The 461373-nt window shown below is 71.2% G+C and carries 350 protein-coding genes, 1 tRNA gene and 14 pseudogenes (2 of these 365 only partly in view); 217 read left to right on the top strand and 148 right to left on the bottom strand.

Annotated features, from left to right (window positions below):
• Positions 1-516, top strand: the 3' portion of a protein-coding gene (locus BR98_RS03660; RefSeq protein ID WP_035840005.1) for a GntR family transcriptional regulator. The gene continues 282 nt to the left of window position 1, outside the view; 516 of the gene's 798 nt are visible here — the last part of the coding sequence; the start codon falls outside the window, past its left edge; it ends in the stop codon at positions 514-516.
• Between the two features lie 153 nt (positions 517-669).
• Here the strand turns inward: BR98_RS03660 and BR98_RS03655 are convergent, their stop codons facing one another.
• Positions 670-1827 carry an ROK family protein gene (locus BR98_RS03655; protein WP_035840002.1) on the bottom strand — a complete coding sequence of 386 codons (1158 nt, stop codon included), beginning with the start codon at positions 1825-1827 and terminating at the stop codon, positions 670-672.
• Positions 1828-2208: 381 nt separating this feature from the next.
• Here BR98_RS03655 and BR98_RS03650 point away from each other — a divergent pair, with 381 nt between their 5' ends.
• From BR98_RS03650 to BR98_RS03635, 4 genes are all read left to right on the top strand, one after another.
• Positions 2209-2457 carry a hypothetical protein gene (locus BR98_RS03650; protein WP_035839999.1) on the top strand — a complete coding sequence of 83 codons (249 nt, stop codon included), beginning with the start codon at positions 2209-2211 and terminating at the stop codon, positions 2455-2457.
• Between the two features lie 6 nt (positions 2458-2463).
• Complete coding sequence (locus BR98_RS03645; RefSeq protein WP_051969263.1) at positions 2464-3945, top strand: multinuclear nonheme iron-dependent oxidase; 1482 nt, start codon at positions 2464-2466, stop codon at positions 3943-3945.
• Between the two features lie 162 nt (positions 3946-4107).
• Positions 4108-4707, top strand: a complete 600-nt coding sequence (locus BR98_RS03640; protein WP_232247222.1) for a class I SAM-dependent methyltransferase — start codon at positions 4108-4110, stop codon at positions 4705-4707.
• Positions 4708-4750: 43 nt separating this feature from the next.
• Positions 4751-5176 carry a GNAT family N-acetyltransferase gene (locus tag BR98_RS03635; protein ID WP_035839996.1) on the top strand — a complete coding sequence of 142 codons (426 nt, stop codon included), beginning with the start codon at positions 4751-4753 and terminating at the stop codon, positions 5174-5176.
• Positions 5177-5226: 50 nt separating this feature from the next.
• Here BR98_RS03635 and bioD read toward each other — a convergent pair whose 3' ends face one another.
• The 3 genes from bioD to bioB are packed head-to-tail and all read right to left on the bottom strand — an operon-like array spanning position 5227 to position 8545.
• Positions 5227-5973: a dethiobiotin synthase gene (gene bioD / locus BR98_RS03630; RefSeq protein ID WP_035839993.1), complete on the bottom strand. Its 747-nt coding sequence runs from the start codon at positions 5971-5973 to the stop codon at positions 5227-5229.
• Positions 5970-7304: an adenosylmethionine--8-amino-7-oxononanoate transaminase gene (locus tag BR98_RS03625; protein WP_035839990.1), complete on the bottom strand. Its 1335-nt coding sequence runs from the start codon at positions 7302-7304 to the stop codon at positions 5970-5972. The genes bioD and BR98_RS03625 overlap by 4 nt, the downstream gene beginning before the upstream one ends.
• Before the next feature lie 11 nt (positions 7305-7315).
• Complete coding sequence (bioB, locus tag BR98_RS03620; RefSeq protein ID WP_035839988.1) at positions 7316-8545, bottom strand: biotin synthase BioB; 1230 nt, start codon at positions 8543-8545, stop codon at positions 7316-7318.
• A gap of 197 nt (positions 8546-8742) precedes the next feature.
• Here bioB and BR98_RS03615 point away from each other — a divergent pair, with 197 nt between their 5' ends.
• Positions 8743-9495: a hypothetical protein gene (locus BR98_RS03615; RefSeq protein ID WP_035839986.1), complete on the top strand. Its 753-nt coding sequence runs from the start codon at positions 8743-8745 to the stop codon at positions 9493-9495.
• A 75-nt stretch (positions 9496-9570) separates the two neighbouring features.
• Here the strand turns inward: BR98_RS03615 and BR98_RS03610 are convergent, their stop codons facing one another.
• Positions 9571-12066: a DEAD/DEAH box helicase gene (locus BR98_RS03610; RefSeq protein WP_407639436.1), complete on the bottom strand. Its 2496-nt coding sequence runs from the start codon at positions 12064-12066 to the stop codon at positions 9571-9573.
• A 106-nt stretch (positions 12067-12172) separates the two neighbouring features.
• On the opposite strand from BR98_RS03610, the gene BR98_RS03605 reads away from it, so the two are divergent.
• The gene (locus BR98_RS03605) at positions 12173-13351 is read left to right on the top strand and encodes an 8-amino-7-oxononanoate synthase (protein WP_051969262.1); all 1179 of its coding nucleotides are present in this window, start codon (positions 12173-12175) and stop codon (positions 13349-13351) included.
• Here BR98_RS03605 and BR98_RS03600 read toward each other — a convergent pair.
• The gene (locus tag BR98_RS03600) at positions 13255-13761 is read right to left on the bottom strand and encodes an MFS transporter (RefSeq protein WP_051969261.1); all 507 of its coding nucleotides are present in this window, start codon (positions 13759-13761) and stop codon (positions 13255-13257) included. The genes BR98_RS03605 and BR98_RS03600 overlap by 97 nt on opposite strands.
• A 208-nt stretch (positions 13762-13969) precedes the next feature.
• On the opposite strand from BR98_RS03600, the gene BR98_RS03595 reads away from it, so the two are divergent.
• Positions 13970-14743, top strand: a complete 774-nt coding sequence (locus BR98_RS03595; RefSeq protein WP_035839980.1) for an enoyl-CoA hydratase/isomerase family protein — start codon at positions 13970-13972, stop codon at positions 14741-14743.
• Between the two features lie 13 nt (positions 14744-14756).
• Here the strand turns inward: BR98_RS03595 and BR98_RS03590 are convergent, their stop codons facing one another.
• Positions 14757-15404 (bottom strand): GNAT family N-acetyltransferase, encoded by a 648-nt coding sequence (locus BR98_RS03590; protein ID WP_035842765.1) that lies wholly within the window; start codon positions 15402-15404, stop codon positions 14757-14759.
• 225 nt (positions 15405-15629) lie between these two features.
• Here BR98_RS03590 and tdh point away from each other — a divergent pair, with 225 nt between their 5' ends.
• The 5 genes from tdh (at position 15630) to BR98_RS03565 (ending at position 22085) form a co-directional block, all read left to right on the top strand.
• Entirely contained in the window at positions 15630-16661 is a 1032-nt protein-coding gene (gene tdh, locus BR98_RS03585; RefSeq protein WP_035839977.1) for an L-threonine 3-dehydrogenase, read from the top strand.
• Positions 16662-16679: 18 nt separating this feature from the next.
• On the top strand, positions 16680-17861 hold the full coding sequence (locus tag BR98_RS03580) for a glycine C-acetyltransferase (protein WP_035839974.1): 1182 nt from the start codon (positions 16680-16682) through the stop codon (positions 17859-17861).
• A gap of 66 nt (positions 17862-17927) precedes the next feature.
• Complete coding sequence (locus BR98_RS03575; protein WP_035839971.1) at positions 17928-18839, top strand: LysR family transcriptional regulator; 912 nt, start codon at positions 17928-17930, stop codon at positions 18837-18839.
• Between the two features lie 200 nt (positions 18840-19039).
• Positions 19040-20824 carry an alkaline phosphatase family protein gene (locus BR98_RS03570; RefSeq protein ID WP_035839968.1) on the top strand — a complete coding sequence of 595 codons (1785 nt, stop codon included), beginning with the start codon at positions 19040-19042 and terminating at the stop codon, positions 20822-20824.
• A 370-nt stretch (positions 20825-21194) separates the two neighbouring features.
• Positions 21195-22085 (top strand): Gfo/Idh/MocA family protein, encoded by an 891-nt coding sequence (locus BR98_RS03565; protein ID WP_035842762.1) that lies wholly within the window; start codon positions 21195-21197, stop codon positions 22083-22085.
• A 72-nt stretch (positions 22086-22157) separates the two neighbouring features.
• Here the strand turns inward: BR98_RS03565 and BR98_RS03560 are convergent, their stop codons facing one another.
• Complete coding sequence (locus BR98_RS03560) at positions 22158-23060, bottom strand: GNAT family N-acetyltransferase (protein WP_035839965.1); 903 nt, start codon at positions 23058-23060, stop codon at positions 22158-22160.
• 233 nt (positions 23061-23293) lie between these two features.
• Between BR98_RS03560 and BR98_RS03555 the strand changes: the two genes are divergently transcribed.
• Genes BR98_RS03555 through BR98_RS03545 form a run of 3 tightly spaced genes read left to right on the top strand, consistent with a single transcriptional unit; the run spans position 23294 to position 26683 of the window.
• Positions 23294-24706: a family 2B encapsulin nanocompartment shell protein gene (locus tag BR98_RS03555; protein ID WP_035839962.1), complete on the top strand. Its 1413-nt coding sequence runs from the start codon at positions 23294-23296 to the stop codon at positions 24704-24706.
• 5 nt (positions 24707-24711) lie between these two features.
• Positions 24712-25773, top strand: coding sequence for a family 2 encapsulin nanocompartment cargo protein terpene cyclase (locus BR98_RS03550; RefSeq protein ID WP_198042120.1), 1062 nt, complete (start codon positions 24712-24714; stop codon positions 25771-25773).
• Between the two features lie 19 nt (positions 25774-25792).
• Complete coding sequence (locus BR98_RS03545; RefSeq protein ID WP_051969588.1) at positions 25793-26683, top strand: geranyl diphosphate 2-C-methyltransferase; 891 nt, start codon at positions 25793-25795, stop codon at positions 26681-26683.
• A gap of 37 nt (positions 26684-26720) precedes the next feature.
• Here the strand turns inward: BR98_RS03545 and BR98_RS03540 are convergent, their stop codons facing one another.
• Together BR98_RS03540 and BR98_RS03535 are read right to left on the bottom strand one after the other, a co-directional pair.
• Complete coding sequence (locus BR98_RS03540; RefSeq protein ID WP_051969260.1) at positions 26721-27716, bottom strand: aldo/keto reductase; 996 nt, start codon at positions 27714-27716, stop codon at positions 26721-26723.
• Between the two features lie 81 nt (positions 27717-27797).
• Positions 27798-28169 (bottom strand): nuclear transport factor 2 family protein, encoded by a 372-nt coding sequence (locus BR98_RS03535; protein WP_035839961.1) that lies wholly within the window; start codon positions 28167-28169, stop codon positions 27798-27800.
• Between the two features lie 123 nt (positions 28170-28292).
• On the opposite strand from BR98_RS03535, the gene BR98_RS03530 reads away from it, so the two are divergent.
• The 4 genes and pseudogenes from BR98_RS03530 to BR98_RS03515 form a co-directional block, all read left to right on the top strand.
• Positions 28293-28979, top strand: a complete 687-nt coding sequence (locus BR98_RS03530) for a ribonuclease H family protein (RefSeq protein ID WP_035839959.1) — start codon at positions 28293-28295, stop codon at positions 28977-28979.
• A 259-nt stretch (positions 28980-29238) separates the two neighbouring features.
• A complete protein-coding gene (locus BR98_RS03525) occupies positions 29239-30717 on the top strand; it encodes a M1 family metallopeptidase (RefSeq protein WP_035839956.1) in 1479 nt (492 codons plus the stop codon).
• Positions 30718-30917: 200 nt separating this feature from the next.
• A complete protein-coding gene (locus tag BR98_RS03520; RefSeq protein WP_324606652.1) occupies positions 30918-32408 on the top strand; it encodes an oxidoreductase in 1491 nt (496 codons plus the stop codon).
• Between the two features lie 60 nt (positions 32409-32468).
• Positions 32469-32828: pseudogene (locus BR98_RS03515) on the top strand (peptide deformylase); the annotation flags it as partial.
• A gap of 87 nt (positions 32829-32915) precedes the next feature.
• Here BR98_RS03515 and BR98_RS38950 read toward each other — a convergent pair.
• Positions 32916-33518 carry a hypothetical protein gene (locus BR98_RS38950; RefSeq protein WP_051969259.1) on the bottom strand — a complete coding sequence of 201 codons (603 nt, stop codon included), beginning with the start codon at positions 33516-33518 and terminating at the stop codon, positions 32916-32918.
• 391 nt (positions 33519-33909) lie between these two features.
• On the opposite strand from BR98_RS38950, the gene BR98_RS03505 reads away from it, so the two are divergent.
• Both BR98_RS03505 and BR98_RS03500 read left to right on the top strand, forming a co-directional pair.
• Positions 33910-34914 (top strand): phosphotransferase, encoded by a 1005-nt coding sequence (locus BR98_RS03505; RefSeq protein ID WP_083975928.1) that lies wholly within the window; start codon positions 33910-33912, stop codon positions 34912-34914.
• A gap of 251 nt (positions 34915-35165) precedes the next feature.
• Positions 35166-35669 (top strand): hypothetical protein, encoded by a 504-nt coding sequence (locus tag BR98_RS03500; RefSeq protein ID WP_157537356.1) that lies wholly within the window; start codon positions 35166-35168, stop codon positions 35667-35669.
• 306 nt (positions 35670-35975) lie between these two features.
• On the opposite strand, the gene BR98_RS40815 is transcribed toward BR98_RS03500, so the two are convergent.
• From BR98_RS40815 to BR98_RS03485, 3 genes are all read right to left on the bottom strand, one after another.
• The gene (locus tag BR98_RS40815) at positions 35976-36986 is read right to left on the bottom strand and encodes a DUF4190 domain-containing protein (RefSeq protein WP_051969258.1); all 1011 of its coding nucleotides are present in this window, start codon (positions 36984-36986) and stop codon (positions 35976-35978) included.
• 135 nt (positions 36987-37121) lie between these two features.
• Positions 37122-37787: an SMI1/KNR4 family protein gene (locus BR98_RS03490; protein WP_198042118.1), complete on the bottom strand. Its 666-nt coding sequence runs from the start codon at positions 37785-37787 to the stop codon at positions 37122-37124.
• 273 nt (positions 37788-38060) lie between these two features.
• Entirely contained in the window at positions 38061-38801 is a 741-nt protein-coding gene (locus BR98_RS03485; RefSeq protein ID WP_035839948.1) for a VOC family protein, read from the bottom strand.
• 209 nt (positions 38802-39010) lie between these two features.
• Between BR98_RS03485 and BR98_RS03480 the strand changes: the two genes are divergently transcribed.
• The 7 genes from BR98_RS03480 (at position 39011) to BR98_RS03450 (ending at position 50603) form a co-directional block, all read left to right on the top strand.
• Complete coding sequence (locus BR98_RS03480; RefSeq protein ID WP_035839945.1) at positions 39011-40771, top strand: acyclic terpene utilization AtuA family protein; 1761 nt, start codon at positions 39011-39013, stop codon at positions 40769-40771.
• Positions 40768-42366, top strand: coding sequence for an acyl-CoA carboxylase subunit beta (locus BR98_RS03475; protein ID WP_035839942.1), 1599 nt, complete (start codon positions 40768-40770; stop codon positions 42364-42366). Before BR98_RS03480 ends, BR98_RS03475 begins: the two co-directional genes overlap by 4 nt.
• Positions 42367-42380: 14 nt before the next feature.
• Positions 42381-44432, top strand: a complete 2052-nt coding sequence (locus BR98_RS03470; RefSeq protein ID WP_063774702.1) for an acetyl/propionyl/methylcrotonyl-CoA carboxylase subunit alpha — start codon at positions 42381-42383, stop codon at positions 44430-44432.
• Positions 44433-44446: 14 nt separating this feature from the next.
• Positions 44447-45628, top strand: coding sequence for an acyl-CoA dehydrogenase family protein (locus BR98_RS03465; RefSeq protein ID WP_035839939.1), 1182 nt, complete (start codon positions 44447-44449; stop codon positions 45626-45628).
• Positions 45629-45720: 92 nt separating this feature from the next.
• The gene (locus tag BR98_RS03460; protein ID WP_035839936.1) at positions 45721-47316 is read left to right on the top strand and encodes an AMP-binding protein; all 1596 of its coding nucleotides are present in this window, start codon (positions 45721-45723) and stop codon (positions 47314-47316) included.
• 110 nt (positions 47317-47426) lie between these two features.
• The gene (locus tag BR98_RS03455) at positions 47427-48044 is read left to right on the top strand and encodes a TetR/AcrR family transcriptional regulator (protein WP_035839930.1); all 618 of its coding nucleotides are present in this window, start codon (positions 47427-47429) and stop codon (positions 48042-48044) included.
• Between the two features lie 102 nt (positions 48045-48146).
• Positions 48147-50603: a SpoIIE family protein phosphatase gene (locus tag BR98_RS03450; RefSeq protein WP_035842739.1), complete on the top strand. Its 2457-nt coding sequence runs from the start codon at positions 48147-48149 to the stop codon at positions 50601-50603.
• A gap of 71 nt (positions 50604-50674) precedes the next feature.
• Here the strand turns inward: BR98_RS03450 and BR98_RS03445 are convergent, their stop codons facing one another.
• The 4 genes from BR98_RS03445 to BR98_RS03430 form a co-directional block, all read right to left on the bottom strand.
• A complete protein-coding gene (locus BR98_RS03445) occupies positions 50675-52135 on the bottom strand; it encodes an MFS transporter (protein WP_232247331.1) in 1461 nt (486 codons plus the stop codon).
• Positions 52136-52263: 128 nt separating this feature from the next.
• Positions 52264-52812: a TetR/AcrR family transcriptional regulator gene (locus tag BR98_RS03440; RefSeq protein WP_035839927.1), complete on the bottom strand. Its 549-nt coding sequence runs from the start codon at positions 52810-52812 to the stop codon at positions 52264-52266.
• 161 nt (positions 52813-52973) lie between these two features.
• Positions 52974-53366, bottom strand: coding sequence for a cell division protein SepF (locus BR98_RS03435; RefSeq protein WP_051969256.1), 393 nt, complete (start codon positions 53364-53366; stop codon positions 52974-52976).
• Positions 53367-53624: 258 nt separating this feature from the next.
• Positions 53625-54137, bottom strand: coding sequence for a DinB family protein (locus BR98_RS03430; protein WP_035839924.1), 513 nt, complete (start codon positions 54135-54137; stop codon positions 53625-53627).
• A gap of 87 nt (positions 54138-54224) precedes the next feature.
• On the opposite strand from BR98_RS03430, the gene BR98_RS03425 reads away from it, so the two are divergent.
• On the top strand, positions 54225-54959 hold the full coding sequence (locus BR98_RS03425) for an SDR family oxidoreductase (RefSeq protein ID WP_035839922.1): 735 nt from the start codon (positions 54225-54227) through the stop codon (positions 54957-54959).
• Positions 54960-55003: 44 nt separating this feature from the next.
• Here the strand turns inward: BR98_RS03425 and BR98_RS03420 are convergent, their stop codons facing one another.
• Positions 55004-55669, bottom strand: a complete 666-nt coding sequence (locus BR98_RS03420) for a TVP38/TMEM64 family protein (RefSeq protein ID WP_198042116.1) — start codon at positions 55667-55669, stop codon at positions 55004-55006.
• 42 nt (positions 55670-55711) lie between these two features.
• Positions 55712-56914, bottom strand: coding sequence for an MFS transporter (locus BR98_RS03415; protein WP_035839920.1), 1203 nt, complete (start codon positions 56912-56914; stop codon positions 55712-55714).
• A 103-nt stretch (positions 56915-57017) separates the two neighbouring features.
• On the opposite strand from BR98_RS03415, the gene BR98_RS03410 reads away from it, so the two are divergent.
• From BR98_RS03410 to BR98_RS03340, 15 genes and pseudogenes are all read left to right on the top strand, one after another.
• Complete coding sequence (locus BR98_RS03410) at positions 57018-58217, top strand: ROK family transcriptional regulator (protein ID WP_035839917.1); 1200 nt, start codon at positions 57018-57020, stop codon at positions 58215-58217.
• A 101-nt stretch (positions 58218-58318) separates the two neighbouring features.
• Positions 58319-58735, top strand: a complete 417-nt coding sequence (locus tag BR98_RS03405; protein WP_035839914.1) for a TOBE domain-containing protein — start codon at positions 58319-58321, stop codon at positions 58733-58735.
• A gap of 82 nt (positions 58736-58817) precedes the next feature.
• Positions 58818-59543, top strand: a complete 726-nt coding sequence (locus BR98_RS03400; RefSeq protein WP_051969254.1) for a glycerophosphodiester phosphodiesterase — start codon at positions 58818-58820, stop codon at positions 59541-59543.
• On the top strand, positions 59540-60670 hold the full coding sequence (locus BR98_RS03395) for a winged helix DNA-binding domain-containing protein (protein WP_035839901.1): 1131 nt from the start codon (positions 59540-59542) through the stop codon (positions 60668-60670). The genes BR98_RS03400 and BR98_RS03395 overlap by 4 nt, the downstream gene beginning before the upstream one ends.
• A gap of 82 nt (positions 60671-60752) precedes the next feature.
• Complete coding sequence (locus BR98_RS03390) at positions 60753-61694, top strand: ABC transporter ATP-binding protein (RefSeq protein WP_035839898.1); 942 nt, start codon at positions 60753-60755, stop codon at positions 61692-61694.
• Entirely contained in the window at positions 61691-62512 is an 822-nt protein-coding gene (locus BR98_RS03385) for an ABC transporter permease subunit (RefSeq protein ID WP_035839895.1), read from the top strand. Before BR98_RS03390 ends, BR98_RS03385 begins: the two co-directional genes overlap by 4 nt.
• Positions 62513-62646: 134 nt before the next feature.
• The gene (locus BR98_RS03380; protein WP_035839892.1) at positions 62647-64191 is read left to right on the top strand and encodes a Na+/H+ antiporter; all 1545 of its coding nucleotides are present in this window, start codon (positions 62647-62649) and stop codon (positions 64189-64191) included.
• Between the two features lie 134 nt (positions 64192-64325).
• A complete protein-coding gene (locus BR98_RS03375; protein WP_035839889.1) occupies positions 64326-64535 on the top strand; it encodes a hypothetical protein in 210 nt (69 codons plus the stop codon).
• Positions 64517-65521, top strand: a pseudogene (locus BR98_RS03370) (amino acid permease); the annotation flags it as partial. The gene BR98_RS03375 and the pseudogene BR98_RS03370, both read left to right, overlap by 19 nt.
• A 320-nt stretch (positions 65522-65841) precedes the next feature.
• Entirely contained in the window at positions 65842-65931 is a 90-nt protein-coding gene (gene kdpF, locus BR98_RS40055; RefSeq protein ID WP_035839886.1) for a K(+)-transporting ATPase subunit F, read from the top strand.
• Position 65932: 1 nt separating this feature from the next.
• Positions 65933-67594 carry a potassium-transporting ATPase subunit KdpA gene (kdpA, locus tag BR98_RS03360; protein ID WP_035839883.1) on the top strand — a complete coding sequence of 554 codons (1662 nt, stop codon included), beginning with the start codon at positions 65933-65935 and terminating at the stop codon, positions 67592-67594.
• Positions 67594-69699 (top strand): potassium-transporting ATPase subunit KdpB, encoded by a 2106-nt coding sequence (kdpB, locus tag BR98_RS03355; protein WP_035839882.1) that lies wholly within the window; start codon positions 67594-67596, stop codon positions 69697-69699. Before kdpA ends, kdpB begins: the two co-directional genes overlap by 1 nt.
• A 19-nt stretch (positions 69700-69718) precedes the next feature.
• Positions 69719-70366: a potassium-transporting ATPase subunit C gene (locus BR98_RS03350; RefSeq protein ID WP_035839881.1), complete on the top strand. Its 648-nt coding sequence runs from the start codon at positions 69719-69721 to the stop codon at positions 70364-70366.
• Positions 70367-70470: 104 nt separating this feature from the next.
• Positions 70471-73002, top strand: a complete 2532-nt coding sequence (locus BR98_RS03345) for an ATP-binding protein (protein WP_035839878.1) — start codon at positions 70471-70473, stop codon at positions 73000-73002.
• On the top strand, positions 72999-73673 hold the full coding sequence (locus tag BR98_RS03340; protein WP_035839874.1) for a response regulator: 675 nt from the start codon (positions 72999-73001) through the stop codon (positions 73671-73673). Before BR98_RS03345 ends, BR98_RS03340 begins: the two co-directional genes overlap by 4 nt.
• 58 nt (positions 73674-73731) lie before the next feature.
• Here BR98_RS03340 and BR98_RS40810 read toward each other — a convergent pair whose 3' ends face one another.
• The gene (locus BR98_RS40810; RefSeq protein ID WP_232247221.1) at positions 73732-77103 is read right to left on the bottom strand and encodes a putative bifunctional diguanylate cyclase/phosphodiesterase; all 3372 of its coding nucleotides are present in this window, start codon (positions 77101-77103) and stop codon (positions 73732-73734) included.
• Positions 77104-77244: 141 nt separating this feature from the next.
• Here BR98_RS40810 and BR98_RS42450 point away from each other — a divergent pair.
• The 8 genes and pseudogenes from BR98_RS42450 to BR98_RS03305 form a co-directional block, all read left to right on the top strand.
• Positions 77245-77457 (top strand): annotated as a pseudogene (locus BR98_RS42450) (MbtH family NRPS accessory protein); the annotation flags it as partial.
• A gap of 66 nt (positions 77458-77523) precedes the next feature.
• The gene (locus BR98_RS03330; RefSeq protein ID WP_232247220.1) at positions 77524-80667 is read left to right on the top strand and encodes a non-ribosomal peptide synthetase; all 3144 of its coding nucleotides are present in this window, start codon (positions 77524-77526) and stop codon (positions 80665-80667) included.
• Positions 80664-81599: a leucyl/phenylalanyl-tRNA--protein transferase gene (locus BR98_RS03325; RefSeq protein WP_051969250.1), complete on the top strand. Its 936-nt coding sequence runs from the start codon at positions 80664-80666 to the stop codon at positions 81597-81599. The genes BR98_RS03330 and BR98_RS03325 overlap by 4 nt, the downstream gene beginning before the upstream one ends.
• A gap of 109 nt (positions 81600-81708) precedes the next feature.
• Positions 81709-82716, top strand: coding sequence for an NADP-dependent oxidoreductase (locus tag BR98_RS03320; RefSeq protein ID WP_198042115.1), 1008 nt, complete (start codon positions 81709-81711; stop codon positions 82714-82716).
• Positions 82717-82825: 109 nt separating this feature from the next.
• Positions 82826-83812 (top strand): alpha/beta hydrolase, encoded by a 987-nt coding sequence (locus BR98_RS03315; protein ID WP_035839870.1) that lies wholly within the window; start codon positions 82826-82828, stop codon positions 83810-83812.
• Between the two features lie 58 nt (positions 83813-83870).
• The gene (locus BR98_RS41915; protein WP_267886037.1) at positions 83871-83993 is read left to right on the top strand and encodes a hypothetical protein; all 123 of its coding nucleotides are present in this window, start codon (positions 83871-83873) and stop codon (positions 83991-83993) included.
• A 240-nt stretch (positions 83994-84233) separates the two neighbouring features.
• A complete protein-coding gene (locus BR98_RS03310) occupies positions 84234-85265 on the top strand; it encodes a mechanosensitive ion channel family protein (protein WP_035839863.1) in 1032 nt (343 codons plus the stop codon).
• A gap of 152 nt (positions 85266-85417) precedes the next feature.
• On the top strand, positions 85418-86317 hold the full coding sequence (locus BR98_RS03305; RefSeq protein WP_051969248.1) for an RNA polymerase sigma factor SigF: 900 nt from the start codon (positions 85418-85420) through the stop codon (positions 86315-86317).
• Between the two features lie 69 nt (positions 86318-86386).
• Here the strand turns inward: BR98_RS03305 and BR98_RS03300 are convergent, their stop codons facing one another.
• Positions 86387-86683: a WhiB family transcriptional regulator gene (locus BR98_RS03300; RefSeq protein ID WP_035839858.1), complete on the bottom strand. Its 297-nt coding sequence runs from the start codon at positions 86681-86683 to the stop codon at positions 86387-86389.
• A gap of 535 nt (positions 86684-87218) precedes the next feature.
• On the opposite strand from BR98_RS03300, the gene BR98_RS40050 reads away from it, so the two are divergent.
• Entirely contained in the window at positions 87219-88079 is an 861-nt protein-coding gene (locus tag BR98_RS40050; RefSeq protein ID WP_035839854.1) for a spermidine synthase, read from the top strand.
• 103 nt (positions 88080-88182) lie between these two features.
• Positions 88183-89073, top strand: a complete 891-nt coding sequence (locus BR98_RS03285) for a class I SAM-dependent methyltransferase (protein ID WP_051969247.1) — start codon at positions 88183-88185, stop codon at positions 89071-89073.
• 117 nt (positions 89074-89190) lie between these two features.
• On the opposite strand, the gene BR98_RS03280 is transcribed toward BR98_RS03285, so the two are convergent.
• From BR98_RS03280 to BR98_RS03270, 3 genes are read right to left on the bottom strand one after another with little or no spacing between them, the layout of a single operon-like run.
• The gene (locus BR98_RS03280) at positions 89191-90033 is read right to left on the bottom strand and encodes a transglutaminase family protein (RefSeq protein ID WP_035842712.1); all 843 of its coding nucleotides are present in this window, start codon (positions 90031-90033) and stop codon (positions 89191-89193) included.
• Between the two features lie 5 nt (positions 90034-90038).
• Positions 90039-91007 (bottom strand): alpha-E domain-containing protein, encoded by a 969-nt coding sequence (locus tag BR98_RS03275; RefSeq protein WP_232247219.1) that lies wholly within the window; start codon positions 91005-91007, stop codon positions 90039-90041.
• Positions 91004-92575 carry a circularly permuted type 2 ATP-grasp protein gene (locus tag BR98_RS03270; protein ID WP_035839851.1) on the bottom strand — a complete coding sequence of 524 codons (1572 nt, stop codon included), beginning with the start codon at positions 92573-92575 and terminating at the stop codon, positions 91004-91006. The genes BR98_RS03275 and BR98_RS03270 overlap by 4 nt, the downstream gene beginning before the upstream one ends.
• Positions 92576-92840: 265 nt before the next feature.
• On the opposite strand from BR98_RS03270, the gene BR98_RS03265 reads away from it, so the two are divergent.
• From BR98_RS03265 to BR98_RS03255, 3 genes are all read left to right on the top strand, one after another.
• Positions 92841-94202 carry a jacalin-like lectin gene (locus BR98_RS03265; protein ID WP_035839848.1) on the top strand — a complete coding sequence of 454 codons (1362 nt, stop codon included), beginning with the start codon at positions 92841-92843 and terminating at the stop codon, positions 94200-94202.
• Between the two features lie 122 nt (positions 94203-94324).
• Complete coding sequence (locus BR98_RS03260; protein WP_035839845.1) at positions 94325-96256, top strand: phosphatase PAP2 family protein; 1932 nt, start codon at positions 94325-94327, stop codon at positions 96254-96256.
• 40 nt (positions 96257-96296) lie between these two features.
• Positions 96297-97553 (top strand): FAD-binding protein, encoded by a 1257-nt coding sequence (locus BR98_RS03255; protein ID WP_035839842.1) that lies wholly within the window; start codon positions 96297-96299, stop codon positions 97551-97553.
• A gap of 18 nt (positions 97554-97571) precedes the next feature.
• Here BR98_RS03255 and BR98_RS03250 read toward each other — a convergent pair whose 3' ends face one another.
• Both BR98_RS03250 and BR98_RS03245 read right to left on the bottom strand, forming a co-directional pair.
• Positions 97572-99137, bottom strand: a complete 1566-nt coding sequence (locus tag BR98_RS03250; protein ID WP_035839840.1) for an alpha-L-arabinofuranosidase B — start codon at positions 99135-99137, stop codon at positions 97572-97574.
• A gap of 74 nt (positions 99138-99211) precedes the next feature.
• Positions 99212-100771, bottom strand: coding sequence for an alpha-L-arabinofuranosidase B (locus BR98_RS03245; RefSeq protein ID WP_035839837.1), 1560 nt, complete (start codon positions 100769-100771; stop codon positions 99212-99214).
• A gap of 426 nt (positions 100772-101197) precedes the next feature.
• On the opposite strand from BR98_RS03245, the gene BR98_RS03240 reads away from it, so the two are divergent.
• Positions 101198-103414 (top strand): alpha-L-fucosidase, encoded by a 2217-nt coding sequence (locus BR98_RS03240; protein ID WP_035842706.1) that lies wholly within the window; start codon positions 101198-101200, stop codon positions 103412-103414.
• A gap of 62 nt (positions 103415-103476) precedes the next feature.
• Here the strand turns inward: BR98_RS03240 and BR98_RS03235 are convergent, their stop codons facing one another.
• A complete protein-coding gene (locus BR98_RS03235) occupies positions 103477-106344 on the bottom strand; it encodes an ATP-binding protein (protein ID WP_232247218.1) in 2868 nt (955 codons plus the stop codon).
• Between the two features lie 173 nt (positions 106345-106517).
• Between BR98_RS03235 and BR98_RS03230 the strand changes: the two genes are divergently transcribed.
• Positions 106518-106988: an ATP-binding protein gene (locus tag BR98_RS03230; protein ID WP_051969246.1), complete on the top strand. Its 471-nt coding sequence runs from the start codon at positions 106518-106520 to the stop codon at positions 106986-106988.
• A gap of 17 nt (positions 106989-107005) precedes the next feature.
• On the opposite strand, the gene BR98_RS03225 is transcribed toward BR98_RS03230, so the two are convergent.
• Entirely contained in the window at positions 107006-108022 is a 1017-nt protein-coding gene (locus tag BR98_RS03225) for a LacI family DNA-binding transcriptional regulator (RefSeq protein WP_035839834.1), read from the bottom strand.
• A gap of 297 nt (positions 108023-108319) precedes the next feature.
• Here BR98_RS03225 and BR98_RS03220 point away from each other — a divergent pair, with 297 nt between their 5' ends.
• The 6 genes from BR98_RS03220 (at position 108320) to BR98_RS03195 (ending at position 115998) form a co-directional block, all read left to right on the top strand.
• Entirely contained in the window at positions 108320-109564 is a 1245-nt protein-coding gene (locus tag BR98_RS03220; protein WP_035839831.1) for a sugar ABC transporter substrate-binding protein, read from the top strand.
• 56 nt (positions 109565-109620) lie between these two features.
• Positions 109621-110607 (top strand): carbohydrate ABC transporter permease, encoded by a 987-nt coding sequence (locus BR98_RS03215; protein WP_035839828.1) that lies wholly within the window; start codon positions 109621-109623, stop codon positions 110605-110607.
• Positions 110604-111434 carry a carbohydrate ABC transporter permease gene (locus BR98_RS03210; RefSeq protein WP_035839824.1) on the top strand — a complete coding sequence of 277 codons (831 nt, stop codon included), beginning with the start codon at positions 110604-110606 and terminating at the stop codon, positions 111432-111434. Before BR98_RS03215 ends, BR98_RS03210 begins: the two co-directional genes overlap by 4 nt.
• Positions 111435-111489: 55 nt before the next feature.
• Positions 111490-113292: an amylo-alpha-1,6-glucosidase gene (locus BR98_RS03205; protein ID WP_035839823.1), complete on the top strand. Its 1803-nt coding sequence runs from the start codon at positions 111490-111492 to the stop codon at positions 113290-113292.
• Positions 113293-113400: 108 nt separating this feature from the next.
• Positions 113401-115242 (top strand): RICIN domain-containing protein, encoded by a 1842-nt coding sequence (locus BR98_RS03200; protein ID WP_051969245.1) that lies wholly within the window; start codon positions 113401-113403, stop codon positions 115240-115242.
• 189 nt (positions 115243-115431) lie between these two features.
• On the top strand, positions 115432-115998 hold the full coding sequence (locus BR98_RS03195) for an NUDIX hydrolase (protein ID WP_035842694.1): 567 nt from the start codon (positions 115432-115434) through the stop codon (positions 115996-115998).
• Positions 115999-116121: 123 nt separating this feature from the next.
• Here BR98_RS03195 and BR98_RS03190 read toward each other — a convergent pair.
• The 3 genes and pseudogenes from BR98_RS03190 to BR98_RS38940 form a co-directional block, all read right to left on the bottom strand.
• Positions 116122-116649, bottom strand: a pseudogene (locus BR98_RS03190) (IS5 family transposase); the annotation flags it as partial.
• Between the two features lie 282 nt (positions 116650-116931).
• Positions 116932-117864, bottom strand: a complete 933-nt coding sequence (locus BR98_RS03185) for a dienelactone hydrolase family protein (protein WP_083975913.1) — start codon at positions 117862-117864, stop codon at positions 116932-116934.
• 154 nt (positions 117865-118018) lie between these two features.
• On the bottom strand, positions 118019-118318 hold the full coding sequence (locus tag BR98_RS38940; RefSeq protein WP_232247330.1) for an ATP-binding protein: 300 nt from the start codon (positions 118316-118318) through the stop codon (positions 118019-118021).
• 17 nt (positions 118319-118335) lie between these two features.
• Between BR98_RS38940 and BR98_RS03175 the strand changes: the two are divergent.
• Both BR98_RS03175 and BR98_RS03170 read left to right on the top strand, forming a co-directional pair.
• Positions 118336-118619, top strand: a pseudogene (locus BR98_RS03175) (transposase); the annotation flags it as partial.
• Positions 118620-118916: 297 nt separating this feature from the next.
• The gene (locus BR98_RS03170) at positions 118917-120416 is read left to right on the top strand and encodes an alginate lyase family protein (protein ID WP_232247217.1); all 1500 of its coding nucleotides are present in this window, start codon (positions 118917-118919) and stop codon (positions 120414-120416) included.
• Between the two features lie 129 nt (positions 120417-120545).
• On the opposite strand, the gene xylA is transcribed toward BR98_RS03170, so the two are convergent.
• Positions 120546-121718 carry a xylose isomerase gene (xylA, locus tag BR98_RS03165; protein ID WP_035839822.1) on the bottom strand — a complete coding sequence of 391 codons (1173 nt, stop codon included), beginning with the start codon at positions 121716-121718 and terminating at the stop codon, positions 120546-120548.
• Between the two features lie 94 nt (positions 121719-121812).
• Between xylA and xylB the strand changes: the two genes are divergently transcribed.
• The 3 genes from xylB (at position 121813) to BR98_RS03150 (ending at position 126176) form a co-directional block, all read left to right on the top strand.
• The gene (gene xylB / locus BR98_RS03160; RefSeq protein WP_035839819.1) at positions 121813-123243 is read left to right on the top strand and encodes a xylulokinase; all 1431 of its coding nucleotides are present in this window, start codon (positions 121813-121815) and stop codon (positions 123241-123243) included.
• A gap of 283 nt (positions 123244-123526) precedes the next feature.
• Positions 123527-124903 carry a hypothetical protein gene (locus BR98_RS03155; RefSeq protein WP_035839816.1) on the top strand — a complete coding sequence of 459 codons (1377 nt, stop codon included), beginning with the start codon at positions 123527-123529 and terminating at the stop codon, positions 124901-124903.
• Between the two features lie 121 nt (positions 124904-125024).
• On the top strand, positions 125025-126176 hold the full coding sequence (locus BR98_RS03150; RefSeq protein ID WP_051969244.1) for a fructose-specific PTS transporter subunit EIIC: 1152 nt from the start codon (positions 125025-125027) through the stop codon (positions 126174-126176).
• Between the two features lie 80 nt (positions 126177-126256).
• On the opposite strand, the gene BR98_RS03145 is transcribed toward BR98_RS03150, so the two are convergent.
• Together BR98_RS03145 and BR98_RS03140 are read right to left on the bottom strand one after the other, a co-directional pair.
• Positions 126257-127654, bottom strand: a complete 1398-nt coding sequence (locus BR98_RS03145) for a LuxR C-terminal-related transcriptional regulator (protein WP_051969243.1) — start codon at positions 127652-127654, stop codon at positions 126257-126259.
• Positions 127655-127703: 49 nt separating this feature from the next.
• Positions 127704-128177 (bottom strand): ATP-binding protein, encoded by a 474-nt coding sequence (locus BR98_RS03140; RefSeq protein ID WP_051969242.1) that lies wholly within the window; start codon positions 128175-128177, stop codon positions 127704-127706.
• A 209-nt stretch (positions 128178-128386) separates the two neighbouring features.
• On the opposite strand from BR98_RS03140, the gene BR98_RS03135 reads away from it, so the two are divergent.
• Together BR98_RS03135 and BR98_RS03130 are read left to right on the top strand one after the other, a co-directional pair.
• On the top strand, positions 128387-131254 hold the full coding sequence (locus BR98_RS03135) for an ATP-binding protein (RefSeq protein WP_035839813.1): 2868 nt from the start codon (positions 128387-128389) through the stop codon (positions 131252-131254).
• Between the two features lie 72 nt (positions 131255-131326).
• Positions 131327-131998: a FadR/GntR family transcriptional regulator gene (locus BR98_RS03130; RefSeq protein ID WP_035839810.1), complete on the top strand. Its 672-nt coding sequence runs from the start codon at positions 131327-131329 to the stop codon at positions 131996-131998.
• A gap of 51 nt (positions 131999-132049) precedes the next feature.
• Here BR98_RS03130 and BR98_RS03125 read toward each other — a convergent pair whose 3' ends face one another.
• The 5 genes from BR98_RS03125 to BR98_RS03105 all read right to left on the bottom strand — a co-directional run bounded on the left by BR98_RS03125 (position 132050) and on the right by BR98_RS03105 (position 137698).
• On the bottom strand, positions 132050-133099 hold the full coding sequence (locus tag BR98_RS03125; protein WP_035839808.1) for a sugar ABC transporter substrate-binding protein: 1050 nt from the start codon (positions 133097-133099) through the stop codon (positions 132050-132052).
• The gene (locus BR98_RS03120; protein WP_035839806.1) at positions 133096-133842 is read right to left on the bottom strand and encodes a FadR/GntR family transcriptional regulator; all 747 of its coding nucleotides are present in this window, start codon (positions 133840-133842) and stop codon (positions 133096-133098) included. Before BR98_RS03120 ends, BR98_RS03125 begins: the two co-directional genes overlap by 4 nt.
• A 119-nt stretch (positions 133843-133961) precedes the next feature.
• Positions 133962-134990, bottom strand: a complete 1029-nt coding sequence (locus BR98_RS03115; RefSeq protein WP_035839803.1) for an ABC transporter permease — start codon at positions 134988-134990, stop codon at positions 133962-133964.
• Positions 134987-136531, bottom strand: a complete 1545-nt coding sequence (locus BR98_RS03110) for a sugar ABC transporter ATP-binding protein (RefSeq protein WP_035839800.1) — start codon at positions 136529-136531, stop codon at positions 134987-134989. The genes BR98_RS03115 and BR98_RS03110 overlap by 4 nt, the downstream gene beginning before the upstream one ends.
• Positions 136532-136645: 114 nt before the next feature.
• Positions 136646-137698, bottom strand: coding sequence for a sugar ABC transporter substrate-binding protein (locus BR98_RS03105; RefSeq protein ID WP_035839798.1), 1053 nt, complete (start codon positions 137696-137698; stop codon positions 136646-136648).
• 534 nt (positions 137699-138232) lie between these two features.
• Between BR98_RS03105 and BR98_RS03100 the strand changes: the two genes are divergently transcribed.
• The 8 genes from BR98_RS03100 to BR98_RS03065 are packed head-to-tail and all read left to right on the top strand — an operon-like array spanning position 138233 to position 145317.
• Positions 138233-139084, top strand: a complete 852-nt coding sequence (locus tag BR98_RS03100) for a fumarylacetoacetate hydrolase family protein (RefSeq protein ID WP_035839795.1) — start codon at positions 138233-138235, stop codon at positions 139082-139084.
• 11 nt (positions 139085-139095) lie between these two features.
• On the top strand, positions 139096-140448 hold the full coding sequence (locus BR98_RS03095; RefSeq protein ID WP_232247216.1) for an L-fuconate dehydratase: 1353 nt from the start codon (positions 139096-139098) through the stop codon (positions 140446-140448).
• Positions 140445-141209, top strand: coding sequence for an SDR family NAD(P)-dependent oxidoreductase (locus BR98_RS03090; RefSeq protein WP_035839789.1), 765 nt, complete (start codon positions 140445-140447; stop codon positions 141207-141209). Before BR98_RS03095 ends, BR98_RS03090 begins: the two co-directional genes overlap by 4 nt.
• A complete protein-coding gene (locus BR98_RS03085; protein ID WP_035839787.1) occupies positions 141206-142192 on the top strand; it encodes an aldo/keto reductase in 987 nt (328 codons plus the stop codon). The genes BR98_RS03090 and BR98_RS03085 overlap by 4 nt, the downstream gene beginning before the upstream one ends.
• Complete coding sequence (locus BR98_RS03080; protein WP_035839786.1) at positions 142192-142932, top strand: (Fe-S)-binding protein; 741 nt, start codon at positions 142192-142194, stop codon at positions 142930-142932. Before BR98_RS03085 ends, BR98_RS03080 begins: the two co-directional genes overlap by 1 nt.
• Positions 142929-144380, top strand: a complete 1452-nt coding sequence (locus BR98_RS03075; protein ID WP_035839785.1) for a LutB/LldF family L-lactate oxidation iron-sulfur protein — start codon at positions 142929-142931, stop codon at positions 144378-144380. The genes BR98_RS03080 and BR98_RS03075 overlap by 4 nt, the downstream gene beginning before the upstream one ends.
• The gene (locus BR98_RS03070) at positions 144377-145009 is read left to right on the top strand and encodes a LutC/YkgG family protein (protein ID WP_035839783.1); all 633 of its coding nucleotides are present in this window, start codon (positions 144377-144379) and stop codon (positions 145007-145009) included. Before BR98_RS03075 ends, BR98_RS03070 begins: the two co-directional genes overlap by 4 nt.
• Positions 145006-145317 carry an L-rhamnose mutarotase gene (locus BR98_RS03065; RefSeq protein WP_035839781.1) on the top strand — a complete coding sequence of 104 codons (312 nt, stop codon included), beginning with the start codon at positions 145006-145008 and terminating at the stop codon, positions 145315-145317. Before BR98_RS03070 ends, BR98_RS03065 begins: the two co-directional genes overlap by 4 nt.
• A gap of 24 nt (positions 145318-145341) precedes the next feature.
• Here the strand turns inward: BR98_RS03065 and BR98_RS03060 are convergent, their stop codons facing one another.
• The gene (locus BR98_RS03060) at positions 145342-146346 is read right to left on the bottom strand and encodes a LacI family DNA-binding transcriptional regulator (protein ID WP_035839779.1); all 1005 of its coding nucleotides are present in this window, start codon (positions 146344-146346) and stop codon (positions 145342-145344) included.
• Positions 146347-146772: 426 nt separating this feature from the next.
• Here BR98_RS03060 and BR98_RS03055 point away from each other — a divergent pair, with 426 nt between their 5' ends.
• From BR98_RS03055 to BR98_RS03030, 6 genes are all read left to right on the top strand, one after another.
• Entirely contained in the window at positions 146773-149757 is a 2985-nt protein-coding gene (locus BR98_RS03055; RefSeq protein ID WP_035839777.1) for a glycoside hydrolase family 48 protein, read from the top strand.
• A gap of 210 nt (positions 149758-149967) precedes the next feature.
• Positions 149968-150999 carry a LacI family DNA-binding transcriptional regulator gene (locus tag BR98_RS03050; RefSeq protein WP_035839775.1) on the top strand — a complete coding sequence of 344 codons (1032 nt, stop codon included), beginning with the start codon at positions 149968-149970 and terminating at the stop codon, positions 150997-150999.
• Positions 151000-151632: 633 nt separating this feature from the next.
• Positions 151633-153324 (top strand): ribulokinase, encoded by a 1692-nt coding sequence (locus BR98_RS03045; RefSeq protein WP_035842667.1) that lies wholly within the window; start codon positions 151633-151635, stop codon positions 153322-153324.
• The gene (locus tag BR98_RS03040) at positions 153321-153992 is read left to right on the top strand and encodes an L-ribulose-5-phosphate 4-epimerase (RefSeq protein ID WP_035839774.1); all 672 of its coding nucleotides are present in this window, start codon (positions 153321-153323) and stop codon (positions 153990-153992) included. The genes BR98_RS03045 and BR98_RS03040 overlap by 4 nt, the downstream gene beginning before the upstream one ends.
• Positions 153993-154004: 12 nt before the next feature.
• On the top strand, positions 154005-155513 hold the full coding sequence (gene araA / locus BR98_RS03035) for an L-arabinose isomerase (RefSeq protein ID WP_035839772.1): 1509 nt from the start codon (positions 154005-154007) through the stop codon (positions 155511-155513).
• Positions 155514-155650: 137 nt separating this feature from the next.
• Positions 155651-156682, top strand: coding sequence for an aldose epimerase family protein (locus tag BR98_RS03030; protein ID WP_035839769.1), 1032 nt, complete (start codon positions 155651-155653; stop codon positions 156680-156682).
• 65 nt (positions 156683-156747) lie between these two features.
• Here BR98_RS03030 and mmsB read toward each other — a convergent pair whose 3' ends face one another.
• From mmsB to BR98_RS03010, 4 genes are all read right to left on the bottom strand, one after another.
• Positions 156748-157980, bottom strand: a complete 1233-nt coding sequence (mmsB, locus tag BR98_RS03025; protein ID WP_035839768.1) for a multiple monosaccharide ABC transporter permease — start codon at positions 157978-157980, stop codon at positions 156748-156750.
• A gap of 4 nt (positions 157981-157984) precedes the next feature.
• Positions 157985-159532 (bottom strand): multiple monosaccharide ABC transporter ATP-binding protein, encoded by a 1548-nt coding sequence (gene mmsA, locus BR98_RS03020; protein ID WP_035839766.1) that lies wholly within the window; start codon positions 159530-159532, stop codon positions 157985-157987.
• 94 nt (positions 159533-159626) lie between these two features.
• Entirely contained in the window at positions 159627-160709 is a 1083-nt protein-coding gene (gene chvE / locus BR98_RS03015; RefSeq protein ID WP_157537348.1) for a multiple monosaccharide ABC transporter substrate-binding protein, read from the bottom strand.
• Positions 160710-161015: 306 nt separating this feature from the next.
• On the bottom strand, positions 161016-162857 hold the full coding sequence (locus BR98_RS03010; protein ID WP_232247215.1) for a cellulose-binding protein: 1842 nt from the start codon (positions 162855-162857) through the stop codon (positions 161016-161018).
• A gap of 300 nt (positions 162858-163157) precedes the next feature.
• On the opposite strand from BR98_RS03010, the gene BR98_RS03005 reads away from it, so the two are divergent.
• The 4 genes from BR98_RS03005 (at position 163158) to BR98_RS02990 (ending at position 167508) form a co-directional block, all read left to right on the top strand.
• Positions 163158-164078, top strand: coding sequence for an NADP-dependent oxidoreductase (locus BR98_RS03005; protein WP_035839761.1), 921 nt, complete (start codon positions 163158-163160; stop codon positions 164076-164078).
• 357 nt (positions 164079-164435) lie between these two features.
• The gene (locus tag BR98_RS03000; RefSeq protein ID WP_035839757.1) at positions 164436-164879 is read left to right on the top strand and encodes a DoxX family protein; all 444 of its coding nucleotides are present in this window, start codon (positions 164436-164438) and stop codon (positions 164877-164879) included.
• A 340-nt stretch (positions 164880-165219) separates the two neighbouring features.
• A complete protein-coding gene (locus tag BR98_RS02995) occupies positions 165220-166206 on the top strand; it encodes a glycoside hydrolase family 6 protein (protein ID WP_035839754.1) in 987 nt (328 codons plus the stop codon).
• An 18-nt stretch (positions 166207-166224) separates the two neighbouring features.
• Positions 166225-167508: a glycoside hydrolase family 6 protein gene (locus BR98_RS02990; RefSeq protein ID WP_035839752.1), complete on the top strand. Its 1284-nt coding sequence runs from the start codon at positions 166225-166227 to the stop codon at positions 167506-167508.
• An 84-nt stretch (positions 167509-167592) separates the two neighbouring features.
• Here BR98_RS02990 and BR98_RS02985 read toward each other — a convergent pair whose 3' ends face one another.
• From BR98_RS02985 to BR98_RS02975, 3 genes are all read right to left on the bottom strand, one after another.
• The gene (locus BR98_RS02985) at positions 167593-168114 is read right to left on the bottom strand and encodes a universal stress protein (protein WP_035839749.1); all 522 of its coding nucleotides are present in this window, start codon (positions 168112-168114) and stop codon (positions 167593-167595) included.
• 4 nt (positions 168115-168118) lie between these two features.
• Positions 168119-169375 (bottom strand): SLC13 family permease, encoded by a 1257-nt coding sequence (locus tag BR98_RS02980; protein WP_035842661.1) that lies wholly within the window; start codon positions 169373-169375, stop codon positions 168119-168121.
• A gap of 224 nt (positions 169376-169599) precedes the next feature.
• Positions 169600-171093: an arabinofuranosidase catalytic domain-containing protein gene (locus tag BR98_RS02975; protein ID WP_083975910.1), complete on the bottom strand. Its 1494-nt coding sequence runs from the start codon at positions 171091-171093 to the stop codon at positions 169600-169602.
• Between the two features lie 505 nt (positions 171094-171598).
• Between BR98_RS02975 and BR98_RS02970 the strand changes: the two genes are divergently transcribed.
• The 4 genes from BR98_RS02970 (at position 171599) to BR98_RS02955 (ending at position 175697) form a co-directional block, all read left to right on the top strand.
• On the top strand, positions 171599-173020 hold the full coding sequence (locus BR98_RS02970; RefSeq protein WP_232247214.1) for an endo-1,4-beta-xylanase: 1422 nt from the start codon (positions 171599-171601) through the stop codon (positions 173018-173020).
• 216 nt (positions 173021-173236) lie between these two features.
• The gene (locus tag BR98_RS02965) at positions 173237-174262 is read left to right on the top strand and encodes an expansin EXLX1 family cellulose-binding protein (RefSeq protein WP_035842652.1); all 1026 of its coding nucleotides are present in this window, start codon (positions 173237-173239) and stop codon (positions 174260-174262) included.
• Positions 174263-174390: 128 nt separating this feature from the next.
• A complete protein-coding gene (locus BR98_RS02960; RefSeq protein WP_035839746.1) occupies positions 174391-174921 on the top strand; it encodes a SigE family RNA polymerase sigma factor in 531 nt (176 codons plus the stop codon).
• Positions 174918-175697, top strand: a complete 780-nt coding sequence (locus BR98_RS02955; RefSeq protein WP_035839728.1) for a hypothetical protein — start codon at positions 174918-174920, stop codon at positions 175695-175697. The genes BR98_RS02960 and BR98_RS02955 overlap by 4 nt, the downstream gene beginning before the upstream one ends.
• A gap of 66 nt (positions 175698-175763) precedes the next feature.
• Here the strand turns inward: BR98_RS02955 and BR98_RS02950 are convergent, their stop codons facing one another.
• From BR98_RS02950 to BR98_RS02900, 11 genes are all read right to left on the bottom strand, one after another.
• Entirely contained in the window at positions 175764-177614 is a 1851-nt protein-coding gene (locus BR98_RS02950) for an alpha-L-fucosidase (protein ID WP_232247213.1), read from the bottom strand.
• A 189-nt stretch (positions 177615-177803) separates the two neighbouring features.
• A complete protein-coding gene (locus BR98_RS02945) occupies positions 177804-179921 on the bottom strand; it encodes a beta-galactosidase (RefSeq protein ID WP_035839726.1) in 2118 nt (705 codons plus the stop codon).
• A gap of 67 nt (positions 179922-179988) precedes the next feature.
• Positions 179989-181824: a cellulase family glycosylhydrolase gene (locus tag BR98_RS02940; RefSeq protein ID WP_324606651.1), complete on the bottom strand. Its 1836-nt coding sequence runs from the start codon at positions 181822-181824 to the stop codon at positions 179989-179991.
• Positions 181821-183332 carry a glycoside hydrolase family 43 protein gene (locus BR98_RS02935; protein WP_035839724.1) on the bottom strand — a complete coding sequence of 504 codons (1512 nt, stop codon included), beginning with the start codon at positions 183330-183332 and terminating at the stop codon, positions 181821-181823. The genes BR98_RS02940 and BR98_RS02935 overlap by 4 nt, the downstream gene beginning before the upstream one ends.
• Before the next feature lie 99 nt (positions 183333-183431).
• Positions 183432-185198 carry a cellulose binding domain-containing protein gene (locus BR98_RS02930; protein ID WP_051969239.1) on the bottom strand — a complete coding sequence of 589 codons (1767 nt, stop codon included), beginning with the start codon at positions 185196-185198 and terminating at the stop codon, positions 183432-183434.
• A 166-nt stretch (positions 185199-185364) separates the two neighbouring features.
• Entirely contained in the window at positions 185365-187503 is a 2139-nt protein-coding gene (locus BR98_RS02925; protein WP_407639403.1) for an alpha-galactosidase, read from the bottom strand.
• Positions 187504-187540: 37 nt separating this feature from the next.
• Positions 187541-189526: a beta-galactosidase gene (locus BR98_RS02920; RefSeq protein ID WP_035839721.1), complete on the bottom strand. Its 1986-nt coding sequence runs from the start codon at positions 189524-189526 to the stop codon at positions 187541-187543.
• Complete coding sequence (locus BR98_RS02915) at positions 189523-190584, bottom strand: LacI family DNA-binding transcriptional regulator (RefSeq protein ID WP_035839718.1); 1062 nt, start codon at positions 190582-190584, stop codon at positions 189523-189525. The genes BR98_RS02920 and BR98_RS02915 overlap by 4 nt, the downstream gene beginning before the upstream one ends.
• Before the next feature lie 99 nt (positions 190585-190683).
• On the bottom strand, positions 190684-191664 hold the full coding sequence (locus BR98_RS02910; protein ID WP_051969238.1) for a carbohydrate ABC transporter permease: 981 nt from the start codon (positions 191662-191664) through the stop codon (positions 190684-190686).
• On the bottom strand, positions 191661-192608 hold the full coding sequence (locus tag BR98_RS02905) for an ABC transporter permease (protein WP_232247212.1): 948 nt from the start codon (positions 192606-192608) through the stop codon (positions 191661-191663). Before BR98_RS02905 ends, BR98_RS02910 begins: the two co-directional genes overlap by 4 nt.
• Positions 192605-194284, bottom strand: a complete 1680-nt coding sequence (locus BR98_RS02900; RefSeq protein ID WP_051969236.1) for a type 2 periplasmic-binding domain-containing protein — start codon at positions 194282-194284, stop codon at positions 192605-192607. The genes BR98_RS02905 and BR98_RS02900 overlap by 4 nt, the downstream gene beginning before the upstream one ends.
• Positions 194285-194486: 202 nt before the next feature.
• Between BR98_RS02900 and BR98_RS02895 the strand changes: the two genes are divergently transcribed.
• The 10 genes from BR98_RS02895 (at position 194487) to BR98_RS02850 (ending at position 208720) form a co-directional block, all read left to right on the top strand.
• Positions 194487-197339 carry a glycoside hydrolase family 3 protein gene (locus tag BR98_RS02895; RefSeq protein ID WP_035839717.1) on the top strand — a complete coding sequence of 951 codons (2853 nt, stop codon included), beginning with the start codon at positions 194487-194489 and terminating at the stop codon, positions 197337-197339.
• Positions 197340-197476: 137 nt separating this feature from the next.
• A complete protein-coding gene (locus BR98_RS02890) occupies positions 197477-198460 on the top strand; it encodes an acetylxylan esterase (protein ID WP_035842631.1) in 984 nt (327 codons plus the stop codon).
• Positions 198461-198506: 46 nt separating this feature from the next.
• Positions 198507-199907: a GH1 family beta-glucosidase gene (locus tag BR98_RS02885; protein ID WP_035839714.1), complete on the top strand. Its 1401-nt coding sequence runs from the start codon at positions 198507-198509 to the stop codon at positions 199905-199907.
• Positions 199904-202186 carry an alpha-xylosidase gene (gene yicI / locus BR98_RS02880; protein WP_035839711.1) on the top strand — a complete coding sequence of 761 codons (2283 nt, stop codon included), beginning with the start codon at positions 199904-199906 and terminating at the stop codon, positions 202184-202186. The genes BR98_RS02885 and yicI overlap by 4 nt, the downstream gene beginning before the upstream one ends.
• 85 nt (positions 202187-202271) lie before the next feature.
• Positions 202272-203264, top strand: coding sequence for a phosphotransferase family protein (locus tag BR98_RS02875; RefSeq protein WP_035839708.1), 993 nt, complete (start codon positions 202272-202274; stop codon positions 203262-203264).
• 47 nt (positions 203265-203311) lie between these two features.
• Positions 203312-205276, top strand: coding sequence for an autotransporter-associated beta strand repeat-containing protein (locus BR98_RS02870; protein ID WP_324606650.1), 1965 nt, complete (start codon positions 203312-203314; stop codon positions 205274-205276).
• A gap of 70 nt (positions 205277-205346) precedes the next feature.
• The gene (locus BR98_RS02865; RefSeq protein WP_035839705.1) at positions 205347-206255 is read left to right on the top strand and encodes an ABC transporter ATP-binding protein; all 909 of its coding nucleotides are present in this window, start codon (positions 205347-205349) and stop codon (positions 206253-206255) included.
• Positions 206256-206260: 5 nt separating this feature from the next.
• Positions 206261-206998 (top strand): ABC transporter permease, encoded by a 738-nt coding sequence (locus BR98_RS02860; RefSeq protein WP_035842626.1) that lies wholly within the window; start codon positions 206261-206263, stop codon positions 206996-206998.
• 7 nt (positions 206999-207005) lie between these two features.
• A complete protein-coding gene (locus tag BR98_RS02855) occupies positions 207006-208121 on the top strand; it encodes a sensor histidine kinase (RefSeq protein WP_035839703.1) in 1116 nt (371 codons plus the stop codon).
• Complete coding sequence (locus tag BR98_RS02850; protein WP_035839700.1) at positions 208118-208720, top strand: response regulator transcription factor; 603 nt, start codon at positions 208118-208120, stop codon at positions 208718-208720. The genes BR98_RS02855 and BR98_RS02850 overlap by 4 nt, the downstream gene beginning before the upstream one ends.
• Positions 208721-208748: 28 nt before the next feature.
• On the opposite strand, the gene BR98_RS38935 is transcribed toward BR98_RS02850, so the two are convergent.
• The 15 genes from BR98_RS38935 to BR98_RS02790 form a co-directional block, all read right to left on the bottom strand.
• Positions 208749-208922, bottom strand: coding sequence for a hypothetical protein (locus tag BR98_RS38935; protein ID WP_157537344.1), 174 nt, complete (start codon positions 208920-208922; stop codon positions 208749-208751).
• Between the two features lie 57 nt (positions 208923-208979).
• The gene (locus tag BR98_RS02845) at positions 208980-209837 is read right to left on the bottom strand and encodes an ABC transporter permease (protein WP_198042111.1); all 858 of its coding nucleotides are present in this window, start codon (positions 209835-209837) and stop codon (positions 208980-208982) included.
• Positions 209834-210814 (bottom strand): ABC transporter ATP-binding protein, encoded by a 981-nt coding sequence (locus BR98_RS02840; protein WP_035839697.1) that lies wholly within the window; start codon positions 210812-210814, stop codon positions 209834-209836. Before BR98_RS02840 ends, BR98_RS02845 begins: the two co-directional genes overlap by 4 nt.
• Positions 210815-210864: 50 nt before the next feature.
• Positions 210865-211971, bottom strand: a complete 1107-nt coding sequence (locus tag BR98_RS02835; protein WP_083975908.1) for a thiopeptide maturation pyridine synthase — start codon at positions 211969-211971, stop codon at positions 210865-210867.
• Complete coding sequence (locus BR98_RS02830) at positions 211968-214370, bottom strand: lantibiotic dehydratase (RefSeq protein ID WP_035839691.1); 2403 nt, start codon at positions 214368-214370, stop codon at positions 211968-211970. The genes BR98_RS02835 and BR98_RS02830 overlap by 4 nt, the downstream gene beginning before the upstream one ends.
• Positions 214367-216220 carry a TOMM precursor leader peptide-binding protein gene (locus BR98_RS02825; RefSeq protein ID WP_051969235.1) on the bottom strand — a complete coding sequence of 618 codons (1854 nt, stop codon included), beginning with the start codon at positions 216218-216220 and terminating at the stop codon, positions 214367-214369. The genes BR98_RS02830 and BR98_RS02825 overlap by 4 nt, the downstream gene beginning before the upstream one ends.
• 13 nt (positions 216221-216233) lie before the next feature.
• Positions 216234-217649: a nitroreductase family protein gene (locus BR98_RS02820; protein WP_035839689.1), complete on the bottom strand. Its 1416-nt coding sequence runs from the start codon at positions 217647-217649 to the stop codon at positions 216234-216236.
• 4 nt (positions 217650-217653) lie between these two features.
• Positions 217654-218640 carry a thiopeptide-type bacteriocin biosynthesis protein gene (locus BR98_RS02815; protein WP_035839686.1) on the bottom strand — a complete coding sequence of 329 codons (987 nt, stop codon included), beginning with the start codon at positions 218638-218640 and terminating at the stop codon, positions 217654-217656.
• On the bottom strand, positions 218633-221293 hold the full coding sequence (locus BR98_RS02810; protein ID WP_035839684.1) for a lantibiotic dehydratase: 2661 nt from the start codon (positions 221291-221293) through the stop codon (positions 218633-218635). The genes BR98_RS02815 and BR98_RS02810 overlap by 8 nt, the downstream gene beginning before the upstream one ends.
• Entirely contained in the window at positions 221293-222837 is a 1545-nt protein-coding gene (locus BR98_RS02805) for a SagB family peptide dehydrogenase (RefSeq protein ID WP_035839683.1), read from the bottom strand. Before BR98_RS02805 ends, BR98_RS02810 begins: the two co-directional genes overlap by 1 nt.
• Positions 222834-224483, bottom strand: coding sequence for a TOMM precursor leader peptide-binding protein (locus tag BR98_RS02800; RefSeq protein ID WP_051969234.1), 1650 nt, complete (start codon positions 224481-224483; stop codon positions 222834-222836). Before BR98_RS02800 ends, BR98_RS02805 begins: the two co-directional genes overlap by 4 nt.
• Positions 224476-226443, bottom strand: a complete 1968-nt coding sequence (locus BR98_RS02795; RefSeq protein ID WP_157537340.1) for a hypothetical protein — start codon at positions 226441-226443, stop codon at positions 224476-224478. Before BR98_RS02795 ends, BR98_RS02800 begins: the two co-directional genes overlap by 8 nt.
• 119 nt (positions 226444-226562) lie before the next feature.
• Positions 226563-226730 (bottom strand): thiomuracin/GE37468 family thiazolyl RiPP peptide, encoded by a 168-nt coding sequence (locus tag BR98_RS38930; RefSeq protein WP_157537337.1) that lies wholly within the window; start codon positions 226728-226730, stop codon positions 226563-226565.
• A gap of 60 nt (positions 226731-226790) precedes the next feature.
• The gene (locus BR98_RS38925; RefSeq protein ID WP_157537335.1) at positions 226791-226958 is read right to left on the bottom strand and encodes a thiomuracin/GE37468 family thiazolyl RiPP peptide; all 168 of its coding nucleotides are present in this window, start codon (positions 226956-226958) and stop codon (positions 226791-226793) included.
• Positions 226959-227018: 60 nt separating this feature from the next.
• Complete coding sequence (locus tag BR98_RS02790; protein ID WP_198042110.1) at positions 227019-228143, bottom strand: LLM class flavin-dependent oxidoreductase; 1125 nt, start codon at positions 228141-228143, stop codon at positions 227019-227021.
• A 463-nt stretch (positions 228144-228606) separates the two neighbouring features.
• Here BR98_RS02790 and BR98_RS35955 point away from each other — a divergent pair, with 463 nt between their 5' ends.
• From BR98_RS35955 to BR98_RS02770, 4 genes are all read left to right on the top strand, one after another.
• Positions 228607-230649 carry a radical SAM protein gene (locus BR98_RS35955; protein ID WP_051969232.1) on the top strand — a complete coding sequence of 681 codons (2043 nt, stop codon included), beginning with the start codon at positions 228607-228609 and terminating at the stop codon, positions 230647-230649.
• 277 nt (positions 230650-230926) lie between these two features.
• Positions 230927-231364: a winged helix-turn-helix transcriptional regulator gene (locus BR98_RS02780; protein WP_083975906.1), complete on the top strand. Its 438-nt coding sequence runs from the start codon at positions 230927-230929 to the stop codon at positions 231362-231364.
• 832 nt (positions 231365-232196) lie between these two features.
• Positions 232197-233720: an arabinofuranosidase catalytic domain-containing protein gene (locus BR98_RS02775; RefSeq protein WP_051969231.1), complete on the top strand. Its 1524-nt coding sequence runs from the start codon at positions 232197-232199 to the stop codon at positions 233718-233720.
• A 196-nt stretch (positions 233721-233916) separates the two neighbouring features.
• Positions 233917-236322: a ricin-type beta-trefoil lectin domain protein gene (locus tag BR98_RS02770; RefSeq protein ID WP_035839674.1), complete on the top strand. Its 2406-nt coding sequence runs from the start codon at positions 233917-233919 to the stop codon at positions 236320-236322.
• 66 nt (positions 236323-236388) lie between these two features.
• On the opposite strand, the gene BR98_RS02765 is transcribed toward BR98_RS02770, so the two are convergent.
• Complete coding sequence (locus BR98_RS02765) at positions 236389-237663, bottom strand: ricin-type beta-trefoil lectin domain protein (protein WP_198042164.1); 1275 nt, start codon at positions 237661-237663, stop codon at positions 236389-236391.
• A gap of 613 nt (positions 237664-238276) precedes the next feature.
• Here BR98_RS02765 and BR98_RS02760 point away from each other — a divergent pair.
• Entirely contained in the window at positions 238277-239542 is a 1266-nt protein-coding gene (locus BR98_RS02760) for a S53 family peptidase (RefSeq protein WP_035839668.1), read from the top strand.
• 105 nt (positions 239543-239647) lie between these two features.
• On the opposite strand, the gene BR98_RS02755 is transcribed toward BR98_RS02760, so the two are convergent.
• A complete protein-coding gene (locus BR98_RS02755; protein WP_083975905.1) occupies positions 239648-242509 on the bottom strand; it encodes an AfsR/SARP family transcriptional regulator in 2862 nt (953 codons plus the stop codon).
• 20 nt (positions 242510-242529) lie between these two features.
• Here BR98_RS02755 and BR98_RS02750 point away from each other — a divergent pair, with 20 nt between their 5' ends.
• Positions 242530-243354: a hypothetical protein gene (locus BR98_RS02750; protein WP_035839666.1), complete on the top strand. Its 825-nt coding sequence runs from the start codon at positions 242530-242532 to the stop codon at positions 243352-243354.
• On the opposite strand, the gene BR98_RS02745 is transcribed toward BR98_RS02750, so the two are convergent.
• Positions 243342-244349: a LacI family DNA-binding transcriptional regulator gene (locus BR98_RS02745; protein WP_035839664.1), complete on the bottom strand. Its 1008-nt coding sequence runs from the start codon at positions 244347-244349 to the stop codon at positions 243342-243344. The genes BR98_RS02750 and BR98_RS02745 overlap by 13 nt on opposite strands.
• 269 nt (positions 244350-244618) lie before the next feature.
• Between BR98_RS02745 and BR98_RS02740 the strand changes: the two genes are divergently transcribed.
• From BR98_RS02740 to BR98_RS02725, 4 genes are all read left to right on the top strand, one after another.
• Positions 244619-245539: a carbohydrate ABC transporter permease gene (locus tag BR98_RS02740; RefSeq protein ID WP_035839661.1), complete on the top strand. Its 921-nt coding sequence runs from the start codon at positions 244619-244621 to the stop codon at positions 245537-245539.
• A 3-nt stretch (positions 245540-245542) separates the two neighbouring features.
• Entirely contained in the window at positions 245543-246475 is a 933-nt protein-coding gene (locus tag BR98_RS02735) for a carbohydrate ABC transporter permease (protein WP_035839659.1), read from the top strand.
• Between the two features lie 226 nt (positions 246476-246701).
• Positions 246702-248045, top strand: a complete 1344-nt coding sequence (locus BR98_RS02730; RefSeq protein ID WP_035839657.1) for an ABC transporter substrate-binding protein — start codon at positions 246702-246704, stop codon at positions 248043-248045.
• 37 nt (positions 248046-248082) lie between these two features.
• Positions 248083-249834 carry a glycoside hydrolase family 35 protein gene (locus BR98_RS02725; RefSeq protein ID WP_035839654.1) on the top strand — a complete coding sequence of 584 codons (1752 nt, stop codon included), beginning with the start codon at positions 248083-248085 and terminating at the stop codon, positions 249832-249834.
• Between the two features lie 360 nt (positions 249835-250194).
• Here the strand turns inward: BR98_RS02725 and BR98_RS38920 are convergent, their stop codons facing one another.
• The 3 genes from BR98_RS38920 to BR98_RS02715 all read right to left on the bottom strand — a co-directional run bounded on the left by BR98_RS38920 (position 250195) and on the right by BR98_RS02715 (position 253337).
• Positions 250195-250515 (bottom strand): hypothetical protein, encoded by a 321-nt coding sequence (locus tag BR98_RS38920; protein WP_157537333.1) that lies wholly within the window; start codon positions 250513-250515, stop codon positions 250195-250197.
• 123 nt (positions 250516-250638) lie between these two features.
• The gene (locus BR98_RS02720; RefSeq protein WP_035839652.1) at positions 250639-252636 is read right to left on the bottom strand and encodes a beta-galactosidase trimerization domain-containing protein; all 1998 of its coding nucleotides are present in this window, start codon (positions 252634-252636) and stop codon (positions 250639-250641) included.
• A 44-nt stretch (positions 252637-252680) separates the two neighbouring features.
• Positions 252681-253337, bottom strand: a complete 657-nt coding sequence (locus BR98_RS02715; protein ID WP_035839649.1) for an SDR family NAD(P)-dependent oxidoreductase — start codon at positions 253335-253337, stop codon at positions 252681-252683.
• Positions 253338-253528: 191 nt separating this feature from the next.
• Between BR98_RS02715 and BR98_RS02710 the strand changes: the two genes are divergently transcribed.
• The 8 genes from BR98_RS02710 to BR98_RS02675 are packed head-to-tail and all read left to right on the top strand — an operon-like array spanning position 253529 to position 262743.
• Positions 253529-254272, top strand: coding sequence for a FadR/GntR family transcriptional regulator (locus tag BR98_RS02710; protein ID WP_083975901.1), 744 nt, complete (start codon positions 253529-253531; stop codon positions 254270-254272).
• Between the two features lie 6 nt (positions 254273-254278).
• Positions 254279-255142 carry an amidohydrolase family protein gene (locus BR98_RS02705; protein WP_035839646.1) on the top strand — a complete coding sequence of 288 codons (864 nt, stop codon included), beginning with the start codon at positions 254279-254281 and terminating at the stop codon, positions 255140-255142.
• Positions 255139-256428 (top strand): nickel-dependent lactate racemase, encoded by a 1290-nt coding sequence (gene larA, locus BR98_RS02700; RefSeq protein WP_035839643.1) that lies wholly within the window; start codon positions 255139-255141, stop codon positions 256426-256428. The genes BR98_RS02705 and larA overlap by 4 nt, the downstream gene beginning before the upstream one ends.
• Positions 256425-257546: a glycerate kinase gene (locus BR98_RS02695; protein ID WP_035839640.1), complete on the top strand. Its 1122-nt coding sequence runs from the start codon at positions 256425-256427 to the stop codon at positions 257544-257546. The genes larA and BR98_RS02695 overlap by 4 nt, the downstream gene beginning before the upstream one ends.
• Before the next feature lie 29 nt (positions 257547-257575).
• Positions 257576-258256, top strand: coding sequence for a nickel pincer cofactor biosynthesis protein LarB (gene larB, locus BR98_RS02690; protein WP_035839637.1), 681 nt, complete (start codon positions 257576-257578; stop codon positions 258254-258256).
• Positions 258253-259446: a nickel pincer cofactor biosynthesis protein LarC gene (gene larC / locus BR98_RS02685; RefSeq protein WP_035839634.1), complete on the top strand. Its 1194-nt coding sequence runs from the start codon at positions 258253-258255 to the stop codon at positions 259444-259446. Before larB ends, larC begins: the two co-directional genes overlap by 4 nt.
• Positions 259443-260300: an ATP-dependent sacrificial sulfur transferase LarE gene (gene larE, locus BR98_RS02680; protein WP_232247211.1), complete on the top strand. Its 858-nt coding sequence runs from the start codon at positions 259443-259445 to the stop codon at positions 260298-260300. Before larC ends, larE begins: the two co-directional genes overlap by 4 nt.
• Before the next feature lie 31 nt (positions 260301-260331).
• Positions 260332-262743 carry a glycoside hydrolase family 95 protein gene (locus tag BR98_RS02675; protein WP_051969229.1) on the top strand — a complete coding sequence of 804 codons (2412 nt, stop codon included), beginning with the start codon at positions 260332-260334 and terminating at the stop codon, positions 262741-262743.
• Here the strand turns inward: BR98_RS02675 and BR98_RS02670 are convergent.
• From BR98_RS02670 to BR98_RS02660, 3 genes are all read right to left on the bottom strand, one after another.
• Entirely contained in the window at positions 262735-265152 is a 2418-nt protein-coding gene (locus BR98_RS02670; protein ID WP_035839631.1) for a SpoIIE family protein phosphatase, read from the bottom strand. The genes BR98_RS02675 and BR98_RS02670 overlap by 9 nt on opposite strands.
• Before the next feature lie 134 nt (positions 265153-265286).
• Positions 265287-267650, bottom strand: a complete 2364-nt coding sequence (locus BR98_RS35950) for an alpha-L-fucosidase (RefSeq protein ID WP_232247210.1) — start codon at positions 267648-267650, stop codon at positions 265287-265289.
• Positions 267651-268033: 383 nt separating this feature from the next.
• Positions 268034-268834: a FadR/GntR family transcriptional regulator gene (locus BR98_RS02660; protein WP_083975900.1), complete on the bottom strand. Its 801-nt coding sequence runs from the start codon at positions 268832-268834 to the stop codon at positions 268034-268036.
• A gap of 365 nt (positions 268835-269199) precedes the next feature.
• Between BR98_RS02660 and BR98_RS02655 the strand changes: the two genes are divergently transcribed.
• The 16 genes from BR98_RS02655 (at position 269200) to BR98_RS02580 (ending at position 284804) form a co-directional block, all read left to right on the top strand.
• A complete protein-coding gene (locus BR98_RS02655) occupies positions 269200-270543 on the top strand; it encodes an ABC transporter substrate-binding protein (protein WP_035839628.1) in 1344 nt (447 codons plus the stop codon).
• A 65-nt stretch (positions 270544-270608) separates the two neighbouring features.
• On the top strand, positions 270609-271448 hold the full coding sequence (locus BR98_RS02650; protein ID WP_157537331.1) for a carbohydrate ABC transporter permease: 840 nt from the start codon (positions 270609-270611) through the stop codon (positions 271446-271448).
• A 55-nt stretch (positions 271449-271503) separates the two neighbouring features.
• The gene (locus BR98_RS02645) at positions 271504-272409 is read left to right on the top strand and encodes a carbohydrate ABC transporter permease (protein ID WP_083975898.1); all 906 of its coding nucleotides are present in this window, start codon (positions 271504-271506) and stop codon (positions 272407-272409) included.
• A 79-nt stretch (positions 272410-272488) separates the two neighbouring features.
• Positions 272489-274474 carry a hypothetical protein gene (locus tag BR98_RS02640; protein WP_035839623.1) on the top strand — a complete coding sequence of 662 codons (1986 nt, stop codon included), beginning with the start codon at positions 272489-272491 and terminating at the stop codon, positions 274472-274474.
• The gene (locus BR98_RS02635) at positions 274471-274818 is read left to right on the top strand and encodes an L-rhamnose mutarotase (RefSeq protein ID WP_035839620.1); all 348 of its coding nucleotides are present in this window, start codon (positions 274471-274473) and stop codon (positions 274816-274818) included. Before BR98_RS02640 ends, BR98_RS02635 begins: the two co-directional genes overlap by 4 nt.
• Positions 274819-274856: 38 nt before the next feature.
• Positions 274857-275759 carry an amidohydrolase family protein gene (locus tag BR98_RS02630; protein ID WP_035839618.1) on the top strand — a complete coding sequence of 301 codons (903 nt, stop codon included), beginning with the start codon at positions 274857-274859 and terminating at the stop codon, positions 275757-275759.
• Complete coding sequence (locus BR98_RS02625; RefSeq protein WP_035839616.1) at positions 275756-276799, top strand: (R,R)-butanediol dehydrogenase; 1044 nt, start codon at positions 275756-275758, stop codon at positions 276797-276799. The genes BR98_RS02630 and BR98_RS02625 overlap by 4 nt, the downstream gene beginning before the upstream one ends.
• Positions 276796-277557 carry an SDR family oxidoreductase gene (locus BR98_RS02620; RefSeq protein ID WP_035839613.1) on the top strand — a complete coding sequence of 254 codons (762 nt, stop codon included), beginning with the start codon at positions 276796-276798 and terminating at the stop codon, positions 277555-277557. Before BR98_RS02625 ends, BR98_RS02620 begins: the two co-directional genes overlap by 4 nt.
• Positions 277554-278183 (top strand): bifunctional 4-hydroxy-2-oxoglutarate aldolase/2-dehydro-3-deoxy-phosphogluconate aldolase, encoded by a 630-nt coding sequence (locus tag BR98_RS02615; RefSeq protein WP_083975897.1) that lies wholly within the window; start codon positions 277554-277556, stop codon positions 278181-278183. Before BR98_RS02620 ends, BR98_RS02615 begins: the two co-directional genes overlap by 4 nt.
• Entirely contained in the window at positions 278180-279217 is a 1038-nt protein-coding gene (locus BR98_RS02610) for a sugar kinase (RefSeq protein WP_035839607.1), read from the top strand. The genes BR98_RS02615 and BR98_RS02610 overlap by 4 nt, the downstream gene beginning before the upstream one ends.
• A 35-nt stretch (positions 279218-279252) precedes the next feature.
• A complete protein-coding gene (locus BR98_RS02605) occupies positions 279253-280251 on the top strand; it encodes an aldo/keto reductase (RefSeq protein ID WP_035839604.1) in 999 nt (332 codons plus the stop codon).
• A gap of 32 nt (positions 280252-280283) precedes the next feature.
• Positions 280284-281135: a fumarylacetoacetate hydrolase family protein gene (locus tag BR98_RS02600; RefSeq protein WP_035839601.1), complete on the top strand. Its 852-nt coding sequence runs from the start codon at positions 280284-280286 to the stop codon at positions 281133-281135.
• A gap of 22 nt (positions 281136-281157) precedes the next feature.
• Positions 281158-281916 carry an SDR family NAD(P)-dependent oxidoreductase gene (locus BR98_RS02595; protein ID WP_035842596.1) on the top strand — a complete coding sequence of 253 codons (759 nt, stop codon included), beginning with the start codon at positions 281158-281160 and terminating at the stop codon, positions 281914-281916.
• 64 nt (positions 281917-281980) lie between these two features.
• Positions 281981-282721, top strand: a complete 741-nt coding sequence (locus BR98_RS02590; RefSeq protein WP_035839599.1) for a (Fe-S)-binding protein — start codon at positions 281981-281983, stop codon at positions 282719-282721.
• Positions 282718-284160: a LutB/LldF family L-lactate oxidation iron-sulfur protein gene (locus tag BR98_RS02585; protein WP_035839596.1), complete on the top strand. Its 1443-nt coding sequence runs from the start codon at positions 282718-282720 to the stop codon at positions 284158-284160. Before BR98_RS02590 ends, BR98_RS02585 begins: the two co-directional genes overlap by 4 nt.
• Positions 284157-284804: a LutC/YkgG family protein gene (locus BR98_RS02580; RefSeq protein ID WP_035839593.1), complete on the top strand. Its 648-nt coding sequence runs from the start codon at positions 284157-284159 to the stop codon at positions 284802-284804. The genes BR98_RS02585 and BR98_RS02580 overlap by 4 nt, the downstream gene beginning before the upstream one ends.
• Here the strand turns inward: BR98_RS02580 and BR98_RS42445 are convergent.
• Positions 284773-285357 carry a tetratricopeptide repeat protein gene (locus BR98_RS42445; protein ID WP_083975895.1) on the bottom strand — a complete coding sequence of 195 codons (585 nt, stop codon included), beginning with the start codon at positions 285355-285357 and terminating at the stop codon, positions 284773-284775. The genes BR98_RS02580 and BR98_RS42445 overlap by 32 nt on opposite strands.
• A gap of 141 nt (positions 285358-285498) precedes the next feature.
• Here BR98_RS42445 and BR98_RS02575 point away from each other — a divergent pair, with 141 nt between their 5' ends.
• Entirely contained in the window at positions 285499-285738 is a 240-nt protein-coding gene (locus BR98_RS02575) for a hypothetical protein (RefSeq protein WP_157537329.1), read from the top strand.
• Positions 285739-286158: 420 nt separating this feature from the next.
• Here the strand turns inward: BR98_RS02575 and BR98_RS02570 are convergent, their stop codons facing one another.
• Complete coding sequence (locus BR98_RS02570) at positions 286159-288849, bottom strand: RICIN domain-containing protein (protein WP_035839587.1); 2691 nt, start codon at positions 288847-288849, stop codon at positions 286159-286161.
• A gap of 524 nt (positions 288850-289373) precedes the next feature.
• Here BR98_RS02570 and BR98_RS02565 point away from each other — a divergent pair.
• Entirely contained in the window at positions 289374-290558 is a 1185-nt protein-coding gene (locus BR98_RS02565; RefSeq protein WP_083975893.1) for an ROK family transcriptional regulator, read from the top strand.
• A 235-nt stretch (positions 290559-290793) separates the two neighbouring features.
• A complete protein-coding gene (locus BR98_RS02560) occupies positions 290794-292974 on the top strand; it encodes a cellulose binding domain-containing protein (RefSeq protein ID WP_063774699.1) in 2181 nt (726 codons plus the stop codon).
• A 78-nt stretch (positions 292975-293052) separates the two neighbouring features.
• Here BR98_RS02560 and BR98_RS02555 read toward each other — a convergent pair whose 3' ends face one another.
• The 5 genes from BR98_RS02555 to BR98_RS02535 form a co-directional block, all read right to left on the bottom strand.
• Positions 293053-293691 (bottom strand): polysaccharide deacetylase family protein, encoded by a 639-nt coding sequence (locus BR98_RS02555; RefSeq protein ID WP_198042108.1) that lies wholly within the window; start codon positions 293689-293691, stop codon positions 293053-293055.
• A 207-nt stretch (positions 293692-293898) separates the two neighbouring features.
• The gene (locus tag BR98_RS02550) at positions 293899-295155 is read right to left on the bottom strand and encodes an ROK family transcriptional regulator (RefSeq protein ID WP_051969225.1); all 1257 of its coding nucleotides are present in this window, start codon (positions 295153-295155) and stop codon (positions 293899-293901) included.
• Between the two features lie 12 nt (positions 295156-295167).
• Positions 295168-296445, bottom strand: a complete 1278-nt coding sequence (locus BR98_RS02545; protein WP_035839583.1) for a sugar ABC transporter permease — start codon at positions 296443-296445, stop codon at positions 295168-295170.
• Positions 296442-297221 carry an ATP-binding cassette domain-containing protein gene (locus BR98_RS02540; protein WP_035839569.1) on the bottom strand — a complete coding sequence of 260 codons (780 nt, stop codon included), beginning with the start codon at positions 297219-297221 and terminating at the stop codon, positions 296442-296444. Before BR98_RS02540 ends, BR98_RS02545 begins: the two co-directional genes overlap by 4 nt.
• A 79-nt stretch (positions 297222-297300) precedes the next feature.
• The gene (locus BR98_RS02535; protein WP_035839566.1) at positions 297301-298395 is read right to left on the bottom strand and encodes a sugar ABC transporter substrate-binding protein; all 1095 of its coding nucleotides are present in this window, start codon (positions 298393-298395) and stop codon (positions 297301-297303) included.
• A 348-nt stretch (positions 298396-298743) separates the two neighbouring features.
• Between BR98_RS02535 and BR98_RS02530 the strand changes: the two genes are divergently transcribed.
• Positions 298744-299367, top strand: coding sequence for a hypothetical protein (locus BR98_RS02530; RefSeq protein ID WP_157537327.1), 624 nt, complete (start codon positions 298744-298746; stop codon positions 299365-299367).
• Positions 299368-299418: 51 nt separating this feature from the next.
• Here BR98_RS02530 and BR98_RS02525 read toward each other — a convergent pair whose 3' ends face one another.
• Complete coding sequence (locus BR98_RS02525) at positions 299419-300486, bottom strand: sigma-70 family RNA polymerase sigma factor (protein ID WP_232247208.1); 1068 nt, start codon at positions 300484-300486, stop codon at positions 299419-299421.
• A gap of 85 nt (positions 300487-300571) precedes the next feature.
• On the opposite strand from BR98_RS02525, the gene BR98_RS02520 reads away from it, so the two are divergent.
• Both BR98_RS02520 and BR98_RS02515 read left to right on the top strand, forming a co-directional pair.
• Positions 300572-300931: a VOC family protein gene (locus BR98_RS02520; protein WP_035839562.1), complete on the top strand. Its 360-nt coding sequence runs from the start codon at positions 300572-300574 to the stop codon at positions 300929-300931.
• Positions 300932-300975: 44 nt separating this feature from the next.
• Positions 300976-301641, top strand: a complete 666-nt coding sequence (locus BR98_RS02515) for a maleylpyruvate isomerase family mycothiol-dependent enzyme (protein WP_035839559.1) — start codon at positions 300976-300978, stop codon at positions 301639-301641.
• A 41-nt stretch (positions 301642-301682) separates the two neighbouring features.
• Here the strand turns inward: BR98_RS02515 and BR98_RS02510 are convergent, their stop codons facing one another.
• The 4 genes from BR98_RS02510 to BR98_RS02495 all read right to left on the bottom strand — a co-directional run bounded on the left by BR98_RS02510 (position 301683) and on the right by BR98_RS02495 (position 305322).
• Positions 301683-302363: a DUF6629 family protein gene (locus BR98_RS02510; RefSeq protein ID WP_035839557.1), complete on the bottom strand. Its 681-nt coding sequence runs from the start codon at positions 302361-302363 to the stop codon at positions 301683-301685.
• 343 nt (positions 302364-302706) lie between these two features.
• Positions 302707-303474, bottom strand: a complete 768-nt coding sequence (locus BR98_RS02505; RefSeq protein ID WP_035842586.1) for an amino acid ABC transporter ATP-binding protein — start codon at positions 303472-303474, stop codon at positions 302707-302709.
• Positions 303475-303559: 85 nt separating this feature from the next.
• A complete protein-coding gene (locus BR98_RS02500; RefSeq protein WP_051969224.1) occupies positions 303560-304414 on the bottom strand; it encodes an amino acid ABC transporter permease in 855 nt (284 codons plus the stop codon).
• A gap of 32 nt (positions 304415-304446) precedes the next feature.
• Positions 304447-305322 (bottom strand): ABC transporter substrate-binding protein, encoded by an 876-nt coding sequence (locus BR98_RS02495; protein ID WP_035839554.1) that lies wholly within the window; start codon positions 305320-305322, stop codon positions 304447-304449.
• A gap of 182 nt (positions 305323-305504) precedes the next feature.
• Between BR98_RS02495 and BR98_RS02490 the strand changes: the two genes are divergently transcribed.
• From BR98_RS02490 to BR98_RS02465, 6 genes are all read left to right on the top strand, one after another.
• Positions 305505-307196, top strand: coding sequence for a gamma-glutamyltransferase family protein (locus BR98_RS02490; RefSeq protein ID WP_051969223.1), 1692 nt, complete (start codon positions 305505-305507; stop codon positions 307194-307196).
• 52 nt (positions 307197-307248) lie between these two features.
• Complete coding sequence (locus BR98_RS02485) at positions 307249-307974, top strand: TetR/AcrR family transcriptional regulator (RefSeq protein WP_035839551.1); 726 nt, start codon at positions 307249-307251, stop codon at positions 307972-307974.
• Between the two features lie 255 nt (positions 307975-308229).
• The gene (locus BR98_RS02480) at positions 308230-309072 is read left to right on the top strand and encodes a nitrilase-related carbon-nitrogen hydrolase (RefSeq protein ID WP_035839548.1); all 843 of its coding nucleotides are present in this window, start codon (positions 308230-308232) and stop codon (positions 309070-309072) included.
• Positions 309073-309155: 83 nt separating this feature from the next.
• Positions 309156-310556 (top strand): dihydropyrimidinase, encoded by a 1401-nt coding sequence (gene hydA / locus BR98_RS02475; protein ID WP_035839546.1) that lies wholly within the window; start codon positions 309156-309158, stop codon positions 310554-310556.
• 66 nt (positions 310557-310622) lie between these two features.
• Positions 310623-311639 carry a TIGR03842 family LLM class F420-dependent oxidoreductase gene (locus BR98_RS02470; RefSeq protein WP_035839545.1) on the top strand — a complete coding sequence of 339 codons (1017 nt, stop codon included), beginning with the start codon at positions 310623-310625 and terminating at the stop codon, positions 311637-311639.
• A gap of 104 nt (positions 311640-311743) precedes the next feature.
• On the top strand, positions 311744-313297 hold the full coding sequence (locus BR98_RS02465; protein ID WP_051969222.1) for an NCS1 family nucleobase:cation symporter-1: 1554 nt from the start codon (positions 311744-311746) through the stop codon (positions 313295-313297).
• Between the two features lie 34 nt (positions 313298-313331).
• Here the strand turns inward: BR98_RS02465 and BR98_RS02460 are convergent, their stop codons facing one another.
• Entirely contained in the window at positions 313332-314975 is a 1644-nt protein-coding gene (locus BR98_RS02460; RefSeq protein ID WP_267886036.1) for a PucR family transcriptional regulator, read from the bottom strand.
• 130 nt (positions 314976-315105) lie between these two features.
• Positions 315106-315990, bottom strand: coding sequence for a cyclase family protein (locus BR98_RS02455; protein WP_051969221.1), 885 nt, complete (start codon positions 315988-315990; stop codon positions 315106-315108).
• 130 nt (positions 315991-316120) lie between these two features.
• Here BR98_RS02455 and BR98_RS02450 point away from each other — a divergent pair, with 130 nt between their 5' ends.
• The 4 genes from BR98_RS02450 (at position 316121) to BR98_RS02435 (ending at position 322930) form a co-directional block, all read left to right on the top strand.
• Positions 316121-319015, top strand: coding sequence for a SpoIIE family protein phosphatase (locus BR98_RS02450; protein WP_051969220.1), 2895 nt, complete (start codon positions 316121-316123; stop codon positions 319013-319015).
• Positions 319016-319191: 176 nt separating this feature from the next.
• Positions 319192-320754 (top strand): sugar ABC transporter ATP-binding protein, encoded by a 1563-nt coding sequence (locus tag BR98_RS02445; protein ID WP_035839538.1) that lies wholly within the window; start codon positions 319192-319194, stop codon positions 320752-320754.
• The gene (locus tag BR98_RS02440) at positions 320751-321761 is read left to right on the top strand and encodes an ABC transporter permease (RefSeq protein ID WP_051969219.1); all 1011 of its coding nucleotides are present in this window, start codon (positions 320751-320753) and stop codon (positions 321759-321761) included. The genes BR98_RS02445 and BR98_RS02440 overlap by 4 nt, the downstream gene beginning before the upstream one ends.
• A 17-nt stretch (positions 321762-321778) precedes the next feature.
• A complete protein-coding gene (locus tag BR98_RS02435; protein WP_035839535.1) occupies positions 321779-322930 on the top strand; it encodes a substrate-binding domain-containing protein in 1152 nt (383 codons plus the stop codon).
• Between the two features lie 69 nt (positions 322931-322999).
• Here the strand turns inward: BR98_RS02435 and BR98_RS02430 are convergent, their stop codons facing one another.
• Together BR98_RS02430 and BR98_RS02425 are read right to left on the bottom strand one after the other, a co-directional pair.
• Complete coding sequence (locus tag BR98_RS02430) at positions 323000-324520, bottom strand: SulP family inorganic anion transporter (RefSeq protein ID WP_083975885.1); 1521 nt, start codon at positions 324518-324520, stop codon at positions 323000-323002.
• 46 nt (positions 324521-324566) lie between these two features.
• Positions 324567-325169, bottom strand: a complete 603-nt coding sequence (locus tag BR98_RS02425) for a carbonic anhydrase (protein WP_035839532.1) — start codon at positions 325167-325169, stop codon at positions 324567-324569.
• A gap of 400 nt (positions 325170-325569) precedes the next feature.
• Between BR98_RS02425 and BR98_RS02420 the strand changes: the two genes are divergently transcribed.
• Positions 325570-325920, top strand: coding sequence for a hypothetical protein (locus tag BR98_RS02420; protein WP_035839530.1), 351 nt, complete (start codon positions 325570-325572; stop codon positions 325918-325920).
• A gap of 56 nt (positions 325921-325976) precedes the next feature.
• Here BR98_RS02420 and BR98_RS02415 read toward each other — a convergent pair whose 3' ends face one another.
• Complete coding sequence (locus BR98_RS02415; protein ID WP_051969218.1) at positions 325977-326618, bottom strand: hypothetical protein; 642 nt, start codon at positions 326616-326618, stop codon at positions 325977-325979.
• A 247-nt stretch (positions 326619-326865) separates the two neighbouring features.
• On the opposite strand from BR98_RS02415, the pseudogene BR98_RS02410 reads away from it, so the two are divergent.
• A pseudogene (locus BR98_RS02410) lies at positions 326866-327030 on the top strand (winged helix-turn-helix transcriptional regulator); the annotation flags it as partial.
• Between the two features lie 108 nt (positions 327031-327138).
• On the opposite strand, the pseudogene BR98_RS02405 reads toward BR98_RS02410, so the two are convergent.
• Together BR98_RS02405 and BR98_RS02400 are read right to left on the bottom strand one after the other, a co-directional pair.
• Positions 327139-327633: pseudogene (locus BR98_RS02405) on the bottom strand (helix-turn-helix domain-containing protein); the annotation flags it as partial.
• A gap of 98 nt (positions 327634-327731) precedes the next feature.
• Positions 327732-328550 carry an SAM-dependent methyltransferase gene (locus tag BR98_RS02400; protein WP_035839526.1) on the bottom strand — a complete coding sequence of 273 codons (819 nt, stop codon included), beginning with the start codon at positions 328548-328550 and terminating at the stop codon, positions 327732-327734.
• 276 nt (positions 328551-328826) lie between these two features.
• Here BR98_RS02400 and BR98_RS02395 point away from each other — a divergent pair, with 276 nt between their 5' ends.
• Entirely contained in the window at positions 328827-329450 is a 624-nt protein-coding gene (locus BR98_RS02395; protein WP_051969217.1) for a sigma factor-like helix-turn-helix DNA-binding protein, read from the top strand.
• Positions 329447-330127 carry a hypothetical protein gene (locus BR98_RS02390; protein ID WP_232247207.1) on the top strand — a complete coding sequence of 227 codons (681 nt, stop codon included), beginning with the start codon at positions 329447-329449 and terminating at the stop codon, positions 330125-330127. Before BR98_RS02395 ends, BR98_RS02390 begins: the two co-directional genes overlap by 4 nt.
• 214 nt (positions 330128-330341) lie before the next feature.
• Here BR98_RS02390 and BR98_RS02385 read toward each other — a convergent pair whose 3' ends face one another.
• The gene (locus tag BR98_RS02385; protein WP_035839519.1) at positions 330342-330923 is read right to left on the bottom strand and encodes a cysteine dioxygenase; all 582 of its coding nucleotides are present in this window, start codon (positions 330921-330923) and stop codon (positions 330342-330344) included.
• Positions 330920-331984, bottom strand: coding sequence for an amidohydrolase family protein (locus tag BR98_RS38915; protein ID WP_051969216.1), 1065 nt, complete (start codon positions 331982-331984; stop codon positions 330920-330922). The genes BR98_RS02385 and BR98_RS38915 overlap by 4 nt, the downstream gene beginning before the upstream one ends.
• A 109-nt stretch (positions 331985-332093) precedes the next feature.
• Here BR98_RS38915 and BR98_RS02375 point away from each other — a divergent pair, with 109 nt between their 5' ends.
• On the top strand, positions 332094-333152 hold the full coding sequence (locus tag BR98_RS02375) for a LacI family DNA-binding transcriptional regulator (protein WP_051969215.1): 1059 nt from the start codon (positions 332094-332096) through the stop codon (positions 333150-333152).
• A gap of 37 nt (positions 333153-333189) precedes the next feature.
• Here BR98_RS02375 and BR98_RS02370 read toward each other — a convergent pair whose 3' ends face one another.
• A complete protein-coding gene (locus tag BR98_RS02370; protein ID WP_051969214.1) occupies positions 333190-334572 on the bottom strand; it encodes an aromatic amino acid lyase in 1383 nt (460 codons plus the stop codon).
• A 213-nt stretch (positions 334573-334785) separates the two neighbouring features.
• Between BR98_RS02370 and BR98_RS02365 the strand changes: the two genes are divergently transcribed.
• The 5 genes from BR98_RS02365 (at position 334786) to BR98_RS40045 (ending at position 339188) form a co-directional block, all read left to right on the top strand.
• Positions 334786-335469 carry an IclR family transcriptional regulator gene (locus BR98_RS02365; protein WP_035839514.1) on the top strand — a complete coding sequence of 228 codons (684 nt, stop codon included), beginning with the start codon at positions 334786-334788 and terminating at the stop codon, positions 335467-335469.
• Between the two features lie 62 nt (positions 335470-335531).
• Entirely contained in the window at positions 335532-336683 is a 1152-nt protein-coding gene (locus BR98_RS02360; RefSeq protein ID WP_035839513.1) for an ABC transporter ATP-binding protein, read from the top strand.
• Positions 336683-337375, top strand: a complete 693-nt coding sequence (locus BR98_RS02355; protein ID WP_232247206.1) for an ABC transporter permease — start codon at positions 336683-336685, stop codon at positions 337373-337375. Before BR98_RS02360 ends, BR98_RS02355 begins: the two co-directional genes overlap by 1 nt.
• Positions 337372-338157, top strand: a complete 786-nt coding sequence (locus BR98_RS02350) for an ABC transporter permease (RefSeq protein WP_198042107.1) — start codon at positions 337372-337374, stop codon at positions 338155-338157. Before BR98_RS02355 ends, BR98_RS02350 begins: the two co-directional genes overlap by 4 nt.
• A gap of 68 nt (positions 338158-338225) precedes the next feature.
• Positions 338226-339188: a glycine betaine ABC transporter substrate-binding protein gene (locus BR98_RS40045; RefSeq protein ID WP_051969213.1), complete on the top strand. Its 963-nt coding sequence runs from the start codon at positions 338226-338228 to the stop codon at positions 339186-339188.
• A gap of 146 nt (positions 339189-339334) precedes the next feature.
• On the opposite strand, the gene BR98_RS02335 is transcribed toward BR98_RS40045, so the two are convergent.
• Complete coding sequence (locus BR98_RS02335) at positions 339335-340228, bottom strand: PhzF family phenazine biosynthesis protein (protein ID WP_035839512.1); 894 nt, start codon at positions 340226-340228, stop codon at positions 339335-339337.
• Positions 340216-341109, bottom strand: a complete 894-nt coding sequence (nadC, locus tag BR98_RS02330; RefSeq protein WP_232247205.1) for a carboxylating nicotinate-nucleotide diphosphorylase — start codon at positions 341107-341109, stop codon at positions 340216-340218. The genes BR98_RS02335 and nadC overlap by 13 nt, the downstream gene beginning before the upstream one ends.
• 46 nt (positions 341110-341155) lie before the next feature.
• Here nadC and BR98_RS02325 point away from each other — a divergent pair, with 46 nt between their 5' ends.
• Both BR98_RS02325 and BR98_RS02320 read left to right on the top strand, forming a co-directional pair.
• Complete coding sequence (locus BR98_RS02325) at positions 341156-341626, top strand: winged helix-turn-helix transcriptional regulator (protein ID WP_324606649.1); 471 nt, start codon at positions 341156-341158, stop codon at positions 341624-341626.
• A gap of 318 nt (positions 341627-341944) precedes the next feature.
• Positions 341945-342661 carry a hypothetical protein gene (locus BR98_RS02320; protein WP_157537325.1) on the top strand — a complete coding sequence of 239 codons (717 nt, stop codon included), beginning with the start codon at positions 341945-341947 and terminating at the stop codon, positions 342659-342661.
• Positions 342662-342772: 111 nt separating this feature from the next.
• On the opposite strand, the gene BR98_RS02315 is transcribed toward BR98_RS02320, so the two are convergent.
• Positions 342773-343567, bottom strand: a complete 795-nt coding sequence (locus BR98_RS02315; RefSeq protein WP_083975879.1) for a FadR/GntR family transcriptional regulator — start codon at positions 343565-343567, stop codon at positions 342773-342775.
• Positions 343568-344016: 449 nt separating this feature from the next.
• Here BR98_RS02315 and BR98_RS37360 point away from each other — a divergent pair.
• The 3 genes and pseudogenes from BR98_RS37360 to BR98_RS37355 all read left to right on the top strand — a co-directional run.
• A pseudogene (locus tag BR98_RS37360) lies at positions 344017-344211 on the top strand (L-rhamnose mutarotase); the annotation flags it as partial.
• A 129-nt stretch (positions 344212-344340) separates the two neighbouring features.
• Positions 344341-346752, top strand: a complete 2412-nt coding sequence (locus BR98_RS02310) for an RICIN domain-containing protein (RefSeq protein WP_051969212.1) — start codon at positions 344341-344343, stop codon at positions 346750-346752.
• A 193-nt stretch (positions 346753-346945) separates the two neighbouring features.
• Positions 346946-347089 (top strand): annotated as a pseudogene (locus BR98_RS37355) (helix-turn-helix domain-containing protein); the annotation flags it as partial.
• 78 nt (positions 347090-347167) lie between these two features.
• On the opposite strand, the gene BR98_RS02305 reads toward BR98_RS37355, so the two are convergent.
• Positions 347168-348004 carry an alpha/beta fold hydrolase gene (locus BR98_RS02305; RefSeq protein WP_035839507.1) on the bottom strand — a complete coding sequence of 279 codons (837 nt, stop codon included), beginning with the start codon at positions 348002-348004 and terminating at the stop codon, positions 347168-347170.
• A 267-nt stretch (positions 348005-348271) separates the two neighbouring features.
• On the opposite strand from BR98_RS02305, the gene BR98_RS02300 reads away from it, so the two are divergent.
• The 3 genes from BR98_RS02300 (at position 348272) to BR98_RS02290 (ending at position 352798) form a co-directional block, all read left to right on the top strand.
• Positions 348272-351115, top strand: a complete 2844-nt coding sequence (locus tag BR98_RS02300) for an ATP-binding protein (RefSeq protein ID WP_035839504.1) — start codon at positions 348272-348274, stop codon at positions 351113-351115.
• 152 nt (positions 351116-351267) lie between these two features.
• Positions 351268-352251: a helix-turn-helix domain-containing protein gene (locus tag BR98_RS02295; protein WP_035839502.1), complete on the top strand. Its 984-nt coding sequence runs from the start codon at positions 351268-351270 to the stop codon at positions 352249-352251.
• Between the two features lie 151 nt (positions 352252-352402).
• Positions 352403-352798 carry an SsgA family sporulation/cell division regulator gene (locus BR98_RS02290; RefSeq protein WP_232247204.1) on the top strand — a complete coding sequence of 132 codons (396 nt, stop codon included), beginning with the start codon at positions 352403-352405 and terminating at the stop codon, positions 352796-352798.
• A gap of 154 nt (positions 352799-352952) precedes the next feature.
• On the opposite strand, the gene BR98_RS02285 is transcribed toward BR98_RS02290, so the two are convergent.
• The 4 genes from BR98_RS02285 to BR98_RS02270 form a co-directional block, all read right to left on the bottom strand.
• The gene (locus tag BR98_RS02285; RefSeq protein WP_035839497.1) at positions 352953-353690 is read right to left on the bottom strand and encodes a YoaK family protein; all 738 of its coding nucleotides are present in this window, start codon (positions 353688-353690) and stop codon (positions 352953-352955) included.
• Entirely contained in the window at positions 353671-354195 is a 525-nt protein-coding gene (locus BR98_RS02280) for a DoxX family protein (protein WP_035842525.1), read from the bottom strand. The genes BR98_RS02285 and BR98_RS02280 overlap by 20 nt, the downstream gene beginning before the upstream one ends.
• Positions 354196-354251: 56 nt before the next feature.
• A complete protein-coding gene (locus BR98_RS02275; RefSeq protein WP_035839495.1) occupies positions 354252-354914 on the bottom strand; it encodes a hydrolase in 663 nt (220 codons plus the stop codon).
• A gap of 130 nt (positions 354915-355044) precedes the next feature.
• A complete protein-coding gene (locus BR98_RS02270; RefSeq protein ID WP_035839492.1) occupies positions 355045-356931 on the bottom strand; it encodes an amidohydrolase in 1887 nt (628 codons plus the stop codon).
• A 388-nt stretch (positions 356932-357319) separates the two neighbouring features.
• Here BR98_RS02270 and BR98_RS02265 point away from each other — a divergent pair, with 388 nt between their 5' ends.
• The 3 genes from BR98_RS02265 to BR98_RS02255 all read left to right on the top strand — a co-directional run bounded on the left by BR98_RS02265 (position 357320) and on the right by BR98_RS02255 (position 359763).
• A complete protein-coding gene (locus tag BR98_RS02265) occupies positions 357320-357898 on the top strand; it encodes a Dps family protein (RefSeq protein WP_035839489.1) in 579 nt (192 codons plus the stop codon).
• A gap of 132 nt (positions 357899-358030) precedes the next feature.
• Positions 358031-359131 (top strand): LLM class flavin-dependent oxidoreductase, encoded by a 1101-nt coding sequence (locus tag BR98_RS02260; RefSeq protein WP_035839477.1) that lies wholly within the window; start codon positions 358031-358033, stop codon positions 359129-359131.
• Positions 359128-359763 carry an FMN reductase gene (locus BR98_RS02255; RefSeq protein ID WP_035839474.1) on the top strand — a complete coding sequence of 212 codons (636 nt, stop codon included), beginning with the start codon at positions 359128-359130 and terminating at the stop codon, positions 359761-359763. Before BR98_RS02260 ends, BR98_RS02255 begins: the two co-directional genes overlap by 4 nt.
• 255 nt (positions 359764-360018) lie before the next feature.
• On the opposite strand, the gene BR98_RS02250 is transcribed toward BR98_RS02255, so the two are convergent.
• Positions 360019-360522 (bottom strand): DUF4240 domain-containing protein, encoded by a 504-nt coding sequence (locus BR98_RS02250; protein WP_051969211.1) that lies wholly within the window; start codon positions 360520-360522, stop codon positions 360019-360021.
• A gap of 661 nt (positions 360523-361183) precedes the next feature.
• Between BR98_RS02250 and BR98_RS02240 the strand changes: the two genes are divergently transcribed.
• From BR98_RS02240 to BR98_RS02225, 5 genes and pseudogenes are all read left to right on the top strand, one after another.
• Entirely contained in the window at positions 361184-362197 is a 1014-nt protein-coding gene (locus BR98_RS02240) for a permease (RefSeq protein WP_083976308.1), read from the top strand.
• Positions 362194-362943 (top strand): TIGR03943 family putative permease subunit, encoded by a 750-nt coding sequence (locus BR98_RS02235; RefSeq protein ID WP_035839468.1) that lies wholly within the window; start codon positions 362194-362196, stop codon positions 362941-362943. Before BR98_RS02240 ends, BR98_RS02235 begins: the two co-directional genes overlap by 4 nt.
• Positions 362940-364049: a polysaccharide deacetylase family protein gene (locus tag BR98_RS02230; RefSeq protein ID WP_157537324.1), complete on the top strand. Its 1110-nt coding sequence runs from the start codon at positions 362940-362942 to the stop codon at positions 364047-364049. The genes BR98_RS02235 and BR98_RS02230 overlap by 4 nt, the downstream gene beginning before the upstream one ends.
• A 94-nt stretch (positions 364050-364143) precedes the next feature.
• A pseudogene (rpmF, locus tag BR98_RS37345) lies at positions 364144-364215 on the top strand (50S ribosomal protein L32); the annotation flags it as partial.
• Positions 364216-364489: 274 nt separating this feature from the next.
• Positions 364490-365803: an MFS transporter gene (locus BR98_RS02225; protein ID WP_063774697.1), complete on the top strand. Its 1314-nt coding sequence runs from the start codon at positions 364490-364492 to the stop codon at positions 365801-365803.
• Positions 365804-365876: 73 nt separating this feature from the next.
• Here BR98_RS02225 and BR98_RS02220 read toward each other — a convergent pair whose 3' ends face one another.
• Positions 365877-367565 (bottom strand): PucR family transcriptional regulator, encoded by a 1689-nt coding sequence (locus BR98_RS02220; RefSeq protein WP_083975872.1) that lies wholly within the window; start codon positions 367563-367565, stop codon positions 365877-365879.
• Positions 367566-367803: 238 nt separating this feature from the next.
• Between BR98_RS02220 and BR98_RS02215 the strand changes: the two genes are divergently transcribed.
• The 4 genes from BR98_RS02215 to BR98_RS02200 all read left to right on the top strand — a co-directional run bounded on the left by BR98_RS02215 (position 367804) and on the right by BR98_RS02200 (position 373963).
• Positions 367804-369072, top strand: a complete 1269-nt coding sequence (locus BR98_RS02215; protein WP_035839465.1) for an aspartate aminotransferase family protein — start codon at positions 367804-367806, stop codon at positions 369070-369072.
• Positions 369069-371963, top strand: a complete 2895-nt coding sequence (locus BR98_RS02210; protein ID WP_035842506.1) for an FAD-binding and (Fe-S)-binding domain-containing protein — start codon at positions 369069-369071, stop codon at positions 371961-371963. The genes BR98_RS02215 and BR98_RS02210 overlap by 4 nt, the downstream gene beginning before the upstream one ends.
• Positions 371960-373399, top strand: coding sequence for an NAD-dependent succinate-semialdehyde dehydrogenase (locus BR98_RS02205; RefSeq protein ID WP_035839463.1), 1440 nt, complete (start codon positions 371960-371962; stop codon positions 373397-373399). Before BR98_RS02210 ends, BR98_RS02205 begins: the two co-directional genes overlap by 4 nt.
• 210 nt (positions 373400-373609) lie before the next feature.
• On the top strand, positions 373610-373963 hold the full coding sequence (locus tag BR98_RS02200; RefSeq protein WP_035839460.1) for a cupin domain-containing protein: 354 nt from the start codon (positions 373610-373612) through the stop codon (positions 373961-373963).
• 124 nt (positions 373964-374087) lie between these two features.
• Here BR98_RS02200 and BR98_RS02195 read toward each other — a convergent pair whose 3' ends face one another.
• Together BR98_RS02195 and BR98_RS02190 are read right to left on the bottom strand one after the other, a co-directional pair.
• Positions 374088-374831: an IclR family transcriptional regulator gene (locus BR98_RS02195; RefSeq protein ID WP_035839457.1), complete on the bottom strand. Its 744-nt coding sequence runs from the start codon at positions 374829-374831 to the stop codon at positions 374088-374090.
• A 197-nt stretch (positions 374832-375028) separates the two neighbouring features.
• Complete coding sequence (locus BR98_RS02190; RefSeq protein ID WP_035839454.1) at positions 375029-375775, bottom strand: IclR family transcriptional regulator; 747 nt, start codon at positions 375773-375775, stop codon at positions 375029-375031.
• A 278-nt stretch (positions 375776-376053) separates the two neighbouring features.
• On the opposite strand from BR98_RS02190, the gene solA reads away from it, so the two are divergent.
• From solA to BR98_RS02135, 11 genes are all read left to right on the top strand, one after another.
• Positions 376054-377190: an N-methyl-L-tryptophan oxidase gene (gene solA, locus BR98_RS02185; RefSeq protein ID WP_035839451.1), complete on the top strand. Its 1137-nt coding sequence runs from the start codon at positions 376054-376056 to the stop codon at positions 377188-377190.
• 2 nt (positions 377191-377192) lie between these two features.
• The gene (locus BR98_RS02180; RefSeq protein ID WP_232247203.1) at positions 377193-378260 is read left to right on the top strand and encodes a succinylglutamate desuccinylase/aspartoacylase family protein; all 1068 of its coding nucleotides are present in this window, start codon (positions 377193-377195) and stop codon (positions 378258-378260) included.
• A gap of 76 nt (positions 378261-378336) precedes the next feature.
• Positions 378337-379443: an ABC transporter substrate-binding protein gene (locus BR98_RS02175; RefSeq protein ID WP_035839446.1), complete on the top strand. Its 1107-nt coding sequence runs from the start codon at positions 378337-378339 to the stop codon at positions 379441-379443.
• Positions 379436-380575 (top strand): ABC transporter ATP-binding protein, encoded by a 1140-nt coding sequence (locus tag BR98_RS02170; protein WP_035839443.1) that lies wholly within the window; start codon positions 379436-379438, stop codon positions 380573-380575. Before BR98_RS02175 ends, BR98_RS02170 begins: the two co-directional genes overlap by 8 nt.
• Positions 380576-380580: 5 nt before the next feature.
• Positions 380581-381501 (top strand): ABC transporter permease, encoded by a 921-nt coding sequence (locus tag BR98_RS02165; RefSeq protein WP_083975870.1) that lies wholly within the window; start codon positions 380581-380583, stop codon positions 381499-381501.
• A complete protein-coding gene (locus BR98_RS02160; protein ID WP_035839442.1) occupies positions 381498-382367 on the top strand; it encodes an ABC transporter permease in 870 nt (289 codons plus the stop codon). The genes BR98_RS02165 and BR98_RS02160 overlap by 4 nt, the downstream gene beginning before the upstream one ends.
• Before the next feature lie 62 nt (positions 382368-382429).
• On the top strand, positions 382430-383383 hold the full coding sequence (locus tag BR98_RS02155) for a succinylglutamate desuccinylase/aspartoacylase family protein (protein ID WP_035839440.1): 954 nt from the start codon (positions 382430-382432) through the stop codon (positions 383381-383383).
• On the top strand, positions 383380-384840 hold the full coding sequence (locus BR98_RS02150; RefSeq protein ID WP_035839437.1) for an aldehyde dehydrogenase family protein: 1461 nt from the start codon (positions 383380-383382) through the stop codon (positions 384838-384840). The genes BR98_RS02155 and BR98_RS02150 overlap by 4 nt, the downstream gene beginning before the upstream one ends.
• A complete protein-coding gene (locus BR98_RS02145; protein ID WP_035839434.1) occupies positions 384837-385847 on the top strand; it encodes an aldo/keto reductase in 1011 nt (336 codons plus the stop codon). The genes BR98_RS02150 and BR98_RS02145 overlap by 4 nt, the downstream gene beginning before the upstream one ends.
• A gap of 46 nt (positions 385848-385893) precedes the next feature.
• The gene (locus tag BR98_RS02140; protein WP_035839431.1) at positions 385894-386565 is read left to right on the top strand and encodes a haloacid dehalogenase type II; all 672 of its coding nucleotides are present in this window, start codon (positions 385894-385896) and stop codon (positions 386563-386565) included.
• Between the two features lie 49 nt (positions 386566-386614).
• Positions 386615-387898, top strand: a complete 1284-nt coding sequence (locus BR98_RS02135) for an NAD(P)/FAD-dependent oxidoreductase (RefSeq protein ID WP_035839428.1) — start codon at positions 386615-386617, stop codon at positions 387896-387898.
• A 1480-nt stretch (positions 387899-389378) separates the two neighbouring features.
• Here BR98_RS02135 and BR98_RS42750 read toward each other — a convergent pair.
• Both BR98_RS42750 and BR98_RS02120 read right to left on the bottom strand, forming a co-directional pair.
• Positions 389379-390460, bottom strand: a protein-coding gene (locus BR98_RS42750) for an IS630 family transposase (RefSeq protein WP_456152110.1) whose coding sequence is annotated in 2 segments (ribosomal slippage) — positions 389379-389975 and positions 389978-390460 — 1080 coding nt in all. Because the reading frame shifts where the segments join, the coding sequence is not laid out codon by codon here.
• Positions 390461-390531: 71 nt separating this feature from the next.
• A complete protein-coding gene (locus tag BR98_RS02120) occupies positions 390532-391410 on the bottom strand; it encodes a helix-turn-helix transcriptional regulator (RefSeq protein WP_063774696.1) in 879 nt (292 codons plus the stop codon).
• Positions 391411-391552: 142 nt separating this feature from the next.
• Here BR98_RS02120 and BR98_RS02115 point away from each other — a divergent pair, with 142 nt between their 5' ends.
• From BR98_RS02115 to BR98_RS02075, 10 genes and pseudogenes are all read left to right on the top strand, one after another.
• Positions 391553-392368 carry a phytanoyl-CoA dioxygenase family protein gene (locus tag BR98_RS02115; protein ID WP_198042106.1) on the top strand — a complete coding sequence of 272 codons (816 nt, stop codon included), beginning with the start codon at positions 391553-391555 and terminating at the stop codon, positions 392366-392368.
• On the top strand, positions 392365-392673 hold the full coding sequence (locus BR98_RS02110; RefSeq protein WP_051969208.1) for a hypothetical protein: 309 nt from the start codon (positions 392365-392367) through the stop codon (positions 392671-392673). The genes BR98_RS02115 and BR98_RS02110 overlap by 4 nt, the downstream gene beginning before the upstream one ends.
• Before the next feature lie 869 nt (positions 392674-393542).
• Positions 393543-393758, top strand: a pseudogene (locus tag BR98_RS02105) (LacI family DNA-binding transcriptional regulator); the annotation flags it as partial.
• Positions 393759-394081: 323 nt separating this feature from the next.
• On the top strand, positions 394082-394216 hold the full coding sequence (locus BR98_RS41910; RefSeq protein ID WP_267886034.1) for a hypothetical protein: 135 nt from the start codon (positions 394082-394084) through the stop codon (positions 394214-394216).
• Between the two features lie 243 nt (positions 394217-394459).
• The gene (locus BR98_RS02100; protein ID WP_035839419.1) at positions 394460-395458 is read left to right on the top strand and encodes an ABC transporter substrate-binding protein; all 999 of its coding nucleotides are present in this window, start codon (positions 394460-394462) and stop codon (positions 395456-395458) included.
• A gap of 56 nt (positions 395459-395514) precedes the next feature.
• Positions 395515-397068, top strand: coding sequence for a sugar ABC transporter ATP-binding protein (locus BR98_RS02095; protein ID WP_035839416.1), 1554 nt, complete (start codon positions 395515-395517; stop codon positions 397066-397068).
• Entirely contained in the window at positions 397065-398117 is a 1053-nt protein-coding gene (locus BR98_RS02090) for an ABC transporter permease (protein WP_035839413.1), read from the top strand. The genes BR98_RS02095 and BR98_RS02090 overlap by 4 nt, the downstream gene beginning before the upstream one ends.
• Complete coding sequence (gene yjfF / locus BR98_RS02085) at positions 398114-399133, top strand: galactofuranose ABC transporter, permease protein YjfF (protein ID WP_051969207.1); 1020 nt, start codon at positions 398114-398116, stop codon at positions 399131-399133. Before BR98_RS02090 ends, yjfF begins: the two co-directional genes overlap by 4 nt.
• Positions 399134-399315: 182 nt before the next feature.
• A pseudogene (locus BR98_RS02080) lies at positions 399316-399576 on the top strand (fuconate dehydratase); the annotation flags it as partial.
• A gap of 289 nt (positions 399577-399865) precedes the next feature.
• A complete protein-coding gene (locus tag BR98_RS02075) occupies positions 399866-402358 on the top strand; it encodes a SpoIIE family protein phosphatase (protein ID WP_407639435.1) in 2493 nt (830 codons plus the stop codon).
• Between the two features lie 26 nt (positions 402359-402384).
• Here BR98_RS02075 and BR98_RS02070 read toward each other — a convergent pair whose 3' ends face one another.
• The gene (locus BR98_RS02070; protein WP_157537320.1) at positions 402385-402948 is read right to left on the bottom strand and encodes a hypothetical protein; all 564 of its coding nucleotides are present in this window, start codon (positions 402946-402948) and stop codon (positions 402385-402387) included.
• Between the two features lie 58 nt (positions 402949-403006).
• Entirely contained in the window at positions 403007-403249 is a 243-nt protein-coding gene (locus BR98_RS38905; protein WP_035839404.1) for a hypothetical protein, read from the bottom strand.
• A gap of 158 nt (positions 403250-403407) precedes the next feature.
• On the opposite strand from BR98_RS38905, the gene BR98_RS02060 reads away from it, so the two are divergent.
• Positions 403408-404610: an FAD-dependent monooxygenase gene (locus BR98_RS02060; protein ID WP_035839401.1), complete on the top strand. Its 1203-nt coding sequence runs from the start codon at positions 403408-403410 to the stop codon at positions 404608-404610.
• 58 nt (positions 404611-404668) lie between these two features.
• Here the strand turns inward: BR98_RS02060 and BR98_RS02055 are convergent, their stop codons facing one another.
• From BR98_RS02055 to BR98_RS02045, 3 genes are all read right to left on the bottom strand, one after another.
• The gene (locus BR98_RS02055) at positions 404669-404899 is read right to left on the bottom strand and encodes a DUF6296 family protein (RefSeq protein ID WP_035839399.1); all 231 of its coding nucleotides are present in this window, start codon (positions 404897-404899) and stop codon (positions 404669-404671) included.
• Positions 404900-404992: 93 nt separating this feature from the next.
• Positions 404993-406018: a 2-dehydropantoate 2-reductase gene (locus tag BR98_RS02050; RefSeq protein ID WP_232247202.1), complete on the bottom strand. Its 1026-nt coding sequence runs from the start codon at positions 406016-406018 to the stop codon at positions 404993-404995.
• 71 nt (positions 406019-406089) lie between these two features.
• Positions 406090-406953, bottom strand: coding sequence for a class II aldolase/adducin family protein (locus tag BR98_RS02045; protein ID WP_083975868.1), 864 nt, complete (start codon positions 406951-406953; stop codon positions 406090-406092).
• A gap of 146 nt (positions 406954-407099) precedes the next feature.
• Between BR98_RS02045 and BR98_RS02040 the strand changes: the two genes are divergently transcribed.
• Together BR98_RS02040 and BR98_RS02035 are read left to right on the top strand one after the other, a co-directional pair.
• Entirely contained in the window at positions 407100-407720 is a 621-nt protein-coding gene (locus BR98_RS02040; protein ID WP_035839397.1) for a TetR/AcrR family transcriptional regulator, read from the top strand.
• Between the two features lie 131 nt (positions 407721-407851).
• Positions 407852-408961 (top strand): TIGR03364 family FAD-dependent oxidoreductase, encoded by a 1110-nt coding sequence (locus BR98_RS02035; RefSeq protein WP_232247201.1) that lies wholly within the window; start codon positions 407852-407854, stop codon positions 408959-408961.
• A gap of 29 nt (positions 408962-408990) precedes the next feature.
• Here the strand turns inward: BR98_RS02035 and BR98_RS02030 are convergent, their stop codons facing one another.
• Both BR98_RS02030 and BR98_RS02025 read right to left on the bottom strand, forming a co-directional pair.
• Entirely contained in the window at positions 408991-411420 is a 2430-nt protein-coding gene (locus BR98_RS02030) for a SpoIIE family protein phosphatase (RefSeq protein ID WP_035839395.1), read from the bottom strand.
• 341 nt (positions 411421-411761) lie between these two features.
• Positions 411762-414572 carry a glycosyl hydrolase family 95 catalytic domain-containing protein gene (locus tag BR98_RS02025; protein ID WP_051969205.1) on the bottom strand — a complete coding sequence of 937 codons (2811 nt, stop codon included), beginning with the start codon at positions 414570-414572 and terminating at the stop codon, positions 411762-411764.
• Positions 414573-414807: 235 nt separating this feature from the next.
• On the opposite strand from BR98_RS02025, the gene BR98_RS02020 reads away from it, so the two are divergent.
• The gene (locus BR98_RS02020; RefSeq protein WP_035842469.1) at positions 414808-415503 is read left to right on the top strand and encodes a FadR/GntR family transcriptional regulator; all 696 of its coding nucleotides are present in this window, start codon (positions 414808-414810) and stop codon (positions 415501-415503) included.
• Positions 415504-415521: 18 nt separating this feature from the next.
• Here the strand turns inward: BR98_RS02020 and BR98_RS02015 are convergent, their stop codons facing one another.
• Entirely contained in the window at positions 415522-417168 is a 1647-nt protein-coding gene (locus tag BR98_RS02015; RefSeq protein ID WP_232247200.1) for an amidohydrolase family protein, read from the bottom strand.
• 126 nt (positions 417169-417294) lie between these two features.
• Here BR98_RS02015 and BR98_RS02010 point away from each other — a divergent pair, with 126 nt between their 5' ends.
• Positions 417295-418110, top strand: a complete 816-nt coding sequence (locus BR98_RS02010; RefSeq protein WP_035839389.1) for a uracil-DNA glycosylase family protein — start codon at positions 417295-417297, stop codon at positions 418108-418110.
• On the opposite strand, the gene BR98_RS02005 is transcribed toward BR98_RS02010, so the two are convergent.
• From BR98_RS02005 to BR98_RS01965, 10 genes and pseudogenes are all read right to left on the bottom strand, one after another.
• Positions 418095-418733: a hypothetical protein gene (locus BR98_RS02005; RefSeq protein ID WP_035839386.1), complete on the bottom strand. Its 639-nt coding sequence runs from the start codon at positions 418731-418733 to the stop codon at positions 418095-418097. The two genes, BR98_RS02010 and BR98_RS02005, sit on opposite strands and share 16 nt — an antisense overlap.
• On the bottom strand, positions 418730-419638 hold the full coding sequence (locus tag BR98_RS40040; protein WP_198042105.1) for a hypothetical protein: 909 nt from the start codon (positions 419636-419638) through the stop codon (positions 418730-418732). Before BR98_RS40040 ends, BR98_RS02005 begins: the two co-directional genes overlap by 4 nt.
• Positions 419639-419970: 332 nt before the next feature.
• Positions 419971-422289, bottom strand: coding sequence for an alpha-N-acetylglucosaminidase (locus BR98_RS01995; protein ID WP_063774694.1), 2319 nt, complete (start codon positions 422287-422289; stop codon positions 419971-419973).
• A 109-nt stretch (positions 422290-422398) separates the two neighbouring features.
• Positions 422399-423370, bottom strand: coding sequence for an MBL fold metallo-hydrolase (locus BR98_RS01990; protein WP_063774693.1), 972 nt, complete (start codon positions 423368-423370; stop codon positions 422399-422401).
• Entirely contained in the window at positions 423354-423953 is a 600-nt protein-coding gene (locus BR98_RS01985; protein ID WP_051969204.1) for a winged helix-turn-helix domain-containing protein, read from the bottom strand. The genes BR98_RS01990 and BR98_RS01985 overlap by 17 nt, the downstream gene beginning before the upstream one ends.
• Positions 423954-424060: 107 nt before the next feature.
• A pseudogene (locus tag BR98_RS01980) lies at positions 424061-424273 on the bottom strand (molybdopterin-dependent oxidoreductase); the annotation flags it as partial.
• Positions 424274-424574: 301 nt separating this feature from the next.
• A tRNA-Met gene (locus tag BR98_RS01975) sits at positions 424575-424648 on the bottom strand.
• Positions 424649-424832: 184 nt separating this feature from the next.
• Positions 424833-426134, bottom strand: coding sequence for an FAD-dependent monooxygenase (locus tag BR98_RS01970; protein WP_035839382.1), 1302 nt, complete (start codon positions 426132-426134; stop codon positions 424833-424835).
• Between the two features lie 68 nt (positions 426135-426202).
• Positions 426203-426403 (bottom strand): annotated as a pseudogene (locus tag BR98_RS42440) (FAD-dependent oxidoreductase); the annotation flags it as partial.
• A gap of 48 nt (positions 426404-426451) precedes the next feature.
• On the bottom strand, positions 426452-427339 hold the full coding sequence (locus BR98_RS01965; protein WP_035839380.1) for an NAD(P)-dependent oxidoreductase: 888 nt from the start codon (positions 427337-427339) through the stop codon (positions 426452-426454).
• A 158-nt stretch (positions 427340-427497) separates the two neighbouring features.
• Here BR98_RS01965 and BR98_RS01960 point away from each other — a divergent pair, with 158 nt between their 5' ends.
• The 6 genes from BR98_RS01960 to BR98_RS01935 all read left to right on the top strand — a co-directional run bounded on the left by BR98_RS01960 (position 427498) and on the right by BR98_RS01935 (position 441365).
• Complete coding sequence (locus tag BR98_RS01960; RefSeq protein WP_232247199.1) at positions 427498-429123, top strand: esterase/lipase family protein; 1626 nt, start codon at positions 427498-427500, stop codon at positions 429121-429123.
• Between the two features lie 207 nt (positions 429124-429330).
• Positions 429331-437817: a WXG100-like domain-containing protein gene (locus tag BR98_RS01955; RefSeq protein WP_157537318.1), complete on the top strand. Its 8487-nt coding sequence runs from the start codon at positions 429331-429333 to the stop codon at positions 437815-437817.
• Positions 437818-437880: 63 nt separating this feature from the next.
• Positions 437881-438708, top strand: a complete 828-nt coding sequence (locus BR98_RS01950; RefSeq protein ID WP_035839373.1) for a LytR/AlgR family response regulator transcription factor — start codon at positions 437881-437883, stop codon at positions 438706-438708.
• A gap of 193 nt (positions 438709-438901) precedes the next feature.
• Entirely contained in the window at positions 438902-439171 is a 270-nt protein-coding gene (locus tag BR98_RS01945; RefSeq protein WP_035839370.1) for a hypothetical protein, read from the top strand.
• Positions 439172-439305: 134 nt separating this feature from the next.
• Entirely contained in the window at positions 439306-439662 is a 357-nt protein-coding gene (locus tag BR98_RS01940; RefSeq protein ID WP_035839355.1) for a hypothetical protein, read from the top strand.
• On the top strand, positions 439659-441365 hold the full coding sequence (locus tag BR98_RS01935; protein WP_035839352.1) for a sodium/solute symporter: 1707 nt from the start codon (positions 439659-439661) through the stop codon (positions 441363-441365). The genes BR98_RS01940 and BR98_RS01935 overlap by 4 nt, the downstream gene beginning before the upstream one ends.
• Before the next feature lie 18 nt (positions 441366-441383).
• On the opposite strand, the gene BR98_RS01930 is transcribed toward BR98_RS01935, so the two are convergent.
• The 11 genes from BR98_RS01930 to eccB all read right to left on the bottom strand — a co-directional run.
• Complete coding sequence (locus tag BR98_RS01930) at positions 441384-442748, bottom strand: nucleotide-binding protein (protein ID WP_051969202.1); 1365 nt, start codon at positions 442746-442748, stop codon at positions 441384-441386.
• 87 nt (positions 442749-442835) lie between these two features.
• A complete protein-coding gene (locus tag BR98_RS01925) occupies positions 442836-456704 on the bottom strand; it encodes a WXG100-like domain-containing protein (protein WP_157537316.1) in 13869 nt (4622 codons plus the stop codon).
• 31 nt (positions 456705-456735) lie between these two features.
• The gene (locus tag BR98_RS01920) at positions 456736-457035 is read right to left on the bottom strand and encodes a hypothetical protein (RefSeq protein ID WP_035839348.1); all 300 of its coding nucleotides are present in this window, start codon (positions 457033-457035) and stop codon (positions 456736-456738) included.
• Positions 457036-457065: 30 nt separating this feature from the next.
• On the bottom strand, positions 457066-457506 hold the full coding sequence (locus BR98_RS01915) for a YbaB/EbfC family nucleoid-associated protein (protein ID WP_035839346.1): 441 nt from the start codon (positions 457504-457506) through the stop codon (positions 457066-457068).
• 93 nt (positions 457507-457599) lie between these two features.
• A complete protein-coding gene (locus BR98_RS01910; RefSeq protein ID WP_035839343.1) occupies positions 457600-459036 on the bottom strand; it encodes a hypothetical protein in 1437 nt (478 codons plus the stop codon).
• 34 nt (positions 459037-459070) lie between these two features.
• Positions 459071-459571, bottom strand: coding sequence for a WXG100 family type VII secretion target (locus BR98_RS01905; RefSeq protein WP_035839340.1), 501 nt, complete (start codon positions 459569-459571; stop codon positions 459071-459073).
• 13 nt (positions 459572-459584) lie between these two features.
• Positions 459585-460040 carry a hypothetical protein gene (locus BR98_RS01900; RefSeq protein ID WP_157537314.1) on the bottom strand — a complete coding sequence of 152 codons (456 nt, stop codon included), beginning with the start codon at positions 460038-460040 and terminating at the stop codon, positions 459585-459587.
• 35 nt (positions 460041-460075) lie between these two features.
• Positions 460076-460390 (bottom strand): WXG100 family type VII secretion target, encoded by a 315-nt coding sequence (locus BR98_RS01895; RefSeq protein ID WP_035839334.1) that lies wholly within the window; start codon positions 460388-460390, stop codon positions 460076-460078.
• 28 nt (positions 460391-460418) lie between these two features.
• A complete protein-coding gene (locus BR98_RS01890; RefSeq protein ID WP_035839331.1) occupies positions 460419-460763 on the bottom strand; it encodes a WXG100 family type VII secretion target in 345 nt (114 codons plus the stop codon).
• A gap of 178 nt (positions 460764-460941) precedes the next feature.
• Positions 460942-461172 carry a type VII secretion protein EccB gene (locus BR98_RS41905; RefSeq protein WP_051969201.1) on the bottom strand — a complete coding sequence of 77 codons (231 nt, stop codon included), beginning with the start codon at positions 461170-461172 and terminating at the stop codon, positions 460942-460944.
• On the bottom strand, positions 461169-461373 hold the 3' portion of the coding sequence (gene eccB, locus BR98_RS01885; protein ID WP_051969200.1) for a type VII secretion protein EccB. 1043 nt of this gene lie beyond the right edge of the window; 205 of the gene's 1248 nt are visible here — the last part of the coding sequence; the start codon falls outside the window, past its right edge; its stop codon occupies positions 461169-461171. The genes BR98_RS41905 and eccB overlap by 4 nt, the downstream gene beginning before the upstream one ends.

The raw sequence follows: 461373 nt of genomic DNA, 5'->3' as shown, positions 1-461373 counted from the left end.
AGCCGCGAGCAGGTCTGGCAGACCGTCGACTGCGTGATCGCCCCGGCCACCGAGCAGCTGGCCAAGGCGCTCGGCGTGCCGGCCGGCGAGACCGTCTACACGGTCCGCCGGGTGCGCGTCGCGCAGGGGCAGACGGTCGCCACCGAGTCGCTGCACGTGCCGGACTCCGCGCTGGCCCGACTGCCCGCGATCCGGCTGTCCGGCGCGGCGGCCGAGGGCGAGGAGCCGGGTCGTGAGGAGCAGGGCCGCACGGTGCTGCGCCGGCTGGAGCGGCTCACCGTGGACGGCGAGTCGCGATCGGTGGAGCTCGGCGTCGCCGAGGCGGACGAGGCGCAGCTGTTGCAGCGCCCGCCGGGCACCCCGGTGCTGGTGGTCACCACCCAGTACGCCTCGGGCGGTCGGCTGGCGGCGCTCGCCGTGGCGACCTACCGCGCCGACACCTGCCGGCTGACCTTCGGCGAGACCGGCCTGGTGGAGGTCACCCCGGTCGCGGCCTCGGCACGCACCGCCTCCTGAGCGAGCAGCGGCGAGCAGCAACGAGCAGCAAGCCGGTAGCGACGAGCAGCAAGCCAAGCAACGAGCAGCGACGAGCAGCAAGCCGGCAGCAAGCGGGTACCAAAGCGTGAAGGCCCGGACTCCGTACGGAGTCCGGGCCTTCGCGCGTGTCCGTCACCCCCGGGAGACCGGCTGGTCCACCGCGAAGAGCTGCTCCTCCACCTGATCCAGCGCCAGCCGCAGCGCGCCCAGCGCCACCACGTCCTCGCCCAGCGAGGAGAGCGCCACCTCGGGGGCCCGCAGGCAGTACTGGGCCAGCTGCTCGCGCAGCGGGTCCAGCACGTCGTCCAGGCCGGCCGCCCAGCCGCCGACCACCACCAGCTGCGGGTCGATGGCCAGCACCAGGGCCGCGACATCGTGCACCAGGCGGCGCAGGAAGCGGTCCATCGCCACCTTGGCGACCTCGTCGCCCTCCCGAGCCAGCGTCAGCACCCGGGCCACGGCGGCCTCGTCCAGCGGGTCGAGCGGCTTGCCGGTGGTGGAGAGCAGCCGCTCGGGCGTGGCCTCCTGGCCGAGCAGGTGCAGTGCGCCGATCTCGCCGGCAGCGCCGCCGAAGCCTCGGTGCAGCCGGCCGTTGATCAGCGAACCGGCGCCGGGGCTCAGCCCGGCCAGGACGAAGACCACATCGCCCATGCCGACCGCGACGCCCTGCCAGTGTTCGGCGATCGCGGCCAGGTTGGCGTCGTTCTCGATCAGCACCGGACAGCGGAACGAGCGGCGCAGCCGGGCGCCCAGGTCGAGGCCGGTCCAGCCGGGCATCGCGGTGCCCAGGCGCACCGAGCCGTCCTTGTCCACGATCCCGGGGCTGCCGACGCCGACCGCCCAGAGGCTGTCCCGGGAGACCCCGGCCTTGCGCAGCAGTTCGGCGACGGCGGTGCGCACCGCGCCCAGCCGCTCCTCGGCGTCCAGCGTCTCGTCCACCTCGCGGGCGTAGCTGCCCACCTGATCGCCGGCCAGGTCGGCGAGCACCACCCGGACCACGTGCACGCCGATCTCGACGCCCAGGATGTGCCCGGCCTCGGCGCGGAACCGGAACCAGCGGGCCGGGCGACCGCGCTGGCGGCCGCCGTCCTGGGTCTGCTCGACCTCGGCGACCAGGCCGGACTCGACCAGGCCCTCGATCACGCCCTCGACGGTCGGACGGGACAGCCCGGTGTCGCCGACCAGCTGGGTCAGGGTCACGGCCTGCCCGTCGCGCAGCGCGCGCAGGGTGACGGCGGCGTTGATCCGACGCAGCAGCGAGGAGTCTCCTCCGGTGAGCCGATCCGCCAAATCGCTGCCTTTCCGCGTTCGCGCGACTGCCCTGGCGCGCGGTGACGAGTGTCCACGGGCATCCACCACCCCGCGAGCAAAGGCCCAGCGGCTACGCCACGAGGGAGTGCCGCAGGCCGAAGGGCATCAGCCGGATCCTAGCCCCGCCCCCTCCTGGCCGCGAGCATCCGTGCAGCTCATGACTGGTTCGGTATCGAAAGTTGACCTACGGCGGTGGTCGGCGAGGCTGCGACCGGCCGTCGACGTTTGGTGACGGTCCGCATCCGGATCGGCGCGTACAGTTGCCGCGTGTAATCGGCGGTCGCCAAGATGGCCGCACGGCGACACAGCTGCCAGGGCTCCCGACCGGAGCCGGAGTGCCGCCGGAGCGAAGGAGTCGACATGTCGAATGGCCAGGCCAGTGGGCCGGTTCCGGACCCGTGGCGGGTCCCGGTCAACATCACCGTGCCGATGTCGGTGGCGAGCGACCTCGATCAGATGCAGGGGGTGCTCAAGGAGGTGATGACGCAGCTCGGTTGCCCGCACTGCCACTCCGGGCGCGACATCCGGTTCAACGTCACCTCGGACTTCGTGGTGAACCCGGCCGGCCAGGTCGCGCCGGCGGTCGGAACCGTCGGCTTCGGGGGCTGACGGACCATGACCCGGCTCGGCGTCGGGCTCACCCACGCGCCCGGACTGGACCGGGTCATGGCAGCGTGCGGCGATCTGCTGGAGGTCGTCGAGATCGAGCCGCAGACCCTGTGGCGGACCCGGACCGATGGCGAAATCGACGTCGACGAGGAGGCGCTGCGTCGACTGGCCGATCTGCCTGGAGCCCGCCTCCTGCACGGGATCGGCAACCCGGTCGGAGGGTGCCTGCAGCCGGACGGCGAGCAGCTCGACCGCTTCGCCCAGCTCGCCGAGCGGCTCGGCACGCCCTGGGTGAGCGAGCACCTGGCGTTCAACCGGGTACGGCCGCCGGGCCAGGGCGGCGGCGCCGAGTTCCGCACGGGTTTCATGCTGCCGCCGCGCCAGACTGCCTCCGGTGTCCGGCACAGTGTCAGCTCCGTGCGGACGATGATGGACCGGCTGCCCGTGCCGCTCGCGGTCGAGATTGGCACCAACTACCTGCGGCCGCGCCCCGACGAACTGCCTGACGGAGAGTTCGTCGCGCGCGTGGCCGAGGGCGCCGGGTGCGGTCTGCTGCTGGACCTTCACAACGTGCTGGCCAACGAGCGCAACGGCCGCGGCGGGGTTGAGCAGCTACTCGCCGACCTGCCGCTGGACCGGGTCTGGGAGGTGCACCTGGCCGGCGGCCTCGAACACCGGGGCTACTGGCTGGACGCACACAGCGGACTGCCGGACCAGGAGTTGCTCGATCTCGCCGCGCGGGTGCTTCCCCGCCTGCCGGCGCTGCGCGCGGTGCTCTTCGAGGTGGTGGGCCCAGCCGTCACACAGCTGGAGGCGGCAGAGGTCCGCGACCTGCTGGTCCGGGTACGGGAGATGTGGCCCCAGCACCCGGCTGCCGACCTGCCCCGACCGTGGCGGTCGCCGCTGCCAGCGCAGGCGGGCCCGGACCCGGTGTCGCCACAGGAGGGGTCGCCACGGGAGTGCTCGCCTCAGGAGTGCTCGCCACAGGAATGGGAGCACACGCTCGGCAGCCTGGTGATCGGGCGGAGCCCGGACAGCCCGCTCGCCCGGGAGTTGGCAGCCGACCCCGCGCTGCCGCTGCTGCGCGAGTTGGTCAGCGAGTTCCGGGCCGGCGCCTTGGTCGGCACCCTGGTGCACACTCTTCGCCTGCTGCTCCTCACCCTCGGCACCGAGGGCGTACGCGAGCTGCTGGACGGTTACACACGAGCCCAGCCGCCGCCGCTCTTCGCCACTCAGGAGGCGTTCGCCTTCGCCGACCACCTGCGCCGCGCCCGCCCGGCCGTCGAGTGGTTGAGCGACGTGCTCGAACTCGACCTCGGTCTCATCCGGGTGCAGCTCGACGGGGAGCCGCAGACGGTCGAGCTCGACACCGAGCCGACCGCCCTGCTGGCTGCCCTCGGCGCCGGCCGCCTCCCGGTCGGCGCACCGCGCGGCCCACACCGGGTCCGGCTGGTCGACGACCGCGCGCCGGAGCGCAGCAGCGCCTGAGGCGGCCGGCCGTGGCTCTATGCTGCGAGCATGTCGAACGCGCTCAGCGCCCTTGAACCTGGTACCGCCGCTGGATCGGGTACAGCTGCTGGATCGGGCACCGCCGCTCTGTCGGATGCCGCTTTCGTGCGGGCCCAGACTCGCCTGACGCCCGTTCCTTCGGTGCCCGAGGTCCGCCTGCAGATGGCCGAGGACGCCATCGCGCTGTGGGAGACGACGGAGTCGGCGCGCGGCGAGATCGGGCTGCCGCCGCCGTTCTGGGCCTTCGCCTGGGCCGGCGGGGTGGCGGTCGCCCGGTACGTGCTCGACCATCCCGAACTGGTGGCGGGGCGGACCGTGCTGGACCTGGCGGCAGGCTCCGGACTGGTCGGGATCGCGGCTGCGCTGCGTGGTGCGAGCGCGGTGCGGGCCGCCGAGATCGACGCCTACGCGGTGGCGGCAATCGGCATCAACGCCGTGGCGAACGGCGTCCGGGTGGACGCGGCGTTCGAGGACCTGCTCGACGGTGACGGCGGTCCGGCCGAGGTGGTGCTCGCGGGGGACGTGTTCTACGAGCGGGCGATGGCCGCGCGGTTCCTGCCGTTCCTGGAGCGGGCGCAGGCCAGGGGAGCGCGAGTGATCGTCGGCGACCCGGGACGGGCGTACCTGCCGCGGGAGCGGTTCACGGCGCTGGCCGCGTACGAAGTGCCGGTGGTGGCCGACCTGGAGGACACCGCCCTCAAGACCACCACGGTCTGGGAGCTGGGTCGTCCCGAGGATTGAAATGGCCGGTGCTCGGGCCAAGTCGGCTGGTAGAGCTGGGCGCATGACTGATCTGATCATCCGACCGGCTGTCGTCGAGGAGATCCCCGCCCTGCTGGCCTTCTGGGCCCGGGCGGCCGAGGGCACCAGCATCACCGACGACCCGGCCGGTGTGGCCCGCCTGCTGGAGCGCGACCCCGAGGCGCTGATCGTCGCCGAGCGCACGGGTGCGGTGGTCGGGACGGTGATCGCCGGCTGGGACGGCTGGCGCGCCTCCCTCTACCGCCTCGCGGTCGACCCCGAGCACCGCCGCCAGGGCATCGGCGCGGCCCTGCTGGCGGCGGCCGAGGAACGGTTCACCGCCCTCGGCGGCCGCCGCGCCGACGCCATGGTGCTGGAACGCAACGAGCTCGGTCGGCGCACCTGGCAGGCCGCCGGCTACACCCGTGAGGACCACTGGCGCCGGTGGGTCAAGCCGCTGACGGACTGACGGACTGACGGACCGACCGGCTCGCCGATTGCCCGGGGCCGGGCCGAGGCCTACCGCGCCGCGAACTCCGCCGTGAACTCTGCCGTGAACTCCTCGGCGAAGGCCGCCGCGTCCCAGTGCCCGCCGAGGGCCGGGGCCAGCGCCGCCGCCGCACGGTCGGCGAAGCCCGCTGCCTGCGCCGTCGCCCCGGCGGGGAGGGCGCCGAGCAGCGGGGCGCCGGCGTCCTTGGGGAGGTCGGCGAGGTTGCAGCGCATCGCGAGGTCCGGGTCGCCGGGCCAGCTGCCGATCACGATGCCGGCGCTGCGCAGCCCGCGGGCGCGCAGTGCCTCCGCGTTGAGCGAGGTGGTGTTGAGGCTGCCGAGACCGGCCGTCACCACGGTCAGCACCTCGGCGTCCAGGGCCTGTGCCATGTCGGCCAGGGTCAGCCCGTCCTCGTTGTAGCGGACCAGCAGGCCGCCCGCACCTTCGACCAGGGTCAGGTCATGATGAGGCGTCAAAGCATTGACGCCGGACACGACCTGATCAAGCGTCAGTGCGGGAAGCCCCGACCGCCGGGCGGCGGTGTCCGGCGCCAGCGGCTCCGGATACCGTGCCAGCTCGCGCAGCGTCACGCCCGCGCCGGCCAGTCGTCCGACCTCCTGCGCGTCACCCGGCTCGCCGGGCGCCACGCCGGTCTGCCCGGGCTTGAGCACGGCCACCGACCGTCCGGCCCGCACCGCGAGCGCGGCGATCGCCGCCGTGACCGCGGTCTTGCCGACCTCGGTGCCGGTGCCGGTGACGAAGAGCAAACGACTCATGCGCCCACCTCCGCCGCCGTGACCTCCGCAGTCGCCGCTGCCGCCGCCGCGACCGCCGCGCCGATCCGGGCCAGGTCGTCGTCCCCGGTGACATACGGCGGCATCGTGTAGATCAGGTCCCGGAACGGGCGCAGCCAGACACCCTCGCGGGCGGCGGCCTCGGTGGCCGCCCGTACGTTCACCGGGCGGTCCAGCTGGACCACGCCGATCGCGCCGAGCACCCGCACATCGGCCACGCCCGGGAGGTCGACGGCCCCGGCGAGTCCGGCCCGCAGACCGGTCTCGATCCGCTTGACCTCGGTCTGCCAGTCCTGGCGCAGCAGCAGGTCGATCGAGGCGTTGGCGACGGCGGCGGCCAGCGGGTTGCCCATGAAGGTCGGCCCGTGCGCCAGCACCGGCATCTCGCCGCGGCTGATCCCGTCCGCCACCTCGCTGGTGCAGAGCGTGGCGGCCATGGTCAGGTAACCGCCGGTCAGCGCCTTGCCCAGGCAGAGCACATCCGGCGAGACCCCGGCGTGGTCGGCGGCGAAGAGCGCGCCGGAGCGGCCGAAGCCGGTGGCGATCTCGTCGAAGATCAGCAGCACGCCGTGCCGGTCGCACAGCTCGCGCAGCAGCCGCAGGTACCCGGGGGAGTGGAAGCGCATACCGCCCGCGCCCTGGACCACGGGCTCCACGATCACGGCGGCCAGCTCGTCGGCGTTCCGCTCGATCGCCTCGGCCAGCTCGGCAGCGTACGCCGGGTCGACCTCGGCGTCGAAGCCGGCCGGCGGCTCGGCGACGAAGAGCTGACGCGGCAGCACCCCGCCCCAGAGCTGGTGCATCCCGCCCTCCGGGTCGCAGACCGACATCGGGTGGAAGGTGTCGCCGTGGTAGCCGCCGCGCCAGGTCAGCAGCCGCTGCTTGGCGGGCCGCCCGATCGACTGCCAGTACTGCAGGCACATCTTCATCGCGACCTCGACCCCGACCGATCCGGAGTCGGCCAGGAACACGTGCTGCAGCGGTTCCGGGGTGATCTCCACCAAGGTCGAGGCGAGCCGGATGGCGGGCTCATGGGTGAGCCCGCCGAACATCACATGGCTCATCCGGCCCAGCTGCTCGCGCACCGCCTCGTTGAGCACCGGGTGGTTGTAGCCGTGCACGGCCGCCCACCAGGAGGACATGCCGTCGATCAACTCGCGGTGCCCGCCGACCGGTTCGGCCATCCGCAGGCGGACCCCGGAGGCCGACTCGACCAGGTACGAGGGCACCGTGCCGGGCATCGGCCCGTAGGGGTGCCAGACGTGCGCCCGGTCCAGCGCGAGCAGGGACTGCGGGTTCGATGCGTGGAGCATTTCGTGGGGCATCAGGCGTTCGGGGCCAGCTCGGTACCGGCGCCGCGACGGCGCACCTTCACCAGGTCGGAGCGGAGCTCGTCGTTGCCCGTCTCCGGAGCGGCCGCCGGGCCGTCCCCGCACGGGCCGCAACCGCCGCCCGCGTGCCCGCCGCAGCCCGCAGCAGCAGCCGGCGCCTCCCCGCCGCAGGCCGAGGCCTCGCCGTGGGAGCCGCAGCCGCCGGCCGCCGGCACCTCCGAGCGGTGGCGGGGCAGTGTCATCTCGCCCTGGCCCTCGACCTCGAAGCCCGCGTCCTTGATCATGTCGAGGTCGGCCTGCCCGGCCTGGCCCTCGCTGGTCAGGTAGTCGCCCAGGAAGATCGAGTTGGCGATGTGCAGGCCGAGCGGCTGCATGCTGCGCAGGTGCACCTCACGGCCGCCGGCGATCCGCACCTCGACGTCGGGGCAGACGAACCGGACCATCGCCAGGATCCGCAGGCAGCGCTGCGGGGTGAGGTTCCACTCCTTGGCCAGCGGGGTGCCCTCGAACGGGATCAGGAAGTTCACCGGCACCGAGTCCGAGCCCAGCTCGCGCAGCGCGAAGACCACGTCCACCAGGTCCTCGTCGGTTTCGCCCATGCCGGCGATCAGGCCCGAGCAGGCCGACAGGCCCGCGCCGTGCGCCTTCTGCACGGTGTCCACCCGGTCCGCGTAGGTGTGGGTGGTGGTGATGTCCCCGTAGGTGGACTCGGAGGTGTTCAGGTTGTGGTTGTAGGCGTCGACGCCGACCGCGGCCAGCCGCTCGGCCTGGTTGTCGGAGAGCAGGCCCAGACAGGCGCAGATCTCGACGCCCGGCTCCTGGTCCTTGATCGCGGTGATGGTGTCGGCGACCCGCTCGATGTCACGGTCCGTCGGACCGCGCCCGCTGGCCACCAGGCAGACCCGCTTGGCGCCGCCCGCGACACCGGCGACGGCCGCCTCGGCCGCCTGATCCGGCTTCAGCCAGGTGTACTTGAGGATCTCCGCCTTGGACCCGAGCCGCTGCGAACAGTAGTTGCAGTCCTCCGGGCAGAGCCCGCTCTTGAGGTTGACCAGGTAGTTGAGCTTGACCCGGCGGCCGAACCACTGCCGGCGCACCCGCCCGGCGGCCGCGACCACGTCGAGCAGGTCGTCGTCGGTGGTGGCCAGGACGGCCAGTGCTTCCTCCCTGGTGGGGAGCTCGCGGTTCAGGCCCTTGGCAGTGAGAGTGTCGAGCAGATCCATGGAGCTGATCCTGCCTGGACCACCTTGAGCGGCGCCATACCGAATCGGCCAGAAGATCTCTCCGAGGGTGTGACAACTCGCACAGTGTCGCTTCAGCGGATCGTTCGGACCCGATCGCATGTCCGAACGACCGGGTCGAGCGGTCCGGGCAGATCCCCCTGACCTGCGCCGCCGCGTTGCTGCATACAATCTGCGGCATGACCACGCAGGGGGATTCCCGCTCCATATCCGACGGCCCGTCCGAGACCCCAGGGCACGTCAGAAACGGTACGCGTGGCGGCTCCAGGCGCCTGTTCGTCTGGGGCGGCGTACTGGTCGCGCTCGCGGCCGGCGGCTGGGTGGTGGCCAGCCCGCACCCCGGCGACTGGCTGCCCGGGCTCGGCCCGTCCAGCCAGGACAAGGTGACGGTGGTCGGCAGCCCGCCGCCCACCTCGGCCACCGACCCCAACCCCTTCACCGTGGAGGGGTACTTCCCGTCCAGTCGGCCGATCGAGCTCAACAACTACAAGGGCCGGCGCTCCTCCGGCGGCCGACAGGGCAACGACTGCGCCGAGACGCTGCGCGACCCGGCCAAGAACGTGCTCAAGGACACCGGCTGCCAGGGGTATCTGACGGTCAGCATCAGCCGCCAGGACACCAAGGTGCTCACCAGCGTCACCGTGCTGCGGTTCGCGGACGACGCCGCGGCCGCCAAGGCGGCGGGGCTGATACAGGGTCAGGGCGGCCTGCTCACCTTCGTGCTGCCGGACTCCACCATCGCCTCGCCCTCGGCGGCGGCCGCGGCCAAGAGCGACTCGGCGCCGCGGGTGGAGGCGGTGCGGCACTACGTCACCGTCACCACCTCGCGCTACGCCGACGGGCACCCCCCGAACGTCCCGGTCGACCAGGACCTGGACGAGGCCTCCCGCGCCGCCTCCTACACGGCGGGGACGGCCTTCGTCTGGTCGTAGCCGGACGGGTCGTGGCCGGACGGGTCGTGAAGGGACGGGCCGTCGCCGGACGAGCCCCCCGGGGGCAGGTCCGGCTCAGCCCAGCCGGTCCACCGCCGTGACCTGCAGCACGGCCCGGCCCTCGTCGTCCGAGCCGTGCAGGTCGACCTCGGCGCTGATGCCCCAGTCGTGGTCGCCCGCCGGGTCGTCGAAGATCTGCCGGACCCGCCAGATGCCGTCCGCCTCGTTCTCCTCGATCAGCAGCATCTTGGGCCCGCGCGCGTCCGGACCGGTGCCGAGGTCGTCGTGCTCCTCGTAGTAGGCGTCCATCGCGTCCGCCCAGCGGTCCGCGTCCCAGCCGTACTCGCCGTCCAACTCGCCGAGCTCCCGGTAGTGTTCGAGCGCGGCCAGCTCCACCCGGCGGAACATCTCGTTGCGCACCAGCACCCGGAAGGCCCGCGCGTTGGCGGTGACCGGGAGCGGCTTGGACTCCAACTCCCGCTCCTCCTCGGTCTCATCGGTCGGATTGGCGAGCTGCTCCCACTCGTCCAGCAGGCTGGAGTCGACCTGGCGGACCAGCTCGCCCAGCCAGGCGATCACGTCCTTGAGCGCCTCGGTCTTGATGTCGTCGGGCACCGTCTGTTCCAGGGCCTTGAAGGCGCCCGCCAGATAGCGCAGCACGATGCCCTCGGTGCGGGCCAGGTCGTAGTGGCCGACGTAGTCGGTGAAGGTCATCGCCCGCTCGAACAGGTCGCGGGCCACCGACTTGGGCTGCAGCTGGTAGTCGCCGATCCACGGGTGGGCGCGGCGGTAGACCTCGTAGGCGTGGTCGAGCAGCTCCTCCAGCGGCTTCGGGTAGGTCACATCCTGCAGCCGCTCCATCCGCTCCTCGTACTCGATCCCGTCGCGCTTCATCTCGCCGATCGCGTCGCCGCGCGCCTTGTTCTGCTGCGCGGCCAGGATCTGGCGCGGGTCGTCCAGGGTCGCCTCGACCACCGAGACCACGTCCATCGCGTAGCTGGGGGACTCCTGGTCCAGCAGCTCGAAGGAGGCCAGCGCGAAGGTGGAGAGCGGCTGGTTGAGCGCGAAGTTCTCCTGCAGGTCCACGGTCAGGCGGACGATCCGGCCCTCGGCGTCCGGCTCGGGCAGCCGCTCCACCACGCCGCCGGCCAGCAGCGAGCGGTAGATCGCGATCGCCGAGCGGATGTGCCGGCGCTGGGCCGAGCGCTCCTCGTGGTTGTCGGTGAGCAGGTGCCGCATCGCCTCGAAGGCGTTGCCCGGACGGCCGATCACCGCGAGCAGCATCGCGTGGCTGACCTTGAACCGGGAGACCAGCGGCTCCGGTTCGGCCGCGATCAGCCGCTCGAAGGTCTCCTCGGTCCAGCCGACGAAACCTTCCGGCGCCTTCTTGCGGACCACCTTGCGCTTCTTCTTCGGGTCGTCGCCGGCCTTGGCGATCGCCTTGTCGTTCTCCACCACGTGCTCGGGCGCCTGCGCGACCACCTGGCCGACGGTGTCGAAGCCGGCCCGGCCGGCCCGGCCCGCGATCTGGTGGAACTCGCGGGCCCGCAGCACCCGCACCTTGACCCCGTCGTACTTGGAGAGCGCGGTGAACAGCACGGTGCGGATCGGCACGTTGACCCCGACGCCGAGCGTGTCGGTGCCGCAGATCACCTTCAACAGGCCTGCCTGGGCGAGGCGTTCGACCAGGCGACGGTACTTGGGCAGCATGCCCGCGTGGTGCACGCCGATACCGTGCCGGACGTAACGCGACAGGTTGCGGCCGAACTTGGTGGTGAAACGGAAGTTGCCGATCAGTGCGGCGATGGCGTCCTTCTCCGCCTTCGAGCACATGTTGATGCTCATCAGCGACTGGGCCCGCTCCACCGCCTCCTTCTGGGTGAAGTGCACGACGTAGACCGGGGCCTGACCGGTCGTCAGCAACTCCTCCAGGGTGTCGTGCAGGGTGGTGCGCTTGTACTCGTAGAACAGCGGGACCGGACGGGTCGCCGAGCGGACCACGGTGGTCGGCCGGCCGGTGCGCCGGGTCAGGTCCGTCTCGAACCGGCGGACGTCGCCCAGCGTCGCCGACATCAGCAGGAACTGCACCTGCGGCAGCTCCAGGATCGGGATCTGCCAGGCCCAACCGCGGTCCGGCTCCGCGTAGAAGTGGAACTCGTCCATCACCACTTGGCCGATGTCGGCCCGGTCGCCGTCCCGCAGCGCGATGTTGGCCAGCACCTCCGCCGTGCAGCAGATGATCGGCGCGGTCGGGTTCACGCTCGCGTCGCCGGTCATCATGCCGACCTGCTCGGTGCCGAAGATCTTGCAGAGGTCGAAGAACTTCTCCGAGACCAGCGCCTTGATCGGCGCGGTGTAGAAGGTCCGCTTGCCCTCGGCCAACGCCGCGAAGTGCGCACCGGCCGCGACCAGCGACTTCCCCGAGCCGGTCGGGGTCGCCAGGATCACGTTGGCGCCGGTGAACAGCTCGATCAGCGCGTCCTCCTGGGCGGGGTACAGCGTGATGCCCCGCTCCTCGGCCCACGCGGCGAAGGTGGTGTACAGCGCATCGGCGTCGGCGGGCTTGGGCATCAGGTCAAGGAGGGTCACCTGCTTACCCTATCGTTCACCTGCGCCGACCCCGGTGTGCAGCGGATTACGTTGCCCTTGGTGCGCCCGGCGTGCCAGTCTGCGATTCATGATCGAGCCCTCCGCCCCCGCCCGCCCGTACGCCCCGGCCACCGTCTTCGACTGGCTCGACGAGGCCGCGGAGCTGCGCGCGAAGGCCGGACTCACCCGGACCCTGCGCAGCCGCCCCGCCGAGGACCCGGTGCTCGACCTCGCCAGCAACGACTACCTCGGCCTGACCCACCACCCCGTGGTCACCGAGGCCGCTGCCGAGGCGGCCCGGCGCTGGGGCGGCGGATCGACGGGATCGCGCCTGGTCACGGGCACCACGGCGCTGCACACGGAACTGGAAGTCGAGCTGGCCGACTTCTACGGGGTGGAGGCGGCGCTGGTCTTCTCCTCCGGCTACGCCGCCAACCTGGCCGCGCTCACCGCGCTGACCGACCCCGACACGCTGATCGTCTCGGACGCCTACAACCACGCCTCGCTGATCGACGGCTGCCGGCTCTCCCGCGCCGCCGTCCACCGCTCCCCGCACGGCGACCCGGCCGCCGTCGCCGCCGCGCTGGCCGAGCGCAGCCAGCCGCGGGCGCTGGTCGTCAGCGACACCGTCTTCTCGGTGGACGGAAACGCCGCCCGGCTGCCCGAGCTCTCCGCCGCCGCCCGGGCGCACGGCGCGGCGCTCCTGGTGGACGACGCGCACGGCCTCGGGGTGCTCGGCCCCGGCGGGCGGGGCGCGCTGCTGGCCGCCGGGCTGGCGGGGGAGCCCGACACCGTCGCCACCGCCACCCTGTCCAAGTCGCTCGGCTCGCAGGGCGGGGTGGTGCTCGGGCCGGCCCGGGTGATCCGGCACCTGGTCGAGACCGCCCGCACCTTCATCTTCGACACCGGCCTGGCACCGGCGGCGGTGGGCGCCGCACTGGCCGCGCTGCGCCTGCTGCGCGCCGAGCCCTCGCGGGCCGAGCGGGCCCGCGAGGTGGCCCACACCCTGGCCGCCCGACTCACCGCCGCCGGACTGACGGCGAGCACCCCGGACGCGGCCGTCGTCTCGGTCCGGGCCCCCGGCCCTGAGCAAGCGCTCGCTTGGGCGGCGGACTGCCGCCGGGCCGGGCTGGCGGTGGGGTGCTTCCGCCCGCCGTCCGTCCCGGACGGCTACTCGCGGCTGCGGCTGACGGCGCGGGCGGACCTGACGGAGGAGCAGATCACGCTGGCGGTGTCCACGCTGGCGCGGACGCGCCCGGAGAGCTGACGAGCGAGGAGGGGTCGGCCTCCCCGGAGCGACCACCGGCCGGCCCCGAGCAGCTCGCTGAGCCGGGCCCGCAGCACCGGTCCGAGCGGTGGAGCGCAGGCACCGGCCACTGCGGCCAGCAGCGGCAACCAGCGCGGCCCCGCGCAGGCGAGCAGGAGCAGCAGGGCCGCGTACGGCGCGGCCAGCACCGGCAGTACCCGGCGCGCACCGTGACGGTCGATCAGGGCGGCCCGCACCGGGGCGAGTGCGGCCGCGGTCAGTCCGAACAGGGCCAGCACCGCGCCGACGGAGGTGTAGGACCCGGTGGTGTCACGGACCGTCAGGACCAGGGCCAGCGCCACCGTCCCGTACGAGAGCCGCCCCACCAGGGCGGCCAGGAATACCGGCGCGAGGCCGGGCATGCGGTTCATCGGAGGGTTCCTCAACGGAGAGAGCGTGCGGGGGACACCGAAGGACCGCACCACCACAGGCCGTGGTCATGGGTGCGGTCGCACGCCCGGTCCTACGCAAGGAAGAGGAACACGCCCTCACGCTAGCAGCACCGGTGCCGCTACTGTCAGGGTTTACGACCGTTAACCTTCTCCGCGAAATCTGCGAAACCCCACTGGAGGCTCCCTCATGACCCGGTTCGTCACCCTGGAGGTCGCGGACGCCGTCGGCACCATCCGACTGGCCCGCCCGCCGATGAACGCGCTGGACGTCGCGATGCAGGACCAGCTGCGCGAGGTCGCCGACGAGGCCACCGCGCGCGAGGACGTGCGGGCCGTGGTGATCTACGGCGGCGAGAAGGTGTTCGCGGCCGGCGCGGACATCAAGGAGATGCAGCGGATGTCGTACACCGACATGGTCGCCCGCGGCGGCGCGCTGCAGGACGCGTTCACCGCCGTGGCCCGGATCCCCAAGCCGGTGGTGGCCGCGGTGACCGGCTACGCGCTGGGCGGCGGCTGCGAGCTGGCGCTGTGCGCGGACATCCGGATCGCCGCGGAGAACGCCAAGCTCGGCCAGCCGGAGATCCTGCTCGGTCTGATCCCGGGCGCCGGCGGCACCCAGCGGCTGGCCCGGCTGGTCGGCCCGGCCAAGGCCAAGGAGCTGATCTTCACGGGCCGTCAGGTGCGCGCCGAGGAGGCGCTGCGGATCGGCCTGGTCGACCAGGTGGTTCCGGCCGAGGAGGTCTACCAGGCCGCGCTGGACTGGGCCGGCAAGCTCGCCACCGGGCCCGCCTGGGCGCTGCGGGCCGCCAAGGAGGCCGTGGACCGTGGCCTGGAGGCCGACCTGGACACCGGCCTGGCGATCGAGCGCACCCTGTTCGCCGGCCTGTTCGCCACCGAGGACCGCGCCACCGGCATGCGCAGCTTCATCGAGGACGGCCCGGGCAAGGCCAAGTTCGCCTAGGGCTTGTCCGACCCTAGGTCTGCGGCTGACGGCGACTGAGCAGCACCTCCGCGCCCACCGGCCGGTAGCCGGCCGCCTGCAGTGCGCGGACGCTGGCCGCGTTGCCCGGCGGCTGCTGGGCCCAGACCGCGTCACCTTCCGGCAGCAGGTGCCGGGCGCTCACCCCGAGCGCCCGGCCCAGGCCGCGCCCGCGGGCCTCGGCGTCCACCTCCAGTGCCGCCTCCCAGCGCCCGGCCACCCCGCGCCCGAGCACCAGTACGCCGCCGGGCGCCGTCCACACCCGTACGTCCTCGCGGAACTTCAACGCCCGTACCACTCGCGGGTGTTCGCGGTCCTCGATCTCCACCAGCGGGAGCGGGGGCGGGCCGGGCAGCCGACCGGCCACCGTCATCAGGTCGGTGTTGCCGATCACCCGGTCGGTGCGCCTGGCCAGCGCGAGCAGGAACTCCGGACAGACCGGCGCCGCCAGCGGGTCCGCCTCCACCGAGGCCAGCGTCCGGTGCACCCAGTGCGGGTCCTCGTCGACGAAGACCACCGCGTGCGCGCTGAACGACAGCACGCCCGCCTCCCGGTCGTTGGGCTGGCGCACCACCGTGACCTGCCCGTTGGAGGGCGGGAAGACACCGCGCGCGGCGTCCTGCAGAAAGTCTCCGAGCATCATGATCGACACCTTACGCAGTTCGCCCTTCCGGGTGAGGCCCGGCATGGTGTCGGGCCCGGCAGGCCCAGCTCGGGCACCATCGTGAAGCCCAGCTGTGGCGGCCGTTAAGCAATCCTCGATGGACCGCACCCCCTCCCACCAGGCAGATTGCTGACTGCCCGGTGGCGGAATGGCGCCGTTGCCGGGCCCACCCCCTCCCGTGTCACCGTGTCAGGAGCCGCAGCCGTGAAGGCACTCGTCAAGAAGCACGCAGAGCCCGGACTGTGGCTGACCGAGGTCCCCGAGCCCGAGATCGGCTCCGGCGACGTGCTGATCAAGGTGCTGCGCACCGGCATCTGCGGCACCGACCTGCACATCCGCAACTGGGACGGCTGGGCGCAGCAGACCATCACGACCCCGCTGACCATCGGCCACGAGTTCGTCGGCGAGGTCGTCGCGATCGGCCCGGCCGTCGCGGACATCAACGTCGGCGACCTGGTCAGCGGCGAGGGCCACCTGGTCTGCGGCAAGTGCCGCAACTGCCTGGCCGGCCGCCGGCACCTGTGCCGCAACACGATCGGCCTGGGCGTCGGCCGGGACGGCGCGTTCGCCGAGTACGTCGCGCTGCCCGCCTCCAACGTCTGGGTGCACCGGGTCCCGGTCGACCTGGACGTGGCCGCGATCTTCGACCCGTTCGGCAACGCGGTGCACACCGCGCTCTCCTTCCCGCTGGTCGGCGAGGACGTGCTGATCACCGGCGCCGGCCCGATCGGCATCATGGCGGCCGCCGTCGCCAAGCACGCCGGCGCCCGGCACGTGATGATCACCGACGTCAGCCCGTACCGGCTGGACCTGGCCCGGGAGGTCGGCGTCACGCTGGCGCTGAACGTGGCCGAGCACGGCATCGAGGAGGGCCAGCAGAAGCTCGGCCTGCGCGAGGGCTTCGACGTGGGCCTGGAGATGTCCGGCCGCCCCGAGGCGCTGCGCTCGATGATCGACAACATGACGCACGGCGGCAAGATCGCGATGCTCGGCCTGCCCGCCGAGGAGTTCCCGATCGACTGGGCGAAGGTGGTCACCTCGATGATCACCCTCAAGGGCATCTACGGCCGCGAGATGTTCGAGACCTGGTACGCGATGTCGGTGCTGCTGGAGGGCGGCCTCGACCTCAGCCCGGTGATCACCGGCCGTTACCCGGCGCAGGACTTCGAGGCCGCGTTCGACGAGGCGGCGAGCGGCCGCTGCGGCAAGATCATTCTCGACTGGACCTCTTTCTAGGATCTCTGGGAGCCTGAAGTGTTCGACTCCGTCCGCGACGACATCCGCACCACCCTCGAGGAGATCCGCGAGGCCGGCCTCTTCAAGCCGGAGCGAGTGATCGGCTCCCCGCAGAACGCGACCGTCACGGTCCCCGGCGGCGAGGTGCTCAACTTCTGCGCCAACAACTACCTGGGCCTGGCCGACCACCCCGCCGTGCTCGCCGCCGCCAAGGACGCGCTGGACCGCTGGGGCTACGGCATGGCCTCGGTCCGCTTCATCTGCGGCACCCAGGACGTGCACAAGCAGCTCGAGCAGCGGCTCTCCGAGTTCCTCGGCCAGGAGGACACGATCCTCTACTCCTCCTGCTTCGACGCCAACGGCGGCGTCTTCGAGACCCTGCTGGACGAGCGCGACGCCGTCATCTCCGACGCGCTCAACCACGCGAGCATCATCGACGGCATCCGGCTCAGCAAGGCCGCCCGCCACCGCTACGCCAACCGCGACATGGCCGAGCTGGAGCAGCGCCTCAAGGAGAGCCAGGGCGCGCGGCGCCGACTGATCGTCACCGACGGCGTCTTCTCGATGGACGGCTACCTCGCCCCGCTGCGTGAGATCTGCGACCTGGCCGACCGCTACGACGCCATGGTGATGGTGGACGACTCGCACGCCGTCGGCTTCGTCGGTCCCGGCGGGCGCGGTACCCCCGAGCTGCACGGCGTGATGGACCGGGTCGACATCATCACCGGCACCCTCGGCAAGGCGCTCGGCGGCGCCTCCGGCGGCTACGTCGCGGCCCGCCGTGAGATCGTCGCCCTGCTGCGCCAGCGCTCCCGCCCGTACCTCTTCTCCAACTCGCTCGCTCCGGTGATCGCGGCCGCCTCGCTGACCGTGCTCGACCTGATCGAGAGCTCGCACGAGCTGCGCGAGCGGCTCGCCGCCAACACCGCGCTGTTCCGCTCGGCGATGACCGAGGCCGGCTTCGAGATCCTCCCCGGCGAGCACCCGATCGCCCCGGTGATGATCGGCGACGCGGCCAAGGCCGGGCGGCTCGCCGAGCTGCTGCTGGAGCGCGGGGTCTATGTGATCGGGTTCTCCTACCCGGTGGTCCCGCACGGCCAGGCCCGGATCCGGGTGCAGCTGTCGGCCGCGCACTCCACCGAGGACGTCCAGCGGGCGGTGGCGGCCTTCGTCGACGCCCGGGCGGCTCTCGAGGGCTGAGCTGCTGTTCGGGGCTGACCGGCTCCTCGGGCCTGAGCTGCTGTTTCGCCCTGGCAGAATGAGTAAGTGATCGACGCCAGACGCCTGCGGACGCTGCGCGCCGTGGCGGACCACCGGACGGTGACCGCCGCGGCCGCAGCGCTCTACCTCACCCCCTCCGCCGTCTCCCAGCAGCTCGCCGCGCTGGAGCAGGAGACCGGGCACGCGCTGCTGGCCCGCGACGGGCGCGGGGTACGGCTGACGGCGGCCGGCGAGATCCTGGTGGGCCACGCCGACGCGGTGCTCGCCCAGCTGGAACGGGCCGAGGCGGACCTGGCGGCCTACGCCGCCGGCGCCCAGGGCCAGGTCACGGTGGCCGCCTTCGCCACCGGCATCGCGCTGGTGCTGGCGCCCGCGATCGGTGCGCTCGCGCAGTCCGCGCCCGGGGTGCAGCTCAAGGTGCTGGACGCGGAGGGTGACGCCAGCCTGCCGATGCTGCTGGACGGGCAGGCCGACCTGGCGGTGGCCGTCGAGTACCGGGGCGCGCCGCGCGCCGACGACCAGCGGTTGGCCCGATTCCCGCTCTACGCCGAGCCGTTCGAGGCCGTGCTGCCACTGGACCACCCGCTCGCCCAGCAGCCCGGGCCGGTGGCGATGGCAGACCTCGCCGCCGAACCCTGGATCGGCCCCTATCCCGGCAACCCCTGCCACGACGTGGTCCTGCTGGCCTGCGAGCACGCCGGCTTCGCGCCCCGGCTGGTGCACTCCTCCGACGACTTCCGCGCCGTGGTCGCGCTCGCCTCGGCGGGCGCGGGGGTCGCCCTGGTGCCGCGCTCCGCGCTGCGCGGGGTGGACCTGGCCCAGGTGGCGGTGCGGGCCGTGGACAGCGAGTTGGCCACCCGCAAGGTCTTCGCCGCGGTGCGCGGCGGTGCCGAGGACCACCCGCTGATCCGGCCGGTGCTGCGCGCCCTGCAGGCGGCCGCGGCCGAGCTGGGGTAGTGGAGTGGCGCGGTAGTCGAGTGATGCGCTGAGGGGTATGGGTTGTACGGACAACATGTCATCAGTTGTCCGTACAACTCTGTGGCGCTCGCTATGGCATGTTGGCCCGCTGTTCGCCCCGACGACAGCCTGGAGCGCTACTTATGACCCGGCACGACACATAAGCGCTTCGACGGAAGGGTCGGCTGAGAATGAGACGTATGTGGGGAGCGCTCGGCGCAGTGGTGGTCCTGCTGGGAGCGCCGATCGCGGTGACGCCCGCGAACGCGGCCACCAGCAGCGGGAACCTGATCGTGAGCGGCAACGCCGAGGCCGGCTACTGCACCAAGGACTGGACCGCGGCCACCACCATGCCCGGCTGGACCGTACTGTCCGGCAGCCCGGACGTCGTCTGCTACTCGGCGGGCAGCTTCGGTCACCCGAGCGACCAGACCCCTGGCAGCGCGTTCTTCGCGCCCGGCAACCAGGGTGACGGCGCGATGACGCAGACCGTCGACGTGTCCTCCGCCGCGAGCGCGATCGACGGTGGCGGCGTCAGCTACAACCTGTCCGGCTGGCTGGGGGGTTGGACCAGCTACGCGGGCTACGTCCAGGTCTCGCTGGCGTTCCGTGACGGCACCGGCCGCCAGCTCGGCGCGAGCGCGAACCTGCCCACCGTCTCCGCCGCGGACCGTTCCAACACCACCTCCTTCCTGTCCCGCAGCAGCACCGGCGCCGTCCCGGCCGGCACCCGCTCGATCCTGGTCGAGGTGCAGTTCCTGAACAGCTCGGGGGAGTCCGGCTACCTGGACAACCTCTCGCTCACCCTCAACACCCCGGTCACCGCGGCCACCCTCGCCCCGCCGGTCTCCAAGGTGCCCGGCTACGACCACGTCTTCATGGTCATGATGGAGAACACCGACTACTCGGCAGTGATGGGCGACCCCGCCGACACCCCGTTCATCCACAGCCTGATGACCCAGGGCGCGTCACTGTCGAACTACCACGGCGTCTACCACCCCAGCGACGAGAACTACCTGGCCATCTCGGGCGGCGACACCTACACCACCGGGGCCACCTACTTCCCGAACATCAACGACCCCAAGACCAACCTGGGTGACCGACTGGAGGCCGCCGGCAAGAGCTGGAAGGCCTACGAGCAAGGCATGGGCACCCCCTGCAACACCAAGAACAACAACGACTCGTACTACCAGCCGGACGACGCGCCGTTCATCAACTACACCAACATCAGCGGCAATGCGAGCCGCTGCGCGGCCCACCTGTTCGACACCACCCAGCTGACCACCGACCTGCAGAGCGCGGCCAGCACGCCGGCCTTCTCCTGGATCGCCGCCGACGACTACTACGACGGCGAGGCCTCCGGCAACGGCAACGCCACCAGCCTCAAGGTCCAGGACGGTTGGCTGAAGCAGACGCTGGCGCCGATCATGCAGTCCCCGGCCTGGACCACGCAGAAGTCGCTGCTGATCCTCACCTGGGACGAGGACACCAGCAACCCGGACAACCAGGTGGTCGCGGTGGTCAACGGCTCCCAGGGCACCGTCCCGGCCGGCACCACCAGCGCGAGCCGCTACGACCACTACAGCACCGCCCGCACCATCGAGGACGCACTCGGCCTGTCGGGCATCACGGCCAACGACACCTACGCGACGCCGCTGAACGACGCCTTCGTGCCCAGCTCCACCCCGGCCCCGACCAGCTCCCTGGCCACCGGCACGCCGAGCGTCTCCAACGGCTCGAGCGTCACTTTCCAGTACTCGACCCCGGTGAACACCACCAGCTCGACCAACTGGATCGGGATCTACCCCAAGGGCGTGACGCCTGGTCAGCAGTCCTCGCTGACCTGGCAGTACGCGCCGAACGGCAGCGGCAGCCTGACCTTCGACACCGGCAAGCTGAGCGGCCCCGGCTCGTACGACGTCTGGTACCTCTACAACAACGGCTACACCTCGCTGGCCGGCCCGCTCGGCCTGACGGTGAACTGACCGCCGCCTGACGGACGCCGGCCCCGCCGCCCGATGCCCCGCCGCCCAAGGCCCCGCCGCCCGAGGAACTGGGCGGCGGGGCCGCCGAGCCACGGGTACAACGGGGCGTCTTGGGGCTAGGGTGACGCTTGAGGTTGTGCACTGTGCTTGAGTGCGCGCACTGTGCTTGATTGCGTGCGCGGTGGGGAACGATTGCCGCTGGCATATGCCGTACCCACCCACCGCCGAGCCGTCGGCCGGCCGACCACCCTCAGGTAGCTAGGAGCGACCGTTGAGTGCCTCCCCACGCCCGCTCGACTCCGACCCGATTGACTCAGACCCGCTCGACGCTGACCCGCTCGACTCCGACCCCGTCGACTCCGCGGAACCCCTGCCCGTCGCCGTGATCGGCCTGGGCGACATCGCGCAGAAGGCCTACCTGCCGGTGCTGGCCGCCCAACCCGGCCTCGATCTGCGGCTGATGACCCGGGACCGGGCCAAGCTGGACCGGATCGGCGACACCTACCGGATCCCGCAGCGCTTCACCGACCTCGGCGACCTGATCGACAGCGGCGTGCGGGCCGCCTTCGTGCACGCCGCCACCGACCAGCACGTGGCCATTACCGAGCGCTTGCTCACCGCCGGCGTCGACGTCTACGTGGACAAGCCCCTCGACTACCACCTCGACCCGGCCCGCCGCCTGACCGACCTCGCCGACCGCCTCGGCCGCTCCCTGATGGTCGGCTTCAACCGCCGCTACGCCCCCGGCTACGTCCAGGCCAAGGAACGCCCCCGCGATCTGATCGTCCTTCAGAAGAACCGCGAGGGCCTGCCGGAGGCGGTTCGCACTCTGGTCTACGACGACTTCATCCACGTGGTGGACTCGCTGCGCTTCCTGGTCCCCGGCGAGATCGAGCAGGTGGACGTCCGTTGGCGCAAGCGTGACAACCTGGTCGAGCACTTGGTCCTCACCCTGTCCGGCGAGGGTTTCACCGCGCTCGGCATCATGAACCGGGTCAGCGGCTCGACGGAGGAGGTGCTCGAGGTCTCCGGCGGCGACTCCAAGCGCGTGGTGGTCAACCTCGCCGAGGTGATCGACCACCGCGGCCAACCGACGGTGCGCCGGCGTGGGGACTGGGTGTCGGTGGCGCGCCAGCGGGGCATCGAGCAGATCGTGCTCGGTTTCCTGGAGTCGGTCCGGTCGGGCAAGACGGTGACGGCCCACGACGCGCTGCGCACACATGAGTTGTGCGAGCTGATCGTGAAGCGGGTCGGGGAGTAGCGGCTGCGGTCACGGTAACGGGCACGGGCACGGGATCAGGGCGGGCCCGTGCCCGCATCGCTGTGACGAAGGTCAGAGGACGAGGGTACGGGTCTCCTCCAGGACGCCGAAGCCGACCGCGGTGTAGAGGGACATCGCCACCTCGTTGCCGCCCCAGACGGTGAACATCAGGGCCCGGTCACCGGCGGCCCGCACGGTCTGTTCGCCGACGGCCATCGCCGCGCGGCCGAGGCCCCGGCCGCGGAACTCCGGATGGACCACCAGATCGTAGCCGTAGCTGACGCCCGGCAGGTGACCGTGCCTCACCCAGGCGTTGCCGATCGGCTCGCCGTCGGCCTCCAGCACCACCAGCGCGGTGTCGGGGGTGGCCAGGCCCTCCGGGAGCAGGCGCTGGAAGTCCTCCTCCGCCTTCCGCCGGGCCTGCTCGGGCTCCAGCGAGCCGGAGCGCAGGATGTCACCCGTGTAGGCCTCGATCCCGCGGGCCAGCCAATCCGCGTACTCGGCCTCGGTCAGCGGCCGCTGGGTCACCCCGGGGGGTGTCTCGGTCGGGGTCGTGATGAGCTTGAAACGGACCTGGCCACGGACCGGGTACTCGGCGAACAGCTCGTCCGGCGCGGTCAGTTGCACCATCACCTGGTCCACCCCGCGGTCCGCGCACCAGTCGCGCGCCCAGGCGTGGGCCGCCCGCCGGTGGGTGTCCTGCTCGTCCAACTCGGGGTCGGTCCACAGCTCGCGGATCCGGCCGATGCCCTGTCCCTGCTGGTCGGTGACGCTCACCACGACCTGCCCGATCCGGCGACCGCCCTGGTCGAGGATCGCCGCCGCCGTCCATTCGTCGGCCTTCTCCATGAGCTTGGTGACATGCGCGTCGGCGGCCGGCCCGGGGAGTCCGGCGGCCTGGTAGCCGTCGATGAGGCGCCGGCGGAAGTCCGGCTGCCAGGCGGCGGGGTCGGTGATCACGGAGAAGTCGGTCATCCGCGCAGGATAGGGCGACCGGGTTCTTCGGTGTCCAACGGTTTTCCGGCCGGGAGTGGGAGGTGACCGGTGAGACAAAGTTTGGCCGGAACATGGCAATCCCCTTCCGGGGTACCCCCGCCGCTGCCAAGATCACGTTCGGCCGGCCGCCCTAGGGGGTCCCCTGGCGAAGGCTGGGGGGAGAGGTCCGCGCCTTCCCCGCTCCCGCCTGCTCCTTTCCCAGGAGGCACCTGATGTCCATAGAAGCGGATTTCGGCTCCGTCCAGGACTCCGTCCGGCTCAGCCTGAGCACCGCCGCCGCGCGGAACCTGGCGACGACCACGAAGTCCGCCCCGCAGATGCGCGGGATCACCTCGCGCTGGCTGCTGCGCCAACTTCCGTGGGTGCAGGTCTCCGGTGGAACCTACCGGGTCAACCGGCGGCTCTCACTGGCCGTCGGCCGCGGCCGGGTCGGCTTCGTCCAGGCCGGGGCGGACGACGTGCGGATCATCCCCCAGACGCTGCGCGAGGTGCCGGCGCTGCGCGACTTCGAGGACGACGCCGTACTGACCGAGCTGGCCGCCCGGTTCACGCCCCGCGACGTCCGCAGCGGCGAGGTCCTGGTCGAGGAGGGCCACCCGATCGAGGAGGTCTTCATCGTCGCCCACGGGCGGATCGATCGGATCAGCACCGGGAAGTACGGCGACCAGAAGACCCTCGGTGTGCTGGCCGACGGTGACCACCTCGGGGACGAGGCGCTGCTGCAGAGCGATCCGCTGTGGACGGCCACCGCCAGGGCCGCCACGGCCGGCACCGTCCTGACGCTTCCCTGGGAGTCCTTCCTCGAGGTCTTCAACCGCTCCGAGGAGCTCCGCGAGCACCTGCGCCGGTTCGTCGCCCACTCCGCACGGAAGGTCAACGCCAAGGGCGAGGTGGAGGTGGCCGTCGCCGCGGGCCACGAAGGCGAGCCCGAGGTCCCCGGCACCTTCGTGGACTACGACCTCGCGCCCCGCGAGTACGAGCTGTCCCTGACCCAGACCATCCTGCGGGTGCACTCACGCGTCGCCGACCTCTACAACGACCCGATGAACCAGTTGGAGCAGCAGCTGCGGCTGACGGTCGAGGAGATCCGCGAACGCCAGGAGTGGGAGTTGCTGAACAACCGCGACTTCGGCCTGCTCCACAACGCGGACTACGACCAGCGGATCACCACCTGGTCCGGTCCGCCGACACCGGACGACATGGACGACCTGCTGGCGATGCGCCGGGGCACCGACTTGTTCCTCGCCCACCCCAAGGCCATCACGGCGTTCTTCCGCGAGTGCAACAAGCGCGGCCTGGCCCCCGAGGGCACGGAGGTCGGCGGCCACCGGGTCCCCGCCTGGCGCGGCGTGCCGATCTTTCCCTGCGGCAAGATCCCGATCACCGACGGCCACACCTCCGCCATCCTCGCGATGCGGACCGGCGAGCAGGACCAGGGCGTCATCGGCCTCCACCAGACCGGGATCCCCGACGAGTTCGAGCCCAGCCTCAACGTCCGGTTCATGGGCATCAACGACGCGGCGCTCATCCGCTACCTGGTGACCGCCTACTACTCGGTCGCGGTCCTGGTCCCGGACGCCATCGGCATCCTGGAGAACGTCGACATCGCCGCCCCGCGGTCCTGACCCCGATGGCGATCCCGACCCGGCCGAGCGGACTCGGCACCTCGGCGGCACGCGTCACCGACCTGCTGCGGCCGCGCTCCGCGGCACCCGTCCCGCCCGCCCGCGGCAAGGCGGTGCCCGAGCTGTACTGCCCGCCGCACCTGCGCGACGATCCGGCCCTGGCCGCCGAGGTCAACGACCGCCTGGTCGACTGGGCCGAACAAGTCGGCATCTACGCAGGCCAGTTGGAGAAGTTCCGGAAGGCCGACTTCGGGCGGCTGCTGATGCTGACCCACCCCGACACCGAGGACCCGGACCGCCTGCTGGCGGCGGCCCGGTGCATGGCGGCGGAGTTCGCCGTCGACGACTACTTCTGCGACGCTGCCGCCGCCGGCGACCACCCCCAGCGCCTCGGACCACAGCTGATGCTCGCCCAGGCGGCCATCGACCCGATGCGGATGCCGAGCCGCTCGCACGAGCGCTACGAGCGCGAGATGCGCGAGCAGCCGGTGTGGCACGCGCTGCGGCGCTCGGTGCAGGAACTCGCCGGGTATGCCAGCGGGTCGCAGATCAACCGGCTCCGGCAGGAGATCGCCGGCCTGTTCCTCGGCATGGACGCCGAGGCCGGGTGGCGGATCGAGGGCAGCCTGCCGCCCGTGTGGGAGTACCTGACGAACCGTCAGCTGAACAGCTTCCTGCCGTGCATGACGCTGGTCGACGCGATCGGCGGCTACGAGCTGCCGGCGAACGTCTACGGTCGTCCCGACGTGCGCCACGCGACCCTGCAGGCCGCCCTCGCGTCCGTGCTGCTCAACGACATCTACTCGATGCACAAGGAGGGCGGCGCCCAGGGCGTCGAGTACAACCTGCCCACCGTGCTGGCAGCCGAGGACGGTTGCTCGCTCGAGGAGGCGATCGCGCGTTCCGTGGAGATCCACAACGAACTCGTACGTTCGTACGAACGCGCCGCGGCCGCCCTCAGCCGCACCGGCGACCCGGTCCTGACCCGCTACCTGGGAGCCCTGTGGGCCTGGCTCGGCGGCAACCGGGAATGGCACGCCACCAGCCCCCGCTACAACCAGTCGTGAAGGAATGAACACCATGACGATGCTCGACAGCTCCGCTGCCACGCCTGCTGCCACCCCTGCTCCCAGCTCCGCTCCGGTCCTGGCCACCAAGTACCAGCAGGCCGTGGCCGACTACTGGAACGCGGAGAAGGACCCGGTCAACCTGCGCCTGGGCGAGGTGGACGGCACCTACCACCACCACTACGGCATCGGTGACGTGGACCGGTCCGCCCTGGAGGGTCCCGCCGACAACCGGGAGGAGCGGATCGTCGAGGAGCTGCACCGCCTGGAGGCCGCCCAGGCGGACTTCCTGCTGGACCAGCTCGGCGCCCTGGGCCCCGGCGACCGGATCCTCGACGCCGGCTCCGGCCGGGGCGGCACCAGCTTCATGGCCAACGCCCGCTTCGGCTGCCGGGTGGACGGCATCTCCATCTCCGAGGAGCAGGTGAAGTTCGCCAACAACCAGGCCCAGCAGCGGGAAGTGGCGGACCAGGTCTCCTTCCACTTCCGGAACATGCTCGACAACGGCTTCCCCGCCGGCACCTTCCAGGCGATCTGGAACAACGAGAGCACCATGTACGTGGACCTGCGGAGCCTCTTCGCGGAGCACGCCCGGGTCCTGGCGCCGGGCGGTCGCTACGTCACCATCACCGGCTGCTACAACGACGTCCACGGTCGGCAGCCCTCCCGTGCCGTCAGCCAGATCGACGCGCACTACATCTGTGACATCCACCCGCGCAGCGAGTACTTCGCCGCGATGGCGGCGAACGACCTGATCCCGATCAGCGTCGTCGACCTGACCGCCGCCACCATCCCCTACTGGGAGCTGAGGGCCGAGTCGGCCGTCGCCACCGGCATCGAGGACGCCTTCCTGACGGCCTACAAGGAGGGCAGCTTCCACTACCTGATGATCGCGGCCGACAAGGCGTAAGACCGAGCCTGGTGCCGCTGTCTCCGGCTGTCCGCGCTCACGCCCAGGGCAGCGCGGAGCGGGTGCGCCAGTAGGCCTCGGCGGGCTCGCCGAGCGAGGCGAGTGCGGCCAGTTCCGGCAGCGCGAGGTCGAGTTCCGCGGCGGTGAGGTTGGAGGCCAACTGCTCGGGAGTGGCCGCTCCGGAGAGCACGAGGTCGGCCCAGGGCTGGGCGGCGGCCGCGGCCAGTGCGAGCGCGTCGCAGGACGTGCCGGCGCGGGAGGCGAGTGCGCGCAGCGCGGCGAGCTCCGGGCCGGTGGCGTTGCGGTCGGCGAGACGCCCGTTGGCCATGCCCTCCTTCACCACCACGAGCCAACCCGCCGCGTGCGCCTCGGCCAGCGCCGGCCCGGCCGACGGCTCCAGCAGGTTCCAGGTGGCCTGGACGGCGGCGAACAGCGGTCGGCCTGCCGCCGTCACCTCCAGCGCCGCCCGGACGGTCTCGGCCTGTGCCGGACCGCTGGTGGACAGGCCGACCCGGACACCCTCTGCGGCCAGCTCGGCCAACCGGGCGTGCAGCGCCGGGTCGGTCAGCGCCGGGCTGTCCGGGGTCACCGAGTGCACCAGGTACACGTGCAGCCGCCGGCCCAGCAGCGCCCTGGTCTCCTTGACCTGACGGTCGAACACCGCCACGGAGTGCTCCTTGACCTCGTGCGCGGGCACCCCGGAGGACTGCCAGTCGGTGGTGTAGGTGTAGCCCCACTTACTGCCCACCATCACCTCGGCCGCGGCCTCCGGCCGGGCGTCGAGCCAGTCTCCGAGGAACTCCTCGGCGCGGCCGTACGACCGAGCCGTGTCGAAGTACCGCACCCCGGCCGCGTAGGCGGCGTCCAGCAGGGTGTGGGTGCGCTGCCGCATCGCCTCGACGGTGCGCTCGGCCGGCAGGTCGAGGTCACGCCCGAGCGTGATGTAACCGGGCCGTCCGACGGCGGCCGTGCCCAGACCGAACCGCGAGAGCGCCGGGCCGGCACCGGATCCGCCGGCGGGTGCGGTCAGCATGGCGAGGTTCCCTTCCACGGTTCCGGCGGGCGACGGTGCTGCGCCCACCTGCACCGAAAGCCTATCCGCCGGGCCGGGGCCCTAGGACGGCTGGCTGCTCCCGTTGACGAAGGTGTACAGCTCGACGATGACGCCGTCCTTGCAGCGGGCGATGTCCATGCCGGTCACGATCGGCGGCTGACCGGCCGGGCCGAACTCGAAGCCGAGATGGCCGAGGTCGTCGTTGACGGAGACGGGGCCGTCGGGCCGCATGACCCAGTCCGGGGTCTGCGCACGCAGCTCCGCGGCGCGCTGGGCGAGCGCCTCGCGGCCCCGGTTGACGCGGTCGGGTTCGTGCCACACGACGTCCTGGGCATAGGTCAGCGCGATGGCCGCGCTGCGCCGCTCGGGGTCCGGTTCGTTGAAGACGTCGAGCAGGTTGCGCCGCATCAGGTCGGCGACGGTGCTGGTCATGGGCGGCCCTTCGGGTGGGTTGCCGGGCGAGCAGAAGCTCCCTGTGACACACCATCACACCGGCGGCCTTCCGGTCCGGCAGGCGTGGAGTGCGCGCCGCGCGCGGCCTGAGATGATCGGTGCATGGTCGAACGAGTCATCGCAGCCTGTGACGGAGCTGCCAAGGGAAACCCGGGTCCAGCGGCCTGGGCCTATGTGATCGCGGACGGTGCGGGGGTGCCGCAGCGCTGGCAGGCCGGTGCGCTGGGGCACAACACCAACAACGTCGGCGAGCTGACCGCGCTGGAGCAGTTGTTGGCCGCGACGGATCCCGGGGTGGCGTTGGAGGTGCGGCTCGACAGCACCTATACCCGTGACGCGGTGACCAAGTGGCTCGCGGGGTGGAAGCGCAACGGCTGGAAGACCGCCGGCGGCAAGCCGGTGGCGAATCAGGGGCTGATCCAGCGCATCGACGCGCTCCTCGCGGGCCGGGACGTGACCTTCGTCTACGTTCCCGCCCACCAGGTGGACGGCGATCCGCTGAACGCGATCGCCGACAAGGCCGCCAGCGACGCCGCCCGCACCCAGCAGGACGCGGGGGGAACCGCCGCCGACCTCCCGGTGCCGGACCCGGCTCCGGCCGCCGCGCCGCGCAGCCGCCGCACCTCCACCTCGGGCGCGACGGCGAAGAGCTCCGCGGGCAGCTCGCGCACCCTGGCTGCTCGGTTCCCCGGCACCTGCCCCTGCAGCCGCCCGTACGCCAAGGGCGAGACGATCACCAAGGTCGGCACGAGCTGGGGACACCCGCAGTGCGCTCAGGCCCACGCCTGAGCGGCTCCCTGGGCCTCCGCACTCGGTCGGCCGGGCTGTGCTCGGTCAGCCGGTATCTGCCCGGTCAGCCGGTGTGGAGGACTCGAAAGCGAGCGGGTTCCGCCGGGTCTCGGTCGACAAGCGACTGTCTGCGCCAACCGTCGGAGGACTACCGGAACCGACCGCTTAGCGTGAACACTTCATAAATCGCGCATGCGGGCCGCCGCAGCCGGACAGGGATCTGAGTCGGCGTCAACCAACGACCGATCCGGAGGATCCCGTGCGTAAGAAGCTGCTCGTCTCCGCCGCGGCTGCGGCCACCCTGGTGTTGGCCGTTCCGGCCTCGGCGGCCGCGCCGACCCCAGGTGCGCCAGGAGTCGGCGACCCGTACTACCCGAGCTACGGGAACGGGGGCTACCGCGTCTCGCACTACGACCTGCGGCTGAAGTACCAGCCGGCCACGGACCAGCTGGAGGGCACCGCGACGCTCCTCGCCACCGCGACCCAGGACCTCTCCCGCTTCAACCTGGACTTCGCGCTGGACGTCAGCCAGGTGCTGGTCAACGGCCGACCGGCGAAGTTCGCGGCGAGCGGGGTCCAGGAGCTGGAGGTCACGCCCGATGCGCCGCTCGCCCGGGGCAGCCAGGCCACCATCGTGGTCCGCTACTCCGGGGTGCCGTCCACGGTGTCCCGGTACGGCTTCACGGCCTGGCGGCACACCCCCGACGGTGCGGTGATCGCCGACGAGCCGGAAGCCGCCTGGTGGTGGTTCCCCAGCAACGACCACCCGTCGGACAAGGCCACCTTCGACGTCTCGGTCCTGGTCCCCGACGGCACCCAGGCGATCAGCAACGGCGTGCTCACCTCGCAGAGCTCCAAGCTCGGCTGGACGCGCTTCAACTGGCGCGAGAACAAGCCGCAGGCGACCTACCTCGCGACCCTGGCGATCGGCAAGTTCGACATCACCACCGGCACCAGCGCCGGTGGCGTCCCCGTCCTCAACGCCTACAGTCCGGACCTCGGCGACAACGCCGACGCCGCCCGCGCGAGCGTCGAGCGCACCGGCGAGCTGGTCGACTGGCTGAGCGGGTACTTCGGCCCGTACCCGTTCAGCTCGGCCGGCGGCTACGTGCCGAACGTGCCCACCCACTACGCCCTGGAGAACCAGACCCGGGTCTACTACAGTCCCGCGCAGTTCGCCCACGGCGCCAACGCCTCCGTCGTCGTCCACGAGTTGGCGCACCAGTGGTACGGCGACAGCGTCTCGCTGGAGCGGTGGAGCGACATCTGGCTCAACGAGGGCTTCGCCACCTACGCCCAGTGGCTCTGGTCGGAGCACGAGGACGAGGGCACCGCCCAGCAGCTCGCCGACTACGTGTACGCCTCGCACCCGGCCGAGGACCCCTTCTGGACGGTGAAGCCCGGCGACCCCGGCCCGGACAACCAGTTCGACGGGGCGGTCTACGACCGCGGCGCCCTCACCATCCAGGTCCTGCGCGACACCATCGGCGACGAGGCCTTCTTCAAGCTGCTCAAGGCCTGGCCCGCCGAGCACCGCTACGGCAACGGGACCATCCCCCAGTTCCAGGCGCTCGCCGAGCGGATCTCCGGCAAGAAGCTCGACGACCTGTTCCGCACCTGGCTCTACACCCCGTCCAAGCCGGCCGCTCCGACCGCCGCCAAGGCCCAGCTGGCCACCACCGCACCGACGGCCGAGCCCCACTCCTGGCAGAAGATCAAGGCCGCTCAGGAGCACTGACCCGGCGATGACGAGGGGCCCTTCGCTCGCCGAGCGAAGGGCCCCTCGTCATGGGCATCGCGTGGCCTCCGGTGCTGCGGAGTCCCAGTTAGCCGCCGTCCGCCGCCGTCCGCCACCGCCTGACACCGTCTGACACCGGATCAGCTCAGGGTGGGGGCGTTCGCTAGGGTTCATCCGGTCGAGATGGAGCCGGGGGAGGCGTGGTGCTGGCATACGAGGAGCTCAGCGAGGTCGAGCGACAGGTCTGGGACGCCTTCCCGACCGGCGCCGCCGTCGACCTGGGGCCGGCCGATCCCGTGGACGAGGCCGGCTGGGGCGCCGAGCGCACGGTACGGGCCGAGGTGGTCGCCGCACTGCTGCTGGGCGTGCGCAGCCCAGAGCCCGGCGCGGTCGCCGCCGTACGGCTCACGGGTGCGCGGATCACCGGGCGGCTGGACCTGGCCGGCGCCCGGGTGGAACACGAGCTGACGCTCAGCCGGTGCCGCTTCGAGGAGCAGGTGAACCTCCGCGGCGCCACCATGCGCTCGACCGCGCTGCTCTCCTGCCGAATACCCGGACTGGACGGGTGGCTGCTGAACCTGGACGGCAACCTCTTCTTCGAGAACTCCGTCATCGACGGCCGCCTCACCCTCACCCGCGCCCGGGTGACCGGTGAACTACGGCTCAGCGGCGTCCGGTTGACCGCCGGGGAGCTGCTGCAACCCGGTGAGCCGGGGCCGGCCTGGGCACTGTGGGCAGGCGGCATCGTGCTGGACGGGGGCTGCTTCGCCCGCAACGGCTTCAGCGCGCGGGGCGGACTGCGGCTGGTCGGCGCCAAGTTCAACGGCGGCCTGTTCATGGAGGGCGCCCGGATCGACAACCCGGGCGGCGACGCGCTCACCGGCGACGATCTGAACGCATCCGCCATGATGCTGTCCGACGGCTTCACTGCCGACGGCGCGATCCGGCTGCCCGGCGCCACCGTCCGCAGCCGGCTCTCGCTCGCCGGATCCGTCTTCGGCAACACCGAAGTCGCCCTGGACGCCAACCGGTTGCGGGCCGGCGAGCTGCGGCTGGCCCCCGCCGCCACGCCGCGCGGCAGCGTCGACCTGCAGGAGGCGCAGCTGGCCGTGCTCAGCGACAACGAGCTCGGCTGGCCGCCGGACACCCGCCTCGACGGCCTCACCTACACCTCACTGCAGAGCGCCGCACCCAGCCTCGACGTACCCCGCCGCCTGGCCTGGCTGGCCCGACTGCCGGGCTACTCGCCGCAGCCGTACGAGCAACTGGCGGCCTGGTACCGCAAGGTCGGTGAGGACGACGCGGCGCGGCGGGTACTGCTCGCCAAGCAACGCCGCCGACGACGGACCCTGCACCCGCTCGGGCGGGCCTGGGGACGGGTGCTCGACGCCACCGTCGGCTACGGCTACCGCCCGTGGCAGGCGGGGATCTGGCTGCTCGCCCTCACCGCCCTGGGCACGGCCGTCTTCACCGTCGGACACCCGACCCCGGCCCAGGCCGACCCCGGCGCCCCGTTCAGCCCGATGATCTACACGCTCGACCTGCTGCTGCCGATCGGCGGTTTCGGCCAGCGCACGGCCTGGTACTGGACCGGCTCGCAGCAGTGGTTCGGCTACGGCCTGATCGCGGCCGGCTGGCTGCTCACCACAGCCCTGCTGGCCGGCGTCAGCAGATCCCTCAACCGCCAGTAACCGCTCGGTAACCGCTGCGACGGTGACGCACGGCCTGCGCAGCGGCAGCGACCGAGAAACGGCGTCAGGCACGTCGGCCACATCGCCAACCCGGTGCTCGACGAGCTCCCGGTGTCCGAGCGGCGCCTCGCCGAGGCCGGCGAGGGCTGCCTCTCCGTGCCCGGCCCCTACCGCGACCTGTCCCGCCCCGACCGCGCCGTGGTGCGCGGTCAGGACAAGGACGGCAAGCCACTGGTGATCGAGGGGACCGGCTACTTCGCCCGCTGCCTCCAGCACGAGACCGAGCATCTGCTCGGCCGGCTCTACCTGGACCGGCTCTCCACTCGGGCCCGCAAGTCCGTGCTGCGCGAGATGGCCAAGCGTCGAGACGAGGTGCTGGCCCGTCGGGCCTCCCTCACCGAGGCGCTGGCCGGCCGCTGACACCCTCTCCGGCCAACGCGCTGTCAGGAGGTCGAGCCGCCGGGAGGCCTGGCCGCCAGGCAGTCCGACCACCTGACAGCCCGGCCGTCAGGAAGTCGGGCTGTCCGTCACTCCCGGCGAGGGCTCACCGGAGGCGGGAGCTGACGGTGCGTCCGACCCGCGGGCGGGCAGCAGCGGCTCGCAGGTCTTGTAGGCGGCGGCCGTCGCCGGATCGGCGGTGTTGAGCGCGCGCAGGCCGCCGCTCGCGGGCAGCGTCACGCCGTGGTCCTTCAGGCAGCTGGTGAACGCCTGCATCGCCGTGCTGTTGAACCCGCCGCGCCCCTGCCCGTTGCCCTGCGGGCGCAGCGAGGCGCAGGCCTGCAGCGCGGCCTGCCGGGCCGGGTCGGGCGAGCCGCCACCGAAGAAGCCGCCACCGCCCGGGCCCCCGCTGGGCCGGTCAGTGGGCCGGTCGCTGGGCCGACCGCTCGGACGTCCGCTGGGCCGCCCGGACGGCAGCGTCACACCGTGCTGCTTCAGGCAGTCGGCGTACGCCGCCATCTCGGCGGACCGGCTGTTGGAAGCACTGGCGGACGGTGAGCCGGCGGCGGCCGAGCTCGACGAGGCCGTGGAGGAGGACGAGCAGCCCGTCAGCAGCAGGCCGGCGGCCAGCAGTGCAGCGGCCCCGGCGGAGCGGATGGTGGTCCGGGACAAGGCCGGTGCCTCCTGGATTCGGTTCAGCGGGTGCGGAGTCGGTCGGGGGTGCCGTTGGCGCAGCGGGGGCTTGGCGCCAACGGCACGGATGACTGTTCCGCACGGTCGTTGATAAAGCCTGGGCCTTCCTGGGAGCTTCCCGGATCCGATCGCGCCGACGACCCGCCCACCCGCGCCCGACATCAGCCGAGCAGCACCCATTTGTCCGAACTTGTCCTTAGCTGGCTCTCACCTGTCTCCCAGCCTCTTCGAAGCCGCAGAAGAGCGAACCTTTGCCATCCGCGCCCCGCCGCCATGACCGCCACCATGACCGCCGCCAGCGCCGGGAACCGCTACCGAGCGGGCCGGGCGTCACCAACCCCGGATTGCCGGGCGACTACCGTGGCTCCGCATGACCCACACCGAGATCGAGATCACCGCAGAGCTGATCCGGGATCTGCTGCGCGACCAGCACCCCGACTTGGCCGACCGTCCGTTGAGCCTTGGCGCGCGCGGCTGGGACAACCAGCTGTGGCGGCTCGGCGACGATCTCGCGGTGCGGCTGCCCTGGGCGACGCAGTCCGCCGACGAGCTGCTGCGCAAGGAGTACGCGTGGCTGCCCGCACTTGCCCCGCAGCTCCCTCTTCCGGTCCCCGTACCGCAGCGCCTCGGTGAGCCCTCCGAGCGGTTGCCGCGGCCGTGGATCGTCACCACCTGGGTGCAGGGCGAGCCCGCCGACCGCGCCCCCGTCACGCGCGGCGCGGAGGCGGCCGACGCCCTGGCAGCCTTCCTCACCGCTCTTCACCGGCCTGCTCCCACCGGGGCTCCCACCGGCCGCTACCGCGGCGGGCCGCTGGCCGAGTACGCCGAGGGGTTCGCCACGATGCTCGCCTCGGCCACCGAGATGGGGCTGATCCCCGACCCGGAGGCCGTCCGCGCCGTGTGGGAGGACGCTGCCGCTGCGCCCGCCTGGGCCGGCCCGCCGCTGTGGCTCCACGGCGACCTGCATCCGGCCAACGTCCTCACCGCGGACAGCACCATCTGCGGCGTGATCGACTTCGGCGACCTCTGCGCGGGCGATCCCGCCTGCGACCTCGCTGCCGCGTGGATCCTGCTGCCGGACGGCGCCGCCGACCGTTTTCATGCCGCATACGAGTTCCATGCCGCACACGAGCCGACCGTGGACGCAGCGACCCTGCGCCGCGCCCGCGGCTGCGCGGTGCTGAAAGCCCTCTCCTGCATCCTCATCGGAGCTGCCGGCGTCCACGGCCGCCCCGGCGGCAAGCCCACCTGGGGCCCACCCGGCCACGCCGCCCTGGAACGCCTGACCGCAACGGCCCACCGCACAAGGTCCGCCGGCGCAGAAGACCAGGGAGCTCGGCCAGCCGATGCCGTCGGCCTCGTTCCGGGGCACTGACCGCAATCTCGCCCCTGTGGCCGGGCACCTCTCGGTAGCGTCAGGCGTCTGGACCGAGCCCACCCGTCGAGCTGGTTCACGCAGTGACGATGGGTCAGGGCAGCGGCCAGCTGGGCGGCAGCGACTGCGGGACGAAGGGCGTGGGGCTGTCGGTGCGCGGAATCGGGATGCCGCTCTGCACCGGGTCACAGGTCATGATCACACCCTGCGGATTCCGTGCGCAGGTCGCCGTGGGGCCCGCTGGGGTGCCCATGCTGCAGTTGTCGCAGGCTCGCGGCGACATCTGGGTGAGCGGCGTCCGGGTGGCATGCGCAGTGCTGCGCGGTCGCGCCGAGGTGGTGGCGGGCGTCGGCTCGGTGCTTCCGCTCGGGGACGGCGTGGGAGACGGTGTGGGGGACGCGGTGGACGCCGCGGGCGTGGGCGTCGAACTGTCGCTCGGGGAGCCGGAAACCGAGGCGGCGGCAGAGGCGACGGCCGAGGCGGCAGTCGGCGATACCGACGGGCTCGGCGCCGGCGCGACCGCCGTACCGCCCCCGCCGTGCCCGGACGCGCCCCAGACCACCACGCCGGTAGCCACCAACACCGCGGCTGCCGCCGCGAGCGCGAGCCCACGACGGCCGGCCACCCGGGCCGCGAGCGGACGCCGAGCGGGAGACACCTGCTCAGTGGGCTCCGGCTGCTCCTCCTCGCGGAGCGCCGGTATGTGCTCCGGCTCGCCGCCGCCCGGCTCTGCCTCGTGCTCCGACATGCGGTGACGCCCCGCTCTCTTCCTCGACCGTGGTTCGGCGCGGATGGTAGCGCGCGGTACCGCCTGACACCGAGTCAGCCGCTCTTACCGGTGGTGTCTGGGTCCTGTCCGCGGACAACCCCGTGGCCCGCCTGCACACATGCCGGGCAGGCTCGGCAGCGGCGTGCCGGCGTAGCGGGGGTCATCGTGGATCAGCCGCGCGCTGTCGTGGAACCCGGGAAGCGATCACTTCAGCGGAAAAGGCACTCGATGCGGCCGACCGCAGCGCGCGCGGCTGGCGCTCTCGCGTGGACTGCGACGTGCCCCGGCGCGCTCAGACCGAGCCGGCCGGGGCGCTGTCGGTCGCTCCGGGGACCGGGGTGCTGCTCGGGGTGGCCGGCCGATTGTTCTCGGTGAGCCCGAGGGCCGTGCGGGCGAGGTTCTCGGCTATCGAGGGGGCGTTGGTCCGCAGAGCGTTGTGGTACGCGGCGACCGGGTCCGCGGTGTCGTTGGCGGCGGCCCGCCAGACCGCCTTGTCGGCCTCGAGACTGCTGACCAGCGTGGCGATGGTGCCCTGCACCTCGCTCGGCCACTGCCGCTTGTCGAGTTGCACCTCGGTGTCCACGAGGACCTGTGCGGTTCTGGTCGACTCCTCGAACGCCATGCCCCGGTCGTCCACCGGGATCTCCAACACCCGGTTCTGGAGGTCGAGCTCGGTCATGGCGTCCACGAAGTCCTGCTGAACCTGGGTCAGGCCGGACAGGCTCGGCGGTGTGGTGGGCAGACCGCTCGGCCAGGGCAGGGCCGGCAGGGACGGCCGGCTCCTGGGCGCCGCGCTGACGTCCAGGAAGTCGTCGCTGACCACCTGCACCACCCCCGCGATCAGTCCCAGGACCCCGAGCAGTACCCCGGCGACGGCGAGCCCGAGCCCGCCCTGGCGGCGTCGCCGCAGCTGGACCAGCGCGGCGATCCCGAAGCCCAGCGCCGCCGGCCACAGGCAGCAGGTGAGTCCGGTGACCAGCGAAGTGATGGCCAGTCCGTTGGTCCCGGCCACCATCGGGCGCTGGTCGACGGGACCGTACCGGTGGGGGTAGCCGGGCTGCGGGTACCCGTACCCGGCCGGTCCGTGCGCGTGCGGGTACGGGTAGCCGATCGGGACCGAGTCATCACCCGGGGCGCCAGGCGCCGCCCACGGGTTGGCAGGGCGGGCGTCCTGCGGCACCGCGTCCTGCACCGCCTGCTGCGGCACGTCCTGCGGCACCGCGTCCTGCACCTCGTCCTGAGGCACCGCGTCCTGCGGCGCTCTCGTCGCCCCGCCGTCCTCCGGTCGTTCCGCGTCCGTCATGCTTCCCCCTCCCCGCCCCAAGCCGCTGTCTGCTGCCCACGCAGCAGTTCGATCACGGCCGGACTCTAGCGTGCCGCGGCGACCCGCCCCCCGGTGCGGTCGTTCGCGCGCTGGTGGCCACTGTGCAAGCGGGACTTACCCGGCCGTGCCCCCGTGTGCCTCGGCGGTTGCCCGGGTCAGCCAGTCCAGGTACCAGTCGCGGAAGTCGACGCGGTTCGGTCCGGCCGAGAGCGGTTTGATGGGGCCGTCGGCTGCTCGAAGGTCGATCCACAGACTGCCGCGCTCCGGCCCGGTGACGACGAGCCAGGTGTAGTAGCCGCATCCGTGGTGGTTGAGGCGGATCGCCCCCGCAGTCATCGCTGCGTGCAGGGTCTCCCACTCGGCGTCCCAGGAGCGGAAGGCGGCGAGATATGACTGGTCGTTGGGAAAGTCCTCCTCGACGGGCTCGCGGGCATCGAGTTCCTCCGCCCACCGGGCCCGCTCGGTCGCTGATGGAAACGCCTGTCCCAGGAGGGCGTTGTCACTGCGAATCCCGCTGTCATCGATCCAGTGCCATCCCCGCCCGTCGTGCCGGAGGGGAAAGATCCCGTAGTAGGGTCCGGCCCCGCCTGCGCCCACCTCCAGGAGGAACGTGCGATAGGTCGCGGGCAGGGAGACGCCGAGCTCGTCCTCGGCCGCTGCCACCTCGGCCTCGCTCAGGGGCGGTTCCAGTTGGAAGGCATGCCCGGACCCCTGCTGGCGGGCACCGAAGACCTTCTCCGAGAACGGCGCTGCCCCAAGAGCCAGGACCTGCGCACGCACACCCGGCCAGTCCACCCTTGCCCCCATCACTTACCGCCTCCATGCAGCGTTGGTCATCGGCCTCTGCTGTGGCTGCGCTGTCGAACCGACGGCACGTCACCTGCCGCCCAGGTCGACCGCCCAGATCCGGGGCTCGCTACCGGCGATCGTGCCAGCCCTGTTGAGAAGGATCAATGCGGATTCGGACGGACCGGGTCGCCGGCCCGGCCGCTTAATGATCTTGCGCCAGGGCCACACCGGGCTCCTGTGCCGGGGTGTCGTCAAGGATCCGCGTCAGGACGGGGCGAGGACGCAGAGCTCGTGGCCCTCCGGGTCGGTCAGGCAGGTCCACGGGACATCGCCCTGGCCGAGGTCGAGGTCGGTGGCGCCGAGGGCCCGCAGCCGAGCCGCCTCCGCTGCTTGGTCGTCGCCGGGGTAGGGGAGCAGGTCAAGATGGACGCGGTCCGGCACGGTCTTCACGTCGGGCGTGCGGAGGAACTCGAGATACGGGCCGACCCCCTTGGGGGAGCGCAACGCCGCATGATCGTCGGTCACCTCGTGCAGGGTCCAGTCGATCGCCTTACCCCAGAACCGGGCCATGGCCCGCGGATCCGTGCAGTCGACCACCACGGCGGCGATCGGTCCGGTGTCCCGGTAGCTCTCCCGAGGCTCCAGCACGCAGAGCTCGTTCCCCTCGGGGTCGGCGAGAACCGTCCACGGCACCTCGCCCTGGCCGACGTCGGCGGGCGTCGCACCGAGAGCCTGGAGGCGCGCGACCAACTCCGCCTGATGGGCCGCGGAGGTGGTGGCGAGATCGAGGTGCACACGGTTCTTCGTCGATGTCTTGGCTTGCGGGACGGGGATGACATCGATGCCGACGCCGACCGGGTCCGGCCAAACGGGCCCGCCGACGGGTCCGACGTAAGTGGTCACGCCGGCGCTGTAAGCACTCCAGCCGAGCGCCGCCGCCCAGAACCGGCCGACCACCGAGTGATCGAGGGCCTTGATATTCACGTGAACAGGTCGCAGTGCCATGCCGGCGATCCTATGCACCGGCGCTGCAGCGGCATCCGCACCGTTGCCGAGCAGAGAGTCATCGTGTCCCAGGGCAAAAACAAGCACGCATGATTGCTTTTTTCCTGAAGCTGCCCCACTATCGATCCGACCGCGTACCCCGCACCCCGCACCGCGCTCCGCGCACCACGCACCACGCATCGCGCCCGCGTCAGAGAGGCTGCCGCCGTATGCCCAAGTCCGCAGCGTCCGCACAGCAGTCCGCGTCACCGGCTCCGCTTCGGATCGGGAACGCGTCCGGTTTCTATGGCGATCGCTTCTCGGCGTTCCGCGAGATGCTGACGGGTGGGCCGCTGGACGTCGTCACCGGGGACTACCTTGCCGAGCTGACCATGCTGATCCTTGCCCGCGACCGGCTCAAGGACCCAAACCTGGGGTACGCCAAGGGATTTCTCCGGCAGCTGGAGGAGTGCCTGGGGCTCGCGGTGGAGCGGGGGGTGCGGATCGTGGTCAATGCTGGCGGGCTCAATCCGGCTCGGCTCGCCGATGCGGTTGGCGAGCTCGCCAAGCGCCAGGGCATCGACCTGCGCGTCGGTCATGTCAGCGGCGACGACCTGCTCGCCCGTGCCCCGGAGTTCACCGATCCCGCCAACCTGCTCGCTGCCAACGCCTACCTCGGTGCGTTCGGGATCGCCGACTGTCTGCGCGGCGGCGCCGACCTGGTGGTCACCGGGCGGGTGACCGACGCCGCACTGGTGGTGGGACCGGCCGTCGCGCACTTCGGTTGGGGGCCGACGGACTTCGACGCGCTCGCCGGTGCCGTGGTCGCGGGTCACGTGCTGGAGTGCGGGGCGCAGGCGACGGGCGGCAACTACGCGTTCTTCGCCGACCTTGCCGAAGCCGGCCACGACCTGGCCCACCCGGGCTTCCCGCTCGCCGAGCTGCACGCCGACGGCAGCAGCGTGATCACCAAGCACCCGGACACCGGGGGAGCGGTCACGGTCGGCACGGTCACCGCCCAACTCCTGTACGAGACCGGTGGTCCGCGCTACCTCGGACCGGATGTGACGGCCCGGCTGGACACCGTCCGGCTCGAGCAGCAGGGACCGGACCGGGTGCGGATCAGCGGCGTGCGCGGCGAGGCGCCGCCGGCCACCCTCAAGGTCGGCCTGAACCGCGTCGGCGGCTGGCGCAACGAGGTGGTCTTCGTCCTCACCGGCCTGGACATCGAGGCCAAGGCCGCCCTGGTCCGCACCCAGTTGGAGGCCGCGCTGGCCGGCGAGCGGCGGCCCGAGGAGCTGCGCTGGACGCTGGCGCGCACCGACCGGCCGGATGCCCCGACCGAGCAGCAGGCCAGCGCACTGCTCCAACTCACCGTGCGCGACCGGGATCAGGCCAAGGTCGGACGGGCCGTCAGCTCCGCCGCCGTGGAACTCGGCCTGGCCGGCTACCCGGGCTTCCACCTCACCGCACCCCCGGGGCCCGGCGCGCCCTACGGGGTGTTCGAGGCGGCCTACCTGGACGCCAAGGAGGTCGAGCACTGGGCCGTCCACCCGGACGGGACCAGGCACCCGATCCCGCCCGCGAGTGTCAGCGCGACCGCCACGCCCCTGATGGAGGAGGCCGAGGAGGAGGTACTGGAAGCGTCGGACTTCGGCCCCACCCGCCGCGCTCCGCTCGGCCTGATCGCCGGCGCCCGCAGCGGGGACAAGGGCGGCGACGCCAACCTCGGGGTCTGGGTGCGCACCGACCAGGCCTGGCGCTGGCTCGCCCACACCCTGACGGTCGACCGGCTGCGCCTACTCCTGCCCGAGACAGCCGAGTTGACCATCACCCGCCACCTGTTGCCGAACCTGCGCGCCGTCAACTTCGTCATCGAAGGCCTGCTCGGCGAGGGCGTCGCCGCCCAGGCCCGGTTCGACCCGCAGGCCAAGGCGCTGGGCGAGTGGCTCCGCTCCCGTCACCTGGACATCCCGGAGGTGCTGCTGTGACCGTCCTCGCCACCCGCCTCGACCCCGGCTCGCCCGACTACCGCGCGCACCGCGAGGCGATGCTCGTCAAACTCGCCGCGCTGGACACCGAACACGCCAAGGCGCTGGCCGGCGGCGGCCCCAAGTACGTCGAACGCCACCGGGCGCGCGGCAAGTTGCTGGCCCGGGAGCGGATCGAGCTGCTGCTCGACCCGGACTCGCCGTTCCTGGAGCTCTCCCCGCTCGCCGCCTGGGGCAGCGACCACCCGGTCGGCGCGGCGCTGGTCACCGGCATCGGCACCGTCGAGGGCACCGAGTGCGTGATCACCGCCAACGACCCGACCGTGCGCGGCGGCGCCAGCAACCCGTGGACCCTGCGCAAGGCACTGCGGGCCAACGAGATCGCGCTGCGCAACCGGCTGCCGCTGATCAACCTGGTCGAGTCCGGCGGCGCCGACCTGCCCAGCCAGAAGGAGATCTTCATCCCGGGCGGCGCGCTCTTCCGCGACCTGACCCGACTGTCCGCCGCCGGAATCCCCACCATCGCCGTGGTCTTCGGCAACTCCACGGCCGGCGGCGCCTACGTCCCGGGCATGTCCGACCACACCGTTCTGGTCAAGGAGCGCGCGAAAGTGTTCCTGGGCGGCCCGCCGCTGGTCAAGATGGCCACCGGCGAGGAGTCCGACGACGAGTCGCTGGGCGGCGCCGAGATGCACGCCCGCATCTCCGGCCTGGCCGACCACTTCGCCGCCGACGAGCCGGACGCGCTGCGGCTGACCCGGCGGATCGTGCACCGGCTGCACTGGCGCAAGGCCGGCCCGGGCCCGGACCTGACGGCCGAACCGCCCAAGTACGCCGAGGAGGAGCTGCTCGGCATCGTCCCGGGCGACCTCAAGGTCCCCTTCGATCCGCGCGAGGTGATCGCCCGGATCGTCGACGGCTCCGACTTCGACGAGTTCAAGCCGCGCTACGGCGCCAGCCTGACCACCGGCTGGGCCACCCTGCACGGTTTCCCGGTCGGCATCCTGGCCAACGCCCAGGGTGTGCTGTTCAGCCAGGAGTCGCAGAAGGCCACCCAGTTCATCCAGTTGGCCAACCAGCGGGACATCCCGCTGATCTTCCTGCACAACACCACCGGCTACATGGTCGGCAAGGAGTACGAGCAGGGCGGCATCATCAAGCACGGCGCGATGATGATCAACGCGGTCTCCAACAGCACCGTCCCGCACCTGTCGGTGCTGATGGGCGCCTCCTACGGGGCCGGGCACTACGGGATGTGCGGGCGGGCCTACGAGCCGCGCTTCCTGTTCGCCTGGCCGAGCGCCAAGTCCGCCGTCATGGGACCGCAGCAACTGGCCGGTGTGCTCTCGATCGTGGCCCGCCAGTCGGCCGCCGCCAAGGGGCAGCCGTACGACGAGGAGGCCGACGCGACCATCCGCGCCATGGTCGAGCAGCAGATCGAGGCGGAGTCGCTGCCGGCCTTCCTCTCCGGACGGCTCTACGACGACGGCGTGATCGACCCGCGCGACACCCGAACCGTGCTGGGCCTGTGCCTGTCCGCGATCCACAGCGCCCCGGTACAGGGGGCGCGTGGATACGGCGTCTTCCGGATGTGAGGAACCGTCAGATCATGATCCAGAGCCTGCTGATCGCCAACCGGGGCGAGATCGCCCGCCGGATCGCCCGGACCTGCCGGGAGCTCGGCATCGCCACCGTCGCGGTGCACTCCGATCCGGACGCGCAGGCCCCGCACGTCCGCGAGGCCGACACCGCCGTCCGGCTGCCCGGTGCGGCGCCCGCCGACACCTACCTCCGTGGCGAGCTGCTGATCCGGGCCGCGCTGGCCGCCGGGGCGGATGCCGTCCACCCGGGCTACGGCTTCCTCTCCGAGGATCCGGCCTTCGCCCGGGCCGTCCTGGACGCGGGCCTGACCTGGGTCGGCCCCTCGCCCGAGGCGATGGCCGCGATGGGTTCGAAGACCGCCGCCAAGCGGCTGATGGCCGAGGCGGGGGTGCCGGTGCTGGCTCCCGTCGACCCGGCGGAGGCCGCCGAGGCCGACCTGCCGCTGCTGGTCAAGGCGGCTGCCGGCGGTGGCGGTCGTGGCATGCGAGTGGTCCGCGAACTCAAGGACTTGCCAGGCGAGTTGACGGCAGCTGCGGCCGAGGCGGCAGCTGCTTTCGGGGACGGCGAGGTGTTCCTCGAACCCTATCTGCCGGCCGGTCGGCACATCGAGGTGCAGCTGCTGGCCGATGCGCACGGCACCGTCTGGGCGCTCGGCGAGCGGGACTGCTCGATCCAGCGCCGGCACCAGAAGGTGATCGAGGAGACCCCGGCGCCCGGTCTGGACGAGGAACTGCGCACCCGGCTCGCCACGGCGGCCACGGCTGCCGCCCGGGCGATCGGGTACACCGGGGCGGGGACCGTCGAGTTCCTGCTCGCACCGGACGGGCGGTTCTTCTTCCTGGAGATGAACACCCGCCTGCAGGTCGAGCACCCGGTCACCGAGTGCGTCACCGGACTCGACCTGGTCGAGCTGCAACTCGCCGTCGCCGAAGGCCAGTCACTGCCGATCGAGCCGCCGGCCCCGCGCGGCCACGCGATCGAGGCCCGGCTCTACGCCGAGGACCCGGCGGCCGGCTGGCAGCCACAGAGCGGCCTGCTGCACCGGATCGAATTCCCCACCGGCGACGGCCTGCGAGTGGATTCGGGTGTCGAGAGCGGCGGCACGGTGGGCGTCCACTACGACCCGATGCTCGCCAAGGTGATCGCCTGGGCGCCCACCCGGGCCGCCGCCGCCCGCCGACTGGCCGCCGCGCTGACCCGTACCCGGATCCACGGCCTGGTGACCAATCGCGATCTCTTGGTCCGGGTACTGCGCCACCCAGCCTTCCTGGCCGTGGAGTTGGACACCGCCTTTCTGGCCGAGCACGCCGCTGAGCTGCTCGGCGAGCCGGCCGACAAGCGCGAACTGCCGTTGGCCGCCCTGGCCGCCGCCCTCGCCGACGCCGCCGTCCGGCCCGGCGCGCTGCCCTCGGGCTGGCGCAACCTGCCGTCGCAGCCGCAGTTCAAGAGCTACCGGGCCGCCGACGGCGCGGAACTGACGGTGCGTTACCGCATCACCAGGGACGGACTGTTCGCCGAGGACCACCCCGGCGTGCGGCTGATCTCGGCCACCCCTACCCAGGTGGTGCTGGAGGTCGACGGCCTGCGCCGCACCATCGAGGTCGCAGCCCACGGCTCCGCGATCCACCTCGACCTGCCGTCAACCTCCGTTGCACTCACCGCACTTCCGCGCTTCCCCGAGCCGGTGGTCCAGCAGGACCCGGGCGCGCTGCTCGCTCCGATGCCCGGTACCGTGATCCGCCTCGCCGTCGCGGCGGGGGAGCGGGTGGCGGCCGGCCAGCCGCTGCTCTGGCTGGAGGCGATGAAGATGGAGCACCAGGTCACCGCTCCGGTGGACGGCGTCCTGACCGAACTGCGCGCCGCTGCCGGCCAGCAGGTCGAGCTGGGCGCCCTGCTCGCAGTCGTCGAGCCCGTAGCCGGGTACGAAGCCGAACACGGCGCGGAGCCCGAAACCGAGCCCGAAACCGATCGCCTGGTCGAGCCCGCAGCCGAGTACGAAGCCGAGCCCGTAGCCGGGCCCACAGTCGACCCCGTAGTTGATCCCGCACCTCAGCCCTGACCGGAGGACCAGCCATGTCCGCACCGAACAGCACCGAGAGCCCCCTGATCGAGACCCCGGAACGGATCGCGCTGCGCCAGGCGGTCGGTGACCTCGGCCGCCGCTTCGGCTCCAGCTACTTCCTGGCCAAGGCCCGGGCCGGCGAGCACACCGACGAACTCTGGTCCGAGGCCGGCAAGCTGGGCTTCCTCGGCGTCAACCTCCCCGAGGAGTACGGCGGTGGCGGCGCCGGTGTCTACGAACTCTCGATTGTTCTCGAGGAGTTGGGCACGGTCGGCTGCCCGCTGCTGATGCTGGTGGTCTCCCCGGCGATCTGCGGCACCATCCTGTCCCGGTTCGGCACCGAGCAGCAGAAGCAGGCCTGGCTGCCCGGACTCGCCGACGGCACCCGTCGGATGGCCTTCGCCATCACCGAGCCCGACGCCGGTTCGAACTCGCACAAGCTGTCCACCGTGGCCCGCCGGGACGGGGAGGATTGGATCCTCAACGGCCGCAAGGTCTTCATCTCCGGGATCGACGGCTCCGACGCCGTGCTGGTGGTCGGCCGCACCGCCGATGCCCGCACCGGCAAGCTCAAGCCCGCGCTGTTCATCGTGCCGCGCGAGGCACCCGGCTTCGAGTACCGCCCGATCCCGATGGAACTCCTCTCGCCCGAGCGGCAGTTCCAGGTGTTCCTGGACGACGTCCGGCTGCCCGCCGACGCGCTGGTCGGCGACGAGAACGCCGGCCTGCTGCAGCTCTTCGCCGGGCTCAACCCGGAGCGGATCATGACCGCCGCCTTCTCCCTCGGGGTGGCCCGCCAGGCCCTCAACACCGCCACCGAGTACGCGAAGACCCGCACCGTCTGGGACACCCCGATCGGCGCCCACCAGGGCCTGGCGCACCCGCTCGCGCAGTGCGCGATCGAGATCGAGCTGGCCCGCCTGATGATGCGCAAGGCCGCCCACCTCTACGACGCGGGCGACGACCTGGCCGCCGGCGAGGCCGCCAACATGGCCAAGTACGCCTCCGGGGAGGCCGCCACCCGCACCGTCGACCAGGCGGTCCAGACCCTCGGCGGCAACGGCCTCACCCAGGAGTACGGTCTGGCCGCGCTGCTCGCCGCCACCCGGGTCGGCCGGGTAGCCCCGGTCAGCCGCGAGATGATCCTCAACTACGTCGCGCAGCACACCCTCGGCCTGCCGCGCTCCTACTGACAGGTACTCGGCCGTGCCGGGGCGTGCGCGCCCCGGCACGCGGGTAGCACCTCGGGCATCCGCAGTGCTCCCACCCACCCGCAGGAGTCGCCATGGTGTTCCGCAGCGAGTACCCCGATGTCCAAGCCGTCGAACTGCCGCTCCACGAGGCCGTACTCGGCGGCGCCGCTCGCTTCGGTGACGCGCCCGCGCTGATCGACGGGCTGACCGGCGAGGTGCTCAGCTACGCCGAACTGACCGCCGCCGTCGACCGGGTGGCCGCCGGGCTGGCCGAATCCGGCCTGGTCAAGGGTGATGTGGTGGCCCTGCTCAGCCCCAACTCGATCACCTACCCGGTCGCCTTCTACGCCGCCGTCAAGGCCGGCGCCACGGTCACCACCGTCTCCTCGCTGGCCACCCCCGAGGAGCTCGCCGGCCAGCTCCGTGACAGTGGCGCGCGCTGGATCATCGTCGCCAGGGCCCTGCTCCCCGTCGCCCTGGCAGCCACGGAAAGCACCCCGATCCGTGAGATCTTCCTGCTCGACGGCACCGACCACGGCACCGACGACGGCACCGACGAGAAGCACCGCACCCTCGCCGACCTCGCCGCCAGCACCGCCCCCGCACCCGAGATACCCATCGACCCGGCCACCGACCTGGCGGTGCTGCCCTACTCCAGCGGCACCACCGGCCTGCCCAAGGGCGTGATGCTCACCCACCGCTCGATCGCCACCAACCTCGCCCAGGTCGACGCCCTCCACCACACCGAGCCCGGCGAGCGCCTGCTGGCCGTCCTGCCCTTCTTCCACATCTACGGCCTGTGCAGCCTGATGCACCGCCCGCTGCGGGTCGGCGCGACCGTGGTGGTGCTGCCGCGGTTCGACCTCGAGCAGTTCCTGCACGCCATCCAGGAGCACCGGATCGAGGGCCTGCTGGTGGCACCGCCGATCGTGCTGGCCCTCGCCAAGCACCCGCTGGTCGACCAGTTCGACCTCTCCTCGCTGCGCTACGTGCTCAGCGCCGCCGCCCCGCTGGACGCCGCCCTGGCCGCAGCCGCCGCCGCCCGGCTCGGCCTGCCGACGATCCATCAGGGCTACGGCATGACCGAGCTCTCCCCGGCCACCCACCTCGTCCCGCTCGCCGACCCGGACCCGTCGCCCGGCGCGGTCGGCAAGCTGGTCGCCTCCACCGAGCTGCGGGTCCTCACCGTGGACGGCTCCGCACAGGACCTGGGCACCGGCGAGCGCGGCGAGATCCTGATCCGCGGCCCGCAGGTGATGAAGGGCTACTTCGGCCGCCAGGGCGAGACCGACGCGATGATCGACCCCGACGGCTGGCTGCACACCGGCGACGTCGGCTACGTGGACGAGCGCGGCTACCTGCACATCGTCGACCGGGTCAAGGAGCTGATCAAGTACAAGGGCTACCAGGTGGCGCCGGCCGAACTGGAAGCGCTGCTGCTGACCCACCCGCAGATCACCGACGCCGCCGTGGTCGGGGTGACCGACCAGGACGGCACCGAACGGCCGAAGGCCTTCGTGGTCCGCGCGCCGGGCAGCGAGCTGACCGAGACCGAGGTGATGGAGTTCGTGGCCGCCCGAGTCGCGCCCTACAAGAAGGTCCGCTCGGTCGACTTCCTGAGCGCGGTACCCAAGTCCGCCAGCGGCAAGATCCTCCGCCGCGAGCTGCGCGAGCTGCGCGGGCGGTAGCCGGCCGGGCGGGCGGCGCCGGTCTGCGAAGATTCGACAGCCGCCCGCCCGTACCGCACCGCGTCCACCCCAACCGCACCGCCCCCGCACCCCCACCGGAGCGCACCACCATGAGCACCGCCGCCCGCACCCCGCAGCAGGACCGCAGCCGAGCCACCCGCCGCCGGCTGCTGGAGGCCGCCGTGGAGTGCCTGGCCGAGCTGGGCTGGAACGGCAGCACCGTCACCGTGGTGGCCGAACGCGCCGGCGTCACACGGGGAGCCGCTCAGCACCACTTCCCGACCCGCGAGGACCTCTTCACCGCTGCCGTCGAGCACGTCACCGCTGAGCGGCTGGCCGCCGTCCGGGCCGACGCCGACGAGCTGCCGCCGCCCGGACCGGCCCGCACCGAGGCCGTGGTCGACCTGATCGTGCGCCTCTACACCGGCCCGCTGTTCCGCGCCGCCCTGCACCTGTGGGTGGCCGCCGCCACCGAGCAGCCGCTGCGCGAGCGGATCGTCGCCCTGGAGAACCGGGTCGGCCGCGAATCGCACCGGGCCACCCTGGAGTTCCTCGGCGTGGATGAGAGTGCCACCGGCGTCCGCGAGTCCGTCCAGGCCACCCTGGACCTGGCCCGCGGCCTGGGCCTGGCCAACCTGCTCACCGACGACGCCGCCCGGCGTGCCAAGGTGGTCCGCCAGTGGTCCCGGATGCTCCAGGCGGCGCTGGACGACCACCGGCCGCGCTGACCGCCGGTTCACCATCGGTCGCGCGCGGTCGCCAGCCGCGCCATCACCGGGCAGGCTGGAACCGAGCAGCAGCACGCACAGGGAGCCGGGGTGGTCGCCAGCATGGACACACCAGCACCGGACGCCGGGGGCGAACCGGCCTCCGGGATCGTCCCCGCGCGCCTGGACGGCCATCGGCTGGTCCCGCTGGCGACTGCCCTGCTGGACGCCGACGGTGTGGTCCTGCACTGGAGCGAGGACGCCGAACGGCTGCTCGGTTGGCGGGCCGACGAGATCGTCGGCCAGTTGGCCGCCCCGCTGCTCAGCAGCGGCGAGCAGCGCTCCGAGGTGTTGGCGCTGTACGAGCGGATCCTGTCCGGGCGCCGCTGGTCGGGGGTCTTCCCGGTCCGGCACAAGGACGGCCACCAGGTCGAGCTGGACTTCCGCACCTACGGCATCACCGGTCCCGACGGCCGCCAGCTGGTGCTCGCCACCGGCTCCGACGTGCGCGCACTGCAGCAGGTCGAGGCCGACCTCGCGGTGCTCGACGGCTTCTTCACCCAGTCCCCGATCGGCATGGCCGTCTACGACAACGAGCTGCGCTTCGTCCGCCTCAACCAGGCGCTGGCCCAGATCAACGGCCTGCCCGTCGATCAGCACCTCGGCCGCCGGATCGACGCCGTGCTGCCCGGACTCAACGGCGCCGAGATCGAGGCCGTGATGCGCCAGGTGCTGACCACCGGTCAGCCGGTGGTGGACGCCCGCTCGTACGGCCGCACCCCCAGCGACCCGCGCCGCGACCATGCCTGGTCGGCCTCCTACTTCCGGCTCGCGGACGCCTCGGGGCGGGTCCTGGGCGTCAGCTCCTCGATCATCGACGTGACCGAGCGGTTCCAGGCCGAGGCCCGCGCCGCCCGCGCGCAGGAGCGGCTCGCGCTGCTCGCCGAGGCCACCGCCCGGATCGGCACCACCCTGGACCTGCAGCGCACCGCCGAGGAGCTGGTCGCCGCCGTGATCCCGCGGTTCGCCGACTTCGCCACCGTCGACCTGCTCGACCCGATCCTGCGCGGTGAGGAGCCCGGACTGCTCGCCCCCGACCAGGGCGTTCAGCTGCGCGCGGTGGCGGCCGGCGAGAGCTACGAGTCGGTGCTGACCGGCACGGCCGACGCGGTCGGCGAGACCTCCGCATACGACTCGCACCGGATCTATACCAAGAGCCTGCGCAGCGGCCGGCCGCTCCTCGTCCCCCATATGGACGAGGAGAAACTGCGCACCATCGCCGCGCGCCAGGAACGGGTCGGGCCCGCGCTGGCCGCCGGCCTGCACTCCTACCTGCTGGTCCCGCTGCTGGCCCGCGGCAAGGTGCTCGGCGGCGCGGAGTTTGTCCGGACCCGCAACCCCGAGCCGTTCACCGAGTCGGACGTGGCACTGGCCGAGGAGCTGGTCGCCCGCACCGCGGTCTGCATCGACAACGCCCGGCTCTACCGGCGAGAACGGGAGACCGCGCTGACCCTGCAGCGCAGCCTGCTGCCGCAGGAGATCCACCGCACCCTCGGCCTGGAGATCGCCTACCGCTACCTGCCCAGCAGCGTGGTCAGCGAGGTCGGCGGCGACTGGTTCGACGTGGTGCCGCTGGCCTGTGGACGGGTCGCGCTGGTGGTCGGCGACGTGATGGGCCACGGTATCCGGGCCGCCGCCACGATGGGTCAGCTGCGCACCGTCGCGCGCACCCTGGCCACCCTCGACATGGCCCCAGCTCAGGTGCTGACCCGGCTGGACGAGACCGCCAACGGCATCGGCGAGGGCCAGTTCGCCACCTGCGTCTGCGTGGTCTACGACCCGGTGGACCGCAGCTGCACCCTGGCCAGCGCCGGGCACCTGCCGCCGGTGGTGATGAGGCCGGACGGCGACGCCCGGGTACTGGACATCGCGCCGGGCGTGCCGCTCGGGGTGGGCGGAGTGGCCTTCGAGAACACCGAGTTCACCCTCCCCGAGGGCAGCATCCTGACCCTCTACACCGACGGCCTGGTGGAGCGCCGCGGCGAGGACATCGACCAGGGCATCGACACCCTGCGCCTGACCCTGGCAGCCCGCGGCCGCACCCTGGAGGCGCACTGCGACGCGGTGGTCAGCACCCTGGTGCGCGGCGACAGCGAGGACGACGTGGCGATGATCATGGCCCGCGCGCTGCCGCTGCCGCGCGACCGGATCGCCACCCTGCCGCTCACCGGCGAGGGCCCGATCCCCGGCCTGGCCCGCCGCTTCACCCGCACCACCATCGCCTCCTGGGGGCTCAACCCGCTGGCCGACTTCGCCGAACTGCTGGTCAGCGAGCTGGTCACGAACGCCCTGGTGCACGGCGGTGAGCCCATCCGGCTGCGGCTCTTCCGGGACCGCGCGCTCACCCTCGAAGTGGCCGACACCGGCCGCCAGACGCCCCGGCTCCGCCCCGCCGGCTCCGAGGACGAGGGCGGCCGCGGTATGTACCTGATCAACGAACTGGCCCACCGCTGGGGCAGCCGGCCCACCAAGGAGGGCAAGGTCGTCTGGGCCGAGCTGGAACTGCCGCTGGGGAGTTGACGGCTGCTCAACCAGCGTGACGGCCGGTCAGCCGGTCGGTCGGTCGGTCGGCCCGTCAGCAGGTCAGCAGGTCAGCCCGTCGCCCGGCTCGGCCGCAGCAGGCGCCAGGCCAGCAGAGCGCCCACCGCCACCAGAGCGGCGGCCAGCACCGAGGCGAGGCCCAGGCCGCGGACGAAGGCGGCCCTGGCGGCTTCGGCCAGAGCGGCGCCGGTTTCGCCGGGGAGGGTGCGGGCGGCTTCGACGGCGCCGCCCAGCGACTCGCCGGCCTTGGCGGCGACGGCGGGGTCGAGGCCGGCGGGGGCGGTGAGCGTGCTGGCGTAGACAGCGGTCAGGACGGAGCCGAAGAGGGCTATGCCGAGCGCGGTGCCCAGTTCGTAGGCGGTTTCGGAGACGGCGGAGGCGGCACCGGACTTCTCGGCGGGGGCGGCGGTGAGCACCAGGTCCGAGGAGAGCGTGTAGACCAGGCCCTCGGCCGCGCCGACGCCGACGAAGACGGTGGCGAGCACCAGGTACGAGGTGTCCTGGCGGATCCAGCCGAGCACGCCGAGCGCCAGGCCGAGCACGGCCAGCCCGCCGACCAGCGCGCCACGGGCCCCGATCGCCCGGCCGAGGCGGGCGGTGAGCATCGAGGCCGCCATGGCGGCGACGAAGCCGGGCAGCTCGGCGAGACCGGCGGTCAGCGGCGAGTAGCCGCGCACCAGCTGCAGGTACTGCGAGCTGAAGAAGACCACGCCGCCCATCCCGAAGATGGCGATCAGCGCGCCGAGCACGGCCGCCGTGAACCGGCGGTCGGTGAAGAGCCGGACGTCCAGCAGCGGCGCGGTCAGCCGCAGTTGCCGCCGGACGAAGCGCCAGAGCGCGAGCGCGCCCAGCACGGCGGTCGCCGGCACCTGCCAGTGCGCGGGGCCGTGTGCGGCGGCCTCCTTGATCGCGTAGACCAGCGCGATCAGGCCGGTCATCGAGAGCAGCACGCTGGGCAGGTCGAAGCTGCCCGGCTCGGGGTCGCGGGACTCCGGCAGCAGCCAGCGGCCCAGCACCAGCAGCAGCACCAGGATCGGCAGGTTGAGCAGGAAGACCGAGCCCCACCAGAAGTGCTCGAGCAGCAGCCCGCCGAGCAGCGGGCCACCGGCGGCGCCGGCGGTCGCGGCGGCGCCCCAGATGCCGATCGCCCTGGCCCGCTCGCGCGCGTCGGGGAAGAGCGCGCGGATCAGCGAGAGGGTGGAGGGCATGATGGTCGCGCCGGCCACCCCGAGCAGCGCCCGGGCGGCGATCAGCCAGCCTGCCGAGGGGGCGTAGGCGGCCAGTAGCGAGGCCGCGCCGAAGGCGGTGGCGCCGACCAGCAGCAGCCGCCGGCGACCGATCCGGTCGCTGAGCGCGCCCATGCCGACCAGCAGGCCGGCCAGCACGAAGGAGTAGCTGTCGCCGATCCAGAGCAGCTGGGTGGCGCTGGGTGCCAGGGTCTCGGTGATCGACGGGATGGCCAGCACCAGCACGGTCGCGTCGACGGCGACCAGCAGCACGGCGAGGACCAGGACGGCGAGCCCGGCCCAGCGGCGCTGCGGCGCAACGGGGAGAACCGGGGCGGCGGGGGTAGTAGGGACGGCAGGGGTGGCGGGGCCGGCAGAGGTGACGGGGGAGTGCAGGGTGGTGCGGGTGGTGCTCACGAGGGTCTCCGGATGGCTCCTCCGAGGAAGAGCTCGATAAGGGCGAAGGCGCTGTCACGCGGCGCGAGCCGTCCGTCCTGGACGGCCCAGCCGACGCCGGCCAGCAGGTCGAAGAAGGCCTCGGCCAGCCAGCCGGCCGGCAGCTCGATGCGGAACACGCCCTGCTGCTGCCCGCGCAGGAAGAACGCGCGGACCCGCTCGCCCTGCTCCTCCCAGAGCGCGAGCAGCTCGGCATCGTCGAAGAGCTGGTTCTCGCCAGCCAGGAACGCGCAGAGTGCGGCGTCGGGGACCAGTAGCTCGACCAGGCGGCGCAGGGTCGCCTCGGTGTCGCCGGTCTCCAGGGCGGCGGCGTCCAGCGCGCTGTGGTAGCGGCGCAGGGCGAGCAGGCCGACCTCGCGGATCAGCGCCTCGCGGCCGGGGAAGACCCGGTGCAGCGAGGCCCGGCTGATGCCGGCGGCGCGCGCGATCTCGTCCAGGTGCGCGGTGGGGTTGCGCGAGAGCACGTCCACGGCTGCCTTGAGTACCGTGTCACGATCGATGGCCATGAGAAGAGGATAGCTCACTTGAGACATGGATGTCTCAGATGAGGCGCAGAAGACTGCAACGTAACGAAAAACGCAAAGAGAAACGCAAGAAGAGCGCAAAGAGAAACCGGAGGCGGCGTAGGCCACCTCCGGCGGGAGCGTGCGTGCGGAGCGAGTGAGGCTCAGCTCTGATTGTAGAAGCCGCTGTCGTCCAGCGGTCGGTCGATCACCATGACCTCGACCTCCGGCGGCGTGAGCAGGAAGACCCGGCGGGCGATCCGCTCGATCCCGCCCTGGGTGCCGAAGATCAGCCCGGAGGCGAAGTCCACCATCCGCTTGGCCTCGGCGTCGTCCATCTCGGTCACGTCCATCACCACCGGCGTACCCGAGCGAACGTGCTCGCCGACGGTGCGGGCGGACTCGAAGCCGGTCGGCTTCACCGAGACGATCCGGGCCGGGTTCGGCAGCACGGGAATGGTGTCGGCGGTTCCCCAGTCGTCCTCGTACACCGCGGCCTGGTAGCCACCGGACGGCATCAGCCACCCGTTGTGGTGCTCGTCGCGAAGTGCTCCCATGCCGCGCCTCCCTGTCCTGTCCCGGTCGGTTCCGTCTCTCGGGCGGTCAACTGACGCGTCATCCACTCGCCGGAACTGTCCGAGTATCGCACTGATCACCGCTTCGGCGCCCGCCCTGGCGCGCCGTTCGGGTTGTGGCGTGTGCCGGTGGCACACGCCGCTCTCCTCCTTGGCGGACGCCGCAGGTCGGCGGATGGTTGCGCGCATAGCGCGAGCGTCACCCGATCGCTCGGTCGGCAATGCGAAATTGACGTCGGGTCAGTCTCCGGTGACGCCGTCCACCGCCTCCCGCAGCAGGTCCGCGTGCCCGTTGTGGCGGGCGTACTCCTCGATCATGTGGACCTGGATCCAACGCAGCGTCACGTCCGTGCCGCGCCGCTGCCGCTTGGCCACCGTGTCCAGCGGCAGACCGCTCACCGCCTGCTCGGCCAGCTCGATCTGGCGCCGCCAGGTCTGGAAGGCCTCGGCCGCGGAGGCGGAGTCCACGCCGTTGAAGTCGTAGTCCGCGTCCTCCTCGGTGGAGTAGAGACTGACGGGCTCCCCGCCGAGCAGCACCACCTGGTACCAGTAGTGCTCCACCTCGGCCAGGTGCCGCACCAGCCCGAGCAGGGTCAGCGAGGACGGCGTGACCGACCGCTGCTTCAGCTGCTCGTCGGTCAGGTCCGCGCACTTCAGAGCCAGGGTCTTGCGATGGAAGTCGAGCCAACTGGCGAGCATGGCGGGCTCGCCGGCGGCCATCGGCGGATCGATCCGGACGTCGCTGTCGGTCATGGGCGCAATCCTGACAGGGCCGGGGCCGTCGGGCGACCGAATTCCGCGGGGGTAGGGTCGAGGAACAGTCTGCCTGAGGAGCAACGGATGTCACGCCCCGTCACTTTGGTCACCGGCGGCGGTCGCGGGATCGGCGCCGCGGTCTGCCTGCGTCTGGCAGCCGACGGCCACGACCTCGCGATCGGCTACCGCAGCGACGCGCAAGCCGCCGAGCAGGTGGCCGAGCAGGCCAGGGCGGCCGGCGCCAAGGCCGTCGCGCTGCAGCTGGACACCGCCGTGGAGGCCGAGGTCGAGCGGTTCTTCGACCAGGCCGCCGAGCAACTCGGCCCGGCGACCGGGCTGGTCAACAACGCGGGCGTGACCAGTCGGCAGGGCCCGCTGGCCGAGCTGCGCACCGAGGACCTGCGCCGGGTGGTGGACGTCAACCTGGTCGGCTACCTGCTCTGCGCCCGCCGCGCGGCGCAGGACTTCGACAGGGGCGGCGCCATCGTCAACGTCTCCTCGGCGGCGGCCACCCTGGGCAGCCCCGGCGAGTACGTGCACTACGCGGCCACCAAGGCCGCCACCGACGCGCTCACCATCGGCCTGGCCAAGGAGCTCGGCCCGGCCGGGATCCGGGTCAACACCGTCTCGCCCGGCACCATCGAGACCGAGTTCCACCAACTCGGCGGCGAGCCGGGTCGCCCGGACCGGGTCGCCCCGACCGTCCCGCTGCGCCGGGCCGGTCAGCCGGCGGAGATCGCCGGCGCGGTCGCCTGGCTGCTCTCGCCGGACGCCTCGTACACCACGGGCGCGATCCTGCGGGTGGCCGGCGGGATGTGAGTCGGGCGGGACGTGAGGTGGGTGGGACGTGAGGCGGGGGAGGCTCAGGCCGTCGCGGGGCTGCGGCGGCGGCCGCGCCGGAAGGCGGCCAGGCTGAGCACCCCGAGCAGCACGATCACGGCGCTCGAGGCCAGGAAGGCGGGCGAGCCGGGGGTGCCCGCCGAGGCGCCGGCGACCACGTAGGCGGCGGTTCCCGGGAGCACGCCGAGCAGCGTCGCCGCCAGGTACGGGCCGAGCCGCACACCGGAGAGCGCGGCGCCCAGGTTCACCGCCTGGAACGGGACGCCCGGGACCAGGCGCATCAGTAGCACACTGCGGAAGCCGCGCTCGGTCAGCTGCCGGTCCAGCGCCGTCAGGGCCCGCCCGCGCAGCAGCGGCCGCAGCGCCTGCCGGCCGAGCCCGCGTCCCAGTCCGAAGGCCAGCGCCGCGCCGGCCGTGGTGCCGAGCACCGCCACCGGCACGCCCCAGCGGGCGCCGAAGAGCAGTCCGGCGGCGACGCTGAGGGCGGGCTTGGGCAGGAAGGCCAGCGTGCCGAGCGCGAACAGGGCGACGAACACCGGCGCCCGCCAGATCCCGGGGACACCCGTGGCCAGCGCGCGCGGGTCCCAGAACGCGACCGAGCCGGCCGCCGCCGCGAGCAGCAGCACCAGCAGCGCGGGCCGGGTCCAACGGGAGCGCGCCAAGCGTCGCAACAGGTCGGGTACGGGCACCCGCCGAGCGTAATGCACCTGCCGTCCGGACCCGCCCCCTGCTCAGACCCCCGCGCGGTCGCCGGCGGCCTCTCGAGCGGCTTGCTCCGCCCGCAGCGGGGCCGCCGAGCGCAGTGCCCCGGCGATCAACACCAGGGCCGCCACCAGGGCGGTGACCACGGCGAACGAGACCCGCAGTGAGCTGCCCTGGGCGATCGTCCCGATGATCGCCGGTGCCACCAGCCCCGAGGTGTAGGTGATGGTGGCGACGCCCGCGATCGCCTGGCTCGGGTTCGGGCCGGCGTGACCGGCTGCCGCGAAGGCCAGCGGCACCGCCACCGCGATCCCGATGCCGAGCAGCCCGAAGCCGGCGATCGCCAGCGCGGGGCTGCGCGCGAGCACCACCAGGACGCCGCCGAGCGTGGCCACCGCGCCGCTGAGCCGTACGGTCGGGACCGGGCCGAGTCGGCGCACCACCGCGTCCCCGGCCAGCCGGGCCGCGGTCATGGTGAAGGCGAAGGCCGCGTAGGCGGCGGCGGCCGTCCCGGCGGCGGCGCCGGTCAGGTCCCGCAGGTAGACTCCCGACCAGTCGGCTCCCGCGCCCTCCGCGAAGACCGCGCAGAAGCCCACCAGGCCGATCAGCAGCGCCGAGCGCGGCGGCAGCGAGAACCGCGGCGGAGCCTCGGCCTCGGGCTCCGGGCGTACGTCCAGCAGCCCGGCGCAGGCCAGTTGGCCGCAGGCCAGCAGCACACCGGCCGCGAGCGTCAGGTGCAGCCGCGGGTCCAGGTGCTGACGTGCCGCCAGCGCGCCGAAGCCGGAGGCGACCAGGCCGCCGCAGCTCCACATGCCGTGCAGCCCGGACATGATCGAGCGGCCCATCCGCTGCTCGACCTCGACTCCCTCGGCGTTCATCGCCACGTCGGCCATCCCCGCGGTGGCGCCGAAGGCGGCCATCGCCAGGCAGAGCCACGGCAGGCCGGGGGCCAGCGCGGGCAGCGCCAGCGCCAGGCACCACAGGGCCAGCAGCAGCCGGATCGCGGCCCGGGTGCCGAGCCGGTGGGTGACCCGGCCGGCCAGCGGCATCGCCAAGGAGGCGGCCAGTGCGGGCATCACCAGGGCCAGTCCGAGCTGTCCGGCGCTCAGGTGCAGGTGGTCCTTGATGGCCGGGATCCGGGTGGCGAAGCTGCCGGCGACGGCGCCGTGGACGGCGAAGACCAGGGCGACGCTAAGCCGGGCGCGGCGGAGCGGGTGAGCTGGTTTCGGCATGGCGGATCCCTCCCGTGGCGACGCCCCGGCCTGCAAGTGGCGGGGCGGCTGCTAAATTATCAGGAAGGGACCCTGATAGATAGATCTGGAAAGATACCTTCCTATGACCACAGCGCGCACGGCCACGCCCAGCACCGCCCGTGCGATCAACGACCGGCTGGCCCTCGACCTGCTGCTCAGCCACGGCCCGCTGACCGCCACCGAGCTGCGCACCCTCACCGGGCTCTCCCGTCCCACCGTCGCCGACCTGCTGGAACGCCTCCAGCACGGCGGCCTGGTGAGCATCGTGGGGGAGCGCGGTGAACAGCGCCGCGGGCCCAACGCCCGGGTCTACGGCCTGCGCGCGGACCGCGCCCACCTGGCCGGCATCGACGTGCGCAACGTGGGTGTCACCTTCACCGTCGCCGATCTGACCGGCCGCACCCTGGCCACCGCCGCGCTGCCGGTCGACCCCGAGGACCCCAGCGGCCCGCCCGCCGACTTCCCCGAGCAGGTCCTTCGCACCCTGCTGGAGACCGCCCGCCAGGCCGGCGCCGATGAGCTGCACACGGTGGCGATCGGCGCACCAGGACTGGTCGAGCCGGCCACCGGCCAGCTGCACTCCACCGACTCGCTGCTCAGCTGGCACGCCGAGCTGGTCGCCGCCCTGCGGACCGGGCTGACCGGCGAGGTGATCCTGGAGAACGAGGTCAACCTGGCCGGGATAGCCGAGCACCGCCTCGGCGCGGCCACCGACCGCGACACCTTCGTGCTGCTCTGGCTCGGCCACGGCGCCGGCGCCGCCGTGATGCTGGACGGCCGGCTGCGCCGCGGCTCCTCCGGCGGCGCCGGGGAGATCGGCTTCCTGCCGGTGCCGGGCACCGACTGGCTGCCCAGCAAGGACGACTGCGACCGCGGCTTCCACGGCCTGGTCGGCAGCCGCGCGGTCTGCGAGCTGGCCCGCAGGCACCGACTGCCGGTGCCCGGTGACGCCGACGACGCCGCCGCGGCCGAGGCGGCCGTGCTGGCGGCGATCGCGGCCGGCCCCACGGGCGAAGCCTTCCTGGACGAGCTCGCCGGACGGGTGGCGCTCGGCGCGACGGCGGTGTGCGTGATCCTCGACCCGGGCTGTGTGGTGCTCGGCGGCGAGATCGGCCGGGCCGGTGGCGCCGCCCTCGCCGACCGGGTCGCCGAGCGGCTGGCCGCCCTGTCGCCGTTCCAGACCGAGGTCCGGGCCAGCAGCACCGGCGGCGGCGCGATTCTCAGCGGCGCGGTGCTGACCGCCTCCGACGCCGTCTGCCGGGACCTCTTCGGTGGTGGCTGAGCCCGGTGTCGAGTCCGGGCGGTGCGGCGAATTGCGGTCCGCGGATGAGGCAGGATGGGAACACCGTAGATCACCCGACCTCCGAGACCTCAGGGAGCGCCATGGGCCAGCCGGGCCGGTCCGTCAACCACTACCGCATCGGTGAGGCCGCAGCCATGCTCGGCGTCAGCTCCGACACCATGCGCCGCTGGGTCGACGCCGGTCGGGTGGCGGCCGAGCGCGACGAGCACGGGCATCGGATCATCCCCGGCGAGCAGCTGGCGGCCTTCGCCCGCGAGCTGGCCAAGCCGGGCGCGGCCGAGGCCGAGGGGCGCCCGTCCTCGGCGCGCAACCGGTTCCCCGGCATCGTCACGCAGGTGGTGCTCGGCGATGTGGCCGCCCAGGTGGAGATCCAGGCCGGGCCGTTCCGGGTGGTCTCGTTGATCAGCCGGGACTCCGCCGAGGAGCTGGGCCTGGTGCCAGGAGCCCCCGCGATCGCGGTCATCAAGTCCACCAATGTGATGATCGAGCGCAGCTGATCCCCTGTCGGACCCTGATGACCCCTGGACCTGACGGCCCGTTGTCGGCCCTGATGGCCCCCTGGCTCTGGAGTGTCGCCCGATGACCCGCACCCTGGCTGTCGCGCACCGCGGCGACCCGTACCGGTTCCGCGAGAACACCCTCCCCTCGATCGCCGCCGCCTTCGCCGCCGGCGCCGACGCCGTCGAGGTGGACGTCCAGCTGACCCGCGACCGGGTCCCGGTGCTGCTGCACGACCCCACCCTGAAGCGCCTGTGGGGCCTGGACCGCCCGGTCGGCGCGCTGACCAGCGCTCAACTGGCCGACCAGCGCTTCGAGGCCGGCCAGAGCGTGCCGACCCTGACCGAGGCGCTCAAGCTCACCGCCGAGTCCCCGGCCGGCCGACTGCTCATCGACCTGGACGAGCCGGGCCCCGCCGCAGCCGCCTGGCAGGCCGTCACCGAGCTCGGCGCCGAGGAGCAGGTGCTCTTCTGCGGCCCCGCCACCGCAATGCTCGCGGTCCGCGAACTGGCCGCCGAGGTGCCGATCGCGCTCACCTGGAAGCAGCCCACCCTGCCGGCCCCGACGCTGCTCGCCGACCTGCGCCCGCGCTACCTCAACCCGCCGTTCGGCCTGGTGGACCGGGCCCTGGTGGAGCGGGCCGGCGCCGCGGGCCTGCTGGTCAGCACCTGGACGGTGGACCTGCGGCGCACCATGCGCCGGATGTGCGAGCTCGGCGCCGCCTCGGTGACCTCCAACCGGATCGGCGTGCTGCGCTCCGAACTCGACCGGTCCGCCCGCCGCGCGGGCCAGGCCGGGCGCGGATGACCGAGCCGCCCGTCCTCGGCCCGCGGGCGCTGAACCGGGCGCTGCTGGCCCGTCAACACCTGCTCACCCCGGTCGACCTGACGCCCGAACAGCTGACCCCCGAACAGTTGACGGAGCACCTGATCGGGCTGCAGGCACAGGCCACCGACCCGCCGTACTACGGCCTCTGGTCCCGGCTGCGCGAGTTCCGCCCCGAGCAGCTGAGCGCGCTGATCGAGAACCGCGGCCTGGTCCGGCTCGGACTGCAGCGCGGCACCATCCACCTGGTCACCGCCGCGGACTGCCTGCGGCTGCGCCCGCTCTTCCAGCCCGTCCTCGACCAGGCCCTGCGCGGAAACTTCGGCGCTCGGCTGACCGGCCTGGACCTGGACGCGCTGACCGAACGCGGCCGGGCCCTGGTCGAGGCCGAGCCGCGCACCTTCCAGGAACTCGGCGCCCTGCTCGCCGCCGACCACCCCGGGCGCGACCCCGCGGCGCTGGCCCAGGTGCTGCGCGCCCGGCTCGCGCTGGTCCAGGTCCCGCCGCGCGGCCTCTGGCAGACCAGCGGCGCCGCCGCGCACACCACCGCCGAACAGTGGCTCGGCCGCCCGCTCACGGCGCCGGCGGACCAGCAGGCCGCGCTCGACCGGCTGGTCTCGCGCTATCTGGCCGCCTTCGGCCCGGCGACCGTCGCGGACATCCAGAAGTGGTCCGGACTGACCGGGCTCACGGCGGTGCTCAAGCGGCTGCGCCCGGGGCTGCTGGAGTTCCGCGACGAGCGGGGCCGGGCGCTGTACGACCTGCCGGACGCGCCCCGTCCGGACCCGGCGACCGAGGCGCCCGTCCGGCTGGCGGCCCCCTTCGACAACCTGCTGCTCTCGCACGCCGACCGCACCCGCGTGCTCCCCGAGCCCTACCGCCCGCTGGTGATGAGCCGGAACGGCATCGTGCAGGGCACCGTCCTGGTGGACGGCTTCGTCGCCGGCTGCTGGCAGCTCACCCGGGAACCCGGGCGGACGGCGGCGGTACTGAAACCGTTCACCGCGCTGAGCCGCACCGCGCAGCGCCAGGCCCAGGCCGAGGCCGAGCGCCTGCTCGCCTTCGCGGCGCCGCAGGCCGCGGCGCACGAGGTGCGGTTCGTTTCCTGAGCCGTTGCTGAGCCGTTTCCTGGGCGGGGCCGCCGGGTATCCAGCGACGGACGGGGCCGGCACCGCCGAGGAGCGTGGATCCGTGACAGATCCGGCAGCCGTGATCGAAGTCGGCGCGCTGACCAAACGCTACGGCCGCACCGTCGGAGTCGAGCGGCTCGACATCACCGTCGACCCCGGCGAGGTGTTCGGCTTCCTCGGACCGAACGGCGCGGGCAAGACCACCACGCTGCGCTGCCTGGTCGGCCTGCTGCGCCCGACCGAGGGGCGGGTGCGGGTGCTCGGCCTGGACCCGGTCGCCGAGCACCGCCGGCTGGCGCCCGCCCTCGGCTACCTGCCCGGCGAGCTGCGGCTCTACCCCGAGCTGACCGGACGTCAGACCCTGCGGCTGCTGGCCGACCTGCAGGGGGCGCCGACGCCCCGTCAGGCCGAGCTGTGCCGCCGCCTGGCCCTGTCCGAGTCGGCGCTGGACCGGGCGGTGCGGGAGTACTCGCGGGGCATGAAACAGAAGCTCGGACTGGTCCAGGCGTTCCAGCACGATCCGGAGCTGGTGGTGCTCGACGAGCCGACCGAGGGCCTGGATCCCCTGGTGCAGGAGACCTTCTTCGAGCTGCTGGCCGAGGCCGAGGCGGCCGGACGCACCGTGCTGCTCTCCAGCCATGTGCTGCCCGAGGTGCAGCGGACCTGCCGGCGGGTGGCGATCATCCGGGACGGGCGGCTGGTCACCGTGCAGAGCGTCGCCGGGCTGCGCGAGGCGCGGGCCCGCAAGGTGCGGCTGGTCTTCGCCGACGGGCTGGGCCGGCGGCCGCTCGGCGTCGCGGACCGGTGGTCGCCGCGCTGGCAGGGCGACCGGGTGGAGCTGCTGGTGCCGCCGCACGAGCTGGTGGCGGCGCTGCGCGGGCTGCTGGCGCTGCCGGTGACGGACCTGACGGTGGAGGAGGCCGGGTTGGACGAGGCGTTCCTCGACCTGTACCGCAGCGAGCAGCGGGACGAGCAGCGGGACGAGCAAGGGGAGGAGCGATGAGAAGCCGGTTCCCGCTGCTCTGGCTGGCCCTGTACCGGCGGCGGCGGATGCTGCTGGCCCTGGTCCTGGGCATGGTCGTGTTCGAGACGCTGATCGTGGTCATCTCCGACACCATCACCCCCGGCCAGCTCTTCGCCGGCGGCGGCCGCAACCCGCCGGGCGCCTTCAAGGCGTTCAGCGGCTCGACCGGCGCGGTCTCGATCGCCAGCTACCCCGGACTGCTGGGCGCCGGTCTGGTGCACCCGTTCTGGATCGCGATGCAGCTCACCGCGATCGGCTCGCTGGCCGCCGCCGCGGTGGCCGCCGACGTCGAGTCGGGCACCGTCGAGCTGCTGATGGTCCGTCCGGTCTCGCGGAACCGGCTGCTGGCCGAACGGACGGCGGCCCTGGCCCTGGTCGTGGTGCTGCTCAACGCGGCCGCGACGCTGACGGTGGCGGCCGGCGTGGCGCTATCGCCGCAGCTGCACCGGGCGGTGCCGCTCAGCGGGGTCTTCGCGGCGGGACTGCTGGGCTGCGGCTTCGCGCTGAGCCTGACCGGCCCCGCACTCGCCGTATCCGCAGCCGGCCGCAGCCGGGCCATGGTGGTCGGCGCCGTGATCGGCCTCGGCGCGGTGGGCTTCGCGGTCAACTTCGTGGCGCTCGCCTGGTCCAAGGCCGCGCCGCTGCGCTACCTGAACCCGTTCCACTACTACGCCCCGGGCGACGCGCTGGCCCGGGGCAGCGTGGCCTGGGGCTCGCTGGGTGTGCTGGCCGCCGTGGGCGTGGCCGGGATCGGCGCGGCGTTCGCGCTGCTGGCCCGCCGGGACCTGGCACCCTGACGCGGCACTAGATCTCCGAGGCCGCTAAATTTCCAATAAGATGACCAGAGGTGTGCCGGGAAGCCTGGTCGGCGTGGGGGACGGACTGCGATTCAGCGCAGCGACCCCGTCTCTCGTGATCAGGGGATTCGCAGATGCGCGCAGTGGCGACTGTTCTGTTCCTGGTGGTGCTGGCCACCGCGGTGGCCACCTTCGCCCGGCGCTGGCGCATCCCCGCCCCCTCACTGCTGGTGCTCGCCGGCATCGCCGTGGCACTGATACCCGGGACGCCGGCGCTGCGCATTCCACCGCAGACCATCGCCCTGGTGGTGCTGCCGCCGCTGCTGTACGCCTCCGCCGAGGAACTGTCGCTGCGGGACCTGCGCGCGGTCTGGAAGCCGGTCACGATCCTCGCCTTCGGCCTGGTCCTCGCCTCCGCCGCCGCGGTGGGCTATGTCGCGGTCGCGGTGACCGGCCTGCCGCCGGCGATGGCCTTCGTGCTGGGCGCCGTGCTGGCGAGCACCGACCCGGTGGCCGTCACCGCGCTCGGCCGCCGGCTCGCCCTGCCCGGTCGCGTCCAGGTGCTGGTGCAGGCGGAGAGCCTGTTCAACGACGCCACCTCGCTGGTGCTGTTCAAGGTCGCCGTCGGCATCGCGGTGGCGGCGGGCGCGGTCGGCTGGCCCGCGGCCGGCGGCGAGTTCGTGCTGCTCGCGGGCGGCGGCAGCCTGATCGGTGCCGCTGTCGCGGGAGCCGTCGGGCTGATCCGCCGACGCACCACCGACCCGGTGCTGGAGACCGTGATCGCGCTGGTCACCCCGTACAGCGCCTATGTGCTGGCGGAGTCCGCGCACACCTCCGGCATCACCTCGGTGGTGGTCGCGGGCGTGCTGCTCGGGCGGTCCGGCCACCGGCTCAGCGACGCCCGGATCCGGCTGCAACTGCACGCCGTCTACGCGGTGGTGGTGTTCCTGCTGGAGAGCGTGGTGTTCAGCATCGTCGGCCTCGAACTGCCCACGCTGGTCCGGGACCTGCCCAGCGGGACGGGCTGGTGGCCGCTCCAGGCACTGGTGCTGGCCGCCGTGCTGATCGCCATCCGGGTGCTCTGGATGCTGCCGCTGTCCGCCGCCGCCAAGCCCAGCAGCGGCCGGCCCTCCTGGCGGGTGGCGGCGGTGGTGACCTGGGCCGGGACCCGCGGTGTGATGCCGCTGGCCGCCGCGCTGTCCATCCCGCTCACCGCCTCCAGCGGCGCCCTGCTGCCCGGACGGCCACTGGTCCTGGTGCTCACCACTGCCGTCGTGGTCTTCACGCTGGTCGTCCAGGGGCTCAGCCTGGCCCCGATCGTCAACCGCTCCGGCCTGGCCCTGGAACCCGAGCACACCGCCCGCGAGGAAGCCGCCGCCCGCGACACCCTCAACCGCGCCGCCCTCGCCCACGTCGACCAACTCGCCGAACTCGAGACCCAGTCCGAGCCGGCCGTCGACCGCGTCCGGCGCGGCCTCAACGCCCGCCTCGACCACACCGTCGACACGCCCGACGGCAGCACCGTCGACGCCGCCTACCGCGAGCTGCGCCGCGAGGTCATCGCCGTCCAGAACGCCGAACTGCGCCGCCTCTACGACGAACACCGGATCAGCGACACCACCCGGCGCAGCCTGCAGCACGACCTCGACCGCGAGGAGACCGCACTCGGCAACCGGTGACCCTGATCCACCCACTGCCGTCAAGAACGCGTCAAGATCACCCCTCGGGCCGTCAGGGGCCTGTACGGAGCGCGGGCTGGGCCGGGTGGCTCGCCCGACGATCGGACCACCAGCCGTCCTACGGAGGTCCGTCGATGACCCGCTCCACCGAACCGCTCCCCGCCGCCGTCCAGCCGACCGCCCCGGTGGAGCCCCCTGATCCGGACGCGGCGAACGAGCGACACCGCCTCTCCGCGCTCGGCGGCCTGGCCGCCCTCTCGCTGGACGCGATGGCCTCCGTCGCCTACGGGCCGGAGGCCATCGTGCTGGTCCTCGCGGCGGCCGGCAGCCGGTCGAGGGCGTGACGGTGCTGGCCCAGCTCGCCGACGCCTCGCTCGGCCACGGCTTCGGCTTCTACCTGGTCCAGTTCGCCACCGTGGTGCTGCTCGCGCTGGCCGCCAACACCTCGTTCGGCGGTCTGCCGGTGCTGATGCACCTGCTGGCCCGCGACAACTACCTGCCGCACGTCTTCGCGCTGCGCGCCGACCACCAGGTGCACCGGCACGGCGTGCTCTTCCTGGCCGCCGTCTCGGCCGGGCTGCTGGTGGCCTCGGGCGGCGACGTGAACAGCCTGGTGCCGCTCTTCGCGATCGGCGTCTTCGTCGGCTTCACCATCTGCCAGGTCGGCATGGTCCGGCACTGGCTCCGGGTGCGGGGCCCGCGCTGGCGGGGGCGGGCGGCGCTGAACGGCTTCGGCGCGCTGCTGACCGGGGTGGCGCTGCTGGTGGTCGCCGGGACCAAGTTCACCGAGGGCGCCTGGGGCATCGCGCTGGCGCTGCCGCTGCTGGTGCTGTCCTTCGAGGCGGTGCACCGCGCCTACGGGCGGATCGGCGAGCGGCTGGAACTGGGCCGGATCCCCGGTCCGCTCACCCCGCAGCGCTCCCTGGTGGTCGTCCCGGTCACCTCGATCACCCGGCTGACCAGGGACGCCCTGTCCGCCGCGCTCTCGCTGGGCGACCAGGTCATGGCCGTCACCGTGGTGCACACCGCGCCCGACGCCGAGGACCGGCAGGCCGCCGAGGCGCTGCGCCGGGACTGGGAACTGTGGCAGCCGGGCGTGCCGCTGGTCGAGGTGCCGGACGCCCACCGCAGGCTGGGCCGCCCACTGGTCGCCTTCGTCAACGAGCTCGGCGCCGAGCGCGTGTACGACCGGATCACCGTCCTGATCCCCGAGGTCGAGCCGACCCGGCTGTGGCAGCGGGCGCTGCAGAACCAGCGCGGCGCGCTGATCGACCGGGCGCTGCGCCGCGGGACCGACGCGGTGGTCTGCCGGCTGCGGTTGCGCATGTAGGGCGGGACTGCGGCTGTAGGGCGGGCCGGCTGCGCGTTCCGGCCAGGTCGCGGGCTCGGGTGCATGGCGCCGGCATCAAAGCCGCGTCAAGGATCCTCAGCCACCCGTATGGAGGGTGTCAGGGCCCGCTGGAACGGCCGATGCGGCTGATTTGCTGCTCAGGCCGGTCAAGCCGCCGGTGCCGTGTTGGGGCGTCTGGACGAGTCCCGTGGCTGATCCCTGAACCAGTTGGTGGAGCCCATGCTGGACCTCGTCTTCGTCGGCGTCACGGTTGCCGTGTTCGCCGTCCTCGCCCTGATCGCGCGAGGGGTGGAGAAGCTGTGACCGCAGAGAACATCGCAGGTCTCATCGTCGCCATTGCGCTGATCGGCTACCTGGTCGTCGCGCTGATCTACCCGGAGAAGTTCTGACATGAGTTCCACTCTCGCTGGGTGGCTGCAGGCGCTCGCCCTGGTGGGCGCGTTGGCGCTGTGCTACCGCCCGCTCGGCGACTACATCGCCAAGCTCCTCACCTCCGCCAAGCACCTCAGAGTCGAGCGCGGCCTGTACAAGGTGATCGGCGTCGATGGCGATGCCGATCAGCGTTGGCCGGCGTACCTGCGCTCGGTGCTGGCGTTCTCCGCCGTCTCCGTCCTCTTCCTCTACGGCCTGATCCGGCTGCAGAACCACCTGCTGCTCGGCCTGGGCGTGCCGCAGATGTCGCCGCACCAGTCCTGGAACACCGCGATCTCCTTCGTCACCAACACCAACTGGCAGTCGTACTCGGGTGAGTCGGCGATGGGCCACGTGGTGCAGATGGCCGGTCTGGCGGTGCAGAACTTCGTCTCCGCCGCCGTCGGCATCGCGATCGTCGCCGCGCTGATCCGGGGCTTCACCCGCAACCGCACGGACCGGGTCGGCAACTTCTGGGTCGACCTGACCCGGATCGTGCTGCGCCTGCTGCTGCCGATCTCGATCGTCTTCGCGTTCGTGCTGGTGGCCAACGGCGTGGTGCAGAACTTCCACGGCTTCCACGATCTGGCGACCCTCACCGGCGACACCCAGTCGATCCCGGGCGGTCCGGTGGCCTCGCAGGAGGTCATCAAGGAGCTGGGCACCAACGGCGGCGGCTTCTTCAACGCCAACTCCGCGCACCCGTTCGAGAACCCTACCGGGTTCACCAACTGGCTGGAGATCTTCCTGCTGCTGGTGATCTCCTTCTCGCTGCCGCGCACCTTCGGCAAGATGGTCGGCGACAACCGGCAGGGCTACGCGATCGTCTCCGTGATGGCGATCTTCTGGGTGGCCTCGGCCGCGCTGATCACGCTGGCGGAGTCGCACCACGGCGGCAGCGCGCTGCAGGCGGCCGGCGGGGCGATGGAGGGCAAGGAGCAGCGCTTCGGCGTCGCCGCCAGCTCGCTCTTCGCGGCCTCGACCACACTGACCTCGACCGGTGCGGTGAACGCCTTCCACGACTCGTTCACGCCGTTCGGCGGCGGCATCACGATCTTCAACATGATGCTCGGTGAGATCGCGCCCGGCGGTACCGGATCGGGCCTGTACGGGATGCTGGTCCTGGCGATCGTGGCGGTCTTCGTGGCCGGTCTGATGGTCGGGCGCACCCCCGAGTACCTGGGCAAGAAGCTCGGCGGGCGGGAGATGAAGTTCGCCTCGCTGTACATCCTGACCACGCCGGCGATCGTGCTGATCGGCACCGGTGTCGCGATGGCGCTGCCCGGCGAGCGGGCCGGGATGCTCAACTCCGGTGCGCACGGCTTCTCCGAGGTGCTGTACGCGTTCACCTCGGCCGCCAACAACAACGGGTCGGCGTTCGCGGGCATCACGGTGAACACCCCGTGGTACGACACCGCGCTCGGCCTGGCGATGGTCTTCGGACGCTTCCTGCCGATGGTGTTCGTGCTGGCGCTGGCCGGATCGCTGGCCCAGCAGCAGCCGGTTCCCGCCTCCGCGGGCACGCTGCCTACTCACAAGCCGCTCTTCGTGGGCCTGCTGTCGGGCGTCGTCCTGATCGTGGTGGGCCTCACCTACTTCCCGGCTCTCGCTCTCGGGCCGATCGCGGAAGGTCTGCACTGATGTCCACCACCCTTACTCCCGTACCCGTTGAGCAGCCGCAGGCTCCGCACAGAGTCTCCGGCGGCCTGCTCGACCCCAAGCTGATCGTCTCCTCGCTGCCCGACGCGGTGAAGAAGCTCGACCCCCGGGTGATGGTCAAGAACCCGGTCATGTTCGTGGTCGAGGTCGGCTCCGTGGTGACCACGGTCTCCGCGATCGCCCACCCGTCGGTGTTCGCCTGGGCGATCACCGTCTGGCTCTGGCTGACCACGGTCTTCGCCAACCTGGCGGAGGCGGTGGCCGAGGGCCGTGGCAAGGCGCAGGCCGACACGCTGCGCAAGACCAAGACCGACACCATGGCCCGACGCCTCGTCAACTGGCCCACCAGCCAGGCCGAGGAGGAGGTGCCCGGCGCCGCGCTGCGGCTGGGCGACCACGTGGTGGTCGAGGCCGGGCAGATCATCCCCGGTGACGGCGACGTGGTCGAGGGTGTCGCGTCGGTGGACGAGTCGGCCATCACCGGTGAGTCCGCGCCGGTGATCCGCGAGTCGGGCGGTGACCGCAGCGCGGTGACCGGTGGCACGAAGGTGCTCTCCGACCGGATCGTGGTGAAGATCGCCACCGAGCCGGGGAAGTCCTTCATCGACCGGATGATCGCGCTGGTCGAGGGCGCGGCCCGGCAGAAGACGCCGAACGAGATCGCGCTGAACATCCTGCTGGCGTCCCTGACGATCGTCTTCCTGGTCGCCGTGGTGACCTTGCAGCCGATGGCCACCTTCGCGGGTGCGCCGCAGACGATGATCGTGCTGGTAGCGCTGATCGTGGCGCTGATCCCGACCACCATCGGTGCGCTGCTGTCGGCGATCGGCATCGCCGGTATGGACCGGTTGGTGCAGCGCAATGTGCTGGCCATGTCGGGCCGTGCGGTCGAGGCCGCCGGCGACGTCAACACCCTGCTGCTGGACAAGACCGGCACCATCACCCTGGGCAACCGCCAGGCCGCCGAGTTCCAGCCCGCCACCGGCGTGGGCACCGAGGAGCTGGCGGATGCCGCGCAGCTGTCCAGCCTCGCCGACGAGACGCCCGAGGGCCGCTCGATCGTGGTGCTCGCCAAGACCGAGTACGGTCTGCGGGCGCGTGCCCAGGGCGAGTTGAGCCACGCGACCTGGGTGCCGTTCACCGCCCAGACCCGGATGTCGGGTGTGGACCTGGCGGAGGCCGACGGCGTCCACCAGGTGCGCAAGGGCGCGGCCGGTTCTGTCTCCAACTGGGTGACCCAGAACGGTGGTTCGGTCGGATCGGACGTCGCGCAGCTGGTCGACGGGATCTCGGCGGCCGGCGGTACCCCGCTGGTCGTCGCCACGAAGATCGCGGACGCGCCGGCCCGGGTCCTCGGGGTGATCTACCTCAAGGACGTGGTCAAGGAGGGCATGCGGGAGCGGTTCGACGAGCTGCGCCGGATGGGCATCAAGACCATCATGATCACGGGCGACAACCCGCTGACCGCCAAGGCGATCGCGGACGAGGCCGGCGTGGACGACTTCCTCGCCGAGGCCACTCCCGAGGACAAGATGGCCCTGATCAAGAAGGAGCAGGCGGGCGGCAAGCTGGTCGCGATGACCGGCGACGGCACCAACGACGCCCCCGCCCTCGCCCAGGCCGACGTGGGCGTGGCCATGAACACCGGCACCATGGCGGCCAAGGAGGCCGGCAACATGGTGGACCTGGACTCCAACCCCACCAAGCTGATCGAGATCGTCGAGATCGGCAAGCAACTGCTGATCACCCGTGGCGCGTTGACCACCTTCTCGATCGCCAACGACGTCGCGAAGTACTTCGCGATCATCCCCGCGATGTTCGCCAGCGTCTACCCCGGCCTCAGGCACCTCAACATCATGGGGCTGCACAGCCCGACCTCGGCGATCACCTCGGCGATCATCTTCAACGCCCTGGTCATCATCGGCCTCATCCCGCTCGCCCTGCGCGGCGTCAAGTACCGCCCGTCCGACGCGAGTTCGCTGCTCACCCGGAACATCCTGGTGTACGGCGTCGGCGGCCTGATCGTGCCGTTCATCGGCATCAAGGCGATCGACCTGATCATCCAGTTCATTCCCGGCCTGCGCTGAGAAACGGAGGAAGCCCATCATGCCCAAGCCCCTGCCCACCTCCGTCCGCACCCACTTCACCGCGCTGCGGATGCTCCTGGTGCTGACCGTGATCTGCGGTCTCGCCTACCCGCTGCTGGTCACCGGGATCAGCCAGGTCGCCTTCACCGAGAAGGCGAACGGCTCGATCGTGACGTCCGACGGCAAGGAGATCGGCTCCAGCCTGCTCGGTCAGAACTACAACCTGCCGAAGAAGACACCTTCTGACTCAACAACGGGCAACGACCCGAAGGAGCAGGCGCAGCCGGACCCGAAGTGGTTCCAGCCGCGTCCCTCGGCCGCAAACTACGACCCGCACGGCTCCACGGCCAGCAACCTCGGCCCGAACAGCGACGACCTGCTCAAGGCCGTCAACGACCGCCGCGCGGCCGCCGCAGCCTTCGACGGCGTCGACCCGGCCGCCGTCCCGGTCGACGCGCTGACCGCGTCCGGCTCCGGCCTCGACCCGCACATCTCGGTGGCCTACGCCAAGGAGCAGGTGGCCCGGGTCGCCAAGGCCCGCAACATCAGCGTCGACACCCTGAACGGTCTCGTCGCCAAGTACACCGAGGGCCGCTCGCTCGGCTTCCTCGGCGAGGCCGGCGTCAACGTCGTGCTGCTCAACAAGGCTGTCAGCGAGACCAAGTGACGTCGCATCAGAGTGAATGACCCACTGGCCGGCCCGGGCGCGCACCCGGGCCGGCCAGGCACGTTCCGTCCAGCAGACCTCTTCTCCTGAAAGAGATTCAGCCCATGGCTCGCGATCTCACCCTCGGCACCGCGCACCGGCGCGGACGCCTGCGGGTGTACCTCGGATCGGCCCCCGGGGTCGGCAAGACCTACCGGATGCTGGACGAGGCCCGGCGCAGACAGGAACGCGGCGCGGATGTGGTGGTGGGCTACATCGAGTGCCACGGGCGCCGGCACACCGAGAACATGGTCCAGGGGCTGGAGGTGGTGCCGAGGCTGGTCCGCACCTACCGGGACACCGAGTTCGCCGAGATGGACCTGGACGCCGTCCTCGAGCGCAGGCCCGCCGTCGCGCTGGTGGACGAACTCGCGCACACCAACATCCCCGGCGGGCGCAACACCAAGCGCTGGCAGGACGTCGAGGAGCTGCTGGCGGCCGGGATCGACGTGATCACCACGGTCAACATCCAGCACCTGGAGTCGCTCAACGACGTGGTCCAGAAGATCACCGGCACCCCGCAGCGCGAGACCGTCCCCGACGAGGTGGTCCGCCGGGCCGACCAGATCGAGCTGGTCGACATGGCGCCGCAGGCGCTGCGCCGCCGCATGGTGCACGGCAACGTCTACAAGGCCGAGAAGGTGGACGCCGCGCTCACCAACTACTTCCGGGTCGGAAACCTCACCGCGCTGCGCGAGTTGGCGCTGCTCTGGGTGGCCGGCCGGGTGGACGAGGGCCTGCGCGACTACCGCGCGCAGCACAACATCGACCGGGTCTGGGAGACCCGCGAACGCGTGGTGGTCGCGCTCACCGGCGGGCCCGAGGGCGAGACGCTGATCCGTCGGGCCGCCAGGATCGCCGACCGTACCGCCGGCGGCGAACTGCTGGCCGTGCACGTCACCCGGTCGGACGGCCTGGCCGGCGCCTCACCCGGCGCGCTCGCCCAGCAGCGCCAGCTGGTCGAAACCCTCGGCGGCAGCTACGACGTGGTGATCGGCGACGACATCCCCACCGCGCTGCTCTCCTTCGCCCGGGCCCGCCACGCGACCCAGCTGGTGCTCGGCACCAGCCGGCGCGGGCGGATCACCCGGTTCCTGACCGGCCCGGGCATCGGCGAGACCACCGTGGACGCCTCCGAGGACATCGACGTCCACATGGTCACCCACGAGTTCACCGGCCGCGGGCGGCTGCCCTCGCTCGGGCGTCGCCACTCGCCGCGACGCACCGTCGCCGGCTTCACCTCGGGCCTGGTCCTGCCGGTCGCGCTGACCGCCCTGCTCTCCCTGTCGCACCACTCGCTGAACCTGACCACCGTCGCGCTGATCTTCCAACTCGGCGTGGTGGCCGTCGCGTTGCTGGGCGGTGTGGCATCCGCACTGGTCGCCTCGCTGATCGCCTCACTGCTGCTCAACTACTACTTCATCCCGCCGGTCCACACCTTCACCATCGACGAGCCCAACAACATGATCGCGCTCGCGGTCTTCGCGGCCGTGGCGCTGATCGTCGCCAGCGTGGTCGACCGGGCCGGCGGGCAGACCATCCGCGCGGCCAGGGCCACCGCCGAGGCCGAGACGCTCAGCACCCTCGCGGGGAGCGTGCTGCGCGGCGCCGACGCGCTGCCGGAGCTGGTGGAACGCGCCCGCACCGTGTTCGCCATGGACTCGGCCGCGCTACTCGACCGGACCAGCGGCGAGGTACTGGCCCGCGCCGACACCAACGGTGACGGCACCGCCGCCCGGGAGGTCACCGAGATCACGGTCGACACCGACACCGTGCTGATCCTGACCGGTCGCCGGCTCCCGGCCGCCGACCAGAGGGTGTTGAGCGCCTTCGCCGCACACATCGCCGTCGCCCGGGAGCGCGACCACCTCGCGGCAGCCGCCGCCGAGGTCGAGCCGATCAAGGCCGCCGACAAGATGCGCACGGCCCTGCTCGCCGCCGTCAGCCATGACCTGCGCACCCCGCTCGCGGCAGCGCTGGCCTCGGTCGGCTCGCTGCGCAGCCCCGACGTCGAGTTCTCGCACGAGGACCAGACCGAACTCCTCGACCTGGCCGACGCCTCGCTGGTCAAGCTGACCCGCCTGGTGGACAACCTGCTCGACATGAGCCGTCTGCAGGCCGGCGCCCTCACCCTGCACCTGGCACCCGTGCGGCTGACCGAGGTGCTGCCCCGGGCGATGGACTCGCTACCGCGCCCGGACGCGCCCGTCCAGCCCCTCGACCTGGACTCCGTCCCGCCGGTGCTCGCCGATCCGCCGCTGCTGGAACGGGTGTTGGCCAACGTCATCACCAACGCGCTGCGCTACAACGCCCCCGGCGCGCCGGTCCTGGTCACCGCCAGCGGTCACCAGGACCGGGTGGAGGTACGGGTGATCGACCGCGGCCCCGGCATCGCCCCCGAGGACCGCGACACCGTCTTCCTCCCCTTCCAGCGCCTCGGCGACAACGACAACACCACCGGCGTCGGCCTGGGCCTCGCGCTCTCCCGGGGCCTCGCCGAGGCCATGGGCGGCACCCTGGAGGTCGAGGACACCCCGGGCGGCGGCACCACGATGCTGCTCACCCTGCCCGCCGCGGCCGTGCCGGAGGACGCATGAGCCTTATCCTGCTGGTGGAGGACGAACCCCAGATCCTGCGCGCCCTGCGGATCAACCTGCGCGCCCGCCGCTACTCCGTGCTGACGGCCAGCACCGGCCAACAGGCGCTGGACTCGGTCAGCACCGAGACGCCCGACGCCGTACTGCTGGACCTGGGCCTGCCCGACTTCGACGGCGTCGACGTCCTGCGCGGCATCCGGGCCTCGCTCAGCGCACCGATCATCGTGCTGTCGGGCCGCAGCGAACTGGAGGAGAAGATCCGGGCCCTGGACGCGGGCGCCGACGACTACCTCACCAAACCCTTCGAGATCGACGAACTCTTCGCCCGACTGCGCGCGGTACTGCGCCGCACGCCCGCCGAGCCGCCGCCGCCCGACCCGGTGATCGGCGAACTCACCGTCAACATCACGCGCGGCACCGTCACCGGCCCGCACGGCGCCGTCCGGCTCACCCCGACCGAATGGCGGATCCTCAAGCTGCTGCTGGCCGCGCCGGGGCAGCTGGTGCCCCGGCTGGAGATCCTGCGCGAGGTCTGGGGCCCCGAGCACGAGCACCACGGGAACTACCTGCGGGTCTACTTCGCCGGTCTGCGCCGCAAGTTGGAAGCCGATCCGGCCCACCCCCGGCACCTGATCACCGAGCCCGGCATCGGCTACCGCTACCAGCCCTGAGACCGGGCGCTGTAGGGGCGAGCGCGGCAGGCGGCAGCCGCAGCGGTCCGAGTGGCCGTCAGGAGCGCCCGCGCGGCTGGCCGGCGGGCCGGGCGGCGCGCCCGGGCCGGCCCCGGGTGGACTGCAGGCCGGCCTGGTGCGCGTCCTGGCCCACCAGGGCGCCGGCCCGGCCGACCGGCAGCGGCTGGGCGAACAGGTAGCCCTGGCCCAGCGGGCAGCCCATCGAGGTCAGCAGGTCGCGCTGCACGCTGTTCTCGATGCCTTCGGCGATCACCTGGACGTCCAGCGTGTCGGCGATCCGCGCGATGCCCTCGACCAGCGCGTACTGCTGCTGGGAGTGGCCGAGCCCGTCGATGAAGGACTTGTCGATCTTCAGGATCGAGATCGGGAACTCGCGCAGATAGCTCAGCGAGGAGTAGCCGGTGCCGAAGTCGTCGATGGCGATGCCGACGCCGAGTTCGCCCAGCGCCTGCATGTCGGCCCGGACCCGCTCGTCACGGCGCATCAGCACGCTCTCGGTCAGCTCCAGGATCAGCGAGCCGGGGGCGATCCCGGAGTTGCGGACGGTGTCGCGCACCACGTCGACGAAGCCGGCGTCGCGGAACTGCCGGGCCGAGACGTTCACGTTCACGTGCAGCGGCGGACGACGGCCGGCCTGGCGGTCGGCAGTGCTCATCCGCTGCCAGCGGGCGGTGTCCTCGGCGGCCCGCTCCAGCACCCAGGCGCCGAGCTGGACGATCTGCCCGCTCTCCTCCGCCACCGGGATGAACTCGTCGGGCAGCACCATGCCGCGCTGGTCGTGCGGCCAGCGGACCAGTGCCTCGAAGGCCACCAGGTCACCGGTGGCGAGGTCGACGATCGGCTGGTAGTGCAGGGCGAACGCCGAGTCGGCGATCGCGATGGCCGAGTCCAGGTGCTCGCCCAGTTCATGACGTTCGATCAGGCCGGCCTGCAGAGCCGGCTGGTACTGCCGCCACTGCCGTTTCCCGGCCGCCTTGGCCGCGTACAGCGCCAGGTCGGCGTGGGTGAGCAGCTCCGCCGCGTGGACGCTGTCCTCGGTGGTCGCGACGCCGAGGCTGGCGGCCACCCGGACCGCGCCCGAGCTGAGCCGGAACGGCTCGGCGAAGGTGCCCAGCACGATGTCGGCGATCTCGCCGACGTCGGCGGCCGTCAGCGCGTCCTCGACCAGCACCGCGAACTCGTCGCCGCCCAGGCGCGCCGCGGTGTCCGAGGTGCGCAGCGCGGTCGACACCCGCAGCGAGACCGCCACCAGCAGCTCGTCACCGACCGCGTGGCCCTGGGTGTCGTTGACCACCTTGAAGTCGTCCAGGTCGAGGAAGAGCACCCCGGTCACGGTGCCGCTGCGCGAACTGCGGGAGAGCGCGTGGCCGACCCGGTCCTGGAACAGCACCCGGTTGGCCAGGCCGGTCAGCGAGTCGTGGAAGGCCCGGTGGGTGAGTTCGCGTTCCATCTGGCGCTGCTCGGTGACGTCCCGCAGGGTGAGCACCAGCCCGCCGACGGTGGGGTCCTCGCGCAGGTCGTTGCAGCGCACCTCGGCCTCGATCGGGGTGCCGTCGTTGCGCAGCAGCCGCCAGTGCTCGCGCTGTTCGCCGTAGTCGTTGTGGCCGCCGTGCTCGCCGCTGTCGTGCCGGCCGTGCTGCTCGCGCGAACGCATCCGGGCCACCGCCCGGCCCACCGCCCGGCTGTCCTCGGTGGGCACCAGATCGATCAGCCGGGTGCCGTCCAGCTGTGGGTAGCCGAGCACCCGCTCGGCCGAGGAACTCGCGTACCGGATCCGGTCGTCGCCGGCGAGGATCAGGATCACGTCCGAGGAGTTCTGCACCAGGGTGCGGAAGTACGCCTCACTGTTGCGCCGGTTGACCTCCTGGCTGAGCATCACCCGTTCGAGAGCCAGCGCCGACTGGGCCGCGACGATCTCCAGCGAGCCCCATAAGGCGGTGAGTTCCTGCTCGGTGCCGGTGACGATCAGCACCCCGATCAGCGGATCGCCGGACGGCCGCTGCGCCAGCACCAGGGGTGACACCAGCGCGGTCGGCATCCCGTTCAGGAAGGCGGCGAACTCGGGCCCGAGCTCCTCGACGCGCAGCAGCGTGGTCTGCCGGACCGAGGCCAGCGTGAGGATCTGGTCGGAGTACTCGGCCACCTGTCGCTGCCCGTCCTGCTGCCGCAGCTCGACAGCCTTCCGGTGCCCTGCTACCTGCCGCTGCTCGATCGCCTGCGGCCGCTCGATGTCCTGCCGCTGTTCGATGGCCTGCCGCTGCTCGATGTCCTGGCGCTGCTCGGGGTCGCGCCGGCCCTGCCGGACCCGCAGCACCCCGTCCTCCCGTACCGCCAGCACCGCCCGGTGGCCGTCCTCCCGGGGCATCAGCCGGGTCGCCACGGCCTGCACGGTGTCCGCGACCTGTTCCAGCGCCACCGCGGCGGTCAGTGAGGCGCCGGCCTCGCGCAGTGCCCGTTCGCGGGCCAGCGCCTGACGGTGCACCAGCACCACCCCGGCCAGTCGGGAGAGCACCAGCAGGAAGAGCACGGCGGAGAAGGCGCCGATCACGGCGGCGTGCGAGGTGATGCCGTGCGCGGCCTCGATCAGCAGGATTCCCGGCGCGATCAGCGAGGCGAGGGTGAGCAGGGCCAGCCGGCCCGCGGTGATGTCGGTCTGCTGGGTGGGGATCGGCCTGGTCAGCTCGACCATCGACGGGTGCAGCGCGGCGGCGCCCCAGGCGCAGTAGAAGGCGGCCCAGCCGAGGTCCACCGGGGTCCCGATCCGCCAGGTGCCGTGCAGCTGGATGAGGCCGTACAGGACGTCGGAGACCAGCAGGCCGATACTGCCGACGGTGAGCAGCAGCAGGGCGGGGCTCTTGCCGCCGCGCGGGACCAGCAGCCGCAGCAGCATCGCCAGGATCAGGACGTCGCCCAGCGGGTAGGCGATCGAGATCGCCTTCTGAATCCAGGTCAGTTCGGGTGTGTGGACGTACGGCAGGATCAGGTAGATCCAGGCGAGCAGCCCGAGGCCGACGGTCAGGGTGAGTGCGTCGATCAGGCTGGCCCGGTCCTGATGGGCCGTTCGCCAGCGGATGAACCCCCAGACGCCCAGCGCGTAGAGCACGTACTCGGCGAGGTAGAAGCCGTCGGCCACCGAGGGGAACGGGTTGTTGAGGTTCAGGAACTGGGTCTGCACCACCTGGACGACCTCGCCGCAGGTGAAGCTGAAGTTCGCCAGCGCGAGCAGCAGCCAGGGCAGCGCGCGGGACGGCCGGTTGAGCCTGACGCCCACCACGATGGCGGCGACGCCACCGAGGCCGATGCCGGTCCACCAGATGATCCGTTGGTTTGGATACGCGTAGTAAATACCGGTGAAGGTCGCCATCCAGACCAGGTAGCCGACCATGAGTTGCTGTCGTCGACGAGTCAAGAGTGCTACCTCCTCCGTGAGATCACGGGGTTGCAGCGGTTGGACGGAAAAGGCCCTCTTCGGCGATCGGTGGGATCGATCGGTGGGGCCGTGTTCGGCGATCTATGGTGAGTATAGTTGGCATGGACAGCAGTGCGCCCGATGTCCCGGAGCAGCCGCCAGATTCCCCCAATTCCCGGTGCCCACCCCGAGGTCCGAGCCGTGGATGATTCTCCCGACGCGATACCGCACAGCACTAGGCGCCACACCGCTCTGCGCAACGGAGCCGGCCAGTTCGCACTCTGGACCGGTGACGTTCCGATTCCGTCCGGTTGGCAGTCCGTATTCGAATCGCATTCCCGGCAGGCCGCGCTGGCGGAGATCGAGAAACGCTGGACCGACCCGATCCGGGCCGATCGCCGGACCGCCGACGGAAACACCGTGCACAAACTGTTTCGGGATCAGGCTGCGCGAAGTCCGCAGGCCGTCGCGGTGGTCGGGGAGGAGGGCGAACTCAGCTACCGGGAACTCGACCGGCGCGCCGACCGGCTGGCCGGACAACTGCGCGGCCTGGGCGTCCGGCCCGGCAGCGTGGTGCCGGTCTGCCTGCCCCGCAGCACCGATCTGGTGGTGGCCCTGCTCGCGGTGCTCAAGGCCGGCGGCGCCTTCCTGCCGCTCGACCCGACCCACCCCGACCGCCGGCTGCAGCGGCTGGTGGCGGACTGCGCGGCCGAGCTGCTGATCACCAGCCGCGGTCACCGCGGACGCTTCGGTGCCGGCCCGGCCGAACCGGTGCTGATCGAGGAGTACCGCACCGGCGCCCGCTCGCGGGGCCCGGGCGCGCCGCCGCCCGACGCCGCCCTGCCGTCCGACCCCGCCTACCTGATCTACACCGCCGGCACCACCGGGACCCCCAAGGGCGTCCTGGTCACCCACCGCTCACTGGTGTTCACCCTGAACCGGGTCACCGCGGCCTACGGGCTGTCACCGGCCGACCGGGTGCTGCAGCTCGCGGCCCTCGGCTTCGACACCTCGCTGGAGCAGATCTTCGCGACCCTGGTCAGCGGGGCGACCCTGGTGCTCGGCGGCGTCACCACCTGGGCCCCCACCGAACTGCTGGACCGGATGCCCGGGCTCGGCCTGACCGTCGCCGACCTGACACCCGCGTACTGGCACCACCTGCTCAACCTGCTCTCCGACCACGACCCGGCGCCGCCGGGCCTGCGGTTACTGATCGTCGGCGGGGACACCGTGCACGCCGAGGACTGCCGCACCTGCCTGCGCCGACTGCCCGGCACCCGGTTGCTCAACGCCTACGGAGTGACCGAGGCCGCCGTCACCTCCACGCTCTGGGAGGTGACCGCCGACCAGCTCCGCGCGGCACCCTCCGCACCCGTGCCGATCGGCAAGCCGCTCCCCGGCACCCGGGTGCACCTGCTGGACCCCGAGCTGCGCCCGGTGCGCCCCGGCGAGAAGGGCGAGATCCACCTCGGCGGCCCCGGACTGGCCCTCGGCTACTGGCAGCGCCCCGGGCTCACCGCCGAACGCTTCCTCCCCGACCCGTACGCGGACCTGCCCGGCGAGCGGATGTACCACACCGGGGACGCCGGCCGGTGGCGCTCGGACGGGCACCTGGAGCTGCTCGGCCGACTCGACGACCAGGTGAAGGTGCGCGGCTTCCGGGTGGACCCGGTCGAGATCGAGTCTGTCCTCGCCACCCACCGGTCGGTGCGGCTGGCCCGGGTCTGCGCCGACGACAACGGCGACACCGAACGCAGCCTGACCGCCTACTACACCCTGGCCGACCGCGACGAGTCCGACGCCGGCGCCCGCCGGGCGGCCCTGCGACGTTTCCTGATCGAGCGGCTGCCCGAGTTCATGGTGCCCGCCGAGTTCGTGCTGCTCGAGCGGATGCCGCTGACCGCGGCCGGGAAGATCGACCGCCGCCGGCTGCCACGCACCGAACCGCAGGTCAACCGCCGCAACGAGGAAGGCCAGGACTCGGCCGGCGCGCCCGCCCGGGAGGCCGCCGGCCGGGCCGGCGGGTCCGGCCGCCCGGCCGGCTCGCGGGCCGCCCGCGCCGCAGTGACGCGGCTCTGGTCGGAGGTGCTGCAGGTCGAGACTGTCCGGGACGACGACGACTTCTTCGAGCTCGGCGGCAACTCGCTGCTGCTGATGGAGATGCTGGCCCGGGCGCGGATCATGTTCGGCATCGAGGTGACCTGGATCCGCTTCCTGACCCGCTCACTGCTGCGCGACTCCGGCCTCGACGCGTTCGCCGCCGCGATCGACACCGCGCGGGCCGGCCCGAACACCGCCAACGGGCAGTCGGTCGACCTCGTCGCCGAAGCCGCCCTGGGCGAGGTCCCGGTGCGCACCACCGGGCGGCCGCTGCCCCGCCGGGACCGCCCCGGGCAGCTGCTGCTCACCGGCGCGACCGGGTTCTGCGGGACGCACCTGCTGGCCACCCTGCTGGCCACCACCGAGGCCCGGATCCTCTGCCTGGTCCGCTCGCCCGACGAGGAACACGCGCTGGAGCGGATCCGGGCCGCCCACCAGCACTTCCTCTGCCGGGACCCGGCCGCCACCGGCGGCCGCGGGATCGACGGCTGGGACCGGGTGGTCCCGCTGGTCGGGGACCTCGGCTCGCCCCGGCTCGGCCTGTCCGAGCGCCGCTTCGAGGAGCTGGCGGACTCCCTGGACGCGATCCACCACCTCGGCGGCGAGGTCAACTTCATCTACCCGTACCACCAGCTGCGGGCGGCCAACGTGTCGGCGACCCGCGAGGTGGTGCGGCTCGCCGGGCACTCCCGGGGCATTCCGGTGCACTACCTGTCCACCCTCGCGGTGCTGGCCGGCTTCGGCGCGGTCGGCGTCCCGGAGGTCACCGAGGAGACGCCACTGGACCACCCGCAACGGCTGGGCGTCGGCTATGTGGAGAGCAAGTGGGTGGCCGAGGAGCTGCTGCACCACGCGGCCGCCGCCGGTCTGCCGGTCACCGTCGTGCGGACCAACGACGTCACCGGTGACCTGACCAACGGCGTGCTGAACACCCGTACCGAGCTCGCCGCCATCGTCAAGTACCTGGTAGACAGCGGAAGTTGTCCGGACGTTCGGCTGATGCTGGACTTCGTGCCGGCCGACCGGTTCAGCCGGGCGTTCGCCTACCTGGCCGCGCACGCCCGCGCCACCGGCGATGTCTACCACCTGGCCAGCCCGCGCCCGGTGCCGCTCGGCGCGCTCGCCGAACGGCTGCGGGTCCGCGGCCACCCGGTGCGGGAAATCCCGTACCCGGCCTGGGTGGAGGAGCTGGTGCGGTTCGCCGCCCGGCACCCGACGCATCCGATGACCCCGTTCGTGCCGCTCTTCGTCGACCGCTGCCCGGGCACCGAACTGTCGATCAGTGAGATGTACTTCCGGCCGACCTTCCCGCTGTTCGACCACGCGAAGGCGGACCGGGCGCTGCGCGGCAGCGGCATCGAGCTACCGCCGGTGGACGACGCGCTGCTCGACCTGTACCTCGGCCAGCTGTTCTCCAGCGGCTGGTTGGGGGCGGGGGCGGCTGCCGCCGAGGGGGCGCGGTGACGGCCCGGCTGCCGAGCTGGGACGCGCTGGAACTGGCCGGCGCGCCGGGCGACGCGCCGGCCGCCTTCTGCGCCGACCTGACGCCGGGGAGCCTGCTCGCGGCCTACCGCCGGGGGCTCTTCCCGATGCCCGCACCCGACGAGTACACGCGGTGCCTCAACGAGGCGCTCTTCGAGGACCTGGTCGCGGCCGGTGTGGTCGCGGTGCTGGGGGTGGGGGAGGGGGCCGGTCCGGGGGCGGGGGGCGGCGGGGCCGGTGATGTGCCGTACGAGGTGCCGTACGAGGTGGCCTGGTGGTCACCCGACCCGCGGCCGGTGATCGGGCCGGGCCGGGTGCACCTCGGGCGCCGACTGGCCCGTCGGCTGCGCAACCGGCTGGACTGGTGGACCAGCGTGGACCAGGACTTCGCCCGGGTCGTGGCCGGCTGCGCGGCCGGCCGCGAGCAGCACTGGCTGACCGCCGAGCTGGGCGGCAGCCTCGACCGGCTGCACGAGGAGGGCTGGGCGCACAGCGTGGAGGTCTGGGAGCGCGGGGAGGGCCGACCGGGCCGGCCGGGCTCGGCGGACGGGGACGGCGGCGAGGGTGGCGAGGGTGGGGAGGCCGGGGAGCTGATCGGCGGTGCGTTCGGGGTGCAGGTGGGGCCGGTGCTCAGCCTGGACTCGATGTTCCACCGCCGCCCGGACGCCTCGCGGGTCGCGCTGGCCGACCTCTCGGACCGGTTCGCCGAGGCCGGCGGTCTGCTGCTGGACGCGCAGTGGGACAGCCCGCACGTACGCAGCCTGGGCGCGGCCACCATCACCCGCGACCAGTACCTGTCGATTCTCGGGTGCGGCGACGGGCCCGCCGCACTGCCCACCGCACTGCGTCCGGCCCGACGGCTGGCGTCGATGCTCTCCGGGTCGGCGGACGCCCCGGTCTGGTCAGGTGACTAAGCGCTTGCTCTGGTCAGGTGACTAAGCGCTTGCTTAGACTGCTGTCGCGGCCTCGAAAGTGGCCGGTCGGGCCGCCGGCCAACGCGGTCAGGTAGCAGGAGAGTGAGCCATGTCCCAGATGAACCGCCAGATCCGCCTCGCCGCCCGCCCGGTGGGCGCCCTCAAGCCGGAGGACTGGAGCCATGTCTCCGAGCCGGTCGCGGCGCCGGGAGAGGGCCAGTTCGCGGGAGTCACCCGGTTCATCTCGCTGGACCCGGCGATGCGCGGCTGGCTCGACGACCGCCCCTCCTACCTGCCGCCGGTCGGCCTCGGCGAGGTCATGCGGGCCGCCTCGGTCGTCGAGGTCACCGAGTCCAGCCACCCCGGCTTCGCCCCCGGTGACCTGGTCGTCGGCAGCTTCGGAGTACAGGAGCAGGTGGTCTCCGACGGCCGCGGCGCATTGAAGATCGAACCGTCGCTCGCCCCGCCCGCCACCTTCCTCGGCGCCCTGGGCATGTCCGGCATGACCGCGTACTTCGGCCTGCTGGACGTCGGCGCGCTCAAGGAGGGCGAGACGGTGGTGGTCTCCGGCGCGGCCGGCGCCGTGGGCAGCCTGGTCGGCCAGATCGCCAAACTGAAGGGCTGCCGCGTCATCGGGATCGCCGGCGGCGCCGCCAAGTGCGCCCTGCTGACCGAGGAACTCGGCTTCGACGCGGCGATCGACTACCGCACCCAGGACGTCCGGAAGGCACTGCGCGAGCACGCCCCGGACGGCGTGGACGTCTACTTCGACAACGTCGGCGGCGAGATCCTGGACGCCGTGCTCACCCGCCTGGCGATGCACGCCCGGGTGGTGATCTGTGGTGCGATCAGCCAGTACAACAACGAGACCGCCGTCCAGGGCCCGTCGAACTACCTGACCCTGCTGGTGCGGCGCGCCCGGATGGAGGGCTTCGTGGTGTTCGACTACGCCCCCCGCTTCAAGGAGGCCGCCCGCGAGATCGCCGGCTGGATCGCCGCGGGCCGACTCACCGTCAAGGAGCACGTGGTCAAGGGCAGTGTCGACGACTTCCCGGCGGTGCTGCAGATGCTCTTCGCCGGCGAGAACACCGGAAAGCTGGTCCTCGAACTCGAGTAGGGCTGATCCGGCCCGGCGCACCGGGGCACCGACGCACCTGGAGTGCTACCGGCCGGTATCGTCGGTGCTCCCGAGAAGGTCACGGCAGCGATGGAACGCGGGAGCGGACGTGGAGTTTCGAGAAGACATCCTGGGTGCCCCGTACGAGGCGGCCGAGCTGGCGCTGGCCGCCGACGAGGAAGGCGCGGTCAGCGCAACCCTGGTCAGGCGGCTCGTCCCCGGCTCCACGAAAGCCGTGCTGTACCTGCACGGCTACACCGACTACTTCTTCCAGACCAACCTCGCCGACCACTTCGCCGCGCTCGGCTACTCCTTCTACGCGCTGGACCTGCGCAAGTACGGCCGTTCCCTGAGGTCCCATCAGTCGCCCAACTTCGTCCGCGACCTGGCCGCCTACGACGAGGAGCTCGACGAGGCGGTCCGGATCGTCCGTGAGCAGGACGGCCACACCCAGCTGCTGGTCAACGGTCACTCGACGGGCGGCCTGGTGGCGGCGCTCTGGGCCTCCCGCCGGGCCGGGCGCGGTCTGGTGGACGGGCTGTTCCTGAACAGCCCGTTCCTCGCGATGCCGACCAGTCCGGCGCTGCGTACCCTGGGCGCGCCAGCGGTCGGCGCGCTGGGCAGGCTCGCGGCCACCCGCAAGCTGCCCGCCCCGCTCAACCCGCACTACGTGCACAGCCTGCACCGGGACCACCGGGGCAGCTGGGACTTCGACCTGTCGCTGAAGCCCGCCGAGGGCTTCCCGCTCTACGCCGGCTGGTTGGCGGCCATCCAGCGCGGCCACCGCGAGGTCCGTCGTGGGCTGCGGATCGACTGCCCGGTGCTGCTGATGGCGTCCACCGCCTCGACCGTCACCAGCAAGTGGGACCCGGCGCTGCACCACACCGACGCCGTGCTGCGTGCCGACGACATCGCCGCCCTCGGTCCGCGGCTGGGACGGCATGTCACCGTGGTCCGGATCGAGGGCGGTATGCACGACCTGGTGCTCTCCGGCGAGCAGGCCCGCGCCCAGGTCTTCAGCGAGCTCGACCGCTGGATCGGCACCTACGTCCCGGCACCCGTCGCCGGAGCCGCCAGGACGGGGAGCGGTTCCTGAGCAGGACCGGGAACGGTTCCTGAGCAAGCCGCGGCCCGAGCGCTACAGGTTGGAGTACATGCGCGCGATCATCGCTGCACTCAACGCACTCAACGCACTCAACGCACTCACCGCCTCGGTGCCGCAGGCCTGCCGGCAGCGGGCCTGCCACTGCCCGACGAGCGGACAACGGCCGCGCTGATCGAGGCCCAGCAGCGGGCCGTCGCGGTGCTCCGCACGATCAACCGGGGCATCCGGACCGGCTGGTCATTCTCCAACCAGGTCTCCAAGGCCCTGCCCGGCGAGTAGCCGGCGGCAGCGGCGCGCCCCGGCCACCAGGTCCGGGGTTTAACGGTGAGGGTGCCGGGCAGGCGAGTCCGGCTCGGGCTGCCGGGCCTGCTGACCTGTCGTCAGCCGTCACCGAGAAGGAGTTGAGACACCTGTGTGGACCCTGATCAGGCCACTCGCACTGGCCGTCGCGGTGGCGCTGGCCGTCCTCGCGGCGGACCGCCTGGTGCTGCTGCTGTCCCGTCGGACGGACGTCCCGCTGCCCGGTCCGCAGCTGCGCGGGCTGCTGCGCAGCTGCCGGATACCCACGCTGCTGACACTCGGGTCGCTGCTCCTGCTGGCCGTCGAGCCCGGCGCGGGCCTGCCGACCGAGGCGCGCGGGCCGTTGCGGCACGCACTGCTGCTCGCCGCGCTGGCCGCCGGCGCCTGGCTGGCCGCGCGGCTGGTGGCGCTGCTGATCGACACCTCGCTGACCCGGTACGCGAGCGAGGGGCGCGACCCCGCCCGGATCCGCCGGGTGCGGACGCAGACCGGGATGCTGGGCAGACTGGCCGGCGCGGCCATCGCCGTGCTCGCCCTGGCAGGCGCGCTGCTGACCTTCCCCGCGGTCCGGGCGATCGGCGCCAGCCTGCTGGCCTCGGCGGGCATCGTCGGCCTGGTGGTCGGGGTCGCGGCGCAGAGCACCCTGGCCAACGTCTTCGCGGGCATCCAGCTGGCCTTCGGGGACATGGTCCGGCTCGGCGACGAGGTGCTGGTCGCGGGCGACTGGGGGACCGTCGAGGAGATCACCCTGACCTACGTGGTGATCGTCACCTGGGACCAGCGGCGGATCGTCATGCCGGTGTCGTACTTCGTCGGCAAGCCGTTCGAGAACTGGTCCCGACGCGACCCGGCGATCACCGGGACCGCGCTGCTCCACCTGGACCACCGCACGCCGATGAAGGAACTGCGGGCGGAGTTCGAGCGGTTGCTCAAGGAGAGCCCCTGGTGGGACGGGGTCGGCAGCGCGCTCCAACTCGTCGACACCACGCCCAGCACCATCGTGGTCCGGGCCTTGATGACCGCCCGCAACGCCGGTGACGCCTTCGAGCTGCGCTGCTGGATCCGTGAACGGCTGCTCGCCTACCTGTGCGAGCACGCTCCCGAGGCGCTGCCCCGGATCGGGGTCGCCCAGCGGGGGGACTGACGGGGGTCGGGGCGGGCGCGGCGGAGTCCCGCCGCTCGTGGAAGCAGGGTGAAGTTAGGGTGCCCATTCGGTACATCCACGGCTGATCCGGCGTAAACCGGGCAGCTGAGCTCCGTTGCCTCGAGCGAGTGACCACCAGCAGAGGAGAGAGCATGCCGACCGTCGCGTCCCGTCCCTCGACAGCTGCCAGGGCCAACGGCTCCGAGCTGACCGGCTCGGCCGATCTCGCCAGGATCGCCGCGGGCCTGGGAATCGAGCTGGGCGAATCCGCGGACACCGCCCCCGCCGACGCGCGGGAGCTGTCCAGGGTGCTGTTCCTGCGGCTGAGGGCCGCGGCGGAGGGCACCGCCGAGTACTGCTACGTGCGGGACACCCTGATCGAGCTCAACATGGCGCTGGTGAAGTTCGCGGCGAGCCGGTTCGCCCACCGCAAGGAGCCGATGGACGACATCGTCCAGGTCGGCACGATCGGCCTGATCAAGGCGATCGACCGGTTCGACCCGTGCTACGAGGTCGAGTTCTCGACCTTCGCGCTGCCCACCATCAGCGGTGAGATCAAGCGGTTCTTCCGCGACACCGGCTGGATGGTGCACGTCCCCCGGCGGCTGCAGGAGTTGCGGCTCACCCTGGCGAAGGCCTCGGACGCGATGGAGCAGCAGCTGGACCGGGAGCCGACCCCCGCCGAGCTGGCCGCGCATCTCGACCTGACCGAGGCCGACGTGGTGGAAGGTCTGACGGCGTCCCAGGCGCAGAGCGCCAGCTCCCTCGACGCGTCGGCCCCCAACGCCGGTCCCGGTGAGGGCGGCGAGGCCTTCGCCGACCGGGTCGCCGAGGAGGAGCGGGCGTTCGAGACGGTGCTCTGCCTGGAGACCCTCAAGCCGCTGATCGCCGCACTGCCGGAGCGCGAGCGCACCATCCTCTCGCTCCGGTTCGGCGCCGAACTGACGCAGGCCCAGATCGGCCGGCGGCTCGGGATATCGCAGATGCACGTCTCCCGGCTGCTCAAGCGGACGCTGACCGGCTTGCGAGTCGCGCTGCTGGCCGAGAGCTGAGGGCCGACAGCTGCCGACCGATGGCTGCCGACCGAGGCCCGTCGGGGCCCGTCGGGGTTCGACTTCCCGTCAGACGCCCGCGCGGTGGGCCCGCCCGGGGCGCAGGAGTTCGGCTCGCTCCTCCTCGTTGAGGCCGCCCCAGACGCCGTACGGTTCCCGCACCCGCAGGGCGTGCGAGAGGCAGGCATCGCGTACCGGGCAGCGCGCGCAGACCTGCTTGGCGGCCTGCTCCCGATTGTCGTGGGCCTCGCCGCGTTCCCCGAGGGGGTGGAAGAACAGGCTGCTGTCGCTGCTGCGGCAGGCCGCCCGCAACTGCCAGTCCCAGTAGTGGTCGACGGCGCAGCTCAGGCGCGAGGTGTTGGTCATCAGGTGTTCCCTCCTCGGTCACGAGTTCGTGTCCTTCGAGGCGTCTGACCCGTGTCGCCGCCGCAAAACCTGGCAGTCGTGGGCGGCGCGCCGACGGGCGCGGGCGGAGATGCGCGCCCGCGCCCGTTCCAGCCACACCAGTAGTCGGCGTTCCTCCTGCGCGCCGGCATCCGGCCGACTCCACGCCCTGGCCTGCCGCACCAGGGCCTTGACCTCCTCGCCCGTAGTCGGCCTCTTCCCGATCCGGAAGGTCCAGCCCATCGGAGGTCACCGGCGTCCGGCTGGCAGCGGCAGCTCCCGGACGCGATCTTCGTCGCCGGCTGGTACCGGCGACTCGATCGCGGGCCTGGCCGCGTCCACCTCGCTCGGGCCGCCCGGGCCCGCTGGTCGGCTTGTCATAGGTCGCCCAACGAGCGAACCCGCCCATGGATACGGCCCTCGCACGGCCCGCGGCTGCGGGGTGCGACGCGTCGGCGCCCACGGCGGGGCCCTATGCTGCGGACATGCTGAGAAACCGCCGCCCGAAGGAGTGTCAGTGACCCCGGACAGGTCCGACACCGAGCCGGTGCCGGTCCTGCGCGAGACCGCGTTCGGCACCGCCAAGCTGATGCCCGACCTGGACTGCGAGGGCGGCTGGCTGCTCACCCTGGACGGCACCCCGCAGTCCTACGTCGACCTCGCCGACCCCACCCACCTCGAATTCGAGTACACCCACCGGCTCGGCCACCTCGCCGATGTGCTGACCCCCGAGGGTGCGCCGCTGGACGTGCTGCACCTGGGCGGCGGCGCACTCACCCTGCCCCGCTACCTCGCTGCCACCCGCCCCGGCTCCCGCCAGCAGGTCGCCGAGGCCGACGGACCGCTGGTCGACCTGGTCACCGAGGTCCTGCCCTGGCACGGCCAGGGCATCGAGGTCAGCATCGGCGACGCCCGCGAGGTGCTGGCCGCCGCCGCGCCCGCCTCGCTGGACCTGGTGGTCGCCGACGTCTTCCAGGGCTCGCGCACCCCCGCCCACCTGACCTCCGTCGAGTTCGTCCGGCTGGCCGCCGCCGCGCTGCGCCCCGGCGGCGTCTACGCGGCCAACCTCGCCGACAGCGCACCGCTGGACTTCGCCCGCGCGCAGGCCGCCACCGTCCGGGCGGTCTTCCCGCAGACCTGCCTGGTCGCCGAACCCTCGGTGCTGCGCGGACGCCGGTTCGGCAACCTGCTGCTGGTCGGCTCGGACCAGGACCTGCCCGCCGAGGCGCTGGCCCGACGGCTGGCCGGCGACCCGTTCCCGGCCCGGCTGGTCGACGGCCCCGAGCTGCGCCGCCTGGTCGGCTCCGCCGAAGCGGTGACGGACGCCGAGGCCGCGCCCTCCCCGGTGCCGCCCAAGGGGGCGTTCAGCATCGGCTGACGTACTGTCAGCTCGACCAGCTCGACCAGCTCGACCCGTCTTCCGGACCCGTTTTCCCGACCCCGTCAGCCGATCCGCCAAGTCCGTCAGAGGAAGCGACCCCATGCCGACCGACACAGAGCCGACCGACACAGAGCCGACCTCGACCCCGGGCCGAGTCGAGCTGACCGACGTCCCCGAGACCGCGCTCTGGACCCTGTACCAGCGCGCCGCCGAAGCCCGCCGACCGGATGCGCTGCTGCACGATCCCAAGGCCGTCGAGCTGGTCGATCGGATCGACTACCCGTTCGCCGAGCGGTTCGGCACCAGCCCCCTCCAGGCGCAGCTGCAGGCCCTGCGGGTCGCCTGCTTCGACCGTGAGGTGGCCGACTTCCTGGCCCGGGAGCCGCGCGGCACGGTGGTCTGCCTGGGGGAGGGGCTGGAGACCCAGTACTGGCGGGTCGACAACGGGCGGGCCCAGTGGCTCAGCGTGGACCTGCCCGAGTCGGTGGCGCTGCGCGAGCGGCTGCTGCCGCCCGGTCCGCGCCAGCGCTATCTGGCCGCCGACGTCACCGAGCTCGGCTGGACCGAGGAGGTCGACCGCAACCGCGGGGTACTGCTCACCGCGCAGGGGCTGTTGATGTACCTGCAGCCGGCGCAGGTGCGCGCCCTGATCGCGGGCTGTGCCGAGCGGTTCCCGGGCGGCTCGCTGGTGCTGGACGCCGTGCCGCGCTGGTTCGGCCGGATGACCCGCAACGGCAGCATGCGTACCCACGGCTATCAGGCGCCGCCGATGCCCTGGTCGATGGACGCGGGTGAACGGGCCAGGCTGCGCACCGCCAGTCCGGCGGTGGCCGCCGTGCGGGACGTCCGACCGAGCGGCGGGCGCGGGCTCGTCGGTGCGCTGCTGCCGCTCGCGCTCACCGTGCCGCCGCTGTCCACCCGGCGCCCCTCGGTCACCGTCCTGGAGTTCGCCGAGCAGCCGGAGCAGCCGGAGCAGCCGGAGCAGGCGTAGGCGGTGGTGCGGTCGGCCTGGCGGGAGCGGATCGATCCCGATGTGCGGTCGGCCGGGATGCCCGGCCGACCGCAGGAGTCGGAAGCGGTGGAAGCCGCGCCGCGTGATCCGTCCGGTTCAGGCGAGCCGGGTGAACTCCACCCGTACCTGGGGCAGTTCGCCCGGCGCGCCGCGGTAGACGCCCTTGTGCGGGGGCACGTCGCCGTACTCGCGCCCCCGCGCGACGATGACGTGGGACTCGCCGGGATAGGTGCCGTTGGTCGGGTCGTGGCCGATCCACTCGCCCGCCCAGTACTCCACCCAGGCATGGCTCTCACCGGCCACCGGCTGGTCGAGCTCGGCGTCTGGCGAGGGGTGCAGGTAGCCGGACACGTACCGGGCGGGTAGACCGGCCGCGCGGAGCAGGGCCGCGGTGAGGTGGGCGAAGTCCTGGCAGACGCCTGCCTGTTGGTCCCAGGCGTCCTGCGCGCCGCTGTGCACCCCGGTGCTTCCCTGAGTGTAGGCGACGCGCTCCCTGACCAGGTCGGTGAGTGCCGCCGCGGCCTGGTGGGCGTCCAGGCCCTCGGCGGCCGAACGCGCCTGGGCGGCGAGGTCCGGGCTCACCGTGGTGCGCGATGTCGCGGCGAGGTACTCCGTCAGTCGGGAGTCGGTCGACCGCGCGGCGATCTCGGCACGGTCGAGCGGTGGGGGCAGCGGGGTCGGCGGGGCGGTCTCGACCAGGCTGGTCGCCCTCAGCGAGAGGCTGGTGTGCGAGTCGGTCAGGTCGAACACGGTGACCTGGGTGCCCCAGTAGTCCCAGTAGGTCCACAGCGAGGCGGCAGGGGTGACGGCCACCCGCGAGTCGAGGACGGTCTGGGTGGGCAGGGTGAGCGGGCTCATCCGTACCTCGTTGTACGAGGAGCCGGCCGGGCTCGGGTAGGCCACCCGGGTCTCGTGGCAAATCCGCAGTCTGCTGGCCATCCCGATCACACTGCCTCTCGCGTCACGGACTGGTGGGACCACTCGATCGGTCCGTCGTAGGGGAAATAGCGTTCGGCCACGGCCCGGGTGGCCTCGCCGCAGGCCTGCTGGAGTTCGCTCAGCAGCTCGGGCAGGTGGTCCAACTCGGCGGAATCGAGGTACTCCAGTCTGGTGCGCATCCGGCCCACGGCCAGCCGCGCGGGTTCGGGCCGTCGCAAGGTGTGCGTGCCGCCGCCGAGTTCGGCGAGGCACTCCTCGGCGGCGCTCAGCGCGTGCAGGACGGAGCGGGGGAATCCCCGGTCGAGCAGCAGGAAGGCCGCCACCTCGCCCGGGTCGCTGCCGGCACCACGGGCGCGGACGAAGGCCTCCTCGGCGCCGCTCGCGCTGAGCAGCGTGGGCCAGTCGGGTGCGTGGACGGCTGCGAGCACTCGGACGGCGAGCAGTCGGGCGATCATGTCGACCCGCTCCAGGCTCCGCCCGAGGACGACGAAGCGCCAGCCGTCGTCCCGGCTCATGGTCGAGTCGGCGAGCCCGAAGAACAGGGCGGCGCGGCGGCGGACCAGCCCGAGGTAGGCGTGCGGTCCGGTGCGGCGCGCGGCGCGGCGGTGCTCGGCGAGCTGGTGCCAGGTGGAGTTGAGGGTCTCCCACATCTCGGTGGAGACCACGTCGCGCGCGGTCAGCGCGTTCTGGCGGGCCGCCCTGAGCGCGCCGTCGATGGAGCCGGGGCTGACCGCGTCGAAGGCGAGCCTGGCCAGGACCGAATCCATGTCACAGCGTTGCTCGCTCGGGACGGCCACGCCGAGGATGGCGTGCAGCGAGCGGCAGGCGGCGTCCTCGTCGCTCCACGGGTCCTCCAGCAGCCGGTGCAGATAGGCGTCGAGGATGCGGGCGGTGTCGTCGGCACGCTCGACGTAGCGGCCGACCCAGAACAGGGACTCGGCGATTCGGGAGAGCATGGTGTCGGTGGTGATCACTGCTGCTGTGCCTCCTCCTGGGTCGGACCGGCGGGCGTGCTTGCGACGCCGGGGCCGAACTGGCGCGGGATCACTTCACTCACCGCGGCGGACTGCTCGTCGGCGGACCGGCTCGGCGCAGCGCTGGGCGTCAGTACCCAGGTGTCCTTGGACCCGCCGCCCTGACTGGAGTTGACGATCAGGTTGCCCTCTCCCAGGGCCACCCGGGTCAGCCCGCCGGGGACCAGCCACACGTCGCTGCCGTCGTGGACGGCGAACGGCCGAAGGTCGATGTGGCGGGGTGCGAGGCCGTCCTGGCCGTCGGTGTGCCGGCTCAGCGTCGGAGAGGTGGACAGCGCCACCGGGCGCTGGGCGATCCAGCCGCGCGGGTCCGCCGCCACCTCCTTGGCCAGGCGGTCGAGCACCTTCCGCTCTGCTCGTGGGCCGATCACGATGCCCTTGCCCCCGGCGCCGTCGACCGGCTTGAGCACCAGCCGGTCCAACTGGTCGAGTACCTCCTCCAGCCGGCCCGGTTCCTCCGGTCGGATGGTCTCCACGTTCGGCAGCAGCGGTTCCTCCGCCAGGTAGTAGCGGATCAGGTCGGGGACGTAGGTGTAGAGCAGCTTGTCGTCGGCGATGCCGTTGCCGACGGCGTTGGCGAGGGTGACGTTTCCGGCGTGCGCGGCGGACATGATGCCCGGGACGCCGATCAGCGAGTCCGGGCGGAAGTGCAGCGGGTCGAGGAAGTCGTCGTCGAGTCGCCGGTAGATCACGTGGACCGGGGTTTCCCCCCGGGTGGTGCGCATTCGCACCCGGTTGCCGGAGCAGACCAGGTCGCGGCCCTCGACCAGCTGAACGCCCATCAGTCGTGCCAGCAGGGCGTGTTCGAAGTAGGCGGCGTTGGCCACTCCCGGAGTGAGGACGACCACGACCGGATCGGTCGCGCCCTCGGGAGCGCAGGCCTTGAGAGCGGCCAGGAGGCGCTGCGGGTACTCGTCCACCGGGCGTACGGGCTGTTCGGCGAAGAGCGCCGGGAAGGTCCGGGTCATCACCCGGCGGTTCTCGATCACGTACGACACGCCGGACGGCACCCGGACGTTGTCCTCCAGCACCCGGAACCGGCCCTCCTCGTCGCGGACCAGGTCGATCCCGGAGACGTGGATGCGGACCCCGTTCGGCGGTTCTATGCCGTGCGCCGCCCGGTGGAAGTGTGGTGAGGAGTACAGCAGTCGATAGGGCACCACACCGTCCTTGAAGACCCGCTGCCTGCCGTAGGCGTCGGCGAGGAAGGCCTCCAGGGCGAGGACCCGTTGCCGCACGCCCCGGCTCAGCCGGTCCCACTCGACGGCGTCGAGCAGGCGTGGCACCAGGTCGAGCGGGAAGGGGCGTTCCTCGCCGCCGTAGGAGTAGGTCACGCCGCGGTCCGTGAAGGACCGGGCCATCTGGTCGGTGCGGTACCGGAGTTCGAGGGAGTCCAGCGGGTTCAGGGCGGCGAACACGGCTTCGTAGGCCGGTCGCACTACCCCGGGACGCTCGAACATCTCGTCCCACGCGTCCGCTGTCGTGTACGAGTCGAAAATGTCGGCCATGACGAGACGTTAGAACTGATCGATTTCGGCCGTGTCACGGCCGGACTACCGAAAGGCACTCGTCCCAGCTCAGGCGCGCCGTGGCCGTTCGTCCAAGAATACTCCGTTAACGTTAACAGAACCTTTGGCCAGCACTTGGCATGGCATCATAAACTCGCAGGTCAAAGGCGGTTGAGCTGGTCATCGACAGTGTTGACGTGCACATATTTCGCTCATACGCTCCGGGGCACCGGATCCCCGTGGTCGTACTCCGATCGGAGCACCGATGTCCAAGCCCCGCCTGCGCCACCCCTTCGTCCGCTCGGTCCTCGTGGGCGTGCTCGGCGCGGCCGCCGCGCTGGGCGGCCTGATCACGGCGCCGACCGCGCAAGCCGCTGCCGGGGGCGGGTCGTTCTCGGTTCTGACGTACAACGTCGCCGGCCTTCCGCAGGTGCTGTCCAGCGCCTCGACCGACCGGCAGAGCAGCACCACCGCCATCGGGAGCCGGCTGGCGCCGTACGACATCGTGAACGTCCAGGAGGACTTCAACTACCACGCCGCGCTGTACGCCGCCGACTCCCACCCGAACCGCACGGCGACCAGTGGTGGGGCGGGCATCGGCAGCGGCCTCAACACCGTGTCCGATCTCGCGTACGACACCGACGACTTCGAGCGGGTCAAGTGGAAGGACTGCCAGCTGGACTCCGGTGACTGCCTCACTCCCAAGGGGTTCACCTTCATGCGGACCCGGCTCGCCGAGGGCGCGTACGTGGACTTCTACAACCTCCATGCGAACGCGGGCACGGCCGCCGGCGACGAGGCTGCCCGCGCCGCCAACCTGGCGCAGCTCACCGGCTACATCAGGACCCACTCGGCCGGGAACGCCGTCGTCGTGATGGGTGACACCAACACGCGCTACACGCGTGCCGACGACACCATCGCCGGGTTCGCCGCCGACAACCGGCTGACCGACGCGTGGGTGCAGTTGGAGCGCGGCGGCGTGGCGCCGACCCGTGGCTCCGACCCGCTGCTGTGCGACCAGAACGCGCCCACCGACACCTGCGAGATCGTCGACAAGGTCCTGTACCGCAGCAGCGCGCTGGTCTCGCTGACCGCGACCTCGTACGCCAACAAGCACGCCGACTTCCTGGACGGCGCGGGCAAGATGCTCTCCGACCACGACCCGGTCGCCGTGGGCTTCACCTGGAGCCAGAACCCGGCGTACCTGGCGAGTGACCAGTTCGGCGGCCCGCACGGCGACTTCTACAACGACATCGACCGCGTGCCGGCCGGTGCGCAGGCCGCCGCGCTCAGCCTGCGGGCCGGCGCCCGGGTCGACCAGGTCGGACTGACCCTCGCCGACGGCACCGCCCTCACCCACGGAGGCTCCGGCGGCACCGCCTCCTCGCTCACCCTGGGCAGCGGCGAGTACCTGAGCTCGGCCACCCTCTGCCAGGGCTCGTACAGCGGGCACACCCGCATCTTCTACGCCTCGTTCACCACCAACCTGGGCCGGTCCCTGGCCGGCGGCACCACCACCGCCGACTGCGTGACCCGCACCGCGCCGGCCGGCTGGCAGATCGCCGGGTTCCACGGACGCTCCGGCGACGGGGTCGACAAGCTCGGCTTCATGTTCACGCGCCGCTGAGCGCCCCTCATCTCCTGACCACCCCTCACCTCCCCGGCCCGGGCCGCCACCCGGGCCGGGGAACTCCCTGTCCGCCCGGACACCGCTGCGCCCACCAGGCCGCCCACCGCAGGAAGACCAGAATGAACGATCAGCCCACCCTGAACCGCCGCCGTTTCCTGCGGAACTCCGCAGGCACCTCGGTCGGTCTGCTCGCCGCGCCCACCGCCCTGAGCCTGCTGGCCGCCCCGCAGCAGGCCGCCGCAGCGCCCGCAGGCCCCGCCCAGGGCGCCGCCTTCGTGGACTCCTACGCGACCAACACGATGGCCGACCTCACCCCGGAGGGGAACGCGGCCGTGCGGATCCTCACCGGAATGAACCGGATCTGGAAGACCGGCGGGTCCTGGAACGACGGCTCGCCGCTGATGGCCGACGCGCTGCGCGCCAACGTGCGCTACTGCGTGCGGGTCACCACGCAGCGCTCGGCGGCGCAGGCCAAGGAAGCCTTCATCTACGACCGCCAGCACCAGAGTTACGCCGTCATCGCCGGCCTCGGCCCGCTCGCCGACCTGTACCGGACGGGCGCCCGGGCCGTCACCTCGATCACCACGGCGCCCGACTCCACCCCGCCCGCGAAGGTCGACGACGCGGTCCCCGCCGGCGCGCCCGCCGGGTCCCAGATCGGCCCCGGGGCCGTCGACTCGGAGCTGGGGCAGGTGGTCGCCCTGGTCAACACGCTGCGCGGACCGTACGCCTCCGGCAACCCGTCCAAGTACGCCTACCGGTACCCGCGGCCCTGGCGCCTGAACGAGGACAGCGCGGTGGTCGACACCGGCGCCACCGACGCCCTCGGCTACCCGGTCTACGCCTCGGAGGTCGTCGTCGCCCCGCAGCTGCTGCGCCAGCGCAGCACCTCCCCGGCCGACGACGGCGGCTTCGTGAGCGGGCACACCAACGCCTTCCACCTGGCCGCGCTGGCCCTCGCGTACGCGGTGCCCGAGCGCTTCCAGGAGCTGATCGCCCGGGCCTTCGAGCTCAGCCACACCCGGATCACCGCGGGCATGCACTCCCCGCTCGACGTCATCGGCGGTCGCACGCTCGCCACCGCGCTCGCCGCCGCCACCCTCGCCGACCCGCGCAACGCCGCGCTCAAGGCCGCCGCCCGGAGCCAGGCGGCCGCGTACTTCCAGTCGAAGACCGGCACCACGGCCGACACCCTGTACGCCTTCGCCCACCGGGCCACCCCGGCCGAGGACCCGTACGCCGACCGCGCGGCCAACGCCGAGCAGGTCACCCCGAGACTGACGTACGTCCTGCGCCGCAGCGGCCGGGACGTGCCGATGACCGTGCCCAAGGGCGCCGAAGTCCTGCTCGAGACGCGTCTGCCCTACCTCGACGCAGCCCAGCGCCGCGAGGTGCTGCGCAGCACCGCCCTGCCCTCCGGCTACGTCCTGCTGGACGGCCCGGAGATGTGGGGCCGGCTCAACCTGTTCGCCGCCGCCGACGGGTACGGCTCGTTCGAGCGGGACGTGACCGTGGAGCTGAACGCCGCCGACGGCGGGTTCTGCGCGGCCGACTCCTGGCGCAACGACATCGGCGGCCGAGGCGGCCTCACCAAGCGCGGCACCGGGACGCTCACCCTGCTCGGTACCAACCACTACACGGGCACCACCGTGGTGGCGGCCGGAGTCCTCGCGGCCGGCTCCCGCGACGCCTTCGGGCGCGGCGACGTCCAGGTTCGCGGCGGCACCCTGCGCGTGGACGCCGAGCGGGGCGCCGTCCGGGTGCATGGCGACTACCTGCAGTCGGCGGCCGGGACGCGCCTGGAGCTGACGCTCCACCACTGCCACGCACCGGCCCTGACGGTCGCGGGCCGGGTGACGCTCGGCGACGGCGCGCAGCTCGCCCTGCGGCTGCCGGACACCCGCGCGCTGGGCGAGGACGTGGTGCTGCCGGTGATCAGCGGAGGTACGCTGCAGGGCGGGTTCGGAAGCGTCACCGTCGACGCACAGGGATACCGGGCGACGCCGCTGTACACCCACGATGGTCTCGCCGTGCGGCTGACCCGCTGCTGAACGCGGCGGCGCGCTCCCGAGACCGAGGAGGCAACCTTTCATGACCGTGGCCGCGACCAACTGGGCCGGGAACATCACGTTCAGCGCCGAGGGGTTCCATCAGCCCTGCTCCGTGGCCGAGTTGCGGCGGATCGTCGCCGGCAGCCGGTCCCTGCGGGTCCTCGGGACCGGGCACTCGTTCAACGCCATCGCCGACACCACGGGCGACTTGGTGTCCGTCGCGGGCCTGCCCCGGGCGGTCGAGCTGGACGAACGGGCCGGCACGGTCACGGTGAGCGCCGGGATGCGGTACGGCGAGCTGGTCGAGGTGCTGGACCGGGCGGGGTTCGCGCTGCCCAACCTCGGGTCGCTGCCGCACATCTCGGTCGCCGGCGCGTGCGCCACCGGGACGCACGGCTCGGGGGTCGCCAATGGCAGCCTCGCGACGGCGGTGCGAGCCGTCGAGCTGGTCACGGCGGACGGCGACCTGGTGACGATCGACCGGGGGGCGGCGGAGTTCCCCGGTTCGGTCGTGGCCCTGGGCGCCCTCGGCGTGGTCACCCGGCTGACCCTGGACACGGTGCCGGCGTTCGAGCTCCGCCAGTGGGTCTACGAGGGCCTGCCGACGGCCGCGCTGCGCGAACGGTTCGAGGAGATCCTGGCGGCGGGGTACAGCGTCAGCCTCTTCACCAGCTGGCGGACCGACCGGATCGACCAGGTCTGGGTCAAGCGGCAGGGCGGCCCCGACGCCCCCGCGAGCTGGCACGGCGCGGTGCTCGCCGACGGCCCGCGCCACCCGGTGCCGGGGCAGCCGCCCGAGTCCTGCACCCAGCAGCTGGGCGTGCCGGGCCGGTGGTACGCCCGGCTCCCGCACTTCCGACTGGACTTCACGCCGAGCAGCGGCGACGAGCTGCAGTCCGAGTACTTCGTCGCCCGCACCGACGCCGTCCGCGCGTTCGACGCGCTGGACGCCGTCCGGGAGCGGATCTCACCGGTCCTGCAGATCGGTGAGATCCGCACGGTGGCGGCGGACGGGTTGTGGCTCAGCCCCGCGTACGAACGCGACTGTGTCGCCTTCCACTTCACCTGGCACCCCGATGCGGTGGCCGTGGCGGAGGCGGTCCGTACGGTCGAGGAGGCACTGTCGCCCTTCGACGCCCGGCCGCACTGGGGCAAGGTCTTCAGTACGGCGCCCGAGGTGGTCCGGGAGTCGTACCCGCGCTGGGACGACTTCCGCAGGCTGCTGGGGGAGTTCGACCCGGCGGGCAAGTTCCGCAACGAGTTCGTCGCCCGGCACTTCCGGGCCGGGCAGCGCTGAGCGCTGCCCGGCTCCGCGTCAGCTCCAGGGAGATGCGGTGAGCCAACTGGTGTCCTGGGCCCAGGACGACGTGGAGTCCCAGGAGTTGGAGCCACCGTTGCCGGCTATGTAGACCGTGTAGTTGTAGTGGCGGAGGTACTTCGTCGGGTAGTTGACGGACTGGAAGGAGTGGCCGACCCCGCTGTTGCCCGAGGTGGGGCAGAAGGTGGCGTCCTGGGCGAAGGCGCTGCCGCCGTCGTCGGCGCTCAGGTAGAGCTCGAAGTTGTAGTGGCGCAGGAAGCGGCCGGGGTCATTGGCGGACTCGAAGGTCAGGCAGGAGCTGTTGGCCAGGCCGGCGCGGACGATCCAGCTGGCGTCGGCCTTGTCGGTGGCCGAGCTGGAGGAGTTGATGGCGGAGATGACGACCTTGTTGTCCGCGTCGTCGTGGCGGAGGTAGTCGGAGGTGCAGCAGGTGGTGGTGGCCTGCAGGGAGATCCGGGAGCCTGGTGTGAGGGCTCCGGTGCTGGTGGAGGCGGAACTGTAGCCGGCGGCGGTGATGTTGGCCTGGACGGCGTTCTCGGTGGCGTCGCTCGGGTAGCCGGAGGTCATGACGCCCTCGTAGAAGGTGCCCGCGGAGGCGTTGCTGTTGTCGCCGCCGATGCCGAGGATGATCGAGCCTTCCTTGTGCATCGGGTTGTAGCCGGAGGCGTTGGGGCGTACGCCGCTGTAGTCGGTGGCCAGGCCGCCGGACTGGGCGTTTCCGGAGCGGATGGCCCACTGGTTCGGGCCGCCCTTGACGATGGCGGTCAGGAACCGGTCGTTGACGGAGGGATCGTTGGTGTTGAGGCGGGTGTTGACGCCGGAGAACAGGCCGTTCTCCTGGTCGGCCATGACCCAGGGGCCGTTGCCGCTGCCGTAGCCCCAGGTCTTGCTGTTCCCGAAGTAGATGGCCTCCATGTGGCCGTTTCCGGTGTCGGTGCCGTCGGTCTCGGCGTTGCCGTAGTCGAAGCAGCAGCCGCTGTTGAAGTGGGTGCCGTCGAAGATCGCGTACATGCCCTCGGGCTGGTCGCCGGTGGCGATGCCGTTGGTGTGGTTGTTCCGGTAGCCGGTGCCGGGGGCGACGTAGACGCCGTACGCCTTGTGGCCGCTGACGGTCACCGGCGCCTCGAAGGCGTTGGCCAGGTTGTCGTTCCCACCCGCGGCCGGACCGGACCAGGCGCCCTTGAGCGCCTGGGTGAGGGTGTTGCCCTTGCCGGACTGGTCGTAGATGACGCTGATGACGCAGCTGGTGGAGGCGCAGAACGCGTCCTGCGTGGCGGCGTTGGCGTAGCCGCCGGTGCTCAGCAGGCCGATGTCCTTGGTCGCCCCGTCCGAGGCGCGCTTGACCTGGTACAGCGCGCCGGAGTAACCGCCGTACAGCGCACGGGTGGTGGAGTGCGCGGCGACGCAGGGGGTACCGCCGGCCGCGTAGATGTCGCACGGCCCCTGGGTGGCGGCCTGCGAGGCGGTGGCTGTGGCGGTGAGCAGGCCGGCGGCGAGCACGGCGGTGGTACCGGCAGCGAGGAGCGCGCGCCCGGCGCGGCGGATCCACGGTGGCTTGATCACGGAGAACTCCTTCACAGGGTGGGTGTGAGGTCGGCGTCGACGAACGCCCGGTGCCCGGCTGGGCCGGCTGCCCGTCAGCTCCAGGGGGCGGCGGCGAGCCAGCTGGTGTCCTGGCGCCACATCGAGGTGCTGTCCCAGGCGTTGGCGCCGCCGTTGCTTGCGAGGTAGGCGGTGAAGGCGTAGTGGCGGAGGTACTTGCTCGGGAAGTTGACGGACTGGAGGGAGTAGCCGGTGCCGCTGTTTCCCGGCTGCGGGCAGAAGGTGGCGTCGGCCGCGAACTGGGTCGTCCCGTCAGTGGGCTCGAGGAAGAGCTCGAAGGCGTAGTGCCTGAGGTAGCGGCCGGATGCGTTGGCCGACTCCAGGGAGATGCAGTTGCTGTTGGCCAGGCCGGGCCTGACGATCCAGGTGCTGTCGGCCTTGGCGGTGGGGGAACTGCTGGAGGTCACCGGCGCGATCACGACCTTGTCGTCGCTCGTGTCGTGCTGCAGGTAGTCGGTGGTGCAGCAGGAGGTGGTGGCCTGCAGCGAGACCCGCGCGCCCGGGGTGAAGGGGCTGGTGGTGCCGGTGGTGTAGCCGGCCGCGGCGATGTTGGCCTGGACGGCGGCGTCGGTGGCGTCGGAGGGGTAGCCCTTGACCATGGCGCCCTCGTAGAAGGTGCCCGCGCTCGCGTTGTGGTTGGTCTGGCAGCAGTCGCCGCCGCTGCCGAGGATGATGGCGCCCTGCTTGTGCATCGGGTTGTATCCGCCGGGCAGCGAGCCGCTGTAGAGCCTGGTCAGGCTCCCGGACTGGGCGTTGGCGCCCTGCAGCGCCATCTGGGTGGTGCCGTTGTTCTTGAGCATCGCGGTGACGAAGTGGCTGGTCTCGGAGACCTGGTTGGGGTTCCACGCCGAGCTGCCGCCGGCGAACAGACCGTTCTCCAGGTCCGCCTGCACCCACGGCCCGGTTCCGCCGCAGCCGCCGAACCAGCACTCCGTGCTGAAGTTGATCGCGTCCATGGCGCCGTTGCCGTCGGCCTTGTGGTTGGTCTCGGTGTTGCCGTAGTCGAAGCAGCAGCCGTTGTTGGCGTGGGCGCCGCTGGTGACCAGGTACTCGCCCTCGGGTGAGCTGCCGGTCGGCACGCCCGAGGCGGAACCGTCGACGAAGTAGCTGTTGCCGGGGTTGATGTAGAGCGCGTAAGCCTTCTGGCCGCCGACGGTCACCGTTTCGGTGGTCGCGGTGGCCGCCACGTCGGCGCCGCCGGTCCCGCCAGGTCCCTGGTAGACCAGGGTGTTGCCGTGGCCGGACTGGTCGTAGACGCGGGTGATGGTGCACACGGTTCCCGCGCAGAACGCGTCCTGCGCCGCGGCGTTGGCGACGCCGCCGGCGGACCGCACCCCGACGTTCTGCAAGGTGCCGTCCGACAACCGCTGCACCTGGTAGAGCGGGCCGCTGTAGGAGGCGAACAGCGCACGGGTGGTGCTGTGCGCCGCGACGCACGGCGTGCCGCCCGCAGCGTAGATGTCACAGGGTTCCTGCGCGGCTGCCTGCGACGGGCCGGCAAGGGCGAGGATGCCGGTCAGGGCGAGTGCGACCGTGGCGAGGGAGGCGAGCAGCCCCCTCAGCAGGCGGCGATGAGCGCGCAGGGCGGGCGACATGCATGAACTCCCTTGTTCGATGCGGTACCTGAAGCCATGTCACGACCGAGCACATTGTTAGCGCTCACATTGCTCGCAGCAGTGTCCATGGCAAGTCCGGACGAGTCAATAGCCCGGGATGAATCGGTTCGCTGAACAGGGACCGCCCAGGACATCCCATGTCTTGACGGTCGGTCAGGCGACCAAGTCCCTATCTGCCTCCCAATCTTCGGAGGTTTTGATAGAAACCTGGACAGTCGCGCGGAGGGGCCCTATACATACGTCCTATGTCTCTGGTTGTTGCGGCAGGGGACATGTCTTCGCACCTTCATCGGCGTCCAACTGCTCTGCCTGGTCACTACGGGCTGGATCCGGCGTGTCCTGGCACGCGGTCGGCGGCCGCGATCACACCCACCCACCGGTCAGGGGAGACCTCGCGTGATCCACATGAACAGGCGCCGATTTCTGACGGCTGCCACAGGTGTCGTGGCGGCCTCGGTCGCAGGCGGTGCGTTCGGCGCGACAAGCGCCCGGGCAGCGACCGCGTACACGCCGAACTGGAGCTCGGTGGACCAACACCCGGCGGCCCCGGAGTGGTTCCGGGACGCCAAGTTCGGCATCTACCACCACTGGGGGGCGTTCAGCGTCCCCGCCTACGACAGCGAGTGGTACCCGCGCAACATGTACGTCGGCGGGAGCAACGCCAACAACCACCACGTCGCCACGTTCGGCGACCCGTCGGTGTGGCCGTTCCACAACTTCATCAACGGCGCCAACGACCGGAACGGCAACTTCACCAAGTTCATGCCGAAGCTGAAGTCCGCCGGCGGGAACTTCGACCCCGACGAGTGGGCGCAGCTCTTCGTCGACGCCGGCGCCAGGTTCGCCGGCCCGGTCGCCGAGCACCACGACGGCTTCTCGATGTGGAACAGCGCGGCCAACGAGTGGAACTCGGCCGCCAAGGGCCCGCAGCTCAACCTGCTGCAGCTGTTCAGCAACGCCATCCGGGCCAAGGGCCTCAAGCTGCTGGTGGCCATGCACCACGCGTACCACTTCAACGGCTACTACGACCACGTGCCGGCGCAGTCCGACCCGAGCCTGAAGAAGCTGTACGGGCAGCTGGGCCGCACGGCCGAGAACCAGCTGTGGTACGACAAGCTCAAGGAGGTCATCGACCTCGCCCAGCCCGACATCCTCTGGCAGGACTTCAAGCTTGACGCGGTCGACGAGACCCAGCGGTTGAACTTCCTCTCGTACTACTACAACCAGGCCCAATCCTGGGGTCGCGAGGTCGTCGCCACCTACAAGGACGGCATGGACGGCCACGGCGAGGTCTTCGACTTCGAACGCGGCGGCCCGGCCGACATCACCGCCCCCTACTGGCTCACCGACGACAGCATCTCCAGCTCCAGCTGGTGCTACACCACCGGCATCGGCTACTACAGCACCCAGCAGATGCTGCACTCGCTGATCGACCGGGTCAGCAAGAACGGCAACATGCTGCTCAACATCGCGCCGATGGCCGACGGAACCATTCCCCAGGCCCAGAAGGACGTCCTGCTCGGGATCGGCGACTACCTGGGTCGCTTCGGGGAGTCGATCTACTCCACCCGGGCCTGGACCGCGTACGGCGAGGGCCCGACGAAGATGGGCGGCGGCTCGTTCACCACGCCGAAGGCCGGTACCGCCCAGGACGTCCGGTTCACCCGGAGCAAGGACGGCACCGTCCTGTACGCGACCGTGCTCGGCTGGCCGGGCAGCGGTCTGACCATCTCGACGCTCAACTCCGCCCGGATCAACGTCGGTTCGCTGGCCTCGGCGCAGCTGCTCGGCTCGACCGCCGGCAGCTACGTCAACCTGCCCACGCCGAGCCAGGACTCCGCCGGCCTGCACCTGACCCTGCCGTCGTCGGCGCCGTTCTCCGCCCTGGCGTACGTGGTGAAGCTGACCTTCTCCGGCCAGATCCCCCCGCTGCAGCCCGTGGCCGGCGCCGTGGTCCACCAGGACGTCGCCTACTCCGCCGGCAGTGCGGTGCTCGCCCTCGGCACCTACACCGCCGACCAGCTGTCGCTGGCCGGCCTGGCGAGCCGGACCATCTCCTCGCTGCGGCTCGCGCCCGGGTACCAGATCATCGGCTACTCCGGCGACAACTTCAGCGGCACCGCGTGGACCTTCACCGCCGACAACCCCGATCTGCGGGTGACCGGCAACAACGACGCGATCGTCTCGCTGAAGGTGCAGTTCAATCCGGGGGCATGGCTCCGGCTCACCAACGTCACCGACGGACTGGTGCTGGACAGCGGCGGCGGCGTCCCCAGCGGATCCAACCTCAAGCAGTGGACCTGGAACGGCAGCAACAACCTGCAGTGGCAGGCCGTGGAGCTCGGCAACGGCTACTACAAGCTGGTCAACCGCACCAACGGCATGGTCGCCGACGGGTGGGGCGCGACCGCCAACGGCGCCGCCGCCCAGCAGGCCGCCTGGAACGGCGGCACCAACCAGCAGTGGCTGATCACCCACCGCGGTGACGGCAGGTACACGATCGCCAACCGCACCACCGGCCTCGCCCTCGACGGTGGCGGAAATGTCGCCTCCGGCTCCGTCACCAAGCAGTGGGCCGTGAACGGCAGCACCAACATGCAGTGGACCTTCACCGCGGTCTGATACGAACGGGACCGACCGGGCGGCGCGCGCCCGGTCAGTCCTGTCGATCTGTCAGCTGACTGTCAGTCTCCGAGGGCGCCGCCCACGTCCTTCCGCTCGGTGCCCAGCTTCCTCAGCACGGCGGCGACATGCTTCTCGACGGTCCGCTGGGAGAGGAACAGGGCTTCGGCGATGTCGTGGTTGGTGGCGCCGCCCGCCAGCAGCCGGGCGACTTCCAGCTCGCGTGGCGACAGCTCGTTCCCGTAGCCGCGGCGGCCCCGTTGCGGCGACGGATCGGCGCCGAGCCGGTGCAGCTCGTGCTGGCACCGGGCGGCGTCACCCGTGGCACCGAGACGGGTGTAGCTGTCGTGGGCTTCGGTGAGGTGGCCGATCGCGTCGGTGGAGCCGGCGCGGGCGAGCGCCAGTGCCTGGCGCTCGGCGGCCTGGGTGCGGTGGTAGGGGCGGCCGATCTGCTGCCACATGCTCGCTGCCTGCCCGAACCGGGTTGCGGCGACAAGTGGTTCGCCGTCCGGCACCAGCATGCCCCGAGCGGTCTCGAGTTCGGCGACGGCACCTGGTGCGTCACGGTGCTGGAGCTCCCGGTCGGTCTCCTCGACCAGCGCCTCGGCGGCGCTCCGCTCACCGCAGGCCAGGGCTGCCTCGACGGCGACCGGGGTCAGGCCCGTTGCCCTGGCCCAGGCCGGCGCGGTGCGAAGGGTGACGAGGGCGGGGGAGACGATCGCCCAGGCGTCCCGTGGGTCGCCCTGGGCGAGGCGGACGGCGGCCAGCCCCGCCGCGGCCCGCAGGCTGAGCGTCGCCGTGAAGTCCCGCGCCCCGAACTCCGCCGCGGTGGAGAAGTGTTGAAGGGCTGTCGAGTGCACTCCGCGGGCGGCCGCCAGCTGGCCGAGGAACATCGATTCCTCGATGCCGACCATCGCCATGTCGGGGTTCTCCCTGCCGATGGCGGCGAAGCGCTCCTCGAGGCCGGCCCAGTGGCCCCGCACCGCGTCCAGGCGCAGCAGTTCGAGGTCACAGGCAAAGGCCACGCGCGGCGCTCCGGCTCGGACCGCGAGTTCCCGGGTCTCCGTCAGCAGCGCCTCGGCCCGCTGGTCGTGGCCGACGTCGATGGCGGCTTCGCCCAGATTGAAGACGGAGCGGACGATCTGGTACAGGGTCTCGGGGTGGTCCGTCTGGCGGGGGAGCCGGTCCACCAGCGGCCAGAGAGCCGGATCACCGGCGAGGCCCATCAGCGTGAGCCGGGTGCCGTGCACGGTCATCCGGATCGCGTCGCCGGCGTTCGGTCCGAGCGTCTGCTCGGCACGTTCCAGCCAGCGCCACCCGTGCTCGGGGTCGCCACTGCGTTCGTCGACCGCGAGCGCCACCATGGCGCGGGCCGCCTGTTCGGGCCGGGTGGCCAGCTCGCCGACGGCCCGCTCGATCTCCTGGAGCCCGGCTCGGTCGGCGCCGAGTGAACTCACGAGCAGCCCCAGGCCGAGGCGGATCTCGCCGCGCGTCGCCTCCGGCAGTCGGGGGTCGGCGAGGATGCGGCGAAGGACGGCCGCGCTGGCGGTCAGGTCCACGCCGAAGCGAGCGATCTGGGCGAGTGAGAGGGCGGCTCGTGACCGCGGGCCGCTCGCCAGATCCGGCTGGCCCAGGAGCTGGTTGAGCAGCGTGGCGGCGGTTCCGGTGTCCGCGAGGGCGATGGCCTGGTCGGCGGCGGCTTCCACGCGCTGCAGCCAGGCCGCACGGTCCCCCGCGGCAAGGGTGTGGTGGGCGATCTGAACGAGCGGGACCGGGTGCTGGTTCTGCAGTGCCTCGATCGCGCGCCGATGCAGCCGGGCCCGCTTCGGCCCGGGGATGTGCTGGTAGGCGACCTGCAGCCCGAGCACGTGGTGGAAGGCGTACAGGCCCGAGTCCGTCTGGCGCAGGAGCGAGGCCTGGAGGGCGTCGATCAGGCCGTCGGCACCCGCTTCGGAGTCGAGTCCGGCCACCTTGGTGAGCAGCTCCTCCGTGGCCGGGACCGCGAGCACCGCCGCCGCGTCGACGACGGCGGCGCCCGGCTCGGACAGCGCCGTCAGCCGCTCGGTGATCGCCTCGCGAAGCCCGCTGGGCACCCCGGAGTGCTCGAGCTCCCTGACGTCGTGGCGGCCGTGCTGGTCGCCCTGCTCGCGCAGGGTGATGAGGTCCTCCTCCGCGACCAGCGGCAGGCCCTCGCTGCGGCGGTACAGCGCGGAGCAGAGCTCGGGCGTGGCGCGGGGGCCGAGCGCGGCGCTCGCCAGATCCTCGATGTCGCTGCTGGACAGCGCGGGCAGATGGATCACCGCGCCGGTGGTGTTGGGCGGATGACGGTAGGCCGTGCCGAGCACCGGCGTGCCGGGCGGCAGGTCCTGGGCCCGGTAGGTCAGGACCAGGGCGAGGTGTTCCGGCAGGTCGCGGGCGAGCAGCAGGAGCAGCTCACGGGTGGCCTGGTCGGCCCAGTGCAGATCCTCGATGACCAGGACCGCCGGGCCGATCGCGCCCAGCAGGGACCGCACCGCCTGGATCAGCCGGTGGCGCACGGTGCCCGGATCGTCCGGCCCGGGCGGCGCGGGGGGAAGGCGGTCGGCCAGGTCGGGCAGCAGGGGGGCCAGTGCACCGGCCGTCGGCGGGATGCCGGTGGCGGGCAGCAGCGGACCCGTTCTGCGCAGTGCGTCCATCACCGGACCGTAGGGCTGGGGCTCGCGCAGCGGGTGGCAGAAGCCGGTCACCACGCGGTGGCCCTCCGTGCCGAGAATCCGCGCTGCCTCCCGCACCAGCCGGGACTTGCCGATGCCGGCCTCGCCCTCGAGCATCACGACGGCCGGCGGATGGCGTGCCGCGGCAAGCAGCAGGCCGAGCTCCCGCCGACGGCCCACGAAGGTGAAGCCCCGGCCCAAGGCCGTAGCGCTCTGCTGGTCGACCGTCCCGGCCACAGGATCACCGTCCCTCCCAGCCACGCTAGACCCGTGCCTGGCCACCAACAAGATCAGACGTGCGGGGCCGGATGGGTATACCCACTCAAATCGTCTCCCATTGCTCCGGCCCGCCACGGAGGCGCACGGTCGAATCAGCCACAAGTACTGTCCGTTCCGTCCAGGAGTCGAGCATGGTCACCGATGAGGCCACCCGCAGCACGGCACCCGTTCTGCCCGGGGTCGTCTGCTCTCCGGCCTCCCAGTTCCGGGCCGCGTGCGCCATGTCGGTCTCGGTCGCGGCCGTGCCGGCCCTGCGCCGGTTCGCCCGTGACAGCGCCAAGCGGTGGTCGCTGCCGACCGGTGTCGTCGACCAGTTGTGTCTCGTGGTCAGTGAACTGGTCACCAACGTCGTCCTGCACAGCGGCAGCCCCGACGTCACCGTGCTGATCAGCGTCGAGAACGGCTCCCTGACCCTCGAGGTCAGGGACACCGGCCGGTGGCGTCCCCGTCCCACCCGCCGCCGGGTGGCGGAGGACGCGGACGCCGCCTACGGACGCGGGCTGGATCTCGTGCGCCTGTGCTCCAGCTGGACCCGGGCCGGCATCACGCCCGCGGGCACCCGCATGGTGGCCTGCCTGCCCTTGGCCGCTCCGGTCCGTTGAGGGCCCGGCGCCACACCTCACCCCCCGGCGGGGGCAGGACCGGTGCTGGCGCGCAGCGAGATGGGCGGGGTGAGCAGGATGTGACGCGGCGCCGTGTCGGGCGCGGCGATGCGTTCGACGAGCAGTTCCACGGCTTGGGTGCCCATCTGCCGGGCGGGGACGTCGGCGGAGGTGAGCGGTGGACGGAAGTCCTCGGCCCACTGGCGCGCGGCGACTCCGGCGATGGACACGTCGCGGGGCACCTGCAGCCCGGCGTCCTCGAGGGCGTGCCAAACCCCGGACAGCGCGGCCTCGTTGAGGGTGGCGATGCCGGTCACCTCCGGGTGCTCGGCGCGGATGCGCTCGATGACGCCGTGCCCGGAGGCGGTGTCGTCGCCGCACGGGTACGCGTAGCCGGTGATGCCCCGCTCCGCCACCGCGGCCGCGAAGCCCTCGGCGGCCCGCAGGCCGGGGCCGTAGCCGGTGGCCACCAGCTCGGGGGAGCGGTTGATCAGGGCGACGGCCCGGTGGCCGAGGTCGGCGAGGTGGTGGACGCAGCGGGCGATCAACGACGCGTAGTCGACGTCGATCCAGCACATGTCGTCGTCCCGGGCGGTGTGGCCGATCCCGACGAACGGCAGACCCGCCTTGCGCAGCCGGGCGACCCGGGCGTCCTCCATCCGGATCTCCATGAGGATCACCCCGTCCACCCGGCTGCCGGAGACCAGGCGCTCGAACGAGCGGTCGTGGTCGCCGCCGGAGGGGGAGAGCAGCACGTCGAGGTCGACCCGGGCGGCGGCTTCCACCACGCTGGCCACGAAGTCGAGTTGCATGTGCGTGAGGCGGGTGCCGGCCGGGGGGACGACGAGCCCGAGGGTGCGGGTGCGGCCTTCTTTGAGGGCTCGGGCGGCGGCGTTGGGCCGGTAGTCGAGCTCGTCTATGACGTCCTGGATGCGCCTGCGGGTCGCCTCCGACACGGTGCGCTTGCCGCTCAGCGCGTAGGAGACCGTACTGCGCGACACGCCTGCTCGACGGGCGATCTCCCCGATGTTCATCGCTCTCCTGAATGCGCACAAGACCGTTCGCGCGGTCGAATCGATTCGGTCGACGTTAGTGCGGCGGGAGTGGCCGGTCAAGCCGGGCTGCGCCGCTTCACACGGCGGAAATGTGTTCGTTCCGGAGTATTGACGACCCCGTTTCGCAGGCCTATGTTCATCGAACCGATTCGCGTATCGATTCGACAGCCATCGGCAGAGCCTCAAGTCCCTTGGCCGATACCCGTTTCGGGGAGCAGCCCGCCAGGCGCTCCCACCCACTGCCGCCAGGCACACCAGCTCGAAAGGGACAACGTCATGCCCAGATCCAGTGGACGGCGTCTGACCGCCGCAGTCCTGACCGTGGCCGCCCTCGCCGTCACCACCGCCGGTTGCTCCTCCAGCGGCGGCGCCACCACCGCCGGTGCGGCGGGCTCCGGCAGCTACACCCTCTGGGACCCGTACCCGCAGTTCGACGGCGCGTCCCCGTGGGCGACGCTGCTGAACACCTGCGCCGGCCAGGCCGGCGTGACGGTGAAGCGCACCGCGTTCGACACCAGCGACCTGACCAACAAGACGCTGCTCGCGGCCCAGCAGGGCGCCGCTCCCGACGTGCTCATCGTCGACAACCCGGTGGTCTCCACCCTCGCGGAGGCGGGGGTGCTCACCAGCACCGACGTCAACAAGATCGACACCTCCGCGGCAGCGCCGAACCTGCTGGCGGCCGGGCAGTCGGGCGGCAAGACCTACGGCACTCCCATCGGCGCGAACACCCTGGCGCTGTACTACAACAAGGACCTCCTCACGGCCGCCGGGGTGGACGTCTCCTCGGTCAAGGACTGGGCCTCCCTCACCGCCGCGCTGGCCAAGGTCAAGGCGGCCGGCAAGAAGGGCATCACCTTCTCGGCGATCGGCACGGAGGAGGGCAGCTTCCAGTTCCTGCCGTGGTTCTGGGGCTCCGGCGCGCAGCTCACCAAGCTGAACTCGCCCGAGGCGGCCTCCGCACTGTCGCTGTGGACGGGCTGGCTGAAGAACGGCTACGCCCCCAACTCGGTGCTGCAGAACACCCAGACCACCAGCTGGCAGGAGTTCGCCACCGGGCAGTTCGCCTTCGCGGAGAACGGCACCTGGCAGCTGGCCAATGCCAAGAAGGCGGGCTTCGCCTACGGCGTCATCCCGGTCCCGGCGAGCAACGGCGGCAACGCCGCCGCCCCCACCGGCGGGGAGTTCGTCACCGTCCCGGTGCAGGCCAAGACCGACCGCTACGCCGTCTCGCAGAAGATCGTCACCTGTCTGACCAACGCCGAGAACTCCTTCGCCACCGACCAGACGCTCTCCTACATCGCGCCGACCGAGGCCGTCCAGGCCAAGCAGGTGGCCGACGACGCCGATCTGAAGTCCTGGGTGGACGCGGTCAAGGCCGCGAAGGGACGCACGAGCGACAACCTCGGGACGAAGTACCCCAAGATCTCCGAGCCGCTGTGGGGCGCCGTCCAGTCCGCACTGAGCGGATCGAAGTCCCCGCAGGACGCGCTCTCGGCAGCGCAGTCCGCCGTCCACTAGGGCCGGACAGGCTCTGGCTCACGGGCTCTACGAGCAAAAGGATCACAGGCTCTGCCATGAATGACACGACACAGCTGCCGGTCGGTCCCCGGCCTGTGCGCGACCGGCGCGGGGCGGCCACCGCCGCCCCGCCCCAGCCGCCGCCGGCGGCGCGCCGCCGACCCCGCTCCGAGCAGTGGGCGGCCTGGGGCTTCCTGACACCGGTGATCATCTACCTGGTCGTCTTCTACGCCTACCCGCTCTACCGCAACATCGACCTGAGCCTGCGGAACTACACGGTGCGCTCCTTCGTGCAGGGCGACGCGCCGTTCACCGGCCTGGCGAACTACCAGAAGGTCCTGGACGACCCCACCTTCGTCCCCGCGCTGCTGCACACCGTGGTCTTCACCACCGTCTCGCTCGTCTTCCAGTACTCGATCGGCCTGGCCCTGGCGGTGTTCTTCATCCGCCACTTCCCGCTGTCGGCCACCCTGCGGGCGCTGTTCCTGGTGCCCTGGCTGCTGCCGCTGATCGTGTCCGGCTCCACCTGGTCGTGGATGCTCAACAGCGACTCGGGGGTGGTCAACGCCGCACTGCACGCGGTCGGCATCGGCCAGGTGGACTGGCTCACCTCGCCCGCCTGGTCGCTGGCGTCGGTGACGGTCGCCAACATCTGGATCGGCGTCCCGTTCAACCTGGTGGTCCTCTACAGCGGGCTGCAGTCCATCCCCGAAAGCCTCTACGAGGCGGCGTCCCTCGACGGAGCCGGCGCCTGGCAGCGGTTCAGGCACGTCACCTTCCCGCTGCTGCGGCCGGTGTCCGCGATCACCCTGCTGCTCGGCCTGATCTACACCCTCAAGGTCTTCGACATCATCTGGATCATGACCAAGGGCGGACCGAACGACTCCTCCACCACCTTGGCCACCTGGTCGTACCACCTGGGCTTCGGCAGTCTGCTGCCCGCCTTCGGCCCGGGCGCCGCGGTCGGAAACCTGCTGGTCCTCACCGCGCTGGGCTTCGGCCTGATCTACATCCGCCTCCAGCGAAGGCAGGACAGCGCATGACGGCACAACGACCCACCGGGTCCGCCTGGTGGAAGACGGCGATCGGGGTGCTGCTGACCGCGGTGATGCTCTTCCCGGTCTACTGGATGGTGAACGTCTCGTTCACCCGCGACAAGGACATGCGCAAGAGCCCGCCGAACCTGTTCCCCACGCACGGCACGCTGGAGGGCTACCGCGCCGTCCTGGACCAGCAACTGCCCTACCTCGGTACCAGCCTGGTCATCGGGCTCGGCACCGTCGCACTCACCGTGCTGCTCGCCGCACCCGCCGGGTACGCCCTGGCCAAACTGCGGCCGCGCGGCGGTGGGCTGCTCAACTTCGTACTGCTGGCCGCGCAGATGGTGCCGGGGATCATCATGGCGATGGGCTTCTACGCCATCTACCTCAACCTGGGCATGCTGCAGTCCGTGCTGGGCCTGATCGTGGCGGACTCCACGCTCGCCGTCCCCTTCGCGGTCCTGATCTTCACCGCCTTCATGTCGGGCATCCCCGGCGAACTCCTCCAGGCGGCTAAGACCGACGGCGCCGGCCAGCTGCGGACCTTCTGGTCCATCGTGCTGCCGATGAGCCGCAACGCGGTGGTCACGGTCTCGTTGTTCGCCTTCCTGTGGGCCTGGTCGGACTTCGTCTTCGCCAGCACCCTCGACGGCGGCGGCGGGCAGCAGCCGATCACCCTCGGCATCTACCACTACATCGGCAACAACAACCAGCAGTGGAACGCGATCATGGCCACCGCCGTGGTCGCCTCGTTGCCCGCCGCGCTCGTCCTGGTACTCGCCCAGCGGTATGTCGCCGCAGGAGTGACCACCGGAGCCGTCAAGGACTGACGACCCGGCCCCTCGCAGACATCCCGCCCCTGTCACAGAAACGAGTCCCCTGTCCATGACCGAAACCCGTACCGGCCCGGCCTTCCCGGTCGACGAGATCCCGTTCAGCACGTACGGGTCCTGGTTCTGCTTCTCACGCGTCGTCGCGCAGCACGCCCGTGCGCAGGACCTGCACCTGATCTCCCATCAGACCGGTCTCCATCCGGTCCTGTGCCTGGTGCCGGTCGACTCGGCGACCGGCACCAGGCTCGGTGCCACCGTGCTGGCGACTCCCGGCATGCTCAGCTGGGAGCACCCCGCCGGCCGGATCGACCTGGCCTACCAGTCGCCCGACACCGTGCGGCTTCGCGGCACCGGGACGGCACTGCGGATCGAATCGGCCGCACCGCAGCTCACCCCGTTCGGGGGCACCTACTTCTACCGCGACCCGGTCGACGGCTCGTACGTCTTCACCAGCTACGAGACCGGCCGCCGGTACCGGGTCACCCTGCTGCGCGGCCGAGTGGAGGAGGTCCTCGGCGCCCAGGCCCTGGGCGGCGCCGACCGCCAGCTCGTGCTGGCGGGCGAAGCCGGTACCGAGGAGGATTGGGAGGCGGCGATCGAGGAACTCGACAACACCCGCGCGCCGTTCACGGCAGCCTCGGAGTTCGACGCGGTCGTGGCCGCTGTGCGGGAGTCCTTCGCCGCCTTCGTCGACGAGGTCGCGCCCTGGCGCTTGCCGGACACCCCGGCCGCCGAACTGGCCGCGTACGTGCTCTGGTCGGCGACCGTCCGCCCGGCCGGGTTCCTCGCCCGACCCGGGGTCCTGATGTCCAAGCACTGGATGGACAAGGTCTGGAGCTGGGACCACTGCTTCAACGCCCTCGCCCTGGCCGGGGGCCGCCCCCTGCTGGCCCTGGACCAGTTCTCGCTGCCCTTCGACCACCAGGACGAGACCGGCGCGCTCCCGGACTCCGTCACCCACTCCGAGGTGCTGTACAACTTCGTCAAACCGCCGATCCACGGCTGGACCGTGCACAACCTGCGCCGGCGCGTCGCCGAGCCGCTGTCGCACGAGGAACTGGCCGAGCTCCACGACAAGTTGGCGCGCTGGACCGCCTTTTGGCTGGAGCACCGACGCGCCCCCGGCAGCCGGCTGCCGCACTACCAGCACGGCAACGACAGCGGCTGGGACAACGCCACCATCTTCGATCCCGCGCGGGTGGTCGTCACCGCCGACCTGGCCGCCTTCCTCGTCCTGCAGCTGCACGAACTCGCCGACCTGGCAACTGAACTGGGGCGCCACGAGCAGGCCGCGGCCTGGCGCGGCACCGCCGCCGAGACCCAGACCGCGATGATCGAGGAGCTGTGGAACGGCGAGGGCTTCCTCGCCCGAGCCGCCGATGCCGACGCCGACGCCGACACTGACGCCGACGACACCTGGACCAGCCGCAGCCTGCTGCAGCTGATGCCCATCGTGCTGGGCGACCACCTCCCCGAGGAGGTCAGCACCGTCCTCGCCCGCCGCATCGAGGAGCACCTCACCGCGTACGGGCTGGCGACCGAAGCCCCGGACTCCCCGCACTACCAGGACGACGGCTACTGGCGCGGCCCGATCTGGGCCCCCTCCACCGTCCTGATCGAGGACGGCCTGCGCCGCGCCGGTCAGGTGGAACTGGCCGACGAGATCAGCGCGCGCTTCCGGGCACTGTGCGAGACCTCCGGGTTCGCCGAGAACTTCGACGCCCGCACCGGCGCCGGACTGCGCGACCGCGCCTACACCTGGACCGCGGCCGCCTACCTCCTGCTGGCGGAAGCCCACGCCGGTCGCCGTGAGCTCGCCCTGCTCACCGACCTCGGTGGCACCCTGCCCCGCTGAGCCGTCCACCCCCGTCCCGGCGAGCCGTCACCCGCGCCGGGACATCCCAGACTTCCCGGGCCACCCCGGCCCGGGAGCCCCCACCCACCACGGGAGAGCACCTTGCGCATGACCCCCCTCGCGCGCGTCCGCTCCGGAGCCGCCCGCAAAACAGCCACACTGGCGGCAGCCCTGCTCGCAGCCCTGGGCAGCGTGGCGCTGCCCGCCACCTCGGCCCACGCCGCCGACACCTCCGTCACCGTCGACTTCGCCAACGCCGGCGGGGCCCCCACGTACCACGCGTCCGGCACCCTCTACGGGATGACCCCGGACGGGACGTTACCGCAGGACCACTTCTACACGGACCTCAAGTGGCACTTCGAGCGGGCCGGCGGTGCCCAGCTCAACAGCGGCGGCTACTCCACCAGCCTCGCCGGCTACCAGACCCGCTGGAACGCCACCCTGGCCCAGGCCAAGCGCACCGCCGCCCTCGGCGGCACCTTCATCCTCCTGCCGCACGACCTGTGGGGCGCCGACGGCACCACCAACGTGACGGCCTTCCCCGGCGACAACGGCGACTGGACGCTCTTCGACAACTTCGTCAACCAGCTCTTCTCCGACGTCAAGGCCAACCACCTGACGGTCCAGTGGGACCTGTGGAACGAGCCGGACGGCAGCGGCTTCTGGGCCCGCAGCCAGACCCAGTACCTGCAGATGTGGTCCCGCTTCTACGCCGATGTCCGGTCCAACTTCCCCGGCCAGCTCATCGTCGGACCCAGCATGGCGGGCCAGCCCACCGCCGGCACCACCTGGTGGACCAATTACCTGAACTACGTCAAGGCGAACAACGTCGCCCCGGACATCTACAGCTGGCACTCAGAGCCGGCCGACCCCGTCTCCGGAGCCTCGAGCGCCAACTCCACCCTCGCCGCGCACGGCCTGACCAACACCCGCCCGTACCAGATCAACGAGTACGCGGGGCTCTCCCAGCAGAACCCGGGCGGGGGAGGCTGGTACATCGGCCGCCTGGAGCGGGCCGGCGCCGACGGTCTGCGCGGCAACTGGGCCTCCGGCGGTGCCCTGCACGACTACGAGGCGAACCTGCTCACCAAGAACAGCTCCGGCCAGTACCTGCCGCGCGGTGAGTGGTTCATGTACCGCTACTACGGCTCGCAGACCGGAAACATCGTCAACCTGGTGCCCGGCAACGGCATCGACGGCCTCGCCACCAAGGACAACACCGCGGGCAACGCCAAGATCCTGCTCGGCTCCAACGGGAACACCGGCAACGTCACCGTCAACCTGACCGGCCTGAACACCACCTCCGTGGTGCAGAACGGCCGGGTCCGCGCCGTCGTGCAGCGGATCCCCGACGGCAACGCGGTCGCCGGACCCGTCACCGTCTCCGACACCACCCTGACCACCGCCAACAACACCGCCGCGGTGACCATCCCGTACACCAACGCCAAGGACGGCTACACCGTCACCCTGCTCCCGCCGTCCAACACCACGATCTCCACCGTCGCCGTCAGCGAGAACAGCGGCCAGTGCCTGGACGACACCAACATCTCCAAGAGCCCCGGCACCCAGTACCAGCAGTACTACTGCGAGGGCGGCTACCAGCAGCTGCTCGACCTCAAGCCGGTGGCTGGAAAGGCCAACACCTACACCGTCGTCAACGAGCTCAGCGGCCTCTGCCTGGACGTCAGCGGCGCCTCCACCACCGACGGCGCCGCCGTCGAGCAGTGGACCTGCAACGGGCAGACCAACCAGCAGTTCACCCTCAACCCCGTCACCGCACTCGGCAACAGCCAGGACTACCAGCTCGTCGCCGCCCACAGCGGCAAGTGCGTCGACGTCACCGGAGTCTCCACCGCCCCCGGTGCCCTGATCGACCAGTGGACCTGCGACACCGGCAGCGTCCTCAGCACCAAGAAGAACCAGATCTGGCGGCTGCAGGGCAAGGCCTGACCACCACCCGCATGAGCAGAGCGGGCCACCCACCGGGCGGCCCGCTCCATGCGCACAGTCGGAGTGAGAGCATCGAACTGGTACCCGCAATTTGACGATTCTGCTGTGCAGACAGGCGCTGGTCGGGCTTGAGCTCGAGTGCTCTTCCGGCTGAGCAGGCCCATCAGATGCTCTTGCGTCGTGGCGGGCATGGCGATCAGTGATTCAGCCATCGCGGACGTCCTTGCCGCCTACCTTGCGCGACACCCGGACGAAGTGGAGCAGCTGTCCGAGCCATTGCGGCTCCTCGCCGAAGGGCGGGACTTCGCCTCACGGCGGAGCTTCCCCATGCACGTGACCGTTGGCGCGCTCCTTGTTCGCGCCGACGCTGAGGTCCTGCTCATCGAGCACTTGGCGTACGGGATCACACTGCAGCCTGGGGGCCACCTTGAGCCCACCGACGACGATCTGTGCGCCGCAGCACTGCGCGAACTGACGGAGGAGACCGGGCTGAACCCCGCCGATGTGGTCCCAGCGTCGCAGACACCTGTGTACATCGAGTACGGCCAGGTCCCGGCTCGCCCGGAGAAAGATGAGCCGGCCCACCATCATCTTGACCTTGGAATCGTGTTCAGGACGATTCACGCGAATGTGGATGTGGGTCCTCTCCAGGAGTCCGAGGTGACAGGCGCGGCCTGGTACCGGCTCGCCACGGCTGAGCGTCTGGTCGGGCCCCGCATCGCTCGGGCGGTCAGCGCACCGGCTCTGCTCGGCTGATCCCCCGTCAGACGTTGTGGGCCGGGTAGCCCGCCCGCGCCCGCCCGCTGGCTCCACTCGCTCAGTCGAAGGACGGCTTGCGGTCTCGGCTCCGCTTAAGAGCTCGCGCAGATGGGCGTGCGCTCATGGGCGGCGGTTCGGGCGGTTGTCCCAGCGGTGGGTGGTCCATGCCCGGCGGATCAGGCTACGGATGGTGATGATCGTGTCGGCGAGGTCGAGGAAGGCGTTGATGACCGTGGTGCGGCGTTCGTAGCAGCGGGCGAGTCGGTGGAAGGCGTTCTGCCAGGCGTGGGTGCGCTCGACGTGCCACCGTTGGCTCGCCTGGATCGGCGCCTTCTCGCCCTTGCGCGCGATGCGGCCGTGCAGGTTGCGGGCGCTGAGTTCGGTGCGGGTCTTGTCCGAGTCGTACCCGGCGTCCAAGTGCACGGTGATGTCGTCGGGCAGCGGCCCGAGGTCGTCCAGTAGGTCCAGGGTCGGCGCGAGCAACGGGGAGTCGTGACGGTTCGCTCCGGCCAGGACCCTGCCGAGCGGGATTCCATAACCATCCGTCATGCCCGAGCGTTTCAGGCCCTGTTTGCCCCGATCGACCGGTGAGCGCCCGGCGGCCTCGCCGCCGCCGGGGCCTTGGTGATGGATCAAACCGCACCCGTCCGAGATCACCCTCGGCGCCTGGGTCCGCCGCGGCTGGGCCACCGGCTACCTACATCCTGACGCCCGGCTGCGGATCGTCCGCGCCGACCCCGACGAAGTCCAACGTACGTTCGGCTCGCTCCAGGTGGCCGGGTCGCCGAAGACGAACTCGGCGGTGTGCTTGGCCGGTCGTCCGCCCTTCGAAGGGTGGGCACAGGGCGAGGCTGGGCGGCGGAGCACCCGATCCGAGCGTTTCGCTGTCGGGTGCGGTTCCGTATGCCGCAAATCATCACAATCCGCACCCTAAGGACACCTGCTGTGATAGCTCGACACCCCACTCGGATCGGCCGGCGACGGGCACAGGAACCGGGTGTACCGGGTGTCGTTATCGAGGAAGATCTTGAGCCAGGGGATCAGGACCCGCATCTCGACCGGATTGGGGTGGGTGTAGTAGGCGTGATCGGCCCCGTCGATCTGCATGAAGGCGCTTCGGGTGGACGCCGGGAGCGTCGCGTACAGCGCGTCCACGGCAGCGGGGGTGACCACGGTGTCGTTCTGGCCGTCGATGACCATCGTCGGCACGGTGTCCGTCGACATGTCCTGCGTGGGCGAGTACGGCGCGAGCGCGACCGCCGCCTTGAGCGAGGGCCGGTTCTCGGCGGCGTAGACGACCCCGCCGCCGCCCATGGAGTGCCCGATGACGCCCAGCCGGCGGGGATCGACCCGGTTGCGCACAGGACTCTGTGTCGTGAGGTAGTCCAGCGCGGCCAGCAGCTGGGTGCCGCGCTGACTGTCGTAGTCGGTACGGCTGTCGGTCTCGATGCCGATCACCACGAAGCCGAACGACGCCAGCCGGGGGCCCATCCAGGCCTCCTCGTCGGCGAACAGCGCGGTGTATCCGGGCGAGATGGCGACCGCGGCCCAGGTCCCCCGGCTGGTGTCGGCCGGATAGTAGATCGTCCCGCCGTTGAAGCCGTCGCCGGGCGGAACGCTGACCTGTGCGGTGGTGAACGGCCCGGTCGCGGCAGCCACGCCGGCCAGCGTGGGATCCGGACCGCGCTGGGAGGACTTGGCGTCCGTCGTCGCCGGGCGGATCGCGAGCAGCGCCGCGGTCACGGCCGCGACCAGCGTCAAGGCGACGGCCGCGAGCGGCAGCACCGGCCTGGCCGGGCGCCCGGGGCCGGCCCCGCCGACCGCGGTGCCGGCCTCGGCCGACGGGGGCAGACTTCTGCGCATGGTCGCCCTTCGCTGTGAGCACTTTGAAACGCGATGTGCGTCACCGCGAGTTTGGTGCGTCAGAGTCTGCGGGCCCGGCAACACCAAGTCAATCGTTGTCGATATCGTTCTCTGCGTGTGGACGATCACGTAATTCCCCAGGCCCACGATCACGTTATTCCCCAGGTGCGGCCCTGATCTGATCGTTACTCAGGTTTGGTGGGGGTGCCAGCCGGGCCGGTCTTGGGTCGCTGTTCGGCCGATAGCTGGGGCCGTTCATGAACAGCTGATGGCTGTTGTTGATCATCCGGTCGAGCAGGGACTCGGCGACGACGGGGTTGGGGAACAGCGGATACCAGTCGGTCGGGGCGCGGTTGGAGGTCAGGATGAAGGACTGGCCGGTGCGCTCGCCGATGAGTTCGTACAGATCGTCGGCCTGGGCGGGGGTGAGCTCGCGCATGGCGAAGTCGCCCAGGATGAGGACGGCGGGGCGGGCGAGTTCGCGCAGGCGCTTGGTCCAGGTGCCGTCCGCGCGTCCGCCGACCCTGGACCTGCTGGACGACGTCGGGCCGCTGCCCGACGACATCACCGTGCACTTGGACGTCGGGTACGACTCGGACAAGACCCGCACCGAACTCAGCGCCCGCAACCTGCACGGCCGCATCGCGCGCAAGGGCGAGAAGGCGCCGATCCAGGCGAGCCAACGGTGGCACGTCGAGCGCACCCACGCCTGGCAGAACGCCTTCCACCGACTCGCCCGCTGCTACGAACGCCGCACCACGGACGCGCAGGTACCGTGCCTGCGCCAGGAACGCGACGGTCTGCACCTGGCTGGTCCTGGTGGTGGCGGTGTTGTCGACGAGGGTGGTCCACGCGCTGTTGTCGCTGGAACCCTCGATCCGGTAGTGGTAGTTGGTCTGGTCCAGCTCCGAGGCGAGCCGGGCACCCGTCAGCGGGCGGGCCGAGCCGACAGCACTCGAACTCCGTCCTAAGATCAGACCCGAGGTTTCTGTTATCGCTCACATTCCTGGGCGTCTCCTGATTGGAAGCGTCGAAGATCGGGAGACACCCCAGTGACTCAGCATCACAACACTCAGCAGCCGAGCCGCCGCAGCCTGCTGAAGCTCGCCGGTACGGCCGGACTCGCCGCCGCCGTCGCGGCGAGCGGCACGACCAGCGCCGCGGCGGCCCCCGCACCGGCGTTCGCGCACCCCGGGCTGCTGCACACCCAGGCGGACCTCGACCGGATCGCCGCCAAGGTCACGGCCGGCGCTCAGCCGTACCTGGCCGGCTGGCAGCGGCTGACGGCCAACCGGCATGCGCAGAGCGACTGGAAGGCGAACCCCCAGGCCGTGGTCTACCGGGGAGGCAGCAGTCCGCAGAACTTCCCGACCCTCTACAACGACGTCCACGCCGCCTACCAGAACGCCCTGCGCTGGCGGATCAGTGGCGATCGGGCCCACGGCGACGCCGCCCGGGACATCCTCAACGCCTGGTCGGTGACGCTGAAGCAGGTCACCGGCAGTGCCGACCACTACCTCGCAGCCGGCATCCAGGGCTACCAGTTCGCCAACGCGGCCGAACTGATGCGCGGATACCCCGGGTTCGACCTCGACCGGTTCAAGACCATGATGCTGCAGGTCTTCTACCCGGTCTGCGACAACTTCCTCCGGGAGCACAACGGCGCGTACATCACCAACTACTACGCCAGCTGGGACCTGCTCGCGCTCTGCGGCGTCTTCGCCATCGGCGTCCTGTGCGACGACCGGGCCAAGGTCGACCAGGCCGTCGAGTACTACCGGAACGGGCCGGGCAACGGCTCGCTCCAGCACGCGATCCCGTACGTGCACCCCGGCGGCCTGGCCCAGTTCCAGGAGTCCGGCCGCGACCAGGGGCACACCACGCTCGCCGTCGGCCTGATGGGCGCCCTGTGCGAGATGGCCTGGAACCAGGGCATCGACCTCTACGGGGAGGACGACAACCGCTTCCTCAAGGGGGCCGAGTACGTCGCCAAGTACAACCTCGGCGAGGACGTCCCGTTCACCCGCCTCACGTTCCAGCAGGGCGCGCCCCGTGTCTGGTCGAAGACGGTGGACGACACCAAGCCCTCCGCCGACAGTCGGGGCGATCTGCGCCCGATCTGGGCGGTGATCCAGAACCACTACGTCAACCGCCGCGGCCTTTCCGCACCGTACACCAGCGCCATGGCGGCGAAAGTCGCCCCCGAGGGCGGCGGTGGCGACTACGGTCCGAACAGTGGCGGCTTCGACCAACTGGGCTTCGGCACACTGGCGTTCACCCGTGACAAGGCTGCCGCTCCGGTGCCGCCGCCCACCGCGCAGGGCTCGCCGGCGGGGTCCGCCAGCCCGGTGGCGCAGGGCGGATCGCCGGCGGGCGCCGCAAGCTCCTCCGCGTCGCCTTCGTCGAGCCCGACCGGGGGTTCGGCCAAGGATCTCGCCCTCACCGGCTCCAAGGACCTGCTCCCGGTCACCGGCGTGGGTCTGCTCGCCATCGGCGGCGGCGTGCTGGCGCTGCGCGTCCGGGCCCGCCGCAAGGGCGCGCACCGCGCCTGAATCCGGGTAAGGCCGTTCGCTAGGGCCGGGCCGGGCCGGGTCGGGTGACTGGCCGGCCCGCTGCTCGGCGTGGATGTGGCAGAGCCGGGTCGTGCTGTCCCGCACGACCCGGCTCTGCCATGGGCGTGATCAGCGGGCGCCGAGGAGGTGCTCGAGAGCCAGCTGGTCCAGCTGCTCGAAGGCCATGCCGCGAACGGCCGCCGCCTCGGTGTCGAACTCCTCGAACGCGGTGCGGTCCGCGAGGAGTCCGGCGAGGCCGTCCTCGGCGGTGGGGAGGGCGAGTTCGGGCAGCCGGGAGGCGGCGAGCGCGGCCTGGACCTCCGGGTCGGCCCGGAAGGCGCGGGACCGCTGCGCCAGCAGCAGGTAGTTGCGCATGCAGCCGGCCGCCGAGGCCCAGACGCCGTCGAAGTCCTCGGTGCGCGGCGGCTTGAAGTCGAAGTGGCGGGGCCCGTCGTAGCCGGCCGACTCCAGCAGGTCGACCAGCCAGAAGGCCTGGCGCAGGTCTCCCGCGCCGAAGCGCAGGTCCTGGTCGTACTTGATGCCGGACTGGCCGTTGAGGTCGATGTGGAAGAGCTTGCCGTGCCACAGCGCCTGGGCGATGCCGTGCGGGAAGTTGAGTCCGGCCATCTGCTCGTGGCCGACCTCGGGGTTGACGCCGACCCGATCGGGGCGCTCCAGCTCGTTGATGAAGGCCAGCGCGTGGCCGACGGTGGGCAGCAGGATGTCGCCGCGCGGCTCGTTGGGCTTGGGCTCGATCGCGAAGCGCAGGTCGTAGCCCTGCTGCTCGACGTACTCGCCGAGCAGGTCGAAGGCCTCCTTGAGCCGGTCGAGGGCGGTGCGCACGTCCTTGGCCGCGCCGGACTCGGCGCCCTCGCGCCCGCCCCAGGCGACGTAGACCGAGGCGCCGAGCTCGGCGGCCAGGTCGATGTTGCGGATCGTCTTGCGCAGCGCGTAGCGGCGCACGTCGCGGTCGTTGGCGGTGAAGGCGCCGTCCTTGAAGACCGGGTGGGTGAACAGGTTGGTGGTCGCCATCGGCACCTTCAGCCCGGCGGCGTCCAGAGCGCTGCGGAAGCGCTTGACCGTCTGCTCACGCACGGTGTCGGTGGCGCCGAACGGGATCAGGTCGTCGTCGTGGAAGGTGACGCCGTAGGCGCCGAGCTCGGCCAGGCGCTGGACGGTCTCGACCGGGTCGAGGGCGGGGCGGGTGGCGTCGCCGAAGGGGTCGCGCCCCTGCCAGCCGACGGTCCACAGGCCGAAGGTGAACTTGTGCGCGGGGGTGGGGACGAGGGGGTCGGGGGACATGGAGCGGCTCCGGATCCGTGCGGGGGGTGTTTGTCAGGGCTCTGAACAAATTAGTATGCCTGGACGTCAGAAGGAACCCCCACCGGAGGAAAGCATGGCTGAGCAGCGTGTCGTCATCGGCGTCGACAGCTCGACGCAGTCCACCAAAGCCGTCGCCGTCGACATCGACACCGGCGCCGTCGTGGGCCAGGGGCGCGCCGCGCACACGGTCAGCGAAGGCGCCGGCCGCGAGAGTGACCCCGAGCAGTGGTGGCGGGCGTTCGGCGAGGCCGTGGCGGGGACCGGCTGGGCGGACCGCGCCGCCGCCGTCTCGATCGCCGGCCAGCAGCACGGTCTGGTCACCCTCGACGCGGCAGGCCGGCCGGTCCGCCCCGCGCTGCTCTGGAACGACGTCCGCTCCGCGCCCCAGGCCGCCGAGCTGCGGGCCGCATTCGGTGCGGCGGAGCTGGCCCGTCGCACCGGCAGCATGCCGACGGCCGCCTTCACGGCCCCCAAGTGGGCCTGGCTGCGTGCCAACGAACCCGCCGCCGCCGAGCAGGTCGCCGCCGTCCGGCTTCCCCACGACTTTCTGACCGAGCGCCTGACCGGCGAGGCGGTGACCGACCGCGGCGACGTGTCGGGAACCGGCTGGTGGGGCCCGGACGGCTACGACCAGGACATCCTGGCTCGGATCGGCCTCGACCCGGTGCTGCTGCCGCAGGTCCTCCCGCCGGGCGCGCGGGCCGGGGTCGTCCGCCCCGGGCTGCCGCTGCGCCAGGGAACGCCGGTGGCCACCGGAACCGGCGACAACATGGCCGCCGCCCTCGGACTCGGCCTGATGCCCGGTCAGCCGGTGCTCAGCCTCGGCACCTCCGGGACCGTCTACGCCGTTGGCCGGGACCGGCCCGCCGACCCGAGCGGCACCGTCGCCGGCTTCGCCGACGCCCTCGGCGGCTGGCTGCCACTGGCCTGCACGCTCAACTGCACCCTCGCCGTCGACCGCTTCGCCACCCTCCTCGGCCGCGACCGGGACGAGGTCGAGGACGGCGGCACGGTGGTCGTCCTGCCGTACCTGGACGGCGAGCGCACGCCGGACCTCCCGGGCGCCTCAGGCCTGGTCCACGGGCTGCGCCACGACACCACCCCGGGGCAGCTGCTCCAGGCCGCCTACGACGGCGCCGCCCACGCCCTGCTCACCGCCCTGGACGGCGTGCTGCGCGCCGGGGGCGAGGACCCGGCGGGTGACGAGCCGTTGGTGCTGATCGGTGGCGGCGCGCGCGGGCGGGCCTGGCAGCAGACCGTGCTGCGGCTCTCCGGCCGGGCGGTCCAGGTGCCCGACGCGCAGGAGCTGGTCGCGCTCGGCGCCGCCGCCCAGGCCGCCGCGCTGCTCACCGGTGAGCCGGCCGACGCCGTGGCCCGCCGCTGGCGGACGGCCGAGGGCCCGGTGCTGGAGGCCGTGAAGAAGGACGACGACGCGCTCGAACGGATCGGGGATACCCTGCGTCGGGCCGGCGCCTTGCAGGGTGCTCCGGCCGAGGGCCAGTAGACGGGCCCATCGAAGGGGACGTTCGCTGTGGGTGCGCGTGGGAATCCGCCGCCCAATTCCCAGGGAATGGGTAGAACCACGCATGCTCCCGGTGGCTCTGGCGTCCCATGATCGTGTCCGGCGCAGGGGGTCTCGCCGGGTGTTCGGTGGCGCCGTCCCCGTCGCCGCCGGTGCCCGGTCTCCCCGCGCTGGACCGAGCCGAACCGCTCGGTCCTTCGCTGTGCGGCGCCACCAGGCCCGCCCTCTCGAGGATTGAGAGCACCAAGTGAGACCGAGTACGAACGTGAGGCGCCTCGTCAAGGCCTTCGCGTCAGCCGCGGCGGTCGCGGCCCTGCTCGCGGGGCCCGTTTCCGCCGCCCATGCCGACCCCACCGATTCGCCTGCGGCGACGGCTTCCTCCGCGCCGGCCAGCCCCACCGATTCGCCTACGGCCACGGATTCCGCGTCGCCCACGGCCGGCCCCACCGATGCACCCACGGCCACGGATTCGCCCGCGCCGGCCACGGATGCCCCCACCGACTCCCCGTCGGCCAAGGCCACCTCCGGTACGTCCGATCCCTCCGACCCGCCCCCGCCGGCGCAGGACCAGCCGCAGTGGGGGCCGCAGGTCCAGCAGGTCGCCACGGACCACGCGGCGCTCGGCGTCTTCGGTGACTCCTCCGCTCCCATCGTGGTCATGCCGGCCGGTACCACCAGCGACGAGCAGGCCCAGGTCAGCGCCGCGCTTCCGTCCGACGCGCACGCCACCGTCCAGACCAGCCAGTTCACCAAGGACTCGCTGGCCGCTGTGACGCAGACGGTCACGGACCGGCAGTGGGCCCCCGACGCGGGCACCTACGGCGTCGGGACGCAGTACGACGTCCAGAACGACAAGCTCCAGGTGAAGAGCGACGCTCCGGACTCCGCCCTGCAGCAGCTGAGCGACGCCCACCCCGGGCAGATCGAAACGTCCCAGTCCCGACTGGAGCCGCAGAACACCAGGTTCGCCGACTGGTCGCCGTTCTGGGGCGGGAACGCGCTGATCGGCGCGAACGGCGGCGGCTGCACCGGTGGGTTCATGGTCAACGACCGGGACGGCGGCCACAAGTTCGTGACCGCCGCGCACTGCTACGGCTGGTGGACCAACATCTACAACCGCACGTACAGCGGGGGCGCCGGCAACTACGTGGGCAAGGTGTACAAGCGCGACACGAACATCGACGCCGAGGAGATCGGCGGCGCGGACTACGCTCCGCTGCTCTACACCGGCGGCTACAACGTCAGCGGCGCCAGCATCCGGGTCTTCGGCAACCAGCCGGTGTACTACGGCCTGAGGGTGTGCGTGAGCGGCGCGGTCAGCTTCAACCACTGCGGCCACCCGATCTCCAACGGCCAGTACAACACCTGCTGGCCGGGAACTGACGTCTGCATCAGGAACAATGCCGGGTTCGTCTTCGAACAGGGTGGCACCAACTTCCCCTGGTTCAACAACGGACAGCGGACCCAGCCCGGAGACTCGGGCGCGCCCATCTACATCACCGACCCCAGCGGCATCGCGGCCTACATCGTCGGATCGAACGCGGGAGCCTACTGGGACTGCTGCGGCCACATCCACATGGTCGGGGTGAACCTGGACTACATCCTCGGCTCCTTCGGGTCCCAGCTCGTCACGACGCACTAACTCCGCGCCGCAGGTGCCGGACACCCGTCGTTCGCGGGTGTCCGGCACCCTCCCCGCGCCCTCCCCGCGCCCGCTGCGCGACCGTCGACCCGTACCTCCCCACCACTTCAGGAGTCTCCCCATGCCCCGTCGCAACCGCCCCACGCGGGCGCACCGCAGCCGCCGAAGCGGCCTGTTCGGCCGGCAGTTCGGCACCCGACTGACGTCCTACGCACCCCAGTTGGGGCCGATCGTCGCGATACCCGGCGTCATGGTCGTGATCGCGCTCGCCGTCGCAGGGCCGCACATCTCCGAAACGGCGTCGCAGGCCCTCTTCACCGGCGACTGGAGCCAGTCGCACACCTGGGCGGGGATGCTGCTGAAGACCGGTCTCACCGCTCTCTCCTTCCTCGCCGTGGCGGTTGCCGCAGCCGTCGGGCACAGTGTGGCCGGGCGGTCCGCGGTCATCCCGGCGGCGCTGGGCGGTCTCGCCGCCACGGGTGTCCAGGCCGGCGTCCTCGCGGGTCTGGCCGCCGGGGCGTTCGCCGGCGTCACCACCCTCGCCCTGCAACGCGTCCCGGTTCCTCCCCGGTTGCACGGCCTCAGCTCGACGGTGCTGTTCCCGCTGGTGACGACCGTGGCCACCAGCTTCCTGGTCATCGGGGTCGTCGGAGAGTTTCTCAACTCGCTGAGCGAGTGGCTGCACGGCGAACTGGCCGGCCTGGAGTTCTCGAACGCCGTCGCCGCCGGCGCCGTCCTCGGTGCGATGGCCTGCGCCGACCTCGGCGGGATGGTCACCAGGACGGCCATCGGCTTCGGCTCGGTGGAACTGGGCGGCGACCCGTCGAGGTTCAGCACCCTCAACATGACCCTGATGGCCGCCGTCATCGCGGCGGGCATGGTCCCCGGCCTCGCCCTGCCGCTGGCCACCCTGGTGCGGCGCGGCCTGTTCACCGAGGGGGAGCGCGGCTACGCCAGGACGGGATGGCTGCTCGGGGCGGCCTTCCTCCCCGAGGGCGCGATTCCCTTCGCCCTGGCCGATCCGCTGCGGGTGCTGCCGGCCTCGATGCTGGGTGGTGCCGTGACCGGCGCCCTGGTCATGGACCTGGGTGCGACCAGCAAGACGCCGTACGGTGGCGTCTTCGCCCTCGGCGAGACCGGCCGGCCCCTCCTCTTCCTGCTCGCGGTCGTAGCAGGGGTCCTGACCACCACCGCCCTCACGGTCGGCCTCAAGAGCCTGCCGTTCGCCGCTCCCGCCCGAGCGACGGCGACCAGGCTCGCGACCAGCGGGTAGGGGTCCACGGGGACGACGAACGACGCGACCGCCCGGGAAGGCTCAGCCTTCCCGGGCGCTGCTGTTGCGGCGGAGCGCCGTCACGGCGCAGGCATTGGGGCAGTCGGCGTCCCATGCTCCGACCACCAGGCCGCGATCTGGGCGCGGCGGCCGACCACGAGTTTGACCAGGATGTTCTCGATGTGGCGGTCGGCCGTGCGCGGCGAAACGCCGAGGGTCGAGGCGATCTGACGGTTGGTCATGCCCTGTGCGACCAGTGCGGCCACCTCCGTCTCCCGGCGGCTCAGCGGGTTGCCGTCCGTTGCGGGGGCGGTTCGCCGGGTGGCGCCGTCCGGGTCCGGGTCCGCGTCGGCACGCAGCCGGCCGGGGGCTTCCCGCCGGCCCGGAAGGTGGCACCGCGAGGCCAGACGCTCGGCGAGGCCGAGGTGGAAGTCGTGGTGCCGGCGCAGCACGTGCCGCTCTTCGCCGGAGCTGCGAAGCCGGCACCTGCCGTACTCGAGGAAGGTCCGCAGCAGCCGGTAGCGCGGCATGCCGTCGTGATCGTGGACCAGGACGACCGACTTCGAGATCAGACGGTCGACCAGGTCCAGCACCTCGTGGTCCGCGATGCCGTGGCCGGAGCAGACCTCCTCGGCGGCGTCCAGGTCGAAGCCACCGCGGAAGACCGACAGCCGTCGCCACAGCCGCTGCTCGGCCGGAGTGCACAGCTCGTAGCTCCAGTCGACCATCCCGCGCAGCGATCGCTGCCGAGGTGAGGCGGTGGTGCAGCCGCCGGTGAGCAGCGTGAACGGGTCGTCCAGCCGGTCCGCGGCCTGCTCGACGGTGAGGGTGCGCAACCGGGACGCCGCGAGCTCGATCGCCAGCGGCAGTCCGTCCAGCGCGGCGCAGAGCCGCGTGGCCGGCGCGCACGCGGCCTCGGTGAGCCGGAAGTCCGGCCGGACGGCGGTGGCCCGCTCCCGCAGCAGTTGGAGCGCCTCGTCCGGCACGGACAGCGAGGGCACGGCGAAGACCTGCTCGCCGGTGAGGCCCAACATCTGACGGGAGGTCACGAGCAGCCGCAGCTGCGGGCAGGCGGACAGCAAGGTCTTGGCGAGCTCGGCACACGCGGCGGTCAGGTGCTCGCAGTTGTCCAGCAGGATCAGCGCCCGGCGTCCGCTCAACCGGTCCACGAGCGAGCCGAGGGCCGGCCCGGCGTCGAGGTCGGGCAACTGGAGCAGCCCGGCGACCGTGGTCACCACGGCCGCCGGATCCCGCACGGGCGCGAGGTCGACCAGCCACACGCCGTCCGGGTTCGCCGGGCGTGCCGCCGCTGCGGCCTGGATGGCCAGGCGGGTCTTGCCCACACCGCCGACCCCGGTGAGGGTCAGCAGCCGCCGGACGGCGAGCAGGCGGCCGATCTCGGCCAGCTCGTGGCGCCTGCCCACGAAGCTGGTGAGTGGTGCGGGGAGGTTCCCCGCCACCGAAGTCCTGATGGTCACGCTTCCCCCGAGGCCGTGTGCTCCTGGTACCGGATCCGCCACCGGCCGCTCAGACGAGGACGATGTCCACGGCCGCCAGGGTGCCCGCCCGAGTCCGGAGCACGGTCAGTTTCGAGGCGTAGGCCTCGACCAGCTGCAGTCCCCGGCCGCCGCGGGCCCGCCCCGAACCGGCGACCCCGGCTCGGCGGGACCCGAGCCGCCGCCGGCGACCGCGGTCCGTGACCCGGACCGTCACCGCGCGGTCGTCGACCGTCAGCAGCAGCGTGACCACGGGGTTGCCGCTGTGCCGCACCGCATTGGTGACCAGCTCGGTCACGATGACCGCGAGCGCCTGCTCGACCGCGCCCGGGAGGTTCCACCGGCGTGAGGTCTGACGGGTCAGGCGCCGCAGTATCGGCACCGAGCCGGCTCCAGCGGTCACGGCGAAGACGGCCGCACCGTGGCGCGGCCCCCGGTCACCCTGCTCGTCGTCCCGGGACGGTTGCGGGCCGGGGCTGAGCCGGGATCGCTCGGAGGTGGTCATGATGGCTCCTGTCAGAGCTGCCTGGGTCCCTGCCCCGTCAGGACACACCACCAGGTGGTTCCCAGCGATCCGGGAACAGACGATTCACGTATACGTAATCAATTCCTGAGAGCCTCGGCATCAACTCCTGAGAGTCTCGGGTCAGCCGCGATGATGGACGCGCGCCAGTCGAAGGCCCCCTGGGCACCTGACGAACACGAGGGCACTGCATGGGCTCACGCCTCCAGACCGCGACGGCATTCCCAGCGGGCTTCCGGCTGGTCGGCCGGAGCCGGGAGCTGGAGGTGCTGGTCACCGCGCTGCGGCAGCCGCCCACCGTGGTGCTGGTGGAGGGCGAGGCGGGGATCGGGAAGTCGCGGCTGGTCCGGGAGGCCGCCTCGCTGCTCACCGACCGGCTGGTCCTGACCGGCTACTGCCACCCGCTGCGCGAGCCGCACCCGTTCGGCCCCGTGATCGACGCCCTGCGCGAGGCAGGCCGCGCACTTCCTCCCCGGGGCGTTCTCCCGCCGAGCACCGGAGCGCTCGCCCCGCTGCTGCCCGACCTGGCGAGCCGGCTGCCGCCACCGCCGACCCAGCCGGACGACCCGGGGCTCGCCCGCCAGCAGCTGATCCGCGCCGTGCGCGCCTTCCTGTCCGAGCTCGGCCCCGTCGTCCTGCTGGTCGAGGACCTGCACTGGGTCGACGACGCGACCCGGGACCTGCTGCTCCTGCTCCACCGCGACATGCCCGGACAGCTGGCGCTGGCGCTCACCTACCGCGCCGACGACCTGCCGAGCGGAATGCCTCCGCTCGGCACCGCGATGCGGCAGTCGCCCGGCGCGGGGATCGTCCGGCTCGGTCTGGCTCCGCTGTCCGAGGACGAGGTCGGCGGGCTCGCCCAGGAGGTCCTGGGCACGGGCGCCGACGCGAACCTGGTCCGGGTGTTGTACCAGCGCTGCGAGGGTGTGCCGCTGGTCGCCGAGGAGGACCTGCGGATCCTGGTCGAGCACGGCTGTCGGCACCGCTCCGGTGAGCTCGCCGGTCTGCTCGCTCGTGCCGAGGTCCCCGCGAGCCTGCGGGAAGCCGTGACCGAGCGGTTGAGGGAGCTGGCGGAGCCCGCGGCGGCGATCGCCGCCGCGGCAGCCGTCATCGGCGCACCGACGAGCGAGACGGTGCTCACCGCGGTCGCCGGCCTGCCGGCCGAGCAGGGCGGCGAGGGTCTGGCCGAGGCGCTCGACGCGGCGCTGCTCCAGGAGGTTTGCGATCACCGGTACGCCTACCGGCACGTGCTGGCCCAGCAGGCCGCCTACGAGCACCTGTCGGGCCCGCGGCGCGAGCGCCTGCACCGCCGCGCGGTGGAGGTGTTCCGGGCCCAGTCGCCCCAACCCCTGGTGCAGATCGCGCATCACCTCAGGGTTCTCGGTGAACGCGAGGAGTGGCTCCGGCAGGGCGAAGCGGCGGCCGAGCAGGCCGTGTCCGTCGGAGACGACGGCACCGCCGCGGCACTGCTCCAGCAACTCCTGGAGACCCCGGAGCTCGACATCGGGTCACGCTCGCGCCTCGCGCTCGCCCTGGCCCGGGTCTTCGCGGACGGTGTCGACTCCAAGGCCAGCGCCGCCGCGCTGCGCGGGCTCCTCGCCGACCCGCAGTTGGCTGTGGCCACCCGCGGTGACATCCGGCTCACCCTCGGACTCCTGATGATCAACAATGACGCGGACGTCACCGGGTTCATGGAGCTCGAGAGGGCCGTTCCCGAACTGGACGAGCTGCCCGAGCGCGCGGCTCGGGCCATGATCGCGCTGGCCTTCGACGAGCACGGCGAGGCCGCGGCCCGCCGCTGGACGTGGCTGGACCGCGCCGACGAACTGCTGCGCGAAGGCCCGTACCCGGTCATGCGGGCGGCCGTTCGCGCCACCCGGCTCACGCTGCTCGCCAGGGACGCCGACCCAGGCGTGTGGCCGCTTCTCGACCAGGTCCCGCGCCACTGCGACGATCGCGAGGAACTGCGCCACAACGCCCGGGCCCTCTACAACGTCGGCGAACTCGCCCTCGAACTCGGCCACGACGCCCGCGGCGCCGTACTGCTGGAGCAGGGCAGGATCCTCGGCGCACGCAGCGCAGCGCCCCGCCACGAGTGCTACAGCCGTGCCGCCCTGCTCCGGCTGGACCTGCTGACCGGCGACTGGCACGGCCTCGAGGAGCGTTTCGCGCAGCTGGCACAAGAGTTCCCCGACGTCGTCATGGTGCAGGAGGAGCAGGCCCATGCCGGTGCGCGGCTGGCCGCGGCCCGCGGCGAGTACGGGCCGGCCCTCGGCTGGCTGGAGATCGCAACGGCGATCGGTCTGCACGGGAACCAGGCCACCACGGCCTGCCGGGCAGCGGCGGCCACCGCCCTGCTCCAGCTGGCCCAGGACACGCCCGAGGCCGCCTGGACCACCTGCTCGACCGCCGTGGACACGCTCCGCCGGGCGAACGCGTGGCCGCGCGCGACCGGACTCGTCCCGGCGGCGGTCGAGGCGGCCCTCGCCTGCGGTGAGGAGCGGTACGCGGTGCGGCTCTTCGACGAGGCGCAAGCCGCCCTGACCGGACGCGATGCTCCCGGCGCCGCAGCGGAACTCCACTTCGCACGCGGCTTACTGACGGACCATCAGGACTCTGCGGCACGGGCCGAGCAGTTCGGACTCGCCGCCCGGGCGTGGCACCGGATCGGCCGCCCGTACGAGACCGCCCGCTCCGTCGAGCGCAAGGGGCGGGCCCTGGCAGCCGAGACCCCGGACGCCGCCGGCACTGCCATGAACGAGGCGGCCGACGTCTTCGAACGGCTCGGCGCCACAGCCGACGCCGGCCGCTGCCGGCGGACCCTGCGCGAACTCGGACTGGCCCGGCCCACCTCGCGCGGCCGCCCCAGCTACGGCAGCACGCTCTCTCCCCGCGAGCGCCAGGTGGCCGAACTGCTCGCCCGCGGCACCACCAACCGCGAGATCGCCCAGGCCCTCGTACTGTCGCCGCGCACCGTCGAGCAGCACGTGGCCCAGGTCCTGCGCAAGCTCGGAGTCACCAGGAACAAGGTCAAAGCCGCCCTCACCAAGACCGGATGACCCCGCGGACGGTCGGGCGGCACCGGAGAGCATAATTGCCGCTCAGACATTGGAGCGCTGGGAGGCACTGACGTGGCCGTGACCGACGAGGCCATCGAGAAGATCAAAGCGATGATCCTCTCCGGCCGTCTCAAGCCCGGCGACCGGCTGCCCAAGGAGCCCGATCTGGCGGCGCAGCTGGGGCTCTCGCGCAACTCGCTGCGGGAGGCGGTGAAGGCGCTGTCGCTGCTGAACGTGCTGGACGTGCGGCAGGGCGACGGCACCTACGTGAGCAGCCTGGAGCCGCCGCTGCTGCTGGAGGCGCTCACCTTCATCCTGGAGCTGCACCAGGACGATTCGGTGGTGGAGCTCTTCCAGGTGCGCGCCGTTCTGGAGTCCGCCGCGACGGGCCTGGCCGCCCAGTGGGTGAGCGAGGAGCAGCTGGCCGAGATGGCCCGACTGCTCGACGGTCTCGGGCCGGACCCGACCGTCGAGGAGCTGGTGGCGAACGACCTGGAGTTCCACCGGCTGATCGCGCGGGCCGGTGGCAACACCGTGCTGGCCTCGCTGCTGGACTCGCTGGCGAACCGGACGGCCCGAGCCCGGGTCTGGCGTGGCGTGACGCAGGACGCGGCGATCGAACGCACCATGGCCGAGCACCGCGGGCTGCTCGAGGCGCTGGCCGCGCACGAGGTGGAGACCGCCAGAGCCCGGGCCACGGCGCACGTCAGCGGGGTGGTGGAGTGGCTGCGGAAGGCGCTGTGAGGCCCGGGCCGGAGTGCTCCGTCGCCGCGGGCCTCTAGGCGCGACTGAGCGTCAGTTGGCAGTCTGGTTGGCCCAGAGGGTGGGGTCGTCCACGTTGTCCTTGGTGACCAGGGGAGCGGGGAGCTGGTCCTCTAGTCCGTTGGGCAGCAGGACGATGGTGGAGTTGTGGTCGGTGGGGCCGGCCTGGAAGGTCTTGCCCTCGACGGCGGCCTGGGCGTAGTAGAGGGCGTACTTGGCGTAGAGGTCGGCGGGCTGGCTCACGGTGGCGTCGATCTCGCCCTTGCGGATCGCGTCGTACTCCTGCGAGATCCCGTCGTTGGAGACGATGCTGATGTGGCCGCTCTGTCCGGCCGGCTTCAGCAGACCCTTCTCCTGCAGCAGTTTGAGCGTGGGCTGCAGGAAGACGCCGCCGGCCTGCATGTAGATGCCGCCCACGTCGGGGTTGGCGGCCAGCGTGGAACCGAGCTTCGTGTAGGCCACGTCGCCCTTCCATTCGGTGGCCAGTTCGATGATCTGGATGCCGGGGAACTCGGTGTGCATGCAGTGGGCGAAGCCCTGGGAGCGCTCGTAGCCGTTGATGGACTCCAGTGCGCCCTGGAGTTCGGCGACCTTGCCCTTGCCGTGCAGCTGCTTGCCGAGGAACTCGCAGGCCTTGGTGCCGTAGGACCGGTTGTCGGTGCGGACCACCATGTAGGTGCTGCCGAGCTCCGGCACGGTGTCCACGCTGACCGTGCTGATGTGCTTGGCGAGGAGGTCGTCCAGCAGCTCGTTGGCGGCCCTGGTGTCCTGCGGGGCCATCACGATCGACTTGGGGCGCTGCTTCGCGAGCGCCTTGACGTTGGCGGTGAACTTCGCGGTGTCAGCGTCGGACTGGGTGAGCGGCAGCACGTTCAGGTGCTGTGTGGTGATGTCTGCTCTGATGTAGCGGTCGTAGGCCTTCCAGAAGTCCGAGTCGGCGCGCGGGATGTCGATCCCGATGGCGGCCGTGGGGGCGTTGGACTCGGAGGTGGGGGTGCTCGTGGCACTGCAGCTGGTGAGGGTGCCGGACAGCAGCAGGATGGTTCCGCTGACCGCGGCGGCGGGTGCGATGGGTCTCTTCAAGGGGTGGACCGTCCTGGGGTGGTGTCGGGAGCGGCGGAGCCGATCGGGGTGCCGTCGGCGAGCCAGTCCTCCACCGCGGCCACGTGCACTGCCGCGGCGCAGGCGGCCAGTTGGGCATCGCGCGCGAGCAGGGCGCGCCAGATGGCCTCGTGTTCGCGGTGCGCCTGCTCGCGGGTGGTCGCCATCGGGGCGCCTTCGGCCGAAGGCTGGGGGATCGTGCCGCGGACGATGCGCAGGCGCTGGGTGTGGGTGGAGAGGATCCCGAGCAGGGTGGAGAGGACCGGGTTGCCGACGGAGTCGGCGATGATGCGGTGGAACTCGATGTCGAGCTCGATGAACTGCTCGATGCTGATGGCGCCCGTGCACCGGTCGAGGACGGAACGCAGGCCTGCGAGCTGGTCGTCGGTGAGCCGGCCGGCCGCCAGGGCGACCGCCTGCGGCTCCAGCATGCGTCGTACCTGGAGGAGCTGGCGAGCCGAGTGGCCGTGGGAGACGTCGGCCGCGAAGGTCATGGCCTCCAGGAGCAGGTGGGGTTCGAGACCGGAGACGTAGGTGCCGTCGCCCTGCTTGGTGACCAGGATGCGCATCGCGGTCAGTGCGCGCACGGCCTCGCGCAGCGAGCTGCGGGACAGGCCCAACTGGTCGGCGAGTTCGGCCTCGGCGGGCAGCCGGGAGCCCGGCTGCAGCGCACCGCGGACGATCATCTCCTTGATCTTCTCGATGGCCTGGTCGGTGACCGCCATGTCGCTGCTCCCTCCCTGGTCCTGGTCGCTGATGAACGGCTGATGCCGGAGCGGCCGAGCAGCCCGACCCGCTGCTTCGCGCCGCTCCGGCGGCTTGGAGTGCGGGCCGAGGCCCGCGGCTACTCCTGCTTCTCGCCGGAGGCGAAGCGGGAGATGATCAGGGCGAGGATGATGATCGCGCCGTTGAGGAACTGGTTCCACAGCGGCGGGACGCCCGCCAGCGTCATCACGTTGACCACCAGCTGCAGGGTCAGCACACCGGTGAGGGCGCCGAAGAGGGTGCCGCGACCGCCGTTGAGGCTGACCCCGCCGATGACGGTGGCGGCGAAGACCTGGAAGATCCAGCCACTGCCCTGGTCGGCCGAGACGGATCCGTAGTGGCCGGTGTAGAGCACGCCGGCGAAGGCGGCGAGCACTCCGCCGAGGATCAGCACGATCCAGACGATCCGGTCCACCCGGATCCCCGCCGCGCGGGCGGCCTCGGCGTTGCCGCCGATCGCGTACAGCGCCCGGCCGTGGCGCAGCCAGGCCAGTGCGCAGCCGCCGGCGACGAAGAGCAGCGCGCAGATCCAGATCGCGGCCGGCGCGCCGAGCCAGGCGGCGCTGCCGAGGTAGCGGAAGGAGGTGGGCACGGTGACGATCGACTGCCCCTGGGAGATGGCGACCTGGAGGCCGCGCAGCAGGGTCAGGGCGCCGAGGGTGACGATGAAGCCGTTCAGGCGGAGCTTGAGGATCAGGAATCCGTTGACCGCGCCGATCAGCGCGCCGACGGCGAGGCAGAGCGGGATGGCGGTCCAACTGGGGAAGAGCCCGATGCCGTTGAACCGTCCGCCGTGGTCGGGCAGCACCAGCCACATCGCGAGCACCGGGGCGACGCCGATGGTGGACTCCAGCGAGAGGTCCATCCGCCCGGCGATCAGGATCAGTGCCTCGGCCAGCACCAGCAGGCTCAGCTCGGTGGCCTGCTGGCCGACGCCGAGCAGGTTGTCGGTGGTGAGGAAGGCCGGTGAGACGGCGAAGCCGATGATACCGAGGACCAGCAGGACCGGGACCAGTGAGAGATCGCGGTAGCGGGCCAGGTCGAAGCGGCGGCCGTCGGCGGCCGGGGCGAGCGTGGCCGGGCGCTGGCCGAGGTCAGTGGGTGTCATGACGGTCCTTCGGTCTTGGTGGGTTCGGCCATGCCTTCCACGGCGGCGACCAGCTGCTCGTCGCGCCAGCCGGACGGGAACTCGGCGACGATCCGGCCGTGGAACATCGCCAGCACGCGGTCGCAGGCCCGCAGGTCGTCGAGTTCGTCGGAGACGATCAGGGCGGTCTTGCCGCTGTCGGCGACCTGGCGGATGGTGCCGAGCAGGGCTTCCTTGGACTTGACGTCCACGCCGTTGGTGGGCCGGATGGCGACCAGCACGTGCGGCTCGGTGGCGAGGGCGCGGGCGATCACCACCTTCTGCTGGTTGCCGCCGGAGAGCGCGGAGACCGGGGCGGCCGGGCCCGGAGTCTTGATGTCCAGATCGGCGATCATCCGCTCGGCGAACGATCGGGTGCGCGAGGGCAGCACGGTGCCGAACGGGCCGAGCTGGTCGGTCACGGTCAGGGTGGCGTTCTCGGCCACGCTGCGCTGCGGGACCAGGCCCTGGATGTGCCGGTCCTCGGGGACGAAGCCGATGCCTGCGGCGAGCGCGGCCGGGACCTTGCCGGTGCGTACGGCGCGGCCCGCGACGGTGACGGTGCCGATCTGCGGACGGTGCAACCCGGCCAAGGTCTCGCCGAGTTGGACGTTGCCGCTGGCCGCGGAGCCGGCCAGGCCGACCACCTCGCCGGCCCGCGCCGTCAAGGAGCACTCCTGGTAGGCGCCGGGCAGGCCGAGTCCGGCCACCTCCAGCAGGGGCGCGCCCGCCGGTCCGCTCCGGTCGCCGACCGACCAGGTGGGCTCGGTGCCCCCGGCACGCTCACCCGTCATCGCCTCCACCAGCGCCTGCTGGCCGAGCTGCGCCACGGGCGCGGTGATGATGTGCCGGGCGTCGCGGTAGACGGTGACCGTGCCGCAGAGCTCGTAGACCTCCTGGAGGTGGTGCGAGATGAACAGGAAGGCCACGCCCTGCGCCTGGAGTTCGCGCAGCTTGGCGAAGAGTCGCTCGATGCCGCGGGCGTCCAGCTTGGCGGTGGGCTCGTCCAGGATGATGAACCGGGCGCCGAACGACAGGGCGCGGGCGATTTCCACGAACTGGCGCTGCTCGACCGTGAGTTGCTCGGCGCGGGCGTTGGGGTCGACATCCACGCCGTACTCGCCGAGCAGGGCGGCGGCACGTAGCCGCAGCTGCTTCCAGCTGATCGGGCGAAGCGCCCGGTCACTCTGCCGGTCGATGAAGAGGTTCTCCGCGACGGTGAGCGCGGGAATGATCGTGGAGCGCTGGTAGACGCAGGCCACTCGGGAGCGCCAGGCGTCGGTGTCGCCGGGCGCGGGGGCCGGTTCGCCGTTGAAACGCAGCGTGCCGGTGTCGGCCTGCTGGAGGCCCGTCAGGATCGAGACGAGGGTGGACTTTCCCGCGCCGTTGCGCCCCACCAGGGCGTGCGATTCGCCGGGCGAGACGGTGATGCGGGCGTCGGCGAGGGCGACGGTGGCGCCGAAGCGCTTGCTGATCCCGTCGGCCTCGACGACGGGGGCCCGGCTGGGGCTGGGGTCCGCCATGGCGGGTGGGGTCCTTTCCTCAAGATAAGGGGGGCCGCGGAGGTACCCGCGAGCGGCGCGCCCGGTTCAGGGCACTGGTTACAGGGCGCGCCGCTCGCGGGAGATCAGTGGGCGTCAGTGGCCGACGTTGTTGCCCCAGAGGGTCTTGTCGTCCACGTTGTCCTTGGTCACCAGGGGGGCGGGCAGCTGGTCCTCCAGTCCGTTGGGCAGCGAGATGATGGTGGACTGGTGGTCGGTGGCGCCGGGCTGGAAGGTCTTGCCCTCGGCGGCGGCCTCCGCGTAGAAGAGCGCGTACTTGGCGTACAGGTCGGCGGGCTGCGAGACGGTGGCGTCGATGTCGCCCTTGCGGATCGCGTCGAACTCGGCGGGGATGCCGTCGTTGGAGACGATGGCGATGTGGCCGGGCTGGCCGACGGGCTTGAGCAGGCCCTTCTGCTGCAGCAGGGCCAGGGTGGGCTGCAGGAAGGCGCCGCCGGCCTGCATGTAGATGCCACCCAGGTCGGGGTTGGCCGCGAGGGTGGACTGCAGCTTGGCGGAGGCCACGTCGCCCTTCCACTCGGTGGGCAGCTCGAACACCTGGATGCCGGGGAACTCGCTCTTCATGCAGGAGGCGAAGGCCTCCGAGCGGTCGCGCCCGTTGATGGAGTCCAGCGAACCCTGGAACTCCGCCACCTTCCCCTTGCCCCCGAGCTGCTTGCCCAGGAACTCGCAGGCCTTGGTGCCGTACGCCTTGTTGTCCGCGCGCACCACCATGTACACCTGGCCCTGGTCCGGGCGGGTGTCGACGCTGACCACCGGGATCTTCTTACCGGCCAGCGCGTCCAGGGTGGAGGCGATCGCGCCGGTGTCCTGAGGGGCCATCACCACGGCCTTGGCGCCGGTGTTCTCGAAGACCTGGACGTTGGCGACCAGCTTGGTCACGTCGTTCTGCGAGTTGCTGGTCGGCAGCGTGTTCAGGCCCTGGGACGAGACGTCCGACTTGATGTACTGCGCGTAGGAGTTCCAGAAGTCCGAGTCGGCGCGGGGCAGGTCGATGCCGAGCTTGGGCTTTCCACCACCGGAGGCAGCAGTGGTCGAGTCGCTGCCGCGGTTGCAGGCCGTGGCGAAGCCCGCCAGCACGACGAGGGCGGCGGCGGAGGCCGCGATTCTGGAGGAGCGACGCTTCATGGGGCTAGGTCTCCTTGGAGGGCCTGGGGCCGGTGAGACAGGGAGTGGTCTGATGCGGCCGTGGGGGCCGGTGAGTGCGGGAACCGGGATCACCGTTGCCGGCCCTGCCCACACCTTCAGGGCGGGCAACGGTGACGCCGCGGTGCTCGACGACGAGCGACAGAGCACTTCCCGCAGTCATCGGATGGATTGCGGTAGGCAGGACCTTACGAGCCCGCAACATGGCTGACAAGAGGAGACCTCTGATGAATTCCAACCGTGACGTTCACGTTTCCGAGGTGTGGTTCGGAACCTGCTGCCAACAGCTGGTGGCGCGGGGCTGCAGGGCTGGTGGGAATCCTCGAAAGAGACATCGGATGACTTCTTGCGGTGGCAGGGGTACTGCTCGTATGGTCGGGGCGTGCCGATAGATCGGATGTATCTCCCAGGCCTGTGCCGGTGTGTCCGGAGCGCCGCGCCGCGCGCGGACAGGTACCGGGAGAGGTTCCCGGCGATGGAGGCCGGTGGCCTTCGTAGCGACAAGGAGACTCGCACATGAAGTTGATTCAGCTCGGCGATCCCGGAGCGGAGACGCCGGCGGTCCTCACCGATGACGGGCGCACGTACGCGCTGTCGGGTCTGACCAGTCAGATCGACGGGGCGTTCCTCGCCTCCGGCGGCATCGAGCGGGTCCGTGAGGCGCTCGCGGCGGGCACGCTGCCGGAGTTGGACCCGGCCGGCCTGCGAGTGGGCGCGCCGGTGGCCCGGCCGGGCAAGGTGGTCTGCGTCGGCCTCAACTACCGCGACCACGCCGAGGAGACCGGGGCGGCGATCCCGGAGCGCCCGGTGGTGTTCATGAAGGACCCGGCGACCGTGGTCGGGCCGTACGACCAGGTGCTGATCCCGCGCGGCTCGGTCAAGACCGACTGGGAGGTCGAGCTCGCGGTGGTGATCGGCCGTCAGGCCCGCTACCTGGAGTCGCCGCAGGACGCCGCCGGGGTGATCGCGGGCTACGCGATCAGCAACGACGTCTCCGAGCGCGAGTACCAGCTCGAGTACTCCACCCAGTGGGACATCGGCAAGTCCTGTGAGACCTTCAACCCGCTCGGTCCGTGGCTGGTCCCGGCCGACGAGGTCGCGGACCCGCAGGGGCTCGCACTGGGCCTTTCGGTCAACGGTGAGGTCAAGCAGGCCGGCCACACCAAGCACATGATCTTCGACGTGGCCCACGTGGTCTGGTACCTGAGCCAGCACATGGTGCTCAACCCCGGCGACGTGATCAACACCGGCACCCCGGCCGGCGTGGCCCTCGGCCTGCCCGGCACCCCGTACCTGCGCGCGGGCGACACCGTCGAGCTGTCCATCGACGGCCTCGGCACCCAGCGCCAGACCTTCGTCAACGCGTGAAAGGCACCCCGTTGTCTGCTGATTCCACCGTGCGGATCACCGCCGTCGACACCTACGACATCCGCTTCCCCACCTCGCGGGAGCTGGACGGGTCCGACGCGATGAACCCCGACCCGGACTACTCCGCCGCCTACCTGGTGCTGCGCACCTCCGACGGCGGCCACGAGGGTCACGGCTTCACCTTCACCATCGGCCGCGGCAACGACGTGCAGGTCGCCGCGATCGAGTCGCTGCGCGGCCACGTGGTGGGCCGGTCGGTCGCCGAGCTGTGCGCCGACCCGGGGACGCTGTACCGCGACCTGATCGGGGACAGCCAGCTGCGCTGGCTCGGCCCGGAGAAGGGCGTGATGCACATGGCGATCGGCGCCGTGGTCAACGCCGTCTGGGACCTGGCCGCCAAGCGCGAGGGCAAGCCGCTCTGGCAGCTCCTGGCCGACGCCGAGCCCGAGTGGCTGGTCTCCCAGGTGGACTTCCGTTACATCGCCGACGCGCTCACCCCCGAGGAGGCGCTGGAGCTGCTGCGCCGCGGCAAGGAGGGCGCCGCAGATCGCGCCGACCAGCTGCTGACCCGTGGCTACCCCGCCTACACCACCTCGCCCGGCTGGCTGGGCTACTCCGACGAGAAGCTGACCCGCCTGGCCAAGGAGGCGGTGGCGGACGGGTTCACCCAGATCAAGCTGAAGGTCGGCGCCGACCTGGAGGACGACATCCGTCGCTGCCGCGCCGCCCGTGAGGCGGTCGGTCCGAACATCCGGATGGCGATCGACTCCAACCAGCGCTGGAACGTCGGCGAGGCCATCGAGTGGACCAACGCGCTCGCTGAGTTCGACCCGTACTGGATCGAGGAGCCCACCAGCCCCGACGACATCCTGGGCCATGCCAGCGTCCGCCGTGGCGTCCACCCGATCAAGGTGGCCACCGGTGAGCACGTGCAGAACCGGGTCGTCTTCAAGCAGCTGCTCCAGGCCGAGGCGATCGACGTGCTGCAGCTGGACTCCGCCCGGGTGGGCGGTGTCAACGAGAACCTGGCGATCCTGCTGCTGGCCGCCAAGTTCGGCATGCCGGTCTGCCCGCACGCGGGCGGCGTGGGCCTGTGCGAGCTGGTCCAGCACCTGTCGATGTTCGACTACGTCGCGCTCTCCGGCACCACCGAGGACCGGGTGATCGAGTTCGTCGACCACCTGCACCAGCACTTCCTGGACCCCGTGGTGATCGAGGCCGGCCACTACCGGGCGCCCACCCTGCCGGGCTTCTCCGCGCAGATGCACCAGGACGCCATCGACACCTTCACCTACCCCACCGGCGCGTTCTGGGCCGCCGACCTGGCCGGGGCCGACGTCGCCGAAACGGAGCTGACCGCATGACCAGCGGCGACCTCGACGGGCTCAAGGCGCTCGTCACCGGCGGCGCCTCGGGCATCGGGCTCGCCACCGCCCAGCTGCTCGGCGCGCGCGGCGCGCAGGTCGCCGTGCTCGACCTGGACCCGAGCGGCGCGCCCGCCCCACTGCGCGGGTACGTCGCTGACGTGTCCGACGACCGGTCCGTGCGCGCAGCCGTCGAGGGGGCGGCCGAGGCGCTCGGCGGAATCGACATCCTGGTCAACAACGCCGGCATCGGCGCCCTGGGCACCATCGAGGACAACCCCGACGAGCAGTGGCACAAGGTCCTGGACGTCAACGTGCTCGGGATCGTGCGCACCACCCGCGCCGCCCTGCCGTACCTGCGGCAGTCCGGGCAGGCGGCGGTCGTCAACACCTGCTCGATCGCGTCCACCGCGGGCCTGCCCCAGCGCGCCCTCTACTCGGCGAGCAAGGGGGCGGTACTCTCGCTCACGCTGGCGATGGCAGCCGATCACGTGCGGGAGGGCATCCGGGTGAACTGTGTGAACCCCGGGACGGTGGACACCCCGTGGGTCGGCCGGCTGCTGGGCGCGGCCGCCGATCCGGGGGCCGAGCGCGCCGCGCTGAACGGCCGCCAGCCCACGGGACGGTTGGTGACGGCCGAGGAGGTGGCGGCCGCCATCGCCTACCTCGCCTCGCCGGCCGCGGGCAGCACCACGGGGACGGCGCTGGCGGTGGACGGCGGGATGGCGGGACTGCGGCTGCGACCGGAGTCCAAGCCGTGACCAGGCTCGGCCGCAGCGCGGTCGACGTGAGCCGACTGGCTCTTGGCGCGGCCGCCATCGGCAACCTCTTCACCCCGGTCACCGACGCGCAGGCCGAGGAAGCCGTGGCCACCGCCTGGGCGTCCGGCGTCCGCTACTTCGACACCGCCCCGCACTACGGGCTCGGCCTGTCCGAACGCCGCCTGGGCGACGCCCTGCACTCGTTCCCCCGGGACGAGTACGTCATCTCCACCAAGGTCGGGCGCATCCTGGAACCGGACCCGACCGGCAGCGGGGACGACCTGGCGAACGGCTTCGCGGTTCCCGCCACCCACCGTCGGCGCTGGGACTTCAGCGCCGACGGCGTGCGCCGCTCGATCGAGGAGAGCCTGAACCGGCTCGACCTGGACCGGATCGACATCGCCTTCCTGCACGACCCGGACGACCACGCCGAGCAAGCGCTCGGTGAGGCCTACCCGGAGTTGGCCCGGATGCGGGACGAGGGGATCCTCGGCGCGATCGGGGTCGGCATGAACCAGGCCGAGCTGCCCGCGCGCTTCGTCCGCGAGACCGACCTGGACGTGGTCCTGCTGGCCGGCCGCTACAGCCTGCTCGATCAGCGCGGCCTCACCGAACTGCTCCCGCTCGCCGCCGAACGGGGCGTCAGCGTGGTCATCGGCGGCGTCTTCAACTCCGGCCTGCTCGCCGACCCGAAGCCCGGCGCCACCTTCGACTACGCCGCCGCACCGCCGGAGCTGGTCTACCGCGCCCTGCAGTTCAACGCCGTCTGCGGACAGCACGGGGTCCCGCTGCGCGCCGCCGCCCTGAGCTTCCCGTTCGGCCACCCGGCCGTGGCGAGCGTGCTGGTCGGCGCCCGCAGCGCCGCCGAGGTCGAGGACGCCGCCGCGATGCTCCGCCTGCCGGTACCGGCCGCGCTGTGGGCCGAACTGAAGGACCGCGGGCTGCTGCCGCCCGAGGTTCCGACTCCGGACGGGGTGCACTGATGCGGATCGCGCTGTTCATCACCTGCTTCAACGACACGATGTTTCCCGGCACCGGCCGCGCGGTGGTCGAGGTACTGGAACGCCTCGGCCACACGGTGGACTTCCCGCAGGAGCAGACCTGCTGCGGGCAGATGCACTTCAACACCGGCTACCGCCCCGACGCCGTCCCGTTGGTGGCCCGGTTCGCGCGGACCTTCGCCGACTACGACGCGATCGTCACCCCGTCCGCCTCCTGCGCCGGCATGGTCAAGGAGAACCACCCGGTGCTCGCCGCCGAGTACGCACCCGCCGCACTTCAGCGCCAGGTCGGTGAACTCGTGCCCAGAGTGCACGAGTTCACCGAGTTCCTGACCGACGTGCTGGGGGTGACCGACGTCGGCGCCCGGTTCCCGCACACGGTGGCCTACCACCCCACCTGCCACTCGCTGCGCGGCCTTCGCCTCGGCGAGCGCCCCTACCAGCTGCTGCGCGCGGTCAAGGACCTCGAACTGGTGGAGGTGCCCGCGGCCGACTCCTGCTGCGGCTTCGGCGGCACCTTCGCGGTCAAGAACGCCGACACGTCGAGTGCGATGCTCGCCGACAAGACGGCCGGGGTGCTGGCCACCGGCGCCGAGGTGCTGTGCGCCGCCGACAACTCCTGCCTGATGCACATCGGCGGGGGACTGTCCCGGCAGGGCAGCGCGGTGCGGACCATGCACCTGGCCGAGATCCTCGCCGCGACCGAAGGAGGGGCCCAGTGACCAACGACCGTGGTGTGGTCTGGCTCGACACGCCCGCCTTTCCCGAAGCCGCCCGCACCGCCCTCGCCGACACCCAGTTGCGCGCCAACCTCAAGCGCGCCACCTCGACGATCCGCGACAAGCGCCTCACCGTCGCCGCCGAGTTGGACGACTGGGAGCAGCTGCGCGAGTCGGCTGCCGCGATCAAGCAGCACACGGCCCGCCATCTCGACCGCTACCTGGTCCAGCTGGAGGAGGCGGTAACCGCCGCCGGCGGCACCGTGCACTGGGCCGCCGACGCCGCAGAGGCGAACCGGATCGTCACCGAACTCGTGCAGGCCACCGGCGAGTCGGAGGTCGTCAAGGTCAAGTCGATGGCGACCCAGGAGATCGGGCTCAACGAGCACCTGGCCGAGCACGGCATCACCGCCTACGAGACCGACCTGGCCGAGCTCATCGTCCAGCTCGGCGACGACCGCCCCTCGCACATCCTGGTTCCGGCGATCCACAAGAACCGCACCGAGATCCGCGATCTGTTCCGCGCCGAGATGGGCCACTGGGGACAGCCGGCTCCCGAGGACCTCACCGACGAACCGCGCGAGCTCGCCGAGGCGGCCCGCCGGCACCTGCGGCAGAAGTTCCTCACCGCCAAGGTGGCCGTCTCCGGCGCCAACTTCGCCTGCGCCGACACCGGCACCGTGCTCGTGGTGGAGTCCGAGGGCAACGGCCGGATGTGCCTGACCCTGCCCGAGACGCTGATCACCGTGATGGGCATCGAGAAGGTCCTGCCCACCTGGTCCGACCTGGAGGTCTTCCTCCAACTGCTGCCGCGCTCCTCCACGGGGGAGCGGATGAACCCCTACACCTCGGCCTGGACCGGGGTGACCGAAGGCGACGGACCGTCAGCCTTCCACCTGGTGCTGCTCGACAACGGGCGCACCGACACCCTCGCCGACCCGGTCGGCCGCCAGACGCTCGGCTGCATCCGCTGCTCGGCCTGCCTGAACGTCTGCCCGGTCTTCGAGCGCACCGGCGGGCACGCGTACGGCTCGGTCTACCCCGGGCCGATCGGTGCTGTGCTCACCCCGCAGTTGGTCGGGGTGGAGCAGGCGGCCTCGCTGCCGTTCGCCTCCACCCTGTGCGGGGCCTGCTACGACGCCTGCCCGGTGAAGATCAACATCCCGGAGGTGCTGGCCCACCTGCGGGCCAAGGTCGTCGAGGCGAAGGACGGCCACACGGTGGAGGGGCTGGCGATGAAGGCGGCCGGCAAGGTGCTCGACTCGCCACGGCTGCTCGGCGCCGCCCAGAAGGCCGCCGCGCTCGGCGGCAGGGCGCTGGCCCGCGACGGAAAGATCGGCCGGCTGCCCGGACCGCTGCACGGCTGGACCGACACGCGCGACACCCCCGCCCCACCCGCCGAGTCCTTCCGCACCTGGTGGCGCAAGAACCGCGAAGGAGGCAGCAGTTGAGCAGCCGTGAGGCCATCCTGGGCCGGGTCCGGGCCGCCATCGCCGACACCCCGGCCGAGCCGGCGCCGATCCCGCGCGCCTATCGCCGCAGCCACCTGGTCCCCGGCCGGCACGCGGTGGAGCTGTTCGCCGAGCGGGTCGCCGACTACCGCGCCACCGTGACCCGGACCGATCCGGCCGGCCTGCCCGCCGCCATCGCGGCGGCCCTCGCCGAGCGGTCAGTGCGGCGGTTGGCGCTGCCGGACGGATTCCCGACCGAGCTGCTGCCGCCCGGCTCCGAGTGGCAGTGGCACCGCGAGCCGCTCACCGTCCCGGAACTGGACCGGCTGGACGGCGCCGTGACCCTGGCCGCCGTCGGCATCGCGGTCACCGGCACCATCGTGCTGGACGCCGGTCCCGGCCAGGGCCGACGGGCGCTCAGCCTGGTCCCCGACTACCACCTGTGCATCATCCGCGCCGAGCAGATCGCCGACGACGTCCCCGACGCGCTGGCCCGCCTCGACCCCACCCGCCCGCTCACCTTCGTCTCCGGCCCGTCCGCCACCAGCGACATCGAACTCGACCGGGTCGAGGGTGTACACGGGCCGCGCGTCCTGCACGTCATCATCATCGAACCGGAGCAGCAATGAGGATCGCCCTGCACACCAGCGTCCGCCCGGACCGCATCGACGAGTACGAGGCCGCGCACCGCGAGGTCCCCGCCGAGCTGACCGCCGCCATCCGGGCGGCGGGCGTGCACGAATGGACCATCTGGCGCAGCGGCACCGAGCTGTTCCACCTGCTGGAGTGCGAGGACTACGGGCGCCTGCTCGCCGAGTTGGAGCACCTTCCGGTCAACATCGCCTGGCAGGCCCGGATGGGCGAGCTGCTCGACGTGGTGCACGACTACTCCGCCGACGGCGCGCAGGCCGGCCTGCCCGCGGTGTGGCAGCTGTGACGGGGGAGTGACGGCGCGAAGCGTTCAGCCGGAGCCCCGGACGACCAGACTCGTCGGGAGCACGACCGACTCCCCGCGCCCGGCGCCGCGCAGTAACAGCTCCATCGCCCGTGCGCCGAGCTCCTCGACCGGCTGGCGCACCGTGGTCAGCCCGGGCCGCGACCTGGCCGCCACGGGTGCGTCGTCGAAGCCGATCACCGCCACGTCCTCCGGGACCCGCAGCCCCCGGCGCCGCAGCGTTCTGAGCGCGCCTACGGCCATCTGGTCCGAGGCGACGAACACCGCGTCCAGGGCCGGACGTTGCTCCAGTAGCCGGTGCATCGCATGCTCGCCGGAGGCACTGCTGAAGTCACCGTACGCCACGGCCTGCCGCACGGCTGGGCCGGCCGCGCGCACCGCCTCCTGGTAGCCGGTCAGCCGGTCCGCGCCGGCGGCGGTGTCCGGCGGACCGGCGATGGTCGCGACCGAGCGGCGCCCCGAGGCGCACAGCCGGCGCACCGCTTCCCTCGCCCCGGTGAGGTTGTCGGCGTCCACGAACGCGACGGTGCCCGGCTCCGGCGGGCGGCCGAGCGAGGCCACCGGCACCCTGGCCACGGAGAGCAGCCGAGTGAGCGCGCTGTCCCCCCACGGGCCGACCAGGAGCACGCCGTCGACGTGGCCGCCGCACAGGAAGCGCACCAGCGGAGGCCGACGCGACCGGCGGGGTACCGTGAACACCGCCAACTCCCGTTCGGCGCCGGGCGAGGAGCGCCGCAGGCCGGCCATCAGCCGGGCATGGAAGGCATCCACGTGGTACTGCAGCAGGTCGGTGAAGACCACCACGGCGACCACCCCGGTCCCTCGGGCGCTCGGCGCCCGGCAGCGCACGTACCCGAGGTCGCGTGCCGCGCTCTCCACCCGGGCCGCCGCCTCGGTGGAGACCCGGGCCGAGCGGTTCAGCACCCGGGAGGCGGTGGCCGTGGAGACACCGGCGCGGTGCGCGACCGAGGCAAGGGTCGGAGCGGATTCGGAGGTACTGGTCGACTGCATGCGGGCCGTCCTGGATCGAACCTGGGCAGGGAGAAGGCACGGAAAACTGCGCGCCGGCCGTCACCCGCGTCAGGCCACCACGCGCGCCAGCTTCGGACGTTGAGCGATCCTCGTCAAGACATTCGACAGGCTTGCGGAATCCGGACTCCCACTGCCGCCGGTCGGCCCCGCCCGCCTTCGCTGCGGGAGCGCTCCCATGCGGGCGTTGTAATTTACACACCCCGATCCGCCGCCGGCAGCGGTGCCCTGGAAGGGCTCCGCGCTGGTCGCCGCCGTGTCCCGGCCCCCCGAGCAGTGCTGGCGCCCGGCCGCCGGACTGCGCGTGCTTCCCAACCGGGCCGCGTGACGCCGACGATCGCACGCAACACCTCCGGCCGCCGCACGCCCTGACCCGTGCGGCGGCCCCCACCCACCTGGAGGTCGCGCATGCGACGCACAGTCCTGCGTTCCAGCAGCAGACGACTCACCGCCACCACGACGGTGACCGTGCTCGCCCTGATCGGTGCCGCGGGCGGCACGCTCGCGGTGCCCACCGCCGAGGCCGCCGGCGGCATCTCCTGCGGTGTCACGTACGCCACGAACGACTGGGGCAGCGGCTTCACCGCCAACGTCACCATCGCCGACACCGGAACCGCCGCCATCAACGGCTGGAGCCTCAGCTACGGCTACACCGGCAACCAGACCCTCCAGAACGGCTGGAACGGCAACTGGACCCAGACCGGCAAAACCGTCACCGCCACCAACCCCAACTACGCCACCACCATCAACCCCGGTGCCAGCTACACCACCAGCGCCAACTTCAGCTACAGCGGCACCAACACCGCCCCCACCGCTTTCACCGTCAACGGCACCACCTGCAACGGCGCCGACCAGCCGCCGACCGTCTCGCTCACCTCCCCGGCGGCCGGCCAGACCTTCACCCCGGGCTCCACCGTCACGCTCGCGGCCAACGCCGCCGACGCCGACGGCACCGTCTCGAAGGTCGACTTCTACGCCAGCACCTCGGCCGGCAGCAACACCCTGATCGGCACCGCCACCGCCGCGCCGTACACGGTCAACTGGGCCAATGTCGCCGCCGGCGACTACTCGATCACCGCCGTCGCCACCGACAACTCGGGCTCGACCACGACCTCCAGCCCGGTGGCGATCAAGGTGAGCGGTCCGACCTTGGTGGTCAGCCCGAGCTCGCTGGCTGTCCAGCAGGGGAGCACCGGCACCTTCACGGTCGCGCTGTCCCAGGCGCCCACCGCCAACACCACCGTCACGGTGGCCCGTTCGGGCGCCGACGCGGACCTGAGCGTCAAGTCCGGCGGCACGCTCACCTTCACCCCCGCCAACTGGAACACCCCGCAGACCGTCACCATCGCGGCCGGCACCGACTCCAGCCAGGTCGGCGGCACCGCCGTCTTCACGGCCTCCGGGACCGGCTTCACCGCGGGCGCGGTCACCGTCACCGAGGCGGCCCGGACCTCGGGCTACGACCAGTACTTCCTCGATCTGTACAGCAAGATCAAGAACCCGGCGAACGGCTACTTCAGCCCCCAGGGCATCCCCTACCACGCGGTGGAGACCCTGATCGTCGAGGCCCCGGACTACGGTCACGAGACCACCTCCGAGACCTACGGCTACTGGCTCTGGCTGGAGGCCGACTACGGCCGCGTCACCGGTGACTGGACGGGCTTCAACAACGCCTGGACCAACCTCGAGACCTACATGATCCCGAGCCACGCCCAGCAGCCCGGACAGAGCACCTACAACCCGTCCAAGCCCGCCACCTACGGCCCGGAGAAGGCCCAGCCCGACCAGTACCCGATCAAGCTCAACAGCAGCGTGCCGGTCGGCACCGACCCGCTCTCCGCCGAGCTGAGCAGCAGCTACGGCACCTCGGACATGTACGCCCCGGCCTGGCTGCTGGACACCGACAACAAGTACGGCTTCGGCCAGTGCGGGGACGGCACCACCAAGCCCAGCCTGATGAACACCTTCCAGCGCGGCCCGGAGGAGTCGGTCTGGGAGACCGTGCCGCAGCCCGACTGCGACGTCTTCAAGTACGGCAACTCCAGCTCCGGCTTCCTCAGCCTGTTCAACGACGGCGGAGGGAACTTCTCCAAGCAGTACAAGTTCACCGACGCGCCGGACGCCGACGCCCGCCTGGTCCAGGTCGCCTACTGGGCCGAGCAGTTCGCCAAGTCGCAGGGCAAGAGCTCGGCCATCACCGCGACCCTGGCCAAGGCCTCCAAGCTCGGTGACTACCTGCGCTACTCGCTCTACGACAAGTACTTCAAGCAGGCGGGCAACTGCTCGGGCTCGATGGCCTGCCCGGCCGGAACCTCCAAGGCCAACGAGCAACTCGGCCTGCTCACCTGGTACTTCGCCTGGGGAGGCGCCACCGACGGCAGCTGGTCCTGGCGGATCTCCGGCTCCACCGCGCACCAGGGCTACCAGAACCCGATGGCCGCCTGGGTGCTCGCCACCGACCCCGGCCTGAAGCCGGTCTCGCCGACGGCCGCCACCGACTGGGCCGGCAGCCTCGACAAGCAGCTGCAGTTCTTCCAGTGGCTGCAGTCCACCGACGGCGGTATCGCCGGCGGCGCCACCAACAGCTGGGGCGGCAACTACGGCGACGACGCGGCCCCGCCGGCCGGCGACCCGACCTTCTACGGTCTCTACTACGACTGGCGGCCCGAGTACCACGACCCCGCCTCCAACCAGTGGTTCGGCTTCCAGACCTGGTCGATGGAGCGCTTCGCCGAGTACTACAACGCCACCGGTGACGCGCGGGCGAAGGCGATCCTCGACAAGTGGATCCCGTGGGCGATGTCCGTCGCCAAGGCCGACCCGGCCACCGGCACCCTGACCACCCCCGACACCCTCACCTGGACCGGCGCCCCCGACACCTGGAACGCCACCACCCCGGGCGCCAATGCGGGCCTGCACGTCACCGCGACCGGTACCAGCACCGACCTCGGCGTAGCCGGCTCGCTGGCCAAGACCCTGGCCTACTACGCGGCCAAGTCCGGCAGCAGCGCGGCCCAGAAGTTCGCCCAGAACATCCTGGACACCATCCACGCCAAGTTCTCCGACAGCCTCGGCTACTCGGCGCCGGAGACCCGCACCGACTACAGCCGCTTCACCCAGGCGTACTCGTCCACGACCCACCAGGGTCCGTACATCCCCCCGGGCTGGACCGGCACCTACCCCGACGGCACCAAGATCAGCTCGGCCAGCGACACCTTCCTGGCCATCCGCCCCTGGTACACCAGCGACCCGCAGTGGTCCAAGGTCCAGGCCTACCTCAACGGCGGCGCCGCGCCGACCTTCGACTACCACCGGTTCTGGGCCGAGGCGGACATCGCCACCGCCTTCGACACCTTCGCCCAGCTGTTCCCGACGGTGAACCCGGGAAGCTGAGCACTGCCGCAGCCGGCCCCGGCCCCGCCTGTGCGGGGTCGGGGTCGGCGGCTGCGCTTCTCGGAGCACTCCGTGGTCCGAGAAGGGAGGTGGCCGCCCGTCGGCCATCCGAAAATGGAGTTGTTAGCGCTAACATTCCCGGGACCGGTAGTCTGAAAGACTGGTACCAGTAGGGCTGTCGGATGCCCAGCATCGATGAGGGAGCTGCGAGTGGGAACAGAGACCGTCGGGGCGGAGCAGCGCCAGCCGGTGATGGCGGATGTGGCGAAGCTGGCCGGTGTGTCCCACCAGACGGTGTCCCGGGTGCTCAACGGCGCGCCGCACGTCCGCCCGGACACCCGGGAGCGGGTGCTCGCCGCCATCCGGGAGCTCGACTACCGGCCCAACTCGGCCGCGCGGGCCCTGGTCACCCGGCGCTCGCAGACGCTCGGCGTGGTCAGCTTCGACAGCACCCTGTACGGGCCCGCCTCGATGCTGGACGGCATCGAGCGGGCCGCGCGCAGCGCGGGGTACTTCGTCAGCGTGGCCAGCCTGCGCTCCCTGGACAGCCGCTCGGTCCAGGAGGCCGTCGACCGGCTGCGCGACCAGGGGGTGGAAGGGGTGCTGGTGATAGCGCCGCAGACCTCCGCGGTGAGCGCGGTGGCGCGGCTGTCCAGCTCCGTCCCGGTCGTCGCGGTGGGCTCGGGTACGCAGGCGCCGCTGCCCATGGTCTCGGTGGACAACCGCTCCGGCGCCGAGGCCGTCACCCGGAATCTTCTCGACCTCGGCCACCGCACTGTGCACCATCTGGCGGGTCCGGCGGGCTGGATGGAGAGCCAGGACCGCGAGGACGGCTGGCGCCGCACCCTGGAGGCCGCCGGCGCCCCGGTGCCGCCTGTCGAGAGCGGCGACTGGAGCGCGCGCTCGGGCTACGAGGCGGGCCTGCGGATCGCCGAGCTGAGCGAGGTCACCGCCGTCTTCTGCGCCAACGACCACATGGCCCTCGGCCTGCTGCGCGCCCTGCACGAGGCCGGTCGGTCGATCCCGGGGGACATCAGCGTGGTCGGCTTCGACGACATCCCCGAGGCCGCCTACTTCACCCCGCCGCTCACCACGGTGCGTCAGGACTTCGGCGAGCTGGGCCGACGAGCCCTGGAACTCCTCGTCGAGGAGCTGGAGGGCGTGCCGCACGCCCGTACGCACGTGCAGATCTCGTCCGAGATGGTGCTGCGCCGCAGCGCGGGCCCGGCCCCCCGCCGCTGATCCGCGCCGCCCCCGAAGGCTCCGGTCGTCGGTCGGGCCGCCGTGCGGCGCCTTCCTGGCGTCGTACGGCGGCCCGACCGCTGGACCGGACAGGCGCTCCTCCCGACGGGCCAGGCGCCGACCATCTCGCGGATCAGCCGCTCCTCGGTGACCTCCTCGGGGGTGAGGTCGGCGACCGAGTGTTGTTAACGCTCACAGAGTCGGGCGTCACCAGGTCTTGCGGCGGCGACCAAAGTCTGAATTGACGGTTCGTGAGTTCCTCGAGTGCCTTTGCGCTCAAGTCTGTTGTGCCCTTCGAACGCTTAGCGGTCGCCGGTCGTCCGGTTTCGCCCGTGTGTCGTGCTGATGTCCCGCGACCGCGTCTTCCCGTGTCGCGCGCCTTGACACGAACCATGTGAGCGTTAACAATCCTGGTGAGCGTTAACAGACCTCGCCTCCGGGCGATCCTCGCTCCGCCGGCAGGGCAGGACTCCCCCCGCTTCGGTCCTGCCCAGCCGGCGGCCCAATGTTCCGCCCTCTTGAGGGTGAGGTCGCGGAACGGGAAAAGCCGGTCGCCGACGCGCTGCGAAGACTCGTACGCGTCGGCGACCGGTCAAACCGCCGATCTCCCCCACGAAGGATGAGAACGTGACCGTGACCCCTGCCAGTCGGGACTCGGAAAGCTTTGTCGTCGGCGTCGACTACGGCACGCTCTCCGGTCGAGCCGTGGTGGTCCGCGTGCGCGACGGTGAGGAGCTCGGGACCGCCGTCCACCCGTACCCGCACGCCGTCATCGAGCACGAGCTGCCCGGCACCGGCCGGCCGCTCCCGCCCGACTGGGCCCTGCAGCACCCCGAGGACTGGCGCGAGGTCCTGCGCATCGCCGTCCCCGCCGCGATCGCCGCCGCCGGGATCGACCCCGCCGACGTCATCGGCATCGCCACCGACTTCACCGCCTGCACCGTGCTCCCCGCACTGGCCGACGGCACCCCGCTCGCCGAGACCGCCGCCTGGGCCGCGCACCCGCACGCCTGGCCCAAGCTCTGGAAGCACCACGCCGCCCAGGGCCAGGCGGACCGGATCAACGCCCTGGCCCACGCCCGCGGCGAGAAGTGGATCTCCCGCTACGGCGGCAAGATCTCCGCCGAGTGGCAGTACGCCAAGGCGCTTCAGGTCCTGGAGGAGGACCCGGAGGTCTACGCCGCCTGCGAGCGCTGGATCGAGGCCGCCGACTGGATCGTCTGGCAGCTCACCGGCGCCGAGAGCCGCAACACCTGCACCGCCGGCTACAAGGGCATCCACCAGGACGGCAGCTACCCCAGCGAGGAGTACCTGGCCGCGCTGCACCCCGAGTTCGCCGACTTCGCCCGCACCCGGCTGGAGCACCCGCTCGCCGCGCTCGGTTCCCGGGTCGGCTCGCTCACCGCCGAGGCGGCCGAGTGGACCGGCCTGCCGGAGGGCATCGCGGTCGCCGCCGGCAACGTCGACGCGCACGTCGCCGCGCCCGCCGCGCGGGCCGTCGAGAACGGCCAGCTGCTCGCCATCATGGGCACCTCCACCTGCCACGTCGTGAACGGCGCCGACCTCGCCGACGTCCCCGGCATCTGCGGCGTCGTCGAGGGCGGCATCGTGGCCGGCTCCTACGGCTACGAGGCCGGGCAGAGCGCCGTCGGCGACATCTTCGCCTGGTGGCTGCGCCAGGGCCTGCCCGCCGACTACCTGGCCGAGGCCGAGGCCGCCGGCGAGGACCCGCACCAGCTGCTCACCCGCAAGGCCGCCGCCCAGCCCGTCGGCGGGCACGGCCTGGTGGCGCTGGACTGGATGAACGGCAACCGCTCCACCCTGGTCGACCACCACCTCTCCGGCGTGATCGTCGGCCTCACCCTCGCCACCCGCCCCGAGGAGGTCTACCGGGCCCTGCTGGAGGCCACCGCCTTCGGCACCCGGGTCATCGTCGAGGCCCTGGAGCAGGGAGGCGTGCCGGTCCACGAGTTCATCGTCACGGGTGGCCTGAAGAAGAACGCCCTGCTGATGCAGATCTACGCCGACGTGCTGCGCCGCCCGGTCTCGCTCGCCGAGTCCGAGCAGGGCCCGGCCCTCGGCTCCGCCATCCACGCCGCCGTCGCCGCCGGGGCCCACCCCGACGTCCGCTCCGCCGCCGCCGCGATGGGCCGCAAGAGCGAGGGGGCGTACCAGCCGAACCCGGCCGACGCCGACGCCTACGACGAGCTGTTCGCCGAGTACCGCGCGCTGCACGACCACTTCGGCACCGGCCCGGACAAGCTGCTGCACCGCCTGCGCCACATCCGCAACACCGCCCTGACCAACCCGAGCGAGGCCCTGTGAACGCCACCATCGACCTCATCCGCCGCCAGGTCAGCGACCTCCACCAGGAACTGGTCCGCTACAACCTGGTGGTCTGGACGGCCGGCAATGTCTCTGCCCGGGTCCCCGGCGAGGACCTGATGGTCATCAAGCCCAGCGGAGTCTCCTACGACGAGCTGGCGCCGGAGAACATGATCCTCTGCGATCTGGACGGCAACGTCGTCGAGGGCGACTACTCGCCCTCTTCCGACACCGCCGCGCACGCCTACGTCTACCGGCACATGCCCGAGGTCGGGGGAGTGGTGCACACCCACTCCACCTACTCCTGCGCCTGGGCGGCCCGCGGCGAGGCCGTGCCGTGCGTCCTGACCGCGATGGCCGACGAGTTCGGCGCCGAGATCCCGATCGGACCGTTCGCCCTGATCGGCGACGACTCGATCGGCCGCGGCATCGTCGACACCCTCAAGGGCCACCGCTCGCCCGCCGTCCTGATGAAGAGCCACGGCGTCTTCACCATCGGCAAGGACGCCAAGGCCGCGGTCAAGGCGGCCGTGATGTGCGAGGACGTCGCCCGCACCGTCCACATCTCCCGCCAGCTCGGGGAGCCGCTGCCGATCGCCCAGTCGGACATCGACAGCCTCAACTACCGTTACCAGAATGTCTACGGCCAGCAGCCCGCGGCCCAGTAAAAGGAGTCACTCATGACGAAGTCGCTCGCGGGGCGCGAGGTCTGGTTCCTGACGGGAAGTCAGGGACTCTACGGCGAGGAGACGCTGCGCCAGGTCGCCGCCCAGTCGCAGCAGATAGCCGGCACGCTCGACGCGGCCTCCGACATCCCGGTCACGGTGATCTGGAAGCCGGTGCTCACGGACGCCGGCGCGATCCGCCGGATCTGCCTGGAGGCCAACTCCGACGACAACTGCATCGGCCTGATCGCCTGGATGCACACCTTCTCCCCGGCCAAGATGTGGATCGCCGGCCTGGACGCCCTGCAGAAGCCGCTGCTCCACCTGCACACCCAGGCCAACGTCGAACTGCCTTGGCACTCCATCGACATGGACTTCATGAACCTGAACCAGGCCGCCCACGGCGACCGCGAGTTCGGCTTCATCCAGTCCCGCCTGGGCGTCGCCCGCAAGACCGTCGCCGGGCACGTCAGCGACCCGACGGTGGCCCGCCGGATCGGCTCCTGGGCCCGCGCCGCCGCCGGCCGCGCCGAGCTGCGCAGCCTCAAGCTGGCCCGCTTCGGCGACAACATGCGCGATGTCGCCGTCACCGAGGGCGACAAGGTCGAGGCCCAGCGCCGCTTCGGCGTCTCGGTCAACACCTACGGTGTCAACGACCTGGTCGATGCGGTCGACGCGACCACTGACGGCGACGTCACCGAGCTCGTCAAGGAGTACGACGAGGCCTACCGGCTGGCACCCGAGCTGCGGGCCGGCGGCGAGCGGCACGACTCGCTCCGCTACGCCGCACGCATCGAACTCGGCCTGCGCGGCTTCCTCGACCAGGGCGGCTTCAAGGCCTTCACCACCAACTTCGAGGACCTCGGCGGGCTTCGCCAGCTGCCGGGCCTCGCGGTGCAGCGGCTGATGGCCGACGGCTACGGCTTCGGCGGCGAGGGCGACTGGAAGACCTCCGTCCTGCTGCGCACCCTGAAGGTGGTCTCCGCCGGCCTGCCCGGCGGCACCTCCTTCATGGAGGACTACACCTACCACCTGGAGCCGGGGCGGGAGTTGATCCTGGGCGCGCACATGCTGGAGGTGTGCCCGAGCATCGCCTCCGCCACGCCGTCCTGCGAGGTCCACCCGCTCGGCATCGGCGGCCGGGAGGACCCGGTCCGGCTGGTCTTCGATGCCGCGACCGGTCCGGCCGTGGTGGTCGGCCTCGCCGACATGGGCGACCGGTTCCGACTGGTCGCCAACGAGATCGACGTGGTCGAGCCGGCGGCTCCGCTGCCCAACCTGCCCGTCGCCCGGGCCGTCTGGCAGCCCCGGCCGGACCTGCGGACCTCCACCGAGGCCTGGCTGACGGCCGGCGCCCCGCACCACACCGTGCTCTCCAGCGCGATCGGTGCCGAAGAGCTGGACGACCTGGCCGAGATGCTGGGTGTCGAGCTGCTCGTGATCGACGCCGACACCACCATCCGCCGCTTCACCAAGGAGCTGCGCTGGAACCAGGCCTACCACCGCCTGGCCCAGGGCTTCTGAGCCGAGCCCGCCCGAAACGACGCCCGCCCCTTGTGGCGGGCGTCGCTCTTTTCCCCTCCGCCGACATCTGGAGCAGCCCCGTGCCGAGCGACGCACTCGTATCCCCCGGCGACCTGACGGTCAGTCAGGAACCCGCCATGACCCTTCCGGACGGACGGACAGTCACCCGTTGGACGTTCGGCTCCGCAGAGGGCGTGACAGCCGAGGTGCTCAGCCTCGGTGCTCGCCTCCAGGCCCTGCGGGCGCCCGACCGGCAGGGGCGTCAAGCGAACATCGTGCTCGGCTGCGAGAGCGCCGACGACCTGCTGGGCGCGGCGAGTTACTTCGGCGCGACCGTCGGCCGCTACGCCAACCGCATCGCGGACGGAGCGCTGCCCCTCGGCGGGACCGTGCGCCGGCTGGCCACCCAGCCGAACGGCCACACCCTGCACGGCGGCCCGGACGGCTTCGCCACCCGGCTCTGGGACGGCGTTGCGGTCCGGGAAGGCCGACGGGCCGGAGTGCGCCTGCGGTTGCACAGCCCCGACGGTGACCAGGGGTTTCCGGGAGCGCTCACGGTCGAGGTGACGTACCTGCTCGACCCCGCCGGTGAGCTGCGGATCGGCTACCGGGCGACCACGGACGCCCCGACGGTGGTCAACCTCACCAACCACGCGTACTTCAACCTGGCCGGCGAGGGCGACGGAACCGTGCTCGACCATCTGCTCCAGGTCGAGGGCGACCACTACACGCCCGTGGACGGGGAGTTGATCCCGCTCGGGCCGTTCGAGGCGGTCGCGGGCACGCCCTTCGACCTCACCGAGCCGGCGCTGATCGGCGGCCGGGTGCACGAGGACCACCCTCAGGTCCGCCTGGCGGGCGGCGGCTTCGACCACAACTGGGTGCTCAGGGGTGAAGGGCTGCGGCGGGCCGCCGTGTTGAGCCATCCGGCCAGTGGCCGACGGGTGGAGTGCCTGACCACCGAGCCGGGTCTCCAGGTCTACACGGGCAACCACTTCGACGGCTCCCTGGCCGGCCGCTCCGCCCGCCCGTACCCCGCCCACGCGGGCATCGCGCTGGAGACCCAGCACTTCCCCGACTCGCCGAACCGGCCTGAATACCCCTCCACCGTCCTGCGCCCGGGGGAGGAGTACCGGTCCACGACCGTCTACCGGTTCTCAGCGGCGTAGCCGTACTGACAGACAGCTGTGCCCGGCCACCGAAGCGGCCGGGCACAGCTGTCTGTCAGTACGGCTCAGGAGCCGACCTTCCGCTTGTTGTAGACGTCGAAGCCGACTGCCGCGAGCAGCACCAGGCCCTTGATCACCTGCTGGTAGTCGGTGCCGACGCCGACCAGCGACATGCCGTTGTTGAGCACACCGAGCACCAGGCCGCCGATGATGGCGCCGAACACGGTGCCGACACCGCCGGTGGCGGAGGCGCCACCGATGAACGCGGCCGCGATCGCCTCCAGCTCGAAGTTGATACCGGCCTGCGGGGTACCGGCGTTGAGCCGGGCGGCGAAGACCAGACCGGCCAGCGCGGCGAGGACGCCCATGTTGACGAAGGCCAGGAAGACGACCCGCTTGCTCTTCACACCGGACAGCTTCGCCGCCGCCTCGTTGCCGCCGATGGCGTAGGTGTGGCGACCGATGATCGAGTTGCGCATCAGGTAGCCGAAGCCGAAGAGCAGCGCACCGAGGATCAGCAGCACGATGGGGAAGCCGTGGTAGCTGGCCAGCAGCAGGGTGAAGACCAGCACGGCGGCGGTGATGGCGGCCAGCTTGGCCAGGAAGAAGCCGAGCGGCAGGAGTTCGAGCCCGTACGAGGCGGCCTGCCGGCGGCCCCGGACCTCCTGCAGGACGGCCAGCGCGAGCACGCCGAGGCCGAGCAGCAGGGTCAGGTTGTGGTAGTTGGTGTGCGGGCCGACCTCCGGCAGGAAGCCGCTGCCGATCTTCTGGAAGCCCTTGGGGAACGGTGCGATCGACTGGCCCTGCAGCATGATCTGCGTGCCGCCGCGGAACAGCAGCATGCCGGCCAGCGTGACGATGAACGACGGGATGCCGATGTAGGCGATCCAGAAGCCCTGCCAGGCACCCGCCACCGCGCCGATCAGCAGCGCCAGCACGAGGGCTATCGGCCAGGACATCCCGTGCTTGATCATCATCACCGCCGACGCGGCGCCGACGAAGGCGGCCAGCGAACCGACCGACAGGTCGATGTGCCCCGCGATGATGACGATCATCATGCCGATCGCCAGGATCAGGATGTAACTGTTCTGCTGGACCAGGTTGGTGACGTTCAGCGGCTGGAGCAGGATGCCGTCCGTCCAGAACTGGAACAGCAGCACGATCAGCGCCAGCGCGACCAGCATGCCGTACTGACGGACGTTGCCGCGCAGCGCCTGGACGAGCACGGCGCCGACGGACGGTCGCTCGGCCGGGGCGGGCGCGGCCGCCTTGGTGTCGGTGGTCTCGGTCTGGGCCATGCCTCTATACCTGCTCGTTCTGGATTGCCGCGCTCACGGTCATGAGGCGCATGAGTGATTCCTGAGTCGCGTCCGCCCGCTCGACCTCGCCGGTGAGCCGGCCCTCGGCCATGGTGTAGATGCGGTCGCAGAGTCCCAGCAGTTCGGGGAGCTCGGAGGAGATGACGAGCACCGCCTTGCCCTGGGCCGCGAGGTCGGCGATCACGGTGTAGATCTCCGCCTTGGCGCCGACGTCGATGCCCCGGGTCGGCTCGTCGAGGATCAGCACCTCGGGCTCAGCGAAGATCCACTTGCTGAGGACGACCTTCTGCTGGTTGCCGCCGCTGAGCTTTCCGGTCTGCGCGAACACCGAGGGGGCCTTGATGTTCATGGACTTGCGGAAGCGCTCGGCGACCCGGGTCTCCTCGTGCTCGTTCACCCAGCCGCGCCGGGCCACCTTGCCGAGTGCGCTCAGCGAGATGTTGCGGCTGATGTCGTCCATCAGGTTGAGGCCGAGCTGCTTGCGGTCCTCGGTGACGTACGCGAGGCCGTGGCCGATCGCCTCGGGGACGGTGCGGGTGCGGATCTCCTGGCCGTTCATCAGCACTCGGCCGCCCGTGTAGCGCCCGTAGGAGCGGCCGAAGACGCTCATCGCGAGCTCGGTGCGCCCTGCGCCCATCAGGCCCGCGATGCCGACGATCTCGCCCCGGCGGACGTTGATCGACACGTTGTCGACCACCTTGCGCTGGTGGTCGATCGGGTGATGGACCGTCCAGTCCTCCACGGCGAGGGCGACCTCGCCGATCTGCGGAGTGCGCTCGGGGTAGCGGTGCTCGAGGTCACGACCGACCATCCCGCGGATGATCCGGTCCTCGGAGATGCCGTCCGCGCTGACCGCGAGGGTCTCGATGGTCTGCCCGTCGCGCAGGATGGTGATGGAGTCGGCGACCCGGGCGATCTCGTTCAGCTTGTGCGAGATGATGATGCAGGAGATGCCCTGTGCCTTGAGCTCCAGGATGAGGTCGAGCAGCTTGCGGCTGTCCTCGTCGTTGAGCGCGGCGGTGGGCTCGTCCAGGATGAGGAGCTTGACCTCCTTCGCGAGCGCCTTGGCGATCTCGACCAGCTGCTGCTTGCCCACGCCGATGTCGGCGATGCGGGTCTGCGGGTTCTCCTGCAGACCGACGCGCTGAAGGAGCCGGGTGGCGTGGGTGAGCGTCTTGTTCCAGCTGATGATGCCGCGGCTGGCGTGCTCGTTGCCGAGGAAGATGTTCTCCGCGATGGAGAGGTAGGGCACCAGGGCGAGCTCCTGGTGGATGATCACGATCCCGCGCTCTTCGCTGGCCCTGATGTCCTTGAACTGGCAGGGCTCGCCCTGGAAGAGGATCTCGCCCGTGTAGGAGCCGTGCGGGTAGACCCCGCTGAGCACCTTCATCAGGGTGGACTTGCCGGCGCCGTTCTCGCCGCAGACGGCGTGGACCTCGCCGGCGGCGACGGTCAGGTTGACGTCGGACAGCGCTTTGACACCGGGGAACGTCTTGGTGATCGAACGCATCTCGAGGACGGGTCCGGCCATGTGGTGCATCCATTTCGACTGGGGGCGGTACGGGTGGGGCGGGCCTGTCCGGGGCGCCTGCCCCACCCGTACCGCCGGTTTGGGGGGCCGGGGATTACTTGAGCTGGTCCGCGGTGTACTGGCCGCCGTCGATCAGCACCTTCTGGTAGTTGTCCTTGTCCACGCTGACCGGCTGGAGCAGGTAGGCCGGGACGGTCTTGACGCCGTTGTTGTAGGTCGTGGTGTCGTTGGTCTCCGGCTTGCCGCCGGTGAGCAGCGCGTCGCCCATCTGAACCGCGACCTTGGCGAGCTCCCGGGTGTCCTTGTAGACGGTCTGCGTCTGCTCGCCCGCGATGATGGACTTCACCGAGGCCAGCTCGGCGTCCTGGCCGGTGACGACCGGCAGGGCCTTGCCGCTGCCGCCGTAGCCGACGCCCTTGAGGGAGGAGAGGATGCCGATCGAGATGCCGTCGTAGGGGGAGAGGACGGCGTCGACCCGGGCCGAGGTGTAGGACTTGCTGAGCAGGTTGTCCATGCGGGACTGGGCGACACCGCCGTCCCAGCGCAGGGTGGCGACCTGGTTGAAGCCGGTCTGGCCGCTCTGGACCACCAGCTTCTTGTCGTCGATGTACGGCTTCAGGACGCTCATGGCGCCGTTGAAGAAGAAGGAGGCGTTGTTGTCGTCCGGGGAGCCGGCGAACAGCTCGACGTTGAACGGACCCTTGCCGTCCTTGAGGCCCAGCTTGTCGGCGATGTACGTGCCCTGGAGGACGCCGACCTTGAAGTTGTCGAAGGTCGCGTAGTAGTCGACGTTGTTGGTGCCACGGATCAGGCGGTCGTAGGAGATCACCGGGATGTGGGCGTCGGCGGCCTTCTGGAGCACGTCGCTGAGCGAGGAGCCGTCGATGGCGGCGACCACCAGCAGCTTGGCACCCTTGGTGATCATGTTCTCGAGCTGGGAGACCTGGTTCTCGACGACGTTGTCGCCGTACTGCAGGTCGGTCTTGTAGCCCTTGTCCTGGAACTGCTTGACCATGTTGTTGCCGTCGTTGATCCAGCGCTCCGACGACTTGGTGGGCATGGAGATGCCGATGAGCCCGCCCTTGGCGCTGCCCTTGCTCGCGTTGTCGCCGACGCCGTTCGTGCTCTGGCCGCAAGCGGCGAGAGAGAGCGACAGGCCCGCAACGGCGAGGGCCATCGAAAACTTCCGCACAGTTCCTCCATTGGTGCGCCGAAATCGGCCCGACCTGGGCGGGAGCCGAGGATCGGTCGAGCAGCGGTCAAGCGGTGTTGGTTTCGGTCTCGAAGGCAAGTTGAGACCGAGTGAACGTTGATCGTTCAGGTTGTGACAGGGCCTCAGATCGGATCACCGGAGTGTCGAGGTGATCCGACCTACCTTCTGGCCTGGCGTTACAAGAGTGTTAACGCTAACAGAACGACCGTCAAGTGCCACTGGATCACTGTTGGGTATCGTCCCCGCAAGCGATCACCTACTGCTGCCGACTCACTTGCCGTGTGCGGCCTTGCGGCGGCGTCCGCGGAGCACCAGGACACAGCCGGTGGAGATGGCCGCCAGGCCGCCGACGGCGCTGTAGGTGACCGCATCGCTCATCCCGGTGGAGGCCAGGCCGCCGGTGGCGGTGCTGCTCGGGGCCGGGTGGTCGGCGGGCGTGCCGGCGGCGGACGCCTGCGCGCGGGTGCCGAGCGTGCCGGAGGCGGAGGCCACCGGTGCGGCGGTGACCGAGCCGGCGGCGACCGGCGTGCCGGCGCCGGGCGTGGGAGTGGCCGCCTTACCGGGGCTGGGCGTGGTGGCGGGTGCCGGGGCGCCGGAACCGGAGGGCGCCGAGGCGGGCTTCAGCTGGAGGGTGGTGACCGAGTACGGCGGCAGGGTCTGCGCGGCCGCCGTGCCGTTGGCCGCCGTGACCAGCTCGGTGCCGCCCTTGGCGTACGAGACGGTGGTGACCGCGCCCGGGGCCGGGGCGTACCCGCCGTAGGAGAGCGACACCTGTGCGGCGTTGTTCGGGTCCTTGTTGATCAGCATGACGTTCAGGCCGCCGTCGGTGCCGCGCACCGCGTGCACGGCCACCGACGAGTTGCCGGAGGAGGCCTTGACCATGGTGTCGCCGGGGTGGGCCAGCGCGGTCAGCGAGCGGATGCCCCAGTAGGTGGGGAACGGCGTCTCGCGGGCCGGCTCGCACTTGCCGTCGACGCAGCTCCCGCTGGAGAGCACGCCCTCGTCCAGGTAGTCGGTCTGGCCGTCGACCGTGCTGGGAGCGCTGCCCATGCCGTTGTGCAGGTCCCACCAGTCGACGTTCACGGCGCCGTGCTCGAGCCAGCTCAAGTAGGCGTCGGGTGCGTACAGGGCCGCGGCCTGGCTGGTCTTGGCGGGCGAGAAGTCGCCATCGGTCTCGGTGACCGTGATCTCCACCGAAGCGGCGCGCGAACCCGCGTAGTCGGCGATCAGCGAGCGCAGCGCGGAGGTGATGCCGGCGGCCTGGGCGGGGGTGTTCAGCAGGTCGGCCGTGGTCTTGCCACCGGGGTACGAGTGGACGATGACGAAGTCGATGGAGGTGCCCGCGATGGAGAGCACCGTGTGGTTCCAGTCGGCGCTGTCACCGGGAGCCGTCACGCCGTCGGGGTAGCCACCGGGAGTGGTGAGCACCGCACCGATCTTCACCGTCGGGTCCACGGCCTTCATCGCCTTCGCGTAGGCGACCAGGTTGTTCGCGTAGGTCGTCGGGCTCTTGTCGGCGTGGGTGTCGTTCTCCCAGCCGTTGCCGTAGTGGCCGTTGCCGTAGACCTCGTTGCCGATCTCCCAGTACTTGACCCCGTAGTGCTTGTCGACGTTGGCGTACTTGACCCAGTCGGCGGCCTCCTGCGGCGTGCCGGAACCGTAGTTCGCGGTCAGGATCGGCTGGGCGCCGACCGTCTTCGCCATGGTCATGAAGTGGTCGAAGTCGGTGCCCGGCGCGGCCCAGCTGCCGATGCCGGCGACCGTGTGGGTCTTCCAGTGGTAGCCGTCCGCGACGGAGCCGCCGGGGAAGCGCAGTTGGCGGATGCCCGCGGCCTTGATCAGGGACGAGGCGGTGGCGTCGGCCATGTTGGGGTCGTAGACGGCGGTGTTCAGGCCGACACCGGTGCTCGGCACGGTGCCCAGCGAGGAGCCGGCGTCCACGGTGATGGCGACGGTCGGCGCGGCGCCCGCGCTGAGCGCCAGCGCGCCGGCGCCGGCCGAGGCGACCAGGATCGCCGCCGACCCCGCCAGGATGCGGCGGCGGGTGCGGCTGCGGCGGTGCGTGCCCTGGGGCAGCGGCCGCTTGGCGGTCGTCGGGTCGTCAGATGACACGTGGGCTCCCGGTCAGAGTGCGTGAATGAGGGTCGGCATGGCGCCGCTGACCGCGGCTCGCCATCGTCTGTTGCACCCCCAAGTGGCCGCCGGAGCCGGAAAGGTTGCCGCCGTGATGAGACTTTTTTCGGACCGCGCACCGCCCACCGGGCGGGCCGGGTCCGATTCGCCCTGACGGAGCGTCGGAGCGTCGGGGCCGCCGGGCGTCCGGGCCGGGGATAGCGTGGCCGCCAGGCCCTGGCGCCCGCCCACCCGGCGGCGGTGCGTCGGGCGACGACACCGACCCCCGGAGGCCTGTTCATGCGTGCGGTGACCTACGACTCCTACGCCCCGGACAACTCGCGGCTGCGCTGCGGCGAGGTGGCCGACCCCAAGGTGGGGCCCGGCCAGGTGCTGATCCAGGTGCGCGCGGCGGCGGTCAATCCGGTCGACTGGAAGGTCATGGCCGGCGGCCTGGACGGCATGATGGACACGGTCTTCCCCGTGATCCCCGGCTGGGACGTGGCCGGTGTGGTGACCCGGACCGGCCCCGACACGCCCGAGTTCACGCCCGGGGACGAGGTGATGGCCTACGCCCGCAAGGACGTGGTGCAGGCCGGCACCTTCGCCGAGTACGTCGCGGTCGATGCGCCCTCGGTGGCGCGCAAGCCCGTCGCGCTCGACTGGGCGCAGGCGGCCGGCCTGCCGCTGGCCGGCCTGACCGCACTGCGCAGCCTGGACCGGCTCGAGGTCGGATCCGGTGACGTGCTGCTGGTGCACGGCGCGGCCGGCGGCGTCGGGAGCCTGGCGGTGCAGCTCGGCTGCGACCGGGGAGCCCGGGTGATCTGCACCGCCTCGGAGCGCAACCACGCCTTTCTCCGCGAGCTGGGCGGCGACCCGGTGAGCTACGGGGACGGCCTGGCCGAGCGGGTGCGGGCGCTGGCGCCTGACGGCGTGTCGGCGGTGGCGGACTTCGTCGGCGGCCAGCTGGAGACGACGCTGGCCGTGCTCGCCGACGGTGGCAGGCACGTCTCGGTCGCCGACCCGAGTGTGGAGCAGCACGGCGGGCACTGGATCTGGGTCCGCCCGGACGGCGCCAAGCTGGCCGAGCTGGCGGCGGCGGTCGACCGGGGTGCGTTGACCGTGGAGGTCGCGCAGACCTTCCCGCTGGAGCGGACCGGCGAGGCCTTCGAGGCCAGCCGCACCGGACACACCCGCGGCAAACTGGTCGTCACGCCCTGACGCGCTCCGGCGCTGCGCTCGGTGGGCCGCCAGGACAAGGGCGAAATCGACCCGGCCCGATCCATCGGACGACCAAGGCCGCAAGCCCTTGCCCACTACCAGCACGAGCGCCCCGGAGAGCCATCAGGTCGGCCCGCTGACCAGCACATTCGAGGATGGCGAGGCCCGGTACCGACCCGTGCTCCGCAGGTCGGGCGGATCAGCTGTCGCAACTGATCCGATGTCAGGCTCTGTTTCGAATGAGGATGCCGGAGAAAAAATCTGGGCGGACCGCTGAACTCAGGCGCCGCACGGTGCGTACCGCCAGTCGCCCGATCCAGCACCCCCAACCATCACCCCCGACCAGATGGAGTTGCGATGTCATTCAGCACCGGCACCGGCACCGACGCACTCGCCGAACGGGCCAAGCCGCACGCGATCGCCGCACTGCGAATAGTTTCCGCCCTGCTCTTCAGCTGCCACGGGGCGGCCTCCCTGCTCGGCGTCCTCGGCGGCACGCCGGGCCGTTCGTTGTCGGTCGGCCAGTGGCCGGGCTGGTGGGCCGCGCTGATCCAGCTGGTCGGCGGCGCCCTGGTCCTGCTGGGCCTGGGCACCAGGCTCGCGGCCCTGCTCTGCTCGGGCTCGATGGCCTACGCCTACTTCTCGGTCCATCAGCAGCACGCCCTGTGGCCGATCCAGAACGGCGGTGAGCTCTCGGTCCTGTTCTGCTGGATCTTCCTGGCCATCGCGATCACCGGTCCGGGCAGCCTCGCCCTCGACCGACTGCTGCGCCGCGCCCCCCAGCCGGTTCCGGCGGCGTAGCGGGAGCTCTGCCGGCGCGCGGGCCTGCGGTCCGGTGCGGTCGGAACCGGCAGGGCGCTCCAGGACAAGCGGCAGAGACAGGGGCGGTGTAACGGACGGCTCTTTCGTCCATCACACCGCCCCTGTGTGCATTATGGGAGCGCTTCCACGACCTAGGCCCAGTGGCACTTGTACCGCCAGAAACCGTCGATCCCCTGGGCACCCAGTACTGACAGGCGAAATGAACCTCGGTCGGACTCCTTGACAGCACCTCGCAGGCGCCCAATCATCTGGTTCTGGAAGCGCTCCCACGCTTCGATCGCCACCCAGCCTCCACCCACCCCACAGCGGAGGAAACGCCATGCGCCGTTCGCGCCGCAGGCTGTCATTGCTCGTGGCAGCATCGCTGACCGCACTCCTGACCGCACTCCTGGCCGCGGTCCACCCCGGGACCGCCTACGCGGCCGACCCCACCACCATGACCAACGGCTTCTACGTCGACCCCGGCTCCAGCGCGCAGCAGTGGGTCAACGCCAACCCCGGTGACGGCCGCGCCGCCGCGATCCGGGCCTCGATCGCCAACGTGCCGTCGGCACGCTGGTTCGGCAACTGGAGCGGCACCATCGGGACGGCGACCGGCGCCTTCGTCGGCGCGGCGGCGGCCAACCGCAAGCTGCCGATCCTGGTGGCCTACAACATCCCCAACCGGGACATCTGCGCGGGCCAGTCCGGCGGTGGCGCGGGTTCCGACGCCGCCTACAACAGCTGGATCGCCGCTTTCGCCAGCGGCATCGGCAACCGACCCGCGGTGGTCGTCCTGGAGCCCGACTCGCTCGGGGACGAGAGCTGCATGACGGCGAATCAGATCTCCGAACGCAACACGCTGCTGCGCAACGCCATCGCACAGTTCAACGCCAAGGCCCCCAACACCTGGGTCTACCTGGACGCCGGCAACCCCGGTTGGCTGAGCGCCCAGACCATGGCCCAGCACCTGGCCGATGCCGGGGTCAGCGGGGCCCACGGGTTCTCGTTGAACGTGTCCAACTTCTACAGCACTTCGCAGAACACGGCGTACGGCAACGCCGTCAACGCGGCCCTGCAGTCGAGGGGCGGGTCCGCCAAGCCGTACGTCGTCGACACCAGCCGCAACGGCAACGGCTCCAACGGCCAGTGGTGCAACCCGGCCGGCCGCAGGATCGGCACCCCCACGCAGTCGGGTGGCGGCGCCGAGATGCTGCTCTGGGTCAAGGTGCCCGGTGAGTCCGACGGCAACTGCGGCACCGGCGGCGGATCCAGCGCCGGACAGTTCCTGCCCCAGGTCGCCTACAACCTGGTCTACGGCTACTGAGAGCAGGAGGAGACCCACGTGAGTCCGCGCATCCCACGCTCGTTGGTGCCCATCGGCATCGCGGCCCTGCTGGCGGCAGTCGCCGTCCCGGCCCAGGCCCAGGCCGAGGTCGGTACCGGCCACACACTGCCGGCCGGTACCCGGTTCTACGTGGACCCGCACAGCGACGCGGCGAAGCAGGCGGTCAACGACCTGCTGCACCACGACTTCACCGGCGCCACCGCGATGGCCGAGCTCGCCAGCTGGCCCGAGGCCCACTGGTTCACCGACGGCACCCCGGACCAGGTGGCCGACCAGGCGCATTCGCTGGTCCGGAGCGCTGCCCGCACCGGGACCGTTCCGGTCCTGGTCGCGTACGACATCCCGCTGCGGGACTGCTCCCAGTACTCCAGCGGGGGCGCGCAGTCCGACGCGGACTACCGAGCCTGGATCGCGGGGCTGGCGCACGGCATCGGCCGCAGCCGGGCACTGGTGGTCCTCGAACCCGACGCCCTGGCCAACCTGCCCTCCGACTGCTCCCCGAGCACCGACCCCACCGGGGCGCTCACGGCCGGACGGATCGCCGATCTGCGGTACGCCGTCAGCGTCCTGGAGCAGCAGCCGAACACGACCGTGTACCTGGACGCGGGCAACAGCCACTGGCAGAGCGTGGGCACCATGGCACAGCGCCTGCTGCAGGCGGGGGTCGAGAACACCCAGGGCTTCTCGCTGAACGTGTCCAACTTCTTCGCCACCGGCCGGTCCGACCACTACGGCACCTGGGTGTCGAACTGCCTGTGGTACGCCACCAAGGGCCCGGCGGCCGCGCACGGGCACACGGACTGGTGCGCGAGCCAGTACTACTCCCCGGCGGCCCCCAACGACGGCCTGCCGGGGGACTCCGTCAACGCGGACGACCCCAGCACCTGGCACTGGACCGACCAGTGGTTCCAGCAGAACGTCGGCACCCCGCCGGCGGGCGAACTCGCCCACTTCGTGGTCGACACCAGCCGCGACGGGCAGGGCGGCTGGACCCCGCCGGCCGGCAAGTACACCGGCGATCCGCAGACCTGGTGCAACCCGCCCGGCCGCGGCATCGGTGACCGGCCCACGGCCGACACCGGCACACCCCTGGTGGACGCCTACCTGTGGATCAAGACCGTCGGCCAGTCCGACGGTCAGTGCAACCGCAACGTCCCCGGCGCAACGGTCGACCCCGAGTACGGCATCGTCGACCCGCCGGCCGGCACCTGGTGGCCCGATCAGGCCCTGACCCTGGTGCGGAACGCCAACCCGGCGCTCACCTTCAACCGCGGTCACTGAGCGCGGGCCAACGACCAGCCGTCCCGGAGGCGCAGGGCAGCCGCCGGGGCGGCTCGGCGCCATCCGGCAGCGCGCACAGTGGTGTTACCCGCGCCGCGGCGGGTGCGGTGGCGGGGCCGCGGCAGTCGCCGGTGCCGGCCCGGGCCAGACCAGCAGGACGGGGCAGGGAGCGTGGTCGACGACGAACCGGCTTGCGGGACCCAGACTGTGGGGCCCCAGGTGGGTGCGGTCACCGTCGCGCGCGAGGACCAGCAGCTCCGCTCCGGCAGCCGCGGCCACGACCTCGTGCTCGGTCCGGCCGGTCCGTTCCAGGCGGACGCAGGAGCGTCCCAGGCGGTCGGCGGCGGCGTCGAGCAGCTGGTGGGCGGAGGCCGCGGCCAGGTCCTCGAGCCGGTCACCCGGGTCGCTTCCCCAGCCGTCGGTCGGGTGCCGCCCCCTGGGGTGGCCGCGTCCCAGCAGTCCCGCGAAGGCGGCGTGCGCGACTCCGGGCACCTCGGTGCCCGTGACGTGCAACAGGACGATCTCGGCGTCCTGCGGCGCGTGGGTGCGGGCGGCGTCGACACAGGCGGGCCAGGTGCCCTCGGTGATCCAGACGACGACTGACACGGCATCACCCTCCGACGATCCGCAACGATCCCCACAGTGCTACCACGGCCAGGGCCAGCGCCGCCGGTACGACGAGCAGCCCGAGGCGGGTGAACTCGGCCAGCCCGACGTCGGTGTCGTGCTCCCGGACGATGCGCCGCCAGAGCAGGGTGGCCAGGGAACCGGCGTAGGTGAGGTTGGGCCCGATGTTCACCCCGAGCAGCACCGCCAGCACCGCGCCCGGGCCGGCCGGCGCGGTCAGCGGCAGCAGGACGAGGGTGGCGGGCAGATTGTTGATCACGTTCGCGAGAACGGCGGCGAGCGCAGCGGTGCCCAGCAGGGCGGGCAGCGCAGTGCCGTGCGGGACGAGGTGTCCGAGCGCGGACAACAGCCCGTTGTCGACCACCGCGCGCACGACGACGCCGAGCGCCAGCACGAAGGCCAGGAACGGCAGCGCGGCCGAGCGGAGGATCGCCGTCGGGGTGGTCCGCCGCCGGGCCAGGGCGCGGACGGCCAGCACCAGGGCGCCGGCCAGCGCGGCCCAGGCCGGGTCGATGCCGACCGCCGAGGCGAGAACGAACCCGGCGAGCGTGCCGGCGACGGTGACCAGGGCGAACAGCGGCAGTTCCGGCTCCGTCGCGGTCGCCGGGACCTCGGCGCCCGCGTCCAGGTCTGCCGCGAAGAACCGGCGCAGCAACACGTACTCGACCGCGATCGCGACGAGCCAGGGCAGTGCCATCAGTGCGGCGAACCGGGTGAACGCCAGCCCGCTGGCCGCGAATGCCAGCAGGTTGGTGAGGTTGGACACCGGCAGCAGCAGCGAGGCGGTGTTCGACAGGTGCGTGCACGCGTAGAGGTGGGGCTTCGGCCTGGCCCCGAGGCGGGCGGCGGTGGCGAACACCACCGGGGTGAGCAGGACCACGGTGGCGTCCAGGCTGAGCACCGCCGTGATCACCGAGGCGACCACGAACACCTGTACCAGGAGTCGGCGGGGCCGCCCCGCCGCGGTGCGCGCCATCCACGCGCCGCACGCGTGGAACAGGCCCTCGTCGTCGCAGAGTTGGGCGAGCACCAGGACCGCGGCGAGGAAGCCGATGACCGGGCCGAGCCGAGCGGCCTCGGCTGCCGCGTGGGCCGGCGAGATCGCGCCGGCGCCGATCGCCAGCCCCGCCGCCGGGACCGCGACCACCGCCTCGGGCCAGCCCCACGGCCGCACCACCGCGCAGACCAGGACCAGTACCAGCAGGCCGACCGACAGGACTTCCGCGACGAACGTGTTCAGAATCTGCTCCTGGAAGGGGTGGTGATGCTGACCCTTCGTCGAAGCGGAGTGCTCCGTGGGTCGGGCCCGGCAGCCCGTCCCGGATGCGGGCAGACGCACGTGGCGCCAACATCCTGACATCCCTGCCGCCGGTTGATCGGCAGCCCGATACCGCTGAGCGGGTGGGTGTGGGTGTGGGGGCCTGGTCTCGGGACCAGGCCCCCATGGGGTTCAGTGGGTCAGCCTCAGCCGAGGGTCCACTTCTGGTTGCTCGCGCCGTTGCAGGTCCACAGCTGGACCAGCGCACCGTCGGCGGTGGAGCCGTTCGACACGTCCAGGCACAGGCCCGACTGCACGCCGGTCACCGTGCCGTCACTGTTCAGGTGCCACTGCTGGTTGGTCTGCCCGTTGCACGTCCACACCACCGCCTTGGTCCCCGCCGTGGTGCCCTTGCCGTAGGCGTCCAGGCAGAGCGTGGTCCCCGACTCCGTCACCGTCAGCGCACCGCTCGCGGTGTGGGTCCACACCTGGTTCGCGCCGCCCCAGCAGCCGTAGATCTGCACCTGGGTACCCGCCGTGGTCGAGGCGTTCGGCACGTCCAGGCACTTGCCCGCACCCACCGCACGCAACGCACCGGTGGCGGTCCCGGTGCTGCTGGTGCTGTAGCCGGCGGCGGTGATGTTGGTCTGGACGGCGTTCTCGGTGGCGTCGCTCGGGTAGCCGGAGGTCATGACGCCCTCGTAGAAGGTGCCGGTGGCGCCCTTGCTGTTGTCGCCGCCGATGCCGAGGATGATCGCGCCCTCCTTGCGCATCGGGTTGTAGCCGGAGACGTTGGGGCGCGGTCCGCTGTAGTCGGTGGCCAGGCCGCCCGACTGGGCGTTGCCGGAGCGGATGGCCCAGTGGTTGGGCTCGCCCTTGACGATCGCGGTCACGAAGCGGTCGCTGATGCTGGGGTCATTGGCGTTGAAGCCGGCGTTGACGCCGGAGAACAGGCCGTTCTCCTGGTCGGCCATCACCCAGGGGCCGTTGCCGCTGCCGTAGCCCCAGACCTTGATGTTGCCGAAGTAGATGGCCTCCATGGTGCCGTTGCCGTCGTCGTTGTTGGTGGTCTCGGCGTTGCCGTAGTCGAAGCAGCAGCCGCCGTTGTAGTGGGTGCCGTCGAAGATCGCGTACATGCCCTCGGGCTGGTCGCCGGTGGCGATTCCCGAGGTGTGGTCGTTGCGGTAGCCGGTGCCGGGGGCGATGTAGGCGCCGTACGCGGCGTGGCCGCCCACGGTGATCGGGGCGGCGGTGGCGTTCGCCAGGTTGTCCGGGCCGCCGGCGGCGCCGCCGCCGGGGGCCTGGGTGAGGTGGTTGCCCTTGCCGGACTGGTCGTAGATGACCGTGATGACGCAGCTGGTGGAGGCGCAGAAGGCGTCCTGCGTGGCGGCGTTGGCGTAGCCGCCGGTGCTCAGCAGGCCGATGTCCTTGGTCGCCCCGTCCGAGGCGCGCTTGACCTGGTACAGCGCGCCGGAGTAACCGCCGTACAGCGCACGGGTGGTGGAGTGCGCGGCGACGCACGGGGTGCCGCCTGCCGCGTAGATGTCGCACGGTCCCTGGGTGGCAGCCTGTGCGGGGCCGGTGGTGGCGCCGGTGGTGACGAGTGCACCGAGCACGATGGCCGCGGCGGCGCCCGCACGGGTGAGGGCATGCGTGCGAAGCGGCCGCCGGGGCCGGTGCCATAGGCGGAATTTGCTCATCTGAATACTCCCTGGGTAGCGCAACCGGGTGGAGTGTTAGCGCTAACATCCCAGCCACTCCTGGACTGCCGGGCCGCAGGAGGGAAGGGATGTTCTGGGAGGAGACGGTGCAGCCTTGTTGGGTGGCATGTCAAGTACTTGGACTGGCAAACATGTTGACGGCGCATTGGTCGCAGCGGGTCTGAACGCGGCGCCCGCCGCGCGTTTGAAATGCCGCACCCCTCAAGGGTTTCCGAAACAATCCCGAAACTTTCCGCCGTGTCTTGACGGTTCCTGTCGACGCCGAGTTACCTAGCCACGGGAGCATCCCCCCCGCCGCACCCCGTTGCCGGACGGATGGCGCGGCGTCGCTCCCGTTCCCCGAGCCGACGGTCGCAGTCCGCCGTCACCGCTCTCGCGCCACACCCGCGGAGCATCGCGGGTGCGTGCCTCCCCCCACAAGCACAGGAGGTCGACCATGCCCCTCGGAAGGATCCGCACCGCATTACGCCGTGCCCGGCCCGTCGTGGCCGCCACGACGCTGGCGCTCGCGGTCGGTGCGCTGGCCGCAGCCCCGCCCGCCGCGGCCGCCGGCAGCACCCTGAAGGCGGCGGCGGAGGCGGACAGCCGGTACTTCGGCACCGCCCTGTCCGACGGCGACCTCGGCGTCGGCGGCGAAATGGCCGTCGCCAAGGCGCAGTTCGACATGCTGACGCCGACCAACGAGATGAAGTGGGACACCACCGAGCCGGGCAACGGCTCGTACAACTTCGGACCGGGCGACCAGCTCGTGCAGTTCGCCCAGTCGAACGGCTGGCGGGTGCGCGGCCACAACCTGGTCTGGCAGAACCAGCTCCCGGGCTGGGTCCAGGGTCTGCCGCAGAGTCAGGTGCGCGCCGCCATGGAGTCGCACATCACCACCGAGGCCACCCACTACAAGGGCAAGATCTACGCCTGGGACGTGATCAACGAGCCGTTGAACGGCGACGGTTCGCTCGTCTCGGACGTCTTCTACCAGGCCATGGGCTCCGGCTACCTCGCCGACGCGCTGCGCACCGCGCACGCCGCCGACCCGGGCGCGAAGCTCTACATCAACGACTACAACATCGAGGGCCAGAACGCGAAGAGCAACGCCCTCTACAGCATCGCCCAGTCGCTGCTCGCGCAGGGCGTCCCGCTGGGCGGCATCGGCTTCGAGAGCCACTTCATCGTCGGCCAGATCCCGGGCGACATGCAGGCCAACATGCAGCGGTTCGCCAACCTGGGCCTGGACGTGGCCATCACCGAACTGGACGACCGCGCCCAGACGCCGGCCAGCAGCGGTTCGCTCCAGCAGCAGGCCACCGACTACGCCGCGGTGGTCAAGGACTGCCTGGCGGTCACCCGTTGCGTGGGCATCAGCCAGTGGGGCGTGGACGACGCGCACTCCTGGATCCCCGGAACCTTCCCCGGTTACGGCGCCGCCACCATGTGGGACGGCAACGACCAGCCCAAGCCGTCCTACAGCGCGGCGCTGGCCGCCCTGGGCGGCGGTGGCGGCGGCGGTGGCGGTACGACCGGTGCGTTGCGCGCGGTGGGTGCGGGCAAGTGCCTGGACGTGCCGAACGCCTCCACGACGGCGGGTACCCAGGTGCAGATCTACGGCTGCTGGGGCGGCGCGAACCAGGTGTGGACCCACACCGCGAGCGGTGCGCTGACGGTGACGGAGTCGGGGACCACGCTCTGCCTGGACGCCAGCGGCAAGGGCACCACGGCGGGGACCAAGGCGGTGGTGTGGACGTGCAACGGGCAGACCAACCAGCAGTGGCGCCTGAACAGTGACGGCACGGTGACCGGCGTGCAGTCGGGCCTGTGCCTGGACGTGTCGAACGGCTCCACCGCCGACGGTGCGCTGGTCCAGCTGTGGACCTGCAACGGCGCGAGCAACCAGAAGTGGACCCTCGGCTGACCGACCGTCGGCTGACCCACCCTCGGCCGACATCCCGCTGAGCCCGCACACGGGCTGAGCACGCACAGCAGGGGCCCGGCCCCGGGAGGACACACACCCCGGAGCCGGGCCCCACATCCATGCCGTCGAAAAAAAGTTTTCCGCGGGCGGCAACCAATCCCGGACCGGCGGCAACTGGGGGGCGAACTGTCGAATCGACGGACCGGATGGATGGGCATGAAGGCAACGAGACACGCCGCGCAGCAACCGTGGCGCAGGCGCGCGCTGATCGCGGGCATTCCCCTGGCGCTGCTGGCCATCGGGGTACTGGTGTTCCTGACCCTGGGCCCGGGCAGCGGGAACAGCGCCGAGGCCGGGCGGGTGGTCGACGCCCCCGCCAGCGCTGCCGTGACCAGCCTGCCGCCGGTTTCCGGATCCGCGGCGGCCACCGGCACGAGTGCGTCCGGGCAGCCCAGCGCATCATCGTCCGCCTCGGCCTCTGCGTCGTCGGCGAGCTCGTCGCCGGCGGGTTCGGCCAGTCCGTCGCGCTCCGGCAAGGCCAGTGCGACGCCGTCGGCGACCGCCAGTGCCACGCCGTCGACGACCGCCAGCGCGACGCGCGCGGCGACCGCGGTGGCGCCCTCGGCCGGCCGGATCAAGCCCGGGGTCAGCTACCCGGGCGTCGCGACGGCGTACGACGCCGCCGACGGCAACGGCGCCTGCTCGTTCGGCCCGACCGGCGGGGACATGATGGTCGCGGCGATGAACTTCACCGACTACGAGGTGTCCCGGGCGTGCGGGGCGTACGTGCAGATCCACGCTTCCAACGGGGCCTCGCTCACGGTCCGGATCGTCAACGTCTGCCCGCTGCCCTGCGCAGTGGGCCAGCTCGACCTCAGCCAGCAGGCCTTCGCCAAGCTCGCCGACCTCTCGGTGGGCCGGCTGGCGATCACGTGGACCCTGCTGAGCCCCGAGTCGGTGGGCCCGCTCTCGGTCCGCTACAAGCCCGGCTCCAGCAAGTGGTGGTGCGGTATCCAGGCGATCGGTCACCGGAACCCGATCGCGACGCTGGAGGTCCAGGCCGGCGGCAGCTGGCGGCAACTGCCGCGGACCGACTACAACTACTTCCTCTCCGCCGACGGTACGGGGTGCGGCGGGTCGATCCGGATCACCGACATCTACGGCGAGCAACTGACCGTCGACAACACCAGCGTCCAACCCGATGTCGTGCAGTCGACCTCAGTCCAGTTCGCCCGGCATTGACCAGCCCGCCGACCTGCGGCTACCGCCCCGCAAAACGGGGCGACCGCCGTCCGGATCCGCCGTCGGGGCTTGTTATGCTGCGCCCTCTTGTTAACGTGCACAATGTAGGGAGAGGACGACCGAGGGAGATGTTCCTCGCTGACACGTCCGCGGAGTTCCACGACTTCTTCGAACGTCATTACGCCGAACTGGCCAGGTTCGCGAACCTCTTGACCGGTGAGCCCGATGCGGCCGACGACCTCGCCGCCGACGCGATGATCGCCCTGTGGCAGCGCTGGGACCGGTTGCGGAAGGCCGATCACCCGCTCGCCTACGCCCGCGGCGTGGTGGCCAACATGGCGCGCGAACGGATCCGCGCTGCGATGCGCGAGCGCCGCCGGGTCTCACTGTTCTGGTTCCGGGGGCCCGGGTCGGTGGAAGGGCCGGACACGGCGGCCGTGCTGGACGTCCGCACGGCGCTCGCCCGGCTCCCGTTCCGCAAACGGGCCTGCGTGGTGCTGCGGCACGCCTTCGACCTGTCGGAGAAGGAGACCGCTGCGGCGCTCGGGATATCCGTCGGAACGGTGAAGAGCCAGACCTCGAGGGGAATGGCCGAGCTGCAAGGAATACTTGGCGCTCGAGCGGTAGGCGACTTGGTGACAGGAAGGAGGAAGCAGTGAACGAGGAGATCGCCCGTCGGCTGCGGGAGGCCGCCGAGGCCCATCAGCCGGATCGCGCGCAGATGCTTGCCCGCGTCCAGCGCGGCATGGCCGGCCCAGCCGTCCGGCACCGCTCACGGCCGCTCGCGAGGTCGGGCCGGAGGGTCGTCCTCGCCGCCCTGGCGACCGCCGGGCTCCTGGCGACGGGCGGCCTGGCCGTCGCCGGCATCGTCCACACGCTGCCGACCTTTGGCCCCGCCATCACGTCCGCTGCGCCGTCGCCGACCGAGCCGACCCCGTCGGAGGCCTCGACGCCGCCGTCGCCCGCTGCCGGCACCGCGGGTGCGACCCCCGTCGCGCCCCCGAGCACCGCGCGCCCGACTCCGTCGGCGGCCGGTCAGCTCCAGAACGGACCGCTGTGGTCCGCCGGCTCGGTGGACGCGCACAGCACCGTGTACTGGGAGCAGAACAACCTCACCCTCAGGACCAGCCAGCCGCTCACGGCGCTGACGGTCGAACTGCGCGTCGCGCTGACCGCCGGCGTGCAGAGCACCGGCAGCTGGTCCACCCTGCCGAACGAGGACTTCACCGTCACCGTTCAGCCGTCCGGCGGCTCGCTGGTCTACCGCTGGGTGCTCAAGTCGAGCCGGACCGTGCCGACCGGGCAGTACGAGTTCGCCGCCCAGTTCAACCACGCCACCGGCGCGCGCAGTGCCGCGGGCGACGCCTACCACGTGGACGCGCAGGGGCCGGGCGGCCCCGCCTCGGTGTGGGGCGGGTTCGTCCCGGGCCGGTGAACAACAGGAACAAGCGGTAGGGGGGCGCCCGACGGGCGCCCCCCTACCGCTTGTTCCTGCGGCCGGTCAGCCGACCTTGATCAGCTGCCACTGCTGCTGGCTGCCCCAGTTGACGGTCCACTGGCCCACCGTCTGGCCGTCCGCGGTGCCGTTTCCGTTGTCCAGGGCCATCCCGCTCACCCGGTTGGTGAGCTGGTAGATGCCGCCGCCCAGGGCGAGGATGCTCCACTGCTGCTGGTTGCCGCCGTTGTCGGGCTGCTGCACCACCGCGGTGCCCGCGGTGGTGCTGTTCCCGTTGTCCAGGGCCATGCCGCTGCGGGCGCACACCAGCTTGAACCGGCCCGCCTCCAGGCCGGTCAGGGTCCACCGCTGGGGGGAGCCGCCGTTGGTGGTCCACTGCATCGTCTGGCTGCCGGCCGAGGACGAGTTGCCGTTGTCCAGGGCCTTGCCGCTGCGGGCGCAGATCAGCTCGTAGACGCCGTCGGCGACCACGGCCGGCATCCCGGCGACGTCGACGACGACCACCGAGTCGTTGGCGTCGGGGGCGGTGGTCGGCACCGAGACGTTGATGTTCCCGCCGCTCACCGAGAACGAGAGCGAGGCCGACGGGTTGCTCTGCAGGTAGACCCGGTTGATCGTGTTGGCGACCAGCGGGATCTGCAGAGTGCCGTTGCTCGGCCAGTTGAACACGTGGGCGAAGAGCTTGCCCGACTTCCTGGTGAACTTGCCCCAGGACGGCTCGGCGGTGAACGGGCTGCCGCTGGTGCCGTAGATGCTGTCGCTGTTGACGGCCATCCAGCTGCCGAGCCCCTGGAGGATGCTGACCGAGCCCGGGGTGGGCGTGCCGTCGCCCTTGGGGCCGATGTTGAGCAGGTAGTTGCCGTCCCGGGAGGCCACCGTGACGAACTCCTGGAGGATGGTCTTGACGGACCGGTAGGAGTTCTCCGCCCAGGAGGTGTATCCCCAGGCGCCGTTCAGGGTGGCGCAGGTCTCCCACGGGCGGCCGAGCGGCTCGGCCGGCACGGTCTGCTCCGGGCAGGCGAAGTCGCCGAGGCCCTGGTCGCGCTTGACCCGCTCGTTGATGACCAGGCTGGGCTTGAGGCCGATCAGGTAGTTGTAGAGGTCGATCCCGTCGGCGGAGGTCCACCAGTCGGTGAGGGTCGGGGTGGCGGGGTTGCCGCACCAGTCGCCGTCGAACCACAGGATCGCGGGGTCGTACCTGGTGATCAGCTCCTGCAACTGGGCCTTCATGTCACTGATGTAGGAGGCGCGGGCACTCATCGAGGCCATGTCGGTGTAGGTCGTGGAGTGGTCGATGTTCTGGGACCAGTGGTTCCAGTCCATGATCGAGTAGTACAACCCGAACTTGATGCCGCGGGCGTCGCAGGCGCTCTTGAGCGCGGCCAGCGGGTCGTTCTGGTAGGCGGTGTAGCCGGGCAGGGTGTAGCGCTTGGTGCCGGTGGTGTCGGTGAAGCCCGCCACGCTCGAGTTGTACATCGCGAAGCCCTCGTGGTGCTTCGCGGTGATCACCAGGTACTTCATGCCGGCGTTCAGGGCCAGGTCGGCGATGGTGTTGGCGTTGAAGGCGGTCGGGTTGAACGATGCCGACACCTGGGACTGGTAGTTGGGCTTGTTGTAGTTGTCGTTGGAGAACGCCCACTCGCCGTGGCCGAGGTTGCTGTAGGACCCGAAGTGGATGAACATGCCGAAGCGCGCCTGATACCACCAGGCCATCTTGGAGGGCACGGTGTACGCCTCGGCGCTGTCGGCCAGCATGATCTGGGGCAGGCCGAAGGCCGCGGCGCCCCCGGCGATCGCGGCGGCCCGGATCAGTTGACGGCGGCTCAGATTGGTGGGGGACATCTGCGGCTCCAGGAAGGGGTGCTGCTGCTCGGAGGGGGCTGCGCGCCGGTGCACCGGAAGCGTCCTGACTGCGGACCAGCTCCCCCGTCGGCCGGGCGGCTCGCTGTACCGAGGACCTTACGAGCCTGAAACCTGCCCGACAAGAGGGAGATCCGATGAATCTGAAACGTGATGCTGGATTGCGCGCACATTCTGGTCTTGTTAGCGATATCTAGCTGCCATTGATGGGATGTATGTCGCGGCTCAGCCCGCGACGAAGACCCGGACGTCCCAGGGACCGAGCCGCACCGAGGAGTCCGCCGGGAGAGGCGTGCCGTCCAGGACGTCGGTCAGGTCGACCGGGACCCGGACCTCGGCGGACTGCCCGCTCCAGTTGTGCACAACGTGCACGCGGCGCCCGTCCGCACCGGTGCCGGTGGTCGCGGTGACGGAGACCGGGAGGTCGCGCCAGCCGCTCACCGGAGCCGGGGCCAGCCAGCCGGCCAGCGCCTTGGCGAAGCCGCGCCCGGGCGCGGTGCCCACGTAGGTGATCCGGCCCGCACCGTGGCGGCGGGTGGTCGCGGCCGGCCAGCGGCCGAAGTGCGGGTGCTCGTACTCGGCGAGCACCGTGGCGTCGGTGGCGGTCAGTCCCTCCACCCAGTGGGTGGCGGTCGCGTCCTGGGGCAGCGTCAGCTCACTGCCCAGGGCGGGGCGGACCGGGAGCGGTGCCGACAGGTTGCTGAACTCGTCGTACCGGACGCCGGCTGCCGCGGCCAGCCGCGGCGGAGCGACCTCGTGCCTGGCCCGGGCCTCCTGGTCGGCGTAACCGGTGCGCGGGCCCAGCACCAGGTGGCCGCCGGCCTGGGCGTAGGCGGCGAGCCAGTCCAGCAGCGAGTCCTCGGCCAGGTAGAGGGCGGGGACGACCAGCACCGGGTGGCGCTGCGCCGCCAGCTCGGGGGCCACCCCGTCCCGGCCGCCCCGGGCGTCGTGCAGCTGGCGGGCGTGCAGGATCCGCACCTGGCGGCCGGCCTCGAAGGCGCCGCGGTAGAAGGGGTCGAGGATGCGGTGGTAGGAGGACGGGTCCGGGCTGCCGTCCGGCCCGGCCAGCGGCGGGTACTTCTGCATCAGCCACTTGCTGGGCATCGAGTAGACCATCGCGATGTCGGCATCGGGCTCGATCCCGGCGACGAGCGCCCCCGCCGTCTCGAACTCGGCTCCCAGGCGGGCGAGTTCGGCGTAGACCCGGCCGGGCTTGCCGCTGTGCGGCAGGATTCCGCCCCAGTACGTCTCGGTGCCGAAGTGCAGGGTGTGCCAGTGCCAGTACTCGATCATCTGCGCACCACGCGCGACGAAGGCCCAGGCGGCCTGCCGCCACTGGCCGTCGAAGGCCGGCCGGTTGTCCGAAGTTCCGCTGATCGCCTGTGCGTTGGTCTCGGTGATGAGGAACGGTTCCTGCCGCGAGGAGAAGATCCGGTCGGCGCTCTGGTACAGGGCCCAGACGCCGGTGGTCTTCCACTGCTGCTCGTGTTCGTCGGGCGTCGGATCGGGCAGCGCGAGGGAGTCCTGCATGTCGTAGTACGGGTTGCCCGCGGTGACGTCCAGGGCGTCCGTCAGCTCGTCGTCCTCGACCGCCGGGTGCCCGTAGGCGATGCAGGTGGTGACGAACTGGTCGGGGTGGGCGTACTCGCGCACGATGCTCGCCTGCCAGGCGATGAACTCGGTGACCTGGCGCGCCTGGAAGGCCCGCCAGGCGACGTCGTACTGCGGCTGCTGGTTGCCGTCCGGCTTCCACAGGTCGGCCCAGTCGGTCAGCCGGTGCGACCAGTAGACCAGGCCCCACTCCCGGTTGAGGGTGGCCACGTCCCCGTACTCGGCCCGCAGGTGGTCGACGAAGCGCTGGAAGACGCCGTGGTTGTGCGGCAGGTGCAGACCGGGCTCGTTGTCCACCTGGTAGCCGATGACGGCCGGATGCTCGGCGTAGCGGGCGAGGATGGCCCGGGTCACGCGTTCGGCGTGGAAGCGGAAGGCGGCATGGGTGAAGTCGGCCTCCTGGCGGCTGCCCCAGCCCATGCGCTGCCCGGTGGACCGCTCGATGGCGATCTCCGGGTACAGGCGGGCCAGCCACGGCGGCACGGCGTACGTGGGGGTGCCGAGCACGACCGAGATCCCGCGCTGGTGGGCGGCGTCCAGGGCGGGCTGCAGCCAGTCCAGGTCGAACCGGCCGTCCTCGGGTTCCCAGGTGGACCAGACGGACTCGCCGACCCGGATGACGGTGAACTTCGCCTCCACCATCAGGTCGAGGTCTTCCTTGAGCCGCTCGTACGGCTGGTACTCGGGGTAGTAGGCGGCGCCGAACAGCACGCGCGGGGGCAGCGGGAACATGGGTGAACCTCGGGACGTGAGAGAGCCCGGCTGCCGGGGTCGGCAGCCGGGCGGGGGAGGAGTGGGGTCAGGAGGCGGTGCCGGTCACCGTGGTGCCGGACTTGGTCACCTGGTAGCTGACGGTGGCGCCGCTCCAGAAGTGGAAGGTCAGCGTGGCCGGCGTGCCGTCCTTGAGCGCGTTGAGGAAGTCGGGCTTGAGGACCAGGGCGTTGCCCGCGTAGTCCGGGGCGAAGGCCGAGTTGAAGGCCTGGAACGCGGTCCAGCTCGCCGAGCCGGCGTTGGTGCCGTCGGCGTACTTGGCCTCCATGGTCGCCAGCTGGTCACCGTGGAACTGGGTGGGGATGTTGAGCCCGGTGGTGGTTCCGGTGGCGTCGGAGACCACCGGCTTGTCGGAGGAGATCACGTGGAGCTGCCAGGGCAGGCCCTGCGAGTAGGTGATCCGCAGGGTCGAGTTCACGCCGTAGGCGCGGTCGCCGGCCAGCCGGGTCAGCGCCCGGGAGGTCAGGGTCAGCTGGTCGCCGTTCACGGTGTAGTCGAGGTAGGGGATCAGCGGCCGGTCGCCCTGCCACAGCCCGGTGAACCACTCCCCGTTGCGGTTGAGCGTGATGGTCTGCGCCGGGATCGTGCCGGACTTCGGCACGAAGAGGTTGTCGGTGGAGGCCGTACCCGAGCGGGTGGTCCAGGAGGTCTTGATCAGCGCCATCAGGTCGGGCTCGCGCCAGGTCAGGTTGGTCCGGTCCAGGTAGTTCCCGTCGTCCCACAGGGCGGTGGTGACGCCGTTGAGTCGGGCCTGGTAGTTCACGTCCTCGTAGTACTTGAGCAGCTCGCCCTGCTCGACGGTGCCCGAGTTGGGCTCGCTGAGCAGTCCGTACTCGCCTATGTAGACCGGGATGCCCTTGGCGACGAACTCGTCGTGGACCAGGGCGAAGTTGTCGGCCTGGAACTTCTGGTACTGGGCGGAGAAGGTGGTGCCGCCCGCGATGTTCACGCTGAACGGGTAGTAGCCGTAGTAGTGAACGGTGGCCACCAGGTTCTTGTCGTGCAGCGAGGCGATCTCGGCGTTCAGGTCGTCCATCAGCGGCTGGGTCGAGCTGCAGCCCTGGGTGGGCAGGACCAGCAGGCGGTCCTTGTTGCCCCCGCCGGAGTTGCGGACGATGTTGAAGAACGAGGTGTTGAGCTCGTTCATGTACTGGGTCTTCTGGGCGTCGGTCGCGTTGTTGAACTGCGGCTCGTTGACGCTCTCCAGCAGCAGCTTGCGCGGCTCGTCCTTGAACTCGGCGGCGAGCTGCTGCCAGGTCGAGTTGTACCGCGCCATCACGTTGTCGTGGTCGGTGGCGATACTGGAGATCCACTGCCAGGAGTCGTGGTGGACGTTCAGCTCGACGTAGAGGCCGTCGGCCAGGGCGTAGTCGACCACCTGCTTGACCCGGGCCAGGTAGGTCGCGTCGACGGTGTAGGGCGCGGTGGTGGACTGGTGGTTCGACCAGGTGACCGGGATCCGGACGCTGTGGAAGCCCTGGCCGCGCAGGTAGTCGAAGAGCGCCTTGGTGGTGAGCGGGTTGCCCCAGGAGGTCTCGTCGGGGATGGCGTCCAGGGTGTTGCCCAGGTTCCAGCTGGGCTGCATGGCGGCGACGGCGGCCATCGGGTCGCGGGGGGCCGGTCCGAAGGCGGCGCCGGACCAGTTGCCCTGGTTGTCCTGATTGCCCTGGTTGTTCTGGTTGCCCTGGTCGGCGAAGGCGGTGCCGCTGGCCAGACTGGTCGTGGTGAGCAGTGCCACCAGTAGGCCGGCCGACCGGCCGAGTCGGCGGCTGCGCGGCCGTGCGGTGCGCTGGGTGTCGTTCATGGTGAGGTCCTTCTCGTGAGTGGTGGGGGTGGTGGCGTGGTGGGACTGACGCTCGGTCACGACGACGGCTGCGGCTCGTAGTCGAACCAGTCGAAGTGGACGGTGCCGGCGGCGGCGTACATGCCGACGACCCGGCCGGTGAAACCGCCGGCCACTTCGGTGGACAGGTAGCGGCCTTCGAGGGTGCCCAGCACGGTGAAGGTGCCGTCCGGCTCCTCGATGCCGAAGGAGAGGAGATCGGGGCCGCTGCGCGCCTCCCGCGGCGGGTCCTGGACGATGTCGACCCCCAGGACCACCGGACCGGCCGGCAGCGGCCGGGCCGCCACCTCGGTGCGCAGCGGTCCGATCCGGGCGAAGACCTTCACCTGCTGGGCGTCGGCCTCGATCTCGTAGTGGTGCTGCTCGTCCAGCCGCACGACCAGGCCGCCGCGACCGGCCGCCGGGTCGAGCAGGGTCCGCACCCGGCAGGACAGGTGCTGCTGGCGCCGGCCGACGAACACCAGGTCGGGCTCGTCCGGGGAGGCGCCGGCGGCGTGCAGGGTCAGCCAGCCGGAGCGCTCCTTGGTGGTGCACAGCTCGGCGGGCCGCTCGCGCACCGAGATCCAGCGGGGGTGCAACTCGGCCTCGTCGAAGTCGTCGCGGGCCGGCGCCTCGGGGACGGGCGTCAGCGGCCAACCGGGTGCGGGCATCTCCAGCGACAGCTCGCCGACCACCGGCCAGCCGTCCACCCAGCTCACCGGCACGAGGAAGGTCTCGCGGCCGAGCACGTGCCAGCCGGGGGTGCCGCCGCCGGGGCGGACACCGAGCAGCACCATCCACCAGGAGCCGTCGGGGCCCTGGACCAGGTCCGCGTGGCCGGTGTTCTGGATCGGGTGGTGGGTGCTGCGGTGGGTCAGGATCGGGTTGGCCGGGCACGGCTCGAACGGGCCGGTAGGCGATTCGGCGCGGGCGATGGAGACGCAGTGGCCGCGCTCGGTGCCGCCCTCGGCGATCAGCAGGTACCAGTGGTCGCCGATCCGGTACAGGTGCGGCGCCTCGGGGGCCTGCGCGCCGGGCGCGCCGGACCAGGTCTTCTCCGGCTCGCTCAGCGTCTGCCCGGTCACCGGGTCGAGGCGCAGCTGGGAGATGCCGGCGACGGTGCACCAGCAGGTGCCGTCCTCGTCCCAGGCCAGGTCGGGGTCGATGCCGGGAACGCCGGGCAGCGGCAGCGGGTCGGACCACGGGCCGGCTGGATCGGTGGCGGTGAAGAGCACGTTGCCGCTGGAGCCCACGTTGGTGACGATCAGCCAGAACCGGCCGTCGTGGTGGCGCAGGGTGGGCGCGTAGATGCCGGCGGAGGAGGGCATGTCGCGTGGCAGGCGCAGCTGGCTCGGCCGGTCCAGGGCGTTGCCGATCTGGGTCCAGTTCACCAGGTCGCGGCTGTGGAAGACCGGGATGCCGGGGAAGTACTCGAAGCTGGAGTTGACGAGGTAGTAGTCCTCGCCCACCCGGCAGATGCTGGGATCGGGGTGGAACCCGGGGATCACGGGGTTGCTGACGGCGCCGGTCGCCTGGGGCTGGCCTGACACGGGGTCACATCCTTTTAGGGACACTGTCTTTCGAGGGCTGTGCTTCGGGGCGGTGCCCCGGCGGTTAGGGGCTGCCGGGGCACCACGGGTCGGGCTGGTTCAGCCGATCGCGCAGGACGCGCCGTTGAACCAGAAGGCGGGCGGGTCGGCATCACTGCTCGACCAGCTGGACTGGAAGACGAACGTGACGCTGCCGCCTTGGGGGAGGGCAGCGTTGGAGGACAGGCTCGCGGCGTTCACGCCGGGGCCGCTCTGGGTCACCGTGGTGCCCCAGGAGTTGGTGATCTTGTTGTCCCCGGCGAAGTTGAAGCCGAGGTCCCAGCCGTTGACCTGGCCGAGGCTGTTGTTGGTGACGGTGACCGTGCCGACCATGCCGCCCGGCCACTCGTTCTTGTTGTAGACGACCCGGCAGGGCGCGTTGGTGGGGTGCATCTGCACGACCGCGATGCCGTAGGCCGGCACGGTCTGGGCAGTGGCGCTGCCGGTACTGGTGGACCCGATCGAGCTCGCGTTCTTGAGGTAGGAGTAGACGGTGGGGGTGGCCGAGGACGGGGTGAACCCGGCGTAGGACAGGTTGACGCTGGCGCTGTTGTTGGGGTCCTTGTTGATCAGCATGACGTCCACGTCGCCGTTGGCGCGGCGGACGGCGTGCGCGGAGACCAGCGAGTTGGAGCTCGCGGCCTTGACCAAGGTGTCGCCCGGTGCGCCCAGCTTGGTGATCATCTGGGTGCCGTAGTAGGCCGGGAAGGGGCGCTCCAGGGTCCCCTCGCAGGGCGAACTGGAGACCATGCCGTAGTCGTTGAAGTCGGTGGCGCCGTCCACGGTGGTCGACCCGGAGCAGTCGGTGCCGTTGCGCAGGGCCCACCAGTCGATGTTGAAGGCGCCGTTCTCCATCCAGGTGAGGTAGGTGTCGGGGGTGAAGAGGCCGTTCGGGGCGGTGTCGCGGTAGCTGGTGGCGTTGGCCTCGGTCACCGCGATGCCGACGTTGGAGGCGTTGCTGCCGGCGTACTGGTTGATCAGCGAGCGCACGGTGCCGGCGATGTTCGGGATCAGCGCCTGCGGCTTGCCGAGCAGGTCGGCCTCGCTGGTGCTGCCCGGGTAGGTGTGCACGATCACGAAGTCGATCTTCGAGCCGGCGATCGACAGGACCGTGTGGTTCCAGTCCATCGAGTCGCCCGGACCGACGATGCTGTCCGGCCAGCCGCCGGGGGTGGTCAGCACGGCGCCGATCTTGATGTTCGGGTCGACCGCCTTCATCGCCGAGACGTACTGCACGAGGTTGTTGGCGTAGGTGGTGGCGCTGTGGCTGCTGTGGGTGTCGTACTCCCAGCCGTTGCCGTTGCTGTACTCGCCGTTGCCGTAGACCTCGTTGCCGACCTCCCAGTACTTGATGCCGTAGCCCTTGGTGCGGTTGGCGTACTGGACCCAGGCAGCGGCCTCCTGGGGGGTGCCGGAGCCGTAGTTGACGGTGATGATGGGCTGCGCGCCGGCCGCGCGCGCGGTGCCCATGAAGGCGTCGAAGCCGGTGTTCGGGGCGACGTAGGCGCCGCCCGAGGCGGTACCGGACTGCCAGTGGTAGACGTCGGAGTGGCTGCCGCCGGGGTAGCGGACGGCACCGATGCCGGCGGTGCTGAGCAGGCCGGAGGTGTCGGAGGCGTTCATCTGGGCGTCGAAGACGGCGACGTTGGTGCCGACGCCGGTGTTCGGGATGACGGCCAGCTGCTGTGCGGCGTCGACCGACACCGACACGGTGGTGGTGGCCACCGCGGGCGGGGCGGCGGCGGTGGTGGCGCCGGCGAACGCCAGGGTCAGGGTCGCGGCGAGCGCGACCGTGCGGCTACTGGTGGGATGGAACGACCATCTCATGTTGTCCCTCCATGGGGATGGCGTTGAGCGGTGATTGGGTGGTGTGGAACTCCCGTGATGTGGAACGGTGGGCCCGGTTCGATCTCGGCCCTCGGGCGCGGACTGTGCTGGCGTGTCGGCTCCGCGACGGCCGGGGGAGCCCGGGCCCGCAGCTGGTGACGCATCGTCAGTCTCCTTCCGGGTCGGTGCGGATGAGCTCGAGCAGCAGAGCGGATGGTGCGGTGGGCAGGGTCAGGACCAGCTCGGCGCGGTCCGGGTGCCAGCTGCTGACGGCGTCTGAGGCGGCCGGGTAGAGCCGGTCGGCGCGCACGTCGGCGCCGAGCAGGTGGGGGAGGTGGAGGGTCGTGGTGGTCCCGGCGCCCGGGCGGCGCCAGACGGTCAGGTAGGTCGTGCTGGGGGCGAGCAGGGCCAGCGCGATCCACGGGTCGTCCCAGGCCGGCAGGCCGAGCGGCCAGGCCGGCACGGCCTGCGGCAGGTCGGCGCGGACGGACTTGTACACGGCCACCGCCTCGTGCACCAACGCTCGGGCCTGCGGCTCGAGTTCGGCGAGCCGTCCGGAGAGGTGGATCCGGCCGAGCAGGGCGTTGGCCATGGTGAAGGCCACCTCGTCGAGCGAGTCCGAGGGCTGTGGATAGGCCCACACGGCGCCCTGCTCGGGAGTGACGGCGGTGGGTGCGGCGGCCGCGATGGGCGCGTACAGCAGCAGGTCCTGCTGGTCGCTGGTGGACTGCAACTGCAGCCGGGAGAGCAGGGCCTGGTCCATCCGCATGCCACCGGAGGCGCAGTTCTCCACCACCAGGTCCGGGTGCCGGTCCAGGATGCCGTCGAGCCAGTCGAGTTGAGCTCGGTTGTGGCCCAGCAGGCCGGCCGCCGGGACCTCCCCGGGGTGGGTGCTGGTGCCCGAGCCGGGATCGGTGTTGTGGTCGAGCTTGAGGTAGCCGACACCCCACTCGTCGACCAGGCGGTCCACCACGCGGTCCAGGTGGGCCCGGGCGGCGGGGTGGCGCAGGTCGAGGTGGTACCGGCCGCCGCCCTCTTCGACGCGCTGCCCCTCGCGGCGGAAGAACGCCTCGTCCGGCAAGGACTTGGCCACGGGGCTGGACACGCCGACCGCCTCCGGCTCCAGCCAGAGCCCCGGGACCATGCCGCGCTCGCGGATGCGGTCCAGGACCTCGTGGATCCCGTCCGGCCCCGGGAAGCGGGTGGCCGAGGGCTCCCAGGCCCCGACGGTGGTCCACCAGCCGCCGTCCTCGTCGTCGTACCAGCCGGCGTCGATGACGAAGTACTCCGCCCCGGCCTCGGCGGCGGCGTCGACCAGGGGCAGCAGCTTGGCCGTGGTGGGGTCGCCCATCAGGCAGTTCATGTAGTCGTTGAAGACCACCGGAAGCCGCTGGTGGTCCGTGTGGGGCCGGCGGACCAGCCGCCGGTAGCGGGTCAGGGCGGCGAAGGCGAGGTCGGGGCCGCCGTCGTGAGCGAACGCCATGGCCACCGGCACGGTGCGGAACTCCTCGCCCGGCGCCAGGGCGTGGCGCCAGCCGTGGTCGGTGTCCTCGGGGCCGAAGAGCGCGGCGTAGGCGGTGTCGGCGCGCTCCCCGCACTCCCAGCGCCAGCCGCCGCCGTTGTGCTCCAACTGCCAGACCCAGCTGCGACCCGACCGACGGTCCGTCAGCCCGCCCATCGGCAGCTGCCCGCAGCTGGACCAGACGCCGTGCCCGGCCAGCACATGGGTCCCGCGGCCGGCGCGGAAGTCGAACGGGCCGCGGAACGCGGGTGAGGTGGCGCGCAGCGGGCGGCGCTGCCAGCGGCACTCGGCGAACCAGTCGTTCTCGGCCCACAGCAGGTCCGCGCTGTCCAGGTCGGCCGGGTCGCCGCCGGTGAGGCAGCCGACCACCAGGGAGCTCACCGACTCCAGGTGCACCGCGCTCTGGCCCTCGTTGCGAACCAGCACCTGACTGCGCAGCACCGGCAGGCCGTCGGGCGAGCGGTACCGGACCTGCACGGCCAGACCGGTCCGCGGGTCGTGCAGGTCGACGGTGAGCACGTGCCAGTCGCCGTCGCGGGTCGCGTGGTGGGAGCGGTGGCGCAGCCGGGCACCGATGGTGGTGTCGATCAGGTGCCGGCCCGACCAGTGGCGGCCGTGACCGGCCGCCGTCAGCTCCACCAGCGGCAGCGCGGCGCCGGGGCGCGGGTCCTGGACGGCCTCGCCGGGCGCGCCGAGGTGCGCCAGCCGGGCGGCGCCGTCTTCGCCGAGGGAGATCTCCAGCTCCAGGGCCTGGTGGCCCCACCGGATGCTGTTAGCGCTCACAATCGTCCTCGCAAGGGGGGTTGCGACGGTGGGGGGATCAGTGCGCGCGCAGTACGGCGCAGCCGCCGGGCGCGAGTTCGTTCGCCTGAGCACCCGTCAGCAGGTCGTGGGCGGACTCGGGCAGCGGAACGGCCTCGGCGCGGTGGTTGATCAGCACGTGCCAGCGGCGGCCGTCCGAGGCGTGGCGGGTGACGGCCTCGACGCCGGCGGGCAGGCCCGGCAGCTCCGGGACCACGCCGCTCTCCGCGATCAGGCGGGCCGCCAGGGCGGCGTAGCCGGTGTCGTCCAGCCGGGTGGAGAGGTACCAGGCCTGGCCGGCACCGAAGCGGTGGCGGGTGAGGGCGGGGCCGTCCGCGAGCATGCCGTGGGTGTACGCGGCGACCGTCTGCGCGCCCTCGGTGCGCAGCGACTCGCTCCAGGCGGTGGCCCGCGAGCCGTCGGAGAGGGCGATGTGCTCGTCCTCGCGCAGCGGGCGGTACTCCTCGACCCGGACGCCGAGCGCCTCGCGCAGCGGCGCGGCCGGGTAGCCGCCGAGGCGGGCGTGCATCCGCTCGTCGACCGCGCCCGCGGTGTGCTGGACCAGCAGCGTGCCGCCACCCTCGACGTAGCGGCGCAGATTGGCCGCGCCGGCGTCCGAGAGCAGCAGCAGGGCCGGGGCGAGGACCAGGCGGTAGTCACTCAGGTCCTGCTCGGGGTGGGCGAAGTCCACCGTGACCCCGGCGTCCCACAGCACCCGGTGGGCGCGGCTCAGCGTGGCGTGGTAGTCGAGCTCGGTCGACGGCAGACCGTCGACGTCCATGGCCCACCAGGCGTCGGAGTCGTGCAGGACGGCGGCCCGGGCCCGGACGGTGGAGCCGGCGAGCTCGCCGAGGCGGGCGACGGCCTCCCCGACGGCCTCGACCTCCCGGAAGATCCGGCTGTCCGGCCCGGCGTGCGGGACCATCGCCGAGTGCCACTGCTCGGCCCCGGCCCTGGACTGGCGCCACTGGAAGAACAGTGCGCCCTCGGAGCCGCGGGCGATGTGGCCCAGGGTGTGGCGGAGGATCTCGCCCGGCTCCTTGGCGAGGACGCGGCCCTTCGCGTAGACGGTGTTGGTGCCCTGCTCCATCAGCAGCCAGGGCGCCCCGCCGCCGAAGGAGCGGGCCCGGTCGGCGCCGAAGGCGGTGTCGGCGGCGGCCCCCACCCCGGGCTCGGTGGGGTAGTGGTCGACGGTCACCAGGTCGACCTCGCGGCCGAAGGCCCACAGGTCCAGGTTCTGGTAGCCCGGCAGCATCAGGTTGGTGGTCACCGGCCGGTCGCTGTGGGCGCGGATCGCGTCGCGCTGCTCGCGGTAGGCGGCCAGCGTCTCGTCGGACCAGAACCGGCGGAAGTCCACCAGCAGGCCCGGGTTCTGGTGCCACTGGGTGGCGCGGGGCGGCAGGACCTGCTCCCACGAGGTGTAGTGCTGGCTCCAGAAGGCGGTGCCCCAGGAATCGTTGAGGGCGTCGAGCGAGCCGTGGCGGGCGCGCAGCCAGACCCGGAAGGCGGCCGCGGTGTGGTCGCAGTGGCACAGGGTCACGTACTCGTTGTGCACGTGCCACAGGGCCAGCGCCGGGTGGTCGCCGTAACGCTCGGCCAGGGCGCCCGCGATGCGGCGGGCCGCCAGGCGGTAGGCGGGCGCCGCCACGCAGTAGGTGTCCCGGCTGCCGTGGGTCAGCCGGGTCCCCTCGGGGGTGACCGGCATGGCGTCGGGGTGGGCCAGGGTGAACCAGGGCGGCGGGGAGGCGGTCGGGGTGGCCAGGTCGACGGCGACGCCGGCCGCGTGCAGCCGGTCGAGGTGGCCGTCGAGCCAGCCGAAGTCGTAGCGCCCCTCCTCGGGTTCGAGCAGGGCCCAGGAGAAGACGCCGACCGTGGCCAGGTTGACCCGGGCCCGGCCCATCAGCTCGTCGTCCTCCTTCCAGACCTCAGGGCCCCACTGCTCCGGGTTGTAGTCCCCGCCGAAGGCGAGACCGCCCAGGCGGTCCGTCAGCCGACGTGTCGTCATGTCGAAGGCTCCTTGGTGGCCGTGGTGGCGGTGGCCCGGTGCGGGGCCGGTGCGGTGCTCTCGCGGATCACCAGTTCCGGTGACAGCAGGAGCAGGTCGTCCTGCGGATCGGCGCCGTCGGCCGCCGCGTCGATCCGGGCCATGACCTGCTCGACGGCGACCTGACCGAGTTCCTTCCTCGGCCCGGTCACGGCGGTGAGCCGAGGTGCGTACTGCTCGGCCAACTGGTCGGGACAGATCGCGACGACCGAGGCGTCCTCCGGGACGGTCCGCCCGGTGGTGCGCAGCAGGCTGAGCAGCGGTCCGATCGCGCCCTCGTTCTGCACCACGAATCCGGTGGTGCCGGGGCGGTCGGAGAGGATCCGGGCCAGCGCGCCGGCGGTGCTGTCGTAGCTGCCTTCGCAGGGGCGGTGCAGGAAGCGCAGGCCGCGCTCCTGGGCCCGGGCCGTGAAGCCGGCCAGGGTGCGTTCGGCGTAGCCGGCGTGGCGCTGGTAGACCTGCGGCGCGTAGCCGATGAAGGCCACGTCCCGGTGGCCCAGGTCGGCCAGGTGGTCGGCGCACAGCGCGCCGGAGGCGGCGAAGTCGTGGTCGACGCAGGACAGTCCCGACGGGTTGTCGGGCAGCCCGATGAGTGCGGCCGGGGTGCCCTGGGCGCGCAGCACCGGGATGCGGTCGTCGTCCAGCCTGACGTCCATCAGGATCACGCCGTCCGCCAGGCCGCTGGCGGCCACCCGGTGCACCCCGTCGGGGCCCTCGTCGTTGGTGATCAGCAGGACGTCGTAACCGTACTGGCGGGCCGTCACGGTGACCGCGATGGCGATCTCCATCATGGTCGGCACGTAGACCTCGGTGTGCAGCGGGACCACCAGGGCGATGATGTGGGAACGCTTCCCGGCCAGGGCGCGCGCGCCGGCGTTGGGGTGGTAGCCGAGGTCGGTGATGGCCTGTTCGATGCGTTGCCGGGTCTGCGTGGAGATCGAGCGCTTGCCGCTGAGCGCGTAGCTCACCGTGCTCGACGAGACGCCCGCGTGCCTGGCCACGTCGGCGAGTGTCACCATCACTCCTGCTTCCTTCGTTGGGATCCTGGGGGCGGTTCCTGCCGTGCGGTTCGGGGAGTCGCGCGGCAGGAACCGCTCCCAGTCTGTCGTGCCGTCGGCTCAGCCCTTGATGGCACCGGTGAGTACGCCGGTGCGCAGGTGCTTCTGCACGAACGGGTAGACCATCACCAGTGGCACCAGGGTGAGCACCACCACCGCCATCTGCAGCGACAGCGGCGCGGTCTGCGCGTGCGTGGTGCCGAAGCCGGTGTTGATCGAGCCCGGCATGCCGACGCCGCGGTTGACGTAGGTCAGCAGCACGTACTGCAGCGGCCACTTCTGACTGTCCGTCGGCATGTAGAGCATGACGTTGAAGAACGAGTTCCAGTAGCCGACCGCGTAGAAGAGCGCGATCACGGCGGTCACGGCACGCGAGGTGGGCAGCACGACGGACCACAGGATCCGCCAGTCGCCGGCGCCGTCCATCCGGGCCGCGTCGATCAGCTCGGACGAGGTCCCGGAGTAGAAGGCGCGCAGCACCAGGATGTTGAAGACGGAGACCGCACTGGGCAGGATCAGCGCCCACCACTGGTCGTAGCCGCCGAGGCCGGTGACCACCAGGAAGGTGGGGATCAGACCGCCGCCGACGAACATCGTGACGACCAGCAGTAGCAGGACGAAGCGGTGCCCGAGCGAACCGGACCTGGACAGGCCGTAGGCGCACAGGACCGAGATGACCATGGAGACAACCGTGCCGACGACGGTGATGCCCAGGCTCACCAGCAGCGAGGTGAGCACGGTCCGGTCACCCAGCATCTCGCGGTACGCCTCGGTGCTCAGTCCGTCCGGCCAGATCACCAGTCCGCCGGCCCGGTTGATCGCGCCCGGGGTGGAGAAGCTGGTCAGCACGATGATCCAGAGCGGGATCAGGACGGCGGCCACGACCCCGCCGAGGGTCAGCCCCTTGGCGGTCTGGCCGACCGCGGTCGGCGGCTCCTGCCACGGCGGGCGGCCGCTGCGGGTCCGGCGCCGGGAGGCCGGCGCCGCCGCCTCGTGCTTGCTGCCGCTGTCGGTCCGGTCGATGGTGAGTGTGTTGGTCATTTCCGGTACAACCCGTCTTCGCCGAAGGCGTGCGCCAGCTTGTTGGCACCCCAGATCAGCAGCAGCGAGATCACGCTCTTGAAGAGCCCGGCTGCGGCGCCGTAGGAGTAGTTGCCGGTGGCGATGCCGTAGTAGAAGGAGAAGGTGTCCAGTACGTCGGCGGCGTCGTGGCCGACCGCGTAACGCTGGATCAGGAACTGCTCGAAGCCGACCGACAGCGCGTTGCCCAGGCGCAGCACCAGCATCAGGACGATCACCCCGCGCAGGCCGGGCAGGGTGATGTGCCACATCCGCCGGAACCGCCCCGCACCGTCGGCCGCCGCGGCCTCGTAGAGCTCGCTGTTGATCGCGCTGAGGGCGGCCAGGAAGACGATGATCCCCCAGCCCGCCTCCTTCCAGACCGCCTGGGAGGTGACCAGCAGCGCGAAGGTGTGCGGGTTGCTCATGATGTCCCAGGTGCCGACCCCGTGCTGCCGCAGGAACTGGTTGAGGATTCCGGCGCCGCCCAGCATCTGCTGGAAGATCGTGATGGTCAGCACCCAGGAGAAGAAGTGCGGCAGGTAGACGACGGACTGGACGAAGTTGCGGGTCCGTTCGCTCAGCACCGAGTTGAGGAGGATGGCCAGCGCGATCGGGATCGGGAAGAACAGGACCAGCTGGACGAAGCTCAGGTACAGCGTGGTCTTCATCGACTCCCAGAACAGCGGGTCGGCGAAGAGCTGCTGGAACTGCTGGAACCCGACCCAGTCGCTGTGCGAGACCCCGAGCAGCGGGTCGTACTCCTGGAACGCGGTGACCAGGCCGAACAGCGGGAGGTAGTTGAACACCAGCAGCAGGACGACCGTGGGCACCGTCATCCACAGCAGCGACTTGTCCCGCCGGAGCCTGATCCGCCAGTTCAGCCGCGCCGGTCCTGCCGCGATCTCCGGTCGCGCGGCGCTCACTGGTTCGTGCCGTACTTGTCGAGGACGTTGTCGGTCATCCACTGCTTGAGCCGCTCCCCGCCGCCGCTGGACTTCCAGGTGGCGATCGCGGCCTGCACGTCGGAGACCTTCTTCTTGCCGTGGATGCAGTCGATGACCGTGTCGTTGACGGCCTGCGCGGCCGAGGCGGTGGCGATCGACTGCGGCATGCTGATGTTCATGCCCCAGAAGGGGGGCTTGGCCAGGGCCTTGACGTTGGCGGCCTGCCAGGCGGCGATGTCCTTGGTGACCATGTCGCTGCCCGGGGTGCTGGTCACGGCCGCGGGCGAGACCAGGAACGGGTAGGTCTGCGGCTGGACGTCCTTCTTGCCCTCGTCCGTGAAGGTCGGGACCCCGTTCACCCGGTTGTGGTGGACGCCCTCGACGCCGAAGTTGACCATGGTGTACTCGGCCGTGCCGTAGGGCGCGGCGAGGTAGTTCGCGACTGCGAGCAGCTCCTCGATCTGATCGTGCTTCAGGTTCGCATTGAGGTAGCTGGTCATGCTGGTGGAAGAGCCCATGTACTGCACGGGCGTGCTCTTGCCGTCGGCGGCGAACGCGTTGAAGGCGCCGCGCCGGTAGTTCGGGTTGGCGGCGACCCCGGACTGGTAGTCGGAGAGGGTCCAGGCGCCCGTTCCACTGCCTGCGATCAGCAGCTTCCCGCTGTAGAAGTGGGCACCGGTGGTGGACTTGGTGATCGCGTCCGGGTGCAGGTAGCCGGCGGTGGCCAGGCGGTTGTGCCAGTCGACGGCCTCCAGGTACTCCTGGGTCTCGAAGGTGTGGACCAGCTTGCCGCTGTCGACCTTCCAGGTGAGCGGAGCGCCGAAGAACGTGAATATGTAGGTGAACAGGTCGTCGAAGGCCCACACGCCGCCCTTGGCGTCGGTGAGTTCCTTGCCCAGGTTCATCAGGTCGTCGGCGGACTTCACCTGGTCGCCGGTGATGCCGCGCGACTCGAGGATGTCGCGCCGGTAGAACGTGGCGCCCACCACGGAGAACTGGCTGGAGAACGAGGGGATGCCGTAGAGCTTGTCGCCCCAGATACCGGCCTGCCAGGCGCCGGTCGGGATGGCGGCGAGGTTGGGGTACTTCTTGATGTTGTCGCCGGACAGGTACGGGGTCAGATCGGCGAGCTGGGTGCCGGCCAGTTCGCCGGTGTTGAAGGCGGAGCTCCACCAGGACGGCAGCTGGATCCAGTCCGGCAGCTTCTTGGCCGCGGTCATGGTCGGGACGATGGTGTTGTAGTTGTTGCCGTCCGCCGGCTTCATCTCGAGGCTGATCCCGAGGGCCTTGTTCATCGCCTGGTAGAAGGAGTTGCCGACCGGCGGAACGGTGCCCCACAGCGGCGTGACCGCCGTGTAGCTGCCGCCCTTGCCCGGGACACCGGAGACGCTGGTGACCGCGGAGGTGGGGTAGGCGAGGTACCCGGGATCGGTCGCGGCGTCGGCGCTGCCCGCGACCGAGGGGATGTCCGGCTTGATGGAGGTGTTCGGCACGTAGGCCGGCAGTGCCGCCTTGAGGCCGGACGCGGTGTTCGCGCCGGTCTTCTGGTGCGCGCTGCCGCCGCCGCAGGCGGACAGCAGCGGGGCCATGCCGGCGGCTCCCGCGATGGCGGCGGCGCCGCGGACGAAGGATCTGCGGTTCAACTCGGTTCCCATGACAGGGGTCCCTTCCCCAGCGAAGTGTCGAAGCGCTTGGATGTTGCGGTGACACTAACGGGGCGTTACCAATTGAGCAAGGGCCTGAACAAATGCAAATTTCGTCTGTGCAGCGGGTGTTGACAGTGTCTCTGGATCATGTCAGCGTCGATGCGCTTCGACATCCATTCGCTCCACCCAGCCTGCCCGAGGGGTTTGCCACGTGAGTTCCCCGTCCGCGTCCGCACCCGACCAGCCCCCCTTCCGCGATGCCGCGCTGCCATTGCGCAAGCGCGTCGACGACCTGCTCGAGCGCCTCACGCTCGACGAGCGGATCGCGATGCTGCACCAGTACGCGCCCGCCGTCCCGCGCCTGGGCGTTGCCGAGTTCCGCACCGGCAGCGAGGCCCTGCACGGGGTCTCCTGGCTGGGCGAGGCGACGGTCTTCCCGCAGGCCGTCGGCCTCGGTGCCAGCTGGGACGAGGAGTTGGTGCGCCGGGTCGCCGAGGCGGTCTCGGTCGAGCTGCGGGCCTTCCACCGCCACCGCCCGCCCGTGCTCGCCGCCGACCGGGGAGCCAACAGCCTGCAGGCCTGGGCCCCCGTGCTGAACCTGCTGCGCGACCCCCGCTGGGGGCGCAACGAGGAGGGCTACTCCGAGGACCCGGTGCACACCGCCCGGATCGGTGAGGCCTTCTGCCGCGGTCTGGCCGGCGACGACCCGACCTACCTGCGGGCGGCTCCGGTGCTCAAGCACTTCCTCGCCTACAACAACGAGGACGACCGCTGCACCACCTCCTCCGGGCTGCGCCCGCGGGTGCTGCACGAGTACGACCTGGCCGCCTTCCGCCCCGTGGTCGAGGCCGGTGCCGCGACCGGCGCCATGGCCGCCTACAACCTGGTCAACGGCCGTCCCTGCCACGTCAGTCCGCTGATCGAGGAGGAGCTGCGCCGGTGGGCCCGGCCTACCGGCCACGAGCTGTTCGTGGTCAGCGACGCCGAGGCGCCGTCCAACCTGGTCGACCCGGAGCAGTACTTCGACGACCACGTCGAGTCCCACGCGGCCGCGCTCAAGGCCGGCATCGACAGCTTCACCGACCACGGCGAGGACAGCGACACGCCGGTCGGCCGGCTGCGCGAGGCGCTGGAGCGGGGCCTGATCGCCCCGGCCGACATCGACCGGGCCGTCTGGCGGCAGCTGGAACTGCGCTTCCGGCTCGGCGAGTTCGACCCGGAGCTGGACCCGTACGCCGGAATCGGCCCCGAGGTGATCGACAGCCCGGAGCACCGCGCGCTGGCGCGCCGCGCCGCGGCCGAGTCGGTGGTGCTGCTGAAGAACGACGGCCTGCTGCCGCTCGACCCGGCCCGCACGCCGCGGGTCGCCGTGATCGGCCCGCTGGCCGACGCGCTCCAGGAGGACTGGTACAGCGGCACCCTGCCGTACCAGGTCACCCTGGCCGCCGGGCTCGCCGCGGCGCTGGCCGAGCGGGGCGGTGAGCTGGTCACCGTCGAGGGCGCCGACAAGATCGCGCTGCGCTCGCGCACCACGGGCGAGGTGCTCGGCAAGACCACGTTCTCCGTGGTCGACTGGGGCGACGCCCTCACCCTGCGCTGCGCCGAGACCGGGCTGTACCTCTCGGTCAAGGGCGACGGCTCGCTCGTCGCCGACCAGGAGCGGATCAAGAGCTGGGAGGTGCACGAGACCTTCCGCCTGGAGCCCGCCGGGGACGGCGAATCGGTGCTGCTGCGCGGCGTCATCACCGGCCGCTACGCCGTCGTGGACCCGGTCGGCGGCCGGGTGGCCATGACCGGTGACGACCCGCAGCAGGCCGAGCGCTGGCAGCGCGAGCTGCTGCACGACGGCCGCGCCGAGGCGGTCGAGGCGGCAGCCGCCGCCGACCTGGTGGTGGTCGCGCTCGGCAACCACCCGATGATCAACGGTCGGGAGACCGAGGACCGGGCCAATATCGCCCTGCCGGAGGGCCAGGAGCAGCTGCTGCGCGCGGTCGCCGAGGTGCAGCCGCAGACGGTGCTGGTGCTGACAAGCAGCTACCCCTACGCCCTGGACTGGGCCGACGAGCACCTGCCCGCCGTGGTGTGGACCTCCCACGGCGGGCAGGAGACAGGCAACGCGCTGGCCGACGTACTGCTCGGCGGGGCCGAGCCGGCCGGTCGACTCCCGCAGACCTGGTACCGCGGGGACGACGAACTGCCGCGCCCGCTCGACTACGACATCATCAAGGCCGGCTGGACCTACCAGTACCACGGCGTGGCGCCGCGCTACGCGTTCGGCCACGGGCTGTCCTACACCGACTTCGACTACCGGGACCTTCGCCTCTCGCAGCCGCAGATCGACCGGGACGGCTCGGTCGAGGTCGCGGTGACCCTTGCCAACACCGGTGCCCGGTCCGGCAGTGAGGTGGTCCAGCTCTACGTCCGGGCGCTCGACGCCGTCCACCAGGCTCCCCGGCTGCGACTCGCGGACTTCCGCAAGGCCCGCCTGGAGCCGGGCGAGGAGCAGGAGTTGACGTTCCGACTGGCGGCCGAGCAGTTCGCCCACTGGGACGTCGCGACCGGCGCCTTCACCGTCGACCCCGGCGGCTACGAGATCGTCGTCGCCCGTTGCGCCGAACACCCGGTCCTGACCGCGCCGCTGAACGTGACCGGACCGGCACCCGCGCCCCGGGTGGTCGTGGACCGCAGCGTCCGGGCCGTCGACTTCGACGACTACGCGGGCCTCACCATCATCGACGCCACCCGGACCAGCGGCGACGCGGTCACGGCGACCGACCCGGCGCGGCCGGCGACGCTCCTGTTCCGCCGGGTGGACCTGTCCGGCGCGGTCCGGGTCGCGGTCGAGACCGCCCGGGAGAACGCCGGCGCCGGCGAAGCCCGGCTGGAACTGCGAGCCGGCGAGCAGCTGCTGGCCGAGGTCGAGGTGCCCGTCACCGGCGACCGCTACAGCTGGACGACGGTGACCGCAGACCTCGCCGCGCAGCTCGACGGAGTCCACGACCTGCAGCTGACCCTGCACAGCGGCTTCCGGCTGGCCGCCTTCCGGTTCGCCGCCTCCGACTGAGGCAGCGGCCCCACAAACCGGCGGCCCGTCGTTCTGGGGGGCGGCGGGCCGCCACCCATTCGCAGGAGTCCCTCGTGCTGTTCACCTTCCACCACCACCCCGCCGCCTCGTCGTCCCACCATCCGGAGGAAAGCCCCATGCCGCTGACGGACTTCGGTCTTGACGATCTCGTCGACTACCGCCCGGAGTCGGCCGCTCCCGAGGACTTCGACGCCTTCTGGCAGCGCACCCTCGCCGAGGCCCGGGCCCATGACGGGGCGGTCAAGGCCGAACGGGTCACCGACCAGTACCTGCTGCGCACCGTCGAGGTCGATGACGTGCGCTTCCCCGGCTGGAACGGCGAGCCGGTGGCCGCCTGGCTGCTGCGCCCGCGCGGCGTCGAAGGCCCGCTGCCGGTCGTCGTCACCTACATCGGCTACTGCGGCGGTCGCGGATTGCCCACCGAGCACCTGTTCTGGCCCTCCGCCGGCTACGCCCAGCTCGTCGTGGACAGTCGCGGCCAGGGCCACGACACCCCCGACCACACGATGGGCGACGGCACCCAGTGGGTCGAGGGATTCATGACCCGCGGCATCGACTCCCCGGAGAACTACTACTACCGGCGGTTGATCACCGACTGCGTGCGTGCCGTGGACGCCGTCGGCCAGCTGCCAGACCTGGACAGCGAGCGGATCGTGGTCACGGGCGGCAGCCAGGGCGGCGGCCTGGCCCTGGCCGTCGCCGGCCTGGTCGGGGACCAGGTGGCGGCAGTGATGCCCGATGTCCCCTTCCTGTGCCACTTCCGCCACGCCGTGCAGATCGCCGGGGAGGGCCCCTACCCCGAGATCGTCAAGTACCTGCGCTGGCACAGCCGCCACCGCGTGACCGAGACCTTCGCCACCCTCGACTACTTCGACGGGGTCCACTTCGCCCAGTGGGCGACCGCTCCGGCCCTGTTCAGCGTCGCGCTGATGGACCCCGTCTGCCCGCCCTCCACCGTCTACGCCGCCTTCAACCACTACGCGGGAAAGGACCGCACCATGACCGTCTGGCCGTTCGCCGACCACAGCGGTGGCTGCGGCTCCAACCCGCCCGCCCAGTTGTCCTGGCTGCGCGAGCGCGGGCTGGCGCCGCAGCTGTGACCACCGTGCACCACTACCTCCACACCGGTCGACGAGGTCTCGCCGAATGATCAGCCCGGCCTTCCCGCTGCTGCCCGCCGGCTTCCGCTTCGGCGCCGCCACCGCCGCCTACCAGATCGAAGGCGCCCACGACCAGGACGGGCGCGGCCCTTCGATCTGGGACACCTTCAGCCACACCCCCGGGCGCACCCTCGACGGCGCGACCGGCGACACCGCCTGCGACCACTACCACCGCTACCGCGAGGACGTGGCCCTGCTGCGCGGCCTCGGAGTCGACGACTACCGCTTCTCGATCGCCTGGACCCGTCTGCTGCCCCAGGGCACCGGCCCGGTCAACCGCGCGGGACTGGCGTTCTACGACCGCCTGATCGACGAGCTGCTGGCCGCCGGCATCTCACCCGCCGTCACCCTGTACCACTGGGACCTCCCGCAGGCCCTGGACGACCGCGGCGGCTGGCGGGTCCGGGAGACCGCCGAGGCGTTCGCCGAGTACGCGGCGCTGGCCGCCGAACACTACGGCGACCGGGTGGAGCGCTGGATCACCCTCAACGAGCCGTACTGCTCGGCCTTCGTGGGCCACGCCGAGGGACGGCACGCGCCCGGTGCGCAGGAGGGTCGGGGCGCGCTGGCCGCCGCCCACCACCTGCTGGTCGCGCACGGCCTCGCGGTGCGTGAACTGCGTGCCGCCGGCGTCCGGGAGGTCGGGATCACGCTCAACCTCGACCGCGTCGACGCCGCCTCCCGGCTCCCCGAGGACCTGGCCGCCCTGCGCCGCGCCGAGGTCCTGCACAACGAGGTCTGGACCGAACCGCTGTTCGCCGGTCGTTACCCCACGCTCGAGCGGGAGACCTGGGCCGGCCTGGCCGACGGCCCGTGGCGGCTGCCGGGCGACCTGGAGCTGATCGGCGCGCCGCTGGACTTCCTCGGCGTCAACTTCTACCGCCCGATCACGGTCGCCGCCGCGCCCCACCGGGAGGCCGACCCCGAACGGCGCACCGCGGTGGACGTCGGCGTCGTCGAGCTGGACCCGTACGGTACGCGGCACACCACCATGGGCTGGCCGGTCGTCCCGACCGCCCTCGGCGAGCTGCTGCTGGGACTCGACTCCCGCTACCCGAACCTGCCACCGGTCTGGATCACCGAGAACGGCTCCGCCGAGCCCGACACCCTCACCGCGGACGGTGCGGTGCACGACACCGACCGGATCGACTACCTGGCCGACCACCTCACCGCCGTCGCCGACGCCGTTGCCGCCGGAGTGGACGTGCGCGGCTACTACGTCTGGTCGCTGCTGGACAACTTCGAGTGGGCACGCGGCTACCAGCAGCGCTTCGGCCTGGTGCACGTCGACTACGACACCCTGACCCGCACCCCCAAGGACAGCTACGGCTGGTACCAGGGCCTGATCACCGCGCACCGCGCGCGGACGGAGGAACCCGCCCGATGAAGTTCACCGACGGTTACTGGCTGATGAGGCCGGGCCGCACCGCCCGCTACGCCGCCGAGGTCGCGGACGTCCGGGCCGACGAGCACCGGATGACCCTCTACGCACCGGTGAAGCACGTGCGGAGCCGCGGCGACACGCTCAACAGCCCGCTGCTGACCGTCGAGTGCTGGTCGCCGGCCGAGGGCGTGATCGGGGTCCGCACCACCCACCATGCCGGATCGGTGCGCCACGGGCCCGAGTTCGCGCTGCCCGGCGCGGAGCCGGGCGCCGGAAAGGTGCACCGCGAGGGCACGGTGGTGCGGCTCAGCTCCGGCGAGCTGGAGCTGCGGGTCGACACCTCCCAGCCCTGGCGGCTGGAGTTCACCGCTGCGGGCCAGGTGCTCACCTCGGTCGGCGAGCGCGGCACCGGCTTCGTCACCGACGACGAGGGACGCCACCACATGCTCGGCCAGCTCGCCCTGGGGGTCGGTGAGCTGGTGTACGGGCTGGGGGAGCGGTTCACCCCGTTCGTGCGCAACGGGCAGACGGTGGACATCTGGCAGGCCGACGGCGGCACCAGCAGCGAACAGGCGTACAAGAACGTCCCGTTCCACCTGACCAACCGGGGCTACGGAGTCTTCGTCAACCACCCCGGCAAGGTCAGCTACGAGGTCGGCTCCGAGGCGGTCGGCCAGGTGCAGTTCAGCGTCGAGGACCAGTCGCTGGAGTACTTCGTCGTCCACGGCCCGACCCCGAAGCAGGTCCTGGAGCGCTACACCGCGCTCACCGGCCGCCCCGCGCTGCCGCCGGCCTGGGCGCTCGGCCTGTGGCTGACCACCTCCTTCACCACCGACTACGACGAGGCGACCGTCAACCGCTTCGTCGGCGGCATGGCCGAGCGCGGCATCCCGCTGAGCGTCTTCCACTTCGACTGCTTCTGGATGCGCGAGTACCAGTGGAGCGACTTCGACTGGGACGCCGAGACCTTCCCCGACCCGGCGGGCATGCTGGCCCGGCTCAAGGAGCAGGGGCTGCGGATCTGCGCCTGGATCAACCCCTACATCGCGCAGAAGTCCGCGTTGTTCGAGGAGGGCCGGCGCGAGGGGTACCTGGTGCGCCGCCCCGACGGCACCATCTGGCAGTGGGACCTGTGGCAGCCCGGCATGGCCCTGGTGGACTTCACCAACCCGGCGGCGTGCGACTGGTACATCGGCAAGCTGCGCGGCCTGCTGGCCCAGGGCGTGGACTGCTTCAAGACCGACTTCGGCGAGCGGATCCCCACCGACGTGGTCTGGCACGACGGCTCGGACCCCGAGCGGATGCACAACTTCTACACCCACCTGTACAACCGGGCCGTCTTCGAGCTGCTGCGCGAGGAGCGCGGCGAGGGCGAGGCGATGCTGTTCGCGCGGTCCGCCACCGCCGGCGGCCAGCAGTACCCGGTGCACTGGGGCGGGGACTGCGAGTCGCACTTCAACGCGATGGCCGAGTCGCTGCGCGGCGGACTCTCGCTGGGCCTGTCCGGCTTCGGCTTCTGGAGCCACGACATCGGCGGCTTCGAGGGCACCCCGACCCCCACCGTCTTCAAGCGCTGGGTGCAGTTCGGACTGCTCTCCTCGCACAGCCGCCTGCACGGCAGCAAGTCCTACCGGGTGCCGTGGGACTACGGCGAGGAGTCGGTCGAGGTCACCAGGGAGTTCACCCTGCTCAAGCACCGGCTCGCGCCCTACCTGCAGCGCGCGGCCCAGCAGGCGCACGCCACCGGCGTCCCGGTGATGCGCGCCATGCTGCTGGAGTTCCCCGAGGACCCCGCCGCGGCCACCGTCGACCGGCAGTACCTGCTCGGCGAGGACCTGCTGGTCGCACCGGTCTTCACCGACGACGGCACGGTCGAGTACTACGTCCCCGAGGGCACCTGGACCAACGTGCTGACCGGTGATCAGGTGACCGGCCCGCGCTGGGTGAAGGAGCAGCACGGCTTCCACACGCTGCCGCTGCTGGCCCGCCCCGACTCCGTCATCCCGCTCGGCGCCGACGACCAGCGCCCGGTCTCCGCCTGGGCGGACGGCGTCGAACTGCGGGTGCACGCCTTCGCCGACGGGGCCGAGCGCACCGTGGTGATCCCGCGCAGCGACGGCCCCGGCGAGAGCGCCCGCTTCCAGCTTCGCCGCGAGGGTGACCGGATCCACGTCACCACCGACAGCCCGCACCCCTGGCAGCTGCGGCTCGGCGGCCCGGACGGCACCCTGCACACCAGCCCCGCCGGTACGTCGGAGGCCGACTTCCGCTACGAGGGCTGACCCCGAACCCCGGGGCCGGGGTCCTGCGCCGCACCGCCGCGCAGGACCCCGGCCCCGGCCTGCCGCAGTCCGAAAGGGTGTCAGTATGCAGAGCCGGACCAAACGACAGCTGTCTCCCGGGGAACTCGACGCCCTGCTGCGCGGTTCGTTCGGCAGCGGGTGCCGATTGGAGCGCGAGCTGACCGGTGGCTGGTTCAACACGGCCTACCAGGTACGACTGGACGACGGCCGGCCCGCCGTGGTCAAACTCGCCCCGCCGGCCGGTGCGGCGGTGCTGCGGTACGAGCGCGGCATCCTGGCAGCCGAGGCCATGGCCTACCGGCGGCTCGCGGAGCTGCCGGCCGGCGCCGTCCCGACGGCTGAACTTCTCCATGCGGGAGAGGAGTTCCTGCTCCTGTCGGTCCTGGAGGGAGAGCCCTGGGACCAGGCGGGCGACCGGATCCACGCCGACGCCCAGCCGCAGCTGCGCCGCGACCTGGGCGCAATCACGGCGCGCCTGAACACCGTCGCTCCGCGCGATGGCCGCTTCGGTTACCCCGCCGCCCAGTCCGAGCTGTCCGCCCCCGATTGGCGGTCGGCGTTCACCGCCATGGTGGACGCGGTCCTCGACGACGCCGAACGCTGGCGGTCCCCGCTGGACGTGCCGCCCGCCGACCTGCGGGCGCTGGTGCGCGAGGGTGGCTACGCCCTCGACGAGGTCACCGAGCCCCGACTGGTCCACTTCGACCTGTGGCCGGGCAACGTCTTCGTGCACCCCGGCGGCGACGGGAGGCCCGCCCGGATCACCGGACTGATCGACCACGAGCGGGCGTTCTGGGGTGACCCGGCCGCCGAACTGGTCTCGCTGGCCTTCGGTGGCGACGCCGGCCCGGACAGCGACCTCGTCGCGGGCTACACCGGAGCGGGCGGTACCCTCGACTTCAGTTCCGCATTCCGGCACCGACTGGCCCTCTACCAGTTGTACCTGGGCCTGCTGCTGGTCGTGGAGTGCGGCCCTCGAGGCTTCGGTGCCGACCACCTCGCGTTCTGCCGCCGCTTCTTGGCCGAAGCGGTCAGGCACTCCAGAAAGCACTCTTGATGAAGCGTTCATGGCATGCACTGCTGGCGTCCGCCGTTGTGGCGGCGGTGACGATCACGCCCGTGGCCCTGGCGCAGGTGAGCGCCGTCGCGGCTGACGGTGACATCACATCGTCGGTACTCGCCAACAGCGACGTGGTCCTCGGCGGAAACGCCGTCGTGAACGTACCGCCCGGGACCCACACGTACGCGGGCGTGATCAGCGGGCAGGGGTCCTTGCGGATCTCCGGCACGGGCACCTTGATCCTCACCAAGGACAGCACCTTCACGCTCCCCGCTTCCCAGCAGGGCCAGTCCGTCTCCACCCCCGGCGGGAACCACCCCTATGTGGTCGTCGGCAATCCCGACCGACCGGCCATCACGGTGGACGCCGGCGCCACCCTGCAGTACGGCAACGGCGGAACCACGGGCCTGATCGGTGCCTTCCCCTACAACTCGCCCGGCTACCAGCAGAACCAGGACAACATCAGGGTGGACGGCACGCTGAACCTGTCGCTCACCCGCCTGTTCAATCTGGGCACCATCAGTGGCTCCGGGACGATCGTCCAGCCCCGCAACATGTGGGGGACGCTCCAGTTGTGCGGAAGCAGCCCCTTCTCCGGAGTCTTCGACATCGGCACCGGTGCCAACTACGCCGCCACCACTTGCACGGCGGACCTGCCGAACGCCCGTTCCGTCGTCAACCGCGGCTCATGGATCATCGACACCCCGCTGAACCAGACGGTGGTCCAACGCCAGAACTTCTACAGCCGTGAATACGGCAACGACGTCAACGTCCACTCCCGGCCCGGCAGCAAGGTCATCCTGGCGGGCACCTACAGCTACAGCGACAACACAAGCACCACCTCGCCGGCCCTGAGCAACAGCAACCTGAACTGGGTGCCGGTCGCCCACCAGTTGAACAAGCGCGGCACCAACATCGAGGGTGCCGACGTCCATTGGGGAGACGGCACCACCCACCAGATCTTCATGCCGGGCACGGCCGAAACGGCCTACGTCAACCTGCACGCCAACTCGCAGCGCTCGCGGCTGACCTTCGACTACAACGGCCCCGTCACCCTCGGTCTGCCCATCGGCGGGGGAAAGTACCACGACACCCTCGCTGCTCCCGGGGCGGGCGACATCGTCATCGCCAGCACGAGCGGGAACGATGTGACCTTCGCCGCCGCCCAGTTCTATGACGGTTCCACAACCATCCAGCAGGGTGCCACGCTGCGTCTCGGATCCGGAACAGCCGGAGCGGACGGGAGTCTCTACACGAAGGGCTCGCTCGACGCGATCAGCGACAACGGCTCGCTGATCATTCAGAACGTCCGCACCCCCGTCACCCTGCCAGCCTTGTCCGGCTCCGGATCGCTCACCCAGGACGGTACCGAGACCACGACGCTGACCGCCGCCTCCTACACCGGTGCCACCACCGTGGCCAAGGGAACGCTCGCGGTGGCCGGTGCGTCGCTCTCCTCGTCCAGCGGTGTCGCCCTCACCGACCCGTCAGCAGTCCTCGATCTCGGCACGGCGACGTCGACGACGCTGCGCAAGCTCGATGTCGTCGCGGGGGCGAAGATCGTACTGCCCGATGGAACCCAAGGCTTCACCGTGGGCTCCCAGCAGGCCGCGCTCTCCGGCGACAGGCTCGGCGTTGGGGGAGCGGTCTTCTCGGTCGCCCGTACGGCCGGTCACATCGAGCTGACGGCCCTGGCGGCGGGCACCGAGACAGCCTCGGCCTCGGCGAGCTCCACGGCCGTGCCCGCCGGCCAGGCCGGCGATTCAGCCGCTACGGGGTCCACCCCCAGCGGGACCACCGGCGGTTCCCCGGGAGCCCGGGCCGGCGGCGCGGGCTGGAAGGTGCTCGCCTCGGCCGTCGTGGGCCTGGCGGCCTCGGCCGGTGGCGTTCTTCTTTTCCGCAGGTCGAGGCGTAGGCGGGTCCGCACTGGTGGCGATTTCACGCAGCCCGCTTATAGTGCGAGCACCCCGATCGCTCATCCCGAGGATCCCCGGGCAACCGGGGGTTGACTTTTGTCATCTCGGGCCGGTGACAGGGTCTCACTACCAAGCATGGTCACCGGACGGGAGCCTGGTCGTCATGGCAACGACACAGGCGGTACTGACGGCAAAAGGGCTGCGGTACCGATACGGCGAGACGGTCGCGCTGGACGGCGTGGACCTGCGGGTCGACCCGGGAGAGTGCGTCGCGCTGCTCGGGCCCAACGGGGCCGGGAAGTCGACCCTGGTGATGCTCACGATCGGACTGCTCGCGCCGCAGCAAGGAACCGTGCGGATCCTGGGCGGTGATCCGCGCCGCGCGACGACCCGCCGGCGGCTGGGCGTGGCGCAGCAGACCCTGGGATTCCCGAACACGCTGACCGTGAACGAGCTGGTGAGTGGTGCCGCCGTCCGCGGTGGGCTGCGGGCGGCAGCGGCCGTTGCGATCCTGGCGGAACTCGGGCTGACCGACCTGGCGCGCAGGCGGGTGTCGAAACTCTCCGGCGGTCAGAAGCAGCGCGTGCAGCTGGCGATGGCGCTGGTCACCGAGCCGGCACTGCTGGTGCTGGACGAACCGACGGTCGGCCTGGACACGCAGGCCCGGCGGCACTTCTGGCAGATCCTGGCGCGCCGCCGGGCGCAGGGCACGGCGGTGCTGGTGACCACGCACCTGATCGAGGAGTCGGCTGCGGTCGCGGACCGGGTGGTGGTACTCGACCACGGTCGGATCCTGGCGGACGCGCCGCCGCAGGAACTCGTGTCCCGCTTGCCGGACCGCACGGTGACGGTCAGGACCGGTCTCGACCAGAACGAACTCGAGCGGCTGCCGGGCGTGCTCCGGGCCGGCCGGGAGCACGATCTGGTGAGGATCCAGACCTGCTCACCGGAGGACCTGCTGCGGGTGCTGCTGGACCGGGATCCGCAGTTGTCGGAACTGCGGGTGCAGGACGCCGGCTTGGAGGAGGCCGTGGTCGCGCTGACCGGCGGCGAGGAAGGCAGGGCGGCGTGAACGTGATGACGGGACGGGTCTTCCGGGTCGAGCTGCGGGACGAACTGCGCGCGATCCTGCGGGAACCCACATCGCTGTTCTTCGGCATCCTCATGCCGGTCGGGTTCTTCGTGCTGTTCAACCTGCTGTACGGGCACGGCACCACGCAGGGCCTGACGGCCGGTACGGCGATGGTGGCCACGTTCGGCACCTACGGCGTGATCACGGTGGCCTCGCTGCAGCCGGGCATCGGGGTCGCCCAGGACCGGGATCTGGGCTGGCTGCGGATGAAGCGGGTGTCCGCGGTGCCGATCTGGATCAGCCTCGCCGCGAAGGCCACCGCCGCGCTGCTCTACGGGGTGGGCGTGCTGGTGCTGATGGGGGTGGCGGCCGAGGCCTTCGGCACGCTCCACGCCTCGCCCTGGGCGCTGGTGCGGGTGGCGCTGGTGCTGCTGCTGGGCAGCATCCCCTTCACGCTGCTCAGCGTGGCGATCGGTTTCCAGTTCCGCACGGGTGCGGCGATCGCGCTGCTCAACGCGGTGCTGTTCCCGCTGGCGGTGCTGTCCGGGCTGTGGATCCCGATCCGGTTCCTGCCCTCGGTCGTGGGGGAGATCGCGAAGTTCCTGCCCACGTACCACCTCGCCCAGCTCGGGCTCGCCCAACTCGGCGACGGCACCGCCATGATCCACGTGCTCGCCCTGCTGGTCACCACGGTCGCGGCGGCCGGTGTGGCGGCGATGTCCTACCGCCACGCGCGGATCTGACGCGGATATGAGTGGCTTCGACTCCACCGCTTCCCGGTCCGCGGCCGAGCGGCTGCGGACCTGGGAGTGGGTCTACCTCGGCTACCTGCTGTTCGTGCCGGCGCAGCCGTACTTCTCACCGGATCCGGCGTGGTGGGAGTGGCCGCTGGCGATCGTGGTGTGCACGGCCACCGTCCTGCTGTACGCGATGGCGTTGCTGCGGGGCCGCTCCGCGTGGAGCGTCTGGGCCTCGTTGGTGCCGATGGCTGTGATCGGCGCGCTGGCCACGCCGTTCAACGCCGCCGCGAGTGTGCTGTTCATATACGCCGCGGCCGCCGCGGGCAACACGCTGCTGTGGCAGGTCGCGCGGCGGTGGTTCGCCGGCCTGACCGTGCTGGACTGTGTGACGGCGCTGCTCTCGCAAGTACCGGTGCCCTACCGGCTGCTGGGTTTCGCGTCGGCGTCCGTCATGATCTGGGTGATCGGGCTGCTCGAACTCAGGCAGCGCGACCGGCGGCGGGAACTGGAGAACCAGCGGCTGCGCAACTCGCAGGTCGAACTGCTCGCGACCCTGGCGGAACGCGAACGGATCTCGCGTGACCTGCACGACCTGCTCGGGCATTCGCTGACCGCGGTGGTGATGCGCGCGCAGCTGACCAAGGAGCTGGTGCTCGCCGATCCGCAGCGGGCGCGCGCCGAGTCCGAGGAGATCGAGCGCAACGCGCGGGAGGCCCTGGCCGCGGTGCGCAGCACGGTCACCGGTTGGCGGCAGACCACCATCCGCGCGGAGCTGGAGGTGGCGCGGCGTACGCTGACCGGGACCGGGGTGACCTTGCAGGTGAGCTGTGACGACGCGCTGATCCTGGTCGCGGCGACCGAGCACGAGCTGGGGTTGGCGTTGCGGGAGGCGGTGACGAACGTGGCCCGGCACGCGCAGGCCTCCAGCTGCCGCATCGGACTGGACAGGGACGAGGAACGGGTGCGGTTGGTGATCGCGGACGACGGGATCGGCGGCGTCGCTGCGGAGGGCACCGGGCTGACCGGCCTCCGGGAGCGGATCGCGAAACTCGGCGGCGCGGTGCAGCGCACCGGCTCGGCCGGCACGACGCTGGTCATCACGGTGCCGGTCGAGGTGGCCGGATGATCCGGGTGGTGCTGGCCGAGGACCAGGGGATGGTGCTGGGAGCGTTCGCGTCCCTGCTGGACCTGCAGGCGGACATCACGGTGGTGGCGACCGCGACCAACGGCGACGACGCGCTGGTCGCGGTGCGCGAGCACCGCCCGGACGTGTTGGTGACCGACATCGAGATGCCCGGCCGCACCGGTCTCGACCTGGCCGTGGAGCTGAACCGCCTCGGCGACCCCACCCGGGTGCTGATCGTGACCACGTTCGCGCGCAGTGGCTACCTGCGGCGTGCGGTCGACGCGGGGGTGGCCGGGTATGTGCTCAAGGACGCGCCGATCGGTGAGCTGGTGGCGGCCCTGCGCCGAGTGCACGCGGGCGAGCGGGTGGTCTCGCCGGAACTGGCGGTGGCCGCGTGGGACGCGGCCGATCCGCTGACCGACCGGGAACGCGAGCTGCTGCGCGCGGTCGCGGACGGGGACGGCAATGCCGCGATCGCAGCGCGGTTGTGCCTGGCGGAGGGTACCGTCCGCAACTACCTGTCCAGCGCCATGGCCAAGTTGGGCGCGCGCAACCGGACCGAGGCGGCCAGGACCGCTCAGACCCGCGGCTGGCTCTGAGCGGTGTGTCTACCCAACCCCGCGCCCGTCACCGGTCGCTGTTCCCGCCGCGGCCGTCGCCGTTGGTGGTCGCGTACAGCGCTCCGAGCAGCATTCCGCCCACCACGCTGATGCCGACTCCGACCTTGGAGCTGATCATGAAGCCGCCGACGACGAGCGCCGCGTAGACCATCGGTGCGGCGGTCCTGAGGTTCCTGTTCATCCGTCATCCTCTTTCTTTGGTCGGCTCAGCCTCGGGTCAGCTCAGCCTTGGGTCGGCTCAGCCGAGCGCGCGGGACATGAATCCCCTGATGCCGATCGCCGCGGTGACCACCAGGGCGAACAGCAGCACCAGCGCGTCCGTCCACAGCGGGATCGAGGACGTGAGGCCGGGCAGCGCCACGGCTCGCAGGCCTTCGCTGACATAGGTCAGCGGGTTGATCGCGGAGATCACCTGGAACCACCGCAGGTGGCCCAGCGACGACCACGGGTACTGGACGGATCCGGTGAACGTCAACGGCGCCATGACGAGTGAGAAGGTGACGCCGATGCGGTCCGGCGACACGATCGTGCCCAGCATCAGACCGAGACCGGCGCCGGTCGCCGAGCCGAGCACCAGGATCAGCAGCACGCCCGGCCAGGCCGTGAGCGGCCAGCCGGCGGTGCCCAGCACCAGGAACCCGATCGGCGCCATGACCAGCCCGGCGAACAGGCCGCACAGCGTTCCGAACACCATCTTGGCGACGGCGACCAGCTGTCCGGGCAGCGGTGCGAGCAGTCGGTCCTCGATCTCGCCGGACCAGGAGAAGTCCATGATCAGCGGCATCGCGGTGTTCTGCAGGGCGGTGAGGAGCGCGTTGAGCGCGATGACGCCGGGCAGCAGTGTCGGGCCGAAGTCCCCCTTGGTGTAGCCGGCCTCGCTGAGCACTCTGCCGAAGACGAAGAACAGCAGCAGCGGCTGGACGATCACCTGGAGCAGGAACCCGGTCGGTCGACGGGTGGTGGTGAACACGTCGCGCCACAGCACCGCCAGGAAGGTGCGTGTGACGCGGCCGAGGTTGTGTCGCGGTCGCCAGTCGGCGGTCTCGGCGGTCGCGTCGGTCTCGGCGGCTTCGGCGGTTTCGGTCAGGGTGGTCACCGCAGTTCCCTTCCGGTCAGAGAGATGAACACGTCCTGGAGGCTGGGCCGGGCGATCGACAGGTCGACCAGCTGCACCCCCTGGTCAACGACGGTGCGCAGCACGTCCGGGAGCAGGACCGACGGGTCCTTCTCGGTCCGCACCCGGAAGTACTGGCTGTCGCCGCTCCCGGTCCCGTGCGGCGCGTCGTGCTCGACGTTGCCGGCTCCGGGCAGCTCGGCCAGCGCGGCAAGGATCTCGACGGTCGGCACCTGCGTACCGCGGACCTGTGCGGTGATCGTGGTGCCGCCCGGGAGCGCCTCGGTCAGCGCGCGCGGCGTGTCCAGCGCGAGGAGCTTGCCGTGGTCGACGATGCCGATGCGATCGGACAGGCTCTCGGCCTCGTCCATGTCGTGGGTGGTGAGTACGACGGTGACGCCGCGGTCGCGCAGTTCGCGGATGCGCTCGTGCAGGAAGAGCCGCGACTGGGGGTCCAGGCCGGTCGACGGCTCGTCCAGGAACAGCACCTTGGGCGCGTGCATCAGCGCCCGCGCGATGACGACGCGTTGCGCCTGGCCGCCGGAGAGCCGCTCGGCCGGTTGGCCGGCCTGCTCGGTGAGCCCCATCAGGTCGAGCAACTCGTCGGCGCGGCGCAGCCGTTCGTCCCGGCCGACGCCGTGGTAGCGCGCATGGAAGAGCAGGTTCTGCCGCACGTCGAGGGAGCGGTCCAGGTTCTGGCGCTGCGGCACGACCGCGAGCAACCGCTTCGCCCCGGCCGGCCGGGCCACCACGTCCGTGCCGAAGACCAGGCACCGGCCGGACGTCGGCAGGATCCGCGTGGTCAGCACACCGACGGTGGTGGACTTCCCCGCTCCGTTCGGGCCGAGCAGGCCGAACACCTCGCCCCGGTCGACCGTGAAGCTCAGACCGTCCACGGCTGCGGGCGCGTGCGGGTGGTAACGCTTGACGAGTTCGCTGACGGTGACAGCGTGACTCATAGGTTCATCCCTTCTCGTGTGAGCGGGTCAAGACCGACCGGCCGGTCGGTCTAGAGGCGGCCGCCGTTGTCGACGTACCCGATCAGTTCCTCGATCCGGCCCATCGCGGTCACGCCGTGCACGTCCTCGACGGCCCGGGAGACCACGTGGCAGATCAGGTTGCGCTCCAGCTCGCCGATGCCGAGCCGGTACATGTTGAGGTAGAGCCAGTTGAGTACCACCCGGTACTGCTGGAAGGTGTTCCATCCGCCGAGCTGGTCGGCCGCCGTCCGGTGGCCGCCCAGTGCCTGGTGGAACGGGCTGCGGTCCGACCAGGCACTCCAGGTCGAACCCCACGCCTCCAGGTCGCCGTTCTCGTCCGTGTTGAGCGCCAACTCGCCCGTCCCGATCAGCTCGTTGGCCTGGTTGCGGTAGCGGAGCAGGGTGTCGAGGAGGGCGCTGAACGGCACGACGTCGTGGTAGTCGGCGGCCTCGGTGATCTTGACGACCCGCTGCCGGAAGGTCTCGGCATTGCCCTCGTAGACCCGGTCGAAGCGCTCGCGCACGCCGTCGGGCATCTTCGCCATGAAGGCGTCGGCGTGTCCGCGGTAGGACATGTAGCCGTAGGTCACCGGCGGGAGGAACCGGTGCGCCGCCGCGATGAACAGGTCCACCCCGAGTGCCATCTTCGAGCCGCCGCCACGGACCCAGTCGAGGATGTCGAAGACGAGGTCGTTGGTGTCGACGTAGTAGTCGGCGAGCAGGTCCGCCGCGGCCGGTCCGCCGAGCACGTGCTGGCGCCGGTCGTAGGGCTCGATCTCGACGGTGTTGTTGGGCGCCCAGGGAGTCAGCGGCCCGCGTTCGCTCTCCTGCTCGGCCAGCCGGACGTGCTGTGCGTGCGCCGCCTGCTGGTCCAGGAGAACGGTCGACGGATGCGCCCGCAGGTACGGCTCGAGCACGCCGGCCACGGCCGGCGCGACGACGTCCTCGAAGACCTCGGCGCTCGCCTGGATCGGAATGCGCACGTGCGGCCCGCGCCGCCAGTGCGGCTGGAAGTACACCCTGGACGCCGAAGGAGCCACGGCCGTGATGAACGGGCGTACCGCGCCGAGCAGCAGATCGGTGCGGTCGCCGTCGTGGTGGTACACGTTCACGGTGCGCCACACGGACTCTGTCATTTCTGGTCTCCCTGGCAGTTGAGCTCGATGACGTATTCGGTCACTCTCGGCACCCCCTGGTGGTCGAGGAGCGCGGTCTCGGGCCTCGGCGCGACCTCGTAGAACACCGCCGCACTGGCCGGGTCCCTGGCCAGCCGCTCGAAGGCCAGGACGAGATGCGGTGATCCGATGTCGACGTACATCGGCTTGCGGCTTCGGTCGCCTACGAACGAACCGGCTGCGACAGCGCCCATCCGCAGCACGGACACGAAGAACCGCGGTGGCAGGCCGTGCTCGGTCAGCCAACTCGTCAGCGCGAGCAGGAAGTCCGCGTCCGACTGACCGGCCCCGCGGCGCGGCAGGGTTCCCGGCTGGGCCACCCAGGTGGCCCGCCGGAGCACCACGTGTCCGATGCTCAGCCGCGGCGCGTGCAGGACCCGGCCCTCCCCGGTCCCGGCGCCCGCGTCGTGCTGCAGCGGCTGGTCGGGCCGCAGCAGCAGGGGATTCTCACCGAACGCCTCGATCAGCAAGGCCATGACCGGCGGGAACTGCCGCTCGTAGGACAGTCCGCCGTGGACCGGACGGACGACCGATCCGTTGTCGAACAGGGCCGGCAGTCCGTCGCCGTCCACGCCGACCGTCAGCCGGGCGGGCGGCGGGTAGTCGAGCCGGTCCGGCAGGGCCGGCTCGCGCTGGTTGAGCGAGGTGGCGAGGGTCAGCGCGAACTCCGCGTACCTCGGTGCGCCCGGGTACACCGCATCGACCGGGAGCGGATCGTCCGAGAGGTAGCGCAGCAGCCGGCGCACCTGCGACCGGGCCCGGCCGAAGCCGGAGTTCACCGCGTTGACGATCAACTCCTCGCCGTCGCGCTGGGCGTAGACGGCGACCGAGCCGACCGGGCGCACCCAGGCCGGCAGCGCGTCGAGCACCTGCTCGATCCGTTGCCGGTCCGGCAACGCGCGCCGGACCTCGGCGATCAGGCCCACCAGCCGGCGCACCTCCGCGACCGGGCTGGCCGCCAGGGTCGCGGTCAGCCCGGTCATGTCGAAGGCGACTGCGGCGGGGTGCAGCCGCATGGCCTCGTGACCGTCGCGGACGAGTTCGGCGTAGAACCGGTCGAACGGCACCGGTGCCTCCGGGCCGAAGCGCTCCCGGATGAACGCGGCGACCGCCAGTTTGAACGGCAGCGTGCAGTCGAAGACCGCGAGCAGGCGGCAGGCGACGGCCAGTTCGTCCAGCGCGTCCTGCCAGGCCGGCAGACCCGCCTCGACCACGACTCCGGGAATGACCGACTGCTCGGTCACCACGTCCCGCAGTTTGCCCGTGCTGCCGAGGTCCCGCAGCCGCTCCTGGAGCACAGCCCCGAGCGCGACCCGGTCGGTTCCCTTCGCGCTCGCGTAGCTGCGCAGTCCTTCCCGGACCGGAACCAGCGCGGGGACCCGCTTCGCCAACTGCCGCAGCGGATCGATGCCGTGGTCGTCGAAGTCCGGCTGGAGCAGGAGCAGTCCGCTGGTCACGAGTGAGCGCAGGTATCCGGCCGCCTGCTCGGGCGGCGCGGGAATGCCCGCCGTCAACTCGGCGAGCGTCGGCCGACCGGCAGCGGCGCGCAGGCAGTGCCGCAGCGGCGGGGTCAGCGGCAGGGTGAGGAGGTCCTCCGCCGGTGCCGGGCCGAGGAACTGGACGGTGTCGGCCACCAGCCGCGCACTGGGGTTGACCCGGACCGTCAGTTCGGTCGACCTGGCGGCCAACGGGGTGAGGACCGACAGGTCGAGTTCGACGATCGAGCGCGTCGGCTCGGTCGCGGCCCAGCGCAGGGCCGGCCCGTCCGGGACGAACCGGCCGAGGCCGCTGGCGGTGAACGTGCTGAACGGGCTGGTCTTGACGGCGGCGCGGGCGGCGTAGACGGCCAGCCGGATCAGCTCCTGTCGCCCGGGCCGGCGGCCGAGCACCTCGTGCAGGGTGGGGCTGGCATGGGCGAGGCCCTGGTCGAACCGGGGATCCGCGCTGATCTCGCGCAGGCCCGCGTCGATGGACCGCACCGCTTCGGCCAGCACGGTCGGCAACTGCGCCCGGTCGGCCCGGTACCGGCCCAGCCTGCGGCCGAACTCGGCGAGGTCCGCGGCGAGTTCGCCGCCGAGGGTGGAAGCGACCCGGGGCTCGGCGAGCTGCCGGCCCGGATCACGCAACTGGTGCACGGTCCGGCGCAGCGCCACCAGCTTGGGTTTGGCCGCGGGGTCGCCCAGCGCGCCGATCACGGCGTGGCAGCGCTCGGACAGGGTCACGGCGCCGACCCTCAGCTCGGCCGCGGTGCGGGACAGCGTGACCAGTTCCTCCCGCAGCCGGTGGTCGACGAGTCGGTGGACCGCGTCCGCGGGCAGGCCCGCGACGCGTACTCCGAAGGTGGTGGCGTGGCCCGTCATGGGAACGGGTGGGGGTGGGGGTTGAGGTCGGCCTCGGTCAGCGGGTGCGCCGCGTAGCCGAGCCGGTGGGGTACCTCCAGCGGCCGGGGCAGCCCGGTGGTCCGCCGGTTGCGGTGGCCGAAGGTCATGGACAGGGCGCCGGGCGCGATCACCTTCACGCAGTGCAGGTCGGCGGCCTCGTGCAGCGGCGAGGTCTGGTTGACGACCACGACGTCCATGCCGCCCGCCAGCATCCGGTCGACGGCCTCGGTGAGGTCGTCGCGCAGGTCGGCGTGGAGCGGCCAGGGGCTGCGGGCGATCACCTCGTCCCAGCCGATCATGCGGTCGCCGTCGAGCAGGAACGAGAAGCGGTCGAACGCCTCCGGCGTCGCACTGCACACCGCGTGGTCGGTCATGATCCGGACCAGCTCGGGATCCGCGGCCATCAGCCTGGCCCGTTCAGCCTCGGCCGGGTATCGGACCAGCTCCTGTTCGACGATGGGCGCCAGTTCACCGAGGGCGGTGAGCACGGCGGCCACCGGGTCCAGCGCCGAGCCGCTGGTGCAGATGACCTTCGGTCGCCTGGCGTCACCGCTGGTGTCCTGCGCGAGCACCCAGAACGCGCGGATCCCCTCGGTCAAGGTGATGTCGAAGGCCCGCACGCGGTATCCGGTGCGCTCGATGCGCTCCACGACGAGCCCGATGCGCGGATCGGGTGCCCGGGCGAGGTCCACCTCGGGGACGGGCATCCGGGCGTACCAGGTCATCAGGAACGCGTCGCGCTCGACCACTTCGAGGATCCCGTGCAGGACCGCCTCCTCGACGCAGCCGCCGAGCGCGCAGCCGTTGGAGATCTCGAAGGTGAACGGCTTGTCCTTCCGCGTGCCCGGCTGGAGCGGCGTCCGGTAGTACGCGTGGGTCTCGGGCACCAGCACCGGCCGGGCCTGAGCGAAGGAGTACGCCCACACCCAGTCCACCACGGCGTCCTCGGTGAACGGCTGGTACTGGCAGTCCGGCTCCAGGTAGCGCTCCGGCGCGAGCAGGCCGAGCGTCCGGGGGTCCAGGGCGTCCGCGGCCAGTTCCGCGTAACTGCCGCGCACGGTGGTCCGCTTGCCCCAGGGCCACTGGCCACCGAGCCGTTCCAGTGCCTCGGCGACCGCAGTGGCCCGGGACGAGGCGAAGTCGCGGGTGCGCCCGAACCCCGCCTCCCCCCGGTAGCCGTACTCGGCCAGGACCGCCTCGGTCAGCGGGACCATCGAGTCGCGCATGCCGCGGGGCGGGGCGACCACGCCGGTCTCGGCGTCCACGTACAGCTCGGTCAGCTGCGACTCGGAGAGTGCGCGGATCCGGCTGGAGCCGGCCCGGGGCTTGGGCCGGGGGAGGGGCACGATCTCGGCTCGGGCGGCCGTGTCCTCGGGCAGCGCACCGCAGACCGCGCACAGCGGGTCCGGCAGGAACGAGTGCCGGGTCAGCGACAGGTCGCGCAGGTCGAGGTACCAGCAGCAGTCCGCGGCGATGCCCGCGTGCACCAGATCGGCCACGGTCTCGGCGGCGAAGCCGGACAACCAGGCCGACGGCCTGCTCGCGATCCGCTCGTCCTCGCGCAACTCACTCGTCCACGGCGCACGTTCGGACGCGCTGGACCGCCAGGTCTGCACGCACCAGACGCAGCCGCGCTCACCGGGCCGGACCAGCGGGCCGACCACGACCCGGTCGAGCTCGGTCCAGACCGGCAGCCAGGGCTCGCCCCGGTCGTGCGCCGCGACCCAGTCGCCGGTGTCCCAGCCGTCGCGGGCCACCACCAGCATCGACGGCGGACGCCGGGCGATGGCGTCGGCCAGCAGGCCGTCGCCGAGTACGGTGTCAGTCACGAGCCGTTCTCCTTCACCAGGTCAGCCGGAACTCGGGCCGCAGCCCGGCGGGGTGCTCGGTGCCCAGCTGCGCCACCAGCAGGCTCCGCTTGCGCCCCTCCAGGCCGAACCAGCTGTCCAGCAGGTGCGTGAGCACGTCGTTCTGGATCCGGCTCGCCACGTCGATGGCCGCGGCGGCGAGGCAGGCCCGGTGCAGGGCGGCACCGGCGGCCGCCTGCTGCACGCGGTACCAGCGAGGACCGAACCGCTCCTCGGCCGCCTCGGCGTCGCCCACCGGCAGCAGCCACACGTTCGCCGTGCGGGCGCCCTGCTGGGTCAGCGCGGCCAGCGCGGCCTCGCGCAGTCGCTGGCGCGGGTCGCCCTCGCCGACCAGCTCCAGCTGGTGCTCGTCGGGAAGGTAGCGGTACGCACCGTCCGGGACCCCGGCCACGTCGGCGATGACGCAGTAGAACTCGACCAGGTTCGCCGGCAGGTCCCAGCGCGCCTGCTGACCGTAGGCGGTCAGGACGGTGGCCAGCGCGCCGATCGACATGGTCTCGCCCTTGAAGCCGCGCATGGCCGCGTGCCGGGTCCGGGTGCCGGCCCGCAGATCCACCGCCGCCTGCGGCAGGCTGATCCGCTCGGCCTCCCCGGGGGGCGCGGACGGCAGCGGTTCCGGCGCGGGTCGGCTCTGCGTGAGCACGGCCGCGTGGGCGGCGAAGGCGCGCGGGAAGGCGGACAGCGAGGGGCCCTCGAACGCGGCGGGCACCGGTGCGACGAGCTCGACGACCGCGTGCACCCCCTCCGTCCTCGGGTCGAGCCCCAGCACCTCGGTGACGTCGGCGTCGGGGAAGCACAGCCGGGCGGTGGCGTCCTCGTCGGCCGCGACCACGAGCGCCTGGGTCACCTGGATGCCGGCCTCCAGGCAGGCGAGGCGGTAGTACATCTCGCCGTACTTGGCGGCCAGCCGCCAGAACACGTTGGTCTGCACGAGGACCGTGGTGGCCGGCCGGGACGATACCCAGCTCCGGTAGTCACCCGAACGCAGGCGCACCAGGTCGTGCCGGGCGGGGTCGTAGTAGTAGACGCCGGCGGGCACCTCCGAGTCGGGCCCGGCGACCACGTACCACTCGGAGCTGTACCGGGCGCCGCCCGACGGCGTCGGACGCCGGGTCACCAGCCACTGCAGCGGATCGTCGTCCGGGATGGCCTCGAAGCTGTCGGTGAACGGCAGCATGTCCAGCGGGGTCAGCCACTGGGAGCGGGTGATGCCGCCGAGCTCGGCGAGCTGCCTGCCGAGCCGGTGCGCGGACTCCTCCGGCGGCCAGGGCAGCGGGTGCCGCGGTGCGCCCGGGTAGCTCTTGACCACCCGGGGCGGGTACGCCTGCGGGTTCGCCACCTCGGACGGCGTGTGCACTGTGTCCTGGTAGCGGGTCGCCTCGTTGCTCATGGGGTCACACCGCGCACAGGTCGAAGGCGGTCCTGGTCAGCAGCAGCCGCAGGTGGGACTCCTGGGCCAGGCTGATGCCGAGCCGGTTGCACATCAGGTGCGTGCACCGTTCCACGATCAGCTGCGGGACCAGGTGGTTGATGTGCTGCAGCACGTCGGCAGGAGCCTCGAAGTCGGGGTAGGCGTCCAACTGGCCCAGCAGCTCCAGTTCGACCAGGGTGTCGTTGGCGTCGCGCACGGTCTCCAGCCAGCTGCTCGCCACGGACGCGTTCGGCAGCGCCACACCCCTGGTCGCCGCCCACACCGCCTCCAGGCTGGTGCGCAGCTGCGCCTTGTTGGCGTCGAAGTGCCGCTCGAAGTCCGCCGATCCCAGCAGCTCCGCCATGGAGCCGCCGCTCTCGACCATGAACCGTGCCTGGTAGGCGAGTTCGGGCAGGATGCCGGTGAAGACCGTACGGTTGGCGGCCAGCATGGCGAAGGCGTCCATGGCGCGCTGCCCCGGGGTGCGACCGCGGGCGATCAGTTCGACCGCCAGCACGCTGGACGCCATGAACTGCTTCTCGACGGCCGCCAGCGCGCGGCCGGTGCCGAACACCTCGGTCTCGGGCACGTAGTCGATGAACGCGACCGAGTTGTCCGGATGCAGCACTGTGTCGTAGTCGGCCATGCGCTCCTGCTCGGCGAGCGCGGGCGCGGACTCGGCGTAGCCCTGTTCGGTCAGCGCGGACTGCGACGGCGAGGTGCGGAAGAATTCCGCGGCCGTCTCCTCGATGACCGAACGGACCTCCTGGACGTGCTCCGGTCGGGTGCGCACCCGCAGCCGGACGTGCGGGCCGCCCTCCCAGTAGCGCAGGAAGAAGAAGCCGTCGACCAGTCCGGCTCCGCCCAGCCGTTCGACGGCGGGCCTGACCACACCGGTGATCACGGCGTCCTGGTCGCCGTGGTAGAAGAGGTGGGCGCTGACCCAGCTGTGCTCAGACTGCTCAGACATATGTGACTCCGGGCTCGTTCAGTTCCACGATGTACTCCGCCACGTGCTCACCGCGGACGTGGCCGGGATCCGGCAGCATCTCGCTGATCTGCACGATCGCGTTCGGCTCGGTGAGCCGGCGTTCCAAACCGAGCAGCAGCAGCATGCTCGTGAAATCCACGTAGTTCGGTTTGGTGTCGTTGCTCGGCCCCTGGCCGTTCTCGCCCTGGCCCAGCGAGGCCGGGTCGAGAACGGTCACGAAGCACCGCTCGGGGATCCCGTGTTCGGCCAGCCAGCCGGCCATCTTCAGGACCCAGGCCGCGCCGGTCGCGGCGTCGGCCCGCCGGGGCAGCCGGTCCGCGCGGGTCATCCACATGGCTCGGCGCAGCACCACGTTGCCCACCATCAGCCGGGGCAGGTGCCGCACGCCGTTGTCCGCGCGCGGGTCCGAGGTCATCCTGAGCTCGGTGTGCGCACCGAACCAGGTGTTGGACTCGCCGAACGCCTCGATCATGAAACGCGCGGTGGGCGGCAGCAGCCGGTCGGCGCCGAGACCCGGGTGCACCGGGCAGATCCGCTTGCCGAGGCGCCGCGACACCAGTTCCAGCAGCCCGTCGTCGCCGCACTGCACGTACAGGTCGTTGACCGGCAGCAGGTCGTCCTGCTCGCGCATGCTGCGCACACCGGGGTAGTCGACGACCAGCCGGACACCCGGCTTCCTGACGTTGACGGCGGAGCGGGCCACGGCCTCGAACTCGGCGAAGAGCACGTCGTCGCGGTGCGCGGCCAGCCCCGGCTCGTCCGGGACGTCGGCGTGCAGGTCGAGCACGTCCAGGATCTGCCGGATCCGGTTGCGGCCGCGGCCGAAGCCGCACCCGATGCTGTTGACCACCAGCTCCGGACCGTGTGCGGCGTCGGCGAGCTGGCAGTAGACCGCGAGCGAGGTCGGGGTGCGCACCCAGTTCGGCCATTCCTTGGCCAGCAGGCGCACTTCCTCGGCGTCGACGCGGACCACGCCGTCCCGGTCGGGCGTGCGCTCACCCAGCAGTCGCTTGCTGGCGGTGCGCAGGCGGTACAGCTCGCGCACGGCCTCGACCGGGCTGTCCGCACCGGCGAACCGGCTGTGCGCCAGGCGTGACCCGGGCCCGGCCTGGCTCGACGCGGCGCCGGCGGACTGCTCGGCCAGCACGTTCCGGTAGAACACCAGCAGCGGAATCTGCGCGCCGGCCGGGTACTGGCTGCGGAACAGCGAGCCGAGCGTGAGCTTGAACGGCAGATCGGGCCCGATCAGGCCGAGCAGGGTGCGCACCGCGTCGAGGTCGTCCAGCAGCGGTCGCCAGCCCGCCCGGTCCAGCACCGCCGTCGCCCCGGGGTGCACCGCGTTCTCGTAGAAGCTGTACCGGCCGAACTCCTGGGCCATCTTCGGGTTGTTGGCGTGGGAGTGGTCGCCCACCTCGCGCAGTGCCGCGTCCAGTCCGCGGACCACGGCCTCGCGGATGGCGACCCGGTCGCCGGGTTCGGTGATCGTCGGGTAGCTCGACAGCGCCTCGGCCACCCCCTGCAGGGTCCGGTCCAGCCGTTCCAGGCCGGGCTGCCCGCACTGGTGCAGCCAGGCGCGCAGGTCGGCGACCGGGTCCGGGGACTGGTCGGCCAGCGGCGGGACCAGCTCCAGCAGGCCCAGCGTCACCAGCCGGCGCAGGAACACGTCGACCTGGTGCCCGTCGGCCGCCAGGGCCAGCAGCTTGCCGCGCAGCTCGTCCAAGGTGCTCTCGGGCGTGGTCAGTTCCAGCACCCGGCGCAGCAGCGGGGTGAGCGCGAGGGTGTGCACGTACTCGACCGGTCGGCGGCCCAGGAACAGCAGCGCGCCGTCGACGGCCGTGGCGCTGGGGTTGATCCGCAGTCGGCAGCCGCCGACGAGCTCCGGGCGTTCGCAGACGGCGCGCGCGATCCGGTGCAGCGAACCGACGCTGACCTCGGTCGCGGTCGCCGCGGCGAGCTGCCCGGCGGCCGGTCGCGCGGCCGGCTCGACGATGTCCAGGGCCTCGCCCCAGGCGGCCAGGCCGCTGCTGGTGAACGTGGAGTACGGGCTGGTCTTCGCCGCCGAACGGGCCAGGTACTGCGCCAGGCGCAGCACGGTCTGGCGCTGCGGTGCGCGTCCGGTGTCGAACCACTTCCGCAGGGCCAGGAACATGTCCGGGTTGGCGTGCACGAGACCGAGTTGGAACGCGGGCAGCCGGGCCCCGGCGAGCAGGGACTCGTAGCTCGCGGCCCAGTCCTGTTCGAGCTGCTCCGGCAGCGCCGCCAGCAGGCGGTCGCGTTCGGTGAGCCGCGCCGTCCATTCCCGGACCGGGGCGACCAGCTCGGCGGGGACGTCGACCAACCGCGCCGGATCGACATGGCGACCGCGGTGCACGGCCCTGCGCACCGCGACCAGCCTGGCCTTCAGCTCGCCGTCGCCGGTGGCGCCGATCGCCGCGTGCAGCAGGTCCGACAACTCGTCGGCCGCGGCGGTGATCTCGGCCCGCAGCGGCACCAGCTCGGTGGCGGTGCGCCAGCTGCGCGCGCACCGCAGTCCGTCCAGCGCGGCGACCGGGCTGCCGGCCAGGCGCACCACGGCGGCCGGGCCGAGCACGTACCGCTCCGGGTCGGGGCCGGTTTCCTGCAGCCTGTCCATCACTCCACCGCTTCTGGCTCGACGGGCACGATCATGCGACCGCCCGGTCCGGTCCTGGCCAGCAGGATCTGGAAGACCGGGGTGTGGCGCTGCTCGGTGAGTCCGAGCGCCGCGCGCACTCCCTCGGCGTGGTACGCGTTGACGACCCGGCCGGCGACGCCCTGCGCCGCGGCCGCGACGCACACGCGGTGCGCGAGCAGCCCGGCCTCCTGGTTGATCACCCGGTAGCCGCGGTCGCCGAAGGTGTCGAACGCCCACTCGCGGTCGACGACGAGATGCACGACGGCGTTCATGTCCTTGAAGATCGGTCCGGGGATGGTGACGCGTTCGATCGCGGTCACGGCGTCCATGGCGGGATCCGCCCGGTCGACCGGCTGCAGTGCGCCGGTGTCCTGGTCGAGCCGGTAGCAGCCCGCCGGAATGCCCGTCAGATCACCGACGGTCAGGAAGATCTCCACCGGCACCGGCGCACCGGCCGGGACGGCGTCGCTGCTGACCCCGGTGCGGAGCCGGGCCAGCCGCGTCCACAGTTCGACTCCGTCGACCTGCGACGCCAGGGGCCGGAAGATCCCGGGACCGGAATCACGTGACCGCAGCACCTGCGCCAGATCCACCTCCGGGACCTCGGCCTCGGGCAGGGCCAGCGGTTCGGTGCCGAGCACGGCGGCCGCGACCGGTTCGGCCGTCGCGAAGCTCGCGGTGTCGGTGCGGAAGGACGCGCGGTTGACCGCCGTCAACCTCGGGCAGGCCTGCGCGACCCGCAGTCCGCTGCGGACCACGTGCGGCTCGATCGGGTCGATGGTCGCGGCCAGGGCCGCCGCCTTCTCGGTGACCGTGGCGCGGCGAATTCCGGTGTCGGCGAGATGGAGCGGCAGGACCACGAGCGCCGGCTCCTCGTCGCGGTCGAGTCCGAGCAGCTTGTTGACCGGCTCGTCGAGGAACTGGTGGTGCACATGGGCCCGCAGGCCCATGGACCGCGCGACCAGGTCGAGGTTCCCGGTGAGCAGACCGGCCTCCTGGGTGCACAGCCGGTAGGCGTAGTCGCGGTAGATGTACGCGGCCTTGGAGAACAGCCCGGAGAGCACGAACACGGCCTCCGGCAGCTCACCCGCCGTCCCGGTCGCCCTGGCCAGCAGCGGCCGGTGGTCCCCGTCGCGCAGCAGCACCAGCGAGTGGTGCGGGGCGTCGTAGTGGTAGACGCCGTCGGGCAGGCAGACGTACAGCTGTACGGCGAACAGGCAGCGCGCCGAGGCGACCATCCGGTGGAAGGGCCAGGTCCCGTTGGTGTCGAACTCCTGCCGGGAGATGCCGTAGCCGTAGCGCAGCAACGTCGACAGCGCCGACTCGTCCAGCGCCTCGACCGCGGTCAGCTCCCCGGGCACCCTGGTGGTCAGCGGGCGGCGGGGCCGGTCCCGGTAGATCTTGAACTTCAGCGGCTCGTCCGGGTTGGCGTACTCGGACTGCCGGGTCTCCATCGCCTCGGCGAGGTCCTCCAGACTGACCCGCAGGAACTCCCGGCCCACGCCGGCCTCCTGGCCGCTCACGGGAAGGGATGCGGGTGCGGATTGCGCACCTCGGACAGCCTGGGCAGCCCCGTCACCCGCCGGGCCGCGTGTCCGAAGGTCATCGGCACCGAACCCGGTGCCAGCACCTTGACGCATCTGAAGCCTCCCGCTGTCTGTTCCATGGAGGTGGTGTCGACGGCGACGACATCCATGCCGGCCGCGGCGAAACGCCGGACGGCCTCGTCTAGATCCGCGCCGATATCGGTGTGGCGCGGCCAGTACCAGCGCTCGAGTCCCTGCTCCCAGCTCGATGTCACCGGGTTGTCGAGCAGGAAGGAGTACCGGTCGAAACTGGCCGGGTTGGCCGCGCAGAGCAGGTGGTCGGCCATCGACACGACATCGTCCGGATGGTCGGCCAGGTGCCGGGCCCGCTCGATCCACTGCGGATCGAGCGCGAGGACGCCCACGTACTCGACGGTCTGGCTCAGTTCGTGCAGCGCCGCCAGGATCGCCTCGGCCGGCCGCAGTCCGCTGCCGCCGGTCGAGACGGCCCTGGGCCGTCCGGTTCCGCTGAGGTCCTCGGCGAGCGTCCAGAACGACGCGATCCCGTGGTCCTGCGTGGTGTCGAAGACGTGCACCCGGTATCCGAGCCGCTCGATCCGCTCGGCCACCAGCGGGATCCGCCGATCGGGCACCGTGGCCAGGTCGATCTCGGGCAGGGGCGTGCGCCCGTACCAGGCCGTCAGGAACGCGTCGCGTTCGGCGACTTCGAGGATGCCGTGCAGCACGGCCTCCTCGTAGCACCCGCCGAGCGCGAAGCCACTGGAGACCTCGCTGGCGAACCTGCGCTCACCGCCGGGCATCGGCAACCGGTAGTAGACGAAGCCCTCCGGCACCAGCACCGGCCGGCCGCGGCCGAAGGAGTAGCCCCACACCCAGTCGGTCACCGCGTCCTCGGTGAACCGCCGGTACGGGAAGTCCGGGAGCAGGAACCGGTCGTCGGGATACAGGCCGAGCGAGCGGGGGTCGACCGCGACCTCGGCCACCTCGGCGTAGCCGGCCCTGATGCCGGTCCGCTTGCTCGGCGCGTACGCGGCGAGCCGTTCCAGCGACTCGGCCACCGCGATGGACCACGCGGAGGAGAAGTCCCGGGTGCGGCCGTACCCGGCCGGGTCCATCGAGGCACCGGGCACGGCCATCACGGCCCCGGTGAACGGGAACGAGTGCTGCGTGTAGGAGGTGACCGAAGCGATCAGGCCGCTCTGCTCGTCGACGTAGGTCGCCTCGAGTGCGCCCCGGTCCAGCAGGCGAACGCGGCTCGACTCGGGCGACAGCTTGGGCCGCGCCTGCCGGACCGGTTTCGCGTCCTGCTCGGTGTCGGCCGGTACCACCGAACACCTCGGACAGTGCGGATCGGTGAGAAAGCCGTGCCGGGACAGCGCGAGCGTGGCCGTGTCGACGATCCAGAACCGCTGCGCCCCGGGCTTGGCCGAGGCCAGCCCGGCGACGGTGTCGGCCAGGAAGCTCGGCAGTTCCCGCGCCGGCGCCTCGGCGGTCATCTCGGCGGTGCGTTCGGCGGATGCCGACGCGGCGCGCCGCGTGCGCAGGCACTCCGAGCAGCCCGGCGCCCAGGGTCCCACGATCACCTGGTGCGGTTCGCGGAGCACCTGGGGCTGGTCAGCCATGGACGACCACGGCGCGCGCCACGAACGGGCTCAACCGGGCGAGGGAGGCGTCGTGGTCCAGCGGGACCGCGACCACCCGGCCGCCCTCCTGCGTCAACCTGGCCACCACATCTGCCAGGGTCACCGAACGGGGGCGCGCTCCGGCCGTGCCGCGCAGGTGCATCGGCAGCTCGGGCACGATCGCCGGCGCGTAGCCGGGTTGCTCGGTGGCCCGCGCCTGGTAGGCGAGCAGCGTCCGCTCCAGCCCCTGCTCCAGCGCCACGGCGACCTCCAGGTCGCTCGCGTACGCGACCGTGCCGGTCGGGGTGGTGAAGGCGAAGGTGGGCAGCCCGAGCAGCTCGGACAGGTCGTGGACCACGAAGGACTGGTCGACGATCTCCAGCAGCTTCCGGTAGCGGGTAGCGCGCTCGGTCAGCTCGGCACCGTCCAGGTCCAGCCCCGGCAGCGGTTCGGTCGCGCTCGACAGCGCCGCGGCGAGGTTGTCGTGGGCCGCTGCCACCACCGCGGCGCGCACGGTGTCGGACCAGTCGGTCCCGGACGCCGCGGTCCGCGCGGGGAAGACCGCGGCGGCCTCGACCGCGACCGGCTCACCGGTGAGCACGTCCAGGCCGTGCAGGCGGTCGCCCTTGCGGAAGTCGACCATGACGGCCGCGTAGCGCTCGAGCGCGTGCCGGACCGCCCGCTGACGCGACTCGACCACGGTCTCGCCGCAGCCGTGGACCGGGAACGGACCGCCGGCCAGGCCGACCGGGTCCGAGACCACGACCTCGCTGACGAACAGCGGCAGCTGCTCGTAGTCGCGCTCGCTGACCTCGGCGAACACACCGGTCCGCGGGTCGACGAAGTCCACCGCGCGCCGGGCCAGTTCATCGTCGTCGACGGGCGCCGCGGCCGCCAGGGCGGCCAGCCGTGCCGGGTCGTCGGGAACGGCGGGCAGCGCGAGCGGGTGCGGCAGGAACGCGTGCTTGGCGGTCTCCAGCGTCTCCAGGTCGAACCGGACCAGGTGGTCGGGCCCGGTGCCCTCGTCGATACCGGTCAGGTGGCGGAACGCCGCGAAGCACAACTGGTTGGCGACCAGGGCGACGGTGGGGCCGCGCAGGAACTCGCTCGGCGCCGCCTCCGGATGGTCGCGCAGATCGGCGCCGACCAGGTCCGATGTGAGCGCACACAATCGACGCCACGCGGAATCCCAGGCGGTGGGGTCGTCAGTTTTCCCGATCACCGGGCCGATCCACGCCTCGTCACCCGTCACGACCGCCTGCGCGAACGCGGCACCCGCGGCGGTTGCGGCCGCGGGCAGCAGCCGAGCACGTTCGATCATGGGGCGGTCGGCGACGTGCAGCACCATGGCGGCGTCCGCGGTCACCAGGTCGAGCCGCTCGGTGTCGGCGTCCAGATAGCCGACCTGCTGCTCCGGGTCCTGCGCGCGGGACGCGGCCAGGTGCTCGGCGACGCGGTCGCGGTCGAACGGCGACTCGGCGAACGGCGCGAGCGACACGGTGCGCACACCGGCGCGCAGCTGAGAGTTGGTCAGGGCCTGCAGCAGCGGGCCGGATCCGGCCAGCACGACGGAGCTGTTGCGGTAGGTCTCGAAGCGCAGTTCCGGCGAGTCGGTGAAGTACTCGACGAAGGCGATGTTGGCCGCGTAGGCGGTGGCCAGCTCAACGGACAGCGAGTGCGGACGGTCGTCCAGCACGTTCTTGACGTATCCCTTGCCGAGCAGCAGCAGGATCAGCTTCGCTACCGCGGTTCGGCTGGACTCCGGCACGGCGGCGCACAGTTCGCCGAGCGTCCGGTTGCCGTCCAGCATCGGCGCGATCCGCTGGATGAACTCATAGGTCGAGGCGCCCTTGAGTATCGACCCGCCCAGATTGCTGCGGATGTACGCACCCTCCGGAACGCGCATGACGTAGACGTCCCCGCGCAGTCGTGGCCGTACCCGCTCCACGTCGACTCCCATGACCACCACTTCTTTACGAGTTCATTGATGACTGGCCAGCAGGGAGGACCGAGAGCCACCCGGTCCCTTTGAAGAACACGCACCAGCTAGAGCACATGTGCCGAGAGATCAGCACCGGATCAGGTGCAGGAGCAGCACGGGCAGCAGCAGCAGCAGCTGCTGGCGCCGCCAGAAGCGGACAGCTCCGTGAGGCCGTAGCCGGCGGTCACCGAAGCGGGCACGACCTCGCCCAGGTCGACCAGCTCGAAGGTGCTGTCGTCCAGCACCAGGTTGTCGAATCCCTCCATGTCATTCACCTCCTCGGTCAGTCTCGTGTCGGGCAGGGTTTCTGGTGGTCCGGCACCGGATCAGGTGCAGGAGCAGCACGGGCAGCAGCAGCAGCAGCTGCTCGAGCCCTTCGAAGCGGACAGCTCCGTGAGGCCGTAGCCGGCGGTCACCGAAGCGGGCACGACCTCGCCCAGGTCGACCAGCTCGAAGGCGCTGTCGTCCAGCACCAGGTTGTCGAATCCCTCCATGTCATTCACCTCCTTTCCGTGTGACGTCGATGCGGTCCACACCGGGGCCGGCACCGACGGTCAGAGTGCTTTCACCTCCGGCAGAACCTGGTCGCAGAAGAGCTCCAGGGTCTGCCGAGCTTCGGGGAGCGGCATCGCGCCGAAATCGACCTGCCACAGGATCTGGTCGACGCCGCCGATGTGGTCGTTGAAGGCGCGGATGCGGTCGATGACCGTGGCCGGTGATCCGACGATCGCGCCGCCTTCGGTGTAGAGCTTGCTGGGCTGCAGACCGCGCAGCATCCAGCCGAACCCGGAGTAGCCGCGGTAGGCCTTGGACTCCCGCCGGTCCCACGGGCTCACGGCCTCAGCCCAGACGTCCAGGTAGCGGCGCAGGTAGGTCTCGGCGATCTCTTCCGCGCGCTCGTCGGTCTCCGCGACCACCAGCGGCAGGCTGGCCATGACCCGGGGCTGCTGTCCGGAGGCGCCGTGCGCCGTCTGGAAGGCCTCGCGGTAGAGGGTCAGCTGGTCACGGAACTCGTGCGGCGAGATCATCGGGGTGATCAGCAGCCCCAGTCCCTCCGTCCCCAGCCAGCTGAAGCTCTCCGGCGTGCGCACCGCGGCGCCCCACATCGGCGGATGCGGCTGCTGGGTGGGCCGCGGCAGTCCGGTCACGTCGCGGTAGGAGAAGAACGGCGTCTCCTCGCTGACCTTCTCCTCGGTCCAGATCCGCCGCACCGCGCGAATGGTCTCGCGGTACCGGTCGACGCTCTCGTCCATCTCCACGCCCAGCGCGTCGAACTCGTCCGGCAGATACGCCCGGGCGAATCCCACGTCGAGCCGGCCACCGCTGATCGCGTCCACCTGAGCGGCTTCCGCGGCCAATTGGATCGGGTGGTGGAAGACCGGAAGAACGCATCCGGTTATCAACCTGACCGAGTTCGTCCGGGCGGCCACGGCGGAGAGGAAACCCAGCGGGCTGGGGCAGTAGCCGCCGTAGTGGTGGAGATAGTGCTCGGTCATCTTGACCGAATCCAGGCCGCCTGTCTCGGCCTGCACCGACAGCTCCAGCGCGTCGCTGAAATACGTCTCCGGAGATTTCGTCTCCGGTGTGCAGTCAGGAAGAAAAGAAAGACCGAAGCGCACCGATACCACCACTCCTCTAGCAGCCTGATATACGCCGGATGGAGCTCCGGTGTATGCCACCCAAACAGTCCGGGGCGGTCGGCGTGCCACCGGGTGTTTCGCCGCTGACGCTACATACGGGCCGCCTGGGTCGTCAATATCCGTCCAGTGTTTCTAAAGAAGCTCAAATAAAGCTCAAATCTCCCCGGTATCCTCGAGGATACCTAGGATGCCGGAAGTGCGTTATTGACACCCCTGGACGGCATTGAAATCGTTGGAATCCATTGGCTGTCATCGGTTTCCAGCTGCCGCCTGATTTGCAGCCGGTGCCTTGCGCGGAGATGAACGTCGCGGGAAACCGAACGGTAACACCGTGCGCCAGAACGGCCAATCGCAACCCGGTTGCGCGGCTGTGCGGGAAACGTCCGGGTAGCGTCGGAAACCCGTCAGAAATGTTGAGTGCGGTCCACGTGGGCGGCGCGCGAGCAGGTCATTTCGGCGTACGGAATGTCCGTCTCGCCCGACTTTATACGGATGTGTAGCTATGACCTCCACCATCGACACGAGCTACGTCGCCAACGCCGGCAAGCAGCCGACGCCGACGTCCGACAGTCGGAAAACCGTCCAGCTCGTCGAGTTCACCGCGATGCAGGGGGTCCGGTACAGCGTCACCCTCGGATACCTCAAGGCGACCGCGATCGCCGACCCCGCCCTCGACGCGGCCTGCGACTTCCGGATCAGCGTGCGGGAGCAGAGCGGCGGGGAGCAGGCGACGAAGGAGCTGCTCGACACCTGGGACGAGCCGTTCGTCGTCGCGCTGACCGTGTTCTTCTGGAACCGCGCCCAGTCCCTGGAGCTGGCCCGCCAGGTGAAGGAACGCTGGCCGAACTGCCGCGTCGTCGTCGGCGGAAACGACGTCAGCTACCAGCAGGAGCCGCTGTTCGCCGAAGCGCCCTGGCTGGACGTGCTGGTGCACGGTGAGGGTGAACTGCGCTTCCGCGACCTGCTGCACACCTTCCTGGCCGACGGGGACCTCGCCGAGGTGGCGGGCATCAGCTACTGGTCCGACGGCGCCGTCGTCACCACTTTGGACGCGCCACGCATCACCGACCTCGAGCAGGTCGTCTCGCCGATCCTCACCCCGGTGTACTCCGACGAGGAGATCACCGGCTCGTCCATGATCGTCTACGAGACCAACCGGGGCTGCCCGTACGGGTGCGCCTTCTGCTACTGGGGCGGCGCGACCAACTCCAAGGTCCGCCAGTTCGAGCTGGAGCGGATCTTCGCCGAGCTGGACCGGCTGATCCGGCTGATGCCCATGGACGCGACCCTGTTCATCGCGGACGCGAACTTCGGCATCCTCGCCCGCGACCGGGAGATCGCCGAGCGCATCGTGGAGCTCTGCCGGCGCTACGACAAGCGGCTGATCATCAGCACCAACTGGGCGAAGAACAGCAACGATCGCATCGTGGAGATCGCGAGCATGCTGCATGCCGCCGACCTGACCGGCGCGATCACGCTGTCCGCGCAGTCCTTCGACGCGGACGTTCTGAAGATCGCCAATCGGGCCAACATCCGCACCAACCACTACCGCCGGCTGCTGTCCCGCTTCCGCGAACTCGACGTGCCCACCTACACCGACCTGATCTGGGGCCTGCCCGGCGAGACGTTCGCCTCGTACCTCAACGGCATCGAGGAGGTGCTGAGCGCAGGCGGCTCCCCGGTGATCTATCCCTTGCTGCTGCTGAACAACACCGAGTACTCGCGCGAGGCCTTCAAGGACGAGCACGCGTTGAAGACGCGCTGGATGCCCGCCGACATCACCAACCCCGAACTCGTCGCCGACGTCGTCGTCGGGCACTCCGCGATGACCACCGAGGAGTGGGTGCGCGGCATGGAGTTCCGGGTCTCCATGACGCTTTTTCAGAAGATTCTCATGCGCTGCGCGCTGCGCGTCCTGCACTCGACCACGGGCGTGCGGATGGTCGAACTGTGCCAGCAACTGTGGACGTTCATGCTGGACGACTGCGCCGACCCGTTCATGCGGGCGGTCGCCCGCGATGTCGCCGCCGTCTACCGGGACCCGTCCACCCTGGACATGGCGCTGCTGCGGACGGTCATCGGCAACCAGGTCGTCGTACCCGAAGAGGTGCACTACCAGGCGCTGCTGTGCCGCGCCGTCCGCTCCGAACGCGCCACCGCCGACCTGCTCAACGCGGCGGTCGACCACCTGTGCAACTGGCTGGCCGACTCCGGGTTCGAGGTCGACCGGGTCCTGGTCGACAGCGCGCTGACCGTTGACCTCGCGGCGACGACGATCATGCGTGCCAGCCTGCGCGGTGAGCTCGTCGAGGCGGAGTTCGCCGTCCCGAGGCGGGGCTGGGACATGCTCGTCGAGGCCGGTGACGTGCCGTCGAGTCTCGACACGAGCAACCAGGGGAGGGTCGTGCGCGGCACGGTGTGGGCGCCGCCGCGCTGGGTCGACTATCCGATCAGTGTCTACGCGCTGTCCATCTGGCACGGTACCGGCCGGCCGCTGTACGACCTGCTCTTCGCCCTGCCCGACCGGTTGCCGGCCGTCGCATGACCCGGCGGCAGGGGCTCGAGACCTCGCACTTCCGGGTGCTCGCGGTGGGGACGCCCGGAATTCGGCAGTGGCCACTGCCGGTGGACCCGAGGATCCGCACAGCGCGGACGGACCGCATTCGGCGCCGCCGGAGTGTTCATGGCAGGTCTTTACTCGGGGGGATTGACAGCCCTTGCCGCCAAGAAACATCATGAGCACATCACGCACATCACGCACAACCCGGGATGCCCGTATCCCGTGCAGGGCTGCTGCTGTGCCCCGTGAATGTTGGGGGACCATGAATACGGAACGCCTTGCCTATCGGTCCGATGGCCTCAGCCGCCCGATCCTGGACCAGATCACCGACAAGTGGTCGATGATAGTCATAGCGGTGCTCGACGAGCCCAGGCGGTTCAACGAGATCAAGCGCCGCGTCGAAGGCGTGACCCAGCGGGTCTTGACCCAGACCCTGCGCCGCCTGGAGCGCAACGGACTGATCGTGCGCCGCGTGCTGCCGACCTCGCCGGTCGGGGTCGAGTACTCCCTCACTCCGCTCGGCGAATCCCTGCGGGAGCCGTTCAGTCAGTTGCACGCCTGGACCGTCGCCAATACGGACGAGATCCGAGCGCGCCAAGTGGAATACGACCAGCGGGCGCACGACGGTCGAAGCCGGGATTCCCGCGTGCCAGAACAGTTAACTGCGCCGGAACACGCCCGGTGTTCCGACGGCGGATAGTATCGGTACTCGAAATTGCTATACCCGGAATTGGTCCGGTAATTTTGGCCCCGCCCAGGTGATTGTGCCCCGCTTCCCACCGGCGGGGAATCGTTCGGTGTCGAGAATGCATTTCGTCGTTCCACGAAGGTCGTTCCGTGGACGACGGGAGCATCTCCCGGACGTCGCCCTGAAGCTCCGGGTTGGAGGCCGCGGTCTTGCGGCAGGTGCGGCGGCGCTCGGCCCGGCCGGGCCGGCCGGGCTGCCCGGCGCGAGGGATCACGGCGCAGGCGCTTCGGCGCCGACTCGGGTGCGCGGGGAGGCGTGGAGGGCCCGCGCGAGGCCGGCGTCCCGGCCGAGTGCCGCACCTGTGCCGGCGGCCCGGCGGACGTCCCCTTCGGCGAGACAGTGCTCTCGCGCGAGGATGCCCCGCTGCCCGACGGGCCGTCACCCGCCCCCCGCGCCCTGGCAGAAGGCTTGATGGTGCGCGCCTCTTGAGCTGCGGGCGACATATGTGTCAGTCTCATTTCGGCTCACCGGGGTGTTGGCCCGCGACAAGCGGCGCGCCCAGGTGATCCATCTCCCTTTATTGTGAGCGCTCACAATAATGCGGGAGCTACTGCATCGCTCTTCTCGGAGCTGTCCTGTGACCCAAGGACCAGCTCCGAGTCGGCTGTGTGACCGCTCGATCCTGCCGAGATCGAGGGCCCGGCGTGGCCGACCGGCGAGGGCGTGAACTCGCGCTGTCGCGCATCCCCCCGAAAGACGCCTGGGCAGTAATCGAGCGCCACCGCTGTGCATATGAGACTGACCCATTTTTGCCAGAAGTGTCGTACCCATTGAGGAGGCTCCGATGCACCACCGCACGTCCTCCGTCTCCACCGGCTTACGCCCGATCAGCCTGGCCGCTGTGCTGCTGCTGGTCCTCGCGACGGCGATGGCTGCCCTCGGCGGCCGAGCCGCCGCGAACGGTCCCGCCACGGGGACCCAGTCCGCCCCCGCCCGCCCTGCCGCGGCGGCGGCGCTGCCCTGCGACCTCTACGCGGCCGCCGGCGCGCCCTGCATAGCAGCGCACGCAACCACCCGGGCACTGTTCGCCGGTTACAACGGCCCGCTCTACCAGATCCAGCGCGGATCCGACCACACCTACCACGACGTGGGCCTGCTCTCCGTCGGCGGCTACGCCGACGCGTCGGCCCAGACGTCCTTCTGCGCCGGAACCTCGTGCACCATCACCAAGATCTACGACCAGACCAGTCACCACAACGACATGCCCGTATCCTCGGGCGGCTACTGGAAGGGACCGGGTCCGAACGGCGCCGACGTCGGCGCCGACGCCTCGGCCCTGCCCGTCATGGCGGGCGGACACCTGGTCTTCGGCGTCAAGGTCACGCAGGGCGTGGGCTACCGCGTCGACCACGCCAACGGAGCTCCCACCGGTTCCCAGCCCGAGGGCATCTACATGGTGACCTCGTCCGACTTCACCAACCAATGGTGCTGCTTCGACTACGGCAGCGGCGAGAACAGCCACACCGACACCGGTAACGCCACCATGAACGCCATCTACTGGGGCAATGCCTGCTGGTTCGGCGGCTGCACCGGCACCGGCCCCTGGGTCGAGGCCGACCTGGAGAACGGGATGTTCCACACCAACACCGGCTCCAACAAGGACCCCAACAACCAGGGCGTCCACTACCCGTTCGTCAGCGCCATGGAGAAGAACAACGGGACCAGCAACTTCACGCTGAAGTACGGGAACGCCGCGAGCGGCGGGCTCACCACCCCCTACTCCGGTCCACTGCCCAACGGCTACTCGCCGATGAAGACCGACAGCTCCCTGCTGCTCGGGACCGGCGGCGACAACAGCGTCTCCGGCCAGGGCGAGTTCTTCGAGGGCGCCATCACCGCGGGCTTCCCCTCGGACGCCACCGAGAACTCGGTGCAGGCGAGCATCACCGCTGCCGGCTACGGCAGTTCCGGCACCGGCGGCGCGGCCGCCCCGCTGCGCAGCACCAGCGCCAACCGCTGCCTGGACGTCCCGAACAGCACTCAGACCAACGGCACCCAGACGCAGTTGTGGGACTGCCACGGCGGCACGAACCAGCAGTGGACGCAGACCGCCGCCAAGGAGTTGCGGGTCTTCGGCGGCAAGTGCCTGGACGCCGAGGCCAAGGGCACCGCGAACGGCACCAAGGCGATCATCTGGGACTGCAACGGCCAGACCAACCAGCAGTGGAACGTCAACGCCGACGGTACGGTCACCAGCGTCCAGTCCGGCCTCTGCCTGGACGTCAGCGCCTACGGCACCGCCAACGGCACCCTGATCCAGTTGTGGCAGTGCACCGGTGCCAGCAACCAGAAATGGGCCCGCAGTTGAGCTGAGACGCCACCCGCGTTCCAGCCCGCACCCGGCCGGGCGCCTGGCGACCGCCCGGCCGACCACGGCGCGATCAGCGCCTGCCCCCCCACGCGCACGAAACCGTCCCCGGCCGACACCGGCCGGGGACGGCTCCATGACGGCTGCTCCAGCCGCCTCCACCTGGCCCACCCCCATGCGAGGAGAGAGCGATCCCATGAAACCCACCCAACGCACACTCTCGGCGTTCAGCCGCAGCCGAGGGGCCCTCGTCGCGGCCCTGGCCGCCGCCGGCGTCGTAGCCGCGCCCGTCGCGGTATCGCACGCGGCGACGATGACCACCCTGTACGTTTCGCCGAGCGGCAGCGGAACCGCCTGCTCCTCCTCGGCCCCCTGCTCCCTGACCCAGGCGAAGACCTCCGTCGAAGCCGTCAACGGGAACATGACCGGGGACATCGTGGTGCAACTCGCGGGCGGCACCTACCGGCTGACCGCGCCGCTCACGCTCGGCAGCGCGGACTCGGGCAGCAACGGCCACCAGGTGGTCTGGCAGGCCGCCCCGGGCGCGAACCCGGTGCTGTCCGGCGGCCAGCAGGTGACCGGCTGGTCCCTGAAGGACTCCGCCAACAACATCTACGCGGCCTCGGTCCCCACCGGCACCGACTCGCGGCAGCTGTTCGTCGACGGGATGCTCGCGCCGCGGGCGGCGATCTCCATCTCGCGGGGCGACGTGAACATCACCTCCGGCGGGATGACCATCGTCAACTCGGCGCTGAACTACCTGGCTTCGCTGCCGCAGCAGAACCGGATCGAGCTGGAGAGCCAGAACTCCTTCACCGACCGCTTCGCCCCGGTGCAGTCCATCAGCGGGACCACCATCACCATGCAGCAGCCGGCCTGGAACAACAACAACTGGGGCTACGACACCCTGTTCAAGCCCTTCGCCGGCGGGTCGCTGCAGCTGGAGAACTCCTACTCGTTCCTGAAGACCGCCGGGCAGTGGTACCTGGACCCGCAGGCGGGCCAGCTGTACTACAAGGCCCCCGCGGGCTGGCAGGCCGGCGCGCACGACATCGAACTGCCCCGGCTGACGTCCCTGCTGCAGATCGGCGGCAGCAGCTACAGCAGCCCCGCCCACGACATCACCTTCCAGGGCGTCGGCTTCAGCCACACCACCTGGCTGCAGCCCAGCACCAACGTCGGCTACGCGGACCAGCAGAGCGGGACGTTCCTGGGGAGCACCTTCACCCAGCCCTCCGACTTCATGACCTCCTGCCAGTCGGGATGCCAGCTGTTCGAGGCTGCCCGCAACAGCTGGAGCCAGGTGCCGGCGGCCGTGCAGGTCTCGGCGGCCGGTTCCATCACCTTCTCCGGGAACTCGTTCTCCCACCTGGGCCAGGTGGGCCTCGGCATCGGAAACGACGCCAACGCGCACGCCTCGGGCGTCGGTCTGGGAGCGTCCGGCATCACGGTCTCGGGCAACACGTTCACCGACGACTCCGGGGCGGGCATCGTGGTCGGCGGCGTGCGGCCCGACGCCCACCACCCGTCCAACGCCGCGATGACCAACCAGAACATCACCATCCAGAACAACCAGATCAGTGACGTCGCCAAGGACTACAAGGACATGGCCGGGATCCTCTCGACCTATGTCACCCACGCCGTCATCACCCACAACGAGGTCTCGAACCTCGCCTACGACGGCATCGACGTCGGATGGGGCTGGGGGGCCAACGACGCCGGCGGCAGCCAGGACTACCAGAACCGCGGCCTCTACAACTACCAGCCCGTCTACACCACGGCGACGACCCTGAAGAACACCGTCATCAGCTACAACAAGGTGCACGGCACCAAGAAGGTGTTCCACGACGGCGGCAGCATCTACACCCTGTCGGCCAACCCCGGTACGAGCATCGACCACAACTACGTCTACGACAACAAGAACACCGTCGGCCTCTACCTCGACGAGGGCTCCCGCTACGAGACCCTCAGCAGCAACGTGGTCCAGGACTCGGGCGTGTGGGCCTTCACCAACGCGAGCGGCGGCAACAACACCAACGACAGCACCTTCTCCGGCAACTGGTACAACGGGGGCGCCACCCAGGTCGCCACCGGCGCTCCGCACAACAACGTGCTCACCGGGAACGTCCAGGTCAGCGGCACCAACTGGCCGTCCGGGGCGCAGCAGGTGATCGCCCAGGCGGGCGTGACGAGCGGCAGCGGCGGCACCAGCGGAGCGCTGCACGCCGTGGGCGCCGGCAAGTGCCTGGACGTGCCGAACGCGTCGACCACCCTCGGCACCCAGACCCAGATCTGGGACTGCAACGGCCAGAGCAACCAGACCTTCACCCGCACCGCGAACGGCGAGCTGGCGGTCTACAGCGGCACCGGCCAGCTCTGCCTGGACGCCTACGGCAAGGGCACCACCAACGGCACCAAGGTCGCGATCTGGACCTGCAACGGCCAGACCAACCAGCAGTGGACCTTCAACTCCAACGGCACCATCACCGGTGTCCAGTCCGGACTCTGCCTGGACGTGAGCGGCGCTGCCACCAGCAACGGCGCACTGGTCCAGCTGTGGACCTGCAACGGCCAGAGCAACCAGCAGTGGACCCTTTCCTGAGGGTTCTTTGAGCACATGCCTCGGGGCCGGTCCCAGCCAACGCTGGGACCGGCCCCGAAGCCGTGTTCAGCTGTGCAGACTCCACTGCTGGTTGCCCGCGCCCGAGCAGGCCCACAGCTGGAGCTTCGTGCCGTTCGCCGTGCCGGTGCCGGTGGCGTCCAGGCACAGGCCCGACTGCACTCCGGTGATGGTGCCGTTGGAGTTGACGTTCCACTGCTGGTTGGTGCCGCCGTTGCAGTCCCAGATCACCACGGCGGTGCCGTTGCTGGTCCCCTTGCCCGAGGCGTCCAGGCACTTGTTGCCGTAGACCGTGAGCTGCTTGCTCGTGGTGGTGGTCCAGTGCTGGTTGGCCTGGCCGTTGCAGTCCCACAGCTGGGTCTGGGTGCCGTTGGTCTGGCTGCTGTTCGGGACATCAACGCAGCGGCCCGACGCCTGGCCGACGATCTGCTGGTTGCCACCGGGCGGGGGCGGCGGCGTGGTGCCGGAGCCGAACTGGCTGAAGAACTTCCACACCTCGCCGGAGGTCCAGGTGTGCCAGCCGTCGCAGGTGCACCCGTCGATCGGGCCCGGGTCGTGGCCCGCTCCGTCGAACGCGGCCCAGACGACCGGGTACCCGGACTTGCAGCCGGAGTAGGCGGTGACGATGTGCGTCAGGCTGCCGGACGCCGGCTCGGGCGGGTTCTGCGGGGTGCAGCCGTTGTTCCTGACGAACTGGTCACGCAGCGCCCGTCCCCCGGAGATGGGAAGGACGTTGTCCCGCAGGCCGTGGAGACCCATGTACGCGATCGGCTGGGTACCGCCGCTGCATCCGCTCAGGTTCGCGCCGGAGTAGACCGCGACCGCGCGGAAGACCGTCGGCCGGGCGCAGGCGAGCGCATAGGTCATCGAGCCGCCGTAGCTGAAACCGGAGGAGAAGAGCTGGGTCGTGTCGACGCACAGGCCGGCTTCGAGCTGCCTGGTCATGTCGTCGACGAAGGTGATGTCCTGGCCGTTGGAGTTGCCCCAGCCGTTGTTGATGCCCTGCGGCGCGACGAAGATGGTGCCGTTGTTGTCGGCGTCCGCCAGCTTCCGGAGCCCGTAGTACGACCAGTTGTACCCGTCGGTGCCGCCGGAGTCGACGTCGTTGGCGGTGCCGCCCACCCAGTGGAATCCGAAGACCAAGCGGTAGGGGTGGGTCTGGTCGTAGTTGGCGGGGACCCGCAGGATGTAGCTGCGGTTCTGGCCGCTGCTGGTGATCGTGTGGGTGCCGCTCGCCAGCGTCGGTGCGTTGCCGCAGCCGGTGGTACCCGCGGCGGCCCTGACCGGAGCGGCGGTCGCGCTGAAGCCGGTGCCCGGCGCCATGCTGATCACGGCCACGATGAGCACCATCAGGGCCAGCACGGGTGCGAATAGGGATTTGCGACTCATGGGCTTCTTTCTCGGTGGGGGACAGGAAGTGGGCGCAGTCTGAGGTGCGCTGGTGTGGGCTCGCCTTCTGTGAGCGTTCACAGGCGTGCTGAGGTCTGCTCCTCCAAGCAGTGGTGGGATGTCTTGAAGGCGACGGCGGCAGCGTCCATCACCCCGCACGGGCGGTCAACCTCTGTCGCGAACGGCACGGCGCCGACGTCGGCGGTGCGCTGACATCGGCCTGGTGGGCGCATCGGGGCCGGTGTGCATCCGCCACGAGGTGGGTGAAAGTTTCTCGTCGGCGGTCGCCCCCCATCGACTGCGGCGTCCTCCCAGCGCCCCCGGTGGGAGGACGGCCCGAGCTCGCGTGCCGGGCGCGTCAGCGCCGCGTCGACGCGGCGTCAGCGGGGGGCGGGATGGTGTGCGCAGGGAAGCCCAGGGACGGGGCGACCCAGCTGTATGGACACCGTCGGGGACCCCACCGACTGGACCATCGCGCTCTCCTCACCTGGCCCGAGCCGGCCCCCACCTCCGGCTCGCGCCGCCCCCACGTTCTAGGAGTCAGCACTTGCGTACCCTCTTCACGACCGGCGTCCGCCGCTCGGTCCTCTCCCTTGCCGCCGTCGCCGGCCTGGCGTTCGGCGCGCTCGGTGCGGCCGGCACGGCTGACGCCGCGTCAAGCTCCCCCCACGACAAGGTGACCACGGCCCGGTCCTGCGCCATGCCGGCGCACCCCGGCTACATGGCGTGCAATGCGCTGCGGGTCACCGGCGGCACCCCGGCCAAGTCCCAGGCGGTCGCTCACCTCTCCGCCCAGGCCGCCGCCGCGACCCCCTCCGGTCTCGGTCCCGCGGACATCCAGAGCGCCTACAACCTGGCCTCGGCCGCGGCCTCCAGCGGCTCCGGCCTGACGGTGGCGATCGTCGACGCCATGGACGACCCGAACGCCGAGTCTGACCTGGCCACCTACCGCAGCCAGTACGGCCTGCCGGACTGCACCAGCGCGAACGGCTGCTTCAGCAAGGTCGACCAGACCGGCGGCACCAACTACCCGACGGCCGACAGTGGTTGGGCCGGTGAGATCTCGCTCGACCTCGACATGGTCAGCGCCACCTGCCCGAACTGCAACATCCTGCTGGTCGAGGCCGCCTCGTCCAGCATGGACGACCTCGGCGCCGCGGTGAACGAGGCGGTCTCGCTGGGCGCCAAGTTCGTCTCCAACAGCTACGGCGGCGGCGAGTCCTCCGCTGACTCCGGGTACGACAGCAGCTACTTCAACCACCCCGGGGTGGCGATCACCGTCTCGGCCGGCGACTCCGGCTACGGCGTGGAGTACCCGGCGGCCTCGCCCTACGTCACCGCGGTCGGCGGCACCTCGCTGACCGCCGACTCCAGCTCGCGCGGCTGGTCGGAGAAGGTCTGGGGCACCACCGCCGGTGGCAACGGCAGCGGTTCGGGCTGCTCGCGGTACTCCGCCAAGCCCAGCTGGCAGCATGACCGCGGCTGCTCCCGCCGCACCGTCGCCGACGTCTCCGCCGTCGCCGACCCGGCCACCGGGGTCGCGGTCTACGACAGCTACCAGGCCTCCGGCTGGAACGTCTACGGCGGCACCAGCGCCTCCGCGCCGATCATCGCCTCGGTCTACGCGCTGGCGGGTACGCCGAGCACGTCCGTCCCGGCCGCCGACGCCTACGCCAACCCCTCGGCCCTGAACGACGTCACCTCGGGTGCCAACGGCAGCTGCCGTGGTTCCTACCTGTGCACCGGGCGCGTCGGGTACGACGGCCCGACCGGGCTCGGCACGCCCAACGGCACGGCGGCTTTCACCGGTTGATCCCCGGTGGGTCCACCGCTGGTGCCCGGCCCGGGAGTTCCTGGGCGGGGCACCAGCGGTTCCCGGTCGCCCGGCAGCGGGTATCGGTAGGCCGGCCGGCAGTGGCTACCGGTCGGCCGCCTCGGTCCGGCCCAGCGGGGCGAGCAGGTCCCGCGACTGCCGCAGCGACCGGGCCGAGTCCGCCGGCCGGCCGAGATCCTTCTGCAACTGGCCGACCAGGTAGAGGGCGTGGGCCTCGAAGGCGGGATTGCCGGATGCGCGGCAGAGCCGGACAGCCTCCCGGGCGCATCCGATCGCCTCCGCCCTTCGGCCCAGTGCCTGGAGCGCCTCGGTGATGGTGCAGAGCGAGGCCAGGTGGGTGTGTGAGGACGGCGCCCCGGCGGTGAGGTCGCGCGCCTGCTCGGCGCAGGCGAGCGCCTCGAGATGCGAGCCGAGCAGATTGTGCGCATGACCGAGGTTGTTGAGACTCTGCGCCTGTGCCGGGACGTCCCGCAGCTCGCGGGCCTCCTGCAAGCAGGACTCGATGGTCTGCCGGGCCTGCGGCAGCGCGCCGGCCCCCAACTGCCCGATGCCCAGCCGGAAGAGGGCCAGATGGCGGGCTTCCCGACTGTCGGACTCCCGGGCCAGCCGCACCGACCGCTCCAGGTGCCGCATCGCCTCCGGGTACTCGCCGCGCTCCTCCAGGGCCATCCCGACCTCGGCATGCAGCCTCGACCGGCCGGACATCTCGCCGTCGGACTCGGCCGCCCGCAGGCCCGCCAGACTCGCGGCCAGCCAGTCGTCGACGTGTTCGGTGCCGAAGTACAGCGGCATGGTGTTGCAGGCGATCCGCCAGGCCTGGCCGGCTCGCGGCCCGTCCGCGGAGCCGGCCACCAGGGCCCGGACGGTGGTTGCCTCGCTGCGGAACCAGCGTGCAGGGCACTCGGCGGTGCCGTCGAGCGCCGGGATCTCGACCGAACCGGGCCTCGGACGGTAGAGCAGTTTCGGCTGGGAGCTGGCCGGCTCCGCCGCGGCGGCGGTCGCCGCGAGGTAGTAGTCGAGCAGCCGGCCGAGCGCCTCGTCGCGCACCTGGGTGGAAAGCCCCCGCTGCGCCAACTGCACGGTGTAGAGGCGGACCAGGTCGTGCCGCGCGAACCTGCCGGGTCGGGTCTCCTGCAGCAGATGGGACGAGGCCAGCGCGGCCAGCGTCTGCCGGGTCTCGGCCGGCGAGCGGCCGACCAGCGCGGCGGCGCTCCAGCGGTCCACATCCGGGCCGGGGTGCAGACCCAGCAGCCGGAACAGCTCGGCGGCCGGGCCGGGCAGCGCGCGGTACGACAGGCTCAGGGCCGCCTCCACCCCGAGGTCGGCGTCGTCGGTGGTGAGGCCGGCGAGTCGGGCCTGCTCGTCGGAGAGTTCGCCGACCAGATCCGCGACCGTCCAGTCCGGATGGGTCGCGAGCCGGGCGCCGGCCACCCGCAGGGCCAGCGGCAGTCCGTCGCAGAGCCGTACCAGCTCCCGGGCGGCCTCCTCCTCGGCGGCGATCCGGCTGCCGCCGACGGTGCCGGCCAGCAGGTCGCGCGACTCCTGCGGCGCCAGCGCCTCGATCCGCAGCACCGAGGCGCCCTGCCGGGCGACCAGGCTGTCCAGCAGGTTTCGGCTGGTCACCACGGCCGCGCAGCCCGGGCCGGAGGGCAGCAGCGGCAGCACGTCGGCGACCACACGGACGTTGTCGAGGACGACCAGCAGGCGGCGGCCGGCGAGCAGCGAGCGGTAGAGGGCGACCCGTTGGCCCAGGTCGGAGGGGATGTCGGAGTCCGGCGCGCCGAGGGCATGCAGGAAGCCGGCCAGCACGGAGGCGGTGGTGACCGGCGAAGTGGCGGAGAAGCCCTGAAGGTCGGCGAAGAGCTGGCCGTCGCGGAAGTCGGCGGCCCTCCGGTGCGCCCAGTGCAGCGTCAAGGTGGACTTGCCGACTCCGGCCGGGCCGACCACCAGGGCGAGGCCCGGCTCCGCTCCGGCTCCGCAGGCCCGATCGAGGGCCTCCAGTTCCTTGCGGCGCCCGACGAACCCGGCTGATTCACCAGGGAGTTGGGCTGGAACGACGGGCCGGTCGAGGTGCGCGGGCCGGTCGGCGGGTGCGGGGCGGTCGGGGTGCGCGGGCCGGTCGACGTGCGCGGGCCGGTCGGTCACGGCCGCCTCGGCCCGCAGCACCGTCTGGTAGGCGGCGCGCAGCGGCGCTCCGGGATCGACGCCCAGCTCGGTGCTGAGCAACTTCCGGGTGCGCTGGAAGAGTTCGATCGCGTCCGCCTGCCGGTCGGCCTGGTGGAAGGCGAGCAGCAGCAGGCGGATCAGCGGTTCGCGCAGCGGGTCGTCCCGGACCGCCTGTTCGAGCGCGGGCAGCACCTCGCGGCCCAGCGAGAGCCTCAACTTGCGTTCACCCCAGGCCTCCAGGGCGGCGAGCCGGAGCTGGCCGAGCCCGGCCGCGGCATCGTCCCGGAGCGCGGCGCTGGGCAGATCGGCCAGCGGTCGGCCCTGCCAGAGGTCGAGTGCCCGGCCGAGCAGGTCGGCGGCGGTCCGGTCGTCCGCGGTCCCGGTGGCCTGGTCGTAGCAGCTGCGGAAGAGGTGCAGGTCGACCTCGGAGGCGGCGCCGAGCAGGGCGTATCCCGGATCCCGGGTGACCAGGGTGAGGCCGGGCGCGGTCAGCAGTCTTCGCAGCGCCGAGACGTGCCCCTGCAGCGCACTGCGGGCGCGGGGCGGCGGGGCGCCGTCCCAGATCAGGTCGAGCAGCCGCTCGACGGGCACCACGCGGTTCAGCTCCAGGGCGAGCACGGCGAGGACGGCTCGGCGCTTGGGTGCGGCGATCGGGACTGCGGACCCGTCAGGCTCGTGGAGCTCCACCGGACCCAGCAGCCGTACCCGCATGATCGTCCCCCGCTCGCCCCACGGAAACCTGTCGCTCAGCCGGCGCCGGGCCCCGGGCGCAGTTGGCATGAACAGCGTAACCGCAGGTCATGACGATCGGATACGGATTACTGGGGGTCTACCGTGCGGTAGCTGTGAAGGTCATGTCACCACGCCCCGCCAAGGCCGGCATCCGGTCGGACGCGTCCCGGGTGCGCGGCTCGAGGCTGATCAAAATCGCACTGACGGACTACTCGCGGTGCCACAATCGGCCCATGTCACAAGAGATGACGACTTCTCAGGGCGGCTCGATCAAGGTCAGAGCCGACAACAGCGTCTACAAGGGTCCGCTGATCGGGGGAGCGCCGCTGATCGTGATTGGGACGCTGCGCATCGGGTTCCGGGTGGCCGCGGGGCGCGGCACTTCGGTCGGGGCGGGCTGGGCGGGCCTGGTCGTGAGCATCCTCGCGGTGGTCGTTCCCCTGGTGTGGTTCGCCGGGGGCCTTGCGATGCGCCGGGCGAAAGCCGGGATCGTCCTGGACGACGGTGTGCTGAGTGTCCGCGACCGGTGGGGACGGCTCGTGCTGCAGACGCTGGAGTCCGATGTCACGGGCCTGCACAAGGTGCGGATACCCGTTGACGGCAACCACAAGGACCGCGTGGTGATCACCTCGCTGGAGGACACGCCCCTGGTCCTCGACCCCCGCCTGTGGGAGCAGGAGTCGCTGCAGCGGTTGTTCGACCAGCTGACCGCCCCACCGGCGCAGGCACCCGTCAGGGAGCGGGGAAGTTTGAGCTGGTCCGCGTTCCGGACCCTGTTCCCCGGTGCCAAGGTGCCGTGGCGTCAGGTGCACTACGGGTGGTTCACCAGTTTCGTGGTGATCCTGGGCATCGCCTACGTCTCCTTCTTCGTGAACCTGTCCTACTTCGTCTGAGCAGGGCCGGGGACCGGCGGGCCGGCGCTGCTGGCCCGCACGACAAGGCGGGTCGGAACGAGAGTGGTGCCGTGCTCGGCCGTCTGGTTGCGGATCTGGTGCAGGACCCCTTCGACGCACAGCCGGCCGACCTCGCCGAAATCCTGGTGGACGGTGGTCAGCGGAGGGATGAAGGAGGAGGCTTCCGCGATGTCGTCGAAGCCCACCACGCTGACCTCCTGCGGAACGCGCTTGCCGCTCTCGTGGAGCGCGCGCAGCAGGCCCAGGGCCATCTGGTCGTTGGCGGCGAAGACGGCCGTGCAGTCGGGTTCGCCCGCAAGCAGGAGGCCGGCCCGGTAGCCGGATTCGGCGGACCAGTCGCCGCGTACGACCGGCGGCGCGGTCCGGTCGGCCTGCCCGAGGACCGCCCGCCAGGCGTCCGCTCGGCGTTGGGCCGCGAACGAGCCCTCCGGTCCGGCGAGGTGCCAGACGGTGTCGTGGCCGAGGTCGATGAGGTGCTGGACGGCGGCGCGCGCGCCCTCGCTCTGGTCGGTGTCGACCACGCTGTAGCGGTCGCCCGCGTCGGAGTCGGCGACGACGACCTGGATGTGCGGGGGCAGTGAGATGGTGGCCGTGTCGAGGAGGTGGACCTCCATGATCGCGATGATGCCGTCCACGGCGAGTTCACTGAGCCTGCTGAACGCCCCGTGCACGCCCGTCTGGGTCGGGACGGCCACCGGCATGAGCGTGATGGCGTAGCCCTCCTTGGCGGCCGACTCGGTGATCGCCTCGAGGGTTCGGACGTTGCCCGTCGTCGAGAGCGTGAACAGGATGACACCGAGGGTGCGGAATTCTCCGGCCTTCAGGGCGCGGGCCGCGCTGTTGGGCCGGTAGCCCAGTTCCTTCATGGCGGCGAGCACGCGCTGGCGGGTCTCCTCGACCACGCCCTTGCTGCCGTTCGACACGCGGGAGACGGTCTGCGAGGAGACTCCGGCCAGACTGGCGACATCGGCCATCGACGCACCGCGCTGCCGCCGGCGCTCGCTCGTGGCGGCGTCCGCCGCTTCTGTGGCGGCCGGCAAAGTCTTTGCCCTGCTCACGTGTTGCCTTCCTGCTCGGGTCCACAGCTGCGCCGGGTGGACCGGACGTTTCCTCTTGACGCTGTCGGGCGGCGGTGTCAACATCACGCTAATCCAATGTTTACGTAAACGTCCACCGTCTGCCCGCGGTGATGTTTACGTAAACATCGACGCGCGCAACCACCATCCTCCACCTCGGGACGGTCATGACGATCAACTCACCAGCCGCCGCAGCGGGTCGCGGAACCCCACCGCGCGGGCGGGGCCGGCGCGGCCTGGCCGGCTGGGGCTTCACCGGGCCGTTCCTGGCGGTGTTCGCCCTGGTCTTCCTGGCACCCATCGGCTACTCGATCTACCTCAGCCTGTTCCAGGACCGCCTGATCGGCGGCAACTCCTTCGTCGGCCTCGACCACTATCAACAGGCCTTCCAGGACCCCAAGTTCTGGTCCGGCTTGGCGCGGGTGGCGCTCTTCCTGGCCGTCCAGGTCCCGATCATGCTCGGCATCGCCCTGCTGGCCGCCCTGGCACTGGACAGCGGACGGCTGTACGGGAAGGGCTTCTTCCGGGTCACCGTCTTCCTGCCCTACGCGGTGCCGGCGGTCGTCGCCACGCTCATGTGGGAGTTCCTCTACGGATCGCGCTTCGGTCTGGTCGGGGACATCAACCGGGCGTTCGGCATCACGCTGCCCGACCCGCTGTCACCGCACCTCGTGCTCGCAGGCATCGCCAACATCGTGACCTGGGAGTTCGTCGGCTACAACATGCTCATCTTCTACTCGGCGCTGCGAGTCGTCCCGCACTCGCTCTACGAGGCGGCCGCGATCGACGGCGCCGGCCAGTGGCGGGTCATCACGGCGATCAAACTCCCCGCCATCCGCGGGGCCCTGGTCATCGCGACCATCTTCTCGATCATCGGCAGCTTCCAGCTCTTCAACGAGCCCGCCATCCTCAAGATTCCGGCGCCCAACGCGATCACGACGTACTACACGCCGAACTACTACACCTACACGCTGTCCTTCTCGGGCCACCAGCAGAACTACGCCGCCACCGTGGCGATCATCATGGGCGTCATCACCATGATCATCGCGTACGCCTTCCAACTGCGCGGCATGCGAAAGGAGGCGTGACCGATGCCCACCGCAACGGACGCCCAGGCCCGGCCCCGCACTCACCGCGCCGGCACCGTCCCGCGGACGCGCCGGCGAGTCCACTCGGTCGACCGCCCCCGCCGGAGCGCCTGGGTCACCCTCCTCGCGGGCGTGGTGATGCTCTACACCCTGGTGCCGCTGGCCTGGCTGGTGATCAGCGCGACGAAGACCCAGAAGGACCTGCTGGGATCGCCGGGCATCTGGTTCAGCGGCCACTTCGCCCTGTGGGACAACATCCGGCAGACGCTCACCTACCACGACGGCATCTTCGGTCGCTGGTTGCTCAACACCCTGCTCTACGTGGTGCTCGGCGCCGGTGGCGCCACCTGCCTGGCCGTGCTCGGCGGCTACGGGCTGGCGAAGTTCGACTTCCGCGGCAAGCGGACCGTGTTCGCCCTCGTCGTCGGCGCGGTGGCCGTGCCCACGACCGCGCTGGCCGTCCCCACCTTCCTGATGTTCAGCAAGATGGGGCTGACCAACACGCCCTGGGCCGTGATCATCCCCTCGCTGGTCTCCCCGTTCGGGCTCTATCTGATGTGGGTCTTCGCCTCCGAGGCGGTCCCCACCGAGTTGCTGGAGGCGGCGCGCGTCGACGGGTCGGGCGAGCTGCGCACCTTCGTCCGGATCAGCCTCCCGCTGCTCGCCCCCGGGATCGTCACCGTGCTGCTGTTCACCGTGGTCGCGACCTGGAACAACTACTTCCTCCCGCTGATCATGATCAAGGATCCGAACTGGTACCCGCTCACGCTCGGCCTCAACGCCTGGAACGACCAGGCGGCCACCGCGGGCGGACAGCCCGTGTTCAACCTGGTGATCACCGGGTCCCTGCTCACCATCCTCCCCCTGGTCGCGGCGTTCCTCCTGCTCCAGCGGTACTGGCAGTCCGGCCTGGCCGCAGGAAGCGTCAAGGAGTGACCCGGCTCCCTGGGGCCTGTCTGACAATTCCCGCCGGGTCCGGCCCGCCCGGCACGCACTCTCGCCGCACGGCCGAAACGCCCAAGTAGCTCCGCTACGAGGGCGTCCCTGCCGCACGCCGAGAGCACGCACCGAACGACCCGGCCTGATCCGACGCGAATTGTCAGACAGGCCCCGGACCCCCGCCCGCCTGCTCCAACCCACCCGCGATATCGGAGTGACTGAGATGAGAACCAAGACAGTTCGCCACCCGCTGGGCGGCCTCGCCCTGGTGTGCGCCGCCGCGCTCGCCCTCACCGCCTGCAGCAGCAGCTCCACCGCCGGCTCCGGTTCCGGCCCGGTGTCCGCCTCGAGCCTCGACGCGGCCCTCGACAAGGGCGGCACGATCACGGTGTGGGCGTGGGAGCCCACCCTCAAGCAGGTCGTCACCGACTTCGAGGCCAAGTACCCCAAGGTGCACGTCAATCTGGTCAACGCGGGCACCGGCGACAAGCAGTACACCGCCCTGCAGAACGCGATCCAGGCCGGCAACGGTGCCCCCGACGTCGCCCAGGTCGAGTACTACGCGCTGGGTCAGTTCGCGCTCGGCAAGTCGCTGCAGGACCTCTCCAAGTACGGAGCGTCCGACCTCTCCAAGCAGTACTCGCCCGGACCGTGGAACTCCGTCAGCATCAACGGCGGCGTCTACGCACTGCCGATGGACTCCGGGCCGATGGCGCTCTTCTACAACAAGAAGGTCTTCGACCAGTACCAGCTCAAGGTGCCCACCACCTGGGACGAGTACGTCGACGACGCCGCCAAGCTGCACGCCGCCAACCCGAACGCCTACATCACCAACGACGCCGGTGACGCCGGCTTCACCACCACCATGATCTGGCAGGCCGGGGGCCGTCCCTACAAGGTGAACGGCACCAAGGTCTCCGTCGACTTCACCGACGCGGGGAGCGCGAAGTTCGCCGGCACCTGGCAGAAGCTGCTCTCCGACCACCTGGTGGCGCCCGTCACCTCCTGGAGCGACCAGTGGTACAAGGGCCTGGGCGACGGCACCATCGCCACCCTCGCGATCGGCGCCTGGATGCCCGCCAACCTCGTCTCCGGCGTCCCCTCGGCCTCGGGTGACTGGCGCGTCGCCCCGCTGCCGCAGTGGCAGCAGGGTCAGACCGCCAGCGCCGAGAACGGCGGAAGCTCACTCGCCGTCATGAAGTCCAGCGCCCAGCAGGACCTCGCCTACGCCTTCCTGAAGTTCGCGAACGCCGGGGACGGGGTGCAGGACCGGATCAAGGGCGGCGCCTTCCCCGCCACCACGGCCGACCTCGACTCCCAGGCCTTCCTGGACACCGCCTTCCCGTACTTCGGCGGACAGCAGGCCAACAAGATCTTCTCGGACTCGGCCAAGAACGTGGCGACCGGCTGGCAGTACCTGCCGTACCAGGTCTACGCCAACTCGATCTTCAACGACACGGTCGGCAAGGCGTACGTCTCCTCCACCACGCTCACCTCCGGCCTGAAGGCCTGGCAGGACGCATCCGTCAAGTACGGCACCGACCAGGGCTTCAGCACCGGCCGGTAACCGCACTCCAGAAACGACTTACGGAGCACCCCGCACCATGCCCGTCCTGCAGATCCAAGGCGACGACTTCATTCTCGACGGCGAGCCGTTCCGGATCATCTCCGGCGGCCTGCACTACTTCCGCATCCACCCCGACCACTGGGCCGACCGCCTGCGCAAGGCCCGCCTGATGGGCCTCAACACGGTCGAGACCTACGTCCCGTGGAACCTCCACCAGCCCCGGCCCGACACCTTCCGCCTCGACGCGGAGCTCGACCTCCCGGCGTTCCTCGACCTCGCCGCAGCCGAAGGGCTCCACGTCCTGCTGCGTCCCGGGCCGTACATCTGCGCCGAGTGGGAAGGCGGCGGCCTGCCGTCCTGGCTGCTGACCGACCCCGACATCCGGCTGCGCAGCCAGGACCCGAAGTACCTCACCGCCGTGGACAGCTACTTCGGCCGGCTGCTCCCCCCGCTGCTGGACCGGCTGGCCACCCGCGGCGGCCCCGTCCTCGCGGTGCAGGTGGAGAACGAGTACGGCGCCTACGACGGCGACGCCGCCCATCTCGCCCACCTCGCCGCCCTCCTGCGCCGACTCGGCGTCGACGTACCCCTCTTCACCTGCGACCAGCCCGCCGACCTCGACCGTGGAGCACTCCCCGGCACGCTCGCCACCGCCAACTTCGGCAGCCAGTCCGCGCGTGGGCTCGCTGCCCTGCGCGCCCACCAGCCCACTGGCCCGCTGATGTGCAGCGAGTTCTGGAACGGCTGGTTCGACCGCTGGGGATCCCGCCATGTGGTGCGCGATCCCGCCGAGGCCGCACAGGAGTTGGACGACCTGCTGTCGACGGGTGCCTCGGTCAACCTGTACATGTTCCACGGCGGCACCAGCTTCGGCTTCACCAACGGCGCCAACGACAAGCACACCTACCGACCCACCGTCAGCTCCTACGACTACGACGCCCCGCTCGACGAGAGCGGCGACCCCACCGAGAAGTACCGGGCCTTCCGCGAGGTCATCGCCAAGTACGCCCCCGTGCCGCCCCAGCCGACACCCGGGTGCGGCACGAAGCTCGCCGTGCCCGGCATCGCCCTGACCGAGAGCGCTCCGCTGTTCGACAACCTGCCCCTTCCGGACGCCCCGGTGTCCTCGGAGCAGCCGCTCACGATGGAGGAGCTCGGCCAGGACTTCGGGTTCGTCCTCTACGAGACCGTCCTGCCCACCGCGGGCCCCGCCCTGCTGGAGGTCGAGGAGGTCCGCGACCGAGCCCAGGTCTTCATCGACGGCCAGCCCGTGGGCGTCCTGGAGCGCGAGAACCACGAGCACGCCATCGCGCTCACCGTCCCCCGCCCGGGCAGCGTCCTGCGCCTGCTGGTGGAGAACCAGGGCCGGGTCAACTACGGACCCGGCATCCACGACCGCAAGGGGCTCCTCGGCAAGGTCCACCTCAACGGCAGCGAACTCACCGGCTGGACCAACCAGTCGCTTCCCCTCACCTCACTCAGCGGCCTCGCCTTCACCGGCGGCGCCGAACCCGTCGTCGGCCCGGCCTTCCACCGCGGCACCTTCGTGGTCGACGCACCGGCCGACACCTTCGTCCACCTGCCGGGCTGGACCAAGGGCAACGTCTGGGTCAACGGCTTCCACCTCGGCCGCTTCTGGTCCCGCGGCCCCCAGCGCTCGCTCTACCTGCCCGGCCCCGTCCTGCGCCCGGGGTCCAACGAGATCACCGTGCTGGAACTGCACGCCGCCCGGCTGACCCGCACCGTCGACCTGCGCGCGACATCCGACCTCGGCCCCGTCGAGGACTGATACCGGTACCGCCCGGCAGCGGAACCTCTCCTGACGCACTGACAGCGGGCGACCCGGCAACCACGGGGTGTCCGTCGGGCCACCACCCGGCGGGCACCCCCTTCGTATGAGACCACCGAGGGGCACGACAAGGTCCCGGGCTCTGGCCTATTGCCCGGGGCGGGGTAGCACTGTACTTTCCCTGCAGTGTGATACATCCGATGAATTGCGTGTAAAAAGACGCGCCTGGGCCTCCTGGTTCGCGGACACGATCGGCAGCCAAGGATTCATCGGGTCACCTCCCCACCTGTGGACAGTGTCATGGCGAGCGGGCCGTCACCGTCCTCATGACGGCCGGGTCCGCGTCCGCCGGTGTCCTGGTCATTCCCCAAGGAGCATCAATGTCGCTGTTTCGTCGCAACCGGCATCGACCTCGCCGACGGCACCCAGAACTCCACGATCACCGGCAGCTTCATCCACGACGGCGGCCCCATCTACACCAACGGAGGCCAGGGCAACGGTGACGGTTCGACCACGTCGGTGTTCGCGGGCAACTTCACCGATGTCGTCAACAACACCAATAACCAGCTGTACCAGGACGAGGGCAGTTCGTACTGGAACACCTACAACAACGTCGCCCGCGGCGGCAGCGGCGCCTGGATCGGCATGTGGACGCCGACCATCCACGACATCGACATCCATGACAACTACGCCGACACCACGTACTACCTCAACAAGGGCACGAACATCACCTTCAACCAGGCCTCGACGGCACCTCCAAGGGCCTGGTCGACACCAGCGCCACCACCCGTCAGGCCCAGGCGGTCAGTCGTGCTCGACCACGAGCATCGCGTGCCCCTCCAGGACGGTCACCCGCACGTGCAGGTACTGGCCGTCGTGCTCCCAGGAGAGCTCCTCGCCCGCAGGCTCCAGCCGGACCGAACGCGGTGCGGTGTCGAGCCGCAGCGAGACGGGGACGTCGACCAGCGGGAACGGGTCGTGCACCAGGTCCAGGGTCGGGGTCTCCCGGGCCGGGACGAAGCTGATCAGGTGCACCACGGTGCCCGTGGCGGTGCGCACCACGGAGGTCTCCAGGTGCAGCGGCCCGCCGGCCCGCAGCAGCGGGGCCGGCAGCAGCCGGTCCAGTGCGGCGCCGAGCAGCTGACGGTAGGCCTCCAGGCCGTGCTCGTGGAACGCCTCCAGCAGCGGCACGGTGATCACGGCCACCGAGTCGCCGACCGCGACGGCCACCTCGTCGGTCAGGTCGGCGGGCGGGGTGTAGGAGTGCCCGCAGAACCGGTCCCAGCTGCGCGGGAAGTACGGCGCCACCACCCGGGCCAGGACCTCGGCGCCCGGGAGGGCCCGGGCGGTCAGCCGGGAGCCGTAGCTGATCACGGGGAAGTCCTCCGGGACCCCGGCCACGCCGGTGCAGGCGAGGAAGGACTCGCCCGCGGGCGCCGGGGCCAGCTCCTGGACCGGGAGGTCGGGCAGGGCCGGCTCGGTGCCGCCCCGCAGCAGGGCCGGTCCGATCAGCAGCACGGCTCCGCCGGCCTCCCGGTAGCGCTGCAGGTGCTCGGCGAGGGCGTCGTCCACCGTGACCGCCTCCGGTACCACGACGACCCGGTACGGGGACAGCTCCGAGGTGGGCGGGACCACGTCGAACTGCACCCGCAGCTGCTGCAGTGCCCGCACCGCGCCGATGTTGCTCGCGCCGGGGTTGTCGCCGAGCGCCGGGTCGGCGATCACCGCGACCTCGCTGACGATCCGGCCGCCGTCGACGAACGGCTCGCACTTCGCGATGTGCCCGTACACGGACCCGATGAGCTCGTACACCGCCGGGGACGGCGCACCGCGCGGGTGCAGCACGTCGCCCACGCCTCGGGTCAGACCCTGGCTCAGCATCTGGGCGCACTCGTAGAGCAGCGCGGCGCGCGGCTTGAGCGCGGCGTTGTCCCCCCAGCTCTCGTGGAACCGCCCGGTGTGACTGAGCGTCGGCAGCCCCAGCGGGCGGACGAAGCGGGCCACGTAGGGCAGGAACGCGTAGCCCCAGCCGCCGGTGGGCAGCCCCTCGATCTCGACGTGGCGCACGTACTGCCGCTCCTCGGACAGCCCCGTCTTGGGACGGCTGTTGTACCAGACGCCCTGGACGGCGTCCGGTGGCAGCGCCTTCTCCACCATCGCGGAGTAGCGGGCCATGTAGCGCCGGGCCACCAGGGTGGCGTAGCGGTTCCGATGGTCGGCGTCGGCGGGGTCCAGGCCCTCGCGGCGCATGCCGTCGATCGCCCAGCGGCTCGCGCTCGGCTGGTCCCAGCACATGTCGATGAAGATGCCGTCGACGGGGGAGAAGCGGCGCAGCACCTCGTCCAACTGGTCGGCGAAGTAGTCGGCGTAGGGGCTGGACAGGTCCATCGTGTGCCAGGCCGGGTCGAAGGCCGAGGCGGACCAGCGGGCGAGCTTGAGGTCCTCGCCGACCGCGATCCACTCGGGGTGCTCCCGGGCGGCGTACTCGTCGACCTGCAGGGACAGGTAGATGGGTGCGCGGATGCCCACGGAGTGCAGGGCGTCGATCTGCTCGGCCAGCAGGTCGAGGTCCGGGGCCAGGCCGGGGTGGCGCTCCGGCCGGGCGGTGTCGTAGTAGAGGCGGCCGTGGTGGCACTTGGCGAAGACGGTCACGCTGTCCACGTGGGCGTCGCGGAAGGTCTGCGCGAAGGCGGTCGGGTCGAAGTCCTCGCCGACCCCGGGGATCTGCGGGCCGGTGTGGAAGTCCAGGTGTACGGTGCGCCGGGGGAAGCGGGACGGGTGCGGCGGATTGTGCTGCGGCATGGGTTCACCTCGCGAGCAGGGTGGGCGTCGGGGGACGGGTGGTGTCAGGTACCGGGGCGGGGCTGAGGTCCGCTCGTCCCGCCGTTGACGGCGAGCTCGGTACCGGTGGTGGCAGCGGAGAGCGGGCTGGCCAGGTAGGCGATGGCGGCGGCCACTTCCTCGGGGGTGACCAGGGCGTCGGGGTTGACGCAGGTGACCCGGACGCCGTCGTCGACCAGGTCGGCGGCCGTGGCGCGGGTCATCGACAGCACGGTCTCGGAGGCCAGGGACAGGACGGGGGCCGGACCCGTGGTGGCTGCGGTCCAGCAGGCGTTGACGATCGCCGGGGCGCTCGAGCGGCGCAGGTACGGCAGTGCCGCCCGGGTCGTCCTGGCCACTCCCAGGACGTTGATCTCCAGCGCTCGGTGCCACTCGTGGTCCGGGAGGTCCTCGACGCCCGGCACGCCGATGCCGGCGCTGTTGACGAGGATGTCGATGCCGCCCAGCAGCTCGGCGGCCCAGGCCAGGCCCGCGCGGACGGAGTGCTCGTCGGCGATGTCGACGTAGGCCCTGACGAGCGGTTCCGGGACGTCCCGCGGGTCCAGGTCCAGGCAGGCGACCCGGGCGCCGCTGTCGGCCAGCAGTCGGGCGGTGGCGAGCCCGATGCCGGTGGCCCCTCCGGTGACGACCGCAGTCAGGCCGGCGAACTCGGGCTCGCCCATGACCAGTTCTCTTCGCCGCTGATACATAGGATGGATCTAACTAGGCATCAGCGTCCGGAGTCTAGGTGGTACTACGAATGGTTTTCAAAGACACCGTTTGTCAGGGCATTTCGGTGATTCATCGTGATGCAATGCCGTCGCGATTCATCCTATGTCTTCTCAGACATCGGATCACCTGTTAAGTTGGCGCCGTGTCACTGACCGACCGGGCCATCACCCGCATCCGCCAGCTGATCCGGGACGGTGAGCTGGTGCCTGGATCCAAGCTGCCCCCCGAACACCAGCTCGCCGCTTCGCTGGGGCTCTCCCGGAACCTGATGCGCGAGGCGGTCAAGGCGCTGGTCGTGGCGCGGGTGCTGGAGATCCGGCGCGGTGACGGCACCTACGTGACCAGCCTGGAGCCGGCCCTGCTGCTGGAGGGCCTCGGCGGCGCGGTGGAACTGCTGCAGGGCGACACCGTCCTCGAGCTGATGGAGGCGCGCCGACTCTTCGAGCCGGTGGCCACGGCTCTGGCCGCGACCCGGATCACCGATGAGGAGCTCGCCGAGGTCTCCGGCCACCTGTCGGCCATGCGGGAGGCGCGCGACGACGTCGAGCTGCTGAACCAGCACGACGCCGCCTTTCACCGGGCGGTGATCCGCGCCACCCACAACGAGACCTTGGCCACGCTGCTGGAGCACATCTCGGGGCGCACCCTGCGTGCCCGGGTCTGGCGCGGCCTGGTCGACGCCGACACGGCCGACCGGACGATCACCGAGCACGAGGCGATCCACCAGGCGCTGGTCGCCCGGGACGCCGCTCTCGCCCAGGCCGCCGCGCTGATGCACGTCAACACCACCGAGCGCTGGCTGCGCGAGCACCTGCCCGAGCGGGGGCACCGCAGTCCCGCCGGCCCGTCCGAACCCGCGGAGCCGGCTCCGTCGACCGAGGAGTGATCGCGCGTGAGAATTGACGCGCACCACCATGTCTGGGACCTGGCCAGACGCCCGCAGCCGTGGCTCGACGCGCCGGAGTTGGCGGCCATCCGGCGCGGCTTCGGACTGGCCGAGCTGGCACCCGTCGCCCAGGCGGCGGACATCCAGCGCACGGTGCTGGTGCAAGTGCTGCCCGACCTGACGGAGACCCGGGAGTTCCTCGCGCTGGCCGCCGCCGAAGACCTGGTCGCGGGTGTCGTCGGCTGGCTGGACCTCACCGCGCCGGACGTCGCCGACACCCTCGCCGAGCTGCGGCAGGGGCCGGGCGGCGAGTTGCTGGTCGGCATGCGGCACCTGGTGCAGGGCGAGGCCGACCCGGCCTGGCTGGCCCGCCCCGACGTGCGGCGCGGGCTGGGCGAGGTCGGCGCGGCCGGTCTCTGCTACGACCTGCTCACCCTGCCGCACCAACTCCCCGCCGCCATCGAGACCGTGCGGGCGCTGCCGGAGGTGCCGTTCGTGCTGGACCACCTCTCGAAGCCGCCGATCGCCGGCGGCGAGCTGGAGCCCTGGGCCGCTCTGCTGCGTGAGCTGGCCCGCGAGCCCAACGTCTCCTGCAAGCTCTCCGGCATGGTGACGGAAGCCGATCCGCAGGGTTGGACCGTGGCCGACCTGCGACCGTACGCCGAGGCCGCGCTGGACGCCTTCGGGCCCGAGCGCCTGATGTTCGGCTCCGACTGGCCGGTCTGCCTGCTGGCCGCCTCCTATGAACAAGTGGTGGATGCAGTGGATGAGTTGACCGAGGACCTGGAACCGAACGAGCGCGCGTTGATCTTCGGCGGCACGGCTGCCCGGGTCTACGGACTCTCCGCAGCGGGGGAGAAGCCGGCATGAAGATCCGCCTCGCCTACGGTGAGACCGGGCTCGACATCGATCTCGATCCCGCCGTCACCACCGTGGTGGAACCGCTCCACCACGCCGGCGCCGCCGACGAAATGGCCGTGCTCCGGGCGGCGCTGCGCCACCCGGTCGCCGGGCCGCCGCTGCGCGAGCGGGTCCGGCCGGGGCAGACCGTGGCCATCTCGGCCTGCGACGGCACCCGGCCGCAGCCGCGCCACCTGATGATCCCGGCCGTCCTCGCCGAGCTGGAGGGGATCGTCCGGGACGAGGACGTGGTGATCCTGGTCGCCACCGGCACCCACCGCGGGAACGACCCGCAGGAGCTGCGCCGGATGTTCGGCGACGAGGTGGTCGACCGGATCCGGATCGTCAACCACGACGCCCGCGACGCCGCACAGCTCACCTGGCTGGGCCGCTTCGGCGACGACGTGCCGGTCTGGCTCAACAGCCAGTGGGTCGACGCCGACGTCAAGATCACCACCGGATTCGTCGAGCCGCACTTCTTCGCCGGCTTCTCCGGCGGCCCCAAGCTGGTGGCTCCGGGCCTGGCGGGGCTGGACACCGTGCTCGTCCTGCACGACGCCAAGCGGATCGGCGACTCGCGGGCGACCTGGGGCGTCATCCACGGCAACCCCGTCCACGACGACGTCCGCGCCATCGCCGCGGGCACCGGCGTCACCTTCTCCCTGGACGTGGTGCTCAACCGCGAGCAGCGCATCGTCGAGGCCTTCGGCGGCGATCTGCTGCCCATGCACGCGGCCGCCACAGCGGCTGCCCGGCGGATCGCCATGCGCCCGGTCGAGCGCCGCTTCGAGGTGGTGATCACCACCAACGCCGGCCACCCGCTGGACCAGAACCTCTACCAGTCGGTCAAGGGCATGTCGGCCGCCCACACGGTGGTCCGGCCCGGCGGGCTGATCATCTGCGCGGCCGAGTGCCGCGACGGGTTCCCCGACCACGGCTCGTACCGCGAGGTGCTCGCCTCGGCGCCCTCCCCCCAGGCCCTGCTGGCCGACATCAGCGCGCGGCCGCGCACCGTGCCCGACCAGTGGCAGGTGCAGGTCCAGGCCCGGATCCAGTCCTCCTGCCGAGTGGTGATGCACACCTCCCACCTCAGCGACGCCGACCTGGCCACCGCGCACCTCGAGCAGACCGCCGACATCTCGGCCACCGTGGCCGAGGCGCTCGCCGCCGCCGGTCCGCAGGCCCGGGTCTGCGTCCTGCCGGAAGGGCCCATGACCATCCCGTACCTGCGGCAGGACCAGGACACCCTGATATGACGCACGCTCAGATCCTGCTCTGCCTGGACAAGTTCCGCGGCTCCGCCACGGCCGTGGAGGCCTGCCGCTGGCTGGCCGAGGGCATCCGGCAGGCCGCACCCGACCTGCGGGTCCGGGAGGCGCCGGTCGCCGACGGCGGCGAGGGGACGGTGGCGGCGTTCCTCGCGGCCGGGTACCACGCCGTGCCGGTCCGGGTGAGCGGCCCGACCGGTGAGCCGGTCACCGCACAACTGGCCGTGCGTGGCGACCGCGCCGTCGTCGAGCTGGCCCAGGCCTCCGGACTGCACCTGCTGCCGGCGGACCGGCGCGCACCGCTGACCGCGTCCACCCGTGGTACCGGCGAACTGCTGGCCGCCGCGATGGACCTGGACTGCCGGGAGATCGTCCTCGCGGTCGGCGGCAGCGCCACCACCGACGGCGGGGCCGGCCTGCTGCAGGCGCTCGGCGCCCGCATCCTGGACGCCCGGGGCGCCGAACTCCCGCCCGGCGGTGCGGCCCTGGCCGAAGCGGAGACCGTCGACCTGACCGGCCTCGACCCCCGACTCCGCGACACCCGGCTCGTCCTGGCCTCCGACGTCGACAACCCGATGCTCGGACCGGACGGCGCGGCCATCGTCTTCGGACCCCAGAAGGGGGCCGACGCCGAGCAGGTCGCGCTGCTGGAAGCAGCGCTCAGCCGGTACGCCCGGGCCATGGCGAAGGAGCTGGGCCTCGACCTGTCCGACCGACCGGGAGCCGGAGCCGCGGGCGGGGCCGGGTTCGCCGCCCTGGTCCTGGGCGCGCGCCGGGAACCGGGCGTCGAGGTCCTGCTGGCCGAACTCGGCCTGGACGCCGCGCTGGCCGGGGCGAGCCTCGTCGTCGTGGGCGAAGGCTGCCTGGACGCCCAGAGCCTGCGCGGCAAGGCGCCGATCGGTGTCGCCGACCGGGCTCGCCGCGCGGGGGTGCCGGTCGCCGCCGTCGCCGGGCGCCTGGAGGTCCCGCTGGCCGAGCTGGCCGCCCACGGCATCGTCGCCGCACACTCCCTCGCCGAACGGGCCGGGAGCCCCGCGACCGCGATGGCCGAGACCCGACGCCTGCTCCAGGAGACCGGCGCCGAGCTCGCCCGCCGGCTTCCCTGACCGCACCGCACCGCCAGGAGCAGACCCCTATGCACCCCACCAGCGTCCACGACCTCGACTTCGCGCAGCTGGACATCGGCCGAGAACAGCGCCAGGGCCTGCCCGAGGTCGTCTACGGCCCCGGCAAGACGTCCGAACAGATCAGCGCGATCACCGCCGAGCTGCTGCGGCACAACTCCGGCCCGGTCCTCGTCACCCGGGTGGCCGCCGACACCGCCGCCGAGGTCCTGGGCCAGGTGCCGGGAGGTTCGTACGACGCCACGGCCCGACTGCTCGTCTGGCGGCCGGCCGCGACGCAGGACTTCGCACTGACCGTCGTCTCCGCCGGGACCTCGGACCTGCCGGTCGCTTCGGAGGCCGCGGCGGTCGCCACGGCCGTCGGACTGGCCGTCACCGCCGTGCACGACGTGGGCGTCGCGGGCCTGCAGCGCGTGCTCCGGATCCAGGAGCAGCTGCGGGAGAGCGACACGGTGATCGTCGTGGCCGGCATGGAGGGCGCGCTGGCCAGCGTGGTGGGCGGCCTGGTCGGCTGTCCGGTGATCGCCGTGCCAGTCTCCACGGGTTACGGCGCGTCGTTCGAGGGGGTGACCGCACTGCTGGCCATGCACGCCTCCTGTGCCGCGGGCCTGACCGTGGTCAACATCGACTCCGGCTTCGGCGCCGCGATGGCCGCGCACCGGCTCGCCTGGGTGGGGAGGCGGCGCGCGTGATCTGCTGGATCAACCCGTTCACCGGCCTGGCCGGCGACATGCTCCTCGGTGCGCTGCTCGATGTCGGAGCGCCGCTGGAGCAGGTGCGGGCCTCGATCGCCGCGACCGGACTGACGGGCTGGGAACTCGACGCCGTGTGGGTCAGGTCGCACGGTCTGACCGCGACGAGCGCCCTGGTCCGGGTGACGGACACCGTGACCGAGCGGCGCGCCGCAGAACTGATCGAACTGGCCACCGCCGCACGCCCGGAGCCCGTGGCGGCGCTGAGCGTCGCGGCGCTCACCGCGATCGCACGTGCCGAGGGCCGGCTGCACGGCGCCGATCCCGCCGACGTCCACCTGCACGAACTCGGCGGCCACGACGCCCTGGTGGACATCGTCGGGGTCGCCGCCGCGCTGCACGCCCTCGACGTCACGGAGGTGGTCTGCGCCCCACTGCCACTCGGCACGGGCCAGGTCCGCTCGGCGCACGGACTGCTGCCCTGCCCGGCCCCGGCCACCATGGAGCTGCTCAACGGCGCGGCCGTGACCGGCACCGACCTGCCCGGTGAGACCGTCACCCCGACCGCCGCCGCCCTGCTGCGCGCGGCCGGCGCACGCTACGGGCCGCCACCGCCGATGACACCGGTGGCGACGGGTTACGGCGTCGGCACCCGGGTCCTGGCGGACCGTCCCAACGTCGTCGCGGTCACGCTGGGCCGTCCGCTCACCTCGCCGGACCGGGATCGGTCGGAGGAGGACGTGATGACCCTGGAGACCAACCTCGACGACGTCACGGGCGAGGTCCTGGCCCACACGATCGCGCGGGCCCTGGAGGAGGGCGCGCTCGACGCCTGGACGACGGCCGCCGTGATGAAGAAGGGACGGCCGGCCCAGGTGCTGCACCTCCTCACCCATCCGGAGAACGCCGATCGGCTGCGTGACCTGCTGCTCGCCGAGACGGGGACGCTCGGCGTCCGGCAGACCGCGCAGACCCGGGTGGTGGCGCCCCGGCGATTCGGGTCCGTCGAGGTCGAGGGGATGCCGGTGCGGGTCAAGCACGGGCCGCACGGGGTCAAGGCGGAGTACGAGGACGCCGCGGCCGCGGCCCGCACCACCGGTCTGCCGCTGCGCGTCGTCGCCGAGCGTGCGCGGCGGCTGGCCGAGCAGGAGCTGTCCGAGAGTTCGAGGGAAGAAGTCGGAACACCATGAGCGAGCGTGAGAACGACGACGCGGTCCGGGCGAAGGCCGACGCGCTGCTGTCCACCGTGCACGAGATGGGTCCCGTCGCGGTCGCCTACTCCGGCGGCGCCGACTCCGCCCTGGTGCTCGCGGCGGGCGTACGGGCGCTGGGCGCGGGCGGCGTGCTCGCCGTGACGGCGGACTCCGAGAGCCTCGCGTCCGGCGAGCTGACCGCCGCCCGGGCGCTGGCCGACTCCCTCGGTGTGGCCCACCTCGCCCCGCGCACCGATGAGTTGAGCAGCCCGGGGTACCGTGCGAACGGCCCGGACCGCTGCTACTTCTGCAAGTCCGAGGTCCTCGACACGATCGTCGCCCTGGCCCGCGAGAACGGCTTCCAGCAGGTCGCCACCGGGACCAACGCCGACGACGCCGTCGACCGGTTCCGTCCCGGCATCCGGGCCGGGCGCGAGCGCGACATCCGCACTCCGCTGCTCGACGCCGGTTTCACCAAGGCCGACGTACGGGCCGTCAGCCGCCTGTGGTCCCTGCCGACCTGGGACAAGCCGGCCACCCCGTGCCTGGCCAGCCGGGTCAGCTACGGGATCCCCGTCACCAGCCACCGGCTGGCCCGGATCGACCGCGCCGAGACCGCGGTGCGGGAAGTGCTGGACCGGGCCGGGCTGCGCTCCGAGCAGCTGCGGGTGCGCGACCTCGGCGACACGGTCCGGATCGAACTCGACCTCGACGTGGTGGTCACGGCGGCCCGGCTGCCCGCCCTGTCGGACGCGGTGACCGCAGCGGGCTTCGGCACGATGCCGATGGCGGTCGAGGGTTTCGTCTCGGGCCGGCTCAACCACGAGCGACAGCCGGCGAGCGACAACTGACCGTCCCTCCTCACGATCGGACTGACACACTGTGCTGACGGACCACCACCAGAGCGCCACCGACCAACTCTGGTACCGGACTCCGGCCGAAGGCCTGCTGCAGGCGCTGCCCGTGGGCAACGGCCGGCTCGGCGCCCTGATGTACGCGGGCGTACAGACCGAGCGGATCGAGCTCAACGCGGACACCCTGTGGTCCGGTGGCCCCGGACCACGCGACCGGATCGGCGGCGCCGACCACCTGCCCGCACTGCGGGCGGCGGTGCTGAACGAACGCGACTACGCCCGCGCCGACGCGATAGCCACGGAGCACCTCATGGGGCCCGGCACCGAGGCGTACCAGCCCCTGGGCACCCTGCTGCTGGCCTTCCCGGGTGCCGAGGATGACCAGGCAGGCGACTACCGGCGGGCGTTGGACCTCGACCGCGCCGTGCACACCGTCTCGTTCACCGCGGGCGGCGTCCGCTACCGCCGGGAGAGCTTCGCCTCCGCCCCAGCGGGTGTGCTGGTCGTGCGCCTGACCGCCGACACCCCCGGAGCGATCACCTTCCGGGCGGGCTTCACGACACCCCATCAGGGCGCGTGCACGACGGCGGATTCCGAGGAGGGCCTGGCGATCCACGGTCGCGCGCCGGTGCGGCTCCCGTACGAGCCGGACGAGACCGCCCTCTACCAGGCGGACGAGGGCACCGGTTTCGCGGCCGCCCTGCAGGTGCGCACAGTGAACGGCCGGGTCGCGGCGGCAGCGGAGGCGATCGAGGTCGCCGCCGCCGACGAGGCGGTCCTGCTGATCGCCGTCGGCACCGGGTTCCGGGGCTGGCGGGAGCGGCCCGAGGGGGCCGAGGCCGCGCTCGCCGAGGCGCGGCGGTGGCTGGACCAGGCCGAGGGCAAGGGCTTCGACGAGCTGCTCGCCGATCACCTGACCGACCACCAGCGCCTCTTCGGGGCGGCCGGCCTGCGGCTGAACGGCCCGGAGAAGGCGGCCGAGCAGCCGACCGACGAGCGCCTCGCCGCCGCCAACGCGGGCGGACAGGATCCCGGACTCGCCGCCCTGCTCTTCGCCTACGGCCGCTACCTGCTGATCGCCTCCTCGCGGCCCGGCACCCAGCCCGCGAACCTCCAGGGCATCTGGAACAACGAGGTGACCCCGCCCTGGAACTCCAACTGGACCTCCAACATCAACATCCAGATGAACTACTGGGCCGCCGAGACCACCGGCCTCGCGCAGTGCCACGAGCCCCTGTTCGACCTCGTCACCGACCTCGCCGAGGCCGGGCAGGGCACGGCGCGGGCCTACTACGACGCCCCGGGCTGGTGCTGCCACCACAACGTCGACATCTGGCGCGCCACCCACCCGGCCCGCTGGGACCCGGTCTGGGCCAACTGGCCGATGGCCGGGCCCTGGCTGGCCGCCCACCTGTGGGAGCACCACCTCTTCCACGGCGACCGCACGTTCCTCGCCGAGCGCGCCTACCCGGTGATGCGCGAGGCCGCCCGCTTCCTCGCCCACCTGCTGGTCGAGGACGCCGACGGCAACCTGGTGACCTGCCCGTCGACCTCTCCCGAGCACCACTTCCGGCTCGCCGACGGCACGATGGCCGCCGTCTCGGCCGGCTGCACCATGGACTACTGGCTCACCGCCGAACTGCTCGAGACCACCGTCGGGGCGGCCTGCGAACTGGACGTCGACCACGAGCTCGCGGCGGAGCTGACCGAGATCCGGGCCCGGTTGCGTCCCCCGGCGCTCGGGACCGACGGACGCCTGCTGGAGTGGTGGGAGGACCTGCCGGAGGAGGACCCCGGCCACCGCCACCTCTCCCACCTCTACGGCCTCTACCCGGGCAGCGCCGTCGACCCGCTCACCGACGCCACCCTGCTGGTCCCGGCCCGCCGAGCCCTGGACCGGCGCCTGGAGCACGGTGGCGGCGGCACCGGATGGAGCCTGGCCTGGGTCGCCGCGCTGGCCGCCCGCCTGGGCGACGGCGCCCAGGCCGGTCACGCCGTCGAGCGCCTGCTCGCCACCTCCATCGCGCCCAACCTCTTCGACCTGCACCCGCCGCAGCTCTTCCAGATCGACGGCAACTTCGGGATCGCCGGCGCGATCGCCGAAATGCTGCTGCAGAGCCACAACGGCATCCTGCGGCTGCTGCCCGCACTGCCGCCGTCCTGGCCGGACGGCGAGGTGCGCGGCCTGCGGGCGCGGGGTGGGATCACCGTCGACCTGAGCTGGCGTCAGAACCGGGTCAGCGAGGCCGTGTTGCGGGCCGAGCGCAGCTCGACGGTGGACCTGTTCCTGCCGGAGCCTGCCGGCGCCCCCACGGTCACCGACCAGGCGGGCCGCCCCGTCGTGCTCACCGCCGTGCCCGGCGACCCGCGGCGCTTCCGGCTCCAGCTGCCGGCCGGCGACGTTTGGCGGTTCGTGTTCCCGCCGGAGGGTTCACAGTGAGCCGATTGCCTGCGAGCACCAGATCGTCTTGCCGTTGGTGCTGTGCCGGGTGCCCCAGCCCTGGGTGAGCTGGGCGACGAGCATCAGGCCCCGGCCACCCTCGTCGAAGATCCGCGCCCGCCGCAGGTGCGGGCTGGTGTCGCTGGCGTCGGAGACCTCGCAGATCAGCGAGGTGCCGCGGATCAGCCGCAGCCTGATCGGCGGCTGGCCGTACTTGATGGCATTGGTGACCAGCTCGCTGACGACCAGCTCGGTGACGAAGGCCTCCTCCTCGAGGCCCCAGGCGCTGAGCCGGTCGGCAGCGAACTGCCTCGCCTGCGCCACCTGCGTGAAGTCGGGCTCGACCTCCAGGACCGCGACGTGGTCGGGGGAGAGCGCGCGGGTGCGGGCGAGCAGCAGGGCGGCGTCGTCGGTGCGGTGCTCGGGGAGCATGGCTTTCATCGCCGCGTCGCAGAGGGCTTCCAGCGAGTCGGCCGGCTCGCTCAGGACTCGGAACAGCTCGGCAGTGCCCTGGTCGACATCGCGTTCGCGGCTCTCCACCAGTCCGTCGGTGTAGAGGGCGAGCAGGCTGCCCGCAGGCAGTTCGAGCTCGATGGCTTCGAACGGCAGCCCACCGATGCCGAGCGGCGGTCCCGGCGCGCCGGGGACCGGGGTCAGGGCGCCGTCCGGCGAGATGACCAGTGGCAGCGGGTGACCGGCGCTCGCCAGCGTGCAGCGGCGGGAGACCGGGTCGTAGACGGCGTACAGACAGGTCGCCCCGGACTCGCCGGTCGACTCGAAACGGCCTTCGGGCTGGAGGCCGTCGGGAAGGTGCATGACCAGGTCGTCCAGGTGGGTCAGCAGCTCCTCCGGCGGCAGGTCCACATCGGCCAGCGTGCGGACCGCCGTGCGCAGCCGGCCCATGCTGGCCGAGGCGTGCAGGCCGTGCCCGACGACATCGCCGACGACCAGGGCGACCCGGGCACCGGAGAGCGGGATGACGTCGAACCAGTCACCGCCCACTCCCGCACTGGCTCCGGCGGGCAGGTAGCCCGAGGCCACCTCGATCGCATGCTGGCTCGGCAGGCGCTGAGGCAGCAGGCTGCGTTGCAGGGTCAGCGCGGTCGTGTGCTCGCGGGTGTACCGGCGGGCGTTGTCGATGGCCACCGCCGCCTTGGCGGCCAGCTCCTCGGCGAGGATCAGGTCGTCGGCGGTGAAGCTCTCGGGCCGGTCGCTGCGGGCGAAGGCGGCGACGCCGAGCACGGCACCGCGGGCCAGCAGCGGCACGGTGATCCGGCCGGTCAGCCCCTTCGCGCCGAGCGTCCCGTCGATCACCGGGTTGCCCGGCGGCCAGTGGGCGGGGTCGGCGGCGAGCCCGGGGCCGAAGCCCCACTCACCGCCCGGGCCGGGTTCGGCGGCGAGCTGCACCGTCGACCTGCCGGCGGCCATGCACCGGACCGCGACGGAGTTCGGCGAGTAGTGGATCAGCGCAGGGGGCTCGGGACGCTCGTCCGCGTCCTTCTGCACGCCGTGCCGGCCGGCCCGCCTGAGCGCAACGGTTCCGTTGACGGTGAACGCCGCGAACAAGGGCGGCTCGTCCCCGTGCAGCACCTCCTCGAAGAGGTCGACGGTGACCAGGTCGACGAATCCCGGCACCGAGGCCTTGGACAGTTCCTCGGCGGTGCTGATCACGTCGAGGGCCAGTCCGATGCCGCTGCTGGCCTCGCCGAGCACGAGCAGGCGCTGCCGGGCCCAGTACTCGGCGCTCATGTCGAATCCCCAGTTGGCGACCGCGCGGACCCGGCCCTCCTTGTCCCGGACGGGCCACATGCTGGTGGCCCAGGCGTTGGCGTAGTTGCTGCCGAGCGGGCGGAAGATCGTGATGAGACGCGCGGGCACGCCCGTCCGGGCGACCTCGGAGAGCTTGTTGGTGTACGCCAGGCCGTCCAGTTCGGGGAACAGCTCGCGGTACTTCTCGCCGAGCACCTGCTCCTCGGAGTGCGCGATCACCGCGGACGCGGTGGCGTTGATCCACAGGAACCGCAGGTCCGGGTCGTACACGCCCAGGGCGAAGGGGCACTGCTCGAAGGCCCGGTCGGCGATCACGGGACGGCGGTCCCAGCGCTGGGCGGTCACCACCCGGCCCAGGTCCCGGCCGTCGGCGCCGTGCAGCGGGTGCGAGGTCACCTCGGCATCCACCGTGGAACCGTTGCGGTGGCGCAGGGCGAGCACGCGCGCCGGTCCGGTGTCGCCGCCGGTCGGGAACCCGGGCAGCGGATCGGCCAGCAGGTCCGCGACCGGGCGCCCGACGGTCTCCCGCGCCGACCACCCCAGCAGCAGCTGCCCGCCCTCGCTCCAGCCCCGCACCACACCGTCCGGGTCGACCACGACCGCGGCGGTGGGGGCGTCCTGCTTGTCGGTCGTCTCCACGCGACGCCTCCGTGCCGTGGCAGCCGTGTCCGCCGGAACGGGATTCCGGCGCCGTTTCCCAGCCTAGGACCGGTCCCCGCCGCACGCAGGAGGGCGCCACCGGCACTCAGCAGCCGGTGGCGCCCCCCGCGCTGCTAGCTGTTGAACACCTGCATGGAGTACAGCGAGTAGCTCCACTGCGTGGCGCGGGCCGTGCCGAGCATCCGCACGTAGCGTCCCGAGCCGGACAGACCGCTGATGTTCTCCACTCCGCCGTTGCCGCTGGTGGTGGAGTAGACGGTGGTCCAGTTGGTGGCGTCGTTGGAGACCTGGATCTGGTAGGCCGTCGCGTGGGAGAACTCCCAGTTGAGGACCACCCGTCCGACCGTCTGGGTGGACCCGAGGTCGACCTGGAGCCACTGCGGGTCGGAGAACTGGCTGGACCAGCGGGTGCTCTGGTTGCCGTCGAACGCGTTGGCCGCCGCCAGCGAGCTGTTCTCGTTGGAGGAGGAGCTGGCGGGTCGACCCAGCGCGAGGTCGCCGCCGGACAGGGACGGGTCCAGGAACGCGCGGTCGTAGACCTCCAGCGAGCGGATCGATGCCCACAGGCCGCTGTTCACACCACCGGTGACGGTGACCCGGACGTAGCGGGTCTGGGCGGTGAAGGTCAGGGCCTGCACCTGCGCGACGGTGGTGTTCCCGGTCCGGTCGGCGAGGGTCGACCAGGTGGATCCGTCGGTGGATCCGTCGATCCGGAACTGGTAGGCGTTGCTGGGCAGTTCCCAGGCGATCCGGGCTCCCGTGACGGCGCGCACCGAGCCGAGGTCGACCTGGAGCCAGTGCCCTGTGTTGCCGTCGGCGGCGCACCAGCGGGTGGAGGTGTCCCCGTCCACCGCGTTGGCGGCCAGGTTCCCGTGTGCGGTCTCCACGCTGTCGGCCGTGGCCGTGGCGCCGCGGGCGATGTCGGTCGGGACCACCGAGCGGTCGAGCACGATCGCCACGATCGTGTCGTCGGGGTAGCGGGTGCGGTCGATGCCCGTGACGGTGATGGCGTTCCCGCCGGCCGCGCTGAAGGAGAGCGCGCTCTTGGAGACCACGTCGTAGACCGAGGTGACCCTCGCGTCGCCCAGGGACGGGGTCGTGAAGCTGCTGCCGCCGCTGTACCCGGCCAGCAGGTGTGCGTAGACGGTCTGGTTGGCGAAGGTGAAGCCGTACTGGCCCTCCACCGGGTTCCACGGGCCGCCACGGGTGCTGTAGACGGCCTCGTGGTTGGCGCTCATGAAGCCGCCGACCTGGCGGAGCACCGCCGCCTGGGCGCTCGGGATCGTGCCGGTCGCGTCCGGGCCGACGTTGACGATCACACACATGTCGCGGATGAACGCGTTGACGAACACGGCCATGGCCGAGGAGAAGGAGATGGCGTTGTTGCCGTCGTACCCCCAGGTGGTGCCGGAGATGGCGAACGCCTTCTGGACCAGGCGGCCGTACCGGATCGGCCCGCTCGAGACGTAGCCCCCCTCCTCGATGTCGTAGTCGCCCACCCATCCCGAACGCGAGTTGGCCACCGCGTTCGGCTGGTGCTGGCGCACCAGGCCGGTGAGCCCGAGCGGCTTGCCGGTGCTCGGCTCGGTCTCGCCGTAGGCGGCGTCGACCAGCCAGCCGTTGTTGGGATCCCGGTATTGGCCGGGCTCCCAGAAGAAGGACCCCGAGGCGTCGGTGCCCTGCTGCGCCAGCCAGCCGCCGTCCCACCAGACGTCGTCGATCGCGCCGTAGTCGGTGACCAGCTCCTTCACGGACTGGTACACCTCGTTCTTCATGGTCCGGGCGTTCTCGTGGTAGTCGAAGGAGGTCGGGTCGGTGCCCTCGTAGTTCCACGGGTACAGGCTGTTCGGCAGCACGCAGTCGGAGGTGAGCGCGGGGCTCGGCGGCTTCGCGCCGCTCACGTCGTAGTAGCCGGGGTAGCGCCAGTCGATCGGCGAGTAGTAGACCCCGACCCGCAGGCCGGCCGCGCGCACGGCGTTCACGTAGCCCTTGACGAAGTCCGTGCCGGCGGGGAACGGGGTGTCGCCGGCGGTCCAGGCGTTGGGGTGGCCGCTGGGCCACAGGGCGAAGCCCTCGTGGTGACGGGTGGTCAGCACCACCTGGGCGGCGCCGAGATCCTTGGCCAACTGCGCCCAGGCGGCGGGGTTGTAGTTCTGGGACTGGCTGGCGAAGGTGCCGGCGTACTGCGACCGGTAGTCGCTCGGCTTGGTCTTAGCGGAGAACTGGTACCACTCGCCATGGGCCGGCGCGGAGTAGACGCCCCAGTGGATGAACATGGCCAGCTTGTTGTCACGCATCCACTGGATCTTGCTGTCCGGCTGCTGCCAGGTGCCCTGGTCCAGCTTCGGGACGCGCAGCGGGACCAGCGGCAGCGGGTCGCCCTCGACGACGGCGGCCTCGGCAGGGATGCTGCCGGGTCCGACGACGGTCGCGACGGTCGCAACGGCGAGGCCTACGAGCACAGTTCTGCGATTCACGGATCGTGACATGGATGCTCCGATGTCCTGGAAACGCGCACAAAGGGGGGCCACCGCGGTTACGTACATGTATCGCGGATGTTGCCGCAGCCTGTCAAGGTGCTGGACAGCGAGATGTCCGATGTTTCCGGGCGGTAATACCGCGGAGCCTGTGTCCGATTCGACTGGCTTCGACGCGGTCGGCCTCTCGCTCCAAGCGGCGAGCTCGCAGCTCTAGCGCGCTTTCGGTGCCTTCGCCCGCGGTTCGCGCAGGTTGTGGTGTGCCTCCGAGTGGCCCGATGTCCTCCTTCGAAGTCATCGGGCGGTCGGGTGATTCATCGGATCGATGTGAGCTGCAGACCTGCGTCGACGGCGCCACCTCGCAGCGGTGGCGCCCCGCGCCGCTACCCGAACAGGCGGCGCTGGATCTCCCGGCGGTAGTCCTCCAGCGTCCGGTCGAGGTGTACCACCGTGGCGGCGGCCGCCTCTTCCGGTCGGCCGTCGCGAATGGCCCGGTAGATCGCCTCGTGCTCCACGACCGCGGCCTCGGCGGCCTCGCCGAGCATGCCGTGGATACCGATGGCGCTGGACTGCCGCTGCAGTCGGCGTGCGTCGCGCACGGAGCTGAGCAGGAAGGTGTTGTGCGCGGCGGTGGCCACGGCCGTGTGGAAGTCCTCGTCCGCCTGGTTGAACACGTCGACCTGGCCGTGGACGACCCCGTGCCGGCACTGCTGCATGGCGACTTCGATGGTGCGCAGTTCGGCCGGGGTGGCGCGGGTGGCCGCGAGACTGCTGGCGGCGGACTCCTGCACCTTGCGGAACTCGAACAGCATGAGGACGTGGTCGAGGTCGACGGGGCGGAAGAAGCCGCCCCAGCGGCTGGTGATGAGCATGCCCTCGTCGTCGGCGACGAACAGGCCGCGGCCCTTGTGGGCCCGGACGCGGCCGAGCGCCGAGAGGATCTTCACGGCCTCCCGTACCACCGCCCTGCTGGTGTTCAGCGTCTTGGCGAGATCGTGCTCGGTGGGCAGCCGGTCGCCCGCCACCAGACGCGCCTCGGCGATGTACTCGAGGATCTGCTCCGAAACGATCTCGTAACCGGGCCGGTAGTCCCGCCGCTCCTCGCCCGAGCCGTTCACCGCTGCCGCGACAGCGGGAGCGGCCTGCGCAGGCAAGGCCGCTCCGGTCATGGGCGTGTCGTTCATCTGTCCTGCCTCCGGGGTCACTACGAGGGCGACTGATTGCTGTGAAGCCGGCTAATCGTACATCAGCTGGCCATGTGTCGTACTCATTAGGAAGGAAATTGACGACATGGATCCCGGTGACGAATCGGACATATGTGGACTCATCAGGCGTTTCTGCACTCTGCCAATGGCAACGATTGCGAAATCGGCCGGAAAAGTGCAGCACACATCTTGACGGTTCGGGCGATGAGGCGGCTAATTTACTCCAACGACGGCAGCGCAACGGCCGTCTCCGGTATTCGACGCCCGACCGGGACGGCCTGGCGTCGCCTTCCTCCCCCACCTCCCGATCCGTTCGGGCGCCTGCAAACCCAGTGGAGTCGCTCATGTTTGTCAACAAGCCTTCGGTGCCCAGCAAGAGATCGGTGCTGCTGGCCGTCTGTGCGGCCACCATGGCACTGGCCGTGTCCGCCTGTGGCGGCTCCACTGCCCAGAAGACCACCAAGGACGGCTTCGCCCAGGCTCCCCAGAAGGACGGCGCCCTGACCGTCTGGGTGGACGCCACCCGCCTGGACGCGGCGAAGCAGTACCAGCAGCTGCACCCGGAGGTGAAGCTGGACATCGTCTCCTACGACGGCGACGCCAACGGGTCGAACTACCTCCAGACCAAGGTCCAGCTGTTCAACCGCACCGGCAAGGGCTGGCCGGACGTGGTCTTCAGCTCGCAGAACAACGAGGCGAGCTGGGCGGTCGACGCCGGCTTCGCCGCGCCGCTCGACAAGGGCCTGATCCCGGCGGACACCCTGGGCCAGTTCGCCAAGGGCGCCAACGACGTCTGTACCGTCAACGGCACCGTCTACTGTCTGCGCAACGACCTCTCCCAGGCGGTGCTCTGGTACAACGCGCCGCTGATGAAGCAGTTCGGCTACCAGGTCCCCAAGACCTGGGAGGAGTACCAGGCGCTGGGCGAGAAGGTGGCCGCCGAGCACCCCGGCTACCTGGTGGGCGACGCGGGCGACTCCTACACCCCCGAGATCTACATGTGGGCGAGCAAGTGCGAGGCCAACCACATCACCGGCCCCAAGGCCGTTACCGTTAACACCACCAGTGACAGCTGCACCAAGATGGCCAAGCTCATGGACGGGCTGATCAAGAACAAGTCCATGTCCATCAGCGGCGTCTTCAGCACCGACTTCGGCAAGAACGAGGCCGACAAGGTCCTGCTCATGCCCGGCCCGGCCTGGTACGGCGGTGCGGTGTTCAAGGACACCCTCAAGACCCCCGAGAAGACGGTCGGCGTGGCTCCGATTCCGCAGTGGCAGGGCGACACCTCGCCGTCCACCGGCAACGTCGGTGGTGGCACCTGGCTGCTGTCCCAGCACTCCACCAACCTCAAGGCGGCCACCGACTTCCTGAAGTGGGTCACCACCGACAACGCCTACCAGGGTGAGAAGGCCCCCGGCTTCCCGGCCTACGCCCCGGCTGCCGAGAACTGGCTGAAGGCCCAGGACGCCTCCGGCTACTTCGCCACCAGCCTGAGCCCGCTCAAGGACGCGTCCTCCCAGGTGTGGTCGAACTGGGGTTCCGGCCAGTACAGCCAGGAGGCCATCTGGGCCGCCGACGTCAAGCCCGGCATGACCCAGGGTCAGAGCATCGCCTCGCTGCTCCCCGCCTGGCAGGCCTCGATCGTCAAGCACGCCGAGTCCTTCGGATACAAGGTCTCCTCGTGACGGTTGTCCCCTCTTTGGTCGGCTCTGCCCGCCGCCGCAGCGGCGGCGGGCAGAGCCGGGCCGGCATGGCATTCGTCGCCGGCTACGTGCTCCTGCTGATCGCCTTCGGCGTCCTCCCGACCGGCTACGCGATCTACTTCGCCTTCACCGACGGCGGGGGAAGCTTCACCGGCTTCTCCAACTTCATCTCCACGGCGCAGGACTTCCGCTTCGTGGACGCCATCGGTCACGTCGCGATCTACCTGGTGTTCTGGCTCCTCTCGCTGGTGGTCTTCGTGGTGGCCCTGGCGCTGCTGCTGCACCGCGTCTCCTCCAGCCGGGCCAGCCAGGCGCTGCGGTTCCTCTACTACATCCCCGGGGCGCTCGCCGGCGCAGCCAGCGTGCTGGTGTGGCTGTTCATGCTGGACCCGACGGTGAGCCCCGTCAGCTCGCTGCTGGGCGCACTGGGATTCCACACCTTTGGTGAGGTCATCGCTCCGGGCAACCTGCCGGTGCTGTTCACGATCGTCGCGTTCTGGACCGGGGCGGGCGGCTGGATCGTGGTCATGTACGGCGCGCTCAACAACATCCCCACGGATGTCATGGAGGCCGCCCGGATCGACGGCGCGAGCGCCTGGCAGACCGCCTGGCACGTGCAGATCCCCATGCTGCGCAAGTGGATCATCTACATGGTGATCCTGGCCTTCGCGGGCGGCGCCCAGCTCTTCGTCGAGCCCCAACTGCTCTCCCTGGCGAGCGTGGGCGTGGCCGGACGCGACTACTCGCTCAACCAGCTGACCTACGACTTCGCCTTCCAGATGAACAACATCAACGGCGCCGCCGCGGTGTCGATGGAGCTTCTGGTCGTCAGCGTGGCAGCCGCCGGTGTCTTCGTCGCACGGTCAGGATTCTTCGATGCCGACTGACACCTCCGCGAGTCCGGTCGCCGCCACACCACGCACGGAACGGGAACCAAGCCAAATGAGCCGAGCTTCACAGCGCGCGTCGCGGCGGAAGCGACCCCTGGGGCAGACGTCGTCCCGGCTGCTCGTCGGAACGGTACTGGCGCTGTTCGTGCTGTTCTTCGCACTGCCCGTGCTGTGGCTCGTCCTCGCGGCGACCAAGACCGATCAGCAGCTGGTCAACAACAACCCGCTCTCCTTCGGCTCCTTCGGCGCGCTCAAGGCCAACTGGGACGCGCTCACCGCCTTCCAGGACAACGCCGTGCTGCAGTGGCTGGGCAACTCCGCCCTGTACGCGGTGATCTCACTGGTCATCACGCTCTGCGTCTCCATACCGGCGGGCTACGCCCTGGCGATGACCGAGTTCCGCGGCCGGCGCGCCCTGCTGGTGTCGACCCTGGTCGTGATGCTCATGCCGAGCGCCACGCTGGTGGTTCCGCTGTTCCTGGAAGTCAACGCGGCGCACCTGATCGGCACGATGTGGTCGATCGTCCTGCCGTACTCGTTCTACCCGTTCGGGGTGTACCTGACGTACATCTACTTCTCGACCGCCGTCCCCAAGGACCTGCTGGCGGCCGCGCGGATGGACGGCTGCTCCGAGCTCGGCGTCTTCCGGCACATCGCGCTGCCGCTGGCGACACCGGTCATCGCGCTGGTGGGCTTCTTCAGCTTCGTCGCCAACTGGACCAACTACTTCCTGCCCTACGTCATGCTCCCCGAGAGCAACCAGATGCCGATCCAGGTGGGTGTCGGCAGCCTGCTCAGCAACGTGCCGCAGTTCAACCCGACTGCGGGCTCCCTCGGGATCGAGCGCCCGCAGCTGGCCCTGGCCACGCTGGTGGCCATCTCGCCGGTCCTGATCGTCTTCCTCTTCGCCCAGCGCTTCCTGGTCAGCGGGATGCTCGCCGGCGCCACCAAGGAGTGACCGCCGCCAAGGAGTGACACCACTCCCGGCCGTCGCGCCACAGGTCCGCCATCCCGCAGCACCGAACGGAGATCCTCCCATGTCCTTCAGTTCCGCTGACCCCCTCCCGGCCGAGGCCACCGCACCGTCGAGTGCTCCGGTCGAGCCGCCGGAGATCCTGGCCGCAGTGCCGCTGCTCGAAACACCCGGCTGGGCCGTGGCGCAGCGGTCGCTGTTCGACCTGCTCGACACCGCCTGGCGGCGCTTCGCCGACGCCTTCACCGGCCCGGACGGCCGACTGAACTACAATGGCGAACTGACCACCCGTGACGGTGTGGACGACTTCTACGAGGTCTTCTTCAACTGGCCGCAGCTGTACCTGCTCGGCGGTTCCGAGGAGGTACTTGCCGCCAGTGAGAAGCACTGGGAGGGCGTGACCCGGCAGCTCACCGAGCTGGACATGCTGAAGGACGAGTACGAGCGCGGCTACGACTGGTTCCACCAGGGCGAGAGCCTGCTGCTGCTCTACTTCCTGTGCATGGCCGCCCCCGACCGCTGGTCCGAGCGCGCCCTGCGCTTCGCCGAGCTGTACGTCGACCCGGCCCACGGCAACTACGACCCGGAGCACCGGATCATCACCCGGCCGCACAACGGCAGCGACCCGGACCGCACGGGCGTGTCCGACGGTGACGTCTACCCCTGGCTGCAGAAGGAGGCGGACACCTACGGCTACCCGTTGGAGTGGCTGCCGGAGGCCCAGGACGGCCCGTACCCGCTCGACTCGGATCCGCGGCTGGGCGCGCAGATGCGCGAGCGGATGGGTGTCGGCGACACCGCGGTCAACCTCGCCGCGGCCGGGCTGGTCCTGAACGCCTGGATCCTGACCCACGAGGACCGCTATCGCGACTGGATCGTGAACTACGTCGGCGCCTGGCGGGAGCGCACCGAGGCGAACGGCGGCGTGCTCCCGGACAACGTCAGCCCGGACGGGGTGGTCGGCGGTCTGCACGAGGGCCGCTGGTACGGCGGCCACTACGGCTGGTCCTGGCCGCACGGCTGGCACAGCGTGGGCCACGCGGCGACCGTCGCGGCGCTCGCGGCGGCCACCGTCACCGGCGACGACGACTACCTCTCGATGGTCTCCACCACGCTGGACACCATGATCGACCAGGGCAAGGTGATGCCGCACACCGAGGCCGACTCCAGCCTGCCCTCCAAGTGGGCGGTCGAGCTGGCCGAGGACAAGGCAACCCCGACGCTCCACCTCCCCTTCCGCTACAAGGACTCGGGCTGGTTCGACTACAACCCGGCCACCCCGCCCGTCCCGGTGGCGCTGTGGCACCACACGGCCGCCGAGTCCGACCGCGCCCGCCTGGAGCGGCTGCGCGAGGCGGACGGCATCGACTGGCGCACCCTGCGGTCGTTCCGCGCCAAGGAGGAGTCCGCGCACGAGAAGGCCTGGTTCGCCTACCTGGCCGGCGACGACCCCGGCTACCCGGAGCGCATCCTGGCCACCGCGCAGGCGCAGATCCGCCACCGCCTGCGGCGCGTCGAGCAGTACCGCGACCTGGACGTGGACGAGGCCGACATCCACGTCTGGCAGCAGTGCAACCCCGTGGCCACCGAAGCCCTCGTGCAGCTCACCTGGGGCGGCCCGCAGGTGCTGTACAACGGCGGCCTGCAGCAGGCCCGGGTGCGCTACTACGACGCCCAGGCCCGTCGCGCCGGCCTCCCGCAGGACGTGGCCGCCCTGGTCAGCTCCATCGACCCCGAGGCCACCACCGTCGAGCTGGTGAACCTCTCGCCCGAGGCGGAGCGCACGGTGATCGTCCAGGCAGGCGCCATGGCCGAGCACACCATCACCTCGGTGCGGTACACGACCTGCGCGGACGACGCCTGGGTCGGGGGCATGTACGACTACGGCCACACGGAGCCGGTGGTCACCGAGTCGCAGGCGGCTGCTGACGGCCCGTTCCTGACCGTCCGACTGCCCGCGTCCACCCGGATACGGCTCACCCTCGGACTCGGGCTGCGCACCAACACCCCCAGCTACCGCACCCCGTTCGACGAGGAGGAGTCCGCGTGAAGCGCCTCGCCCAGACCATCAAGCTGCGGCCCGAGCACCGCGAGGAGTACCTCGAACTCCACTCCGCGGTCTGGCCCGGAGTCGAGGCCGCCCTGCACCGGGCGAACGTCCACAACTTCAGCATCTACCTCCACGGCGACGTGCTGTTCGCCTACCTCGAGTACACCGGCGAGGACTTCGAGGCCGACATGGCGACGCTCGAGGCCGACCCGGAGACCCAGGAGTGGTGGAAGCTCACCGACCCGTGCCAGGAGCCCTGGCCCGACCGCGGTGACTCCCGCCAGTGGACCGAACTCACCGAGATCTGGCACCTGGGCCCGCCCGCCGGCAACGCCACGGACTGACACGGTTCGAACCAGACCGACCCGACTTGGATCCTCCAGTGACCTCCACACCAGCCCCCGCGCTCGTCGACGCCCACCACCACCTGTGGGACCTCGTCGAGACCCCGCAGCCCTGGCTCGACGACCCGGACCTGACGTCGATCCGCCGCACGTTCACTCCTGACGACCTGCGCGCCACCGCCACCCAGCCGGTGGCGGGCCGTCAGCTGCACAGCACGGTGGTCGTGCAGTGCATGCCGGACGTGCCGGAGACCGAGGTCCTGCTCGCGCTCGCGGCGCGGGACCCGTTGATCCAGGCCGTGGTCGGCTGGGCGGACCTGACCTCCCCGGCGATCGGCGACGTGCTCGACCGCCTGCTCGCCGGGGAGGGCGGCAGGTACCTCCGCTCCCTTCGCCACCTGGTCCAGGGCGAATCGGACCCGGGGTGGCTGCAACGCGCCGACGTCGAACGCGGGCTCGAGGCGGTCCTGGAACGCGGACTCCACTACGACGTGCTGATCCGCAGCCACCAGCTCGACCAGGCGATCCGGTTGGCCGAACGCTTCCCGGACCTGCCGCAGGTGCTCAACCACGCGGGCAAGCCGTCCATCGCCAGTGGCGAACTGGGCGACTGGGAACGGCAGCTGCGGCTGCTGGCCGAACACCCCCAGGTGGTCTGCAAGGTGTCGGGACTGATCACCGAGGCCGACCACGAGACCTGGACCACCTCCGACATCCGGCCCGTGTGGGACGTGCTGCTCTCCGCCTTCGGCCCCGAGCGGCTGATGTTCGGGTCGGACTGGCCGGTCGCGAACCTCGCGGGAGGCTGGAACCGTTGGGCCGCCACCGTGGACGAACTGCTCAACGGCTTTGCCGAGAGCGAGATCCAGGCGATCCTCGCCGGCACCGCGACCGCCTTCTACCGCCTTCCCTCCGCTGAAGAGACTCTGGAAGCACCATGACACTCGCTGTCCGTTATCTGTCCGCCCGCACCCTCGACACAGCCGCTGTCGAGACCCCCGAGCCCGGCCCCGGCCAGGTGGAGCTGGCTCCCGCCTTCGTCGGGATCTGCGGCACCGACCTGCACATCTTCCACGGCGACATGGACGCCCGGGTCAAGGCGCCCGGCGTCATCGGGCACGAGATGTCCGGGCGCGTCGTCCGCGTCGGACCGGATGTCGAGGGCTGGCAGCCGGGAGATGCGGTCACGGTGATGCCGCTGCGCTGGGACGGCAGTTGCGCCGCCTGCCTGAACGGGCATCAGCACATCTGCCAGCACCTGGACTTCATCGGCATCGACTCCCCGGGTGCGATGCAGCAGCGCTGGATCGTGCCCGCCGACACCCTGATCCGGCTGCCCGAGGACCTTGCGCTGGACCGGGCCGCGCTGGTCGAGCCCACGGCGGTCGCCGTGCACGACGTGAACCGGGCCGGCGTGCGCTCCGGTGAGCGGGTCGTCGTGGTCGGCGGCGGGCCGGTCGGTGTCCTGATCGCGCTGGTGGCACAGGCCGCCGGAGCCGATGTACGCGTGGTGGAGCTCAGCGCCCACCGGCGTGCGTTGGCCGAGGAGTTGGGGCTGTCCACCTGGGACCCCGCTGCGGAGGACGTGACCGCGCTGGTTCGCGAGTGGACCGCGGACGCGGGCGCGGACGTCGCCTTCGAGGTGTCCGGCGCGGCGGCGGGGGTGGCCACGGCGGTCGAGGTGCTGGGTGTGCGCGGCAGGCTGTGCCTGGTGGCCATCCACCCGAAGCCCCGCGAGCTGAACCTGCACCGCTTCTTCTGGCGCGAACTCATCCTCATCGGCGCCCGGCTGTACGTCCGCGGCGACTTCGAGAAGGCGGTCGAGCTGGTCGCGGACGGCACCATCCCGGCCGAGCGTCTGATCAGCAAGGTCGTCCCGCTCACCCAGGCGCCCGCCGCGTTCGAGGCCCTGGAGGGCGGCGGCGACGTCATGAAGATTCTGGTGGACTGCACCACCGACACCGAGGGAGCCGCCGAATGAACGCCTTCGACCTCACCGGAAGGCTCGCCGTCGTCACGGGAGCGCGGCGCGGCATCGGCCGGGCCATGGCCCGCGCGCTCGCCGAGGCCGGCGCGGACGTGATCGGCGTCAGCGCCTCGCTGGAGGAGTCCGGCAGCGCGGTGGAGAAGGACGTGCTGGCCGCGGGCCGCACCTTCGAGGCGATCCGCACCGACTTCGCCGACCCGGACGCCGTGCGGGCCCTGGGCGCGGACCTCGCCGGCCGGGAGCGGCCGGTGGACATCCTGGTCAACAACGCGGGCACCATCCGCCGGGCACCGGCCGCCGAGCACTCGGACGCCTACTGGGACGAGGTGATCCAGGTCAACCTCACCGCGCAGTTCGCGCTGACCCGGGCGGTCGGCGCGGCGATGGTGGCCCGCGGCCAGGGGAAGATCATCTTCACGGCGTCGCTGCTCAGCTACCAGGGCGGCATCACGGTCCCCGGCTACACGGCCGCCAAGCACGGCGTCGCCGGCCTCACCAAGGCACTGGCCAACGAGTGGGCCGGGCGCGGCGTGAACGTCAACGCCATCGCGCCGGGCTACATCGCCACCGACAACACCCAGGCCCTGCAGGACGACCCGGCGCGCAGCAAGTCGATCCTGGGGCGGATCCCGGCCGGCCGCTGGGGTCAGGCCGACGACTTGGCGGGTGCCACGGTCTTCCTCGCCTCGGACGCCGCCGCCTACATCCACGGCACGACCCTTCCCGTCGACGGCGGATGGCTGGGCCGATGAGCAACGACCTGGCCGCCGTGCTGGACGGCGCACGCATCATGCCGGTGCTGGTCGTGCGCGACCCGGCCACGGCCGCCCCGCTGGCCGACGCGCTCGCGTCGGGCGGCGCCGGGTGCGCCGAGGTCACCTTCCGCACCCCGGACGCCGAGCAGGTGCTCAAGGTGATGGCGGCCCACGGCGGCCTGGCCGTGGGTGCCGGCACCGTGGTCACCCCGGAGCAGGCGGAGCGGGCCGTCGCGGCCGGGGCCCGCTTCGTGGTCTCCCCGGGCTACGACGAGGACGTCGTCGCGAAGTGCCGGGAGCTGGGGGTTCCGGTGGTGCCCGGCATCGCCAGCGCCACCGAGCTGATGCGCGCCATGCGGGACGGCCTCGACACCGTGAAGCTCTTCCCCGCCGAGTCCATCGGCGGTCTGCGGACGCTGCGCGCGCTCGCGGCGCCCTTCCCGCGGGTGCGCTTCGTGCCGACCGGCGGGATCGGCCCCGCCGAGCTGGCCGGCTACCTCGCCGAGCCCGCGGTCCTCGCCGTCGGCGGCAGCTGGATGGCCACCCCCGCTCTCCTGGAGAGCGGCGACTACGCCGAGATCCGTCGCCTGACGGCGGAGGCCGTGGCGAGGAGCACGCCGTGATCGACGTGTTGGCCCTCGGCGAGGTCATGCTGCGCTTCGACCCGGGGGAGGGGCGGATCAGCACCTCCCGCACCTTCCACGTGTGGGAGGGCGGGGGCGAGTACAACGTCGCCCGCGGGCTGCGCCGCTGCTTCGGCCGGCGCACGGCGGTCGTGACCGCCCTCGCCGACAACGCCGTGGGCCGGCTCGTCGAGGACCTGATCCTGCAGGGCGGTGTCGACACCTCGCTGATCCGCTGGGTGCCCGACGACGGCATCGGCCGCACCGCGCGCAACGGCCTCAACTTCGTCGAGCGCGGCTTCGGCATCCGTGGCGCACTCGGCGTCAGCGACCGCGCCCACACCGCCGTCTCCCAGCTGTGCAAGGGGGAGGTCGACTGGGACGCCGTCTTCTCGGCGGGGGTGCGCTGGTTCCACACCGGCGGCATCTTCGCCGGCCTGTCCGACACCACGGCGGACGTGGCGGACGAGGCGATGGCGGCCGCGCGGCGCCACGGGGTCACCGTCTCCTACGACCCCAACTACCGCTCGAGCCTGTGGGCCGACCGCGGCGGACCGGCGCGGGCCCGCGAGGTGGACCTGCGCCTGGCCCGGCACGCCGACGTGATCGTCGGCGCGCTGGGCCTGGCGGGCGCGCATCCCGGCGACGCCCGCTTCGGCGCCGACGAGGTGGCGGACGCACTCGTCTCGGTGGCCGGCCTGCTGCCCGAGGTGAAGGTGCTCGCGACGACCCTGCGCGAGGTTCCCTCGGCCGGGGTGAACGACTGGACCTCGGCGGCCTGGTCGGCGGAGACCGGGTATGTCACCGGGCCGCAGATGCCCGGACTGCACGTCCTGGACCGCATAGGTTCCGGCGACGGCTTCGCCGCCGGGCTGATCCACGGCCTGCTCTCCGGCGCTTCCTTGGAGCAGTCCCTCGCCTACGGCACCGCCCACGGCGCCCTCGTCATGACCACCCCCGGAGACGTCTCCATGGCCTCGCTCGCCGAGGTCGAGGCGCTGATCGCGGGCGGCTCGGCCCGCGTCAGACGCTGACCGGCGCCCCTCACCCGTATCCACAGGAGTTCCTCGTGCGCCACCGGAAGATCCAGAACACGTCGGTCGCGGTCACCGAGCTCGGCTTCGGGGCCGCGGTGATCGGCAACCTCTACCGCGAGACCTCCGACCAGGAGGCATCGGCCGCCCTCGACGCCGCCTGGGACGCCGGCATCCGCTACTTCGACACCGCGCCGCACTACGGCCTGGGTCTGTCCGAGCGGCGTCTGGGCGCCGCCCTGCGCGGCCGGCCGCGCGAGGAGTACGTCATCTCCTCGAAGGTCGGCCGGCTGCTCGTGCCCAACGAAGACCCCCGCGGCACCGACAGCGACGGCTTCGCCGTCCCCGACGACCTGCGCCGCCAGTGGGACTTCAGCCGCGACGGCGTGCTGCGCTCGATCGAGGAGACCCTCACCCGCACCGGACTGGACCGGATCGACATCGTCTACGTCCACGACCCCGACGACCACTGGCGTCAGGCCGCCGACGAAGCCATGCCCGCTCTCGCCGAACTGCGCGACCAGGGCGTGATCGGTGCCATCGGCGCCGGCATGAACCAGTCCGCCATGCTGGCCCGCTTCCTGCGCGAGACCGCTGCCGACCTGGTGATGCTCGCCGGACGCTACACCCTGCTCGACCAGTCCTCGCTGGACGACGTGCTGCCGGCGGCGCAGGAGCACGGCAAGAGCGTCGTGGCGGTCGGCGTGTTCAACTCCGGACTGCTCTCCCGCGACAAGCCGACGCCCGGCATGAAGTACGACTACCAGGACGCCCCGGCGGACATGGTGCACCGGGCACTGGCCATCGCCGAGGTCTGCGAGCAGCACGGCACCACCCTTCCCGCCGCCGCCATCGCCTTCCCGTACACGCACCCCGCCGTCGTCAACGTCACCCTGGGCATGCGAACCCCGGCACAGGTCGAGCAGAACGCGGAACTCCACCGGCGGGCCGTCCCCGCCGGCCTCTGGGACCAGCTCCGCACCGAAGGCCTGATCAGGTCGGACGTACCAAGTCCGGCCTTTCCCGCTGCCTGAAGCTTCATCCGATTGCATTGATGGGAGTCCACATGAAACTGCTTCGGATCGGGGCACCGGGAGAGGAAATCCCGGCCGTGCTCGGCGAGGACGGACGGGTATTCGCCCTCTCGGAGCTGACCGGTGACATCGACGGGGCGTTCCTCGCCTCCGGCGGGACCGACCGGGTCAGGGAAGCGCTGGCCGCGGGCCGGCTGCCCGAGCTCGACCCGGCCGGGCTGCGGATCGGCGCGCCGGTCGCCCGCCCGGGCAAGGTGGTCTGCGTCGGCCTCAACTACCGCGACCACGCCGAGGAGACCGGCGCGCCCGTCCCCTCCCGCCCGGTGGTGTTCATGAAGGACCCGGCGACCGTCGTCGGCCCGTACGACCAGGTGCTGATCCCGCGCGACTCGGTCAAGACGGACTGGGAGGTCGAACTCGCCGTCGTGATCGGCCGCCAGGCCCGCTACCTCGCCGACCCGGCCGAGGCGGCCGGGCACATCGCGGGCTTCGCGATCAGCAACGACGTCTCCGAGCGGGAGTTCCAGCTCGAGTTCTCCGGGCAGTGGGACCTCGGCAAGTCCTGCGAGACCTTCAACCCGCTCGGGCCCTGGCTGGTCACCCCGGACGAGGTGGGTGACCCGCAGGCGCTCGGCCTGCGGCTGGCCGTCAACGGTGAGCTCTGCCAGAACGGCGACACCAAGAACATGATCTTCGAGGTCTCGTACCTCGTCCACTACCTCAGCCAGTACATGGTGCTCAACCCCGGTGACGTCATCAACACCGGCACCCCGGCCGGGGTGGCCCTCGGCCTGCCCGGCACCCCGTACCTGCGCGCGGGCGACACCGTCGAGCTGTCCATCGACGGTCTCGGCAGCCAGCGCCAGACGTTCGTCAACGCGTGAACGAGGAGCCGTGGGCATGACGATGACTGACCTCGAAGGACTGGCGGCAGTGGTCACCGGAGGTGCCTCCGGGATCGGCCTGGCCACCGCCTCCCTGCTGGCGGAACGCGGCGCGCGGGTGGCCGTCCTCGACCTCGACCCCGCATCGCTGAAGGAACCGCTGGTGGGCTTCACCGCCGATGTCAGCGACGACACTTCGGTCCGGGCCGCTGTCGCGGCGGCGGCCGAGGTGCTCGGCGGGATCGACATCCTGGTCAACTGCGCGGGCATCGGCGCGATCGGAACCGTGGCGGACAATCCGGACGAGCAGTGGCACCGCGTGCTGGACGTCAACGTGCTGGGCCTCGTCCGCACCTCCCGGGCAGCCCTGCCGTACCTGCGCCGCTCCGCCCACGCCTCGGTGGTCAACATCGGTTCCATCGTCACCACCACCGGCCTGCCGCAGCGCGCGCTGTACGCGGCCAGCAAGGGCGCCGTGTTCTCCCTCACCCTGGCGATGGCCGCCGACCACGTCCGCGAGGGCGTCAGGGTCAACTGCGTCAACCCCGGCACCGTCGACACCCCGTGGGTCGGCCGGCTGCTGGAGGCCGCTCACGACCAGGCCGCCGAACGCGCCGCCCTGAACGCCCGTCAGCCCACCGGCCGCCTGGTCACCGCCGAGGAGGTGGCCGCCGCCATCGTCTACCTGGCTTCCCCCGCGGCCGCCTCGGTCACCGGCACCGCCCTCGCGGTCGACGGCGGCATGGCGGGCCTGCGTCTGCGCGCCGACGCGAAGCCGTGACAATGCACCAGAACGTCCTTGGGCTGCTGCCGCCCGACGCCCCGACCCCGGTGGAGGTGGGCTGATGCGGATCGCCCTGTTCATCACCTGCTTCAACGACACGATGTTCCCCGGCACCGGCCGGGCCGTGGTCACCGTGCTCGAACGGCTCGGCCACACGGTGGACTTCCCGCAGGAGCAGACCTGCTGCGGGCAGATGCACTTCAACACCGGCTACCGCCCCGACGCCGTCCCGTTGGTGGCCCGGTTCGCGCGGACCTTCGCCGACTACGACGCCATCGTCACCCCGTCGGCCTCCTGCGCGGGCATGGTCAAGGAGAACCACCCGCTGCTCGCCGAGGAGTACGGCCACGAGCAGCTGCGGCGCGACGTGGCGGGCCTGGTGCCCCGCGTCCACGAGTTCACCGAGTTCCTCACCGACGTGCTGAAGGTCACCGACGTGGGCGCCCACTTCCCGCACCGGGTCAGCTACCACCCCACCTGCCACTCGCTGCGCGGGCTGCGCCTGGGCGACCGGCCGCAGCAACTCCTGCGCGCGGTACGGGGAATCGACCTGGTCGACCTGCCCGCGGCCGACTCCTGCTGCGGCTTCGGCGGCACCTTCGCGGTCAAGAACGCGGACACCTCCAGCGCGATGCTCGCCGACAAGACGGCCGGGGTGCTGGCCACCGGCGCCGAGGTGCTGTGCGCCGCCGACAACTCCTGCCTGATGCACATCGGCGGGGGACTGTCCCGGCAGGGCAGCGCGGTGCGGACCATGCACCTGGCCGAGATCCTCGCCAGCACGGAAGGCGACCAACTGTGAGTTCCCGAGGAGTGGTCTGGCTCGGCTCACCGTCCTTCCCCGACGCGGCGCGAGTCGCGCTGAAGGACGATCAGCTGCGCGCCAACCTCAAGCGCGCCACCGGCACCATCCGTGACAAGCGCCTCACCGTCGCCGCCGAGCTGGACGACTGGGAGGAGCTGCGGACCGCCGCCGAGGCGATCAAGAACCGCACCGCCCGCCATCTCGACCACTACCTGGTCCAGTTGGAGGAGTCCGTCACCGCCGCCGGCGGCACCGTGCACTGGGCGAGCGACGCGGCCGAGGCGAACCGGATCGTCACCGAACTCGTGCAGGCCACCGGCGAGCGGGAGGTGGTCAAGGTCAAGTCGATGGCGACCCAGGAGATCGGCCTCAACGAGGCGCTCGCCGAGGCCGGGATCACCGCCTACGAGACCGATCTCGCCGAACTGATCGTGCAGTTGGGCGACGACCGCCCCTCGCACATCCTGGTCCCGGCGATCCACAAGAACCGCACCGAGATCCGCGACCTGTTCCGCGCCGAGATGGGCCACTGGGGACAGCCGGCTCCCGAGGACCTCACCGACGAACCGCGCGAGCTCGCCGAGGCGGCCCGCCGGCACCTGCGGCAGAAGTTCCTCACCGCCAAGGTGGCCGTCTCCGGCGCCAACTTCGCCTGCGCCGACACCGGCACCGTGCTCGTGGTGGAGTCCGAGGGCAACGGCCGGATGTGCCTGACCCTGCCCGAGACGCTGATCACCGTGATGGGCATCGAGAAGGTCCTGCCCACCTGGTCCGACCTGGAGGTCTTCCTCCAACTGCTGCCGCGCTCCTCCACGGGGGAGCGGATGAACCCCTACACCTCCACCTGGTCCGGCACCACCGAAGGTGACGGACCGTCGGAGTTCCACCTGGTGCTGCTCGACAACGGGCGCACCGACACCCTCGCCGACCCGGTCGGCCGCCAGACGCTCGGCTGCATCCGCTGCTCGGCCTGCCTGAACGTCTGCCCGGTCTTCGAGCGCACCGGCGGGCACGCGTACGGCTCGGTCTACCCCGGGCCGATCGGTGCTGTGCTCACCCCGCAGTTGGTCGGGGTGGAGCAGGCGGCCTCGCTGCCGTTCGCCTCCACGCTCTGTGGGGCCTGCTACGACGCCTGCCCGGTGAAGATCAACATCCCGGAGGTGCTGGCCCACCTGCGGGCCAAGGTCGTCGAGGCGAAGGACGGCCACACGGTGGAGGGGCTGGCCATGAAGGCGGCCGGCAAGGTGCTCGACTCGCCACGGCTGCTCGGTGCCGCCCAGAAGGCCGCCGCGCTCGGCGGCAGGGCGCTGGCCCGCAACGGAAAGATCGGCCGGCTGCCCGGACCGCTGCACGGCTGGACCGACACGCGCGACACCCCCGCCCCACCCGCCGAGTCCTTCCGCACCTGGTGGCGCAAGAACAGGGAGAGCGAATGACCAGCCGCGACGCCATCCTGGGCCGGATCCGGGCCGCGCTCACCGACGTCCCGTCCGAGGAGAGACCGCAGGACGTCCCCGTCCCGCGTGACTACCGCCGCAGCCACACCGGCCCCGGCCAGGACACCGTCGCGCTGTTCGCCGAACGGGTCGCCGACTACCGCGCCACCGTCAGCCGCACCGACCGGGCCGGCCTGCGCGACGCCGTAGCCGTCGCCCTCACCCGGCGCCGGGCTCGCTACCTCGCGCTGCCGGGCGGCTTCCCGATGGAACTGCTGCCGACCGGCAGTTGGCAGTGGCACACCGAACCGCTCGACGTCCCCGCCCTGGACGAGCTCGACGGCGCGATCACGCTCGCCGCCGCCGGCATCGCGATCACCGGGACCATCGTCCTCGACACCAGCCCCGGCCAGGGCCGACGGGCACTCACCCTGGTGCCCGACTACCACCTGTGCATCGTGGGCGCCGACCAGATCGCCGACGACGTCCCGGACGCGCTGGCCCGCCTCGACCCCACCCGCCCGCTCACCTTCATCTCCGGCCCGTCCGCCACCAGCGACATCGAACTCGACCGCGTGGAAGGCGTGCACGGCCCCCGCACCCTGGACGTCATCATCGTCGAGCCCAGTGTTTCGGGGCACTGACGAGGACCGCGCTGGGCAAGCCGCTATGCCGCAGGACCGGCTGATCAGGGCGGAAGCCGTGCCGGTCGCCGATGCATCCCACCGGGCCGGCGTCCGGGCAGTGGTGCGGGACTGGAACCATGAGGTCCAGTAACCGCTCCAGCGGCGCGGCACCGCGCCGTCTGCCGCCGATGCGTCGGCCTGGCCGATCAGCAGTTCCACCCGGGCGAGTGCTGCCTGCGTGGACTCGACCAACCCGGCGTCCCCCTTGGCGATCCGCAGCCGCAGCGCCTCCTGGAGATGGGCGTGGGCATTCGCGAGGTCGCCGCGCTCCATCACCGTGCTTGCCGGTGGGCTGAAGCGCAAAGTCGACAAGTTCCGGGTGCTGGCTTCGCGCGGTGCTCAGGGCACTGCGGTAGAGCGCGTTCGCAGTCTGCACGTCACCGGTGTAGCGGTGAGCGTCGGCGAGGTTGAGCCCGGTGGCGACGACGGCCCGGGTGTTGCCAATCGCTGCGGCTAGGTCGAGCGACTGCCGGAGAAACGTACGGGCCTCCTCGTGGTTGCCCAGGCACATCTGGCCGATGCCGATCCAGCTCGGCGTCGAACCAGTCGAAGTTCGCCCCGGCCACAATCACGTTGTCGCTGCGCAGGGTGCGGGCGTGCTCCGCGTAGGGAGTGCCCGACTTCACCAGGCGCTCCATCAGGGCGAACGGCAGTGGGTGCGGAGAGCGCTCTGCGGTGGTCGTCCAGCAGCATGCGGTTGCGGGTCTCGTCCTCGCCGGCTGCCGTCGGCTTCGCGGGGGGCTTCTTCGGCAGCGCGGACTTGTACGGATCGATCAGCGTGTTCGTGGCGCTGTTCAGGGACCAGGGGTGCGGGGTGCTGCGGGATTCGGCGCTGCTCAACGAGGACTTCCTGAAGCCGGGGCCGGGAGAGAGTGCGGCGGACCGTCGGTGACGGGGGACGCATCGGCGGTCCGCCGCAGGGAGCCACCCGGACGCGCTACGTGCGGTCGGATGGCCGTCAGGGGTGGGGCGGCTACTCGCTCTTCGGCTTGTCGCCGTTGTGGTCCCCGGTGTCGCCGCTGCCGCTGTTGCCAGCGCCGTTCTTCTCGCTCATGTGGGGCACCCCTTTCGGATCGCATCACCCTGGCCGACCTGATCTGACGACAGGCCGTGGTAGGCCCCTGCTCTTCGGCTGATCCGAACCGGCAGGGGCCTTTTCCTTTCCGTTCCCCGACGCGGCCACCTGACGGCCATGCCGGAGCCGCCCCTTCGCGAAGGGGTGGCTCCGGCATGGCCGGCGAGCGGGTGCGGTGAGGCCGGAGAGCGTCGCTCTCCGGCCTCACCGCTTACTGTCCTACGTCAGGTCACCCTGTCACTGGATCGTCCAGGCCTGGTGGGACTGGTTGATGGCGTTCGACTGGTCGGTGGTGGCGCCGTTGGTGGTGGACGCGCCGGTCACCTCCAGGACCTGCCGGCTCTCGTAGTTGCGGAGCAGGTAGCCGCCGGTGGTCGGCTCGAAGTACCACAGCTGGTTGTTGCCGCCGTTGTAGGTGGACTGGTCCGCGGCGGTCGTCCGCCAGTGGCTGTTCCACGGGATCTCGAGGGCCTTGCCGCTGTTCCGGTTCACAATCTTCACGAGCTGGCCGCTCACCGGGACGATGTTCCACTGCTGGTTGACGCCGCCGGTGCTCGGCCACTGGTTGACGCTCGCGCCGTCGGCGGTGTTGAAGTTGTAGTCGTCCAGCACCTGGCCGCTGTTGACGTTCTTGATGGAGTAGAACGTCGACGGGTTGGTGCTCGGGGCGCCGGTCGCGACCGCCTGCGCTCCGCCGGCCTGCTGGACGCTGAAGTCGGTGATGTAGAAGTACTGGCCGTCGGTCTTGGCGACCCGCACGTAGCGGAAGGCCTGGCGGACGTCGATGTCACCGGTGAGCGTCGCGGCGTAGGGCAGGGTGCTGGTCTGGCGTCCCAGGACGGTGTAGCTGCCGAAGTTCGGGTCGTTGGAGCCCCGGACCTCGAAGTTGCCGCGGGTCGAGGACTGGTCCAGGTCCTGACGGGTGGTCAGCGCGAACTGGCCGAGCTGGTAGGCCTGGCCCAGGTCGACCTGCCACCAGGCCGAGGTGTCGGTGCCGGTCGGGGACCAGCCGGTCGAGCTGTTGTTGTCATTGGCCTTGTTGGCCTCGGTGCCGGTGCCGAAGACCGACGAGGCGGTCGCGGTCTTGTTCCAGGCGAGGTTGGGCCACAGGGTCATCCACTGGTAGCCGGACTCCAGGCCGGAGGCCTTGATCACCGCGTCACCGGACGAGGTGTTGTTGGTCAGCGTGACGTTGGTGCCGTTGTGGTTCTGGTTGATGGACGCGTCGGGGTTCGACAGCACGTTGTTCGAGACGGTCATGTTGTCCGACCCCTCGTCCAGGTAGACGCCGGCGATGGCCGAGGCGCAGGAGGCGGAGGTCCGGAGCACCTCGTGGATGTAGTTGCCGTTGATGACCGTGCCCGGGTCGTTCGACAGGTGGTAGATGCCGGCCGAGTCGCACAGCCGGTTCATCACGTTGCCGATCCGGTTGTAGCTGATGCTGTTGCTGCCCTCGGCGTTGGCCGCGGACTGCCAGCCCCAGCCGAGCGAGATGCCCGCCCACGGGGAGTCGGAGATGTCGTTGTGGTCGATGGTGGTGCTGTTGACGAAGCCCGCGTTGATGCCTGCGGTGCCGGGGTAGTCCTCACCGGTCCGGGTGATCAGGTTGTCCTTGACGGAGACGGTCTTGACCACCTCCCGGGCGTCCTCGCCGGCCGGGGTGGTCGGCGGGTTGTAGACGGAGTGGTACTCGACCGTCGGGTCGGAGAACTTGCCGAGCGTGATGCCGTTGCCGGCGATGTCGTAGATGTAGTTGCCGATCGCGCTGCTGTTGTGGACACCGTGCCAGAGGTCGAGCGCGGAGGAGCCCAGCTGCGTGAAGACGTTGCCGGTGAAGGAGATGTTGTCGGTGTCCTGGACCTGGACGGCAGCGGGGGGGCGGCCGACGGTCTGCTGGTTGGAGGTGTTGGACGTGAGGTTGTAGTTGCCGCCCTGGGCGTTCAGGTAGCCGTTGTTGCTGGCCTCCATCCAGGTGGTCTGGGTGAAGGTGAGCCCGGAGAACCGCAGGTCGTGGGCGGGGCTGTTGAGGCTGGTGCCCTGGACGTTGAAGAGGGTCTGGACCGTCGGCGCCTTCACGGAGGCGTTGGACATGTCCTCGCCGGGGCGGGGCTTGTAGTAGACGGTCTGCGCGGCCGTGTCGACGTAGAACTCGCCCGGCTCGTTGAGGAACTCGTGGGCGTTCTCGAAGTGGAACGGCGAGTTGTCGGAGAGCTGCGGCCACGGGCGCTGGAAGAGGATGCCCGCCTCGTGGTCCTGGATCGAGATGTTGGCGGTGCTGCCCGCGGTGCTGATCGACTTCAGCCGCAGGTAGCTCTCACCCCACTGGGTCTCCAGCATCATCTCGACCTGGTTCAGGTTGCCCCAGTTCGAGGTCTGCGAGGCGAGGACCTTCAGCAGCTTGTTGGTGGTGTCGCTGCCCTGCAGGTTGAAGTCGGTGCCGGCGTCGGGGTAGCGGGCGCGGGTGGCGCGGACCCCGTTGACGTACAGCTGGCGGAAGTTGAGGGAGCCGATCGACGCCTTGTACTCGCCGTTGGTCGCCGCGGTCCAGCCGGTGATCGCCTGGCCGCCGCTGATCACGGGGGTCTCACCGTTGTACGACTGGTAGACGACCGTGTGGCCGTTGGTGCCGGAGTCGCTGGTGCCGAAGGTGATCGGGGCGGTGAGGGGGTAGGTGCCTCCGCGCAGGTTCACGACGATGTCGTCGGACATGTTCGTGTTGACGGCTCGGACCGCGTTCTGGGCGGCCTGGATGGTCCGGAAAGCCGCGGCGGTGCTGGTTCCTGAGTTGCTGTCGCTGCCGTTGACGGGGTCGACGTAGAAGTTCGTCGTGGCCGCGTAGGCGGTTTGGGTGGGCAGCACGGCCGCGAAGACGGCGGCTGCGACCGCGAACGCCTTGATCGTCTTGGCGCTGATGCGTGGGGGTCTCATCTGGGGTGTCCCTCCTCAGGGGCCCTACTTCTTATGAGTTGCATTTATCGAGCCACCGAGGCACCCCTGTCAAGACGATAGACATCCCCATTTTTCGCCGACGCAACACCAGTGACACATGGATGCATCAAGTTGGCTGTTGCCAACTACCCCGGGCGGGACGGAAGAGTCCCAGGTAGAGGTAGGTATGGCGATGGCGATCGAAGCGCCTGCCGCAACCCGCCCGGCTCGACTGGCGAAACCTACAGAGTCAATGAGTACTACTCATTCTGGAATCTCTGGCGGTCGTCAATCTCTAACATCCCGTCACTCGAACGCCAAAAGCCCGCCGCGGGCCCGGTGCTGGAGGCCGTGACCCGGGACGGCGACACACTCGAACGGATCACCGATACGCTGCGTCGAGCGGGGGCATTGCAGGGTGCCCAGGCGGAGGACCGACAGGGACCGATGGGAGAGGACAGCTCGTGGCGGCAGTCGGCAGGGCGAGCACAAGCGCGGAGAGCGGGCCCGCCTCGCAGCAGGACATGCGCCGGCAGAACCTCGCGGTGGTCCTCGGCTCGGTTGCCGCGCACAGTCCGCTCTCCCGTGCGGATGTCGCCGGGCGCACCGGTCTGACCAGGGCGGCCGTCTCCTCCCTGGTCGACGAGCTCATCGGCCGCGGGGCGCTGTCCGAGGCGGAGACCGCGCCGAGCGGTCGGGTCGGCCGTCCGGGACGGGCGCTGACCGTGAGCGATCGGGGTCCGGCGGGACTCGGCCTGGAGATCGGCGTGACGCACCTCGGCGCGTGCGTCGTGGACCTGCGCGGTGAACCGCGGGTGTGGCGTCGGGTGGAGCGGGCCAACGCCGGTCGGCCCGTCGAGCGGGTACTGGCCGAGACGGCCGCGCTGGCCGCCGAGGTGGAGGCCGAGGCCGCCGCGCTCGGGCTGCAGGTGGCCGGCCGGGTGCTCGCCGTTCCCGGGGTGGTGCCGAACGAACCGCGCGGACTGGTCGCGCATGCGCCCAACCTCGGGTGGCACGCCGTGTGCCCCGCCGACCACTGGCCCGACCCCGCCGGCGCGCCCGAGCCGGAGAACGAGGCCAACCTCGGCGCGCTGGCCGAGTACTGGCACGCCGAACACGCCGGCGAGACCTTCGTGCACGTCTCCGCCGAGGCCGGGATCGGCGCCGCCCTGGTCGTCGGCGGGCACCTGTTCCGGGGTGCCCGCGGCTTCGCCGGCGAACTCGGTCACATCCCCGTCCACCCGGACGGCGTTCCCTGTGCCTGCGGCGCCCGCGGCTGCCTGGAGCAGTACGCGGGGGAGGTGGCCGTGCTGCGCGAGGCCGGGCTCGCCCACGAGGCCGGGCTCGCCCAGGACGGGGATGCGCAGCCCGCCGATCCGGTGGCCCTGCTGGCCGAGCGGGCCGTCGCCGGGGATGCGCCGGCCCTGCACGCCCTGGAGCGTGCCGGGCGGGCGCTGGGCCTGGCCCTCGTCTCGGCCGTGAACCTGATCGACCCGGACGGCCTGGTCCTGGGCGGTGCCTACGCCGAGCTCGCCGACTGGCTGTTGCCGGCGATGCGCGCCGAGCTCGCCACCCGGGTCACGGTCCGGCCCTGGGAGCCGCAGGCTCTGCGGTCCTCCGAACTGGGCCGGCGCGGACCGGTGCTGGGCGCGGCGCAGTTGACGGTCCGTCGGATCATCGCCGATCCCACCCTGCTGCCGGCCGGCTGAACGAGGCCGGTCCGGGCGGGCCCGACGGGTGTCGGACCGCTGCCCCGGCATGAAAGTTTCGGTCGGCCGCCCGACTGTTGACCGCAGCTCAGCCCGTGGAAGGGCACCGGACGGCGGGCAGCGCCGTTGACGCCCGGTGGTGCCCCGGTCGACTCTCGGGTCACCGTCGGTGGTCCGCGCCCACTCTCACCCCGCGATGCTCCGACGGTACCCACCCGTCGAGAGGATCACGTCCATGCCCTTGTGGCCCCCAACGAGGCAGTCGCGCCTGCCCGCCGTCCTGGCCGCCCTGGCCCTGCTGGCCGCCGGACCGCTCTGGAGCACCGCGTCGAGCGCCGGCGCGGCCGCCCCCGCCACCACCGCGGCGACGGTGAGCGTGAACGCCGCGCAGGCCCTCGCCACCGTCCCCGCCACCGCGATCGGCACCAACGGCTCGGTCTACGACAGCAAGCTGACCGACGCGGCGGTGCCGGGCCAACTGAAGCAGGCCGGTGTCGGCCTGGTCCGCTTCCCCGGCGGCAGCTCGTCCGACAGCTACGACTGGAAGACCAACAGCGACCTCACCTACGGCACCCAGGCAGTCGACTTCGACCACTACGCCGCGATCCTCCAGCAGTCCGGCGCCCAGGGCATGGTGACGGTCAACTACGGCAGCGGTGACGTCATCGGCGCCACCAAGACCCCGGCCGAGAGCGGCGCCCAACTCGCCGCCGACTGGGTGCGGTACGCCAACATCACGCACGACTACCACATCAAGTACTGGGAGATCGGCAACGAGATCTACGGCAACGGCACCTACAACGCGGACTGGGAGACCGACAAGCACTGCGCCGCCGGCGCCAACCCGACCAACTGCGGACCGGCGGTGTACGCGCAGAACGCCAAGGCGTACATCGCGGCGATGAAGGCCGTCGACCCGACCATCCAGGTCGGCGTGGTGCTCACCGCGCCGGGCAACTGGCCGGACGGCAGCACCTCGGCGGGCAGTCCGCAGCCGTGGAACCAGACCGTGATGACGGCGCTGGCCGGGCAGATCGGCTTCGCCGACGTGCACTGGTACCCGCAGAACCCGAGCAGCGTCACCCCGCCCGGGCCGACCGACGCGGGCCTGCTCGCCTCCTCGGCGCAGATCCCCGGCATGGTCAGCACGCTGCGCTCGCAGCTCGGCCAGTACGCGGGCAACAGCTCGGTGCCGATCATGCTGACCGAGACCAACTCGGTCTCCTCCAACCCGGGCAAGCAGACGGTCGGCCTGGTCAACGCGCTCTTCCTGCCGCAGGACTACCTCGGCTGGCTCGCCAACGGCGTGTCCAGCGTGGACTGGTGGCAGATCCACAACGGCATCGTCAGCACCGGTGACAACGGCTCCTCGCTCTACGGCTCGGCAAACTACGGCGACTACGGCATGCTCGCCGACGGCAGCTGCGTCGCCGGCAGCGGCGCGCAGCTGTGCGAGCCGGCGGCCGACACACCGTTCCCGGCCTACAACGGCATGACGCTGCTCAGCCGGTTCGTCCACCCGGGCGAGACCCTGGTCGCGGCCGGCTCCAACCAGTCCCTGCTGCAGGCCTACTCGGTGAAGGCCGCCGACGGCTCGCTGCGGGTGCTGCTGGTCAACGACGACCCGAGCAGCAGCTACCAGGTGGGCCTGTCCTACGCCGGCTTCACCCCGGCCACGGGCACGCCGACGGTGACCACGATGGCGGGTGCCGCAGCCGCGCTGACCACCGCGAGCGCGGGAACGGCCACTTCGCAGACCGTCGCGCCGTACAGCGCGGTGCTGGTCACCCTGCGGCCGGGCAGCACGGTGACCCCGCCGACCACGCCGGGCACGCCGACCGCCTCGGGGGTCACCGGCAGTTCGGTGGACCTGAGTTGGGCCCCGTCCAGCAGCGCCACCGGCCTGGCGGGCTACGACGTGGTGCAGGCCGCGGGCAGCACCGAGACCGTGGTGGCGTCGTCGACCGGCGCGAGCGCGACGGTCAGCGGCCTGCAGCCGAACACCAGCTACACCTTCGCCGTCTACGCCAAGGACACGGCGGGCAACCGCTCGGCCCGCTCCGGCACCGTCACGGTGACCACGGCAGCGGCCACCGGCGGCGGCAGCTGCAAGGTCGGCTACTCGGTGAACAACGACTGGGGCAGCGGCTTCACCGCCAATCTGGTGCTCACCAACACCGGCAGCACCCCGGTGAACGGCTGGACGCTCTCCTTCGGCTGGCCCGGCAACCAGCACCTGAGCAACGGCTGGAACGCCAACTGGACCCAGTCGGGCAACACGGTGACGGCCACCAGCCTCTCCTACAACGGCACCCTGGCGCCGGGCGCGAGCACCAACCTCGGGTTCAACGCCTCCTACTCGGGCGGCAACCAGGCCCCGAGCGGTTTCACCCTGAACGGCGCGGCCTGCGGCTGACGGCGTGACGGAGCCGCCCGGGCAGCGGGTTCGCTGCCCGGGCGGCGGAGCACTCATCGCGGCGCGGCCGCCCTTGAGCTACGTCCGAGTCACCGCCCCCGGCACCAGGCCCCGGGCGGACCAGGCTCGCAGGATCGCGGGCAGTGCGCCGACCGTGGCCGAGCGGCCGTCGTGGAGCAGCACCACGGCGCCCGCCGGTGCCTGGCCCGCGACGGCCGCGATCTCCGCTGCCGGCGCTCCCGCCCAGTCGCGGGTGTCCGTGGTCCAGAGCACCTCGGTGAGCCCCTCGGCCGCGGCGGCTGCGCGGACCTCCAGGTCGGTCTCGCCGTAGGGCGGGCGGAACAGGGTGGGCGCGGTTCCGGTGAGCTCCCGGACGATGCGCTGGGTGCGCCCGAGCTCCTGGGCCACGGCCGCTCGGTCGAGCCCGGTCAGGTGTGCGTGCGAGTAGCTGTGGTTCCCGATCCACATCCCGGCCGCGTCCAGGGCGAGCAGCAACTCGGGGTGCCGCTCGGCCTGTTGACCGCAGACGAAGAAGGTGGCCCGGTGGCCCGCCGCGACCAGCGTGGCGAGCAGCTCGAGCGTCGACTCCGGGTGCGGCCCGTCGTCGAAGGTGAGCGCGACGGTGGGCCGGCGACGGCCGCTGCGGGGAACGGCCGTCGCCGGTGACTGTGGGGGTGCCGTTGTGCGAGACCTGGTGGCCTGCGGGGTGTCGGGCACCGTTGTTGTCCTTCCGCGTCGGGTGGGGGAGCGGACGAGCGGTGGTGCGGGACAGGGCCGGGCGCCGGCAAACGGAGGCTTCGAATGTTTCGGAAGCATTACCGAAAGCCAATAAGACCGTAACGCCGCCCCGACGGCCCGTCAACCGGTTCCACTGGTCGACCGCCTCGCCGGCACGCCGAGGACAGCCCGCAGCAGGACGTCCGCTCAGTTCTCGGGCGAGGACGGGCTCAGCGCCACGGGACGGGCCCGGCGTTGCTCCGAGAGGCGGGTGAGGGTCTCCAGCGGTCGAGTGAGCACCTCGGAGAACGCCAGTTCGGCGGCGCCGATCAGGACGGTGTCACCGCCGAGTTCGCTGACCCGCAGCCGCAGGTTCTCCCGCACCGCGGCAAGGGCATTGGTGTTGATCCGGCTGCGCACCTGTGCGGCGGATCCGAGGAAGACGTCCCGGAGGGTGCCACCGAGGATGACCAGGTCCGGATCGAAGAGGTTGACGAGGTTCGCGATGCCGATGCCGAGCCAGTCTCCGACGCGGTGCAGGGCCGCACGCGCGGTGACGTCTCCGTGGTCGGCGGCGGTGACCACCGACCGTACGGCGTCGACCCCGGTGACGCGGCCGTCCCGACCGGCGGCTTCCAGGAGGGCGCGCTCACCTGCCTCGGCCTCCAGGCAGCCGTGGGCGCCGCAGCCGCACGGCCGTCCCTGGTAGGGGTTGACGTTCATGTGGCCGATCTCGCCGGCGTATCCGCGCTCGCCGCGCAGGAGTTCACCGTCGGTGATCACTCCGGCGCCGATCCCGATCTCGCCGTGGAGGTAGACGAGGTTCTGGCTGCCGCGGCCGACGCCGCGCCGATGCTCGGCGAGCGCGCCGAGATTGGCTTCGTTCGCGACCAGGACCGGGACGTCCAGGCGGAGCCGGTCGGCGAACGCACCGGCGAAGTCGATGTCCTTCCAGCCCATGTTGGGGGTGAGACTGACCAGCCCGTCGGGGTGGCGGACGATGCCGCGCACCGCCACGGCGACGCCGACGCACGAACTGCCGGCCGGTGCGCGAGCCAGCATCTCGTGGGCGAACCCCGCGAGGATGGCGGCCACTCGCGCGGGGTCCTGCGGGCGCCCGTCGGGCCATGGGCACTCGCGCCGGTCCAGGAACACGCCGCCGAGTCCGATGAGGGCCGCCGCCAGGCGCTCCACGCCCACGTCCGCCGCCAGGACGTGGACGTGAGTGGACTCCGGCTTCACGACCAGCGAGGGCCGCCCGGCCCGGCCGGTTTCCTGCGGCAACTCCTCGCGGACCAGGCCCGCAGCCGTCAGATCGCCGACCAGACCCAGAATGGTGCTGCGGTTGAGGCCGAGCCGGGTCGCCAGGACGGTTCGCGAGGTGGGCCCGTCGAAGTGGACGTGGCGCAGCAGGGCACCCAGATTGTGCTGGCGGACCTCTTCCTGGGAAGGACCGGCTTTCATGGCTGGCGACCCTCATCGTTGGGCTGAGCGGCGGCGGGACATGGCGTCCACGCCGGCGGCCACCAGCAGAACCGATCCCGTGACAGCGTACTTGACGCCTGAGGAGTACCCCATCAGGCCCATGCCGTTCTGGATCACCGCGACGACCAGGCCGCCCAGCACGGCGTCGACGACGCGGCCGCGACCGCCGAACAGGCTCGTGCCGCCGATGACGGCGCTGCCGACGGCGAGCAGCAGGACGTTGCTCCCGCCGGTGTTGGGGTCCACGGAGTTGCCCCGGGAGGCGGCGATGATGCCACCGACGGCCGCCAGGCAGGAGCAGATGACGAAGGCGGCAATGCGGATGAAGGCGACGTTGATCCCGGCCCGGCGGGCGGCTTCGGGGCTGCCGCCCACGGCGTAGATGTGCAGGCCGAAGCCGGTCCGCTGCAGAGTGAACGTCCCGAGCACGAGGAGGGCCCCGATCACGGGCACGACGATGGGCACGCCCTTGAGGGAGCTGACGATGACGTTGCGGCTGCGTTCCTGGTTGAGCAGGTACACGGCCGCGCCCCCGAGCACGACGACGGCGCCGGTCCGGATGGCGAGGAGCGCCACCGGGGTTCCGGCCAGGCCCCGGCCGATCCGGTCGCGGCTGCGGCGCAGTTGCAGGGCGGCGTAGCAGGCGGCGCAGCCGGCCAGCAGGACCCAGCCGAGGACGGGGCTGAGGTTGTCGTTCGCGATGGCCAGGATGGTCGGGTCCTTGACCGAAACATTCGTACCCTCCTTCAGCAGGATCAGTACGACGCCCTGGAAGCCGAGGAACGCGGCCAGCGTCACCACGAAGGAGGGGATGCCGACCTTGGCGACGAGCGTGCCGATGAGCAGGCCGATGACCGCGCCGGTCACCATGGCGGCGGCCACCGCGGCGTACCAGGGCCAGCCGTGGTTGGTCAGCAGGATGGCCAGGACCGCGGCGCAGACACCACTGGCGTATCCGGCTGACAGGTCGATCTCGCCCAGGAGCAGGACGAAGACCAGGCCCATGGCGATGGCTATGCTGCCCGAGCTCTGGGTGAGCAGGTTGGCGAAGTTCAGGTTGGACAGGAAGACCGGGCGCAGGAGGGCGAAGAACACGCACAGGACGACCAGGCCGGCGACGGCGGGAAGGGCGCCGAGCTCGCCCGCGCGCACCTGGTCGAGGTAGCTGCGGCCGACGTCCCCCAAGCGGGCGGTCGAGGACCGGCCCTCCTCGGAGTCGGCGGGCCGGTTCGGCCGCTCGGGCTTCTGGGGGGCGACGGCGGCGGTCATACGGCGGCTCCGTTGGGGGTGGTCCGAGGGCCGAGGTTGCCGCTGCGGCCCGAGGTGATCAGTTCGACGACCTGTGCGTGTGTCACGTCGGAGGCCTTGACCTGGGCGGCCATCCGCCCGAGGTGCAGTGCGGCTATCCGGTCGGAGACCGCGAAGACGTCGTTCATGTTGTGCGAGATGAGCACGACGGCCAGGCCGTTGTCGGCCAGCCGACGCACGAGTTCCAGGACCTGCGCGGTCTGGGCGACGCCCAGGGCCGCGGTGGGCTCGTCAAGGACCACGAGCTTGCTGTTCCACAGCACTGCCTTGGCGATGGCGACGGTCTGGCGCTGGCCGCCGGAGAGGCTGGAGACCTTCTGGCGAAGGGACTTGACCGTGCGCACCGAGAGTCCCCGGAGCGTCGCGGCGGCCATCTCCTCCATGGTCGAGTCGTCGAGGACCATGCCGCGACGCTTCTCCCGCCCCAGGAACATGTTCTGCACGATGTCGAGGTTGTCGCACAGTGCGAGGTCCTGGTAGACGATCTCCACGCCGAGCGCGGCGGCGTCGCGCGGGCTGTGCACCTGAACCGGCCGCCCGTCGAACAGGTAGTCCCCTGCGTCGCTGGGGTGGATGCCGCCGATGCACTTGACGAGCGTCGACTTGCCCGCGCCGTTGTCGCCGACGAGTGCGGTGACCTCCCCCGCGTAGGCGCTGAACGCGATGTCGTGCAGGACCTGGACGGGGCCGAAGCTCTTGTCGATCCCGCGCAACTCGAGAGTCGGTGTCTCTGTCATGGGTGAGGCTCCTGGGGATTGGCGGGGTGGGCCCCGCGCCACCGACGGCCGGGGCCCACTGGTACGGCCGGCGCTCGCGCTACTTGATGCCGGCCTTCGTGCACAGCGCGTCGTAGTCGCCGGTGCACAGCTGCGCCTTGGTGACGAAGCCGTCGGTGATGACGTCCTGGATGTTGTCCTTGAAGACGGCTTCGGGTGTCAGCAGCGCCGACGGGACGTCGCGGTTGCCCGTCGGGTCGTGGACGGTGGCGCTGGTCTGGCCCTTCTTGCCACCGGCCAGCGAGACCGCGAGGGCTGACACCGCGTCGGCCTCCTTCTTCACGGCCTTGTAGACGGTCATGCACTGGTCGCCGGCCAGGATGTTCTGCAGGCCCTGCACCGTGGCGTCCTGACCGGTGATCGGCACCTGCCCGTTGCGGTGGTTCTTGCGCAGCACGGCGATGGCCGCGTTGGCCAGACCGTCGTTGGCCGCGAGCACCCCGCCGATGTTCGGCTGACTGGTGTTCATCTGCTCGAAGATCGTCTGCGCCTGGGCGCTGTCCCAGTCGGGCACCGACTGGTTGGGGCCCTTGGTGTACGTCCCGGAGGCGTACAGCGGGTCCAGCACGCTGTTGTAGCCGTTGGCGAACAAGGTGGCGTTGTTGTCCGTCGGAGAGCCGTTGAGTTCGGCCACGACGGGGTTCTTGGCGCCCATGTCGCCCAGACACTTCGTCAGGCCCTGCCCCTGGAGCTTGCCGACCTGGGTGTTGTCGAAGCTGACGTAGTACTGGGCGGAGCCGCCGAGGGTGAGCCGGTCGTAGTCGATGGTGGCCACGCCCTGGGTCTTGGCCTTGTCCAGGACGGCCTTGCCGGTTCCGCTGTCGAGGTTGACGATGATCAGCACGTTCACGCCGCTGGTGATCATCTGGTCGGCGATCGTCTGGAACGTCTGCTTGTCGCCCTCGGCGTTCTGGATGTCGTAGTCCACACCGGCGGCCTTGAAGGCCGCCGCGAGGTACGGCCGGTCCGCGGTCTCCCAGCGGACGGACGACTTGCTGTCCGGCAGGATCACGCCGATCTTCGGCTTCTTGGCGCTCGCCGAGCCGGTACCGGAGCTCGAGGAGCCGCAGGCGGTGACCGTGGAGAGCAGGGCCGCTGACAGGGCGGCGGTGGCGAACAGGAGCCCCTTGCGCATGGGCAGGGTCCTTTCGAGGCGTGTCCGACCTGTGCCGGACGTGCGTTGGCTGATGAAGGGTGGGGATGGGCACGAGCACGAAGCAGGGGAAGCAGCCGGCCCCTGTTTGTTGCCCGCGACAACATACGACCTGTGATGAGGTCCGCCAAGCCCTTGCGCCGACCCGCGTGCGTAACGATCGAGTTACCGGAAGTCGGCCACGGCGTTGAGTGCCCGAGGCACGCCGTCATCGGTGGTGTCGAACGCGGGTGCGGGTTCCACGTATCCAGGGCAAGGGCAGGGCGGGTCGGGGTAGCGTGGGCGAGCCGCGGTCAGGGGGGCCTGATGTGCTGCTCAGGAGGGGAACTGATGCACCGTTCGGGAAGTCCTTCGTGGTCGATGAACATCGGGCGGTGGGGTGACCTGCTGCACTATCCGCTCTGGCTGCGCGCCGTCGAGCGGATCGACGTTCCGGCGGGCGGCCTGGTGCCCGGGCCGCTGGACCTCGCGAAGCTGCCGGAGCCGTCCGGGCCGGCCGACCCCGCGCTCGGCGAGGCGTGGCGACAGTGGTGGGAGGCGGCCGTCCGGCAGGCCTTCGAGCCGCCGGGCGAGGAGATCGTGACCATCCCCGGGGCGACGCTCCGCGGCCCCGACTTCGAGGCCGTTCCGGAGCCGCTGCGTGAGCTGGCACGGCGGCGCTGGGATCCGGCGCTCCTGCAATGGCACGGGCCGGAGGAGTTCGACGGAACGGGTGCCCCTCGGACCACCGGACCGGACGGCCGCAGGCTGGACATCGAGGGGGACGTGGTCCGCGCGGTGGAAGCCGAAGTCGGGCACCGTGCCGAACCGTTCACCCTGTCGATCCACTTCCTGGTGGTGGCCGACGAGGAGATCCGCCGCGCCGGGCCGCGCGAATTCCTGGTGCCGGAGCGGCTGCGCGGGACCGAGGTGTACCGGAACTGGCTGCACGGCCTGGTCCGGGCGCTGGTCTGACGGCAGGCTCCCCGACGGTCGACGGCCCGCCGACCGTCATCCTGATGGGAGTCAGGCCATGGTGCCGGGCAGACCGAACAGTCGGAAGAGGCCGGGGTCGAGGAACGAGGTGATCTCCGCGATCCGGTCGTCGCGCAGGGTCAGCACCGCGATCGCCCACGCGTGGTGCGGGTGCGCGGGGTCGGCGCCGAGGTAGAACCCGACGGCCGGCTGGCCGTTCGCGCTGGTCAGCTGGTGCCGCCAGCTCGGGCAACGGGTGATGGGCACCTGAACGGCGAAGTCGCAGACGGCGTCGATGCCGTGGTACCAGTGCGGCAGCGGCGGCATCGACCAGGTGACGTCCTCGGTGAGGAGCGCGATCAGGGCCTCGGCGTCGCCGCGTTCCAACGCGCTGGCGAATCCGGTCGCCAGCGTCCGCGCTCGCGCGCCGCCGACGGAGTGCAGCGTCTCCCGCTGGGTGCGGGCGGGAAGCCTGCCCGCGAGGACGCGACGGGCGCGGGCGAGTGCGGAGTTCACCGAGGTGGTGGAGGTGTCCATCATGGCGGCGATCTCGGCTGCCGTGAACCCGAGGACGTCGAACAGCAGCAGCGCCGCCCGCTGGTTGCCCGGCAGATGCTGGCATGCGGCGACGAACGCCAGCTCAACCGCCTCGCGCTGCTCGTAGCGGGCCTCCGGTCCGGCGGGCTCGTGCGGGAGACCGGCATCGGGGTAGGGACCGAGCCAGGCGACCTCGGTGCGCGGAACCTGGTCGAGCACGGCGTGCTCGCTGGACGGACCCAGGTCCATCGGCAGAGCCCGCTTGCCGCGGGCGTCGACCATGTCCAGGCAGACACGGGTGGCCACGGTGTACAGCCATGTGCGCAGGGTGCTGCGGCCTTCGAACCGCGCCAGTCCTCGCCAGGCGCGCACCAGCGCCTCCTGCACCGCGTCGTCGGCGTCGTGAACGGAACCGAGCATCCGGTAGCAGTGGGCGTGCAGCTCCCGGCGCAACGGTGCCAGTAGCCGGGTGAACGCGGCATCGTCCCCGTCACGGGCGCGGGCCAGATCGGCGTCCTGAGCGCGCTGCCCACTCGCCTCGCCGGTGCCGTCCGCGAGCCGACCGGAAGAAATCTCGTCCACGAGCGACGATTCTGCCCCACGGCGGCGGTCTCACCTGTCGAACACGTCCCACCGATCACCCCTGCCCGCCCCGAGGAGGCTGCTCATGAGCTCGACCGACCGCCCGCACCTGCCCGCCTGGTTCGACATCTCCACCCCCGACGCCCCGCGCGCGCGACGCTTCTACCAGGAACTCTTCGACTGGTCGGTCAACAGCCTCGACGCGACCTACGCACTGGTCGCCGACGGCGACGGCCGGCCGTCGGGCGGGATCGGCCAGGCCGGCCCGGACAGTCCGTACACCGGGCTCGTCGCCTATTTCCCGGTCGACGACGTCGATACCGCGCTCGCCCGCGCCGAGCAGCTCGGCGCGACCCGCGTCCTTGCCCCGATTGACACGCCCGTCAGCCGTATCGCCGTGTTCACCGATCCCGACGGCAACCACGTCGGCCTGGTCAGCCGTTGACCGGATCCCCGCCCGCCCGACTACCGCACAGGAGCATCGCCCGCATGACATCACCGACACCGACGACCGACCTTCGACCCGCGACCCGCAACTGGTCGCTGATCCACGCCGAGCGGGCCGCGTTGTCCGCCGACCTCGCAGAGCTGACCGAGCAACAGTGGGCCACCCAGTCGCTGTGTGACCGGTTCACCGTTCGCGAGGTGCTCGCGCACATGACCGCCGGGGCCAGCCTCAACCCGGTGCGGTGGATGGCGGGTGTCATCCGCTGCCGCTTCGACTTCGACCGGCAGGTCGCCATGCGGCTGGCCGAGCACCTGGGCGCCGGCCCGGCCGAGACACTCGCGCGATTCCGCCGGGTGACCACCAGCACGACCAAGCCGCCCCTTCCGATCGTGGCGATGCTCGGCGAAACCATCGTGCACGGGGAGGACATCCGCCGGCCGCTCGGCATCGAGCGCGACTACCCCGTCACCACCCTGACCACCGTAGCCGACTACTACCACGGCTCTGACCTGCCCGTATTCGCCAAAAGTCGCGTCCATGGCCTGCGGCTGACGGCCACCGACGGTCCGTTCACCGCCGGTGCCGGGCCACGGGTGTCCGGCACTACCTTGGCGCTGGTCATGGCCATGGTCGGCCGTGCGGCCTACTGCGAGGAACTCGACGGCGACGGCGTCGCCACCCTGCGCGAGCGCCACGCAACGGCTTGACAGCAGCGACGGGACGACGGCAGCCGCGAAGCGGACGCCTGCTACCGCCCAGTCGCCTGGGTCGCGTACGACGGGCGGCCCGCCCAGCGGAGCAGCAGCATGCTGAACAGCGCCGCCAGCGCGCACCAGGTGGAGAGGAAGGCGAGCCGCGACAGCAGTGCGCAACCCGCAGCACCCGCTCCGGTCAGCAGGCCGAGGTGACGGAGTGAACGATCACCGCTCAGCAGGAGGGAACCGACAGTGGCGAGGAGATAGCCGGTCAGCAGGACCGCCGGGTGCGGGACGCCGATGCCGTAACTGATCGTGTGGCCTTGCACGGTGGCCCTCACCGGGTGAGTGGCGACAGCCCACAGGAGCGGCGCCGCGACAGCCGTGCCGAGCAGGGTGATGCCCGCGAGCACGCGGCGCCGGCCTGGTCCGGCCGGGTGGCCAGGTTCGGTGGCCGCGCACCACACGGCGGCGGGGACCAGGACGGGCAGGAGCGGCAGGGCGATCGCTGCCCAGATGGTCCGCGCCACGCCTGCGGGCCCGGCGGACAGTTCACCGTCCGCGCCGAGCCGGACGAACGCCTCGATCAGCTGGTGTACGCCCAGGAGCAGCGGCAGTACGCCGAGCGGCAGCCGTTCCGCGTGGCCGGAGCGCCGGACGCGGGCCAGGCAGAGCAGGCCGACGCCCGCGACCACCCCGCCGGCCACCATGTCGGCCTGTGCGCTCCAGCACATCTGTCCGCCCAGTCGCCCTTGTGACAAGCGGGGCGCGGATCGAGAACGGCCCGGGCGCCCGGGGCTCGGCCAGTGTATGTCGGCGGCCCCGCATCCGGCCCGGGCGGCGCGCCAGGGTCCAGGGGCGAGCGAGCAATGCACCCTCTGCAGAGGAGCTGAGACACCTCGGCGCCGACGCCGGCGCCGGCGCCGACGCCGACGCCGACACCGGGACCGTGCCCGGTGGCCAACGGGCCTGCGATCTGGCCGGATCCGGCTTGCCCTCACCAGCGCCGCACGCCGGTCCGGCGGGTGCGCGCTCGGTCTTCATCGAAGTCGGGCGCCGTGTCGGTGCCGCGAGTGTTCAGCCGCCCTCGTTGATGCGGCGCAGGAAGGCGCGCGTGCGGTCGTGGGCGGGGTCGGTCATGAGCTGCTCAGGAGGGCCCTCCTCCAGGACGGCCCCCTGGTCGAACATGACCAGCCGGTCCGCGGCCGAGCGGGCGAAGCCCATCTCGTGGGTGACGACGATCATCGTCATGCCGTCGTCGACGAGTTCCTTCATCACGGCGATGACCTCGCCGACCATCTCGGGGTCGAGGGCGCTCGTCGGTTCGTCGAACAGCATCAGCTCCGGCTTCATGGCGAGGGCGCGGGCGATGGCGACGCGCTGCTGCTGGCCGCCGGACAGTGCTGACGGCCGCGACGACGCCTTGTGTGCGAGGCCGACTCTCGCCAGGAGGGCCTGCGCCTGCTCCCTGGCCTCGGCTTTCGGCATGCCGAGGGTTTTCGTCGGCGCGACGGCCACGTTGTCGAGCGCCGTCAGGTGGGGAAAGAGGTTGAAGCGCTGGAAGACGAAACCGATGTTGCGGCGGCGCTGCGCCACCACCTTCGGCCGCTCCTCCACCAGCCGATCGGAGCCGGACGGCCGCGGCCGGTAGCCGACCGGGCGGCCGTGGATGAGGATCTCGCCCTCGTCGATGCGTTCCAGGTGGTTGAGACAGCGGAGGAACGTGGTCTTGCCGGACCCGGACGGCCCCACCATGACCACGACCTCGCGGGCCCGGACGTCCATGGAGATGCCGTTCAGCACCGGGACGCCGCCGAAGCGCTTGACCACCCCGCGCGCCGACATCACGGCCGCCGCGTCGGCCGGCCCGGCGGGCGACGCGGCCCCGTGCCCCGCCCGCTCCCCGGCCTGCTCTGTGATCGGTTCCATGTCAGTGGGCCTCCTTGTCCACGAGGTCTACGAGCTCGGTCTTCTCGCGGCCGGTGGCGCGGCCCAGGCCGCCTCCAGCGAACCGCTCCCGCAGCGACGGCGCGGCGATCACCTGCCCGGGATCCGCGAGTTTGCGCTCGATGAACCGTTGGACGAACGACCACACCGTCGTCAGCGCGAGGTAGTAGCAGGCGGCGACGAGGAATATCTCGAAGGTCTTGAAGGTCGCCGAGTTGATCGACTGCGCGGTCAGGAACATCTCCTGCAGGCCGATGACCGACAGGAGGGAGGTCGACTTCATCATCAGGTTGAACTCGTTGCCCAGCGGCGGAACGATGATCCGGATCGCCTGCGGCAGCAGCACGACCCGCATGGTCATCGCCGGGGTCATGCCCAGCGCCTGCGCCGCCTCCGCCTGCCCGGGATCGATGGCGTCGAGGGCCGCGCGGAAGATCTCGGCCATGTACGCGGCCTCGTTCACGGCGAGCGTCAGCGTGGCCGCCTGCACGACGCCGAGGAGGACGAGCCCGCCGACCTGGATGTCGCCGAAGCGGTAGACGTCCGCCGCGGCGAGGCCGTTGTAGACGAGGACGAGCTGGACGAGCAGGGGCGTGCCGCGGATCAGCCAGACATAGGTCCGGCCGCCCCAGCGCAGCGGCGAGAAGCGGCTGCGCTGGGCCAGGGCGACGGCGAACCCGAGGATCACACCGAGCAGTTGGGCGACGACCGAGATGTAGACGGTGCGCCAGAGTCCGTCGAGGAACACCCCGGAGGGCGAGGACAGGTAGTGCCAGAAGAACGGCCAGTCGAAGCCGGCCGGCTGCCCTGCGTCGGCGAGGACGGTTGCGTGGGTCACGTGGTCTTCTCTCTGCGCGCCTGCCCCGGGAGTCAGTTGGCGATGTCGTCGCCGGTCAGGTTCCACTTCTTGAGGATCGTGTCGTACGCACCGCTCTTGCGTACCGCAGCCAGCGCCTGGGCGAGCGCGTCGTGCAGGGACGTGTCGTCCTTGCGGGTCGCGGCCCCGACCTTGATGCGGTTGAACGGTTCGCCGGCGAGGCCGAAGGTGCCCGGCTGCTGCTTCTGCACGTACGCGGCGGTCTCCAGCGTCGTGCCGTAGGCGTCCACCAGTCCGAGACGCAGTTGCTGGAGGGCGTCAGTGTCCTTGGTGAACTGCCGGATGTCGATCTCCGCCTTCCCGGCCGCCTTGCACTTGTCGGACGCGTCGGTCAGGTACTGGACGACGGTGGTACCGGTCTGCCCGGCCGCCTTCTTGCCGCACAGGTCGTCCGCGCCCTTGACGGCCGCGGCGTTCTTCTCGGCCACGACGAGGGTGTTGGAGGCGTACATGTACGGGACGAAGTCGACGACCTTCTCGCGCTCCGGCTTGATGTAGAGCTGGCTGATGATCGCATCGCACTGCTTGGCCTGCAGGGCCGGGATGATCCCGCTGAAGCCGGTGTTGGCCCAGATCGCCCGGACCCCGAGCTCGGCGGCCAGCGCGTTCCCGAGCTCGATCTCGGCTCCCACCGGCTTCTGCGCGGTGTCGTAGTACGTCAGCGGCGGCGCGCTGATGTCCGAACAGTAGGTGATCTGACCGCCCTTCACGAGCGCGTCCGCGGGCAGTGTGACCGACGCCGTCGTGGTGGCGCCGGCGGCGGTCCCGCCGGACTTCCCGGCGCATCCGGTGAGGGCCAGGACGGCTGCGGCGGTGGCGCCGGCCAGCGCGGATACCGGTCGTCGGGAGCAGAAGAGCGATCTGGCCATTTTCGAACTCCTTTGTGAGTTCACGCTGTTGCGCGGCGATGTAAGTCAGTGCCATAGTCGATGACGTTGACTATGGATGGAAGCTAGGCCCGCCGCTCTCGGACTGTCAATAAGTCCCTTGTAACGCGGCGGTTAAAGAGGTCGCACAGCAGGCGGCCGCCGACGCACTCGGGAAGGAAACGATGTCCGCACACACCGAACGTCCGCCGGCCGAACGTCCGCCGGCCGAACGTCCGCCGGCCGAACGTCCGCCGGCCGAACGTCCGCCGGCCGAACGTCCGCTGGCCGCGAGCGGCGGGAAATGGGCCGTCGCAACGCCCCACGCCGCCGCCAGTGAGGCGGCGGCCGATGTGCTGCGCGGGGGCGGCAACGCGGTCGACGCGGCGCTCGCCGCCGCCGCCATGCTGACGGTGGTGTACCCCAACCAGTGCTCCGTGGGCGGCGACCTGCTGGCACTGGTGGGCACCGCGGACGGCGACGTCCGCTTCGTCAACGCCAGCGGCCGGTCCCCCCGCGCGGTCGACGTGGCGTCGCTGACGGCGGCGCACGAGGTGATGCCGGTCCTCGGCGCCCTGCCGGTGACGGTGCCCGGCGTGGTCGCCGGATGGGGCGCCCTCGCCGAGACCTGGGGCACCCGTCCGCTCGCCTCGGCGCTCGCGCCCGCCGAGGCCGCCGCCCGTGAGGGGGTGGCGGTGGCCCCCGGACTGGCCAACGATCTCGCACGGGAGAGCGGCCACCTGGCGCGGGATCCCGGTACGCGAGGGGTGTTCTTCTCCGACGGCGAGGTCCTCGCGGCCGGACAGACGCTGCGCCAGCCCCACCTCGCCCGCTCGCTGGCCCTGATCGGCTCCGAAGGCCCCGCCGCGATGTACGGGGGAGAGGTGGGAGCGAGCCTGGTGAAGCTGCTCGCCGCGCGGGGTTCCGCGATGACGGAGGAGGATTTCGCCGCACACACCGTGGAGCTCTCGCCGGCGCTCTCGGCGGAGTACGACGGTGTCGAGTACCTGTCGGCCGGTGCGAACTCGCAGGGCCTCTTCTTCCTCCAGGGCCTCAAGGCACTCGACGTGGCCCGCACCGTCCGCGGGCCGCTCGACCCGCTGGGCCGCGACGCCGGCGTGGTCGCCTCCGTACTCGCGTGGACGGCCGGCGACCGCGACCGCTACTGCGCCGACCCGCAGTGGAGCAGCGCCCCGGTCGACCACCTGCTGTCCGACGCATACGCGCGGCGCGTCGCCGAGCACGCGATGGCGGGCACGGCGATCGACCTGCTCCCACAGCGCAAGGCGTCCGGTGACACCGTCGCGGTGGTGGTGGCCGACGCGGAGGGCACCTGGGTCTCGCTGATCCAGAGCGTCTTCCACGGCTTCGGCGCCGCCCTGCTCGACCCCGGCACCGGGATCGTGCTGCACAACCGGGGCGCCTCCTTCTCCCTCGACCCCGCCTCGCCCAACAGGCTGGCCGGGGGGAAGCGGCCGCTGCACACGCTGATGCCGGTGCTGGTCCGCGAAGGGGGTGAACTCGTCGGCGCGCACGGCGCCATGGGCGGACGCGCGCAACCCCAGGTGCACACCCACATGGCCCTGCATCTCGCCGCTGGTTCCGCTCCCGAACACGCCGTGTCGACGCCGCGCTGGGTCCTCGGAGCCATGGAGGCGGGGGTGACGACCGGCGCGGGCGTCGTCAGCACCGAGCGGGACGTCCCTGCCGCCGGACTCCACGCGATCGAGGGAGCGGGCTTCACCGTCCGGCCGCTCGGCGCGAACGAGGACGGGGTGGGCCACGGCCAACTGGTCCGGCGGCTCCCCGGGGACGGCCGGCCGCAGCTGGCGGCGGCCACCGATCCGCGCGCGGACGGTTCGGCGGTCGCCGGCTGACGCCGTGGCCGGGTGCGCGATCATGGGAGGGATCGACGTGGGGAAGGGAAGCATGACCACCAGCGGTAGCAGGACGACCAAGAAGGCGACCAAGAAGGCGGACCAGAGCCGGCTGCCGCGAGGCACCCTGAGCCAGGAGCTGATCGTCCAAGCGGCGTTCCGGGTCGCGGACTCCTCCGGTATGGAGAAGCTGACGTTCCAGGCCCTCGGCCGTGAGCTGTCCGCTCATCCGACGGCGATCTACCGGCACTTCCGCAACAAGGACGAACTGCTGCTGGCACTCATCGACGCCCTGCACGAGGAGGCACTGGCCAGCACCCCGCCGCCCACGGACGACTGGGCCCACGATCTCATGGAGATCGCGATCCACACCCATGAGGCGTTTCTCCGCCATCCCCGGGTGGGGGCCCTGGCAGCCGCGCGCACCGCCCGGCGGGAGAACGAATTCCGGTCCGTGGAGCGCAAACTGGACTGCATGCGCCGGGCCGGCCTCGACGACGCCGAGGCCGCCCGCTACTACCGGGTCTTCGCCGACCTGGTGCTGGCCTACAGCGCCATGGACGCGAGCCTGGCCGCGCTGTCCCCGGAACTCCGGGACGCCGACCTGCACGCCTGGAAGACGGACTACCTCACGCTGCCGCCCGACAAATACCCCAACATCGCGCGGGTCGCACCGCGGTTCGTGGGTCTGGACGACCCCCAGAACTTCATCACGGCCGTCCAGGCGGTCATCGACACGGTGCGGGCGAAGACGGAGCGCGAGGCCCGCCGCACCTGAGCCGCGCCGCACCTGAGCCGCGCCGCGCCGGGGTTCTTCGTGTCATCGGAAATTAATGCCGAAGCTCGACCGGAAACGCGGATTTCACTGGATTCGTCACCGTTCTTCAAATACCGCGTTTTGGCTTCTTTCGGCGTGACGCCGCGGAACGACTGAATGCCCGTCGCGTTACACCGTGCCACTCCACCGCCATGGCTGCGATCTCCTAATGTCGACCGTCAACGGGGAACCCGCTCTTCACAGAGGAGAAAGCCGATGAGCCGTGTGGTCCGCGCAGCCCTGGTCCAGACGAGATGGACCGGCGACAAGGAGTCGATGATCGACCTGCACGAGCAGTACGCCCGCGACGCGGCAGCGCAGGGTGCGCAGGTCATCGGCTTCCAGGAGGTCTTCAACGCCCCGTACTTCTGCCAGGTGCAGGAGGAGGAGCACTACGCCTGGGCCGAGGCCGTCCCCGACGGCCCGACCGTGACCCGGATGCAGGACCTGGCCCGGGAACTGAACATGGTCATCGTGGTGCCGGTGTACGAGGTCGAGCAGCCCGGCGTGTACTACAACACCGCCGCTGTCATCGACGCCGACGGCAGCTACCTCGGCAAGTACCGCAAGCACCACATCCCGCAGGTCAAGGGGTTCTGGGAGAAGTACTACTTCAAGCCGGGAAACCTGGGCTGGCCGGTTTTCGACACGGCCGTCGGAAAGGTCGGGGTCTACATCTGCTACGACCGGCACTTCCCGGAGGGCTGGCGGGCGCTGGGCCTGGCCGGCGCGGAGATCGTCTACAACCCCTCGGCGACCAGCAGGGGACTCTCGGCGTACTTGTGGCAGCTGGAGCAGCCCGCGGCCGCCGTCGCCAACGAGTACTTCGTCGCCGCGATCAACCGGGTCGGGGTGGAGGAGTACGGCGACAACGACTTCTACGGGACCTCCTACTTCGTGGACCCGCGCGGCCAGTTCGTCGGCGAGCCGGCCTCCGACAAGGAGGAGGAACTGGTCGTGCGCGACCTCGACCTCGGCCTGATCGAGGAGGTGCGCCACCAGTGGGCCTTCTACCGGGACCGCCGCCCCGACGCCTACGGCTCCCTCGCCGAAGCCTGACCAGGGCCTGACCGAGGCTTGACCGGGGCCTGGTCAAGGCATCCAGTGACGTCCTGACGGGAAGAACGGAAGGAACAACGCGAATGACTCGTACGGTGATCCGGGGCGGACTGGTGATCACCGCGGCCGAAGAGACGGCGGCCGACGTCCTGATCGAGAACGAGCAGGTGGTGGCCCTCGCCGCCAGCGGCAGCCAGTTGGCCGAGGGCTGGTCGGCGGACCGCGTGATCGACGCGTCCGGGAAGTACGTGATCCCGGGCGGGGTGGACGCGCACACGCACATGGAGCTGCCCTTCGGCGGCACCGCCTCCTCGGACACCTTCGAGACCGGCACCCGGGCCGCGGCCTGGGGCGGTACCACCACGATCGTGGACTTCGCGGTGCAGTCCGTCGGCCACTCACTGCGTGAGGGCCTGGACGCCTGGCACGCCAAGGCCGAGGGCAACTGCGCCGTCGACTACGCCTTCCACATGATCATGTCGGATGTCACCGAGAACAGCCTCAAGGAGATGGACCTCCTGGTGGACGAGGGGGTGACCTCGTTCAAGCTGTTCATGGCCTACCCCGGTGTCTTCTACAGCGACGACGGGAAGATCCTGCGGGCGATGCAGCAGGGCGCGGACAACGGCGGCCTGGTGATGATGCACGCGGAGAACGGCATCGCCATCGACGTGCTGGTGGAGCAGGCGCTGGCCAGCGGGCGCACCGACCCGCGGTACCACGGCGAGGTGCGGCACGAGTTGTTGGAGGCCGAGGCGACGCACCGCGCGATCCGCCTGGCGGAGGTGGCCGGATCGCCCCTGTACGTGGTTCACGTCTCGGCCGCCTCGGCCGTCGCGGAGCTGGCGGCCGCGCGGGACCGGGGACTGAACGTCTTCGGCGAGACCTGTCCGCAGTACCTGTTCCTGTCCACCGACAACCTGGCCGAACCGGGCTTCGAGGGCGCGAAGTACGTGTGCTCGACGCCGCTGCGGCCCGAGGAGCACCAGGCGGCGCTGTGGCGGGGGCTGCGGACCAACGACCTGCAGGTGGTCTCGACGGACCACTGCCCGTTCTGCTTCTCCGGTCAGAAGGAGCTGGGGCGCGGGGACTTCTCCAAGATCCCGAACGGGCTGCCCGGCGTGGAGAACCGGATGGACCTGCTGCACCAGGCGGTGGTGGACGGGCGCATCACGCGGCGGCGCTGGGTGGAGATCGCGTCGGCCACCCCGGCCCGGATGTTCGGACTGTACCCGCGCAAGGGGACGATCGCGCCGGGTGCTGACGCCGACATCGTGGTCTACGACCCGGACGCGACGCAGACGCTGTCGGCGGCGACGCACCACATGAACGTCGACTACTCGGCCTACGAGGGCCTGCGGGTGCGCGGCAAGGCGGTGACGGTGCTGTCGCGGGGCACCGTGGTCGTCGACGGCGACAGCTACCTGGGCCGCCCCGGGCACGGCCGGTTCCAGACCCGCGACACCTGCCAGTACCTCATCTGATCCCTCGTCAGATCTCCCCCTGGCTCTTCCCCAACCTTCCCACTCCCGGACTACCGGAGGATTCCCGTGGACATCGGCCTCGTCCTGCAGACCGACCCGCCCGCCTCGCTGCTGATCGAGCGGATGAAGCGCGCCGAGGCGGCCGGATTCAGCCACGGCTGGACCTTCGACTCGGTCGTGCTCTGGCAGGAGCCCTTCGTCGTCTACAGCCGCATCCTGGCCGAGACCGAACGCATGGTCGTCGGCCCGATGGTCACCAACCCCTCCACCCGCACCTGGGAGGTGACGGCCTCACTGTTCGCGACGCTCAACGACATGTACGGCAACCGGACGGTGTGCGGGATCGGCCGCGGCGACTCCGCGATGCGCGTCGCCGGGCGCAAGCCCGCCACCCTCGGCCGCCTCAGCGAGGCCATGCACGCGATCAAGGAGCTGGCGGAGGGCCGGGAGACCGTCGTCGACGGGACCGCGATGCGGATCCCGTGGGTCAAGGAGGGCGCCTCGCTGCCCGTGTGGATGGGCGCGTACGGACCCAAGGCACTGGAACTGACCGGACGTCAGGCGGACGGCTTCATCCTGCAGCTGGCCGACCCCTTCCTGACGGAGTGGATGATCAAGGCCGTACGCGACGCGGCCAGCGCGGCCGGCCGCGACCCGGACGACGTGAAGATCTGCGTGGCGGCCCCGGCGTACGTGACCGAGGACGACTCGCCGCAGGCACTGGCGCACGCGCGGGAGCAGTGCCGCTGGTTCGGCGGTATGGTCGGCAACCACGTCGCCGACCTGGTGCGCCACTACGGGGAGGGCTCCGGCCTGGTCCCCGAGGCGCTGACCGCGTACATCAAGGAACGTCAGGGGTACGACTACCGCCACCACGGCCGGTCCGGGAACCCGGACACCGCCTTCGTACCCGACGAGATCGTGGACCGGTTCTGCCTGATCGGTCCGCCCGAGGCGCAGGTCGCGAAGCTGCAGCAGCTACGCGACCTGGGCGTGGACCAGTTCGCGGTCTACGCCATGCACGACGCCGTGGAGTCGACCATCGACGCCTACGGCACCAGCGTCATCCCCGCGATGAGCTGACCACTGCTCCACTCGTTCACTCGTTCGTCCGGCAGCCCAGCGCCGTGCCCGCCGGCCTCTGTCCCGTCCCCCACGCGAGACCCCGCGAACCGAGGTGGCCGTCCATGTCCACAATCACCCCCCAGCCCACGGCGGCGCAGACCACCCATCCCGACGGACGAGTCGAACTCGCCGCCGGAGTCGCTCCCAGCGACCCGCGCTTCACCAATGAGGACCTCGTACCGGTCCCGGTCGGGCGCAGACGCTGGACCACGTACAACTTCCTGGCGTTGTGGGTCGGCATGGCCCACAACATCCCCTCCTGGACCCTCGCCTCGGGGCTGGTAGCGCTCGGCATGGACTGGAAGCAGGCGGTGCTGACCATCGCCCTGGCCAACGTCATCGTGCTGGTCCCGATGCTGCTCACCGGACACGCCGGCACCAAGTACGGCATCCCCTTCCCGGTCTTCGCCCGCGCCGCGTTCGGCCTGCGCGGCGCCAACCTCCCCGCACTGATCCGTGCCGCGGTCGCCTGCGCCTGGTTCGGGATCCAGAGCTGGATCGGCGGCGAGGGCATCTTCCTGCTCGCCGGCAAGCTCCTCGGCCACGGCTGGCAGACCGCCTCGGCTGTCGGCGGCTTCCCCTGGACGCAGTGGCTCTCCTTCCTGCTCTTCTGCGCGCTGGAGATCGCCATCATCGTCCGCGGCATGGAGACGCTGCGCCGGTTCGAGAACTGGGCCGCGCCCTTCGTCATCGTCGGCGCGCTGGCCCTGCTCGCCTGGATCGCGGTCAAGGCCGGAGGCTTCGGCCCGCTGCTCGACCAGCCGTCCAAGCTGGGCTGGGGCAGCGGCTTCTGGAAGATCTTCTTCCCGTCGCTGATGGGCATGATCGGCTTCTGGTCGACGCTGTCGCTCAACATCCCCGACTTCACCCGCTTCGGCGGCAGCCAGAAGGCCCAGATCCGCGGCCAGGCGCTCGGCCTGCCCACCACGATGACCCTCTTCGCCCTGCTCTCGGTCCTGGTCACCTCCGGTTCCCAGGCCGTCTACGGCACGCCGATCTGGGACCCGATCGCGCTCGCCGCCAAGATGGACAGCGTGGCGGGCACCCTCTTCGCGCTGCTGGTGGTGCTGGTCGCAACCCTGTCGGTGAACATCGCCGCCAACGTGGTCAGCCCCGCGTACGACCTCTCCAACCTGCTGCCGAAGATCATCAGCTTCCGTACCGGCGCGCTGATCGCCTGCGTGGTCGGCATCGTGATCTTCCCCTGGAAGCTCGTCGCCGACCCGCACATCTACATCTTCACCTGGCTCGGCGTGGTCGGCGGCCTGCTCGGCACCGTCGCCGGCATCCTCATCGCCGACTACTGGATCATCCGCCGCACCCACCTGGAGCTGGACCAGCTCTACACCCCCGGCGGCCGCTACTGGTACGCCTCGGGCTGGAACTGGAGGGCGGTGGCGGCCTTCGTCGTCGGCGGACTGCTGGCCGTCGGCGGCTCCTACGGCGGCCCCTTCCCGACCGGCGGCGTGATCGGCTTCCTCCAGCCGCTCGCCGACTACGGCTGGGCCGTCGGCCTGGCCTCCTCGCTGGTGCTCTACGTCGCCCTCACCCGGTTGGCCCCGCCCGTGCAGCGGGCCGTACCGGCCGCGTACGAGCCGGCCACGGCCGAGGTCTGAGGCCGGCCACCACGACGGGCCGCCTGGTTCCTCCTCACCAGGCGGCCTCCGGGCCCACTGCCCGCTGCGCCTCGTGGGCCAGCAGCGCGACGTAGAGCGAGGTCAGCTGCTCCCAGTCGTCCAGGTCGACGTCCAGCAGCGCCTGGATGCTCTCCAGTCGCCGGTACAGCGCGGGCCGGCTGATGTGGTGCACCTGGGCGGCCAGCGACTTGTTGCGGCCGCTCCCCAGATAGGTCCGCAGGACCTCCAGCAGCGGCGGCTTCTCCAGCAGCGGCCCGAGCTCCCGTTCGATGAACGCCTGCAGCTCCGGCTCGTCCCGCAGCAGCCGGACCAGCCCGCGCAGCCGCACGTCACGCAGGCGCGCCACCGCGGTGGCCGCGGGTGCGGCCAGTGCGGCGTCCGCGACGTGCACCGCCTCGACGAAGGACCGGCGTACCTCGTCGAGCACCGCGCACCCGAAGCCCGCCCCGACCACGGCCCTGCGGCCCCGGGCCGCCAGCCGCTCGTGGGTCTGCACCGCGACGCGCCGCAGCACCGCGTCGGCGTCCTGGTCGTGCGGGACGCTCAGCAGCACCGCCGTTCCGTCCACGCCGATGCTCCCCACCAGGCCCGCCACCGCCTCCTCGCCGAGGATCCGGTCGAGCAACTGCGGCAGGCCCTCCTTGTCGGCCACCCTGCCGACCAGCTCGCGGACCACCACGGGTACGAAGGTGCGTCGGTTCACCGGCAGTCCGGCGGCCCGGACCCGGGTGAGCAGCTGCTCCGGCCGGGCCGCACCCGCGGCCAGGTCGCTGAGCAGCGATTCCGCCGCGTGGTCCTCCCAACTCCGGTCACGGTCACCGAGCAGACGGTTCATGGCCAGTGCCTCGGCGGCGCGCTGCCCCAGCATCTGGCCGGACTCCTCGGAGCCCGGGTAGCCGAACAGGACCAGCTGCCCCCAACGCTGGCCGCGGGCCTCCAGCGCCGCCACGATCCAGCCGTCCGGGCCGACCGTCACCGGGTCGTTCCGCACCAGCTCGGCGACCTGTCGCGAGACCCGGTCCCAGTCGCGCATCAGTTCGCTCAGCGAGTTCCGGTCGCCCGCGGTGGCCAGTACCCGGTGCGCCAGGTTGGCCACGACAGCCGGGCAGCCTCCGAAGGCCGCGATCTCGTCGAGCAACTGCTGCAGTGGGGCGCCGGAGAGGTTGAGCGCGGTGAGCGAGGAGCGGATCCGGTCGGAGAGGTTGAGCGCGGCGAACCTGCCGTGCACCAACCGGGAGTGCACCTCCTCGGTGAGCTGGGAGAACGGCGCCGGACGGTGCAGCACGATCAGCGGCACGCCGCACCGCTCCGCCGCCCGCCGCATCGCCGGCGGCGTGGTCCGGAAGGCCCGGCCCAGACCCAGCAGCACGGCCGCGACATCGGCGCGCTGCATCGACTCGATGTAGGCGACCTGGGCCTGCTCATCGCCGACCAGCAGCAGGCCGGTGGTGAGCACGATCTCGCCGCCGGTCAGCATCACCCCCACGTCGGCCGCCTCGGCCACGTGCAGCCAGCGCACCGGTCGGTCCAGGTGTGCCGCACCGGCCACCACCTCGGGGCCCCAGGTCGCCATCAGGTCCAGTCCCAGCACGTCACGCACGGTGAGCCGGCCGACTGGGCCCCGCGCGTCCGGCACGGGATGTGTCTCGTCGCTCACCTGGACCGACCTTGCGGAGTGTGCTGAAGCCGGGCTCGGTGCTTGAACCGGATCCGGCACTTTCGATTCCGCGGAGTCTACGCCCCGGCCGCTGTCATCAGCCTGGGACCCTGTGGCGGCATGACCGAACTCAGAAGACCGCAAGCGGATTGACCGGGGAGCCGGTGCCCCGGGGGATGTTCAGGGGCGCGGCGACGAAGAGGAACTCCCACCGAGAGGTGCGCGCGCACGTCTCGGCCAGGGCCTCCAGGTCCAGGTTGTCGATCAGGGGCAGCCCCATGGCGGTGATGGCCAGCACGTGGATCGGCGAGTGGACGCCGTCGACGGGGCTCGGACGCACGTCGCTGTCGCCGTCACTGCCCAATGCCGAGGCCCGCGACTCGCTCAGCACGCGCATGGCGGTGGGGTGGAGTCCCGCACTGAGGTCTTCCGGGTCCCACGGGCCCAACCGCCTCCGTCGGGCAAGGTGGCCCGTGCGGACGAGGAGGATGTCTCCGTGCTCCAGCCGGGTGCCTTGTTCGTCGGCGCAGACGAGCAGCTCCGGGCCGCCGACCGCCTCTCCCGGCTCCAGCCAGTCAAGGCCGCGCAGACGTGCCACGTCCAGTAGGACACCTCGCCCCACCAGGCCGGGTAGCAGGTCGGTCACCGCGCCGTAGGAGGCACCTCGGGACGTGAAGACCTTCCGCGCCGGCACTGCGGCGAAGAGCAGTCCGCGGTACGCGATGTGGCAGAGCGCGTCCAGGTGCGTCTGCGCCTTCCCGTGGTAGTCGGAGGCGATGAAGTCCTTGTGCACGGTCGGCTCCGCGGCCGTGACGTCTGCCAGTTCGGTCATCTGATGCAGCGCCGGCCTGCGGTTGTCGGGCCCTGGAACGCTGTCCCACGGCCGCCCCATCGCGACGACCTCACCGGTGCGCACGAGTCCCGCCGCCGTCACGCGTCGCGTCCTGGTGACCGGATCGGGGAGCTGGTCGCGGCGCAGCTGGTCGAAGAGTGCGTCGAACTCGTCGCGGGTCATGGCGCTCCTCGCCCCTGCTTCCCCGTACAGCCAATGGTGCGTCGGCCGGGTGACGTGTGCGACCGACGGGTAAGCACCGCGTGGTGGACAAGGTCCTAAAATTGCCTCAAAGGGTGCAGCTCCTTGGAGTGTGAGCGCGGTGGCGATCCTGACGGGTTCCGGTAGCGAGGACGTAGGTCCCGCACGGGTCCGTGAGCAGGTCCTGCACGGTGGATCAGCATCGGGAGGCGTGCGAAGCCTGATCTTGAGCTCGTGGCAGCGCTGTCAGTTGCTGGGGCTCTCGCCGGACCGGATCGAGCTTCCGTATCGGAAGGACTTCGATCTGGACGGCCGACTCGTTCGCGCGGCCGGACCCGTGCTCGACCGGCTGGAATCCAAGTTCGCGGGCAGTCGGATGAACGTGGCCCTCGCCGACGGGGGCGGGACGGTGCTGCAACGCCGATTCGGCGAAAGGTCCATGGTCAGGCATCTCCCCGAGTTCCAGAGCGTCCCGGGTTTCGTTTTCGCCGAGAAGTTCGGGGGCACCAACGGTATCGGCCTCGCACTCGCGGAGCGGCGGCTCTGCCAGGTCTACGGAGCCGAGCACTTCGCCGAGCGCTCCCAGTCGAACGCTTGCTCTGCCATTCCCGTTCGCGACCCCCTCAGCGGGTGTATCGAGGGCGTCCTCTGCCTCGGCTATCCGCGCTCCTACGCGGACCCGGAGCTGGACGTCGTGATCCGCAAGGCGGCCGCCGCCATCGAACGGCGACTGCTGGAGCACAGTTCGGCGCGAGAGCGAGCCTTGCTGCGGGCGTATCTCGAATCGAGGCTTCGCGCGCAGGCCGGTGATACGACCGCGGACGGGTTCCTGATCGGGATGGACGGGCCGGCCCCGAGCGGACTGGACTGGCGTGATCAGGTGATCCTCAAGGAGAAGGCCACCGAGCTGATCGCCCTGGCCCAGCGGGCCGCCATCGAGGTGACCCTGCCGCTCGGCCGGCGGGTCACCCTGCTGAGCCGTCCGGTGACGAGCCCGTCCGGGGTGGAAGGCGTCGCCATCGAGGCGGTGCTCCATGACGAGTCGCTGCAGCAGCACCTGGCCGCCCCTGCTGTCGCCGGCGAGCCGCTCGACCTCTCGGGGTACGCCGCAATCCCCGCCGCCCCGCCGCCCCGGCACCTGCCCGGCCACCTGCCCAGTCCCTCCGCCAGCACGGTCAGCACGGCCGGTGCAGCCGGCGCACCCGGCACCACCGGTGACCCGGCGGGCGGCGCGGTCACCGGGCTGCTGCTCGTGGGCGAGCCGGGAGTGGGGAAGTACGCCGTCGAGGCGCGACGTCGCCTCGAGTTGCTGTCCGAGGCCAGCACCCGCATCGGCACCAGCCTGGACGTGGCCCGCACCGCCCAGGAACTCGCCGAGATGGCCGTGCCCCGCTTGGCCGACTTCGTCACCATCGACCTTCCCGAAGCCGTACTGCGCGGCGAGGAGTCCGCCGACCCCCGCAGCGACCTGCACCGCACGGTGGTGCACGGCATCAGCGACGAATGCCCCTTCTACCCGGTCGGCGAGCGGGTCGACCTTCGCCCCACCACGCCCCAGCTCCGCTGCCTGGCCAGCGGGCGGGCGGTGCTGGAACCCGACCTGAGGGCGGCTGCCGGCTGGCTCTCCCAGGACCCCGAGCATGCCGAGCGGCTCCTCGCACAGAACGTCCACTCCCTCATCGCCGTCCCGCTGCTCGCCCGCGGCGTGGCACTGGGCATCGCCAGCTTCTACCGCTCGCAGGACCCCGCCCCCTTCGGGGACGACGACCGCTCACTGGCCCAGGAGCTCTCCACCCGCGCTGCCATCTGCATCGACAACGCCCGCCGCTACACCCGCGAACACACCATGGTCCTGGCCCTGCAGCGCAGCCTGCTCCCGCACGGCCTGCCCGAGCAGAGCGCCGTCGACGTCGCCCACCGCTATCTGCCCGCCGAATCCGGAGTGGGCGGCGACTGGTTCGACGTCATCCCCCTCTCCGGCGCCCGTGTCGCCCTGGTCGTCGGCGATGTCGTCGGCCACGGCCTGCACGCCGCCGCCACCATGGGCCGCCTGCGTACCGCCGTGCACAACTTCTCCGAACTGGACCTCGCCCCCGACGAACTCCTCACCCACCTGGACAATCTCGTGGGCCGCCTCGACTCCGAGGAGAGCTGCGAGGGCCCGGCCGGCGGCAGCGGCGGCATCATCGGGGCGACCTGCCTGTATGCCATCTACGACCCGACGTCGCAGCGCTGTACGGTGGCCCGCGCCGGCCACCCGCCGCCCGCGGTGGTCCGCCCCGACGGCACGGTGACCCTCCCCGACCTGCCCGCCGGGCCCCCTCTCGGCCTGGGCGGCCTCCCCTTCGAAACCGCCGAGCTCCACCTCCCCGAGGGCAGCCAGCTGGTCCTCTACTCCGACGGTCTCATCGAGGACCGCAACCGCGACATCGACACGGCCCTCGATGAGCTGTGCCGCGCTCTGGTCCACCCGGGCCGCTCGCCCGAGGACACCTGCCGCGCGGTGATGGACGCCGTGGTACCCGACCACCCCGTCGACGACGTCACGCTGCTCGTCGCCCGCACCCGTGCCCTGCACCCCGGCCGGATCGCCACCTGGGACGTGTCTGCCGACCCGGCTCGCGTCCACGACGTGCGGGCCGCCGCCTCCCGCAGGCTCGGCGACTGGGGGCTGGAGGAGGTCGCGTTCGCCGTCGAGCTGCTCCTCAGCGAGCTGGTCACCAATGCCATCCGCTACGGCATCGAGCCCATCCAGGTACGCCTGATCCACGACCGCACCTTGATCTGCGAGGTCTCCGACGCCAGCAGCACCGCCCCGCACCTGCGCCACGCGGCCACCACCGACGAGGGAGGCCGCGGCCTGTTCCTCGTCGCACAGCTCGCCCAGGCCTGGGGCACCCGCTACACCGCCCGAGGCAAGGTCATCTGGGCCGAGTGCGCCATCGAGGCGCCTGAAGGTGTCTCCGGAACAGCCGGTCATCTGGCGGATTTTCCGGGCGCGGAATGAGTCACCTTCGGTAGATCAGGGAGGCAGTGGCGTGTCAGCAATGCGGTGGCCCGGATCAGCTGGTAGGAACGGTGCACCGTAAGAAGGCGCAAATGCGGCGAATCGCACCGCCAGGCGCTCAGTAGTGCTCCCGACGCAGGTCGGAAGGACTCGGTGGCCGAGCCCTGGAGAGGTCCATGCACGACGCTTCCGACACCTCAGCGGGCCCACCCGCGCGCCCGCGTCCATTCGTCCGGGTCCGCGGTCTCAGCAAGCGGTTCGGGGGCACCCTCGCACTGGCCGGGGTCGACCTCGACATCCACCGGTACAGCATCCTGGCCCTTCTCGGACCGAACGGCGCCGGAAAATCCACCCTCATCAAAACGCTCGCCGGGGTCTACCACGCGGACGAGGGTGAGGTGACGGTGGCCGGGCACCCGCTCGGCACCGAAGCCGCCTCCCGGAGCATGTCCTTCATCCACCAGGACCTGGGTCTCGTCGAGTGGATGACGGTCGCCGAGAACATCGCCCTGGTCACCGGCTACCCGCGCCGTCGCGGCCTGATCTCCTGGCGGCAGACCCGGGAGCGTTGCGCCGAGGCTCTCGGGATCGTCGCCGGACACCTCGACGCGGACGCGCGAATCGCCGACCTCGACCCCGCCGAGCGCTCGCTGGTCGCCATCGCCCGCGCGCTGGCGACGCGAGCGAAGGTCATCGTCCTGGACGAGCCGACCGCCAGCCTCCCCGCCGCGGACTGCGCCAGGCTCTTCGACGTGCTGCGGACCCTGCGCGACGGCGGGCGCGGCATCGTCTACGTCACCCACCGGCTCGACGAGGTGTACAAGGTCGCCGACACCTTCGCCGTCCTGCGCGACGGCCACCTCATCAGCTCCGGGCCGCTCGCCGGCCACAGCCCCGGGCGCCTGGTGCGCGACATCGTGGGCCGTGAACCGGCCTATCGCCCGAGCGGGCGGCCAGCCGCCCGCTCGAGCGCCCCCGCCGACGGCCCGACGGTGCTGAGCCTCGACCGCGTGCGGACCCAGGACACCGGACCGGTGAGCTTGGAGCTGCACGCCGGCGAAGTCCTCGGCATGGTGGGCCTCACCGGCGCCGGCCACCTCGATCTGGGCCGCGCTCTCGCAGGCTCCCGACCGATCCTCGCTGGGCGGGCCCTGCTCGACGGTCGGCCGTACACCCCGCACACGGTCGCCGCGGCTGTGGCCTCGGGGGCTGGCTTCGTCACCGGCAATCGTCAGGAGGAAGGCTGCGCCGAAGAACTGACGCTACGTGAGAACTTCATGGCCAACCCTCGGGTGGGCGGTCTGCCGGCGCTGCACTGGATCAGCCCCCGGCGCGAGCGCGCCGAGGCCACCGCCCTGATCGACCGGTTCTCGGTGCGGCCCCGCGACAGCGAGGCGCCGATCGCCCGCCTGTCCGGCGGGAACCAGCAGAAGGTCATGGTCGGCCGCTGGCTCCGGGTGAGGCGGCGGCTGTTGATCCTCGAGGAGCCGACCGCGAGCGTGGACGTCGGGGCCAAGGCCGAGGTCTACCGGCTGCTCGACGATGCGCTGGCCGCCGGCCTCGCGGTCCTGCTCATCTCCAGCGACTTCGAGGAGGTCGCCACCGTGTGCCACCGCGCCCTGGTGTTCGTCCACGGAACCGTGGCAGCCGAGCTGACCGGCGCGGCCCTCACCGTCACCGAACTCACCCACGCCGCATCGGCCGTGCCTGCCATCACCGGAACTGAAACGGACCGATGACCACATTCCCCTCCCGCCGATCGCGGCCGGGCCGCCGGCGCGGGCATCTCATCGGCACCTACGGCCTGCTGGCCCTCACCGCCCTACTGTTCCTGATCTTCTCACTCGCCCTGCCGGACACCTTTCCCACTCTCGACAACATCTCGGCGATCCTGTCCAACCAGTCGATCCCCGCCATCCTCGCGCTCGGCGCGACGATCCCCATCGTCACCGGCAAGTTCGATCTCTCCATCGGCTACGGCCTCGGCTTCGCCCACGTCGTAGTGCTGCAACTCATCGTCAACAGCGGCTGGCCCTGGCCCCTTGCCTGCCTCGTGGTGATCCTCGGAGGGGCGGCCTTCGGGACCCTCAACGGTGTCATCGTCGAGTTCGGGCAGATCAACTCCTTCATCGCCACTCTCGGCACCGGCAGCATCCTGTACGCCTTCACCGGCTGGATCACCGGCGGCGCGAGGATCGTCCCCGGAGCCGGCGGCCTGCCGTCCGCCTTCACCGACCTGTACAACTCCAAGTTCCTCGGCCTGCCGGTCTCCGCGTACTACGTGCTCGCTCTCGCCGGCGCCCTGTGGTTGCCGCTGGAGCGACTGCCGCTGGGCCGGTACATGTACGTCATCGGCTCCAACACCCGCGCCGCCGAGCTCGTCGGCATCCCCACCCGCCGCTACAGCGTCTACGCCTTCGCCGGATCGGGCCTGATCGCCGGCTTCGCAGGCGTCCTGCTCGCCGCGCAACAGCAGATCGGCAACCCGAGCGTCGGCATCGACTACCTGCTGCCCGCCTTCGTCGGCGCGCTGCTCGGCTCCACCGCGATCAAACCCGGACGGGCCAACGCGCTGGGAACCGTCGTCGCGGTCGCCTTCCTCGCCGTCGGCCTTGCCGGTATCGGCCAGCTCGGCGCCGACTTCTGGGTCATCCCGCTGTTCAACGGCGCGGCCCTGCTCATCGCTGTAGGGCTGGCCGGGTACTCCGCACGCCGTCGACTGCGCGTCGGCGCGTCCCCTCCGTGACCTCCGAAGGAGCACCCGTGTACGCGAACCGCAGCACCCGGCTGGGAGCCGCAGTTCTGCTGGCAGCCGCCGCCACCGTCGTCGTCGGCTGTCAGCGTGGCGTGTCGACCGGCACCGGGTCCTCTTTCGGGGGCCCGACGAAGATCGGTTGCCCGGCCCCTCTCGCCAAGGCCAAGGCGGGCGTTCAGCAGGCGGAGAAAGCCGATGTCTCCTGGAACGGGCCGGTCAGCGGCCCCACGGCGGTGCCCGGCAAGACCATCACCTATGTCGCCCAGACCATGACCAACCCCGGCGTCGCGGGCGTTGCCAAGGGCGTCATCGAAGCCGCGAACGTCATCGGATGGAGCGTCCGGGTGATTGACGGACAGGGCACGCCCGTCGGCATCCAGGCGGCATTCAGCCAGGCGATCGACCTCAAGTCCTCGGGCATCGTCATCGGCGGCTTCGATCCCGATCTGACAGCGCAGCAGATGGCGCAGGCCAACGCGGCGCACATCCCGCTCGTCGGCTGGCACGCGGTCGCCTCCCCCGGCCCGAGCAAGAACCCGATGCTCTTCAGCAACGTGACCACCAGCGTCGGGGACGTCTCGAAGATCAGCGCGGACTGGATCATCGCGGAGTCCAACGGCAACGCCGGGGTCGTCGCCTTCACCGACGATTCGATCCCGTTCGCCAAGAACAAGTCCGAACTGATCAGAAACGAACTCGCCACCTGTCCCAGCGTGACGCTACTGGCCTACGAGAACATCCCGATCCCGGACGCGAGCAGCCGCACTCCTCAGGAGGTCTCCTCCCTGGTCGCCCGCTTCCCGGGCCAGTGGACGTACTCCGTCGCCATCAACGACCTCTACTTCGCCGATGCCGCACCGGCCCTGCGCGCGGCCGGCAAGCAGGGCAGAGGCGCCCCATTCAACATCGGCGCGGGCGACGGCGACCCATCGGCCTTCCAGCGCATCAACAGCGGGGAGTTCCAGGCCGCCACCGTTCCCGAGCCACTCTCCGAGCAGGGCTGGCAGATCGTCGACGAGTTCAACCGGGCCTTCTCCGGCGACCCTGCCAGCGGATATGTCGCACCGGTCCACATCGCCACGGCCGCCAACAGCAACGGGGCCACAGCCTGGGACCCGCCGGGTTACCGCGAGGCGTACCGGAAGATCTGGGGCAGGTAGGCGCGGAACGGAAAGCTGTGACCGGCCGGACAGGGTCGGTGCACCTGCCCGGCGGGTGCCCGCCTGCGGTCAGACGCCCGCCGGGACGCGGACGACCGCGGCCTCGCGCATCCGGTTGTGTCGTTCCTCCCAGGCGGCCAGCGCGGTCCGGCAGGCGTGGTCGAGGTGGCCCAGGCCGGTCACGTCCAGGTGCACGATCCGGCCGGTGGGCAGCTGCTCCAGGGTGTCCAGCAGCCGGGGCAGGCGCAGGAAGGTGGCGTTGCCGGTCAGCCTCACACCGACCGTGCCGTCCCCGCGCTCCTCGACGTCCACCTGCAGATGCGAGGTGTCCCAGGCGCTCTTCAGCACGGAGAGCAGCAGGCCGAGCAGTACGCCCTCGAAGAGGTTGGTCGCGACGATGGCGAACGCCGTGACCACCAGGATCAAGGCCTCTGCGCGGTGCGCCCGCCACAGCGGCAGGAGCGCCTTCGTCGGCACCAACTTGGCCCCGGCGTGCACCAGGACGCCGGCCAGCGCGGCGAGCGGGATCACCGACAGCGCGGCGGGGAACAGCGCGGCGAAGAGCAGCAGCCAGAGGCCGTGCAGCACGCGGGAGGCCTTGGTCCGCCCCCCGGCCTGGACGTTGGCCGCGCTTCGCACGATGACGGCCGTCATCGGGAGGGCGCCGAGCACGCCGCAGACGGTGTTGCCGACACCCTGCGCGACCAGCTCCCGGTCGTAATGGGTGCGCGGCCCGTCGTGCAGGCGGTCCACCGCGGCCGCGCTGAACAGGCTCTCGGCGGAGGCGATCAGCGCGAACGCGAGGACGGTGCCGAGGACGCCGAGGTTGCCGAGGGCCGTCAGCTCGGCGCCGCCCGGAAGGTCGATCACCCCGGCCAGGCCGGCGACGTGGACCTTGGCGACGGGGAGGTCGAGCAACGCGGTGGCGGCGGTCGCCGCAGCGACCGCGGCCAGCGGCGCGGGCACGAGCCGGACCCGGGCGGGCAGCCTGGGCCAGAGCACCAGGACAACTATGGTGCCGGCACCGATCGCGGCGGCGGTGAGTGCCTGGGGCGAAGCCGCGACGTCAACGACCAGGCGCGGCAGGCCGATGAGCTTGCCGAGGCCGCTGCGGGGTGCCTTGGCGTCGGCCAGGGCGTAGAGCTGACCGGCGATCAGTACGAGGCCGATCCCCGCCAGCATGCCCTGCACGACCGAGACCGAGATGGCCCGGAAGAGCCGTCCGAGCCGCAGGACGCCCATGGCGACCTGGAGCAGGCCGGCGGCGGCGGTGATCACGCCGAGGGTGGCCAGCCCGTGTTCCTGGACGGCGGCGAACACCAGGACGGTGAGCCCCGCGGCGGGGCCGGACACCTGGAGGCTGCTGCCCGGCAGCAGCCCGGTGAGCAGCCCGCCCACGATGCCGGTGATCAGGCCGAGTTCGGCCGGGACGCCGGAGGCGACGGCCACGCCGACGCAGAGCGGCAGCGCGACCAGGAAGACGACGAGGGAGGCGGCCAGGTCCGCTCGCAGGTTGGCGGTCCGGGCCGGGCCGGGGGAGTGGCCGGGGGAGTGGTCGGAGGCGGGCCGAAGGGCGGGACGACGAAGCATCAGGTCCTCGGATCGATGGTGGTACGGACGGTGGGCAGAGGTTCGGTCACAGCGGGAGGAAGAGCCCGGAGTCGGTCCGGTGCGCGAGCACCAGCCCGGTGTGGACCTCGTAGAACCAGCCGTGCAGCCGGACCCGTCCGTCGAGCAACCCCCGGGCGATGCCCGGGTAGCCGCGCAACTGGTCCAGCTGGGCGAGGACGTGCCGTTGCACCGGCCCGGCCACGGTCGGGTCGAAGAGGTCCGCCCCGTCGGCCCGCAACACGCTGCGGTCGGCGTTGCCGAGCCATGAGCGGACGGCGGGCACCGCGCTGAGGTCCTCGCCGCGGACCACCGCGCCGACCGCCCCGCAGTGCGAGTGGCCGCAGACCACGATGTCGCGCACACCGAGGACGTTGACGGCGTACTCGATGGTGGCGGTCTCGCCGGAGGCGGAGTCCGCGCGGTACGCCGGGACGATGTTGCCCGCGGTGCGCAGCTCGAAGAGGTCGCCGGGGTCGGCTCCGGTGATCAGAGTGGGCACCACCCGGGAGTCCGAGCAGGTGATGAAGAGCGCCTGCGGCGACTGGCCGGTGGCGAGGCCGTCGAGTTCGCGGCCGGCGCGGCCGGCACGCTGCGGGAAGGCGCGGGCACGGTCGATCAACGGTTCCATGAGGATATGACTCCTTCTGCCTCCTCGCCGTGGACGGCGGGGGCGGGCGGTGGGGTCGGGCAGGGGACCGTCAGAACAGGCCGTTCGGTCCGGGGGCCGATCCGGTCGCCGGGCACGGCGGACCCGCGCACTGCTAACCGTCGGTGATCCCCAGGTGACCTGATGCTGCGTCAAGACTTAGTAAAACATGGGCATGGCAAAGGCAAAAGCCGTACCTGGAAGCAAGTTGTGCCGGTCTGGTTAACATCTTGTTGCCGCACCATGCTGGTGCACCGGGCACAGGTTGGGAGGTACGGGGAAGCGGTCCGGTGGCGGCAGGCGGCGGAGCTGGAGGAGCCGCGAGGGTCGGCGCCGATTCGCGTCTCGGGAACCAGCACTGTCACTTGATCGTATAGATGACATGCCGTCAGTTCTCATTCTTGGAATCGACCCACACGCAGTGCCTGGCATGGACGGAGCCGTCATCCGCGCGGCCCTCGACCAGGAGCTGACACGGTTTGGCGAACACGCCATCGACGCGCGCATGGCGCTCATCGCGTTGGACGAGTCGGCCGAGTCCACGATGGTCACCGCACTGTCCGAGCGCGAGTGGGACGTCGTCGTCATCGGCGGCGGAATTCGCAAGCCGGAACCGCTTCTGCCACTGTTCGAGCAGGTCGTGAATCTGGTCCGGCGGCATGCACCGAAGGCCGCGATCGCGTTCAACACCAGCGGAGGTGACAGCGTCGAAGCGGCCAAGCGGTGGCTGTGAACCCGGGCTTGGGTGCCGTCGCGCAGGTCACGTTCGAACGGACGGTGACTTGCTGCTCATCCGGAAGCAGGGCGGTTCCGGAGCCGCCTGAGCTGCGCACCGGTCCGGGCGAGTGCGCCCAGTTCGACCGCCGCGCCGATCCAGGCGGCCCCGAACGCCCAGACCGACAACGCCTCGCAGAGGTAGAGCGGAGTGAGCGTCCAGTGGGCGCCCAGGCCGGTCACACCCGTGATGACGGCGATGGCCAGGAAGACGAAGATGAGGACTCCGGCGGCCAGATAGGCCTGGTTGACCGTTCGTCTTGCCTCGATCGCCGGGTCCCGGAACGACTGGATGCAGAACATCGCGAGCGCGGAGAGCAGCACGGCGGCGAAGATCACATGCAGCACCCCGACCGCCGCCTGGTAGTCCGTGGGGGACTTCGGCACAGTGGGGAACAGCGCGACGCCGATCGCGAAGCAGCCGGCCACAGTGCTCCAGACGTCGTCGCGCTTGTTGTAGCGGTAGCCGATCAGGAACACCCCGAGCGCGCACAGGCTGCCGACCAGGATGTTCCGCGTGCTCGTGTAGTACGAATCGCTCATCGAACTCGGCAGAATCTCGGTTCGGTGCCCGAGCCGCACGAAGATCCAGTTGCCGAGCGGTAGGGCGATCGGGAGCAGGAAACCGATCGCGCCAATTCCCAGGCGCAGTCGCATCACTGTCCGCTGGTCCTGATCGGTCGGCCGATTTCTGCCGGCGTCGTCGTCACTGTTCACACTGGCCCCCTCACGGATGCCCGGACGCAGTACCGGTACGGAGTATGCCCCGAATGCGCGTCATTTCCACCTGGCTGAAGGGGTACTGGGTGGCCTGCCGGACATGGACGATGCAGCGATCGACGGCTCCCACAGGAGGCCGCACGACGGGATCAGACGGTGAGGACGAGCTTGCCCTGGAGGTGACCGCCGCCACGCCTACGCCGAGGTGCCGCCCCGCGTCGAGTACGAGCTCACCCCGCTCGGGGCAACGCTGATCGATCCGATCCACATGCTGACCGAGTGGGCGAGGGCGAACGGCGACGCAGTGCTCGATGCGCTCGACGCCGATCCCGAGCCGGGTAGGCCGTAAGTCAGACCATGACAGAGCCATCGCGCACCCTCTGGTGAACTAGCCCTCGCCCCTCGGAACATTGCTTGGCGCCCGGCTCAGACCGTGGTGCGGGTCACCGGGATCCACCGGCGAGATGCTCTTGATGTGCTCGGCGATGTGCGGGTTGACGCCCTGGTAGATCAGCGGGACGCGGGCCTTCTTGCCGACGACCCGGAATCCTTCCTTCCCCACGATTCGGTATCGCATGGTGCTGTTCCCTTCGACAGTGAGGCGGAAGGACAACCGGGGCTGCGAGTTCAGGGCCGCGCCGGTACGCCTGGCCTCGCCGGGACCGACACCGTGCACGGCGCGGAACGCCCGGGCGAAGGCCTCGCCCGAGGTGTAGCCGTAGCGGATCGCGATCTCCAGCAAGGTCGGTTCCCCGGCCAGCACTTCGGCTGCGGCGACGGTGAGCCGCCGGCGCCGGATGTACTCCGACAGCGGCATCCCCGCCAGTGACGAGAACAGCCGCCGGAAGTGGTACTCCGACGTGACCGTGATCCGAGCCAGCGCGGACACCTCGATGTGCTGGTCGAGGTGTTCCTCGATGTGCTCCATGGCCTGGTTCAGCCGATCCAGCAACCCCGGCCTCCTTCCTTTCGATCACCAACGTTAGGAAGGACCAAGCCTGCCGCACCTGACATTCGGTGCCCGCTCCGGTCGGGTCCGGATGTCGAGGCTCACGGTTTCAGCGCGACGGCTGCGTAGGCCGAGACGTGGGCGTCGGTGACCTGCGGGTCGAGGCTGCCGTCGGGGCGCCAGCGGTGCGTGGGGACGACGCCGGGATCGAGCAGGTCCCAGCCGTCGAAGAAGCGGGTGATCTCCTCACGGGTGCGCATCCGGACGGCCGTGCCGGCTGCGGCGTAGACCTGGGTGACCCGCTCGGCCTCGGCAGGGCCGAAGTCGGGAGTGCCGTGGCTGATCGTCAGGGCGCTGCCGGAGGGCAGGGCCTGCTTGAAATGCTCGACGATGCTGTGGGCTTTCTGCTCGCCGGGGACGAAGTGCAGCAGCGCGTTCATGCTGAACGCCACCGGCCGGGTGAGGTCGAGGGTGTCCAGCAACTGCGGAGACTTGAGGATCGAGTCCGGTTCGGTGGCCTCGGCCTGAAGGTAGGCGGTGACCCCTTCCGGGCGACTGAGCAGCAGTGCCTGGGCGTGCGCGTACACGATCGGGTCGTTGTCGGCATAGAGGACGCGAGCCTGCGGGTTCACCTGCTGGGCGACCTCGTGCAGGTTGGGCGAGGTGGGGATGCCGGTGCCGATGTCGAGGAACTGCGTGATCCCGGCGCGGGCGAGCAGCCGCGTCGAGCGGTGCATGAAGGATCGATTCACCTGCGCCGCCGTCCGCGCCCACGGGAACACCGCGATCGCCTGCCCGGCCGCCTCCCGGTCGGCCGCGAAGTTCGTGCTGCCGCCCAGGTAGTAGTCGTACATCCGGGCCGAGTGTGCCCGATGCAGTTGAAGGTCGATGTCCACCGTCTCGTCGCTGCTACCGGTCATCGCCGCCGCGCCCCCACTTCGTTGAAGAAATCCTAACGTGCCACCCTGCAAGGCAACGTACGTTGGTCAGCCCTCTGCGTTCAGCAACTAGGCTTACATCAAGAAGATATGAGGAGTCATCGGGTGTCTGGTAGTCACGCTCTTACCTTGTGTAATCTTCTTGCGCCTCCTTTGCACCTCAGGGCCCGCCTGCGATGGCATGTGCATCGAGGGGACGCGGGTTCCCCTCGACGCACACCACCGCTTGCCGCCGACCGCCATGGGTAGGGGCCGAGGATGACGATCAACCGGGACGAGCCGCCCAGCACCGGCGGCGTGGGAGGGCGGACCATGAATGACACCAACGAAGCCGCGCCGGACGGCGCGCGCCTCAAGCTCACCTACGACGCGTTCTGTGCCACGCACGAGGGCGCGTGGAGCCGGTTCGTCTGTACCCAGGTCGGCGAACGCGACGGTGCCCCGGCTCTGGTGGTAGCCGCCGCCAAGGACCACCTGCACCGCAACTGGGCCATCGCGCTGCGCCAGGAGATCCCGGCCGCCTATGCCTGGCGCCTCCTCAAGGAGCACCTCGCCGCCTGGCTCGCCACCCAGAGCCAGCCCGTCGTCCTGCAGACCGCCGCCCTTGACGCCGTCATCGACCACTTCGGTTGCCAGGCGCGCCTGAGCCTGGAGACCCTGCCGGAGAAGAGCGGGCTGATGACCGCCATACTCGAGCTTCCGGAGCGCCAGCACGACAGCGTCGTGCTGAAGTACTGCCTGGACATGGACGACCAGGAGGTGGCCGACTACCTCGGTACGTCGTTGCCCACCCTGCGCTCAAACCTGCGCCACGCCCGCCGTCGACTCGCCCGCGCCATTGGCGGGCCCGACCTCGCCGAGCGGCAGAAGGAGGGACAGTGAGCCGACACGCCGATCAGCATCCCAGCCTGCTCGCCTGGCTCGACAGCCGACCGCTCTCCCCTCGAGGCGCCGATGCGTCCGCCGAGCACGTGTACACCTGCACGACCACTGCCCCGCCGACGGCCGCCGCTCACATCACCGCGGCCCCGGCCCCGTTCCCGTCCGAGCACGAACAGGCGGCCCACGAACTCGACCTGGCCGTCGCCCTGGTCCTGAACGCACCCTCGGCCGGCCAAGCCCTGGATCTGCTCGCCAACAGTGAGCAGATCCACCCCGAGGGCGCGCTCGTCTTCGCCTGTCTGCTGTTCGTGGCCGGCCGCCCGGACGCGGCCGAGTTCTGGTGGCAGTTCGCCGCCGGCTCGGGCAGTACGACGGGCGCCTACCTCCTCCATCTCCACCACCTCTGCCACGGCGAAACCCGCGATGCCGCACACTGGCGCGGCCAGGCGGAACGGCTGGCCGCCAAGCCCCGTGGCCGCCGCACCGGCACCTGCCGTCCGGTGCTGTCCGACGCCGTCCGGCGCGACATACTCGCCCGCTGTCACGTAGGACTCCACCCCCGCTTGCCCGTTGCACTCGAAGCCGTCATCAACCGCCTCACCGTCGGCTGCGACGACGACTTCGGCGAGATCCCCCAACCCTGCAACTCACTCGCACGCGAACTCGTCGACCGGTAGCCGCAACACCGTGCCCCACCGAGGTCCGCTCCAACGGTCACACGAGTGAACTGGTCTGGGCGGACACCGCCTACCAGGGCTCGGCACTGGCGGAGGCGTTCGCGGCAGCGCGGGGTCAGGGTCGAGGGCCATGAAGTCAGAATGATCAAGACATCGCAGAGCGGCCCGCTTTTGATCCGAACGCGGGCGGGTTGCCCGTTACCGGGACACGGCACTAGTCGACCATGTCGTCGAGCGGGCGCAGTTCGTCGGCGTAGGAGACGGAGGTACGGCGCAGGATGCCGGTGCTGCTGACGGCGTACTGCCCCATGCGCCACAGCGGCGGCGAGTAGGCGTGGACGGAGACGCTGCCGGCGTCGCGTCCGGTGAGCCGGTGGATGTGGTCGGGGCCGAAGGAGAAGACCTGGCCGGCCGGGACGTCGGTGGCCAGGCTGGGGGCGCCGACGGCGAGGTTGTGCTCGACAAGCGTGCCCTCGGCCACGGCTACCGCGCCGGAGGAAATGTCGTGGTCATGCCAGCCAGTGTCATTCTGCGGCGTCCAGCACAGCACCCAAACGTCGACGTGCGCGTCGCGGTGGAGGGAGACGTAGTGGCGCTTGTCATCGTCGAAGGCGACGTGCTCGTGCCAGAGCCCGGGGTCCGCGGCGATGGCTGAGGCCAGGTCCAGCAGCTCCCGCTTGTCGAGGTCGCGTCCGGGCAGGGAGTCGAGGGTGACCGAGGGGCGCACCTCGCGCCAGAGTTCGGCGTCGCGGGCGGGGGCTTCGGCAGAGTTGACGGGCTGCGGCGTGGTGGTCACGGTCGGACTCCTTCGAGCAGGTGGCGTGGGTTGGCGACCCGGACGGCGTGGGCCGCTGCGGCGCCGAGGCCGGGGTCGGTCGGGGCGGCGTAGGGGCGGTCGCTGCCGAGGACGAGGGCGTCGATGCCGAGCACGCGGACCACGCTGTCCAGTGCCTGGCGCCCGTAGGACGATGTGTCGACGAAGACCCGGGGGTCCAGGACGAGTGGGCCGCCGCCGCGCGCGGTGAAGCGTTCGTGGTGGACGGGCGCGAGGCCGGCCGCTGCCACGAAGCAGATCCGCAGACGTGGCAGCAGCGCCCGCCCGGCGGTGTGCCAGGACCACCAGGCGGCCTGCAGCTGGCCGACGTAGCCGACCACCGCGGGCCACCACGCGGGCAGCTCGGCGTCGGTGGCGGGTTCCGGGCCCGGGTGGACGAGTACTGGCCGGTCCGCTGCCTCTGCGACCGCGAGCAGCGGAGCGAGGCGTTTTAGCGCCTGCGGTGTCCGCAGGGCCGTCGCCGGGACCTGCAGGCCGATCAGACCGCCGGTTAGTGCCGCGTCAGGCAACTTTTGCCCGTCAAGGAGCGGCGTCCGGTGCGTGCTCTCGGCGTGCCGGCCGGAAGTCCTCGTACTGGGCGTACTGGGGCTTTCGGCCGGTGCGGCGAGAGTGTGTGCCGGGGGTCGCGACGGGGCGAAGGTTGCCTGACGCGGCACTAGCAGCCTCGAGAGGCCGTCCAGGTCCGGCTCGGCGAGCTGGGGCGAGGCCCAGCCGACGAAGGGCGCCGGCAGCTCCTGGACGCCGGCGTGCCAGGCATCCAGCAGGGGCGCGGCCTCGTCGGGCGGCAGGTGCTCGATGCCGAGCGGGCTGGAGAGCGAGACCGCGATCCGCTGCACGTCCGGGTCGAGCCCGGCCCGCCGAACCGGATCGTGGTGCTCGGGCCGGATCTCGTGGGGTGGCTCGCCGGGCAGGTGCAGGGTCCAGCCGTCGAGCAGGGGCCGGCGACGACGCAAACGCAGTTGCTCGACGAACGCAGCCGGCCACAGGTGCTGGTGCACGTCGGTGCAGCCGCCGTGGAACATGCCGCCTCCCATCGCAGCGCGCTGGCGATGTCCACTGATGCGCATCAGTGAACCGCTTAACCTGGAACCGGTCAAGTGCCGGTGGCGTGGGCGGAGATAGACTTTGGGTGTGCCAGATCGTCAGAGACGCGTCACCCTGCGCGATATCGCGCAGGAGACCGGACTCTCCGCCGCCGCAGTGTCCTACGCGCTTCGAGGGCTCCAGGTCCCATTGGGGACGCAGGAGCGCGTGCGCGAGGCGGCGGCACGCCTGGGCTACCAGGCCGACCCGATCGCGCGGGCCCTGGCCTCGGGCCGGACCGACAACGTCGGCGTGCTCTGCGGCTCGCTCACGGACGTGTGGCAGCAGGGGCTGGCGACCGCACTCGGCCGCAAGCTGCTCGAGGCGGGCCGGCACGCACTCATCGTCGACGCCTCCAACGACCCCGCGCTGGAGGCCGGCCTCGCCTCGCAGCTGACGGCCCAGCGGGTGGACGCGCTGATCGTGCTGCCCGTCGACCCGACCGCCGAGCACTGGCGGGACGTGGCCCGGCAGACGATCCTGATCTCCATCGGCGACGGGCTGCCCGGGGCGGCCACGTCGGCCGAGGTGGTCTTCGACAACGAGGCCGGGGTCACCGACGCGCTGCACCGGCTTGCCGACGCCGGTCACCGCGCGATCGCGGTCGTGACGCCGGGCCTGCCGAGCACTCCGGACCGCCCCGCCGAGGCCGTGGTCCACCGTACGGGGCGCGAACTGGGGCTGGACGTCACCTTGTACGCTTCGCCGCACGACCTGGACGGCGCGACAGCCGTGGCCCGAGCGGTGCTCACCGCCGCGAACCCGCCCACTGCCTTCCTCTGCCTGGCCGACTCGATGGCCTACGGCGTGTACGCGGCCGCGCGCGAGCTCGGCCTCACGGTGCCGGATGACGTCTCCGTGCTCGGCTTCGACGATCACCCCTTGTCACGGCTGCTGACGCCGCCGCTGTCCAGTTACAGGTGGCCGGTGGAGCAGCTGATCGACCTGGTGGTCGAACGCACCGTCAAGGCCATCGAGGAGGGGAAGCGCAGCCGCCGCAAGGTGCTGCAGCCGACGGTCCAGCTACGGGGCTCGCTCGCCGCAGTGCGGGCCACCACGCAGCGGACCGCGAGGCAGCGAACCGCCGCGCGGCGGACCGCTCGCTGAACCGTTGTTGCGGGCCGCACCGTGACCCGGCGGTGCGTCAGGCGAGTTCGTCAAGCAGTTCGCACGCCTGGTCGATGTCCTCGGTCAGGTCCCGGTCGGCCGAATTGTCGGGCAGCTTGCCCACCGGCCCCGCCGGCTCGACACCCCTGAGCCGCAACGCGCGGACCGCCGCCAGCAGTTCACAGGCCAGCACGATCCGGTAGGGCGAGACCGCGTCCAACGCCTGCTTCGCGGCGAGCGAGGCGAAGCTCGCGTCCTCCTCGACGCCGCGGGAGATCGTCACCGACTGGATGGCAGCGGGCGTGGCCAGGGAGCGCAGCGCCGCCAGCGCGGAGGCGCCGATGTACTCCGCGACCATGACGCCGGAGGCGGCGGGCGTGCCATCGCTGAGGAAGGGTTCGAGCCCGGTGTAGGCCGGCTCGACGAGCATCGCCAAGCGGGCCAGGGCCAGCTGAGCCGACTGGGCCGCCGCGGACACGGTCGCGTCCAGGGCCTGCACCAGGTAGGCCGCATGGAATCCGCCGTGGTGGGCGACGCCGATGTCGGGGAGAAGGACGGGATTCTCCGCCGGTGCGGCGGTGTAGCGCGAGGTCACCTTGCCGAGCCGGTCGAGCGCGTCGAGGTAGGCGCCGTGGACCTGCGGTAGGGCGCGCAGCCCGAAGGGGTCCTGGATGCGGGCGGGCAGGGCCGGGTACGGAAGCAACTCGCCGAGGACCCGGCACACTTCACGAGCGCCGGGGAACGGGGTGGCCGCCGCTGCGGCCGGGGCGAACGCCTCCGGGTTTCCGTCGACCGCCGTGAAGCTCAGCGCCGCGACCTGCAGGGCCGCGCGCGCCAGCCGGTGCAGCGCCTCGTGGGCGAGGGCGGCGTCGCCGATGGTGGCCGCGTTGCTGCTCAGAAACGGCAGCGCGTCGTGCGGCCCGAAGGGGAGGGTCGCGGGCAGCGGTGCCGAGGTGGGCAGTTCCCCCATCAGTGCGAGCGCGGTGCGGGCCAGTGCGGACAGGTCGGCGGTGCCGATGCTGCCGTACTCGCGAACCGGTGGCAGGGCGTCGGCGACGAGCATCGCAGCCAGCCGGTCAAGCAGTTCCGGGGTCACGCCGCTGCCTCCGGCGGCGAGCTGGTTGAGCCGCACGGCGAGCATCGCGCGTATCCGCTCCGGGCTGCGCTCGGGCCCGGCGGCGCTCGCATGGCTGCGCAGCAGGGCGTGAGCGAAGGCTTCCGGGTCAGCCACCGGGACCTGCCGGTTCGCCCCGACGCCGGTCGAACGGCCGTACACATGCCGCTCCTTGCTCACCTGCTCGGCGTAGGCGTTCGACTGCGCCGCCCGGGTCCGTGCGGAGTCGGACAGCTCGACGGATTCCGTACGGGCCGCGATGGCTGCGACGGCGGACGGTGGGAGCGGGCTTCCGTCGATGAGCACGGCACCTCCGGTCGAAAGGGTGTTGCGCGTCGAATGAATCAGCTGACTGTTAAGGCTGTGTTTCCCTCGCGAGATTTTCGACAGAAGGGGTTTCGCGCCGGCGACCAGTGTGCCACTGTACCGGCCAATGGCAAGGGTGTTCCATCTGGTGAAATTCCATTGGGGGGCGCGCGAGTGAAGCAGCACCACAAGGAAGTTGATGATCCATCGGTCATGGACGGCCGCGCACTCCCCGGCCCGGCCACCCCCTCCTCCACGCGGACCGTCGACCGTGCGCTCGGCCTGCTGGGCGAGGTCTGCGCGGAGGGCGAGATCACCCTCTCCGAGTGCGCCCGTCGCGCTCACCTGCCGGCCAGCACCGCGCTGCGGCTGCTGCGCAGCCTGGAGGGGTCCGGGTTCGTCGCCCGCGACGCGGACGGCGCGTTCTGTCCGGGCCCGCGCCTCATCCAGCTTGGTGCGGCGGCGCTGGGCCGGCAGTCGCTGGTCCGACTCGCCGAACCGGCGCTGCGGCGGATCGTCGCGGCCACCGGCGAGTCGGCCTACCTCAGCATGGCCGGCCCCGGCGACACCGCGATCTACGTCGCCGTGGTCGAAGGCACGCACTCGATCCGGCACACCAGCTGGGTCGGCCGGGCGGTGCCACTGAAGGGCCTCGCAGTCGGTCTGGCGCTGAGCGGACTGACCCCGCCGGAAGGATACGTCGCGCAGCGCGACCGGATGGAGCCCGATGTCACCGCGATCGCCGCGCCGATCCGCCAGCCCGGCGGGATCGGCGGGGCCCTCAGCCTGCTCGGTCCCAGCCACCGCCTCGACGACGACGTGATGCACGCCTACGGCCGGATCGTCCGCCACGAGGCCGACGCGATCTCCGAGCAACTCGGCGTCACCGGCCCCTGAACGGAACAGCAAGCGGAAAACGGCCCCTAGTCGGAACAACAAACGGAAGAGGTGAACTCCTCGTGATTCGATTCGAATCGGTGACCAAGAAGTACCCGGACGGCACGGTCGCGGTGGACGGGCTCGACCTGGTCGCGTCCTCCGGCGAGATCACGGTCTTCGTCGGACCGTCGGGCTGTGGCAAGACCACCAGCCTGCGCATGATCAACCGGATGATCGAGCCCACCAGCGGCCGCATCTGGCTCGACGACCGCGACACCTCCACCGTCCCCGCGCACGAACTGCGCCGCGGCATCGGCTACGTCATCCAGCACGCCGGACTCTTCCCGCACCGCACCATCCTCGACAACATCACCACCGTGCCGGAGCTGCTCGGCCAGGACAAGAAGCGGGCCCGCGCCCGCGCCCACGAGCTGCTGGAACGCGTCGGGCTGCCGGCGCACTTCGCCAAGCGCTACCCCGCCCAGCTCTCCGGCGGCCAGCAGCAGCGCGTCGGCGTCGCCCGGGCACTGGCCGCCGACCCTCCGGTGATGCTGATGGACGAGCCGTTCAGCGCCGTCGACCCGGTGGTGCGCGAGCAGTTGCAGAACGAGTTCCTGCGCCTGCAGAGCGAGCTGGGCAAGACGATCGTGTTCGTCACGCACGACATCGACGAGGCCATCAAGCTCGGCGACAAGGTCGCGGTGCTCCAGGTCGGCGGCCGACTCGCCCAGCTCGCACCGCCCGCCGAGCTGCTCTCCGACCCGGCCGACGCCTTCGTGGCCGGCTTCGTCGGCCGCGACCGCGGCTACCGCGCCCTCGGCTTCACAGCCGCCGGCAGCCTGCCGATCCGCCGAGAGGAGGCGGTCCGGCTCGGCACCGTCCTCAGCCAGGTCGAGGACCGTGCCGAGGACGGCTGGGTGCTGGTCACCGACGCCGAGGACCGACCGCAGGGCTGGCTCCACACCGACCGGCTCGCCGACGAGGCCCGTTCCGGGCAGGTGACCTCGCAGCAGCTCAACCTCGGCGGCACGCTCGCCACCGAGCGGGCCACGCTGCGCGAGGCGCTGGACGCCGCGCTTTCCGCCCCCAGCGGCCGCGGCGTCGTCGTCGACGATTCGGGCCGACTGCTCGGCACGGTCACCGCCTCGGAGGTGCTCGCCCGGATCGAGCAGCAGCGCACCGCTGTTCGTGAACAGCGGGCGCACGACGCCGCCGGGACAGGGGTCGGCTGATGACCGTGCTCGCTGTCGACTCCTCGCCGCTGGGCATGTTCGGGTACTTCCGCGACCACCGGAGCGACGTACTGGACTGGCTCGGCTACCACGCCTGGCTCTCCGCGCTCCCGGTCGTGCTGGGCCTGCTGATCGCCCTCCCGCTGGGCTGGCTCGCCCACCGCCACAAGTGGGCCTACCCGCCCCTGATCACCGCCGCGGGCCTGCTCTACACCATCCCGTCGATCGCGCTGTTCGTCTCCATGCCGAACCTCATCGGCACCCAGATCCTGGACCCGATCAACGTGGCGGTCGCGCTCACCGTCTACACGCTGGCCCTGCTGGTCCGCGTCGTGGCCGACGGCCTCGGGGCCGTACCGGAGGACGTCGTGCAGGCCGCGACCGCGATGGGCCTGACCCGCCGTCAACGGCTGCTGAAGGTGGAGCTGCCGCTCGCGGTCCCGGTCATCGCCTCCGGTGTCCGAGTCGCCGTGGTCGCCAACGTCAGCCTCGTGGCCGTCGCCGGCACCATCGGCGTCCCGGAGCTCGGCGAGCTGTTCACCAACGGCTTCCAGCTCTCGGTCGGCAGCCCCTACTACCCGCCGATCACGCTCGGCATCGTGCTGTGCGTGCTGCTGGCGCTGGTCCTGGACCTGCTCGTCGTCGGCATCAACTGGCTGACCACCCCTTGGCGCAGGGCGGTGGCCTCGTGATCGAGTGGCTCAACGATCCGGGGAACTGGACCGCCGCCGGCGGCGTTTTCGACCAGCTCGCGGCACACCTGCAGTACGCGCTGATCGCCCTGGTGATCGCCACCGTGCTGGCGTTGCCCGCCGGACTGCTCATCGGACACACGGGCCGCGGCCGATGGCTGGTCACCACGGCCAACACGGTGCGCGCGCTGCCCGTGGTCGGCCTGCTGATCCTGCTCTACGTGATGCTGGCCCCGCACATCCACGACCGCGGCGACACCGTCTATCTGATCCCCACCGAGATCGTGCTGGTCCTGCTGGCGATCCCGCCGATCCTGTCCAACACCTACGCGGGCGTCGACAACGTCTCGGCGGCCGTGCGCGACGCCGCATCCGGCATGGGGATGCGCGGCGCCCAAGTGGTGCGCCGGGTCGAACTGCCCAACGCGCTACCGCTGATCTTCTCCGGCCTGCGCAGCGCCGCCCTCCAGGTCATCGCGACGGCCACCGTCGCCGCCTACCTCGGCCTGGGCGGCCTGGGCCGCTTCGTCTACGACGGCCAGGCCAGCCAGAACTTCGCCGAGCGCAACGCGGGCGCCCTGCTGGTCGCCCTGCTGGCGGCGGCCGCCGACATCATCCTCGCGGTGATCCAGCGCTACACCGTCTCGCGGGGCGTCTCCGGGCGCTTCCCGCGCCGCACCGTTGAGGACACCGACGAGACCGACGCGACCGACGGCACCGACGAGACTGACGAGACCGACGACACCGCCGTCACCACGCAGCCCGCCGGGCACACCGCGTAGCGCCACTGCGGCTACGCCACCTTCTCCCTTCCGACCCCGACCGGACCACCTCTCACCCAGGAGACATCATGAAGAAGGCGATCACGCTTGCCCTCGCCGCGGCCTCCGCCGTGGCCCTCACCGCCTGCGGCAGCAGCGGCAGCAGCGGCACCAACGGACTGTCAGCGGGCAGCAGCGCCAGCAGCGGCGGTGGCAACACCATCGCCGGAAAGCTGATCTTCGGCGGCCCGCCGGAGCTGAAGACCCGCGCCGACGGTCTCCCCGGCCTCCAGCAGACCTACGGTGTCACCTTCAGCTCCTACAAGTCCCTCGACGCGGGTGGCCCGCTGACCATCAACGCCCTCACCAGCGGCCAGATCGACGCGGGCGACATCTTCACGACCGACCCCTCGATACAAGCCAACGGCTTCGTCGTCCTCCAGGACCCGAAGAACCTCTACACCGCGCAGAACGTGCTGCCCCTGATCAACAAGGCGAAGGCGACCCCGGGCGTCACCGCCACCCTCAAGGCGGTCTCGGACAAGCTCGACACCCCCACCCTCACCTCCCTCGACGCCAAGGTCATCACCGACAAGAAGGACCCGGCCCAGGTCGCCAAGGACTGGCTGGGCCAGCAGGGCCTCGACAAGACCGGCACCGCGGCCGCAGGTGTCAGCCTCAAGGTGGGTTCGGCCAACTTCCAGGAGAACGTCCTCCTCGCGGACATCTACGCCGCGGCCCTCCAGGCCCAGGGCGCCGACGTCACCACCAGACTGAACATCGGCAGCCGCGAGGCCTACATCCCCGGCCTCAAGGACGGATCGATCGACCTGCTCCCCGAGTACAGCGGCGTGCTGCTGCAGTACTTCGACCCGAAGGCCACCGCCGTCTCCTCCGCAGACGTCTTCGCGGCCCTCCAGAAGGCCACGCCGGCGCCGCTGACCGTCCTCGACCAGTCCGCCGCCCAGGATGCGGACGCGATCGTGGTCACCAAGGCGACGGCGGCGAAGTACCACCTGACCTCCATCGCCGATCTCGCCAAGAACGGCTGACCGGGGCCACGCCGGGTGGCCTGCGTCCCGACTCGCTGCGGCGCAGGCCACCTGACGGCCTTGTCACGGCCACCAGCCACCCCTCGCGCTGCGCCATCAGGTCACCGTCCTTGAACGGCAGTTCGGTGCGGACACGGTGAAGTTGGCTAGCGCATGACCATGCGCGAGATCGCCGCCTGGCCGCCGACGTGGATCCGGTGTCCCGTGCGGTCGCGGTGGACGGTCGCTGTGATGGTGGACGGGCTGCCGAGGTGGTCACCCATGTCGACTGTGAGGTGGTGCGTGCCGAACCCGGCAGCATGCGCTGTCAGGCAGGCCGTGCTGTTGGCGTTGGCGATGTCCTCGGGGAGGCCGATCGACGGGGCGAACATCCGGGCTGCCGCTCGGCTGTGTCGGTCCGCTCGGCCGTGTCCGTCCGGTCGGCCGTGTCGGTCCGGGGGCGAGTAGGCGTAGCAGCCCAGCAGGCCGTAGCGGTCACAGGCTGCGCGCAACAGGGCGAAGTCCGGCGTGAGTTCGGCCAGTGCGGCGCGGGACCGGACAGGCAGCAGAAGCCTCGGCCGCCCGTTCGATGCCACGCAGGCGTCCCCGGCGATCGCGTCCTCCGTCAGTCCGAGGCCGCCTGCGACTGCCTTCAGTTCGGGTCCTCCGGCGTTACGCAGGCTGACCGGGCCCGGGTCGAACGACGCCGTCAGGCCGTCACCGCTTCGGCTTGCCCGACCGTCGAAGCTGCGGTGGGCCGTGCGCAGGACGGCGCGGTAGTGGTGGTCGCCGCCTTCCCGCTCGGCGAGCAGGGCGAGGGCGGCGAGGGTGCCGTGGCCGCACGCGGGCAGTTCGCCCTGGGCGGTGAAGAACCGCAGTGTGTACGAGGGCTGACCACGCTCGGTTCCGGTCGAGCGGAGGAAGACGGCGTGCGATGTTCCCAGTTCCGTGGGAATGCGGCATCGCTCCTCGTCGGTGAACGGCGCATCATCCAGAACGGCGGTCGGGCTGCCACCCGCGCCGTTTCGCTGACACGCGTCGACGATCACTACCTCGGGCATGGCACCGGGCCGGTGGTCAGCAGCATCGTCAGGTCCAGTGCGGGCGCGCTGTGCGTCAACGCCCCGACCGAGATGAGGTCGACGCCCGTCCCGGCGATGGCGCGAGCGCTGTCCAGGCGGATGGTGCCCGAGGCCTCCAGCAGGATCCGGGAAGCGTCGGCCCGCCGGGCCCGGAGCTTCACGACCTGCTCGATGTCGGCCACCGGCATGTTGTCGAGCATGATCCAGCGGGCTCCGGCGTCGAGGGCCTCGACGGCCTGTGTGACGGTCTGCACCTCGACATCGCTCTCCACGGTCTGCCCGGTGCGCGCCATCCCGCGCCGGACCGCCTCGATCGCGGCGGTCACCCCGCCCGCCGCAGCGATGTGGTTCTCCTTGAGCAGGACCATCGCCGCGAGATCGAGGCGGTGGTTGTGGCCGCCGCCGGCGGTGACCGCGTACTTGTCCAGGGCTCGCAGGCCCGGCGCCGTCTTGCGCGTGTCCAGGATGCGCGCCCCGGTCCCTGCCACAGCTCGGACGTAGCGGTCGGTCAGCGTCGCGATGCCGCACATGCGCTGCAGGAAGTTCAGCGCCGTGCGCTCCCCGGTGATCAGGCTGCGCGCCGACCCGGACAGGTGAACCAGGACCTGGCCGTCGGCCAGTCGGGCGCCGTCGGCGACGGCCGCCTCGACCTTGACCTCGGGGTCGACCTGCGCGAAGACCTCGGCGACCACGGGGAGGCCGGCGGCGATACCGCTCTGCCGGGTGCGGATGTCGGCCGTGGCCGCCAGGTCCTCGGGAACGCTCCACACGGTGGTCAGGTCATTCCCTGACGCGTCCTCGATCAGGGCGGCAGCGGCGGCGGCCCGTGCTGCCGCCGACGGGAACTCGGTCATGGTCATCTGGTCTCCAACGTTTCGATTTCCGAAGCGGCCCACCGATGCTAGCGTGTCGGAATTCGAAGCATCAACCCTGGAGAGCTGGACATCCCACATGGCAACACCCAGACCCGGCAAGCCTGTTCGCGGCTCGACCACCGGCCGCCCCCTGATGGCCGCACTCGATCTGTTCGGACGGCGGTGGAGTCTGCGCATCCTGTGGGAGCTTCGCGCGGGTCCGCTTGGATTCCGCCCCCTGCAGAAGCAGTGCGACGACATGTCCTCCAGCGTGATGCGGCAGCGCCTGACCGAACTGCTGGATGCCCAGGTGATTCACCAACTACTGGACAGCCGCTACGAGCTCACCCCACTGGGGCAGGAGGCGCGCCACGCCCTGAACCCCCTCGCCCACTGGGCGGAACGCTGGGCGGCCACGATCGACCCGCAAGCGGCGGACCACACCGACGACCAGTCCACCAGCAGCGTCTCGCGTCCGGACACCGTGGGCGACGGGACGCCGGACAGAGACTCCGCCGACTGACGCCGGAAAGGGACGCCGCCGACTGACGCCCCGCCTGATCATCCGCTGTGCAGGCCGCGTTCTGGGGCCGCCGACACGGATTCCTGGTTCCGACCGTCGGCGCTATGGGCTACATCCGCAGTCGGCGTGGAAGCCGAAAATCGAGCGAGAAGGGATCCGAGTGGGCGGATTTCCATCGCTCGCCCGAGGCCTGGCATATCGTCCGTCAATTGACCCGCACGAGGTATCTTCGTGCGGATACGAATCCCTAGCGGCCTCGCGCTGGTAGGTTGGTGCGTAAACGCCCTGTCGGGCACGTCAGTTCGGGAGGAGTACCCCATGAGCAGGTCTTCCCTCGTCGTGGCCGCAGCTGCGGGGGTCGTCGGCCTGGTCTTCGGAGGCACCGCGGTGGCGGGGCCCTCGGGGCTGCGGCTCGCCGAGCGGTACCTGAATCTGCATCAGTGCGTCTATGTGGGCAGCGGCGGGCATTACACGAACGTGCTGCCGAACACGGCGAATGGAGCCTTCAATACGGGCACGAACGTCTCCGAGGTGCCGGACACGACGCTTTCCTGTGGTCAGGGGAGTGGGGGATGGCGGCAGGCGCCCGCCAACTCCGCCGTGAAGGCCTTCGATCTCACTGCCGGGCGCTACCTGAACCTGCACCAGTGCGTGTACTTCTCGGCCGGGCAGCACTACACCGCCATCCTCCCGAACACGCCGAACGTCAACTTCAATACCGGCACCAATGTCTCCAATACGCCCGATACCCAGCTGAGCTGCGGCCCTGGCGGTGGCGGTTGGAAACTCGTGCTGGCCAACTCCGCCGTCAGATCGTTCGACCTGGCCACCAGCCGCTTCCTCAACCTGCACCAGTGTGTATGGACTTCGGCCGGAATGTATTACATGGGCCTGCTGCCGAACACCCCGAACGTCAACTTCAACAGCGGTACCAACGCCTCCAGCAGCGCTGACACCGCCCTGAACTGCCAACCTGGCGGCGGCGGTTGGTCCCTCGACGGACTCGACTCGGCGTTCCGCCCCTTGGGCAGCTGAGCTGAGACAGGTGCCGTGCCGCCGGACCTGGCGACCGCACCAGTGCCCCGGGCTGATCTGATCCACAGGTCGTGACGAGGTCGTCAGCGGCTCGTACGGCCGCTGAGAGGATCAACGGGTCTCGGGCGAACCCGAGCCGAAGACACGGCGCTGGATCTCGCGCCGGTAGTCCTCGAGGGTCTTGTCCAGGTGCACGCTGGCGGCCTCCGCTGCGGCGTCCGGGTCGCCGTCCCGGATCGCGCCGTAGATGGCGGCGTGCTCCGCGAGCGCGTCCCTCGCGTGGTCGCCGAGCCCCCCGTGCATGCCGATGGTGTTGGATTGCCGTTGCAGCCGGCGGGCCTCGCGGACGGCGACGACTAGGAAGGGATTGTGCGAGGCTCCGGCGATGCCGAGGTGGAACGCGTCGTCGCCCTGCTCGAAGAGCGCGTTGCGGCCCGTCTCGTGCCCCTCCCGGCACAGTTCCATGGCGTCCTTGATCGCCCGGAGCTCCGCCGGGGTGGCGCGGGTGGCGGCGAGCCGGCTGGCGGCCGTCTCCTGGACGCGGCGGAACTCGAAGAGCATGAAGATCTGGTCGAGGTCCGTCGGCATGAAGAACCCGCCCCAGCGCGAGGAGCTGAGCATGCCCTCGTCGTTCGCGACGTAGAGTCCGCGTCCCTTCTGTGCGCGGACCCGGCCGATCGCCGAGAGGATCTTCACCGCCTCGCGCACGACCGTCCTGCTGGTGCCCAGCAACGCGGCCAGCTCGTGCTCCGTCGGCATCCGATCGCCCGGTTGCAACTGCCTCTCGGCGATGAGCTTGAGGATCTGCTCCGCGACGACTTCGTAGCCGGGCTGGTACGCGGCCCCGTTCGCTGCCGAGGTGCCGGGGAGCACGTCCGAGGCTGTCTCTGCCGGCGCGCCGTCCACCAGGTGCTTCTCCTTCGTCCGGGCAACGCACAGTATGACCAATTGCCTTCGCGGCACAAGAGCATGCCAGCCACTGGCCCGCGAAGACCAGATAAGTAGGACTCATTCTGGCAAGGGGTGGTCGCGACAGCTCGTCACCTGGGGTGATGCCAGGACAGCGGTGAGACGCGGACGCAATGTCACGGAAATAGGCTTGCTCATTCTCTTGACTCACCCGCCGACTACCGGCTCTTATGTCACATCACGGTGACCCGCTGACCTGCTGGCCTGTCAGAGCCGCTGTTCCCCGCAGCAGGAACCACTGGGTGCATTGAGTCATACACATTTCCATTGCCACGGCCCGCCTGTCGGTCGGAGACGTGCGCACCCCGACGCCGTGGAGTCTCCCTTGACACGCACATCCCGAGGAGCCGACGCGAGCAGAGCGACAAGCGACCCGGACCGGCGGTGCCCTGTTCGCCTACTGCGAGTACCGCGGCAACGACTTCGACACCGACCTCGCCTCCATCCAGGGCGACCCCGAAACGCAGCGTTGGCGGACCTTCACCGACCGCTGCCCGGAGCCCAGGCCCGACGCTCCTGAGGGCAGCCGCCGCTCAGAGCCGCCCGAGATCCGCAACCTGCACCAGACGCCGCAGCCCTGAGACCGCGAAGGCCGGGCGAATCCGCGTCACTCAGTCCCCGCCGCGCCGCCCCCGCGACACGGCCGGCGGTGCTCCACCGCGCCCTCGGGAGGGCGCAGAAGCAAGTCCGTCAGCGAAAGGCACCGGACAATGACGTCACACCAGCACCGAGGACGGGTCGGCCGAGGCCTCCCCGCGAAGATCGCGACAGCGACAGCTTTCCTGGTCGCCGCCGCCCTCGCCACCCCGACGGCGGCGCACGCCTCCGTCTCCGCCACCCTCTACGTATCCCCCACCGGCTCCGGGACGGCGTGCAGCTCGACCGCACCCTGCTCCCTGACCCAGGCGAAGACGTCCGTCGAAGCCATCGACGGCAACATGAGCGGCGACATCGTCGTCCAACTCGCCGGCGGAACCTACCGGCTGACCTCACCGCTCAGCCTCGGCACCGCCGACTCCGGCACCAACGGCCACACCGTGTTCTGGCAGGCCGCGCCCGGCCAGACGCCGGTGATCTCCGGCGGCCAGCAGGTGACCGGCTGGACCCTGCAGAACTCTGCCAACAACATCTACGCCGCGTCGGTCCCCACCGGCTTCGACTCGCGGCAGCTCTACGTCGACGGCGCGCCCGCGCCGCGCGCCGCGATGAGCATCGCCCGCAGCGACGTCGCCTTCACCAGCACCGGTATGACGATCCAGAACCCCAACCTCAACTGGATCGCCGGCCTGCCGCAGCTGAACCGGATGGAGATCGAGTCCCAGAACTCCTTCACCGACCGCTTCGCGCCGGTGCAGAGCATCAGCGGCACGAACATCACCATGCAGCAGCCGGCCTGGCAGAACAACGGCTGGGGCTACGACACCATGGAGACCCCCTTCGCCGGAGGGGCCCTCCAGTTGGAGAACGCGTACGCGTTCCTCAACACGGCCGGCCAGTGGTACCTCGACCCGGTCGCCGGCCAGCTCTTCTACAAGGCGCCGACCGGCTGGAACCCCACCGCCCACGACGTCGAACTGCCCAAGTTGACCTCGCTCCTGGACATCAGCGGCAGTCTCAGCAACCCCGTGCACAACCTCGCCTTCCAGGGCATCAGCTTCCAGCACAGCACCTGGCTGGCCCCCAGCAGCAACATCGGCTACGCGGACCAGCAGACCGGCACGTTCCTCAACCAGACCTACTCCAACGAGCCCTCGAACTTCCTGACCTCCTGCAACAGCGGCTGCCAGGCCTTCGAATCCACCCGCAACAGCTGGGGCGAGGTCCCCGCGGCGGTCCAGGTCTCGGCCGCGAGCGGGATCTCCTTCAGCGGCAACACCTTCACCAACCTCGGGCAGGTCGGCCTGGGCATCGGCGAGGACTCGGACGCCGTCGCCTCCGGCACCGGCCTCGGCGCCTCGAACGTCACCGTCAGCGGCAACACCTTCACGAACGAGGCCGGCAGCGGCATCGTCGTCGGCGGAGTCCAGCCGGACGCGCACCACCCGTCCAACTCCGCGATGACCAACCAGAACGTCACGATCAACAACAACCTGGTCAACAACGTGGCGCAGGACTACAAGGACATGCCCGGCATCCTGTCCACCTACGTCTCGCACGCCGTCGTCACCCACAACGAGGTCTCGAACCTCGGCTACGACGGCATCGACATCGGCTGGGGCTGGGGCATCAACGACCCGGGCGGCAGCCAGGACTACGTCAACCGCGGCACCTACAACTACCAGCAGACCTACACCACGCCGACCACGCTGCAGAACACCGTCGTGACCTACAACAAGGTCCACGACACGAAGAAGATCTTCCACGACGGCGGCAGCATCTACAACCTGTCCGCGAACCCCGGCGGCTTCATCGCCGACAACTACGTCTACAACAACAACACCACCGTCGGGCTCTACCTCGACGAAGGCTCCCGCTACGTCACCCTGCAGAACAACGTCCTGCAGGACACCAACGCCTGGGCCTTCGCCAACGCCGACGCCAACAACAACACCAGCAACAACACCTTCGCCAACAACTGGTACAACGCGGCGGCGGGCACAGCCGTCACCACCGGAGACGGGCACAACAACGTCCTGACCGGCAACGTCCAGGTCAGCGGCTACAACTGGCCCGCCGGAGCACAAGAGGTCATCGCGCAGGCCGGCCTCATCACCAACAACGGCATCGGCACCGGCGCGATCCACGCGGTCGCCGCGAACAAGTGCATGGACGACAGCAACTGGAGCACCACCCCCGGCACCCAGCAGCAGATCTGGGACTGCACCGGAGGGACCAACCAGTCCTGGACGCACGACTCGTCCAACCAGATCACCCTGTTCAGCGGCGGCAGCCAGATGTGCCTGGACGACGCCGGATGGGGCACCACCAACGGCACGGCGGCCCAGATCTGGACCTGCACCGGCGCGGTCAACCAGCAGTGGAAGCTCAACCCGGACGGCACCATCTCCAACGTGTTCTCCGGCCTGTGCCTCGACGTGAGCAACGCCGGCACCACCAACGGCACCAAGCTCCAGCTCTGGACCTGCTACGGCAGCCCGAACCAGCAGTGGAACCTCGGCTGACCCGCAGCACCGGCTGACAAAACGCCTTCCCTTGTGGCCGACGGCGCACGCCGTCGGCCACAAACGCTTGCCTCCTCCGCCCCACCGACCGCATCCTGCGAACTGCTCAACCGGATGCTGATCTCCTCGATCCTGCTCTGCGGCTCGCTCCCGCTCTGCTACGGCTGCGGCAACGGGGCCGAGGTGCTGGCGCGTTCCCAGCGCCAACCTGGCGGTACTCAAGAACGGCCGCGCCAAGGCGGTGCGCTTTGCGACGCGCGCCGCGCTCTGCGAGGTACTCAACTGCCAGCCGGGCGACCTGCTTCGCTGGGAGGCCGAAACCACTGCGGGCGAATGAACCGTGCCTGCCGGAGCAGGCGCGGCCCAGGACGACCTTGGCCAACACTGCGAGCCCTACCGGGTCCGCGGCGGGAGGTCACTTCCTCAGGAAGGTGAGGAGCGCTGTGTTGACCTCCTCGGCATGGGTCCACAGCAGGCCGTGCGGGGCGCCCTCGACCTCCACGTAGTCGGCGGACGGCAGCGCCTTGTGGAACTTCCGCGCGGTCCCGTCGACAGGCAGGATCCGGTCGCCCGTACCGTGCAGGATCAGGGCCGGTACGTCGATGGCCGGGATGTCGGACCGGAAGTCGGTGTACCAGGTCGACGGCGCGGCCGCTGCGGCGAAGAAGCCGCCGCCTGCCGCGACGTTCCAGCTGTTGCGCACGGCCTCCTCGCTGATCCTGGTGCCGAGGTTCTCGTCGAGGTTGTAGAAGTCCTTGTAGAAGTCGGTGTAGTACGCGTAGCGGTCCGCCTTGACGGCCGCGACGACGCCGTCGAAGAACTCCTTCGGAGCGACTCCGTCGGGGTTGTCGTCGGTCTTGAGCAGGAAGGGCTCCAGCGAGGCCAGGAAGGCGACCTTGGAGACCCGGGCGGAGCCGTAGCCGGACACGTACCGGGCGACCTCTCCGGTACCCATGGAGAAGCCGACCAGGACGGCATCGTGCAGGTCGAGGGTCTCCAGCACGATGTTCAGGTCGGCCGCGAAGGTGTCGTAGTCGTAGCCGGTCGTCGGCTGGCTGGACTGTCCGAAGCCGCGGCGGTCGTAGGTGATCACGCGGTAGCCGGCGTCGAGCAGCACGGCGCTCTGCCGCTCCCAGGAGTGCCCGTCGAGCGGGAAGCCGTGGATGAGGACGACCGGCTGCCCGGTGCCGTGGTCCTCGTAGTAGAGATCGACGGTGGTGGAGTTCTCGTGACCTACGGTGATGTACGGCATGGTGTCGTTCCTTCGTCCGAAGTGACTGGCGCGGCGATGCGCGCCCTGGGATGTCCTCACGCTAGGGCGCACGTCTCGTCGCCTGTTGTCCCCGAGCGCAGCGCTTCTTGCCCGGCAGCGTCACGGAGGAAGAGGACATGTGAGCGGCACCTCGTCTGGCGGACAGTGCCATTTCGGGGGCGACGGGACAGGGCACGCTGAGGCAGCATTGACCTGGTTCCACCTGTTCCGTCTCCTCCCGGCCACGCACTCGTACGGGGATACCGCTTGGACCGTTTTCAGCAGCCGTACCTCACTGACGGACCCGGTGGCGTGCAGCCACCCGTACGGGGCCGGGAGGAGGAGCTGGACTTCATCGGTGCGCGGTGCGATGCGCTGGCTCAGGGCCGCGGCGGCATCGTGTGCGTCGAAGGCGCGCCCGGCAGCGGCAAGAGCCGTCTGCTGTCGGAGGCGCAGACCGTCGCGGTGCACCGTGGACTGAGGGTGTTCCGTGGAGGCGCGGATCCCGACGGCCAGTTCGTTCCGCTGGGCCCGCTGCTGGACGGTCTGCTGACGGGCCCCGAGCCGTTGTTCGACACGGACAAGCTGCGTGACCTCGCGGCGGCGCCCGAGCAGCGGTTCTGGCTGTTGCAGGAGCTGCAGGACCGGCTGGAACAGGTGGCGCTCAACACGCCCCTGGTCATCGTCCTGGACGACGTCCAGTGGCTGGACGACGTGACCCTTCTCGCCCTGCGCACGCTCTCGGTCCGCCTGTCCTCCCACGCGATCCTGTGGCTGGTCGCCGTCCGCAGCGGCACCAGGACACCCGGCGTGCGCACGACGTTGGACCGGCTGGATCAGGCCGGTGGCCATCGGCTCCGGCTCGGACCGCTGGCCGACACGGCGGTCGCCCAGATCACCGAGGACGTACTGGGAGCGCCGCCGGATCCGGCGACGCTCAGCGCCGCGCGCCGGGCGGAGGGCGTGCCCCTGCTCCTGGTGGAGCTGCTGCGCGGCCTGCACGACGAACGCTCGGTGATCGTCGAGCACGACGTGGCGCGGCTGACGGGCGGACGTCTTCCCAGCCGTTTCCAGACCTCTGTGCAGCAGCGTCTCGACCAGCTCTCCGAGTCGACCCGGGAGATCGTGCAGACCGCGTCCGCCGTCGGCCGCACCGTCACCGTCGATGTCCTGGCCGAACTGCTCGACAAGCCGACGGCGACGCTGATCGCACCGGTGGAGGAGGCTCTCCACACCCATCTGCTGGTCGAACGGGACGACCGGCTGATGTTCCGTCACGACCTGATCCGCGAGGCCGTCGAGGCCAGTCTGCCCATCTCGGTACGCCGGGCGCTGCGGTGCCACGCCTCCGAGATCCTGCTGGCGCGCGGGGCACCGGTCACCGAGGCGGCCGCCCTGCTGCTGGACAGTGCGGAGCCGGGTGACCGCAAGGCCGTGGAGCTGCTGAGAGCCGCCGCGGCGGAACTCGCGACGTCCGCGCCGTCGTCAGCGGCGGAACTCAGCCGTCAGGCACTGGAACTCACCGCCGAGCGAGCCCCCGAGCGGCCGGCGATCATCGCCGAGACGATGCTGCTGCTCTGGCAGGCCGGACAGCCGGCCGAGGCCAGGGGACTTGCCGGCACGGCCCTGCCCGGCAGCATGGAGCCGGAGGCCGAAGCGCTGGTGCGGCTCGGCCTGGCGCGGGTGTCCGGCCAGTACGACTTCACGGAGGCGGCTCGGCATGCCGGGGCCGGAGCCGCTCTTCCCGGCATCCCGGCCTCACTGCGGGCCCAGTTGCTTGCGCTGCGGGCACTCGAGCTGGGGATGGTGGGGGACTTCACGGTGACCGCCCAGGCGGTGTCGGATGCCCTGCAGGCCGCGGCGCAGGCGCAGGACAAGGCCGCCGAGGCCACCGCGGTCGCCGTCGAGTCGGTCGTGCGGTTCTACCGGATGGACTGGAGTGCCGCGTTCGAGTGTGCGCAACGGTCGTCGGCCCTGGCCGCCGAAGTAGGCTTCACCCATTCGCTGTGGGTGCCGGAGGCCCTGTGGACGGCGTTCCTGCTCAACGCGGCGGGCCGCTCGGTGGAGGCGCTCGCCGAGTCCGAGGCCGGGGTGCGGGAGACCCAACGGCAGGGCCAGGCCGCGGCCATGGGCTTGTGGATCATGAACAGGTCCCGGGCGCTGCTGGACGCGGGCCGGCTGGAGGATGCGCGGGCCGAGGCCGAGGCCGCGTCCGCGATGGCCGACGAACTGGGCATGGGCAACTTCGCCGACGCCACTCTCCTGTACACGCTGGTGCGCGTCGCCCTGCACACCAACGACCTGAAGGCGGCGAGAGCGTACGCGACCGATGTGCAGCGGATGCTGAACGACCCGGCGATCCTGGTGCGCAACGTCGGCTCCTGGTTGCTGGCACTGGTGGCGGACGCCGAAGAGGATCCCCGCCGGGCCATGGCGCTGCTCGACGAGTCCTTCGGGACCTTCGGCCTGGAGGGCCCCTCGCTGGCCAGCCCGGACGATCCGGCCGACGCACCCGTCTTCGTCCGCATGGCCTTGCGGGCCGGCGCCCTGGAACGTGCCGCGGCCGCCGTCGCCGTGGCGGAGCGCCGTGCGGCCCTCAACCCGCAGTTTCCGATCCTGGCGGCGGCAGCCGCGCACGCCCGGGGGTTGCTCGACAACGACCTCGTTCTCCTGCATCGCTCCGTCGAGTTGTACGGGGGCATCCGCCGGCTGATTCCCCGGGCCTCGGCGCTCGAGGACACCGGACGCAAGCTGGCCGCGAGGAGCGTCGTCCACGCGGTGCCCCACCTCGACCTGGCCCTCGACCTCTACACCCAGGCCGGCGCCGAGCGCGACGCCGCACGCGTCCGCCGCCGCCTGCGGGCCCTGGGATCACCCCGACGCCGTACGACGTCCAAGGGGTCCGTCACGGTGTGGCCGGAGCTGACCGCCTCGCAGGTCGCGGTGATCCGGCTGGTGGCTCAAGGCCTGACGAACCGGCAGGCCGCAGAGCGGCTCGAGATCTCACCGCACACCGTGAGTTCGCACCTGCGGCACGCGTTCACCAAGCTCGACATCACCTCCCGGGTCGAACTCGCCCGCCTGCTGGGCGCCCGCGAACACACAGGGTGACTTCTTCGTATCCCACGCCCTCCCTCGCGATCGGCCGAAGTCGTGTGATGTGCGCGCCCGCGGCCCTTTGGCAGGCTCTTCGCGTATCCGCCACCCCCCGAAGACGCGCGGCCGTGCGTGAACTCACGCCGCAGAAGAGACGGACGGATCCGATGGCACTTGACGCACTGGTCCAGGAGAGAAGCGCCCCCGGCAGCTTCCAGACCACCGATTCGCTGCCGGTCGACCGCAGACGGACGTACTGGCGCGAGGCCCTGTCCGGGACGTTCGGCGCAATGGACATCACCGTCCCCGACGAGGTGTACTCCGGCACGATCCGTGCGACACCTGTCGGCCGGCTCCAGGCCGTCACCGTGGACGGCGACTGCCTGTCCGTCCTGCGGACGCGCCGGCACGTCGCGCAGGGCGGCGAAGACGAGTACGTGGTCGTCAACCAGCTGGACAGAGGAGTAGCCCGCTTGGAGCAGGGCGGCCGGGAAACGCTCATCGGACCGGGCGACATCTACGTCTACGACATGGCGCGTCCGGGCCGGCTGATTCTTCCCCAGTCCTTTCGGACGAAGGCTCTCGTCCTGCCGAGAGACGTCCTGGGCCTGAGCGAATCCGACCTGGCACATGTCACGGCCTCCCCGCTCGGCCCCGGCACACCGCTGCGCGGTCTGCTCTCGCCCTTCCTCGCCGGGCTGGTGGACGGCGCGGGAACCTCCCCGCCACGTGCCGGCGAGCTGATGGCCCGTAACGTCGTGGACCTGCTCGGTGTGCTGGTCGACGAGGTTCTCGGCCGGTCGAGTGCGGACACGCCCGGCGGGAACCGGGTACTGCTGCTGCGGATCCAGGCATTCATCGACCGGCATCTCGCCGACCCCGAGCTGACCCCGCAGACCATCGCCCGCGCCCACCACATATCGCTGCGCTATCTGCACAAGCTCTTCGAGAGCGAGGACGCCACTGTCGGCCGGTGGATCCAGCGCCGTCGTCTGGAGGAGTGCCGGCGCGAGCTGGCGCGCCACGGGAACGGCGTCGTGATCGCCGCGGTGGCGCACCGATGGGGTTTCACCAGTGCCGCGCATTTCAGCCGGGTTTTCCGGGCCACCTACGGGATGGCCCCCCGCGAGTGGCGCAACACCCGGGCATGAACCCGGCGGGCGGTGCTTTCTCGTGCCATGTTCCATGCGTTCCGCGACAAGTCGCCCGCACCGCGGGATTTTAGGATCGCTCCAAGGAAACCCAATCCCGCAGCCCTTGTCGAGGAATGAAATGGTCCTGCCTTCACCGACGGTCACGAGCGTGGTGACCGTTCACGTCATCGGCCCGGACGAGGTCCCGGCCCCGCTGCCTTCGGCGCTCTACTACGACATCGCCGACCCCTACGCCGTCCGCCTCTCCCTCGGCGCGCCCTCGGCCCAACCCGTGGACTGGGTGTTCGCCCGCTCGCTGCTCACCGAGGGCCTGCGTCGGCCCACCGGCAGCGGGGACGTGCTGGTGATTCCCCGCCCCGCCTCCCGCCGGGACTTCGTGCGCATCGTCCTGAGATCCCCCGAGGGCACGGCGATGGTGGACATCGACGAGTCGGCGCTCGCCGCGTTCCTGCGGCGCACGCTCTCGCTCGTGCCCGCAGGCACGGAGAGCCTCCACCTCGACCTCGACCGGGTCCTCGCCGAACTCACCGGCCGCCTGGACTGAATCCCGCCACCGGAATCGTTCGACCGAGAGGAAGAAACGTGGCCTCGCCCGCCGTGGTGGAGATATCGCGATGGCTGAGGCGGATATGGCTGAGCCCCCTGGTCAAGGGGGCTCAGCCATATCCGGTGCCCGCGTGGGGCGAGCGGTCCCTGTCTCAGGACGGTGACCGTGCCCAGGCCGGGTCGGCGGCCGAGAGGCGGTGGGTGGTCACGGAGACGAGGGCGAGGAGCAGCAGGGCCAGGCCCAGGGTGAGCACGAGGTGGCCGTGCAGGACCAGTTGGGCTCCGACCAGGGCGCCGAGGAGCATCGCCAGCACGGACAGGATCCGGCGGCCGGGGCGCGGCGCCTCGCCGCCGGCCGGGGTGGAGTCCGCGGCCAGCCCCGTCAGGGTCAGGGTCAGTACGGTCGTGGTGAGGTCCGGGACAGCCAGGTGCCGGGCGACCGCGTTCTGCAGGCCCATGCCGAGCCCGAGGAACACGATCAGCGTGTACTGGACGCTGGTGGTGACCCGGCCGTCGGTGACCGCGGCGGCAGCCACGGTGACCGCGACCAGCACCGCCTGCAGGGCGGTGGCCGTCTTCAACAGGTTTCCGCGGTGCGTCGCGAACCGGGTGCCGAGCCTGCCCCCGGTGAGCGCGCCGGCGAGGAACGCCGCCAGCGCGACGACGGAGGCGAGCACGGACAGGTTCGCCGCGCCCGCCAGAGCGAATCCCAGGAACACCACGTTGCCGGTCATGTTGGCGACGAAGACGTGCCCGAGGCCCAGATAGCTCACCGCGTCGACCAGACCGGTGACCACCGTCAGTGTCAGCATCAGGGGAGGAAGCGGGCCGTGGCGGTCCCCTCCGGTCGGTACGAGCGTTCGTACCGCGTCATTCAGCAGCCTGCGCATACTGCTTCCTTTCCGTTGCGGCGGGCGGACGGTGCAACACGACGCGGGTGAGCAGTCCGCTCACCGGGCCGACCACGATCGCGGGCAGGACGACCCACAGCGGCCAGGGCGTGACGCCCAGCGCATGGTCGAGCGACCACCGGCCGGGCCCGGTGAGGGCCAGCGCCGCGGAGACGACGACGAGGACCAGCGGGTATTCGTAGCCGTCGTTCTGCACCCACAGGCCCTTCGGCCATTTCACGGTGCCCGCGACCGTCATCACCCCCATGGCCGCCATCGCGGCCATGGGGGTGAGCAGTCCCGCGGTCAGGAACAGGCCGGCACCGATCTGACTGGCTCCCGCGAGGATCGCGGTCAGCCGACCGCCGCGGAACCCGTCGTGGCGGAACTCCTCGGTTCCGCCGGCCAAGCCGTGGCCGCCGAGCCGGAAGCTCACCTTCTGCACCCCGTGGCCGGCGATGAGCAGTCCCGCCACCAGCCGGAGCACCAGCAGACCAGCGTTCATCTTCTCCTGCCTGTTCCTGACACCCGGTTCTTGACGGCTCTGCGGATGAGCGGAGTTCAGCCGGCGGCGTGGTCCCCGATGACGGCTTGCGCGTAGACCACGCCGAGGCCGTAGGTGCCGGCGTGCTCCCGCACCACGTCCATGACCGACAGGTAGGTCTCGCTGCGGGCCCAGTCGCGCTGGAGCTCCAGCAGCACCTGCACCCAGGTCACTGGGACCGCGCCGCCCTGGATCATGCGCTGGATGGCGTGTTCGTGGGCCTGCGGGCTGACGCCGCCGGATGCGTCGGTGACCACGTAGACCTCGTAGCCCTGGGTGAGGGCGGAGAGCACGGGCAGCACGACGCAGACCTCGGTCCACAGGCCGGCGATGACCAGCTTCTCGCGGCCGGTCGCCTTGACGGCCGCCACGAAGTCGACGTCCTCCCAGGCGTTCATCGTGGTGCGGTCGATGATCTCCTGGTCGGGGAAGACCTCGGACAGCTGCGGGATGATCGGGCCGGAGAAGGACTCGGCGGCCACGGTGCTCAGCACGACCGGCACGTCGAACGCCTTGGCGGCCTTCGCCAGGCCGGCGGCCGAGTTGATGATCGCGGTGCGGTCGCCGCTGCCGGTGCCGAAGAACATCTGCGGCTGGTGGTCGATGAACAGCACCGCACAGTTGTCGGGGGTGAGCAGGTCGGGGCTGGGGGCCGCGGTGACCTCGGAGATGTTGACCACGACAGGGCCTTTCCAGGTGTGGTGCGAGCGCGGACAGGCGCCCGCTGTCGGGTCCAACCGCGCAGTGGGAGGCACGAGTTGGGGAGGCGTCCCGGGAGAGGCGGCTGGTAGCCGGGCCCCTCCCGGGGGATCAGAGGGAGAAGCAGGGGTCGAAGAACGTGCTCGCGGACTCGGGGGTGAGGCCGCGTCGGGCACGCCACTGGCGGTGCTGCTCCGATTCGGCGACGGCCTGGCCGAGCAACTCGGCCTGGCGGGCGCCCGACAGGCCGGCGCCGGGCGTGGCCTGGTAGCCGCCGAAGTGGGCCACCGGGCTCCACTCGGGGCTGACCGGCGGCAGTTCCTCGTCGAGGCCCTCGTACTCGGCGCTCGCGTAGACGATCCGGCCGCCGACGACCGTCAGCAAGGACTCGATGTGCGCGATGTCCTGCTCGGGCACGGTGAAGTAGTCCTCGGACAGGACCGCCAGGTCACCGAGGAAGCCCGGGCGCAGGACGCCCTTGAGGCTCTCCTCCCCGGTCAGTGCGGCGCCCGCCTCGGTGAACATCGCCAGCGCGGTCCGTCGGTCGACCCGGTTGTGCGGCGGGCGGACGACCAGGTCGCCGACGGTGCGGCCGGTGATGAGCCAATGCAGGGCGACCCACGGGTTGTAGGTGGAGACCCGGGTGGCGTCGGTGCCGGCGCCGACGGTCAGGCCGCGCTCCAGCATGGCCCGGATCGGCGGGGCGTCCGCGGCCGCGCCGGGGCCGTAGCGGCGCACGAACGCCTCGCCCTGGAAGGAGAGCCGGTTCTGCACGGACATGGCGCCGCCGAGGGCGGCGATGCGGTCCAGGCTGTCCGCGGAGACGGTCTCCGCATGGTCGAACAGCCACCGGTTGCCGCCCGGGAAGAGCCCTTCCGCGGCGAGCTTCTCGAACACCGCCAAGTCCCGGCGGATGGTCTCGTCATAGGTGGCGTGCAGCCGAAATCCCCAGCCGTTCTCCATGAGCAGGCGTACGGCCGTCTCGAATTCGGCTTCGTAAGGCGGGTGGTCCGGACGCGGCTGGGCGAAGTTCTCGAAATCCGCGGCCGCCCAGGTGAGGTTCTCGCCGGCGCCGTTGAGGCGCAGCCATTCGTCCCCGTCCTCGGGGCGGGCCATCTCGATCCAGCGGGTGAGGTCGGCGATCTCCTGACCGGCGGTCTGCGGGAAGAGGTGGTAGGCGATGCGCAGCGACAGCTGGCCCGCCTTCGCCAGTTCGACGACCGTGCTGTAGTTGTCGGGGAAGTTCTGGAATCCTCCGGCCGCGTCGATCGCCGAGGTGAGGCCGAACCTGTTCAGCTCCCGCAGGAAGTGCCGGGTGGAAGTCTTCCGGTCCTCGCCCTCCAGCACCGGGGCCTTGGCCAGGGTCGCGTAGAGGATCAGGGCGCTGGGGGCGGCCAGCAGCATCCCGGTGGGCGCGCCGTCCCGGCCCCGGACGATCTGGCCGCCCCTGGGGTCGGGGGTGTCCCGGGTGAATCCCGCGGCCTTGAGAGCCGTCCGGTTGAGCACCGCCGCCTGGTACAGGTGCAGGACGAACACCGGGGTGTCCGGAGCGGCTGCGTTCAACTCGGCGACGGTCGGCAGCCGCCGTTCGGCGAACTGCTCGGCCGACCACCCGCCCACCACCCGGACCCACTGGCCCTTGGGGGTGCGGGCGGCCTGCTCACGCAGCATCGCCAGGCCCTGGCGCAGGGTGGGGACACCGTCCCAGCGCAACTCCAGTACGTAGTTCAGACCGCCCCGGATGACGTGCAGATGTGCGTCGTTGAGGCCGGGGAGCATCCGGCGGCCGAGGGCGTCGACCACCTTCGTGTCCGGGCCGACCTGGGGTGCGACGTCGTTGTCGTCACCGACGACCGTGATGACACCGTCGCGGATGGCGATGGCCTCGGCCTGCGGGCGGACCGGATCTCCGGTGTGGATTTTCGCGTTGCGGACGATCAGGTCCGCGGCTCTGTCGGTGGCGCGGGGAACCAGCCCACCGACCGGGATCGTGGACACGTTTCGACAACCTCCTGCGGGATGAACAGCGTTGAATGCGTCTGTATCGACTTCGCGCGTCGGCAGCGGCGGACAAGAACGACTCCGGATATGCGCGATTTGCGCTCCAGCTGAACCGGTCCGCATTCCGGGCGGGTCGCCGTACGATGCGCGAGCCCGGATCCGGCGAACACCAACTGCTGTGCCGCCAAGCTATTTCGAGCCGAAGTGTCCGGGTATCCCGGCAGTGCACTGGCTGCGTTCCGGCAGTGCACTGCCTGTCCCGCGCGCTGTGAGGTCAACTCAGTGCGCCGGCAGGCACCACCGCGTGCACTGCGGGTCAACCCTTCCTCGACCAGGCGCCTAGCGTGACTGGAGTACGCACAACCCGGTACCGCAGGAGGCGACCATGACCACCAACTCCCCAGCCGTCCACAGCAGCCAGCCCTGGCTTCACCAGAAGGGCGAGGTGATCCAGGAGTTCGGGACCGTCAAGCAGTTCCCGGTCGCCCTGTCCTACGAGGCGCGGATGTACTCCTGCCAGCGCCTGAACAAGGTCCTCGCGGACACCCAGATCCTCTACGGGCTCTACAAGAAGCACCACTGGCTGATGCGCGGCGCGACCTTCTACCAGCTGCACCTGGTCCTGGACAAGCACGCGGGCGAACAGCTCGAGATCATCGACACCATCGCCGAACGCGTCCAGTCGCTGGGCGGCGTGGCGGTGGGCGATCCCCGGCACGTCGCCGAGATCACCTCGATCCCGCGGCCCCCGGACGGAGTGGAGGAGGTGCCGGCCATGCTGTCCCGGCTGCTGGCGGCCCACGAGGCCATCCTCATCGACGCCCACGACGCCGCCGCCCGGATGGCCGAGGGCGGTGACGACGGCACCATAGACCTGCTGGTCTCCCAGGTGATCCGGACCGGCGAACGGCAGGCGTGGTTCCTGGCCGAGCACCTGGTCGACACGCCGCTGGTCCGCGTCTGAGGAAGGGCCCCGGGCCGCCGCCCCAGTGCGGGCCCGGTACTGGTTCGATCGGCACACGCACACTCATCCCAGCAGTGCGGTGGATCACCACTCCTCGAGAACCACTGAACCACCCGATATCCGGAGGAAACCTTGCAGTTCGGAATCTTCAGCGTCGGCGACGTCACGCCGGACCCCACCACGGGCCGGACACCGACCGAGCGCGAGCGCATCAAGGCCATGGTCGCCATCGCGCTGAAGGCCGAGGAAGTCGGCCTGGACGTCTTCGCGACCGGCGAGCACCACAACCCGCCGTTCGTGCCGTCCTCGCCGACCACGATGCTCGGCTACATAGCGGCGAAGACGGACAGGCTGGTCCTCTCCACCGCCACCACCCTCATCACCACCAACGACCCGGTGAAGATCGCCGAGGACTACGCGATGCTCCAACACCTGGCCGACGGCCGCGTCGACCTGATGATGGGCCGCGGCAACACCGGTCCGGTGTACCCGTGGTTCGGCCAGGACATCCGGCAGGGCATCAACCTCGCCATCGAGAACTACAGCCTGCTGCACCGGATGTGGCGCGAGGACGTGGTGGACTGGGAGGGGAAGTTCCGCACCCCGCTGCAGGGCTTCACCTCGACCCCGCGCCCGCTGGACGGCGTACCGCCCTTCGTCTGGCACGGCTCGATCCGCTCCCCGGAGATCGCCGAGCTGGCCGCGTACTACGGCGACGGCTTCTTCCACAACAACATCTTCTGGCCCGCCGACCACACCAAGCGCATGGTCGAGCTGTACCGGACGCGCTACGCCCACTACGGGCACGGCACACCGGAGCAGGCGATCGTGGGCCTTGGCGGCCAGGTCTTCATGCGGAAGAACTCCCAGGACGCGGTACACGAGTTCCGGCCGTACTTCGATGTCGCGCCGGTGTACGGGCACGGCCCGTCCCTGGAGGAGTTCACCGACCAGACCCCGCTGACCGTCGGATCACCGCAGCAGGTCATCGAGAAGACCCTGTCGTTCCGCGAGTACGCCGGTGACTACCAGCGCCAGCTGTTCCTCATGGACCACGCGGGACTGCCACTGAAGACCGTCCTGGAGCAGCTCGACCTGCTGGGCGAGGAGGTCGTACCGGTGCTGCGCGAGGAGTTCGCGAAGGGGCGGCCGGTCGGTGTACCCGAGGCGCCGACCCACCGGTCCCTGCTCGCCGCCGCTTCGCCGGCCGCTGGGGAAGGGGTGACCGTATGAAGCTCGTCGCCGTGTCCGCGGGTCTGAGCACCCCCTCGTCCACACGCCTGCTGACGGACCGTCTCACCGACACGGTCCGCGACGAGCTCGCCGATCAAGGACACAAGGCAGAGGTGGAGGTCATCGAGCTGCGAGCCCTGGCCGTCGCCATCGCCAACAACCTCGTCACCGGATTCCCCCCACCGCAACTGGCCGACGCGATCGAGGCAGTGACGAGCGCCGACGGTCTGGTCACCGTGACACCGGTGTTCAGCGCCTCGTACAGCGGGCTGTTCAAGTCCTTCTTCGATCTGATCGATCCAGGCGCCCTCGCCGGCAAGCCGGTCCTGATCGGAGCGACGGGAGGCACTCCCCGTCACTCCCTCGTCCTGGAACACGCGCTGCGCCCGCTCTTCGCCTACCTGCGGACCGTGGTCCTACCGACCGGCGTGTACGCGGCATCGGAGGACTGGGGTTCAGGCGGCGACGCGCACACCGAAGGCCTGCCCGCGCGCATCCACCGCGCAGGCCGGGAGATGGCCTCGGTCCTGGCCGCCAGAGCGACCGATTCCCTTCCCGAGGATGACCTCACCGTGACCGTTTCCGATAGACAGCTCTCTGATAAACAGCTCTCTGATCTGCGCTTCGACTGAGCACGGCAGCGCCGAAGCGGGCCGCGATGTCCAGGGTGCGCTGATCCCAGGTGAAGCGCACCCCCCTTCGCCCCTACGACAGGGCAGTGCCGAGCGTCGGACCCGGCGGCCGTTCTGGTTGGTGAAGTCCAGGGTGCGGGCGTACTCCAGCTGCAGACCGGCGAGCCCGGTCTCCTCAGCGAGCTCGCGTGCCGCGCTGGCCTCGACGAGGGCGGTGGTGTGCCGGGCGGGCGCGCCGGGGTGTGAGTGAGGCGGTCAGACGGTCCGGCCGACCCGGGTCGCCAGGCGCGGTAGCAGCCGGGGGAGGTCCTGCGGGCCCCAGGCCCGTCCGGTGAAAGCCCGCTCCAGCGCCACGTCCGGCAGGAACAGCTCGCCCCCGGTGAGCTGCCGGTAGGCGTCCGGCGCCGCATAGGCCAGGTTCTCGGCGTCCTCGATCGACTGAGCGTCCCACGTCGCCGTGGCCAGGCTGTCCGGGTCCGCGAGTGCGGCCTCGAAGCGGTCGCGGCCCTGGCCGATCAGCCAGTCCCGGAAGCGGTCGAAGCCCTCGTCGTCGGCCTCCTCGTTGACCAGGCAGGCGGCGGCCCAGAGTGGCTCGGTGCAGGAAAGGGCCTTGTACTCCCGGTACCGGCGCTGGAACGCGATGATCTCCCCCGGTGCCAGCTGTGCGAGCAGTCGGACCAGGGCGTCGGAGTGGTCCTCGTCGTCGACGGCGCCCGTGCGGGCGTCGTCGATCAGGTGCCAGAAGTCGTCGGTGTGCACGGGCGGGATCCTGCCATCCCGCGCTGACAGGCCGTCAACCGACCTCTCGGTGATCGGGTGAAAGGCCGAGGAGTCACCCGCGTCACTGAATCCCCAGCGGCCCGTTGCCCAGGTCCTCACGCATCAGGTCGCGCAACCGGGGCATCGCCGTACGGCGTTCGGTGAGCAGGGCGGCGGCCCTGGCGGCGGGGCAAGCGGTGGGCGACCGCGGACAGGTAGCCCGTGCACGCGCCCAGTTCGAGGAACCGGTCGCCCGTGCAGACCCGCAGATCCTCCAGGGTGCGGGCGATGAGTCCGGCGCCGGAGCTCTGGGCTGAGGGCCGGAGGAAGACGCGCACCGGAGGGAGTCGGTTCTCCCGGTATGAGCGGCCCCGAGCCCTACCTCGCGATGTGCTGGTTCCAGCTGAGGCAACTGGCGCGAAACTCGTACTTCGGGCAGCTGTGCCTGACCGCGCCGCTGAGCCCCTCCGATCGGGGTTCGGCGCATGACTTGCTGCGAGGCTCCCGGCTGCGGCGAGTCGTAGACCAGGTGCACCCGTGCAGCGCCACCCGGGGCAGGACCAGCCGGACGGTGGTGGGCTGGCTAGACTCGGCGCGGCGGTCGGCCGGGTGGCCGGGGCGGGCGAGTTGGAGAGCGGCAGTTCGGATGGCGAACGAGAGCATGGTCGAGTCCTCGCAGCAGGCGCGGGCTCGGCTGGTCTCGCCGAGTTCGGCCAGGCGCTACTGGCTGGGCTCGCCGGGGCTACTGCTCATGGGCATGGTCGCCCTGCTGACGGGGTCGCGGCTGCTGGGTGCCTGGCGAGGTGCGCCCTGGCTGCAGGCGTGGGCGGCGGTGTTCATCGCGGTGTGCGTCCAGGCGTTGCCGTTCCTGCTGCTGGGGACCGTGCTGTCGGCGGCGGTGGCCGCGTTCGTGCCGGCGGCCTGGTTGGAGCGGGCGCTGCCGAGGAACCCGCTGCTCGCGGTGCCGATCGCCGGCGCCGCCGGTGTCGTGCTGCCCGGCTGCGAGTGCGCCTCGGTGCCGGTCGCGGACCGGTTGATCAGGCGCGGGGTCGCGCCGTCGGCCGCGCTGGCCTTCCTGCTGTCCTCGCCGGCGATCAACCCGGTGGTGCTGGTGGCGACCGGGGTCGCCTTCCGGGGCAGGCCGGAGATGGTGGCGGCGCGGCTGGTCGCCTCGCTGGCCACGGCGGTGCTGATGGGGCTGCTGTGGGAGCGGTTCGGGCGTCCGGAGTGGCTGCGGCCGCGGATCCTGCGCGAGTTGCCTGCCGGAGTGGGACGCCGCTGGGCGACGTTCCGGGCTTCATTGGAGCACGACTTCCTGCACGCCGGCGGGTTCCTGGTGGTCGGCGGTCTGACGGCGGCCACGCTCAACGTGGCCGTGCCGCGCGGGGTGCTCGGGTCCGTGGCCGGGGTGCCGGGGGTCTCGGTGCTGGTGCTGGCGGTGCTCGCGGTGCTGCTGGCGGTCTGCTCCGAGGCGGATGCGTTCGTCGCCGCCGGGCTGAGCGGGTTCCCGCCGGTGGCGCGACTGGCGTTCATGGTGGTGGGGCCGATGGTCGACACCAAGCTGATCGCGCTTCAGGCCGGTACCTTCGGCCGGTCGTTCGCCTGGCGGTTCTCGGCCGCCACGTTCACCGTCGCGGTGCTGATGTCGGCACTCGTGGGGTGGTGGCTGCTGTGAGGCGCGAGGTCCAGCCGGTGCTCCAGGTGCTGCTCGGTGCCGCGCTCCTGCACATCACGCTCTTCAGCGACCTGTACCTGCGGTACGTGCGCCGGGCGCTGCAGCCCTACCTCGTCGCCACCGGTGTGCTCCTGGTCCTGGCGGGCCTGGTCAGTGCGGTCGCGGTGGTGCGGGACTTGCTCCGGCCGGACGCTGGGGAGCGAGTGACGGAGCACCACGACCACGACCACGGACACGGGCATGACCAGGGCCACGGCGGCTCCCGGATCGGCTGGCTGCTGGTCCTTCCGGTGGCGGCGATCTTCCTGATCGCGCCCGACGCGCTGGGCGCCTTCACAGCGCAGCGTTCGGACAGCACGGCCGCCGAGCCGGCCCCGGCCGCAGGCTTCGCGCCGCTGCCCGCCGGCGACCCGCTGCCGATACGGCTGGCGGACTTCGACGCACGAGCCGTCTGGGACTCCTCGGCCGCACTGGCCGGGAGGCGGGTGCGGCTGACCGGTTTCGCCACGCCCAAGAAGGACGGCGGCGGCTGGTACCTGGCCAGACTGACCATCACCTGCTGCGCCGCGGACGCCCAGACCAGCAAGGTGGAGATCCTGGGCACCAGCGCGCCGCCGGAGGGTGTGTGGGTCCAGGTGACGGGAGTCTGGCAGCCCGGCAATGCGGCGGGCGGCAGTGGAGCGGTGCCGGCGCTGACGGTCCAGCAGGTCGTGACCGTCCCTGAGCCGGGTGACCCCTACGAATGAACGAGCACGCTTCGACCGGAGGGGCCGCTGCGCGACCGACGAACCCCCGCGCCGCCGCGGGCGTGGTGGTGGCGGGTGTCGCCGTGGCCCTCGCCTTCATGCCGGCCACCCCGGGGCCGGCCAAGCGTCCCGGGCGCGGTGCGGTCGCTTCCTCCAGCCCCGACCGGGGCACTGGCCGGGACGGCACGGTGACCCTGGTCGACGACGGCTCCGGCGCGAACACCGGTCCGCAACCCGGCCTGCCGCCGGTCACGAAGCTGACGGCGGGACAGAAGCCGCCGCAGTTCGTGGTGTTCTCCTTCGACGGTGCCCTGGAGGACGACAGCCACTCCCTCTCGCAGGTGCGCGCCCTGGGCAAGGCGAACAACGCCAAGGTGACCTTCTTCCTGCGCGGACTCGACCTGCTGCCGGTCGAGAAGCGCTCGCTCTACCGCCCGCCCCAGCACGACCCCGGCACCGCGGCGATCCCGTTCCCGACCGACGAGCAGGTGAAGGCGACCCTGGGTCAGCTCGGCCAGGCCTGGCTCGTCGGGGACGAGATCGCCAGCGGCCTCAACGGGCAGTTCTGCGGCGCCAAGGGCGCGCCGGACTGGAGCAGCGACGACTGGGCCAACGAGATCGACCAGGCGTACTCGCTGGTCCGCTTCTGGAAGACCGACACCGGGTTCACCGAGCTGCCTCCGGTGCCGTTCGACTACCAGAGCGAGCTGGCCGGCGGCCGCGCCCCGTGCCGACCGGCGCAGCCCGCGCTGCTCGCTGCCGAGCAGCAGTTCGGCTGGCGGTACGACGCGAGCGGGAGCGCGAACGTCGGTGCGGACTCCTGGCCGGTCCAGGCGGACGGCATCTGGCAGTTCCCGGTTCGGCAGCGGCAGAGCGAGCAGGACTACCTCGCCGCATTCGAGCACGCCTACGGCGGGAACCGGGCACCGCTGCTCGTCGACACCGACCCCCGCGCCGGGGACGGCGCCGACCAGGTGCGGGTCGCCGGGGACGTGATGCGGACCGTGTGCCGCCGCGACGGGGTGCGGTGCGTGTCCCTTCGCGAACTCGCGGACTGGCTCGACGGACAGGACCCGGCCGTACTGGAGCGCCTGCGCCGCTCCTGATCAGCCGCGCCCGCCCCCGTAGCGGCGGTGGAAGCGCTCGACGCGGCCGGCGGTGTCCACCCACGCATAACCACCACTCACGAGGAGAACCGCCATGGCCGTACCCAAGCGCAAGATGTCCCGCAGCAACACGCGGCACCGCCGGGCCCAGTGGACGCAGCCGCAGTCAAAACAGGAGCTTGTTAGGTAAGGCTTGCCTGGCCTATGGTCTACCTGGTCAGGCCGCCCGCGACCTGTCCGGGCCGGGGTCATCTCCCGCCCCCGCGCTCCTGCCCGAATCGGAGAACTCGTGCCCAGCCTTTTGTCTTCCATCGTGCCGGCGACTGCACTCCGGCCCTGTGGGCGGAGACCGATCAGGCACGGCGCAGTCGAGCGCCGAGCAACTGGCACAGAACAACACCGGTGACATCAACACGGTTGCGAGACGCTGGGAGCGTCCAATGAATGACGGCAATGCTGCCGCACGAGCAAGAGCGCTCCGGGCCGGCGCGATCGGCAACGTTGTGGAGTGGTACGACTTCGCCCTGTACGGCTTCTTCGCGACCGCTATCGCGGCCAGTTTCTTCCCGAAATCCCACCCCACCTCCGCCCTGTTGTCCACCTTCGCGATCTTCGGAGTGAGCTTCCTCCTCCGTCCGTTGGGCGCTATTGTCTTCGGTCATCTCGGCGATCGAGTCGGCCGGCGCTCAGCACTCCTCGTGTCGGTACTGTTGATGAGCGCAGGTACAGTAGTTATGGGCCTGTTGCCCAGCTATGCTCAAATCGGCGTCGCAGCCCCGCTGTTGCTTGTCCTGTGCAGATTGGTGCAGGGATTCTCGGCCGGCGGAGAGTTCGCCGGCTCGACCATCTTGGTGATCGAACACACGCCCCCGGGTCGGCGAGGTCGATACGCATCGCTCACCGGGATATCGGTCACTCTCGGGACGGCGTCCGGCGCCTTGGTGTCAATGGTCATGGCTTCCACGACGACACCGGAACAATTGGCCTCGTGGGCATGGCGAGTGCCGTTCGTTGCAGCAGCGCCACTCGCATTGGTCGGTCTGTATCTGCGGCTGCGAGTGGACGAGTCGCCCGTGTTCACTGCTCTGCAGGCCGAAGGGCACATAGAATCCATGCCAGTGGTGCAGGCACTGAAGGTAGCGAAGAAGCCGATGCTGATCTTGATCGGATTGGTCATGACCCAATCGGTCGCGTACTTCGTCATGAGTACGTTCCTCGTGTCATACCTCGTCACGACAGCAGGGTTCAGCAACGCCGACTCCCTGTTCGTGCAGTTGGTACTCCAGCTCCTTCTGATCGTGGGTTCCCTCCTGGCCGGGCGAGCCATAGATCGGATCGGACGGAAGCCCATCGCGGTAGCTTCTGCACTCTGCTTGGGCGCTTGGGCCATCCCAGCATTTGCGTTGCTGAAGCACAGTACGGTGCTCGAATCCTGCCTCGTCGTCGGAGTCTTCGGACTCGCCTACAGCGGCATTTCCACGACAAGCATCCTGGCGCTCGCCGAGTTGTTCCCGGCGCGCGTCCGTACCTCGGCAAGCGCGCTGGCCTATCAGCTCGCCAGCGCCGTGTTCGGCGGGAGCGCGCCGTACGTAGCGACCTGGCTCGTCGGGCACGGCCACTTCCTCGCGCCCGGCTACTACATCGCCGGCCTGTCTGCCGTTTCGGCCGTAGTGGCCGCAATCGGAATCGGCAACCGCCCGAAGGCCAACGCACGACTTGATCCACGTACTCAGGTTGAAGCTGGATGGGTTTAGCTCTGTTATGACGAGCCCTCGGCAGGAGCGCAGCAGCAGTCTCCTGGCCACCTGTGAAGAGCCTGCGAGGACGTCAGCGGGGCCGTAGGGCTTCGAGTGCGGTCAGGGCCACGTGCAGTTCGGTGCGCTGGCGGCCGGACTCGAGGTCGCAACCCAGGAGCCGTTCGATCTGGCGCAGGCGGTAGTAGACGGTCTGTCGGGCGAGGTCGCCGCGCCGGGCGGTGGCGGTCTTGCTGCCTGCGGCGTCCAGGTACTGGTGGAGGACGGTCACCAGGTCGGTGCCGTGGCGCGCGTCGTGGTCGATGAGGCGGCCGATCTGGCGTTCCACGTACTCCTGGATCCGTACGTCGTCGCGCAGTGAGTAGAGCAGCTGTCGCAGGCCGATGTCGGAGAGTTCGTGGAAGGGTTTGCCCGAGGACGATCCGGGCGGTAGGGCCGCTGCGACGCGGGACGCCTCGCGGAAGGAACGGGCGGTGTGGGAGAGGTCGTTGATCTCGGAGCCGACGCTCACCACTGCCTGCGGGGCTACCGTCGTGGCCGCGCGGGCGAGCCGTTCGACGACGGGCCGCCACGGCGTGGAGCGGCCGAATGCGAGCAGCACTCCGATGCTCCCGCTGCGCAGCTCGCCGATGAGTGCCGGCTGGCCGGTCGCCCGCAACTCCTGGGCGAGGTGTTCCTCCGCTTCGGCATGGTCGGCATCGGGTCCCAGTTCCACCAGGGCCGCGAGGAAACTGCCGCTGAGGGGAAGGCCGAGGGCCTCGGCTCGGGCCCGGGCCTCGCCGGGGGAGCGGTGCCGCTGTTCGGCCAGGTCGGTGAGGGCGTTGCGGTGTGCCCGGCGTTCCCAGGTGGTGGAGTGGATGAGACGGGCGATGGTGAGGGCCATCGCCGCTCGGTCCAGGACGGTGACGTCTTCGGGATCGAATGGCCGCTCATGACCGCGGTGCTTCTTGCCGGTGGTTGCCGGTGTGGGGAACGGGAGCATGATCAGGCGGCCCCATCGCTCGCCCCGGTACTCGACGGGGGCGGCCAGCCAGCCTTCGGGGCCGTGCACTCCGGGGGCAGCGGATGCGGGTGTCGCACGGGAACGCCCTTCCCAGTGGGTGAGCGCCTCCTCCACGGTCCGGCCGCCGGACGGCGCGCAGAAGACCGCTTGGTGCACCAGGTTCTCCAGGACCATGGTGCGCCCGCAGGTCTCCGCCGCGGTGCGCAGCACGTCCTCGGGGGTGGCACCGCGAAGCGTCAGGGCGGTGAAGACCTCGTGGATCTGCTGGGTCCTTCGCAGCGCGGTCGTCTGGTTGCTGACGATCAGCGCGTGGACGACCTGGGTGACCTCAAGGAAGTTGACGTCCCGTGAGAGCGTGATGAGCGGCAGGTTGCGTGCCCGGCAGGCGCGGGTCAGTTCGTCGGGAGGCCGGTGGTAGCGCCGGACGAGTTCCAGCACCAGGCCGGCGGCTCCGATGTCGGCGAGCTCGTCGACGTACCGGCGCACCAGCGTGCGCTCCTCCGGGAGGGGCATCCCCGTGGTGAGCACGAGTTCGCCGCCCTTGAGGAAGGACGCGGGGTCGGTGAGCTCGGTGATGTGCACCCAGCGCACGGGACGGTCCAGTGCGGAGCCGCCGGTGACGACCTTTGGCAGACCTGCGGCGAAGACCGGGAGCGCGAGCACGTCCGCGACCGTGGGGTTGAAGGGACGGTCGTGGTGTCGGGCGTCTTCGGCGGGTCCGCTGGCGTCCGGCGGAGGGACGGTGGGCTGTGCGTTCACGGCGTGGCCTCCATACGTGCCCGGTCACTCTGACAAACGGCACCTGACCTGCGCAAGAGCGTCGCATCGGGCATTGCAGCGACGGTACCCCCGGCCGGGGAGGGCGCCGGCCTGACATTTCGTCCAGAGCCGGGTCCCGGGGCGGACACAACACTCGTTGTCCGCCTTCGGGACCTCCGAGATGCTCGAGGGGCCGGCACGCATCCATCACCGATGATCTTTGGGCTGGGAGACGAGCATGACGAACCTATCGCCGCACCTTCGCCAGGCGACCCCGGTAGTGGCCGTCCGCGGAGAGGGCGTCCACCTCTATGGGGAAGACGGCCGGCGCTACCTGGACTTCACCGCCGGCATCGGTGTCACCAGCACCGGGCACTGCCACCCGAAGGTGGTGGCGGCCGCACAGGAGCAGGTCGGCAGTCTCATCCACGGTCAGTACACGACGGTCATGCACCAGCCGCTGCGCCGCCTCGTGGAGAAGCTGGGCGACGTGCTGCCGGCCGGCCTGGACAGCCTGTTCTTCAGCAACTCCGGCAGCGAGGCGGTGGAGTCCGCGCTGCGGCTGGCCCGTCAGGCCACCGGCCGCCCCAACGTCATCGTCTGCCACGGCGGCTTTCACGGCCGCACGGTGGCCGCCGCCTCCATGACCACCTCCGGCACCCGCTTCCGGTCCGGCTTCTCCCCGCTGATGAGCGGAGTGGTCGTCACCCCGTTCCCGTCCGCCTACCGCTACGGCTGGGACGAGGAGACCGCGACCCGCTTCGCCCTGCGGGAGCTGGACTACACCCTCCAGACGATCTCCTCGCCCGCCGACACGGCCGCGATCATCGTGGAGCCGGTGCTCGGCGAGGGCGGTTACGTTCCCGCGCCCCGCGCCTTCCTGGAGGGCCTGCGGGAGCGCGCCGACCGGCACGGCTTCCTGCTGATCCTCGACGAGGTGCAGACCGGTGTGGGCCGCACCGGCCGCTTCTGGGGCCACGACCACTTCGGTGTCACGCCCGACATCCTGGTCACCGCCAAGGGCCTGGCCAGCGGCTTCCCGCTGTCCGGCATCGCCGCCTCCGAGGCGCTGATGACCAAGGCGTGGCCCGGCTCGCAGGGCGGTACCTACGGCGCCAACGCCGTCGCCTGCGCCGCGGCCTGCGCCACGCTCGACGTGGTCCGCGACGAGAGGCTCGTGGAGAACGCCGAAGCCATGGGCAAGCGGCTGCGCCAGGGCCTGGAGGCGGTCGCCGACCGCACCCCGGCCATCGGCGACGTTCGCGGCCTCGGGTTGATGCTGGCCACCGAGTTCGTCACCGAGGACGGCAGTCCCGACCCCGAGACCGCCGCCCGGGTGCAGCGCGCGGCCGTCGACGAGGGCCTGCTTCTGCTGCTGTGCGGTGCCTGGAACCAGGTCGTGCGGATGATCCCGGCACTGGTGATCGACGAGACGGCGGTGGACGAGGGACTCCGCGCGTGGGCGGCCGCGGTGGAGGTCGGCGCATCGGGAGCGGCACGGCGATGACGGACACCGCCACGGCCCTGGAGCCGCTGCTCGCGCGGCTCGCCGAGACCGCTCCCGGCCTGCGGGTGGAGACCGGCCGTGGTGCCACCGGCCCCTACGCCTACGACGCCTCCAACTACCGGGTGCCGCCGCGGGCCGTGGCCTTCCCGAGCTCCGCCGACGACGTGGTCGCGGTGGTGCGGGCCTGCCGGGAGGCGGGCGTGCCGGTCACCGCGCGCGGTGGCGGTACCAGCATGGCGGGCAACGCGGTCGGACCGGGCGTCGTCCTGGACTTCTCCCGGTACATGAACCGGATCCTGGACATCGACCCGCAGGCACGTACCGCGCGTGTCGAGGCCGGCGTGATCCTCGACGCGCTGTGCGGCGCAACCGCCCCGCACGGGCTCACCTTCGGGCCCGACCCGTCCTCGCACAGCCGCTGCACAGTCGGCGGGATGATCGGCAACGACGCGTGCGGCAACCGGTCGGTGCGGCACGGCCGTACCAGCGGCCACATCGAGGCGCTGGAGATCGTGACGGCCGACGGCGTCCGGGCCCTGGCCGACCGCACCGGCCTGCGCGCCGCAGACCCCGACGACTCGGACGCCGCCCAGCGCATCGCCCGGCTCGAAGCGGACGCACGGAGTCTGATCGCTCGCAACCTCGGCCCGATCCGCACCGAGCTCGGCCGCATTCCGCGCCAGGTCTCCGGCTACCAGCTGCACCACCTGCTGCCCGAACGCGGCTTCGACATGGCCCGCGCACTGGTGGGTACCGAGGGCTCCTGTGCGGTCGTCACCGCAGCGACGGTCCGCCTGGTGGCGACCGCACAGGCTTCAACGCTCCTCACCCTCGGCTACGACGACGTCGTCGATGCTGCCGAGGACGTCCCCGAGATCCTGCGCTGGAACCCCACGGCTGTGGAGGGCATGGACGAGGCGATCGTCGCCACCATGCGCGCCCGCCGCGGCCCGGACTCCGTCACCGGCCTGCCCGAGGGGAGCGCCTGGCTGTACGTCGAGCTCGACGGCGACGACGCGGCCGCGGTGAACGCCCGCGCCGCCGAACTGCTGGACGTGCTCAAGGCCCGGGGCCGCATGACCGGTGGACGTGTCGTGGCGAGCGCGGCCGAGCGGCGCTCGCTGTGGCGGGTCCGAGAGGACGGCGCCGGGCTCGCCGCGCGCCTGGTGGACGGCGGGGAGTCCTGGCCCGGCTGGGAGGACGCGGCGGTCGCGCCCGAGAACCTGGCCGCCTACCTGCGCGACTTCCGGGAGCTCCTGGCCTCTCACGGCCTGACCGGCGTGTTGTACGGCCACTTCGGCGCGGGCTGCGTCCACGTGCGCATCGACTTCGACCTAGCCACGGGCACCGGCCGGACTGCCACCCGACGGTTCCTCTCCGAAGCCGCCGCCCTGGTCGTCGAGCACGCAGGCACCCTGTCGGGCGAGCACGGTGACGGACGGGCCCGTAGCGAGCTGCTGGAGGTCATGTACAGCCACCGGATGATCCGGGCGTTCGCCGAGTTCAAGGGGATCTTCGACCCCGAGGGTCTGCTCAACCCCGGCGTCATCGTGGCTCCGGCGCGGCTGGACGCTGACCTCGCACGGCACACGCCCCCCGATGTGGTGCCCGTCGAGACCCTCTTCTCCTTCCCGCACGACGGGGACGGCTTCGCGGGTGCGGTACGCCGCTGCGTCGGGGTCGGCCGCTGCCGCAGCGACGCGGGCGGCGTGATGTGTCCCAGCTACCGGGCCACGGGGGAGGAGAACGACTCCACCCGGGGCCGGGCCCGTCTGCTCCAGGAAATGGTGCGGGGCGAGCTGGTCGAGAACGGCTGGCGCTCGACCGAGGTGCGCGACGCCCTCGACCTGTGCCTCTCCTGCAAGGCGTGCTCCAGCGACTGCCCGGTCGGCGTCGACATGGCGACCTACAAGGCGGAGTTCCTGCACCAGCACTACAAGGCCAGGCTCAGGCCGCGCTCCCACTACTCGCTGGGCTGGCTGCCCCTCACTTCCCTCCTCGCCGGATACGCAGCGCGCCCGGTCAACGCGCTGCTGCGCGGACCGGTCGGCAAACTGCTCGCCCGCCTGGGAGGCGTGACCACGAAACGCAGCATCCCGGCCTTCGCCTCCCGGCACGCGCTACGCCAGGCCCTGCGCACGGCGAGGACAGGTGAACCGGCGAAGGCCTTGCTCTTCGTCGACAGCTTCACCCGCGCCTTCCGTCCCGAGGTGGCCGGAGCGGCGAGCCGGGTGCTCGCCGACGCCGGCATCCCGTGCACGGTGGAGGACGGCCTGTGCTGCGGCCTGACCTGGGTCAGTACCGGCCAACTGTCCGTCGCGCGCAGGATCATGGCCCGTACCGTCGCCCGCCTGGACAACGGCGACGACCGGCCCATCGTCGTGGCTGAGCCCAGCTGCGCCGCAGCGCTCAGGCGTGACGTGCCCGAACTCCTCGGCACCCCCGCGGCCAGCCGGGTCGCGGCCCGGGTCCACACCCTCACCGGCGCCCTGATCGACCTCGCCACGCCGGACTGGACGCCACCGGAGCTGCCGGACGACGTCGTGCTGCAGACCCACTGCCACGAGTACGCCACGTTCAAGGGCAGCCACCCTCGCGACCTTCTCGGCCGACTCGGCGTACGGAAGGTCGACGAGGCCGAGGGCTGCTGCGGACTCGCCGGCAACTTCGGCTTCGAGGAACAGCACTACGACACCTCGATGGCCGTCGCCGAACTGGCCCTGAAACCGCGGCTGGACGCCGTCGGCCGGGACCAACAGGCCGTCGTCGTGGCCGACGGCTTCAGCTGCGCCACCCAGATCGACCACCTCGCCGGTGACCGGGGCATCCGCGCCCTGCATCTCGCGGAACTGCTCGATCCCGCCGCCGACCGACCAGGAGAATCCTCATGACCGACACACCCACGCAGTTGTTCATCGGCGGTGCCTGGGTGGACGCCGCGGACGGCGCCACCCTGCCCGTAGACGACCCCGCGACCGGCGAGATCCTCTGCCATGTCGCCGACGCGGGCCCCGAGGACGCCAGGCTCGCGGAGGACGCGGCGGTCCGGGCACAGGGGGAGTGGGCCCGCACGGCACCGCGGGTCCGCAGCGAGATCCTGCGCCGCGCCTACGAGATCATCCTCGACCGCACCGACGAACTCGCCCACCTGATGACGGCCGAGATGGGCAAGCCGCTCGCCGAGGCCAGAGGAGAGGTGGCCTACGCGGCGGAGTTCTTCCGCTGGTTCTCCGAAGAGGCGGTCCGCATCGACGGCGGCGCCGGCATCCTGCCCGACGGCCGCAACCGCATGCTGCTCTCCCGCCGTCCGGTCGGCCCCTGCCTGCTGATCACCCCGTGGAACTTCCCCCTCGCCATGGGCACCCGCAAGATCGGCCCGGCGATCGCGGCCGGCTGCACCATGGTGCTCAAGCCCGCCCCGCAGACCCCTCTCTCCAGCCTGGCTCTCGCCGCGATCCTCCAGGAAGCCGGGCTGCCGGACGGCGTGCTGAACGTCGTCACCACCTCCCGTGCGGGGGAGGTGTGCGAACCGCTGCTGCGCGGCGGGCGGATCCGCAAACTGTCCTTCACCGGCTCCACCCAGGTCGGACGGCTGCTGCTGGCCCAGTGCGCGGACACCGTCGTACGCACCTCCATGGAGCTGGGGGGCAACGCGCCGTTCATCGTCTTCGAGGACGCCGACCTGGACGTGGCCGTGGACGGCGCGATGGTCGCCAAGATGCGCAACATGGGCGAGGCGTGCACGGCGGCCAACCGCTTCTTCGTGCACCGATCAGTGGTGGCGGAGTTCGGGCGGCGGCTGGCCGAGCGGATGGGCGCGCTCGTCGTGGGCCCCGGCACGCGGGACGGCGTCGATGTCGGCCCGCTGATCGACGGGACAGGGCGTGGCAAGGTGGAGGCGTTGGTCGCCGACGCGGTGGAGCGCGGTGCCCGAGTCCTCGTCGGTGGCCGTACGCCGGAGGGTCCGGGCTGCTTCTACCCGCCGACCGTGCTCACGGACGTGTCCCCCGAGAGCCGCCTCATGGACACGGAGATCTTCGGCCCCGTCGCCGCGATCCTCACGTTCGACGACGAGGAGGAGGTGATCCGGCGGGCCAACGACACCCCCTGGGGCCTGGTCGGCTACGTCTTCACCGAGGGCCTGGACCGCGCCTTGCGCGTCAGCGAGCACCTGGAGGTCGGCATGGTCGGCCTCAACACCGGCCTCGTCTCCAACCCGGCCGCGCCCTTCGGCGGCGTCAAGCAGTCCGGGCTAGGCCGCGAGGGCGGCCGGGTCGGGATCGACGAGTTCCTGGAGTACCAGTACCTCGCGGTGCCCGTGCGATGAAGGTGGTCATGCCCTGACTGCCCCGCTTCACGCACCGTGGCGGGCCGTCCCCCGTGCCCGGTTTCCACGCCGCTGGGCACGGGGGACGGCCCGTGACCTCTCCTCAGCGACGGCCTCGGCAACCAGCGCCTCCATCAGAGTCTCCTGCCCAGGCTTATGGATCGGCCGGGGCCGCGGCTACCAACTTCTCGAGCCCAGGAAGGGAAAAGCATGTCGTTCCTGAAGACCATCGACACCAATCCGTCCTTCGCGCCGCATGAGTCCGGCCCGCTCCCGGAACGTCTGGTTTCCGGCGACCCCGCGTTCATGACCTGGCCCCAGGACGTCGCCCGCGGGGAGATGATCCATACGGGAGTCTGGGAAGCGACGCCCGGCGAGACGCGCTCGATCAAGGGCGAGACCTTCGAGTTCTGCCATGTCCTCGCTGGCATCGTCGAACTCACGCCGGAAGGTGGCGAGCCGGTGGTCTACAAGGCAGGTGACAGTTTTGTCATGAAGCCGGGTTTCGTCGGTGTTTGGAAGACCATCGAAACCGTGCGCAAGATCTACGTGATCGTGAAGTGACGCCGATGGGCGACGCTTGCCTCGGCGCCGGCAATCTGCCCGGTGACATCCGCTGACCCGTTGAGCATTGCTCAGCCGCGCCCAGTGCCGATCCCTACGATCGATCCCGGAGCCGGGACCATCGTCAGGCCAGGTGCCGGGCGGTGATGTCCGCGGCGGTGGTGGCCACCAGGTGCCCCAGCTCGGTGAGTCGGCCGGGATCGAAGCGGGAGTCCGGCAGGGATACGGCCAGAGCCGCCAACGCCACGCCGTCACCGTCCAGGACAGGGGCCGCGATGGCACAGACACCCTGGAGGTACTGGTTCTGGTTGACGGCGTATCCGCGGTCTCTCACCCGGTGGAGCTCCGCACGCAGCTCCGCCGGGTCGGTGATGGTCTCCTCGCCGTAGCCCTCGAGCATGCCCGTTTCGAACTCGTCGACCTCGGACTTCGGCAGATGCGCGAGGACCGCGTGTCCGGCGGCCGTGGCGTGCAGGGGTGAGGTGTCGCCGATGGCGTGGAAGGTCCGTACGGCCTGGTCGCAGTCGACGCGGTCCACCACGACCATGCCGTCCAGGGCGTCGGGCACCGACAGGTGGACGGTCTCGTTCAGTGCGTCGCGAAGCCGGATCATCGGCTCCCGCGCGGCGGCGAACAGGCTGGCTCCCTGCAGCGCGGCCGGCCGGACGGCGAGAACACGCGCGCCGATCTCCCAGCGGGTGGTGTCCTTGCGGTTCGCCCGCAGCCAGCCAGCCTCATTCAGGGTGACAAGGGTCCGCTGCACGGTCGACTTGGGCAGTCCGAAGAGCTTCGTCAGTTCCCCCACGGTCACGGGCTGGTGCCGGGCGACGGCCTCCAGGATTCGTAGTGACCTGGTGACGCTCTTCATTTCCATCCGGGTGCCCCCATCCGTTCCCTGGATCCGTGACCTCTTGACTCCCGGTGAAGCCGCAGGCATGATCGTGCCAGATTCTAGCACAGCGTTCCACAATCCGGCATGGATCTTCGTGGCACGCGCTGAGGGGCCGGCTCTGCGCTGGCGCGTGGAGCCGACCCCTCGGTGGTGCGGAGCCCTCGGGCCCTCCGTCAGGCGCCCCGCAGGCGTTCGGTGACTTCCGCGGCCGTGCCGGCGACGAGGCGGCCCCACTCGAGTACCCGGTCCTCGTTGTAACGGGAATCGGGCATGGAGATGCCTACGGCGGCCAGTGGTGTGCCGCCCCCGTCGAGGACCGGTGCAGCGAGAGCGCAGACGCCCGGCCGGTACTGGTTACGGTTGATCGAGTAGCCGTCGGCGCGTATCCGGTCCAGCTCGGCCCGCAGCTCGTCGGGGTCGGCGGGGGTCGTGTCGCTGAAGCGCTCCAGCCCCCGCGCGACAAGTTCCTCGACGTCGCGCTTCGGCAGATGGGCGAGGACTGCGCGCCCGACGGCGGTCGCGTGCAGCGGAGACGTGTCGCCGATGGTGTGAAAGGTCCGTACGGCGCGGTCGCAGTCGACACGGTCCACCACGACCATGCACTGCAGGGCGTCGGGCACCGACAGGTGGACGGTCTCGTTCGCCGCGTCCCGGAGGCGGATCATCGGCTCGCGGGCTGCGGCGAACAGGCTCGACCCCTGCAGGGCGGCAGGTCGGACGACGAGGACACGCGCGCCGATCTCCCAGCGAGTGGTGTCCGTGCGGTTGGCGCGCAGCCAGCCGGCCTCTGCCAGCGTGACCAGGGTCCGCTGCACCGTGGACTTCGGCAGCTCGAAGAGCTTCGTCAACTCCCCGACGGTGACCGGCTGATGCTGGGCGACCGCCTCCAGGATTCGCAGTGACCTGGTGACGCTCTTCATTTCCATCCGGTTTCCCCCTGTTCATCCCTGAAATTTCTGCTGGACACCTCTTGACTCCACTTGGTGGCGGTGCCATTGTCTGTGCCAGATTCTAGCACAGCATTCCACAATGTGGCACGGCGCGGCTCTCCCGGGAATCCCGACGGACGAGCCCGAGACCCCGAGAGTGACGGTTGCGCGCTGTGCCTCAACGGGCCCGGCCCCGTCCAAACCACCTCGAAACGAACAGCCCGACGTCGGGGCCAGCATGCGCTCCGGCGATACGAAAGGAAAGTCCTGTGTCAGCTGCCAGGAAGCGGGTCGCCGTCGTCGGCGTCGGAACGATGGGCAGCCAGGCCGCTTGGCGGCTGGCGGCCCGCGGAGCCGAGGTCGTCGGATACGACCGGTTCGCCCCCGGCCACGACCGCAGCGCCGCCGGCGGTGAGACCCGGATCTTCCGCAGCGCGCACTTCGAGGACTCCCGCTACGTTCCGCTCCTCAAGCACGCCGACGCCCTGTTCGAGCAGCTCCAGCAGGAGACCGGCCGCGAGCTGCGCCGCCTGACCGGGTGCTTGCTCATGGGGCCGACCGAGCACCACCAGATGGCGACGGTCCTCGAGTCCATCGCCGAGCACGGACTCGACCACGAGGTGCTCGACGCCGATGCCCTCGCCAAGCGCTTCCCGCAGTACCGCATCGAGGACGGCGATGCAGCCGTGCTCGACCGCCGCGCCGGCTTCATCCGCCCCGAACTGACCATCCAGACCGCCGCCCGGCGCGCCGAGCAGCTGGGCGCCCGGATCCACCGCTACACCACTGTCCGAGAGATCGTGCCCGTCGCGCACGGCGTCGAGATCCGCACCGAGGCCGGCAGTGAGCACTTCGACACGGCCGTGGTCACCCCCGGCCCCTGGGTCAACGACCTGCTGCCCGACCTGCCGTGGGAGGTGGACATCCGGCGCCTGGTCAGCGCCTGGTACGTGCCCACCACCGACGCCTGGTTCGGCCAGGAGCGCCCCGCCTTCATTCGTACGGCCCCCACGCACTGCTACGGCCTGCCCTCCCCGGACGGAGTCTCCGTCAAGCTCGGCCTGTCGCGCGCCCTGCACCGCCCGGCCGGCGACCCGAACGCACTGGACCGGACGGTGCAGCCGGAGGAGCTGGAGATCTTCAGCGAGCTGATCGGCCGTTACATGCCGGACCTGCACCCGGACCCCACCCGCCTGTCCGTCTATATGGAGGGCTACACCGAGAGCAGCCGCCCGCTGGTCGGCCCGCTGCCCGGCGCCGAGAACGTCGTCCTGCTCGCCGGCTTCTCCGGCCACGGCTTCAAGCTCTCGCCCGCGTTCGGTGACATCGCCGCGGACCTCGCGCTGGACGGTGGCTCTCGGCAGCCCATCGATTTCCTCTCCACCGTCGGCCGTACGGAGGCATGACCATGAACGACACCACCCTCTCCGTCGGCTCCCTGGAAGCCCAGCCCGGCACCAAGGCACGCGGCACCGTCCGCGCCGAACTCGGCACCCTCACCGTGGACATCCCGCTGACCCTGGTCAACGGCACCCGCCCGGGCCCCCGGGTCGTCATCACCGCGGGCGTGCACGGCGGCGAGTTCACGCCCATCGACGCCGCCGCGCGGCTGACGGCCCTGCTGGAACCCGGTGAGGTGTGCGGGCAGGTGATCATCTGTCCGGTCGCCAACCCCCCAGCGGTGTACCAGGGCCGGCTCAACGTTTCCCCTGTCGACGGCGTGAACATCAACCGGGTCTTCCCCGGTGACCCGGACGGCAGCCCCACCGAGCGGCTGGCCGCCTGGCTCTTCACGCACCTGGTCGACGGCGCCGACGTCTACATCGATCTGCACTGCGGCGGCATCGACCAAGTCCTGCGGGACTTCGTCGGCTACCGCCTCACCGGCGACCCGGACCTCGACAAGGCGACGGCCGAGCTGGCAGGGTCCTTCGGTATCGAGGACGTCATCCTCGGGCTGAAGGCCGACGGCGGCAACAGCCACGCGGCCGCCGCCCGCCGGGGCATCTCGGCGGTCCTCGTCGAGGTGGGCGAGCTCGGACAGCGTGACGGGGCCACGGCCCGCCGCCGCGTCGACGGTCTGTACCGGGCGCTGCGCCACCTGGGCGTGCTAGTGCCGCGTCAGGCAACAGACCCGGACGACTGCGCCCCGGCGCCGATCCGCGAGTGGGTCTGGGCCGCCGGTGTCACGGCCGAGGCCACCGGCCTGTGGTACCCGGAGTTCTCCGCCGGTGACGACGTGGCGCAGGGCGACGTCATCGGCCGCATCGTCGACCCGGCCGACAGCCAGGCGCACAAGGTCCTTTCCCCGGCCGGCGGGCGAGTCTTCTACGGCATGCACGGTCTCACCGTCGCCCCCGGCAGCGAACTGGCCGCCATCGCCACCCGGTGGGACCCCGGCCAGGAAACGAGACCCGCCACCCTCCGGACCCCCGGTGCGGGCGTCGGATCCGACGAGGCGGATCCCCGCCCCTGAAACCTCCATCCCAGCGGCCCACCCACGTCCCCCAGCCGCTCCCCTTTCCACGGCCAGCACCGCCAGGAGGCACACGATGAAAGATGCCAGGATCGACCGAAGACTGTTCCTGCGCGGAGTAGGCGGAGTCACGGCGGGTGTCGCCGCCGCGACCGCCCTCAGCGCCTGCGGCACCGGCACCGGCCGGTCCGCCGCAGGCAGCAGTGGCAAGGCCTCCAAGACGCTGGTCGTCCGCGACAGCGGCGGCAGTTACGGCGACGCCAACCGGAAGGCCATCTACGACGCGTTCACCAAGGAGACCGGAATCCGGATCGACGTGGTGAACATCCAGTACGCGCAGATGCTCGCCCAGATCCAGCAGGGCCGCCCGCAGTTCGACGTCATCGACGACTCGATGTCCGACTTCCTGCGCTTCAAGAAGGCGGGCGCCACCGAGGACCTGGACTACGACCGGCTGAAGAACTTCAAGAACGCCGGCATCGCCGGCACCCTGGTCACCTCCAACGCCGTCGGCAAGAACTACTGGGCCAGCGTGATGGCCTACCGCACCGACGTCTGGGACGGGAAGAAGCCTTCCACCTGGGCCGACTTCTGGGACACCAAGGCGTTCCCCGGCGACCGGGCCCTGCAGGGCCTGGACGCGGACCGTCCCGTGCTGGAATTCGCCCTCCTCGCCGACGGGGTGCCCCTGGACAAGCTCTACCCCCTCGACGTGGACCGCGCATTCAAGTCCCTGGACAACATCAAGGGATCCGTCAAGAAGTACTGGGACACCGGCGCCCTGCCCGGCGTACTCCTCGGCCGCAAGGAAGTCGTCGTCACCGACGTCTGGCACGGCCGCCTCGACGCCCTGATCAAGCAGGGCTCGCCCCTCGCCTACCAGTGGAACGGCGCCCGCCGGCAGAGCAACGCCCTCGGCATCCCCAAGGGTGCGGCGAACACCGAGGCCGCCTACCAGCTCATCGACTTCGCGCTGCGGCCCGATGTGCAGGCGGCCTACGCCGAGCTGTACCCGATGGCCCCCTCGGTGCCCGCCGCCTACCAGAAACTCTCCCCGGACACCGCCGCGAACCTGGCCAGCTCCCCGGAGCACCTCAAGACCGGCTTCGACATGGACGTCCAGTGGTGGCTGGAGAACCAGGCCACGGTGGCCAAGCGCTGGCAGGAGTGGACGCATGCCTGAGACCCATGTGATGTCCGAGCCCTCGCTCGCCGTTCCGGCAGCGTTGGCCGGCAGCGGAAAAGCCCTCTCCGTGCGGCGACTGCGCAAGACCTACGGGGGAGTGACGGCCGTCGACGAGGTCTCCATGGAGATCGCGGCGGGTGAGTTCGTCACCTTCCTGGGGTCTTCCGGCTCCGGCAAGACCACCACCCTGATGATGATCGCCGGATTCTGCGAGCCCGACTCCGGCAGCATCGTCGCCGGCGGCAACGACGTCACCCGCCTGGCTCCGCAGAAGCGCGGTCTGGGCTTCGTCTTCCAGCAGTACCTGCTCTTCCCGCACATGACGGTCTGGGAGAACGTCGCCTTCCCGCTGCAACTGCGTGGCGTGCCGAAGGCGGAGCAGCGCCGTCGGGTCGGCGAGACGCTGGAGATGGCCGGACTGTCCGCGATGGCCCGCCGCCGACCGCGTGAGCTGTCCGGCGGCCAGCAGCAGCGCGTCGCCCTGTGCCGCGCCCTGGTCTACCGGCCGCCGGTCATCCTGATGGACGAGCCGCTCGGCGCCCTCGACAAGAAACTGCGCGACCAGCTCCAGACCGAGATCAAGCGCATCCAGCAGGAACTCGGCCTGACCGTCATCTATGTGACGCACGACCAGGAGGAGGCCCTCGTCCTCTCCGACCGCATCGCGGTCATGCGGGACGGGCGGATCGACCAGTTCGACACCCCGCAGGAGCTCTTCGAGCGCCCCCGCACACCCTTCGTCGCAGACTTCCTCGGCGCGGCGAACTTCCTCCCCGGTCGCGTCGAGGAACAGACCGCAGAGCACACGCTCGTACGGCTCGACACCGGCGGCCTGCTCAAGGCCCGCCCGCAGGCCGCCCCGGACGGCGCACGGGTACGCGCGGCGGTCCAGCCCGGTCGGCTCTTCCTGTGTCCCGCCGGCGACGGCTTCTGTACCGGGACCGTCGAGACGGTCACCTACGTCGGCACCCTCGTCAGGGTCACCGTCCGCCCCCTCACCGGCTCGGACACCGGCCTCGTACGGTTGGAACTGCCCGCGGGCCGCGCGCCCGCCCTCGGCGAGCGCGTGGACCTCGCCGCGGACCCCGCGAACGTCAGCGTGTTCGCCGACGCGGAAGACGGGGGGTGAGGACGATGGCCGTGCTCGCTCCGGCACCGGGCTCCACAGCCCCGGTGACCCGCAAGGAACAACGGGGCCGCCGGTTGTCCGACCGCCGCACCCGCTTCGGACTGCTCAACGCCGCCCCCGTCGTCGTCTACCTGCTGGTCCTCTTCGTCTACCCGATCTTCAGCACCCTGATGCTGAGCCTCAAGGGCGAGGACGGAGGCTTCACCCTCCACTGGTACACGGATGCCTTCCGGGGGGCCAACCTGGAGATCCTCCTCACCACCCTGCGGATCTCCGCCGAGACCTCGATGCTCAGCCTGGTCGTCGGCTTCGTCCTGGCCGCCGCGGTGTCCCGGCTCAAGCCCCTGTGGGCGGGCCTGGTGATGGTGGTCGTGGTCGTCCCGCACTTCATCAGCGCCCTGGTGCGCACCTACGGCTGGATCATCCTGCTCGGTGAACACGGGGTCGTCAACAGCGTCCTGACGGGCCTTCACGTCCCCGGCGCCCCGTTCCAGTTGCTCTACAACGAGCTGGGAGTCGTCATCGGCACCACATCCGTGATGCTGCCGTACACCGTGCTGCTGCTGTACGCGGTCATGAAGGGCATCGACCGTCGGCTGATGGCCGCCGCGGCCAGCATGGGCGCCGGCCGGGTGACCATCTTCCGCCGGGTCTACGTGCCGCTGGTCGCTCCCGGTCTGGTCAATGCCGGAGTGCTGTGCTTCATCCTCTGCCTCGGCTACTACATCACCCCCGCCCTCATGGGCGGCCCGAAGCAGACCATGGTCGCCTCGCTCATCGACACACAGGTCATGAAGCAGAACGAGTGGAACGGCGCCTCGGCGCTCGGCATCATCCTGCTGCTGCTCACCTTCGCCGGGCTGCTGCTGCTCAGGCTGCTGAAGTCGGCGGGCGAGGCGTACCGGAACCGAGGTGCGAGGTCATGATCGAGCTCCGCTCCACCCTGACCGGACGCATCACGCTGGCCGTCCTGTCCTCGCTGATCCTGCTGTTCCTGGTGCTGCCGATCGTCGTCATCGTCGTCACCTCCTTCGGCAAGGACGCCTTCGGCTCCTTCCCACCCAGCTCCTGGACGCTCGACTGGTACAAGGTGCTGTTCACCGACGGCAGCAAGTGGCCGGGCGCGCTGTCGCTCAGCGCCCTGGTGGCCTGCCTGACCACCGTCTTCTCCCTCACCCTGGGCATGACGGCGGCCACGGCCCTGGTCCGCAGCGACCTGCCGCTGCGCTCAGCGGTCTACGGTCTGGTCCTGGCCCCGCTGGTGATCCCCCAAGTCGTCATCGCCCTCGGCCTGTTCCTGCTGTTCGAACCGGCAGCGATGCTCGGCAGCCCGATCGCCCTCGCCCTCGGCCACACCGTGCTGGCCTCACCGATCGCCGTGATGATCCTCATGGCCACGCTGAAGGGCATCGACGAACGGCTGGAGGACGCGGCCGCCAGCATGGGCGCGAGCCGCCTCACCGTCGCCCGGCGCATCACCCTCCCGCTGGCCATGCCCGGACTGGTCGCCGCCGCGATCTTCTCCTTCATCACCAGCTTCGACGAGTTCTTCATCGCGCAGTTCCTGTCCTCCGTGAACACGGTGACCCTGCCGGTCCAGGTGTACAACGTCCTCCAGTACGACGTCGACCCGTCGGTGACGGCCGTCAGCGCGATCCTCATCGCGGTCGCCGTCGTGGCCCTCGCCCTGGTCGGTGTGGTGCGCAGGCTCAGCGGCTCCGGCCAGCAGGACGTCCTCCTGCCGACCGAGCCCGGTGTGGGCCTCGCCGCGGGAGGTGAGACCGCGTCATGACCACAGCACCCGCACTTTCCGCCCGCCTTTGACGCACGACGCACGTTTTGGAAAGGAACGACATGTACTCCATCGGTCCGCTGTCCGTGGCCCCCGGTGAGCGCGCACAGGGCCTCATCCCGGTCGGCACCAGCAGCTACGGCGTGGAGCTCGGCATTCCGTTGATCGTCGTCAACGGCACCCAGGACGGCCCCGTCCTGTGCGTGGACGCCGGCGTGCACGGCGACGAGTACGACGGCCAGGAGGCCATCCGGCGCGTCCTCGCCGAGATCGACCCGACCACCCTTCGCGGCACCCTCGTCGGCATCCCCTGCATGAACACCCCCGCCTTCGAGGCGGCCTCCCGCGCCGGCAGCATCGACCACCTCAACCTCAACCGCATCTTCCCGGGTGACGCGGAGGGCTCGTACTCGCAGCGCCTGGCCGCGACCTTCGTCGAGCAGGTCGTCCCCGCCATCGACGCCCTGGTCGACCTGCACACCGGAGGCGCGTACGGGGAGATCGCCCCGCTCGTCATCCTCCAGGGCGGCTACGAGGAACTGGCGACGGACCTCGCCCTCGCCGCCGGGCACGAATTGGTCTGGAAGGGCGGCAAGTGGGGCGGCACGGTCCGCCACCCCGCCCTCGCGGCCGGCAAGCCCGCCATCACCATCGAAGTCGGCGGCGCCACCTACCGCGAGGCCAACGTCGAGCGGCACATGGACTCGATCCGCAACATCCTGCGCCGACTCGGGATGACCGACGGCGAGGCGCAGTTGCGGGACACCTACACGGCCGTCTCGGGCACGTTCGCCCGCTCCGCTGCCGGCGGCTTCTTCGTCGCCCGCGCCGAGCCGGGGGAGACCTGCAAGGAAGGCGACCTGATCGCCACCATCGTCGACCACTACGGCAACACGATGGAGGAGGTCCGCGCCCCGCAGGAAGGCATCGTGCTCTGGGTGCGCCGGATCCGTACCGTCCGTCCGGGCGACGAAGTCGTCATCTTCGGCGAGGTGCTGGGGGAGATCCGGCCATGAGCGGCGAACTCCAACTGACCGAGCTGCTGATCGACGGCAAGCAGGTACCGGCCGCCGACGGACGCTCCTTCACCGTTCTCGACCCCTCCGACGGGACGGCCCTCGCCCAGGTGGCGCTGGCGGGCAAGGCAGACGTGGACCAGGCGGTGGCCGCCGCACGCGCGGCGTTCACCGCGCCCGAGTGGGCCCGGATGCGCGCCGCCGACCGGGGCCGGATCCTGTACCGGATCGCCGAGGCCATCCGCTACCAGGGCGAACGGCTGGCCCGTCTGGAGAGCCAGGACGTGGGCAAGCCGCTCAGGCAGGCCAAGGCGGATGTCGAGGCGGCCGCCCGGTACTTCGAGTTCTACGCGGGCGTCGCCGACAAGCTCGGCGGCACGACGGTCCCTCTCGGCCCCGGCCTGATCGACTACACCGTTCGCGAGCCGATCGGCGTCTCCGGGCAGATCATCCCGTTCAACTACCCGCTCCAGAACACCGCGCGGGGCTCCGCGCCGGCACTGGCCGCGGGCTGCACGGTGGTGCTCAAACCGTCGCCCGAAGCGCCGCTGACCCCGCTGGAGATCGGCCGGATCGCCCTGGAGTGCGGTCTTCCACCGGGAGTCCTGAACGTGGTCCCGGGTGACGGCGAGACCGGCGCGGCCCTCGCCGGCCACCCGGACATCGACCAGGTCACCTTCACCGGCTCGGTGCCCACCGGCATCAAGGTCGCACAGGCCGCCGCCGCCAACGTCGTGCCGTCCGTCACGGAGCTGGGTGGCAAGTCACCCGTCGTCGTCTTCGCCGACGCGGACTTCGACCTGGCGCTGACCGCCGTCGCGGCCTCGGCCTTCGGCAACGCCGGCCAGACCTGCTCGGCCGGCACCCGGCTGCTGCTCCAGCGCGGCGCCGAGGAGTTCCTCGACAAGCTGGTCTCGTACGCGGCCTCACTCCGCATCGGCCCGGGCCTCACCGACCCGGACATCGGCCCGCTGGTCGCCGCCCGGCAGCGCGACCGGGTGCTGGGCTACCTGGACTTGGCGAGGGCGGAGGGCGCGGTGGCCCTGGCCGGGGGAGGCGCTCCCTCGAACCCTCAGCTGGCCGACGGCTACTACGTCGAGCCGACCGTCCTGACCGGACTCACCAACGAGGCCCGCTGCGCCCGGGAGGAGATCTTCGGCCCGGTCGTCACCGTCATCGAGTTCGACGACGCGGACGAGGCACTGGCGATCGCCAACGACAGCCCGTACGGCCTGGCCTCGTACATCTGGACCCGCGACATCGACAAGGCGATGCGCTTGGCCGAGGGCATCCGGGCCGGCCAGGTCTACGTCAACGCCACCGGTGTCGGCACCGGCGTCGAACTCCCCTTCGGCGGTTACAAGCACAGCGGCTGGGGCCGGGAGAAGGGCCTCGAAGCCCTGGCCAGCTACACGCAGACCAAGAACGTCTGCATCGGTTTCGGAGACCGGTCATGAGATACCGCACCCTGGGCGAACGCGGCCCGACCATCTCGGTGGTCGGGGTCGGCGGCAACAACTTCGGCTCCCGCCTCGACGAGGCGGGGACGAAGGCCGTCGTCCACGCGGCCCTGGACGCGGGGATCACCCTGTTCGACACGGCCGACATGTACGGCGGGTCTGGCGGGTCCGGCTCGACCGGCGGGTTCGGCGGGTTCGGTGGGTCCGGCTCGACCGGCGGGTTCGGCGGGTTCGGCGGGTCCGGCAGCGGGCGAGGAGACGGTGAACGCCTCCTCGGCGCTGCCCTCAAGGGACACCGCGACCAGGTGGTCCTGGCCACCAAGTTCGGCATGGAGATGGACGAGGAGGCCGAACACCACGGCCCGCGCGGCGCCCGCCGCTACATCCGGTACGCCGTCGAGGCGTCGCTGCGCCGTCTGGGCACCGATCGGATCGACCTGTACCAGTACCACGAGCCGGACGGCGTCACCCCGTTGGAGGAGACGGTGGCCGCGCTCCGGGAGCTGGTGGCCGAGGGCAAGATCCGGTACATCGGCTGCTCCAACCTGCCTGCCGAGCACCTCACCGACGCCTTCGTGTCCACCCAGGCCCGCTACCACCTGCTGGACCGCAGCGTGGAGCACGATCTGATCCCGGCCTGCCTGAGTCGCGGCGTCGGCCTGCTGCCGTACTACCCGCTGGCCAACGGCCTGCTCAGCGGCAAGTACCGGCGAGGCGAGGCACCCCCGCCCGGCAGCCGCCTGTCCTGGCGGCAGGGCTGGCTCACCGACGCGGCCCTCGACCGGGTCGAGGCGCTCACCGCGTACGGCGCCGAACGAGGACTCTCCGTTCTCCAGGTCGCCGTGGGCGCACTGGCGGCCCTGCCCGCCGTCGGCTCCGTCATCTGCGGCGCCATGACCCCCCATCAGGTCACCGCCAACGCGGCGGCGGCCGACTGGATCCCGAGCCCGGCTGACCTGGCCGCACTGGACGCGATCGTCGCCCCCGGCGAACGCGTCGTCTGAAGCCCCCCACTCCCTGCGGAAACACGCGAGATCGAGGTTGAACACCATGCGAGAGATTGTCACTTTCGACGCCTACGGAACCCTGGTCGACTTCCAACTCGGCCCCACCACCCTGAAGATCCTCGGCGACTCCGGTCGGCTGGACCTGGACAACCTGGACGTCGACGAATTCCTCGACGACTTCCGCGTCATGCGCTTCCAGGCCGTCCTGGAGGCCTACCGCCCCTACCACGAGATCCTGCCCTCCAGCCTGCGCAACGCCATGCGCCTGCACGGCCTGGAGTACCGCGAGTCCGACGGCGAGGCCCTCGTCGACGCCGTCCCCACCTTCGGCCCCTTCCCGGAGGTCCCGGAGGCCCTGCGCGCGCTGAAGACCAAGTACGAGATCGCCATCATCTCCAACAGCGACGACAACCTGATCGCGCGCAACGTCGAGAACATCGGCGTCGAGTTCGACTACGTCATCACCGCCCAGCAGGCCGGCGCCTACAAGCCGGACCGGCAGACCTTCAAGCACGCCTTCCGGACCATGGGTGTCGAGCCGTCCCAGGTCATCCACACCGCCCAGGGCTGGGAGTACGACCACATCCCGACCCGCGACCTCGGCCTGAAGCGCCGGGTGTGGATCAACCGCTACGGCCGCCCCGGCAGCGCCGACTACCAGCCGTACGACGAGCTGCCCGACCTGTCGGGCCTGCCGAAGCTCCTCGGCTGCTGACCGACCTCGAGACGGCGACACCGGACAGACAACACAGAGGACGCACGCCATGAAGCAGATCCCCTACTGGCTGGACACAGCCCCCGCCCTGCCCGACCGATCCGGAAAGGAACTGCCCGAGGAGGCGGAGGTGGTGGTGATCGGCGGCGGCCTCACCGGCCTGTCCACCGCCTACCACACCGCCCGCAAGGGGGCCAGGGTCGTCCTCCTGGAAAAGGACAAGGTCGGCTCGGGCGCCTCCGGGCGCAACGGCAGCATGTGCACCCAGGGCATCACCATCAGCCCCGCCGACGCGCGCAAGCGCTACGGCCAGGAGCGCGCACTCGAGCTGTACAACGCCTTCCGCGAGGCGGTCGACGTCGTCGAGGACCTCACGGTGCAGGAGCAGATCGACTGCGACTTCAACCGCTCCGGGCGCCTCGGCCTGGTCTGCAAGCCCCAGCACTTCGAGGGCCTTCGGGCCAAGCAGCGCGACCTGGCCGAGAACTTCGGCCACGAGACGATCGTCCTGAGCAAGAGCGAACTGCGGGCGGAGCTCGACTCGGACTACTACCACGGCGCCCTGCTCGACCCGCTTAGCGCGGGCCTGCACGTGGGCAAGTTCGTCGGCGGCCTGGCAGACGCCGCCGAGCGGGCCGGCGCCGAGATCCACGAGCGCAACGCGGCCACCGGCCTCACCCGCCTGCCCGGCGGTGGCTTCCTGGTCGAGACCCTGCACGGCACCATCCGTGCCAAGCAGGTCATGGCGGCGACGGACGCCTACACCGACAAGTCGCTGCCCTGGTTCCGCAAGCGGCTGATCAACGTCGGCAGCTTCATCATCGTCACCGAGCCGCTCGGTGAGGCGCGCGCCAAGGAGCTCATCCCCAACGGCCGCCTGCTGGTCGCCCACAAGAACGTCGGCCACTACGTCCGCCTCACCCCCGACAACCGCCTCGCCTTCGGCGGCCGAGCCCGTTTCGCCCCCTCCAACCCCGCCTCCGACATCAAGAGCGGAGACATCCTCAAGCGGGAGATGACCGAGATCTTCCCGCAGCTGGCAGGGGTGCGCATCGACTACGTGTGGGGCGGCATGGTCGGCTTCTCCTGGGACCGCATCCCACACGCGGGTGAAGACAACGGCCTGTACTACTCCATGGGTTACTGCGGCCACGGCGTCCAGATGGCCACCTACATGGGCCGCGCCGTCGCCGAGATGATGGACGGCAAGCCCGAGGCCAACCCGCTGCGCGGCTTCGGTTTCCCGAAGGTCCCCGTCCCGTTCTACAACGGCACCCCGTGGTTCCTGCCGTTCGGCGGCGCCTACTACAAGGCCAAGGACAAGCTGCTCTGAGCCGACACCGACAGCGGTGACACTGCGGAGACTTCCCGCCAAGTGGTCGCGGGAAGTCCCCGCAGTTTCGCCTCGCCTCTCCTCGCCTCAATGAGGTGCCCACCGTGGCGGGCTGCGTTGCCCCGGTCACCAGTGCGCCGTCGCGCGTCTGGAGGAGGTCGACTGATCACCCAGCTCGGGACACCGCATGACTTCTGTCGCGGCCACCTTCAACGACCGTTGCGGTGGTCCTGGAACTTCAACCACCCGAGTCAGCAGAGGGGGCGTACAGGCACGAGTTGGGATGGGAGACGAGGGAAGATCCGGTTGGGTGCTTGGGGTGCGCGGGGGAGCGGCTGTGTGCGGCGGAGTTGCCAACGGTGGCGCTTTGGCCGCAAGGGAGGACGCGCTGACCTGCGAAACACCCCGTCCTGGGTGGCGGCGGGGTGAGCTGTGACTGCATGGACTGATGACGGTCGAGGCGGTGTTGGGAAGGGTCTGGCCCGGGACCGGCCTGACCGCCTGCCGACGTTCCATGGGCGTGGTGATTCTCATGCTTGCGCGCGTATACCGGGGTCCGCTCGGAGACTTGCTGACCTTTTGCTGACTCTCCTGACTGACCGTCAGCCAGTCCGCCACCTGCCCAGCCGCGTCGCAAGGCTGCGGCCAACACGGCGGCTGGCGAGCTGCTTCTGTCCTCGCTGCTGCCCGCAGACAGACCCGAGGCTATGGACCTGTACCGCAGCTGGCCGCACGTCTGGGGTGGGACCTGCTGGTTGACGATGTGACAGGCAGCGCGCCTCGGCAGAGCGAAGGTCTTCGCCTCAGCAGCTTTTCCGATACCGCTGACCTTGCCGGCCAGGGGCGGGAGCATGTCGCATTGGCACCGCCCAGGCCGTTGACGGGAGAGGGGCGGCCAACGACCGACGAGGCCGCCCATGCCCGACGTCCTGGCCGCACAGGCCGCCCTGCACCGCAGAGCCGAGGAGCTCCCCTCGCGCACATGAGGGTTCCAGGACCCGAGCTTGGAGCTGCTGCCAGAGAGCCGCAGGCCGTGCAGAAGAGGCGAACGAGTGTGAGCGGCGCTCTGCGGCTGGTTGGCATGCTGTCCACAACCGTGAGCGTGGGGTGAGTAGCTGGGGATGCCGGGCGTCGGCTCGGTCCCGCCACCGAGTCAAGCCTCGCAGTGCACCGGTCGGCGGCGCGCGATGTCGTTGGGCCAGCAGTCGTGGTCAGCGTCCGGGCGTCGCCGGATGAGAGCGTGGGAGTTTGTGTCCGAGGCCGGAGTTGTCCCATTGGCCAACCTGGAGTGGGCGTCTGCGGTGCTGGGACTGGATCGATAAGTCCGCCGCAGATTCCTTCACTGCCACGGTGGCGCCGCATGCGAAGAGATGTCGAGACTGCTGGTCGGAATTCACCTATTTGAGTGAGCATCAGGCCGTTCGCCGCCCGCGAATCCCATGGCCGCCAGCGGGGTGGGGCCAGTACTGACTTCGGCGTTTCAGGGTGATGGTGGTGGCAGGTCCAGGGAGAGGCCGGTCCCGGCGAGGAAGCCGTCGAGGATGTCGGGGCGGTACTGGAGCCGTTTGAGCCGGTTGCGGACGAGGGCTTCGAGACGGTCGACGGCGACCGAGGAGAGGTTGGCCAGGCTGTGCTTGACGTGCGCCCAGAGCCACTCCACGGGGTTCAGGTCCGGCGCGTAGGCGGGCAGGATGTATACGGTCAGCCAGTTCCTGGCGGCGACCAACTCGCGCATCACGTGGGAGACATGGGTGTTCAGCCGATCCCAGACCAGCACGATCGGCGCCTTCACCAGATGGTGGATGCCGTCGATCAGGCCGATGTAGTCGCGCTCGGAGAGGCTCCGCCGCTCGCCCTTGCGACCGGTGTGCCGCCGGATGCGGTGGGACAGCCTGGTCCGGGAGCCTGGCCGCACGGCGATCAGCCCAGCGACCGAGACACGTCCGGAGCGGCTGCCGGAGACCTTCACGACCGGGGTGATGCCCCGCCGTCCCCAGGTACGTCCACGGGGCGGCCTGCGCGTGAAGCCGGCCTCGTCTTCGAAGCAGACCCACCCATCGCAGTCCGCCCGGGCTCTTTTACCTCCGCCCAGGTCACCTCCGTCCACGCGGTGACGGCCTGCTCGTCACGTTCCGCAGCCCGCCTAGCGGGCATCTGCGGAGTGAAGCCAAGTCTGTGCATCAGCCGTGTAGCGCCCGAGACGCTGTACGAGACGTGGAACTTTTGCCCGATCAGCGTGGCCACCCGCGCTGCCGTCCACACCTGGTCCTCCACCCAGCCGTGCGCGGCCGGGCCCTGGTCCAGATACCCGGCGAGCTTCTCCAGGCAGCGCGGGGACAGGCGGCACCGCGACCCACCCGGGCCACGTGATGCCAGCGCCTCGACCCCGCCCTCGCGCCACAACTGGTGCCACTGGTAAGCCGACTTCCCACTCACCCGCAGGCGCCGGGCCACCTCCGCCGGCTTGACCTCCTGCTCGAACAGCTCGGCCGCCTGCATCCGCACCGTCTCCCGGCGCAGCCGTCCTGAAGCGGTCAGCCCGCCCCCATCCGCGTATCTCACACCCCATCGGATACAGCCACCACACCGAGCTCGTCAGGCAAACCGGGACAGTTCACCCTGGCGCGCCGAAGTCAGTAGTAGCTGTTGTCGTTCCGATCGTGAGAGGTGCTGGTCGAACGAGAGTCTCGATCGGGTGACTGCGGCGGCAGCCGTGTTGCGTGAACCACGGCTTGGCTGTTCAGGCCATGGCGAATGCCGCGCGGGGAGGCTCCGAGGTCTCGGCGGCATGCCTTGTTGAACGCCTGGAGGTCGGGTATTCCGACCGACGCCGCGATGGCGGGGATGGACAGGGTGGTGGCCTGAAGGAAGTGGCGGGCCCGCTCCATCCGTCGAGCGCGGAGGTAGCCGACGACAGTATCCCCGGTGGCGGCACGGAAGAGCCTGGTCAGGTGGTTGTGTGAGACGCCCGCCGCCTTCGCGATCTCCGCCACGCTCAGCGGCTCGGCCAAGCGTGCCTCGATCATCGCCACCGCGGCCGCCACTGCCGGATGGGTCGCGGCGATGCCGACCGTGCGCGACGGGGCCAGGTGGGCGACCCGCCACAGCGCGGCCCAGACCTCGGCCGTCGCCCGTGCCGGCGAGTGCGGCCAGGCCGAAAGTGCGCTGCGCAACTGCGCGGCGAGCGGCACGAGTTCGGTCCCGGCGTCCTGGATCACCGGGATGCTGAGCGGCGAGCCGGCCGATCCGAGGCGCAGGTGCACGTAGAGGTGCTCGGACCGGCCCCGGTAGCGATAGCGAACCGTGGTGCCGGGCGGAACGAGGCTGACCCGGCCCGGGCGGATCGCGTGCGCGGTGTCGTTCACCGTCAGGTCGGCCTCGTAGCCGTAGAGATGCAGCTGCCACAGGTTCGGCAGCGAGAACACCTCCGCACGGCTGGCGCAGCCGTGCACACCGATGCCGACGGCAGCCACGCCGGGAGGCTCGTCGAGATGGGCGAGCGCCGTGTCCATGCCCGAGTTCTATCACGCCCGCACCTGCAAGTCCCGTGTCCCGGCTGCGACCTCAGCCGACCCGACGAATGGTGAAAATTGACCAGTAGATGGCGAACCGGGCCCACTCGGAGAGCGGGTCGCGGCTCTAGCCTCTGTTGCCATGGACAACAAACGGATCCTGCTCAACTCGGTCCAGATGGCCCGCTTCGTGGCTCACGGTTCCCTTCGACTGGACGCGGTTGTGCCTGCGGACTTGAACGCCGAGGCGATGGGGGTGCTGGCGGAGGGGGTGGCGCCGGTCCCCTACGGGACACCTCTGTCGAGGGCGTACGCCCCGGACTCCTTCACCGCCAGGCTGCTGGCGGTTCCGCAGGTCGAAGGCGCGTTGCGCAGCCTGGTCGGCCCCGAGCCGCTCGTGGACCACCACGCCGTCCATGTACGCGAACCTCGCGGCGGGGAGGCGCAGGCGTTGCACGCGGACGCCATCATCGACGTGCGACCGGACGCCTTCGACGTGCAACTGATGTACTACCCGCAGGCGGTGACGCTGGAGATGGGCGGCACCCTCAGCATCCCCGGCAGCCACCTGCGCCGGATCAACGAATCGGACACCGGCCGCTACCAGAACCTTCGCGGCCAGGACCGACTGGTCTGCCCGGCCGGAACGGTGGTGTTCGTGCACCACGGCATCTGGCACGGTGGTCGCCGCAACGACAGCGACACGACCCGCTACATGTTCAAGATCCGCTTCAATCCGACGGTCCGCCAGCGACTCCTGTGGGACACCTCGGACCTGCACGACCCCGGCGTGCGCTCCGAGCTGGACGTCGAGTTCCCCTGGTACGAACAGGCCGTCGGGCGCCTCGAGCGCTACAACCGCGCCCTGCTGTGGCGCGAGCTGACCGGCGATCCCGACTTCGACCTCGACCACTGGGTGACCAGGGTCTCCAACCGGCCTCAGGAGGCAATGGCATGACGGTCGATTCGCAGCCGGCCACGGTTCCCGCTCCCGTGCTCCGCCAGCAGGTGCTCGTGTTGTACCTGCTCAACTCCGCGCTGGACTCGGACGTGGTCGGCTGGTCGCAGTACGACGGCACCGGCCGCACCTCGCCGACCACGGGGGACAGTGCGGAGCCGCCTTACGGTACCGGGCTCGATGCGCTCAAGGACGGCTGGCGGCTGATCCAGGCATCCCAGCTCGTCCCGCCCTACCCGGGCCACGAGTACGACGTCTCCTTCCTCAAGCACGAGTTCTTCTTCGAGCGGATCGAGACGCTCTGATCCGATCCGTGAACGGCTCCGGGTCCGCTTCGGGGTCGTCACCTCGTCTGCCCCGCCTCCTTCTGGCAGAGGGGAGGTGGGGCAGCCGGCTGTGCACCGGTGTGCCCGGGTCTGTACGGTCTTCGGCGCTGTCCCGTATTCGGGGCAGCGCCGCTGGCTTTCAGACCGCTCCGACAAGGTCGCGTAGGTGGTCGGTTCGCTAGCGGTCACGCACTCGCACGTAGGCCTCAGCGAGCCATAGGGCGAGCCGACTTGAGAGCGGGTCGGGGGCGGTGGGGTCGGGGTCGGGCGGCCCCGCCAGAGGGACACTGCCGGGCTGGAACGGTCATCGGGATGCACGGGCACGGCCTCGCGCGGACCGTTGATCTCGATGCTCGCCGAGCCCGGGCCGGTGAGCAGCTCGGCCTCCTTGGGGCGGCAGCCGATCTTCTGATAGATCGTCAGAGCTCGTTCGTAGAGCCTGGTTTCGGCCCGATAGTTGCCAGCCGCGTACTGCCTGCGGCCGAGGTCGCGGAGGGCGTTGGCCTCGCCGTGGCGGTCTGCGGTGTCGCGTGCGGTGGTCGCTGCTGCGTGGTGTGCGTCGGCGGCGAGCGGCCACGGGCCGTCCAGTCGGCGCGGGCAGGTGGGCGGGGTGGCTGCTGCCCCCCGACCCCCAACTGCCCCTCCGAGTCTGCCCGGAAGCGGATGGGACGCCTTGGGCCCGAGCGGTCCTGGCGAGACCTGAATGTGACCTGCACAGGGCATTGACGGGCGGAATGTTAGCGATAACAATTCACACGCCGGTAACTGACGGAGGATCAATCCCGGCAACTTCGCACGGATCAGCACGGATCAGCCGGGATCAGCACGGAGCGGAAGGGGGAGGGGTCATGGACAGCGCGACGTACCGGAAGCCCGTGATGGCCGATGTCGCACGGCTGGCGGGCGTGTCGCACCAGGCCGTCTCCCGCGTCCTCAATGCGCACCCCAACGCGCACCCCAACGCGCACCCCGGCGTCCGCCCCGCGACCCGGGGGCGGGTGCTCACGGCGATCCGGGAGCTGGACTACCGGCCCAACACGGCGGCCCGCACCCTGGTCACCCGCTCCCTCGGCGACTAGATGTTAACGCTAACAGTCAATGCCCATGGCCCCCACCGAGCACGGAGATCAAAGGTGAGCTCCAACCGCTTCGCCCGCAGAGCCGCCGTCGGCGCAACCCGCTTCTCGTTCGATGCGTCCGCGGAGCCGACCGGCAGAGCCGCCCCTGGCCAGTCGGCCTTCGGGAGGGCTCCTGGTGACCCGCTGGGCCGGGTGTGGGCCACGCAGCAGGGCCTCACGGTCAAGTAGGCGACCTGCCGGGCCAATGCTCCGCGCCGCTGCGGCCACCCGGGACCGCCCGCCCCACCGCTGCCACGGACGACCCCGGGGTGGCCCAGGCGCAGCCGGATCGCGTTCGCCCCCGCGCCGCCACCACCAGTCCCGTTCCGGTCGACGGTCGGCTCGGCGCCCAGCTGCCGCCGGTCTCCTGGAACGTCCTGCGGTTCACCCCCACCACCGGCTGATCTCCCACCGAAGGGCTCCACCACCATGTCGCGCCCGTCCCGCCGGGCGGCTGCACACTCGCCCACCCCCCGAGCTGCACGTACCCGGAGATCCCGAACGTCCGCACGGGGGCGGTGGCCGGCCGACGGGGCCCACCAACTGCTCCGGCCGGGGCTCGCCCCTCGGCCGGCCTCCTGAACCAGAACATCACCGAAGGCATGTCACGTAGCGCTCGCTGATCCACCATCATCAAGGAGAGCACGATGTCCCGTTCCATCACCAGAACTCTCGGCGCCGTCGCCGTCGCCGCCGCGATGACCGTCTCGCTGGCCGCCTGTGCCGGCAAGAAGGCCCCCGCGGGCTCCGCCGACGCGGGCGGTCAGCACAAGCTCGTCTTCGGCTTCTCGCAGGTCGGCGCCGAGAGTGGCTGGCGCTCCGCGAACACCAAGTCGATCCAGGACGCGGCGAAGGCGGCCGGCTTCGAGCTGAAGTTCTCGGACGCGCAGCAGAAGCAGGAGAACCAGATCGCCGCGATCCGGTCCTTCATCCAGCAGAAGGTGGACGTCATCGGCTTCTCGCCGGTGGTCACCACGGGCTGGGACACCGTCCTGAAGGAGGCCAAGACGGCCGGCATCCCGGTCATCCTCACCGACCGGGCCGTCGACACCCAGGACAAGACGCTCTACAAGACCTTCATCGGTTCGGACTTCGTCAAGGAGGGCACCAGCGCGGGCCAGTGGCTGGTCGACACCGAGAAGAGCGCGACCGGGCCGGTGAACATCGCCGAGCTCGAGGGCACCACCGGATCGGCCCCGGCGATCGACCGCAAGAAGGGCTTCGAGGACGTCGTCCTCAAGGACCCGAAGTTCAAGATCATCGCTGACCAGACCGGTGACTTCACCCGTGCCAAGGGCAAGGAGGTCATGGAGGCCTTCCTCAAGGCGCACAAGGACATCAACGTCCTCTTCGCCCACAACGACGACATGGCCGTCGGTGCCATCCAGGCGATCGAGGAGGCCGGCCTCAAGCCGGGCAAGGACATCAAGATCGTCTCGATCGACGGCATCAAGGACGCCTTCCAGGCGATGGCCGACGGCAAGATCGAAGAGGTCGTCGAGTGCAACCCGCTGATCGGCCCGCAGATCATGGACCTGGTCCAGAAGATCCACGACAAGCAGGACGTGCCGGACCGGGTGCTCTCCAAGGAGGGCGTGTTCAGCAAGGACCAGGCCGCCGCCGAGCTCCCCAACCGCCAGTACTGACAACCCGCCGGGGCCCGCACCGGGGCCCCGGCCGCCAGGCGAGGAGAGGAGCAACCATGCCGGCGCCACAGTCCGCCAGCCCGGTCCTCGAAATGACCGGTATCAGCAAGGAGTTCGCCGGATTTCAGGCTCTGTCCGGCGTCGACCTCCGGCTGTTCGCCGGAGAGGTGCACGCCCTGATGGGCGAGAACGGCGCCGGAAAGTCGACCCTGATCAAGGTACTCACCGGAGTCCACACCGCGGAGGCCGGCGAGATCGTCCTCGCCGGCGCGCCGGTCCGCTTCGACGGCCCGCTGCTGGCTCAGGGAGCCGGGGTCAGCACCGTGTACCAGGAGGTGAACCTCTGCCCGAACCTGTCGGTCGCGGAGAACCTCTTCCTCGGACGTGAACCGCGCCGCTTCGGCGGCATCCACTGGTCCGCGCTGCGCCGCAAAGCGGCCGAACTGCTGCGCAGCCTGGACCTCGACATCGACGAACGGGCCGAACTCGGGACCCTGCCACTCGCGTTGCAGCAGATGGTCGCGATCGCGCGCGCTGTGGACACCGAGGGGGGCGGTGCCGGCGGGCTGAAGGTGCTGATCCTGGACGAGCCCACCTCCAGCCTCGACCGCGACGAGGTCGAGCGGCTCTTCACGGTCATCCGCCGGCTGCGTGAGGAGGGCGTGGCGATCCTCTTCGTCACGCACTTCCTCGACCAGGTCTACGAGGTCTGCGACCGGATCACGGTCCTGCGCGACGGCCAGTTGGTGGGGGAGTACCTGACCGCCGAGTTGCCCCAACTGGAGCTGGTCGCCGCGATGCTGGGCCAGGAACTCGGCGAGCTGGACGTCTCCGACCATCAGCGGACGGCCCGGGAGTCGGCCGCCGACAGCGAGCCGTACGTGGCCGCGCACGGCCTCGGGCGCAAGGGCGCGGTGGAGCCGTTCGACCTGGCCCTGCACCCGGGCGAGGTGGTCGGTCTGGCCGGACTGCTCGGCGCCGGCCGCTCCGAGGCCGCCCGGCTGATCGCCGGCGCCGACCACGCGGACAGCGGCAGGATCTCCGTCGCCGGACAGAGCGTCACCTTGCGCAGCCCCCGGGCCGCGATCCGGCACGGCATCGCCTTCTGCTCGGAGAACCGCCGCACGGAGGGCATCGTCCCGGACCTCACCGTCCGGGAGAACATCCTGCTCGCCCTGCAGGCCTCCCGCGGCTGGACCAGGCCGCTGGCGACCCGCCGGGCCGACGAACTGGTCGACAAGTGGATCAAGGCTCTGCACGTCCACCCCGCGGACCCCTCGGCCCTGGTCCGCAACCTCAGCGGCGGCAACCAGCAGAAGGTCCTGCTCGCCCGATGGCTGATCACCGAACCCAAGCTGCTGATCCTGGACGAGCCCACCCGGGGGATCGACATCGGTGCCAAGACCGAGATCCAGAAGCTGGTCGCCTCGCTGGCCGAGGACGGCATGGCGGTCCTCTACATCTCCGCCGAACTCGAAGAGGTCCTGCGGCTCTCCGACACCGTCGGCGTGCTGCGCGACCACGAGCTCGTGGCGACACTTCCCAACACTCCCGAACTCACCCTGGACCGGCTCATGGAGACCATCGCGAGTGGAGGTGCCAACCGATGAGGAAAGTTCTAGGCCATCGACTGTTCTGGCCGGTGGCCCTGCTGGCCGCACTTCTCGTCACCAACGTGATCTACTCGCCGGACTTCCTCAGCATCCGGGTCCGTGACGGCCACCTCTACGGCAGCCTGATCGACATCATGCGCCTCGGCTCGCCGCTGCTGCTGGTCGCCCTCGGGATGACGCTGGTCATCGCCACCGGTGGCATCGACCTCTCGGTCGGCGCCCTGGTGGCCATCTCCGGGGCCGTCGCCTGCCTGAACATCAGTCACCTGACGAACCAGAAGGACAGCGGCGCCGTCGTGCTGGCCGTGCTGCTCGCGCTGGCGGTCTGCGTCGCCCTCGGGATCTGGAACGGCCTGCTGGTGGCAGGCGCCGGGATGCAGCCGATCATCGCCACCCTGGTGCTGATGGTCGCCGGGCGCGGTGTCGCCCAGATGATCACCGGCGGACAGATCATCACCGTCAACAGCCAGCCGTACCACCTGATCGGCGGCGGGTACGAGCTCGGCCTGCCGCTCTCGGTCCTGATCGCGGCGGCGGTGCTGGTGCTGACCGGTCTCACGGTACGACGCAGCGCGCTCGGCCTGCTGCTCGAGTCGGTCGGCGGAAATCGCGAGGCCAGCCGGCTGGTCGGTATCCGAGCGGGGGCCCTCACGGTCACGGTGTACGCCTTCTGTGCCCTGTGCGCGGCCGGCGCCGGCCTGATGATCAGCTCCAACGTCGCTTCGGCGGACGGCAACAACGCCGGCCTGTGGATCGAACTCGACGCCATCCTGGCCGTCGTGATCGGCGGTACCTCGCTCTCCGGGGGTCGCTTCCACCTCGGTGGCACGGCCATCGGAGCGCTCGTCATCCAGACCCTCTCCACGACCGTCTACACGATCGGCGTGCCGCCGGAGACCACCCTGATGTTCAAGGCCCTGGTGGTCACCGCAGTGTGCCTGTTGCAGTCTCCGGCCTTCCGCGCCAAGGTGCTCCCCGGGCGGGCGCGCCGCCGTGCCGCTGCCGTCCAAGCCAAGCCAAGGAAGAAGGAGGCCACGGCGCCATGAGTACGACGTCCCTGCGGGAGTTCGCCGCGCAGCGCCGGGGCTACCTCCCGGTCCTCGCCACCACCGCGCTCTTCGCGCTCACCCTGGAGGCCGGCAACTACCGCTACTACGGCTTCCTCTCCGGCCAGGTCCTGGCCAACCTGTTCGTCGACAACGCCTACCTGCTGGTGATCGCGGTCGGCATGACCTTCGTGATTCTGACCGGCGGGATCGACCTCTCGGTCGGCGCGGTCGGCGCGCTCACCACCATGCTCTGCGCCAACCTGGTCGAACGTCAGGGCTGGCCACCGCTGTTGGTGATCCCCCTGGTCCTGGCGGTCGGCGCGGTGCTCGGTGCCGGGATGGGGTACGCCATCCACCACTTCGAAGTGCAGCCGTTCATCGCCACGTTGGCTGGCATGTTCTTCGCCCGGGGCCTGTGCTACCTGATCAGCACCGACTCGATCCCGATCTCCGACCACCTGTTCACCACCCTGGCGCAGAGCCATCTGACGTTGCCCGGCGGGGTGTTCGTCTCGTGGTCGGTGGTGATCGCCGTGTTGGTGGTCGCGGCGGCGTTCGTCGTGCTGCACTACACCCGGTTCGGCAGGGCGGTGTACGCCGTCGGCGGCAACCCGCAGTCGGCGCTGCTCATGGGTGTTCCGGTCGGACGGACCGTCATCCGGGCCTACACCGTCAGCGGGCTCTGCTCCGCGCTCGGCGGCGTGCTCTTCACGCTGTACACGCTGTCGGGCTACAGCCTGCACCTGGTCGGCACCGAACTGGACGCCATCGCGGCCGTGGTGATCGGCGGGACGCTGCTCACCGGCGGATCGGGTTACATCCTGGGCACGGTGCTGGGAGTCCTGGTGCTCGGCGTCATCCAGACCATCATCACCTTCGAGGGCACGCTCAGCTCCTGGTGGACGAAGATCGCGGTCGGCACGCTGCTCTTCGTCTTCGTCCTGCTGCAGCGCATCATGACGGCCCGCCGCCAACACGCACCCAGGCATCAGCGCGCCAGACGTAGCGCGTGATCATTCACAATCCCGGCGTACGCCTCCGTCGCCGCTCCGCCCTGGCCCTCGACGCCCGTACCGGCACAACCTTCAGAACATGGGTGAAGAAACGCGAGGCGATTATGATTGGCAGAAGGCACAAAAGGGGGCAATGGCGACGGATGTGGTCAGGGATGGGCCTGAAGGCGGCGCAGGCGAGGATGCGGCAGGCAGCCCAGGGGCGGATCACGGCCCTCGACACCTATGACATCCGGTTCCCGACCTCGCGTCGACTCGCGGGCTCGGACGCGATGCACTCCGACCCGGACTATTCCGCGGCGTACGTGATCATCCGCACCGACGCGGCGAATGGCCCGGAAGGACACGGGTTCTGCTTCACCATCGGCCGGGGCAACGAGGTCGAGGTCGCGGCGATCGACGCGCTCCGTCCTCTCCTGGTCGGCCGATCACTGGACGAGCTCCGGTCATCGGCGGCGCTCTCGCCGCCGTCGCGGGCCCGGTCATCGCGGGACGGGTCGGCGCTGTCAACGCCAACCGGGCGCAAGGGGTGATCTTCACGGTCTTCGCAGCCGCCGTGATCGGCGCCATCATCCTGGTCGCGCTACTGGTCACCAGGCTCGCCACCGGCGAAGCACAGGACGGCCAGGTCTTCCGATAGGTCTTCCGAGCCCGGCCGGACCGCAGCGCGGCCCTGCCTGGCCTGGTCGGTCCCCGCCGAAGGCATCACACTGAGGTGAGGAGTGGATTGTGATGGTCCCTGAGTCACCAGTGGGCGGGCCGACCATGCGGCTCACCGCCCGGAACGTCGGACACGGGCCGTTCGACCTGGCGGATGCGGCAACGGCGGTGGTCGACGCAGCGGGTACGGTCGTCGGATGGACCGCGGCCGCAGCGGAACTCCTCGGCTATCCGGCGGCCGAGGTGGTCAACCGACCTGCCTCCCTGCTGCTGGCGGAGCCGCAGGACGCGTCGAGGGCGGCGGCCGTCGCCGAGCGGTGCCGGGCGGGGAGCGGATCGAGCGGTCTGATCGCGCTCCGCCACCGTGACGGCCGGCGTCTCGAGGTGGGTCTGCGGGTCTCGTCACTGTTCGACCTGAACGGGCGCAGCTGTGTGCTCGCCTCCGCGGTCGACCTGGCGCAGTCGCCGTCCTGGGCGATGCGCGGGTCGGTGCTCGAAGGGTTCCTGACGCGTTCGCCGATCGGCATGGCGGTGCTCAGCCCGGATCTGCGGTACGTCTGGATGAACGACACCCTGGAACGTTATGGCGGCATCGCGCGGGAGAAGCGGCTCGGCCGCCGCATGAAGGAGTCGCTGCCGGGTCTGAACACCGACCTGCTCGAGGAGCAGATGCGCACGGTGCTCGAGACGGGCGTACCGGTGATCGATTACGAGTACCAGGGGTGGACCTGGGCGGACCCGCACCGGCAACACTCGTACTCGACCTCGTTCTTCCGGCTCATCGACGCGGACGACAACGTCCTCGGCGTCTGCTACATGGGCATGGACGTCACCGACCGGTGGAAGGCGCGGGAGCGCCTGGCTCTGCTCAACGAGGCGGGCACCCGGATCGGAAGCACCCTGGACGTCCTGCACACCGCTCAGGAACTGGCCGACTTCGTCGTGCCGCGCCTCGCCGACTTCGCCACCGTCGACCTGCTGGAGTCGGTCCTGCACGGCGACGAGCCGGCTCCGACTCCGCTCGCTGTCAGGCCCGCGATGCGACGGGCCGGACTCCAATCGGTGCGCGAAGGCTGCCCCGAGGCTCTCGCCGTGGTCGGAGAGCCGGTCAACATCACGCCGCCGCATGACGGGACCTACCTGATCGAGGGCGAAGCGTTCCTGGCCCCGGCCCTGGATCCGTCCGACAGCATGTGGGCGATCGAGCACCCGGCCAGGGCGGCCAAGATCCGCGAGTTCGGGTTCCACTCACTCATGACCGTGCCGCTGCGAGCGCGCGGTGTCGTCCTCGGCCTCGCCACCTTCGTCCGGTCGCAGAACCCGGCTCCCTTCGAGCCGGACGACCTGCTGCTCGCCGAGGAACTCGCTGCCCGGGCCGCGGTGTCCGTGGACAACGCTCGCCGCTACACCCGCGAGCACAACGCGTCCCTCACGCTGCAACGCAGCCTGCTCCCGCACACGCTCGTCGGCGGGACCGCCCTGGACGTGGCGTCGCGCTACCTCCCGGCGGACGTACGGGACGGTGTGGGCGGCGACTGGTTCGACGTGATCCCGCTGTCCGGAGCTCGCGTCGCCCTGGTCGTCGGGGATGTCGTCGGGCACGGCATCAACGCGGCGGCGACCATGGGCCGGCTGCGCACCGCCCTGCACACGCTCGCCGACATGGACATGCACCCCGATGAGCTGCTGGCTCGCCTCGACGACCTGGTGATCCGCCTGACGGAGGAAGCAACCGACGACGAGGTCGTCGCCACGGCCGTCCTGGGTGCCACCTGCCTGTACGCCGTCTACGATCCGGTGACCCGGCGGTGCGTCATGGCCAGGGCTGGGCATCCCCCGCCCGCAGTGGTCGACCCGGACGGTACCGTCACCTTTCTCGACCTGCCCGCCGGTCCGCCGCTGGGCCTGGGAGGCCTGCCCTTCGAGTCCGCCGAAGTGCAGCTGGCCGAGGGAAGCCTGATCGCCCTCTACACCGACGGGCTCATCGAGGCCGTGGACCAGGACATCGACGAGGGAATGACCCGCTTGAGGACAGCCCTCGCGCAGCCCGGCCTCTCGTTGGACACCCTGTGCGGGACGGTGGTTGAGAGCCTGCTGACCGGTCCGCCGGCCGATGACGTCGCCCTGCTGATCGCGCGCACCCACGCCCTGGACGCCCACAAGGTCGTCTGCTGGGACCTACCGTCCGACCCCGCCGTCGTCGCGAAAGCCCGCTCCTTGGCCATGCACCAACTCGTCCAGTGGGGCCTGGAGGACCTGGTGGCCACGACGGAGCTGATCGTCAGTGAGCTGGTCACCAACGCCATCCGCTACGGTGCCGGTCCGATCCGCCTGCGTCTGATCCGGCACACCGTTCTGATCTGCGAGGTCTCCGACGCCAGCGGCACCTCGCCGCGGCTGCGCCACGCCCGCACCACCGATGAGGGCGGCCGCGGGCTGTTCCTGGTCGCCCAACTCACCCGTCGCTGGGGCCACCGCTACACCGCCGACGGCAAACTCATCTGGGCGGAGCAGGATCTTCCGGCTCCTGCTCCGTCGGTGACGGCTACAGCGGCTTCCGGCTGACCTGGTCGACCTGTTCGTGGACTTCTTCAGCTCACTTGGTGGATGTTGGCGGCGACCAGGACGCCGTTGTTGACGGTGTAGGTGCCCTGGTAGACCTTGACCGTGCCGTCGGTCTGGGTGGCGTACAGGACTGCCTGGACGGTGGAGGAGTTGAACTCGCTCACGGTGCCGAGGCTGATGCTCGCGGTGGTGGCGAACCCCGCGACGTAACTCGCGTAGCTCGGGCCGGCGATGTTGGCGCCGCCCAGGGCCCAGGCCGCCGCGTAGTCGTGGTTGGTGATGTCCTGGTAGTACTGCTCCACCACGGCGGAGGCGTTGGTCAGGTGTGGGACGGAGGCGGCCGGCGCCGAGGTGGGGGCGGACCGGGTGACGGTGACGGTCGGGGTGGGCGTCGGGGTCACGGTGACGGTTGGTGGTGGGGTGTTGGTCACCGTGACCGTCGGCGAGGGTGACGGGGTGGGCGAAGGCGAGGAGGTCACCGTCACGCTCTGTGTCACCTGTGGCGCGGCCGACTTTCCGCCGCAGCCCACGGCCGTTGCTAACGCCCCGGCCAGCAGGCCTGCCGCGAGCGCGGATCTGTGCACGTTCATGGGAACCCCCAACCGGGATGCCGATGACCGATCGCCGCTCTTCCAGGCTAGTGCGCGCTCAACGTCCGAGCAGCGCGGCGAAGTCCGGGCCGAGGTTGGCGACCTTGGTGAGGTCGCCCAGGTCGCTGATGGCGCCGACCGGGATGCTGTAGGTGTGGCCCTGCTTGTCGGGGGCGGGGTTCGCGGCGGCGGAGGCCGAGGTGGCGGTGGCCGAGGTGGCGGTGGCCGAGGTGGCGGTGGCCAGGGTCGCGAGGGTGAGGGCGGCGGCGGCGGTCAGGATGCAGCGGGCGGCGGTGCGCATGGGGGCCTCCAGGAGGGGGATCTGCCGGACTGATCAACCGGTCGGGAGGACCTGGGGTTACGGGCGAGCCAGTGCACTAGTGCGGCTGTCGCCATCAGGGCTTCCCTTAGGGGCAATTCAGGGTTGCTAGTGCGCTGCGTACGTCGTACGCTCGAGGCATGTCGAAGAACACGAACGTGCTCGTCTCGGGTGCCGGCATCGCCGGACCCGCTCTCGCGTACTGGTTGAACCGGGCGGGGTACACCGTCACGGTGGTGGAGCGCGCTCCGGCGCCGCGGCCCGGTGGACAGACAGTGGACCTGCGCGGTGCCGGACGCACCGTCATCAGCCGGATGGGGCTGATGGAGCAGGCCCGTGAACTCAGCGTGGAACAGCGCGGCTTCATGCTGGTGGACGCCGCGGGGAAGGCCACCGCGCGGATGGCGGAGGACGCCTTCGGGGGAGAGGGGATCGTCTCCGAGATCGAGATCCTCCGCGGTGACCTGGCGGGGCTGCTGTACGAGAGCACCCGTGCGGACGTCGAGTACCTCTTCGACGACACCGTCACCGAGCTCGAGCAGGATCAGGAAGCGGTCACGGTCGGCTTCGAGAAGGCCGACTCGCGCCGGTTCGGACTGGTCGTCGGCGCGGACGGGCTGCACTCGGTGGTCCGTGGGCTCGCCTTCGGACCGCGCGAGGAGTTCGTCCACCCGCTCGGCCTCTACACCGCCTGGTTCACCGCCCACGAGGAGCTGGAACTGGACGGCTGGTTCCAGATGTTCAACGCGCCCGGCGGCCTGGTCGCCTCGGCCCGGCCGGGTCGGCTGCCCGGCGAGATCAAGGCGGGCCTGAGCTTCCGTTCCGCGCCGATCGACTACGACCGCCGGGACGTCACCGCGCAGCAGGACCTGCTGGAGCGGCGGTTCGCCGGGCTGGGCTGGGAGGTGCCGCGGCTGCTGCGGGCGATGCGCCGGTCCTCGGACTTCTTCCTCGACTCGATGGGCCAGGTCCGGGTCGACCGGCCCGCGCGCGGGCGGGTGGCACTGGTCGGCGACGCGGGCTACTGCCCGACCCCGCTCACCGGGCTGGGAACCAGCCTCGCCTTGGTCGGCGGCTACGTGCTCGCCGGCGAACTCGTCGCCGCCGGCGGTGACCACCGGGTGGCCTTCCAGCGCTACGACGAGGTGATGCGCCCGTACGCCAAGCAGGCCCAGGAGCTGCCGCCCGGCGGAGCGAACGGCTACGCGCCGGGCAGCGCGCTGGCGATCCGGATGCGGGCCGCCTCGATGCGCGCGATGAGTCGGTGGCCGATGCGCCCGATCCTGGCCAAGCAGTTCGCCAAGGCGGGGGCCATCGCGCTGCCGGACTACCGACTCGGGTAGGCGGACAACTCCGACAGCCGACCAGGCCGGGCCGACGCTACGGGGCGCCGGGCTGCCGCTACGGCAGGGCGACCGCGTGCAGGCACTGACACTGGGCGCCGTCGTCGCCGTCCAGCAGCTGGGCCGCGCCCAACTCGTCGATGGTGACCTTGAAGTCGCCGTCCTGGTTGATGTAGACCGGTGCCCCGGACGCCGTCCTGGCGGTGCGGTGCACGACGACCACTCTGGCCGGGGCATGGGCTCCGATCGGGCCGGGCAGTGACACCGCGTAGCGCTTGACTGGATTCACCTGGACCCACCTCCTCGCGGCCGCATGCGCAAAGCCGTATGACCCGGCGGCGAACCGGGTCCCGACTGTTCGCCTTCCCAGATACGGCGGGGTTCAATCCTCCCGGGTCAGCTCGGCCAGCAACTCGGGCCCGCTCCACCGGCGGGCGGCACCCGGGCCCGCCTGTTCGGCCGCCCGGACCAGGGCGGCCAGCCGGGCGTTGGCGGGAGCGGTGAGTCCGTGCCGCTCGGCCAGTGCCACCACCTCGCCCTGCAGCGAGTCCACCTCGGTCGGGCGGCCGCGTTGCAGGTCCTCCCACATCGAGGAGCGGGCCTGGGCGTCGATCCGCAGGCTGGCCGCGGCCAGCCGCCGGAAGAGAGCGTCGGGCAGCCGCAGCAGGTACGGCGTCCGGGTGGCCGGCACCGGGCCGAGCTGGGCCGGCCGGATGCCCCCGGCCCGGAACGCGGCGAGCGCCTCGCGTTGGCACCGGGCCAGGCAGGCCCGGTACGGGCGCTGCCCCAACTGCTCGCGCAGCGGCAGGTCGGAGAGCGCGTTGATCGCGTTGTTGAGGTTCATCAGCAGCTTGGCGGCCTGCACGGCGGGCATGTCGGAGCGCAGCTCCAGCCGCAGTCCGGCTGCCCCGGCGGCGGTCGCCAGGGCAGCCGCCTGCGGAGCGTCCTCCAGCATCACCCGCCCGCCGCTGCCCTGGTGGAAGGCGGCGGGGCCGGTGCGCACCACGTTGTACGGGACCATGCCCGCCAGCACCCGGTGGCCGGGCAGCTCGGCGCGCAGCAGGCGCGGGTTGTGCAGACCGTTCTGGAAGCTGACCACCACGCTCGCGGCGTCCAGGTGGCCGGCGAGCTCGCGAGCGGCGGCCACCGTGTCGGTGGACTTCACGGTCACCAGCACGAAGTCCGCCCCGGCGGCCGCTGCGGGGTCGGTGGCCAGGGCCGGCCCCCCGGTCGGACGGTGGGTGCCGACCGGGCCGGTCAGGGTCAGCCCGTGCCGGTCGATCGCGGCCATCGCGGCGGGTCGGCCGATCAGCGTGACATCGGCGACGGCGGCCAGTAGGCCACCCAGGTGGCAGCCGATGCTGCCGGCGCCGAACACGGCGATCCGCAGCCGGTCGGGTGTGGACATGGCGGCCTCCAGGGACACCGAGGGCAGGATCTGGGTCAGGGGCGGGGTCGCTGGCGGGCGCTGTGACAGGCTCAGTCGAACAGGTCGGGGTCGGAGGCGGTGATCTGGTCCCAGAGCGGCTGCGCCTGGAACCAGCCCGCCAGGTGGCCGCCGATCTGCTCGCGGGTGGTCAGCGCGGTCTCCCGGTCGATCAGCTTGGGCGTGCCGGCGGCCATCGCGAGCAGCTGCGCCTGGCAGGAGCGTTCCATGGTGATGAACCACCAGACCGCCTCCGCCACCGACTGACCCACCGTCAGCAGCCCGTGGTTCTGCAGGATGACGGCCTTGTACGAGCCGAGCGCGGCGGCGACCCGCTTGCCCTCCTCCAGCTCGTTGACCACCCCGCGGTAGTCGCTGTACAGGCCGTGGTCCTCGAAGAAGGCGCAGGCGTCCTGGGTGATCGGGTCGAGCTGGATGCCGAGGCTGGAGAAGGCCTTCCCGTGCAGCGAGTGGGAGTGCGCGGCGGCGACGGCGTCGGGGCGGGCGGCGTGCACCTGGGAGTGGATGACGAAGGCGGCCTTGTTGACCAGCCGGTTGCCGTGCAGCAGGGTGCCCTCGTGGTCGACCAGGATCAGGTCGGAGGCCTTGATCATGTTGAAGCTCGTGCCGAACGGGTTGACCCAGAACCACTGCGGGTTCTCCGGGTCGCGCACGGTGATGTGCCCGGCGACCCCCTCGGAGAACCCGAACTTCCCGAACAGCCGGAATCCGGCGGCGAGTTGTTCCTTGCGGTACTGGCGCTCGGACTCGATGGAGTCGAAGCTGGGCGGCAGTGGGACGGTGACGCCCTCGGGGGTCGGGCCGACCGCTGCGGCCAACAGGGCAGTTTGAGTGGTCTGGGCCTGAGTCGTCTGGGCCTGAGTCTTCTGGGCGGCCTGGGCGGGGTCACTGCTCATGGCGGGCTCCATCGTGTGCGCGGCTCTGCGGACGCCGCACAACATACACTCGCGTATCCGATACGTCGATGCATCGAATCCGCAGGGACGGAAAGGTATCGTGACCCCGTCGCCGCACCTGGCCGCACCTGCTGGAGGGACCACCGATGCCGAAGGGTGTCACCAAGCGCCGCCCGCGCACCCGCGCCGCGCTGCTGGCGGCCGCGCTGGAGACGTTCGCGCAGTACGGCTTCCATGCGGCCACCATCGAGCAGATCTGCGAGCGGGCCGGCTTCACCCGAGGGGCGTTCTACTCCAACTTCAGCAGCAAGGACGAGCTTTTCCTGGCGCTCTTCGACCAGCACAGCGAGCGGATCCTCGAACGGATCACCGACCGGATCGCCTCGACCCCCGGCGGCGACCTCACGCTCCCCGGCCTGGTCGAGATCCTCGCCGAGATCGAGCCCGCCGAGCGCGACTGGTACCTGGTCACCACCGAGTTCACCCTGCACGCGATCCGCGACCCGCAGGCCGGTTGGGTGCTCGCCCAGCACGACGCCCGGCTGCGTGCCGCGCTGGCCCGGGGCCTGACCGAGCAGCTGGAGCGGGCGGGCCGCACGCTCACCGTGGACGCCGAGGAGCTGGCCCGGCTGCTGATCGCGATCCGCGAGGGCGGGTTGGCGCAGAGCTACGTGGAGCCGACGGCGCTGCCACCGGGGCAGCTGGAGCGGCGTTTCCTCGCTCCGCTGCTGGCCGCGTTCAGTACCCCGGGTCCGACGCTGTCGTAGACCCCGGGCCTGACGCTGTCGTAGACCCCGAGTTCACGGTAAGTTCACCGGCCGTCTCTCGGTCGGATCAAGGCGATGATCATAAAGTCTTCCTGAATGAAGTTGTTCATACAACTCTGGATGGGGAACTCGTGATCGACACGCTGGGCTCGGCCGATGTGGTGGTCATCGGCGCCGGAATCGTCGGCCTCGCGCACGCCTACGAGGCACTGGAGCGCGGCCTGTCGGTGGCTGTGGTGGAACGCAACGACCGGGCCGCCGGCGCTTCGGTGCGCAACTTCGGCCACGCCTGCGCCACCGCCCAGGACGCCGACGCCCTGCGCTACGGACGGGCCGCCCGGTCGAGCTGGATCAAGCTCGCCGACCAGGCCGGCTTCTGGCTGCGCCGCACCGGCACCGTGATGGTGGCCCGCGCCGAGGACGAGCTCGCCGTGCTCGCCGAGTTCGGCGAACTGCGCGGCGCCGAGGTACGGATGCTCAGCGCGGCCGAGGTGGCCGAGCGGGTGCCGGTCGGCCCGGACGCCATCGGTGGCGCCTGGCTGCCCGACGACCTGCGGGTCGACCCGCGCGAGTGCGTGCCGGCGATCGCCCGCCACCTCGCCGAGCGCGGCGCCCGGTTCCACTGGGCGACCACCGCGCACGGGATCGAGCCCGGCCTGGTCCGCACCAGCCGCGGCGAGCTGCGCGCCGGCACCGTCATCCTGGCCACCGGGCACGACGTGGACCGGCACTTCCCCGAGCTCGCGGCGCAGCACGCCGTCAAGCGCTGCGTGCTGCGGATGCTGCGGGTGGAGAACCCGCACGGCACGACCATCGACCCGGCCGTGCAGACCGGCTTCTCACTGCTGCGCTACGGCGGCTTCGAGGCCTGCCCGAGCCTGCCGGCGGTGCGCGAGCGGCTGACCGCCGAGCGGCCCGAGCTGATCGGGATCGGGCTGAACCTGATGTTCACCCAGCGCCCCGACGGCACCCTGACCATCGGCGACACCCACGCCTACGACACCACCCCCGCTCCCTTCGACCCGGAGGAGCTCGACGCCGCCGTGCTGCGCGAGACCGCGGGCCTGCTGGGTGCGCCGCAACTGACGGTGCTTGAGCGCTGGCGCGGGGTCTACGGCTCCGGCGCGCAGCCGTTCCTGATCGCCGCCCCCGCCGAGGGCGTGCGGGTGGTCGCGGTCACCGCCGGGGTGGGCATGACCACCGCCTTCGGGTTGGCCGCCGAGGTGGTGGCGACCATCTGAGGCCGGGCCGGCCGCGGCGAGCCGGCGCGTCAGAACGGCTCGGCGTTCAGGTCCTGTTCCGCCCAGATGATCTTGCCGGTGTCCGTGTAGCGGGTACCCCACCGGCGGGCCAGCTGGGCGATCAGGAACAGGCCGCGCCCGCCCTCGTCGGTGGTGCGGGCGTGGCGCAGCCGCGGCGAGGTGCTGCTCGCGTCCGAGACCTCGCAGATCAGCGTGGACTGGCGGATCAGCCGGAGGGCGAGCGGTTCGGCGCCGTAGCGGATGGCGTTGGTCACCAGCTCGCTGACGATCAGTTCGGTGGTGAAGGCCAGCCCGGACAGCCCCCAGTCGTCCAGCGCGGTCGCCACCCAGCCGCGCGCCTCGGCGACCACCGCCGGATCGGCCGGCAGCTCCCAGCTGACGATCCGGTCCGGCGTCAGCCCGTGGGTGCGCACCAGCAGCAGGGCGATGTCGTCGTCGATCCGGTCCGGCATCATCGCGTCGATCAGGTCCTCACAGGCATCCTCCAGGTCGGGGCGGGCGGCGGTCAGCGCGCTGCGCAGCCGCTCGGCGGCCAGGTCCGGGTCCCGGGTGGCGTGGCCCAGCAGGCCGTCGGTGAACAGCGCCAGCACGGTGCCCTCGGCCAGCTCGAACTCCGCCGCCTCGAAGGGCAGCGAGCCCACCCCCAGCGGCGGCCCGAGCGGCAGCTCGGCGAACTCGACCCGCCCGTCCGGGGTGCGCAGCGCCGGTGGTACGTGGCCGGCCCGGGCCATCGTGCAGCGCCGGCTGACCGGGTCGAAGACGGCGTACAGGCACTTGGCGCTCTGTGCCTGGGCGGCCGCCGCCGGACCGCCGAACGACTGCTCGTCCATCAGCCGCGCCACCAGGTCGTCCAGGTGGGCGAGCAGCTCGTCCGGGGGCAGGTCCATGTCCGCCAGGGTGTGCACGGCGGTGCGCAACCGGCCCATCGCCGCGGCGGCGTTGATGCCGTGCCCGGCCACGTCCCCGACCACCAGGGCGACCCGGGCGCCGGAGAGCGGGATCACGTCGAACCAGTCCCCGCCGACGCCGCCGCGCGAGTCGCCCGGCAGGTAGCGGTGGGCGACCTCGATCGCCTCGGAGACCGGCAGCGCGTGCGGCAGCAGGCTGCGCTGCAGGGTCAGCGCGGTGTTGTGCTCGCGGGTGTAGCGGCGGGCGTTGTCCAGGCAGACGGCGGCGCGCGAGACCAGCTCCTCGGCCAGTGACAGGTCGTCGGGTTCGAACGGTTCGGAGTTGCCCGAACGGATGAAGATCGCCACGCCCAGCACCACCCCGCGGGCCCGCAGCGGCACGGCCATCAGCGAGCGCAGGTTCCACCGGTCCAGGGCGTCGCGGCGGCGCGGGTCGTCGGCGAGCCAGGCCAGCGAGTCGCGGTCGATCCTGGCCTGCAGCTCGGCGGTGCCGGTGGCCAGGCAGCGGATCATCGGCGAGCTCGCCGGGTAGCCGGGCTCGGTGCCGAGCTCGGCGATCGCCTCCGGGTTGTCGGTCCGCACCGACAGGTGGGCCATCCGGCGCAGCGGCGCCAGGCCGTCCCCGGTGGGCTGCGCCGGCTCCTCGCCGCGCAGCACCGGCTCCAGCAGGTCGACGGTGGCGAAGTCGGCCAGTTGGGGCACCGCGACGGTGAGCAGCTCGCGCGCGGTGGTGGCGAAGTCCAGGGTGGTGCCGATCCGGGCGCCGGAGTCGGTCAGCAGGGTCAGGCGCTGGCGGGTGCGCCAGCGGTCGGTGATGTCCACGCCCATGTAGCAGATGCCGAGCACCCGGCCCGCCTCGTCGTCCAGCCGCAGGAAGGAGGAGGAGAAGACGTGCTCGTGGTCGGGGTCGGACGGGATGTGGCCGCGGTACTCGTAGCTGCGGATCGGGACCCCGGTCTCCAGGGTCCGTCGCATCTGCTCCTCGACGGCGTGCGGCGCCAGGTCGGGCAGGATCTCGCCGATCCGCCGGCCGATCCGCTCCGGGCCGACCCCGGACATCCGTGCCAGCGTCTCGTTGTGCCAGCGGTAGCGCAGGTCGGTGTCGAGGACGGCGATGCCGTAGGGGGAGTGGGCGAGGAACCGACCCAGGACGGAGTGGCTGCTGCTCCACCACGGCGCGGTGGCCAGGTCGAGGGCGGCCAGCTGCCAGCGGGTGCCGCCGGAGATGTCGGTCAGCCGGCCTGCCTGGACACCGAGAGTGAGCGCCGTGCCGTCGCGGTGGCTGACCCGCAGGATGCCCGCCGGATCGGGGCCGCGCCCCGACCAGTCCTGGTCGGGGTCCTCGTCGGGCGCGAGCAGCTCGACGGCCGCCCGCCCGAGCACCTCCTCGGGTGGGCGGCCCAGCAGCCGCGCCGCGGCGTCGGACCAGCCGACCACCGTGCCGCTGCCGTCGAGCACCGCGCCGGCGGTCGACAGCAGGTCGAAAGGGACGGCCGCGCCGTGGCGGTCACGGCTGTCCGAGCGGGACATCGGCGAGGCCTCCTGTGCGGGAGTTGTTCTTCGATTCTCCTTTGATCTTGTGAACGGTGCCACCGCGCGTGTGCGCGGGGGCTGGACCGGCCCGGCGGATCTTGCCTAGTGCCGCGTCAGGCAACCTTTGCCCGTCAAGGAGCGGCGTCCGGTGCGTGCTCTCGGCGTGCCGGCCGGAAGTCCTCGTACTGGACGTACTTGGGCTTTCGGCCGGTGCGGCGAGAGTGCGTGCCGGGCGTCGCGACGGGGCGAAGGTTGCCTGACGCGGCACTAGCAAGATCCGCCTGCCCTGCCCTGGGTCACCGGTGGGTCAGCCGTGGCTGGGGCGGTCGACCAGCTCCTCAGGCGGGCTGGACGAGCCACTGCTGGCTCGCGCTGCCGGTGTCGGTCTGCTGCTGGACGGCCGCCAGATCGGCGGTTGAGCCGCCCGCGACGCCGAGCACCAGGCCGCTGCGGACGCTGGTGATCTTGACGTAGCCGCCGCCGGCGTCGGTCAGCCGCCACTGCTGGTTGGTGGCGGTGGTCGGCGTCCACTGGATGATCGGCGAGCCGGGGGCGGTCGAGCCGCCCTGCACGTCCATGGCCAGGCCCGAGTGGAGGTTGACGAGCTGCCAGAGGCCGCTGCCGGCCGTCCTGAGGTCCCACTTCTGGTTGTCGCTGCCGTGGGCGGCGTACTGGATCAGCGCGGTGCCGGTCGTGGTGGCGGAACCGGGGACGTCGATCACCTTGCCGCTGGCCCGGTTGACCAGCTGGCAGCGGCTCGGCAGGGTGTTCGCGCTCGGGGTGAAGGTGATCGAGCCGCCGGCCGGGATGGTGACGGTCGAGCTCCAGCCGTTGCCCCGCACGGTGGTGGTCGCGCCGACCGGGCCGTGCAGGGTCACCGTGGTGACCGCTCCGGCCGTCCAGGCGAAGTCGACGGTGAGCGCGCCGCGGGCGCCGACGCCGGTGACGGATCCGGAGGCGGCCCAGGCCGCGGGCAGCGCCGGCAGCAGGTCCAGCAGGCCGGGCCGGGAGTGCACCAGCATCTCGATCATCGCGCTGGGCGTGCCGAAGTTGGCGTCGATCTGGAAGACCGAGCTGCTGCCCAGGTCGTACATGTCGAGCAGGTTGATCGCGGCGCCGTTGCTGGAGTTGACCGAGGGCTTCAGCACGGCGAGCAGCAGCTGGTAGGCCTTGTCGGCGTTGCGCAGCCGGGCCCAGCTCAGCGCCCGCCAGGCACAGGCCCAGCCGAAGCTCTGCATCCCGCGCGCCGTCAGCAGGTTGGTGGCGCCGGTGACCAGTGTGGGCGGGCTGGTGTCGGGGGCGATCCGGTCACCGGGGAAGAGGCCGACCAGCGGGGAGAGGTGGCGGTGCGTGGTGTCGCCGAGGTTGGCGTCGGTCATCCACTCCTCGAGCCAGCCGGTGGTGGCGCTGACCTGCGGCAGGTAGAGCCGGTTCTGCAGATCGGTGACGGTGGCGGCGAAGGCCGGGTCCAGGCCGAGGGCCGCGGCGGCGCTGCGGTAGTTCTGGAAGAGCTGCCAGACCAGTTCCTGGGCGAAGGTGATGCCGATGGCATCGGTCGGGCCCTGTTCGGGGGACCAGTCGTGGTCGTCGACCAGGACCTGGCGGACGGCGCCGGTGGCGGGGTCGGTGACCGTGGTGGTCAGCAGGCGGGCCTGCCAGAACTCGCAGGCGCCCTTCAGCAGCGGATAGATCCTCGCCAGGTAGGACCGGTCGAGGGTGTACTCGTAGTGCTCGTACAGGGAGTTGGAGAGCCAGGCGCTGCCGGCCGGCTGCCACCACCAACCCGAGCCGCCCCACGGGTTGGTGGAGATCCCGACCGTCCAACCGGCGATCTTTCCGGAGGTGTTGCGGAAGCCGTTGCGCGGGTCGTTGAAGAGCTTCTGGGTGGTGGACTGCCAGGACGGGAACTGGTTGACGCAGTAGTCGGCGAAGGCGGTGAAGCACTCGGAGAGGCCGGCCCGGTCGGGCAGCCAGTAGTTCATCTGGACGTTGATGTCGGTGTGGTAGTCGCTCATCCAGGACGGGGAGTTGGTGTCGATCCACAGGCCCTGCAGATTGACCGGGAGGCTGCCGCGCGAGCCGCTGATCATCAGGTAGCGGCCGAACTGGAGGTAGCCGGCTTCGAGTTCGGGATCGGGTGCGGCGCCGGCGGCGGCCCGGGCGGCCAGCCGGGTGGGGGTGTCCATGGCGCGCTGGGCGGCACTGGAGGCGCCCAGGTCGACGGTCATCGCCTGCTGCAGGCGCTGGTAGTCGGCGACATGGGTGGCGAGCAGGGTGCTGCCGGTGGCGGCGGCCGCGGTGGCGGCGACGGCACGGGCGGTGGCCAGGGGGTCGTGGGCGGGATCCAGGAAGCCGGGTGCGCCGGGTGCGTAGTTGGTGCCGCCGCTGATCAGCAGCAGGACCTCCTGGCAGTTGCTGAAGGTGACGGCGCTGCCGGTGCCGGCGACGGTGCCGGTCGCGGAGACCGCCCGGACGGTGGCCGCGTACTTCAGGCCGTTGGGCAGCGCGGCCGCGAACTCGGTGCCGGCCGCCTCGCCACGGGTGCCGTTCAGGGTGAGGCTGCCGGTGTACGAGCCGCCGCCGCTCTGGCTGAGCCGGATCACCAGCAGGTCGTCCGGCTGGCTGGCGAAGACCTCGCGGCGGTAGGTCACGCCGCCTAACTGGTAGGCGGTGACGGCCAGTCCGTTGCTCAGGTCGAGCAGGCGGCGGTAGCCGGCGATACTGCCGCTGGTGTGCGCGGGCAGGCTGAGATAGGCCTTGGCGAGCTGGCCGAAGGTGCCGAAGTCGTTGCTGCCGTACGGGAACTGGCCGTCCGAGCCGAGGGTGGCGTTGGCGCCGCCGGTCCACAGCGTCGCGTCGGACAGGTAGAACGCGTCGTGCGCCGGGTCGCCGGTGGTCATCGCGCCGATGCGGCCGTTGCCGACCGGGAGGCCCTGCTGCATGATCGCCGTCTCGGTGGCGGGCGAGCCGTACCAGAGGGCGACGGCCTGGCTGTCGGGCACCAGGGTCGCCGTGGCCGGGCGCGGGACGGCGGCGCGGGCCTCGAAGACGGGGAGCGAGGAGAGGGCGAGGACGGCGCCGAGGGAGACGGCACCGCGCAGGACGGTGCGCCGCGATGGCGGCGCGGCTTGGTGAGTGGGGTGGTTCACCGGGAGTCCTATTCGTCGGAGGGTTCCGGTGCGAGCAGCGGAGCCATGAGGGTCAGATGCCGCACCGGGTCGACGCGAAGTATCCATAGGTAGGATGTGTGCGACAAGACTTTGCGCAAGCCCAGGATCCTCCGTAACCAGAGGGGCGATAAGGTAGGACCTCTTGTTCAGCGGTCTATGCTGCAAGGACCTGCAGGAGATGTGCAGAGGCCAGATGAATCCGGAGGGCGGATCCGTGCCAGTCACCGACGAGGCGATCGAGAAGATCAAGGCGATGATCGTCAGTGGCGAGCTGCGCCCGGGCGCCCGACTGCCCAAGGAGGCCGACCTCGCCGAGCGGCTCGGCCTGTCCCGCAACTCACTGCGCGAGGCCGTCAAGGCGCTCTCACTGATCCGGGTGCTCGATGTCCGCCAGGGCGACGGCACCTATGTGACCAGCCTGGAGCCCAACCTGCTGCTGGACGCGCTCGGCTTCGTGGTCGACTTCCACCAGGACGACACCGTGCTGGAGTTCCTCGAAGTGCGCCGGATCCTGGAGCCGGCCGCCGCCGCGATGGCCGCCCGGGTGATGTCGCAGGAGGACATCGCCGCCCTCGGCGAGGTGCTCGACAGCCTCCCGGCGGACGCCTCGCTGGACGAACTGATCGCCAACGACCTGGAGTTCCACCGCAGGATCGCCGCCGGCTCCGGCAACACGGTGCTCTGCTCGCTGATCGAAGGCATCTCCGGCCCGACCGCCCGGGCCCGGATCTGGCGCGGCCTCACCGAGGAGGGCGCGGTCGCCCGCACCAGCGAGCAGCACCGCGCCATCTACACCGCCATCGCCGGGCGCCGGCCCGAACTGGCGCACTCCTGGGCGATGGTGCATGTGGCCGGGGTGGAGCAGTGGCTGCGGGAGACGCTGGGGAACACGGACTCCGCGTTGGGCTGATCCGGGCTGCCCCCGGTCTCAGCCCAACAGGGCGGCGAGCGCGCTGCGGTAGGCCGGCGACAGGTTGGTCTCGGCCGTGAGCAGCTGGATGAAGCCCTCGTCATGGCTGGCCGTCAGCCGGTCCAGGGTCAGCGCGGTGAGGCCGTCCGGGTGAGCCGCCGCCAGCTGTGGCAGGACCGGACCGCTGGGCCGTCCGGAGTCGTCGGGCAGCGGCAGCCGGGGCCGCAGTTCGGCGCCGGTGGGCTGGATCTCGTCCAGGGCGAGCCGCCACTGCGGGGCGCCGTCGGTCCGCTCCTGGACATGGGCGCCGGGGACGTGGTTCGGCAGGTCCGCCAGCGCGGTGCTGAGCCGGGTGGTGGCCTCGGCCAGGGTGAGCCCGGCGACGACCGGGTCGGCGGCGTCGTCGTGCAGGTTCAGCCGGTGGTCCTCGGGCGCGGTGGTGCCCGGCGCCTCCAACAGCTCGACCGGTACCAGGGCCTGCATGAGGTCGGCGGTGCCGTAGCGGGGCGTGCCGGCGATCACCACCAGGCTGATCTGCCCGTTCTGGACGTCGATGAGGTGCGTGTACGGGTCGCCGCCGGTGCCGGCGATGACCAGCAGGTCGGCGTACCGCCCGGCCTGCAGCGAACCGAGCTTCTGCTGCCAGCCCAGGATGGCGGCGCCACCGCTGGTGGCCATGGCCACCAGCTCCTGGTCGGAGAAGACGCCGCCGGCCGCGCCGGAGGCCAGCCGGGCGGCCTTGAGCTCACCCAGCAGACCCTTGCTGCCGGAGACGGACCAGTCCGAGCCGAGCCCGATCCGCACCCCGGCCCGCTTGGCGCCGGCGATGTCGGCGGTCTGCCCGTACAGCAGCAGGTTCGACAGCGGCGACCAGACCATCGAACCGCCGTGGTCGGCCAGGACCTTGAAGTCCTCGGCGGTGAGCGCCGTGCAGTGGATGCCGACCAGGTTCTCGGTGATGGCCCACTGGCCCGGCTGGTACTGGAGTGCCTGGAAGTGGGCGCGGGCCGCCGCGTCGGTGCCCTCGGCCAGGTGCAGCAGCAGGCGGTGCGGCTGGTTGAGCCGGGCCAGGAAGCGGGTCGCGTCGGCGGCCTCGACGTCGGCGATCCGGGATGCGGCCTCCGGCAGCAGCGGGTCGTCGGTCTGCTCGACGTTGCGCACCAGGCCCCGGTACATCCGGCGGGCGCCGGCGTTGCTGAACAGCGCGATGCCCTGGCTCGTGGTGGTCCCGTTGACCAGCGCCTTCGCCTCCACATAGCGCACCACGGCCGGCATCAGCCGGGGGTCCTGGCCGAGCGCGGTCATCGGCCCGGTGACCAGGCGGTGGTACTCCGGTGTGCCGCCCCACTGCGAGCGGTTGCTGTAGTGCTTCGGGACCTGCCACAACTCCAGGACGTCGTACGGCAGATGATTGTGCAGCTCGATCAGGCCCGGGTAGACGGTGCCGCCGGTGGCGAGCACGGCCACGGCCTGGAAGCCCTCCGGGGGCGGTGCGTCGGCTGGCAGCACCGCGGTGACGGTGTCGCCGCTGAGGTAGAGGACACCGTCGTCCAGCACGGTGTCCGCGTCGTCCATGGTGACGATCCGGCCCCGCAGGGCGTACCGCACCGGCGGCGTCGTCTGGCCGGCGAGCGGCATCCGGTCCGTCCCTTCGCTGCGCGACACGCGTGGTGCCTCAGCGGCCTGACGCCGCCTCACCGGCGATGATGGCCTGGGTTCTTCGTCCGCGCACCGTTCGCCGCGCCGATCCGCCCGCATGGAGTACCGCCCGCACGGAGCAGGGAGTCCCGCGTGCACGACTTCGATCCCGGCTACGGCCGTGAGCCCTACGCCGCCCTGGTGCGCTCGTACCCGGGCAGCGAGACCTATCCGACCACCGACTTCCGCACCGAGTGGGGCCCGATCTTCCACCGCGGCCGGCTCGACGGCACCGCCAAGGTCCTGGTGATCGGTCAGGACCCGGCCGCGCACGAGGCGATCGCCCGGCGGATCCTGGTCGGCACCGCGGGCCGCCGGTTCCAGGGCTTCCTGGCCAAGCTCGGCATCACCACCAGCTACGTGATGGTCAACACCTACCTGTACAGCGTCTACGGACAGCAGGGTGGCAACGCCCATGCGCACGACACGGCCATCGCCGCCTACCGCAACGCCTGGCTGGACGCCCTGGTGACCGACAACCCGATCGAGGCGGTGATCGCGCTCGGCAGCCTGGCCGACACCGCCTTCCGCACCTGGCGCACCACCCCGACCGGCACCGGCTACCACGGTGCCTACCAGCACCTGCTGCACCCGACCTACCCGGACAGCGCCGCGAGCACCGGAGCCGACCCGGTCCAGGCGATGGCCAAGCTGCTCGCCGACTGGAACGCCGGCCTGGACGCGCTGCACGGCGCCGTCGCCGCCCCGGACCAGCAGGTACCGCTGGCGCACTACGGAAACGCGCTCACCGCTGCCGACCTCGGCACCATCCCCGAGGCCGACCTGCCGCCCGGCCTGCCGGCCTGGATGCGCTCCGACGAGGCCTGGGCGAACCGTCAGGGCAGCACACCGGCCGACAAGCGCGCCACCATCCTCGTGCAGATCCCGGCTGATCAGCGCCCGTTCTGAGGCGGAGGGGGCGCGGTCGGGGGCGGCTGCTCCTCGCGCAGGAGGGGGATGCCGTCACGCAGTCGGAGCGCGCCCGGCAGGTCGAGTTCGCAGGACCGCTGGGCTGCCACCAGCTCCTCCACGGCGAGCGCCCCCGAGGCCTTGCAGCGCACCGCCTGCACGCCGACGAGCCGAGCGTCCCGGACCGAGGCCAGCAGCCCCTCGATGTCGAAGACCACGGTGAGGCCGATCTTGAGGGTGCCAATGCGGTGGCCGTCGACCAGGACGTCGACGCGGGGTTGGTGGCTGGAGGTGATGCGGTGGGTCAGCATCGGCACGATCTCCGTTCGCCCCGGCGCCTCGCGGCTGGCGCGGGCAGCCGTACGCAGGCGGCCGGAGGCGGCCCAGCCGCCGGCGGCCAGGTCGATGAGGTCGAGGCCGAGGAAGCCGTCGACGGTCCGGGCGACCTCGTGCTCGATGGCCCGGTCCGCCCCGTGCGGCAGCCCGCGAAGGTTACCGATCCAGCTGTCGACGGTGCCGTTGCCGTGGATCGACTGGGTGATCGCATCGGTGGGGCTGCCGCCGTCCTGTCCGAACAGGAGGTCACGGACGTCGCGTACGGGGTCGAATTGGGTGGTGGTCATGGCTCCCACTCCTGGATGCTCTGGCTGCCGGGATCCGAGTGGCCCTCCAGCCGGATGCCGAGGTGCCGCCCGTCGCCCGGGTCCTGCTGCAGCGTGGCCTGCCCGGGACCGGCGAGGCGCGGCACCGCGCGGACGTGTGCGCGCGCCCAGCGCGGTGCGCGACGGCGGTAGAGGACCAGGCCGGCGCCGCCGGCCGCGAGCAGGAGCACTCCGGCCGCTGCCGAGCCGATGATCCCGCCGGCGCTGCCGCTGTTGCCGCTGGTGCCGTTGGTCCCGCCACCGCCACCGCCACCACCAGTGCCGCCACCGCCGCCGCCACCGCCGGTGCTGCTACCGCCACCACCGGTGCCGCCGCCGCCGCCACCGGTGTCACCGCCACCGCCGCCGCCACCGCCACCGCCACCGCCACCACCGCCGCCACCGCCGCCGTTGGGCGGGTCGACGGTGAACGGCTTGGTGTCACTGAGCTTGCTGTCGGATGCGCACGTGGCTGTCACCTTGTGAGTGCCGGCCGCCGCGTCCGCCGGTATCTGGATCTGCTGGTTGAACTTGCCGGTGGAGTCCGCCGTGACATTGGGCAGCGCGGTTTCGTCCCAGTACAGGTAGACGTAGCTTCCTGCCGTCGAATCGGGGAGGCAGACGAATCCGGTGCCGGAGGCGGTCACTGCGGTGCCGGCCCGGCCGTGGTCGGCGCTGAGGTGCAGCGACGGCTGGGCGGCGGCGGTGACGTAGAAGGTAGCCGGGTAGTCCGAGGTGTCCACTCCGTGGCAGGTCGCTGTCACGGTGAGATCGCCGGGTGTCGCACTGTCCGGGATGGTGATGGCCTGTTCAAATCTTGAGTCGGTGAGCGTGGCGCTTCCGGCGAACGTCCCGGACTGAGCGCCCTCCGCCCATGCGAGGGTCACATCAGGGCAGTCCGGCGGTTGGTCAAGGGATGCGGTTACGGGGGTCCTGGCGGGGCCCTGAGCAGGGCTGAGGGTAAGGGTCGGCGCGGGGTTGAAGCCAAGAGCCTGCGCGGCTGCCGTGGACGAAAGGCCGGCGAATGCCAACGGTGCGGCGATGCCGAGCAGCATCGCCAGCATGAGATGGATGGCCACTCTCCCGGCACGGCTTAACTGCCAGAAGTGGTGAATTCGCCTTCGGTGTCGCTTCGGCATGGCGCCGCCGCCTCAGTGAAGGCAGGTGCGGGTGCGCACGGGTGCGTTCCCGTGCCTGCCGTACGAGGATTCTCTACCTCCTACCTTCCTACGGATCCTCGCCGCGCAACAGTCCTTTCGTATGCGCAACAGGTATTCCGTGCGGCGGGCCCCGGCCCGGGCCCGGGGTCGGCGAGTGAGGGCAGGGCGGCGGCGATCGCGGTGGCGACGGCCACCGGGTCGCCGGCGGTGCTGGTCGGGTAGCCGGCGGTGGAGCGGGCCCAGGCGTCGTCCATCGCGAAGAAGTCGACCGGTACGGGGGAGGTGTGGTGCGTCAGCGCGGCGTCGAGGGAGGCGAAGTACGCGGCCCAGCGTTTGGCGTAGAGGTCGGCGACGAGGCCGGAGTACTCGCGGGCCGCGTAGTCGCGCAGTCCGCTGTCGTCGGCCTGTGCGCGGTCGCCCCAGGTGGTGATCACCGAGCGGGCGTCGTACTGGAGTTGGTCGCGCTCGGCGGCGGTGGCGCCCCAGCCGGGGACGTTCGCCAGCCAACTGCCGGTCAGCGAGCGGGTGTCGGTGGCGGCGAGTCGGTCCAGCGCGGCCTCGTCGGCGTTCCACTCGGCGACCAGTGCGCGGAAGGCGCCGAGGTCCTCGGCCGTGTAGGCGGTGTCGATCAGCGGCAGCAGCACCCGGCTGCGGTTGTCGAGCGCCTGGCGGGCGGTGCTCACCAGGTCGAACCGGTAGGCGTCGGTGGCCTGTCGGTCGGGGGCGACCTTGAGCAGGTCGTTCAGTGCGTTCTGCACGCCGGCCGCGGGGTAGCGCAGGGCGGTGGGGCTCCAGCTCGCCGTGCTGGTGGCGGTGAGCGAGGGTCGGGCGGTGAAGAGGCTGTCCTGCGGCTCGTCCCAACTGCCGGACGGCATACCGTACGGGCCCTGGCGCAGTTGCTCCCAGGCCGCCGCGGCCTGCGGATCGGGGCCGCCGTAGCGGGAGTTGGCGTACTCCTGGAACCACGCGGCTTGGTCCACCGGTGAGTTGGCCCAGGCGAGGTCGGTGAAGAGGGCGAAGGCGGCCGGGTCGGTGCCGGTACCCTCCGGCAGGTAGGCGATGCCCCGCTCGGCGCTGTTGGTCTTGGTCAGCCACTGCCGGAAACGGGCCACCCAGACACCGGTGTTGGCGCCTAGGGTGGACTTGCCGCCGAAGTCCGGGATGGTGCCGAAGGCGTAGGGGGTGCCGCCCCAGGCGCTCTCGCGGTCCAGGTCGTCGTAGCGGTCGGAGAGCCCGTCGAGGATCAGCATCCGGTTCCGGTCGACCCCGGCCAGCAGGGCGGCGTCGGGATTGGCCTGCCAGCCGAGGACGACCCAGGTCGCGCCGGGGTGGGCGGTCAGCAGGGCGTGCTGGATGGCGCCGGCGGCAGCGGTGACGTCGACGCTGCCGGCCGTGCCGCCCTCGTGCAGCGGGTCCATCTTGTACATGCTGCTGTCGCCGAAGGCGGCGCGCTGGGCCGTGTAGTAGGCGGCGGCGAGGCGGCCGAAGGCGGGGTCGGTCGGATCGAGCCAGGAGTCGCGGGTGAAGCCGACCCAGCTGCCCTGGGCGACCACCTTCGCCGTCGGGTTGCGGCTGGCGAAGTCGGTCGGGACGGTGCCGTAGAAGCCGGGCAGCACGGGGGTCAGGCCGAGCGAGCGCAGCTGGTCGCAGAGCCGCCTACCCAGCGCCGCACGGGAGTTGACCAGCTGTTCGGAGACCGGGCCGGCGAATCCGCTGATGTTCTGCAGCAGCCACCAGGGCTGGTGCGCGGGCGCCGGGATCCAGGAGCGCAGCTCGGCGGCGGAGTAGCCGAACTGCTGCAGGGCCTGGTAGTACGGCTGCTCGGCGCCCACCGTGAGGTACACCTCGTTGATGCCGTGCAGGGCCAGCACGTCGAACTCGCGCTGGTAGTCGGCGAAGCCGCGGTATGCGCCGGAGTACCCGTTGTCGGTGTCGTTGAGCGCGTAGCGGTGCGGGACCACGGCTGCGTCGGTGAAGGGCCTCGCGAGGGCGGGCAGGGTCGCGGGCAGCCGGCTGCTGCTGTCCCCCGGGAAGCCGATGTCCACGCCGGCGACATGGCGCAGGTACCAGCCGAGGCCGGTGAGCAGGGTGGCCGGGGAGGTGCCCTGGACCTGGATCGCCCCGGCCGCACCGGAGACGGTGAAGGAGTCGGCTCCCGAGGCCGGCCGGGCGGTCGCGACCAGTGAGACCTGGTCTGCCTGACGGGGCATCAGCCGCTGGATGCTCGCCGCGGCCGGTGAGGTGTCGAAGGGTGCGGCGGCGCGGGCGGTGGGGGAGAGTGCGACCGGGCCGGCGGTCGCGGTGAGCAGGGCCAGCAGCGCGTGCGCCGCCGTTCGGCCGAGCGGCAGCTGGCGCCGCATCAATTCGCGCAGGTTCACACCACACATATCAACAGAAACGATTGGCAGGACCGAGCTCCCACGCTTTACCGGCGCACGCGGCAGCTCGCCCCAATCCGCGCGGTGTGGAGCGCCGCCGAACTCTCGGTCACCGGCGTACCGGCTTGGCCGGGAGGACGGCGGCGCGGGCCTTGTGCGCCATGCCGCGTGCCATAAGCTTGAGCAGGTCGCTCTTGCGCGGCTCGTTGTAGATGAGGAAGTCGTCGAACCGGTGGACCCCCGGCCTGCCCGCGACGGCGGCGGCCGCGTCCCGCACGGCCGTCAGCTGCGCCGTCGTCAGCTGCAGGGCGCGCTCGTCCGGTTGGTAGCCGGCGCCGATCGGGTAGTCGCGGCCCGGGCGGCTGGTCATCTCGACGTGGCAGCCGAGCACATGGGTCACGGGCCGGGTGGCGGCGAAGGCGACCAGGCGCTCCAGGGTGTCCAGGTAGGCGGCGAAGTCGAAGGCGAACAGCCGCCCGGGAAGCACGGTGTCGCCGGTGAGCAGGATGCCGGTCCACGGGTCGTAGAGGGTGATCGAGGCCTGGTGGTGGCCCGGCGAGGCGAGCACCTCGAGCACCCGGCCGCCCAGGTCGAAGCCGACGGTCTCGGCCGGCCAGCTCTCGCCGAAGCCGAAGAAGGACCGCACCGCGTCCGCGTCGCGGGCCACCACGGTGGTGGCGGGGCGGTCGGCGAACTGGGCGTCGGCGGCCACGTGGTCGTGGTGCCCGTGCGAGTGCGCGACCACCAACTCGTAGCCCTCGCGCGGGTACTGCTCGAGCCAGTCGGCGACCAGCCGGTCGACGGTCGCACGCAGCGGGAAGAGCTCCGGGTCCTCGGTGGCGCCGGTGTCGAGCAGCAGCGCCCGCTCGTTGCCGAACAGCAGGTAGAGGAACGGGGCTTCGTAGTTGACCGTCTTGCTCTGGCGCAGGATGACGGTGTGCTCGTCGTAGTGGTGGACCTGGATCGCGGGATCCGGCGCGTGCCGCTTGGAGGGCGCGCCGTGGATCCAACTGACGTCCAGGGAACCGGCGGTGGGCGCGGCCGAGACGAAGTCGAGCGAGCTGTCAGTGGTCGGATTCATTGCTGTTCCCCCCCGATGTGAAGTCCGGCAGCGGAGTCGCCGCCATGAAGTAGCGGACAGCGCGCTGCCCGGTCTGCGGATCGTCACCCTCGACGCCCTCGACGCCATCGGCCTGGGTCCTGGCGACGTACGGCGCCAGCAGGGCCTGCCATTGCGCCCTGAGCTCGGCGGCCTCCTCGGCGGAGAGCACGGCGAGGGCGGTGACCATGCCCGCCTTGACACGCCACTGGGCGCTCTGCTCGTCCTCGCGTTCGGCGAAGTCGAGGATCGCCCGGGTCTCCCGCTGGATCACCACCCGCTCGAGCTCCCGCTGGACCACCGGGTTGCCCGCGATCCGGATGGTGGGCCGCCGCTCGGGCACCTGCCACTGCCGTTCGCGCCGGTCGCGTCCGGGGCCGGCGTCCTCCACGAAGCCGTACTTGGCGAGTTGGCGCAGGTGGAAGGAGCAGTTGGCCTGCGGCACTCCGAGGGCGCGCCCGCAGCGGGCGGCCGTCGCCGGGCCGATGGTGCTGAGCAGCTCCAGGAGGTCGAGGCGGAGCGGATGGGCCAGAGCCCTGATCGCCAGGGCGTCGCTGATCTGCATATCCCAAAGCATACTTTGGGATATGCAGATGTCAACGACTTCTTTGACATCTCCTCGGGGTCGGCTGCGGACGGCCTCCAGCGGCCTGGTTCCGGCGCTCAGTGCCGTCAGTGCTCCACCCGGCCGACCCACACCTCGGTGATCCCGCTGACGTACCGCGCCCCGCAGCGGTCGGTGGGGACCACCAGTTGCGGGCCGGTCGCGTCCAGCGGCGCACCGTCGATGCTGGTGGCGAGCAGCACCTGCTGGCCGCTGAACTCCGGGTCGATCTCGGCCCAGGAGAGCACGGCGTGGTGGCCGTCCGCGCCCTTGACGGTCATGAATCAGCCCATACATGCCTGGCAACTGCCCATCCATGCGGGACTCGCCCGCCGCGCGGCTCAGTGGTGCGGCGGGCGAGCCGGGGTCAGCGCACGATGAACGGTGCCACGTGGGTGGTGGTGTCCGCGCCGCTGATGGTGAACGCCGCCGGGGTCGGCCAGCTGACGGATCGTTCGCAGGCGGTGATTCCGGGGCCGGGCCCGCCGAGAGGTCGCACAGGTAGAGCAGCGGAAAGGGGTCGCCGCCACGCAACGAAAAACGACTCTGGCCCGGCACAGTGTGCCGGGCCAGAGTCCTGAGTAGCGGGGACAGGATTTGAACCTGCGACCTCTGGGTTATGAGCCCAGCGAGCTACCGAGCTGCTCCACCCCGCGTCGTTGAACTGAACCGTACGGTACTTTCCCGCAGAAGGGAAACCGGATTCCCGGCGACGCGCAGGCGAAGCGGAGTCGAAGGCTGGAAGAGAAGGCTGGAAGAGAAGGCTGGAAGAGAAGGCTGGAAGAGAAGGCTGGAAGAGAAGGCTGGAAGAGAAGGCTGGAGGCGAAGGTTTGGGAGGCGCTAGCCGCGCTGGACGAACCAGCGGTCCAGGTAGGCCTTGAGCAGGCGGCGGTCGCCGGCTCCGGCGCGCAGGCCGAGGTGGCCGTCGGGGCGGACGAGGAGCAAGGTGCCGGTGGGGAGAGTGTGGTGCCGGTGCGGGTCGGGGTGGATCCGGAAGTGGCCGACCGGCATCACGTAGCGGTCCGTCAGCCGGCGCAGGGTGGCGGCGGCGCTGTGGTCGGGCTGTTCCGCGTCGGCCTCGACGAGCAGCAGTGACCAGCGCTGGTAGCTGAGCAGGTCGTGCAGGCGGCCGGGGCCGGTGTCGGTGGTGACGGCCAGGTCCGGCAGGCGGTCGCCGGCGCGCAGCCCGCCCCGCTCACCGCGCTTCCCGGAGGAGAGCGCGCTCCTTCGGTGGTTGCGGCCGAAGTCGCTGAGCAGGGTGGCCCCTTGCCGGGCGAGGCGGCTGCTGCGCAGCAGATGAGGCAGGAGCAGCCTGATGGCGGCCAGGGTCGGGCGGTTCGGCGGCAGCTCCAGGATGTTGCGGCGCATCGCCCGCATCACCTCGAGCGCCGCTGCGCGCTGCTCGGTGTCGTAGGTGTCGAGCAGCGCGTCGGTCGCCCAGCCGCGGTGCACGGCGGCCAGCTTCCAGCCCAGGTTGTGCGCGCCGAGCAGGCCGGTGTTCAGTCCGCGGCCACCGATCGGCGCCCACAGGTGCGCGCTGTCGCCCGCGAGCAGCGCCCGGTCATGGCGCAGCCGGCCGGCGATCCGGTCGTGGAACCGGGCCCGGTTGGCCCGGCGCGGCTCGGTCGGGACCAGCCGCACGGCGGGCACACCGGTGGCGGCGGCGACCAGGGTCTCCATCTCCTGCGGACTCGGCGGCTCCTCGAGCTGCGGCTCGGGGTCCGGGCGGAAGGCGTAGAAGCGCACCGCGCCGCCGGGGACCGGGTCGGTGATCAGCGTGACGCCGTGGTTGATGAAGATCCGGGTGACCGGTGGGTGGTAGGGGTGGCTCCAGTCGGGCTCGGCATTGAGCTGCAGGCACTGCAGGTTGGTCCGCTGCTCGCCCTCGAAGGGGATGCCGAGCGACCGGCGGACCAGACTGCGCGAGCCCTCGCAGCCGACCACCCAACGGCAGCCGACGGTGCGGGTCTGCCCGTCGGGACCGCGCAGGTCGACCTCGGCCTCCTGCGCGCCGACGCGCACGGCCACGGCCTCGGTGGACCACTGGACGTCCGGCCCGTGCCGGCGGAGCTGCTCGCGCAGCAGGCTCTCGATCGTGTCCTGTTCGATGGAGAGCGGGCCGGGGAAGGCGGTGTCCGGCATGTGCATCGGCTGGACGCCGGCCAGCCGCCCGGCGACGTGGAACTCGCCCGGCTCACCGCCAGCCCCTGGCTCAGGAACACGTCCGCGCAACCGAGATCGCGCAGCGCCTCCAGGGCACGCTGCCAGATCACGCTGGCTCGGGCCTCGCGCTTGGTGCTCGGTCCCTGCTCGACCACCACCGTGTCGAGGCCGTAGCGGCGCAGCGCGATCGCGAGCACCAGCCCGGTCGGTCCGCCGCCGATCACCACGACGTCCCGCGGGCTGCTCACGCGGCCATCTCGCTTCGCCCGCTCACGCGGCCACCTCGCTTCGCCCGCTCACGCCGGGCCCCCGACCTTGATGAACTCGACCAGCCGGGCGTAGCTGTCCTCGCCGTGGCCGGCCGCGATCGCCCGCCCGGTCAGCTCGCGGAACAGCTGCGGCAGCCCGGACTGCACCCCGCGCAGCTCACTCGCGTGGGCCAGGATGTCCATCGTCGAGCTGTGCAGGTGCAGGGTGAACTCGCCGCCCGGGTACTGGCCGGAGTCGATCTGCGGGGCGTACTGGCCCATGAAGGCCCGCACGGTGGTCATCCAGCGGTCGGCCACCTCGGTGTAGGCCGTGGCCGTCACCCCGCCGCCGGGGCCCTCGGCGCCGATCAGCGCGACCCCGTGCAGCCAGCCGGTCAGCGTGCCCCACATCTGGCCCAGCAGTGCGGTGTCGTACACGGAGGGCAGTGCGGTGTCGGTGCCGACGTGGACCGGGTCGCCCAGTGCGGCGAGGGTGTCGCGGGCGGCGTCGAAGGTGGCCCGGTCGCCGCCGTAGAGCTGCAGGAAGTCGGGGTTGCCGACGCCGGCCGGCGTGGTCAGGAGTACGCCGTCCAGGTAGTGGACGCCGTGCTGCTCGGCCCAGCCGGCGCTCTGCCGGGCGTCGATCGGCGAGCCGGATGTGAGGTTGACCAGGGTGCGGCCGGCGAGCGGCTCGGCCAGTGGGGCCAGGGCCTGCCGCACGGCCTCCTGATCGGCCAGGCAGACCACGGTCAGCCCGCTCGCCCGGACGGCCTCGGCGGCGGTCGGGAGCTCCATGGCGCCGCGCGCCGTCAGCCCGCCGGCTCGCCCGGGCGTGCGGTTCCACACGGTGGTCCGGTGGCCGGCGGTCAGGAACGCGCCGGCCAGGGCGGTGCCCATCGCCCCCAGGCCGAGCACGGTCACCTCTGCGTTTCGCACGGAACTGACGGTAGGTCGGCTGATGAGCCGTCAGGAAGCCGATAACCGCAGGTTCACCCGAATGGTTGGTCCACGGAGCTTCTTCCGGTTGCCGCCCCGAGGTGGCGCGCGGAGTCTGGGTATGCCTACGGCCTTCCCTCGACCAGAGGACGCACCCGATGATGTCCATCTTCCGCCGCCACTCGACAGCACCGCCCGCAGCCGAGCCCGAGCCCGACCCTGAGCCCGACGCTGCGACCCCGGCCCCGGCGCCGCAGTCCGCCCCCGGCCGCCGACTGCCCGTCATCTACGTCCGGGGCTTCGCGGGCGGCGCCAAGGGGATCGACAAACAGGTCGACGACCCGTTCTACGGCTTCAACGACGGCTCCACCCACATCCGGGTCGGCGGTGACGGCACCCCGCAGTACTACCAGTTCGAGAGCCCACTGCTGCGGCTCTTCGCGGCCGACGGCTACCAGCCGCTGGTCTCCGGCGACCCCAAGGCCTACCTGGAGTCGCAGCAGCCGCAGAGCGTCCCGCCCGAGACCCTGTGGATCCACCGCTTCTACGACTCCGCCGCCGACACCTTCGGCAAGGGGGCCGCCGAGTTCAACATCGAGCGGGCCGCCGAGGACCTCTACGACCTGGTCGAGCTGGTGCGGTCCAGAACGGGCGCCCCGAAGGTCTTCCTGGTAGCCCACTCGATGGGCGGCCTGGTCTGCCGCAGCATGATCCAGAAGATCTCCTACCTGCCGAAGGACGGCGTGCCGCGCACCCCGGGCAAGGACCTGGTCGACAAGCTGTTCACCTACGGGACCCCGCACGGCGGCATCACCTTCGAGGTCGGCGGCGGCCTGCTGGACGAGGCGATGGAGGTCCTCGGGCCGGTGGGCTCCGACATCTTCTCGCCGGAGCTGATGTACGGGTACCTGTGGCGCGACGCGCACTGGGGCGAGGAGGCCCCGGACGGCTGGCGCCCCACCGAGATCCCGCCCGACGAGTTCCCGGCGGACCGCATCTTCTGCCTGATCGGCACCGACCCGGCCGACTACGGGCTCTCCAGGAAGGTGGTCGGCCCGCGCAGCGACGGCCTGGTCGCGATCGAGAACGCCTATGTCCGGGGCGCGCACCGCGCGTTCGTGCACCGCTCCCACTCCGGCCGCTACGGCCTGGTCAACTCCGAGGAGGGGTACCAGAACCTGCGGCGCTTCCTGTTCGGGAAGGTCAAGGTCGAGGTCGCGCTGACCGGACTGGATCCGGTGCCCGCCGCAGCGGCAGACGGGGCGGTCTGGCAGGCGGAGGTCCAGCTCTCGGTGCGCGGGCTGCCGGTCGTGCTGGACGAGCAACTCGCCGCCCACTACTGCCCGGTCCAGCTGAGCGGCCGTCAGGACCAGGCCGCGCCGGTACCGCTCGCCGACGTCTTCCTGCTCGACCCGGCCACCCGGGAGGGCAGCTCGACCGTCGCGCCGTCCACCGTCTGCCGCTACGCCTTGCACCTGCGGGTGATGCGGCTGGAGGAGCGGCACGGACTGCTCTTCTGGCGCGACCACCTGGCCCAGGCCGCCGACTGGGACGACATCCTGGTGGTCGACGTCGGCCGCCTGGCCAGTGACCCGCCCGAGGCGATGCTCGCCTGGGCCGCCTGGAACTCGATGCTGCCCGGGGCGATCGCCGACTACAGCACGGTCGGCACCCAGCCGCTCGCCACCCAACAGGGCACCGTGTCGATCCCGCTGCCGCTGAGCGCCGCCAAGCTGCTCGGCGACCAGGCGGCGCTGCGGCTCAGCTTCAGCCACTGGTCCTGACCGGGGCCGGGCCGGCTCCACGGGCGAGCAGCTTTCCGGGCGGGCGTCGCCGGTCAACGGCCGGATGGAATGCGCGTGAGGAACAGGAAAACACCTTCGCGGCAACGGAATTCCGATTGCACGAGGGGTAAACAGTTCGGGCGTCGCGCGTGACGTCTCGTCAGAAGGCCTTTTGTGGCAGGCTGCGGCCTGCCCATGCTCGAAAGCGTGGGCATTCAGTTTCCCGACGAGTTGCAGTGGCTGGCCACGATCGCGGCCGGGACCTTCCCCAAACTGGACGAGGACGAGGTCCGCGCGCTGGCCGGGACGGCCTCGGTCTTCGCCGACGACTTCGGCGGGTTGGCCAACGACGTGCGCGAGGCCCTGGCGGGCGCGGCCGGATCGGTGGGCGGGCACGGCGGCACCCAGTTCGAGGCCTACGTCAAGGGCCTGAGCGCGGACGGCCCGCAGGTGCTGCAGGGACTGGAACGCAGTCTCATCGACACCTCGGAGAACCTGCGCGAGTCCGCGCTCGCCGTGGAGACCGCGAAGATCCAGGTCATCGAGATGCTGGCCTGGCTGGCCGGGGAACTGCTCTGGGCGGCGGCGATGGCGCCGTTCACCGGCGGTGCGACCGAGGCGGCGGTGCCGGCCATGGTCGAGGCCACCCAGTCGGTGCTGGTGACCGTCGGGCGCCGAGCGCTGTCCCAGATCGCCCTGGGCGCGGCGAACATGGCCGGTTTCGACGTGCTCGCCCAGGCGATCGAGATCGCCAAGGGCGACCGGCACAACTTCGACTTCAAGGAGACGCTGGACGCCGCCGGAATGGGCGCGCTGGCCGGGGCAGTCGGCTTTGGATTCGGGGCCGGGGCGGGCAAGTTGCTGGGCGATGCCGGCAACACCCTGGCGGGCAGGATCGGTTCCGGTGTGGTGATCGGCGGAGCGTCGAACTACGTGACGCAGATCATCAGTTCGGCGGCCCAGGGGCATGCGGACTTCAACATCCTGGGCCTGGTCAACGGTGCGTTCGGTGGCGGGTTCGGCGCGGTGCTGCACGGCGGGCACGGGGGTGGGGGAGGGGGTGGTGCGGCCGGGGGCCATCCGGACGTGCACCCTGACCTTCATCCTGACCTTCACCCAGGGATCCCCCCGGAGGCTCATCCCGAGCCGCCCGGCGGCACGGTGATCACCGCAGGCGGGCAGCCGCTCTGGGTCCGGCCCAACGACCAGGGCTCGCTGCTGGTGCACTCGTTGACCGACCCGGCCAGTACCGACCGGAACTTCTACACGGCCGTCGGAGACCTGCCGGACACGCTGATCGTCGGGACCCCGGGGGAGGTGCCGACCCGGGCCGACGGCGTGCCGCTACCGGTGGGCGGGCTGGGCGAGCACCTCGGACAGGTCTACCAGGGCGTCCGGGAGGGCCTGCCGCCCGGCACGCCGATGCCCACCCGGGTCCTGCTCACCTCGCCGGTCGGGCCGGCCGAGTACGCGGGCCTGCACAGCTTCGCCGACAAGTACGGCGTGGAGGTGCTGGCGCCGGACGGGACGGTGCGGGCGACCCCGGACGCTCGGGCGCTGGTGGTCGACCGGCAGGCGTTGGACCTGCCCGGGGCCTCCCGGCAGCCGGTCCCGGGCGGCTGGCAGGTGATCGCGCCTAAGACGAGTACGGAGGCCCGGGGGACGGGGACGGGGACGGGGGCCCCGGGCGAGGGGGTCAACTCGGTGCCGTCGGGGCTGCCGGAAGCGAAGGGGTTGCCAGCGGCGAAGGGGCTGCCGGAGCCGAAGCTGGTCGCGTCGCCGGATCCCAAGAGTGTGACGGTGCCCGAGCCGAAGGCTGCACCGCTGCCCGAGACCAAGGTGGTGACCGCGCCCGATCCCAGGGGCGCAGGCTCGCCCGAGCCGAAGGCCGCCCCGCTGCCGGAGGCCAAGGCCGCGACGACCTCGGACCTCCCCGCCCCCCACCAGCCCGAGCACACCGAGCAGCACGCGACCGTCGGCGCCACCGGCGACCCGCAGCGCAGCACCGGGCAGCCGCACAGCTCCGGCCCCGGCTCCGAATCCGGCCCGAACCCCGTGCACGAGCCCGGCCAGGGCCAGGGCCAGCAGCACGAGGTCACCCAGCCGCACAGCCACGATCCGAGCCCGGTGCCCCAGCACAACGCCCCGGTCCCTCAGCCGCACAGCTTCGACCACGGTCCCACGCCGGCGCGGTCCACCGAGCCGGCGGCCCAACTCCCCAGCGGCGTCTGGTTCCCGCGCCCCGAAGGCAGCAAACTCACCGAGGCCGCCGCACACGCCGTGCCGGGCGCGGACGGTTGGCAGCTGATGGTCGGTCACGGGGAGCCCGGCAGCATGGAGGTGGGCGGCAGGCTGGTCGGCGCGGACACGGCGCTCTCGCACGCGGGGCCGACCAACGGCGACCTCGCCTTCGTGGTCTGCTACGCGGCCAAGCCGGGCGAGGACGGGGTGTCGCTGCTCCAGTCCGCGCACCAGCAGACCGGCAAGGAGGCGCTCGGCCCGACGCAGGAGGCGATCGTCACTCCGGAGGGGGACGTGATCTCCGGCCGGGTGGGGGTGGACGCCAAGGGGCGTCCGACCGTGGTCCCGAACGGCGACTGGGTGGTCTACCGGAACGGCAAGCCCGAGTCGCTGGGCACCGCCTCGCTGAAGGACGCCTGGACGAAGCTGGGCGTCGGGCCGAAGATCGGCGGGCCGGCACCCGCGCAACCGCATGCCTTCGTGCACGAGGCGACGGCCACCACCGTCCAGACGCCCAGCACCAGCACCGCCACGGCCACGGCCAACCACGTCCCCACCCCCGCACCGACCCACGCCCCCACGCAGGTCCACGCCCCCGTCCACGTCCCGCCGACCGACCCGGCGTTCGCCCTGCACCCGCTGCCGCCGGAGGCCGTCCGCCTGCCGCCCTCACGGATCACCCGCAGTGGCCAACTCGGCGCCTCCGACATCCTGGTCGGCCTGCACACGGACGACACCACCGTGGTCAACGGCATCACCGGGCTGTTCTCCCGGGCCTTCGGCGGCGACCTGCCGGCCGCCAACACCGTCGCCAAGCACTTCTTCGACCCCAGCTCGCTGCGCCCGAAGCTGTCTGCGCTCTCCCGGGGCGAGGTCTGGGATGCGCCGTTCGCGGGCGGCGGCTGGTCCGGCAAGGTATCGATCAAGGCCCGGGTGTCGGAGCAGACCTACCTGGACACCGCGCCGAAGGTCGAGTTCGAGGGCGGCTCCGAGCAGCAGTCGGCGAGTGCCCGGCTGGCCGACACGCGCTGGCGCTTCCTGGCCGGCATCCAGGCCAAGTTCAAGCCCAAGGGCGGGGACGTGACCATCCCGCTGAACTACCTCCACGACCGGATGAGCGGCAGCGGGCGAAGCGACGGCGGCCGCACCATCGCCCGTGGCAAGAGCGTCGAACCGGGCGCCCTGTACGGCAGCAAGATCGAACTGACCCTCGACTTCAGCGACCTGACCAGGCACGGCCGCCCGTTCGAGGTGCAGCCGGGCCGGCACACCCAGACCCTGGAGATCGGCGCCACGGTCGCCGTCCCGCTGCGCGAGACGCTCGACACCACCGGCGGCCGGAACGACCTCAACGCGCGGTTCGCGCCGCCCCAGCGCATCGTCGACACGCACCGGCTGGGCAGCTCGGACATCGTCACCGACGTCTCGGCCGGTGGGCACCAGCTCGGCGGCGATCCCGGCGCGCCCGTCGGGATCGAGGCGGTGCTGCACGGGGTGGACCAGGAGGGCCAGGGGTTCTTCGAGGGCATGTGGCCGAAGGTCCGCGCCAGGCTGCAGGAGGAACTCGACCTGGGCCGGCTGCAGCAGGACCTCAAGGGCCTGATGTCGGGCGAGAAGATCCGGATCGAGGTGACCGGCGCCGACGGTCTCCACACCGCCGGCGTGGACATCAGCGCCTCGGTGAAGTCGATGCAGCACGTCGACAACACCGCCCAGACCGAGTTCAACGTCGGTACCGGCGTGGTCCGTTCCTCGACCGCTCAGGCCGGTCGGGGCAACCAGCTCCAGGTGCCGGCGCCCGCGCTGGGCAACTTCACCCTGGCCAAGCCCGGTCTGCTCGGCGGCTCGGGGTCGGTGCAGGGCGGCCGCGAGCACGTCGACCTGGCCGGCAGCAGCCAGGAGGTGACGGTCACCACCAAACTCAAGGCTCCCGGCGCGGTGTTCGACGGCACGGGCACCCTGCACCTGGACTTCCACCTGACCCCGCTGGTCGGCGAGGCCAAGCACGGCACCGGCAGCACGGAGGTCAACTTCACCACACTGATCGAGCAGCGCGAGGCCCGCAGGATCCAGGACCCGCCGCCGCCCGGGCCCGGCGGCTCGAACGACATCACCGTGGTGCCGCAGCAACCGGTCGCCGATCCCACCCGGTTCGAGGTGACCGGGCCGAAGACCGTGACCGCGCCAAGGACTTGGGAGCCCGGCACCGAGATCCCGACCCCGCCCGACGCGGTCTGGCCCGGCGGCGCCGGACACGGCCTGCGTGACACCGTCACCACCCGCCACCTCACCGACATCTCGCCGCTGCACGACCAGCTCGACACGATCGGCACCCAGCAGCTCGGCGGCGCCTGGCACGAGGTCAGGGACGACGTGCTGCACACCTTCAGCCACTCCGTGGTCTCCTCCCGGCTCACCTCGATGACGCGCGGACTCCCCTTGGAGACCCAGAAACTGACGGCGGGTCTGCTCAAGCACGGGGTCAAGGTGTCGGCCACCGCGCGACTCGTCGAGATGGAGTACAAGCGCCAGGAGAACGGCGCCGAGCTGAACAGCGTTTCGGAGACGACGGTCTTCGACTCGCACCGCACCACGCACTCCGACACCAGGACCGGCATGATCCAGGGCGGCGGCAGCGCCACCCTGGACGCGGCCAAGAACCAGCTGGACATCCAGGGTTCGTACAGCCACCAGGTCCGCAACCGGGCAGGCTGGCGCGACGGCAGCACCGGCAAGGTGTACGCCAACGGCAAGTACCCCCAGCCGCAGACGCTCTTCACCTCGAAGGTCGTGGTCGACCTGACCTTCAGCAAGGGCGGCAGGGACACCCACTCCACCGTGCCGCTGGACGCCGAGTTCAGCCTGGACTCCCGGGACACCGGCAGGTACCAGGTCGGCGAGGACGGACGCGGCGTCTTCACCGGCCCCGGGCAGGGCCGGCCCAGTGACCCGCGCCCGGCGCCGACCCAGCTGCACGACCCGCCGCAGCGCATCACCCAGCGCGGCGCGATGGGCGCCTCCGACGTGGTGCACAGCCTCGGGGCCAACGACACCCAGGTGCTGCACACGATCGAGCACACGCTCGAAACGCACGCCGGCAAGATCCCGGACGAGGTCCGGATGCGGCTGCACGAGCGCTTCGACCCGTTCGCGCTCAAGGCCCAGTTGTCCCGGGGCACTCGCGGCGGGCCGATCAGCGAGGAGATCACCGTCAACGGGTGGCACGGCAAGGTCACCGTCAGCCCCCGGCTGCACGACTTCACGCACACCGAGACCGTCAAGGACTTCGAGTTCGAACTCGGCAGCCAGCTGCGCGGCTCCTCCGGCATCTCCAAGGACCGGCGCGGCCGCCACATCTGGGGCCTGCCACTGAAGTTCAAGCTGCCGTACACCGACCTCAGGGCCACCTACAACCGGGTCTACGACAACTCCCGCAGCCTGACCCTGGACAGCGCCGCCGGCACCGCGAGCCGGGGCAAGACGGTGGAGCCGGCCGGGCTGTTCAGCGGCACGGCGAACTTCACCGTCAAGTTCGAACTGTCCAAGTTCGGCAAGCCGTTCCCGCAGCCGAGGACCGAGGTGCCGCTGGACGCGACCATCGCCGTCCCGCTGCGGGACGCCCCGCTGCACGGCAACCCCGACCGGCCGCCGGTCACCCAGCCGATCGGGGTCCCGCAGCGGATCCAGCAGACCCACCGGCTCGGTTCGGCCGACATCGTCACCGACGTCTTCCCGGTCTACCGGGCGCCCGATGCCAAGGGCGCGATGGAGGTGACGGTCAACCGACTCAACGGAGCGGGCAGCCACACCCTCGGATCCGACTGGCCCGGCATGCGCGCCAAGATCCAGGACGCCCTGGACGTCGGCAAGTTGCAGCCCCGGTTGAAGCCGATGATGTCCGGCGACCAGATCGTGCTCAAGCACGGGCGCAGTACGGTACGGATCACCGCCGCCGTCGACAGCCTGCGCCAGCACGGCGAGACCGCCCAGACCGAGTTCAACACCGGTACCACCGTTCAGCGTTCGTTCGTCGACTCGGAGGGCTCGGACGGCTCGGTCAGCCGTGACAAGGGCCAGAGCAACACCGTCGCGGTCAACGCGCTCGCCACCAGCAACCCGATCGGCCTCGGACCGGCCGTGGCCGGTGGCGGCGGGGTCGTGCACTCCTGGGGCCAGGACAAGGTGGAGGCGAAGGCCGGCTCGGTCACCTCGGGCATGACCACCAAGGCCAAACACCCCGGGGCGGTCAACACGGGAGAGGCCCGGCTGATCGTCACCATGGAGCGGCGGCCGCTGGTGACCCTCGGCGACCGCAACCGGATCGCGCCGCCCGGCAGCGGCCCGCAGTCCTTCGCCGACCGCGCACTGCACAGCCTGCGCCAACTCGGCACCACCAAGCGGTCGATGACCACCACGAAGATCGGCTTCGAGGCCACCGTCCAGAGCTCGGAAGGCCACCGGACCGACACCGTCCAGGAGTTCACCGCCCCGCAGCACCGCACACCGCTGCCGCGCGATCCGCTGCCCACCGAGCCGGTGCCGGTACCGGTCAAGGTTCCGCCGGCGCGGGTGTTCAACGAGGGTCTGCGCGACATCGACGTGATGCGCTGGCTCGGCGACTCCTCCGGCGTCCAGGACATCCTGCGCTCCCGGGGCCCGCAGTTCTTCGGCAAACGGACCTGGAACCGGCTGGAGAGCGTGGCCCGCAACAGCATCGGGCACAGTCAGCTCTCCGCCGGTTTCCCGTCCGCCACCCGAGGCGAGCCCGTCGGCACACCCGACCCCGGCCACCTGCCGCTGGTCTCCAAGGCAGGGGTGAGCGCCACCCTCAAGGTCGTCCAACTGGAGTACCAGGGCCGGGACAACAAGGTGGAACTCTCCCCGGCCAACGAGACTGCCAGCTCCTCCCGCACCACCCAGCTCAAGTGGAGCACCTGGGGCGGACAGGGCCAGCTCGGCGTCCAGACCACCGCCGGTGCCGCCGAGGCGAGCGTGATCGCCACCGGCGGCGTCCAGCACCGGGGACGCACCGGCGCCTCCCAGGACAACGTCGGCCGGGTGGTGGCCAGCGCGAAGTTCAACACCCCGATGTCGCGGTACACGGGGTACGCCGAGGTGACGGTCACCTTCGTGGACGGGAAGCGCACCCACCAGGAGACGGGGCTGATCCCGGTGACCATCGACATCCCGGAGCGGGAGACCACGGACGGCGTGGTGATGAGCGACCACTACCTGACGTTCACGCCCGAGGCGCCGCACGGGGAGGCGATGCCGCTCTCGCGCTTCCAACCGGAGGCGGAGACGGAGGGAGAGGGGCACGGCGAGGGGCAGGGCGCGGGGGTGCTCACCGGAGGGAACGGGGAGCAGCCGTTGATGTCCGGTGCGCTGCAGGCGCCGCTGCCGCCGAGGGAGGAGACGCCGCAGGAGCCGCCGGTGGGGGTGGACCCGAACGCGATCGAGATGCGGCCGGTCCGGCGGCAGCCGCCACCGCAGCGCCCGCTCCCGCCGCTGCCCGAGCCGCAACGCCAGGCGCCGCGCCCGCCGGAGACGCTGACACCACCACCGCAGACGCCGCAGACGCCGCGAGTGCCGCAGACGCACACGCAGACGCACACGCAAGAGACGCAGGAGCCGGCGAATTCGGTGGAGCAGCCGGTGACGCGGCCTCAGACGAACCTGCCCGTGGTCGAACAGCCCACCCGGGAGGCGCAGCTGCCGCCGACTCCGGTGGTGGAGCCGTCCGTGTCCCAGGTTCATCCGCAGCAAGGACCCGTCACCGAGGCGTCCGGGTCCGGGCTGGGGAACGAGCTGCCGAAGATCACCATGAGCAGTCTCCCGAAGACCGTCGGCGCCAACTCCTGGACGGCCCGTCCGGAGCCGCTGGTCCCGCCACGCGGGGCCGAGTCCTCGGAGCTGCCCACCCAGGGAGAGAGGGAGGGGTCGGGGTCGCCGGAGGAGCCGGTCTGGTCGGAGGTGCTGTCGGACCTGTGGCGGCCCGAGTCGCCGCCTCTCCCGCCGATTCCGCCGCGCGCCTCCCAGCTGCCGGTGCTGCCCACGATCGCCGAGGAGCCCGAGTCGCCGCCCGAGGCGCCCGCGTGGCCGGAGGTGTTCGAGGACCTGTGGCGGCCCGAGTCGCCGCCTCTCCCGCCGATTCCGCCGCGCGCCTCCCAGCTGCCGGTGCTGCCCACGATCGCCGAGGAGCCCGAGTCGCCGCCCGAGGCGCCCGCGTGGCCGGAGGTGTTCGAGGACCTGTGGCGGCCCGAGTCCCCGCCCGTCCCGCCGATTCCGCCGCGCGCCTCCCAGTCGCCGGTGCTGCCCACCATCGCCGAGGAGCCGGAGCCTGCGGAGTCCGAGCCTGCGGAGTCCGAGCCGGCGGAGTCCGGGCCGGCGGAGTCCGAGGGCGACGGGCCGCCACCCGGGAGCATTGCCGCCATCCTCTCGGGGAAGAAGTAAGCCGTCCCCCTGACCGCACCACCGCTGGTCCGAGATCCCTCACCAGCCCTAGAGTTGGGCAATATGCTGCGCGTACTGGCCGTGGACGACGAACCGCCCGCACTCGAGGAGCTGCTCTACCTGCTGCGCGCCGATCCCCGGATCGAGCAGGCGGAGGGGGCCGCCGATGCCACCGAGGCGTTGCGGCGGATCAGCCGGGCGGTGGAGGAGGCGGCGGATGCCGAAAGTCGGCTCGACGTGGTCTTCCTCGACATCGACATGCCGGGCCTCAACGGTTTGGACACGGCCCGGCTGTTGGCCGGCTTCGCCCGGCCGCTCGCCATTGTCTTCGTGACCGCGCACGAGGGTTTCGCGGTGCAGGCCTTCGACCTCAAGGCGGTTGACTACGTGCTGAAACCGGTGCGCCGGGAGCGGCTCGCGGAGGCGGTCCGCCGGGCGAGCGAGCTGGTGACGGCCGTCGCGAGCCCGCCGGCCCAGCCTGCGCCGGGTCCGGTGGCGGTCGGCCACAGCATTTCTGAGGTGCCGTCGGCCACCGCCCCGTCGGACGAGGTGATCCCGGTCGAGCTGGGCGGACTGACCCGCTTCATCCCGGTGGACCAGGTGCTGTACGCCGAGGCGCACGGCGACTACGCGCGCCTGTACACCGGTTCGGGCAGCCATCTGGTGCGCATCTCGCTGTCGGCCCTGGAGGAGCGTTGGGGCCCGCGCGGGTTCGTCCGGATCCACCGGCGGCATCTGGTCGCGCTGCGGGCGGTGCAGGAGTTGCAGACGGAGTCCGGGAACCTGACGGTGCGGGTGGGCGGCGAACTGCTGGCGGTCAGCCGCCGCAACACCCGGGAACTGCGTGAGCTCCTGGTGCGCCGGGCCCGGGGTGGGGCCACCGGGGAGTAGCCGTAGGGCGACGTGCGGTCGACCGTTCGGTGGCCGTGGACTGCCGTACGGCGCACGGTACCTGCCGCCCGGCGATCGGGCGTCGCCGAACAGCCTGCCGGGCCGGCGCTGCGGCCTATCGTGGATGGTGGTTCCGCGCCGACGGGGGACCGGCAGTTCGCTGGTTGGCGGCGCACCACGAGTGGAGGCTGGGTTGTCGGAGATCGATGAACTGTTGGCGGAAGTGAACCGCCTGCCGGTTGAGACGCCGACCAGTAGCAGGGAGTTCGCCGACCAGCTGGGCCGGCTGCGCAGTGTGGCCGCACGCTGGGCGGACGTGCTGCTGGAGATGTCCGAGGTGAGCCGGACGCTGGGCGGGCCGCGCACCGCCGCGGCCGTGGAGATCGCGTTCCGACGCGCCGAGCAGTCCTTCGTCGAGTTGGAGATCGCGCACAGCGCCGTCAGCCGTCAGTCCAGCCGTTGACCGTTGGTCATGCGCGCGTTGATGACCGGCTGTGCATGGCTGCGTACACTCATGGCCTCAAGGCACTCGCAGGTGACACGTCGGGCTCGGGCGGCCCGACGACGCGTGCGGCCGCCGGGTGGGAGGGGTGCGCCGTGGCCGAGGGACAGCCGGTACGACGTGAAGTGGTCACCGCCGGGCGGCGGATCGCCCGGCCGGTCAGGGTGGTGGTACCGAACGGGCCGGTCGCGCGGGTCGAACTCCCGCAGCACGTGGACGAACTGATCAGGCGTCAACTTAGGACCGGGTTACGGGCGGCGGCGGCCCTGGCACTGCTGGTGGGCTCGGCGCCGCTGCTCCTCGAGTTGACCGAGGGCGTCCGGGTGGCCGGCTTGGGGCTCAGCTGGATCGTCCTGGGGCTGCTGGCCTATCCCGTGCTCCTGGTGATCGGTCACTGGTACGTCGCCCGGGTGGAGCAGGCGGAGCGGTGCTTCGGGTCGGACGAGGCGTGAGTGGCTCGTACGGCATAGCAGCGGTGATCCTGGTGGCGCTGGCGGCCATGCTGATCGGCTCGCAGGGCCTGCGGGTCTCCCGGACCACCTCGGACTTCTACGTGGCCTCGCGCACCGTGCAGTCAAGGCTCAACGGCGCGGCGATCAGCGGCGAGTACGTCTCGGCGGCCTCCTTCCTGGGCATCGCGGGCCTGGTCCTGGTGCACGGCGCCGGCATGCTCTGGTACTCGGTCGGGTACACCGCAGGCTTTCTGGTGCTGCTGCTCTTCGTCGCCGCGCCGCTGCGCCGCTCCGGCGCCTACACCCTGCCCGACTTCGCCGAGGCCCGGTTGGAGGCCCGGCTGGTCCGGCGGATCTCCAGCGTCTTCGTGGTGGGCATCGGCTGGCTCTACCTGGTGCCCCAACTCCAGGCGGCCGGGCTGACCTTGCAGACCGCGACCGGCGCGCCCTGGTGGGTGGGCGGGGTCCTGGTGGCGCTGGTGGTGGGCGCCAACGTGGCAGCCGGCGGGATGCGCAGCATCACCTTCGTGCAGGCCTTCCACTACTGGCTCAAGCTCACCGCCCTGCTGGTGCCGGTGGTCTTCCTGGCCCTGGCCTGGCATGCCGACGGCGCGCCGAGCGCCACCGCCGGCCGGCCGGTCTTCGCCCGCGCGACCGTGCTGCGGGCCGGCGCCGCACTGCGGCTGCGGCTGCCCGACCCGGTCCAGGTGACGGCCGACGGCAGCGTGGACGGGCAGCGCTACCAAAGGGCCGTGCTGGCGCTGACCCCGGGCGTGCACAGCCTGGATCCCGGCACCAGCCTGGCCTTCCCGGCGAAGGCCCGGGTGCCCGAGTCGCTCGACGCTCCGTCAGCGACCACCGCCCAGTGGGGCAGTGCGCTGGTCGGCGGCCCCGGCTCGCATCCGCTGTACGCCACCTACGGGGTGATCCTGGCCACCTTCCTGGGCGCGATGGGCCTGCCGCACGTGGTGGTGCGGTTCTACACCAGCCCGAACGGGCGGGCCGCGCGCCGGACCACCCTGGTGGTGCTCGGCCTGCTCGGCGCCTTCTACCTGCTGCCGCCGCTCTACGGGGCGTTGGCCCGGGTCTACGCCCCCGACCTGGCGCTGACCGGGAACTCCGACGCGGCGGTGCTGCTGCTGCCCGAGCGGCTGATCGGCGGCACCGGCGGCATGCTGCTGGGTGCGCTGCTGGTCGGCGGCGCGTTCGCGGCCTTCCTGGCGACCTCCTCCGGGCTGGCGGTCTCGCTGGCGGGGGTGCTCTCGCAGGACGTCCTGCCCTCGGTGGGGGTGCGCTCGTTCCGCTGGGCGACGCTGCCGGCCATCGGCGCGCCGCTCGCGCTCACCCTGGGCGGGATGCGCCTGCCGGTGGCCGACACGGTGGGCCTGGCCTTCGCCGTCGCGGCCTCCTCGTTCTGCCCGCTGCTGGTGCTGGGGATCTGGTGGCGCAGGCTGACGCCGCCGGGGGCGGTGGCGGGGGTGCTGGTCGGCGGCGGGCTCGCCCTGGTCGCGGTGGTCTCCACCATGGTCGGTGCGGTGTCCGGCGGTTGGCCGCACGCGCTGCTGGCCTGGCCGGCGGTGTGGACGGTACCGGCGGGGTTCCTGGTGATGGTGCTGGTCTCGCTCGCCACGCCACGCAGGATCCCGGCCGGCACCGCCGCCACCATGGCCCGGCTGCACCTGCCGGAGGCGGCGGGGCGGTGAGAGGCCCAACCGTACGGCTCAGCCGGGGACTTGCTGGGTCCGGCCGAGGTCCTCGGCGACCAGCGCGGTGAGGTCGAAGTAGGCCCTGCGGGTCCGCGGCCGCAGCTTGTCCAGGTCGAACTCGCCGCCGGCGGCGAGGTGTTCGTCGAACGGGATCTCCACCACGCCGCGGCAGCGGGTCTCGAAGTGCGCGATCAGGTCCTCGACCCGGATCAGCCGGCCGGTCTCGCGGACCGAGTTGACCACCGTGACGCTGCGCTGCACCAGCCCGCCGTAGCCGTGCGCGACGAGCCAGTCCAGTGTGGTGCTGGCACTGTTCGCGCCGTCCACACTGGGGGTGGTGGCGAGCACCAACTGGTCCGCGAGGTCCAGCACGCCGCGCATCGCGCTGTGCATCAGGCCGGTGCCCGAGTCGGTCAGGACCACCGGGTACTGCGTGCTCAGCAGCTTCATCACCTGGCGGTAGTCGTGGTCGTCGAAGGTCGCGCTGATCGCCGGGTCCACGTCGTTGGCCAGGACCTCCAGGCCGCAGCTGGTCTGCGAGGTGAAGGCCCGGATGTCCATGTAGGTGCTGAGGCCCGGCAGCGCCGTCACCAGGTCGCGGATGGTGGCCCCGGTCTCCTGCGGCACCCGACGGCCGAGGGTGCCGGCATCCGGGTTGGCGTCGATCGCGATCACCCGGTCGGAACGCTCGGTGGCCAGGGTGGCGCCCAGGCCCAGGGTCGTGGAGGTCTTGCCGACGCCGCCCTTGAGGCTGACCACCGCGACCCGGTAGCAGCTGCGCAACGGGGTCCGGATGACCTTCAGCTGCTCCTCGCGCTGCTGCTTGCCGCCGGGCTGCATCCTGAGTCGGCGCTTGCGCGGCAGGCGTTGGCGCTGCTTGCGCAGCAGGCGCTCGTCGCTGAGCTCGGTGGGCCGCGGGTAGCCGAGCGCGGCGGCGGGCGCGGGCTCCGCCGCCGACTCCGGTGCGGTCTGCGGCGCAGTCTCAGGCGTGGTCTGCGGGTCGGTCTGTGGGTGGGTCTGTGGGTCGGTCTGCGCCTTGGTGGCGGGCGCGGCCGCTGCCGTGGCTGTTGCTGCGGCTACGGCCGGGGCCCGCAGCTCGGTTGTGGCATCGGGCCTGGGCACGGGCGCGGCTTCGGGCCCGGGTTCGGGCTCCGCCACGGCGGGCACCTCGGGCCGCACCCGGGTGATCCGCTTGGACGGCGGCACCAGCACCGTCCCGAGCGCGTCCAGCGGCTTGGCCCAGTCCGGCAGCGGGCCGGCGGCCTGCGGCGGCTCCTCGGCCGGCCAGGCGTCCGGCGTCCGGTCGGGCAGCTCGGGCGGTTCCTGCACCATGTCGACCCTCGGTACGAGTGCGATGCCGTTGCCGGGTTCACCTGTCATCGCTCTGCCTCCTGACCGGCTTTCGTCAGCCTCCGTAGCAGGGCACGAGCGCGATGCGGAAACGGTTCAGGGGATCGGCCCGTAGCGTCACTTCCGTCCGGTGAGGATCGCGGCGATGCTGCCGGGCGCCGGGCCGGTCGGCGGCGGTGTGGACTCGGGCGGGGTGGTCGGCGTGGGCGGCTCGGGTACCTCGGACATTTCGGGGAGCGGTGGCGGGTCGCCGGGACCGCCGAGCGTGAGGGTGGGGAAGGCTGCTGGTACACCCTGCTGCGCGCCGCTGACGCCGAAGACGAAGCCGACCGGTTCGCTGGGGGCCGGGCCGTGGATCTTCACGGTGGTCTCGAGCAGCTGCCAAGTCTCCTTGAGGGAGGCACTGTTGATGCTGCGGGGCTGGCCGTTCTCGTAGAGGGTCCAGGTGCCGGTGGGCCGGACGACGGCTTTGCCGGTCCTGCTGTCGATGCCCATGGTGCCGGAGATGACATCGCCGTCGGTGGTGACGATGGCCTCGTGGGTGGGGGCCAGGGTGGGCTTTCCACTGGCCTGGTGGGCCTGGTGGGCCAGCGAGGGGCCGCCGTTGACCGGGGCGGCCGCATAGCCGGCCACGAACGCCTGCTTCCGGGCGTTCGGGATGTGGGTCAAGGCCGTGTCGGCGCCGACGAGTTGGCCGTTGAGCTCGATCCGGCCGGGTTCGCCGTGGCCGACCAGCAGCTGCCAGCCCTCGGAGCCGGGGACGGCGTGCGCGGCGGCCTTCTGCAGCGGGGTCGCGTCCTTGGGCGGGAACCAGACCCCGGTGGACATGTCGACCACCGGGCCGACGCTGCCGCGCAGGTGCACGGGGATCGACTGGGCGCCCAGCCACCAGCCCTGGTCGTTCCCGATCGGCGCCCGCTCGTTGGTCAGCTTCTGCAGGAACTTGTGCACGACCGGCGGCAGTTCGAGGACCCGGTTGGGCTCGTCGCCGGGCCGGACCTCCTCCATCGTGACGCCGCGCACCAGCGGGCGCAGGTCCTCGCGCGAGGCCAGGAACTTGATCGCGCCCTCCCAGACCAGTTTCGGCTGCGGGTGCCGGGCGATCGCGTCGGCTGCGTGGAACAGGTTCAGATCGCCGTTGCGGTTGTAGAGGCTGCGCACCATGGTGTGCACGACCTGCTGGGTCAGGTCCAGGGTTTCGGCCTTCGTCCAGACCCGGGGCGGCCGGTTGTCCTTGGCCAGCCAGCTCGCGTCGGTGCCCATCTTGACGCCGGTGATCCGCGGCAGCTTGGCGGCCGGCGACCAGCCGAACTTCGCCGCCACCGGCACGATCGCGTCCGGCCCGGTGCGCAGCATGACGGAGTTGCGGCGCGGGCGGCCGAGCGGGGTGGTGAAGAACTTCGGGTCCATCTGCAGCACGGTCTCGCCGTACAGCTCGGGCTGGGTCTTCTGGTAGTTGGCGGCGTACCGCTCGTGCGTGGCCACGAAGAACGGGTGGTCCGGCGGTGCGACGAAGGCGGAGTTGCCGAAGATCTTCCCGTCCGCGTGGGCGGCGAACGCCGCCTCGCTCTGCGCGGCCTGGCCGAGGCCCAGCATGTTCTCGATGGTGTTGTCCCCGTCGCTGTACTCGCCGCCGAAGACCCGCTCGAGCTCGACCCGCAGCCCGTCGCTGGCGGCCGCCCAGCCGGGGCCGGTGGCCTTCTGCAGCTCGGTCAGGATCTCCTGGTGCAGGCCCATCGGGCGGGCCTTGTTGAACACCTCGAAGACGTTGACCAGCCGGATGTTGTTGGCGTCGGCCCAGTTGCGCATGTGCCAGACGTCGGCGAGGTGCTGGTCCGCCGGGGGCTCGGAGAGGCCGTGCACCGCCTCCAGGCTGCTGCGCGGCACGTCGGTCCAGAGCACGAAGACGCTCTGGCCGTCGAACTTCCTGGCGGCGTTGCCGAAGCGCGCGAAGAAGCCGGCCGAGGGCCCGTGTTCGCGCAGCGGGCCGCCGAACCAGATCGCGTGCACCAGACCCGGGATCTGCACCTTCGCGGACTTCAGCGGCGGGATCTCCGGGTTGGGCGCCCACTTGAGGTCGGTGCGGTGGTGGGTGACGCTCAGGCTGCCCTCCGCCACCTGGAAGGAGGCCGGGTCCATCTCCTCCGCGGTCACGTCGAAGCGCATGTCCATCTGGTGCAGGAACTGCGCGGACTGGTCAGGGGTCAGGTGCGCGTAGTCGTAGGGCCGGCCGGTGTTCGGGTCGACCATGAACTCCGGCACGTCGTGCGGCTGCAGCCGGCCGAACAGGTCCACGCCCAGCGGCCCGGGGGTGGAGTCCAGTTCCCGGATGTCCGGGATGTGCACCGACTGCTTGAGGTCCGCCAGCAGGTGCCCGGCCTCGTGGTAGGGGGTGCGAGGTCCCTCGGCGCCGGGCAGCCGCTCGGTGGGCAGGAAGCGGTCGCCGTCGACCTTGGCCAGCAGGAACTGACTGCCGTCGGGGTGCCCGGTGCGGGGCAGGTCCTCGCGCAGGCCGGCGGCGAGCGGCTGGCCGTCGGAGCCGACCACGCCGAGGTCGAGGCGGAAGGTGTCGGCGGCCAGGTGGGGGGCGATCTCGACCAGGTGGGGCGGCCAGTTCGCGCCGGTGCGCAGGTCGTTGAGCAGTTGCTCGGGGTCCGGGTGCGAGGCGAGGTACTGGGTGTACTGGGACTCGGGGTTGGTGAGCTCGCTCTGCAGCATGTCGTGCATGGCCTGACGGATCATCGGCTCGGTGGGCGGCGTGCCGCCGAAGTGCCGGGCCAGTTGGTCGGACGCCGTGTGGCTGAGTGAGTCGAAGAAGGAGCCCTGGTGCTCGACGGGGGCGTAGCCGTGGTTGGTGAGGCCCTCGTGCTGCGCGCTGCTGACCCCGTGGACGAACGGGACCGGCTCGGCGGGGGCCGGGCCGCCGGGCTTGACGGTGGCGCTCAGCTGCTGCCAGGCCTCCTTGAGGGAGGGGGTGTCCAGGGTGTGGCGTTGGCCGTCCTGGTAGAGGGTCCAGGTGCCCTTGGGCTGGACGACGGGTCGCCCGGTCTTGGTGTCGATGCCCATGGTGCCGGAGATGACGTCGCCGGTGGTGGTGACGATGGCCTCGTGGGTGGGGGCGAGGGTGGGCTTGCCGCTCTCCAGGTGGGCCTGGTGGGCGAGCGAGGGGCCGCCGTTGACGGGGGCGTCGGCGTAGCAGGTGATGAAGGCCTGCTTGTCACCGGATGCGTGCGGCAACACTCCGTCCAGCCCGACGAGTTGGCCGTTGATCTCGATTTTGCCGGGTTCGCCGTGGCCGATGAGCAGGTGCCAGCCGTCGGCGCCGGGGACGGCGTGGGCGGCGGTCTGCTGGAGCGGGGTGGCGTGCTCGCGCGGGAACCAGGTGCGACCGGGATGCGCGGTGGTGGGGGCGGGGTGCTGAGGGGCGGTCTCCTGTGGCACGTGACCGCGGGCGGGCTGGTGGGCCGCGCTCGTGTCAGTGACCGTGATCTGTGGCACCGTCGTCGGGTGTGACGTCGGGTGTGACGTCGGGGAAGCGGCGCTCAGCGTCGGGAAGTCCTTGGCCGCCCCGCCGCCCCAGGTCACCGTCTTGGTGGGTGGCAGCGCCTTGCCGGTCTCGGTCACCGGGAAGTTGGCGCCCGGGATGTGCGCGCCGAGGCCGTCCTTCAGCGCCCCGGTGAGGTCGTGGCCCAGGCTGACCGGCTGGCCGCCGCCGGCCGGCCGGAGCGTCCAGTCGCCGCGCTGCCAACTGCCGGCCTGTGACCGGTGGTTGGCGTCGTACTGGAACCTCCCGGCGAGAGCCGAGCCGCTCGGCGTGCTGTGCGCGTCGCCGGTCCCGCTGATCAGGTGCACCGCTGGGTTGGCGGCCCCGATGATCTGCGCGGGAGTGCGGCCGTCGGCCAGGGGGACGTTGAGGTCGCAGCCGACCAAGACCAGCAGGTGCCCGTCCGGGAGGTTCTGGTGGCGCAGCACCTGGTCGTTGAACTGCTGCGGGGTCAGCGACTGGTTCCCGACCAGGAAGTTCCCGGGGGCCGCCGGGTCGCTGTGCACGTGCACCACGGTGGCGTTGTCCACCTTGGGGAAGGCGAACGCGGCCTGCAGCTGCTGCGCGCCGTCGTCGGGGAAGTGCCCGAGCCCCTTGGCCGGGATGAAGACGCCGGACGGGGTGGGCGTGCCGTGCTCGTGCAGCGCGTGCGAGTCCAGCATCTGCAGGGCGAGTTCGGGGCTGAACGCGAGGTCCAGGCCGTTGCGGACGTGGAAGGCCAGCTCGGTGGTGCCGCCGGGCAGGTCGATCGGTCCGCGCTGGTTGCGCGCCTCGACCTTGATCCGCACCAGCGCGTCGTTCTTCACCCGCAGCCAGGGCACGTCCCGGTTGCGTGCGGTGGTGCGCGGCATGTCCTTGTGCACCACGAAGCTCGACTTGGAGTTGCTCTGGTTCATGCCCAGGTTGAGGGCTCCGGTCTCCTTCTGCGCGTCGTGCGAGTCGGCGGGCAGGTTCGGGTCGAGGCTGCCGGACTTGTCGGTGAAGCCGGCCGAGGTGTTGAGCCCCCAGCCGTTGCCGCCGGAGCGGTTCTGGCCGGTCTCGTTGAAGTGGTAGGAGACGGACTCCAGTCCGCCGTCGAAGTGGTTGCCGATCCGTGGGTCGAACGGCTCGACCTTGATCGTCACCTTGGCGTGGGTGTCGGTGAACAGACCGCCCTCGCGGGCCAGCAGGGGTGAGACCAGGCCCTTGTCGTCGACCAGGAACTCCAGCTCGTTGGTCATCATCGGGTGCGAGAGCATGGCGAACAGGGCGTCGCGGGTGCGGGATCCGTGGCTGACGATCCGCTGGGTGGCGAAGTTCTCCGAGTGGTTGATCGGTTGGACGTTGCCGGCCAGGCGCTTGAGCGCCTCGTCCACCAGGACTTGGAGCTTGTCGTGGTCGAAGCCCAGGTTGAAGACCTGACGGTCCATCAACTGCTTGCCGGTGATCGGCAGCGGCCGGTTGCCCAGGGCGTTCACCTGGGCGTTGGGCGCGACCTCGGTGACCGCGACATGGGTCGGACCGGGGAGGTACGGCTCGATGTCCGGCTTCTGCAGCGAATCGGGTATCAGCACCCGCTCGGTGAGGGTGACCGGGGCGTGGCCGTCGGCCTTGGACATGTCGAGCTTCTTCTGCAGCAGCATCGAGATCTTGTCGGGCAGGGTGAGCCCGAGGGTGTTCACCAGGCGCGAGGGGTTGTTCGACTTGACGATCGCGATGTCGATCCCCAGCTCGCCGGCGTAGCGGCTGGCCGGCCCGCCGACGAAGAGCGTGTTGCGGCTGGCGTCGACCTTGCTCACCGAGCTGCCCTTGCTGCTCGACTTCACCAGCGAGCCGCCGGGGGTGATCGCCGCCGAGTCGAAGCGGCCGGCGTGCTCCGGCGTCTCGGCGATCCTCGCGCTGCTGGACCACTCCACGCCGCGCGGCTTGCTCAGGCTTTCGGCCTCCTGGTTGAGCCGGAAGTGGTAGCGCACGGAGTTGGCGCCCTGGACGTCCTCCAGGTAGTAGTAGCCCTTCTTCTCGGGGTCGCGGGTGGCCCGCAGCAGCATCCAGGTCCGGTCGTTGCTGAGGAAGTTGTTCTTGGTGGTGTGCAGGATCAGGCCGGGCCCGAGCATGGTGTCCAACAGGGCCTCGGACGAGCCGAGGTTGAGCAGCGTGGACAGCTTGGTCGGGACCGGCTGCTCCTTGGCGCCGCCGAGGTCGTAGACCTGCCAGTAGTCCTCCAGGGTGCCGGGCGCGTGGTGCTGGAGCAGGCTCTGGACGCTGCTCAGCAGCGGGTTGCCGTCGCCGGTGACCTCGAAGGGGCGCGGCGTGTTGGAGGGCGGCACGAGCAGGCGCTCGGAGGAAGCGGCGTGCGGGACCAGCGGGTCGGTGGGCAGCTGCCTGCCGGGGCGGCCGGCGTTGATCTCGTTCAGGTCGTGCTGGGTGGCGGGGAAGTGCGGGACGACCTTGTCGGTGGGCCGCCGGGTGGGCGGGTTGACGGCGCTGGGGGCCACCGGCTCGCTGGTGCGGATCAGGGTCGGCTTGTTCTGCGGCGCCGGGTTGGCGGCGGTGCGGATCGCCGGATCGTGCGGGTCGACGTGCGGGTCGCCGCTGCGCAGGTAGTGCAGGCCGTCGGTGACCTGGATCAGGCCGCCGGCCACCTTGGGCGTGCTGGAGCCGAACATGTTCTTGTCCTGCCGGACCACGGTGATCCGGTAGAGCATGTCGGCCTTGTGCTCGGTGAAGTTCTCGGTCACCTGGGTGAGTCGGCCGGAGACCGGCCCGAGACCGGTGGTGTGCGAGGTGCTCCGGTTCGGCAGGGAGCCGATGTCGCCCTGCCGGCCGAGACCGGGGAAGACCTTCTGGTCGCCGTGGTTCGCGCCGGCCTGGGTGCCGAAGCTGACCCCCACCTTCCACTTGCTGGAACTGGACTCGCCCGGCGTGCCCGTGACGTTGGCGCCGCCCTCGGCCACGTCCATCTTGGTGGTCCGCAGGCTGTGCGGGGTGGGCGCGCCGTTCAGCGGGAAGCCCTCGATCCGGATGACGGTGTTCTTGTCCTTGATCACCCCCTGCCGGACCATCGTGGCGGTGATCGGCGAGGGGCCGCGGACCTGCGCGCCGGTGAGCATCTCGGTGCCGGTGGCGGTCCAGGCGATGTCACCGGCGTGCTCGGGCTTGATCCCGACCTGGGTCAGCAGCGTGTTCACCTCGGCCTCCAGGTGGTGCGAGCCGATCGCCTCCATCACCAGGTCGTCGCCGTTCAGCGGCGTGTGCGCGGCCTTCAGCGGCGCCGGGATGTCCGGCAGCCGCACGGTGGACAGGAAGTCGGGGCTCTGCCGGGTGGGCCGCTGCGGCGCGGGGACGTTGTACGCGTGCCGGGTCAGCGCACCGGCGTTGGGGTTCGGCGCCGCCGTGTCCCGGGCCAGGCCCTCCGGCACCACGAACCGCACCTGGTGCTCGTTGCCGGGGCTGCCGCTCAGCCGGTACGCCAGGCTGCGCTCGCCGTGGTCGGTGACGATCGTGGCGGCGTTCGGATCGGCGGGCCGGGCCAGCGACTTGACCTTGTCGAAGGCCATCTTCGGCCAGTCGCCGGGGGTCACGGTCGCGACGTGCTTGACCCCGACCTTCACCACGTACTCCACGTTGTAGTCGAAGGTCCGGGCCGGGCCGCTGTACAGCATCGCCTTCAGCTGGAAGCCGGAGGTGTTGCTGCCGGTCGCGGCGGACTTGGTGGAGCTGAACGAGACCTCGCCGGACGGCCCGAACTGGCGCAGGTTGTCCTCGGTCCTGCCGCCGATCCCGCCGGTGAAGCCGCCGTTGACCGCGCCGCTGATGGTGGAGGAGAGCGCGTCGCTGCCGCCGTGCCCGGCGAACCCGGCGGGCATCAGCTCCAGTTTGGTGTGCTCCACCCGCCCGGCCACCGGCGGCACGGCCGTCTTCTCGGCCTTCACCTGGATGGTGATCACCTCGGTGCCGCCGTCCACCGGGCGGTACAGCCGCTCCTTGACGCCGCCGGGCTGGAACAGCGCGGTACCCCGGTTGATCATCGCCTCGCGGCTGAACTTGACCAGCAACTGGCGGCGCAGGTAGGCCTTCTCCAACGGCGACCACTCGGGCGCCCAGGTCCGGGAGTGCTCGACCTGCTTGAGCGTCTCCTCGATCTCCGGGATCACCCGCTCGGCGCCGGAGAGCTTGCTGATCCCCGAGAAGCCGATGCCCTGGTTGGCCGCCAGCGAGGCCGGCGGGTGCTTGACCTGGGCCTCGGCGGTGGTCAACTGCTGGAGCGCGACCGGGTCGTCGGGCCGTGGGTCGCGGTCGCGCGGGACCTGGGCGTTGGCGGTCTGCCAGGCGTGGCTGCTGTAGGGCCCGGCCGTCTCCCGGTTGATCAGCGCCTCGAACCGGTCGGCCTCGTGCAGCGGCACCCGGACGAAGGTGGTGACGTCCCGGGTGGCCAGCGGGCCCGCGCCGTTGACGAAGCCCTTCAGGTCGGTGGTGACGTCGACGGTCATCCGGGTGGTCAGCCGGTAGAGCCGGCTCTCCCCGTCGTAGACCAGGCCACGGACCTCGCCCGCGCCGGTGTTCTCGTTGGTGGTGCGGGTGGAGGACAGCTTCGCACCGATGTTGAAGCCGAAGCCGGCCGAGTGGTTCAGACCGAAGGCGGCCGACGGATCGCCGATCGTGTAACCGAAGTTGCCCTTGATCGGGGTCAGGCCGATGCCGCCGCCCTGGCTGGTGCTGCTGTTGGTGTTGACCCAGCGCTGGCTCTCCTCCTTCATCGGCACCGGGTCCTCGCCGATCCGCTGGGCGCTCAGCATCTGCGACTTGACGTTCAGGTGCGCGGTCGCCTTGCCGTCGGCCGTGGTGAAGCCGGTCGACATGGCGCCGACCGTGTTCATGTCGCCGTAGTTGCGCAGCAGGTTGGTCTCGCTGAGCCAGTGCTGGATGCCGTTGTGCAGGTCCGAGCCGAGCGTGACGGTGTGGCTGGGCAGGTTGGCGACCAGGTCCTTGCGCAGCTCGCCCAGCCCGGAGATGGACTCCGGGATGTGCATCACGGTGCCCAGCGTCTTGTGCACCCGGTCGGCGGTGTTGCGGGCCGGCGCGCCGCCGCCGTCCAGCTGCCCGGGGGTGATCCCGAGCACCGGGTTGCCGGCACCGCGCGGGGTGTGCGGCAGCACCGGTCCGCCGCCGTCCGGCTGACGGGGTGTCAGTTCCTGCGGGAAGCCGACCCGGACCGGTACCTTCGCGGAGCGCTGTTGGCCCGCGCCGGGCGTACCGGCCGGTTTGATCTCCACCGTCAAGGTCCCGGCGGGGAAGTCGAACTGGGACTCCTTGCCGCCCACGTCCAGGAACCGCTTGGTGGCCGAGACCCCGTCGTTGCCGAAGGACCAGCTCTTGTTGCTGTCGCCGGTCAGGCCGATCTCGGCGGTGGCCGAGAAGATCTTGCTCGGCAGCTCGCCGAAGTGCGTGGTGATGTTGCCGTTGACGGTGATCGAGCGACTGCTCGAGCCGCCGATCCGGGTGCCGGCGATGTTCTCGTGGTCGCCCTCCACCGCGCCGTGGTGCTTCTGGCCAATCGGCGTCTGCTGGGCGGAGGGTGCGTCCTGGCTCCCGCGCAGGGTGTCGATCTTCGGTACGTAGTGCGCGTGCTCGACCGCGCCCAGGTCGAGGCCGACGGTGACCTCGTGCTGCCGGCCGTCGACAGTCACGGTGAACTTCAGGCCGTCCTCCAGCATCCGCTGGGCCACCGCGCGGCTGCCGAGGGTGGTCAACTGCTCGGTCACGGCGGTCTTCACCGCGTCGCGGACGGTGGCCGGCACGGTCGGCGGCACCGTGTTGCGCACCAGGGTGGCGATGGCATTGTCGTCGCCGAACCAGGCGTCGCCCAACCGCATCACCCGGCCCCGGTAGCCGAGCGGGTACTGACGGGTTCCCGCACCGTCCAGCTCGCCGAAACCGGACGGGAGTTGGCGCGGCGGGTCGGCGTTGAGCTGCTCCTGCCGGGCCGCGCCGCTGCGGATCCGCCATTCGGCGGCGGTGGACGCCGGGCCGCGCACCGGAGCCTCGATGCCGTGCTGCACGATCCGGGCCCGGGTGTTGCCGGCGCGTTCGAGCTGCGCGACCAGCTGCGGCTGGTGCTGCGCCAGCGAGGCCCAGCTCAGCCGGTCCAGCTGGTCGTTGCCGTAGATGCCGGCGGCGCGCTGGCGCAGCACGGCGTCGCGGGCCTGCCGCTCGGCTTGGTCGGCCCGGCCACCGGGCACGGTGACTGCGTTCTCCGCGGCCTGGAGCTGCTGGTCGTGCCGGGTCTCGGCCGCCTGGCGGGCCTCGGGCGGCGTGTCGGGAGCCAGTCGCAGCGGCGGGACGGCGCCGCGAGCCTCGGCGATCACCTTCGCGCGGGCCGCGGCGCCCGCCGTGTCCATCGCCCTGCGGGTGGCGGTGGACAGGCTGTCGATCCGGCTGCGGATGCCGCCACCGGGCGGCGGCGGCAGACTGCTCGGATCATCGAGCTGGTCGCGCAGCTCGTGGTAGGCGTGCACCCGGGCGGCGGTGGTGGCGTCCTGGTAGGCGACGCCGGGGGTGTTGGTCCGGCCGACCGCGGTGTGGATCGCGATGGTGTGGTCGACCTCGTTCAGCGGTCCCGGGGCGCCGGTGGCCTGCTGGTGGGCGTGCGAGATCCGCTCCAGGGCGTCAAGTTGGGCGACCGCTGTGGCGTCGCCGCCCAAGGCCTGCTCCACCAGGCCCCGCACATTGCGGCCCTGCACGGTCAGCCGGTCGCCGAACGCGCCGGTGACGCCCTGCAGATGGGCGACCGTGGTCTGCTCCTGGACCTGCAGTTCGATCTGCGGATGGCGGACCGCGTCCTGTGCCGCCTGGTGGACCAACTGCTGCTCGATCGGAGTGAGCGGCCGGGTCCAGTGGCTGGGTGCCGGCCCGTTCTGGACCAGCCCGTGCACCTCGTTCGGGTGCGGCAGGGCGGTGAACGGTCCACCGCCGGGGGTGCGTTGGGTGGGCAGGTAGTGGTTGTCGCCGACCCGGACGAACAGGAAGGGGTTGCCGTCCGGGTGCCCGGTGCGGTGCGGTCCGAACAGGTGGCCGACACCCTCGGGCATGCCGTTGGCGCCGACCACGCCGAGGTCGAGGTGGAACACGTCGGCGGCCAGGTGCGGTGCGAGTTCACCGAGTTGGGGTGACCAGCGGCCGGGGACGCGCAGGTCGTCGAGCAACTGGGCGGGGGTCTCGTTCGGCGCCAGGAAGTGCGTGTAGCGCGAGTCCGGTCCGTTGAGGTCCGCCTGCAGGGCCTCGTGCAGCGCTCGGCGGAGTCGGACCTCGGTCGGCCGCCGCCCACCCAGGTGGGTGGTGAGGTGCGGGGTCGCCATGTCGGTGAGGGCGGTGAAGAAGGAGTCCGGACGGTGGGCGTTCGGGACATGGCCCTGGACGGTCCCGTAGCCGTAGCGGGCCAGGCCGTCGTGCTGGGCCTGGCTGACGCCGTAGACGAAGCCGACCGCCTCCGCGGGGGCGGGGCCGTTGACCTTGACCGTGGCGTCGAGCTGCTGCCAGGCCTCCTTGAGGGAGGGGGTGTCGATGGTGCGGGGTCGGCCGTTCTCGTAGAGGGTCCAGGTGCCCTTGGGTTGGACGACGGGTCGGCCGGTCCTGGTGTCGATGCCCATGGTGCCGGAGATGACGTCGCCGGTGGTGGTGACGATGGCCTCGTGGGTGGGGGCGAGGGTGGGCTTGCCGCTCTCCAGGTGGGCCTGGTGGGCGAGCGAGGGGCCGCCGTTGACCGGGGCGGCGGCGTAGCAGGTGATGATGGCCTGCTTCTCGGCGTCCGAGAGGTGCGGCAGGACGGCGTCGACGCCGTGGAGTTGGCCGTTGATCTCGATCCGGCCGGGCTCGCCGTGGCCGACCAGCAACTGCCAGCCCTCGGCGCCGGGGATCGCGTGGGCGGCGGTCTGCTGCAGCGGGGTGGGGTGCTCCCGGGGGAACCAGACACCGGTGGAGAGCGGGACGGTCGGACCGGAGTGCTGGGAGGGTGCGGGCTGCGAGTCGTGAGGCTGCGAGTTGTTGGGTTGCGACGCGTGGGGTTGCGACGCGTGGGGGAGCGGCGGCAGGCTCTCGCCGCCGGGCAGGTGCAGCGACCCCGCCAGCTGGTCGGTGTGGACCCCGAGTTGGCCGAGCAGGTCGTGCCAGGCGGTGGCGAGGGCCTGGTTCTCGTGGCCCTCCAGATAGGCCGACATCGAGGCGAGGTCCTTCGGACCCCGGTACTCGGCGACCGCCTGGTCCAGCGCGTGGTTGACCCGCTCGTAGACCCACTGCTCGGCGTGGTCGAGGGTGATCGGGCTGATGGTGCCGTGGTCCCCACCGGTCTGCCGGCGGAGGTCGCTGAGGTAGGACTGCCAGAGCGCCTCCCGCTTGGCGGGCAGGTGCCAGGGCTCCTCGGACGGGGTGTGGGCGGGCTCGGTGCTGGAGCGGGCGGGGGCGAGGTCCGCGAAGCTCACCGTGCGGCGCTGCGGTTGGGGGCCGATGGAGAGGGTGGCGGGTTGCTCGGTGGTGACGGGTAGCTCGGTGGTGGCGGGGTGTTCGGGCGCGCGGGTGGCCTGGGCCTCGGGCAGGCCCTTGCCGGTGGGGGTGGCGGTCTCGACGGTGGTGGGGAGCTTGGGGAGCTTGGGGAGTTCCGTGGTGGTGGAGGGCTCCTGGCGGAGGGGGACGGATCCGGGTGCCCTGGTCTCGGCGGGCGTGGTCTGGGTGGGGACGGCCTCGGTGGGGGTAGTCCTTGCCGGGAAGGCCTCGGTGGGCGTGATCTTGGTGGGGACGGTCTCGCCGAGGTGGGACGGGACAGGTTCACCCGTGGTGCTGACCGTGTTGGCCGCGCCGACCGCCGGCTTTCCGGTGACCACCTCGGTGACGGCGGGGTGCGGTGCGACCTCCGTTGCGGTCTGAACGGCCTTTGCACCGCCGCCCGTGGCGTTCTGAACGGCCTTGGCACCGGCACCCGTCGGCGAGATCACCTGCCAGCCGCCCTCGGCCGGCTTGCCCGAGCCGCCCGGGATGTCGAGCGGCGGCCGCTCCACCACCAGCCCCTTCCCGTCGAGCAGGGGCTTCACCGTGCCGTCGGGGGCGAGGACCTCCACCCCATGGGTGTTGGCGAACTGCTGCAGGCCCTGGTACTCGACGGGGCTGACGTGCGAGGTGAGCAGCACCTGGGTGGGGAGCGGGGTTTCGGCGGGCAGCTGCTGCTGGACGTTCTGCCAGACGTGGTCGAGGTGCTCGCCGAGACCGCCGGCCACCACCGGCTCACCGTTGGCGCCGATGTGGACCTGCTCGGGGGTGCCGAGGATGAGTGTGTTGGGCAGGTCCTTGACGGCGAAGAAGAATGCCTCCTGCGGGAAGGGAGCGGGTGCCTCCGTGGGAGCACCGGTGGATTCCCTGCCGAGGTCCCCCAAGGAGTGCACCAGGTACGAGCCGTGCTCGTTGGGCTGCACCCAGAGCGGCATCCCGGTCGCGTCCCGAAGGTTGCCTCCTGCGTAGAACCCCGCTGCGGGGCCGGTGAGTTCGGACTTGGCGTCGGGTACCGGCACCTTGCCGAGGTCCTTGGGGAGCACGTCGGTGGGCAGTCCGTCCGGTCCGCCCGGCCCCCGCGCGGGGCCGCCCTCGTGCCCGTGCAACGCCGCGCCGAACGCGCCGCCGAAGGCACCGTTGACGGCGCCCAGGTAGTTGGTGTCCAGATGTCCGGTGGCGGCCGAACTGATGATCTGGGTCAGGTAGTTGGAGGCGGTCCCGACGGTCACCCCGTTGACCACCTTGCCGGTGAAGGTCTCGCCGAACTTCCCGAACAGCTTTCCACCGCCCATTCCGAAGCCCACGCCGAGCGCGCCGGCCAGTGCGCCCATCCCGGCGGCGTTGAGCACCTCGCCGAAGTCGAAGGAGCTCTTGTCGCCCTTCATGATCTCGATCGCCTGGGTGAGCGCGTCCATCCCGGCCATGTTCGCCGCGCCCTTGAGGATCGCGCTCAACGCGCCGCGTCCGACCGACACCAGTACCGACTGGGTGGCCTCCACCATGGCCGGGACGGCGGCTTCCGAGGCGCCTCCGGTGAACGGTGCCATGGCCGCCGCCCAGAGCAGCTCACCGGCCAACCAGCAGAGCATCTCGATCACCTGCAGCTTGGCCGTCACCACGGCCAGCGAGGTCTCGCGCAACCCGTCGGCCACGTCGTGCAGTTGGCGCTGCATCCCGCTGAGCACCTGCGGGCCGTTGCTGGTCAGGTTCTTGATGTACGCGTCGAAGGAGCCGCCGCCCTGCCCGCCGACCGATCCGGCGGCTCCGGCCAGCGCGATCTGCACCTCGCCGGAGAGGCCGCCGAAGTCCTCGGCGAAGACCGAGGTGGTGCCGGCCAGGGCGGTGACCTCGTCCTCGTCCAGCTTGGGGAAGGTGCCTGCGGCCACCGTGGCCAGCCAGTCCAACTCCGGCGGAAACTGGATACTCACGGTGGCCTCCAGGGTCTGACCAGGGGTTTGTTCAGGCGCCGGCCGCCCGGTTCGCTGCGTGGTACGCGTCGCGGGTCACCCGGATGCCGTCCGAGGTGCCGAGGACGGTGTCCCCGATGCCCTCGACACCGGTGACGGCTCCTCGGATGGACGGCTCCAGCCACTCGCGCAGGCCGTCCGAGTAGGGATCGCCGGGGACGCCCGGCACATTGAGTGCGGTGCGGAAGTTCTCGGCGGTGGTCTTCAGGTGCGAGCTGACGGCTTCCAGCCGGGTCAGCGCCGCGGTCAGGCCGCCGTGGTCGGCGTAGATGCCACTGCTGTCAGTGGGCATGCCGCTGGCTCCTCTCGATGAGGCGGGGTGTTACGGATGGTCGGGCTCGCCGTCCTCGGCGTCCCGCATGGTGAGCAGTTGGTGCACCTCCTCGGGGCTCCGCGGCTTCTCCGGCAGCAGCCGCGCCAGGTCGAGCTTTCCGCTCGACAGGTCCTCGAAGGCGGTCCCGCGCGGCAGGAAGGGATCCATGATCTGCTTGGCGTCGGCGCGCACCTTGTCGCGGGCCTTCTGCATGGTGTCGAGAACCAGCGCCGCGAGTTCGGCGGGCTCCATCGACTGGTAGTCCTTCGACTCGAACTTCAGCGCGGTCACCGTGCCCAGGGCATCCACCGTGACGCTGATCATCCGGTCGCGCGACTTCACCGTCGCCGCCGTGCTGGAGAGTTGACGCTGCATCTGGAGCACGCCGTCGCGCTTGCGCCGGTACTCGGCGAGGATCTCGTTGAGCCGCTGCTCGGCGCTCTCACTCATGGGGTCTCTCCGGGGTCGACGGGATGTCGAAACGGGGCCGGGAAGGTGAACAACCCTCCCGACCCCGTTGCACGTTCGGTCGAACCGATCGGTTCACTCCTCGTCGAGTTCGAACCGTCCGATCGCGCCGAGCAGTGCGTCGTTGTCGGCGCCCCAGACGTCGCGGTCCTCCTCCAGCCAGGTCGTCCGACTACGGTCGCCCTGGCCGGCGCCCATGCCGCCCATACCGCCCATGCCGGGCATCATCGGCATGCCGCCCGGGCCCATGCCCAGGCCGCCGGCGCCCTCGGCCAGGGCCGCGCGCTCGCCCAGGGCGGCGCGCTCGGCGGCCGCGAGGCCCTGCTGCTCGCCGAGCGCGGCGCGCTCAGCGGCGCTCAGCGGCAGGCCGTTCGGGCCGAGCAGTTCACCGTTGGGGCCCAGGCGTTCACCGTTCGGGCCGAGTTCGCCGGCCAGGCCGGTGGTCCGGCCGGTGCCGAGCGGGCGACCGTTCGGACCGAGCCGTTCGCCGTTGGGGCCGAACAGTTCGCCGTTCGGACCCAGTCGGGTGCCGGGCGGCAGGATCTCGCCGTTCGGTCCGATCAGTTCACCGTTGGGGCCGAGCCTGGTGCCGGGCGGACCGAGCAACTCGCCATTGGGGCCGAGTAGTTCACCGTTCGGACCGAGGTGGGTGCCGGGCGGGCCGATCGGTTGGCCGTCCGGTCCGAGCAACTCGCCGTTCGGCCCGGTCCGCAGGCCGCTGCCCAGTCCCAGCGGGGACATGCCGCCCGGGCCGAGCAGCTGACCGCCGGGACCGGTGTCGAGCCGGCTCAGGCCCAGCCCACCGGGGGTGAACGAGCCGCCGGGGCCGAAGGCGTTGGGGTCGAAGGAGGTGACCGGGCCGTTGGTGAACTCCGACCCGAGCGGCATCCCCGACTGGCTGAAGTCCTGCAGATGCGTTCCGGGACCGCCGGTGGTCAGCGGGTCGCCGCCGGGGAACCCGGCCGTCCGCGAGAAGCCCTGCTGCATCGGGTCCAGCGCGCGCATCGTGGCCGGGTCGGTCAGCTGGCCCAGTGGATTGGCGGCGAAGCTGGTGGCCGGGACGGAGTCGCCCGTCAGGCGGGCGGCCGAGAACTGCTGGTCCGGCAGGCCGCTGGTGGTCGGATCGAGCTGCCTGAAGCTCTGCTGGTCCGGCGGTGGGGGTGGCGGGTCGAACTTGTAGGTGTTCGGGTCGTTCGGGTTGAAGTCCGGGTTCACCGGCGCCGGCTTGAAGGTCGGCGCGGTGGTCTGCTTGAGCTGGGACTCGATCTGCGTGTAGTTGCCCGCCAGCAGCTTGATCAGCCCGCGTGACTTGGACACCAACTCCGGTGAGCGCTGGGTGTGGTAGATCGTGATCGATCCGTCGTAGCCCGGGTAGGTGTTGCTGATGTCGCTCGGCAGGCTGACCGAGCCGTCCGGCCCGGACTGGTTGAAGATCGAGGTGTCCGGTGTGTCCGGCCGCAGGGTCGCCGGACCGGGGTTGTACGGGGGAGTGTCGTCGGGTTTGGTGGCCATCGACGCGTACCTCCTCTCGCGGTGGTGGCTCCCGTCAGGGGTACACGAACGGATAGGGGTCGGAGTTGTCGTTCGCCGCCTGCTGCGCTGTGTCGTAGGCCTGGATGGCGTCGTAACCCAGCTTGTTGAGCGCCAGTTGGGCCTGGTACAGCTGGGTGCCGGAGCAGCCCATCAGCACGTTGTACTCGTGGCCGATCCGCTTCACCGTGTCGGCCAGCCAGGTCAGGATGCCGTAGCCGATGGCGGCGAACTCGTCGGCGGCGTCCCCGGTCCACAGCGGGTGGTCCTTGGTGCCGAGCAGCGTGGTCAGCTGCGCGGAGAGCGTCTTGCCCGCGTAGACCAGGGCGTCGGCGGCCACGCCGAACTCCTGGCCGGCCCGGATGATGGTGTTCGGGTCGACCGGGGAGTAGTCCGGGTCGTTCGAGAAGCCGCCCTGGATCGCGCCGATCACCTGCTCGTAGCTGTAGCTGTCGTACATCCCGACGGCACCCTTGGGGCCGTCGCCCTTGGTGCTGAACGGCGGATCGTCAGCCATGGCACGCTCCTTCCTACTTGGGCGGGTTCGGGTTGGGCATCGGGTACTGGGTCGGCGCCGGCTGGGCACCGACGATCGACGGGAAGTAGGTCTGCAGGTCCGGCCCGATCGCGTTCCACATGTCCTGCGCGGTGGCCTTGGCCAGTGCGTCCGCGTTGGCGTACTTGTTGGCGAAGACGATCAGGTCGGCGCAGAGCTTGTCCATCCCGTCGACGAAGGACTGGATGTTGTCGGCCGCCGTGCCCGCGTACTTGACCACGGCGTTCTTCAGGCTGTCGGCCTCGGGGATCAGCCCGCGCCCGCTGAACGTCATGTTGTTGTCGATCGCCTTGAGCTTCATCTTCGCTTCGGAGAGCGAGCCCGAGCCGGTCGCGTCGGCCAGCGCCTGGATGTTCGCCGCGAAGGTCTTGATCGCCTGCGGGTCGACCGCGATGACCGGGTGCTTGGTGCTGTTGTCCGAGGATGCCACCTGTGTCACGCCCCTTCAGTGCTCAACTTCAGTGCTCAGCGCATGCTCTGCCAGGCGGCGGCGATCTGCGCGTCGACCGTGCCGTAGAGGTTGCGGGCCTGGTTGACGGTGATGCCGGCGTTCTGCAGCAGGGTGCGCATGTCGTCGCAGGCCGCGTTCCACTCGGTCTGGCAGGCGAGGTACATGTCCTTCGCGTCACCGTCCCAGGAGTTGAGCATCGGGCGGATCTGCTGGTCCAGGTCGGCGAGGATGGCCGCGAGCTTCTGCTCGGCGATCATCAGGTCGTCCATCGCCTGGTCCATGGTGGGGATGTGCGCGTAGAACCCGGTGGTGCTGTCTCCGGTGGCCATGACGGCTCCTTCTCTCGTTCGCGGAGGGTTACTTGGGGACGATCGGGGTCAGCCCGGAGAGGGTCTTCTTGAAGTCGCTGGTGAGGTTCATCGCCTCGTACTGCTGCTTGTCGTAGTGGAACTTGGTGTGGGTGAGCTGCGCCTCGATGCGCTCCAGCGAGGCGATCACGTTGACCATGTCCTGGTCCCACTGGCCCATGATGGTGCTGAACTGCTGGGCGGCGTCGCTGGCCCAGCCGCCGCTGAGCGAGGTCACGGCCTCGTTGGTGGCGACCAGGATGGTCTTCACCTCGCCGATCTTGCCGTTGATGATCTGGGCGCCCTGCGCCATGACCGCCGGATCGCCCCGCTTGACGTTGCCTGCCTCGGCCATCTCGGCTCCTCCTGGGTCCTGCTGGTGTCTGTCGGGCCGGTCGGCCCGTCACTTGGTGTCACGCCGGCCGGCGGGACATCGTTCACTGCGGTCCGGCGTCAATATCGGGACGGTGCAGGCGAATCGGACGTGGCGTCGGGGATTCGTTACCAACGCTGCGGTCGTCGGCGGGGCACGCTCAGCCGGTCGCGGTGGGGCTCCCGATGGCCGGCGGCGCGGTCGGCAGCGGGAGGGTCGCCGAGGCGGCCGCGGGGTCCAGCGAGGGCCCGGTGGGCAGCAGCGCGAGCAGCTCGGTCGGCACCGGCAGCGCAGTAGTGCCGGTGTACCCGAGGGTCTTCGCCACGTCCGCCGAGGCCAGCGGGAACTTGATGCCGAGGTCGGTGATCAGGTACAGGGTGCCGCTGGTCACCCCGGGCGCGGGCAGCGCCGCCGCCAGCAGCCCGCCACCGGGGGCACCAGCACGTGGTCGGCCACCGCGCTGTCCCCGGTGCCCAGTTGGGTCGGCTGCGGGGGCAGCGCCTGCAGCGGGTCGGGTGCGTCCGCCGTCCCGACGGTGACCGTCGGCCCGGCCTGCGCACCCGGCGCGACCGTGTAGCAGGCCACCCGCTGG

Source organism: Kitasatospora azatica KCTC 9699, assembly GCF_000744785.1.
Classification (GTDB): domain Bacteria; phylum Actinomycetota; class Actinomycetes; order Streptomycetales; family Streptomycetaceae; genus Kitasatospora; species Kitasatospora azatica.
This window is presented reverse-complemented; position numbering and strand designations above follow the sequence as displayed.

Bases quoted from the DNA above. Each gene is read 5' to 3' on its own strand.
- BR98_RS02545 (WP_035839583.1), bottom strand. From the start codon at position 296,445: ATGACCGCCGCCGTCGCCCCCCAGAAGCCCGAGCGGCCGAACCGGCCC.
- BR98_RS02030 (WP_035839395.1), bottom strand. From the start codon at position 411,420: ATGTCCCGCTCGGACAGCCGTGACCGCCACGGCGCGGCCGTCCCTTTC.
- BR98_RS02830 (WP_035839691.1), bottom strand. From the start codon at position 214,370: ATGACGGGCCACGCCACCACCTTCGGAGTACGCGTCGCGGGCCTGCCC.
- BR98_RS02505 (WP_035842586.1), bottom strand. From the start codon at position 303,474: ATGTCGGCGCGCGGGGTGGTCAAGCGCTTCGGCGGCGTCCCGGTGCTG.
- BR98_RS02060 (WP_035839401.1), top strand. From the start codon at position 403,408: ATGTCGAAGAACACGAACGTGCTCGTCTCGGGTGCCGGCATCGCCGGA.
- xylB (WP_035839819.1), top strand. From the start codon at position 121,813: ATGGCTGAGCAGCGTGTCGTCATCGGCGTCGACAGCTCGACGCAGTCC.
- BR98_RS03320 (WP_198042115.1), top strand. From the start codon at position 81,709: ATGTCCCAGATGAACCGCCAGATCCGCCTCGCCGCCCGCCCGGTGGGC.
- BR98_RS02365 (WP_035839514.1), top strand. From the start codon at position 334,786: ATGGACGGCCGCGCACTCCCCGGCCCGGCCACCCCCTCCTCCACGCGG.
- BR98_RS03115 (WP_035839803.1), bottom strand. From the start codon at position 134,990: ATGACACCCACTGACCTCGGCCAGCGCCCGGCCACGCTCGCCCCGGCC.
- BR98_RS02180 (WP_232247203.1), top strand. From the start codon at position 377,193: ATGAACGACACCACCCTCTCCGTCGGCTCCCTGGAAGCCCAGCCCGGC.
- BR98_RS03465 (WP_035839939.1), top strand. From the start codon at position 44,447: ATGTCCGCACCGAACAGCACCGAGAGCCCCCTGATCGAGACCCCGGAA.
- BR98_RS38920 (WP_157537333.1), bottom strand. From the start codon at position 250,515: ATGGATGTCGATGTCGTGGATGGTCGGCGTCCACATGCCGATCCAGGC.
- BR98_RS02265 (WP_035839489.1), top strand. From the start codon at position 357,320: ATGACCACCAACTCCCCAGCCGTCCACAGCAGCCAGCCCTGGCTTCAC.
- BR98_RS02165 (WP_083975870.1), top strand. From the start codon at position 380,581: ATGGCCGTGCTCGCTCCGGCACCGGGCTCCACAGCCCCGGTGACCCGC.
- BR98_RS02040 (WP_035839397.1), top strand. From the start codon at position 407,100: ATGCCGAAGGGTGTCACCAAGCGCCGCCCGCGCACCCGCGCCGCGCTG.
- BR98_RS03430 (WP_035839924.1), bottom strand. From the start codon at position 54,137: ATGACCGACAGCGACGTCCGGATCGATCCGCCGATGGCCGCCGGCGAG.
- BR98_RS03000 (WP_035839757.1), top strand. From the start codon at position 164,436: ATGTCATTCAGCACCGGCACCGGCACCGACGCACTCGCCGAACGGGCC.
- BR98_RS02650 (WP_157537331.1), top strand. From the start codon at position 270,609: ATGGCATTCGTCGCCGGCTACGTGCTCCTGCTGATCGCCTTCGGCGTC.
- larB (WP_035839637.1), top strand. From the start codon at position 257,576: ATGCACCCCACCAGCGTCCACGACCTCGACTTCGCGCAGCTGGACATC.
- BR98_RS02045 (WP_083975868.1), bottom strand. From the start codon at position 406,953: ATGAGCAGTGACCCCGCCCAGGCCGCCCAGAAGACTCAGGCCCAGACG.
- BR98_RS02395 (WP_051969217.1), top strand. From the start codon at position 328,827: ATGACGATCAACCGGGACGAGCCGCCCAGCACCGGCGGCGTGGGAGGG.
- BR98_RS02075 (WP_407639435.1), top strand. From the start codon at position 399,866: ATGGTCCCTGAGTCACCAGTGGGCGGGCCGACCATGCGGCTCACCGCC.
- BR98_RS01905 (WP_035839340.1), bottom strand. From the start codon at position 459,571: ATGGCTGACGATCCGCCGTTCAGCACCAAGGGCGACGGCCCCAAGGGT.
- BR98_RS03080 (WP_035839786.1), top strand. From the start codon at position 142,192: ATGCGGATCGCGCTGTTCATCACCTGCTTCAACGACACGATGTTTCCC.
- BR98_RS02440 (WP_051969219.1), top strand. From the start codon at position 320,751: ATGACCACATTCCCCTCCCGCCGATCGCGGCCGGGCCGCCGGCGCGGG.
- BR98_RS03570 (WP_035839968.1), top strand. From the start codon at position 19,040: ATGTGGGGAGCGCTCGGCGCAGTGGTGGTCCTGCTGGGAGCGCCGATC.
- BR98_RS02920 (WP_035839721.1), bottom strand. From the start codon at position 189,526: ATGACGACACGTCGGCTGACGGACCGCCTGGGCGGTCTCGCCTTCGGC.
- BR98_RS03285 (WP_051969247.1), top strand. From the start codon at position 88,183: ATGCCGACCGACACAGAGCCGACCGACACAGAGCCGACCTCGACCCCG.
- BR98_RS38905 (WP_035839404.1), bottom strand. From the start codon at position 403,249: ATGCGCACCGCCGCCCGCTGCATCCTGACCGCCGCCGCCGCCCTCACC.
- BR98_RS01970 (WP_035839382.1), bottom strand. From the start codon at position 426,134: ATGCCGGACACCGCCTTCCCCGGCCCGCTCTCCATCGAACAGGACACG.
- BR98_RS02485 (WP_035839551.1), top strand. From the start codon at position 307,249: ATGACCACCAGCGGTAGCAGGACGACCAAGAAGGCGACCAAGAAGGCG.
- xylA (WP_035839822.1), bottom strand. From the start codon at position 121,718: ATGTCCCCCGACCCCCTCGTCCCCACCCCCGCGCACAAGTTCACCTTC.
- BR98_RS03555 (WP_035839962.1), top strand. From the start codon at position 23,294: ATGTCCATAGAAGCGGATTTCGGCTCCGTCCAGGACTCCGTCCGGCTC.
- BR98_RS02310 (WP_051969212.1), top strand. From the start codon at position 344,341: ATGACGTCACACCAGCACCGAGGACGGGTCGGCCGAGGCCTCCCCGCG.
- BR98_RS02100 (WP_035839419.1), top strand. From the start codon at position 394,460: ATGTCCCGTTCCATCACCAGAACTCTCGGCGCCGTCGCCGTCGCCGCC.
- BR98_RS03065 (WP_035839781.1), top strand. From the start codon at position 145,006: ATGAGGATCGCCCTGCACACCAGCGTCCGCCCGGACCGCATCGACGAG.
- BR98_RS02355 (WP_232247206.1), top strand. From the start codon at position 336,683: ATGACCGTGCTCGCTGTCGACTCCTCGCCGCTGGGCATGTTCGGGTAC.
- BR98_RS02865 (WP_035839705.1), top strand. From the start codon at position 205,347: ATGGCAACGACACAGGCGGTACTGACGGCAAAAGGGCTGCGGTACCGA.
- BR98_RS03150 (WP_051969244.1), top strand. From the start codon at position 125,025: ATGCCCCGTCGCAACCGCCCCACGCGGGCGCACCGCAGCCGCCGAAGC.
- BR98_RS02745 (WP_035839664.1), bottom strand. From the start codon at position 244,349: ATGGCCGATGTCGCCAGTCTGGCCGGAGTCTCCTCGCAGACCGTCTCC.
- BR98_RS03610 (WP_407639436.1), bottom strand. From the start codon at position 12,066: ATGCCCAAGCCCGCCGACGCCGATGCGCTGTACACCACCTTCGCCGCG.
- BR98_RS02725 (WP_035839654.1), top strand. From the start codon at position 248,083: ATGCCCGTCCTGCAGATCCAAGGCGACGACTTCATTCTCGACGGCGAG.
- BR98_RS02945 (WP_035839726.1), bottom strand. From the start codon at position 179,921: ATGTTCCCGCTGCCCCCGCGCGTGCTGTTCGGCGCCGCCTACTACCCC.
- BR98_RS03625 (WP_035839990.1), bottom strand. From the start codon at position 7,304: ATGCTCCACGCATCGAACCCGCAGTCCCTGCTCGCGCTGGACCGGGCG.
- BR98_RS02495 (WP_035839554.1), bottom strand. From the start codon at position 305,322: ATGGCCAGATCGCTCTTCTGCTCCCGACGACCGGTATCCGCGCTGGCC.
- BR98_RS02140 (WP_035839431.1), top strand. From the start codon at position 385,894: ATGCGAGAGATTGTCACTTTCGACGCCTACGGAACCCTGGTCGACTTC.
- BR98_RS02910 (WP_051969238.1), bottom strand. From the start codon at position 191,664: ATGACCAACACACTCACCATCGACCGGACCGACAGCGGCAGCAAGCAC.
- BR98_RS02155 (WP_035839440.1), top strand. From the start codon at position 382,430: ATGTACTCCATCGGTCCGCTGTCCGTGGCCCCCGGTGAGCGCGCACAG.
- BR98_RS03005 (WP_035839761.1), top strand. From the start codon at position 163,158: ATGCGTGCGGTGACCTACGACTCCTACGCCCCGGACAACTCGCGGCTG.
- BR98_RS02570 (WP_035839587.1), bottom strand. From the start codon at position 288,849: ATGAGACCCCCACGCATCAGCGCCAAGACGATCAAGGCGTTCGCGGTC.
- BR98_RS42445 (WP_083975895.1), bottom strand. From the start codon at position 285,357: ATGTGCCTGGGCAACCACGAGGAGGCCCGTACGTTTCTCCGGCAGTCG.
- BR98_RS02770 (WP_035839674.1), top strand. From the start codon at position 233,917: ATGAAACCCACCCAACGCACACTCTCGGCGTTCAGCCGCAGCCGAGGG.
- BR98_RS02780 (WP_083975906.1), top strand. From the start codon at position 230,927: ATGAATACGGAACGCCTTGCCTATCGGTCCGATGGCCTCAGCCGCCCG.
- BR98_RS02580 (WP_035839593.1), top strand. From the start codon at position 284,157: ATGACCAGCCGCGACGCCATCCTGGGCCGGATCCGGGCCGCGCTCACC.
- BR98_RS02695 (WP_035839640.1), top strand. From the start codon at position 256,425: ATGACGCACGCTCAGATCCTGCTCTGCCTGGACAAGTTCCGCGGCTCC.
- BR98_RS03635 (WP_035839996.1), top strand. From the start codon at position 4,751: ATGACTGATCTGATCATCCGACCGGCTGTCGTCGAGGAGATCCCCGCC.
- BR98_RS03110 (WP_035839800.1), bottom strand. From the start codon at position 136,531: ATGGCGGACCCCAGCCCCAGCCGGGCCCCCGTCGTCGAGGCCGACGGG.
- BR98_RS03485 (WP_035839948.1), bottom strand. From the start codon at position 38,801: ATGGCACTGCGACCTGTTCACGTGAATATCAAGGCCCTCGATCACTCG.
- bioB (WP_035839988.1), bottom strand. From the start codon at position 8,545: ATGGATCTGCTCGACACTCTCACTGCCAAGGGCCTGAACCGCGAGCTC.
- BR98_RS03540 (WP_051969260.1), bottom strand. From the start codon at position 27,716: ATGCTGACCGCACCCGCCGGCGGATCCGGTGCCGGCCCGGCGCTCTCG.
- BR98_RS01950 (WP_035839373.1), top strand. From the start codon at position 437,881: ATGCTGCGCGTACTGGCCGTGGACGACGAACCGCCCGCACTCGAGGAG.
- BR98_RS40815 (WP_051969258.1), bottom strand. From the start codon at position 36,986: ATGACGGACGCGGAACGACCGGAGGACGGCGGGGCGACGAGAGCGCCG.
- larE (WP_232247211.1), top strand. From the start codon at position 259,443: ATGAGCGAGCGTGAGAACGACGACGCGGTCCGGGCGAAGGCCGACGCG.
- BR98_RS02070 (WP_157537320.1), bottom strand. From the start codon at position 402,948: ATGAACGTGCACAGATCCGCGCTCGCGGCAGGCCTGCTGGCCGGGGCG.
- BR98_RS02190 (WP_035839454.1), bottom strand. From the start codon at position 375,775: ATGAAGAGCGTCACCAGGTCACTGCGAATCCTGGAGGCGGTCGCCCAG.
- BR98_RS03090 (WP_035839789.1), top strand. From the start codon at position 140,445: ATGACCAGCGGCGACCTCGACGGGCTCAAGGCGCTCGTCACCGGCGGC.
- yjfF (WP_051969207.1), top strand. From the start codon at position 398,114: ATGAGTACGACGTCCCTGCGGGAGTTCGCCGCGCAGCGCCGGGGCTAC.
- BR98_RS03545 (WP_051969588.1), top strand. From the start codon at position 25,793: ATGCTCGACAGCTCCGCTGCCACGCCTGCTGCCACCCCTGCTCCCAGC.
- mmsB (WP_035839768.1), bottom strand. From the start codon at position 157,980: ATGGCCCAGACCGAGACCACCGACACCAAGGCGGCCGCGCCCGCCCCG.
- BR98_RS03215 (WP_035839828.1), top strand. From the start codon at position 109,621: ATGAATGACACGACACAGCTGCCGGTCGGTCCCCGGCCTGTGCGCGAC.
- BR98_RS02415 (WP_051969218.1), bottom strand. From the start codon at position 326,618: ATGCGACTGCGCCTGGGAATTGGCGCGATCGGTTTCCTGCTCCCGATC.
- BR98_RS02120 (WP_063774696.1), bottom strand. From the start codon at position 391,410: ATGGACACGGCGCTCGCCCATCTCGACGAGCCTCCCGGCGTGGCTGCC.
- BR98_RS02400 (WP_035839526.1), bottom strand. From the start codon at position 328,550: ATGACCGGTAGCAGCGACGAGACGGTGGACATCGACCTTCAACTGCAT.
- BR98_RS02995 (WP_035839754.1), top strand. From the start codon at position 165,220: ATGCGCCGTTCGCGCCGCAGGCTGTCATTGCTCGTGGCAGCATCGCTG.
- BR98_RS02765 (WP_198042164.1), bottom strand. From the start codon at position 237,663: ATGGCGCCGGGCACCGGCTTCAGCGCGACCGCCGCTCCGGTCAGGGCC.
- BR98_RS02210 (WP_035842506.1), top strand. From the start codon at position 369,069: ATGACGGACACCGCCACGGCCCTGGAGCCGCTGCTCGCGCGGCTCGCC.
- BR98_RS03100 (WP_035839795.1), top strand. From the start codon at position 138,233: ATGAAGTTGATTCAGCTCGGCGATCCCGGAGCGGAGACGCCGGCGGTC.
- BR98_RS03280 (WP_035842712.1), bottom strand. From the start codon at position 90,033: ATGGCCAGCAGACTGCGGATTTGCCACGAGACCCGGGTGGCCTACCCG.
- BR98_RS02750 (WP_035839666.1), top strand. From the start codon at position 242,530: ATGACGATCGGATACGGATTACTGGGGGTCTACCGTGCGGTAGCTGTG.
- BR98_RS02465 (WP_051969222.1), top strand. From the start codon at position 311,744: ATGTCCACAATCACCCCCCAGCCCACGGCGGCGCAGACCACCCATCCC.
- BR98_RS01915 (WP_035839346.1), bottom strand. From the start codon at position 457,506: ATGAGTGAGAGCGCCGAGCAGCGGCTCAACGAGATCCTCGCCGAGTAC.
- BR98_RS02660 (WP_083975900.1), bottom strand. From the start codon at position 268,834: ATGAACGACACGCCCATGACCGGAGCGGCCTTGCCTGCGCAGGCCGCT.
- BR98_RS03055 (WP_035839777.1), top strand. From the start codon at position 146,773: ATGCGACGCACAGTCCTGCGTTCCAGCAGCAGACGACTCACCGCCACC.
- BR98_RS03470 (WP_063774702.1), top strand. From the start codon at position 42,381: ATGATCCAGAGCCTGCTGATCGCCAACCGGGGCGAGATCGCCCGCCGG.
- BR98_RS02090 (WP_035839413.1), top strand. From the start codon at position 397,065: ATGAGGAAAGTTCTAGGCCATCGACTGTTCTGGCCGGTGGCCCTGCTG.
- BR98_RS03615 (WP_035839986.1), top strand. From the start codon at position 8,743: ATGACCACGCAGGGGGATTCCCGCTCCATATCCGACGGCCCGTCCGAG.
- nadC (WP_232247205.1), bottom strand. From the start codon at position 341,109: ATGACCATGACCGAGTTCCCGTCGGCGGCAGCACGGGCCGCCGCCGCT.
- BR98_RS02720 (WP_035839652.1), bottom strand. From the start codon at position 252,636: ATGCCGCAGCACAATCCGCCGCACCCGTCCCGCTTCCCCCGGCGCACC.
- BR98_RS03440 (WP_035839927.1), bottom strand. From the start codon at position 52,812: ATGGCCATCGATCGTGACACGGTACTCAAGGCAGCCGTGGACGTGCTC.
- BR98_RS02115 (WP_198042106.1), top strand. From the start codon at position 391,553: ATGGACAACAAACGGATCCTGCTCAACTCGGTCCAGATGGCCCGCTTC.
- BR98_RS03195 (WP_035842694.1), top strand. From the start codon at position 115,432: ATGGCGATCAGTGATTCAGCCATCGCGGACGTCCTTGCCGCCTACCTT.
- BR98_RS03425 (WP_035839922.1), top strand. From the start codon at position 54,225: ATGTCACGCCCCGTCACTTTGGTCACCGGCGGCGGTCGCGGGATCGGC.
- BR98_RS03340 (WP_035839874.1), top strand. From the start codon at position 72,999: ATGAGCCTTATCCTGCTGGTGGAGGACGAACCCCAGATCCTGCGCGCC.
- BR98_RS02885 (WP_035839714.1), top strand. From the start codon at position 198,507: ATGATCAGCCCGGCCTTCCCGCTGCTGCCCGCCGGCTTCCGCTTCGGC.
- BR98_RS02855 (WP_035839703.1), top strand. From the start codon at position 207,006: ATGAGTGGCTTCGACTCCACCGCTTCCCGGTCCGCGGCCGAGCGGCTG.
- BR98_RS02540 (WP_035839569.1), bottom strand. From the start codon at position 297,221: ATGACAGAGACACCGACTCTCGAGTTGCGCGGGATCGACAAGAGCTTC.
- BR98_RS02740 (WP_035839661.1), top strand. From the start codon at position 244,619: ATGACGATCAACTCACCAGCCGCCGCAGCGGGTCGCGGAACCCCACCG.
- BR98_RS02145 (WP_035839434.1), top strand. From the start codon at position 384,837: ATGAGATACCGCACCCTGGGCGAACGCGGCCCGACCATCTCGGTGGTC.
- BR98_RS41915 (WP_267886037.1), top strand. From the start codon at position 83,871: ATGCGCGCGATCATCGCTGCACTCAACGCACTCAACGCACTCAACGCA.
- BR98_RS02215 (WP_035839465.1), top strand. From the start codon at position 367,804: ATGACGAACCTATCGCCGCACCTTCGCCAGGCGACCCCGGTAGTGGCC.
- BR98_RS01895 (WP_035839334.1), bottom strand. From the start codon at position 460,390: ATGGCCACCGGAGACAGCACCACCGGGTTCTACGCGCACATCCCCACC.
- BR98_RS02280 (WP_035842525.1), bottom strand. From the start codon at position 354,195: ATGAACGCTGGTCTGCTGGTGCTCCGGCTGGTGGCGGGACTGCTCATC.
- BR98_RS03595 (WP_035839980.1), top strand. From the start codon at position 13,970: ATGACCCGGTTCGTCACCCTGGAGGTCGCGGACGCCGTCGGCACCATC.
- BR98_RS02715 (WP_035839649.1), bottom strand. From the start codon at position 253,337: ATGGGCGAGCCCGAGTTCGCCGGCCTGACTGCGGTCGTCACCGGAGGG.
- BR98_RS03375 (WP_035839889.1), top strand. From the start codon at position 64,326: ATGACCCGCTCCACCGAACCGCTCCCCGCCGCCGTCCAGCCGACCGCC.
- BR98_RS02255 (WP_035839474.1), top strand. From the start codon at position 359,128: ATGAAGCTCGTCGCCGTGTCCGCGGGTCTGAGCACCCCCTCGTCCACA.
- BR98_RS03230 (WP_051969246.1), top strand. From the start codon at position 106,518: ATGGTCACCGATGAGGCCACCCGCAGCACGGCACCCGTTCTGCCCGGG.
- BR98_RS03550 (WP_198042120.1), top strand. From the start codon at position 24,712: ATGGCGATCCCGACCCGGCCGAGCGGACTCGGCACCTCGGCGGCACGC.
- BR98_RS01930 (WP_051969202.1), bottom strand. From the start codon at position 442,748: ATGACAGGTGAACCCGGCAACGGCATCGCACTCGTACCGAGGGTCGAC.
- mmsA (WP_035839766.1), bottom strand. From the start codon at position 159,532: ATGGCCGGACCCGTCCTCGAGATGCGTTCGATCACCAAGACGTTCCCC.
- BR98_RS02425 (WP_035839532.1), bottom strand. From the start codon at position 325,169: ATGGAACCGTTGATCGACCGTGCCCGCGCCTTCCCGCAGCGTGCCGGC.
- BR98_RS03140 (WP_051969242.1), bottom strand. From the start codon at position 128,177: ATGACCACCTCCGAGCGATCCCGGCTCAGCCCCGGCCCGCAACCGTCC.
- BR98_RS03305 (WP_051969248.1), top strand. From the start codon at position 85,418: ATGCCGACCGTCGCGTCCCGTCCCTCGACAGCTGCCAGGGCCAACGGC.
- BR98_RS02550 (WP_051969225.1), bottom strand. From the start codon at position 295,155: ATGAAAGCCGGTCCTTCCCAGGAAGAGGTCCGCCAGCACAATCTGGGT.
- BR98_RS03410 (WP_035839917.1), top strand. From the start codon at position 57,018: ATGACCACAGCGCGCACGGCCACGCCCAGCACCGCCCGTGCGATCAAC.
- kdpA (WP_035839883.1), top strand. From the start codon at position 65,933: ATGAGTTCCACTCTCGCTGGGTGGCTGCAGGCGCTCGCCCTGGTGGGC.
- BR98_RS03030 (WP_035839769.1), top strand. From the start codon at position 155,651: ATGACCCTTCCGGACGGACGGACAGTCACCCGTTGGACGTTCGGCTCC.
- BR98_RS03400 (WP_051969254.1), top strand. From the start codon at position 58,818: ATGACCCGCACCCTGGCTGTCGCGCACCGCGGCGACCCGTACCGGTTC.
- bioD (WP_035839993.1), bottom strand. From the start codon at position 5,973: ATGAGTCGTTTGCTCTTCGTCACCGGCACCGGCACCGAGGTCGGCAAG.
- BR98_RS02600 (WP_035839601.1), top strand. From the start codon at position 280,284: ATGAAACTGCTTCGGATCGGGGCACCGGGAGAGGAAATCCCGGCCGTG.
- BR98_RS02160 (WP_035839442.1), top strand. From the start codon at position 381,498: ATGATCGAGCTCCGCTCCACCCTGACCGGACGCATCACGCTGGCCGTC.
- kdpB (WP_035839882.1), top strand. From the start codon at position 67,594: ATGTCCACCACCCTTACTCCCGTACCCGTTGAGCAGCCGCAGGCTCCG.
- BR98_RS40045 (WP_051969213.1), top strand. From the start codon at position 338,226: ATGAAGAAGGCGATCACGCTTGCCCTCGCCGCGGCCTCCGCCGTGGCC.
- BR98_RS02335 (WP_035839512.1), bottom strand. From the start codon at position 340,228: ATGCCCGAGGTAGTGATCGTCGACGCGTGTCAGCGAAACGGCGCGGGT.
- BR98_RS02735 (WP_035839659.1), top strand. From the start codon at position 245,543: ATGCCCACCGCAACGGACGCCCAGGCCCGGCCCCGCACTCACCGCGCC.
- BR98_RS02900 (WP_051969236.1), bottom strand. From the start codon at position 194,284: ATGGGAACCGAGTTGAACCGCAGATCCTTCGTCCGCGGCGCCGCCGCC.
- BR98_RS03500 (WP_157537356.1), top strand. From the start codon at position 35,166: ATGCTGCAGTTGTCGCAGGCTCGCGGCGACATCTGGGTGAGCGGCGTC.
- BR98_RS03405 (WP_035839914.1), top strand. From the start codon at position 58,319: ATGGGCCAGCCGGGCCGGTCCGTCAACCACTACCGCATCGGTGAGGCC.
- BR98_RS03300 (WP_035839858.1), bottom strand. From the start codon at position 86,683: ATGACCAACACCTCGCGCCTGAGCTGCGCCGTCGACCACTACTGGGAC.
- BR98_RS02890 (WP_035842631.1), top strand. From the start codon at position 197,477: ATGCCGCTGACGGACTTCGGTCTTGACGATCTCGTCGACTACCGCCCG.
- BR98_RS02590 (WP_035839599.1), top strand. From the start codon at position 281,981: ATGCGGATCGCCCTGTTCATCACCTGCTTCAACGACACGATGTTCCCC.
- BR98_RS35955 (WP_051969232.1), top strand. From the start codon at position 228,607: ATGACCTCCACCATCGACACGAGCTACGTCGCCAACGCCGGCAAGCAG.
- BR98_RS03210 (WP_035839824.1), top strand. From the start codon at position 110,604: ATGACGGCACAACGACCCACCGGGTCCGCCTGGTGGAAGACGGCGATC.
- BR98_RS02875 (WP_035839708.1), top strand. From the start codon at position 202,272: ATGCAGAGCCGGACCAAACGACAGCTGTCTCCCGGGGAACTCGACGCC.
- BR98_RS38925 (WP_157537335.1), bottom strand. From the start codon at position 226,958: ATGGAGGGATTCGACAACCTGGTGCTGGACGACAGCGCCTTCGAGCTG.
- BR98_RS03345 (WP_035839878.1), top strand. From the start codon at position 70,471: ATGGCTCGCGATCTCACCCTCGGCACCGCGCACCGGCGCGGACGCCTG.
- BR98_RS03435 (WP_051969256.1), bottom strand. From the start codon at position 53,366: ATGGGAGCACTTCGCGACGAGCACCACAACGGGTGGCTGATGCCGTCC.
- BR98_RS02975 (WP_083975910.1), bottom strand. From the start codon at position 171,093: ATGAGCAAATTCCGCCTATGGCACCGGCCCCGGCGGCCGCTTCGCACG.
- BR98_RS02810 (WP_035839684.1), bottom strand. From the start codon at position 221,293: ATGGACAGGCTGCAGGAAACCGGCCCCGACCCGGAGCGGTACGTGCTC.
- BR98_RS03650 (WP_035839999.1), top strand. From the start codon at position 2,209: ATGTCGAATGGCCAGGCCAGTGGGCCGGTTCCGGACCCGTGGCGGGTC.
- BR98_RS02860 (WP_035842626.1), top strand. From the start codon at position 206,261: ATGACGGGACGGGTCTTCCGGGTCGAGCTGCGGGACGAACTGCGCGCG.
- BR98_RS02195 (WP_035839457.1), bottom strand. From the start codon at position 374,831: ATGAAGAGCGTCACCAGGTCACTACGAATCCTGGAGGCCGTCGCCCGG.
- BR98_RS02835 (WP_083975908.1), bottom strand. From the start codon at position 211,971: ATGACAGAGTCCGTGTGGCGCACCGTGAACGTGTACCACCACGACGGC.
- BR98_RS02930 (WP_051969239.1), bottom strand. From the start codon at position 185,198: ATGAGATGGTCGTTCCATCCCACCAGTAGCCGCACGGTCGCGCTCGCC.
- BR98_RS02530 (WP_157537327.1), top strand. From the start codon at position 298,744: ATGCACCGTTCGGGAAGTCCTTCGTGGTCGATGAACATCGGGCGGTGG.
- BR98_RS03120 (WP_035839806.1), bottom strand. From the start codon at position 133,842: ATGGCGGTCACCGACCAGGCCATCGAGAAGATCAAGGAGATGATCGTC.
- BR98_RS02755 (WP_083975905.1), bottom strand. From the start codon at position 242,509: ATGCCAACTGCGCCCGGGGCCCGGCGCCGGCTGAGCGACAGGTTTCCG.
- BR98_RS03480 (WP_035839945.1), top strand. From the start codon at position 39,011: ATGCCCAAGTCCGCAGCGTCCGCACAGCAGTCCGCGTCACCGGCTCCG.
- BR98_RS03060 (WP_035839779.1), bottom strand. From the start codon at position 146,346: ATGCAGTCGACCAGTACCTCCGAATCCGCTCCGACCCTTGCCTCGGTC.
- BR98_RS02560 (WP_063774699.1), top strand. From the start codon at position 290,794: ATGCCCTTGTGGCCCCCAACGAGGCAGTCGCGCCTGCCCGCCGTCCTG.
- BR98_RS38915 (WP_051969216.1), bottom strand. From the start codon at position 331,984: ATGTTCCACGGCGGCTGCACCGACGTGCACCAGCACCTGTGGCCGGCT.
- BR98_RS02455 (WP_051969221.1), bottom strand. From the start codon at position 315,990: ATGACCCGCGACGAGTTCGACGCACTCTTCGACCAGCTGCGCCGCGAC.
- BR98_RS02420 (WP_035839530.1), top strand. From the start codon at position 325,570: ATGCCGTCAGTTCTCATTCTTGGAATCGACCCACACGCAGTGCCTGGC.
- BR98_RS02110 (WP_051969208.1), top strand. From the start codon at position 392,365: ATGACGGTCGATTCGCAGCCGGCCACGGTTCCCGCTCCCGTGCTCCGC.
- BR98_RS02240 (WP_083976308.1), top strand. From the start codon at position 361,184: ATGGTCGAGTCCTCGCAGCAGGCGCGGGCTCGGCTGGTCTCGCCGAGT.
- BR98_RS02320 (WP_157537325.1), top strand. From the start codon at position 341,945: ATGAGCAGGTCTTCCCTCGTCGTGGCCGCAGCTGCGGGGGTCGTCGGC.
- BR98_RS03205 (WP_035839823.1), top strand. From the start codon at position 111,490: ATGACCGAAACCCGTACCGGCCCGGCCTTCCCGGTCGACGAGATCCCG.
- BR98_RS03600 (WP_051969261.1), bottom strand. From the start codon at position 13,761: ATGAACCGCATGCCCGGCCTCGCGCCGGTATTCCTGGCCGCCCTGGTG.
- BR98_RS02515 (WP_035839559.1), top strand. From the start codon at position 300,976: ATGACATCACCGACACCGACGACCGACCTTCGACCCGCGACCCGCAAC.
- BR98_RS02915 (WP_035839718.1), bottom strand. From the start codon at position 190,584: ATGGTGACACTCGCCGACGTGGCCAGGCACGCGGGCGTCTCGTCGAGC.
- BR98_RS02615 (WP_083975897.1), top strand. From the start codon at position 277,554: ATGAGCAACGACCTGGCCGCCGTGCTGGACGGCGCACGCATCATGCCG.
- BR98_RS03380 (WP_035839892.1), top strand. From the start codon at position 62,647: ATGCGCGCAGTGGCGACTGTTCTGTTCCTGGTGGTGCTGGCCACCGCG.
- BR98_RS03185 (WP_083975913.1), bottom strand. From the start codon at position 117,864: ATGCGCAGAAGTCTGCCCCCGTCGGCCGAGGCCGGCACCGCGGTCGGC.
- BR98_RS02775 (WP_051969231.1), top strand. From the start codon at position 232,197: ATGCACCACCGCACGTCCTCCGTCTCCACCGGCTTACGCCCGATCAGC.
- BR98_RS01990 (WP_063774693.1), bottom strand. From the start codon at position 423,370: ATGAATCCGACCACTGACAGCTCGCTCGACTTCGTCTCGGCCGCGCCC.
- BR98_RS03240 (WP_035842706.1), top strand. From the start codon at position 101,198: ATGAACAGGCGCCGATTTCTGACGGCTGCCACAGGTGTCGTGGCGGCC.
- BR98_RS02135 (WP_035839428.1), top strand. From the start codon at position 386,615: ATGAAGCAGATCCCCTACTGGCTGGACACAGCCCCCGCCCTGCCCGAC.
- BR98_RS02480 (WP_035839548.1), top strand. From the start codon at position 308,230: ATGAGCCGTGTGGTCCGCGCAGCCCTGGTCCAGACGAGATGGACCGGC.
- BR98_RS03255 (WP_035839842.1), top strand. From the start codon at position 96,297: ATGACCGTGGCCGCGACCAACTGGGCCGGGAACATCACGTTCAGCGCC.
- BR98_RS02800 (WP_051969234.1), bottom strand. From the start codon at position 224,483: ATGGCTGACCAGCCCCAGGTGCTCCGCGAACCGCACCAGGTGATCGTG.
- BR98_RS01890 (WP_035839331.1), bottom strand. From the start codon at position 460,763: ATGGCCGAGGCAGGCAACGTCAAGCGGGGCGATCCGGCGGTCATGGCG.
- chvE (WP_157537348.1), bottom strand. From the start codon at position 160,709: ATGGCCCTCGCCGTTGCGGGCCTGTCGCTCTCTCTCGCCGCTTGCGGC.
- BR98_RS02595 (WP_035842596.1), top strand. From the start codon at position 281,158: ATGACTGACCTCGAAGGACTGGCGGCAGTGGTCACCGGAGGTGCCTCC.
- BR98_RS03220 (WP_035839831.1), top strand. From the start codon at position 108,320: ATGCCCAGATCCAGTGGACGGCGTCTGACCGCCGCAGTCCTGACCGTG.
- BR98_RS02840 (WP_035839697.1), bottom strand. From the start codon at position 210,814: ATGAGTCACGCTGTCACCGTCAGCGAACTCGTCAAGCGTTACCACCCG.
- BR98_RS02850 (WP_035839700.1), top strand. From the start codon at position 208,118: ATGATCCGGGTGGTGCTGGCCGAGGACCAGGGGATGGTGCTGGGAGCG.
- BR98_RS02820 (WP_035839689.1), bottom strand. From the start codon at position 217,649: ATGAGCAACGAGGCGACCCGCTACCAGGACACAGTGCACACGCCGTCC.
- BR98_RS03505 (WP_083975928.1), top strand. From the start codon at position 33,910: ATGACCCACACCGAGATCGAGATCACCGCAGAGCTGATCCGGGATCTG.
- BR98_RS03135 (WP_035839813.1), top strand. From the start codon at position 128,387: ATGGGCTCACGCCTCCAGACCGCGACGGCATTCCCAGCGGGCTTCCGG.
- BR98_RS03225 (WP_035839834.1), bottom strand. From the start codon at position 108,022: ATGAACATCGGGGAGATCGCCCGTCGAGCAGGCGTGTCGCGCAGTACG.
- BR98_RS38930 (WP_157537337.1), bottom strand. From the start codon at position 226,730: ATGGAGGGATTCGACAACCTGGTGCTGGACGACAGCACCTTCGAGCTG.
- BR98_RS01910 (WP_035839343.1), bottom strand. From the start codon at position 459,036: ATGGCCACCAAACCCGACGACACTCCCCCGTACAACCCCGGTCCGGCG.
- BR98_RS02960 (WP_035839746.1), top strand. From the start codon at position 174,391: ATGTTCCTCGCTGACACGTCCGCGGAGTTCCACGACTTCTTCGAACGT.
- BR98_RS02620 (WP_035839613.1), top strand. From the start codon at position 276,796: ATGAACGCCTTCGACCTCACCGGAAGGCTCGCCGTCGTCACGGGAGCG.
- BR98_RS02005 (WP_035839386.1), bottom strand. From the start codon at position 418,733: ATGACCACCACCCAATTCGACCCCGTACGCGACGTCCGTGACCTCCTG.
- BR98_RS02225 (WP_063774697.1), top strand. From the start codon at position 364,490: ATGAATGACGGCAATGCTGCCGCACGAGCAAGAGCGCTCCGGGCCGGC.
- BR98_RS02430 (WP_083975885.1), bottom strand. From the start codon at position 324,520: ATGCTTCGTCGTCCCGCCCTTCGGCCCGCCTCCGACCACTCCCCCGGC.
- BR98_RS03265 (WP_035839848.1), top strand. From the start codon at position 92,841: ATGTCCAAGCCCCGCCTGCGCCACCCCTTCGTCCGCTCGGTCCTCGTG.
- BR98_RS03560 (WP_035839965.1), bottom strand. From the start codon at position 23,060: ATGACCGACTTCTCCGTGATCACCGACCCCGCCGCCTGGCAGCCGGAC.
- BR98_RS03530 (WP_035839959.1), top strand. From the start codon at position 28,293: ATGGTCGAACGAGTCATCGCAGCCTGTGACGGAGCTGCCAAGGGAAAC.
- BR98_RS38935 (WP_157537344.1), bottom strand. From the start codon at position 208,922: ATGAACAGGAACCTCAGGACCGCCGCACCGATGGTCTACGCGGCGCTC.
- BR98_RS02520 (WP_035839562.1), top strand. From the start codon at position 300,572: ATGAGCTCGACCGACCGCCCGCACCTGCCCGCCTGGTTCGACATCTCC.
- BR98_RS02965 (WP_035842652.1), top strand. From the start codon at position 173,237: ATGAAGGCAACGAGACACGCCGCGCAGCAACCGTGGCGCAGGCGCGCG.
- BR98_RS02565 (WP_083975893.1), top strand. From the start codon at position 289,374: ATGCGCCGGCAGAACCTCGCGGTGGTCCTCGGCTCGGTTGCCGCGCAC.
- hydA (WP_035839546.1), top strand. From the start codon at position 309,156: ATGACTCGTACGGTGATCCGGGGCGGACTGGTGATCACCGCGGCCGAA.
- BR98_RS03350 (WP_035839881.1), top strand. From the start codon at position 69,719: ATGCCCAAGCCCCTGCCCACCTCCGTCCGCACCCACTTCACCGCGCTG.
- BR98_RS02535 (WP_035839566.1), bottom strand. From the start codon at position 298,395: ATGCGCAAGGGGCTCCTGTTCGCCACCGCCGCCCTGTCAGCGGCCCTG.
- BR98_RS02795 (WP_157537340.1), bottom strand. From the start codon at position 226,443: ATGGGAGTCGACGTGGAGCGGGTACGGCCACGACTGCGCGGGGACGTC.
- BR98_RS03385 (WP_035839895.1), top strand. From the start codon at position 61,691: ATGAGAAGCCGGTTCCCGCTGCTCTGGCTGGCCCTGTACCGGCGGCGG.
- BR98_RS02050 (WP_232247202.1), bottom strand. From the start codon at position 406,018: ATGTCCACACCCGACCGGCTGCGGATCGCCGTGTTCGGCGCCGGCAGC.
- BR98_RS01920 (WP_035839348.1), bottom strand. From the start codon at position 457,035: ATGCCCACTGACAGCAGTGGCATCTACGCCGACCACGGCGGCCTGACC.
- BR98_RS02305 (WP_035839507.1), bottom strand. From the start codon at position 348,004: ATGCCGTACATCACCGTAGGTCACGAGAACTCCACCACCGTCGATCTC.
- BR98_RS02625 (WP_035839616.1), top strand. From the start codon at position 275,756: ATGACACTCGCTGTCCGTTATCTGTCCGCCCGCACCCTCGACACAGCC.
- BR98_RS03105 (WP_035839798.1), bottom strand. From the start codon at position 137,698: ATGAAGCGTCGCTCCTCCAGAATCGCGGCCTCCGCCGCCGCCCTCGTC.
- BR98_RS03455 (WP_035839930.1), top strand. From the start codon at position 47,427: ATGAGCACCGCCGCCCGCACCCCGCAGCAGGACCGCAGCCGAGCCACC.
- BR98_RS02445 (WP_035839538.1), top strand. From the start codon at position 319,192: ATGCACGACGCTTCCGACACCTCAGCGGGCCCACCCGCGCGCCCGCGT.
- BR98_RS02095 (WP_035839416.1), top strand. From the start codon at position 395,515: ATGCCGGCGCCACAGTCCGCCAGCCCGGTCCTCGAAATGACCGGTATC.
- BR98_RS02510 (WP_035839557.1), bottom strand. From the start codon at position 302,363: ATGTGCTGGAGCGCACAGGCCGACATGGTGGCCGGCGGGGTGGTCGCG.
- BR98_RS03245 (WP_035839837.1), bottom strand. From the start codon at position 100,771: ATGTCGCCCGCCCTGCGCGCTCATCGCCGCCTGCTGAGGGGGCTGCTC.
- BR98_RS02170 (WP_035839443.1), top strand. From the start codon at position 379,436: ATGCCTGAGACCCATGTGATGTCCGAGCCCTCGCTCGCCGTTCCGGCA.
- BR98_RS02645 (WP_083975898.1), top strand. From the start codon at position 271,504: ATGAGCCGAGCTTCACAGCGCGCGTCGCGGCGGAAGCGACCCCTGGGG.
- BR98_RS03590 (WP_035842765.1), bottom strand. From the start codon at position 15,404: ATGATGCTCGGAGACTTTCTGCAGGACGCCGCGCGCGGTGTCTTCCCG.
- yicI (WP_035839711.1), top strand. From the start codon at position 199,904: ATGAAGTTCACCGACGGTTACTGGCTGATGAGGCCGGGCCGCACCGCC.
- BR98_RS02230 (WP_157537324.1), top strand. From the start codon at position 362,940: ATGAACGAGCACGCTTCGACCGGAGGGGCCGCTGCGCGACCGACGAAC.
- araA (WP_035839772.1), top strand. From the start codon at position 154,005: ATGACGAAGTCGCTCGCGGGGCGCGAGGTCTGGTTCCTGACGGGAAGT.
- BR98_RS03605 (WP_051969262.1), top strand. From the start codon at position 12,173: ATGATCGAGCCCTCCGCCCCCGCCCGCCCGTACGCCCCGGCCACCGTC.
- BR98_RS01960 (WP_232247199.1), top strand. From the start codon at position 427,498: ATGATGTCCATCTTCCGCCGCCACTCGACAGCACCGCCCGCAGCCGAG.
- BR98_RS02640 (WP_035839623.1), top strand. From the start codon at position 272,489: ATGTCCTTCAGTTCCGCTGACCCCCTCCCGGCCGAGGCCACCGCACCG.
- BR98_RS02655 (WP_035839628.1), top strand. From the start codon at position 269,200: ATGTTTGTCAACAAGCCTTCGGTGCCCAGCAAGAGATCGGTGCTGCTG.
- BR98_RS03450 (WP_035842739.1), top strand. From the start codon at position 48,147: ATGGACACACCAGCACCGGACGCCGGGGGCGAACCGGCCTCCGGGATC.
- BR98_RS03200 (WP_051969245.1), top strand. From the start codon at position 113,401: ATGACCCCCCTCGCGCGCGTCCGCTCCGGAGCCGCCCGCAAAACAGCC.
- BR98_RS02295 (WP_035839502.1), top strand. From the start codon at position 351,268: ATGGCACTTGACGCACTGGTCCAGGAGAGAAGCGCCCCCGGCAGCTTC.
- BR98_RS02730 (WP_035839657.1), top strand. From the start codon at position 246,702: ATGAGAACCAAGACAGTTCGCCACCCGCTGGGCGGCCTCGCCCTGGTG.
- BR98_RS01985 (WP_051969204.1), bottom strand. From the start codon at position 423,953: ATGCAGATCAGCGACGCCCTGGCGATCAGGGCTCTGGCCCATCCGCTC.
- BR98_RS03395 (WP_035839901.1), top strand. From the start codon at position 59,540: ATGACCGAGCCGCCCGTCCTCGGCCCGCGGGCGCTGAACCGGGCGCTG.
- BR98_RS03270 (WP_035839851.1), bottom strand. From the start codon at position 92,575: ATGGCCGACATTTTCGACTCGTACACGACAGCGGACGCGTGGGACGAG.
- BR98_RS03260 (WP_035839845.1), top strand. From the start codon at position 94,325: ATGAACGATCAGCCCACCCTGAACCGCCGCCGTTTCCTGCGGAACTCC.
- BR98_RS02205 (WP_035839463.1), top strand. From the start codon at position 371,960: ATGACCGACACACCCACGCAGTTGTTCATCGGCGGTGCCTGGGTGGAC.
- BR98_RS03645 (WP_051969263.1), top strand. From the start codon at position 2,464: ATGACCCGGCTCGGCGTCGGGCTCACCCACGCGCCCGGACTGGACCGG.
- BR98_RS02150 (WP_035839437.1), top strand. From the start codon at position 383,380: ATGAGCGGCGAACTCCAACTGACCGAGCTGCTGATCGACGGCAAGCAG.
- BR98_RS03415 (WP_035839920.1), bottom strand. From the start codon at position 56,914: ATGCCGAAACCAGCTCACCCGCTCCGCCGCGCCCGGCTTAGCGTCGCC.
- larA (WP_035839643.1), top strand. From the start codon at position 255,139: ATGAAGATCCGCCTCGCCTACGGTGAGACCGGGCTCGACATCGATCTC.
- BR98_RS03460 (WP_035839936.1), top strand. From the start codon at position 45,721: ATGGTGTTCCGCAGCGAGTACCCCGATGTCCAAGCCGTCGAACTGCCG.
- BR98_RS02200 (WP_035839460.1), top strand. From the start codon at position 373,610: ATGTCGTTCCTGAAGACCATCGACACCAATCCGTCCTTCGCGCCGCAT.
- BR98_RS02285 (WP_035839497.1), bottom strand. From the start codon at position 353,690: ATGCGCAGGCTGCTGAATGACGCGGTACGAACGCTCGTACCGACCGGA.
- BR98_RS02490 (WP_051969223.1), top strand. From the start codon at position 305,505: ATGTCCGCACACACCGAACGTCCGCCGGCCGAACGTCCGCCGGCCGAA.
- BR98_RS02175 (WP_035839446.1), top strand. From the start codon at position 378,337: ATGAAAGATGCCAGGATCGACCGAAGACTGTTCCTGCGCGGAGTAGGC.
- BR98_RS03535 (WP_035839961.1), bottom strand. From the start codon at position 28,169: ATGACCAGCACCGTCGCCGACCTGATGCGGCGCAACCTGCTCGACGTC.
- BR98_RS02815 (WP_035839686.1), bottom strand. From the start codon at position 218,640: ATGTCTGAGCAGTCTGAGCACAGCTGGGTCAGCGCCCACCTCTTCTAC.